The sequence below is a fragment of the Pseudomonas sp. LBUM1643 genome (assembly GCF_059716215.1).
Window position 1 is genome coordinate 4,473,609 of record NZ_CP166813.1, and the last position, 461,373, is coordinate 4,934,981.

The 461,373-nt window shown below is 59.2% G+C and carries 379 protein-coding genes, 10 tRNA genes, 3 rRNA genes and 5 pseudogenes (2 of these 397 running past the window's edge); 159 read left to right on the top strand and 238 right to left on the bottom strand.

What is annotated here, in order from left to right; all coding sequences use genetic code 11:
* Positions 1–119 carry the 3' end of a DUF1810 domain-containing protein gene (locus tag ACA063_RS20205; protein WP_497663097.1) on the top strand. The gene continues 352 nt to the left of window position 1, outside the view, so 119 of the gene's 471 nt are visible here — the last part of the coding sequence; its start codon lies beyond the left edge, outside the window; it ends in the stop codon at positions 117–119.
* Here the strand turns inward: ACA063_RS20205 and ACA063_RS20210 are convergent.
* On the bottom strand, positions 84–2,444 hold the full coding sequence (locus ACA063_RS20210; protein WP_497663098.1) for a DNA polymerase II: 2,361 nt from the start codon (positions 2,442–2,444) through the stop codon (positions 84–86). The genes ACA063_RS20205 and ACA063_RS20210 overlap by 36 nt on opposite strands.
* 458 nt (positions 2,445–2,902) lie before the next feature.
* On the opposite strand from ACA063_RS20210, the gene ACA063_RS20215 reads away from it, so the two are divergent.
* Entirely contained in the window at positions 2,903–3,343 is a 441-nt protein-coding gene (locus ACA063_RS20215; RefSeq protein ID WP_056854796.1) for a CBS domain-containing protein, read from the top strand.
* 123 nt (positions 3,344–3,466) lie between these two features.
* Here the strand turns inward: ACA063_RS20215 and ACA063_RS20220 are convergent, their stop codons facing one another.
* The gene (locus ACA063_RS20220) at positions 3,467–4,090 is read right to left on the bottom strand and encodes a glutathione S-transferase (protein ID WP_497663099.1); all 624 of its coding nucleotides are present in this window, start codon (positions 4,088–4,090) and stop codon (positions 3,467–3,469) included.
* A gap of 158 nt (positions 4,091–4,248) precedes the next feature.
* Here ACA063_RS20220 and ACA063_RS20225 point away from each other — a divergent pair, with 158 nt between their 5' ends.
* The 4 genes from ACA063_RS20225 to ACA063_RS20240 all read left to right on the top strand — a co-directional run bounded on the left by ACA063_RS20225 (position 4,249) and on the right by ACA063_RS20240 (position 6,781).
* The gene (locus ACA063_RS20225) at positions 4,249–4,770 is read left to right on the top strand and encodes a DUF3455 domain-containing protein (protein WP_162441011.1); all 522 of its coding nucleotides are present in this window, start codon (positions 4,249–4,251) and stop codon (positions 4,768–4,770) included.
* A 165-nt stretch (positions 4,771–4,935) separates the two neighbouring features.
* Positions 4,936–5,463, top strand: coding sequence for a sigma-70 family RNA polymerase sigma factor (locus tag ACA063_RS20230; RefSeq protein WP_497663100.1), 528 nt, complete (start codon positions 4,936–4,938; stop codon positions 5,461–5,463).
* The gene (locus ACA063_RS20235; protein ID WP_497663101.1) at positions 5,460–6,179 is read left to right on the top strand and encodes an anti-sigma factor; all 720 of its coding nucleotides are present in this window, start codon (positions 5,460–5,462) and stop codon (positions 6,177–6,179) included. The genes ACA063_RS20230 and ACA063_RS20235 overlap by 4 nt, the downstream gene beginning before the upstream one ends.
* A 161-nt stretch (positions 6,180–6,340) precedes the next feature.
* Positions 6,341–6,781: a phage infection protein gene (locus ACA063_RS20240; protein WP_497663102.1), complete on the top strand. Its 441-nt coding sequence runs from the start codon at positions 6,341–6,343 to the stop codon at positions 6,779–6,781.
* A gap of 175 nt (positions 6,782–6,956) precedes the next feature.
* On the opposite strand, the gene ACA063_RS20245 is transcribed toward ACA063_RS20240, so the two are convergent.
* Positions 6,957–8,048 (bottom strand): DUF1615 domain-containing protein, encoded by a 1,092-nt coding sequence (locus tag ACA063_RS20245; RefSeq protein ID WP_497663103.1) that lies wholly within the window; start codon positions 8,046–8,048, stop codon positions 6,957–6,959.
* 428 nt (positions 8,049–8,476) lie between these two features.
* On the opposite strand from ACA063_RS20245, the gene ACA063_RS20250 reads away from it, so the two are divergent.
* Positions 8,477–10,681: a TonB-dependent receptor gene (locus ACA063_RS20250; protein ID WP_497663104.1), complete on the top strand. Its 2,205-nt coding sequence runs from the start codon at positions 8,477–8,479 to the stop codon at positions 10,679–10,681.
* A 128-nt stretch (positions 10,682–10,809) separates the two neighbouring features.
* Positions 10,810–12,345 (top strand): FAD-dependent oxidoreductase, encoded by a 1,536-nt coding sequence (locus ACA063_RS20255; protein ID WP_497663105.1) that lies wholly within the window; start codon positions 10,810–10,812, stop codon positions 12,343–12,345.
* Between the two features lie 268 nt (positions 12,346–12,613).
* Here ACA063_RS20255 and hemB read toward each other — a convergent pair whose 3' ends face one another.
* From hemB to ACA063_RS20270, 3 genes are all read right to left on the bottom strand, one after another.
* Complete coding sequence (hemB, locus tag ACA063_RS20260) at positions 12,614–13,588, bottom strand: porphobilinogen synthase (RefSeq protein ID WP_497663106.1); 975 nt, start codon at positions 13,586–13,588, stop codon at positions 12,614–12,616.
* 256 nt (positions 13,589–13,844) lie between these two features.
* Complete coding sequence (locus ACA063_RS20265) at positions 13,845–14,687, bottom strand: PhzF family phenazine biosynthesis protein (RefSeq protein WP_497663107.1); 843 nt, start codon at positions 14,685–14,687, stop codon at positions 13,845–13,847.
* Positions 14,688–14,717: 30 nt separating this feature from the next.
* Entirely contained in the window at positions 14,718–15,425 is a 708-nt protein-coding gene (locus tag ACA063_RS20270; RefSeq protein WP_497663108.1) for a glutathione binding-like protein, read from the bottom strand.
* Between the two features lie 352 nt (positions 15,426–15,777).
* Between ACA063_RS20270 and ACA063_RS20275 the strand changes: the two genes are divergently transcribed.
* Together ACA063_RS20275 and ACA063_RS20280 are read left to right on the top strand one after the other, a co-directional pair.
* Positions 15,778–16,452, top strand: coding sequence for a histidine phosphatase family protein (locus ACA063_RS20275; RefSeq protein ID WP_497663109.1), 675 nt, complete (start codon positions 15,778–15,780; stop codon positions 16,450–16,452).
* A 154-nt stretch (positions 16,453–16,606) separates the two neighbouring features.
* Complete coding sequence (locus ACA063_RS20280; RefSeq protein WP_162440844.1) at positions 16,607–17,662, top strand: permease; 1,056 nt, start codon at positions 16,607–16,609, stop codon at positions 17,660–17,662.
* Between the two features lie 305 nt (positions 17,663–17,967).
* Here ACA063_RS20280 and mnmH read toward each other — a convergent pair whose 3' ends face one another.
* From mnmH to ACA063_RS20295, 3 genes and pseudogenes are all read right to left on the bottom strand, one after another.
* Positions 17,968–19,071 (bottom strand): tRNA 2-selenouridine(34) synthase MnmH, encoded by a 1,104-nt coding sequence (gene mnmH / locus ACA063_RS20285; protein WP_497663110.1) that lies wholly within the window; start codon positions 19,069–19,071, stop codon positions 17,968–17,970.
* Positions 19,071–20,105: a selenide, water dikinase SelD gene (selD, locus tag ACA063_RS20290; RefSeq protein ID WP_162440842.1), complete on the bottom strand. Its 1,035-nt coding sequence runs from the start codon at positions 20,103–20,105 to the stop codon at positions 19,071–19,073. The genes mnmH and selD overlap by 1 nt, the downstream gene beginning before the upstream one ends.
* A gap of 155 nt (positions 20,106–20,260) precedes the next feature.
* Positions 20,261–20,482: pseudogene (locus ACA063_RS20295) on the bottom strand (autotransporter domain-containing protein); the annotation flags it as partial.
* A gap of 482 nt (positions 20,483–20,964) precedes the next feature.
* Between ACA063_RS20295 and ACA063_RS20300 the strand changes: the two are divergent.
* Entirely contained in the window at positions 20,965–21,921 is a 957-nt protein-coding gene (locus ACA063_RS20300; protein WP_497663111.1) for a nucleoside-specific channel-forming protein Tsx, read from the top strand.
* An 824-nt stretch (positions 21,922–22,745) separates the two neighbouring features.
* Here the strand turns inward: ACA063_RS20300 and ACA063_RS20305 are convergent.
* The 3 genes from ACA063_RS20305 to ACA063_RS20315 form a co-directional block, all read right to left on the bottom strand.
* On the bottom strand, positions 22,746–23,702 hold the full coding sequence (locus ACA063_RS20305) for a quinone oxidoreductase family protein (RefSeq protein WP_497663112.1): 957 nt from the start codon (positions 23,700–23,702) through the stop codon (positions 22,746–22,748).
* 31 nt (positions 23,703–23,733) lie between these two features.
* Positions 23,734–23,907, bottom strand: a complete 174-nt coding sequence (locus tag ACA063_RS20310) for a DUF1427 family protein (RefSeq protein WP_162440733.1) — start codon at positions 23,905–23,907, stop codon at positions 23,734–23,736.
* Positions 23,908–23,996: 89 nt separating this feature from the next.
* Positions 23,997–24,776: an AraC family transcriptional regulator gene (locus tag ACA063_RS20315; RefSeq protein WP_162440734.1), complete on the bottom strand. Its 780-nt coding sequence runs from the start codon at positions 24,774–24,776 to the stop codon at positions 23,997–23,999.
* 145 nt (positions 24,777–24,921) lie between these two features.
* On the opposite strand from ACA063_RS20315, the gene ACA063_RS20320 reads away from it, so the two are divergent.
* A complete protein-coding gene (locus ACA063_RS20320) occupies positions 24,922–25,149 on the top strand; it encodes a DUF6555 family protein (protein ID WP_045060943.1) in 228 nt (75 codons plus the stop codon).
* 69 nt (positions 25,150–25,218) lie between these two features.
* Here ACA063_RS20320 and ACA063_RS20325 read toward each other — a convergent pair whose 3' ends face one another.
* From ACA063_RS20325 to ACA063_RS20335, 3 genes are all read right to left on the bottom strand, one after another.
* Positions 25,219–25,386, bottom strand: a complete 168-nt coding sequence (locus ACA063_RS20325; protein WP_497663113.1) for a metallothionein — start codon at positions 25,384–25,386, stop codon at positions 25,219–25,221.
* Positions 25,387–25,559: 173 nt separating this feature from the next.
* Complete coding sequence (locus ACA063_RS20330) at positions 25,560–26,015, bottom strand: DMT family transporter (protein WP_497663114.1); 456 nt, start codon at positions 26,013–26,015, stop codon at positions 25,560–25,562.
* Positions 26,015–26,509, bottom strand: coding sequence for a DMT family transporter (locus ACA063_RS20335; RefSeq protein ID WP_497663115.1), 495 nt, complete (start codon positions 26,507–26,509; stop codon positions 26,015–26,017). The genes ACA063_RS20330 and ACA063_RS20335 overlap by 1 nt, the downstream gene beginning before the upstream one ends.
* A 158-nt stretch (positions 26,510–26,667) precedes the next feature.
* On the opposite strand from ACA063_RS20335, the gene ACA063_RS20340 reads away from it, so the two are divergent.
* Positions 26,668–27,603 carry a LysR family transcriptional regulator gene (locus tag ACA063_RS20340; protein ID WP_497663116.1) on the top strand — a complete coding sequence of 312 codons (936 nt, stop codon included), beginning with the start codon at positions 26,668–26,670 and terminating at the stop codon, positions 27,601–27,603.
* Between the two features lie 210 nt (positions 27,604–27,813).
* On the opposite strand, the gene ctpM is transcribed toward ACA063_RS20340, so the two are convergent.
* Both ctpM and ACA063_RS20350 read right to left on the bottom strand, forming a co-directional pair.
* Positions 27,814–29,496: a methyl-accepting chemotaxis protein CtpM gene (gene ctpM / locus ACA063_RS20345; protein WP_497663117.1), complete on the bottom strand. Its 1,683-nt coding sequence runs from the start codon at positions 29,494–29,496 to the stop codon at positions 27,814–27,816.
* Positions 29,497–29,713: 217 nt separating this feature from the next.
* The gene (locus ACA063_RS20350) at positions 29,714–31,030 is read right to left on the bottom strand and encodes a Na+/H+ antiporter family protein (protein WP_497666555.1); all 1,317 of its coding nucleotides are present in this window, start codon (positions 31,028–31,030) and stop codon (positions 29,714–29,716) included.
* Positions 31,031–31,423: 393 nt separating this feature from the next.
* Here ACA063_RS20350 and ACA063_RS20355 point away from each other — a divergent pair, with 393 nt between their 5' ends.
* Positions 31,424–33,571, top strand: coding sequence for a methyl-accepting chemotaxis protein (locus tag ACA063_RS20355; RefSeq protein ID WP_497663118.1), 2,148 nt, complete (start codon positions 31,424–31,426; stop codon positions 33,569–33,571).
* Positions 33,572–33,716: 145 nt separating this feature from the next.
* On the opposite strand, the gene ACA063_RS20360 is transcribed toward ACA063_RS20355, so the two are convergent.
* From ACA063_RS20360 to ACA063_RS20375, 4 genes are all read right to left on the bottom strand, one after another.
* Positions 33,717–35,030: a sensor histidine kinase gene (locus tag ACA063_RS20360; protein ID WP_497663119.1), complete on the bottom strand. Its 1,314-nt coding sequence runs from the start codon at positions 35,028–35,030 to the stop codon at positions 33,717–33,719.
* Entirely contained in the window at positions 35,027–35,695 is a 669-nt protein-coding gene (locus ACA063_RS20365) for a response regulator transcription factor (RefSeq protein WP_194692468.1), read from the bottom strand. Before ACA063_RS20365 ends, ACA063_RS20360 begins: the two co-directional genes overlap by 4 nt.
* A 3-nt stretch (positions 35,696–35,698) precedes the next feature.
* Positions 35,699–35,944: a PepSY domain-containing protein gene (locus ACA063_RS20370; RefSeq protein ID WP_497666556.1), complete on the bottom strand. Its 246-nt coding sequence runs from the start codon at positions 35,942–35,944 to the stop codon at positions 35,699–35,701.
* A 74-nt stretch (positions 35,945–36,018) separates the two neighbouring features.
* Entirely contained in the window at positions 36,019–36,327 is a 309-nt protein-coding gene (locus tag ACA063_RS20375; protein ID WP_162440744.1) for a PepSY domain-containing protein, read from the bottom strand.
* A gap of 181 nt (positions 36,328–36,508) precedes the next feature.
* On the opposite strand from ACA063_RS20375, the gene ACA063_RS20380 reads away from it, so the two are divergent.
* Positions 36,509–37,588, top strand: a complete 1,080-nt coding sequence (locus ACA063_RS20380; protein WP_497663120.1) for a patatin-like phospholipase family protein — start codon at positions 36,509–36,511, stop codon at positions 37,586–37,588.
* A 74-nt stretch (positions 37,589–37,662) separates the two neighbouring features.
* Entirely contained in the window at positions 37,663–38,019 is a 357-nt protein-coding gene (queD, locus tag ACA063_RS20385; RefSeq protein ID WP_019692825.1) for a 6-carboxytetrahydropterin synthase QueD, read from the top strand.
* A 112-nt stretch (positions 38,020–38,131) separates the two neighbouring features.
* Here queD and ACA063_RS20390 read toward each other — a convergent pair whose 3' ends face one another.
* Positions 38,132–38,611 (bottom strand): Rid family hydrolase, encoded by a 480-nt coding sequence (locus ACA063_RS20390; protein WP_497663121.1) that lies wholly within the window; start codon positions 38,609–38,611, stop codon positions 38,132–38,134.
* A gap of 245 nt (positions 38,612–38,856) precedes the next feature.
* Between ACA063_RS20390 and ACA063_RS20395 the strand changes: the two genes are divergently transcribed.
* Positions 38,857–39,696: an alpha/beta fold hydrolase gene (locus ACA063_RS20395; protein WP_497663122.1), complete on the top strand. Its 840-nt coding sequence runs from the start codon at positions 38,857–38,859 to the stop codon at positions 39,694–39,696.
* Positions 39,697–39,828: 132 nt separating this feature from the next.
* Here ACA063_RS20395 and ACA063_RS20400 read toward each other — a convergent pair whose 3' ends face one another.
* The gene (locus ACA063_RS20400; protein WP_497663123.1) at positions 39,829–40,041 is read right to left on the bottom strand and encodes a hypothetical protein; all 213 of its coding nucleotides are present in this window, start codon (positions 40,039–40,041) and stop codon (positions 39,829–39,831) included.
* Between the two features lie 48 nt (positions 40,042–40,089).
* Between ACA063_RS20400 and codB the strand changes: the two genes are divergently transcribed.
* Both codB and codA read left to right on the top strand, forming a co-directional pair.
* Entirely contained in the window at positions 40,090–41,361 is a 1,272-nt protein-coding gene (codB, locus tag ACA063_RS20405; protein ID WP_497663124.1) for a cytosine permease, read from the top strand.
* A gap of 15 nt (positions 41,362–41,376) precedes the next feature.
* Positions 41,377–42,624, top strand: a complete 1,248-nt coding sequence (gene codA / locus ACA063_RS20410; RefSeq protein ID WP_497663125.1) for a cytosine deaminase — start codon at positions 41,377–41,379, stop codon at positions 42,622–42,624.
* A gap of 131 nt (positions 42,625–42,755) precedes the next feature.
* Here the strand turns inward: codA and ACA063_RS20415 are convergent, their stop codons facing one another.
* Entirely contained in the window at positions 42,756–43,748 is a 993-nt protein-coding gene (locus ACA063_RS20415; RefSeq protein ID WP_497663126.1) for a diaminopimelate epimerase, read from the bottom strand.
* 164 nt (positions 43,749–43,912) lie between these two features.
* Here ACA063_RS20415 and ACA063_RS20420 point away from each other — a divergent pair, with 164 nt between their 5' ends.
* On the top strand, positions 43,913–45,064 hold the full coding sequence (locus tag ACA063_RS20420) for an MFS transporter (RefSeq protein ID WP_497663127.1): 1,152 nt from the start codon (positions 43,913–43,915) through the stop codon (positions 45,062–45,064).
* A 105-nt stretch (positions 45,065–45,169) separates the two neighbouring features.
* On the opposite strand, the gene ACA063_RS20425 is transcribed toward ACA063_RS20420, so the two are convergent.
* From ACA063_RS20425 to ACA063_RS20435, 3 genes are all read right to left on the bottom strand, one after another.
* Complete coding sequence (locus ACA063_RS20425) at positions 45,170–47,596, bottom strand: TonB-dependent siderophore receptor (RefSeq protein WP_497663128.1); 2,427 nt, start codon at positions 47,594–47,596, stop codon at positions 45,170–45,172.
* A 97-nt stretch (positions 47,597–47,693) separates the two neighbouring features.
* Complete coding sequence (locus ACA063_RS20430) at positions 47,694–48,677, bottom strand: FecR family protein (RefSeq protein ID WP_497663129.1); 984 nt, start codon at positions 48,675–48,677, stop codon at positions 47,694–47,696.
* Between the two features lie 40 nt (positions 48,678–48,717).
* The gene (locus tag ACA063_RS20435; protein WP_497663130.1) at positions 48,718–49,218 is read right to left on the bottom strand and encodes a sigma-70 family RNA polymerase sigma factor; all 501 of its coding nucleotides are present in this window, start codon (positions 49,216–49,218) and stop codon (positions 48,718–48,720) included.
* Between the two features lie 226 nt (positions 49,219–49,444).
* Between ACA063_RS20435 and tynA the strand changes: the two genes are divergently transcribed.
* Complete coding sequence (tynA, locus tag ACA063_RS20440) at positions 49,445–51,733, top strand: primary-amine oxidase (protein ID WP_497663131.1); 2,289 nt, start codon at positions 49,445–49,447, stop codon at positions 51,731–51,733.
* Positions 51,734–51,850: 117 nt separating this feature from the next.
* Here tynA and feaR read toward each other — a convergent pair whose 3' ends face one another.
* From feaR to paaY, 3 genes are all read right to left on the bottom strand, one after another.
* Complete coding sequence (feaR, locus tag ACA063_RS20445) at positions 51,851–52,765, bottom strand: transcriptional regulator FeaR (RefSeq protein WP_497663132.1); 915 nt, start codon at positions 52,763–52,765, stop codon at positions 51,851–51,853.
* A gap of 84 nt (positions 52,766–52,849) precedes the next feature.
* Entirely contained in the window at positions 52,850–53,773 is a 924-nt protein-coding gene (gene paaX / locus ACA063_RS20450) for a phenylacetic acid degradation operon negative regulatory protein PaaX (RefSeq protein WP_162440932.1), read from the bottom strand.
* A 211-nt stretch (positions 53,774–53,984) separates the two neighbouring features.
* Positions 53,985–54,578 (bottom strand): phenylacetic acid degradation protein PaaY, encoded by a 594-nt coding sequence (gene paaY, locus ACA063_RS20455; protein ID WP_497663133.1) that lies wholly within the window; start codon positions 54,576–54,578, stop codon positions 53,985–53,987.
* Positions 54,579–54,929: 351 nt separating this feature from the next.
* Here paaY and paaF point away from each other — a divergent pair, with 351 nt between their 5' ends.
* The 15 genes from paaF (at position 54,930) to paaZ (ending at position 72,476) form a co-directional block, all read left to right on the top strand.
* Positions 54,930–55,703, top strand: a complete 774-nt coding sequence (paaF, locus tag ACA063_RS20460; RefSeq protein ID WP_497663134.1) for a 2,3-dehydroadipyl-CoA hydratase PaaF — start codon at positions 54,930–54,932, stop codon at positions 55,701–55,703.
* Positions 55,704–55,770: 67 nt separating this feature from the next.
* On the top strand, positions 55,771–56,562 hold the full coding sequence (paaG, locus tag ACA063_RS20465) for a 2-(1,2-epoxy-1,2-dihydrophenyl)acetyl-CoA isomerase PaaG (protein ID WP_194692560.1): 792 nt from the start codon (positions 55,771–55,773) through the stop codon (positions 56,560–56,562).
* A gap of 3 nt (positions 56,563–56,565) precedes the next feature.
* On the top strand, positions 56,566–58,083 hold the full coding sequence (gene paaH / locus ACA063_RS20470; RefSeq protein ID WP_497663135.1) for a 3-hydroxyacyl-CoA dehydrogenase PaaH: 1,518 nt from the start codon (positions 56,566–56,568) through the stop codon (positions 58,081–58,083).
* Positions 58,076–58,525 carry a hydroxyphenylacetyl-CoA thioesterase PaaI gene (gene paaI, locus ACA063_RS20475; protein ID WP_497663136.1) on the top strand — a complete coding sequence of 150 codons (450 nt, stop codon included), beginning with the start codon at positions 58,076–58,078 and terminating at the stop codon, positions 58,523–58,525. The genes paaH and paaI overlap by 8 nt, the downstream gene beginning before the upstream one ends.
* A complete protein-coding gene (gene pcaF, locus ACA063_RS20480; protein WP_497663137.1) occupies positions 58,518–59,729 on the top strand; it encodes a 3-oxoadipyl-CoA thiolase in 1,212 nt (403 codons plus the stop codon). Before paaI ends, pcaF begins: the two co-directional genes overlap by 8 nt.
* Positions 59,730–59,828: 99 nt before the next feature.
* Entirely contained in the window at positions 59,829–61,154 is a 1,326-nt protein-coding gene (paaK, locus tag ACA063_RS20485) for a phenylacetate--CoA ligase PaaK (RefSeq protein WP_497663138.1), read from the top strand.
* A gap of 2,025 nt (positions 61,155–63,179) precedes the next feature.
* Positions 63,180–64,169 carry a 1,2-phenylacetyl-CoA epoxidase subunit PaaA gene (gene paaA, locus ACA063_RS20490; protein WP_162440992.1) on the top strand — a complete coding sequence of 330 codons (990 nt, stop codon included), beginning with the start codon at positions 63,180–63,182 and terminating at the stop codon, positions 64,167–64,169.
* A gap of 28 nt (positions 64,170–64,197) precedes the next feature.
* The gene (gene paaB / locus ACA063_RS20495) at positions 64,198–64,479 is read left to right on the top strand and encodes a 1,2-phenylacetyl-CoA epoxidase subunit PaaB (RefSeq protein ID WP_003208899.1); all 282 of its coding nucleotides are present in this window, start codon (positions 64,198–64,200) and stop codon (positions 64,477–64,479) included.
* A gap of 8 nt (positions 64,480–64,487) precedes the next feature.
* Complete coding sequence (gene paaC / locus ACA063_RS20500; RefSeq protein ID WP_497663139.1) at positions 64,488–65,249, top strand: 1,2-phenylacetyl-CoA epoxidase subunit PaaC; 762 nt, start codon at positions 64,488–64,490, stop codon at positions 65,247–65,249.
* Positions 65,236–65,769 (top strand): 1,2-phenylacetyl-CoA epoxidase subunit PaaD, encoded by a 534-nt coding sequence (paaD, locus tag ACA063_RS20505; RefSeq protein ID WP_497663140.1) that lies wholly within the window; start codon positions 65,236–65,238, stop codon positions 65,767–65,769. Before paaC ends, paaD begins: the two co-directional genes overlap by 14 nt.
* 33 nt (positions 65,770–65,802) lie before the next feature.
* A complete protein-coding gene (gene paaE / locus ACA063_RS20510; protein WP_497663141.1) occupies positions 65,803–66,879 on the top strand; it encodes a 1,2-phenylacetyl-CoA epoxidase subunit PaaE in 1,077 nt (358 codons plus the stop codon).
* A 229-nt stretch (positions 66,880–67,108) separates the two neighbouring features.
* Positions 67,109–67,417, top strand: coding sequence for a DUF485 domain-containing protein (locus tag ACA063_RS20515; protein WP_162440988.1), 309 nt, complete (start codon positions 67,109–67,111; stop codon positions 67,415–67,417).
* Positions 67,414–69,060 (top strand): cation acetate symporter, encoded by a 1,647-nt coding sequence (locus tag ACA063_RS20520; protein ID WP_497663142.1) that lies wholly within the window; start codon positions 67,414–67,416, stop codon positions 69,058–69,060. The genes ACA063_RS20515 and ACA063_RS20520 overlap by 4 nt, the downstream gene beginning before the upstream one ends.
* A gap of 31 nt (positions 69,061–69,091) precedes the next feature.
* On the top strand, positions 69,092–70,345 hold the full coding sequence (locus ACA063_RS20525) for an OprD family porin (protein WP_497663143.1): 1,254 nt from the start codon (positions 69,092–69,094) through the stop codon (positions 70,343–70,345).
* Between the two features lie 61 nt (positions 70,346–70,406).
* On the top strand, positions 70,407–72,476 hold the full coding sequence (gene paaZ, locus ACA063_RS20530) for a phenylacetic acid degradation bifunctional protein PaaZ (protein WP_497663144.1): 2,070 nt from the start codon (positions 70,407–70,409) through the stop codon (positions 72,474–72,476).
* Positions 72,477–72,634: 158 nt separating this feature from the next.
* On the opposite strand, the gene ACA063_RS20535 is transcribed toward paaZ, so the two are convergent.
* Genes ACA063_RS20535 through ACA063_RS20545 form a run of 3 tightly spaced genes read right to left on the bottom strand, consistent with a single transcriptional unit; the run spans position 72,635 to position 76,092 of the window.
* Positions 72,635–73,543 carry a helix-turn-helix transcriptional regulator gene (locus ACA063_RS20535; protein WP_497663145.1) on the bottom strand — a complete coding sequence of 303 codons (909 nt, stop codon included), beginning with the start codon at positions 73,541–73,543 and terminating at the stop codon, positions 72,635–72,637.
* Positions 73,540–74,958, bottom strand: coding sequence for an aminotransferase (locus ACA063_RS20540; protein WP_497663146.1), 1,419 nt, complete (start codon positions 74,956–74,958; stop codon positions 73,540–73,542). Before ACA063_RS20540 ends, ACA063_RS20535 begins: the two co-directional genes overlap by 4 nt.
* Positions 74,959–74,988: 30 nt before the next feature.
* The gene (locus ACA063_RS20545) at positions 74,989–76,092 is read right to left on the bottom strand and encodes a polyamine ABC transporter substrate-binding protein (protein ID WP_497663147.1); all 1,104 of its coding nucleotides are present in this window, start codon (positions 76,090–76,092) and stop codon (positions 74,989–74,991) included.
* Between the two features lie 218 nt (positions 76,093–76,310).
* Here ACA063_RS20545 and ACA063_RS20550 point away from each other — a divergent pair, with 218 nt between their 5' ends.
* The 4 genes from ACA063_RS20550 to ACA063_RS20565 all read left to right on the top strand — a co-directional run bounded on the left by ACA063_RS20550 (position 76,311) and on the right by ACA063_RS20565 (position 81,650).
* Positions 76,311–77,093 carry an enoyl-CoA hydratase-related protein gene (locus tag ACA063_RS20550; protein ID WP_497663148.1) on the top strand — a complete coding sequence of 261 codons (783 nt, stop codon included), beginning with the start codon at positions 76,311–76,313 and terminating at the stop codon, positions 77,091–77,093.
* Entirely contained in the window at positions 77,090–78,271 is a 1,182-nt protein-coding gene (locus ACA063_RS20555; protein ID WP_497663149.1) for an acetyl-CoA C-acyltransferase family protein, read from the top strand. The genes ACA063_RS20550 and ACA063_RS20555 overlap by 4 nt, the downstream gene beginning before the upstream one ends.
* Before the next feature lie 671 nt (positions 78,272–78,942).
* A complete protein-coding gene (locus tag ACA063_RS20560; protein WP_497663150.1) occupies positions 78,943–80,061 on the top strand; it encodes an HlyD family secretion protein in 1,119 nt (372 codons plus the stop codon).
* A complete protein-coding gene (locus ACA063_RS20565) occupies positions 80,058–81,650 on the top strand; it encodes a DHA2 family efflux MFS transporter permease subunit (RefSeq protein WP_497663151.1) in 1,593 nt (530 codons plus the stop codon). The genes ACA063_RS20560 and ACA063_RS20565 overlap by 4 nt, the downstream gene beginning before the upstream one ends.
* Here the strand turns inward: ACA063_RS20565 and ACA063_RS20570 are convergent, their stop codons facing one another.
* The 4 genes from ACA063_RS20570 to ACA063_RS20585 all read right to left on the bottom strand — a co-directional run bounded on the left by ACA063_RS20570 (position 81,651) and on the right by ACA063_RS20585 (position 85,646).
* A complete protein-coding gene (locus ACA063_RS20570; protein WP_497663152.1) occupies positions 81,651–82,091 on the bottom strand; it encodes a carboxymuconolactone decarboxylase family protein in 441 nt (146 codons plus the stop codon).
* Positions 82,092–82,433: 342 nt separating this feature from the next.
* A complete protein-coding gene (locus ACA063_RS20575) occupies positions 82,434–83,882 on the bottom strand; it encodes a mechanosensitive ion channel domain-containing protein (RefSeq protein WP_497663153.1) in 1,449 nt (482 codons plus the stop codon).
* Between the two features lie 143 nt (positions 83,883–84,025).
* Positions 84,026–84,652 (bottom strand): isochorismate family cysteine hydrolase YcaC, encoded by a 627-nt coding sequence (gene ycaC, locus ACA063_RS20580; RefSeq protein ID WP_138968269.1) that lies wholly within the window; start codon positions 84,650–84,652, stop codon positions 84,026–84,028.
* Between the two features lie 127 nt (positions 84,653–84,779).
* The gene (locus tag ACA063_RS20585) at positions 84,780–85,646 is read right to left on the bottom strand and encodes a pirin family protein (RefSeq protein ID WP_497663154.1); all 867 of its coding nucleotides are present in this window, start codon (positions 85,644–85,646) and stop codon (positions 84,780–84,782) included.
* Positions 85,647–85,750: 104 nt separating this feature from the next.
* Between ACA063_RS20585 and ACA063_RS20590 the strand changes: the two genes are divergently transcribed.
* Together ACA063_RS20590 and dkgB are read left to right on the top strand one after the other, a co-directional pair.
* A complete protein-coding gene (locus ACA063_RS20590; protein WP_497663155.1) occupies positions 85,751–86,659 on the top strand; it encodes a LysR family transcriptional regulator in 909 nt (302 codons plus the stop codon).
* A 292-nt stretch (positions 86,660–86,951) separates the two neighbouring features.
* Positions 86,952–87,755, top strand: a complete 804-nt coding sequence (gene dkgB, locus ACA063_RS20595) for a 2,5-didehydrogluconate reductase DkgB (RefSeq protein WP_497663156.1) — start codon at positions 86,952–86,954, stop codon at positions 87,753–87,755.
* 3 nt (positions 87,756–87,758) lie between these two features.
* Here the strand turns inward: dkgB and ACA063_RS20600 are convergent, their stop codons facing one another.
* From ACA063_RS20600 to ACA063_RS20680, 17 genes and pseudogenes are all read right to left on the bottom strand, one after another.
* The gene (locus ACA063_RS20600; protein ID WP_497663157.1) at positions 87,759–90,995 is read right to left on the bottom strand and encodes a transporter substrate-binding domain-containing protein; all 3,237 of its coding nucleotides are present in this window, start codon (positions 90,993–90,995) and stop codon (positions 87,759–87,761) included.
* A complete protein-coding gene (locus ACA063_RS20605; RefSeq protein WP_497663158.1) occupies positions 90,996–91,622 on the bottom strand; it encodes a response regulator in 627 nt (208 codons plus the stop codon). It abuts the gene before it with no gap.
* Positions 91,623–91,728: 106 nt separating this feature from the next.
* Positions 91,729–92,142: a response regulator gene (locus ACA063_RS20610; protein ID WP_497663159.1), complete on the bottom strand. Its 414-nt coding sequence runs from the start codon at positions 92,140–92,142 to the stop codon at positions 91,729–91,731.
* 118 nt (positions 92,143–92,260) lie between these two features.
* Positions 92,261–93,466, bottom strand: a complete 1,206-nt coding sequence (locus ACA063_RS20615; RefSeq protein WP_497663160.1) for an EAL domain-containing response regulator — start codon at positions 93,464–93,466, stop codon at positions 92,261–92,263.
* A 132-nt stretch (positions 93,467–93,598) separates the two neighbouring features.
* The gene (locus ACA063_RS20620) at positions 93,599–97,216 is read right to left on the bottom strand and encodes a transporter substrate-binding domain-containing protein (RefSeq protein WP_497663161.1); all 3,618 of its coding nucleotides are present in this window, start codon (positions 97,214–97,216) and stop codon (positions 93,599–93,601) included.
* Positions 97,217–97,222: 6 nt separating this feature from the next.
* Positions 97,223–97,849 carry a response regulator gene (locus tag ACA063_RS20625; protein ID WP_497663162.1) on the bottom strand — a complete coding sequence of 209 codons (627 nt, stop codon included), beginning with the start codon at positions 97,847–97,849 and terminating at the stop codon, positions 97,223–97,225.
* 555 nt (positions 97,850–98,404) lie between these two features.
* Positions 98,405–101,107: a magnesium-translocating P-type ATPase gene (mgtA, locus tag ACA063_RS20630; RefSeq protein ID WP_497663163.1), complete on the bottom strand. Its 2,703-nt coding sequence runs from the start codon at positions 101,105–101,107 to the stop codon at positions 98,405–98,407.
* 517 nt (positions 101,108–101,624) lie between these two features.
* Positions 101,625–101,822, bottom strand: a pseudogene (locus ACA063_RS20635) (ornithine monooxygenase); the annotation flags it as partial.
* A gap of 18 nt (positions 101,823–101,840) precedes the next feature.
* Positions 101,841–102,110: pseudogene (locus ACA063_RS20640) on the bottom strand (hypothetical protein).
* A 399-nt stretch (positions 102,111–102,509) separates the two neighbouring features.
* Positions 102,510–103,091, bottom strand: coding sequence for an Imm5 family immunity protein (locus ACA063_RS20645; protein WP_497663164.1), 582 nt, complete (start codon positions 103,089–103,091; stop codon positions 102,510–102,512).
* The gene (locus ACA063_RS20650; protein WP_497663165.1) at positions 103,088–104,317 is read right to left on the bottom strand and encodes a PAAR domain-containing protein; all 1,230 of its coding nucleotides are present in this window, start codon (positions 104,315–104,317) and stop codon (positions 103,088–103,090) included. Before ACA063_RS20650 ends, ACA063_RS20645 begins: the two co-directional genes overlap by 4 nt.
* Entirely contained in the window at positions 104,314–104,892 is a 579-nt protein-coding gene (locus tag ACA063_RS20655; protein WP_497663166.1) for a DcrB-related protein, read from the bottom strand. Before ACA063_RS20655 ends, ACA063_RS20650 begins: the two co-directional genes overlap by 4 nt.
* A 17-nt stretch (positions 104,893–104,909) precedes the next feature.
* A complete protein-coding gene (gene tssI / locus ACA063_RS20660) occupies positions 104,910–106,751 on the bottom strand; it encodes a type VI secretion system tip protein TssI/VgrG (RefSeq protein ID WP_497663167.1) in 1,842 nt (613 codons plus the stop codon).
* Between the two features lie 55 nt (positions 106,752–106,806).
* Complete coding sequence (locus ACA063_RS20665) at positions 106,807–107,532, bottom strand: hypothetical protein (protein WP_497663168.1); 726 nt, start codon at positions 107,530–107,532, stop codon at positions 106,807–106,809.
* Positions 107,533–107,542: 10 nt separating this feature from the next.
* On the bottom strand, positions 107,543–108,574 hold the full coding sequence (locus ACA063_RS20670; protein ID WP_497663169.1) for a hypothetical protein: 1,032 nt from the start codon (positions 108,572–108,574) through the stop codon (positions 107,543–107,545).
* Between the two features lie 583 nt (positions 108,575–109,157).
* The gene (locus tag ACA063_RS20675) at positions 109,158–110,495 is read right to left on the bottom strand and encodes a lysine N(6)-hydroxylase/L-ornithine N(5)-oxygenase family protein (protein WP_497663170.1); all 1,338 of its coding nucleotides are present in this window, start codon (positions 110,493–110,495) and stop codon (positions 109,158–109,160) included.
* 134 nt (positions 110,496–110,629) lie between these two features.
* On the bottom strand, positions 110,630–111,112 hold the full coding sequence (locus ACA063_RS20680) for a sigma-70 family RNA polymerase sigma factor (protein WP_162441101.1): 483 nt from the start codon (positions 111,110–111,112) through the stop codon (positions 110,630–110,632).
* A gap of 319 nt (positions 111,113–111,431) precedes the next feature.
* On the opposite strand from ACA063_RS20680, the gene ACA063_RS20685 reads away from it, so the two are divergent.
* From ACA063_RS20685 to ACA063_RS20695, 3 genes are read left to right on the top strand one after another with little or no spacing between them, the layout of a single operon-like run.
* Positions 111,432–112,604, top strand: a complete 1,173-nt coding sequence (locus ACA063_RS20685) for an efflux RND transporter periplasmic adaptor subunit (RefSeq protein WP_497663171.1) — start codon at positions 111,432–111,434, stop codon at positions 112,602–112,604.
* On the top strand, positions 112,605–114,578 hold the full coding sequence (locus tag ACA063_RS20690; protein ID WP_497663172.1) for a MacB family efflux pump subunit: 1,974 nt from the start codon (positions 112,605–112,607) through the stop codon (positions 114,576–114,578).
* A 7-nt stretch (positions 114,579–114,585) separates the two neighbouring features.
* Positions 114,586–115,980, top strand: a complete 1,395-nt coding sequence (locus tag ACA063_RS20695) for an efflux transporter outer membrane subunit (protein ID WP_497663173.1) — start codon at positions 114,586–114,588, stop codon at positions 115,978–115,980.
* 272 nt (positions 115,981–116,252) lie between these two features.
* On the opposite strand, the gene pvdP is transcribed toward ACA063_RS20695, so the two are convergent.
* A complete protein-coding gene (pvdP, locus tag ACA063_RS20700) occupies positions 116,253–117,881 on the bottom strand; it encodes a pyoverdine maturation tyrosinase PvdP (protein ID WP_497663174.1) in 1,629 nt (542 codons plus the stop codon).
* 253 nt (positions 117,882–118,134) lie between these two features.
* On the opposite strand from pvdP, the gene pvdM reads away from it, so the two are divergent.
* The 5 genes from pvdM to ACA063_RS20725 all read left to right on the top strand — a co-directional run bounded on the left by pvdM (position 118,135) and on the right by ACA063_RS20725 (position 126,800).
* Positions 118,135–119,484: a pyoverdine-tailoring dipeptidase-like protein PvdM gene (pvdM, locus tag ACA063_RS20705; protein WP_497663175.1), complete on the top strand. Its 1,350-nt coding sequence runs from the start codon at positions 118,135–118,137 to the stop codon at positions 119,482–119,484.
* A 31-nt stretch (positions 119,485–119,515) separates the two neighbouring features.
* The gene (gene pvdN, locus ACA063_RS20710) at positions 119,516–120,796 is read left to right on the top strand and encodes a pyoverdine-tailoring periplasmic protein PvdN (RefSeq protein WP_497663176.1); all 1,281 of its coding nucleotides are present in this window, start codon (positions 119,516–119,518) and stop codon (positions 120,794–120,796) included.
* A gap of 246 nt (positions 120,797–121,042) precedes the next feature.
* On the top strand, positions 121,043–121,921 hold the full coding sequence (gene pvdO, locus ACA063_RS20715) for a dihydropyoverdine dehydrogenase (protein WP_497663177.1): 879 nt from the start codon (positions 121,043–121,045) through the stop codon (positions 121,919–121,921).
* 452 nt (positions 121,922–122,373) lie between these two features.
* Positions 122,374–124,023: a cyclic peptide export ABC transporter gene (locus ACA063_RS20720; RefSeq protein ID WP_497663178.1), complete on the top strand. Its 1,650-nt coding sequence runs from the start codon at positions 122,374–122,376 to the stop codon at positions 124,021–124,023.
* A 299-nt stretch (positions 124,024–124,322) separates the two neighbouring features.
* Complete coding sequence (locus ACA063_RS20725) at positions 124,323–126,800, top strand: TonB-dependent siderophore receptor (protein WP_497663179.1); 2,478 nt, start codon at positions 124,323–124,325, stop codon at positions 126,798–126,800.
* 313 nt (positions 126,801–127,113) lie between these two features.
* Here ACA063_RS20725 and ACA063_RS20730 read toward each other — a convergent pair whose 3' ends face one another.
* The 5 genes from ACA063_RS20730 to ACA063_RS20750 all read right to left on the bottom strand — a co-directional run bounded on the left by ACA063_RS20730 (position 127,114) and on the right by ACA063_RS20750 (position 153,476).
* Positions 127,114–128,070, bottom strand: coding sequence for an alpha/beta hydrolase (locus tag ACA063_RS20730; RefSeq protein ID WP_497663180.1), 957 nt, complete (start codon positions 128,068–128,070; stop codon positions 127,114–127,116).
* Positions 128,071–128,248: 178 nt separating this feature from the next.
* Positions 128,249–140,014: a non-ribosomal peptide synthase/polyketide synthase gene (locus ACA063_RS20735; RefSeq protein ID WP_497663181.1), complete on the bottom strand. Its 11,766-nt coding sequence runs from the start codon at positions 140,012–140,014 to the stop codon at positions 128,249–128,251.
* A complete protein-coding gene (locus tag ACA063_RS20740; RefSeq protein ID WP_497663182.1) occupies positions 140,014–151,005 on the bottom strand; it encodes an amino acid adenylation domain-containing protein in 10,992 nt (3,663 codons plus the stop codon). Before ACA063_RS20740 ends, ACA063_RS20735 begins: the two co-directional genes overlap by 1 nt.
* A gap of 258 nt (positions 151,006–151,263) precedes the next feature.
* Entirely contained in the window at positions 151,264–151,998 is a 735-nt protein-coding gene (locus tag ACA063_RS20745; RefSeq protein WP_497663183.1) for a thioesterase II family protein, read from the bottom strand.
* A gap of 305 nt (positions 151,999–152,303) precedes the next feature.
* Positions 152,304–153,476: an MFS transporter gene (locus ACA063_RS20750; RefSeq protein ID WP_497663184.1), complete on the bottom strand. Its 1,173-nt coding sequence runs from the start codon at positions 153,474–153,476 to the stop codon at positions 152,304–152,306.
* Between the two features lie 242 nt (positions 153,477–153,718).
* On the opposite strand from ACA063_RS20750, the gene ACA063_RS20755 reads away from it, so the two are divergent.
* The 3 genes from ACA063_RS20755 to ACA063_RS20765 all read left to right on the top strand — a co-directional run bounded on the left by ACA063_RS20755 (position 153,719) and on the right by ACA063_RS20765 (position 156,988).
* On the top strand, positions 153,719–154,519 hold the full coding sequence (locus ACA063_RS20755) for a glucose 1-dehydrogenase (protein WP_497663185.1): 801 nt from the start codon (positions 153,719–153,721) through the stop codon (positions 154,517–154,519).
* Positions 154,512–156,338: a glycoside hydrolase family 15 protein gene (locus tag ACA063_RS20760; protein WP_497663186.1), complete on the top strand. Its 1,827-nt coding sequence runs from the start codon at positions 154,512–154,514 to the stop codon at positions 156,336–156,338. The genes ACA063_RS20755 and ACA063_RS20760 overlap by 8 nt, the downstream gene beginning before the upstream one ends.
* 266 nt (positions 156,339–156,604) lie before the next feature.
* On the top strand, positions 156,605–156,988 hold the full coding sequence (locus tag ACA063_RS20765; protein WP_497663187.1) for a hypothetical protein: 384 nt from the start codon (positions 156,605–156,607) through the stop codon (positions 156,986–156,988).
* Positions 156,989–157,387: 399 nt separating this feature from the next.
* Here the strand turns inward: ACA063_RS20765 and ACA063_RS20770 are convergent, their stop codons facing one another.
* On the bottom strand, positions 157,388–158,359 hold the full coding sequence (locus ACA063_RS20770; RefSeq protein WP_497663188.1) for a GlxA family transcriptional regulator: 972 nt from the start codon (positions 158,357–158,359) through the stop codon (positions 157,388–157,390).
* A 90-nt stretch (positions 158,360–158,449) separates the two neighbouring features.
* Here ACA063_RS20770 and inhA point away from each other — a divergent pair, with 90 nt between their 5' ends.
* Complete coding sequence (gene inhA, locus ACA063_RS20775) at positions 158,450–159,127, top strand: isonitrile hydratase (RefSeq protein WP_497666557.1); 678 nt, start codon at positions 158,450–158,452, stop codon at positions 159,125–159,127.
* 456 nt (positions 159,128–159,583) lie between these two features.
* Here inhA and ACA063_RS20780 read toward each other — a convergent pair whose 3' ends face one another.
* A complete protein-coding gene (locus tag ACA063_RS20780) occupies positions 159,584–160,384 on the bottom strand; it encodes an aminoglycoside phosphotransferase family protein (RefSeq protein WP_497663189.1) in 801 nt (266 codons plus the stop codon).
* 7 nt (positions 160,385–160,391) lie between these two features.
* Entirely contained in the window at positions 160,392–160,880 is a 489-nt protein-coding gene (locus ACA063_RS20785; RefSeq protein WP_497663190.1) for an SRPBCC family protein, read from the bottom strand.
* A 239-nt stretch (positions 160,881–161,119) separates the two neighbouring features.
* Here ACA063_RS20785 and ACA063_RS20790 point away from each other — a divergent pair, with 239 nt between their 5' ends.
* Together ACA063_RS20790 and ACA063_RS20795 are read left to right on the top strand one after the other, a co-directional pair.
* Positions 161,120–161,410, top strand: a complete 291-nt coding sequence (locus tag ACA063_RS20790) for a hypothetical protein (protein WP_497663191.1) — start codon at positions 161,120–161,122, stop codon at positions 161,408–161,410.
* Positions 161,411–161,471: 61 nt separating this feature from the next.
* Positions 161,472–161,873 carry a lysozyme inhibitor LprI family protein gene (locus ACA063_RS20795; protein WP_497663192.1) on the top strand — a complete coding sequence of 134 codons (402 nt, stop codon included), beginning with the start codon at positions 161,472–161,474 and terminating at the stop codon, positions 161,871–161,873.
* Between the two features lie 141 nt (positions 161,874–162,014).
* On the opposite strand, the gene peaD is transcribed toward ACA063_RS20795, so the two are convergent.
* The 4 genes from peaD to peaA form a co-directional block, all read right to left on the bottom strand.
* Positions 162,015–163,133: a quinohemoprotein amine dehydrogenase subunit beta gene (gene peaD, locus ACA063_RS20800; protein ID WP_497663193.1), complete on the bottom strand. Its 1,119-nt coding sequence runs from the start codon at positions 163,131–163,133 to the stop codon at positions 162,015–162,017.
* A gap of 23 nt (positions 163,134–163,156) precedes the next feature.
* Positions 163,157–163,480 carry a quinohemoprotein amine dehydrogenase subunit gamma gene (gene qhpC, locus ACA063_RS20805; protein WP_497663194.1) on the bottom strand — a complete coding sequence of 108 codons (324 nt, stop codon included), beginning with the start codon at positions 163,478–163,480 and terminating at the stop codon, positions 163,157–163,159.
* Position 163,481: 1 nt separating this feature from the next.
* Positions 163,482–164,912 (bottom strand): quinohemoprotein amine dehydrogenase maturation protein, encoded by a 1,431-nt coding sequence (gene peaB / locus ACA063_RS20810; RefSeq protein ID WP_497663195.1) that lies wholly within the window; start codon positions 164,910–164,912, stop codon positions 163,482–163,484.
* 94 nt (positions 164,913–165,006) lie between these two features.
* Positions 165,007–166,587 carry a quinohemoprotein amine dehydrogenase subunit alpha gene (gene peaA / locus ACA063_RS20815; protein WP_497663196.1) on the bottom strand — a complete coding sequence of 527 codons (1,581 nt, stop codon included), beginning with the start codon at positions 166,585–166,587 and terminating at the stop codon, positions 165,007–165,009.
* A gap of 490 nt (positions 166,588–167,077) precedes the next feature.
* Here peaA and ACA063_RS20820 point away from each other — a divergent pair, with 490 nt between their 5' ends.
* The gene (locus tag ACA063_RS20820) at positions 167,078–168,568 is read left to right on the top strand and encodes an aldehyde dehydrogenase family protein (RefSeq protein WP_497663197.1); all 1,491 of its coding nucleotides are present in this window, start codon (positions 167,078–167,080) and stop codon (positions 168,566–168,568) included.
* Between the two features lie 113 nt (positions 168,569–168,681).
* Here the strand turns inward: ACA063_RS20820 and qhpG are convergent, their stop codons facing one another.
* The 10 genes from qhpG to ACA063_RS20870 all read right to left on the bottom strand — a co-directional run bounded on the left by qhpG (position 168,682) and on the right by ACA063_RS20870 (position 181,773).
* Positions 168,682–169,977: a flavin-dependent monooxygenase QhpG gene (gene qhpG / locus ACA063_RS20825; protein ID WP_497663198.1), complete on the bottom strand. Its 1,296-nt coding sequence runs from the start codon at positions 169,975–169,977 to the stop codon at positions 168,682–168,684.
* Entirely contained in the window at positions 169,974–170,651 is a 678-nt protein-coding gene (qhpE, locus tag ACA063_RS20830) for a subtilisin-like serine protease QhpE (protein ID WP_497663199.1), read from the bottom strand. Before qhpE ends, qhpG begins: the two co-directional genes overlap by 4 nt.
* Positions 170,641–172,359 (bottom strand): ABC transporter ATP-binding protein, encoded by a 1,719-nt coding sequence (locus tag ACA063_RS20835; RefSeq protein WP_497663200.1) that lies wholly within the window; start codon positions 172,357–172,359, stop codon positions 170,641–170,643. The genes qhpE and ACA063_RS20835 overlap by 11 nt, the downstream gene beginning before the upstream one ends.
* Positions 172,359–174,263 carry a sigma-54-dependent Fis family transcriptional regulator gene (locus ACA063_RS20840; protein WP_497663201.1) on the bottom strand — a complete coding sequence of 635 codons (1,905 nt, stop codon included), beginning with the start codon at positions 174,261–174,263 and terminating at the stop codon, positions 172,359–172,361. Before ACA063_RS20840 ends, ACA063_RS20835 begins: the two co-directional genes overlap by 1 nt.
* 157 nt (positions 174,264–174,420) lie before the next feature.
* Positions 174,421–176,313, bottom strand: coding sequence for a penicillin-binding protein 2 (gene mrdA, locus ACA063_RS20845; protein ID WP_497663202.1), 1,893 nt, complete (start codon positions 176,311–176,313; stop codon positions 174,421–174,423).
* 219 nt (positions 176,314–176,532) lie between these two features.
* A 5S ribosomal RNA gene (gene rrf, locus ACA063_RS20850) occupies positions 176,533–176,648 on the bottom strand.
* 172 nt (positions 176,649–176,820) lie between these two features.
* Positions 176,821–179,712 (bottom strand): 23S ribosomal RNA (locus ACA063_RS20855).
* 239 nt (positions 179,713–179,951) lie between these two features.
* A tRNA-Ala gene (locus ACA063_RS20860) sits at positions 179,952–180,027 on the bottom strand.
* Positions 180,028–180,037: 10 nt separating this feature from the next.
* Positions 180,038–180,114, bottom strand: a tRNA-Ile gene (locus ACA063_RS20865).
* Positions 180,115–180,236: 122 nt separating this feature from the next.
* Positions 180,237–181,773: ribosomal RNA gene (locus ACA063_RS20870) — 16S ribosomal RNA — on the bottom strand.
* Together the 16S, 23S and 5S rRNA genes with 2 tRNA genes alongside form the textbook arrangement of a ribosomal RNA operon.
* Before the next feature lie 611 nt (positions 181,774–182,384).
* Between ACA063_RS20870 and rhtA the strand changes: the two genes are divergently transcribed.
* Entirely contained in the window at positions 182,385–183,272 is an 888-nt protein-coding gene (gene rhtA, locus ACA063_RS20875) for a threonine/homoserine exporter RhtA (RefSeq protein ID WP_497663203.1), read from the top strand.
* 168 nt (positions 183,273–183,440) lie between these two features.
* Positions 183,441–183,722, top strand: coding sequence for a hypothetical protein (locus tag ACA063_RS20880; RefSeq protein ID WP_194692926.1), 282 nt, complete (start codon positions 183,441–183,443; stop codon positions 183,720–183,722).
* Positions 183,723–183,742: 20 nt separating this feature from the next.
* Here the strand turns inward: ACA063_RS20880 and ACA063_RS20885 are convergent, their stop codons facing one another.
* Entirely contained in the window at positions 183,743–184,291 is a 549-nt protein-coding gene (locus tag ACA063_RS20885) for a TetR/AcrR family transcriptional regulator (RefSeq protein ID WP_497663204.1), read from the bottom strand.
* A gap of 91 nt (positions 184,292–184,382) precedes the next feature.
* On the opposite strand from ACA063_RS20885, the gene ACA063_RS20890 reads away from it, so the two are divergent.
* Together ACA063_RS20890 and ACA063_RS20895 are read left to right on the top strand one after the other, a co-directional pair.
* The gene (locus tag ACA063_RS20890; protein ID WP_497663205.1) at positions 184,383–185,111 is read left to right on the top strand and encodes an SDR family oxidoreductase; all 729 of its coding nucleotides are present in this window, start codon (positions 184,383–184,385) and stop codon (positions 185,109–185,111) included.
* A gap of 37 nt (positions 185,112–185,148) precedes the next feature.
* Entirely contained in the window at positions 185,149–185,739 is a 591-nt protein-coding gene (locus tag ACA063_RS20895; RefSeq protein WP_497666558.1) for a 2-hydroxychromene-2-carboxylate isomerase, read from the top strand.
* 55 nt (positions 185,740–185,794) lie between these two features.
* Here the strand turns inward: ACA063_RS20895 and ACA063_RS20900 are convergent, their stop codons facing one another.
* The 4 genes from ACA063_RS20900 to ACA063_RS20915 form a co-directional block, all read right to left on the bottom strand.
* Positions 185,795–187,603, bottom strand: coding sequence for an aminopeptidase P family protein (locus ACA063_RS20900; RefSeq protein WP_497663206.1), 1,809 nt, complete (start codon positions 187,601–187,603; stop codon positions 185,795–185,797).
* A 66-nt stretch (positions 187,604–187,669) separates the two neighbouring features.
* Positions 187,670–188,827: a cysteine desulfurase family protein gene (locus ACA063_RS20905; protein ID WP_497663207.1), complete on the bottom strand. Its 1,158-nt coding sequence runs from the start codon at positions 188,825–188,827 to the stop codon at positions 187,670–187,672.
* Positions 188,828–189,031: 204 nt separating this feature from the next.
* Complete coding sequence (locus tag ACA063_RS20910; protein WP_497663208.1) at positions 189,032–189,646, bottom strand: LysE family translocator; 615 nt, start codon at positions 189,644–189,646, stop codon at positions 189,032–189,034.
* Between the two features lie 98 nt (positions 189,647–189,744).
* The gene (locus ACA063_RS20915; RefSeq protein WP_162440682.1) at positions 189,745–190,014 is read right to left on the bottom strand and encodes a hypothetical protein; all 270 of its coding nucleotides are present in this window, start codon (positions 190,012–190,014) and stop codon (positions 189,745–189,747) included.
* A 412-nt stretch (positions 190,015–190,426) separates the two neighbouring features.
* Here ACA063_RS20915 and msuE point away from each other — a divergent pair, with 412 nt between their 5' ends.
* The 4 genes from msuE (at position 190,427) to ACA063_RS20935 (ending at position 194,666) form a co-directional block, all read left to right on the top strand.
* Positions 190,427–190,990, top strand: a complete 564-nt coding sequence (gene msuE / locus ACA063_RS20920; RefSeq protein ID WP_497663209.1) for an FMN reductase — start codon at positions 190,427–190,429, stop codon at positions 190,988–190,990.
* A 10-nt stretch (positions 190,991–191,000) separates the two neighbouring features.
* Positions 191,001–192,146: an FMNH2-dependent alkanesulfonate monooxygenase gene (gene ssuD / locus ACA063_RS20925; protein ID WP_497663210.1), complete on the top strand. Its 1,146-nt coding sequence runs from the start codon at positions 191,001–191,003 to the stop codon at positions 192,144–192,146.
* A 204-nt stretch (positions 192,147–192,350) separates the two neighbouring features.
* Positions 192,351–193,538, top strand: coding sequence for an acyl-CoA dehydrogenase family protein (locus ACA063_RS20930; protein ID WP_497663211.1), 1,188 nt, complete (start codon positions 192,351–192,353; stop codon positions 193,536–193,538).
* Positions 193,539–193,562: 24 nt separating this feature from the next.
* On the top strand, positions 193,563–194,666 hold the full coding sequence (locus tag ACA063_RS20935; RefSeq protein WP_497663212.1) for a sigma-54 interaction domain-containing protein: 1,104 nt from the start codon (positions 193,563–193,565) through the stop codon (positions 194,664–194,666).
* Here ACA063_RS20935 and ACA063_RS20940 read toward each other — a convergent pair.
* The 4 genes from ACA063_RS20940 to ACA063_RS20955 all read right to left on the bottom strand — a co-directional run bounded on the left by ACA063_RS20940 (position 194,620) and on the right by ACA063_RS20955 (position 197,979).
* Complete coding sequence (locus tag ACA063_RS20940; RefSeq protein ID WP_497663213.1) at positions 194,620–195,045, bottom strand: antibiotic biosynthesis monooxygenase; 426 nt, start codon at positions 195,043–195,045, stop codon at positions 194,620–194,622. The genes ACA063_RS20935 and ACA063_RS20940 overlap by 47 nt on opposite strands.
* Positions 195,046–195,226: 181 nt before the next feature.
* Complete coding sequence (locus tag ACA063_RS20945) at positions 195,227–195,997, bottom strand: MetQ/NlpA family ABC transporter substrate-binding protein (protein WP_497663214.1); 771 nt, start codon at positions 195,995–195,997, stop codon at positions 195,227–195,229.
* 99 nt (positions 195,998–196,096) lie between these two features.
* Entirely contained in the window at positions 196,097–196,762 is a 666-nt protein-coding gene (locus ACA063_RS20950) for a methionine ABC transporter permease (protein ID WP_497663215.1), read from the bottom strand.
* Positions 196,763–196,764: 2 nt separating this feature from the next.
* Positions 196,765–197,979 carry an SfnB family sulfur acquisition oxidoreductase gene (locus tag ACA063_RS20955; protein WP_497663216.1) on the bottom strand — a complete coding sequence of 405 codons (1,215 nt, stop codon included), beginning with the start codon at positions 197,977–197,979 and terminating at the stop codon, positions 196,765–196,767.
* A gap of 499 nt (positions 197,980–198,478) precedes the next feature.
* Between ACA063_RS20955 and ACA063_RS20960 the strand changes: the two genes are divergently transcribed.
* The 10 genes from ACA063_RS20960 to ACA063_RS21005 all read left to right on the top strand — a co-directional run bounded on the left by ACA063_RS20960 (position 198,479) and on the right by ACA063_RS21005 (position 206,382).
* The gene (locus ACA063_RS20960) at positions 198,479–198,937 is read left to right on the top strand and encodes a VOC family protein (protein ID WP_497663217.1); all 459 of its coding nucleotides are present in this window, start codon (positions 198,479–198,481) and stop codon (positions 198,935–198,937) included.
* Positions 198,938–199,179: 242 nt separating this feature from the next.
* On the top strand, positions 199,180–200,055 hold the full coding sequence (locus tag ACA063_RS20965) for an alpha/beta fold hydrolase (RefSeq protein WP_497663218.1): 876 nt from the start codon (positions 199,180–199,182) through the stop codon (positions 200,053–200,055).
* Between the two features lie 180 nt (positions 200,056–200,235).
* Positions 200,236–201,441, top strand: coding sequence for a PepSY-associated TM helix domain-containing protein (locus ACA063_RS20970; protein WP_497663219.1), 1,206 nt, complete (start codon positions 200,236–200,238; stop codon positions 201,439–201,441).
* Positions 201,438–201,980, top strand: coding sequence for a PA2404 family protein (locus ACA063_RS20975; protein WP_497663220.1), 543 nt, complete (start codon positions 201,438–201,440; stop codon positions 201,978–201,980). Before ACA063_RS20970 ends, ACA063_RS20975 begins: the two co-directional genes overlap by 4 nt.
* Positions 201,977–202,300 carry a hypothetical protein gene (locus ACA063_RS20980; protein ID WP_497663221.1) on the top strand — a complete coding sequence of 108 codons (324 nt, stop codon included), beginning with the start codon at positions 201,977–201,979 and terminating at the stop codon, positions 202,298–202,300. Before ACA063_RS20975 ends, ACA063_RS20980 begins: the two co-directional genes overlap by 4 nt.
* Complete coding sequence (locus tag ACA063_RS20985) at positions 202,297–202,869, top strand: DUF6162 family protein (protein WP_497663222.1); 573 nt, start codon at positions 202,297–202,299, stop codon at positions 202,867–202,869. Before ACA063_RS20980 ends, ACA063_RS20985 begins: the two co-directional genes overlap by 4 nt.
* Before the next feature lie 35 nt (positions 202,870–202,904).
* Positions 202,905–203,831 carry a metal ABC transporter substrate-binding protein gene (locus ACA063_RS20990; RefSeq protein ID WP_497663223.1) on the top strand — a complete coding sequence of 309 codons (927 nt, stop codon included), beginning with the start codon at positions 202,905–202,907 and terminating at the stop codon, positions 203,829–203,831.
* Positions 203,828–204,571, top strand: coding sequence for a metal ABC transporter ATP-binding protein (locus ACA063_RS20995; RefSeq protein WP_497663224.1), 744 nt, complete (start codon positions 203,828–203,830; stop codon positions 204,569–204,571). The genes ACA063_RS20990 and ACA063_RS20995 overlap by 4 nt, the downstream gene beginning before the upstream one ends.
* Complete coding sequence (locus ACA063_RS21000) at positions 204,571–205,470, top strand: metal ABC transporter permease (protein WP_339501145.1); 900 nt, start codon at positions 204,571–204,573, stop codon at positions 205,468–205,470. The genes ACA063_RS20995 and ACA063_RS21000 overlap by 1 nt, the downstream gene beginning before the upstream one ends.
* Positions 205,471–206,382, top strand: coding sequence for a metal ABC transporter substrate-binding protein (locus tag ACA063_RS21005; RefSeq protein ID WP_497663225.1), 912 nt, complete (start codon positions 205,471–205,473; stop codon positions 206,380–206,382).
* 171 nt (positions 206,383–206,553) lie between these two features.
* On the opposite strand, the gene ACA063_RS21010 is transcribed toward ACA063_RS21005, so the two are convergent.
* From ACA063_RS21010 to ACA063_RS21030, 5 genes are all read right to left on the bottom strand, one after another.
* Complete coding sequence (locus ACA063_RS21010; protein WP_162436300.1) at positions 206,554–206,781, bottom strand: MbtH family protein; 228 nt, start codon at positions 206,779–206,781, stop codon at positions 206,554–206,556.
* An 82-nt stretch (positions 206,782–206,863) separates the two neighbouring features.
* On the bottom strand, positions 206,864–208,276 hold the full coding sequence (locus ACA063_RS21015; RefSeq protein ID WP_497663226.1) for an aspartate aminotransferase family protein: 1,413 nt from the start codon (positions 208,274–208,276) through the stop codon (positions 206,864–206,866).
* A gap of 57 nt (positions 208,277–208,333) precedes the next feature.
* On the bottom strand, positions 208,334–208,840 hold the full coding sequence (locus ACA063_RS21020) for a GNAT family N-acetyltransferase (RefSeq protein ID WP_497663227.1): 507 nt from the start codon (positions 208,838–208,840) through the stop codon (positions 208,334–208,336).
* Positions 208,841–208,994: 154 nt separating this feature from the next.
* Positions 208,995–210,320 (bottom strand): ATP-binding protein, encoded by a 1,326-nt coding sequence (locus tag ACA063_RS21025; RefSeq protein WP_497663228.1) that lies wholly within the window; start codon positions 210,318–210,320, stop codon positions 208,995–208,997.
* A complete protein-coding gene (locus ACA063_RS21030) occupies positions 210,317–210,997 on the bottom strand; it encodes a response regulator (protein ID WP_497663229.1) in 681 nt (226 codons plus the stop codon). Before ACA063_RS21030 ends, ACA063_RS21025 begins: the two co-directional genes overlap by 4 nt.
* A 321-nt stretch (positions 210,998–211,318) precedes the next feature.
* Here ACA063_RS21030 and ACA063_RS21035 point away from each other — a divergent pair, with 321 nt between their 5' ends.
* The 4 genes from ACA063_RS21035 to dsbG all read left to right on the top strand — a co-directional run bounded on the left by ACA063_RS21035 (position 211,319) and on the right by dsbG (position 215,661).
* A complete protein-coding gene (locus ACA063_RS21035; RefSeq protein WP_497663230.1) occupies positions 211,319–212,107 on the top strand; it encodes a hypothetical protein in 789 nt (262 codons plus the stop codon).
* A 205-nt stretch (positions 212,108–212,312) separates the two neighbouring features.
* Positions 212,313–214,049, top strand: coding sequence for a protein-disulfide reductase DsbD (dsbD, locus tag ACA063_RS21040; RefSeq protein WP_497663231.1), 1,737 nt, complete (start codon positions 212,313–212,315; stop codon positions 214,047–214,049).
* Positions 214,049–214,915, top strand: a complete 867-nt coding sequence (locus ACA063_RS21045) for a TlpA family protein disulfide reductase (protein WP_497663232.1) — start codon at positions 214,049–214,051, stop codon at positions 214,913–214,915. The genes dsbD and ACA063_RS21045 overlap by 1 nt, the downstream gene beginning before the upstream one ends.
* Entirely contained in the window at positions 214,891–215,661 is a 771-nt protein-coding gene (gene dsbG / locus ACA063_RS21050) for a thiol:disulfide interchange protein DsbG (protein WP_497663233.1), read from the top strand. Before ACA063_RS21045 ends, dsbG begins: the two co-directional genes overlap by 25 nt.
* Before the next feature lie 126 nt (positions 215,662–215,787).
* Here dsbG and ACA063_RS21055 read toward each other — a convergent pair whose 3' ends face one another.
* Both ACA063_RS21055 and ACA063_RS21060 read right to left on the bottom strand, forming a co-directional pair.
* Positions 215,788–216,600, bottom strand: coding sequence for an alpha/beta fold hydrolase (locus tag ACA063_RS21055; protein ID WP_497663234.1), 813 nt, complete (start codon positions 216,598–216,600; stop codon positions 215,788–215,790).
* A gap of 898 nt (positions 216,601–217,498) precedes the next feature.
* Entirely contained in the window at positions 217,499–230,482 is a 12,984-nt protein-coding gene (locus tag ACA063_RS21060) for a non-ribosomal peptide synthetase (RefSeq protein WP_497663235.1), read from the bottom strand.
* A 373-nt stretch (positions 230,483–230,855) separates the two neighbouring features.
* Between ACA063_RS21060 and ACA063_RS21065 the strand changes: the two genes are divergently transcribed.
* Entirely contained in the window at positions 230,856–231,404 is a 549-nt protein-coding gene (locus ACA063_RS21065) for an RNA polymerase factor sigma-70 (protein ID WP_162436311.1), read from the top strand.
* Positions 231,405–231,560: 156 nt separating this feature from the next.
* On the opposite strand, the gene ACA063_RS21070 is transcribed toward ACA063_RS21065, so the two are convergent.
* From ACA063_RS21070 to ACA063_RS21080, 3 genes are all read right to left on the bottom strand, one after another.
* Positions 231,561–232,574, bottom strand: a complete 1,014-nt coding sequence (locus ACA063_RS21070; RefSeq protein ID WP_497663236.1) for a GNAT family N-acetyltransferase — start codon at positions 232,572–232,574, stop codon at positions 231,561–231,563.
* Positions 232,575–232,671: 97 nt separating this feature from the next.
* Positions 232,672–233,481, bottom strand: a complete 810-nt coding sequence (locus tag ACA063_RS21075; RefSeq protein ID WP_497663237.1) for a substrate-binding periplasmic protein — start codon at positions 233,479–233,481, stop codon at positions 232,672–232,674.
* 89 nt (positions 233,482–233,570) lie between these two features.
* The gene (locus ACA063_RS21080; RefSeq protein WP_194692950.1) at positions 233,571–234,197 is read right to left on the bottom strand and encodes a TetR/AcrR family transcriptional regulator; all 627 of its coding nucleotides are present in this window, start codon (positions 234,195–234,197) and stop codon (positions 233,571–233,573) included.
* Between the two features lie 191 nt (positions 234,198–234,388).
* On the opposite strand from ACA063_RS21080, the gene ACA063_RS21085 reads away from it, so the two are divergent.
* The 8 genes from ACA063_RS21085 to ppnP all read left to right on the top strand — a co-directional run bounded on the left by ACA063_RS21085 (position 234,389) and on the right by ppnP (position 243,668).
* The gene (locus ACA063_RS21085; RefSeq protein WP_497666559.1) at positions 234,389–236,179 is read left to right on the top strand and encodes an acyclic terpene utilization AtuA family protein; all 1,791 of its coding nucleotides are present in this window, start codon (positions 234,389–234,391) and stop codon (positions 236,177–236,179) included.
* A gap of 12 nt (positions 236,180–236,191) precedes the next feature.
* The gene (locus ACA063_RS21090) at positions 236,192–237,076 is read left to right on the top strand and encodes an SDR family oxidoreductase (RefSeq protein WP_497663238.1); all 885 of its coding nucleotides are present in this window, start codon (positions 236,192–236,194) and stop codon (positions 237,074–237,076) included.
* 3 nt (positions 237,077–237,079) lie between these two features.
* A complete protein-coding gene (atuC, locus tag ACA063_RS21095) occupies positions 237,080–238,696 on the top strand; it encodes a geranyl-CoA carboxylase subunit beta (protein WP_497663239.1) in 1,617 nt (538 codons plus the stop codon).
* Between the two features lie 25 nt (positions 238,697–238,721).
* Positions 238,722–239,879 (top strand): citronellyl-CoA dehydrogenase, encoded by a 1,158-nt coding sequence (gene atuD, locus ACA063_RS21100; protein ID WP_162436316.1) that lies wholly within the window; start codon positions 238,722–238,724, stop codon positions 239,877–239,879.
* Positions 239,876–240,673, top strand: a complete 798-nt coding sequence (locus ACA063_RS21105; protein WP_497663240.1) for an enoyl-CoA hydratase/isomerase family protein — start codon at positions 239,876–239,878, stop codon at positions 240,671–240,673. The genes atuD and ACA063_RS21105 overlap by 4 nt, the downstream gene beginning before the upstream one ends.
* 65 nt (positions 240,674–240,738) lie before the next feature.
* Complete coding sequence (locus ACA063_RS21110; protein ID WP_497663241.1) at positions 240,739–242,700, top strand: acetyl/propionyl/methylcrotonyl-CoA carboxylase subunit alpha; 1,962 nt, start codon at positions 240,739–240,741, stop codon at positions 242,698–242,700.
* 71 nt (positions 242,701–242,771) lie between these two features.
* Entirely contained in the window at positions 242,772–243,314 is a 543-nt protein-coding gene (locus ACA063_RS21115; protein ID WP_162436319.1) for a 3'-5' exonuclease, read from the top strand.
* 69 nt (positions 243,315–243,383) lie between these two features.
* On the top strand, positions 243,384–243,668 hold the full coding sequence (gene ppnP / locus ACA063_RS21120; protein ID WP_010461229.1) for a pyrimidine/purine nucleoside phosphorylase: 285 nt from the start codon (positions 243,384–243,386) through the stop codon (positions 243,666–243,668).
* Positions 243,669–243,740: 72 nt separating this feature from the next.
* Here the strand turns inward: ppnP and ACA063_RS21125 are convergent, their stop codons facing one another.
* Together ACA063_RS21125 and ACA063_RS21130 are read right to left on the bottom strand one after the other, a co-directional pair.
* Complete coding sequence (locus ACA063_RS21125; protein WP_497663242.1) at positions 243,741–244,547, bottom strand: MOSC domain-containing protein; 807 nt, start codon at positions 244,545–244,547, stop codon at positions 243,741–243,743.
* A gap of 80 nt (positions 244,548–244,627) precedes the next feature.
* Positions 244,628–245,563: a chemotaxis protein CheV gene (locus tag ACA063_RS21130; protein WP_497663243.1), complete on the bottom strand. Its 936-nt coding sequence runs from the start codon at positions 245,561–245,563 to the stop codon at positions 244,628–244,630.
* Between the two features lie 429 nt (positions 245,564–245,992).
* Here ACA063_RS21130 and ACA063_RS21135 point away from each other — a divergent pair, with 429 nt between their 5' ends.
* The 3 genes from ACA063_RS21135 (at position 245,993) to ACA063_RS21145 (ending at position 248,347) form a co-directional block, all read left to right on the top strand.
* Complete coding sequence (locus tag ACA063_RS21135; protein ID WP_497663244.1) at positions 245,993–246,463, top strand: hypothetical protein; 471 nt, start codon at positions 245,993–245,995, stop codon at positions 246,461–246,463.
* A 334-nt stretch (positions 246,464–246,797) separates the two neighbouring features.
* Positions 246,798–247,691 (top strand): sensor histidine kinase, encoded by an 894-nt coding sequence (locus ACA063_RS21140; protein ID WP_497666560.1) that lies wholly within the window; start codon positions 246,798–246,800, stop codon positions 247,689–247,691.
* Positions 247,688–248,347, top strand: a complete 660-nt coding sequence (locus ACA063_RS21145; RefSeq protein ID WP_497663245.1) for a response regulator — start codon at positions 247,688–247,690, stop codon at positions 248,345–248,347. Before ACA063_RS21140 ends, ACA063_RS21145 begins: the two co-directional genes overlap by 4 nt.
* On the opposite strand, the gene yegS is transcribed toward ACA063_RS21145, so the two are convergent.
* On the bottom strand, positions 248,331–249,248 hold the full coding sequence (gene yegS / locus ACA063_RS21150; protein WP_497663246.1) for a lipid kinase YegS: 918 nt from the start codon (positions 249,246–249,248) through the stop codon (positions 248,331–248,333). The genes ACA063_RS21145 and yegS overlap by 17 nt on opposite strands.
* 217 nt (positions 249,249–249,465) lie before the next feature.
* Between yegS and ACA063_RS21155 the strand changes: the two genes are divergently transcribed.
* Entirely contained in the window at positions 249,466–249,660 is a 195-nt protein-coding gene (locus tag ACA063_RS21155) for a hypothetical protein (RefSeq protein ID WP_497663247.1), read from the top strand.
* A gap of 64 nt (positions 249,661–249,724) precedes the next feature.
* On the opposite strand, the gene ACA063_RS21160 is transcribed toward ACA063_RS21155, so the two are convergent.
* Complete coding sequence (locus ACA063_RS21160) at positions 249,725–250,912, bottom strand: molybdopterin molybdotransferase MoeA (RefSeq protein ID WP_497666561.1); 1,188 nt, start codon at positions 250,910–250,912, stop codon at positions 249,725–249,727.
* 22 nt (positions 250,913–250,934) lie between these two features.
* Positions 250,935–251,474 carry a molybdenum cofactor biosynthesis protein B gene (gene moaB / locus ACA063_RS21165; protein ID WP_497663248.1) on the bottom strand — a complete coding sequence of 180 codons (540 nt, stop codon included), beginning with the start codon at positions 251,472–251,474 and terminating at the stop codon, positions 250,935–250,937.
* A gap of 81 nt (positions 251,475–251,555) precedes the next feature.
* Between moaB and mobA the strand changes: the two genes are divergently transcribed.
* Positions 251,556–252,158 (top strand): molybdenum cofactor guanylyltransferase MobA, encoded by a 603-nt coding sequence (gene mobA / locus ACA063_RS21170; RefSeq protein WP_497663249.1) that lies wholly within the window; start codon positions 251,556–251,558, stop codon positions 252,156–252,158.
* Between the two features lie 77 nt (positions 252,159–252,235).
* Positions 252,236–252,457, top strand: a complete 222-nt coding sequence (locus ACA063_RS21175) for a YgdI/YgdR family lipoprotein (protein WP_045058103.1) — start codon at positions 252,236–252,238, stop codon at positions 252,455–252,457.
* A 71-nt stretch (positions 252,458–252,528) separates the two neighbouring features.
* On the opposite strand, the gene ACA063_RS21180 is transcribed toward ACA063_RS21175, so the two are convergent.
* The 4 genes from ACA063_RS21180 to ACA063_RS21195 form a co-directional block, all read right to left on the bottom strand.
* Positions 252,529–253,419 carry a pseudouridine synthase gene (locus ACA063_RS21180; protein WP_497663250.1) on the bottom strand — a complete coding sequence of 297 codons (891 nt, stop codon included), beginning with the start codon at positions 253,417–253,419 and terminating at the stop codon, positions 252,529–252,531.
* 68 nt (positions 253,420–253,487) lie between these two features.
* Positions 253,488–253,805 carry a transcriptional regulator gene (locus ACA063_RS21185; RefSeq protein ID WP_497663251.1) on the bottom strand — a complete coding sequence of 106 codons (318 nt, stop codon included), beginning with the start codon at positions 253,803–253,805 and terminating at the stop codon, positions 253,488–253,490.
* Between the two features lie 129 nt (positions 253,806–253,934).
* Positions 253,935–254,171, bottom strand: a complete 237-nt coding sequence (locus ACA063_RS21190; RefSeq protein ID WP_497663252.1) for a glutaredoxin family protein — start codon at positions 254,169–254,171, stop codon at positions 253,935–253,937.
* Positions 254,172–254,296: 125 nt separating this feature from the next.
* Positions 254,297–255,505, bottom strand: coding sequence for an ammonium transporter (locus ACA063_RS21195; RefSeq protein WP_497663253.1), 1,209 nt, complete (start codon positions 255,503–255,505; stop codon positions 254,297–254,299).
* Between the two features lie 315 nt (positions 255,506–255,820).
* Between ACA063_RS21195 and ACA063_RS21200 the strand changes: the two genes are divergently transcribed.
* From ACA063_RS21200 to ACA063_RS21215, 4 genes are all read left to right on the top strand, one after another.
* Positions 255,821–256,135 (top strand): ElaB/YgaM/YqjD family protein, encoded by a 315-nt coding sequence (locus tag ACA063_RS21200; RefSeq protein WP_162436334.1) that lies wholly within the window; start codon positions 255,821–255,823, stop codon positions 256,133–256,135.
* A gap of 1 nt (position 256,136) precedes the next feature.
* Positions 256,137–256,526, top strand: coding sequence for a phage holin family protein (locus ACA063_RS21205; RefSeq protein ID WP_497663254.1), 390 nt, complete (start codon positions 256,137–256,139; stop codon positions 256,524–256,526).
* Positions 256,523–256,864, top strand: a complete 342-nt coding sequence (locus ACA063_RS21210; RefSeq protein ID WP_497663255.1) for a hypothetical protein — start codon at positions 256,523–256,525, stop codon at positions 256,862–256,864. The genes ACA063_RS21205 and ACA063_RS21210 overlap by 4 nt, the downstream gene beginning before the upstream one ends.
* Positions 256,865–256,984: 120 nt before the next feature.
* Positions 256,985–258,148 carry an EAL domain-containing protein gene (locus ACA063_RS21215; protein ID WP_497663256.1) on the top strand — a complete coding sequence of 388 codons (1,164 nt, stop codon included), beginning with the start codon at positions 256,985–256,987 and terminating at the stop codon, positions 258,146–258,148.
* Between the two features lie 142 nt (positions 258,149–258,290).
* Here ACA063_RS21215 and ACA063_RS21220 read toward each other — a convergent pair whose 3' ends face one another.
* Positions 258,291–259,652, bottom strand: coding sequence for a deoxyguanosinetriphosphate triphosphohydrolase (locus ACA063_RS21220; RefSeq protein WP_497663257.1), 1,362 nt, complete (start codon positions 259,650–259,652; stop codon positions 258,291–258,293).
* Between the two features lie 381 nt (positions 259,653–260,033).
* On the opposite strand from ACA063_RS21220, the gene ACA063_RS21225 reads away from it, so the two are divergent.
* The 4 genes from ACA063_RS21225 (at position 260,034) to ACA063_RS21240 (ending at position 267,952) form a co-directional block, all read left to right on the top strand.
* Positions 260,034–260,426 carry a response regulator gene (locus ACA063_RS21225; RefSeq protein ID WP_497663258.1) on the top strand — a complete coding sequence of 131 codons (393 nt, stop codon included), beginning with the start codon at positions 260,034–260,036 and terminating at the stop codon, positions 260,424–260,426.
* A 254-nt stretch (positions 260,427–260,680) separates the two neighbouring features.
* A complete protein-coding gene (locus ACA063_RS21230; protein WP_162436339.1) occupies positions 260,681–261,307 on the top strand; it encodes a response regulator transcription factor in 627 nt (208 codons plus the stop codon).
* Positions 261,308–261,315: 8 nt separating this feature from the next.
* Positions 261,316–264,954 carry a transporter substrate-binding domain-containing protein gene (locus ACA063_RS21235; protein WP_497663259.1) on the top strand — a complete coding sequence of 1,213 codons (3,639 nt, stop codon included), beginning with the start codon at positions 261,316–261,318 and terminating at the stop codon, positions 264,952–264,954.
* Between the two features lie 49 nt (positions 264,955–265,003).
* On the top strand, positions 265,004–267,952 hold the full coding sequence (locus tag ACA063_RS21240) for an HD domain-containing phosphohydrolase (protein WP_497663260.1): 2,949 nt from the start codon (positions 265,004–265,006) through the stop codon (positions 267,950–267,952).
* On the opposite strand, the gene ACA063_RS21245 is transcribed toward ACA063_RS21240, so the two are convergent.
* Both ACA063_RS21245 and ACA063_RS21250 read right to left on the bottom strand, forming a co-directional pair.
* Positions 267,953–268,435 (bottom strand): GAF domain-containing protein, encoded by a 483-nt coding sequence (locus ACA063_RS21245; protein WP_497663261.1) that lies wholly within the window; start codon positions 268,433–268,435, stop codon positions 267,953–267,955.
* The gene (locus ACA063_RS21250) at positions 268,432–269,322 is read right to left on the bottom strand and encodes an ATP-binding protein (protein ID WP_497663262.1); all 891 of its coding nucleotides are present in this window, start codon (positions 269,320–269,322) and stop codon (positions 268,432–268,434) included. The genes ACA063_RS21245 and ACA063_RS21250 overlap by 4 nt, the downstream gene beginning before the upstream one ends.
* 177 nt (positions 269,323–269,499) lie before the next feature.
* Between ACA063_RS21250 and ACA063_RS21255 the strand changes: the two genes are divergently transcribed.
* On the top strand, positions 269,500–271,821 hold the full coding sequence (locus tag ACA063_RS21255) for a hybrid sensor histidine kinase/response regulator (RefSeq protein WP_497663263.1): 2,322 nt from the start codon (positions 269,500–269,502) through the stop codon (positions 271,819–271,821).
* Here ACA063_RS21255 and ACA063_RS21260 read toward each other — a convergent pair.
* The 3 genes from ACA063_RS21260 to msrB all read right to left on the bottom strand — a co-directional run bounded on the left by ACA063_RS21260 (position 271,805) and on the right by msrB (position 273,328).
* On the bottom strand, positions 271,805–272,266 hold the full coding sequence (locus ACA063_RS21260) for a MarR family winged helix-turn-helix transcriptional regulator (RefSeq protein ID WP_497663264.1): 462 nt from the start codon (positions 272,264–272,266) through the stop codon (positions 271,805–271,807). The genes ACA063_RS21255 and ACA063_RS21260 overlap by 17 nt on opposite strands.
* On the bottom strand, positions 272,263–272,748 hold the full coding sequence (locus tag ACA063_RS21265; protein ID WP_497663265.1) for a glutathione peroxidase: 486 nt from the start codon (positions 272,746–272,748) through the stop codon (positions 272,263–272,265). The genes ACA063_RS21260 and ACA063_RS21265 overlap by 4 nt, the downstream gene beginning before the upstream one ends.
* Before the next feature lie 184 nt (positions 272,749–272,932).
* A complete protein-coding gene (gene msrB / locus ACA063_RS21270) occupies positions 272,933–273,328 on the bottom strand; it encodes a peptide-methionine (R)-S-oxide reductase MsrB (RefSeq protein WP_490146279.1) in 396 nt (131 codons plus the stop codon).
* Positions 273,329–273,554: 226 nt separating this feature from the next.
* On the opposite strand from msrB, the gene ACA063_RS21275 reads away from it, so the two are divergent.
* Together ACA063_RS21275 and htpX are read left to right on the top strand one after the other, a co-directional pair.
* On the top strand, positions 273,555–274,766 hold the full coding sequence (locus ACA063_RS21275) for a pyridoxal phosphate-dependent aminotransferase (RefSeq protein WP_162436440.1): 1,212 nt from the start codon (positions 273,555–273,557) through the stop codon (positions 274,764–274,766).
* A 316-nt stretch (positions 274,767–275,082) separates the two neighbouring features.
* Positions 275,083–275,970, top strand: a complete 888-nt coding sequence (gene htpX, locus ACA063_RS21280) for a protease HtpX (protein ID WP_162436348.1) — start codon at positions 275,083–275,085, stop codon at positions 275,968–275,970.
* Between the two features lie 87 nt (positions 275,971–276,057).
* Here the strand turns inward: htpX and ACA063_RS21285 are convergent, their stop codons facing one another.
* The gene (locus ACA063_RS21285; protein WP_497663266.1) at positions 276,058–276,714 is read right to left on the bottom strand and encodes a thiopurine S-methyltransferase; all 657 of its coding nucleotides are present in this window, start codon (positions 276,712–276,714) and stop codon (positions 276,058–276,060) included.
* 102 nt (positions 276,715–276,816) lie between these two features.
* Between ACA063_RS21285 and ACA063_RS21290 the strand changes: the two genes are divergently transcribed.
* On the top strand, positions 276,817–277,584 hold the full coding sequence (locus ACA063_RS21290) for a DODA-type extradiol aromatic ring-opening family dioxygenase (RefSeq protein ID WP_497663267.1): 768 nt from the start codon (positions 276,817–276,819) through the stop codon (positions 277,582–277,584).
* A gap of 38 nt (positions 277,585–277,622) precedes the next feature.
* Here the strand turns inward: ACA063_RS21290 and ACA063_RS21295 are convergent, their stop codons facing one another.
* The gene (locus ACA063_RS21295; protein WP_497663268.1) at positions 277,623–278,336 is read right to left on the bottom strand and encodes a UTRA domain-containing protein; all 714 of its coding nucleotides are present in this window, start codon (positions 278,334–278,336) and stop codon (positions 277,623–277,625) included.
* A 348-nt stretch (positions 278,337–278,684) separates the two neighbouring features.
* On the opposite strand from ACA063_RS21295, the gene ACA063_RS21300 reads away from it, so the two are divergent.
* From ACA063_RS21300 to ACA063_RS21325, 6 genes are all read left to right on the top strand, one after another.
* Positions 278,685–279,749, top strand: coding sequence for an ABC transporter substrate-binding protein (locus ACA063_RS21300; protein ID WP_497663269.1), 1,065 nt, complete (start codon positions 278,685–278,687; stop codon positions 279,747–279,749).
* 143 nt (positions 279,750–279,892) lie between these two features.
* Positions 279,893–280,699, top strand: a complete 807-nt coding sequence (locus ACA063_RS21305; protein WP_497663270.1) for an alkaline phosphatase family protein — start codon at positions 279,893–279,895, stop codon at positions 280,697–280,699.
* Positions 280,700–280,704: 5 nt separating this feature from the next.
* The gene (locus tag ACA063_RS21310) at positions 280,705–281,541 is read left to right on the top strand and encodes an ABC transporter permease (protein ID WP_497666562.1); all 837 of its coding nucleotides are present in this window, start codon (positions 280,705–280,707) and stop codon (positions 281,539–281,541) included.
* Positions 281,528–282,328 (top strand): ABC transporter permease, encoded by an 801-nt coding sequence (locus ACA063_RS21315; RefSeq protein ID WP_497663271.1) that lies wholly within the window; start codon positions 281,528–281,530, stop codon positions 282,326–282,328. The genes ACA063_RS21310 and ACA063_RS21315 overlap by 14 nt, the downstream gene beginning before the upstream one ends.
* Positions 282,325–283,329, top strand: a complete 1,005-nt coding sequence (locus ACA063_RS21320) for an ABC transporter ATP-binding protein (protein WP_497663272.1) — start codon at positions 282,325–282,327, stop codon at positions 283,327–283,329. The genes ACA063_RS21315 and ACA063_RS21320 overlap by 4 nt, the downstream gene beginning before the upstream one ends.
* Positions 283,330–283,363: 34 nt before the next feature.
* Positions 283,364–284,017, top strand: a complete 654-nt coding sequence (locus ACA063_RS21325) for an HAD family hydrolase (RefSeq protein WP_497663273.1) — start codon at positions 283,364–283,366, stop codon at positions 284,015–284,017.
* Between the two features lie 109 nt (positions 284,018–284,126).
* Here ACA063_RS21325 and ACA063_RS21330 read toward each other — a convergent pair whose 3' ends face one another.
* Positions 284,127–285,089: a zinc-binding dehydrogenase gene (locus tag ACA063_RS21330; RefSeq protein ID WP_497663274.1), complete on the bottom strand. Its 963-nt coding sequence runs from the start codon at positions 285,087–285,089 to the stop codon at positions 284,127–284,129.
* 140 nt (positions 285,090–285,229) lie between these two features.
* Here ACA063_RS21330 and ACA063_RS21335 point away from each other — a divergent pair, with 140 nt between their 5' ends.
* Entirely contained in the window at positions 285,230–287,311 is a 2,082-nt protein-coding gene (locus tag ACA063_RS21335) for a carboxy terminal-processing peptidase (RefSeq protein ID WP_497666563.1), read from the top strand.
* Between the two features lie 132 nt (positions 287,312–287,443).
* Entirely contained in the window at positions 287,444–289,228 is a 1,785-nt protein-coding gene (locus ACA063_RS21340; RefSeq protein ID WP_497663275.1) for a bifunctional diguanylate cyclase/phosphodiesterase, read from the top strand.
* A 7-nt stretch (positions 289,229–289,235) separates the two neighbouring features.
* On the opposite strand, the gene ACA063_RS21345 is transcribed toward ACA063_RS21340, so the two are convergent.
* The 9 genes from ACA063_RS21345 to ACA063_RS21385 form a co-directional block, all read right to left on the bottom strand.
* On the bottom strand, positions 289,236–289,655 hold the full coding sequence (locus tag ACA063_RS21345) for a tetratricopeptide repeat protein (RefSeq protein WP_497663276.1): 420 nt from the start codon (positions 289,653–289,655) through the stop codon (positions 289,236–289,238).
* The gene (locus ACA063_RS21350; protein WP_003223109.1) at positions 289,656–290,027 is read right to left on the bottom strand and encodes a hypothetical protein; all 372 of its coding nucleotides are present in this window, start codon (positions 290,025–290,027) and stop codon (positions 289,656–289,658) included. It lies immediately after the preceding gene.
* The gene (locus tag ACA063_RS21355; protein WP_497663277.1) at positions 290,024–290,365 is read right to left on the bottom strand and encodes a helix-turn-helix domain-containing protein; all 342 of its coding nucleotides are present in this window, start codon (positions 290,363–290,365) and stop codon (positions 290,024–290,026) included. The genes ACA063_RS21350 and ACA063_RS21355 overlap by 4 nt, the downstream gene beginning before the upstream one ends.
* A gap of 115 nt (positions 290,366–290,480) precedes the next feature.
* Complete coding sequence (locus tag ACA063_RS21360) at positions 290,481–290,936, bottom strand: YkvA family protein (RefSeq protein ID WP_497663278.1); 456 nt, start codon at positions 290,934–290,936, stop codon at positions 290,481–290,483.
* Between the two features lie 292 nt (positions 290,937–291,228).
* A complete protein-coding gene (gene bamJ / locus ACA063_RS21365; protein ID WP_162436363.1) occupies positions 291,229–291,945 on the bottom strand; it encodes a BamJ family beta-barrel-assembly machinery protein in 717 nt (238 codons plus the stop codon).
* A gap of 297 nt (positions 291,946–292,242) precedes the next feature.
* A tRNA-Asp gene (locus tag ACA063_RS21370) sits at positions 292,243–292,319 on the bottom strand.
* An 18-nt stretch (positions 292,320–292,337) separates the two neighbouring features.
* A tRNA-Val gene (locus ACA063_RS21375) sits at positions 292,338–292,413 on the bottom strand.
* A gap of 188 nt (positions 292,414–292,601) precedes the next feature.
* Positions 292,602–292,678: transfer RNA gene (locus tag ACA063_RS21380), tRNA-Asp, on the bottom strand.
* A 19-nt stretch (positions 292,679–292,697) separates the two neighbouring features.
* Positions 292,698–292,773 (bottom strand) — tRNA-Val (locus tag ACA063_RS21385).
* A 160-nt stretch (positions 292,774–292,933) separates the two neighbouring features.
* On the opposite strand from ACA063_RS21385, the gene rdgC reads away from it, so the two are divergent.
* The 3 genes from rdgC (at position 292,934) to sugE (ending at position 295,432) form a co-directional block, all read left to right on the top strand.
* Entirely contained in the window at positions 292,934–293,854 is a 921-nt protein-coding gene (gene rdgC / locus ACA063_RS21390; protein ID WP_045061665.1) for a recombination-associated protein RdgC, read from the top strand.
* A 178-nt stretch (positions 293,855–294,032) separates the two neighbouring features.
* On the top strand, positions 294,033–294,998 hold the full coding sequence (locus tag ACA063_RS21395; RefSeq protein WP_497663279.1) for a bile acid:sodium symporter family protein: 966 nt from the start codon (positions 294,033–294,035) through the stop codon (positions 294,996–294,998).
* A gap of 119 nt (positions 294,999–295,117) precedes the next feature.
* Positions 295,118–295,432, top strand: coding sequence for a quaternary ammonium compound efflux SMR transporter SugE (gene sugE / locus ACA063_RS21400; RefSeq protein ID WP_497663280.1), 315 nt, complete (start codon positions 295,118–295,120; stop codon positions 295,430–295,432).
* A 77-nt stretch (positions 295,433–295,509) separates the two neighbouring features.
* On the opposite strand, the gene ACA063_RS21405 is transcribed toward sugE, so the two are convergent.
* From ACA063_RS21405 to ACA063_RS21435, 7 genes are all read right to left on the bottom strand, one after another.
* Positions 295,510–296,271 (bottom strand): iron-containing redox enzyme family protein, encoded by a 762-nt coding sequence (locus tag ACA063_RS21405; protein ID WP_497666564.1) that lies wholly within the window; start codon positions 296,269–296,271, stop codon positions 295,510–295,512.
* Positions 296,272–296,346: 75 nt separating this feature from the next.
* The gene (locus tag ACA063_RS21410; protein ID WP_497663281.1) at positions 296,347–298,806 is read right to left on the bottom strand and encodes an EAL domain-containing protein; all 2,460 of its coding nucleotides are present in this window, start codon (positions 298,804–298,806) and stop codon (positions 296,347–296,349) included.
* A gap of 263 nt (positions 298,807–299,069) precedes the next feature.
* Positions 299,070–300,887, bottom strand: a complete 1,818-nt coding sequence (locus ACA063_RS21415) for an ABC transporter ATP-binding protein (RefSeq protein ID WP_497663282.1) — start codon at positions 300,885–300,887, stop codon at positions 299,070–299,072.
* Positions 300,880–301,518 (bottom strand): DsbA family protein, encoded by a 639-nt coding sequence (locus ACA063_RS21420; RefSeq protein ID WP_497663283.1) that lies wholly within the window; start codon positions 301,516–301,518, stop codon positions 300,880–300,882. The genes ACA063_RS21415 and ACA063_RS21420 overlap by 8 nt, the downstream gene beginning before the upstream one ends.
* Before the next feature lie 4 nt (positions 301,519–301,522).
* On the bottom strand, positions 301,523–302,464 hold the full coding sequence (gene trhO, locus ACA063_RS21425) for an oxygen-dependent tRNA uridine(34) hydroxylase TrhO (RefSeq protein WP_162436371.1): 942 nt from the start codon (positions 302,462–302,464) through the stop codon (positions 301,523–301,525).
* A 290-nt stretch (positions 302,465–302,754) separates the two neighbouring features.
* Positions 302,755–303,054: a BolA family protein gene (locus ACA063_RS21430; protein WP_014337210.1), complete on the bottom strand. Its 300-nt coding sequence runs from the start codon at positions 303,052–303,054 to the stop codon at positions 302,755–302,757.
* Positions 303,055–303,066: 12 nt separating this feature from the next.
* A complete protein-coding gene (locus ACA063_RS21435) occupies positions 303,067–303,588 on the bottom strand; it encodes a DUF2059 domain-containing protein (RefSeq protein ID WP_064676461.1) in 522 nt (173 codons plus the stop codon).
* 192 nt (positions 303,589–303,780) lie between these two features.
* Here ACA063_RS21435 and ACA063_RS21440 point away from each other — a divergent pair, with 192 nt between their 5' ends.
* Positions 303,781–305,175 (top strand): class II fumarate hydratase, encoded by a 1,395-nt coding sequence (locus ACA063_RS21440; RefSeq protein WP_497663284.1) that lies wholly within the window; start codon positions 303,781–303,783, stop codon positions 305,173–305,175.
* Between the two features lie 131 nt (positions 305,176–305,306).
* Here ACA063_RS21440 and ACA063_RS21445 read toward each other — a convergent pair whose 3' ends face one another.
* Positions 305,307–306,266, bottom strand: coding sequence for a DMT family transporter (locus ACA063_RS21445; RefSeq protein WP_497663285.1), 960 nt, complete (start codon positions 306,264–306,266; stop codon positions 305,307–305,309).
* Between the two features lie 210 nt (positions 306,267–306,476).
* Here ACA063_RS21445 and ACA063_RS21450 point away from each other — a divergent pair, with 210 nt between their 5' ends.
* Positions 306,477–306,671, top strand: coding sequence for a DUF6316 family protein (locus tag ACA063_RS21450; RefSeq protein WP_497663286.1), 195 nt, complete (start codon positions 306,477–306,479; stop codon positions 306,669–306,671).
* A gap of 121 nt (positions 306,672–306,792) precedes the next feature.
* Here ACA063_RS21450 and ACA063_RS21455 read toward each other — a convergent pair whose 3' ends face one another.
* Together ACA063_RS21455 and pap are read right to left on the bottom strand one after the other, a co-directional pair.
* Positions 306,793–307,977, bottom strand: coding sequence for a thiolase family protein (locus ACA063_RS21455; protein WP_497663287.1), 1,185 nt, complete (start codon positions 307,975–307,977; stop codon positions 306,793–306,795).
* A 102-nt stretch (positions 307,978–308,079) separates the two neighbouring features.
* Complete coding sequence (gene pap, locus ACA063_RS21460) at positions 308,080–309,594, bottom strand: polyphosphate:AMP phosphotransferase (protein ID WP_497663288.1); 1,515 nt, start codon at positions 309,592–309,594, stop codon at positions 308,080–308,082.
* 214 nt (positions 309,595–309,808) lie between these two features.
* Here pap and mnmC point away from each other — a divergent pair, with 214 nt between their 5' ends.
* A complete protein-coding gene (gene mnmC, locus ACA063_RS21465; RefSeq protein ID WP_497663289.1) occupies positions 309,809–311,791 on the top strand; it encodes a bifunctional tRNA (5-methylaminomethyl-2-thiouridine)(34)-methyltransferase MnmC2/FAD-dependent 5-carboxymethylaminomethyl-2-thiouridine(34) oxidoreductase MnmC1 in 1,983 nt (660 codons plus the stop codon).
* A gap of 5 nt (positions 311,792–311,796) precedes the next feature.
* Here the strand turns inward: mnmC and ACA063_RS21470 are convergent, their stop codons facing one another.
* Entirely contained in the window at positions 311,797–316,611 is a 4,815-nt protein-coding gene (locus ACA063_RS21470) for an NEL-type E3 ubiquitin ligase domain-containing protein (RefSeq protein WP_497663290.1), read from the bottom strand.
* Between the two features lie 296 nt (positions 316,612–316,907).
* On the opposite strand from ACA063_RS21470, the gene ACA063_RS21475 reads away from it, so the two are divergent.
* From ACA063_RS21475 to ACA063_RS21490, 4 genes are all read left to right on the top strand, one after another.
* Positions 316,908–318,680 carry an N-acetylglutaminylglutamine amidotransferase gene (locus tag ACA063_RS21475; protein WP_497663291.1) on the top strand — a complete coding sequence of 591 codons (1,773 nt, stop codon included), beginning with the start codon at positions 316,908–316,910 and terminating at the stop codon, positions 318,678–318,680.
* A 3-nt stretch (positions 318,681–318,683) separates the two neighbouring features.
* On the top strand, positions 318,684–320,432 hold the full coding sequence (ngg, locus tag ACA063_RS21480) for an N-acetylglutaminylglutamine synthetase (RefSeq protein ID WP_497663292.1): 1,749 nt from the start codon (positions 318,684–318,686) through the stop codon (positions 320,430–320,432).
* 177 nt (positions 320,433–320,609) lie between these two features.
* Complete coding sequence (locus ACA063_RS21485; RefSeq protein WP_497663293.1) at positions 320,610–321,800, top strand: osmoprotectant NAGGN system M42 family peptidase; 1,191 nt, start codon at positions 320,610–320,612, stop codon at positions 321,798–321,800.
* Between the two features lie 165 nt (positions 321,801–321,965).
* Complete coding sequence (locus ACA063_RS21490) at positions 321,966–322,193, top strand: YheU family protein (RefSeq protein ID WP_007945785.1); 228 nt, start codon at positions 321,966–321,968, stop codon at positions 322,191–322,193.
* A 54-nt stretch (positions 322,194–322,247) separates the two neighbouring features.
* Here ACA063_RS21490 and csrA read toward each other — a convergent pair whose 3' ends face one another.
* From csrA to ACA063_RS21505, 3 genes are all read right to left on the bottom strand, one after another.
* Positions 322,248–322,433, bottom strand: a complete 186-nt coding sequence (gene csrA / locus ACA063_RS21495; protein WP_497663294.1) for a carbon storage regulator CsrA — start codon at positions 322,431–322,433, stop codon at positions 322,248–322,250.
* A 154-nt stretch (positions 322,434–322,587) separates the two neighbouring features.
* Positions 322,588–322,920 carry a YnfA family protein gene (locus ACA063_RS21500; protein WP_497663295.1) on the bottom strand — a complete coding sequence of 111 codons (333 nt, stop codon included), beginning with the start codon at positions 322,918–322,920 and terminating at the stop codon, positions 322,588–322,590.
* Between the two features lie 64 nt (positions 322,921–322,984).
* The gene (locus ACA063_RS21505) at positions 322,985–323,800 is read right to left on the bottom strand and encodes an SDR family oxidoreductase (protein ID WP_497663296.1); all 816 of its coding nucleotides are present in this window, start codon (positions 323,798–323,800) and stop codon (positions 322,985–322,987) included.
* 280 nt (positions 323,801–324,080) lie between these two features.
* Here ACA063_RS21505 and ACA063_RS21510 point away from each other — a divergent pair, with 280 nt between their 5' ends.
* Entirely contained in the window at positions 324,081–324,239 is a 159-nt protein-coding gene (locus ACA063_RS21510; RefSeq protein ID WP_178084746.1) for a DUF3309 family protein, read from the top strand.
* A 110-nt stretch (positions 324,240–324,349) separates the two neighbouring features.
* On the opposite strand, the gene ACA063_RS21515 is transcribed toward ACA063_RS21510, so the two are convergent.
* From ACA063_RS21515 to ACA063_RS21570, 12 genes are all read right to left on the bottom strand, one after another.
* Entirely contained in the window at positions 324,350–325,714 is a 1,365-nt protein-coding gene (locus ACA063_RS21515) for a DUF1552 domain-containing protein (protein WP_497663297.1), read from the bottom strand.
* A 2-nt stretch (positions 325,715–325,716) separates the two neighbouring features.
* Entirely contained in the window at positions 325,717–329,850 is a 4,134-nt protein-coding gene (locus ACA063_RS21520; protein ID WP_497663298.1) for a DUF1592 domain-containing protein, read from the bottom strand.
* 478 nt (positions 329,851–330,328) lie between these two features.
* Entirely contained in the window at positions 330,329–332,422 is a 2,094-nt protein-coding gene (locus tag ACA063_RS21525) for an LTA synthase family protein (RefSeq protein ID WP_497663299.1), read from the bottom strand.
* Between the two features lie 480 nt (positions 332,423–332,902).
* Positions 332,903–333,505: an START domain-containing protein gene (locus ACA063_RS21530; protein WP_497663300.1), complete on the bottom strand. Its 603-nt coding sequence runs from the start codon at positions 333,503–333,505 to the stop codon at positions 332,903–332,905.
* Between the two features lie 41 nt (positions 333,506–333,546).
* Positions 333,547–333,801 (bottom strand): YkgJ family cysteine cluster protein, encoded by a 255-nt coding sequence (locus ACA063_RS21535; protein WP_497663301.1) that lies wholly within the window; start codon positions 333,799–333,801, stop codon positions 333,547–333,549.
* 166 nt (positions 333,802–333,967) lie between these two features.
* Complete coding sequence (locus ACA063_RS21540) at positions 333,968–334,438, bottom strand: translation initiation factor 2 (protein ID WP_497663302.1); 471 nt, start codon at positions 334,436–334,438, stop codon at positions 333,968–333,970.
* Positions 334,439–334,540: 102 nt separating this feature from the next.
* The gene (locus tag ACA063_RS21545; RefSeq protein ID WP_497663303.1) at positions 334,541–335,980 is read right to left on the bottom strand and encodes an aminotransferase-like domain-containing protein; all 1,440 of its coding nucleotides are present in this window, start codon (positions 335,978–335,980) and stop codon (positions 334,541–334,543) included.
* 199 nt (positions 335,981–336,179) lie between these two features.
* On the bottom strand, positions 336,180–336,992 hold the full coding sequence (locus ACA063_RS21550; RefSeq protein ID WP_497663304.1) for an OmpA family protein: 813 nt from the start codon (positions 336,990–336,992) through the stop codon (positions 336,180–336,182).
* On the bottom strand, positions 336,989–337,345 hold the full coding sequence (locus tag ACA063_RS21555; RefSeq protein WP_497663305.1) for a DUF4398 domain-containing protein: 357 nt from the start codon (positions 337,343–337,345) through the stop codon (positions 336,989–336,991). Before ACA063_RS21555 ends, ACA063_RS21550 begins: the two co-directional genes overlap by 4 nt.
* Before the next feature lie 9 nt (positions 337,346–337,354).
* Positions 337,355–338,179 carry a substrate-binding periplasmic protein gene (locus ACA063_RS21560; RefSeq protein WP_497663306.1) on the bottom strand — a complete coding sequence of 275 codons (825 nt, stop codon included), beginning with the start codon at positions 338,177–338,179 and terminating at the stop codon, positions 337,355–337,357.
* A gap of 207 nt (positions 338,180–338,386) precedes the next feature.
* Positions 338,387–339,316: an electron transfer flavoprotein subunit alpha/FixB family protein gene (locus ACA063_RS21565; RefSeq protein WP_162436393.1), complete on the bottom strand. Its 930-nt coding sequence runs from the start codon at positions 339,314–339,316 to the stop codon at positions 338,387–338,389.
* Positions 339,317–339,318: 2 nt separating this feature from the next.
* Complete coding sequence (locus ACA063_RS21570) at positions 339,319–340,068, bottom strand: electron transfer flavoprotein subunit beta/FixA family protein (protein WP_162436394.1); 750 nt, start codon at positions 340,066–340,068, stop codon at positions 339,319–339,321.
* Positions 340,069–340,615: 547 nt separating this feature from the next.
* Between ACA063_RS21570 and ACA063_RS21575 the strand changes: the two genes are divergently transcribed.
* Entirely contained in the window at positions 340,616–342,280 is a 1,665-nt protein-coding gene (locus ACA063_RS21575) for an electron transfer flavoprotein-ubiquinone oxidoreductase (protein ID WP_497663307.1), read from the top strand.
* Between the two features lie 195 nt (positions 342,281–342,475).
* On the opposite strand, the gene ACA063_RS21580 is transcribed toward ACA063_RS21575, so the two are convergent.
* The gene (locus tag ACA063_RS21580) at positions 342,476–343,366 is read right to left on the bottom strand and encodes an AraC family transcriptional regulator (RefSeq protein WP_497663308.1); all 891 of its coding nucleotides are present in this window, start codon (positions 343,364–343,366) and stop codon (positions 342,476–342,478) included.
* 192 nt (positions 343,367–343,558) lie between these two features.
* On the opposite strand from ACA063_RS21580, the gene ACA063_RS21585 reads away from it, so the two are divergent.
* Positions 343,559–344,611 (top strand): NAD(P)-dependent alcohol dehydrogenase, encoded by a 1,053-nt coding sequence (locus ACA063_RS21585; protein WP_162436397.1) that lies wholly within the window; start codon positions 343,559–343,561, stop codon positions 344,609–344,611.
* 15 nt (positions 344,612–344,626) lie between these two features.
* Here ACA063_RS21585 and ACA063_RS21590 read toward each other — a convergent pair whose 3' ends face one another.
* From ACA063_RS21590 to ACA063_RS21615, 6 genes are all read right to left on the bottom strand, one after another.
* Complete coding sequence (locus tag ACA063_RS21590) at positions 344,627–345,430, bottom strand: IclR family transcriptional regulator (protein ID WP_497663309.1); 804 nt, start codon at positions 345,428–345,430, stop codon at positions 344,627–344,629.
* Positions 345,431–345,490: 60 nt separating this feature from the next.
* Positions 345,491–346,801 (bottom strand): MFS transporter, encoded by a 1,311-nt coding sequence (locus ACA063_RS21595; RefSeq protein WP_162436399.1) that lies wholly within the window; start codon positions 346,799–346,801, stop codon positions 345,491–345,493.
* Positions 346,802–346,997: 196 nt separating this feature from the next.
* Entirely contained in the window at positions 346,998–348,146 is a 1,149-nt protein-coding gene (dgoD, locus tag ACA063_RS21600; RefSeq protein WP_090186690.1) for a galactonate dehydratase, read from the bottom strand.
* Between the two features lie 61 nt (positions 348,147–348,207).
* Complete coding sequence (locus ACA063_RS21605) at positions 348,208–348,828, bottom strand: 2-dehydro-3-deoxy-6-phosphogalactonate aldolase (protein ID WP_497663310.1); 621 nt, start codon at positions 348,826–348,828, stop codon at positions 348,208–348,210.
* A 19-nt stretch (positions 348,829–348,847) separates the two neighbouring features.
* Positions 348,848–349,840: a 2-dehydro-3-deoxygalactonokinase gene (locus tag ACA063_RS21610; RefSeq protein WP_497663311.1), complete on the bottom strand. Its 993-nt coding sequence runs from the start codon at positions 349,838–349,840 to the stop codon at positions 348,848–348,850.
* Between the two features lie 180 nt (positions 349,841–350,020).
* Positions 350,021–350,503: a GNAT family N-acetyltransferase gene (locus ACA063_RS21615; protein WP_497663312.1), complete on the bottom strand. Its 483-nt coding sequence runs from the start codon at positions 350,501–350,503 to the stop codon at positions 350,021–350,023.
* A 373-nt stretch (positions 350,504–350,876) separates the two neighbouring features.
* On the opposite strand from ACA063_RS21615, the gene ACA063_RS21620 reads away from it, so the two are divergent.
* The 3 genes from ACA063_RS21620 (at position 350,877) to ACA063_RS21630 (ending at position 352,804) form a co-directional block, all read left to right on the top strand.
* On the top strand, positions 350,877–352,082 hold the full coding sequence (locus ACA063_RS21620) for an MFS transporter (RefSeq protein WP_497663313.1): 1,206 nt from the start codon (positions 350,877–350,879) through the stop codon (positions 352,080–352,082).
* Positions 352,083–352,166: 84 nt separating this feature from the next.
* The gene (locus tag ACA063_RS21625) at positions 352,167–352,505 is read left to right on the top strand and encodes a hypothetical protein (RefSeq protein WP_497663314.1); all 339 of its coding nucleotides are present in this window, start codon (positions 352,167–352,169) and stop codon (positions 352,503–352,505) included.
* Positions 352,506–352,549: 44 nt separating this feature from the next.
* The gene (locus tag ACA063_RS21630; protein WP_497663315.1) at positions 352,550–352,804 is read left to right on the top strand and encodes a hypothetical protein; all 255 of its coding nucleotides are present in this window, start codon (positions 352,550–352,552) and stop codon (positions 352,802–352,804) included.
* A 125-nt stretch (positions 352,805–352,929) separates the two neighbouring features.
* Here the strand turns inward: ACA063_RS21630 and ACA063_RS21635 are convergent, their stop codons facing one another.
* The 28 genes from ACA063_RS21635 to ACA063_RS21770 all read right to left on the bottom strand — a co-directional run bounded on the left by ACA063_RS21635 (position 352,930) and on the right by ACA063_RS21770 (position 378,205).
* Positions 352,930–353,853, bottom strand: coding sequence for a PfkB family carbohydrate kinase (locus ACA063_RS21635; protein ID WP_497663316.1), 924 nt, complete (start codon positions 353,851–353,853; stop codon positions 352,930–352,932).
* Complete coding sequence (locus tag ACA063_RS21640) at positions 353,846–355,312, bottom strand: purine-cytosine permease family protein (protein ID WP_497663317.1); 1,467 nt, start codon at positions 355,310–355,312, stop codon at positions 353,846–353,848. Before ACA063_RS21640 ends, ACA063_RS21635 begins: the two co-directional genes overlap by 8 nt.
* Positions 355,313–355,487: 175 nt before the next feature.
* The gene (locus ACA063_RS21645) at positions 355,488–356,486 is read right to left on the bottom strand and encodes an ADP-ribosylglycohydrolase family protein (protein WP_497663318.1); all 999 of its coding nucleotides are present in this window, start codon (positions 356,484–356,486) and stop codon (positions 355,488–355,490) included.
* Positions 356,483–357,196 (bottom strand): GntR family transcriptional regulator, encoded by a 714-nt coding sequence (locus tag ACA063_RS21650; protein WP_497663319.1) that lies wholly within the window; start codon positions 357,194–357,196, stop codon positions 356,483–356,485. The genes ACA063_RS21645 and ACA063_RS21650 overlap by 4 nt, the downstream gene beginning before the upstream one ends.
* 176 nt (positions 357,197–357,372) lie before the next feature.
* Positions 357,373–357,642 (bottom strand): PAAR domain-containing protein, encoded by a 270-nt coding sequence (locus ACA063_RS21655; protein WP_497663320.1) that lies wholly within the window; start codon positions 357,640–357,642, stop codon positions 357,373–357,375.
* 422 nt (positions 357,643–358,064) lie between these two features.
* Positions 358,065–359,033 (bottom strand): L-arabinose ABC transporter permease AraH, encoded by a 969-nt coding sequence (gene araH, locus ACA063_RS21660; protein WP_162436413.1) that lies wholly within the window; start codon positions 359,031–359,033, stop codon positions 358,065–358,067.
* Positions 359,034–359,045: 12 nt separating this feature from the next.
* On the bottom strand, positions 359,046–360,587 hold the full coding sequence (araG, locus tag ACA063_RS21665; RefSeq protein ID WP_497663321.1) for an L-arabinose ABC transporter ATP-binding protein AraG: 1,542 nt from the start codon (positions 360,585–360,587) through the stop codon (positions 359,046–359,048).
* Positions 360,588–360,651: 64 nt separating this feature from the next.
* Positions 360,652–361,656, bottom strand: a complete 1,005-nt coding sequence (locus ACA063_RS21670; RefSeq protein ID WP_497663322.1) for a substrate-binding domain-containing protein — start codon at positions 361,654–361,656, stop codon at positions 360,652–360,654.
* Between the two features lie 105 nt (positions 361,657–361,761).
* Positions 361,762–362,580: an SDR family oxidoreductase gene (locus ACA063_RS21675; RefSeq protein ID WP_497663323.1), complete on the bottom strand. Its 819-nt coding sequence runs from the start codon at positions 362,578–362,580 to the stop codon at positions 361,762–361,764.
* A 196-nt stretch (positions 362,581–362,776) separates the two neighbouring features.
* Complete coding sequence (locus ACA063_RS21680) at positions 362,777–363,652, bottom strand: SMP-30/gluconolactonase/LRE family protein (protein ID WP_497663324.1); 876 nt, start codon at positions 363,650–363,652, stop codon at positions 362,777–362,779.
* A 133-nt stretch (positions 363,653–363,785) separates the two neighbouring features.
* A complete protein-coding gene (locus ACA063_RS21685) occupies positions 363,786–364,502 on the bottom strand; it encodes a FadR/GntR family transcriptional regulator (protein ID WP_162436418.1) in 717 nt (238 codons plus the stop codon).
* A 103-nt stretch (positions 364,503–364,605) separates the two neighbouring features.
* Complete coding sequence (locus tag ACA063_RS21690; RefSeq protein ID WP_497663325.1) at positions 364,606–365,166, bottom strand: DUF1285 domain-containing protein; 561 nt, start codon at positions 365,164–365,166, stop codon at positions 364,606–364,608.
* A 17-nt stretch (positions 365,167–365,183) separates the two neighbouring features.
* Complete coding sequence (locus tag ACA063_RS21695) at positions 365,184–365,792, bottom strand: DUF4823 domain-containing protein (protein ID WP_497663326.1); 609 nt, start codon at positions 365,790–365,792, stop codon at positions 365,184–365,186.
* Between the two features lie 116 nt (positions 365,793–365,908).
* The gene (locus tag ACA063_RS21700) at positions 365,909–366,877 is read right to left on the bottom strand and encodes a GTP 3',8-cyclase MoaA (protein ID WP_497663327.1); all 969 of its coding nucleotides are present in this window, start codon (positions 366,875–366,877) and stop codon (positions 365,909–365,911) included.
* Positions 366,878–367,016: 139 nt separating this feature from the next.
* Complete coding sequence (locus tag ACA063_RS21705; protein ID WP_162436422.1) at positions 367,017–367,655, bottom strand: TetR/AcrR family transcriptional regulator; 639 nt, start codon at positions 367,653–367,655, stop codon at positions 367,017–367,019.
* Between the two features lie 342 nt (positions 367,656–367,997).
* Positions 367,998–368,783 carry a TatD family hydrolase gene (locus tag ACA063_RS21710; protein ID WP_497663328.1) on the bottom strand — a complete coding sequence of 262 codons (786 nt, stop codon included), beginning with the start codon at positions 368,781–368,783 and terminating at the stop codon, positions 367,998–368,000.
* Positions 368,784–368,798: 15 nt separating this feature from the next.
* The gene (locus tag ACA063_RS21715; protein WP_497663329.1) at positions 368,799–369,155 is read right to left on the bottom strand and encodes a PilZ domain-containing protein; all 357 of its coding nucleotides are present in this window, start codon (positions 369,153–369,155) and stop codon (positions 368,799–368,801) included.
* A gap of 42 nt (positions 369,156–369,197) precedes the next feature.
* Positions 369,198–370,184: a DNA polymerase III subunit delta' gene (locus tag ACA063_RS21720; RefSeq protein WP_497663330.1), complete on the bottom strand. Its 987-nt coding sequence runs from the start codon at positions 370,182–370,184 to the stop codon at positions 369,198–369,200.
* Complete coding sequence (tmk, locus tag ACA063_RS21725; protein ID WP_497663331.1) at positions 370,177–370,809, bottom strand: dTMP kinase; 633 nt, start codon at positions 370,807–370,809, stop codon at positions 370,177–370,179. Before tmk ends, ACA063_RS21720 begins: the two co-directional genes overlap by 8 nt.
* Positions 370,810–370,828: 19 nt before the next feature.
* Positions 370,829–372,043, bottom strand: a complete 1,215-nt coding sequence (gene mltG, locus ACA063_RS21730; protein WP_497663332.1) for an endolytic transglycosylase MltG — start codon at positions 372,041–372,043, stop codon at positions 370,829–370,831.
* 3 nt (positions 372,044–372,046) lie between these two features.
* Positions 372,047–372,862 (bottom strand): aminodeoxychorismate lyase, encoded by an 816-nt coding sequence (pabC, locus tag ACA063_RS21735; RefSeq protein WP_497666565.1) that lies wholly within the window; start codon positions 372,860–372,862, stop codon positions 372,047–372,049.
* Positions 372,862–374,106 (bottom strand): beta-ketoacyl-ACP synthase II, encoded by a 1,245-nt coding sequence (gene fabF / locus ACA063_RS21740; RefSeq protein ID WP_162436428.1) that lies wholly within the window; start codon positions 374,104–374,106, stop codon positions 372,862–372,864. Before fabF ends, pabC begins: the two co-directional genes overlap by 1 nt.
* Positions 374,107–374,214: 108 nt before the next feature.
* Positions 374,215–374,451 (bottom strand): acyl carrier protein, encoded by a 237-nt coding sequence (acpP, locus tag ACA063_RS21745; RefSeq protein ID WP_003175607.1) that lies wholly within the window; start codon positions 374,449–374,451, stop codon positions 374,215–374,217.
* A gap of 191 nt (positions 374,452–374,642) precedes the next feature.
* The gene (fabG, locus tag ACA063_RS21750; protein ID WP_162436429.1) at positions 374,643–375,386 is read right to left on the bottom strand and encodes a 3-oxoacyl-ACP reductase FabG; all 744 of its coding nucleotides are present in this window, start codon (positions 375,384–375,386) and stop codon (positions 374,643–374,645) included.
* A gap of 16 nt (positions 375,387–375,402) precedes the next feature.
* A complete protein-coding gene (gene fabD / locus ACA063_RS21755; RefSeq protein WP_194693091.1) occupies positions 375,403–376,341 on the bottom strand; it encodes an ACP S-malonyltransferase in 939 nt (312 codons plus the stop codon).
* A gap of 125 nt (positions 376,342–376,466) precedes the next feature.
* Complete coding sequence (gene plsX / locus ACA063_RS21760) at positions 376,467–377,477, bottom strand: phosphate acyltransferase PlsX (RefSeq protein WP_497663333.1); 1,011 nt, start codon at positions 377,475–377,477, stop codon at positions 376,467–376,469.
* Between the two features lie 4 nt (positions 377,478–377,481).
* The gene (gene rpmF / locus ACA063_RS21765; protein ID WP_008152339.1) at positions 377,482–377,664 is read right to left on the bottom strand and encodes a 50S ribosomal protein L32; all 183 of its coding nucleotides are present in this window, start codon (positions 377,662–377,664) and stop codon (positions 377,482–377,484) included.
* A 13-nt stretch (positions 377,665–377,677) separates the two neighbouring features.
* Positions 377,678–378,205: a YceD family protein gene (locus ACA063_RS21770; protein WP_004371317.1), complete on the bottom strand. Its 528-nt coding sequence runs from the start codon at positions 378,203–378,205 to the stop codon at positions 377,678–377,680.
* A 105-nt stretch (positions 378,206–378,310) separates the two neighbouring features.
* Between ACA063_RS21770 and ACA063_RS21775 the strand changes: the two genes are divergently transcribed.
* Positions 378,311–378,889 carry a Maf family protein gene (locus ACA063_RS21775; protein ID WP_497663334.1) on the top strand — a complete coding sequence of 193 codons (579 nt, stop codon included), beginning with the start codon at positions 378,311–378,313 and terminating at the stop codon, positions 378,887–378,889.
* Positions 378,890–379,038: 149 nt separating this feature from the next.
* Here the strand turns inward: ACA063_RS21775 and sppA are convergent, their stop codons facing one another.
* Genes sppA through rluC form a run of 3 tightly spaced genes read right to left on the bottom strand, consistent with a single transcriptional unit; the run spans position 379,039 to position 381,664 of the window.
* Positions 379,039–380,028, bottom strand: coding sequence for a signal peptide peptidase SppA (gene sppA / locus ACA063_RS21780; protein ID WP_162436433.1), 990 nt, complete (start codon positions 380,026–380,028; stop codon positions 379,039–379,041).
* A 24-nt stretch (positions 380,029–380,052) separates the two neighbouring features.
* Entirely contained in the window at positions 380,053–380,715 is a 663-nt protein-coding gene (locus tag ACA063_RS21785) for an HAD-IA family hydrolase (protein WP_497663335.1), read from the bottom strand.
* Positions 380,702–381,664, bottom strand: a complete 963-nt coding sequence (rluC, locus tag ACA063_RS21790; RefSeq protein WP_497663336.1) for a 23S rRNA pseudouridine(955/2504/2580) synthase RluC — start codon at positions 381,662–381,664, stop codon at positions 380,702–380,704. Before rluC ends, ACA063_RS21785 begins: the two co-directional genes overlap by 14 nt.
* 698 nt (positions 381,665–382,362) lie before the next feature.
* Here rluC and rne point away from each other — a divergent pair.
* Positions 382,363–385,599 (top strand): ribonuclease E, encoded by a 3,237-nt coding sequence (gene rne / locus ACA063_RS21795; protein ID WP_497663337.1) that lies wholly within the window; start codon positions 382,363–382,365, stop codon positions 385,597–385,599.
* A 193-nt stretch (positions 385,600–385,792) separates the two neighbouring features.
* On the opposite strand, the gene ACA063_RS21800 is transcribed toward rne, so the two are convergent.
* The 12 genes from ACA063_RS21800 to ACA063_RS21855 form a co-directional block, all read right to left on the bottom strand.
* A complete protein-coding gene (locus ACA063_RS21800) occupies positions 385,793–386,395 on the bottom strand; it encodes a nucleotidyltransferase family protein (RefSeq protein ID WP_497663338.1) in 603 nt (200 codons plus the stop codon).
* Positions 386,392–387,375: an XdhC family protein gene (locus ACA063_RS21805; protein WP_497663339.1), complete on the bottom strand. Its 984-nt coding sequence runs from the start codon at positions 387,373–387,375 to the stop codon at positions 386,392–386,394. The genes ACA063_RS21800 and ACA063_RS21805 overlap by 4 nt, the downstream gene beginning before the upstream one ends.
* Positions 387,375–389,705: a xanthine dehydrogenase family protein molybdopterin-binding subunit gene (locus ACA063_RS21810; protein WP_497663340.1), complete on the bottom strand. Its 2,331-nt coding sequence runs from the start codon at positions 389,703–389,705 to the stop codon at positions 387,375–387,377. Before ACA063_RS21810 ends, ACA063_RS21805 begins: the two co-directional genes overlap by 1 nt.
* The gene (locus tag ACA063_RS21815; RefSeq protein ID WP_497663341.1) at positions 389,702–390,172 is read right to left on the bottom strand and encodes a (2Fe-2S)-binding protein; all 471 of its coding nucleotides are present in this window, start codon (positions 390,170–390,172) and stop codon (positions 389,702–389,704) included. The genes ACA063_RS21810 and ACA063_RS21815 overlap by 4 nt, the downstream gene beginning before the upstream one ends.
* A gap of 245 nt (positions 390,173–390,417) precedes the next feature.
* Positions 390,418–391,437, bottom strand: a complete 1,020-nt coding sequence (murB, locus tag ACA063_RS21820) for a UDP-N-acetylmuramate dehydrogenase (RefSeq protein ID WP_497663342.1) — start codon at positions 391,435–391,437, stop codon at positions 390,418–390,420.
* Complete coding sequence (locus tag ACA063_RS21825) at positions 391,434–391,898, bottom strand: arsenate reductase/protein-tyrosine-phosphatase family protein (protein ID WP_490146320.1); 465 nt, start codon at positions 391,896–391,898, stop codon at positions 391,434–391,436. Before ACA063_RS21825 ends, murB begins: the two co-directional genes overlap by 4 nt.
* Entirely contained in the window at positions 391,898–392,662 is a 765-nt protein-coding gene (kdsB, locus tag ACA063_RS21830; protein ID WP_497663343.1) for a 3-deoxy-manno-octulosonate cytidylyltransferase, read from the bottom strand. The genes ACA063_RS21825 and kdsB overlap by 1 nt, the downstream gene beginning before the upstream one ends.
* The gene (locus tag ACA063_RS21835) at positions 392,659–392,844 is read right to left on the bottom strand and encodes a Trm112 family protein (protein WP_007945752.1); all 186 of its coding nucleotides are present in this window, start codon (positions 392,842–392,844) and stop codon (positions 392,659–392,661) included. Before ACA063_RS21835 ends, kdsB begins: the two co-directional genes overlap by 4 nt.
* A gap of 25 nt (positions 392,845–392,869) precedes the next feature.
* On the bottom strand, positions 392,870–393,880 hold the full coding sequence (gene lpxK, locus ACA063_RS21840) for a tetraacyldisaccharide 4'-kinase (protein ID WP_497663344.1): 1,011 nt from the start codon (positions 393,878–393,880) through the stop codon (positions 392,870–392,872).
* A complete protein-coding gene (pocB, locus tag ACA063_RS21845) occupies positions 393,880–394,311 on the bottom strand; it encodes a flagellar polar localization protein PocB (RefSeq protein WP_162437998.1) in 432 nt (143 codons plus the stop codon). The genes lpxK and pocB overlap by 1 nt, the downstream gene beginning before the upstream one ends.
* Positions 394,308–394,943, bottom strand: a complete 636-nt coding sequence (gene pocA / locus ACA063_RS21850) for a flagellar polar localization protein PocA (protein WP_162437997.1) — start codon at positions 394,941–394,943, stop codon at positions 394,308–394,310. The genes pocB and pocA overlap by 4 nt, the downstream gene beginning before the upstream one ends.
* Before the next feature lie 98 nt (positions 394,944–395,041).
* Positions 395,042–397,276 carry a DNA internalization-related competence protein ComEC/Rec2 gene (locus tag ACA063_RS21855; RefSeq protein ID WP_497663345.1) on the bottom strand — a complete coding sequence of 745 codons (2,235 nt, stop codon included), beginning with the start codon at positions 397,274–397,276 and terminating at the stop codon, positions 395,042–395,044.
* Between the two features lie 135 nt (positions 397,277–397,411).
* On the opposite strand from ACA063_RS21855, the gene ACA063_RS21860 reads away from it, so the two are divergent.
* On the top strand, positions 397,412–397,927 hold the full coding sequence (locus ACA063_RS21860; RefSeq protein WP_497663346.1) for a DUF2062 domain-containing protein: 516 nt from the start codon (positions 397,412–397,414) through the stop codon (positions 397,925–397,927).
* 58 nt (positions 397,928–397,985) lie between these two features.
* Here the strand turns inward: ACA063_RS21860 and ACA063_RS21865 are convergent, their stop codons facing one another.
* From ACA063_RS21865 to ACA063_RS21880, 4 genes are all read right to left on the bottom strand, one after another.
* Complete coding sequence (locus tag ACA063_RS21865; protein WP_497663347.1) at positions 397,986–398,765, bottom strand: ABC transporter permease; 780 nt, start codon at positions 398,763–398,765, stop codon at positions 397,986–397,988.
* The gene (locus tag ACA063_RS21870; protein ID WP_497663348.1) at positions 398,762–399,694 is read right to left on the bottom strand and encodes an ABC transporter ATP-binding protein; all 933 of its coding nucleotides are present in this window, start codon (positions 399,692–399,694) and stop codon (positions 398,762–398,764) included. The genes ACA063_RS21865 and ACA063_RS21870 overlap by 4 nt, the downstream gene beginning before the upstream one ends.
* Positions 399,695–399,826: 132 nt before the next feature.
* The gene (locus ACA063_RS21875) at positions 399,827–400,450 is read right to left on the bottom strand and encodes a glutathione S-transferase family protein (protein ID WP_497663349.1); all 624 of its coding nucleotides are present in this window, start codon (positions 400,448–400,450) and stop codon (positions 399,827–399,829) included.
* A 43-nt stretch (positions 400,451–400,493) separates the two neighbouring features.
* Positions 400,494–401,153 carry a transglutaminase-like domain-containing protein gene (locus ACA063_RS21880; RefSeq protein ID WP_497663350.1) on the bottom strand — a complete coding sequence of 220 codons (660 nt, stop codon included), beginning with the start codon at positions 401,151–401,153 and terminating at the stop codon, positions 400,494–400,496.
* 249 nt (positions 401,154–401,402) lie between these two features.
* Between ACA063_RS21880 and ACA063_RS21885 the strand changes: the two genes are divergently transcribed.
* Complete coding sequence (locus ACA063_RS21885) at positions 401,403–403,850, top strand: acyl-CoA dehydrogenase (RefSeq protein WP_497663351.1); 2,448 nt, start codon at positions 401,403–401,405, stop codon at positions 403,848–403,850.
* Positions 403,851–403,924: 74 nt separating this feature from the next.
* On the top strand, positions 403,925–404,332 hold the full coding sequence (locus tag ACA063_RS21890; protein WP_162437989.1) for a PA2817 family protein: 408 nt from the start codon (positions 403,925–403,927) through the stop codon (positions 404,330–404,332).
* A 161-nt stretch (positions 404,333–404,493) separates the two neighbouring features.
* On the opposite strand, the gene ACA063_RS21895 is transcribed toward ACA063_RS21890, so the two are convergent.
* Positions 404,494–405,480: a LysR family transcriptional regulator gene (locus ACA063_RS21895; protein ID WP_497663352.1), complete on the bottom strand. Its 987-nt coding sequence runs from the start codon at positions 405,478–405,480 to the stop codon at positions 404,494–404,496.
* A gap of 88 nt (positions 405,481–405,568) precedes the next feature.
* On the opposite strand from ACA063_RS21895, the gene ACA063_RS21900 reads away from it, so the two are divergent.
* Complete coding sequence (locus ACA063_RS21900) at positions 405,569–406,195, top strand: alanyl-tRNA editing protein (RefSeq protein WP_497663353.1); 627 nt, start codon at positions 405,569–405,571, stop codon at positions 406,193–406,195.
* A gap of 137 nt (positions 406,196–406,332) precedes the next feature.
* The gene (locus ACA063_RS21905) at positions 406,333–406,971 is read left to right on the top strand and encodes a LysE family translocator (RefSeq protein WP_497663354.1); all 639 of its coding nucleotides are present in this window, start codon (positions 406,333–406,335) and stop codon (positions 406,969–406,971) included.
* Between the two features lie 108 nt (positions 406,972–407,079).
* Here ACA063_RS21905 and ACA063_RS21910 read toward each other — a convergent pair whose 3' ends face one another.
* The 5 genes from ACA063_RS21910 to ACA063_RS21930 form a co-directional block, all read right to left on the bottom strand.
* Positions 407,080–408,441 carry an MATE family efflux transporter gene (locus ACA063_RS21910; RefSeq protein WP_497663355.1) on the bottom strand — a complete coding sequence of 454 codons (1,362 nt, stop codon included), beginning with the start codon at positions 408,439–408,441 and terminating at the stop codon, positions 407,080–407,082.
* A gap of 195 nt (positions 408,442–408,636) precedes the next feature.
* Positions 408,637–408,712 (bottom strand) — tRNA-Gly (locus ACA063_RS21915).
* Between the two features lie 3 nt (positions 408,713–408,715).
* A tRNA-Glu gene (locus ACA063_RS21920) sits at positions 408,716–408,791 on the bottom strand.
* A gap of 104 nt (positions 408,792–408,895) precedes the next feature.
* Positions 408,896–408,971: transfer RNA gene (locus ACA063_RS21925), tRNA-Gly, on the bottom strand.
* Between the two features lie 3 nt (positions 408,972–408,974).
* A tRNA-Glu gene (locus ACA063_RS21930) sits at positions 408,975–409,050 on the bottom strand.
* Between the two features lie 393 nt (positions 409,051–409,443).
* Here ACA063_RS21930 and ACA063_RS21935 point away from each other — a divergent pair.
* On the top strand, positions 409,444–410,202 hold the full coding sequence (locus tag ACA063_RS21935) for a hypothetical protein (protein ID WP_497663356.1): 759 nt from the start codon (positions 409,444–409,446) through the stop codon (positions 410,200–410,202).
* Between the two features lie 73 nt (positions 410,203–410,275).
* Here the strand turns inward: ACA063_RS21935 and ACA063_RS21940 are convergent, their stop codons facing one another.
* The 3 genes and pseudogenes from ACA063_RS21940 to ACA063_RS21950 form a co-directional block, all read right to left on the bottom strand.
* The gene (locus tag ACA063_RS21940) at positions 410,276–410,989 is read right to left on the bottom strand and encodes a methyl-accepting chemotaxis protein (protein ID WP_442966326.1); all 714 of its coding nucleotides are present in this window, start codon (positions 410,987–410,989) and stop codon (positions 410,276–410,278) included.
* Positions 410,975–412,240 (bottom strand): annotated as a pseudogene (locus tag ACA063_RS21945) (methyl-accepting chemotaxis protein); the annotation flags it as partial. The gene ACA063_RS21940 and the pseudogene ACA063_RS21945, both read right to left, overlap by 15 nt.
* 365 nt (positions 412,241–412,605) lie before the next feature.
* Entirely contained in the window at positions 412,606–413,367 is a 762-nt protein-coding gene (locus ACA063_RS21950; protein WP_497663357.1) for an SDR family oxidoreductase, read from the bottom strand.
* Between the two features lie 236 nt (positions 413,368–413,603).
* Here ACA063_RS21950 and ACA063_RS21955 point away from each other — a divergent pair, with 236 nt between their 5' ends.
* Positions 413,604–414,608, top strand: a complete 1,005-nt coding sequence (locus tag ACA063_RS21955; protein WP_497663358.1) for an NADP-dependent oxidoreductase — start codon at positions 413,604–413,606, stop codon at positions 414,606–414,608.
* A gap of 89 nt (positions 414,609–414,697) precedes the next feature.
* Here ACA063_RS21955 and pyrF read toward each other — a convergent pair whose 3' ends face one another.
* Positions 414,698–415,396, bottom strand: a complete 699-nt coding sequence (pyrF, locus tag ACA063_RS21960) for an orotidine-5'-phosphate decarboxylase (protein WP_497666566.1) — start codon at positions 415,394–415,396, stop codon at positions 414,698–414,700.
* 283 nt (positions 415,397–415,679) lie between these two features.
* Between pyrF and ACA063_RS21965 the strand changes: the two genes are divergently transcribed.
* A complete protein-coding gene (locus tag ACA063_RS21965; protein WP_497663359.1) occupies positions 415,680–416,438 on the top strand; it encodes a response regulator in 759 nt (252 codons plus the stop codon).
* On the top strand, positions 416,438–417,454 hold the full coding sequence (locus ACA063_RS21970) for a sensor histidine kinase (protein ID WP_497663360.1): 1,017 nt from the start codon (positions 416,438–416,440) through the stop codon (positions 417,452–417,454). The genes ACA063_RS21965 and ACA063_RS21970 overlap by 1 nt, the downstream gene beginning before the upstream one ends.
* A 22-nt stretch (positions 417,455–417,476) precedes the next feature.
* Here the strand turns inward: ACA063_RS21970 and ACA063_RS21975 are convergent, their stop codons facing one another.
* The 10 genes and pseudogenes from ACA063_RS21975 to ACA063_RS22020 all read right to left on the bottom strand — a co-directional run bounded on the left by ACA063_RS21975 (position 417,477) and on the right by ACA063_RS22020 (position 425,607).
* Positions 417,477–418,529, bottom strand: coding sequence for an AI-2E family transporter (locus tag ACA063_RS21975; protein WP_497663361.1), 1,053 nt, complete (start codon positions 418,527–418,529; stop codon positions 417,477–417,479).
* 66 nt (positions 418,530–418,595) lie between these two features.
* Positions 418,596–419,402: a DUF4892 domain-containing protein gene (locus ACA063_RS21980; RefSeq protein WP_194693116.1), complete on the bottom strand. Its 807-nt coding sequence runs from the start codon at positions 419,400–419,402 to the stop codon at positions 418,596–418,598.
* 65 nt (positions 419,403–419,467) lie between these two features.
* Positions 419,468–419,584: pseudogene (locus ACA063_RS21985) on the bottom strand (thioredoxin domain-containing protein); the annotation flags it as partial.
* Positions 419,585–419,634: 50 nt separating this feature from the next.
* Entirely contained in the window at positions 419,635–420,489 is an 855-nt protein-coding gene (locus ACA063_RS21990; protein ID WP_497663362.1) for an alpha/beta hydrolase, read from the bottom strand.
* On the bottom strand, positions 420,486–421,292 hold the full coding sequence (locus ACA063_RS21995) for an alpha/beta fold hydrolase (RefSeq protein ID WP_497663363.1): 807 nt from the start codon (positions 421,290–421,292) through the stop codon (positions 420,486–420,488). The genes ACA063_RS21990 and ACA063_RS21995 overlap by 4 nt, the downstream gene beginning before the upstream one ends.
* Before the next feature lie 148 nt (positions 421,293–421,440).
* The gene (locus ACA063_RS22000; protein WP_162437973.1) at positions 421,441–421,884 is read right to left on the bottom strand and encodes a hotdog fold thioesterase; all 444 of its coding nucleotides are present in this window, start codon (positions 421,882–421,884) and stop codon (positions 421,441–421,443) included.
* Between the two features lie 32 nt (positions 421,885–421,916).
* Positions 421,917–423,584 (bottom strand): AMP-binding protein, encoded by a 1,668-nt coding sequence (locus tag ACA063_RS22005; protein WP_497663364.1) that lies wholly within the window; start codon positions 423,582–423,584, stop codon positions 421,917–421,919.
* Between the two features lie 158 nt (positions 423,585–423,742).
* Complete coding sequence (sixA, locus tag ACA063_RS22010; RefSeq protein ID WP_497663365.1) at positions 423,743–424,210, bottom strand: phosphohistidine phosphatase SixA; 468 nt, start codon at positions 424,208–424,210, stop codon at positions 423,743–423,745.
* Complete coding sequence (locus ACA063_RS22015; protein WP_162437970.1) at positions 424,191–424,538, bottom strand: DUF4389 domain-containing protein; 348 nt, start codon at positions 424,536–424,538, stop codon at positions 424,191–424,193. The genes sixA and ACA063_RS22015 overlap by 20 nt, the downstream gene beginning before the upstream one ends.
* Positions 424,539–424,581: 43 nt before the next feature.
* Positions 424,582–425,607: an NAD(P)H-dependent glycerol-3-phosphate dehydrogenase gene (locus ACA063_RS22020; RefSeq protein ID WP_497663366.1), complete on the bottom strand. Its 1,026-nt coding sequence runs from the start codon at positions 425,605–425,607 to the stop codon at positions 424,582–424,584.
* Between the two features lie 195 nt (positions 425,608–425,802).
* On the opposite strand from ACA063_RS22020, the gene ACA063_RS22025 reads away from it, so the two are divergent.
* The 6 genes from ACA063_RS22025 (at position 425,803) to ACA063_RS22050 (ending at position 433,393) form a co-directional block, all read left to right on the top strand.
* On the top strand, positions 425,803–427,926 hold the full coding sequence (locus ACA063_RS22025) for a TonB-dependent receptor plug domain-containing protein (protein ID WP_497663367.1): 2,124 nt from the start codon (positions 425,803–425,805) through the stop codon (positions 427,924–427,926).
* Position 427,927: 1 nt separating this feature from the next.
* On the top strand, positions 427,928–428,860 hold the full coding sequence (locus tag ACA063_RS22030; RefSeq protein ID WP_497663368.1) for an ABC transporter substrate-binding protein: 933 nt from the start codon (positions 427,928–427,930) through the stop codon (positions 428,858–428,860).
* Positions 428,857–430,758, top strand: coding sequence for an ATP-binding protein (locus ACA063_RS22035; protein ID WP_497663369.1), 1,902 nt, complete (start codon positions 428,857–428,859; stop codon positions 430,756–430,758). The genes ACA063_RS22030 and ACA063_RS22035 overlap by 4 nt, the downstream gene beginning before the upstream one ends.
* 247 nt (positions 430,759–431,005) lie before the next feature.
* The gene (gene fabA, locus ACA063_RS22040; protein ID WP_010211704.1) at positions 431,006–431,521 is read left to right on the top strand and encodes a 3-hydroxyacyl-[acyl-carrier-protein] dehydratase FabA; all 516 of its coding nucleotides are present in this window, start codon (positions 431,006–431,008) and stop codon (positions 431,519–431,521) included.
* Positions 431,522–431,532: 11 nt separating this feature from the next.
* A complete protein-coding gene (gene fabB, locus ACA063_RS22045) occupies positions 431,533–432,753 on the top strand; it encodes a beta-ketoacyl-ACP synthase I (RefSeq protein WP_054054895.1) in 1,221 nt (406 codons plus the stop codon).
* A 451-nt stretch (positions 432,754–433,204) separates the two neighbouring features.
* Complete coding sequence (locus ACA063_RS22050; protein ID WP_162437964.1) at positions 433,205–433,393, top strand: hypothetical protein; 189 nt, start codon at positions 433,205–433,207, stop codon at positions 433,391–433,393.
* 82 nt (positions 433,394–433,475) lie between these two features.
* Here the strand turns inward: ACA063_RS22050 and ACA063_RS22055 are convergent, their stop codons facing one another.
* From ACA063_RS22055 to ACA063_RS22085, 7 genes are all read right to left on the bottom strand, one after another.
* Positions 433,476–434,018, bottom strand: a complete 543-nt coding sequence (locus tag ACA063_RS22055; RefSeq protein ID WP_162437963.1) for a DUF2058 domain-containing protein — start codon at positions 434,016–434,018, stop codon at positions 433,476–433,478.
* Positions 434,019–434,046: 28 nt separating this feature from the next.
* Positions 434,047–434,880 (bottom strand): nucleoside triphosphate pyrophosphohydrolase, encoded by an 834-nt coding sequence (mazG, locus tag ACA063_RS22060; protein WP_497663370.1) that lies wholly within the window; start codon positions 434,878–434,880, stop codon positions 434,047–434,049.
* A gap of 124 nt (positions 434,881–435,004) precedes the next feature.
* A complete protein-coding gene (gene relA / locus ACA063_RS22065) occupies positions 435,005–437,248 on the bottom strand; it encodes a GTP diphosphokinase (RefSeq protein WP_162437961.1) in 2,244 nt (747 codons plus the stop codon).
* A gap of 121 nt (positions 437,249–437,369) precedes the next feature.
* Positions 437,370–438,722: a 23S rRNA (uracil(1939)-C(5))-methyltransferase RlmD gene (gene rlmD / locus ACA063_RS22070; RefSeq protein ID WP_497663371.1), complete on the bottom strand. Its 1,353-nt coding sequence runs from the start codon at positions 438,720–438,722 to the stop codon at positions 437,370–437,372.
* Complete coding sequence (cysM, locus tag ACA063_RS22075; protein ID WP_162437959.1) at positions 438,722–439,624, bottom strand: cysteine synthase CysM; 903 nt, start codon at positions 439,622–439,624, stop codon at positions 438,722–438,724. Before cysM ends, rlmD begins: the two co-directional genes overlap by 1 nt.
* Before the next feature lie 167 nt (positions 439,625–439,791).
* A complete protein-coding gene (locus ACA063_RS22080) occupies positions 439,792–441,210 on the bottom strand; it encodes a sensor histidine kinase (RefSeq protein ID WP_497663372.1) in 1,419 nt (472 codons plus the stop codon).
* Complete coding sequence (locus ACA063_RS22085) at positions 441,197–441,919, bottom strand: response regulator transcription factor (RefSeq protein ID WP_497663373.1); 723 nt, start codon at positions 441,917–441,919, stop codon at positions 441,197–441,199. Before ACA063_RS22085 ends, ACA063_RS22080 begins: the two co-directional genes overlap by 14 nt.
* Positions 441,920–442,133: 214 nt before the next feature.
* On the opposite strand from ACA063_RS22085, the gene ACA063_RS22090 reads away from it, so the two are divergent.
* From ACA063_RS22090 to ACA063_RS22105, 4 genes are all read left to right on the top strand, one after another.
* Positions 442,134–444,887, top strand: a complete 2,754-nt coding sequence (locus tag ACA063_RS22090; protein ID WP_497663374.1) for a response regulator — start codon at positions 442,134–442,136, stop codon at positions 444,885–444,887.
* Between the two features lie 225 nt (positions 444,888–445,112).
* Positions 445,113–446,105: a 2-hydroxyacid dehydrogenase gene (locus tag ACA063_RS22095; RefSeq protein WP_497663375.1), complete on the top strand. Its 993-nt coding sequence runs from the start codon at positions 445,113–445,115 to the stop codon at positions 446,103–446,105.
* A 77-nt stretch (positions 446,106–446,182) separates the two neighbouring features.
* On the top strand, positions 446,183–446,617 hold the full coding sequence (locus ACA063_RS22100) for a hypothetical protein (protein ID WP_497663376.1): 435 nt from the start codon (positions 446,183–446,185) through the stop codon (positions 446,615–446,617).
* Positions 446,617–447,021 carry an META domain-containing protein gene (locus ACA063_RS22105; RefSeq protein WP_497663377.1) on the top strand — a complete coding sequence of 135 codons (405 nt, stop codon included), beginning with the start codon at positions 446,617–446,619 and terminating at the stop codon, positions 447,019–447,021. Before ACA063_RS22100 ends, ACA063_RS22105 begins: the two co-directional genes overlap by 1 nt.
* 289 nt (positions 447,022–447,310) lie before the next feature.
* On the opposite strand, the gene ACA063_RS22110 is transcribed toward ACA063_RS22105, so the two are convergent.
* Positions 447,311–447,778, bottom strand: coding sequence for a TlpA family protein disulfide reductase (locus ACA063_RS22110; RefSeq protein ID WP_497663378.1), 468 nt, complete (start codon positions 447,776–447,778; stop codon positions 447,311–447,313).
* A 114-nt stretch (positions 447,779–447,892) separates the two neighbouring features.
* On the opposite strand from ACA063_RS22110, the gene arsC reads away from it, so the two are divergent.
* Genes arsC through ACA063_RS22125 form a run of 3 tightly spaced genes read left to right on the top strand, consistent with a single transcriptional unit; the run spans position 447,893 to position 449,266 of the window.
* Positions 447,893–448,246 carry an arsenate reductase (glutaredoxin) gene (arsC, locus tag ACA063_RS22115; RefSeq protein ID WP_497663379.1) on the top strand — a complete coding sequence of 118 codons (354 nt, stop codon included), beginning with the start codon at positions 447,893–447,895 and terminating at the stop codon, positions 448,244–448,246.
* Positions 448,243–448,839: an NAD(P)H:quinone oxidoreductase gene (wrbA, locus tag ACA063_RS22120; RefSeq protein WP_027923973.1), complete on the top strand. Its 597-nt coding sequence runs from the start codon at positions 448,243–448,245 to the stop codon at positions 448,837–448,839. Before arsC ends, wrbA begins: the two co-directional genes overlap by 4 nt.
* Position 448,840: 1 nt before the next feature.
* Positions 448,841–449,266 carry a DUF2069 domain-containing protein gene (locus ACA063_RS22125; RefSeq protein WP_497663380.1) on the top strand — a complete coding sequence of 142 codons (426 nt, stop codon included), beginning with the start codon at positions 448,841–448,843 and terminating at the stop codon, positions 449,264–449,266.
* Between the two features lie 155 nt (positions 449,267–449,421).
* On the opposite strand, the gene ACA063_RS22130 is transcribed toward ACA063_RS22125, so the two are convergent.
* Both ACA063_RS22130 and ttcA read right to left on the bottom strand, forming a co-directional pair.
* Complete coding sequence (locus ACA063_RS22130; protein WP_162437949.1) at positions 449,422–450,096, bottom strand: DNA-3-methyladenine glycosylase I; 675 nt, start codon at positions 450,094–450,096, stop codon at positions 449,422–449,424.
* 145 nt (positions 450,097–450,241) lie between these two features.
* A complete protein-coding gene (gene ttcA, locus ACA063_RS22135) occupies positions 450,242–451,066 on the bottom strand; it encodes a tRNA 2-thiocytidine(32) synthetase TtcA (RefSeq protein WP_497663381.1) in 825 nt (274 codons plus the stop codon).
* A gap of 265 nt (positions 451,067–451,331) precedes the next feature.
* Between ttcA and ACA063_RS22140 the strand changes: the two genes are divergently transcribed.
* Entirely contained in the window at positions 451,332–451,934 is a 603-nt protein-coding gene (locus tag ACA063_RS22140) for a Yip1 family protein (RefSeq protein WP_162437947.1), read from the top strand.
* A 156-nt stretch (positions 451,935–452,090) separates the two neighbouring features.
* Complete coding sequence (locus tag ACA063_RS22145) at positions 452,091–452,585, top strand: SprT family zinc-dependent metalloprotease (RefSeq protein ID WP_497663382.1); 495 nt, start codon at positions 452,091–452,093, stop codon at positions 452,583–452,585.
* A 118-nt stretch (positions 452,586–452,703) separates the two neighbouring features.
* On the opposite strand, the gene ACA063_RS22150 is transcribed toward ACA063_RS22145, so the two are convergent.
* Positions 452,704–453,885: a CaiB/BaiF CoA transferase family protein gene (locus ACA063_RS22150; protein ID WP_497663383.1), complete on the bottom strand. Its 1,182-nt coding sequence runs from the start codon at positions 453,883–453,885 to the stop codon at positions 452,704–452,706.
* Between the two features lie 143 nt (positions 453,886–454,028).
* Positions 454,029–455,363: a dicarboxylate/amino acid:cation symporter gene (locus tag ACA063_RS22155; RefSeq protein ID WP_497663384.1), complete on the bottom strand. Its 1,335-nt coding sequence runs from the start codon at positions 455,361–455,363 to the stop codon at positions 454,029–454,031.
* A 340-nt stretch (positions 455,364–455,703) separates the two neighbouring features.
* On the opposite strand from ACA063_RS22155, the gene ACA063_RS22160 reads away from it, so the two are divergent.
* The gene (locus tag ACA063_RS22160; RefSeq protein ID WP_497663385.1) at positions 455,704–456,702 is read left to right on the top strand and encodes an AraC family transcriptional regulator; all 999 of its coding nucleotides are present in this window, start codon (positions 455,704–455,706) and stop codon (positions 456,700–456,702) included.
* Positions 456,703–456,836: 134 nt separating this feature from the next.
* On the opposite strand, the gene ACA063_RS22165 is transcribed toward ACA063_RS22160, so the two are convergent.
* The 3 genes from ACA063_RS22165 to ACA063_RS22175 form a co-directional block, all read right to left on the bottom strand.
* Positions 456,837–458,183: an ATP-binding protein gene (locus ACA063_RS22165; RefSeq protein ID WP_497663386.1), complete on the bottom strand. Its 1,347-nt coding sequence runs from the start codon at positions 458,181–458,183 to the stop codon at positions 456,837–456,839.
* On the bottom strand, positions 458,180–458,857 hold the full coding sequence (locus ACA063_RS22170; RefSeq protein ID WP_162437941.1) for a response regulator: 678 nt from the start codon (positions 458,855–458,857) through the stop codon (positions 458,180–458,182). Before ACA063_RS22170 ends, ACA063_RS22165 begins: the two co-directional genes overlap by 4 nt.
* Positions 458,858–458,977: 120 nt before the next feature.
* Entirely contained in the window at positions 458,978–459,580 is a 603-nt protein-coding gene (locus ACA063_RS22175; RefSeq protein ID WP_497663387.1) for a hypothetical protein, read from the bottom strand.
* A gap of 147 nt (positions 459,581–459,727) precedes the next feature.
* On the opposite strand from ACA063_RS22175, the gene ACA063_RS22180 reads away from it, so the two are divergent.
* Complete coding sequence (locus tag ACA063_RS22180; RefSeq protein WP_497663388.1) at positions 459,728–460,519, top strand: dienelactone hydrolase family protein; 792 nt, start codon at positions 459,728–459,730, stop codon at positions 460,517–460,519.
* A gap of 130 nt (positions 460,520–460,649) precedes the next feature.
* Positions 460,650–461,373 carry the 5' portion of a 4'-phosphopantetheinyl transferase family protein gene (locus ACA063_RS22185; protein WP_497663389.1) on the top strand. It continues 2 nt past the right edge of the window, so only the first 724 of its 726 coding nucleotides appear in the window; the start codon lies at positions 460,650–460,652; its stop codon straddles the right edge of the window (only 1 of its three bases is visible, at position 461,373).

The window sequence follows — 461,373 nt, forward strand, 5'->3', positions numbered from 1 at the left end:
GTCCTCCTGACAATCTGTTCAATCAGGCGCTGGATCAGTATTTCCACGGCATTCCCGATGAGTGGACGCTGTCGTTGCTGGACTCAAAACAAGCCCAATTGCCCACCAATCAGGGTTGAAAAGTCATCGTCCACGAACGGCAGGATCGCGTCCGCGATTGGTTGCAGTTGGCGGGTGACGTAATGGTCGTAATCGATGGGCGCGCTACGGATTTCCAGCGGTTCGGGGCCGGCAACAGTGATTACATAACTGATCCAGCCGCCATTCTGATACTGGCGCGGTCGGCCTTGCTGGTCGTTGTAGTCATCGGCAGTGCGCGCTGCCCGCACGTGGGGCGGCACGTTACGTTGATAGTCGTCGAGGGTGCGGCGCAGGCGTTTGCGGTAGACCAGGCGATCGTCGAACTCACCGGCCAGGGTCTTGCTCACGTAATCGCGCACATAATCCTGATAAGGCTTGCGGTGGAAAATCAGCGAATACAGCTCCTGCTGGAACTGTCGCGCCAGCAACGACCAGTCGGTGCGTACCGCTTCCAGCCCCTTGTAGACCATCTCGTCAGTGCCATCAGCCCGAGCCACCAACCCGGCATAACGCTTTTTGCTGCCCTCCTCGGCCCCCCGAATGGTGGGCATCAGGAAGCGCTTGTAGTGGGTTTCGTATTGCAGCTCCAGCACGCTGTGCAATCCATATTCCTGCTGCACATGTTCACGCCACCATTGATTGACGTGGTCCACGAGAGAGCGGCCGATCTGCGCTGCTTCTTCCTGGCCGTGGGCTCGGCGTAACCAGACGAACGTCGAATCGGTGTCGCCGTAAATCACCGTGTGCCCCTGCGCTTCGATCAACTGGCGGGTGCGCAGCATGATCTCGTGACCGCGCAAGGTAATGGACGACGCCAGCCGCGTGTCGAAGAAACGGCAGCCACTGGAGCCGAGCACCCCGTAGAACGCATTCATGATGATCTTCAGAGCCTGGGACAGCGGCGCGTTGTGTTCACGTTTGGCGGTCTCGCGACCTTCGGCAACCCGGGACACGATGGCGGGCAGGCAGTGCCGGGTTCTGGAAAACCGGGCGCCACGGAATCCCGGCACCGAGTCCTGGTCGTCCGGGTGCTTGAGGCCTTCGATCAGCCCCACGGGGTCGATCAGGAACGTACGGATGATCGAGGGGTAAAGGCTTTTGTAGTCCAGTACCAGTACCGACTCGTAAAGCCCCGGTTGCGAGTCCATCACAAAGCCGCCGGGGCTGGCCTCTGGCGGCCGGCCTCCGAGGTTCGGCGCGACGAAACCCTGGCGGTGCATCAACGGCATGTAGAGGTGGGTGAACGCCGCCACCGATCCACCGCTGCGGTCCGCCGGCAACCCGGTGACGCTGGCGCGCTCCAGCAGGAAGGTCAGCAGCTGGGTCTTGGCGAAAATCCTCGTGACCAGTTCGCAGTCCTTGAGGTTGTACTTGGCCAGGGCTGGCTTGTCCTCGGCGAACATGCGGTTGATTTCGTCCATGCGCTGGTACGGCGTACTGATCGCCTTGCCCTCACCGAGCAACGTTTGTGCGACGTTTTCCAGGCTGAACGACGGAAAACTCCAGGTCGCCGAACGCAGGGATTCGATGCCATCGATGATCAGCCGACCGGCCGCTGCGGCGAAATAGTGGTTGCGGCTGCCGTGTTCGCGCCATTGCATTTCTTCACCGCCACGCCCCAGCTTCAACGGCACCCCCAGGCGCCGTGCGTGCTCGTGGAGTACGCGCAAATCAAACTGCACGACGTTCCAGCCGATGATGGCGTCCGGATCAAAGCGCTCGAACCATTCGTTGAGCTTCTTCAACAGCAGGGTTCGGGTATCACAGTATTCGAGCTGAAAATCCACCTCGCTGCCGTCTCCATTGGGAGGACCGAGCATGTACACCTGACGCTCGCCGCAGCCCTCCAGGGCAATGGAATACAACTCGCCTTGCGCGGTGGTTTCGATGTCCAGGGACACCAGCTTCAGCGCGGGCCGGTAGTCGGGATGGGGTTTCATCTGCGCATCGAGCAACAGGCCGTCCGCAGTGGGGTTACCGCCGAAGGTGACCGGCGCAGTGATGAAGCGCTCCATCATGTAGCGTTCCGGCGGGCGGACATCGGCTTCGAGCATCTCGACACCGGCCTTGCGCAGCGCGGTTTCCAGGCGCATCAACTGCCCGTGCTGCTGGCAATACACACCAAGCACCGGCCGATGTTCGAAGTCCAGCAACGCCAATGGCCGCAGTTCGACGTTTTTTTCGTCCAAAAGCACCTGTTCAGCCTGCTCGCGCTGCTGCTCGGGAATGAACGCCACCGACGGTTGATAAGGCAGGCGAATGCGCCGGGGACCGTTGTCGGTCGCCAGCCAGAACTCGACTTCCGTGCCGGCCGGGGTATCGCGCCAATGCCGGGTCAGGACGAAGCCCTGCTGTAAATCCACCTGTGCAACCTCGATATTGATTCAGGGCGGTGATTCTACGCGTCATCGACGGGGTAGAGCTTGTGCATCGTGCGTGAAGAGAGCATTGGGGGAACTGGGCTTATCCACCACAAATCGATAGGGCTGCGCCGTCCTTTGTAGCAGCTGCCGAGCCTGCGAGGCTGCGTCCGACTGCGCAGCAGTCGCAAAATAGTTACACGAGTGTGATCTGACCCACAGCAGGGTCTGGTTATACGAGTGCTTCGCAGCCGGACGCAGCCTCGCAGGCTCGGCAGCTGCTACAGGAATCGGGGGTGAGGTGTGAAAACGCGTTGCGTGTACGAGGGTGTACAGGGGGAATTTCCGTAAAAAAAACCGCCCAATGACGTTTTTTGCACGTTATCTGCCGCTTTCGGTCTTGCCCTCGACGTCCGGGTCTATGATTCTTCTAGAACAACGACAACACCAGAGTAACCACCATGAAAACCGTCGCCCAACTGCTCAAGTTGAAAGATCAGAAGAATCAGGAAGTGCACCAGATCAAACCCGACCATATGGTGCTCGAAGCGCTGATGAAGATGGCCGAGAAGAACGTCGGCGCTTTGCTGGTGGTGGAGAATGACGAGGTGCTGGGCATCATCAGTGAACGGGACTACGCGCGCAAACTGGTGCTGCATGGTCGTTCTTCGGTCGGCACACCGGTTCGCGACATCATGGTGTCGCCGGTCATCACCGTGGACACCCATCAAACCGTCGACACCTGCCTGGGCATCATGTCGGACAAGCGTTTGCGGCACTTGCCGGTGGTCGAGAACGGCAGATTGATCGGTTTGCTGTCGATCGGCGACCTGGTCAAGGAAGCCATTGCCGAACAGGCTGAGTTGATTCGGCAGCTGGAGCAGTACATTCGCGGCGAGTAATCAAACAAGCCAGTTCAAAAGATCGCAGCCTCGTTTCACTCGACAGCTCCTACAGGGATGTCGGCACACCCTGTATGACCTGTAGGAGCTGTCGAGTGAAACGAGGCTGCGATCTTTTGATCTTCAGTTCGGCCAATGCCGGGCAAACACCGGCGCCAGTGTCGGGTGCCGGTCAATGCGTTCAAGCCACGCATAAAACCCCGGTCGGGCACTGCGCAGATGCTCGCGACTGCCGGCCCAACGCGTCACCACCGCCGCCAGCACATCCAGCGCTCCCGGTGTTTCATCACCCAGGTACAGCTCGCCGGAAAACTGGTCCGCGAACACCTCCCAACTCCAGTGCAATCGCCGCCGCGCACCGGCCATCAGGTTCTGCCGGGAAGACTCGTCCGCATCCACCAGCCAGCGCTCTGGGTAATCGATGATGCCAATGGCCGCGTAGCAATTGCTGACGATGTAGGCCAACCCGCGAATGACCTGATCCCGCTCGGCGACATTGCCGGGCAGCAAATCCGAGGAAGGGAACGTCAGCCCCAGATGAATGAGGATCGCCGCACTCTCGGTGAGAATGCTGCCGTCGGGCAATTGCAACGTGGGGATCTGCTTGAGCGGGTTGAGTTTCTCCAGGGCCTTGGCCGCCTCCGGAGTGGCTTCGACGTCGATGAAGCGATAAGGAATCTCACACAGTTCCAGCGCCGCTTCTATCGCCGCAGCGCCGGAGTTCTTGTGTCCGTAGAGCTGATACATACACACCTCCTTTGCGGTTATCTCTTTGTAGCAGCTGACTCTGGTCACGCGGGAAAATTTCTTTTTTCAACCCTGCATCCAAATCGCTGCGTGGCGGGTAGTACCTGTAGCAGCCATTGATGCTGCCCAGCGGACACCTCATTTTCGGAGAGATACTGATGAACGCCAAACAGCTGATTTGCCTTGCCGGTTTGTTCGCCGCCGTTCCTGCAGCCTTCGCCCAGACGGCCCTGCCCGACAGCATCAAGGTCCCTGACGGCCACAAGGTTGCCATGGAAACCACCGGGGTCGGCGAGATCACCTACGAATGCCGCGACAAGGCCGGTGCGGCCGGGATGACGGAATGGGTGTTCGTCGGGCCCAAGGCCGTGCTCAATGACCGCAGCGGCAAACAGGTCGGCACCTACTTCGGACCGCCGGCGACCTGGCAGGCCAAAGATGGCTCGAAAGTCACCGGCACCCAGCTCGCCGTGGCCCCATCGAGCCCGGGTAACCTGCCCTATCAGCTGGTCAAGGCCAATCCTGCCGAGGGCAAAGGCGCGATGAGCGGCGTCAGTTACATCCAGCGCGTGGCCCTCAAGGGCGGCGTGGCACCCGGCACCGAATGCACTACTGCCAACAAGGGCAAGCAGGAAGTGGTGAAGTATCAGGCGGACTATATTTTCTGGGCAGCCCTGTAGGCATCAGACAGTGCTACCCCCTGTGGGAGTGAGCCTGCTCGCGATTGCGCCTGAGCATCCGACAGGTGTGTCGACTGACAGTCCGCTATCGCGAGCAGGTTCGCTCCCACAGGTATCCACTTTGTTTGCTAGATTGCATTCACGACCCGATAACGGCTGAGCACAGTGTCCTTGCCCGAACCTCTTTTTGATTACGAAGCCCACCTGGCCGCCTGCGGTCGCGGTGAGCGTCAGGCCTTGCGGGATTTGTACGTGCAGGAGAGTCCGCGCCTGCTCGGCGTTGCCAAGCGCCTGGTGCGCGACACGGCACTGGCCGAGGACATCGTTCACGATGCGTTCCTCAAGATATGGACCGGCGCCGCCCGCTTCGATCCGGCACGAGGGTCGGCGCGGGGCTGGATGTACAGCGTGACCCGGCACCTGGCGCTCAATTTCATTCGTGATCACAGCCGCGAAACCCAAGGTGAACCGGACGTGCCGATCATTACCGAAGCCTTTGATGCGCATCTGCACTCGGGGCGCATTCATCATTGCCTGGAGCAACTGGACCCGGAGCGGCGCAGTTGCATCGTGCATGCCTACGTTGACGGCTACTCCCACGCACAGATATCACACAAACTCGGCACCCCTCTGGGTACCGTCAAAGCCTGGATCAGGCGGAGCCTGACGGCATTGCGCGAGTGCATGGGATGATCACCGGACCTGCTGACGAAACCCCGGAAGAACGCGACGAGCTGGCCAGCGAGTATGTGCTGGGCACACTGTCGGCCGAGCTGCGCAGCGAGGTTCAACAACGCCTGCGCGACGATGCCGAGCTGCGCACGGCGGTCGACACCTGGGAGCGCCGCTTGCTGGGGTTGACCGACCTTGTCGAACCCACGACACCGACGACTCACCTGTGGCCGCGTATCGAGCGCAGCGTGGCTGCCCTGGAGCCGCGCCCTCCGCAGCCAGCGGCGCAACCTTCTTCTTGGTGGAACCTGCTGCCCTTGTGGCGCGCTCTGGCCGGTGCCGGGCTGACGGCCACCTTACTGCTCGGGGCGTTGCTGCTGACGCAGACCACCGTCAAACCGACGTATCTGGTGGTGCTGGTGGGCCCTCAGGACAAGGCACCTGGCTGGGTGATCCAGGCCAGCAACTCGAGGGAAATCCAGCTGATCCCGCTGGGCGTGGTGGAAGTTCCGGCTGACAAGGCACTGGAGTTCTGGACCAAGGCCGAGGGCTGGCAAGGGCCCGTGTCGCTGGGGCTGGTCAAGCCGGGGCAGACATTGTCGGTGCCGCTGGACAAACTGCCGCCGCTGGTCCCCGACCAGTTGTTCGAACTGACACTGGAAAACCCCAATGGCTCGCCGATCGGCAAACCCACCGGGCCGATTCAATTCATCGGGCGAGCGGTGAAGGTGATCTGACCGCGATCACCCCAGGATCTAATCATCACACCCGAATGAGGTACTGCGCGCGACCTATCATTGCCATCGATATTCACCATCATGGCAATGAAGTTCTCATAAAAAATCCACGGCGTAACATCAGCTCCATACCAACCAATAACACCCCGGAGCACACCCTCATGAAACGCCAACTCTTCCTCAGCATCGCTTTCTCGGTATTCGCAGTTAACGCTTTCGCCGCCACTTCAACTCAACCGGTTGTCGCTGAAGGCGGCTCGGATCGTCTGATTGAAAGTCGTGTGGCTGAGGGTGGTTCCGATCGTTTGCTGGAACGCCGTGTCGCCGAAGGTGGTGCCGATCGTCTGATTGAACGCCGTGTCGCCGAAGGTGGCTCCGATCGTTTGCTCGAACGCCGCGTAGCTGAAGGTGGTTCCGATCGTTTGCTGGAACGCCGCGTCGCTGAAGGTGGTTCCGATCGTTTGCTGGAACGCCGCGTAGCTGAAGGTGGTTCCGATCGTTTGCTCGAACGCCGCGTTGCCGAAGGTGGCTCCGATCGTTTGCTCGAACGCCGCGTAGCTGAAGGTGGTTCCGATCGTCTGATCCAGAATCGCACCGTATGATCGAAGCATTACTCAGCACTCTTCGACGAAGAACCCGGCCTCAACCGCCGGGTTTTTTTATGCCGGTAATTTGTGTGCAGCAAGATCAAAAGATCGCAGCCTGCGGCAGCTCCTACATGAGACCGAGTACCCTGTAGGAGCTGCCGCAGGCTGCGATCTTTTGATCTTTTGATCCTCAACGCGCCCGCGCCATGCACCGCTGATATCGCTCATCGACCCGTTTGGCGAACCACGCCGTGGTGAGTTTGCGGGTGATCTTCGGACTCTGCAGCACGATCCCCGGCAACACCGCACGGGGCAGCGACCGGCCTTCGGCTTGCTCGGCCAACTCGAACACCCGCTCATAGAGTGCTGTTTCCTCGAATTCGAGGCTCTTTCCCTTTTCCAATTGATCCCTGATCGTCGGGTTGCGCATGTCCAGTCGCTTACCGAGGGTGCGCACCGCCAATTCAGTGGTGCCGGGCATGATCGAGTCGTAGCGGACCAGATCCCCATCCAGCGCCAGGGGAATACCCGAAGCTCGGCTCACCGCGTTCTGAAACGCCGCATTGCGGCTGGCGTACCAACCGGCATTGAAGTCGGCAAAACGATACAGCGGCTGTTGATAGCTCGCTGGATAGCCAAGCAGGTGGGCAATCCCGAAATACATTCCCCCACGTCGACTGAACACTTCACGCCGAATTGAGCCCTCCACCGGGTACGGATAATTGCGCGCCTGCTGCTCGGCGAATTCGATGCTGACTTGCATCGGTCCACCGGTGTGCACCGGGTTGAAACCACCGAACAGCGTCTGCCCCATGGGCACCATGCCGATGAAATCATCGAAAATCGCACTGAGCTCTTTCTCACTGCGCGCAGCGTTGAGGCGGTCGCTGTAGCTTTTGCCGTTGGGTGAGCGCACCTGCAGCGCGCCGCTGATCAAAAGGCCGGGAATATGGGCTTTGGCCGCACGGCGGTCGATTTCGTCGCGGGCAATCTTGCCCAGGCCGGGGACCGGTGGGTCGACCTGGAAGGTAGATTCCTGCTCGGTGACGGCGAGCACCGAGCACAGGTTTTGCGTGGTCGGAGAAATGGCCTGGGCTGCAAACGCCGCATAAATATCCGTGGCCCAGCCTTGGCGATCGACCGTCTTGGCCGGCAGCAAGCGCATCAGTTCCGCCCTGACTTCATTGGGTGTTCGCGCAGGCGGTTCCTGGGTGCGCTGGGTGCCGCATCCGGCCAGTACCAGCAGCGCCGCGACGCTCATGATCAATCGATTGGCTTGCATGGAGCTCCATCAAATCCTTAGAGACGGGTTTAACCATACGACCAATGGCATGGCGCAGGCTATGACCCTCACCACCCTCCACTGTTCCCTGCAGCAGCTGTCGAGCCTGCTACGCACGTCTGTAGCAGCTGTCGAGCCCGCGAGGCTGCGTTCGGCTGCGAAGCAGTCGTGAAATCAGACACTGCGGTGTGTCAGATGAAAAGCGCCGCTCACTGGCGACTGCTACGCAACCGAACGCAGCCTCGCGGGCTCGTCAGCTGCTACAGGTATTTGCATGCTGCAGTTGGTTATCTACACAGCGTAATAACAAACACATTGCAAGACGTTACTGAGAAAATCTATCATTCGCGCCTGGAGTCGCATTTGCGCAAGGAGTTCCCGCGCCGTCAATTTTTACTTCATCGGCGACGCACCGCCAGGAACGAAACATGACCTCTCCAACCCGACTCGGCGCTCCTTTGCGGCCGACGCTTATCGCTCTGTTTTGCTCCCTTTCCGTTACCGCCTACGCCGCTGAACCCGCTGAAAACAACGGTAAGGCGCTGGTGCTGGACGACGTCAACGTCAACGCTCAAGCCCCTTCGCCTTCCGCCCTGCCCCCGGTATTTGCCGGTGGTCAGGTGGCGCGTGGTGGACAACTCGGTGTGCTGGGCAATCAGGACATCATGGACGTGCCGTTCAGCGTGTCGTCGTACACCGAACAACTGATCCAGGATCAGCAGGCCGAAGACGTTGCCGACGTGCTGTTGAACGACTCCTCGGTGCGCCAGGCCAGTGGATTTTCCAACCAGTCGCAGATTTTCATGATCCGTGGCTTACCGCTCACCGGCGACGACATTTCCTACAACGGCCTGTACGGCGTGCTGCCCCGGCAGATCATCTCCACCGATGCACTGGAACGTGTGGAGGTCTTCAAAGGCCCGAACGCGTTCATCAACGGCGTGACGCCGACGGGTTCGGGCATCGGCGGGGGTGTCAACCTGCAACCCAAACGCGCCAGCGATGTGCCGTTGCGTCGATTCACCACCGACATCAATGACGAAGGCCGGATTGGCCAGCATCTGGACCTCGGCCAACGGTTCGGCGAGGACAACCGTTTCGGCGCACGGGTCAACCTTGCTCAGCGCGAAGGCGACACCGGCATCGATCACGAAAACCAGCGCTCCAAGCTGTTCGCCATCGGCCTGGACTATCGCGGTGACGCCCTGCGTGTTTCTGGCGACTTCGCCTACCAGAAACAACGCGTCAATGGTGGTCGCAACTCGGTGAACCTCGGAAATACCACACACATTCCGGACGCGCCTTCTGCCGACACCAACTACGCGCAGAAGTGGGGGTTCACCGAAATCGAAGACACCTTCGGCATGTTGCGCGCCGAATACGACCTGAACGACAACTGGACCGCCTATGCCGCTGGCGGTGCCAAGCACACCCGCGAAGTCGGACGCTACAACTCCACCACCCTGGTCGGCAACGACGGCAGCTCCTTCACCACCGGTTCGTTCATCCCGCACGACGAGGACAACAAAAGTGTCATGGGTGGCCTTAATGGCCGATTTGACACGGGCCCGGTCAGCCACAAGCTCAACTTCGGCCTCGCTGGCATCTGGACCGAGCAGCGCAGTGCCTATGACTTCGACCTGCGCCGAAACCCCAACAACATCTATCACCCGGTCGAAACGCCGTCGCCGGTTGGCAACTTTTCCGCTGGCGACCTCAACGATCCGGGCATCACCGGCAAAACCTTCGTGCGCAGCGGTGCCGCCTCCGACACCCTGGGCTTCTTCGATGATCGCCTGCTGGTGACCGTCGGCGTGCGTCGCCAGCAGTTGGTGGTCCAGGGCTTCGCTTACGGCAGCGGCACGCGAACCTCCAAGTACGACGAGTCGATCACCACGCCGGTCTACGGCATCGTGTTCAAACCGTGGGAACACGTGTCCTTCTATGCCAACCGTATCGAAGGCCTGGCGGAAGGTCCGACCTCTCCCGTTACCTCCGGCAACCTGATCGTCACCAATGGCAATCAGGCGTTCGCGCCGGCCCGCTCGAAACAGATCGAAGCCGGGGTCAAAGTCGACATGGGCACCTACGGCGCCAGCCTCGGTGTGTACCGCATCGAACAACCGGGAGACGGCTATTCCGTTGCGACCAGCGCGACCACGGCGGAATTTATTCGTGAAGGCAAACAGATCAACAAAGGCGTCGAGCTGAACGTATTCGGCGAGCCCATCGAAGGCCTGCGCCTGATCAGCGGTCTGACCCTGATGGACACCGAACTGAAAGACACCCAGAACGGCGCCAACGACGGCAACCGCGCCATCGGTGTGCCGAACTTCCAGTTCAATGCGGGTGTGGATTGGGACGTGCCGGGCCTGCAAGGTGTAGCGCTGAACGCGCGGATGTTGCGCACTGGCGGTCAATACGCCGATGCAGCGAACAACCTCAGCCTGCCGACCTGGAACCGCTTCGATGCCGGTGCGCGGTATGGCTTCAAAGTGGAGCAGAAAGACGTGACCCTGCGTTTCGGAATCGAAAACCTGGCAAACGAGAAATACTGGGAATCGGCCCAGGGCGGCTACCTGACCCAAGGCGAGCCACGGGTCGCGAAGTTGTCGGGCACCATCGACTTCTGATCCCCCTACGCCTCAAGAAAAGGCCCCGCAGCGTCACCGTTGCGGGGCCTTTTTCCGTCTGGCGGCGCGTCTGGACGCACCCTCGAACTGGACCATACTAGAGCTCACACTCTAAGGGGGACGGGCTCATGAACCGAAGCGACGTGTTGATCGTCGGCGCTGGGCCGACCGGGCTGGTCCTGGCGCTGTGGTTGAGCAAACTGGGCGTGCGCGTGCGGATCATCGATAGAACGTCGGCACCCGGCACGACTTCCCGGGCGTTGGCGGTGCAGGCACGCACGCTGGAACTGTATCGCCAACTCGACCTTGCCGACGCCGTGGTGCAGAACGGCCATCGCGTCGCGGCGGCGAATTTCTGGGTCAAGGGCGGACCGGTCGCGCGCCTGCCCCTGACGAGCATCGGCGAAGGCCTGACGCCCTACTCGTTCCTGGAAGTATTTCCTCAGGACCAACACGAGCGCCTGCTGATCGACCGCCTGAAAATGTTCGGTATTCAAGTCGAGCGCGATACCGAACTGGAAAGCTTCGAGGAAACCGGTGACGGCATCAGCGCCAGGCTGCGCCGGCCCGATGGCCAGCAGGAAACCTGTCAGGCCTGTTACCTGGCCGGTTGCGATGGGGCGAAATCGATCGTGCGCAAGACCCTGGACACCGGTTTTCCCGGCGGGACCTACCAGCAGATTTTCTACGTCGCGGATGTGCAGGCCCGCGGCGAGGCCATCAACGGCGAGTTGCACGTCGACCTGGATGAAGCGGACTTCCTCGCGGTGTTTCCCATGGCGAGTGAAGGCCGCGCCCGGTTGATCGGCACGGTTCGAGATGAGCGTGCCGAGCATCCGGAGAACCTGCGGTTCGAGGACGTCAGCAGTCACGCGATCAACAACATGAAGATGCAGATCGATCAGGTGAACTGGTTTTCAACCTACCGCGTGCATCACCGCGTGGCGGATCACTTCCGCACCGGGCGCGCGTTCCTGCTGGGTGACGCTGCCCACGTCCACAGCCCTGCTGGCGGTCAGGGCATGAACACCGGGATCGGCGACGCCATCAACCTGGCCTGGAAACTCGCGGCAGTCTTGAGCGGCGGCGCCGAGGCCCGGCTGCTCGACAGCTACGAACCCGAACGTATCGCGTTTGCCCGAAAACTGGTGGCCACCACGGACCGGGTGTTCAGCTTCGCCACCGCCCAAGGCCCTTTGGCCGACCTGTTGCGTACGCGCCTGGCCCCGTTCGTGATCCCGAAAATGGCCTCGTTCGAGACCTCCCGCGAGTTTTTGTTTCGCACGGTCTCGCAGATCACCGTCAATTATCGCGGGATGCCGTTGAGCACCGGCGTTGCCGGACATGTGCATGGAGGGGATCGATTGCCCTGGGCTCACGATGGCGAAGGCGACAACTTCGAATCGCTCAAGCAACCGGTCTGGCAGGTGCACGTGTATGGCGACACCAGCGACGAAATGATTGCCTGGTGCACAGAGCACCATCTGCCGCTGCAGGTATTTGACTGGCGCCCGGCGTTCGAAACCGCGGGCCTGGGGCCTAACGGGTTCTACCTGTTACGGCCGGACACCTACGTGGCGATTGCCGAAACGTGCTCCGATCCGAAGGTGATCGAACGGTACTTCCAGGAGCACGGGATCCGGCCTTTCTTTGGTGTTGCCTGATTCAACACGAACCCACACGATTTCCAAGTAGGAGTGAGCCTGCTCGCGATGGCGGTGGCACATCCAATATCAATATCGCCTGACACGACCCCATCGCGAGCAGGCTCGCTCCTACAGTTTATCGGCGGTGTACTCGAGTTCAGGGCCTGACAAAAATCCCACTGTAGGAGTGAGCCTGCTCGCGATGGCTTTGGCACATCCAGCACTGATATCGCCTGCACAGCCTCATCGCGAGCAGGCTCGCTCCTACAGGGGTCACGCGGTGGCTTTAGATCCCGGCCAGCGCCAGATCCATCGCAAAGTAGGTGAAGATCAGATCCGCGCCGGCCCGCTTGATCGCTCCAAGGCTTTCGCGAACCACCCGATCCTCATCGATCGCACCGGCCTGAGCGCCGAATTTGATCATCGCGTATTCACCACTGACCTGATACGCCGCCAACGGCAGACGCGACACTTCACGAATGTCGCGGATGATGTCCAGGTAGGCACCCGCCGGTTTGACCATCAGCGCGTCGGCGCCTTCCTGCTCGTCCATCAATGATTCACGCACGGCTTCGCGGCGGTTCATCGGGTTCATCTGGTAGCTTTTGCGGTCGCCCTTGAGCGCGCTGCCGCCGGCTTCGCGGAACGGACCGTAGAGCGCGGAAGCGAATTTGGTCGAGTAAGCCATGATGGGAATCTGGGTGAAGCCGGCCTCATCCAGCGCCCGGCGAATCGCCCGGACCTGGCCATCCATCGCCGCCGACGGGGCAATGACATCGGCCCCGGCATGGGCAGCAGCCACGGCCTGGCGACCCAGGTTGATCAGGGTCTGATCGTTGTCGACTTCATGGTTGTGTATCACACCGCAGTGGCCATGATCGGTGTATTCGCAGAAGCAGGTGTCCGACATCACGATCATGTCCGGCACGGCATCCTTGGCAATGCGCGACATGCGCGACACCAGGCCATCCTCTCTCCAGGTATCACTGCCGCTGCTGTCCAGGTGGTGGGACACGCCGAAGGTCATCACCGACTTGATGCCGGCACGGGCGTAACGCTCGATCTCGCCAGCCAGTTTCGACTCGGGGATACGCATCACGCCGGGCATGCTCTTGATCGGTACGAAGTCGTCGATTTCTTCTTCGACGAAGATCGGCAGCACCAGATCGCTCAAGCTGAATTCGGTTTCCTGGAACAGGCTGCGCAGGCTCGCATTGCGGCGCAGACGGCGTGGACGTGCTTCGGGGAACTGGCTGGACATGAGGATTCCTGAAAATCGATGAACATGGCGAAAGTCGCAGGGGGCGAAAGCTTATGCCTTCTGCGGCGCCCTGCACAAACGCCGGATGACGAAGAGTCCGTTACCGGACAGACAATAATCGCGGCCTGCCCAACCAGACCAAGGGGTGCAGCGAGCGGTCGCGACCAAAGCGCGCAGGTTCGATTTCCAACGCCATGACCGGCTTCGCCCTAGTGCAGGGGCGCGGTCATTCACCAGGCAACCGCGCCCGTCAGCGTTACAGGTTCAGGGTGCCACTGATGCAGGTCACCACCGCGCCGCCGATCCATATCTCATCACCCAGTTGTTCAACCTGGATGCGACCGGCGCGCCCCATGGTCAACCCCTGGCTGACCACGTAGGACGACGGCGCCAACCCTTCCTTGAGCAACCATTGGGCAACACCGGCGTTCAGGCTGCCGGTGGCTGGATCTTCGGGCATGCCGTCGCCGCTGATGAACGCCCGCACCTCGAAGTGCGCATCATCGCCATCCCGCTCGGGATTCCAGGGCGCGATCACACCGACCGCCAGGCCAAGCATTTGCCCATGATCCGGCTTCAGGTCCAGCACCTGCTGGCGATTGTCGAGCATCACCGCCAGCCAGCCGGCCCCGTTATCGACCCACTGGGCCCGAACAATCGCACCCCGCTCAAGCCCCAGCCCCAATCGCACTCGCTCCACCAGATCGGCCTCCACCGGCCCGGTCCGGAGCAAGGGCGGTGCAAGAAAAGCCAGCTCCGCACCCTGACGACGGACCCGCACCAACCCGACGCCACACTCCTGAATAATCTCCTCTCCCTTGGGCACGCCACCCGCTTCGAGCCAGGCGTGACACGTCCCCAACGTCGGATGACCGGCGAACGGCAACTCCTTTGCGGTGGTGAAAATCCTGACGCGATAATCGGCCCGAGGGTCTTGGGGTTCGAGGATGAACGTGGTTTCACTGAGGTTGGTCCAGGTCGCAAACGCCGCCATGCGCTCGTCGCTGAGTTCATCGGCCGCGAACACCACGGCCAATGGATTGCCCTTGAGCGCGACGCGGCTGAATACGTCTACCTGTTTGAAATCGAATGAATACATGGGTCTTCCCTGAGTGTGTGATGGATGGACTTAAATCGCCGACTTCGGAATTTCCAGCCCGCGCATCACCGCCGGGCGTGCCAGAAAGCGCTCCAATACTCGCGTGACGTTCTTGAAGTCGTTGATGCCCACTAGATCGCCCGCTTCATAGAAGCCGATCAGGTTGCGTATCCAGGGGAACGTGGCGATGTCGGCGATGGTGTATCGCTCGCCCATGATCCAGTCCCGCCCTTCAAGCCGACCATCGAGCACCTTCAGCAGGCGCTTGCTTTCTTCGACGTAGCGTCCCAGTGGACGTTTGTCCTCGTAGTCCTTGCCGCCGAATTTATTGAAAAAGCCGACCTGGCCGAACATCGGGCCGATGCCGCCCATCTGAAACATCAACCACTGGATCGTCTCGTAACGCGCAGCCGATTCCTGGGCCAGCAACTGCCCGCTTTTGTCAGCGAGGTAGATCAGAATCGCCCCGGACTCGAACAGCGCCAACGGTTGATCTCCCGGACCGTGAGGATCAAGGATCGCCGGAATCTTGTTGTTGGGGTTTAGCGACATAAACTCGGGGGACAACTGGTCGTTCGTGTCGAAGCCCACACGATGGGGTTCATAGGGCAGCCCGATCTCTTCGAGCATGATCGACACCTTGACGCCGTTGGGGGTCGGCAAGGAGTACAGCTGGAGCCACTCCGGGTACTGAGCAGGCCACTTTTGCGTGATGGGGAACGCGGACAGATCGGTCATGAGGGTATCCACCAGGAAATGTACGCCGATCATAATCCACGGGATCCAAAGGCGTTATCAATGTCGCTGATTATCAAGATCGAACAATTGACGCCTTCGTCATCGCCATAACCTATAGGGTGTCCATAATTTCGCAACATCCTGTCGATAACCTTTGCTCCAACCCATTAAAAGTTATCGATACATTGCTGCGCCTCTGGCCGGTATCGAACCAAATGGGCCTCAGAGGACTCTGAGGATTGCCCTTTCGGAAACGGACCGGCGTATCGACATGGAAATCACCCGACGCTGGATGCTCGCGGTGTAAAGGTTTGTCAGCCTTAACCGAATGCGCTGAAGAACCCTTTATTCGATGAAGAATCTTTTGAAATTTGCCACTCGTTTCAAGCATCGCGCCTACCTGTTCCTGCCCGCATTGCTGGCCACCAGCGCGGTGTTCCTGTCACTGGAATCCAGCGAGAGCCGTGCCCAGCCGGCTGACGGCACCCAGACCCTGGTATTCCTGCGCCACGCGGAAAAACCTGAAGGCGGTCTCGGCCAGCTCAACTGCCAGGGCTTGAACCGCGCCATCGACCTGGCCACCTTGCTGCCGGAAAAATTCGGCAAGGCCAATTACGTGTTTGCCGCCAACCCGACGCGCAATGTCGAAGAAGGCGAGCTGGATAACTCCTACAGCTACATTCGTCCCCTGATGACCATCAGCCCCAGCGCGATCAAGCTCGGTTTGCCGGTGAACATCAACTTTTCGGCCAACGACACCAGCGACCTGGCCGATGAACTGCTTCACGACAAGTACCACAACTCGGTCATCTATACCGCCTGGTCCCACGGCTACCTGCCGGAGCTGATCAACACGGTCGCGGGCGAAGCCATCGGCAAGAAACAGACGATCACCGAAGACTGGGAGTCCAGCGATTACGATTCGCTGTTCGTCCTGACGCTGACCTGGCACAACGGAAAGGCGAGCGTCGCGAGCCACAGTTACAAGCAAGGTCTGGATAACGGTGCCGAGACCTGTCCGACATAAACAGGGTTTTCCGGGGCTGCTACACGGCCCGGCGCGAGCAAGCTTGCTCGCCACAGAAGCTCACTGAACCCGGCTGATCATCATTGGCCACACTCCGCGACAGGCAAGGTCTGGGCTATCATCTGTCCATCCCCCTCTCGTCCGGAACCTCACCATGTCACTGTCTTCTGTTGCCGCCCCCACTCGGGGCTGGTCGTTCTGGTGGAAACCCGCCCTCTTCGTCCTCGTCGCCTGCATCGGTCTCTATTACGTCAAATGGTCGCCCTACTACGCCAAAGCCTTCCTGGCCGCTGACAACCACAGCATCGGCGCTTCCATTCTCAACGACGCACAAACCTCCCCGCTCATCGCTGCGCTGACCTATGCCAAGGTGTATTTCCTGGCGATCTGGAAAGCCGCCGTGCTGGCTGTCATCCTCGGCTCGCTCCTGCAGGTGTTGATCCCGAGAGACTGGCTGCTGCGCCTGTTTGGCCGCGCCGGTTTTGCCTCGACCGTGCGCGGTGGCTTATTTGCTTTGCCAGGGATGATGTGCTCGTGCTGCGCCGCACCGGTGGCGGCGAGCATGCGGCGGTCGAATGTTTCGGTCGGGGCGGCACTGGCCTTCTGGATCGGCAACCCGGTGCTCAACCCGGCGACGCTGGTGTTCATGGGGTTCGTGCTGGGCTGGGGATTCACGGCGCTAAGACTGGTGGCGGGTATCGTGCTGGTGTTCGGTGTGTCGCTGGTCGCACAGCGAATTTCCGGCCCGGAAGTACTGCCCGAAGCAGCCGTCGAAGCGGTGTCAGCGGCCAGTGAACCGGACTCGCAACCGTTCCTGGTTCGCTGGGGTCGCACGATCTGGCAGTTGTTCTGGAGCACGATTCCGATCTACATCCTGGCAGTATTGGTCCTGGGTGCCGTGCGGGTCTGGGTGTTCCCTCACATTGACGGCGCCATGGCCAACGGTTTGCTGTGGCTGATACCGCTGGCGATCATCGGCACCCTGTTCGTGATCCCCACGGCGGCGGAAATCCCGATCGTGCAAACCATGATGACCCTGGGGATGGGCACCGCTCCGGCAGTGGCCTTGTTGATGACCTTGCCGAGCATCAGCCTGCCGTCGCTGCTGATGCTGCGTAAGGATTTCGACGCACGGGTGCTGGTGAGCGTGGCGCTGATGACCATGGGGATCGGGGTGATCACCGGGTTGATCGGCGCGGCTGTCCTGTAGAAAAAAAGCTTGCTCGCGGTGAGGGCGACACAAAAAACTGTGACGCTTGAAAGGACCTCATCGCAGGCATCGGTATCTACACATCTCGTCGTAACCTACACCGAACTTGTGGCGAGGGAGTTTACTCCCGCTGGGCTGCGCAGCAGCCCTGAAAAAGGTCACTGAGTTTTTTCCTTAAGGATCTCGGCCGCCCCATTTGGGGCCGCTGCGCAGCCCAGCGGGAGTAAACTCACTCGCCACAGGCTGTGGTAGCTCCTGAAAGATGTGTAGAGACCGATGCCGCGATGAGGTCGGCAAAAACAACATCAATCCTGTTGTTTTTGCCGCGCTTTCAAATAATCCAGAACCGCCGTTTGCTCCCCCGCAAACTCGATCCGCCCACCCTTCTTCTCCCGCTGGAACGCATACATCGGGTCGTAATACTCGCTCAACAACCCTTCAATCCAGTCCCGGTGCAGATCTACCGCGCCACTGCGCGCCTGCTCCGCCAATGCCGCTTCCATCAATATCAACATCCGCCGATGGCGTTCCCCGCCCAGTCGTTTCTGCACATTGTTCAGGCTTTCCAGCAACCGCTCGGAAAACAACGCAAACCCTTCATCGCCATGCACGCGGATGAACTCGGCGCATAAATCCACCACGTAATCGCGCAGGATTCGCTCGACCCGCCCTTGCAGGCTGTCTTCCAGCCAGACCATCGAAAACTGCTGCATGCCCTGGAACAACGGCAGCGGCAAGGCACAACTGCCCACCATGCGGCTCTCGTCTTCCAGCACGAATTGCTCGATGCCAGCGGCGCGCTTTTTCAACACGTCCACCGCCAGGCGGTTTTCGAAGTCGATGTTGGACGGCTGTCCAGTGGCACGCTTGCCGAAACTGGAGCCGCGGTGGTTGGCGTGGCCCTCAAGGTCCAGCCCATTACGCAACTGCGTCAGCACCTCGGTCTTGCCGGTGCCGGTCATGCCGCCCAGCAGGACGAAGTCACACTGGGCAATCGCCTGGTCGACCGTCTCCAGCAAGAAGGTACGCATGGCCTTGTAACCGCCACCGACGCGCGGATAGTCGATGCCCGCCTCGTCCTTGAGCCATTGCTGGACGATCTGCGAACGCAACCCGCCGCGAAAACAGTACAGATACCCATCGGGATGCGCCCGGGCGAAATCAGCCCAGGCCTGGATGCGTTCCGCCTTGGTGTCACCCGACACCAGTTGATGCCCCAGGGTGATCGCCGCTTGCTGCCCCTGCTGCTTGTAGCAAGTGCCGATGCGCTGGCGCTCGTGGTCGTTCATCAGCGGCAAGTTGATCACGCCGGGAAATGAACCCTTGGCGTATTCGACCGGCGCGCGGGCGTCCATCATTGGCCGGTCGTTGAGAAAGATGTCGCGGTAATCGGCGAAGTCGGTCGACATCAGAACACCTCTACCGCGTGTGTCTGTCGCTCAACCAGCTCACCGATGGGCTCAAGGTCCAGGCCCAGTTCGGCGGCCACCGCGAGGAAGCCGGCGTTGCCTTGCGGGGTGACGGCGACCAGCAGGCCACCGCTGGTTTGCGGGTCGCAAAGAACGAGCTTGTGCAGCTCCTGAAGGCGACCGAGCTTGCTCGCATAGCTGTCGAAATTACGCAGAGTGCCGCCCGGCACGCAGCCCTGTTCGAGGTAATACTCGACTCCGGGCAGACGTGGTACGCGGTCATATTGAATGCGCGCGGTGAGTTGGCTGCCGTCGGCCATCTCCACCAGATGCCCCAACAGGCCGAAGCCGGTGACGTCCGTCATTGCGGTCACGCCGTCGAGTTTGCCGAAGCGGCTGCCGGGTTTGTTCAGGGTGCACATCCAGTCGCGGGCCAGCCCAATGTCAGCGTTGCGCAGCTTGCCCTTCTTCTCGGCGGTGGTGAGGATGCCAATGCCCAGCGGCTTGGTGAGGTACAGCTGGCACCCGGCGGTGGCAGTGTCGTTGCGTTTCATGTGGCGCTTTTCCACGAGCCCGGTGACCGCCAGGCCGAAGATCGGCTCGGGCGCATCAATGGAATGACCGCCGGCCAGTGGAATGCCCGCTTCGTCGCAGACCGACCGCCCGCCACGGATCACTTCACGGGCGATCTCCGGCGCCAGCACGTTGACCGGCCAGCCGAGAATGGCGATCGCCATCAATGGGTCGCCGCCCATGGCATAGATGTCGCTGATGGCATTGGTGGCAGCGATACGACCGAAATCGTACGGATCATCGACAATCGGCATGAAGAAATCGGTGGTCGAGACCACCCCGCGTTCTTCATCGATGGCGTATACCGCCGCATCATCGCGCGAGGCATTTCCCACCCACAGCTTGGGATCAAGGTTCTGCGCCCCGCTGCCGGCCAGAATCACCTCCAGCACCTGGGGGGAAATCTTGCAGCCACACCCTGCACCGTGGCTGTACTGGGTTAGACGAATCGGCTCGCTCATAGGGGTTTACCTCGTGAAGTCAGGTAAATAATCCTACAGCAACCACCGCATCCGGAGTGGAATGCGTTCCCCTGTAGGAGCTGCCGCAGGCTGCGATCTTTTGACCTTTGAGTAAAAAAAACCGCCCTTTCGGGCGGCTAAAGTACTTCGACCTATCAGAATCCGAGGCTGAAGCTGATCGTCATCGCGTGGTCCTCGTTTTTGCTCGACACCTGCCCGGAGTAACCCAGACCGAGTTTGCCGGTCGGGCTGACCTGGAAGTCCACGCCCGCTTCAAGCAGCGCACTGTCTTCGGCAATCGGCACGCCCTGGGTACTGAACGAGGCGCCGCTGTCGATGAAGCTCAGGTCAGCATCGGGTTGGGTATCGCCGAAGGCAAAAGTGGGGACACGCGGAAAATCGGGGCAATGACAGAGCTAAGGTCCATGGGCAGTTCCTTTCGTGGTAATTCCTTTCTTCCTTGAAAGGCGCGCAGCGGCGACCACCCTGGCCGTGAAACCCTCCACACGCAGATCAAGACTGCGACGGCTTGAATGCCGTTTCACTCCTGACAGACCGTAGTAGATGCGCTTCGAATCTCGCGGATTAATTAGCATTAATACTTTTGTGCTCCGACGGTTTGCCCCCGGCGGGGACGGCCGTTGGTTGCGATTTTATTTTCAGGAAGAGATCAAAAGATCGCAGCCTCGTTTCACTCGACAGCTCCTACAGGGGCGCGTCATCCGCATGAAATTAATTTCTTTGAAACAATTGGTATGGCTTGTGCAAACGTTTGCGAACCGCTGATAGGAGCGGTTTCGATACATAACGGCTCAAGCCCCAAGAAACGGGCTTCGCTGCGCACAAAAAGGGACTTTTAATGCTTTGCACTTCCCGTCGCGTGACACGTTCGCGCACATTGGCTGTTTCCCTGCTGCTCGCCAGCGTTACAGGACTACTCAGCTGCAATACCTTGGCGCAACCCGCCACGCCCGAAGAATCCGCCCAGGGCGAAGCACTCAGCCCCGAAGCCAGCCCGCCGAAAAAAGGCGCGTACCTGTCGGACTGGTTCAACCAGGACCTGACCGTCATCGGCAGCAAGGACATCAGCTTCGGGCCGCAACCGGCGGACGATATCTACCTGGAGTACGAGTATTTCGGGCGCAAGGGGCCGTTCGAGTTGTACGGCTACATCGACATCCCGAAGATCTTCAACATCGGCAACAGCCACGACAAAGGCGTCTGGGACCATGGCTCGCCGGTATTCATGGAGCACGAACCGCGGATCTCAATCGACTACCTGGCGGGCCGCAGCCTGGCCATCGGTCCGTTCAAGGAATGGTATGTGGCGTTTGACTGGATCTACGATCACGGCAGTAATAGCGCCAACCGCGCGAACACGCTGTACAGCGGGTTGGGCACAGACATCGACACGCACTCGCGGGTCAATCTGTCGGCCAATTTCTACGGTCGTTATCAGTGGGAAAACTACGGGGCCAGCAACGAGTATTCGTGGGACGGCTATCGTGCCCAGCTCAAGTACATCGTTCCGATCAGCAGCTTCAGCAATGGCGCGTCGCTGACGTATATCGGCTTCACCAATTTCGACTTTGGTTCGGACTTGCACAAGGACAACCCGGCGCGCACGGCTAACGCGACGGTGGCGACCAATGTGTTGCTGTACGCGTTTACGCATCTGCGATTTACGTTGGTGGGTCGGTATTTTTACAACGGGGGTAACTGGGAGGATGGCAGTGAGTTGAATTTCGGCGACGGCGACTTCCGTGCCCGGTCGGATGGGTGGGGGTATTACGCGGGGGTTGGGTATCAGTTCTGATTGTGGGCGCTGGCTTGCCAGCGATCGCTGCCTGACAGTCGACAGATTTCTGCCAGATATCCCCGGATCAAACTGTGGGAGCTGGCTTGCCAGCGATGGCGCCCTGACAGCCGAGGAGTATTTCCCTGATGCACCTGGATCAAACTGTGGGAGCTGGCCTGCCGGCGATGGCGCCCTGACAGGCGATGAGTATTTCCCTGATGCACCCGGATCAAACTGTGGGAGCTGGCCTGCCGGCGATGGCGGCCTGACAGGCGGTGAGTATTTCCCTGATGCACCCGGATCAAACTGTGGGAGCTGGCTTGCCAGCGATGGCGCCCTGACAGCCGAGGAGTATTTCCCTGATGCACCTGGATCAAACTGTGGGAGCTGGCCTGCCGGCGATGGCGCCCTGACAGGCGATGAGTATTTCCCTGATGCACCCGGATCAAACTGTGGGAGCTGGCCTGCCGGCGATGGCGGCCTGACAGGCGGTGAGTTTATTGAGGGTGTACATATCCATTCCTGCGGTCACGGCTGCTATTGGTTTCGCTCTTACAGCGAGTCACTTGGAGGAGCGCCAAGTAACCAAACGCTCTTGCCCCTTTCGTCCGGTGCCTCGCCTGGGCTCGGCATACCCTCGCTCCGGTCCTGCTCCGTGGGCCCGCCGCGATCGGCCATCCATGGCCGTGCGCGGCTAACCCGGCATCCATGCCGGGTTACCCACTGCGCAGAACCTGCGCTCGGCCTTCCGAGGGGGCAAGAAGATCAAAAGCAGATAGCAGATCAAAAGCAGATCAAAAGCCATCGCCAGCGAGCTTTGTTCCTGCAGATACATCTCTAGCTCACGGCACAAAAATCACTTTGTCCCCACTTCCACGATCCACTTCCGCATACCGCTCCACACCTTCCGACAACGGCGATTCAAACAAACCTTGCGGCAACGGCAGCAAGTCCTGATCGAAGAACCGGCCGAACTGATCAAGCATAGCGGCGCACGCCTGGACGCCGTAAAGCAGTGAGTTGATTCCCACCACCGAGCCACCCTTGCGGTACAAACCTAGCGCCGGCAACTGCACGAGACCGTCCACCGGTGCGGCGATGATTGCGATTCGTCCGAAGGTCGCCAATGCTGTCACCGAAGCCGGTAACCAGAAGCCCGTCGTGTCAAAGATCACGTCCGCACCGCCGGCATACACCGCGTTCACTTGCTCGCCCAATGCCTCTGGCTTGTCCAGCTGCAGCGTCGGATAACCCTGCGCCTGCAGCTCTTTGACCTGTTCGGACCGACGCGCCGCCGCCAATACCTGCGCGCCGCGCACTTTGGCCAGCGCCAACGCCGCGCTGCCCACCGCCCCGCCGCCGATCACCAGCAATCGCGTCTCGGCCTTCACCAGACTGCGCTCCAGCGCATCCCACGCCGTGGTGTACGGCACGCCGAGGCTGGCGGCCTGGGCGAAGGACAGGTGGGTCGGTTTGCGCGCGACGCCATTGGCCGGCAGTTTCACGAATTGCGCGTGGGAGCCATCGGCGAAAAAACCCAACTCACGCCCCGTGCCCCAGACCTCCTGGCCTATGAGTGCCTGCGGACCTTGCACGACGATGCCGGCGAAGTCGCGGCCGGGAATGCGCGGCAGCGTGGTGTAGGGAAAACGCCCCAACACATTCTTCACATCGCTGGGGTTCAGGCCGGCGGCTTTGATTTCGACCAACACTTCATTGGCGCTGGCAACGGGGGTGGGAACCTCAACATAGCGAAGGGCAGAAAGGTCGCCCGTTTTGTCGAACTGCAGTGCTTTCATGGAAGATGTCCATTTTTTGAAGGAGCAGAATTCAAGAGATCCAGCCAGCGATCAGTTGCCGCCCCAGCGGCCACAACTGCTCCCCGGCGAGCATGCCGAGCAGGCCTAACAGCGCAATCGCGGGCGGCGCCGGCGAACGGAAATCCAGCGCGCCGTACAGCAGGCCGACGCCCAGACCGATCACAATCGAGATGAGGTAATTCATGGCAGCATCCAGGCGTGTAGATAAGCCTGAAGTCTAGAGGCACGCCACGCCGCGTATCGGCCAAGCGCTTCTGAATCTCGGCCAAACGATCAATCCGGGCGCTGGCTCGCGCAAAACTGGGAGGGGGCGACACCCAGCTCCCGGCGGAACATGTCGCTGAAGCTGCTCGGCGAATAGCCCAGCTCCCGTGCGATCGCGCTAACCGGCACACCCTGGATCAACTCGGCCACCGCCGTCGCCAATTGGACCTGCCGCCGCCACTCGGCGAAGCCCATGCCCAGGCCGTCCTTGAATAATCGCGCCAGAGTGCGCACGCTGGCACCGACGTTTTCCGCGTACTGTTCGAAGGGAACGTCCAGCGAGGGATTGGCCATGACGGCCTGGCACAAGCTCATCAGACGCCGGTCGGAATCGTCCGGCAGCGGTATTTTCAGCAGGGATCGGCCGGCTCGCCTAAGCTCCAACAACGCCAGGTTCACCAGCGCCTCGTAATACTCGGGGGCGCCATCCTCGCCCTGCTCCACCAGCCTGACAATCAACTCACGCAGCAACCCACCCACTTCGATCACCTGGACCGTGTCGTCCAGCGTCGCCGCCAATGAAGGGCGCAGGTAGATATTGCGCATTTGCAAATCCGAAACCACACGAATGCCGTGGGGCACGCCCGGCGGCAGCCAGACCGCGCGTTGGGGCGGTACCACCAGCGCCTCATGCGGCGTTTCGACCCACATGACTCCACTCATCGCATACAGCAACTGGCCCCAGACATGCTCGTGGGGCTCGATGAACAGCCCGCGCGGATAGGTGCGCGCGAGCGGTTGCACGGGCACATCGGTATCACTCAGATCTGGGGGCGCGGCGAGGGCCATGGGCAATGATCATTGGGGTTTTCAGGAGATGCATGTTAACGAGCGAACAGTCATGCCGCCACTGGTCGCAGCCGTCTGACAATCCGACTGAATTTTCCGCGACGTCCACGATCCTTTTAATACCACAGGGAGGAATACGGGCTTTATGAACAACGCAAAACTATTCGTCATTGAGTACACCCTTCATGGCGCCCCCAAGTCTTTCATTATCCGTCTGGACAAGATGGACAACGCAGAGGCTTGGCATTGGGCAAGCTGTGACGCCGGCGTGGGTCGGATCCCGCGCTTTGGCCGAGAGAAGGTGCAGAAAACCAGCAAACCGATGGCGGAGAAGTTCGGGGTCGAGAATGTGACCTGGCGACCCGCAGGCTAAGTATCAATAGGGGGGGGAAATTCAAACGACAGTGGAGCCAGGAAGGCTCCACTTTCTTTGGGCGGCTGATCAGCTCTTGGCACACTTGCAGCCTTTCGATGAACATTCTTCGCCATGCTCATGATGCTTGGCACAGGCCTCGCAGCAGTAGTGCTTGCCGTGTCGCGCGATCGGATGATCACCCAGCTTGCACTCGCATTTCGGGCAGTCGCAAGTATCGGTTTTGGTCACTGTCATGGTTTGACTCCATTGTTATGGTCGTCCGGGTGCGTCAAATGCGTACCCGTCATTGACAGTGTAGGAGCTGCCGGAGGCTGCGATCTTTTGATCTGTTTTTCAGGATCAAGATCAAAAGATCGCAGCCTTCAGCAGCTCCTACAGTGGATCGGCGTTTACACCGGGCATCGGCGTTAAGCGCTTCGGGTGCTACTGCGGTACATGAACAGCAACGCCAAGGCGAGACACACCATCGCCAGGATACGGCTGCTGGACAACTCGATAGCCGGATTGCCCAGCCAGCCGAAATTGTCGATCAACATGCCCATGCCCAGTTGCCCCACGATCACTGCCACCGTCGCCACTGCCGTGCCCACCCGTGGTACCGCGCCGACCATGACCATCATGTAGACCACCCCGAACAACGCGCCACTGAGCTGCCATTTCGGCACGTCCAGCAGGCTCACCGCATGGGCCGGTTCGAAAAACAGAATCAGCAATCCTGTCACCACCGCGCCCACCACGAAGGTCAACAGGCTGCTGCGCAACACACCAACCGTTTCACCCAGACGCCCGTTGATTGCCGCCTGCACGCTCAACACCGCACCGGCAGCCACGACTACCGCCAACAAAATAATCAGACTCATCATCAACCCCTTGCGATCAGAACAAGTGCCGTAACAATCAGCAGCAAGGCGAGCCAACGTTCGCCGTTGACCTTTTTACGCGCGGCGCCGAACCAGCCAAAATGGTCGATCAACACACTCTTGCCGACCTGCCCGGAAAGGATCGCGATCATGGTCATGGCAATACCGATGTGTGGCGTGGCCAGGGTCAACACGATGACGTACATCGGCCCCAGAAAACCGCCGATCAATTGCCAGCGCGGCAAGGTGTTCAAGGCCGGTCCTTGTTGCGGACCGCTGAACAACAGCAGCAAAAACAGAATCGCCGAACCGACACCGAAGATGCTCAAGGTTGCCCACAGATGCCCGACCTGAACCCCCAGCGGCCCGAGCAACCCGGCCTCCACGGAAAGGCCCATGCCGGCCAGGATTACCAACGGCAACAGCAGCAGCCGAAGTCCTGGTTTGGTTACAGGCGTTGGAATAACCCCGGTTTGTTCGATTGAAGAAGATTGCATAAGCAGTACCCGTGATCAGTTGGCCCAACCCCTTGTGGGTGCGAGTCTGCTCGCTCCCACTGGGTGGAATAGGCGCGCATTATCGTCTGGCGATCCTTTGCGATAAATGGGAGCATCCGGACAACACTTTTGCGCAAACCGCACAGCAGGACATTCCCATGCAAGGCCTCAACGAGTTTGGTTTCAAGGCACTCCGACTTTTTGTCGCGGTGCTCGACCACGGCAGTTTTTCCGAAGTGGCCCGTCGCGAAGGCCTGGCGCCCTCTTCGATCTCCCGGCAAATCCAGCTGATGGAGCAGTCCCTGAACCAGCAATTGCTCTATCGCCACACACGCGCCGTCACGCCGACCGAAGCCGGGCGCATGCTCGGGCACCATGCGCGGCTGGTGCTGGTGCAACTGGAAGAGGCCGAACAGGCGTTGCAGGAACAGCAAAGCGAGCCCAGCGGACTGGTGCGGATCAATGCGCCGGTGGTGTTCGGACAGCGTCACCTGACGCCGTGGCTGGGGCAGTTATGCGAGCGCTATCCGAAGCTGCAACTGGATATCCAGCAGACCGATACCTACGTCGACCCGCTGCAGGAAGGCGCCGACCTGTTGTTTCGCATCGGCCCGCTGCACGACTCGAGCATGCAGGCGCGCATCCTGGCGCCCCATCGCTTTCAGGTGGCGGCCAGCCCGGCGTACCTGAAACGCCGTGGCTCGCCGAAACACCCCGATGAGCTGGCTGCGCATCAGTGCCTCGCCTACAAAGGTGTCACGGGCCAGCAGCGCTGGTTCTTCCGCAAGGATCAACAGGACTGGACGCCCTACTCGGTCACCGGGCCCATCACAGGCAATCACGCCGACACCCTCACCCAGGCCGCCGAACAAGGACTGGGGCTGGTGATGTTTCCGTCATGGCTGATTGGCGAAGCCGTGCGCAACGGCACGCTGGTGCCGGTGCTGGGGGACTATCAAGTGTCCAACAGCCTCGAACCCCAGCAGATCGCGGTGCTATGGCCTGGCAGCCGACGATTGTCGGTGAAGGTCAGGACCGTGATTGATTTTTACGTGGAGTGTTTCGGCGTGGTGCCGTATTGGGACAGACCGTAAACCTGTTCCCAGCCAGCACAGATCCCTGTAGCAGCTGACGAGCTTGCGGGGCTGCCTCCGGCTGCGAAGCAGTCGTAAACCTGTTGAACAAGGTTCATCTGATACACCGCGGTGTCCGGTTTTACGACTGCTGCGCAGCCGGACGCAGCCTCGCAAGCTCGTCAGCTGCTACAAGGATCGCGTACAGAGCGCGCGTTCAGTGGGCGGAAATCAGATACGAAACTGCCCGACCAGCTTGCCCAACCGCTGTCCCAGGTCCGCAAGACTGCGGGTGGTCTGCGCGCCGAGCTGGGTTTCGTCGGCGACGCTGTCCACGGCCACTGCGATCTGATGCACGCTGCGGTTGATCTCTTCGGCCACAGCCGTCTGCTCCTCGGCGGCGCTGGCGATCTGCGCGTTCATCGCGTTGATGGTGGCGATCAGTTGCGCCATGGTGTCCAGCGACGCGCCAGCTTCATTGGCCTGAGCGCTGGTGCCATCGCCGGCTTCGCTGGAGCGGCGCATGGCGTCCACGGCGGACTGGGTTCCGGCCTGCAAGCGGTCGATCATGCTCTGGATTTCCTGAGTGCTGATTTGCGTGCGACTGGCCAACGCCCGCACCTCGTCCGCCACCACCGCAAACCCTCGTCCCGCTTCGCCAGCGCGAGCCGCTTCGATGGCAGCGTTCAGCGCCAGCAAGTTGGTCTGATCGGCAATCGAACGGATCACACCGAGCACACTGACAATGGACGACACGTCTTTCTGCAAGCTATCAAGGGACACGCCGCTGCTGCGAATGTCGTCCACCAACGCATGAATCTTGACGATGCTGCCGGCTACCACACGCTTGGCCGCCTGGCCTTCCTCGTCGGTCTGCTGGGCGGCCACCGCCGCGTTCTGCGCGCTTTTCGCCACTTCCTGGGCCGCCGCCGACATCTCGTTGATCGCCGTGGCCACCTGATCCGTCTCATGTCGCTGACGTTCCATGGCCTTGTCCGAACGCTGGGCCTGATCGGACACCTGATTCACCAACCCGGTCAGTTGCGAAGTCATTTCGGTGATCTGCCGCACCAGTCCATGGATCTTGTCGACGAAGCGGTTGAACGAGCTGGCCAGTTCACCGAGTTCATCCTTGCTGGTGACGGTCAGACGGCAGGTCAGGTCGCCCTCGCCCGCCGCGATGTCATCCAGGTTGGCTTTCATCAGGGTCAGCGGACGCAGGATAGTGTTGGCCAGCAACAGACCGGCGACGGCGATCACCAGCAACACCAGCAGCGCGATGCCGACGATGCTCAGCACTACGCCTTCCATCCGCTCGTGCACCTTGGCTTCGACCAGTGCGACTTGCGCTTCGATGCCATCGAGATTGACCGACGTACCGACCGCCATGTCCCACTTCGGCAGGAATTCGGTGTAGCCGAGTTTGGGCACCAGCACCTGGCTGTTGCCCGGCAGTGGCGAGCTGTATTGCAGATAGTGGGTGCCATCCTTCGCGACGTTCACCAGGTCGCGGTTGACGTAGACGCCATTCGGATCGCGGTTGTCCTTGAAGCTCTGGCCGACGCCTTCCGGGCTGTTAGCCTTGAACAGGCGCACGGTGTTGGAGTCGTAGCCGAAGAAGTAGCCATCCTTGCTGTAGCTGATGCTCGACAGCAGCTTGACCGCCTGAGCCCGTGCCGCGTCATCGCCGGGGGCGGCAGCGTCGTAAAGCGGTTTGATCGCGGTCATGGCCACGGCGACGTAGCTTTGCAGGGTCGTCTTGGCATCGCTGAGCAGACGCTGACGCGTTTCCTCGACTTCATTGCGGGCCTGTTGCTGGAGAATGAACAAGGTGGTCAGACTGATGACCAGCGCAAAGAGCAACACCGGGAGGACGGCAAGGGACAGGACTTTAGCCTTCAAGCTCATGCGCATGACGTTCACTCTTTTGATGTTATCGGCGTGGTTAACGCTTTAACGGCACGCCAGGTCAAAAGTTGAATGCGGTCATTGTGGGAGCGCGGCTGTGTGGCGAGGGGATTTATCCCCGTTGGGCTGCGAAGCGGCCCCAAAATGGGACAGCTGCGCAGTCCAACGGCGTGGTGTGGCATTCCGATAAATCCCCTCGCCACGGTGCACCTGCATTTGTAAGTCAGAGCACCATCGCCGCCACCCAGCCAAACGCCAGCAACGGCAAGTTGTAGTGCAGGAACGTCGGCACCACGGTGTCCCAGATATGGTGATGCTGGCCGTCGATGTTCAAACCGGAAGTCGGGCCCAGGGTCGAGTCTGAAGCAGGAGAGCCCGCGTCACCCAAGGCACCGGCCGTACCGACGATGCTGACGATCGCCAGCGGACTGAACCCCAGCTGCACGCACAACGGCACGAAAATCACCGCCAGGATCGGCACAGTGGAAAACGATGAGCCGATGCCCATGGTTACCAACAGGCCGACCAGCAACATCAGCAACGCACCAATGGCTTTGCTGTGGCCGATCCATGACGCCGAGGTTTCGACCAGCGATTGCACGTCCCCGGTGGCTTTGATCACTTCGCCAAAGCCGGACGCGGCGATCATGATGAAGCCGATCATTGCCATCATCTTCATGCCTTCGGTGAACAGGTCATCGGTATCACGCCACTTGACGATGCCCGACACCGAGAAGATCAGAAACCCCGCCAGCGCGCCAATGATCATCGAATCCAGCAACAGCTGAATGACGAACGCGGCAACGATGGCCAGTCCCGCCACCATCAGGCTCAGCGGGTTGTATTGCACGGCCACCTGCTCGACCTGCTCGATCTTCCCCAGGTCGTAGACGCGTTTCTTGCGGTAGCTGAAAAACGCTACGGCGAGCCCGAACACCATGCCCAGCGCCGGGATACCCATGGCATGGGTAACGTTGATGCCGCTGATGTCCACACCGCTACGGGCGACGTTGGCCAGCAGGATCTCATTGAGAAAGATATTGCCGAAGCCCACCGGCAGGAACATGTACGGCGTGATCAGGCCGAATGTCATGACACAGGCGATCAGCCGCCGATCCAGCTGCAGCTTGGTCAGCACGTATAAAAGCGGCGGAACCAGCAAGGGAATGAAGGCTATATGTATCGGCAAAATGTTCTGCGAGGCAATGGCCACCACCCACAGCAAGCCGATCAACAGCCATTTCACCCGACCGCCCCCACTGGCGTGCTGGCGATCGACCATCGCCAGGGCCTTGTCAGCCAGCGCATGGGCCATGCCGGATTTGGCGATCGCCACGGCAAAAGCCCCCAGCAACGCATAGGACAACGCCACCGTCGCCCCGCCACCAAGGCCGCTGTTGAAGGCTTTCAGGGTGGCGTCGATGCCCAGACCACCGGTCAAACCACCGACCAGTGCACCCACGATCAGTGCGATCACGACATGCACGCGGGACAGGCTGAGTATCAGCATGACGCCGACCGCGGCAATTACAGCATTAATCATCGTTACCTCAAGACAAGCGCAATGAGTTCAGCCGGCAGTCTGCAAAGAGCCGCCAGCGGATCAGGAAATGGGTTTTATTAGAGGGCGCGCACTGTGCCGGAGAGTGGGGTTCCTGTCAAAGCGTGCGACGCTCCAATGATGTGTTAATGCTTGTGCCCCCCTGTGGCGAGGGAGCTTGCTCCCGCTCGGCTGCGCAGCAGCCGCAAAGCCGAGCGACATGATCTACCTGACAAGGCGCTACTTCAGTTCGAGGGGGCTTCGCCCCCAGCGGGAGCAAGCTCCCTCGCCACAAAAAACAACCTGAGCCTATTCAGTTGGCGGGATAAAGATTCCCGTCCCGCTGCCGTTACAGAGCAAAGCCGCAGATATTTATCGAATAAGGACGTCTCCATGTCACTCAGACAACTTTCCATTCAATGGAAAATCACCCTGCTGGCCGGGCTATGCCTGGCGGGCATCGTGACCCTTCTGGTGGGTCTTTCGCTGTATCGCATGGAGCACAGCTCCGCGCTGGTGAAAGCCTCGAGCATGGAGATGCTCAACGAAAGCGCCCAGGCGCGGATCGAATCCCAGGGCGAAAACCAGGCGCTGGAGATTCGCCAGCAGTTCATGGACGCCTATCAATACGGTCACGGCTTTTCGCGTCAGGTGCTGTTTCTGCGCGATCAGGCCGAAAAACGCTTCCTCGACGCGTTCGATTTGCGTGAAGACCTGACCCGACAAGTCAAATCGGCGCTGCAGGCCAACCCGGAGCTGCTCGGCCTGTCGCTGGTGTTCGAAGCCAACGCACTGGACGGCAAGGACGAACTGTTCGCCGGTCAGGCCGAACTGGGCAGCAACGACAAGGGCCGGTTCGCCCTGTACTGGTCGCAACCGACGCCGGGCAAGGTCACGTCCATGGCGCTGCCGGAAAGCGACATGGCCGACACCAGTGCCGGCCCCAGCGGCGAGCCGGCCAACGCCTGGTTCACCTGCCCGCGCACCTCGCTCAAACCCTGCGTGATCGAGCCGTATTTCTACAAGATCGACGGCCAGAACGTGCTGATGACCAGCATTGTTTTTCCGTTGATGGTCAACGGCAAGGTCATCGCCTCGCTGTCGGTGGACATCAACCTCAACAGCCTGCAAGCGATCAGTCAGGGCGCGAGCAGGAAGCTCTATGACGGCCAGACGAACGTCAGCATCATCAGCCCGGTCGGTTTGCTGGCCGGTTACAGCCCGGACGCCAGCAAACTCAGCCAGCGCCTGGACACGGTGGATACAACCAGCGGCGCAGAGCTGATCCGCAGGCTGGCCGGCAGCAGTAAAACCGAAAGCCTGCACAGCAACCAGCAGTTGAAGGTTCTGGCACCGTTCCAGCCGATTCCCGGTGGAAAATCCTGGGGCGTACTGCTGCAAGTACCGGAAAAAGTCCTGGTCGGCCCGGCTGAAGCTTTGGAAAAACAACTCGACGACAGCAACACCACCGGCACACTGCTGGAGCTTGGCCTGGGCGTCATCGCCGCGTTGATCGGCCTGTTGCTGGTGTGGCTGATGGCGCGCAGCGTGACCAAACCGATTCTGGGTGTGGCGCACATGCTTGAAGACATCGCCAGCGGTGAAGGTGACCTGACCCGCCGCCTGGCCTACGACAAGCAGGACGAACTGGGCCAGTTGGCCGGTTGGTTCAACCGCTTCCTCGACAAGCTTCAACCGATCATTGCCGAGGTCAAACGCTCGGTGCAGGACGCGCGCAGCACGGCCGACCAGTCATCCGCGATTGCGACACAGACCAGCGCCGGCATGGAGCAGCAGTACCGTCAGGTGGATCAGGTCGCCACCGCGTCTCACGAAATGAGCGCCACTGCCCAGGACGTCGCCCGCAGCGCAGCGCAAGCCGCTCAGGCCGCGCGGGACGCCGATCATGCCACCCGCCGCGGCCTGACCGTGATCGACCAGACCACCACCAGCATCGACAACCTTGCGGCCGACATGAGTGCAGCGATGGTGCAAGTCGAAGGTCTGGCAGCCAACAGCGAGAAAATCGGATCGGTACTTGAAGTGATCCGTGCCATCGCCGAACAGACCAATTTGCTCGCGCTCAACGCCGCGATCGAAGCTGCCCGTGCCGGTGAAGCCGGACGCGGGTTTGCCGTGGTGGCCGATGAAGTGCGCAACCTGGCACGTCGCACCCAGGAGTCGGTGGAAGAAACCCGCCTGGTGATCGAGCAACTGCAAAGCGGCACGCAGGATGTGGTGGGTTCGATGAACAACAGCCATCGCCAGGCTCAGGGCAGCGTCGAGCAAGTCGGCCAGGCCGTGACGGCGTTGCGCCAGATTGGCGAAGCGGTCACGGTGATCAGCGACATGAACCTGCAGATCGCCAGCGCGGCGGAAGAACAAAGCGCCGTGGCGGAAGAGATCAACAACAACGTGGCGACGATTCGGGACGTGACGGAGTCGCTGTCGGGGCAAGCCAATGAATCAGCACGGGTTAGCCAGTCCCTTAACAGCCTGGCGAATCAGCAGCAGGCCTTGATGGATCAGTTTCGGGTGTAAACCCCATTCCGGGCCCACTGCAGATCCCTGTGGGAGTGAGCCTGCTCGCGATAGCGGAGTGTCAGATGGCAGATTTGTCGACTGACACTCCGCTATCGCGAGCAGGCTCGCTCCCGCAGGTTTTTCATTCTCCTGTAGTACGCAATCAGCGTTTGGGCAACTGAATCACCACCTTCAACCCGCCCCACTCGCTCTCCTCCAACCGCATCACCCCGCCCCACGTATCCACGATGTCACGCACAATCCCCAATCCCAGCCCATGCCCATCGGTCTGTTCGTCCAGTCGCGTGCCGCGGCTGAACACCTGAGCCCGCTGATCCTCGGGAATGCCCGGACCATCGTCTTCAACGCTCAACTCAAACTCTGCCGCCGTCTCGACCACACTCAACCGCACCTCGGCATCCGCCCACTTACAGGCGTTATCCAGCAGATTACCCAGCAGCTCCAACAAGTCTTCCCGATCCCAGGGCAACTGCAGCCCCTTGGGCGCTACATAGCTCAGGTCCAGGTGTTCACCGTGAATCATGTTGAGCGTGGCCAGCAATCCCGGCAGTTCGGCATCGCAATCGAACAACGCCCCCGGCAGCGCGTCGCCGGACAATCGGGCGCGATTGAGTTCGCGGTTGAGACGTAGACGGACCTGTTCCAGCTGTTCCTTGAGCACTTTGCGCAGTTCCGGGTGCGCATCGAGTTTCTCGCTCGATGCCAGGCTCAACAACACCGCCAACGGCGTTTTCAACGCATGGCCAAGGTTGCCCAGGGCATTGCGTGAACGCTTGAGGCTGTCTTCGGTATGAGCAAGCAAATGGTTGATCTGCGCCACCAGCGGCTCCAGTTCCACCGGTACCTGATCGTCCAGTTGCGAGCGCTGGCCCTGTTGCAACTGAGCGATCTGCTCGCGGGCTTTTTCCAGCGGGCGCAAGGCGCGGCGCACGGTGACCCGTTGCAACAGCAGAATCAGCAACAACCCCGCCAGACCGAGGCCCAAGCCCACTTGCTGCATGCGCAAAAAGCTGTCGCGCACCGGGGTGTAATCCTGGGCGACGCTAATGGAAATCGACTGCCCGAGCCGGCGATAGTCCGAGCGCAATACCAGCAACTGTTGCCCCTCCGGCCCCAGTTGAAGGTTGCTTTGCAGACCGGGCTGCTCAAGCCGTGGAAACTCCTGATCCCACAGCGAACGGGAGCGCCAATGGTTGTCGGCAAAGTCGATGCGAAAGTAATGCCCGGAATACGGCCGCTGATAAGCCGGTGACAAGTGACGCTCATCCAATTGCAAACCCTGTGGGCCACGCACCAACGCCACCAGCAGGCTCTCGCTGTCGTTGCGAAGCCCTGCTTCGAGGTAGCGCTGCAAACCCATTTCGAACAGCCACAAACTGGTCTGCGCCAGCACCAGCCCGACGATCACCATCACGCTGATCAGTCCCAGGCTCAAGCGGCGCTGGATCGACCTCACTTGGCTTGCCCGCCGAACAGATAACCCTGGCCGCGGCGGGTTTCGATCACCGTGCGCCCGAGCTTGCGGCGCAGGTGGTTGACGTGGACTTCCAGCACGTTGGAATCACGCTCGGTTTCACCATCGTAAAGGTGTTCGGCGAGGTGGCTTTTGGAGAGGATCTGTTCGGGGTGCAGCATGAAATAACGCAACAGGCGAAATTCCGCAGCAGTGAGCTGAATGTCCGCGCCGTCGCGGGTCACGCATTGGCGACCTTCATCCAGATGCAGGCCTGCCGCCTTGAGCGTCGGCTGGTTGGCCTGGCCGTGGGACCGACGCAGCAGCGCCTGAATTCGCAGGTGCAGTTCTTCAGGATGGAACGGTTTGGTCAGGTAATCGTCTGCGCCGGCCTTGAGGCCTTCGATACGTTCGGACCAGGACCCGCGCGCCGTCAGGATCAGCACGGGCGTCGCCAAACCGCCTGCGCGCCACTGCGCGAGCACATCCAGCCCCGGCAAACCTGGCAGGCCGAGGTCGAGGATGATCAAGTCATAGGGTTCGCTGCTGCCCTGATACACCGCATCGCGGCCGTCCGCCAACCAGTCCACGGCATAGCCCTGGCGATTCAATCCGGCCATCAATTCATCGGCCAGGGGCACGTGGTCTTCCACGAGGAGCAAACGCATCGGTCAATCTTCCTTGTCTTTCAATAACTGGCCAGTACGGGCATCGAGGTCCAGTTCACGGACCACGCCTTCGATGGTCAACAGCTCGACTTCATAAATGTAGACGTCGTGTTTCTCTTCGAGCTCGGCTTCCAGCAGTTTTGCGCCGGGATAGCGGTCCAGCGCCTGCTGCAAGAGCTGCTCAAGCGGCAGGATCACGCCTTGCTGGCGCAGGCGCAGGGCTTCGTCCTGATCCAGGTCGCGAGCCATGACCACCGAACACAAAACCAAAAGCGCCAGGCCTGCCCGGCTGGCGCTTCGACTGGAAAACAAATGCACCTTCATTACGTATCCTGATGATCCTTGAGAACCTGCCCGCTGACAGCGTCCAATTCCAGGTCCCAATCGAGACCTTGCGGGTCGCGCAGCTCAACCTGGTAGATGTACTTGCCGTACTCTTCTTCCAGCTCGGTCTCGGTGATGCTGGAGCCTGGGTGTTTGGTCAACGCGGTGGCATTGAGCTTCTCGAAAGACACAATGGTACCAGCGTCACGCAGCCGCAGGGCTTCGTCGGGCCCCAGGTCGCGAGCGTGGGCGATGCTGGCCGTCATGCCGATAATGGATGCGGTGATCAGGGCCGTCAGGTTTTTCATGGGTGTCTCCGTGTTTTTTCGTGTATTGCCAACAGGGAGCCACCTTAGCGAGGTGAACTTAATTGAAACTGAATGGCCATCATCCTTGATGGCTGAACACAACCTGCAGGAGCAAACTTGCTCCTGCAGGTTCGGCGTTCGCGCCCTCATAATCCCCCGTCTGCCACGCACCGAGCCCCGTATGACCGCCATCCACATCAAGTTTCCCTCCCTGACCCTCAAAGCCGGCCCGCGAGCCTTTGCGCGCATCCAGGAAAACGGTCTGAACGCCGCCGACGTGGGGACGCTGCCCGGTGCCGCCGGTGGCCCGAAAGCATTGGGGATTCAAGGTCTGGACCTGGCGTTGTTCGGTGAATGGCTGCCCGCTGCGCTACGGGAGCGCTCGCTGATCGGCGCTTCGGTGGGTTCCTGGCGCTTCGCCAGCGCCTGCCTGCCAGACGCGGCCGAAGGCATCCGCCGCCTCGGCCATCTGTACACCGAGCAGAATTTCGACAAGGGCGTAACGATGGCGCAGATCAGCCAGAGCTCGCGGCGCATGCTCGATGAACTGCTCGACGGCCGCGACGCTTCGATACTCGAAAACGCGCACTATCGGCTCAACATCATGGTGGTCAAAAGCCATGGCCGGCTGGCCGACGATCATCGCGGTCGGCTGGGGCTGGGCCTGTCGTCGGTGATTGCCGATAACCTGCGAGGTCGTTCGCGGCTTGCGCGGCACTTCGAACGCCTGATCATCCATGACCCGCGCCTGGCGCCGCCCGTGAATGCGCTGAACGATTTCCCCTCACGCTTCGTCGCCCTGAATGCCGGTAATCTGCGCCAGGCCTTGCTCGCGTCAGGATCGATCCCGATGGTGATGGAAGGTGTGCGTGATCTGCCAGGCGCCGGCGCCGGAACCTTTCGCGACGGCGGGCTGCTCGACTATCACCTCGACCTGCCCTACAGCGGCAACGACATCGTGCTCTACCCGCACTTCACCGACCGCATCATTCCCGGCTGGTTCGACAAGACCCTGCCCTGGCGCCGGGCCTGCCCCAAGCGCCTGCAGGATGTGCTGCTATTGGCGCCCTCGAAGGAGTACCTGGCACGCCTGCCCTACGGCAAACTGCCCGACCGCAACGACTTCAAGCGCTTCATGGGCGATGCCCCGAGCCGGCAGAAGTACTGGCGCGCGGCGATGGATGAAAGCCGGCGCCTGGGTGACGAATTCCTCGAACTGACCGCCAACGGTCGCCTCGGCGAGCGCTTGCTGACCCTTTAGTCAGGACAAACTGATAAACTCGCCGACTGCCCACATCGCCGCGGCGATCGCCACCTGACAGAGCTCAAAACACTGTGGAAATCTTCAAAGAATTTACCTTCGAATCCGCCCACCGCCTGCCCCACGTTCCGGAAGGCCACAAGTGCGGTCGCCTGCACGGTCACTCGTTCAAAGTGGCCATTCATTTGAGTGGCGACCTGGATCCGCACACCGGCTGGATTCGCGATTTCTCGGAGATCAAGGCGATCTTCAAGCCGTTGTACGAGCGCCTGGACCATAACTACCTGAACGATATCCCTGGCCTGGAAAACCCGACCAGTGAAGTACTGGCGAAGTGGATCTGGAACGAGTTGAAGCCATTGCTGCCGGAACTCAGCGCGATCCGCATCCACGAAACCTGCACCAGTGGCTGCATCTATCACGGCGAGTAAGCGTTCGAAAAAAAAGTGACCTGAATGCCAACACGTTAACTACAAAGTTGCTGCAGGCATCTAAAAAAAACGCCCCGAGATGTTCGGGGCGTTTTGTCTGGATCTGTCGCGGTTATTTTGCCGCGATGCACTCCAACTCCAGTCGGGCACCATAAACAAGCTGGGTGCCACCGAACGCACTGCGAGCTGGATAAGGTTTACTGAAGTAGGTTTTGTACACCTCGTTGAAGGCGGGCCACTCTGCTATATCGGCCAGCATCACTGTGCACTTGACCACGTCCGTCATTCCATAACCGTTGGATTCCAGGACCGCTTTAATATTTTCCAGTGCCTGGCGAGATTCGGGTCCAATGCCGCCTTTTACCAACTGGTCAGATCCTGGCTCGGCACCGATTGTGCCCGACATGAATAACAACTTCGTAGCGCTCACCTGGACGGCATCAGAGAATGGCAAGTTATATCGACCGGAATCGATAAACTCGACAGGCTTGGCATCCTTGGCGCCATTGGACCGATCGCCAACGTTCGCACATCCCGCCAGCAAGATACTCATTGTTAAAACACTGCCAGTCATCCATGAAATCTTTTTCAAAGTTACGTGCTCCTAAACTCATTGGTGTCGGCGGAGTATGCCGACCGCTTCAATGAGAAATCAGGCCCTGGCAACACGTTGTGAAAGAAGTCCCCTGCAATTCTGAATATAGGAAAAAACGCCTCGCAAACCTGGACCTTTCCTACACCTTTTGGCGACTTGAATTTCACGGGACAAAAAAACGTCCGAAGCAGGCGGTTTTTTGCCTATGCTTTTTGCCTCTCCCCCGCCAAGAGGACACGCGCATGGCTGACTGGCCGCTGCCTCAAACCTATCGCTTCAACGGACATTCCATCCGCTTCGCCGTGCGCGGCGACGGACCGCCCCTGGTTTTCGTGCATGGCACGCCGTTCTCTTCTTACGTCTGGCACCGCATTGCGCCGCATTTTATCGCCTCGCATCGGGTGCATTACTTCGACCTGCTGGGTTACGGACAATCCGAGAAAATCGACGGCGATGTGTCCCTGGGTGTGCAGAACGACCTGTTGGCCCAACTGCTCGACCACTGGGGCCTGGCGTGCCCGGATGTGGTGGCCCACGATTTCGGCGGCGCCACGGCATTGCGCGCGCATCTGCTCAATGGCAAGGATTACCGCAGCCTGACCCTGATCGACCCGGTGGCGCTGACACCCTGGGGTTCGCCGTTCGTGCAGCATGTGCGCCAGCATGAAGCGGCGTTCAGCGGTGTGCCCGACTACATTCAGCGCGCCATCGTGCCGGCCTACATTCGCGGGGCGATCAAGCGCGAGATCACGGACGACGAACTCGCCCCCTACGTACAGCCCTGGCTGGGCGATGAAGGGCAAGCGGCGTTCTATCGGCAGATCGCCCAGATGGACACTCGCTATACCCGCGAAGCTGAAACGCTCTACCCAACGATCCGCTGTCCGGTGCAGATCCTGTGGGGCGAAGACGATGAGTGGATTCCCATCGAGCGTGGGCGAGCGCTGCAACAGATGATTCCCGGTGCCCAATTGCATGCCATCCCCAATGCCGGGCACCTGGTACAAGAGGACGCGCCGGAGGCCATTGTTGCGGCACTGCTCAGATTCCTGCCGCTACAAACATCCTCCTACACGGAGTGAGTTTGTTCGAGTGCACCGCTTTTGTGCCCTCTTCCGCGCCAAATGATCAGCCTCGGCTATACATAACCAGACGAATGCCTGGCGCGGTGTAATCCTAGTAACGGGCCGAAACAGGCCCTGTGGCGAGGGAGTTTACTCCCGCTCGAGTGCGCAGCACTCGCAAGATCCTGGGGCCGCTGCGCAGCCCAGCGCGAGCAAGCTCGCTCGCCACAACATCAAGAACAACGAAAACAACAACAACAACAACAACAACAACAACAACAACAACAACAACAACAACAACAACAACAACAACAACAACAACAACAACAACAACAACAACAACAACAACAACACCTTTGGCACGACCAGTGCAACACCCTCCGCGTCTCCCCCTCCAGCAAGGAACGCCCCATGACGCAGAACGCCCCCGGCAACGACTATCCCCTCAGCGAAGTCCCGATGCATGCCCGTAAAGGCCTGGCCTCAACTGCCATGGTGTTGCTCGGCTTCACGTTTTTCACCGCCACCATGTTTGCCGGCGGCAAGCTCGGCGTGGCGTTCAGTTTCGGCGAAATGATGACGGTGATCGTCGTCGGCAATCTGCTGCTCGGACTGTATGCCGCGGGACTGGGCTACATCGCCTTCAAGAGTGGCCTCAATTCGGTGTTGATGGGCCGGTTCTGCTTTGGCGAGGTGGGCAGCAAGCTCAGCGACCTGATCCTCGGTTTTACCCAGATCGGCTGGTACGCCTGGGGCACGGCCACTGCTGCCGTCGTACTGGGCAAGTATTTCGAGTTGAGCGACGGGACCGTGCTTGGCTTGATGGTGCTGTTCGGTCTGGGGTTCTGCGCCACGGCTTATATCGGTTATCGCGGCCTGGAAATCCTTTCGTACATTGCGGTGCCCGCGATGATGTTGCTGTTGATGCTGTCAATGTGGGTCGCCACGGTGAAAGTCGGCGGGCTCGACGGTTTGCTGGCCGTTGTGCCGACAGGCACGCTAGATTGGTCGACCGCGATTACCCTGGTGTTCGGCACCTTCGTCAGCGGCGCCACGCAAGCCACCAACTGGACGCGCTTTTCGCGCTCGGCCAGGGTTGCGGTGCTGGCGAGTCTGATCGGTTTCTTCATCGGCAATGGCCTGATGGTGTTGATCGGTGCCTACGGGGCGATCGTCTATCAGCAACCGGACGTGGTTGAAGTTCTGTTGCTGCAAGGCTTTGCCATGGCCGCGATGGCCATGTTGCTGCTCAACATCTGGAGCACCCAGGACAACACCATCTACAACTTCGCCGTCGCCGGTTGCAACCTGCTGCGCACCGACCGACGCAAGACCGTGACCCTGGTCGGCGCGGTGATTGGCACCGCATTGGCGCTGCTGGGTATGTACGACCTGCTGGTGCCGTATCTGATTCTGCTGGGCACGGTGATTCCGCCGATAGGCGGCGTGATCATGGCGGATTTCTTCTTCCGCTACCGTGGTCAATATCCACGTCTGGCCGACACGCGTTTGCCGGCGTTCAACTGGCCCGGCTTGAGCGCTTACGCGGTCGGCACGGTGGCCGCTTTCATTTCGCCGTGGGTCGCACCGCTGGTAGGGATTGCCGCTGCCGCGCTAACGTATGTGCTATTGACCGGTGTATTCGGCGCTCGAGTCGCCAACGCACCCTTACAAGATCTCTGAAAAAGGATTCGCCTGATGCACATCATCAACGCCCGCCTGCGCAACCAAGAAGGCCTGCATGAATTGCACCTGGAAAACGGTCTGATCAGCAGCATCGCGCGTCAGACCGAGGCGCCCACCCTGGGGCCCGACGATCTGGATGCCGGCGGCAATCTGGTGATTCCACCGTTCGTTGAGCCACACATCCACCTCGACGCGACGCTCACCGCTGGCGAGCCGCGCTGGAACATGAGCGGCACGTTGTTCGAAGGCATCGAGTGCTGGGGCGAGCGCAAGGTCACGATCACCGAGGAAGACACCAAGACCCGCACCCGCAAAACCCTCCAGGCCCTGGCCGCCCACGGCATCCAGCACGTGCGCACCCACGTCGACGTCACCGACCCGCAACTCACGGCATTGAAGGCGATGCTCGAAGTGCGCGAGGAAAGCCGCCACCTGGTCGACATGCAGATCGTGGCGTTCCCGCAAGAAGGCATCGAGTCTTACCGCAATGGTCGCGAGCTGATGGAAGAAGCGATTCGCATGGGCGCCGATGTGGTAGGCGGGATCCCGCATTTCGAGTACACCCGCGATCAGGGCGTCAGCTCAGTGAAGTTCCTGATGGACCTGGCCGAGCGCACCGGTTGCCTGGTGGACGTGCATTGCGACGAAACCGACGACCCGCACTCGCGCTTCCTGGAAGTGTTGGCCGAAGAGGCCCGCAGCCGCGACATGGGCTCGCGGGTCACTGCCAGCCACACCACGGCGATGGGTTCCTACGACAACGCATACTGCGCAAAGCTGTTTCGTCTGCTCGGGCACTCGGGGATCAGTTTTGTCTCCTGCCCGACCGAAAGCATTCACCTGCAAGGGCGTTACGACAACTTCCCGAAACGCCGCGGCGTGACCCGGGTCAACGAGCTGCTCGAAGCGGGCATGAACGTGTGCTTTGGCCAGGATTCGATCGTCGACCCGTGGTACCCGCTGGGCAACGGCAACATCCTGCGGGTGCTCGAAGCCGGCCTGCACATCTGCCACATGCTCGGGTACCGCAACCTGCAAAGCGCGCTGGACCTGGTCACCGATAACAGCGCCAAGGCCATGGCATTGGGTGATCGTTACGGCCTGGAACGCGGGCGGCCGGCGAATTTGCTGGTCCTGTCGGCGGACAGTGATTACGAGGTGATTCGCAGCCAGGGCCTGCCGCTGTATTCGATACGGGACGGGAAGGTGTTGATGAAAAGGACAATGCCAGAGGTGGAATTTTTTGGTGGTCAGCTCTGAGATTTCCGTTGACCCGGCTGGCCCCATCGCGAGCAGGCTCACTCCCACATTGAATCTCCAGTGGACACAAGATTTGTGTGCGCAAGTGATTCACTGTGGGAGCGAGCCTGCTCGCGATGGCAATCTCACAGTCAACCCATCAACTTCGCCGTACCGAACAACCTGACCCCACTCAACTCCCCACCAGACTCCTCCAGCAAAATCGGCGCCGTCCCGCCCGGCATCACCACTTTCACCTCGCCAGCCGCCACCCAGCCCACCCGCCAGGCCGCACAGGCCACCGCGCTGGCGCTGGTGCCCGACGACGCAGTCGGCCCTTCCCCCCGCTCAAACACCCGCGCAACGATCCGCCCTTCGGCCTCCCGCATCGCCCATTGCAGATTGATCCCCGCCGGGCAGGGCTCACCTGCCCCGGTTGGCGCGGCATAGGCAATGCGAGTCAGGCCGTCAGACAATGGCGCTTCACGCATCTGCTCATTGCTCGGTAACGCTGCAGAATTGTTAACGAGGGTCACGCAATGCGGATTGCCTACTCGCACGAACTGGCTGCGGGACCAGGACGGATCAAGCGCCGACAGCGGTTGCACATGATTGAGTTCACGGCCATTGAACATCACCTCGCCTGCCCCGTGAGCACTCACCGCCCCCGGCCCGAAGGACGGCTTGCCCAGGTCCAGCCAGAAGCCCTGAACGCCGGCGACCTGTGCGATGTTCACCGACGTTTCACCCGGCGAAACCGTATCGGCCTTATCGTGATGAACCCTGAGTAAACACGCTTCGTGTGCCGGAAAAAGCCCTTGATCGCTCAACGCCTGGGAAAAAATCGTCAGCCCATTGCCACTACGCTCGGCCAGCGTGCCGTCGGTGTTGACGATCAGCACATCGAAGGGTGGGGCCGATTGAAACGGGCCGACCAGCAACCCGTCGCAACGATGGTCCTTGCTGCCCGGCGGTTGCGTGCCTGGTGCCCAACCGCAGAATGCCTCGATGGCCGACAACGCCCAGTCTTCGCGACAGTGCGCGGCCTGCCCCGCATCAGCCGGCAAGTCGATGCCCTGCAGCCGAACGGCTTGCGGCGCCACCACCCCGTAGATATTGCCTCGTGCGTCGTAAAACGGCGTCATTGCGCCCCCCTGTATCAAATGTCGATGACCTCAACATATCGCGAAACAGGTGCGGCCTGTGCAAGGATGTCGTCCTGCCTGATCACACCCCCGGCGGACGCTCGCCGAACCCAACCGTCGAGAGACTGTCCCTTGGGGACGCAATGTTTTTGCCAAGGATTGATATGAGCAACCTCAACACCCCCGCCACCTTCGTTCCCGGACGCCTGGAACAAATGTCCACGCGCGTCGCTTTCTTTATCGCAGGTTTCGGGATCGCCGCCTGGGCGCCGCTGGTGCCGTACGCCAAGGCCCGCGCCGGGCTCGATGAAGGCATGCTCGGCCTGCTGCTGTTGTGCCTGGGCGTCGGTTCGATTGTGGCGATGCCGATGGCCGGACTCCTGGCCTCGCGCTTCGGTTGTCGGCGAGTGGCCATCGGCGGGACGTTATTGATCTGTGCGGCCCTGCCACTGCTGGCAACTGTGTCGTCGATACCGGTGCTGATCGCGGTACTGTTCATGTTCGGTGCAGGCCTGGGCACGGTGGACTCTACCGTCAACCTGCAGGCGGTGATCGTCGAGCGGGCCAGCGGCAAAACCATGATGTCGGGATTCCACGGGCTGTTCAGCCTTGGCGGGATTGTCGGTGCAGCGGGTGTCAGCGCCTTGCTCGGCTTCGGTTTTTCGCCACTGACGGCGATGCTGGTGGTAGATGTGTTGCTGCTGCTCGCGCTGTGCAAGGCGGCGCCGCACATGCTGCCTTACGGCAGCGAACGCTCAGGACCGGCGTTCGCCATTCCCCACGGGATCGTGCTGTTCATCGGCGGAATGTGCTTCATCGTGTTCCTCGCAGAAGGCGCGGCGCTGGATTGGAGTGCGGTGTTCCTGGTGCAGGAACGCGGCATCGATACGGCGTATGCGGGGTTGGGCTACGCCGCATTTGCATTGACCATGACCGTGGGGCGTCTGACAGGCGACCGGATTGTCCGTCGTCTCGGCGCGACACGGGTGATGGTATTTGGAGGGCTGACGGCCGCCGCGGGCCTGTTTTTGGCCACGTTTGCGCCGAACTGGGAATTTGCGCTGGTGGGCTATGTGCTGCTGGGGGCCGGCTGTTCGAACATCGTGCCGGTGCTGTTCACCGCCGTGGGCAAACAGACGGTCATGCCCGAAAGCGTCGCCATACCCGCCATCACCACCCTGGGTTACGCGGGAATTCTCGCAGGACCTGCGGTCATCGGGTTCATCGCCCATGCCAGCAGCTTGAGTTTCGCCTTCGGATTGATGGCGGTGCTGCTGGTGGCGGTGGCCATTGGTGGCAAGGTGTTGAAGGTCTAAAGCAAAAGATCGCAGCCTTCGGCAGCTCCTACAGGTGAAATGCAATCCACCGTAGGAGCTGCCGAAGGTTCGGGCCGCGATCGGACGATCTTTTGATCTTAGCTGTTAAAACCCAACACTCGCCTGCACAAAGAACGTGCGCGGTGCCCCCACATACATCCCCGCATTGTTATCGCTGGAACGAGTGAAGTACTGCTTGTCGAAGATATTCTTCACCCCGGCGCCGACTTTCAGGTTGGACAGCGTCGCCCCAAAGTCATAACCGCCGCGCACGTTCCAGGTGACGTAGCCCGGAATGTCACCGTACTGACCGTCCGCCGTGCCTTCGGTGATGTAGTTGCCGCTGAAGCTGCCATCCGCGTTCACCGCAGTGCCCGGTGAGCGCTGTCTGGATTGGGCAAAGGCATCGACGTTCCAGGTCCAGCGATCGATGTCATAGCGCAGGCCGGCGGTCGCCACCTGGCGCGAATAGAACGGCAGGTCACGGCCCTTGAAGCCCGGGATCTCCCCTTCATAAACAGCGCGGGTATAGGTGAATCCGGCGTTGGCGCTCAGGCCTTCGAGCCGGGGATCCAGGGCCGCCATGTCGTAGTGCACCGAGGCCTCGAGGCCCTGGTGGGTCGTCGCCCCCAGGTTGGTCCAGCCCGCATCATTGCTGATGTATTGCAGTTCCTTATCGAAGTCGATGTAGAACAGCGTCACTTCCCCGCCCCACACATCATCGTTGTAACGCGTGCCCACCTCGTAGGTCTTGGCCTTTTCCGGGTTCAGGCCGTTGGCCGTGTCGTCACCCGAACCGCCCTGGCCGAGCTGGAAATATTGCAGGCTGCCAAACGAGGTTTCGTAGTTGGCGAACAGCTTCCAGGCGTCGGACAGGTGATACATCACGCTCAAGGCCGGCAGAGGCTCGTTGCTTTCGATGCTGCGATTCTTCTCGGTCACCGGCCTGCCTGCGGTATCAAGCACCGGCCGATCATGCCAGTCAGTGCTGATGTGCTCGAAGCGAATGCCCGGTGTCACGGTCCAGTTGCCGACGTCGATCTTGTTATCGACGTACACGGAGTTGGCTTCAGTGCCCCCCGTACGGTCCTGATAGATGTGCCCGTCGGCGCCCGGACGCACCACCGGCTCATTGCTGCCGTTAAGCCCCAGACGACTCGCCGTCTCGTGCATGCCTTCCTTCAGGTAGCGATAACCGACACTGACTTCCTGAGTGGTCGGGCCGACGTCGAACACGTGGGACACGCGCGGCTCGATGCCGAAGGTGTAGTACGTGCGCGGGAACGAGCCGAGGGTCTGCTGATCGCGAGCGGCGATGTTGCTGCCCCGGAAGCTGTCGGAGTAATAGGTCAGCACTTCGGCCTGGGTGCGGTCATCGATCTGCCGCGCCCATTTGAACGAGACGTCCTTGCGGCGCCCGCTGAAGTTGTCGTTGTTGCGGTCGGACTGAAACGGATCGGCGTCGTACTGCGCCTGGGTCAGGCCACCGGGCATGTCGGCGCTGGCGTCGTAGTAGTGAAAGTTGAGGCTGAAATCATCGACATCGGTGGGCGCCCAATGGGTCTTGAGGATCACGTCGTCGATGTCATTACCGTTGTTGCGCTCGCGGTACCCGTTGCCGTTGACGCCCGAATACAACAGCGCCACGCCGATGCCGTTGTCAGCCGTGCCGCCCACGAACGCCGTATCGATGTGCTTCCAGCCACCGTGCCGGGAGGTTTCCAGGGTGGTGCCGATTTCAGCGGAGGCTTTTTCCGGGATGGCGCGGGTCACGAAGTTGATCACGCCGCCCACGTTCTGCGGTCCATAACGCACGGAGCCCGCTCCGCGCACCACATCGATGCTGTCGAGGTTGCCGGAGGAAATAGGGGCCATGGACAGTTGCGGCTGGCCATAGGGCGCAAAGGCGGCAGGCACGCCGTCGATCAGCACGGTGGAGCGAGGCGACAGCCGCGAGGTCAGGCCACGCACGCCGACGTTCAGGGAAATATCGCTGCCGCCCGTGCCATTGGCGTCTTGCACTTGTACCCCCGGCACACGCTTCAACACGTCGCCGACGGTCATTGCGCCCTGCTCGACCATCGCTTCACGGCGAATCACCGTCCGCGCACCCGGGTGGTTTTGCACCACGGCCGCATCGGCGTCACCGAGCCAGTCGCCGACCACCTTGATGTCGGTCACGCCGAGTTCCAGCGGACCGTTGGCGGCGGAAGTCGGTGCCGGCGTCAGGGTCACCGAACCTTCATCGATCTGATACTCAAGGCCACTGCCCTGCAGCAACTGACGCAAGGCCTGCTCCGGCGAGAAGTTACCGTCCACGGCCGGCGCTTGTTTGCCGGCCACCAGTTCAGGACTGAAAAAAACCTGCAGCGACGTTTGCTGACCCAGCTGACTCAAGGCCTGGCTCAAAGGCTGCGCCTGGATGTGAATAGCGTCGGCGGCGAATGCCTGGGGCACTGCCGAGCTGATGGCCAACGCGAGCGCAAGCCGCAGCCAGGAAGTTTTGTTGTTGTTAGCGATGGTTTTTTTCACGTCGAACGTTGTCCTGTGGATCGCAAGAGTGTGCGCTTGTTAATGCAAACCAGTTGCAGTTGGACAAGAAGACGAAGAACTCAAAAAAAACCTGAATCTATTTTGAAATTATTTCCTGACTGCCGTCATCGAGAGTGCGCACAGCCACCGGCAAAATGTTCGGCAAGGCCTTCAGCAAGGCGTCAGTGTTGTCGGATTTGAACACGCTGGTCAGGCGCAAATTACCCACTTTTTCATTGCCGACGGTGAGGGGTTTCTCCCGGTAACGGGACACTTCGGCGGCGACTTCGCTAAGGCTCGCGTTGTTGAACACCAGCTTGCCGCTGCGCCAGGCGGTGAGCTCCGCGGGATTGACCGCATACGCCGCTGTGACAAAACCCTTGGCATCAACACGCGTCCCGGTTCCGGCAGTGAGGCTGACAAATTCGTTGTCGGCTGCGTCCCGCCCCTGGACCTTGACCGTGCCCTGCTCCACCACGACCCGGGTTTCAGCAGGGTCACGACGCACATCGAAACGGGTTCCGGTGACAGTGATTTTTCCGCTTCCAGACGCCACGACAAAAGGTCGGCTGGTATCGTGTTCAACACTGAACATCGCCTCGCCTTCGCTCAGTTCGATGTGACGAAGGTCCTGTTCATAACGCACCTGAACCCGACTGTGGCTGTTCAAGTCGATCACCGAACCATCGGGCAACGCCACCTGCCGACGCTCACCCAGCGCCGTGGAGAACTCGGCGGTGTAAGGGCCCGGGGATTTCAAGCCACTGAACAAACCAAGCCCCAGCGACACGGCCAACACACTGGCGGCCACGGCATAGCGCATCAAAGGACGACGTTTGCCGCGCGCCGGCAGGGCTTCGCACAAGGCCTGCAAACGCGCCGCCGGCACCAGGTCAGCGGCTGACCACAATCCTTGAAGTACCTGAAATTCTTCACGGTGTTGCGGGTGTTCCCCCTGCCAGGCATCAAAACGCTGGCGCTCTTCAACGTCCACGACCGGTTCCTGCAAACGCACAAACCACCGCGCCGCCTCATCGCGAACCGCCATTTGCCCGCACGCGCAATCACGAGTATCCATCATGGAAGTTCCTGTCTGACCGGGAATGGAAAGAGGCGACCGATCATGATTGCAACCCGTCCAGCCGATCGCGCAGATGCCGCAGGGTGCGGATCATATACTTTTCCACCATGTTCTTGGACAGTCCCAGGCGTTCGGCAATTTCGGCCTGGGTCAGGCCCTCGATCTTCTGCCAGACGAACACCTTGCGGCAATTGACCGGCAGTTCGGCGAGCGCCCGCTCAATGGAGTCAGCCAACTGGATCGCCTGCATGAAATGCTCCGGGTCGCCGGACGACGACACACTGGTATCGATCGCCTCCGACTCCATGGCGCCCCGCCGATCCTCACGCCGATAACCATCCACCGCGATGTTGCGCGCGGTCTGGTGCAAGTAAGCTCGAGGCTGCTCCACCGCCGCCGAATCGGACTCAAGCACCCGCACAAAGGTGTCGTGGGCAAGGTCCTCGGCCTGCTGACGATTTCTCAGGCGACGGGTCCAGGTGCCAACCAACTCTTCGTAATGCTCGAAAAAGCCATGTTTGCGAGGCAGCTTGGGGGTCATTGCGGCGCGCTGTGGAGAGGGGTGCGAATAGTAATGCTTCCTATTAAGCCGAAGCAATGGATTCCAGACCGGCGCTACCGAGGGCTCTTCAGCCGGATCAACACGTGAAAAGTTGATTTAGGCACGCAGCCAAAGGATTCTGGCAGCAATTCCAAACAAGCTCTGCACGGGCTGTAGCAAAGTGCACGTGTGCCTGTCACCTGGCTTGCCCATAGGAACCCCGCAAATGTTCACCACCGTCGCAGCACCCAACAGAAAACCGCGCACCCGGCTCGCGCTGGCCATTACCTTGAGCATGCTCGGCTTGCCCGGCTGGATCACTCAGGCCAATGCTCACGGCGGTCATGCCGAAATGGTGCCGCTGCAAGCAGGCCTTGAGGAATTTGGCGCGACGGTCAAATGGGACGATTACGCCAACCTGTTCGTGATCGCCAAGGACGGGGTCTACCTCAAGGTCAAGCCGGACAGCAAAGTGGCGATGCTCAATGGCAAGCGGATGGAATTGACCGTGCCTGTAGTGTTCAAGGGCCAGACCGCCTACATGTCCAAGGATTTCATCAATCAGGTGTTCCAGTCCGGGCTGGACAAGACGTTTGTGGTCGAGACCCGGCCTAACCCGCTCAATCCGTTAAGCGCCGACGAAATCACCCGTGCGGTGGACATCGTCAAACGCTCCGCTCACTACAAAACCGGATTTCGCTTCACCGAAGTGTCGATCCATGAGCCGCCCAAGGATCAGGTGTGGACGTTTGCCCTCACCGGCCAAACCGTCGCCCAGCCCCGTCAGGCCAACATCGTGGTGCTCGACGGCAAGCACGTGATCGAAGCGCTGATCGATCTCGACAGTCAGTCCATCCTGTCCTGGAAACCGATCGAAGGTGCCCACGGCATGGTCTTGCTGGACGACTTCGGCACCGTGCAATCGGCCATCGAGGCCAGCCCGGAGTACGCCCAGGCGCTGGCCAAGCGTGGTATTTCCGATGTGAAAAAGGTCGTGGCAACGCCGTTGACGGTCGGGTATTTCGACGGCAAGGACGGTTTGGCGCAGGACAAACGGCTGCTGAAAATCGTCAGCTACCTGAACACCGGTGACGGCAACTATTGGGCTCATCCGATCGAAGGGCTGGTGGCCATTGTCGACCTCGAGCAGAAAAAACTGATCAAGATCGAAGACGGTGGCGTCATCCCTGTGCCGATGAAGCCGACGCCTTATGACGGTCGCGGCCGCAAGGGGGTTGCCGTCAAGCCGCTGGAAATCACCGAGCCGGAAGGCAAGAACTACACGATTACTGGCAACAGCATTCACTGGCAAAACTGGGATTTCCACGTTCGCCTCGATTCTCGGGTCGGCCCGATCCTGTCCACCGTGACCTATGACGACAAGGGCAAGAAACGCAAGGTCATGTACGAAGGTTCGCTGGGCGGCATGATCGTGCCCTATGGCGATCCCGACGGCGGCTGGTATTTCAAGGCTTACCTGGATTCAGGCGATTACGGTATGGGCACGCTGACTTCGCCTATCGCCCGGAGCAAGGATGCACCGGCAAACGCCGTGCTGCTGGACTCCACCATCGCTGACTACACTGGCGCGCCGACCACGATTCCCCGCGCCATGGCGGTGTTCGAGCGCTACGCGGGCCCCGAGTACAAACACCAGGAAATGGGCCAGCCCAACCTCAGCACCGAACGGCGTGAACTGGTGGTGCGCTGGATCAGCACCGTCGGCAACTATGACTACATTTTCGATTGGGTTTTCCAGCAGAACGGCACCATTGGAATCGATGCCGGCGCCACCGGGATCGAAGCGGTCAAGGGCGTGAAATCCAGCACCATGCGCGATGCGACCGCCAAGGAAGACACGCGCTACGGCACGCTGCTGGACCACAACATTGTCGGCACCACCCACCAGCACATCTACAACTTCCGCCTGGACATGGACGTGGACGGCGAGAACAACTCGCTGGTGGAAGTGAACCCGGTGGTTGCCCCCAACGAACGCGGTGGACCGCGGACCAGTACGATGCAGACTGAACAACAGGTGGTCGGCACCGAACAGCAGGCGGCGCAGAAGTTCGACCCCTCGACCGTTCGCTTGCTGACCAACTTCAGCAAGGAAAACAAGGTCGGCAATCCGGTGTCCTACCAGTTGATTCCTTATGCCGGTGGTACGCACCCGGTGGCCAAGGGCGCCAACTTCGGCAAGGACGAATGGCTCTATCACCGCTTGAGTTTCATGGACAAACAACTCTGGGTGACACGCTACAACCCGGATGAGAAATACCCGGAAGGCAAGTACCCGAACCGCTCGGACAAAGACTCCGGCCTCGGGCAGTTCACCCACGATAACCAGCCCATCGAAAACAGCGATAACGTGGTGTGGCTGACCACCGGCACCACCCATATCGCCAGGGCGGAAGAGTGGCCGATCATGCCGACGGAATGGGTGCACGTCCTGCTCAAGCCGTGGAATTTCTTCGATGAAACCCCGACGTTGAACCTGAACGCCCCTCAGTAAAACAACGCAAATCCCTGTAGGAGTGAGCCTGCTCGCGATAGCGGTGTGACAGACGACATGCATGTTGACTGACACTCCGCCATCGCGAGCAGGCTCACTCCTACATGGGACCGCGTTTCAAGCGTGCTTCTTGCGGTATTCGCCCGGTGAGATACCGAAGCGTGATTTGAAGGCCGTGGAGAAGTAGCTCGAATCCGAGAACCCCCACGAATACCCCAACACCGACAACTTCTGCTCGGTCCGCGCCTGCCGCAAAGACTCGGCACACAAATCCAGACGCCGGTTCTTGATGTAACGCGCGACCACCAAACCCTTCTTGGCAAACATTCGATAAAGCCCGCGCGTGGACATGCCGACTTCCCGCGCCAGCCACTCGGGGCAGAGCTCTTCCGAGCGGATGTGCTGATCGATAAAACTCAGGGTCCTGCGAAAGGTGCGTTCGTGCGCGTCGCTGCCGTCATCTGACTGGCTGATCGCCGGGCGCAGCAGGCTGACAATGGCCTCCAGCGTCGCTTCACTTTCCTGGCGGCTCAGGCATTTTTGCCGCGTGGCGTCGAGTATCAAGCGCTGGGACAGCATCGCGATGGGCGAAGTCGCCGCGATCCGGTGACCGCATCGCACCTGATTGAAACGCAGTGTCTGCTCCACCAGTTGCGAGGGCAGGATCAGCGACAACTGCCGGGAGTTTTCACTGTAGGTAAAGTCGCTGGGGCGCGACGCGTCGATCAAGGTGATGTCACCAGCCGAAAGCAACACCTTGTTGTCGCCTTGAGCCATGCCCGCCGAGCCGTCGAGCTGGAACACCGCAAAGTATTTGCCACCCTCGCCCGCTGCAACCTCCAGCGGCGTGCGATACAGCCGCGCCTGGCAGGCGTCGACAAAACTGAGCTTCAACGCGCCGTCCTGATGTTCCAGGATCTGGCCGGCAAATGCGTCGCCCAGGGGTTGAGCATTAAAGGCGCCACAGATCTGGTTGATCTGATGAATCCACTGATCAAATCCATCACGGCGCTGTGCTATTGAAGCAATCATGTCGGGCCTCACGCAGGCTTGTTTTTATTATCTACGCCAATCCCCTGGTCCTCCCTGACCGCAATGCGCTCGGGTAAAAACGGACTATTTCAGCCCGCCAAACCGTCGGTAGAAACTTTCACCTACATCGGGCAACGGCCCGTCAGCGGTTTCCAGCGCACTGTTCAGCCATTCCTCGGCCTTGGCGTAAATCAATCGATAAATGTTGCGGCACAACTGGCGGGCAGCGCGTCCTTCCCAGTCGCCGGGCAGCAGTTCGTCCGGCAGCTGCGGGTCGCGCAACAGCAATTTGCGGTACTCGTGGATAAGCAGGACGCGTGCCAGGAAACAGTCGGCCGGTTGCAGGTTCTCCTGCTCGCGAAGCGCCTGCCAGAGCGGTCGGAACAGCTGGATGAACTCGCTGTAATGGGTCGCCAGTTCCTCGATGTTCCAGCTCTCGCGCACTTGCAGGCGCAAGGCTTTGGACGCCAGCACATCCTGGGCGGTCGTTTCGAACACGATGGTCTCTTCCTGCGCGCCGAGTTCAAGCAGCGTCGCATTGAGGTCGGCCCGGTCACTGCGCGGGCAGGCCAGTACCGCTGGCGAGATCGCACCAAAACCTTGCCACTCCAGTTCTTCGCGCACTTGTTTGCGCTTGTCCTGAGTCAGCTGCGTGAGCATCACCAGGCTCCACGAACCGTCCCAGGCGGGCACGGTGGAGCTGTAGACCCTCTTGAACGCCTTGTCGAAACGTCGGCGACCGGCGCCGGTCAGGCTGTAGTAACTGCGACGCCCGACTTTCTCCGCGGTCAGCCAGCCTTCTTTGGTCAGACGGAAAATAGAGGTGCGGATCAGACGCTCGTTGATACCGATCGGTTCGAGCAACTGGATCAGGCTACCCAGCCAGACGGTCCCGCCATGGGGCTCGATGGCATCCCCGTACAACGTGATGATCAAGGAACTGGCGCGAATGGGCGTCTGTTCCTGGAAGCGGGTAATCAGGTGGTTCAAAGGTGTCAGGGACGACATAGGCGTACCGAGCTGAAAAAAGAAAAGGAATATACCGGTTTCACAAGGCTCACACGCCCCCCTGTAGCAGCTGCCGAAGGCTGCGTCCGGCTGCGAAGCAGTCGCCAGGCCAGTCGGCGCGCATTGGCGGGTAAATCGCGGTTGCAGGTTTTACGACTGCTTCGCAGCCGGACGCAGCCTTTGGCAGCTGCTACACGGTTTGTGGCGTTCATCACGTCGAGCCCTTGGGCCGCAGGCCACTGTCGCTGATACGCGGGCGGTCAGGCTCCGGCTCGGTCAAGGGTTCGCAGACCTGCATCTGCTCAAGGCAACGCTGGGCCAGTTGCTGATACGCACGGGTACCGGCTTGTTTCCACGCCACTTCCTCATCGCTGAGACTGCGCTTGACGCTGGCCGGCGCGCCCATCACCAGTGATTGCTCCGGGCATTCGAATCCGGCTTTGACGAAGGCTGCCGCCGAGACGAACGACCGCGCACCGATGCACGCGTTGTCCATCACCACCGCATTCATGCCCACCAGTGCATCCGCACCAATCCGGCAACCGTGAAGCACGGCGCCGTGACCGATATGACCATTGCGCTCGACCACCGTGTCGCTGTCCGGAAAACCGTGCATCACGCAGGTGTCCTGCAGGTTGGCACCCTCTTCCAGCACGATCCGGCCAAAGTCGCCCCGAAGGCTGGCCAGCGGTCCGACGTAGCAATGCGCACCGATAATCACGTCGCCAATCAGAACGGCGGACGGGTGAACGTAAGCCGTGGGATCAACCACCGGAGTCAAGCCATCAAGGCTGTAGCAGGTCATGGGGATTTCCTAATAAGCGAAAGCGATGCCGAAGTTGATTCATTTTGTATCACATCGCTTTTGACATCACAAAGTCAAAAAACCGTATCACTTAATGGATCCGAAATGGTCGCGTCTTTTTATGGATGAAAAACAGGGTTTTACGCCAATAAAATAGGGTACAAAACCGCAACAAGCTTCTTATCAGACATCCGTTTCAAAAACCTCACCACAACCAATAAGACACATTAATTCTATTTTACAGTTGCATTTACGTATCACGTTGCAGGTATACTCCGGCAAAACCGGCCTCGCGCCGATCCAATAATGAGCCGGCATCACCGCCGAGCGTGCACCGTGAGGGCATCTGCCATGCCTCTAACACTTGCTGTCGAGTTCATCGCGCCGGGCGTTCGCCTGATCACCCTGCAGCGTCCGCAAGCGCTGAACGCCCTGACCACCGAATTGCTCGGTGAATTGGCTGACGAACTGGACGCCGCCCAGGCCGACGCAAATACCCGCGTCGTAGTCCTGACCGGCAGTCGCAAAGCCTTCGCAGCCGGCGCCGACATCAAGGAAATGGCCGAACGCAATCTCGTCGGCATTCTCGACGACCCGCGTCAGGCTTCGTGGCAAACCATCACCCGCTTCAACAAACCCTTGATCGCCGCCGTCAACGGCTTCGCCCTGGGCGGTGGCTGCGAACTGGCGATGCACGCGGACATCATTGTTGCCGGGGAAGACGCCCGCTTCGGCCAGCCGGAAATCAATCTCGGGATCATGCCCGGCGCCGGTGGCACCCAACGCTTGCTGCGCGCTGTCGGCAAATCCATGGCGATGCAAATGGTCCTGACCGGCGAGGCAATCCACGCTCGCCAGGCCCAGCGCGCCGGCCTGGTCAGTGAAGTGACTCAACCGGAATTCACCGTCGAACGCGCCCTGCAGATTGCCCGCAGCATCGCTGGCAAGGCACCGCTGGCGGTGCGCCTGGCCAAGGAATCCTTGCTCAAGGCCATGGACACCGACCTGGCCAGCGGCCTGCGCTTCGAACGCCACGCCTTCACCGTTCTGGCCGGCACCCGCGACCGTGACGAAGGCATTCGGGCTTTCCAGGAAAAGCGCACGCCGACGTTCACCGGCGAATAACCCGTCGTCCCGTCATCCCTCATCACCTAAAAAAGCCGCGAACGATTTCTCAGAGAGCGCCATGACCATGAACTTCGAACACATCCTGTTTTCCATCGAGGCCGGTGTCGCCCTGCTCAGCCTCAATCGGCCGGACCAGCTCAACAGCTTCAATACGCAGATGCATGGCGAGGTCAAGGAGGCGCTGAAGCAGGTGCGGCAGAACCCGGACGTGCGCGTCCTGCTGCTCACCGGTGAAGGCCGCGGCTTCTGTGCCGGGCAAGACCTCAGCGACCGCAACGTCGCGCCGGGCAGTGCCGTGCCGGATCTGGGTGAGTCCATCGAGAAGTTCTACAACCCCCTGATCCGCCAATTGCGCGACCTGCCGCTGCCGGTCATCTGCGCGGTCAACGGTGTCGCCGCCGGTGCCGGCGCCAACATCCCGCTGGCGTGCGATCTGGTGTTGGCGGCGCGTTCGGCCAGTTTCATTCAAGCCTTCTGCAAGATCGGTTTGATCCCGGATTCCGGCGGCACCTGGACTTTGCCGCGCCTGGTTGGCATGGCCCGCGCCAAGGCCCTGGCCTTGCTGGGCAATCGCCTGAGCGCCGAACAGGCCGAGCAATGGGGGCTGATCTACCGCGTGGTGGATGACGCCGAACTGCGCGCCGAAGCCTTGACCCTCGCCCGCCATCTGGCCACGCAACCGACGTATGGCCTGGCGCTGATCAAACGCAGCTTGAATGCGAGCCTGAGCAACACCTTCGACGAACAGCTCGAACTCGAAAAGGACCTGCAGCGTCTGGCCGGGCGCAGTGAGGACTACCGTGAAGGCGTCGGCGCCTTCATGGAAAAACGCAGCCCAAGTTTCAAGGGGCGCTGAGTCATGACGGCACTGAACACAAACGCTCGTATCGCGGTGATCGGCGCCGGGGCCATGGGCGCCGGTATCGCTCAGGTCGCCGCACAGGCCGGCCATCAGGTGTTGCTGCTGGACAACCGTCCGGGCGCCGCCGCACAGGCCATCGAAGGTATTGACCGGCAGTTGGGCAAGCGCGTCGAGAAAGGCAAGCTTTCAAGCGAGGCACGGATGGCGACGATCGCCCGCCTGCACGCCGTGGAAGCCATCGAAGCGCTGGTCGATTGCGAGTTGGTCATCGAAGCCATCGTCGAAAACCTTGAGGTCAAACGTGCACTGTTTCGCCAACTGGAAAGTGTCTGCGGCGAACGGTGCATCCTCGCCAGCAACACCTCGTCGCTGTCGATCACCAGCATCGCCGCGCAGCTGAATCATCCTCAACGCCTGCTCGGCCTGCACTTCTTCAACCCCGCACCGATCATGGCGCTGGTGGAAATCGTCTCGGGCCTGGCCAGCGATCCAGCGCTCGCCGAATGCCTGTACGACACCGCCAACGCCTGGGGCAAAAAACCGGTGCACACCCGTTCGACGCCGGGCTTCATCGTCAACCGTGTCGCGCGCCCGTTCTATGCCGAAAGCCTGCGCCTGCTGCAGGAAGGCGCCGCCGACTGTCCGACGCTGGATGCGTTGATGCGCGATGCCGGTGGCTTTGCGATGGGCGCATTCGAGCTGACCGATCTGATCGGCCATGACGTCAACTACGCAGTGACCTGTTCGGTGTTCGACGCCTACTACGGCGACACACGTTTTCTGCCTTCGCTGATCCAGAAAGAACTGGTCGAGGCTGGCCGGCTGGGGCGTAAAAGCGGTCAGGGGTTTTACAGCTATGCCGAAGGCGCTTCCCGCCCTGATCCGATCGAAATCAGCAGCAATGCAGCCGTTGAAACCGCTGTTGTGGAGGGTAATCTCGGCATCGCCAACGCACTGATCCCGCGCTTGCTTGACCACGGCATCGACGTTATCCAGCGCGACGGCCAAGGCCTGTTGCGGGTCGGCGATGCGGTGCTGGCCTTGAGTGACGGGCGCATGGCCTGCCAACGGGCTGCGGAAGACGGCCTGCGCAATCTGATCCTGCTTGATCTGGCGTTTGACTACGGTCAGGCCAAACGGATTGCCATCAGTTGCTCAGCCGATATCACCGACTCCGCGCTGGACCAGGGGGTCGCCCTGCTGCAACGCGCTGGTTTCACCGTCAGCCGACTCAGCGACAGCCCGGCCCTGGCCGTGTTGCGCACGGTCGCGATGCTCGCCAACGAAGCCGCCGACGCCGTGCTGCAAGGCGTGGCTTCGGCCGCCGACGTCGATCTGGCCATGCGCGCCGGGGTCAATTATCCCCAGGGCCCGCTGGCCTGGGCCGATGCCATCGGGCTTTCGCACATCCTGACCGTACTGGAAAACCTGCACGCCGGTTACGGCGAAGAACGCTATCGCCCGTCGCTGCTGCTGCGTCGCCGGGTCGCCGAAGGGAGAACGTTCCATGACTAACCACGAAGCCATGAACCTGGCCAGCCAGTGCGCCCAAACCATGCTCAAGCGCGACGCCGCCAGCCAGGCCATGGGCATGCGCCTGCTCTCCGCCGCGCCCGGTTGTGCCCGTGTCGGCATGAGCGTGCGCGCCGACATGATTCAAGGTCACGGCACCTGCCACGGCGGCTACCTGTTTGCTCTCGCCGACTCGGCATTTGCCTTCGCCTGCAACAGCTACAACGACGCCACGGTGGCCATTGGTTGCAGCATCGACTACATCGCCCCGGCACATCTGGGCGACACACTGACTGCCGATTGCATCGAACAAAGCCGCTCCGGCCGCACCGGCAACTACGACGTACGCATAGAAAACCAACAGGGCCAGCTGATCGCGCTGTTCCATGGCAAATCCTACAAAGTGCGCGGGACAGTGCTCGCGCAGGAGAACCCGAATGAATGACGCCTTGATCATCGACGCAGTGCGGACCCCGATCGGCCGTTACGCAGGCGCCTTGAGCAGCGTGCGCGCCGACGACCTCGGCGCCGTGCCGCTGCGTGAACTGCTGCGCCGTTATCCGCATGTCGACTGGAACGCGGTGGACGATGTGATCTACGGCTGCGCGAACCAGGCCGGCGAAGACAACCGCAACGTGGCGCGCATGTCGGCGCTGTTGGCCGGGTTGCCGGTCACGGTGCCGGGCACCACCCTCAACCGCTTGTGCGGTTCCGGGCTGGATGCCATTGGCACGGCAGCCCGGGCGATTCGTTGTGGTGAAGCCGGTTTGATGCTGGTGGGCGGCGTTGAATCGATGTCCCGTGCACCGCTGGTGATGGGCAAGGCCGAGCAGGCGTTTTCCCGCGACGCGCAGATGTACGACACCACGATCGGCTGGCGCTTCGTCAATCCGCTGATGAAAAAAACCTTCGGCATCGACTCCATGCCGGAGACCGCCGAGAACGTCGCCGAGCAGTTCAACATCTCCCGCGCAGACCAGGACGCCTTCGCGCTACGCAGTCAGCAACGGGCCGCCGCCGCTCAGGCCAGCGGGCGCCTGGCCAAGGAAATCGTCGCCGTGGAGATCCCGCAGCGCAAAGGTCCGGCCAAGGTCGTCGAGCATGACGAGCATCCCCGTGGCGACACCACCCTCGAACAGCTGCAGAAACTCGGCACGCCGTTTCGCGAAGGTGGCAGCATCACTGCCGGCAACGCCTCCGGGGTCAACGACGGTGCCTGTGCGCTGTTGCTCGCCAGCCCGGAAATCGCCAGGCGTCATGGCCTCAAAGCCCGAGGCCGCGTTGTGGCCATGGCCACGGCGGGCGTCGAGCCGCGCATCATGGGCATCGGCCCGGTACCCGCGACGCGCAAGGTGCTGGAACTGGCCAACCTGAGCCTCGCCGACATGGACGTGATCGAACTCAACGAAGCCTTTGCCGCACAAGGTCTGGCGGTGCTGCGCGAACTCGGCTTGAGCGACACCGATCCGCGGGTCAACCCCAACGGCGGCGCGATTGCCCTCGGCCATCCACTGGGTATGAGCGGTGCACGGCTGGTGACGACCGCCCTGCACGAGCTGGAAGAACGTAACGGTCGCTATGCCTTGTGCACCATGTGCATCGGCGTGGGCCAGGGCATCGCGCTGATCATCGAGCGTTTGTCCGACTAAAGAACCGCGATTCCCGAGGAGCCGAGAGGTATCCTTGGGGCATGCACTCAAAGCCCTTCTGCGAAAGGGCTGAAACACAAAAACAATTCGAGTGAAATCATGAACATGCCAATTGCCAACGCCGTGCTTGATCCACAGCTGGACCCGCTGGAAACCGCCAGCGTCGACGAACTGCGTCACCATCAGCTGGACCGCCTGCGCTGGAGCCTGAACCACGCCTACAACAATGTGCCGTTGTACCGTCAGCGTTTCGATGCCCTGGGCGTTCATCCCGACGACATCAGATCCCTGGAAGACCTGGCGAAGTTTCCGTTCACCACCAAGACCGACCTGCGCGACAACTACCCGTACGGCATGTTTGCGGTCCCGATGCACGACGTGGTCCGCCTGCACGCATCGAGTGGCACCACCGGCAAACCAACGGTTGTGGGTTACACCCAGAACGACATCGACACCTGGGCCAACGTCGTCGCCCGTTCGATCCGCGCAGCCGGTGGCCGACGCGGCGACAAGGTGCACATTTCCTATGGCTACGGCCTGTTCACCGGCGGTCTGGGCGCCCACTACGGCGCCGAACGTCTGGGTTGCACGGTCATCCCGATGTCCGGCGGCCAGACCGAGAAACAGGTGCAACTGATCAAGGATTTCCAGCCGGACATCATCATGGTCACGCCGTCCTACATGCTCAACATCGCGGACGAAATCGAGCGCCAGGGCATCGACCCGCACAAACTGGCCCTGCGCCTCGGCATCTTCGGCGCCGAGCCCTGGACCGGCGAACTGCGCAGCGCCATCGAGAACCGCCTGGGCATTACTGCGCTGGACATCTACGGCCTGTCGGAAATCATGGGGCCGGGCGTCGCCATGGAATGCGCGGAAACCAAGGACGGGCCGACGATCTGGGAAGACCACTTCTACCCGGAAATCATCGATCCGATTACCGGTGAAGTGCTGCCGGACGGGCAAATGGGCGAGCTGGTGTTCACCTCCCTCAGCAAAGAAGCCCTGCCGATGATCCGCTACCGCACCCGCGACCTCACGCGCCTGCTGCCGGGGACCGCACGACCGATGCGGCGGATCGACAAGATCACCGGGCGTAGCGATGACATGCTGATCATTCGCGGAGTTAACGTGTTTCCAACGCAGATCGAAGAACAGGTGCTGAAAATCAAACAGCTTTCAGAGTGTTATGAGATTCATCTGTATCGCAACGGGAACCTGGACAGCGTTGATGTGCATGTGGAGTTGAAGGCAGAGCATCAGCATTTGAGTGACGATCAGCAGAAGGCCGTCTGTGGCGAGCTGAGTCGGCATATCAAGACGTACATCGGGATCAGTTCGCGGATCGTTTTGCAACCTCTGCATTCGATCAAGCGCTCCGAGGGCAAAGCGTGCCACGTGATGGACAAACGCCCTAAAGCATGACTGCTGCACCCTTTACAGCCCCGCTCTTGCGGGGTTTTTTTTGCGGGCGCGGCGGCTATTGGCTCGGTCCTTATACCGAATGATTCCCCTGTGGGAACTGGCTTGCCAGTGATGGCGGCCTGACAGGGTATGCGTATTTCCCTGATGTACCGGATCAAACTGTGGGAGCTGGCTTGCCGGCGATGGCGGCCTGACAGCCGATGGGTATTTCCCTGATGAACCCGGATCAAACTGTGGGAGTAAGCCTGCTCGCGATGGCAGCCTGACAGGCTATGAGGTTTTGAGGGTTTACATATCCATTCCTGCGGTAACGACCGCTATGGGTTTCGCTTTTACAGCGAGTCACTTTTGAAAGAGCCGGAATGCCGGCCCAGTCAAAAGTAACCCAAACGCTCTTGCCCCACCACTTGGCACCTCGCCTAAGCTCGGTGTGCCCTCACTCCGGCATTGCTCCGCGGGTCGCCGCGATGGGCCTTCCCTGGCCCAGCGCGGCTAAACCGGCATCCTTGCCGGTTTACCCGCTGCGCAAGACCTGCGTTCGGCCAGCGTGGTTTAACGGGGCGCCCGAGATCAAAATCAAGAGCAAAGCGAGGCGGCCTGCCAGCCGGCCTGACGCTTGAAGCCTGCGTGTTTCCCTGTGGGAGCTGAGCTTGCCCGCGATGGAGGTTAACGATGACGAGATATCATTGGAAAAAACGCCACCCTGTAGGAGCTGTCGAGTGAAACGAGGCTGCGATCTTTTGATCTTGCCTTAAAAAACCAAGTCAAAAGATCGCAGCCTCGTTTCACTCGACAGCTCCTACAGGGATAACGAAAAGCGGGGGGAACGCCTAAACGTCAGGTCGGCTGGCAGGCCGCCTCGCTTTGGCATTTGATCTGCTTTTGATTTTGATTTTCTTGCCCCCTCGGCAGGCCGAGCGCAGGTTCTGCGCAGTGGGCAACCCGGCATGGATGCCGGGTTAGCCGCGCACGGCCATGGATGGCCGATCGCGGCGGGCCCACGGAGCAGGACCGGAGCGAGGGTATGCCGAGCCCAGGCGAGGCACCGGACGAAAGGGGCAAGAGCGTTTGGTTACTTGGCGCTCCTCCAAGTGACTCGCTGTAAGAGCGAAACCAATAGCGGCCGTGACCGCAGGAATGGATATGTACACCTGCAGGAAACTCATCGCCTGACAGGCCGCCATCGCTGGCAAGCCAGCTCCCACAGTTTGATCCGGGTACATCTGGAAGAAACCTGTCGGCTATCAGGCCGCCATCGCGAGCAGGCTCACTCCCACAGGAAAACGCGCAGGTCTGAAGCGTCAGGTCGGCTGTCAGGCCGCCTCGCTTTGTTTTTGATCTGCTTTTGATTTTGATTTTCTTGCCCCCTCGGCAGGCCGAGCGCAGGTTCTGCGCAGTGGGTAACCCGGCAAGGATGCCGGGTTAGCCGCGCACGGCCATGGATGGCCGATCGCGGCGGGCCCACGGAGCAGGACCGGAGCGAGGGTATGCCGAGCCCAGGCGAGGCACCGGACGAAAGGGGCAAGAGCGTTTGGTTACTTGGCGCTCCTCCAAGTGACTCGCTGTAAGAGCGAAACCAATAGCGGCCGTGACCGCAGGAATGGATATGTACACCTGCAGGAAACTCATCGCCTGACAGGCCGCCATCGCTGGCAAGCCAGCTCCCACAGTTTGATCCGGGTACATCTGGAAGAAACCTGTCGGCTATCAGGCCGCCATCGCGAGCAGGCTCACTCCCACAGTTTGATCCAGGTGCATCAGGAAAATATCGATCGCTGTGAGGCCGCCATCGCCGGCAAGCCAGCTCCCACAGTTTGATCCGGGTGCATGAGGGGAATACTCATCGTCTATCAGGCCGTGATCGCGAGCAGGTTTTGCTCCTACGAAAACACCCCAACCCAAGACCCCACATCCCAAAGCGATACAAAAAACAAACACGACACGTTATTTTGTGTTTGATATTAATTTCTGTATCGCTTATAAAGTTCTCCATGCCAACAAACAGATTCACGGCGGGAGACCCCCATGTACGCACAGCTCGTAGAAACAGGCGTCAAGCGCATCAAGGACCTGTCGGAAATGTCCGAACAGGAACGCGCTTTCCAGGAAAAAATCGATTCAGAAATCAAGATCGAAGCTAAAAACTGGATGCCTGATGCCTATCGCCAGACCCTGATCCGGCAGATTTCCCAACACGCTCACTCCGAAATCGTCGGCATGCTGCCCGAAGGCAACTGGGTCACCCGCGCCCCTACGCTCAAACGCAAACTGCAACTGATGGCCAAGATTCAGGACGAAGCCGGTCACGGCCTCTACCTCTACAGCGCCATGGAGACCCTCGGCGCTGACCGCGACGAAGAAATCGCCAAGCTGCACAGCGGCAAGGCCAAGTACTCCAGCATCTTCAATTACCCGACGCTGAACTGGGCTGACATGGGCGCCGTGGGCTGGTTGGTGGATGGCGCCGCGATCGTCAATCAGGTGGTGTTGCAACGAACGTCATACGGCCCGTATTCCCGAGCCATGGTGCGCATCTGCAAGGAAGAAAGTTTTCACCAGCGCCAGGGCTACGAAATCCTCCTGACCATGATGCGTCACGGTAATCAGGCGCAAAAAGACATGGTCCAGGACGCGATCAACCGCCTGTGGTGGCCGTCGCTGATGATGTTCGGTCCAAGCGACGAACACTCGCCCAACAGTGCCCAGTCCATGGCCTGGAAAATCAAGCGCCAGAGCAACGACGAACTGCGCCAGCGCTTCATCGACCAGACCATCCCGCAGCTGGAACTGCTGGGCTGCACCTGCCCCGACCCGGACCTGAAGTGGAACGCCGAGCGCGGCCACTACGACTTCGGCGAGATCCAGTGGAGCGAGTTCTACGAAGTGCTCAAGGGCAACGGCCCGTGCAACCAGGAGCGCGTGTCCACCCGCCGCAAAGCCATCGAAGACGGCGCCTGGGTTCGTGAAGCCGCGGTCGCCCACGCTCGCAAAAAACAAAACAAGAACGCCGCCTGATTCGGCCACCTGATCTGGAGACACCGTCATGTCCGAATGGACCCTTTTTGAAGTCTTCGTGCGCAGCAAGCACGGCCTCAACCACAAGCATGTCGGCAGCGTGCATGCCGCCGACACCACCATGGCCATCGAGAACGCGCGCGAGCTGTACACCCGTCGCAGCGAAGGCGTGAGCCTGTGGGTCGTGCCGTCGGCGCTGATCACCGCGTCCTCGCCGGATGAAAAAGACCCGCTGTTCGACCCGGCGGACGACAAGGTCTATCGCCACGCCAGCTTCTACGAGTTGCCGGCTGAAGTCGGGCACATGTGAGGTCGACCATGAATAACCAGACTGATCTGATCGAATACCTGCTGCGCCTCGGCGACAGCGCCCTGATCCAGGGCCAGCGCCTGTGCCAATGGTGCGGCAAGGCCCCGGCGCTGGAAGAGGAACTGGCGCTGATGAATGTCGGCCTCGACCTCGTCGGCCAGGCCCGCAACTGGCTGGAATACGCCGCCGAATTGCTGAACGACGGTCGCGATGCCGATCACCTGGCATTCCGTCGAGACGAGCGCGCGTACCGCAACCTGTTGCTGGTGGAGCAACCCAACGGCGACTACGCCGTCACTATCCTCAAGCAATTTCTGTATGACGCCTGGCACCTGCAAGTGCTGACCGGCCTGAGCCAGTCCAGCGATGAACGCATTGCCGGAATCGCCGCCAAAGCCGTCAAGGAAGTGACCTATCACTTGCGCCGCTCCGGCGAGTGGGTCGAGCGCCTCGGAGACGGCACCGAAGACAGCCACCAGCGCATGCTCGCGGCCATCCCCGAGGTCTGGCGCTTCACCGTCGAACTGACCAGCGCCGACGACAGCGAACAACGCCTGTGCGAAGCCGGCCTCATCCCGGCCGCCGCAGAAGTCGCCGCTGCCTGGCAAAAAACCGTCAGCGAAACCTTTGCCCGCGCCACCCTGCCCGTGCCCCCGGCGCCCAGCTATTTCTATCTGGATGCACGCAAGGGCCTGCACTCCGAACACCTCGGCATCCTGCTGGCCGAGATGCAGTTCCTGCCACGAGCGTACCCCGATGCAACCTGGTGAGCTGATCGCCAGCGACCAGGGCGCCCGGCCGGCTCAGCCGAGTGACCTGGCGGCCGCGTGGGCGACATTGGCGCAGGTCATGGACCCGGAAGTGCCGGTGGTCAGCGTGGTCGACCTGGGGATTGTGCGCGATCTCGACTGGCGGGCCGGGCACTTGCACGTGGTGGTCACGCCGACCTACTCCGGTTGCCCCGCCACCGAAGTGATCGAAAGCGACATCCGCGACGCGCTGGAACTGGCTGGCTTCAAGGCGCCGCTCCTGGAGCGCAAATTGACCCCGGCCTGGACCACCGACTGGATCACCCACAGCGGTCGTGAACGCCTGCGCGCCTACGGCATTGCGCCGCCCGAAGGCAGCACGAGCAAACGCAGCCTGCTCGGCGAAAGCCCGGTAATCGCCTGCCCGCAATGCGGCAGCGCACACACCGAAGTGCTCAGTGAATTCGGCTCCACCGCGTGCAAGGCGCTGTATCGCTGCCGCGATTGCCTGGAACCGTTCGACTATTTCAAGTGCATCTGAGCGGCGATCGGCCGTCCCAGCTGGAGAACAATAATGAGTAAATTTCACAGCCTGACCATCAAGGACGTGCGCAACGAGACCCGTGACGCGGTGTCCATCGCCTTCGAGATTCCGCAGCACCTGCAGGACAGTTTTCACTTCACCCAGGGCCAGCACCTGGTGATGCGCACCCAGATGGATGGCGAAGAAGTGCGCCGCTCCTACTCGATCTGCACGGGCGTCAACGACGGTGAACTGCGCATTGCCATCAAGCGTGTGGTCGGTGGGCGTTTCTCGGCGTTTGCCAACGAACACCTGGAAGCCGGGCACTGCCTGGAAGTGATGCCACCGGCCGGACACTTTCACGTCGAACTCGACCCGACGCGCCATGGCAACTACCTGGCTGTCGCCGCCGGCAGTGGCATCACGCCGATCCTGTCGATCATCAAGACCACCCTGCAGACCGAACCGCACAGCCGCGTGACCTTGCTGTACGGCAACCGCTCAAGCTCCGGCGCCTTGTTTCGTGAACAGCTCGAAGACCTGAAAAACCGCTACCTGCAACGCTTGAACCTGATCTTCGTGTTCAGCCGCGAGCAGCAGGATGTCGACCTGTACAACGGCCGGATCAACGCCGAGAAATGCGAGCAACTGTTCTCCCGCTGGCTCGACGTCAAAGCCCTCGATGCCGCCTTTATCTGCGGCCCGCAGGAAATGACCGAAACCGTACGCGACAGCCTCAAAGCCAAGGGCATGGCGCCGGAGCGTATCCACTTCGAATTGTTCGCCGCCGCTGGCAGCCAGCAAAAACGCGAAGCCCGGGAGGCAGCGCATCAGGTGGACGCCGCGGTCAGCCAGATCACGGTGATCAGCGACGGTCGTGCGCTGGCGTTCGACCTGCCGCGCAACAGCCAAAGCATTCTCGATGCCGGCAACGCCCAAGGCGCTGAACTGCCCTACTCCTGCAAGGCCGGCGTGTGCTCGACCTGCAAGTGCAAGGTCATTGAAGGCGAGGTGGAAATGGACAGCAACCACGCCCTGGAAGACTACGAAGTCGCGGCCGGTTATGTGCTGTCGTGCCAGGCCTTTCCGATCAGCGACAAAGTGGTGCTGGATTTCGATCAGCTTTGATGACAGCGAAGGGCCCTGTAGCAGCTGCCGAGCCCGCGAGGCTGCGTTCGGCGGCGAAGCCGTCGTGAAATTAGACGATGCGGTTTGTCTGCAAGACCGCGCATTCAGGTGTTACGACGGCTTCGCCGCCGAACGCAGCCTCGCAGGCTCGGCAGCTGCTACATACAGAGTTCGTTTCAACCGCAGACATGTTTCACCCCACAACAAAAACAACAACAGAGAGCGCGCCATGACTCCACAAGACGTAGAACTCATCCGCCAGCACCCCGACTTCATCCAGCTGGTCCGACGAAAACAGAACCTGTACTGGTCGCTGTCGCTGATCATGCTGGTGATTTATTTCGGCTTTGTCCTGTTGGTGGCCTTCTCCCCCGCCACCCTCGGCCAATCCCTGAGCGGCGGTGTGACCACCGTCGGCATGCTGGTGGGCGTGGTCATCGTTTTGATGGCGTTCGCCCTGACCGGTTTCTACGTCTATCGCGCCAACAACGTCATCGACCCGCTCAACGAAAAACTCAAGCAGGAGTGCGCACAATGAGCCGTCTTATGGCCTTGTTCCTGCTGCCATTGGCAGTAGTCACCGACCTGGCAGTTGCCGCTGACGGCGCGTCCCGCCCGCTGAACTGGAATGCCATCGGCATGTTCCTGGTGTTCGTGCTGTTCACCCTCGGCGTGACGCGCTGGGCAGCGTTGCGCACCCGTTCCGCCAGCGATTTCTACACCGCGGGCGGTGGCATGACCGGGTTCCAGAACGGATTGGCCATTGCCGGCGACATGATCTCGGCGGCGTCCTTCCTGGGCATTTCCGCCATGATGTTTCTCAACGGCTACGACGGTTTGCTCTACGCCCTCGGCGTATTGGCCGGCTGGCCGATCATTCTTTTCCTGATCGCCGAACGCCTGCGCAACCTTGGCAAATACACCTTCGCCGACGTGGTCTCCTATCGCCTGGAACAAACCCCGGTGCGCCTGACGTCAGCCTTCGGCACCCTGACCGTGGCCCTGATGTACCTGGTGGCGCAGATGGTCGGCGCCGGCAAGTTGATCGAACTGCTGTTCGGCATCGACTACCTCTACGCGGTCATGCTGGTCGGTGTATTGATGGTGTTCTACGTGACCTTCGGCGGCATGCTCGCCACCACCTGGGTACAGATCATCAAGGCCGTGATGCTGCTGTTCGGCACCACGTTCATGGCCTTCATGGTGCTCAAGCATTTCGGTTTCAGTACCGAGGCGATGTTCGCCAGCGCCACCGCCGTGCACGCCAAAGGCACCGCCATCATGGCGCCGGGCGGCTTGCTGTCGAACCCGATCGATGCGATCTCGTTGGGGTTGGGCATGATGTTCGGCACCGCCGGTCTGCCGCATATCCTGATGCGATTCTTCACCGTCAGCGATGCCAAGGAGGCGCGTAAAAGCGTGTTCTACGCCACCGGTTTTATCGGCTACTTCTACCTGCTGCTGATCATCGTCGGCTTCGGCGCGATCGTCATGGTCGGCACCGATCCGTCGTTCCGTGATGCCAACGGCGCGATCATCGGCGGCGGCAACATGATTGCCGTGCACCTCGCGCAAGCCGTCGGCGGCAACCTGTTCCTGGGCTTCATTTCTGCGGTCGCGTTCGCCACCATTCTGGCGGTGGTTGCCGGGTTGGCCTTGTCCGGCGCGTCGGCGGTGTCTCACGACCTGTATGCCTGCGTGATTCGCAAGGGCCAGGCCACGGAGCAGCAGGAAATCCGTGTTTCGCGCATTGCGACCCTGTGCATCGGCGTTCTGGCAATCATCCTTGGCCTGCTGTTCGAGTCGCAAAACATCGCGTTCCTGTCCGGCCTGGTACTGGCCATTGCCGCCTCGGTGAATTTCCCGGTGCTGTTCCTTTCGATGTACTGGAAAGGCCTGACCACCCGCGGCGCGGTCACTGGCAGCCTGGCGGGGTTGATCTCGGCCATTGTCCTGTTGGTGCTGAGCCCGGCGGTGTGGGTCAACGTCCTGCACTACGAAAAAGCCCTGTTCCCGTACTCCAACCCGGCGCTGTTCTCGATGAGCCTGGCGTTCTTGAGTGCCTGGCTGTTTTCCGTCACCGACACCTCACCCCGTGCAGCCCTTGAACGCGGCCGTTACCTGGCGCAGTTCATTCGCTCCATGACCGGGATCGGTGCCTCCGGCGCCAGCAAGCACTAATAACGACGATTGACGGCAGGGAATAAAAACAATGAAGCCCGCACGTACTGCTCCTTATGAATCACTGTTTTCGTTAGCCGCTGCATTGAGTCTGCCCATGGTCGCACCGAGCGCCATGGCCGACTTCGTCAGCGACAGCAAGGCCCGTATCGAGATGCGCAACCACTACATCAACCGCGATTTCCGCCAGGACAATGCGGCCCAATCCAAGGCTGAAGAATGGGCGCAGGGATTCACTGCGCGCATCGAGTCCGGGTTCACCGATGGGACCTTGGGGTTCGGCCTCGATGCGCTGGGGGAGTTGGGACTGAAACTCGACTCCAGCCCGGATCGACGGGGCACCGGACTGTTGCCCTTTGGCCCGAACAGCCATGAACCTGCGGACGAGTTCAGCGAGCTGGGCCTGACCGGCAAAGTGCGGGTGTCCAGGAGCGTATTGAAGCTCGGCACCCTGCAACCCTTGCTGCCGGTGGCGACTTACAACGACACCCGCCTGTTGGGTTCGACCTTTGAAGGCGGCTTGCTGACCAGCCAGGAAATCAGCGGCCTGACGGTGAACGCCGGACGCCTGACCAAGGCCAACCTGCGCGATTCCTCCAGCAACGATGACATCGGTTACGGCGCCGCCAGCAGTGATCACTTCGACTTTGCGGGCGGCACCTACGCCTTCAGCCCGCAGCTGAACCTGAGCTACTACTACGGCAAGCTCGAACAGATTTATCGCCAGCAATTTGTCGGACTGGTGCACACCCAGCCGCTGGGCAACGGTTTCAATCTGCGCAGCGACGTGCGTTATTTCGACAGCCGGGGCGACGGTGCCGAGCGGGCCGGACGCATCGACAACCGCAACTTCAACAGCATGTTCACCGTGTCTCACGGTGCGCACAAAGTGAGTGCGACCTACCAGCAGTTGTCCGGCGACAGTGCGTTCCCGTTCCTCAACGGCGGCGACCCGTACGTGGTCAACCTGGTGACCTACAACACCTACACCCGCGCCGACGAAGACTCCTGGCAGTTGCGTTACGACTATGACTTCGCCGCCCAAGGCATCCCCGGCCTGACCTTCATGACCCGCTACACCGATGGTCGCAACGTCAAGGCCGGCGCCGTCGATAACGGCCGCGAATGGGAGCGCGACACCGACATCAGTTACGTCATCCAGAGCGGCGTGTTCAAGGACGTCAGCCTGCGCTGGCGCAACGTGACCTTCCGTTCCGGCAATGGCTTGACTACTGCCCTCGATGAGAACCGGCTGATCGTCGGTTACACCGTGGCGCTCTGGTAATTCCTGAATGGCGCGGCTGCGGCTGCGCCAGACCTTTTCATCATCATCTGGAGCAATCGTGATGTCCTCTTCACCTACACTGCACGCCCCTACCCTGCAAAGTTTCATCGCCGGTCGCTGGATCGGCCAACACGGTGCCCAGGTGCTGCGCAGTGCCATCGACGGCCACGAAATCGCACGCACCCATGAGGAGCGTCCGGACTTTGCCGAAGCCATCGAGCACGGTCGTCGCCAGGGCGTCAGCGGTTTGATGGCGCTGGATTTCCAACAGCGGGCCCAGCGTCTCAAGGCACTGGCCTTGTACCTGAGCGAGCGCAAGGAACAGCTCTACGCGATTTCTCATCACAGCGGCGCCACCCGCGCCGACAGCTGGATCGACATCGAAGGCGGCAACAGCACGCTGTTCACCTACGCCAGCCTCGGCTCCCGGGAATTGCCATCGGGCAACATCGTCCACGAAGGCCCGGCGATGCAACTGAGCAAACTGGGCACCTTCGCCGGCACCCACATTCTGGTGCCCCGTGGCGGCCTGGCGGTGCACATCAATGCCTTCAACTTCCCGATCTGGGGCATGCTGGAAAAATTCGCCCCGAGCTTCCTCGCCGGCATGCCGTGCATCGTCAAACCGGCCAGCGCCACCAGCTACCTGACCGAAGCCGTGGTGCGCCTGATGGACGAATCCGGCCTGCTTCCGGCCGGCAGTCTGCAACTGATCATCGGCGGCACGGGTGACTTGCTGGATCGCCTGCAAGGCCAGGACGTGGTGACCTTCACCGGTTCCGCCGACACCGCCGCCAAGCTGCGGGGCAACCCGAACCTGATCCGCAACTCGGTACCGTTCAACGCCGAAGCCGACTCGCTGAACTGCGCAATCCTCGCCCCGGACGTGACCCCGGATGACGAAGAGTTCGAGCTGTTCATCAAGGAAGTCGCCCGGGAGATGACCACCAAGGCCGGGCAGAAATGCACCGCCATTCGCCGCGCCATCGTGCCGGCCAGACACATCGATGCGGTCGCGACCCGATTGCGCGATAGGTTGAAGAAAGTCGTGGTCGGCGACCCGTCGGTGGAAGGCGTACGCATGGGCGCACTGGCTTCCCACGATCAACAGAAAGACGTCGCTGAGCGTCTGGAAAGCCTGCTGCAAAGCAGCGACATGCTGTTCGGCGCCCGCGACGGGTTTGAACCCCGCGGTGAGAACGTCAACCAAGGCGCATTCTTCGCCCCGACATTGCTGCAGGCCCGCGACCCGCACGCCGAAGGTGGCGCCCACGACATCGAAGCGTTCGGCCCGGTCAGCACGCTGATGGCCTATGACGATCTGGATGAAGCACTGGTGCTGGCGGCTCGCGGCAAAGGCAGCCTGGTGGCCAGTTTGATCACCAAGGACCCACAGATTGCCGCCAAGGCCATCCCCGTCGCCGCTGCCTGGCACGGTCGCTTGCTGGTGCTTGACCGCGAGTCCGCCGCCGAATCCACCGGCCACGGCTCGCCGCTGCCACAACTCAAGCATGGCGGCCCGGGTCGTGCCGGTGGCGGTGAAGAACTGGGTGGCCTGCGCGCGGTGAAGCACTACCTGCAACGTGCAGCCGTACAGGGTTCGCCCACCATGCTGGCGGCTGTGACCGGTGAGTACGTGCGTGGCGCCAAGGTCATCGAAACCGAAGTGCATCCGTTCCGTCGGCACTTCCAGGACCTGCAGATTGGCGAATCGCTGCTGACCCATCGTCGCACCGTGACCGAAGCCGATCTGGTGAACTTCGGCTGCCTGTCCGGTGATCACTTCTACATGCATTTCGATGAGATCGCGGCCAAGGAATCGCAATTCGGCAAACGCATCGCCCACGGTTACTTCGTGCTGTCGGCGGCAGCGGGACTGTTCGTGTCGCCTGCGCCGGGTCCGGTGCTGGCCAACTACGGGCTGGACACGCTGCGCTTCATCAATCCGGTGGGAATCGGCGACACGATCCAGGCGCGCCTGACCTGCAAACGCAAGATCGACCAGGGCAAGAAGAGCCCGCAAGGTATCCCGCAAGGGGTGGTGGCCTGGGATGTCGAAGTGACCAATCAGCTGGGTGAGCTGGTGGCCAGTTATGACATTTTGACGTTGGTGGTTAAGCGCGAAGACTGATCAGCGCTTCTGGTTGACCATAGATGTTGTGGTCAAACGCCGATCAAATGTGGGAGCGAGCCTGCTCGCGATGGTGTGTCAGTCGACATCAAGGTAGCTGACACACCGCCATCGCGAGCAGGCTCACTCCCACATTGGGCTGTGCTCGACCACCCTTCTCAGTGTTTTCGCAACCACTCGATAAACAACGCGAACAACTCCGACTGCGAACCCACCTCCAGCTTCAGGTACAGGTTCTTGCGGTGCATGCGCACGGTTTCTGGTGATATGCCCAACTGGCTGGCGGTGGATTTCACCGAGTGCCCCCTGAGCACCATGTGCGCGACTTCCCGCTCGCGGTCTGTCAGCAGGTCGCTGCCGAAATGCTCGAACGCCCACTGCACCCGTTGCTTGAGATCATCCCCCTCGCCCACCGCTTGAACGCACTGAATCTCGGCAATGCGCTGCATGCCGCGTTGGCTGAATGCGCCGATGAATTCGCTTACCAGGGGTTCGACCGCGCGCAGCAGGTTCAGTTGATCGACCCGCAGGCTTTCATTGCTGAAACCTTGAAACAGGCTCACCGAAATCTTCGTCTCGTTGCCCGTGTTGACGATGTAATAGCTGTCCTCCGAACAGCCCGCCTTCAAGTAATAGGTGCGGTAATACTCGCTGTCGAAGAAGTCGTCCGGTGCGATTTCTTCCAGGTGGTAGAAGCCTTGGGCCAAATCCTGTTCCACCGCCAGGCAGAACGGATCGAGCAAATACCCCCCGGAAAAATAGCGCTCGATGATCGACACCTGATACTGCTCGGCAATGCCGCGCTGATACAGCAACTGTGGTGGGCGGTCCTTGTGTTCCAGGCTGATCATCACCGATTCGATACCGACCAGGTGCCCGAACGCCGACGCCAGGTAGTGCAGCGCGTCGGGCTCATCGACACGGGCAAATGCCTCGCGCATTTGCCCGTGCCATTTATGCAGTGCCCCGAAGGGCAAGGCGATCAACGTATCGTCGTTTGGTTTGCTCATACCCCGCAGTCTAGCGGGTGAGCCGGCTCCCGGTAAAAGCCTGACTGACGAAGTCATTGGCCCTGGTACTGGCCGCTTTCCTGAAGTTCAGCGGCGACTTCAAGAATGCACACGCGCAGGGTCTCGACGATCTCATCGACCTGGGCGCACGTCAGGATCAGCGGCGGCGACATCACGTTGAGGTGCATGATCGGCCGCACCAGCAACCCCTTGGCCTGTGCCCGGGAGTGAATCCGCTCGCCGATGTTGATCTCGTCGGCAAACAACGCCTTGGTGCGCTTGTCGGCGACAAACTCCACGCAGGCCATGAACTTCTGGCAGCGCACATCGCCCACCAATGGCAAATCGCTGAGTGTCGCCAGGCGTTCTTCCAGATAAGCGCCGACCACATCAACATGTTCCAGCAACTGTTCGCGCTCGATGATTTCGATGTTTTTCAGCGCCGCCGTGCAGCACACCGGGTGCCCGCTGTAGGTAAAACCGTGGCTGAAGCAGCGGCCCTTGCCAGGTTCCGCGATGACCTTCCAGATGCGGTCGGAAAAGATGCAGGCGCCCAGCGGCAGATAGGCGGACGTCAGGCCTTTGGCCGTGGTGATGATGTCGGGCTGCACATCGAACAGGTCGTAGGACGCAAAGAATTTGCCCAGTCGCCCGAAAGAGGTGACCACCTCGTCGGCGACGAACAGGATGTCGTAGCGCTGGCAGACTTCCCACATGCGTTTTAGGTAGCCCTTGGGCGGAATGATCACCCCGCCCGACCCCATGATCGGCTCGGCGAAGAAGCCCGCAACCTTGTCCGCGCCAATGGCCAGGATCTTGTCTTCGAACTCCTTGACCAGAAACTCCAGGAACTGCGCCTCGTCCATGCCGTCCGGTGCGCGGTATGGGTTGGGGTTGGACACATGGTGGATGCGGTCGTGGGCGTAGTCGAATTCCGGGACACGGTCGGCGGCCTTGTTGCCAATCGACATCGTCAGCGTTGTCGAGCCGTGATAGGCGTTGTAGCGGGCAATGATGTGCTTCTTTTCCGGCTTGCCACGGCAGTTCTGATAGTACTGAATCAGCCGGTAGGCAGTGTCCACCGCCGTCGAGCCACCGGTGGTCAGGAATACGTGATCGAGGTCACCGGGAGCCAGGCTGGCGAGTTTTTCGCAAAGTTGAATGGCCACGCTGTTGGACATGTCGCAGAACGGATTCGAATAGGCGAGCTGGCGGACCTGGTCGGCAATGGCCAAGGCCATTTCTTCCCGCCCCAGCCCGATATTGGTGCACCACATGCCGCCCACGGCGTCGAGAAAACGATTGCCCTGAGTGTCGAAAATATAGGCGCCGTCGCCGGAAACAATGTTCAGCGACCCCTGCTCGGCGTGTTCATCGAACATGTGATAGCCGTGCATGTAATGAGCCTTGTCTGCCTTGACCAGGCGGGCCTCTTCTGTGGCGGACAAAATGTGCTGGGTTGGAGTGGCCATACGAAAACCTCAAACTGAATAATTGAACGATCAAATCCCGCTTTTTACCGTGCTCCAGACCCGCGTCATGGCGCGCATGTCTTTGGCGTCCTGGGTCTTCTGTGGAAACAGGCGCTCACGGGTAGCGTCATCGGGATAAATCGCCAGGTTGTTGCGCACCTCGGCATTTACCAGGGGCGTGGCGGCCGCGTTGCTGTTGGCGTAATGAATGTAATCAGTGACGTCGGCGATCACTTGCGGCTGCATCAAGTAGTCGAGGAACTTGTGGGCGTTGGCGACATGCGGGGCATCCGCCGGGATGTACATGTTGTCAAACCAGATCAGCGAACCTTCCTTGGGAATGAAATAGGACAGCTTGATGTTGAGCTTGGCTTCTTCGGCGCGGGCCATGGCCGTGGCGTAGTCGCCGGACCAGGTCATGGCCATGCACACGTCGCCATTGGGCAGGCTGGTCAGGTAATTCACCGAGTCGAACTTGCGGATGTAGGGGCGCACGGACAACAGCAATTCCTGTGCGGCTTTGAGGTCTGCCGGCGCGGCGCTTCGCGGGTCTCGTCCCAGGTACTTCAGGGCCAGCGGAATGACCTCGGTGGGCGCATCGACCAGGGTCACGCCGCAATCGGCGAAACGCGAGACGATCTTCGGATCGAAGATCATCGCCAGCGAACCGATCGGCGCGTCCGGCATGCGTTCCTTGATCTTGTCGACGTTGTAAGTGATGCCGTTGCTGCCCCAGGTATAAGGCGCGGAGTACTGCGTACCGGCATCAAAGCCCTGCAAGTCCTGCAAGACTTTCGGATCAAGGTTGGCCCAGCTCGGCAGCAGGTTTTTATCCAGCGGCTGGAAGACCTTGGCCGTGATCAAGGGGGGCGCGAGGGACGCATTCAGTACCACCAGGTCATACCCGGAATGACCGGTGAGCAACTTTGCCTGGACCGTTTCGTAGGCATCGAAGGTGTCGTAGATCACTCGGATGCCGGTGGCTTTTTCGAAATTCGAAATGGTTTTTTCGCCAATGTAATCCGCCCAGTTGTACAGCCGCAGGGTATTGGCTTCATTGACTTCGGCGCCATGGACGCTGAGTGACAACGGAACGAGGAACACACTGAAAATCAACTTGAATGCCTTACGCATAGCAAATTCACCTTACCAGGCAGGTTCCGTTCTGAATGACCGGATGAGCTCACTATCGAGCGATTCAGCGCACCGCACCATACCCCGAATGGGTGTGTGAACCGGATCGTGGCGATGCAACATGGCAAAAAGAAGCAGATTCGTTGAACGGTTTCGTCATAGATCCGGCACAGCCCCGCGCTTAGAGTGACCGATGCACCGATCAACCAGAGCTGCCCATGAACGATCTGATCAAACAGGAACAAAGCGCGGGCGTACTGACGCTCACCTTTGACCGCCTCGACAAGCTGAACGCGCTGAACAACGCGATGTACACGCAGCTGGCCGACCGCTTGTTGGCCGCGGATGAAGACGAGAGTGTCGGCGTCATCATTTTTACCGGTGGCGCGACGTGTTTTACCGCCGGGAATGACCTGGCGGATTTCCTGCAGCATCCCCCCACTCATCTCGACAGCCCGGCCTTTCGCCTGATGAAAGTCGTCACGCACCTGCAAACGCCATTGATCGCGGCAGTGTGCGGGGCGGCCATCGGTATCGGCACCACCCTGCTGCTGCATTGCGATCAGGTGCTGGTCAGCCGCAATGCCCGGCTGCGTGTGCCGTTCGTCAACCTGGGTCTGTGCCCTGAGTTCGGTGCGAGCCTGCTGATGCCACGTCAGCTCGGCCATGCCCGCGCTGCGCGTTTGCTCCTGCTGGGAGAAACCCTCGACGGCGCCAGTGCCGTCGCGTGGGGCCTGGCCAACGAACTGTTCGACGATGGACCGCAGTGCCTCGCTGCCGCGCAGCACATGGCCCAGCGACTGCTGACGTTGCCCCAGGGTGCCCTGCGCCAGACCCGGCAATTGCTCAAGCAGGCGTCGATGGCCGAACTGCAAGCCACGATTCGCCAGGAAAACCTGATGTTCATCGAACGCCTGAACACCCAGGAAGCGCAAACGGCGCTGAACGCCCTCCTCAATCGCAGTACCGAAAAGAACCCGTCAAAAGGAACACCGTCATGAACACCCCAGAAGTTTTTGTAGTCAGCGCCGCTCGTACCGCCATTGGCACCTTTGGTGGCGCCCTCAAGGACGTCCCGCCGGCCGATCTGGCAACCACTGCCGTCAAGGCGGCCCTGGAACGCTCTGGCGTGGACCCGGCGCAAGTCGGCCACCTGGTGATGGGCAACGTGATCCCCACCGAAACCCGTGACGCCTACATTTCCCGGGTCGCAGCCATGAACGCCGGCATCCCGAAAGAGACACCGGCCTACAACGTCAACCGCCTGTGCGGTTCCGGCCTGCAAGCCATCATCAGCGCGGCCCAGACCTTGCTGCTCGGCGACGCCGACATCGCCATCGGTGCCGGCGCCGAATCCATGAGCCGCGGGCCGTACCTGCTGCCCTCCGCCCGCTGGGGTTCGCGCATGGGCAACGTCCAGGCTGTCGACTACATGCTGGGCATCCTGCATGACCCGTTCCATGGCATTCACATGGGCATCACCGCCGAGAACGTGGCCGCACGCAACGGCATCACCCGCGAAATGCAGGACGCCCTCGCCTTTGAAGATCAAAAGCGCGCCGCGTTCGCCATCGCCAACGGCTATTTCAGCGAGCAAATCGCCGCGGTGGAAATTCAAAGCCGCAAGGAAACGAAGCTGTTCAACGTCGATGAACATCCTCGCGCCACTTCCCTGGAACAGCTTGCGCAGATGAAGCCGGCGTTCAAGAAGGACGGTTCGGTGACGGCCGGTAACGCATCGGGCTTGAACGACGGTGCTGCGGCGCTGGTCATGGCCACGGGCGATGCGGTCAAGCGCGGCAATCTGCGTCCTCTGGCCCGACTGGTCAGTTATGCCCACGCCGGTGTAGAGCCGGAACTGATGGGCCTGGGACCTATCCCCGCCACGCGCCTGGCCCTCAAGCGCGCCGGATTGACCGTGCAGGATATGGATGTCGTTGAAGCCAACATCGCCTTCGCGGCACAAGCGTGCGCGGTCAGCCAGGAGCTGGACCTCGACCCGGCCAAGGTCAACCCGAACGGTTCGGGCATTGCCCTGGGTCACCCGGTGGGCGCGACGGGGGCGATCATTGCGACCAAGGCGATTCATGAACTGCACCGTACCAACGGGCGGTATGCGTTGGTGACGATGTGCATTGGTGGGGGTCAGGGGATTGCGGCGATTTTTGAGCGGGTTTGAGGATTGGCCGGGGACGAATTGAAAAAGGCCCCGGCTCACCTGAAGCAACTGACGTCCGCTGTGGCGAGGGGATTTATCCCCGTTCCAGTGCGTAGCGCTGGCAGGCAATCCAGGGATCACTTCGCAACCCAACGGGGTGGTGCGGCATTCCGATGAACTCCCTCGCCTCAGCGGACGTCAGTTGCTACAGGTGATCTCATGGCCTGACTGTCTTACATCGCCCCGAAAGCCAACCATCTTTCCAAGCTCAAACCCGCCCCTGCAATCGTCGCCCGACGACATCCATCAAATCACCGCCATCGCGAAGCGAAGTCACCAACACCCGCGCCAGCTCACTGTGAACACCCTCGCCGAGCGCAAAACTCTCAAGAACCTGCATTGCCGTATTAGGCCGTTAACTGAGGTAATGGAAATGTACACCCGCAAGAGTCTCACCGCCGATCAGGCCGCCATCGCCGGCAGGCCAGCTCCCACAGTTTGATCCGGGTATTTCCGAGTAATACATCGGTTGTGAGACCGCCATCGCGAACAAGCTTCGCTCCTCATTTACAGCGCAACGCACGCATCCCAACTCCAACCTGACGATCGGCATCAAAAACCAATTGCCACAAAATATTACCTGCGTCATATTATATACGTAATAAATACCGCACCCCATAGGTAAACCCACCATGACCAGCATGCCCAGCCTTGAACCCGAGCTCGCCGTCCCGGTGAAATCCAGGCCTCCCCTGTTCAAACGCCTGTTACTGCTGACCGCTGCCGTCGCAGCCCTGGTGTTCGCGGGCTTTTATGCAGCCCATTGGTGGACCGCCGGACGCTTCATCGAAGAAACCGACGATGCCTATATCGGCGGTGACGTAACGGTGATCGGGCCAAAAGTCGCGGGGTATATCGACGAAGTGCTGGTCACGGACAACCAGAAGGTCAAGGCCGGCGACGTGCTGATTCGCCTCGACTCTCGCGACTACCGCGCCAACCTGGCCAAAGCCGAAGGCGCGGTCGCTGCCGAAGAAGCCCTGCTCGCCAACCTTGATGCCACCGAACAACTGCAACACGCGGTTATCGGCCAGGCCCGCGCCGGTATCGACGCCACCAACGCCGAAGCCTCCCGTTCGAGGGATGACAACGTTCGCTACAAACGGCTGGTCGGCAGCAACGCGGTGTCGGTAGAAAGCGCCCAGCGCGTCGACGCCACGTTCAAAACTGCGCAAGCCCTCAGCGCTCGGGCCCAAGCCGAATTGCTGGCCGCACAACGTCAGTTGAACGTGATTGAAACCCAGAAACAGCAAGCGCGTGCGGCCCTGATACAAGCCCGGGCCGAACGCGATCTGGCGCAATTGAACGTGGGCTACACCGAATTGAAAGCCCCGGTGGACGGCGTCGTCGGCAATCGTCGGGCGCGGGTGGGTGCTTACGCTCAGGCCGGTTCGCAACTGTTGTCGGTGGTGCCATCGAGCGGGCTGTGGGTGGATGCCAATTTCAAAGAGGATCAACTGGCGCGCATGATCCCCGGCCAGCGGGTGATCATTCATGCAGACGTGCTGTCGGGCCGCGAATTCCATGGGCATCTGGACAGCCTCGCACCGGCGAGTGGTTCCCAGTTCAGCGTGCTGCCACCAGAAAACGCCACCGGAAACTTCACCAAGATCGTGCAACGGGTGCCTGTGCGCATCCTGCTGGACCCCGCGGATGGCGTGCTGGGTCACCTGCGTCCCGGCCTGTCGGTCACGGCAGAAGTGGACACTCGCGAGGAGACCGAAACCCCAGCCGTAGCCAGCGCACCATGAGCCGCGCCCTCACCGCCCCGGCGCAGCCGTTCAACGCCGCCGACATGGCCACGGCAACCAAGGTCTTCGCCTTCGCCAGCATGTGCATCGGCATGTTCATTGCGCTGCTGGATATCCAGATCGTCTCCGCTTCGTTGCGTGACATTGGCGGCGGGCTCTCGGCCGGCACCGACGAAACGGCCTGGGTGCAGACCAGCTACCTGATCGCCGAGATCATTGTGATACCGTTGTCCGGCTGGCTATCCCGAGTGTTCTCGACCCGCTGGTTGTTCTGCGCCTCGGCGGTGGGTTTTACCCTGGCCAGTCTGCTGTGCGGCGCCGCGTGGAACATCCAGAGCATGATCGCTTTTCGTGCCCTGCAAGGGTTTCTCGGCGGCTCGATGATTCCTTTGGTGTTCACCACTGCGTTTTTTTTCTTCACCGGCAAACAACGGGTGATCGCGGCGGCGACGATCGGTGCGGTGGCTTCTCTGGCGCCTACTTTGGGGCCCGTGATCGGTGGGTTCATCACGGACGTTTCCTCCTGGCACTGGTTGTTCTACATCAACCTTGTGCCGGGCATTTTCGTCGCCGTGGCGGTGCCGATGCTGGTGAAGATCGACCAGCCGGAACTATCGCTGCTCAAGGGCGCCGACTACCTGAGCATGGTGTTCCTGGCGCTGTTTCTCGGCTGTCTTGAATACACCCTCGAAGAAGGTCCCCGCTGGAACTGGTTCAGCGACAGCACCATCCTCGCCACCGCCTGGATCAGCGGCCTGACCGGCCTAGCGTTCATTGGACGTACCTTGCATGTGGCCAATCCTATTGTCGATTTGCGCGCCCTGAAGGATCGTAACTTTGCTCTCGGCTGCTTCTTTTCATTCGTCACCGGCATCGGCCTGTTTGCCACCATCTACCTCACACCGCTGTTCCTCGGCCGAGTGCGTGGCTACGGGGCGTTGGACATTGGTCTGGCGGTTTTCTCCACCGGGGTGTTCCAGATCATGGCGATTCCGCTGTACGCCTTTCTGGCCAACCGCGTGGATTTGCGCTGGATCATGATGACCGGCCTTGGGCTGTTCGCGTTGTCGATGTGGGATTTCAGCCCGATCACCCATGACTGGGGCGGCAAGGAATTGATGTTGCCGCAAGCACTGCGCGGGATCGCCCAGCAACTGGCCGTACCGCCCGCCGTCACGCTGACCCTCGGTGGCCTGGCACCGGCGCGACTCAAACATGCTTCGGGCTTGTTCAATCTGATGCGAAACCTGGGCGGCGCCATCGGTATTGCCGCTTGCGCGACCATCCTCAACGATCGCACCAACCTGCATTTCACGCGGTTGGCGGAAAATCTCAACAGCACCAACGAAGCGTTGAACCAGTGGCTGTCTCAGGTCGGCAACAACTTCGCTACTCTGGGCCAGAGTGGCGACACCAGTGTGACGGCCAGCCTGCACCAGTTGTGGCTACTGACCTACCGCGAAGCGCAGACGCAAACCTACGGCGATGCGTTTCTGATGATCATGGTCTGCTTCATCATTGCCACGGCGATGGTGCCCTTGATGCGCAAGGTGCAACCACCGGCCGCGCCATCAGCGGATGCTCACTGATCAGTCTTGAGGCATTTTGCGAAAGCCAACCGCCAGGCGATTCCAGCTGTTGATGGTGGTGATCGCCACGGTCAGGTCGACCATTTCCTTCGGGCTGAATTCAGCCGCCAGCAGCTCATAGTCTTCGTCCGGTGCGTGGGTCTGGCTCAGCAGGGTCAGGGACTCGGTCCAGGCCAGGGCCGCGCGTTCACGGGGGGTGAAGAACGGCGTTTCGCGCCAGGCCGACAAGGTGTACAGACGACGCTCGGCCTCACCGCCCTTGCGGGCATCGGCGCTGTGCATATCAAGGCAGAAGGCGCAGCCGTTGATTTGCGAAGTGCGCAGTTTGACCAGTTCGATCAGGTTTTTTTCCAGCGGCAGTTTGGAGACGGCGGTTTCCAGCGCGATCATGGCTTTGAGCGCGTCAGGGGAAGCGGTGTAGAAGTCGATGCGAGGTTTCATGTCAGGCTCCGGGTGCAGGTGGGTGTGGAGCTAAAGTAGTCCTGTCTGTGCTGCTGACAAATAGCCAATCTTTCAGAAGTTGGGTAGGCCACTGGGGGGTGGTTAGCGGCTTTGGAGTTCTGATCCTTTTTATGTGGTCAATTCACTGACGTCTTCGCAAGGCTAGCCCGTTTCCTGTAGGAGCTGTCGAGTGAAACGAGGCTGCGATCCTTTGATCTTTATCTTTGCAATCAAATCAAGATCAAAAGATCGCAGCCTCGTTTCACTCGACAGCTCCTACAGGGAACGGGCTTGCTCCGGGCGGCGTTCCGACGATGAGGCTGGCACCGCCAACGCAATTCCCTACCCCTGACCACGCCCCCGCAACCACTGCAAAAACCCCTTCTTCGCCACCACCTTCGGCGCTTCCTGGGTCAGGGTTTGCGCTTTGTTCAAGCGGAAATCCAGCAACGCCTTCATCGCTTCGCCGATGTCGTGTCGCGCGTCCAGGCAGGGTTTCAGGTAGTCCTTTTCGATCCGGTACAAACTGCAGGAAGTCTTGGCGCTGAAGTCCGCCGGCATTGCCGTATCCGACAGAATCCCGCCCTCGCCAATCACCTCGCCCGGCCCCATGCGCCCGGACTCGAACTTGACCCCGGCGCGACTCAATTCCACCGACACCACACCGGACTCAATGATGAACAAATGATCGCTGACCTCCCCCGCCGGCAGAATCATTTCGCCAGCGCGAAAGCTTTGCAGGGTCATGTGCTGGCTGAAAGTCTCTTTCTCTTCCTGGCGTAAGGTGGAGAAGATGGTCGAGCTTTCCAGCAGCGCCAGTGGCCGTGACAGGCCGGCAGGCGCATTGGATTCGACGTTCGACAACAGACTCACACCGGACGCCTGCAAATGCCGGTACGCCAGGTCAAACAACAGATTACGCACCATGCGTTTCTGATCCATCGAGGCCACGAACCCGCTGATTTCGTACTCCACACCGGTGGGGCTGGAGCCTTTCAAGGCCACACAGGGCGCCGGTTTTATCAACAGATAACGGCAACCCTGCATCGCCCTCTCCAGCGCATCGATCACCGTTTGTGGCCGCGCGTGAGCGCTGAGTTGCAGGCTGATGGAGACGCCGAAAATGTCGCTCGGTCGGCTGAAGTTGATGATCTTGGCTTTGGCCGCCAGCGAGTTGGGAATCACCGCCATGCTGCCCTGGGCCGTTTGCAGGCGCGTGGCGCGCCAGTCGATGTCGGTGACACGGCCTTCGGTGCCGTCGATGGAGATCCAGTCATCCAGCTGATAAGGCTTGGTCGTATTCAGGACGATCCCGGAGAACACATCGCTCAAGGTGCTTTGCAACGCCAGGCCGACGATGATCGCCAACGCGCCGGAGGTCGCCAAAACGCCTTTGACCGGCAGGTCGAGCACGTAGGCCAGGGCGGCAATAATGGCGATGAGGAAGATGACTGCGCCCAGCAGGTCTTGCAGCAGGCGCCCGGTATGGCCGACTCGCTGCATCATCACCGCGCCGATCAGCACCGTCAGGGTCCGTGCGGCGAACAGCCACCAGCCAATCTGCAAACCGGTCGCGGCCAGGTGCAGCGGCACGTTGTCGGCCCAGGGCGCCGGCTCCAGCGGGTTCAGGCCTTCATTGAACAACAGGAAGCTGAACAGCGAAAAAATCACCAGCCGCACGAGCAGCTTCCAGTTGCTGCCGTTGGCACTGATCAGACGCCAAAGCCCCAGATCGATGAGGATCAGGACCAGCGCGCAGAGCAACGGATGATCGGCGAGCAATGACAGCATCCAGCGGCTCCCAGCAAGGGCTCATTGACGCAAACATCGCACGCATTGTAGGAGCTGGCGAAGCCTGCGATCTTTTGGCGATCCAGAAAGATCAAAAGATCGCAGCCTTCGGCAGCTCCTACAAGGGGCGATACGCGTTTAGCTTACTTGCTGTTAGTCAGCGCGTTGTAGCTGGTGAACAGGTTGCGGTAGTCCGGAATGTGGTTGGAGAACAACGTGCCCAGGCCTTCCACATCGTTGCGCCAGTCGCGATGCAACTCACAGGCCAGGCCGAACCAGGTCATCAACTGCGCGCCAGAGGACGACATGCGGTCCCAGGCGGATTGACGGGTCAGTTCGTTGAACGTGCCGGAGGCATCGGTCACCACAAACACATCGAAACCCTCAGCCAGAGCCGACAGCGCCGGGAATGCCACGCAGACTTCTGTCACGACGCCCGCGATGATCAGCTGTTTCTTGCCGGTGGCCTTGATCGCCTTGACGAAGTCTTCGTTGTCCCAGGCGTTGATCTGGCCAGGACGGGCAATGTACGGCGCATCGGGAAACAAGGCCTTGAGCTCAGGCACCAGCGGACCGTTCGGCCCGGTTTCGAAGCTGGTGGTCAGGATGGTTGGCAGCTTGAAGTACTTGGCCAGGTCGGCCAGCGCCAGCACGTTGTTTTTGAAACGATCCGGTTCGATGTCGCGCACCAGCGACAGCAGGCCCGCCTGGTGATCGACCAACAGAACGGCGGCGTTATCCTTGTCGAGACGTTTGTAAGAAGTAGTCATGGGGTAATCCTCGCTATTTTATCGATGCCGACCAGGCCGGCGGAAAGGTTTTCGTTTTCTCGTTTAATCGGGGCCTGACAAGCGTAGTTATCCAGGCCCGCTACACCACTGCGTTACTGCAATCCATTCAACCGCTCATCCGGCCAAAGCGACCGGACTGGAAGTCGGTGAACGCCTGCTGGATCTCTTGCTCGCTGTTCATCACGAACGGGCCGTGGCCGACGATCGGCTCGTCGATCGGTTCGCCGCTGAGCAGCAACACCACGGCATCATTGTTGGCTTCCAAAGTAAGCTGATGGCCATCGCGTTCGAACAACGCCAGTTGCCCTTCGCGGACCAATTCCACGCCGTTGACCTGCACCGTGCCACGCAAGACTACGAGCGCAGTGTTACGGCCTTCGTGCAGATCCAGCGTCAACAGCTTGCCGCCGTTAAGTCGCAGGTCCCAGACGTCTATCGGGGTGAACGTACGCGATGGACCGGTGTGACCGTCGAACTCGCCGGCGATCAAGCGCAGGCTGCCGGCGTTGTCCTTGAGCGGGATGCTCGGGATGTCGCCGTCCAGAATCGTCTGGTAACCGGCGTCGGCCATTTTGTCCTTGGCCGGGAGGTTGACCCACAGCTGCACCATTTCCAGGGTGCCGCCGCTTTTGGCGAAGGCTTCAGAGTGAAACTCTTCGTGCAGGATCCCCGACGCGGCGGTCATCCATTGCACATCACCCGGACCAATCTTGCCGCCGCTGCCGGTGGAGTCGCGATGCTCCACTTCGCCCTTGTAAACGATAGTCACCGTTTCGAACCCGCGGTGTGGATGCTGACCAACGCCACGACGTGCCGTGGTCGGGGTGAATTCAGCGGGACCGGCGTGATCGAGCAGCAGAAACGGGCTGATGTGTTTGCCCAGGTTGTCGTAGGAAAACAGCGTACGAACCGGAAAGCCGTCGCCGACCCAATGGCTGCGTGGACTGGTGTAGATACCAATGATGTTTTTCATGGTGCCTCCGAAAATGTGGTTTGACGCGATGGACAAAGCTTAAAACTGAACCCTTTGGTGCGCTAGACTGCAAAAATCACTCGTAGCGTTCTATTTGGAGAACGATGGTGGAAGACCTCAACACCCTCTACTACTTCACCCAGGTGGTCGAACACGGCGGTTTCGCCGCGGCCGGACGCGCGCTGGACATGCCCAAATCCAAGCTCAGCCGGCGCATCGCCGAGCTGGAGGAACGCCTGGGTGTACGCCTGCTCCATCGCACCAGCCGCCAGTGTTCGCTGACCGAGATCGGCCAGGCTTATTACCAGCGTTGCCTGGCCATGCGGGTGGAAGCGGAAAGTGCTGCCGAACTGATCGAACGCAATCGCTCCGAACCCCAGGGCCTGGTGCGCATCAGCTGCCCGACGGCGCTGCTCAATTCCTGGGTCGGACCGATGCTGAGCCGATACATGCTCAAGTACCCGCTGGTGGAGTTGTTCATCGAGAGCACCAACCGTCGGGTCGACCTGATTCACGAAGGTTTCGACATCGCCCTGCGCGTGCGTTTTCCGCCGCTGGAAAACACCGACATGGTCATGAAGGTGTTGGCCAACAGCACCCAATGCCTGGTGGGCAGTCCGGCATTTGTCGAGCGCTTGTCGACGCCGGCCTCCCCGGCCGACCTTAGCGGTCTGCCCAGCCTGCATTGGGGCGCGGCGCAACGGGAATATCAGTGGGAGCTCCTGGGCGCAAACGGTGCCAGCGCGGTGATCCGCCACTCGCCGCGCATGGTGACCGATGACCTGTTAGCCCTGCGCCACGCGGTGCTTGAGGGGATCGGCATCGCGCATCTGCCGACCGTGGTGGTGCGTGAGGACATCGCCGCCGGCCGATTGGTGGAGTTGGTGCCGGGATGGGCGCCGAAATGCGGGATCGTCCATGCGATCTTCCCCTCACGTCGCGGGCTGTTGCCTTCGGTGAGGGCGTTGATCGACTTTTTGGGTGAGGAATTCAGCCACGCCGACATTGCCTAGATTTTGTTTCGGCGACGGGGGGGACGACGACTTGCATGATTCTTGAGGGGCGGGGGTAGGGTTTAGGATCAAAAGATCGCAGCCTCGTTTCACTCGACAGCTCCTACAAGGTCCCTATGAAACACGCCCCCCTGTAGGAGCTGTCGAGTGAAACGAGGCTGCGATCTTTCAAGGCTGCGATCTTTTGATTCATGACTTGCAGTCAATTCTGCTTTGTCCCACCAGCGGTTTTTCCCAAGGATGCACACACGGATACTGGTGCCCATACCCACTGCAACCCTGGAGTCATTTGATGTCTATTCCCGCATTCGGTCTTGGTACGTTTCGCCTGCAAGGTCAGGTGGTCATCAACTCCGTGAGCACCGGTCTGGAACTGGGTTATCGGGCAATCGATACCGCGCAAATCTACGAAAACGAAGCCGAGGTCGGCGAGGCCATCGCGGCCAGCGGCATTGCCCGGGAAGACCTGTTCATCACCAGCAAGATCTGGGTCGCAAACTTTGCCAAAGATCGTCTGATCGACAGCCTCAAAGAGAGCCTGAGCAAATTGCAGACCGACTATCTGGACCTGACGCTGATCCATTGGCCGTCGCCTGAGAACCAGGTGCCTGTCGAAGAATTCATGGGTGCTTTGCTCGAAGCCAAACACCTTGGCCTCACCCGACAGATCGGCGTTTCCAACTTCACCGTCGACCTGATGAAACAAGCCATTGCCGCAATCGGTGCCGAAAACATCGCCACCCACCAGATCGAACTCCATCCGTACCTGCAAAACCGCACCGTCGCCGAGTTTGCGAAAAGCCAGGGGATCGGGATTACTTCGTACATGACCCTGGCCTACGGGGAAGTCCTCAAGGACCCGGTCATCCAGCAAATCGCCGAACGCCTGCAGGCAACGCCGGCACAAGTTACCCTGGCCTGGGCGATGCAGCTGGGTTACGCGGTCATTCCCTCGTCGACCAAGCGCGCCAACCTGGAAAGCAACCTGCAAGCCTGCAACCTGACCCTGAGCAACGCCGACATGGCACTGATTGCCGGACTGGATCGCGGCCACCGGCTGACCAGTCCCGAGGGCATTGCGCCGCAGTGGGACTAAGCGTCAATCCTGCTCGAGGCTAAGCTCAAGTCGCGCCATGGCCTGTTGCAACTGATCGACGGATGCGTCGATCAGTGCCTTATCGCCCTCGTCGCAGGCACGTTCAAGACGCTCGCAACACTCGACCAGACTGCCCGCCCGAACCATCAAAGCCCCGCCCTTGATCCGGTGCGACAGCACTTGCAAGGCGTGATGATCGCCACGGGCATGGGCCTGGAGCAGTTCTTCCCGGTCACTGCGATTGGTCACGGCCACATCGCGCAACAGCTGATCGATCAAATCACGGTCCGCCCCCACAAACTGCTCCAGTCCACTCAAGTCGATCTCGTTACTGGTGGGCGCGCCGCTGTCGGTAACCGCTGCACCGAACCTCAGTGCCAGCCATTGGTGCAAGTCTGCCAGCCGAATGGGCTTGAACAGGCAGTCATCCATACCGGCTTCCAGACAACGCGCCTTCTCCTCGGGCTGCGCATTGGCGGTAAACCCCAGGATCAGGGTGGGCTGCAAACCATTGGCACGTTCTTCGTCGCGTATCGCACCCGCCAGTTCGTAACCACTGAGCACCGGCATGTTGCAGTCGGTAATCAGCACATCGAACTCGTGTTCACGCCATTGCAGCAACCCTTGTTCGCCATCCTCGGCCACCCGCACGTGATGCCCCAGATAGCTTAATTGCCGCGAAAGCAGCAAGCGGTTGGCCGGGTAATCGTCGACCACCAGAATCGTCAGCGAGCGCACGTTTAACGGCGCAACGTCAGCCACGTCGACCTCACTTAACGACAACGGTGGCAATACCATCAGATCAAGCTGAACGTCGATCTTCGTGCCCTGCCCCAGGGCGCTGTCGAGCTGCAATCGCCCGCCCATCATCTCGCACAAGGTACGGCTGATCACCAACCCCAACCCGGAACCCTGACGCCCCGACTGCGGGTTATTGCCGGCCTGAACGAACGGACTGAACAGACGCTTCTGATCGAACTCGCTGATGCCAATACCGTTGTCGTCGATCTGCACACTCACTGCCAGATGGCTGGCCCGTTTCGGCTCAACCCGCAGCGTCAGGCTGACTTCCCCGACCTCGGTGAACTTCACCGCGTTGCTCAGCAGATTGGACAGCACCTGCTTGAAACGCGTGGGATCGATCATCACATCGCAATCGCTTTCTGCATCCAGCTCCACGCGCCAATAGAGATTTTTCTGGCGTGCCAACCCTTCGAAAATCCGGCACACCGACTCCACCAACTTGCGCAGGTTCGCCCGCTCGGGCGCCAGCGACAGATGCCCGGACTCGATGCGCGCGATGTCCAGGATGTCGCCGATCAGCGCCAGAAGCTGCTGTGCCGAACTGGAAGCCACCTCGATCGCCGAATGGTCCGGAACGCCCCGCTCGGCTTGCTTGAGCGCCAGTTCGAGCATGCCGATCATGGCGTTCATCGGCGTGCGGATTTCATGGCTCATGGTCGCCAGAAAGGTTGTTTTCGCGCGATTGGCATCATCGGCGGCGTTCTTGGCTTCCTGTAATTGCTGCAGCAGCACCTGACGCTGACGAATCTGACGACGCTGCCAGACGATCCACGCCAGCGCGAGCAACAACAGCGCACCGGCGGCGGCAAAAGCCTGGAGAATTGTCTGTCGATGCCGCAGCCAATAGCTGGGTTCGACCATTAGGTCGTTGCGCCAGTATTGGGTCATTTCATCGATTTCTTCGGGTGAAATACTCAGCAGGGCCTTGTCGAGTATGGAATGCAGCTCCGGTAAACCTCGACCTGTCGCCAGGGTGCTACGGGCCGGGTCAATGCCCACGGTGCTGGTGACTTTCAGACGCCCCTGGAACTGGCGGGAAATCATGTAGCGAGCGCCGATCAACGAATTGATGGCACCCTGAGCCTCGCCCCGGTCGACCATTTCCATGGCCTGTGCCGTCAAAGGCGCGGCGATCAGCTTGATCTGCGGATAATGCTGGCGAAGGTATTGCGCCGTACTGTTGCCTTGGGTCACGGCCAGGGTTTTTCCGGCCATTTCGTCCAGGGTCGAGGGGCTCCAAGGAGCTGCTCGAACGACCAGCACGTTAGGGCTGGTCAGGAAAGGCCGGGTGAACTGCAGATCGGCTTCGCGCTCAGTGCTGGGGCTCATGCCCGCAATCAGGTCGACCTGTCCGGACTTGATCTGGTCGATCATTTCGACCACCGACTTCAAAGGCTTGATGTCGAACTTGAGCCCGGTGCGCACACTGATTTTTGCGAGTACATCTGCACTGATACCACGGAACGTTCCTTCGCCGTCGATGAAGGAAATCGGCATGATGTTTTCGTTGATCGCTACGTTCAAACGTGGATGTTCATCGAGCCAGCGCCGCTCGGCCACGCTGAAATTCAATGGTTGAGTTCCCGCAATGCTCGGTCCGCCAGCGCCCCAGCGACGCAGGATATTCAATCGCTCATCAATCGGAATCATCGCCAGGGCCCGATTGACGATGCGTTGCAATTGCCCATTGTCGCTTCTCATCGCAAACGCAAAACGACCGGACTCCATGCGCGAAAAATCCGCCAGTTGTACGTTGTTGATGTAGTTTTTGCTGATCAGATAATGGGTACTGATGGCATCGCCCAGATACACATCTGCCTGACGAAACGCCACGGCTCCCACCCCTCCCAGCGTCGAGGGGAATAACTCGACCTGTGCTTGTGGATAGAAAGCCTGCACGTCCTGCCGCGGCAAATAGTGATACAGCATCGCCAGCCGTTTGCCGGCCAGTTCAGGGTCCAGCGGTTGAGATGAACCGGCCTGCGTCACCAGTACCGGTTGATCGACGGCATAGGCGCTGGACATCAGTAATTGCGGGTCTTGGGCCTCAAAACGATTGGCTGTTCCCAACAAGTCCGCCGTGCCTTGCTTGATGGCTGCCAGCGCTTCTTCGCGGGAAGGGTAACGCTGAACCTCGATCTCCACGTTCAACAGTTGCTTGAGCAACCCGGCATAGTCTGCCGTCAGGCCTTCGAATGCCGTACCGGTGGTGGTGATATCGAAAGGGGGGTAATCCGGAGCCGAGACAGCGAGCACCAAACGGCCCTTTTTTCCCAGCCATTGAGCATCGCTTGCCAACAGCTTGGGGCTATAGCCAGAGACGCTTGAGCGGCACAGCAAGGTCAGTTCTTGTGGCTGCGCCTGGGCGACCGTGATCCAGAGACACTGTCCCAACAGCAATAACGCGGTCAGGCATCGGCTCAGGAAGGTCTTCATTCAGATCAGATGATTGCGCTGGGCGAAATCCCTCAGGTGGACCAGTGAATCCACGTTGAGTTTTTCAATCAACCGCGTTTTGTAGGTGCTGACGGTCTTGTGACTCAGGTGCATTGCCTCGGCAATCGCCTTGTTGGTAATCCCTCGAGCCAGATTCAGGAAAATCGTCATCTCACGATCAGAGAGCTGATCGATGCGCTCCTTCTCACTGCGTTGCAACGCACTCAACGCCACCGTATTGGTAGGCAACTGGGCGAAATAGCTGTAGCCGGCCATCACCGCGTGCACGGCTTTGTGCAAATGCTGCAAATCGTTTGACTTGGAAACGTACGCCGACGCACCGGCGCGAATGCAGCGGTCCTGAAAAAAAGCCGGTTCCTGGGACGTAAAGACCAGCACCCGGCATCGCTCCGCACCGTCGTGGATGCGCCGCAGCACTTCCAGGCCATCGAGCGAAGGCATTGAAAGATCAAGCACGATGAGGTCCGGTTGGTGTTCACGAATCATCGGCATGACTTCGTTACCGCTGCTTGCCTCATGGATGGTTTGAAAGCCCTCTTGGCGAAGGACAAGTTTGACTGCGGCGCGAACCACCGGATGATCGTCCACAATCAGCACTGACTTCATGGGGCCTCCCTGTAATAAATGACGATGTGCAATGGATGTCCATTAGGCAGGTCCCGGATCAACGCAACAGCTGCGCGAAAAGTCTGGCAGGTGCAAGGCAGCGAAACTACCTGACAGAATTGACAGTCCCGACGAACGGTAAGCGTGGATCTACGAGTGCCATGCATCGCTGGATCGACGACAGATCAGGCAATACCGCCACGCTGACCTGGATTTTTTGTAGATCGCGCGCCGGGATCGGCGGCAACTGCGCCCGCTGGGCGTCGTAGATGAAGGCGTGACGAACTTGAGGGTTGTCACGAAAGAAATCGAGCAGACTCAGCGCGCCATTGGCCAGTGAGGCATTGATCACGACCAGATCAAAAGGCTCGCAGCCGTATTCGACCAGCGTCAGCAATTCCTCGAGGTTATGCACCGGCGCGATGCGGTAGTAATTGAGTTGATTGAACAGGCGTTCGATTCTCATCCGCTGAAAGTGCTGCTCGTCAGCAATCAGGATACGTAAGGCTTTGTTGGACAACGTGGGCCCCCAGCAGGGTGTCAGATTCGAGATGGCGCAAGGCTACGCATGACCGCAAGCCCTTTATGTAGGATTTTTCCTAAATGGCCCCTCCATTTATCCGGCCATAGGTAGGAGATTAACGACGCATGGGTGATTCGCCGTGTAACTGCAGCCATTCGAGCAACGCTTCGCCACTCATCGGCTTTGCGTACCAGTAGCCCTGTCCTTGGGTGCATCCCAATGACATCAATTGCAGGCGTTGCGCGTCGGTCTCGATGCCCTCGATCACTACCGACATGCCGAGGGTTTCCCCCAGCGCCAGGGTGCTGCTGATGACCGCCCGGCATCGGGGTTCCAGGTCCAGCGTGCGGACAAACTCGGCATCGAGCTTGATCTCGCTGAAGGGAAGCTGACACAGGCGTTGCAACGAGGAAAACCCGGCGCCGAAGTCATCAATGGACAACCGGCAGCCCATCATGCGCAGCCGCACCAGATTTTCCAGGCTGGTGGCGGGCGCTTCCAGCAAACCGCTTTCGGTCAGTTCGAAGGTCAGTCCGCAGCCATACGCCGATTGCTTGGCCAGAATGCCGCGAATGCTGGCGGTCAGCTCGCTGCTGGCCAATTGCGCGGCCTGCAGATTGAACGCCATGTTCAAACAAAAGCCCCGACTTGCCGCTTCTTTCTGCAGACTCAGCGCCTGCTCCAGTTGAGTAAACAGCAGCGAGTCCATCAGCCCCCGGCCCTCCAGAATAGGCAAAAACACTGCCGGTGACAGCACACCACGAGCCGGATGCAACCATCGGCTGAGCACCTCGACGCCGCACACCTGCCCCGTGTGCAGGTTGAATTTTGGCTGATACCAGGACTGTATCTGACCTTCTGCCAGCGCGGCGCAGACCTCCTCTTCGCTGGCCGATTGCAGAGGACTAACCGGCGCTGGCTCGACCGTCGGGCTACCCAGGTGCTTGTTCAACAACTGCTCCAGCAAGTGCGGATGCAGGGGTTTGCCAACATCCCCGAGCAATTCCAAACCCAGCAGGGAAACGATCTGATGCACGGCACGGCGCAGGTCCGCCGATAGTGAGCTGCTGATGATGATCGACTTGACCTGGCCCGACGCCCCCAGCCGCCGAAAGAACTCCAAACCGTCCATCCCCTCCATCTGCAGATCGCACAGGGCAATGTCCACCGGGCCGACGCGCTGCAAAACAGCCAGGGCCTGGGCACCATCGCTGGCCTCGAAGACCTCGCGACAGCCAGCTTGCTTAAGCATGTTCACCGCTACGGAGCGCTGAAAGCTATGGTCTTCGAGTACCAGAACACGGAGGGGCAGGCGGGTCATGACATCTCGGCTCGTCTTGAGAGGGAGCGTCGATTATCCGGAAATGAACGAAGGCGTTATTTAGGAAATATCCCAAATCGTGTAGGAAATTTCCTAAATTACAGGAGTGAACATTCTTCAGTTACCGTGCGCTTACGCCAAGCGTTGGGCCAATCGCTCCATCGCCTGATGCAACGCGTCAACCGCTTCGGTCAGTTGCCCAGGGTTCACCCCTTCGCAAGCGGTCTCCAGGCATTCGCAGGCGTCAATCAAGGCATGAGCCTTGATGATTCGCGCCCCCCCTTTGATCCGATGGGCCAGATTCGCCAGACCCGGCACATCATGCTGGGTGAAAAGCCGCATCAACCGCGCCATGTCCTCGTCGTTGCTGGCGGACAAGTCTGCCAGCAGGCGCTTGATCGACGCATCGTCACCCCGGGTCAGTTGATGAAGACCACTCAGGTCGATTTCATCCGACAGCTCGCAGGACGCTTGCCCGATGGACGCACCGGTATTGATCGGGATCAGGCTGGCCAGCCGGCCCCTGAGGTCCTCAAGACTGATTGGCTTGAACAGGCAGTCATCCATTCCCGCCAATTGGCAGCGCTGCTTTTCCTCAGGTTGCGCATTGGCGGTAAAGCCGAGAATCAGACCCGGTGCCAGGCCGCGCGCGACCTCTTCGGCACGGATTGTCCGGGTCAGCTCATACCCGCTCATGATCGGCATGTTGCAATCGGTAATGACCACGTCGAAGAATTCACTGCGCCAGGCGCGCAATCCCTGGGCACCGTCTTCAGCATCCCTGACCCGATGGCCGAGGTAACTCAATTGCTGGGACAGCACCAACCGATTGGCCGGGTAATCGTCGACCACCAGAATGTTCAGCACACGGCTGGACGTCGCGGGCTCGGCTCGCGACGTCACGGGTTCACTCGCGGTCATCAGAATCGCCACGTCGAGCACAATGTCGACCTGCGTCCCCTGCCCCACCACGCTCGACATGTTCAACTGGCCACCCATCATCTCGCACAGCGTGCGACTGATGACCAGTCCCAGTCCGGAGCCGCTGCGGGCCGATTGAGGATTGTTGCTCGCCTGGGTGAACGGGCTGAACAAGCGTTGCTGATCGTCGTCGGAGATTCCGATACCGGTGTCGGCAACTTGCAGGCACACGGTCAGGCCTTGCTCGTTCGACCCGCTCTGAACCTTGACCCGCAACCGGACCTCGCCTCGCTCGGTAAACTTGATCGCGTTGCTCAGCAGGTTGGAGACAATCTGCTTGAACCGCAGCGGATCGATCAGCACATCGCGATGGGCCCCGACGTCCAGTTCAAGTATCAGACGCAACTGTTTTTGCCGCGCCAGCCCTTCGAAAATACGCACCACCGATGTCACCAATTCGCCCAGGTTGGCGCGCTCCGGTGTCAGGGACAAATGCCCGGACTCGATACGCGACACGTCAAGAATATCGCCGATCAGATCGAGCAAACTGCGCGCCGCGCCGGACGCCACTTCGATTGCAAAACGGTCCGTCACACCTTCGTCAGCCTTTTTCATCGCCAACTCAAGCATGCCGATCACCGCATTCATCGGCGTGCGGATTTCATGGCTCATGGTCGCGAGGAACGTGGTCTTCGCGCGATTGGCATCATCGGCTTCGTCCTTGGCTTCATGTAGCGCCTGCACCAGGCGTTGACGTTCACTGATGTCAATCCAGCCTCCGATCAACCCGCTCACTTCGCCACTGCTCGCGCGATACGGCAGCATCCAGTGGTAGATGGTCAGCACGTTTGCGCCCAACGTCAGCTGGCGGTCCTGTACCCGAGGCAAGCCGTCCTTCATGACCTGCAAATAGTCTTCGTGATAGGCCGCGGCCTCTTGCACGCTTTTGAACATCCCCTCGATCACGGTCTTGCCCACGACGACATCCCGCTCGATCCCGAACACCTCCAGATAGCCCGTATTGCAGATCAACAACCGACCTTCACGATCCCGTACGTAAATCGGATGGGGAGTACCGTCGATCAAGACGCGCATGAATTCCAGCTGATCGCTGAGCGCGACTTCTGCCTGTCGACGCTTGGCGATCAGCTGTCGCAGGTAAGCAATCCAGCCCAGCGCCAACAGCAGCAATACGGCTGCCAATGCAAAGCCCTGAATGATTGCTGCGCGATGACGTAGCCAGTAGCTGTCATCGACCACCACTTCGCTACGCCAGCGATTGGACAGCTCATCGAGTTCCTCCGGGGGAATGCTCAGCAGCGTCTTGTCGAGAATCGAATACAGCTCGGCTGCATCACGAGCCATGGCGAAACCGATGCGGGCCGAGGTGGTGCCGACCGTGCTGGTGATGCTTAACCGATCGCGAAACTGACGGGAAATCATGTAGCGCGCAGTTATCAGCGCATTGACCGCGCCATCCGCTTTGTCGTTGGCGACCATGGTCATGGCCTGCTCGGCGTTGTCGGCATCGATCAACTGGATCGCCGGATACTGCTCCATCAACAGGCTTCGTACCGGTGTGCCGCGAATCACCGCCACGCGTTTGCCGTTCATCTCGTCCAGCGTCGCGGGACTGCCAGTGCCCATGCGGGTGACCAACACATAGGGCGTGCTGAGGTAGGGGCGAGTAAACCGCAGCGACTTCTCGCGCTCGGCACTGGGGGTCAGGCTGATTAACAGGTCCGCCTGACCGGTCTCGACCTGCTTGATCAGCTCAGGGACCGTCTGCAGCCGCTGGATGTCGAATTTCAACCCGGTGCGCAGCGCCACCTTCGCCAGGACATCGGCGCCGAGACCGCGAAACTTGCCATCCTGACCATAGAAGGACAGGGGCAGGAAACTCTCATCGATGGCCACTCTGATGTGGGGATGCCGATCCATCCAGCGCTGTTCAGCGGTACTGAACGTCAGCGCATGGAGGCCGGTCATGTTCGCGCCGCCGGCGCTCCAGCGACGAAGGATGGTCAAGTGTTCGCTGGCCGGAATAACCGCCAGGGCCGCATTGACGATCCGCAGCAGACGCTGGTTATCCCGTCTCATGGAGAAGGCGAAATCGTTCACCCGCGTGTCGAGGAAGCCCGCCAGCTGAACGTTGTTCAGGTAATTCTTGTTGATCAGGTAATTGGCACTGATGGAGTCGCCCAAGTAGACATCGGCCGTACCGAATGCCACGGCGCCAATCGCGCTCAAGGTCGAGGGGTAGAGCTGCAAACGGGCGTTGGGAAAGTGCGCCTTGACGGCGTCTGGTGGCAGATAGTGATAAAGCATCGCCACCTGCTTGCCCGCCAGGTCCGGCGTCAGCGTCTGGTTGTCACCCACCCGGGTCACCAGCGTCGGCTGGTCGTCGGCGTAAGCGCTGGACATCATCAACTCAGGGTCGGCCGCCTCGAAATCATTGGACGTGCCGAGCAAGTCCACTTCACCTAGCCGGGTTGCCCGAACCACATCAGCACGCGAATCGTAGCGACGGACCTCAACGCGCACGTGCAGCAACTCGGCCAGCAACGCGGCGTAATCGGCGGTCAGGCCTTCATAGTCTCGTCCGGTGCCTGTGATGCCAAACGGTGGGTAATCCGGCGCCGACGCGCCCAACAGCAACGTGCCCTTGGCGCGCAACCACTCCCTGTCGGCCTCGTCGAGCACCACGCTGTAACCGTCGACCTGCGAACGCCCCAGCACCTGCAACGTTTGCGCTGCCATGGTCGCGTTCGCCATTGCGTTCAACGCGCCAGACAGCAGAAGCACGGCCAGCCATTTCCCAAAGGTCATGTGCATTCAGATCAACTGGTTGCGCTTGGCAAAATCGGCGAGATAGACCACGGACTTCACGTTGAGTTTTTCGATCAGGCGCGTCTTGTAGGTGCTGATGGTTTTAGTGCTCAGGAACATGGCCTCGCTGATTTCCTTGTTGCTCATGCCGTTGGACAGTTGCTGCAGGATCACCAGCTCTCGGTCAGACAGGCTCTGGATCAGTTCTACGTCAGTGGCCCGGGCATCACTGCTGCGCACTGAACTGGCCGGCAGGTAAGGGAAAAATGTATAGCCGGTCATCACGGCCTTGATCGCCTTGACCAGCTCGTTGAGGTCATCGGTTTTGGATACATAGCCGGCGGCTCCGGCTTTCATGCAGCGCATGGCGTAGAAAATCGCCGGCTGCGAGGTGAGTACGACGATCCTGGTGTGCTTTTCCAGTGACATGATCCGGTTGATGACTTCGAGCCCGTCGAGCCTGGGCATGGCGATGTCCAGCATGATCAAGTCCGGTGTGTGTTCACGCGCCATTTGCACAGCATCGGCACCGTTGTCCGCCTCGGCGACAACCTCGATGTTTTCCTGTTGCAGGAGCATCTTGACCGATGCCCGAATGAACGGGTGATCGTCTACCACCATCGCTTTGACCATAGGAACCTCTGCAAGACATGGCGGGCATTGTAGCAAGGGCGACTTCTTGCGCGCGCATGGCTTTTCCTGGGTTGTGACGCAATGTTCGGTGGGGAGGCCTTCAGACCACATTGTGGGAGCGGGCTTGCTCGCGATGGCGGCCTGATAGCCGACGCATTTTTCCCGGATGCCCCCGGATCAAACTGTGGGAGCGGCGGTGCGACGATTCGACTTGCCAGCGATGGCGCACTGACGGGCGACGATGCTCTCGCTGGTGTACATATCCGTTTCTGCGATCATGGCTGCTATTGGTTTCGCTCTTACAGCGAGTCACTTGGAGAAGCGCCAAGTAACTCGCCGTAAGGGCGAAACCAATAGCGGCCATGACCGCAGGAATGGATATGTACACCATCAAGAATTTCACCGCCAATCAGGCCGTCATCGCCGGCAGGCCAGCTCCCACAATTTAATGCGGGTAAATCAGAGGAATACTCATCGGCTGTGAGGCCTTCATCGCGAGCAAGCTTGGCTCCTACAGAGGGCTCCGGACACCCCGCAAGGGCAAAACCGCAAGCATCACTGCCACCCAAACCGCCGAACATAAAACCCCTTCACCGCCTGCGTCAGCCCCATATAGGCCAACAAAATCACCGGCAAAAACACAAAGTACAACGACGGCAACGCCTGCAATTTGAAGTAATGCGCAAGCGGCCCCATCGGCAGAAAAATCCCGACAGCCATGATGATCAAGGTCATGACCATCAACGGCATCGCCGCGCGGCTTTGCAGGAAAGGAATCTTCGGCGTACGAATCATGTGCACGATCAGCGTCTGGGTCAGCAACCCGACCACGAACCAGCCCGACTGGAACAACGTCTGGTGATCCGGGGTATTGGCATCGAACACGTACCACATCAACGCAAACGTAGTGATATCGAAAATCGAACTGATCGGGCCGAAGAACAGCATGAAACGCCCGACATCAGCCGGCTGCCAACGCTGGGGTTGCTTGAGCATTTCCTCATCGACGTTATCGAAAGGAATGGCGATCTGCGAAATGTCGTAGAGCAGATTCTGCACCAGCAGGTGCATCGGCAACATCGGCAGGAACGGGATGAACGCGCTCGCCACCAGCACCGAGAACACGTTGCCGAAGTTCGAGCTGGCGGTCATCTTGATGTACTTGAGCATGTTGGCGAAGGTCCGGCGGCCTTCCAGAACCCCCTCCTCCAGCACCATCAGGCTTTTTTCGAGGAGGATGATGTCGGCCGCCTCCTTGGCGATGTCCACGGCGCTGTCGACCGAGATACCGATGTCTGCAGTGCGCAAGGCCGGTGCGTCGTTGATGCCGTCACCCATGAAACCCACCACATGCCCGTTACTTTTGAGCAGGCGAACGATGCGTTCCTTGTGCGAGGGCGTGAGTTTGGCGAAGACGTTGGTGGTCTCGACCGCCACCGCCAGTTCGGCGTCGGTCATGCGCTCGATGTCATTTCCCATCAACAGGCCTTGTTGCTCCAGACCGACTTCGCGGCAGATCTTGGCCGTCACCAGTTCGTTGTCTCCGGTCAGCACTTTCACCGCAACACCGTGGGCGGCCAGGGCTTTCAGGGCGGGCGCAGTGCTTTCCTTCGGCGGGTCGAGAAAGGCCACATAGCCGATCAGCGTCAATTGCTGTTCATCCGCCAGGCTGTAAGTGTCGCGCCCCTCGATCATCGGCCGCGCCGCCACGGCAACCACCCGCAGTCCTTCGGCGTTGAACGCGGCGGTGACCTGACGAATCCGCGTCAGCAGTTCCTCGGTCAACGCTTCGTCGTTAACACCGTGTCGCACCCGCGAACATACCGCCAACACTTCCTCCACGGCGCCTTTGCAGATCAACAGACGGGGACGATCACGCTCGGCCACCACCACCGACATGCGCCGGCGGGTGAAATCGAAGGGAATCTCGTCGACCTTGCGAAACGCCGTGCCGACTTTCAGTTCGCGGTGGATTTCGACGTGTTCGAGCACGGCCACGTCCAGTAGGTTTTTCAGGCCGGTCTGGTAGTAACTGTTGAGGTAAGCCATTTCCAGCACGTCATCAGAGTCGCTGCCCCAGACATCGACATTGCGCGCCAGGAAAATCTTATCCTGGGTCAGGGTGCCGGTCTTGTCGGTGCACAGCACGTCCATCGCGCCGAAGTTCTGGATCGCGTCGAGGCGTTTGACGATGACTTTTTTGCGCGACAAAAATACCGCGCCCTTGGCCAGGGTCGAGGTGACGATCATCGGCAGCATCTCCGGGGTCAGGCCGACGGCAATCGACAATGCGAACAGCAACGCTTCGGTCCAGTCGCCTTTGGTGAAACCGTTGATGAACAGCACCAGCGGCGCCATGACGAACATGAAGCGGATCAGCAACCAGCTGACTTTGTTGACCCCTGCCTGAAACGAGGTGGGCGCGCGATCGGTGGCGCCGACCCGTTGTGCCAATGCGCCGAAGTAAGTGCTGTTGCCGGTGGTCAGCACCACCGCCGTCGCGGTGCCGGACACCACGTTGGTGCCCATGAACAGGATACTGTCGAGGTCCAGCGGGTTGTAGGTATCGTCGTCCTGCTGCCGAGAAAATTTTTCAACGGGCATCGATTCGCCGGTCATCGCGGCCTGGCTGACGAACAGGTCCTTGGCCCCGAGCACCCGGCAGTCAGCGGGAATCATGTCGCCCGCCGACAACACGATCAGATCCCCAGGTACCAGTTGCTTGATCGGCAATTCGATCCGCTGCTCATCACGGCGCAACACCGTCGCCGTGTTGCTGACCATCGCCTTGAGCGCGTCGGCCGCCTGGTTGGATTTGGTTTCCTGCCAGAAGCGCAACAAGGTCGAAAGCACCACCATGGAGAAAATCACGATCGCGGCTTTCAGGTCTTCAGTCAGCCAGGAGATAACAGCCAGCAACGTCAGCAGCAAGTTGAACGGATTTTTGTAGCAGTGCCACAGGTGAATCCACCAGGGCAATGGCTGCTCGTGCTCGACTTCATTAAGTCCGAAGCGTTCGCGCAGAACGTCAGCTTCCAGCTCACTGAGACCATCGGTGTGGCTGCCAAGGCTGTTCAGCAGTTGGCCGGTGTCGCTGTTAGCGGCGCTTACCAGGGTTTGCGCCAGCGTCGGTGGCACTTCGCGGCTGACCGTGGTGTCGGTGAAGTTTTCCAGCAGTGCCAGTCGACGAAAGTGCCGGGCAATGTGGCGGGTGCGCAGGAATCCGGCGAAGAATTCTTTGAGCAGGGTCAGGTTCATGGCAGTTCCCCCAGGGTCGGCCAGGAAACCTTCGAGCAGGCGTGTCGAGTCGTCGCGATGACGACACCGGGTCGACCATCACGCACGGTTCAGCGTCGTAGAGAGGGCATCGAAAATCGGGCCGGCACTGGCCGCGATCGGAAAGCCGCTGCTCGCGTTAAGGCGAGACAACGGCACAAAAAAAGCTGCGCGTTATCTTGCCGAGAATGTGCCGGTTTTCAGGACCGGCCGACGTCTGTCACTCGAACAAGTACCCACTGTGGGTCTCCGCTATTGATTGAAAACACGCGAAGCTTGCGCCGCTGTTTATGGAAAGTAAACGCGGTGTTTGGGGTTGGAGGGGGGTATTTCGGGGTTCTTCAGGAAGGATTCAGGAAGCGTGAATTCGTCGTGCCTGTAGGGACGCCATCGCGAGCAGGCTCACTCCTACATGGGTCCTGTGTATACAGGTCAATGTAGGAGCGAGCCTGCTCTGGGCGGCATTCCGACGATGGCGGTCTGACGACCGACAAAGATCTCAGCTAGCCGTCGCCAACAACAAATCCACCATCGACCGGCTATGCCCACGGTTCTCGCCATGTTCATACAACGACCCGGCAATCTCATCCGCACGGATAGGCAGGATCGACAGCAAGGTGTCGCTCAAACCATGGCTCGCCTGGCAGAAGCCCTGCATATAGATGCCGGCCTTGCAGCGTTCGTCGGTGATCAGTTTCTAGCAATGTTCCAATCGTTAGCGCGTCTGCGTTTCCAGCTTCAGGCCCAATGCGTGTAAGGCGTCACAGCCGTCTTGAATGAGGATGTACGCAACATTCGCAAAATGCTCAAGATCATGCCCTTCGGCGTCTTTCACGCCCAGGCAAGTGAGACTGTTGAGCAGATTTCGGGCAGCTTTGATTCGATGGGTGGCGGTTTAAAGAAGGTCGGATACGCGGGCTTCAGTGTCGATGTATAGGGTCGGGCCGACGCTGAAATTGCCCTGGAGGGGAAGGTACTGAGGCATAAGTTTAAATCTCATCTGATTGGGAAAAAACTCCCACCCCTTCCGCGGCTAAACGAATTGGGGTGGTAGCTGTACGCGGGTTAGCCGACCGGACAGATGCACCCGGCACACCCGAAGGTGTCCCACGCACAGCCACCATAGACATTAAAATGCCAGGCAGCAAAAAGCGCCGCGTCTGGACGGGCGCTTGTGCATCATCTGTTACGACCGGCTAAAGTCGATCACCGATTCGTCGGCGACGGGCGAACTATAGGACACCCCTCCAGCGATGTAAAACCCGGTTATGCGTTTCGGAACGGTCCTACGCTAATCTCGGAGTAGGTCAAGAACACGACACATCGGCTTCTATAACGGCAGGTGTACCACTGTCCAAAATAGGTAAATTCTGAGCTCTGGGCCTCAGACAACCTCTTTAAGTGCGCATGTCAGATACCACTTCCAGAATTCACGCCGTAAATCAGAATTCCCGTTTTCATCCAACCCTCCTGCGAATGCCGAGGCAATCAAATAACTAGGTTCGAACGCTTCCGGATCCAGATCTCGATCACCACGAAGATCAGAGGGATCATAGGTGAAATCGGCTGTTGCGGTAGTGATCGTATTGGCAGCAGCATGCCCGACAAACATTGTCGGATACTCTTCTGCTTCGTAATCCTGATCTTCCACAACTTCAACATAAAATTCATCACGCTGACTTAACGCTGTTCCTTTCGCGATAGTTCCATTCGCTGCGTTGAGTGCTATTGATAACATTGTGGTGATACCTTGAAGGTCTCCAAATTTTCTCGACCAAATAAATGAAGCGTGTTGTACACAAAATACATCCAATTTTGTGAGGATCAACGTCTTGATCGAGCCAACCTCATCCTCAGTAATCGTATTCCACAAAAGCTTCCTTAGAGGAAGAATTAAGTTACCTGAGGACGACAATCTCACCTCATCTAGAAGTTTTCGAATGAGCACTTCGGTTTTCTTGTTCATTCAACCCTCAATATTTTCTCAACAGTACCATCAGACTTAAATATTCGAACAACCTGGGGATCGGCGACCGTCTGATCAGCCTTATTGTATTGTGCTAATTTTGAGAAATAGCCTTTACAATCATTGCACATAGGTTTTGAGACACCTATCGGATGATTCGGACTAATGATAGACATCTGTTTTTCCGCATGTGACGAAAAATACTGCCCAGCATAATCTCTATCGTACGGGTGAGACTTAACTTCATGCCCGATTGCTTCGGATTTCGCCTTTACTTGCTCCGCCGAGACTTTTTCATACCCGTCAGGTTTTTTATTGCCCCATCCACTTAACGTCTTTTTGTCGTTCGAAGACACCGTTTTCACGTTGTATTCCTTGCTCGCGGGGAGTTCAAGCTTTGCTTGACTGGCTCGACCTAAGGCGGCCTCCGATTCCGCAATAGCGACTTTGCCAGGATTTTTCGGGACGATAGTTACGTTCCCAACATTCGACCCAACACCCCGCACCTTGAATTCATACCGCGCATCAAACCACTTACCACCCTTCGCCCCTAACCCTCCACCCAGCAACGCCCCACCAAAGGCCATCAGCTTTTGCTTGTCGGAGCCTTCACCAAACAACTCCCCACCTGCCCAGTTTCCGGCAAACCCGCCAGCAACGCCTCCGGCAAACCCCGCAATGACGATCACCGGGCTTGCCAGCACGAATGCACTTGCCAATCCAACGACAAGCAGTGCTCGCTCAAGCCATGCCGGCACTTCGGGATTCATCGGGTCGGTGGTATCGGTGCCTCCACCGATGAAAACATTGCCAGACCCGGAACTGATTTTCGCGTCGCATACAGTGTGATCGCCGACACGGGCGGCTGGCTGACCATTGATGTGTACGGTGCTGCTTCCTTGCGCGAGGATTTGCGGTGCAGAACCATGCTCACTGCAACCCGCTTCGTCCAAGTGAGCTCTGGCGGCGGGTTTGCCATTGACGTGGACATTGCCGGAGCCACTGACTATCCGGCCGACTGCGTGGTTGAAATACGAAAAGCTTCCAATCAACTGCCCGATGCCCGCACCTGCCGCAGCAGTGGCGCCCACGATTGCAACGGCTGCCAATCCCCCCGTTCCTACAATAAGGGCAGCCCCAATTGCTCCAACTGCCAGCCCTGCGAGCAATCCCGTAAGTGACCCCGTGTGTTCAATTGGATCATCCAGTCGCGCAGCCGCACTCATGCCGGGGTCACCGGCTTTTCGGTATGCGTAGCTGGACGTAGTTCAAGAGTTTCGACTAACTCGTGAAACGCACTTCTTTCATCCGGCGTCATGCCTTTCGGGTTGTTGCTGGTTGCGGTGATCTGCATCAAAAGCGGATGTTGGTGTTCGTCGTGATGGAGAAAAATCAACTGGAGTTGGTGCACCGGTTGACCTTGTTGCCTCCATCTGAATTCGACACGTCGTGCATCAACGCCTGCCACTTCGGCCGGGCTCAAATGCTCGACCCATTTCAGATGTGAGAGCGCGTGCTTCAAATCAGCTAAAAGCTGCTGCGCAATGGTTTCAAGGTCTTGGTCTACTCCGATGGGTGTTCGACCTATCACCACGGACAAGGGGCTCGGCCCGATATCCGTCAGCGTGAAGACATGAAAGGTCTTGTCTTTGAAACTGCCCGGTCGAACGAAACTCAGTTCGTTGGTATGAAATCGCTTGGGAGGCGGAGGAAGTGCCTCTCGTTTCAAGCGCTCTTCTTCGAGCCGTTTTTCCTCGCGAATTCGTTTCTCTGAGATGCGATCGTAAATACAGGTTCGCATGCGGCGTCCTTTTTCCGTCAGCTTGTTTTGTTCAGATTGATGAGGGTTGTTCCTTCCACATCGACCACGATGCCGGCCAAAACAATTGTTCCGTCCTGGTTCATGACCAACTTGCTGGCGCCCACTTCCAGGGTGATGGAAGTCGCTGCCTTGATCTTCACTTCGCTTTTATCGACGGTGACGTAGTACGCCCCCTCTTCAACGGCGATGCTGGTTTCATGCTTGATCGTTTCGGAATGCTTACCGCTCACGTTGATCTGACGATTTCCTCTTACCTTGAGGGTTTCGTCTGCCTCAACTTCGGTGTCCATATTGCGCTCGGCGTGGACAATCACTTGCTCTGCACCGGCCTTGTCTTCGAAACGGAAGGAGTTCGCGTTACTGCCCTTTCCTTTCATTGATCGCGTCAAAAATCCACTCTGCGTCTTGTTCGCTGGCAACGACCAAGGTGGGGAGTTCTGGCTGTTATAGAGGCTGCCCATGATCAGTGGGCGGTCGGGATTGCCGTCGAGGAAAACGACGACGACTTCATCGCCGACACGGGGAATGAGGATGCTGCCGAAGCCTCCACTGGCACCGGACTGAGCGACGCGGACCCAGCACGAGCTTTTGTCGTTGAAGTCGCCATATCGGTCCCAATGGAACTGTACTTTTACCCGCCCGAGCTCGTCGGTATAGATCTCTTCACCCGGGGGCCCAACAATGATGGCGGTTTGCGGACCCGCAATTGCGGGCGTCAGTGTTTCCAGTTGAGGGCGAAATTTTATTTTCTTGCGCACGCAGTGAAATTTGTTGGCATAACCGGCCTGATCGCCGGACAAATAATTGTTGCTGCCTCCGTGCTCAATACTCATCAAAAGAAATTGTCGGTCCTCAGAAGATCCATCATCGTGTTCATAGTGCTGTGTGAGCTCGAACGAATAACCAGGGCGCATAGCTCGGCAGTTACTCAGGCCCACAAAATTTTTGCCTCTAAGCTCCAGCGCTTCGATTCTGTTTCTTACCAGAACTTCACCGTCATCGTAGGTGCCATGGGTGTACTGGCCCATGAAATCGTAAATCTCGTAGGCCGGAACATCGCCCTGTTCATTGATACTTTTCATGCTGACTGGAAGCCGGTTGCCAGGCTGGCGGTAATCAAAGGTCTGGACAGAAATCTTGCTGGATTGCAATTCCCGCTCCGCGCTCCAGTGGGTGATCGAGTCAGCTGTTTCAGTCACTGAGGCGGTGTGAAAACGCACTTGCGGTTGTTCTGGTAATGAGGGCAACAGGGTTGAATCATCCATGATGATCATCGTGTGGCTATCAGCCACGTGCTCGAAGTAAAAGAAAAGCCCTTCGCTTTCCAGCAGCCGCATTACGAAATGCCGATCACTTTCCCGGTATTGGGTGATATAGCTGTGTTTTTTTAATGAGCGTTCGACGCGAAACTCGAATTTGGCAAGTCCTTCATAACGGCCAAAGACCTCTGAAACGACTTCTTCGACCGTTTGATCCTGATAAATCCGAGCGTCATACCGCTGCTCTAACAAGCTGAGCCAGGAACCGATCACCGCCGAATAACGGCACATTCCACCGTCACTACCCACTTTACCGAAACGCACCACATGGCCATTGATGTAGCGTCTATCGCCAGTCGCCAATTCGATTTCGATCGTCGCGGACTGGCCCATCGCCGTTTTCAGTTTTACGCTGGCATCGTCGGACAACAGGTCCAATTGAAAACCAAAATCTGTCGATAAACCTTCATGTCCTGTAAAGGACTCGAGCAATAACGCTTGCCCGCCTTTGAGTGCCATTGTCAGTTTGAATAAACGGCGGTTTTGCGCCGTGAATAGTGATGAAAAATCCATTGTCATGCGTAACTCCTTGTAGTTATTTGAACGCAAAGTCTGCTGCAGCTTTGAAAGAGTTTTATTTAGGTACTGGAGAGTCGAACAAAGAAGTTATCCATTTAAAAAACCTGCCAAGCCACCACCGACTGCGGGCTTCTCGAATTTCGTCTATAACCATGAAAGTGTACGGAATTGGCATGAGTCGTTCTTGAATACGAAGGGTACGCAGACCGCGAATTGAGTGACGCAGAAATAACAGCATCACTACTGAAATGCCTGTACCACCAGCAATTGAAACGACATCACGCGTTATTTCGTCGACGGATTTAATAAATAGACCACCTGTGAATGTCGACACACCTGCGACAAACCCTACACTGTAATTTTTCCTACTCCGTTCTTTCTTTTTTGAGGTCACTCTATTACCGATCACTTCAAACGGAAAAAACGAGGATTTACTTCTGAAAACAACCACAAACACTATACAAACCAATATCAAAGGACTCATACCTCCAACGATAGTTAGCACATTGGATTTACCAAACACGGTAGACATCGACACGTATGCCAAGCTACTTGCCGAATATGCAAATATGCAAATCACAGCTGTTAAAAAAGTAGCCATGTAAACAATGTATCGCTCACACACGTAAATCAGATACAGCGTCCAAATCAAACACCCTACGAATAGCATCAAATATAAATACCAAAAACAATCCAGATTAGAAGGTCCAAAAAGGCCAAAAAAAACGACTGCGAAAAACATGACCCAACACTCTTTTTTTAAATTTTTCACATCAATCATTATAAAATACTCACTTTACAAAAAAATCGCCGATCACTCGATCTACGCCTAAGTGCATAATTAACGACTGAATTCCAAAGGCGCCAAGCCACCCTACCGCTAAAACGACTACTAATGGAGCAACACCTAATCCTACCGCGACAAAAACAATCCCTGTTAATGCACCACTCGCTACTCCACCGGCAAACGCCGCGACATTAACAGGCTGACTATAAACCGACTTCTTATAAAACTCTTCTATCGTCGTGGAATTGCTGTAGTCAACATAAGCCTGTGGCAGTACAGCTAATGCGACGCCCACAGGAGCTCCGGTCATTAATTTGAGGCCACGAGTCGCACCATGACCATGAAGCATCGCCCTATTATTGAGTACAGCCTTGGTTCCATACGCTGGAATATGAGCAACCTGGCTCCCCACCTGACCTAACACCCTATAACTTTGCGCCCGAGCCGTAACAGGCACTTCAAAATGCAATTGCCCCCCGACGCGTATCAATTTGATCTTGCCTTTAAAAGCTTTCTTCGCCGATGTGGAACTTGCCTTTCCACGTTCACTTGCCCATTGAATCAACTTCTTTTTGTCCGCAGGTGACAAATCCAGTAGATCAACCACGGACTTAGACTTTGACATCGCGGCTGCCATGTTGCCGACGGTAATTAACGTGCCAGGCATACTGGTCGAAGAAAACAGCAATGACCCAATGTCGGGAATATCTCCCACCATTTTCTGCAGCTTATTGAGCGCCTCAGCGGATGTGTTTTTTGCGGCATGCAGGCGCTGAATTAATGTCCACAATAACTGCACCGACTCCTGCGCTTCTTCGGGCGTCATGACCGCTTCGGGTGAAGCCAATTCATGAGCCAGAAACATCGCCGCGTTGTAATCATTGGTGGCGTAGTAGCCGGCGAAATTTGGCGAAGCGGGGAAATTGCGAGAGGCAATCTCGCTTGGAAAGGGCAGATTGCCTCCTCCCATCAACCCTGCTTGCCTGCGCAATCCGCGGGGATTTGCGACCGTGCAGGGCAATAGCGTTCCGTCCATGTGCTTTCTCCTTTTCACAGGATTTCAAGCCGGCATGTGTCGCCTGCACCTGCCTTCATCCCGTGGTAATCGTTAATAGTTCCACGGGTTCAACGTAACTAGGCGACACAAAACTTGATGTAGGAAGCTTCCCTGAATCATGTACGACGCCTCCGTGTTTCAAATTATTGCGCCAGCTACCACAGTGTTTTCGTCGATGCTGGCCGCGAGGATTCATGGCCCATGACAGATTTTCAGGCGGTCACCGGGGACACGATTGAGCACGCGTGACAGTGCATCGCGAAACTGCACAAGAGCCATCACGAACGGTTAGGTGTTGTAGAGGGGAGTAGAAAAGTCGGTTCTGGATCAACTGCTATTAGTCGGCAGCAGTGAGCGTAAACGAGACAGCATTTCGCGTTGCGTGGGGGGAATTTCGGGGTTCTTCAGGAAGGGTTCAGGAAGCGTGAATTCGTCGTGCCTGTAGGGACGCCATCGCGAGCAGGCTCACTCCTACATGGGTCCTGTGTATACAGGTCAATGTAGGAGCGAGCCTGCTCTGGGCGGCATTCCGACGATGGCGGTCTGACGACCGACAAAGATCTCAGCTAGCCGTCGCCAACAACAAATCCACCATCGACCGGCTATGCCCACGGTTCTCGCCATGTTCATACAACGACCCTGCAATCTCATCCGCACGGATCGGCAGGATCGACAGCAGGGTGTCGCTCAAACCATGGCTCGCCTGGCAGAAGCCCTGCATATAGATGCCGGCCTTGCAGCGTTCGTCGGTGATCAGTTTGTAGTTGCGGTCCACCTCGAAATCACCCAGATACTGTTCCAGCGGTGCCAGCAGTTTGCGGTGCATCTGGCGCTCATAACCGGTGGCCAGGACCACGGCGTCGTAGTGACGCACCGTGACTTCACCGGTAGCGTTGTTGCGCATCGTCAATTCGATGCCGTGCTCGGTGGCGGTGGCTTTTGAGAGCGTGGTCAGAGTGCGGAATGCATGACGGGCGATACCCGAGACTTTCTGGCGATAGAAGATGCCGTAGATACGCTCGATCAGATCGATGTCCACCACCGAATAGTTGGTGTTGTGGTACTCGTTGACCAGGCGCTCGCGCTCGCTGCTCGCCTGCTGGAACACCAGGTCGGTGAACTCCGGCGAGAACACTTCGTTGACGAAGGGACTGTCATCGGCCGGCTTCAGGGCCGAGCCGCGCAGGATCATGTCCACCTGCACCGACGGGAAGCTGTCGTTCAAATCGATGAACGCTTCCGCGGCGCTCTGCCCGCCCCCGATGATCGCAATGCTCATCGGCTGGTTGTTCACGCACGGCTGCTTGGCCATCTGCGCCAGGTACTGGGAGTGGTGGAACACGCGGCTGTCACCTTTGAGCGCTTTGAACGCTTCGGGAATGCGCGGTGTGCCGCCGGCGCTGACCACCACCGAACGCGTGGTGCGAACGTGCTGCTGACCCTGGGCGTCTTTGGATATCACCCGCAGCGCTTCGACCTGCTGGTTGTGCAGCACCGGCTCAATGGTCAGCACTTCTTCACCGTAGCGGCTCTGGGTGTCGAACTGTGCGGCAACCCAGCGCAGGTAGTCGTTGTACTCCATGCGGCACGGGTAAAAAGTGCCCAGGTTGATGAAATCCACCAGGCGACCGTGGTGCTTGAGGTAATTGACGAAAGAGTAAGGGCTGGTGGGGTTGCGCAGGGTTACCAGGTCTTTGAGGAAGGAGATCTGCAACTCGCTCTGGGTCACCAGGGTGTTGCCGTGCCAGCGGTAGTCGGCCTGCTTGTCGAGAAACAGTACATCCAGTTCACCCTGGCTCGATCCGCGTTCTTGCAGAGCGATGGCCAACGCCAGGTTCGAAGGGCCGAAACCGACGCCGATGAGGTCGTGAACGATGGGCGATGCAATTGCCTGTGTCATTTCCAGTGTCCTCTGGATGAACCCCCGAGCAGCGGGGAGGAAAAGCTAAGTGACCTGACCGGCCCTGGGGCAGGACAGCAGGTCGTCTGTTGAGTAAGGACGAGGACGATGAAACAAAATTTAACACGATGAGATCAGTGGGCATCCCACTGCAGCATCCGCACCCGGCAATGCTTCATCGCGTTGACAATGTGCTTTTCCACCAGCGCACGGGAAATGCCGAGGCGCTCGGCGATCTCCGGATGTGACAGGCCTTCAATCTTGCGCAGCAGAAAACTTTCGCGGCACAACGGCGGCAATTCAGACAAGGCACGCTGGAGCATTTCCAGGCGTTGGCCGTGATCGAGGCTATTGTGCGGGGATGGGGTGAAATAGCGTTCTTCGTTATCGAGCACTTCCAGCGACTCGACCTGACGCAGGGCATTGCGCCGATGGTCGTCGATCACCAGGTTGAGCGCGGTGCGATACAAAAACGCGCGGGGTTGCTCGATCGGCGTGGTGCTGGAGCGTTCCAAAACCCGTAGATAAGCGTCATGCACCACATCTTCGGCCACCTGGCGGTTGCCTAGCTTGGCGTTCAGGAAACACACCAGCTCACGATAGTAGTTTTCCAACATGACTCCCGTCCGCACGGGTGCGGATTCATTCCTTGAGCCACTCTGTCGACCGCCAAAATGGGCAGTGGCAAGATAGTGGCAGAGCGAAGCGCGTAATTTATAGTAATTCTCATATAGATTTAAAGTATTGCTTCATCTTGCCCGACAAATAGTCATGGTCTATATGTGTGCCCCATGTGTCCGAGCCTAAATTCGGCGCGGCTTTTCTCGTATAAAGGACAGCTCCCCGGCTCTGTTGGTCTCCCGACAGCGTTCAACTATTGGCGGATTTTCCCCGCGAACCGAACGACGGGTCGATTTCCATTGACCGGAACCCTGCATGAAACGTCCCCGTCACGCCCGACGCGCCCTGCTTGTAGCACTGTGTCTGATCCCCGTTATCGCCGTCGCCGCCTGGCAGTTCATTCCACCCGGTCGGGATAAGTTCGCCACCGTGCAGGTCACCCGTGGCGACATCGAAAGCAGCGTCACGGCCTTGGGCACGCTGCAACCCCGGCGCTATGTCGACGTCGGTGCCCAGGCGTCCGGGCAAATCCACAAGATCCATGTGGAAGTCGGCGATGTGGTCAAGGAAGGCCAATTGCTGGTGGAAATCGACCCGTCCACGCAACAGGCCAAACTCGATGCCGGAAGTTTCTCTATCGAGAACCTCAAATTTCAGTTGGAGGAACAACGGGCGCAGCACGAACTGGCCCGGCAGAAATTCCAGCGTCAACAGAACCTCAAGGCCGGCGGCGCGACCCGTGAGGAAGACGTGCAGACGGCCCAGGCTGAACTGCGTGCCACCCAGGCGCGCATCGACATGTTGCAGGCACAAATCCGCCAGGCCCAGGCCAACCTGCGCAGCGATAAGGCCGAGCTCGGTTACACGCGAATCTACGCACCGATGGCCGGCACCGTTGTCGCCCTTGATGCCCGTGAAGGCCAGACCCTCAATGCCCAGCAGCAAACGCCGTTGATTTTGCGCATTGCCAAGCTGTCGCCGATGACCGTCTGGGCCGAGGTCTCGGAGGCGGACATCGGTCACGTCAAACCCGGCATGCAGGCCTGGTTCACCACCCTCAGCGGTGGCAATCGACGCTGGAACAGCACCGTGCGCCAGATCCTTCCGGTGCCGCCAAAACCCCTCGATCAAACCAGTCAAGGCGGTGGCAGCCCGGCCAGTTCAAGTAAAAGCGGCAGTGCGCGTGTCGTGCTGTACACCGTGTTGCTCGACGTCGATAACGCCGATAACGCGCTGATGGCAGAGATGACCACCCAAGTGTTTTTCGTGTCCGACCAGGCGAAAAACGTCCTGACCGCGCCCATTGCTGCCCTGCAATCCGGTACAAAAGCGGACATCCAGACCGCCCAGGTAGTCGCCGAGAACGGCAGTCTGCAGCAGCGCGATGTCCATACCGGCATCAGCGACCGACTGCGGGTGCAGATCCTCGACGGCTTGCAGGAAGGCGATCACCTGTTGATCGGACCGGTCGACGGGAGTGGCGGCTGAATGCTGACGCCTCTGATCGACCTGAAGGACATTCGCAAATCCTACGGCGGTGGCGACGCCCCTGAAGTTCACGTGTTGCGCGGCATCGATTTGTCGATCCACGCAGGCGAATTCGTTGCCATCGTCGGCGCCTCGGGCTCCGGCAAATCGACCCTGATGAACATCCTCGGCTGCCTCGACCGCCCGACGTCGGGCGAGTACCGCTTCGCCGGGGAGAACGTCGCCGGGCTCGACAGCGATGAACTGGCCTGGCTGCGTCGCGAAGCCTTCGGCTTTGTGTTCCAGGGGTACCACCTGATTCCGTCCGGCACGGCCCAGGAAAATGTCGAGATGCCGGCGATCTATGCAGGCTTACCAGCGGCCGAACGTCACGCCCGCGCCGCCGCCCTCCTCGACCGCCTCGGCCTGGCATCACGCACCGGCAACCGTCCGCACCAGCTCTCCGGTGGCCAGCAGCAACGGGTGTCCATCGCCCGCGCCCTGATGAACGGCGGCCACATCATTCTGGCCGACGAACCCACCGGCGCCCTCGACAGCCACAGTGGCGCCGAAGTCATGGCGTTGCTCGACGAACTGGCGAGCCAGGGCCACGTGGTGATCCTCATTACCCACGACCGCGAAGTCGCGGCGCGGGCCAAGCGCATCATCGAAATTCGCGACGGGCTGATCATCAATGACAGCGCCACGGACAATCCCGACGTTCAGACTTCAGCCAATCCCGGCGCCTTGCAAGCGGTGGATTTGCGCAAGCGTCTGACCGAAGGCGCCGAAGCCACGGGCGCCTGGAAAGGTGAGCTGGTGGACGCGGTGCAAGCGGCCTGGCGGGTGATGTGGATCAACAAGTTCCGCACCGCACTGACGCTGCTGGGCATCATCATCGGCGTTGCGTCGGTGGTGGTGATGCTGGCCGTTGGTGAAGGCAGCAAGCGCCAGGTGATGGCGCAGATGGGCGCATTCGGCTCCAACATCATTTACCTCAGCGGCTCGTCGCCGAACCCGCGAACCCCGCTGGGCATCGTGACGCTGGACGAGGTCAAGGCGGTGGCGAGCCTGCCGCAGGTGATGCGCATTATGCCGGTCAATGGGCAGTACGCCGGGGTGCGCTTCGGCAATATTGACCATATGAGCTATGTCGGCGGCAACGACACCAACTTTCCGGCCATCTTCAACTGGCCCGTGGTCGAGGGCAGTTACTTCACCGAGGCCGACGAACAGAACGCCGCCGCCGTGGCGGTGATCGGTCACAAGGTGCGGCAGAAACTGTTGAAGAACGTCGCCAACCCGATCGGCCAGTACATCCTGATCGAAAACGTGCCGTTCCAGGTGGTCGGCGTGCTTGCCGAGAAAGGCGCCAGCTCCGGCGACTCCGACAGTGACGACCGCATCGCCATCCCCTACTCGGCGGCCAGCGTACGGTTGTTCGGCACCCATAATCCGGAATACATCGCCATCGCCGCTGCCGATGCGCGCAAGGTCAAGGAGGCGGAACAGGCCATCGAGCAGTTGATGCTGCGCCTGCACAATGGCAAGAAAGATTTCGAACTGACCAACAACGCAGCGATGATCCAGGCCGAGGCGCGCACGCAAAATACTTTATCGCTGATGCTCGGTTCGATTGCAGCGATTTCGTTGTTGGTCGGCGGGATCGGCGTGATGAACATCATGCTCATGACCGTGCGTGAACGAACCCGGGAGATCGGCATCCGCATGGCCACCGGAGCACGCCAGCGCGACATCCTGCGCCAGTTTCTGACCGAAGCGGTGATGCTCTCGGTGGTGGGCGGACTCGCCGGCATTGCACTCGCGTTGATCGTCGGCGGCGTGCTGATCCTCAGCAAAGTGGCGGTCGCCTTTTCCTTGATAGCGGTGCTGGGTGCCTTTGGCTGCGCCTTGGTCACCGGTGTTGTCTTCGGCTTCATGCCGGCCCGCAAAGCTGCCCGACTCGACCCGGTCACGGCCCTTACCAGTGAATGATCGATTTATGAAGCCGCAACTCAGTCTGTTGACCCTCTGCGTGTTGCTCGGCGCGTGCGGCAGTCCCGCTCAGCGTCCGGACAGTGGTATTGCGCCTCCCGCCGCCTGGCAATCGCCCCACAGCGAGAGCGCGACCCGCAGCAATGTGCAGTGGTGGTCGCAGTTCGGCAGCCCACAGCTGGATCGCCTGGTCGAGCAGGCCAGAGTCGGCAGTTTCGACCTGTCCGCCGCCATGGCCCGGGTGCGCCAGGCGCAGGCGGAAACGGTGGTTGCCGGCGGCTCGCAACTGCCGGAGGTCAAGGCCGGCCTGAACGCCAATCGCCAGAAACTGCTGCGCGGCAATGGCTACAGCCAGTTGGATGCCGACAGCAGTAACAAGGCGGTGGACTACTTCGACGCCAACCTCAGCGCCAGCTACGAAATCGATTTCTGGGGCGGCCAACGGGCGTCTCGCGACAGTGCGCAGTTCGCGTTGCAGGCCAGCGAATTCGATCAGGCGACGGTGGAGTTGACCCTGCTCAGCGGCGTCGCCAACGGCTACGCGCAAACCCTGTCACTGCAGGAGCAACAACGCATCGCCGAGCTCAACCTGGCCAACGCACAGAGCGTGCTGAAACTGGTTCAGACGCGCTATGACTCGGGCTCGGCGACAGCGCTGGAGCTGGCGCAACAGAAGAGCCTGGTGGCCGCGCAACAACGGCAATTGCCGTTGGTGCAGCAACAGACGCAGGAAGCGCAGATCAGCCTCGCCGCCCTGCTTGGCCGGCCGGTGCAACAACTGGCCCTGGGGCAGGAACGTTTCGATCAACTGACCTGGCCAACGATTGCGGCCGGGGTGCCCAGCGAGCTGATCAGCCGTCGCCCGGACATTGCCCGCGCCGAAGCGCAACTGGCCGCCGCGCAAGCGGACGTCACCGTTGCGCGTGCCGCCATGCTGCCCACCGTGACCCTGAGTGCCGAACTGGGCTCGGGTGCCGATCGCGCGGCGGATATCCTGCGCAGCCCGTTTTACAACCTCACCGCCGGGCTGCTTGCGCCTGTGTTCAACAATGGTCGTCTGGGTGCCGAGCGTGACAAGGCTACGGCCCGTCAGGAGGAGCTGCTGGAAGCGTATCGCGGGGCAATCATCAATGGCTTCGCCGACGTGGAAAAAGCCCTCAACAGCATTCGCGGGCTGGATGAACAGCGGCAGTGGCAACGGGAAGAACTGAATCAGGCGCAGACGGCGTTCAGCATTGCCCAGAGTCGTTATCAGGCCGGGGCCGAGGATTTGCTGACGGTGCTGGAAACACAGCGATCGCTGTATGCGGCGCAGGATTTGAATGTGCAACTGCGGCTGGCGCGGATGCAGGCGAGTATTGCGCTGTACAAGGCGTTGGGTGGGGGGTGGCAGGTTTTGTAGTGTGATGTACCTGATAGAGCCTCATCGCGGCAGCGGTATCTACACATCTTGTCGTGGCACACACCGAACTTGTGGCGAGGGAGTTTACTCCCGCTGGGCTGCGCAGCAGCCCTAAAGCCGGTCGCTGATTTTTTCTGAAGGACCGTGACTGCCATTGGGGCTGCTGCGCAGCCCAGCGGGAGTAAACTCCCTCGCCACAGTAGTGCCCGATCCTGAAACTTGTGTAGATACCAAAACTCATTGCAGGTCTGCCCGCGATCGATAACGCGGTCTCAAGCCTGGCTTTGTTTGGCCTTCAAATGCCGTGCATACCAAGGCCGCTGCGGGACTTTGCGGAACAGGTTCGCCAGCTTCTTCTCGTCCTCGCCAAAGGTAATGCGCAACGCCAGCTTCATGGTTTCCGGATCCATTTCCACCGACTTGCCCGGCTGCAAACCCGGCGTGGTGCTGCAGCCATGGGTGCCCGGCCCCAGCCAGGGATCATCAACCTCGACCCAACGCCCCGGCGCGAACCACGCCACGCCGTTGACCTCCAACCGATTCACCTCGCCCGGATGAAACCGCTCATGAGCCCGAAACCAGTCTTCGAGGCGATCATCGATCCAGCCATGAAAATGCCAGAACACCGGGTTCACGTGGGACGAAAACGGGTCGCCGAGAAAGTCGTTTTCCGCCGCGAACCAGCGCGCGGAAAAGTCCGACGGATCTCTTGCAAAGGGCACTGGCTGGCCATTGGACGGGTCGCGCGGCACCGAGGCCCAGCGCATGTGCAGCCAATCGTGCAGGCCTAACTCGACCTCTGAACCGAACTGGCCCAAGGTCAGCTTCGACAGATAACGCGGATCGCGATAGCGCGATTCCCATACCTGGAAATTGCTGTGGTAGGTCTCGGCGGTTTTGATGTCGGCGACCCACTGCGAGTATTCAGCGTCGTCGTCCGCCAACCAGGTCGGTGGCAACGCGGTGCCGTCGTGATTATCGAAATACGCTGCGAAGCCCACACGATCGCGGACCAGTTCCGGTTGCGGCAACGGGAAGTGCGGCCATGACGGCAGGTTCTGCATCGAGCGCGCCGTGCCGAGCATGTGCCGGTGCATGAAAAAAAAGTCCACGCCGGACCCATTGCGATCCTTGCGCGCGCCACGCGCATCGCGCTCCTTGTCTCTCGGGCCGGGCTGCCAGCCAATGCCGCGCAAGGCATTGCGCTTGTCTTCGGGCAGCGTGTGCCACTTGTCCCGGGAGGCGTGCCAGAGCTGGTGAAACAGGCGGTGTTCCGGGGAAATCAGCCAGGCCAACAGCGGCGCATTAAGACCCGTGCGCTCCCGGGCTTCGGGAAAGGTGCGCTTGACGGCGATGAACCGATTGTCCTGGGCGGTCAACATCAGCGGCCGATCCAGGTTGAGCACCCGACCACTGAGCGTGCCGCTGCCGGCATTGCCAAACCCGGCCCATACCTCGTCCAGGGACATGCTGAACTCGTAATCCGGCGTGTCGTGAAGTGCATTGGCGCTGATCAGTCGCCAGCTCAGTTCGGCAGGTTTGGCATTTGCCAGATCGCCCAATACCCGGTAGCGCGGCGCCTCGCTGGCACGCAACCGCTCGGCGGTGTCGAGAAACCCGATCAAACCGCGACCCTTGTGACCGACGTCGAGGAACACTTCCAGACCGTCCCCAGGCAAGCCTTCGAGACCGGCGTCACGCCCCTCAAAGCGAATCTGCCAGACGCCACGCAAGGTGTTCGCCAGATGCTGGCCGGCGACATCCGCCACGTCGAACGAGGCTTCCCCGGGGGTAATCGTCGTATCCGGTTTGCTCCATTCGCGATGCCCATAAAAAGCCGCAGGCACGGCGGCACCGGTCAGCGCCAGGCCTGCCATGAACCATCGTCGAGAAATCGTCATTGCCCTACCTGTGTCAGCCATGAAGCAGGCTTTATCCAAGCTAGAACGTTCATCCCCTTCAAAAATTTAACAGCATCGCCAGCAGGCTGGCTCCCACAGTGGATCTGCAGTGTTCACAAAATCCCTGTGGGAGCGAGCCTGCTCGCGATGAGGCCTGCACATTCACCTAAATTCTTCCTCCGTCCACTCGTTCATCCCAGATAGCAAAGGCCCCTGCGCCCGCACCGGGGCGGCGAACATGACTGAGATGGCAATGACAAAACCACGTTCGAAAAAGGCTCTTTACCTCGGCCTGCCCCTGGCGCTGGCCATCAGCGCCGGTGCGGGCTATGCGGCCTGGGATTACTGGTTCAAGGACAATCCTGGTTACCCGGTGCAGGTGATGAAGCAAGCCGATGAGCTGCAGGAGCGCATCCTTTCCTTCGACAGCCACGTTACTGTCCCGCTGGACTTCGGCACCGCCGGCAACGAAGCCGACAAGGACGGCACCGGTCAGTTCGACCTGGTCAAGACCGGTCGCGGTCGCCTATCCGGCGCAGCCCTGACCATCTTCGGCTGGCCGGAAATCTGGAACGGCGAGAACGCGCCGCACCGCCCCACCGCCGGGTTCGTCGACGAGGCGCGGTTCGAGCAGGAAACCCGCTACAAAATCATCAGCACGATGGTGCGCGACTTTCCCAATCAGGTCGCCATCGCCTACACCCCCGACGACTTCCGGCGCCTGCACGGCGAAGGCAAGTTCGCGATTTTTCTCAGCATGCTCAACGCCTACCCGCTGGGCAACGACCTGAACGCCCTGGACACATGGGCGGCACGGGGCATGCGCATGTTCGGCTTCAGTTACGTGGGCAACAACGCCTGGGCCGACTCCTCCCGCCCGCTGCCGTTTTTCAATGATTCCCGTGACGCCCTCGGCGGCTTGTCGGAGATCGGCCAGCAGGCCGTGCATCGGCTCAATGACCTCGGGGTGATCATCGATGTATCGCAAATGTCGACCAAGGCACTGGAACAAGTCGCGCGACTAAGCCGCACGCCGATGGTGGCCTCGCATTCGGCGCCGCGGGCGCTGGTGGACATCCCGCGCAACCTCAGCGACCAGGAAATGCAGCTGATCAAGAACAGTGGCGGCGTGGTGCAGATCGTCGGTTTCCCGACCTACATCCGCCCGCTCAGCCAGGCCACCCAGGACAAGCTCAACGCCCTGCGTGCGCGCTTCGATCTGCAGCCCTTGCAAGGCCTGGAAATGGCCTTGATGCCGGGTGATCCGATCATCACCGTCTGGTCCGAGCAGCGCTTCGGCGAGTACGCCAGCCAGCTCTACGCGATTGTCGATGAAGAGCCCAAAGCCACACTCAAGGACTATGGCGACGCTATCGACTATGCAGTGAAGAAAATCGGTATCGACCATGTCGGCATCAGTTCCGACTTCAACGACGGCGGTGGTCTCGATGGCTGGAAAGACGTCAGCGAAGCCCGCAACGTGACGGCCGAGCTGATCAGTCGCGGCTACAGCGACGCCGACATCGCCAAGCTCTGGGGCGGTAATTTCCTGCGGGTCTGGGACCAGGTGCAGCGGTCGTCGAAACCTGTGGCGAACCACTGATTTTTCTCTTTTGCAAAAGCGAACCGAGCTCATGAGCAACCGTCGTTCATTCCTCAAGCAGGCCGGCCTCCTTGCCGCGGGCCTGCCCTTGGGTGCCGCTGTGAACCTGCCGGCATTGGCCGCCAATCCAGCGCCGTTGCCGAAGGACAAATGGGCGCAGTTGCGTCAGCTGTTCAATCAGGATCCGGACTACCTGCACTTCGCCAACTTCCTGGTGACGTCGCACCCGAGGCCCGTGCGCGAAGCCATCGACAGGCACCGCGCCAACCTCGACCGCAACCCCGGCCGAGCCATGGACTGGGACCTGGGGGAAACCGAGAAGCGTGAACAGGAAGTTCGCGTGTGGGCTGCTCGTTACCTGAAGGCCACCCCTGAACAGATCGCCCTCACCGGCAGCACCACCGAGGGTTTGTCGCTGATCTACGGTGGCATCCATGTGCGCCCGGACCAGGAAATCCTCACCACCGAACACGAGCACTACGCGACCCATTACACGCTGGATTACCGCCAACAGAAGGACGGGGTGAAGATCCGCAAGCTCAAGCTGTTCGAAAGCAGTCGCGACATTTCGGAGGACGAAGTACTGGCGTCGATTGCCCAGGGCATTCGCCCGAACACCCGTGTGCTGGGCATGACCTGGGTGCAGTCGGGCAGCGGCGTGAAACTGCCCATCGGCGAAATCGGCAAGCTGGTGGAGGAACAGAACCGCAACCGCGACGACAAAGACCGCATTCTGTACGTGGTCGACGGCGTGCATGGCTTCGGTGTCGAAGACCTCGATTTTCCTGACATGCAGTGCGACTTCTTCATCGCCGGTACGCATAAATGGATGTTCGGTCCACGCGGCACCGGGATCATTTGCGCCCGCTCCGCCGAGCTCAAAGACGTGACGCCAACCATCCCGACCTTCTCCGAGGCGACGTCCTTCTCGACCATCATGACCCCCGGCGGCTATCACAGCTTCGAGCATCGATGGGCGCTGGATGAGGCGTTCAAGCTGCACCTGCAATTGGGCAAGGCCGAGGTGCAGGCACGCATTCATGCGCTGAACACGTATGCGAAAAATCGCCTGCTGGAACAGTCGCAGATCGAGTTGGTGACCCCGCAAAGCTCGGCGCTGTCGGCTGGCTTCACCTTCTTCCGGATCAAGGATCGCGACTGCGAAAAAGTCGCCGCGCAGTTGATGGCAAACTGCGTGGTCTGCGATTCGGTGGAACGTGATGTCGGCCCGGTGATCCGGATTGCACCGGGTTTGCTCAACACCGAACACGAGATCGACCGATTCATGGGTTTGCTGAGTACGATCGCGTGACGCTGCGCACCTGCAATCAGAAACACACGCTCTGGTGGCGAGGGAGTTTATCGAATCGTCGCACCGTCCCGCTGGACTGCGCACCAGGTCCAATTTTGGGGATGCTTCGCAACCCAACGGGGATAAATCCCCTCGCCACCATGGTGCTAGTGAGCAAAATCGCGTGACGCTACACACAGGCTCTTGTGATGCGTTGCTTGCGCTGGCTGCGTTACACCACCCGTTTTTTTTCACTCGAGATGACTCATGAATCGAGATCTGCCGACACTGCCGCTCAAGGCGCTCGCCCTCACCGCACTCATGGCCGCTCTTGCGCCTGCCACCGCCCAGGCCGCCACTGCGCCACAGGCGGGCAAGGTGTTCAAGGACTGCCGGGGCTGCCCGGAAATGGTCGTGCTGCCCGCTGGTACGTTCACCATGGGCACGCCGGATGATGAAGTCGGGCGCGAGCCCGATGAAAGTCCGATGCATGCGGTGACCTTCGCCAAGCCCTTCGCCATGAGCCGCTTTCAGGTCACCGCCGGTGAGTGGGACAGCTACCTGCGCGAGAGTGGCGTGACCATCGCCAATGGCGACACCCGGCCAGGTCGCGAGTGCGTCGCCAGCAAACCGCGCTACCCCCAGGGCCCGCGCCAGCCTGCGGTGTGCATGAACTTTGACGACGTGAAGAACTACGTCGCCTGGCTGTCGAAAAAGACCGGGCAGAACTATCACATGGTCAGTGAAGCCCAGCGCGAATACGCCGCCCGTGGCGGTACCAAGGGACCGTTCCCCTTCCCGTTCGACGAGGGCAAGGCCTACAGCATCGCCAGACACGCCAACACCTATGGCCCGGCGGACGGCTACAGCTACAGCTCGCCCGTGGGCAGCTATCCAGCGAACGCGTTCGGCATGTACGACATGCATGGCAACGTCTACGAATGGGTCGAAGACTGCGAGCATCCGAACTACGTCGGCGCCCCCACCGACGGCAGCGCATGGCTGGAACCCAATTGCGAAGCGGTGCGGATTCGCGGCAACGACTGGGGTGAGGCTCCGGTGTTTTCCCGTTCGGGCAATCGCAACAGCCAGTACCCGCAAGAGCGTGGGGACTGGATAGGGTTGCGGATCGTGCGCGACCTGTAAGCCATGCAGTTCCCCTTCGCCCCGCACACCTCCACCCTGTAACGCCGGGACGCCGTAACGCCGTAACGCCGCACCACGGCACCACGGCACCACCGCACTACCGCACTACCGCACTACCGTAACGCCGCACCACCGCACTACCGTAACGCCGCACCACCGCACCACCGCACGACCGTGACGCCGCACCACCGCATTACCGCACCGCCATAACGCCGCACCGCCGCACACCGCACGACCGTCACGCCGTAACGCCGCCCCCCTGTAGGAGCTGCCGCAGGCTGCGATCTTTTGATCTTGCTTTTTGACATCAACATCAAAAGATCGCAGCCTGCGGCAGCTCCTACAGGGGGTTGCGTGTGATGCCTTCACCGCCAGTCGGCGCCCCTCTAAATTAAGCCTGCGACCAGACGTTCTACTGGGTATCTGCCTTTACACCCAAGGAACTGTCTTCCATGACCCAACCTCCTCGTGGCGCCATCGGCGAGTTGTTCGCCTTGTTGAAACCGTTTCGGCTCATCGTCGCCGCGTCCATTTTCCTGGGCATGGTGGGCGGCTTGAGCGTGACGGTCTTGCTGGCGACCATCAACAACGCCCTGCATTCGGACACCGGCCTGACCCAAGGCGTGGTCGCGTTGTTCGCGGGGCTGTGCCTGTTGGCGCTGGCCAGTTCGATCTGCTCGGACATCGGCACCAATTACGTCGGCCAGCACATCATCGCCAAACTGCGTAAACAGTTGGGTGAAAAGGTCCTGTCGGCGCCCATCGAGCAGATCGAGCGCTACCGCAGCCACCGCTTGATTCCGGTGCTGACTCACGACGTCGACACCATCAGCGATTTCGCCTTTGCCTTCGCGCCACTGGCGATTTCCGTCACGGTGACCTTGGGTTGCATGGGTTATCTGGCAATGCTGTCGTGGCCGATGTTCCTGATCATGGTCGCTGCGATCCTGATCGGCACGGCGATCCAGGCCTACGCCCAGAGCAAGGGTGTGCAAGGTTTCATGGCCGCCCGCGATGCCGAAGATGAACTGCAAAAGCACTACAACGCGATTGCCGAAGGTGCCAAGGAACTGCGTATTCATCGCCCGCGCCGCCAACGCATGTTCGTCTCGGGGATCAAGGCCACGGCCGAATTCATCTGCAACACCCAAGTGCGCTCGATCAACACCTTCGTCATCGCCAAGACCTTTGGCTCCATGCTGTTCTTCGTGGTGATCGGCCTGGCCCTGGCATTGCAAACCTACTGGCCGAGCGCTGATAAAACCGTGATGAGCGGCTTTGTGCTGGTGCTGCTGTACATGAAAGGGCCGCTGGAACATTTGATCAGCACCCTGCCGATTGTCAGCCGCGCGCAAATCGCCTTCCGCCGGATCGCCGAACTGTCGGAGCAATTTTCCACCCCCGAACCGCATCTGCTCCTGAGCGATCAGGGCCAGGTCAAACAAGCGGTGCACGAACTGAAACTCGCCGATGTGCGTTTCGCCTTCCCTGCCGCCGAAGGCGCTGCGCCCTTCCAGCTGGGTCCGGTGAACCTGACGATCAAGCAAGGCGACATCACCTTTATCGTCGGCGAAAACGGCTGCGGCAAGACAACGCTGATCAAGCTGCTGCTGGGGCTGTACACGCCGCAGCAGGGGGAAATCAGCGTCAATGGCGAGGCGATCGATGCGCAGAATCGCGATGACTACCGCCAGTTGTTCACCACGATCTTTGCCGACTACTACTTGTTCGATGACGTGGTTCAGGGCGATCAACACATCCCTGAAGACGCCAACAAATACCTGCAACGGCTGGAGATTTCGCACAAGGTCAGCGTCAAGGACGGCAGCTTCACCACCACCGACCTGTCCACCGGCCAGCGAAAACGCCTGGCCCTGGTCAATGCCTGGCTCGAAGAGCGTCCGGTGCTGGTGTTCGATGAATGGGCGGCGGATCAGGACCCGACCTTCCGGCGAATCTTCTACACCGAGTTGCTGCCGGACCTGAAGCGCCTGGGCAAGACCATCATCGTGATCTCCCACGATGACCGGTATTTCGATGTAGCGGATCAGTTGGTGCGGATGGAAAGCGGCAAGGTCATCACCGAATTGGTCCCGGCCTGACTCGACCGCTTCATGTAGCAGCTGGCGAAGCCTGCGTCCGGCTGCGAAGCAGTCGTAAACCCTGCAAGCGAGGTCTGTCTGATGCACCGCGATTTCTGGTTTTGCGACTGCTTCGCAGCCGGACGCAGGCTTCGCCAGCTGCTACAGGGGGGCGGTGTGAGTAGGGAATTTCGCGGCAATCCACCCTCATGAATTTATTTTTAAAGTTTCTTTCCGGTTTTGTGTCTGCGCCCCGTCTTAATAATCATTCTTATTAACAAAAACGCTGCACAACACTTTTTCAGGAGCTCAGGTACGTAATGCGACCTCAAACACGCCGCACACCTCTCGCGCTGGCCGTACAGCGCCCGACTTTGCATCGCACCCTGTTCACCAGCGTATTGCTGACCGCCACCTTGCTGGGGAGCTCGATGGCCAATGCTGCACCTGTAAAAGTGAGTATCCCGGTTCAACCGCTGTCCAGCGCGCTGACCGAGCTGGGCATGCAGACCAATCTGCAGATTCTCTACAGCCCGGACCAGGTCGCAGGGATCAAGTCCCGCGCAGTGTCCGGTTCGCTGGAGCCGTCGCAAGCCCTGTCGGAACTGCTCAAGGGCACCGGCATCTCGTTCCAGATCAACGGCAACACCGTGACCCTGGTGTCCGGCGGCGGTTCGAGCCTGCAACTGGGCGCAACCACCATTTCCGGCCAGGCTCTGGGCCTGACCACTGAAGACACCGGTTCCTACACCACCGGCGCGACGACTACGGCGACCAAGTTGCCGCTGACCATTCGTGAAACACCACAGACGGTGACCGTGGTGACGCGTCAGCTGATGGATGATCGGGGTGTACTAAGCGTCAGTGACGCGTTGCGCAACACACCCGGCGTCACGTATCAAAAGTACGACAGTGACCGTACCGAATTTTCCGCCCGTGGCTTTGCCATCACCAACTTTCAATACGATGGCGTCAACATCCCTTACGACGGTGTTTACGGAGAAAACCCGAACAACAGCGACGACGCCGCCAGCCTCGATCGCATCGAAGTCATCAAAGGCGCTACCGGCCTGATGACCGGTTCAGGCGACCCGTCGGCCACCGTCAACCTGGTGCGCAAAAAACCGACCAAGGAATTCAAGGCTTCGGTCAGCGCCACTGCGGGCTCCTGGGATAACTACCGCACTGAAGGCGACATCTCTGGTTCGTTGACCGAGTCCGGCAATGTTCGCGGCCGTTTCGTCGGTGCCTTGCAGGACAAAGATTCGTACATCGACCATTACAGCCAGAAGAAAGACCTGTTCTACGGCGTCCTTGAAGCTGACCTTACCGACGACACCCTGCTGACCGTGGGCGTCGACAAGTCCAGTGCCACCCCACGCGGCAGCTCCTGGACAGGGAACTCGCCGTATTTCACCGACGGCGGTCGCACCGATTTCTCCCGTAGCTTCAACCCGGGTGCCGATTGGAGCCGTCGTGACTTCGACAGCATTACCTACTTCGCATCGCTGGAACAGGCGCTCGCCAATGACTGGAAATTCAAAGCCAGCTTCGACCAGAAAACCACCGATCACGACACTCAACTAGCCTCGGCCAGTGGTGGTTACGCAGACCGTGCCACGGGCGAAGGCAACTTCTTCTACTGGGGTCGCTGGGAAGGTCATCGTGTACAAAATACGGCTGACATGAACGTCTCCGGCCCGTTCTCCCTCGGCGGTCGCGAACATGAACTGGTCGCCGGCTTCATGACATCCCACTCGCGCCAGACCGGTGCCACCTACGACACCAGCGCGTTCGAACTGGTCCCGGGCAGCATCTATGACTGGAACGGTACACTGGCGAAACAGGAATTCCCGAAGAACGGCAAATACGAACGCACCATTAGCCAGAACGGCCTGTACCTGGCCACGCGCCTGCGTCCGACCGACGACCTGTCGTTCATCCTCGGCACCCGCCTGAGTACTTTCAAGTACAACGAGGACTACTCTTACTACCCGGGCGCAACCCTGACCGACAGCCACGCCAGCTATAAGGAACACGGTGTCGTCACCCCTTACGCCGGTATCGTCTATGACCTGAATGATGTCTATTCGGTCTACGCCAGCTACACCAAGATCTACCAGCCACAGATCTACAAGGACATCACCGGATCGACGCTCAAACCGGTTGAAGGCGACAGCTACGAGACTGGCATCAAGGCGGCCTACTTCGAAGGCAAGCTGAACGCCACCCTCGCACTGTTCCAGATCGAGCAGGACAACGTTGCTCAATACGTCACGACCGATACGCTGACGGGCACTGACCTTTACGAACCCATCTCCGGCGCTAAAACCAAGGGTATCGAACTGGAACTGGCCGGCGAACTGGCGCAGGACTGGAACGTATCGGCTGGCTATACCTACGCCCGTACCCGCGACAAGGACGGACAACGTGTCTACGGTTTCCCGCTGGCAACAAGCAAACCGGAACATGTGATCCGTACGTTCACCACCTACCGCCTGCCTGGCGCGCTTAACCAGGTGACCGTCGGCGGCGGCGTCAGCTGGCAGAGCTCGTTCTACGGTCAGAGCTTCAGCCCTGACGTGGGCAATGGCGAAGGCGGCGCCACCTCGCTCAAGCAAGGCGGCTACACCCTCGTCGACCTGATGACCCGTTACCAGTACGACGAACATCTGAGCTTCACCGCCAACGCCAACAACGTGTTCGACAAGAAGTACCAGTCCGGCCTTGGCAACTTCGGCACCACGTTCTACGGCGAGCCGCGCAACCTGCAGCTGACCGCGAAGTATGATTTCTGAGCGATAAGCTGAAATGAGAAATGCCCGTATCGTGAGATGCGGGCATTTTTTTTGGGCCATGGATTTGTGTTGAGTGTGCTGCCGCCTTCGCGAGCAAGCCGCCCCCACTTTGAGCGATGGTGGTGCTGGTTTTTGTGATCAGCGCGATACCCTTGTGGGAGCGAGCCTGCTCGCGATAGCGGACCGGCAGTCACTTCATGGTTGTCTGTCCCGCCGCCATCGCGAGCAGGCTCGCTCCCACCCTCGATCGTCAGCGACTCCAGGTTTTGTGCTAATCCGGAAAACGCGGGGGCGACGGGTCGGTTTTTTTGTCTCAGAACCGCGAACGCACCCACTGCGCCACTTGCGCGTGAATGGCTTCCACTTCGCTCAACAACCCGCCCATGCGCAGGAAGTCGTGGGTCATGCCCGGTTGTTCCAGCAGTGTCACCTCGTTCCCCGCTTCTCGCAGCCGCTCGGCGTAGGCCAGTCCTTCGTCATGCAACGGATCGTGCCCGGCAAGGTAAACCAGTGCCGGCGCTAAATCTGATAGATCCTGCGCCAGCAATGGCGAGCAGCGCCAGTCGGCGAGGTCTGCGGGTGTGCGGCTGTAGTGGGCGTAGAACCAGTCCAGTGTCGGAGTTTCGAGCAAGTAACCTTCGGCGAAATCCCGATGGGACGCGCGCTGGGTGGTGGCATCGGTGACCGGGTACACCAGCACCTGGGCCTTGGGTTTCAGTGTGAATTCGGCAGGTTCACACACCGCCATGATCGACAGGACCGTTGCCAACGTGGCACCGACGCTGTCACCCGCCAACGCCACGCGCGTTGCATCGAGGCCATGTTGCGCACCCTCGCGCACCAGCCAGTTGCCCGCATCGCAAGCGTCCTGCACCGGGGTCGGGAAACGCCATTGCGGGGCCAGACGATAATCCACCGCCAACAGGGCGAACCCGCCTTGCGCGGCCAGGCGTCGGCATAGCGCGTCGTGGGAGTCGAGGCTGCCGACAACATAGCCACCGCCGTGAAAATACAGCACCACGGGTTGCAAGCCGTCGCCTCCTTGGCCGTCACGATACAACCGCGCAGGCAGGCTGAATCCGTCTCGCGCGGTAATCGTAATTGACTGGCAGGACACCGATTCCAGCGGTGTATCGAGGAAGCCCGAGGAGGCTTCGAAATCGATCCGCGCCTGCTCCGGGGTGAGTTCGTGCATGGCGCGGCTCTTGCCGGTCATGCGGCCGAACTCGGCGAGTTCGAGGAATGCTTCAAGTTCTGGCAAAACAGGCATGGGGTGAATCCTTCTACACAAACATGGCAATAAATAATCTTGTAGGAGCTGTCGAGTGAAACGAGGCTGCGATCTTTTGATCTTGATGCTGATCTTGAAAAACAAGATCAAGAGATCGCACCTCGTTTCACTCGACAGCTCCTACAGGGTGTAGACCTAGAGGCCTTGGTGTTTCCGTTTAAGCGACAGCCATGCGTTGATCCAACAAGTCTTCCAGCTCATTAAGCAGTTCATCACTGCGCAGCAGTTCGTAGTGCCCACCGGCCAACAGACGATCAACGCCATGAATGCCGACCTGGGCTTCGAACACCCGACGTTCATCGTCACGCTCAGCCACCCACCAGCGATGCGTCGCGGCGTTGATCGCCGGCAGTTGCCGATGGGCGAGTGCCAGTTGCTTGAGCCGTGAGCCAGTGACGAAGATCTGCGTGAGCTCCCCCGCACCCAGCGCAGCTTGTTCGTTGGAGCCGTGCAAGGCGGCTTCGATCACAGCCGTGGCGCCCTCGCGCTCGTTCAAATCGCTGGCCTTCAACACGATCAACGCCTGAGCCTCTTCAGCCGGCAACCCCAGCACGAACCTGAGGAAGTCCCCCAGGTCCTCGCGCCAGTCACCCGCTTCGGCAGTCCCGGCGACGTAGCTGTCGACCAGTCCGGCGAACGCAATCTCTTCACCTTGAGATTCCAGCTCCCGGGCGACCAGTTGCGTCAGCGCACCACCCAGCGACCAGCCCAGCAAGTAATACGGCCCCTTGGCCTGCTGAGCACGAATGCGTTGCGCATAGGCCTGAGCCATGGCCAGCAGGGAATCGTCCTGCCAGTTCGGATCGAGCAACATGCGGCATTGCAGGCCATACACCGTGCGCCGTCCTTCCAGACGCCGCGCCAGTGGTTCGTAGTCGAACACCGTGCCGAAACCGGCATGCAGGCAGAACAGCGCCGGCACGTTGGGGATCCGCGCGTTTAACGCCAGCAACGGGTCCGGCGCGGACGTCACGGGCTCGGCTGCCTGGTAACCACTGAGTTCAGCGATGCAGGGTTTCTGCATCAAATCCCGCAGTTTCAATTCGAAGCCCAATTGCGGCTGACTGCGCACCCGAGAGATGACTTTGAGCACCTGCAACGAATCGCCGCCCAGCTCGAAGAAGTTGTCGTCGATGCCCACCTGCGGCACACCGAGCACGTCTTGCCAGATCGCGGTCAACGCCATTTCCAATGGGTTACGCGGCGCGCGATAGCCGCCGAGCGCCCATTCAGGCACCGGCAAGGCGCGACGATCAAGTTTGCCGTTGGCCGACAGCGCGAAGCGTTCCAGCACCAGGATGCGCGCCGGCACCATGTAGTCCGGCAGTTGCGCTTGCAGTTCAGCTTTCAGGCGTCGATCCAGCCCGACCGCCCCGCCCGCCACCACGTAACCCACCAGCTGCTTGCCGGTCGGCGCGTCGTGCACCACCACGGCGGCATCCTGCACACCGGCGCACTCACGCAGACGCGCTTCGATTTCCCCCAGTTCGATGCGGAAACCACGGATCTTCACCTGCTGGTCCAGGCGTCCCAGATAATCGATCAGCCCGCACTCGCGCTGGCGCACCAGGTCGCCGGTGCGGTACATGCGGCCACCGGCCTCGAACGGGTCGGGAATGAACCGTTCGGCGCTCATGCCAGGGCGCAGGTGATAACCCCGCGCCAGGCATTCACCGCCCAGGTACAGCTCACCGCTGACGCCGACCGGCAAAGGGTTGAGGTCGGCATCCAGCACGTACAGACCACGCCCGGCCACACCACGCCCGATCGGCGCATAGGCGGCATCGCAGGTCTCGCTGGCCTCGGCACGCCACAGCAATGGCGTGACCACGGTTTCGGTCGGGCCATAACCGTTGACCAGACGTTGCGGACGCAAGGCGCGTTTGACCTGCTCGAAACTCGCTTGCGGCACCGCATCTCCACCAAAGCAATACACCTCGACCGCCGGTGGATTGCCGAGACGTTCGGCGACTTCAGCCATCTGTTGCAGGTAGGCCGGCGGGAAGCAGGCCACGGTGACGCCGTGACGGTGCAGCACTTCCAGGGTCTGCTCCGGGGTCCACAAGCTGTCGTCGCGGATCACCAGACTGCCACCGGCCAACAGCACACTCAGCCATCGCTCCTGCGCACCGTCGAAAGCGAACGACATGAAGTGCAGTTCACGACTGCGCGGGGCCAGTTCATAGAGGTCGATGATGCCCCGGCAATGCCGCGCGATCGGACCGCGCGCCACGGCTACGCCTTTCGGTTGGCCAGTGGAACCGGAGGTGTAGATCAGGTATGCCAGGTGCCCCGCCAGCGGAGTCGACGGCGGGCAATCAACGTTGCTGGCAATGCTCAATTGATCAAGCAACAGACGTGGCGTGGCGTCCGCCAGCGGCAAGCGTTCACCCAGGTCGCTGTCGCACAACAACAGGCTCGCCGCCGAATCATTGAGCATGTAGGCCAGTCGTTCGGCCGGGTACGCCAGGTCCAACGGCAAGTAGGCGGCCCCGGCTTTAAGCACTGCCAGGAATGCAACGAGGGTGCGCTCGGAGCGCGGCAACGCCACGGCCACCAAGTGCTCCGGCCCCATCCCGAGATCGATCAGGTGCTGCGCCAGCCCATTGGCTTGAGCGTCAAGGTCGGCGTAACTGACTTCACGCTCTTCGCAGAACAGGGCGACTTTTTGCGGTTGCTGCTGAACATGCTGATTGAACCCGTACAGCAGGTCAGCCTGGTTGTCCGACGTGTGTGGCAGGCTGATCAACGCCTGGGGCAAACCAATGTTGCCAAGCAGGCAGGCTGCATCTTCAGGCAACGCCCGCAGCAACCCTTCCAGTTGCGCACGAATACGCTGCACTTCCACGTCACTGAAGCGATCGCGCAGGTACAGGTATTCGACTTCCAGGCCTTCCTCGTTGGCGCTGACCATCAAGTCCATCGGGAAGTTGGTGACCCCGCCACTGCCGACTTCGGCAAAGCGCAACTCACCTTCCTCGCCGCCGCGCAAAGCCCGGTCCACCGGATGGTTTTCAAACACGATGATGCTGTCGAACAGACCTTGCCCACCCTGCCCGGCCCAGCGCTGAATGTCCGACAACGGCGTGTGCTCGTAGTCGCGCACCATCAGGTTGTAATCCTGCAAGGCGCGCAACCACTCGCCCAACGGCTGTTGCGGGTCGAGGGTCTGGATCACCGGCAAGGTGTTGATGAACAGGCCGAGCATGTCCTGGGCACCGGCGAGACCGGTCGGACGCCCCGCCACCGTAGCGCCGAACGCCACGCTGCGTTGGCCACTGTGGCGTTGCAACAGCAACAGCCAGGCGCCTTGCACCAGGGTGTTCAACGTCACGCGCTGACGCTTGGCGAAGGTGTGCAGCTTGCGCGTCGCTTCGGCGTCGAGGTTGCTGTACATCACGCCATGCCCGGTCCCTGCGGCGCCCGACGCCTTGGCCAGAATAGTCGGCGCTTCAAGCAGCCCAAGACGCTCACGCCAGAAGCCTTCCGCCTGCGCACCGTCCTGGCGTTGCAGCCAGGCGATGTAGTCGGCGTAACGACCGGTCAGGGCCGGCAGGCTGTCGTGGTGGTACAGGCGCAACATGTCGCCCAGCAGCCGCGAAGCACTCCAGCCGTCCAGCAGCAAGTGATGGTAGATCCAGATCATCTGGTAACGCTCGTCACCCAGGCGCACCAGGATAAATCGCATCAACGGCGGGCAGCTCAGGTCGAAACCTTTGGCCTGTTCCGCAGCTGCCAGTTCGCTCAACGCCTGCTCGGTGTCGGAACGCGTGCGCCAGTCGAGTTCTTCGATGGGCAACTCGACGTCCGCGAACACCGCTTGCAGTGGATCCGCCAGGCCATCGCGCCAGCGGAACGCCGCGCGCAGCACTTCATGACGCTCGACCAATGCCTGCCATGCCGCACGGAATCGCGGTACCTGCAAGCCATCCACGGCCACGCTCAACTGGTTGACGTAGGGATTCAGTTCCGGCGAATCGAGGCAGTGGAACAGCATGCCTTGCTGCATCGGCGACAGCGGATACAGATCCTGCAGACCTTCCCGAGCGGCGATATCGATGTGCGGCACCAGTGAGAAAGCTTCGACTTTCGGCGCTTCAACCAACGCGGCTTCACGGCGGGTTGCCACCGCAGCGAGCGCACGAATGGTCTGCTGTTCGAACAGTTGCTTGGGACTGAACATCAGACCGCGCTGCCCGGCACGACTCACGGCTTGCAGCGAGATGATCGAGTCGCCACCGAGTTCGAAGAAGTTCTCGGTGACGCCCACCGCATCCAGCCCCAGCAGTTCTTGCCAGATCGTCACCAGCATCGCTTCGGCCGGTGACGCCGCGGCCACGTGCTCGAGGTTCTGGCGCGATGCTTCAGGCGCGGGCAGGCCTTGGCGATCGAGTTTGCCGTTGGGTGTCAGCGGCAAGGCAGCCAGGCACATCACGTGCGCGGGCAGCATGTGCGCCGGCAGGCGACTGCGCAAATGTACGGTCAGCGCTTCACGCAAATCCTGCTCGTCGGCGAGGGGGTCACGCGGCACCACATAGCCGACCAGCTGGCGACTCACGGGGCCGTCGCGGTCGATCACGAACGCTTCGCGCACGCCTTCGTGTTCCAGCAGGCAGGCTTCGATTTCGCCGAGCTCGATACGGAACCCGCGAATTTTCACTTGCTGGTCGATGCGCCCAAGGTACTCGACGACGCCATCGGCACGGAACCGCGCGAGGTCACCACTGCGGTACAAACGCGCGCCCGGCACAAATGGGTCCGGCACGAAACGTTCAGCGGTCAGGTCCGGACGTTGATGGTAACCACGCGCCACGCCCTCCCCGCCCAGGTACAACTCGCCCGCGACGCCCACCGGCAACGGCTGCAAACCACCGTCCAGAATGTAGGCGCTGCGGTTGCCGACCGGGCGACCGATCGGCATGAAAGCCGAGTCGAATTCGGTGTCGGGATACGCCAGCCAGATCAGCGGCGTGATCACCGTTTCGGTCGGGCCGTAGCCGTTGATCAGGCGCTTGGGTTGCAGGACTTGCTGCACCTCATCGAACGCGTGCTTGGCCATGCCTTCACCGCACGGCGTGTAGGAACGGATCGGCAGATCGCGCCCCGCTACGCCCATGAAGTCGGCGATCTGCGACAGGTAGGTCGGGGTGAAACAGGCGATGGTGATGCCGTGTTTTTCGATCTCGGCGCAGGTGCGCTCCACGCTCCACAACTCGTCATCGCGGGGCATCACTGCCGACCCGAACACCAGCGGCGTCAACCAGCGCTCGTGGGCGCCGTCGAAGCTGATCGAGGCGAATTGCAGCTCACGATCGTCCGGGGTCATGCCGTACAGCTCGCCGATCGACAGGCAATGCATGGCCAGCGGACCGTGCGCCACGCTGACGCCTTTTGGCCGGCCGGTGGAGCCCGAGGTGTAGATCAGGTAGGCCAGGTTTTCGCCGCAAGTGAGGTTGACCGGGTTGGAGTCCGCCATCAGGTCCAGCGGCTCGCGGTCGATTTCCAGCACCGACAGATTTTCTGGCAACGGTAGTTTTTCCCGCAGCCACGATTGGCTGATCAGCAGCGAAATACCGCTGTCCTCCATCAAATAGCGCAGGCGTTCGGCGGGGTATGCCGGGTCCAAAGGCACGTAGGCGCCGCCGGCCTTGAGGATCGCCAGCAGGCCGATGATCATCTCCGGCGAGCGTTGCATCGCCAGGCCGACCCGCACTTCCGGGCCAATGCCCAGGTCGCGCAGGCGATGGGCCAACTGGTTGGCGCGGCGGTTAAGCTGCTCGAAGGTCAATTCCAGATCATTGAAGATCAGTGCCGTGGCATCGGGGCGAGCGACGGCCTGGGCTTCGATCAACTGATGCACGCAGAGCGGATGTTCCGCGACGGTGAACGCCGGGTTCCACTCGAGCAACTGCTGCGCCCGCTCAGGCGCGGTCAGCAGGTCCAGTTCGCTCAACGCTGCCTGTGGCTTGGCCACCATGGCCGCCAGCAGCGCGGCCAGATGCTCGCTCATGCGCGCAATCGCGTCGCGGCTGAAGTGGCTGCACTGGTAGCTCCAGTTCAGGCTGAGCTGGCTTTCGGCGGTCGCCGCCAGGGTCAGCGGGAAGTTGGTGCGTTCATGGTTCTGCGGGATCGAGAAGCTCAAACCGGCCGGCGCGCCCTGTTGCAACGCTTCGGCCACCGGGAAGTTTTCGAACACCAGCAGGCTGTCGAACAGCGGCTCACCGGCACGCCCGGCCCAGCGCTGAATATCGCCCAGCGCGGTGAACTCGTGTTCGCGCAGTTCCAGGTTCTGGGCCTGCAAACGGGTCAGCCATTGCGCGACGCTTTCCACCGCGTCCGGACTGCTGATCACCGGCAAGGTGTTGATGAACAGGCCGAGCTGGGTTTCGGCACCCGGCAAATCGACCGGACGCCCCGCCACCGTGGCACCGAACGCCACGCTGCGCTGGCCGCTGTAGCGTTGCAGCAGCAGTGCCCAGGCACCTTGCACCAAGGTGTTGAGGGTGACTTTTTGCTGACGGGCAAACTCGCCGAAGCGTTTGCTGGTGGCCACGTCGAAGGTCTGGCGATGGTCGGCGAACTCGACAGTCGACACACGCTTGGGACCGACCGGCGCGAGGCTCTGTGCCAGCAAGGTCGGGTTGTCGAGGCTCGCCAGTTGCTCGCGCCAGAACAGCTCGTCGGCCTGGGCATCCTGACGTTGCAGCCAACCGATGTATTCGGCGAAACGCCCTGTGGGGGCCTGCACGTCCTGTCCGGCATAACGCTGCAGGACTTCGCTCAACAGCAGCGAGTTGCTCCAGCCATCGAGCAACAGGTGATGATGGGTGTAGATCAGTTGTTGGCGCTCGTCGTCCAGGCGTACCAGGGTCAGGCGCATCAAGGGAGCGCGAGTCGAATCCAGTTGCAGGCGTTCACTGTCGATCAACAGCGCCAGCGCTTCGGACTGATCGTTGCGGGTGCGCCAGTCGAGGCAGGTCAGCGGCAATTGCAGATGACGATGGACCAATTGCACCGGCGCTTCGAAACCGTCGGGGAAATGGAAGCTGCTGCGCAGGATCGGATGGGTGTCGAGCACCGCTTGCCACGCGCGCCCCAGCCGTTCGACATCGAGGCCACGGGCTTCGACGCTGAGCTGATTGACGTAGGCGCCGGAGTCGCTTTCGTACAGGCTGTGGAACAACAGGCCGGCTTGCATCGGCGACAGCGGGTACAGGTCCTCGATCTGCGCGGGCGGCACCGGCAGTTCATCGAGTTGGGCCTGGGTCAGGCGCGTCAACGGGAAGTCCGCCGGAGTCACGCCGCCCGCACCATCGCTCAGGCAGTGCGCGATCAGCGCCAGCAACTCGCGCTGGTAATCGGCGGCCAGCGCTTCGATTTCACTCAGGGAGAAGCAGTCACGGCTGAAGGTCCAGTCGAGCTTGAGTTCACCGCCATACACCTGGCCGTCCACCGACAGCCAGTTCGGCAACGGCGCCTGCACCGATTGCGCGGCACCGCTGGATTCCCGGGCCGGGGTGAAGAGTGCGTCCTCGGCGAAGCTCTGATCGAACTGACCGAGGTAGTTGAAGGTGACCCGAGCTTGCGGCAGCGCGGCCAGTGCGGTCTGGGACTCGGCATCGCCCATATAGCGAAGCAGCCCGAAGCCCATGCCTTTGCCGGGGATTTCACGCAGCTGCTGCTTGATGGCCTTGATCGAACCTGCAAGGTCAGTGGTGGGTGTCAGGCGCACCGGGAACAGGCTGGAGAACCAGCCGACGGTGCGGGTCAGGTCGATGTCGTCGAACAGTTCTTCGCGGCCATGGCCTTCCAGTTGAATCAATGCCGAGCCGTGGCCGGTCCAGCGGCTGAGGGTTCGGGCCAGTGCGGTGAGCAACAGGTCGTTGACCTGAGTGCGGTAGATCGCTGGCGCCTGTTGCAGCAACTGGCGGGTCTGTTCACGGTCCAGGCCAATGCTGACTCCTTGCCGCAGATACCCGGCCTGGCTGGCCTGAGGGTTGGCGGCCGGCAGCGAGTCGCTTGCATCCGCCAGTTGCCCTTGCCACCAGCCCAGTTCACGGGTGGCAACGTCGGACTGTGCATACGCCTCAAGTTTGTCCGCCCAGGTCTGGAACGAGCTGGTCTTCGGTGGCAGGTCCTGGCCCTGGTAAGCCGCCTGCAATTCTTCAAGCAACACGCGCCACGAAACGCCGTCCACCGCCAAATGGTGAACCACCAACAATAATCGTTGCGAGCCATCGGCCTGAGCAATCAGCGCGACTCGCAACAACGGCCCGTCCTGCAGACTGAGGCTGCGCTGGGCTTCGTCGCACACGGATTCCAGCGAGGCATCATTGGCCACGCGTGCCGTCCAGAGCATGTCGATGACATCGGCGCTGTCGGCTCCGACGTAGCGCGCCGACCATTGGCCATCGACCTGACTGAAGCGCAAACGCAGGGCGTCGTGCTGTTTCAGAACCCGTTGCAACGCCGCTTGCAGGCGGGGCAATTCGAGGGTTTCGCGGGGCGTCAGCAACACGGCCTGGTTCCAGTGCGCGCGCTGCGGGATCGGTTCGTCGAAGAACCAGCGTTGAATCGGTGTGAGCGTTTGCACCCCGTCCACCGGTCCTTGGTGCGCCAGTGGAGCAGCCTGCTCTTTGACCACGGCGGCCAGCGCTTGCAGGGTTTGCTGCTGGAACAGGTCGCGCGGTTGCAGGCTCAGGCCGGCACGACGGGCGCGGCTGACCACCTGGATCGAAATGATCGAGTCACCGCCCAGTTCAAAGAAATTGTCCTGACGCCCGACCTGCTCGACGCCCAGGACGTCCTGCCAGATCTGCGCCAGCACCTGCTCGTGCTCGCTGCGCGGCGCCTCGAAGACACGCTGACTGATTTGTGCGGTCGGCGCAGGCAGGCGTTTGCGGTCGAGTTTGCCGTTGGGGCTCAGGGGCATCTGTTCGATCAGCACGGTCTGCGCCGGCACCATGTAATCCGGCAGGCTGGCGAGCAGATGGCTTTTCAGGTTTTCACGCCAGGCGCCTTGCTGCTCGGTGTCTGCGCTGAGCCGTGCGCGATCTTGCGGCACGATGTAAGCGACCAACTGCTTACCGCTCGGGCCGTCGAGCGCCAGGACCACGGCTTCCTGCACGTCGGCGTGTTCCTGCAGGCGCGCTTCGATTTCCCCCAGCTCTATACGTAAACCGCGAATCTTCACTTGATGGTCGATACGGCCGCAGTATTCCATGGCGCCATCAGCGCGATAACGCGCCAGGTCGCCGGTGCGATACAGGCGCTCGCCACTGCCGAACGGGTCGACCACGAATCGCTCGGCGGTCAGCGCGCCACGGCGGTGGTACCCGCGCGCCAGGCCGACGCCGCCCAGGTACAACTCGCCCACCGCGCCCAGCGGCAAAGGTTGCAGTTCACTGTCGAGGATGCAGGTGCGCAGGTTGGCAATCGGACGGCCGATCGGCACGCTGTCGCGGCCTTCTTCCACGCACGTCCAGTGGGTGACATCGATGGCCGCTTCGGTCGGGCCATACAGGTTGTAAAGATGGGTGTGCGGCAGAGCGCGCAAAGTCTGACGTGTCAATTCCATCGGCAGCGCTTCACCGCTGCAAATGATCCGTGTCAGCGAAGTGCAGGCCAGTGCCTCGTCGGCAGCGATAAAGGCCGAGAGCATCGAGGGCACGAAGTGCACCGTGGTGATCGCCTGCTCGACAATCAGCGCCGCCAGGCGTTGCGGATCACGATGTTCGCCAGGTGCGGCGAGGACCAGAGTAGCGCCCTTCATCAACGGCCAGAAAAACTCCCACACCGACACGTCGAAACTGAACGGCGTTTTTTGCAGCACGCGGTCCGTTGGCAACAGGTTGTAGGCTTCCTGCATCCACTCCAGACGGTTGTGCAGGGCCACATGACGGTTGCCCGCGCCTTTGGGCTTGCCAGTGGAACCGGAGGTGTAAATCACGTAGGCGAGGTTTTCGGCGACAGTGAGGTTGCTCAGGTCGGTGCCCGGCAGATCGCTCAGCCAATCGGCCTCGGCCTGCAGGCACAAGGTGCGCACGGTGTCCGGGGTCGGCAATTTTTCCAGCAGATGCGCCTGGATCAGCAGCAGCGAAATGCCACTGTCGTCGATCATGTAGCTCAGGCGATCCAGCGGGTATTCCGGGTCGAGCGGCACGTAAGCGCCGCCAGCCTTGAGAATCGCCAGCAGGCCGACAACCATTTCGAACGAGCGGTCGCAAGCGATCCCCACCAGCACTTCCGGGCCGACGCCCTGGGCGCGCAAGTGATGAGCCAGACGATTGGCACGCAGGTTCAGCTCGGCGTAGGTCAGTTGTTGCCCCTGGAACACCAACGCCGTCGCATCACCGTCTTCAGCCACGCGCTCTTCGAAATGACGCTGTACACAGACTTCGCCTGGGTAGCTTCTGGCGGTGTCGTTGAGGTCGTCGAGCATGCGCCGACGCTCGTCGTCTTCCAGCAAGGGCAGCTCCGCGAGCGGGCATTGCGGGTTTGCGAGCAGGCCGGCCAGCAGGTTTTTCCAATGCCGCGCCAGATGTTCGATGCGCTCGGCGTCGAACAAATCAGTGGCGTAGGTCAGGCTGGCAAACAGCTGGTCGCCCTCCTCCTGTGTGTCCAGTTGCAGGTCGAACTGTGTGGTGTGCGCCGTCGCGTTCAGCGCCTCGACTCGCAACCCGGCGAGCAGGCCACTGACGGCCGCCGGCTTCGCCTGCTGATGGTTGAACATCACCTGGAACAGCGGGCTGTGACTGTGGCTGCGCTCCCCTTGCAGCGCCTGGACAAGACGTTCGAACGGCACGTCCTGATAGTCCTGGGCATCCAGCGATGCGGCGCGGGTCTGGTCGAGCAACTGACTGAACGGCAGACGCCCGTCCAGTTCGGCGCGCATCACCTGGGTGTTGACGAAGAAGCCGATCAAGCCACGGGTTTCCGCACGATGACGGTTCGCAATCGGCACGCCGATGCGCAGATCGGACTGGCCGCTGTAGCGATAGAGCAGTGCCTGAAAACTCGCGAGCAACAGCATGAACGGTGTGACGCCGCGCTGTTTGGCCAAGGCCATCAGCCCTCTGGCCAGGTTTGCATCGAGGGCAAAATCCAGACGCGCACCGCGCTGGCTCGGTTGTGCCGGGCGCGCACGGTCGGTGGGCAATTCGAGCAGCGGTTGTTCACTGCCCAGGGTGTCACGCCACCAGTTGAGCTGTCGGTCCAGCTCGCCGGCTTCCATCCAGCGGCGTTGCCACAGGGCGTAGTCCGAATACTGGATCGGCAATGCGTCCAAGGCAGCGCTCTGCCCTTGGCAATGGGCGGCGTAGAGCCGGGAAAACTCTTCGATCAGCACGCCCATCGACCAGCCATCCGTGACGATGTGGTGCAGGGTCAGCAACAGCACATGGTCCTGGTCATCGAGTTGCAACAGGCTGACTCGCAGCAGTGGACCCTGCTGCAGATCGAACGGCCGGGCGATGTCCTGCTCGACGCGTTTCATGGCGCTGGCGAGGCGTTGATCCTCGGGTTCACGGCGCAAGTCGATCATTTCGATGGGCAGCGAGGTGAATTCGGCCAGCGTCTGCATGACCTGCCCGTCGTCCTCGACGAAGCGGCTGCGCAGGCTCTGATGCCGCTCCAGCAGCACGTCGAAACTCTGCTGCAACGCTTCAACATTCAGCGGCCCGTGCAAGCGCAACGCCGCGGGAATGTTGTAGGTCGAACCCTGTGGATCAAGCTGCCAGAGGAACCATTGGCGTTGCTGGGCATAGGACAGTTCGAAGCTTTCCTGCAGCTCGGCGGCTGGCGGAATCGGCAGCTGACCGAAGCTCACGCCCTGCTCTTGCATGCGTGTCAGAAACTCGCGGCGCTTGTCGGCAGGCAGGCCGGCGAAACGGCTGGCGATACGCTGGGCAGTGGTGTGTTCCATCAGTTGATCTCCATCTCGTCGAGAAGCGACTCAAGCGCATTCAGACGTGCATCGTTGTCAGTCGGGGCGTGTTGCCCGGCCATGGCGGCATAAGCCTGAAGGTCGGTGGATTCGAACAGCGCACGCAGCGGCAGCTCGATGCCCAGTTCCAGCTCCACGCGGGCACTGGCCTGGGCGGCGAGCAGCGAATGCCCGCCCAATTCGAAGAAGTTGTCGCGACGGCCAATCTGCGCCACACCGAGCACGCTGGCCCAGATGCCGGCGAGTTGCCGTTCAAGATCGTCTTCTGGAGCTTCGAACGGTCGTTGCCAGTCATGCGCGTCCGGCACGGGCAAGGCCTTGCGGTCGAGCTTGCCGTTGCCGGTCAGCGGCAAGGCATCGAGCAGCAGCCAGTGGCTCGGCACCATGTACTCCGGCAGATCGACCTTGAGCGCGGCGCGCAGGTGGTCACGCCAGGCAATCGGATCGTGGGGCGTCTGCTTGGCCACGATGTAGGCGCAGAGCTGCGGCCCGCCGTCGCTCGGGTGAACGCTCAGTACCGCCTGACGCACATTCGGTTGGGCCAGCAGCGCGGCTTCGATTTCGCCGAGTTCGATGCGGAATCCGCGAATCTTCACTTGCTGGTCGATACGACCCAGGTAATCGATGCTGCCGTCGGCACGCTGACGGGCCAGGTCGCCGCTGCGATAAAGACGCTGCGCCGCCTCGAACGGGCTCGGCACGAATCGCTCGGCGGTCAGGTCGAAACGGCCGTGATAACCCCGCGCCAACCCCGCACCGGCGATGTACAACTCGCCCGCCACACCGACCGGTACCGGTTGCAACTGGCTGTCGAGCAAGTACCAGCGCAGGTCGCGAATCGGCAGGCCGATGGGGCTCTGGGCTTTGCCGTCGAGGTCGGCCAGGCGGATGGCGCGGTAAGTCACGTGCACCGTGGTTTCGGTGATGCCGTACATGTTGACCAGGGTGGGCTGCTGGTCGCCGAAGCGTTCGAACCATGGACGCAGGCTCGCGACTTCGAGGGCTTCACCGCCGAAAATCACCTGACGCAGCGCCAGATTACGTTCGCTGGCGCAGGCAATCGGCAACAGTTGTCGGAATGCGGTGGGTGTCTGGTTCAACACCGTCACGCCTTCGTCACAGAGCAGGCGGTGGAATGCCTGCGGCTCGCGGCTGATGTAGTACGGCACGATCACCAGACGGCCACCGGTGCACAGCGAACCAAATAGCTCCCACACCGAGAAATCGAACGCGTAGGAATGGAACAGCGTCCAGACGTCATGCGGGCCGAAGTTGAACTCATTCGCGGTGGCGCTCAGCAGTCGCCCGACGTTGCCATGGCTGAGCAAGGCGCCTTTGGGTCGACCGGTGGAGCCGGAGGTGTAGATGACGTAGGCGAGGTTTTCCGGGGTCGTCAGCGCGGGCAGGTTGTCAGCGTTGTAGGCATCCAGTTGCAGCGATTCCAGGCTCAGCACCTGCACACCGTCGCGCGAGGGCAAGCCATCGATCAGGTGCTGTTGGGTCAACAGCAACGTGATGCCGCTGTCTTCGATCATGTAGCTCAGGCGCTCGGCCGGGTATTGCGGATCGAGTGGTACATAGGCGCCGCCGGCCTTGAGGATCGCCAGCAGCCCGACCACCAGCGGCATGGCCCGCTCAGTCGCGATGCCGACCCGCACTTCCGGGCCGACGCCCTGTTCGCGCAGTTTGCGCGCCAGTTGGTTGGCCTGGGCATTGAGCGCGGCGTAGGTCCGGTGCTCACCTTCGTAGACCAATGCGATAGCGTCGGGCCGCAGGGCCGCCTGGGTTTCAAACAACTGATGCAACGTCGGCGACTGCCGTTGTGCCTGGAAGGTCGGGTTCCAGTGCTGGACCAGGGCATCGCGTTGCGGCTGATCGAGGATCGGCAAATCGGCCACTCGCTGCTGCGGGTCCTCGACAACGGCGCGTAACAGGTTCAGCCACTGCCCGGCGAGGCGCTGCATGGACGCTTCGTCGTACAGGTCCGTGGCGTAAGTCAGGCTGGCATCCAGGGTGTCGCCCTGCTCCTGGGTGTCGAGCACCAGGTCGAATTGCGTGGTGTGTTGCTGCCAGTGCAGACGCTCGACTTGCAGGCCGCCAAGGCTGCGCTCGACGCTCGCGCCCAGTTGCTGCTGATGGTTGTAGAGCACCTGGAACAACGGGCTGTGATTAAGCGTGCGGTCAGGTTGCAAGGCGTCGACCAATTGTTCGAACGGCACGTCCTGATGCGCCTGCGCATCCAATGCGGTGTGCTTGACCTGTTGCAGCAAGGCACTGAAAGGCAGTTGCCCGTCGATCTCGGCGCGCAGCACCTGGGTGTTGATGAAGAAGCCGATCAGGCCTTCGGTTTCCAGGCGTGAACGACCGGCACTCGGTACGCCGACACTGATGTTCGACTGCCCGCTCTGGCGATGCAGCAAGGCCTGGAAACTCGCCAGCAACAGCATGAACAGCGTCACCTGTTGCGTCTGTGCACGCTGGCGCAGACCGGCGAGCAACTCGCGATCAACGTTGAGTGCCAGGCTGGCGCCGCGCTCGCTGCGACGGGCTGGGCGGGTTAATTCGCTGGGCAGTTCAAGCGGTGCCTGGGTGCCCGCCAGTTGTTCGCTCCACCAGTCCAGCTGACGAGCGCCCTCACCCGCCTCCAGCCACTGTCGCTGCCAATGGGCGTAATCGCTGTAGCTCACCGGCAGGCTGGCGAGGTCGGCGGATTGACCGTCGACAGCGGCCTGATACAACGCGCTGAACTCGTCGACCATCACCTGCATCGACCAGCCATCGGCGGCGATGTGGTGCACGGTGAGGACCAGAACGTGTTCGTCCGTCTTCACCTGCAGCAGCAACACACGCCACAGCGGCCCGGTGCGCAGGTCGAACGGCTGGGCAATTTCTTCGGCCACGGCGCGCTCAACCGACGCTTGATCCAGTGTGCGTTCGACCCATTGCAGCGCCAGGTTTTCATGCAGCACCGGACGCGCCTGTTGGCCGTCCTGTTCAAAGGTGGTGCGCAGGGTGTGGTGACGGGCCTGAAGTTGTTCGAAAGCGTTGTGCAAAGCCGGAAGGTTCAACGCCCCCTTGAGGCGCAATGCTGCCGGGATGTTGTAGGCCGCGCTGTGCGGGTCCAGTTGCCAGAGGATCCATTGACGCTGCTGGGCGTAAGACAGGATCGATGGCTGATCGAGCGCCAAGGGTTGCAGGACCGGTTGACTGTCGATATTCGCCAGCGCCGCTCGCTCGGCAAATTCCGCCAGGTTTGCAGCCGAGAACAGGCTGCTGACGGACAGCTCGAGCTGCAATTGCTGACGCACCCGGGAGATCACCTGAAGCACCAGCAACGAGTGCCCGCCCAGTTCGAAGAAATTGTCATCGCGGCCCACCTGTTCAACCTGCAGCACGGCTTTCCAGATCTCTGCCAGCCGGGTTTCAAGTCCAGGGAGCGGCGCCACGAAAGCGCGTTGAGCAATGTCGCCGTCAACCCGCGGCAGGGTTTTGCGGTCGAGTTTGCCGTTGTTGTTGAGGGGCAGCCGGGCCAGGAGGATGAAGTGATTGGGCACCATGTACTCCGGCAGCGACTGGCGCAGTGCAGCTTTGAGACTGTGCAGATACTCGGACTCGGAAGCGACTGCGCCACTCGCCACGACATAGGCCACCAGCTGCGTACCGTCCTGTGCGATCACCGCCGCGTCGCGCACGTCATCCCGCGCTTGCAGACAGGCCTCGATCTCGCCCATTTCGATGCGAAACCCACGAATCTTCACTTGGTGGTCGATGCGTCCGACGTATTCCAGATGGCCCTCGGCGTTGTACCGCGCCAGGTCGCCGCTGCGGTACAGGCGAGCGCCCGGTTCAGGGGCGAACGGGTCCGGCAGGAAGCGCTCGGCAGTCAGTGCCGGACGATCGAAGTAACTTTGAGCGAGGCAGGTCTGAGCACCGATGCACAATTCGCCGACACCACCACGAGGCAGCAATTGACCCACCGCGTCCAGCACGTAGAGCGCACGCCCGGCGATGGCGCGACCGATGGGAATGCCAAACGCATCGCTGGCATCCTCCAGATGACATTCGTGAATGCTGGACACCACCGTCGCCTCGGTCGGACCGTAGGTGTTGAGCAACCGCACATGACTCAGACCGGCCTGATGCCACAGGCGCAGCCCCTCGACCGACATCGCCTCGCCGCCCACGTGAACCTGGCGCAGATCGCCCAGATGGCGCACCGCACCGCTCGCGCATTCGCGGGCCAGCAAGTGCCAATAGGCGGCGGGCAAGTCCGCTACGGTGACGCCTTGCTGGACGATTTCGGCGGCGAGTCGGCCGGCATCCCACAGGTCATCGCCGCGCATGATCAACGCCGCGCCGACGCACAGGGCCGGGAAGCATTGTTCGACGAAGCCATCGAAACTGCAGGTGGCAAACTGCAGCACGCGGTCTGCTGGCGACAGCTTCGAATAGTCTGCGGCGGTTTGGCAGAACTCGCGCAACGCGCCGTGGGTGATGGCGACGCCTTTGGGTTGGCCGGTGGAGCCGGAGGTGTAGATAATGTAGGCGAGGTCTTGGACGGCCGGGGTGACGCTATCGCGAGCAAGTGTTGCTCCTGCAGGCGCTGTATCGGTGGTGCTTTCGAGGGTGAGACGGGGTACGTTTTTTACGTCTTCCAGTAGATTGGATTCGCATAGCAGCAGGTCGAGGCGGCTGTCGTGGATCATGTAGCTCAGGCGTTCCGCCGGGTATTTCGGGTCGAGCGGGACGTAGGCGGCGCCGGTTTTGAGCACGGCCAACAGGCTGCCGATCAGTTGCGGGCCGCGATGCAGGGCGAGACCGACACGCTTGCCGGGACCCGCGCCGTTGGCGATCAGTCGATGGGCCAGGTCGTTGGCCTGGGCGTTCAGCTCGCCGTAGCTCAAGGATTGACCGTCGACCCGCACCGCCAGCGCATGTGGAGTCGCGTCGGCTTGAGCGGCGATCTGTTCGTGTGCCAACAAGGTTGTGGATAACTCGACGGCAGCGGATTGGCTGACCGTGAGCACGGTTTTTTTCCCATCTTTATCGAGCAATTCCAGCGCACCTAACGCTGCGTCCGGCGACGCCACCAGTTGCGTCAGCAGGTGCTGCAGATTGGCCGACAGTTCGGTGATTTGCGCGGCACTGAAGCGTGCGGTGTCGTAGCTGAACTCCAGGGTCAGGCCCTCACCCAGCTCGACACCGAGGGTCAGCGGGTAATGCGTGCGCTCGTGATTGTGCAGGTTGCTGAACGACAGCCCGGCCGGCGCGCCTTGCTTCAGCGCTTCGGCCACCGGGAAGTTTTCAAACACCAGCAGGCTGTCGAACAGCGCCGAACCCTGCTGCCCCGCCCAACCTTGAATGTCATACAGCGGCACATGCTCGAACTCGCGCATGGCCAGGTTCAATGCCTGCAACGTGGTCAACCATTGGCTGACGGTCTGATCCGGCTTGATGGCGCACACCAGCGGCAGCGTGTTGATAAACAGCCCGAGCTGCTCTTCGATCCCCGGCAAGGGAGCCGATCGGCCGGCCACCGTGGCGCCGAAGGCCACGCAGTCCTGACCGGTATAACGATGCAGCAACAGGCTCCACGCCGCCTGGAGCACGGTGTTGAGCGTGACTTTTTGCTGACGGGAAAACTCGGCCAGACGCAGGGTGGCGCGGCGGTCGAGAGCCACGCGGTGTTCCTCGCTGCCAGTCATTCCAACCGGTGAACGCAACGCTTCCGCCAGCAACGTAGGGGCTTCGAGGGGGGCCAGGGCGGCTGTCCAGAACGCCTCGCCGGCGCTGGCCGATTGCTGCTGCAACCAGCCCAGGTAATCGCGGTACTGCCCGGTCGGCGCAGGGAGTGAATGGCCGGCGGCGTAGTGCTGGATCACTTCGGCGAGCAACTGCGCGTTGCTCCAGCCGTCCATCAAGATGTGGTGGCTGGTGTAGATCAGGTGCCAGGCGTCAGCGCCGGTGCTGATTAATTTCAATCGAAACAACGGCGCGGTATTCAGTGCGAAACCCTGGTTGCGTTCGGCATCGGCCAGCGCATCGGAGTCGGTCGCCTCGACCACTTGGAGCGGCAACGGCACCTGGCGGCTGATCGCCTGATGGGCGGTGTCGAGGCCTTGCCAGTGAAAGCTGCTGCGCAGAATGTCGTGGCGCTCCAGTGCCGCTTGCCAGGCATCGGCGAAGCGCTGTGGATCGAGGCCTTGAATGTCCAGGCGCAACTGGCTGATGTAGGCGCCGACTTGCGGTTCATACAACGTGTGAAAGAGCATGCCCTGCTGCATCGGCGACAGCGGATAGAGGTCCTCCGGCGTCGCGACCGGCAATGTGTCGAGTTGCGCCTGGCTGATGCGCGCCAACGGAAAGTCCGACGGCGTGGCTAGCTGTCCTTCGAGTGTGCAGCAGTGATCGATCAGGGCCGCGAGCTCTTGCGCGCAGGTATCCACCAGCGCCTGAACGGTCGCGGTGTCGAACATCTCACGGCTAAAGCCCCAGCTTAGGGCCAGTTCGCCGCCGTACACCTGGCCTTCGACGGTCAGCCAGTTACCCAGTGGGGCCGCGGGATCCTGCGCGGCGCCATTGCCTTCGGTGGACGGCACAAACAGCGCGGTGTCGTCGAACTGACGGTCGAACTGCCCCAGGTAGTTGAAGGTGATACGCGGTTGCGGCAACGCAGCCAGCCCGGCACGAATCGCCGGGTTGCCCAGGTAGCGCAACGCGCCATAACTCAGGCCTTTGTCGGGGACGGCGCGCAGCTGTTCCTTGATGGTTTTGATTGACGCGCCGAGGTCATTGCAAGGGCTCAGATTGACCGGGAACAGGCTGGTGAACCAGCCGACAGTGCGGGTCAGATCGATGTCATCGAACAGGTCCTCGCGGCCATGGCCTTCGAGCTGAATCAACGTGCTGCCCTGCCCGCTCCAGCGGCAAACAGCACGGGCCAGAGCGGTCAGCAGCAGGTCGTTGACTTGAGTGCGATAGGCCGCGGGAGCTTGTTGCAGCAGCTTGCGGGTCTGTTCGGTGTCGAGTTTGAGTTCGATTTTTTCTTCGAAGCGATTTTCCAGTGCGCCGTCTGGACGGTCGCAAGGCAGTTCGCCCGGCGCTGCACCCAGATGGGTCTGCCAGTGTTCCAGGCGTTGTTCAAAGACCGGGAGATGGTCCTGCAGGCGCGCAACCCAGCGCTGATAGCTGCTGGTTTTGGGCGTCGTAGAGGCGACGCCGCTGTAGAACTGCTGGAGGTCTTCCAGCAGCACGCGCCAGGACACGCCGTCCACCGCCAGGTGGTGAATCACCAGCAGCAAACGTTGAGAGTCGTCGGCCATCTTCACCAGCAATGCACGCAGCAGCGGACCGTGTTGCAGATCGAGACTGCGCTGGGCTTCGTCGCACAGGACGTTGAGCTCATCAGCCGTCTGCGCCTGACGCTGCCACAGCACCGACTCGGTGGTCGGTACGGCGTAGGCTTGTTGCCAGCCGTTTTCGGTGTGTTGATAGCGCAGGCGCAAGCTGTCGTGATGGGTCAGCAGGTGTTCCAGCGCGCGGGCGAGCGCATCGACGTTCAACGCCTCGCGCGGAACCAGCAGCAGCGACTGGTTCCAGTGCTGACGCTCGGGAATGGCTTGCTCGAAGAACCATTGCTGCACGGGCGCCAGCGCCACGGCACCACTGGCCGGTCCCTGATCGATGTAGGTATGCTCGCCGCTGCGGGCAGCCTGGGCGAGGCTGCGGACGGTCTGGTGCTGGAACAGGTCCTTGGGGCTCAACAGGATGCCCGCCTGACGCGCCCGGCTGACCACTTGCATGGACACAATGGAATCGCCGCCCAGTTCGAAGAAGTTGTCTTCGAGACCGACGTTATCGATGGCCAGCACGTCCTGCCAAATGGCGGCGAGGGATTTTTCCAGCACGCTGCGTGGCGCGACGTGTTCGCGTTGTTGCTGACTGCCGTCCACCGCAGGCAGCGCCTTGCGGTCGAGCTTGCCGTTGGGGGTCAGTGGCAGGTGGTCGAGGAACAGCAGGAACGACGGGACCATATAGTCCGGCAGGTGCTGGCGCAGTCCGGCTTTGAGGACTTCACGCAGGTTCGATTGGGCCTCGATATCGCCGGTCAACACGTCGGCATGGGTGGGCACGATGTAGGCCACCAATTGCTGGCCGTTGGCACCGTCCTGCGCCAGCACCGCCAGTTCGCGCACGGCATCCTGTTGCAACAGCCGCGCTTCGATTTCCCCCAGTTCGATGCGGAAGCCGCGAACCTTGACCTGATGGTCGATGCGTCCGACGTACTGCAGCGCGCCATCGGCCTGATAACGGGTCAGGTCGCCGGTGCGGTACAGACGTTCGCCGTGGCTGGCGAAGGGATTTGGCACGTACTTTTCGGCGGTCATCGCGGGTTGGCCGAGATAACCGCGAGTAATGCCCGCGCCCGCCAAGTATAGCTCGGCCGCTACGCCTTGAGGCACCGGTTGCAGTTCGGCGTCCAGCAAATAGCTGGCGGTGTGTTTGAGCGGTCGGCCGATGCTGGCGTGGCCACCGGCCTCGCGACGGGTCCAGGTCGAGTAGGTGGTGTCTTCCGACGGCCCGTACAAATCAAAGACGTGCTCGACGGTCGATTGCTGGTACAGCGCGTCCACCAGACTCTGCTTCAACGGTTCGCCGGCAAGGTTGATGATGCGCACGCTCGGCGGAATCTGCCCGTCGCGTTGCAACGCGTTGATCGCCGAAGGCACGGTGTTGATCAGACGCACCTGATCCCGGGCCGGCAACAGCGGCAATTCCAGGGCATTGCGGGCGATGATTACCGAACCGCCGTTGGCCAGGGTCACAAACAGCTCCCACACCGACAGGTCGAAGCACACTGAGGTGGCGGCCAGGACGCCCTGGATGTCCTCGCGGCTGTAAACCGATTTCGACCAGTCGATCAGCGCCAGCACGTTGCGATGGGCGATGGCCACGCCTTTGGGTTTGCCGGTGGAACCGGAGGTGTAGATGACGTAGGCGAGGTTGTCCGCCGTGGCACGGCTGAGCGGTGCGCTGGCGGGGTACGCCGCGAGTGTCGAGGCGCCCTGGTCAAGCAGCAACACTTGCGTGTCGGCGCAGATGGTCAGTGTCGCGGCAACCGTCTGCTCGGTCAGCAACACCAGGGCGCGGCTGTCTTCAAGCATGTAGGCCACGCGTTCGGCCGGGTAGTCCGGGTCGAGCGGCACGTACGCACCGCCGGCCTTGAGCACGGCAAGTAAGGCGACCAGCAACTGGTCGGTACGCTGCATCGCCACGCCGACGCGGATTTCCGGGCCGACGCCCAGTTCGATCAGTTTGTGCGACAGGCGATTGGCTTGAGTGTCGATCTCGGCATACGTCAGCTGTTGTGTGCCGAAGGTCACCGCCAATGCATCCGGGGTCGCGGCGGCCTGCTGGCTGATCAATTCGTGGATGCAGCGGTCTGTGGCGAAGGGTTCGTCGACACGATTCCAGTCATGCACGATGCGCTGGTATTCGGCGCTTTCCAGCAGCGGCAAATCGCTGATGCGTTGCTGTGAATCGCTGACCATGCCGCGCAGCAGATGCGTCCAGTGCTGCGCCATGCGGGTGATGGTTTCGGGGTCGAACAGGTCGTTGGCGTAGGTCAGTGCGGCGTGCAGTTTTCCTCCCTTCTCAAATGTATCGAGGGTCAGGTCGAACTGAGTGGTGCGCCCTTCCCACTCGATCACACCCAGCGCCAGGCCGGACGCGGTGCTGACGGTGGAGATGTCGGCGACGTGCGGCTGGTGGTTGTACATCACCTGGAACAGCGGTGTGTGGCTGAGGCTGCGCTCCAGTTTGAGTGCTTCGACGAGACGCTCGAACGGCAGGTCCTGATGGGCCTGAGCACCGAGGGCGGTTTCCTTGATCGTGAGCAGCAAGTCGGCAACCCGGGTCTGGCCGTCGAGCTGCGTGCGCAACACCTGGGTATTGACGAAGAAGCCGATCAAGCCTTCGATTTCGGCGCGGTTGCGGTTGGCAATCGGCACGCCGACGCGGATGTCGGTCTGGCCGGTGTAGCGATGCAGCAGCGCGTTGAAGGCACCGAGTAGCAGCATGAACAGGGTGATGTTGTGCTTCTGCGCGGTGGCTCGCAGCTGTTCGGCCAGGGGTGCGTCGATGGCGAATTCGTAGCGGGTGCCGCAATAGCTGGGCATTGCCGGGCGCGGGTGATCGGTCGGCAGTTCCAGGACCGGGTGTTCATCGCCCAGTCGGGCCTGCCAGTATTCGAGTTGACGCGCCTGCTCGCCCGCCTCCAGCCAGCGACGCTGCCACAACGCGTAGTCGCTGTACTGGACCGGCAAGGGTGCGAGTTGCGGTTGCGCGCCGGCTTCGAAGGCGTCGTAGCAGCGGATGAATTCGTCGATCAGGACGTTCATCGACCAACCGTCGGAAACGATGTGGTGCAGGGTCAGCAGCAGGACGTGTTCCTGTTCGGCGAGTTTGAGCAAGGTGACGCGCAGCAAGGGGCCGATTGCCAGATCGAAGGGCTGCACCGCTTGCTGTTCAGCGGCGTGTGCCACGGCGGCTTCACGTTCCGTGGCGGACAGGTGACTGAAGTTTTTTTGCTCGATCACCAGCGGCGCAACAGTCGGTACTTGCAGCAAGCTGTCGTCGACCTGGTGCTGAAACACGGTGCGCAGGGTTTCGTGACGCGCCACCAGGCTGGCGAAAGACTGTTCCAGCGCTTGAATGTTTAACTGGCCTGTGAGACGCACCGCGCCCGGCAGGTTGTAGGCGCCGCTGTGCGGGTCGAGCTGCCAGAGAAACCACATGCGTTGCTGGGCGTACGACACCGCCTGGCGATCCTCGGCATCGACGTCGGCAGGAATGGGGAAACGGGCGAAATCAACACCCTCCTTGTGCAAGGCCGCAAGGAACATCTGGCGCTTTTCCAGGGGCAACCCGATAAACCGGCGAGCAAGTTTCAAGGAGTCTTCAGCGTTCATTTCTGGGTATCCGGATCAGTGGCGGGAAGCACAAAGGCACGTCGTCCCTATAAAACGAATGCAGACCGGAAAAATTAGCGAATGAGAACAAGTATCAGAAACGAGGTGAAATGCGGGGTTTGCGCAGAGCTCTGTAGGAGCTGTCGAGTGAAACGAGGCTGCGATCTTTTGATTTTGTTTTTTACAGACAAGATCAAAAGATCGCAGCCTCGTTTCACTCGACAGCTCCTACAGGGTTCCAGCTATATTCAAGAAAAATCAGGCGGTGGCGGTCATGGCGTGGCGTCGGTGGTGGATGTCGAGCTGGTCCTTGATCACCCGCAATACCTTGGCTTCGTGCTCATGGATGAAGAAGTGGCCACCGGCAAGCATGTCCACTGAAAAACTGCCGTGGGTTTCCTTGCTCCAGCCGATCAGTTGCGAGGGGGTGGCGCGGTCGGTCTTGCCGCCGAGCACGTGCACCGGGCACTTGAGCAGTGGGCGCTGGAGCGGCTCGAAACGTCCGCACAGTTGAAAGTCGGCACGCAGGATTGGCAGCGTCAGGCTCATCAGCTCTTCGTTGGCCAATACTTCTTCGCTGGTGCCATTGAGGGTGCGCAGTTGTTCGATCAGCTCGGCATCGGTTTTCGGTTCGGCGAACCCCCGGTCGTAGTCGGCGCGCATCGTCGGCGCGGCGGTACCCGAGGCGAACAGTGCCACCGGTTCCGGGCCGCCCAATGAGCGCAAGGCGTGGGCCATTTCACAGGCCAGTAATGCGCCCAGGCTGTGGCCGAACAAGGCGTACGGTGGTTTGAGGGTAGCGAGTTGCTCACGAGCCAGTTGCAGCGCCAGGCGCCGCATGTCGGTGTGCAGCGGTTCGCCATAACGCGCGCCGCGTCCCGGCAGCTCCACCGGTTGCAGCTTGATCCATTCCGGCAGCTTGCGCCGCCAGCGGCTGTAGACCATGGCGCTCGCACCTGAATAGGGCAGGCACAGCAATGTCAGCTGGGTCACCGGGGCATACCTCGAAAGTTGTCTGATTAGAGAACGGATGAGGGGCGCTTGGAATTAGTAGGCGGACACAGACCTGTGGCGAGGGAGCTCGCTCCCGCTGGGTTGCGCAGCAACCCCAACATTTCTACGACTGCTGCGCAGCCGAGCGGGACGGTGCGACGATTCGACAAGCTCCCTCGCCACAGATTTTGTGTTTGCCTGAGGTTTTGGGTTTGCCACAGATATTGTGTTTGCCTGAGGTTCTGTGTTTGCCACAGATATTGTGTTGGCTGAGGTTTGATATTTGCCTGTCTCAGGGGGCTGGCTTATTTCAGGTGGCGGAAGCTTTGAATGGCTGAGCCGAGGACGACGGCGCCAGCGGCGATGGCCACCCAGAATCCGCTGGGGGCACCGAACGCGTCTACCAGCCAGCCTGAACTGGCGGCGCCGATCGCCACGCCAATGCTCAATCCGGTGACCAGCCAGGTCAGGCCTTCGGTGAGTTTGGCCGGTGGGACGATTTGTTCAACCAGGGCCATGGCGACAATCAAGGTCGGCGCGAAGAACAGTCCGGCGACGAACACCGCCAGTGACAGCCCGAAAATATTCGTCGCCAGCAACAGTGGCAAGGTCGTCACCGCCGTCGCTATTCCGCCGTACAGGAACAGTCGCGGCAGCGGCACATTCGAGCGTAAAGCACCGAACGCCAACCCGGCCATGCACGAACCGATGGCGTACACCGACAGCACGATACTGGCGGCGGCGGGCTGGCCCTGATGCTGGGCGAACGCCACGCTGACGACATCGATGACGCCGACAATGGTGCCCATGGCGACCATCAGCAGCACCAGCAATCGAAGCTCGCCGGAACGAATGATCGAACCCTGATGATGCGCTTCGTGAGGATGAATGGCGGGTTCGGTATCCCTTTGCAGCACGAATGCCGTGACCCCGATTGCCAGCATCAGCAACGCTGCCAATGGCCCGGCTTCGGGGAACACCACCACGCACAATCCCACAGACAGCGGCGGTCCGACGATGAAACAGACTTCGTCGAGCACCGACTCCAGGGCATAGGCGGTTTGCAGCTCGGGCTGGCCGCGATACAACTCGGTCCAGCGTGCACGCACCATGGCCGACATGCTGGGCATGCAACCGGCCAGTGCGGCGAACACAAACAGCGTCCAGTGCGGTGCCTGCAAACGGGTGCAGAGCAACACCATCAACAGCGCCCCGCCACCGATCAGCGCCGAGACTGGCAAAATTCGGCGCTGACCGAAACGGTCCACCAGCCGCGAGACTTGCGGTGCGCAAAAAGCCGTGGCCAGGGCGAACGTCGCGGCGACGGCGCCGGCCAATCCGTATCCGCCCTGCAATTGCGAGAGCATGGTGATCAGGCCGATACCGGTCATGGAAATCGGCATGCGCGCGATCATGCCGGCCAGCACGAAGGCTTTGCTGCCAGGGGCTTTGAACAGGTCGCGGTAGGGATTGGCCATGGGTCGGGGTCTCGATTCGGGAGTGCAAGTTGCCATAAGGCGGGGCGACGGGAAAGCGGGGAATTGTTAGTTGAGTGTGAAGGCCCCCAAGATCAAAGATCGCAACCTGCGGCAGCTCCTACAGGGGATCGCATGTCAATGTAGGAGCTGCCGCAGGCTGCGATCTTTTGATCTTGCTGCTGAACTCTTAATGCTTGAAACCAGTCAGCTGATTAGGCCCTCACCTCAAGGCGCTAACGTTCATGCTGATATCTCTCGACCAACAAGTCGCCCTCGTCACCGGCGCCAGTTCCGGCATTGGTGCCGGTGCCGCCAAGGCATTGGCGGCTGCCGGCGCCGCCGTGGTGCTCAACTACAATTCCCAGGCCGCCCCCGCCGAAGAACTGGCCCGGCAGATCAACGCGCAAGGCGGTCGCGCCATGGCCATTGGCGCTGACGTTTCCAAGGAAGATGACGTCGAACGGTTGTTCACCCAGACCCTCGAAGCGTTTGGCTCGCTGGACATTCTGGTGGCCAATTCAGGCATGCAGAAGGACGCTCCGGCTGCAGACATGAGCCTTGCCGACTGGAACCAGGTGATTGGCGTCAACCTCACTGGCCAGTTCCTCTGTGCCCGCGCCGCCCTGCGCATCTTCAATCGCCAAGGCGTTCGCGAAGGGGTGTCACGGGCAGCGGGCAAGATCATTCACATGAGCTCGGTGCACCAGCGCATTCCCTGGGCCGGCCATGTGAATTACACCGCGTCCAAGGGCGGGATCGACATGCTGATGCAGACCCTCGCCCAGGAAGTCAGCCACCAGCGCATCCGCATCAACGGCATCGCGCCGGGGGCGATCCGCACGGCGATCAATCGCGCCGCCACCGAAGGCGACGCCGCGCAGGAACTGCTCAAACTCATTCCCTATGGCCGCATCGGTGACGTCGAGGACATCGCCAATGCGGTGGTATTCCTCGCCTCCGATGCTTCCGACTACATCGTCGGAACCACTCTTTTTATCGATGGCGGCATGAGCCTCTATCCGGAGTTTCGCGGCAATGGCTGATCATCATCCCGAACGACAAAGCGCCATCGACGCTCATGGCATCATCGGTGACATGCGCAGCGCGGCCCTGGTCAACGACAAAGGCAGCGTGGATTTTTTCTGCTGGCCGGAATTCGACAGTCCGTCGATTTTCTGTTCATTGCTGGACACGCCCGAGGCCGGCATTTTTCAACTGGCACCGGACCTGCCTGACGCTCGCCGTGAACAGATTTATCTGCCGGACACCAACGTCCTGCAAACCCGCTGGCTCAGCGACCGCGCAGTGGTCGAAGTCACCGACCTGCTGCCCATTGGCGACAGTGAGGACGATCTGCCGGTGTTGATGCGCCGGGTCCGGGTGGTCAGTGGACAAGCGACATTCCACATGCGCTGCGCCGTGCGGCACGACTATGCGCGTGCCGATACCCGTGCGCGCATGGAGGAAAAAGACGTGGCATTCGAAGCCGCCGACCAGCCCTCCTTGCGCCTGTCTTCGGATCAGGTTCTACGCGTCGAGGACGGTGCGGCGGTGGCGCAGTTCACCCTTGAACAGGACCAGAGCGCGCAATTTCTGCTCGGTGGCCTGGACGACCCGCGCTTCAAAGAGGGCGGCGCTGAGATGTGCATGGAACGCACCCTGAAGTTCTGGCGCGACTGGAGCGCCCAGTCCAATTACCGGGGTCGCTGGCGGGAAATGGTCAACCGCTCAGCCCTTGCGCTGAAGTTGCTGACGTCGCGCAAACATGGCGCCATCCTCGCCGCCGCGACTTTCGGCCTGCCGGAAACGCCCGGTGGCGAGCGCAACTGGGATTATCGCTACACCTGGATCCGTGATGCCTCTTTTACCGTGTATGCCTTTATGCGCCTGGGTTTCGTCGAGGAGGCCAACGCCTACATGGGCTGGCTGCGGGGACGGGTCAGCGATTGCCAGGGTAAACCGATGAAACTCAACATCCTCTACGCCGTCGATGGTCGTCAGGAACTGCCGGAAACCGAACTCTCGCACTTGACCGGTCACGGGGATGCGAAGCCGGTGCGGATCGGCAATCAAGCCTACGACCAGGTGCAGCTCGACATCTTCGGCGAGCTGATGGACGCGGTGTACCTGGTCAATAAATACGGTGACGCCATTTCCCATGAAGGCTGGAAACACGCGGTGGAAGTCGTCGATCAGGTCTGTGAAACCTGGCAGCAAAAGGACGTCGGCATCTGGGAAATGCGCGGCGAGCAACACCATTTTCTGCATTCACGGCTGATGTGTTGGGTGGCGCTGGACCGGGCCATTCGTCTGGCGTCGAAACGCTCGCTGCCCGCACCTTTCGCCCGTTGGGATGAGACACGTCAGGCGATCTACGCGGATATCTGGGAGAACTTCTGGAACGAAGAACGTGGGCATTTCGTCCAGCATATTGGCGGCACCGCGCTGGATGGTTCGATGCTTTTGATGCCACTGGTGCGCTTCGTCAGCGCCAAAGACCCACGCTGGCTTTCGACGCTGGAAGCGATTGAAAAGACCCTGGTGCGTGACGGAATGGTTTACCGTTATCGCAACGACGACGCCCGCATTGATGGTCTCGAAGGGACCGAGGGCGCCTTTGCGGCGTGCTCGTTTTGGTACGTTGAATGCCTGGCGCGGGCGGGCCAGGTGGAAAAGGCGCATCTGGAGTTCGAACAGTTGCTGAGGTACGCAAATCCATTGGGGTTGTATGCCGAGGAGTTTGATAGCCGCGGGCGACATCTGGGCAATACGCCCCAGGCGTTGACGCATCTGGCGCTGATCAGTGCGGCGAGTTTTCTGGATCGGCGGTTGAGTGGCGAGAAGACCAGTTGGCAGCCATAGATTGGGTTGCTGTTGTGGCCTGCCCCACAAGCTGATTGTGGGAGCCGGTCTTGCTCGCGATGGCGAACTGTCATTCGCGATTGATATCGACTGAAATGACGCTTTCGCGGGCAAGCTTTGCTCCTACACCGGCTAAACGTAATTCTCGGATTTCCCGCTCAAACCAGCGGAACTAGCAGGTTGCCAGCACTTAAAACCCCACCTAACATCCACGCTCAACGGGCACAGCGGAGCTGTCCAAAAAACACCCGATTCGAGGAACCCGAATGAGCCAACACATTCAGCGCAGCATCGACTCTCCACTACGAACGGGTCTGAACCGCGAGCAATTGTGGGAAGACCACGACAAAGGCCTGATCAAGTGCTGGGAGGTCGGCCGCCAACGCGCGGCGCGCTTTCCCGAACTCGCTAACCAGTGCCTCACCGGTGAACTGCCCGTGCTGGGCTGGAAAGGTGGCGTCAGTCGGAGCTTGAAGAAGCTCGAAAAATACGGATCTCTCAAATACCTTGCCCAATGGCAGGGATTGCGAGGGGAAGATTTGAGTATCGATCTGAGCGAGGAGCGTGAGCTGACCTGTTCACGGACCGCCATGGTGGTGACGTTCACGCCGGACCGGTCGAAGTATTTTAATCAGGTGGCGCAAGACTGAATGACAGTGGACTGAGGAGTACGCGGGTTTGTCTGATTGCCCCATTGTGTCCGTGCTGATTCATGTACCTGACTGGCGCGCGGCCACGCAGTGGTACGTTCGAGCGTTTGAGACGGCAAATCAGATCCATCCCGAGTCCGATGATTATGGTCACCTTGCTATAGGCGGGGTTGCCCTGGAGATAGTCGATGCCGACGACAAGGTGGGTTGCGGCCCGGCAGGATCTGTCGTGTATTGGTCAGTCGAAAATCTGGATTCGCAGGTGGCTCGACTGCAGTCCATCGGCGGCGTGCTGTATCGAGGGCCGCTCAACATTGCGGGCGGCGACCGGATCTGCCAGGTTCGGGACCCCTGGGGGAACTGCATTGGTCTTCGGCAGCAATTCAAGCGGTTAGTCGTTTAGCCCGCTGCAGCGCTGACGCAGAACCGCTCCCGATAGGCTTGCGGGGTGACGCCCATTGATCGCAGGAAGCTGCGCCTCAGGGTTTCTTCGCTGCCAAATCCGCATTGGACTGCCACGCGTTTGATTGCTACGCCGGTGTCGCTGAGCAGTCTGCGGGCGCTTTCGACGCGAATCAGTTCGATGGCCCGTGCGGGTGTCTGGCCGGTGTCGGCGCGGTAGTGGCGGACGAAGCTGCGTTCGCTCATGCCGGCCTTCATGGCCAGTGTCGGGATGCCGAGGTCCAGGGTGAGGTTTTCGCTGATCCAGGCGTGAAGTTCGTCGAATCGGCTGTCTTCCTTTTGCAAGGACAGGGTCACGCTGAACTGCGATTGACCGCCGGGGCGCTTGAGGAAAACGACCAGTTGCCGAGCGACTTCCATGGCCATGGCGCGGCCGAGGTCTTCCTCGACCATGGCCAGCGCCAGATCGATGCCTGCGGTGACGCCTGCGGACGTCCAGACCGGGCCGTCATTGATGAAGATCGGGTTGGGCTCCACGTGCAGACGGGGATACGCCTGCGCCAGTTGCTCGCAACGGGTCCAGTGAGTGACCACGCGACGCCCGTCGAGCCAACCGCTGGCCGCGAGCAAGAAGGCACCGGTGCACACCGAAGCCACGCGACGGCATCCGATGCCATGCGCACGCACCCAGGCGACCAGCGCCTCTTCTTGCGCCGCGGCGTAGACACCCCAGCCACCCGCGATGACCAACGTATCACTGGCCTGTTCGGGCAACGGTTCGGCCAACAGCGCCAATCCCGCGGATGACATGACCGCCCCGCCACTGCTTGCAATCACCGTCGGTGCGTAGGGCGGCGGCAAACCCTGCTGGCGCGCAATGTCGTTGGCGGAGGCAAACACTTGCAACGGTCCGGTGACGTCGAGCAGTTGCACGTTGGCGAACGCGAGCACATGAATCGTCTTGGGCATATTGGCGTAATTCGTGGGGTGATTGGCGTATACGCCAGATCCTACGAGTCTACTATCAAGCCGTCCACCCCACTGCGTGAGAAAAACACCATGACGTTGCAGATCGGTTTTCTGTTGTTTCCCCAGGTTCAACAACTGGACCTGACGGGGCCCTATGACGTGCTGGCTTCGTTGCCAGATGTGAAGGTGCATTTGATCTGGAAGGACTTGGCGCCGGTGACTGCAAGCACCGGACTGGTGCTGCACCCGACCACCACGTTTGATGATTGCCCGGCGCTGGATGTGATTTGCATTCCCGGTGGCAGTGGTGTCGGGCCGTTGATGGAGGATGAAGTGACGCTGGCGTTTATCAAGGCTCAAGCGACGAATGCGCGGTATGTCACCTCGGTTTGCACAGGAGCATTGGTGTTGGGGGCAGCGGGATTGCTCAAGAGCAAACGCGCGACGACTCACTGGGCTTACCACGAACTGTTGAAGCCTTTGGGGGCGATTGCGGTGAACGACCGAGTGGTACGCGATGGCAATCTGCTGACCGGAGGCGGGATTACGGCCGGGATCGACTTTGCCCTGACCCTGGCGGCGGAGTTGTTTGATGAGGACACGGCGCAGTTGGTGCAGTTGCAGTTGGAGTACGCCCCGGCACCGCCATTTTCTTCGGGCAGCCCGCAGACGGCGCCTGCGGCTGTATTGGCAGAGGCTCATCAACGTGCAGCGCAGTCGCTTGTGCAACGGACGTTGATTACTGAGCGCGTGGCGGCGAATTTGTGACCGACTGACCTGTAGCAGCTGCCGAAGGCTGCGTTCGACTGCGAAGCAGTCGCTCGAACAATCAACACGGTCTTTCAGCCACGCCGCATTCATTCGATGAGCGACTGCTTCGCAGCCGAACGCAGCCTTCGGCAGCTGCTACAGGGAAGGCGTACATCGGATGAATGCGGTGTATTTAATTATTGGGCGACTGCTTTCGGCAGCTGCTACAGGTAGTGGTATTGGCTTTTCTTCAGACAAAAAAAACCCGCCGAAGCGGGTTTTCCCAAGACCATGTCGACTCCCTGTCGGTAGCGTTCCTTGCTGATGGTCGATCATCCATGATCCCGAGGCACTTCCTGTGCCTCGGTTGATGGGGTCAGAATACGCATCGGATCCAATTTGTAACAGACGATATCACTACCATCGCGTGTAAGACATTCGCTATAACCCTGCTTCCGGATCCCCTTAATGGCCTTATGCCTCAAGGGCTTTAGACGCCATTTCCGCGACCTGTAGCTGACCTTCTGCACTCACGGTGTCGCTGTCTTCGAGAAACCAGGCGGCCGACAGTCCGGCAAACGCCAACACCCATTGCAACAATCGGCGGCGTGCGAGGCCGGCGGCGTCTGCCACGACGTCTATCTGTCTTTGAAAGCGGCGAGGATCAGCGGCCGTCGGCAGGTCGGGGTTACAGATGAGGTTGGCGTAATCGAATCCGCGCTCACCGATCACGCGCTTGGGATCAATGGCCAACCAACCTCGCGGACCGAAATCCAGGACATTGTCGTGATGCATGTCCCCGTGCAGTACCACCACATCCTGCGGGTCGGCCAGCAACGCTTCGGCGGTGGCGAGGCTCAAGGCATACGGGCCACCCTGCAGTTCGGCTGCCCAGCGTAGCGACTTGAACCAAAGCGCCAGGGGCACCAGTGGCGGCGGTGGCAAGGATCGGGGTGTATGCAGCCGGGACAGCGCCATGCACAGGATCTGGCTGGCTTCGTCGTCCTGATCTTCGAGCGCCATGCGCATCAGTGAACGCGAGCCCATCGCCCGCTCCATGACCAATGCTTGCTCGTGGTGGGCGAAAACCGGTGCGGCGCCCTCGCCGTCCCACCAGGTCATCAACTGGTTGCCGACCTGTTCGTCGGCATCCATCGCAATCTTCAACATTGCCGGTGCAGGGCCCATCCGCACCGGTAACAAGCGGCTGCCAGGCGTGATGATCGGCTCTCCGTCCGGCACCAGCGCCCAGCGTTTCAACCAGGGTTCAAACATGCAGCCTTTACTCTTCCTGACGTGCGTGGAGTTTGGCGTTGGTCTTCAAAAACTCTTCGATATTGCTCATCTGCTCATCCCAGCCACGGCTGTCCATACGGAACGCCTTGAGCCGACGGGCTTGGGGAATATGATCGAAACCCGACTCGGTGACCTTGAGCAGCGTGCCTTCATCCATGTCTTCAAGCTCGAACAACACAAGCGTGGTGGGCTCCTGGGAATAGTCGACGTCGGGTTCCACCGCGTAGGGATGCCAGCGAAACGAAAACACCCGTTCCGGCTCGACCCGCTCTACCAGCACGTTCCACAGCAGGTGCTCATAACCGGGGTAGGTAATCTGCCCTTGGGTCCATTCACCGGCGACAAAGCGCTTACCCTCCAGTGACACGCCAAACCACTGCCCGAATGCCTCAGCATGGGCTATCACGCGCCAGACGTGCGAGCGCGGCGCTTTGAGCAGGATTTTCCTTTCGATGCGATCTGATGCTGGGTTCATAGGTCACCTCCTGTAATGAACAGTAGGCCTGTAAGACCACAAGACCCACCCTAAAGTTGTACCAACAGGCCATTGCAATCAACCCTGTATGAAATGTACGGCTGTAATTTGAGGGTAAGTTCCGGATTCACATAGAAAAGTACCGCCTCGCCCGTCGGCATGAATCCGCAAACCCGTGAGAACGGGTCTAGACTCGAAACATTCGCCTCAACGCCAAACCCAAGCTCGGGACGCCAATAATGCCGCTGACTCGAATCCTGACCTTCGTATCAATCGTGTGCCTCACCGCCTGCACCACTTCCGTCAATCACTGGAGCCGGCCGGGCGCGATTAAGGCGGATGTTGATAAGGATAAATCCCAGTGCGAGTACCAGGCCAAGGCCGCGACGGCCAGTTACAGCAGCACGCCTTCGGACAAGAGTATGTCTGCAGCCGTGGGTGCCGGGGTGGGTGACGGAATTGTGGTGGCCGAGAAGCAGATCGACCTGGTTAACGATTGCATGCGTTTGCGCGGCTATACCGGCAACTGACCGTGCAAGCGTTCGTTACACTGCCTTCCACTTTTCTTTGATGTCACAGCGAGAATCCCCCATGACCCCACGCTTTCTCCTGGCGCTGACGCCTTTGCTGTTCGCCCACGCGGCCTTTGCCGTGGATTGCGACAACGCCGCTGACCAGGCCACGATGAATCAGTGCGCAGCGCAGCAGAACAAGGCGGCGGACAAGGAACTGAATGCGTTGTATCAGCAGATCACCACGCGTTTGAAGAGCAACCCGGATGGCAAGAAGTTGCTGATCGGTGCTCAGCGTTCTTGGATTGCGTTTCGGGATGCGGAGTGCAAGTTTTCGGCGTCCTCAGTTGAGGGCGGGAGCGTGTACACGCTGGTCTATAGCAATTGCGTTACCGGGTTAACCAAGGCGCGGGTGGAGACGTTCAAGAATTATCTGAAGTGCCAGGAGGGGGATATGAGTTGTCCGGTGCCGGGGGTTTGATCCAGGCCCCCATCGCTAGCAGGCTAGCTCCCACAGTGGGTCTTCAGTGTGATCACAATTTTGTGAACATCATTGACCACCGTGGGAGCACAGCTTGCTCCGGGCGGCGTTCCGACGATGGGGTCGGATCAGGCGCCGTCGTTAACGAGTAAACACTTGCGCCGTGGTGATCGCCATGTCCCCACCCGGCAGCTTGATACTGCCGATCTGTTTCATGGTCTCCGGGTCAAAGATCGCCACATCGTTGAACGTCCCGGCCAGGTAGATCTTGCTGCCCTCCTTGTTGAAGGAAATGCAGTAGTAGGAGTGATCAAGCGTCGCCGCCTGGAGCATTTTCTTCTCCTTGATATCGTACTTAGCCAGTCGGTTGAGCACGCCGAACATCAGGTTGGGATCCTTGGGCGAGCGCATGCCGCTGAAGTAGATTTCTGTCAGCGGGCCGAAATCGGTGGTTTCAGTCTTGCCGGTTTTCAGGTCGATGCTGAACAGTCCGTACAGGTAGTCGGCGGTGGCCGGGTCCTGCTTTTTATCCTTGAATTTCGCGGTGGTGTAGAGCAGCGAAAAGTCATGGCGATATGTCTGCTGGTTCCATACGTACAGCACATCCGGCGCGCTGTAGTTCGCACGCTTCCAGTGCCGGCTGGGGATCAGCACATCGAACTTGCCGGTTTTCACATCAACCTTGTAGACGTCCGCACCTGCCACATACAGCGTGCCGTCATCGCCACTCTGCATGATGGTCAGCTGCCGCGGCGCCGGGAAACTGCGCACCGGTTTTGCGTCCATTCCGGCATCGGTGGCATACACATCGAGCCGTGGTTGCTGCACTTCGTAGCGGTCGTTGAGCATCAACGTGGGGTTGGCGATGGCGAACAATTCCTTGCCGTCATGGCTCAGGGTGAAGGCAAACATGGACTTCGCCTTCTCACCCGGCTTCTGGGTGATGTTGGCGTGGAACACCTGCTTGCAGCTGTCCAGTTCGACCCCGTAGACGTCCGCGTAGTGATTGTTCAGCACGTAGGCAGTCTTGCGGTCTGGCGATAGCTGCACGGTGCCTGGACCGAAGGCATCAGGCATCTTGCAAGTCTTCAACAGGGTATCGGTGGCCAGGTCGATGACGTGCAGGTTGTTCGGGTAGTTGGTGGTCACCATGTACTCGTGACCGGTTTCGAGCGCGGTGTTCTCATCGGCCATGACAGTGAGCGAACAGGCGCTCAGAACGGCGAACGCGGCCAGGCCGCAGGCATTGATGCGAGGCATGCTGAAATCCTTCTGTTGACCGATCACTTGTCTTTTGGGAAGACAGTCCCGAGGTTGCGCCAATTATCGTTGGACGCCTGGGCATCCTTGTTCCAGTCCGGGTAGGTGCTCATCATGTCGGGCACCTGGGCCGGCCACCAGCAAGGGTCGGAACACCCATAAAGATCGGCTTCCATCGGCTGACACAGCGAGGACACGCCGCCAAACGCATCGATTTCCCAGCCGGGGTCGGTGGTCGAGGCGCAGCCGGCGATAGAACTCATCGCCACCACTTCTTCGATACGGTTTTCGGCCGCAGCCTGATCCATTTTCAACGCTTTATTGTTGATTGCCTTGAGATGTTTCATATCAGTGAGCCTTGCGCGGAGTGATGTAGCTGCTGATAAACGCAGGGTTGTGGGCCATGATCCGGGTGTAGACCTCGATGCCGAAATCGACCCAGTCACGCATCAGTTCGCAGTAGTGATAGGTCGGGTGGGTCGGGTCGCCGTAACGGGCGTAGCTTTCGTGGTAGCAGCCGCCGGAACAGAGGTTGCGGATCTGGCAGTCCTCGCAACCGGTGTTGGTACGGTCCAGGCGCTGGGACAGGAAGTCGTTCAACTCCACCTGTTTGACGCCGCTATGGACGTTGCCGAAGGTCGGTAATGACGAGCCGGTAAAACGGTGGCACAGGTTCAGCTCGCCCTTGTGATCCACCGCCAGCATCTTCAGGCCCGCGCCGCATGGCAGGGCTTTTTTATGGCCTTCGTGGATGTCGGTGATCAGCTGGTGCAGGTTGGAGAACCCGATGTTGCGGTGCTCCAGCGCTGCTTCCAGATAGCGCCGGCCAAGCTTTTTCATGTTGGCGAAGACTTCGATCAGCTCGTCGCTGGACAGGTTGAACGTGCTGATATCACCGGAAGTCACCGGGGCAAAACCGACCTCGGCAAACCCCAGTTCATTGAACAGGTGGTCCCAGATGGTTTCCACGTCGGTGACGCCGGTGGTCAGGGTGACGCGTGCACCGACCGGCCGGCTGTTGTAGCGCGACAGCAGCATTTCAGCTTTGCGCCGAACGACGTCATAAGTGCCCTGCCCGCCCACGGTGATGCGGTTGCGGTCGTGCACGGTTTTGGGTCCGTCGATACTCACCGAGAGCCCGAACCGGTGGGCATTGAGGTAGTCCACGGTGTCTTCGGTCAGCAGCGTCGCGTTGGTGGTCATGACGAATTCGACGAACTTGCCGGCCTCTGAAAAGCGCTTTTCACAGTAGTCGACCATGTACTCGATCAGCTTGCGATTGCTCAGGGGCTCGCCGCCGAAAAACACCACCGTAAATCGCTCTTCGTCCGGGGATTCGCGCAGCAGCATTTCCACCGACGCGATGGCTGTTTCGACGTCCATTTTTTTGCCGGCCGACGGCTTGTCGAGGTCTTCCTTGTAGCAGTAGGTGCAGCTCAGGTTGCAGCCGGTGTTGACGTTGAGGACCACGGTGTTGATCGCCGTGCGTTCGACCCGCTTGGTGCCGATGTCCGGGGTCAACGGTGAACCGTCGCTGACCAGTTCCAGGGAAATCAACTCGCGCAGGGTCTCGGTAATTTCTTCGCCGTTGAAACGCGCCGCCAGGCGCTGGATCAGGTCTTCCGACGAGCAGCCGGGACCGCGCAAGGTATCGATAATGGTGCCGGTGAGTTCGTCACTGGCAAACAGCGAACTGCTGGGAATGTGAAACAGCATGCGGTCAGCATCGACGTGCACTTCGTGCAGATTCCGCTCAACCAGATTCAAGATAGCGCCCATTGCAAACCTCCTGTGCAAACCCCGGTTCCGGGGCCTGCGGTCATTCCGAAAAAGTGTCTAAAACCGTTGGGTCAGCCACGCTCAAGTTTCAACATCACGGAATGGGTGGATTGTTCCAGCGTTGCACGGTGACGATCATGTGGCCTTCGCCGGTCAGGGATGTTCCTGCGTCATCGACGGCCGCGATCACCTTGAGGTTGCCGGCATTGTTGGTGGACATTTTGCGCTGCGGGTTCGGCCCGGCATCGCCTGGGGTGAATACGCCCGCGTCGGCCTGCATGGTGCCGGCGAACTTGACGTCTTCGTCTTCCTTGGCGCGGTCGTCAAAGGCTTCGACTTTCCACTGCGCCGGGAATACACCGATGCGGTACGGCTTGCCGTCGGCACCCTTACCCCAGGCTTCAGCGTCGAAACGGCCCTGGACTTTCGGCGTCGATCCACCGCCCTCGCCGATCCGTGCGACCGAGAATTCAGGCACGACCTTGACTGCATCGATCTTGCTGTACACCGACAGGCTCGGGCCTTTCAGCGTGCCAACAGTGACTGCCCTCACGCCCGGTTGGGCATTGGCGGCGGCCTTGAGTTTGACCCTGATTCGCTCGGGGCTTTGCTCCAGCACCTCGACCACTTCAACACCTTTACCGAAGTTCGGTTTGCCGCTGAGACCGCTGCCGATCAGGGTGACTTCGCTTTCGCTGCCAGCTTTCAGATAACCCGGCTGCACCGCCAGCAAACGATTGGAACCTTGCTTGGCGGCGACGAAATCCAGGCCGCGTTCATCATGCTCTGCCTCGAACATCCGGCCTTGCAGGGCATTGCCTTGGGCAGCGAACACCTGGCGCATGGTCACGCCGTCGATGGTCACGTTGCCGCGCCATTCATAGCCGGTATAGAGAATCGCGCTGCCGTCACCATTGAACGGGCTGCCATCGGCGTATTGGCCTTTGACGCTGACCTTGAAGGTGTCGTTGCCCTCCAACGCCACGCTCATGATCCCGGCCAGTTCGCCTTTGCCGGGCAAGTGGCCGCTGAAGCTCCAGTCGCCGACAAACGCCTCGGCTTTTGGCGCCGTGGTCAGCCATTTTTTCCAGGCCGGGTTGTCCAGTGGATAACGCTTGGCAAGCAGCGGCACCATTTCTTTGCGGGCCAGATCAAACCAGTCACGGTCACGGGCCAGGGCCTGGTATTCAAGGGACGGCCATTGGCCGAGGTGGAAGTTCACCAGACGCTCCCATTCCTGGGCCGGACGCCGTTGCAGGGCGACCCGCGCGCCGGAGTGGCAGCGACCGCACATCTGGCTGGTCTGGTCGTCGAATTTCTCGACGGTATTGAGTCGACGTTCCAGGGCATAACGCACGCCATCGGTTTCGCTTGGCGCCAGGCCCTGAGTGTCGGCCAGGTACTTGACCAAGGTGCGGCGGTCGTCATCGCTGATCTGCAGGCCATGCATGGTCTGCATCCGGGCGATGCTCATCAGCCAGCCTTCCGGGGTTTTGCGCTGGTGGCTGATGCGGCTCAGCGCGTTATCGGCCTCAGGGGTGTGACAGCCCTGACAGGTTTCCTTGAGAATGGTCTGGGCATCGCGAGCTGCCAGGCTGTAAGGCGAATGCAGCGCGATACAGGTGGCCACGGCCAGCAGGCTGGCACTCAGGCCTGATCGGAGTTTTCTCTTCATCAACGTCGAACCTCGCACGGTGCTTTCTTATTTTTGTGGCTTATCGTTTTTATGGTTTCTGCCGCCGGCGGTTAACGCTGACGGAGGCAAGAGAAACGTCTGCGATGAGCAATACACGGAGCGTGCCAGCTTATGAATAGTGTTGTTTATCAGGTATTTGCGAAAAATATCGGGGGTTTTGCCCCGGCTGCGGGTTGAGGCGTGCGTCTAATATCGCGACATCTGTTGCACTCTGAGACAAGCATAGGATCAAGATCAAAAGATCGCAGCCTGCGGCAGCTCCTACAGGGGTTCGGTGTAGGAGCTGCCGCAGGCTGCGATCTTTTGATCTTCGTGTGTCTCATGGCGTCGCAAATTGCGACGACCGCCCTGCTTCCGGGGCTGGGTAGATAAGCCGCCCGCCCGGTAAAACAAGGCCTTTACCAGCCATCAACACAACTGGCACAACCGTTGCGAAGAACTCGTCACACGAACAAGACGAGGTTTCATCATGTCGCTCCCTGCTTTGCTTCCTGCTACTTTGGCGTTCATCCAGCGTGCTCCGCGCATGCTTATTGGCGGCGACTGGGTCGAGGCCGCTGACGGCCAGACCATGCCCCTGCACAACCCGGCCACGGGGGAGGTCTTGTGCGTGGTGCCACGTGCCACGCCGGAAGACGTCGACCGCGCGGTGCTTGCTGCCCGCCATGCGTTCGATGATTCGACCTGGACCCGCACTCGCCCCCGTGAGCGGCAGAACCTGTTGTGGAAACTCGCTGACCTGATGCAACGCGACGCCGAATTGCTGGCGCAACTGGAGTGCCTGAACAATGGCAAGAGCGCTGCGGTTGCGCAGGTGATGGACGTGCAACTGGCCATCGATTTCTTGCGCTACATGGCGGGTTGGGCGACCAAGATCGAAGGCTCCAGCGTTGAAGTGTCGTTGCCCTTGATGCCGAACGATCAGTTCCACAGTTTCATTCGTCGCGAAGCCGTTGGCGTGGTGGGTGCCATCGTCGCCTGGAATTTCCCGCTGCTCCTGGCCTGCTGGAAGCTCGGTCCCGCGCTGGCCACCGGTTGCACCGTGGTGCTCAAACCCGCCGATGAAACGCCCCTGACCGCGCTGAAACTCGCTGAGCTGGTGCTGGAAGCCGGTTATCCCGAAGGCGTGTTCAACGTAGTGACTGGCACCGGCATTACGGCTGGCTCCGCGCTGACCCACAACCCACTGGTGGACAAGCTGACCTTCACGGGCTCCACCGCCGTGGGCAAGCAGATCGGCAAGATCGCTATGGAGTCGATGACCCGGGTCACGCTGGAACTGGGCGGTAAATCACCGACCATCGTGATGGGCGATGCCGATTTGAAGACTGCCGCAGCCGGTGCCGCCAGCGCGATTTTCTTCAATCAGGGCCAAGTGTGCTGCGCCGGTTCCAGGCTGTATGTGCAGCGCAAGCATTTCGACAATGTGGTGGCGGATATCGCTGATATTGCCAATGCCATGAAGTTAGGTAACGGACTTGATCCAAGCGTCGAGATGGGACCACTGATCTCCGCGCGCCAGCAGGAGCGGGTGTATGGATACATCGAAAAAGGCCGCGAAAGCGGCGCAACGATTGCCTGTGGTGGCGAGCAGTTCGGACCGGGGTTTTTCGTCAAGCCGACGGTGATAGTGGATGTCGATCAGAAGCACTCGCTGGTGCAGGAGGAGATTTTCGGCCCGGTGCTGGTAGCCATTCCCTTCGATGATGAAGCCGATGCGTTGCGCATGGCCAATGACAGCCCGTATGGACTGGGCGCGAGTATCTGGTCGAATGATCTGGCGGCGGTGCATCGGATGATTCCGCGGATCAAGTCGGGGTCGGTTTGGGTTAACTGCCACAGTGCACTGGACCCGGCGCTGCCGTTTGGCGGGTACAAGATGTCCGGGGTCGGGAGGGAGATGGGGTATGCGGCGATTGAGCATTACACGGAGTTGAAGTCGGTGTTGATCAAGCTTTGATTGGCGGCGTTTTTTAGGCCTCATTTCGGGCAAGCCCGGCTCCCACAGTTTCGGGGTGATCTCTGTGGGAGCGGGCTTGCCCGCGATGAGGCCAGACAGGTCACTACAAATTGTCAGGGTTTGAATCCCTGGGCCAACAACCAACTCCTGACCATCCTCCCCTGCTCCACAGTCAATCCCGCCAACGCCTGCTCAGCCGGTTCGGTCTGCAACCGTCGCACCAGCGGCGCGAGTTCAACCCCTTGAACATGCCAGATGCCCAGCGGCTGATCCACCGTGATCACCACCTCGGCCTCATCGACAAAACCGTCCTTGAGCACCGGCGCGCGTTCAATGCGCAACGATGAAAAATCCGCTTCGGCATGGGCCACTTCTGTATCCGGCCACTGTCGCCGCGCCTGCCAGAATGGCTGATCCAGCCAGCGTTGCTCATCGGCATAAAAATCGCGCCCGATTCGCGCGAATCGCAGGAACAACTGCTCAACCCGCTGCTGATGAAACCGGCGGGCCAGCGCCGCCCGTTCGGGTTTACGCAGCAGCGTGTTGATCACGGTCGGTGCCTGCAACGCTGACGACAACGACTGAAAAATCCCGTTGCCCGACAGCGGATCTACCGCCATCGCTGCGTCGCCAATTCGAATCCAGTTATGACCGCAGACCTGCGGATTCAAAATCGCGGTACTGCTGCGAGCATGCAGTTGCACGTCGTTTTCCGGCCCATCGGCAAAAAACGCTCGAGCCACTGACGAATTCAAGCGTCGTTGGCGACAGTAATCGAGTAACCGCGCTTTGCCCGGCAGATCGGCACTGGCCACGTCCACCGTCCATTGCCAGTAACACTGTCCGTCCGCCCGCCGCGCCATCCAGGCCCAGCCGTCTTCCAGGCTTTCCACGGCGCTGGCGGTGTCGCCCGCAGGGCCGTGCCAGCGATTGAGCAGACTGACCGTCTCCGGCCCGCGCAGGCCTTTACCCAGCGCAGGTGCTTGACGACCGCGAGCTTCCACCAGGAAATCGACGTTCAGTGCTTCGTGCCCTTCAATTCCTACCCGATGCCCTGCGGTTGACGTCTGAACGGTCAACACCCGTCCCTCGATCAGCTCCACGCCGGCAAGACGCAGGTCTTCACGCAGACCGCGGTCGAAACACGGACGGTCCAACAGGAACTCTATATTTTGCGCATGCTGCTGGCCGTTCCATGACACCTGCCTTTGGGAAGGCAACGCCGCGTCTGCCAAAGCCTGATTCAGCCCCGCACCCCGCAAGGCCTCCAGCACCCTGACGGACACCCCTTCAAGAGCTGCGAAGCGGCGCCATTCACTGATGAGCGTGACTGCGTAACCGAGTCGTCGCAGCCCCAAGGCCACTGCGGCGCCTGCCGGCCCGGCGCCTAGTACAACAATCTTCGTCATGCTTCGAAGCGCCGTTCGGGGCCACGATAACGGGCATTTTCGCGCAGCCATTGGACAACTTGCCCGTTACTCGCCGCCGGCTGTTCGACCAGGAAGCCTGCGATGTGCCCGCTCAACGCCGCGCACCCCAAACTCGCGCCAGACTGCCCCGGATACGTGCCATGCACACACGCGGCGAAATCCGCCTGTGCGCTGTCGAGCCACGACCATTCGTGCTCGGCGCAACGGGCATCGCCAGTCACTCGCAGCACCTGTGGATAATTCGCCGGGAAGACACCTTCGCCCTGGGCCGGGCTGGACGCACAGAGCAGAACGCCCTGTGCCACCGCCGCCGCGCAAGCTTCGCGCAACAGGCTGCGATCCTGACGCAAACCCAGGCTCAAATTGATCAGGCGCACGTTCTGCGCCACCAGCCAATCAATGGCCGTGGCGATTTGCAATGCGCTGGTGACACCACGCTGGTCGAACACCTGACCGACGCAAAATACCGCCGAGGGCGCCCGTCGGCCAATCGCTTCGATCACTGCGCTGCCGTGCCCCAGCGGATCGTCGCGCAGCTCGCTTTCGGCCAACCCATCGTCCAGCAGCGAGAAGCGTCGCCCGGCGATGACCTGCACCCGTTGCGCCGCCGAATGCCCGCTGTCCACCACACCAATCCTCAGTTCAGGCTTCATGCAGCACCGTCTTCGAAGTGAGTACACCCTCAAGCAATTCAAAGCGCAGATCGGCATCGGCCAGGGTTGAAGGGCGGTGGCTGATGAGGATTCGTGTGCGACCGGCAAACAGGTGGTCGATGGCCTCTATGACTTCACGCTCGGTGGCCTCATCCACCGCCGATGTCGCTTCGTCCAGCACCAGGATCAGTGGGTCCTGCAACAGCGCTCGGGCAATGGCGATGCGTTGCTTTTGTCCGCCAGACAACTGCTGGCCGCGCTCGCCCAACGGGCTGTCGAGCCCCTCGGGCAAGGACGCGATAAGGCTGTCGAGTTGTGCCAGGCGGGCGACTTCGGCAATGGCTTCGCGACTGGCGTCGGGCACGGCGTAGGCCAGGTTGTCGGCGAGGCTGCCGCGAAACAGCACGATGTCCTGACTGACCACCGCAATCCGCCGACGCAGCTGGAACAGGTCCAGTTCGCGCACATCGACGTCACCCAACAGCACTCGGCCGGACTGTGGGTCGTGATGCCGTTGCAGCAGGTCGATGAGTGTTGATTTGCCGACGCCCGAGCCACCGCTCAGGGCCACTTTCAGGCCATAGGGGATCCGCGCTTCGATGCCGCGCAACGTGGTGGGTCGGCCGGGGTGGCTGAAGTGCACGTTGTCGAATCGCAGCTCGCCCGAAGCTGGCATCGGCTTTGGTGACTGAGGGGTGAGAACAGTCGGTTCTTCACCACGCAACTCCATTACACGGCCGAGACTGACAGTCATCCGCTGAATCGCGACATACAGCCCGAGCAGGCTCTGTACCGGTCCCACGGCCATGCCAAGGTAGGTGGAAAACGCGATCAATGCGCCCAGCTGCCAAGTGCCCTGTACCACCCAATAACCGCCAATCAAAAATGCACAGGCGCGGGACAATGAAGTCAGTGTGCCGGGCACGGCCTGGGTGAAAAACTCGGTGACTTGCAGGCGCAGCAACTGGCTCATGTAGCCCTGCCCCAGGGTTTCCAGGCGCCGCGATTCACGCTGTTGCTGACCGGCGGACTGGATGAACTTCATCACGGGCAGTGTCTCGACCATGAACGACGACATGTCCGCCGATCGCTCGCGCAATTGGCGCACATCCCGTTCGACCTTGCGCCGCATCCAGCGCAGCCACAGGATATCGAGGGGAATCAGCACCAGGGCCAGCAACGACAACTTCCACGACAGGGTCAATAACATGGCCACGGCGCACACCAGTCCGACCACACTCGACACCGCCGAGAACAAAGAATCCACGGCAAAACGCTGGATCTCGGCGACGTCACCGTCCAGGCGCGACATCAAATCACCGATGCGCCGCTGACCGTAAAAGCTCGGCGACAGGGTTTGCAAGTGCCGGTAAAGGTCATCGCGCAGGGCAAACAGAATCCGCCCGGACAGTCGCGTGTGCAGATATCGATTGATACCCGACAACGCCGTGCCCAGGAGGCCGGCGACAATCATCAAGCCGGCGATCAGCACCAGCATCGAAAAATTGCGCGCGAGCAGTCCATCGTCGATCAGCAGCTTGGTCAGCCAGGGTTGCACCAGCACCAGAAGCGAGGCGCAGACCGACAAACCGAGCAAACCGGCGATTGCCAGGCGGTGCGGACGCACAAAACTGTAGAGCCAGCGAAGTGCCGCTTGCAGGGCTTCGGGGTTTTGGCTGTCGATCAGCCGAACGATCAGGCGCTGCATCACGAACGCAACTGTTTGAGCTTGCGATACAGGGTCGCGCGACTGATACCTAGGGCGTCGGCCGCGGCCGAGACATTGCCCTGATGACTGTCCAGGGACTGGCGAATCATCTCCAGTTCGTTTTCGCGGATACTGCCCGATTGCGGACGCTCGCTGGCGGTCAACTCGTCGAGCATGCTGTCGGGCAGGTGGTCGAGGGTGAGCACGGTGTCACCCGGTTCGCGCATTGCCAGGGCGGTGCGCAGGACCATCTCCAGTTGGCGGATGTTGCCAGGCCAGTGATAGCCGCTGAGCAAACGGTTCAGGTCGTCATGCAGGAGGACGGTCGGTGCGTCCAGACGGGTGAGCAGCCGCGATACCAACCCGTCGAAATCGTCTCGTTCGCGCAGCGCTGGAAGCATCACGCTGATGCCGTTGACGCGATAGAAAAGGTCCTCGCGAAAGTGTTTTTCTTCCACGAGGCGCTTGAGGTCGCGGTGGGTCGCACAGATCAGCGCCACGTCGATGTCCTGTTCCTCGCCTGCCCCCAGTGGTGCGACTTTTCGGTCCTGCAGCACTCGCAACAGACGGGCTTGCAGGGCCAGGGGCATGTCCCCGATTTCGTCGAGAAACAAGGTCCCGCCGTGGGCCTGCTGCAGGCGTCCGATCATGCCGCCGCGACGAGACCCGGTGAAGGCGCCCTCACGGTAGCCGAACAATTCCGACTCGATCAGGCCCTCGGGGATTGCGGCGCAGTTCACCGCGACGAAGGGCTTGTCACAGCGAGTACCGGCCATGTGCAGGGCGCGGGCGATGACCTCCTTGCCGGTGCCGGTTTCGCCGAGCAGCAACACAGGGAGCTCATTGGCTAAACCTTGTCGGGCCATGCGCAACGCCCTGGCGTAACGGACATTGCTGCCGGCCAGGGACTCCAGATCAGGAGTGGGTTTGGCGGTTTTCGAAGAGCTGCGCGAGGGCGTGCTGACACCGATCGAACGCTGTGGCGCGCGCAGGGTTTTGTAGAAGAATTCGCCTTTGGCAGTCTGCAGACTGCCGATGCCGCCCTGATGCAACCGCGACAGGAGTTGCAAGCCATCGACGCCGAGAAACTCTTCGCAACGGCGACCGACCAGCGCCGAACGATCGGCGTGCAGCAACTGGCAAGCCTGGGCACTGACGGCGAGGATTTGCCCTCCGAGGCTCACTGCCAACAGGCCTTGCCAGGGGGATTCGAGGTACTGCCGACGGCTGTGGAAGGCCAGGACGATTTCGTCTGGATAGCTGGCATTGAACACGCGGCTTTCGATCTGGCTGACGGCCATCGCCAGCAGCGCGGTGCTGTCATGGACACGGCCGAGCGGACCTTCGCGGGTCAGGTCGAGCACGCCGAGAATATCGCCTTGCGGGCAGTGAATGGGGACCGATGTGCAGGAGAAGTCGGTGAGACGATCGAGGTAATGTTCGCCGCAATCGATCATCGTTGGACGAGCTTCGACCAGTGCGGTGCCCAAGGCATTAGTGCCGCGAGCGGCTTCGCTCCAGCAGGCACCCAGGGTGATGTCTTGCAAACCGCTACCTTTGAGGCGATCAGCACGACCTTCGACGGCAAGGATGGTGGCGTCGGAATTGGCCAGGATGATCAGGCCTTCCTTGCCCTGGCGTTCAGCGAGGTAGTCGATGGCCGGCAATGCAGCGTCGATCAGCAGTCGATTGCTGGCCAGCAGCACTTCCAGGCTCGCGCTCGATTCCAGCGCGAGCTCGTGCTTGCCATTGAAATGCACGCCATGGCCGAGACTGCGGCGCCACGATGCGTCGATTTCCGCGCGCAAGACACCATCGGGGACTTCGCCCTCGAGATGGAGTTTTTCCCGGGCCAGCCGGGCTTCGTGGTGCAGCTTGGGGGATGTGGTTTTTATTAGCGTCATCAAGCGCTCCGGATCGGTCCGCTTTGCGCTTATTTTAGTTCAGCGCCCTGCCACAATCTTTACGTTAACGTCAGGGGGATGGCAAGTGCCTTATGGCACTTGCGTCGCACCTGGTAGAACGGGAGATCGCTCTTCGCCGGATCGCAGCAATGACTGATTAAACGTGGGGGTCTCCAGGGACTTTGCTCGGTGTGGCGTATTGCGGCTTCAGGTGACCGTCTTGATCGAGTAGCCAGGCGTCCATGATCTGGCGCACCACGGGACCGGCGACGCGACCGCCTGCCTCACCGTTTTCAATCATCACCGAGATGACAATCTTCGGGTGTTCGGCCGGGGCGAAGCCTACGAACAATGCGTTGTCGCGGTTGCGTTCCAGAGTTTTCGCCCGGTTGTAGCGTTCGCCCTGTTTGATCGCAACCACTTGTGCCGTACCGCTTTTACCGGCGATGCGGTATTGGGCACCCGCCGCTGCGGCTCGAGCAATGCCGCGAGCGTCGTGCATCACCATCTGCATACCGTGGTTGACCTGTTCCCAATCACGCGGATCCTTGAGCAGGATGTTTGGCATTGGGTGTTCGTCCACGGGGGCGACACCGTCCACGGTCTTTGCGAGATGCGGCCGGTTCCACACGCCTTTGTTAGCGATCAGCGCTGTGGCCTGGGCCAGCTGCAGGGGTGTGACTTGCATGTAGCCCTGACCGATTCCGAGGATCACTGTCTCTCCCGGGAACCATGGCTGGCGGCGTGTTGCGCGTTTCCAGGCCTGGGAAGGCATCAGACCGGCGGATTCTTCGAACATGTCCAGAGAGACTTTCTCGCCGAGTCCGAACATCGCCATGTAGTCATGCAGGCGATCGATACCCAGTTTGTGGGCCAGGTCGTAGAAGTAGGTGTCGTTGGAACGCATGATCGCTGCGTCCATGTCCACCCAACCGTCCCCGCTGTGGTTCCAGTTACGGTACTTGTGATCGAAATCCGGAAGCTGGTAGTAGCCCGGATCGAAGACGCGGGTCTGTGGAGTCACTACACCCGCGTCAAGACCAGCGATGGCCACTTCCGGCTTGATGGTTGATCCAGGCGCGTAGAGCCCCCGCAGGACGCGGTTGAACAGCGGCCGATCGATGGAATCGTGCAGCGCTGCGTATTCTTTGAAGCTGATACCGGTGACAAACAGGTTGGGGTCGAAGCTGGGTTTACTGACCATCGCCAGCACTTCACCGGTGGATGGATCCAGCGCGACGACGGAACCTCGTCGATCACCCAGCGCTTCCTCAGCGGCCTCCTGAAGTTTGACGTCGAGGCTCAGGACGATATTTTTGCCGGGAATCGGATCAGTGTGCTTGAGCACTCGCAGCACTCGACCTTGCGCATTGGTTTCGACTTCCTCGTAACCTACGTGGCCATGCAGTTCAGATTCGTAGAACTTCTCGATGCCGGTCTTGCCGATCGATTGGCTGCCGCGGTACTCGACCGTATCCAGGGCTTTGGATTCTTTCTCGTTGATCCGGCCGACATAGCCGATTGAATGCGCGAAGTGCGCGCCCATGGGGTAGTGGCGAACGAATTGCGGTTCTACATCGATACCTGGCAGGCGAAATTCGTTGACCGCCAGCACTGCGATTTGTTCTTCGCTGAGTTCATAGAACAGGGTCACGGGCACGAATGGGTGCCGGGCTTGCTTCATCGCCTTGTCGAACAACGTGCGATCGTCTGCAGGCAGGTGCAAAAGGTTAACGACCTCATCCAGCTCTTCCTTGATATCAGAGGCGCGCTCGCGAGTGATGGTCAGGTTGAAGCTGGGTCGATTGTCCGCCAGGACTACGCCGTTGCGATCGTAGATCAGCCCTCTTGTCGGGGGGATCGGCAATACATGCACGCGGTTGTTTTCAGAAATCGTGGAGTGGTAATCAAACTCGACTACTTGCAGGACATACATGCGCACAACCAGTGCGCAGGTGATCGCAACAACGAACAAGGCGCAGGCCATGAGTCGCTTGTTGACGAGGCGCGTCTCTTTTTCGTGGTCTTTGATAGGTATCGGTTCAGGCATTTCTGCAGCGGCTCTTTGACTTTGAAGAAAGCCTGGTCCGCTGGCTTTGAAAATCAGTCCATTAAAAAACGAGCTGCACCATACCAAAAACTGCGCGCGTGATTTAGTTTGATTTCCTCTAAAGGTCGGCCCTGTAGGCCAAAATGAAGGCCGGGCCACTTTCCTGCGGGCAAAACAAAACCCCTGTTCGCGTTAGCAAACAGGGGTTTCGGAATTTAATCTTGACGATGACCTACTCTCACATGGGGAAACCCCACACTACCATCGGCGATGCATCGTTTCACTGCTGAGTTCGGGATGGGATCAGGTGGTTCCAACGCTCTATGGTCGTCAAGAAATTCGGGTACCGAGTCGTGGCCGGGTGGCCGCGCTTCAGCAAATCGGGTATGTGACAGCTTTCGGTGTTTGCAAGGTCTCGAACTTTCGGTTCGTTTCGTCTTCACACACCGCAATCTGATGCTTCTACTTGTTTCCAAGTCAGGAGTAGTCAAATTGCTTGGGTGTTATATGGTCAAGCCTCACGGGCAATTAGTATTGGTTAGCTCAACGCCTCACAGCGCTTACACACCCAACCTATCAACGTCGTAGTCTTCGACGGCCCTTCAGGGGACTCAAGGTCCCAGTGAGATCTCATCTTGAGGCTAGTTTCCCGCTTAGATGCTTTCAGCGGTTATCTATTCCGAACATAGCTACCCGGCAATGCCACTGGCGTGACAACCGGAACACCAGAGGTTCGTCCACTCCGGTCCTCTCGTACTAGGAGCAGCCCCTCTCAAATCTCAAACGTCCACGGCAGATAGGGACCGAACTGTCTCACGACGTTCTAAACCCAGCTCGCGTACCACTTTAAATGGCGAACAGCCATACCCTTGGGACCGGCTTCAGCCCCAGGATGTGATGAGCCGACATCGAGGTGCCAAACACCGCCGTCGATATGAACTCTTGGGCGGTATCAGCCTGTTATCCCCGGAGTACCTTTTATCCGTTGAGCGATGGCCCTTCCATACAGAACCACCGGATCACTAAGACCTACTTTCGTACCTGCTCGACGTGTCTGTCTCGCAGTCAAGCGCGCTTTTGCCTTTATACTCTACGACCGATTTCCGACCGGTCTGAGCGCACCTTCGTACTCCTCCGTTACTCTTTAGGAGGAGACCGCCCCAGTCAAACTACCCACCATACACTGTCCTCGATCCGGATAACGGACCTGAGTTAGAACCTCAAAGTTGCCAGGGTGGTATTTCAAGGTTGGCTCCACGCGAACTGGCGTCCACGCTTCAAAGCCTCCCACCTATCCTACACAAGCAAATTCAAAGTCCAGTGCAAAGCTATAGTAAAGGTTCACGGGGTCTTTCCGTCTAGCCGCGGATACACTGCATCTTCACAGCGATTTCAATTTCACTGAGTCTCGGGTGGAGACAGCGCCGCCATCGTTACGCCATTCGTGCAGGTCGGAACTTACCCGACAAGGAATTTCGCTACCTTAGGACCGTTATAGTTACGGCCGCCGTTTACCGGGGCTTCGATCAAGAGCTTCGCGTTAGCTAACCCCATCAATTAACCTTCCGGCACCGGGCAGGCGTCACACCCTATACGTCCACTTTCGTGTTTGCAGAGTGCTGTGTTTTTAATAAACAGTCGCAGCGGCCTGGTATCTTCGACCGGCATGAGCTTACGGAGCAAGTCCTTCACCCTCACCGGCGCACCTTCTCCCGAAGTTACGGTGCCATTTTGCCTAGTTCCTTCACCCGAGTTCTCTCAAGCGCCTTGGTATTCTCTACCCAACCACCTGTGTCGGTTTGGGGTACGGTTCCTGGTTACCTGAAGCTTAGAAGCTTTTCTTGGAAGCATGGCATCAACCACTTCGTGTTCTAAAAGAACACTCGTCATCAGCTCTCGGCCTTAGAATCCCGGATTTACCTAAGATTCCAGCCTACCACCTTAAACTTGGACAACCAACGCCAAGCTGGCCTAGCCTTCTCCGTCCCTCCATCGCAATAACCAGAAGTACAGGAATATTAACCTGTTTTCCATCGACTACGCTTTTCAGCCTCGCCTTAGGGACCGACTAACCCTGCGTCGATTAACGTTGCGCAGGAAACCTTGGTCTTTCGGCGTGGGTGTTTTTCACACCCATTGTCGTTACTCATGTCAGCATTCGCACTTCTGATACCTCCAGCAAGCTTCTCAACTCACCTTCACAGGCTTACAGAACGCTCCTCTACCGCATCACCTAAGTGATACCCGTAGCTTCGGTGTATGGTTTGAGCCCCGTTACATCTTCCGCGCAGGCCGACTCGACTAGTGAGCTATTACGCTTTCTTTAAAGGGTGGCTGCTTCTAAGCCAACCTCCTAGCTGTCTAAGCCTTCCCACATCGTTTCCCACTTAACCATAACTTTGGGACCTTAGCTGACGGTCTGGGTTGTTTCCCTTTTCACGACGGACGTTAGCACCCGCCGTGTGTCTCCCATGCTCGGCACTTGTAGGTATTCGGAGTTTGCATCGGTTTGGTAAGTCGGGATGACCCCCTAGCCGAAACAGTGCTCTACCCCCTACAGTGATACATGAGGCGCTACCTAAATAGCTTTCGAGGAGAACCAGCTATCTCCGAGCTTGATTAGCCTTTCACTCCGATCCACAGGTCATCCGCTAACTTTTCAACGGTAGTCGGTTCGGTCCTCCAGTTAGTGTTACCCAACCTTCAACCTGCCCATGGATAGATCGCCCGGTTTCGGGTCTATTCCCAGCGACTAGACGCCCTATTAAGACTCGCTTTCGCTACGCCTCCCCTATTCGGTTAAGCTCGCCACTGAAAATAAGTCGCTGACCCATTATACAAAAGGTACGCAGTCACCCAACAAAGTGGGCTCCCACTGCTTGTACGCATACGGTTTCAGGATCTATTTCACTCCCCTCTCCGGGGTTCTTTTCGCCTTTCCCTCACGGTACTAGTTCACTATCGGTCAGTCAGTAGTATTTAGCCTTGGAGGATGGTCCCCCCATATTCAGACAAAGTTTCTCGTGCTCCGTCCTACTCGATTTCATGACTAAGAGATTTTCGCGTACAGGGCTATCACCCACTATGGCCGCACTTTCCAGAGCGTTCCGCTAATCTCAAAGCCACTTAAGGGCTAGTCCCCGTTCGCTCGCCACTACTAAGGGAATCTCGGTTGATTTCTTTTCCTCAGGGTACTTAGATGTTTCAGTTCCCCTGGTTCGCTTCTTAAGCCTATGTATTCAGCTTAAGATACCTAACTTATGTTAGGTGGGTTCCCCCATTCAGACATCTCCGGATCAAAGTCTGTTTGCCGACTCCCCGAAGCTTTTCGCAGGCTACCACGTCTTTCATCGCCTCTGACTGCCAAGGCATCCACCGTATGCGCTTCTTCACTTGACCATATAACCCCAAGCAATCTGGTTATACTGTGAAGACGACATTCGCCGAAAATTCGATAATACTCAATTAAGAGCAACTCACAAATTTTACCTTAGCCTGATCCGTTACCAGTGAAAGTAACGTCCAGTCTATCTTTCTATCACATACCCAAATTTTTAAAGAACGATCTAATCAAAGACTAGAAATCAATATTCACTTCAGAATATTCATTTCTAAACTCTAACAGCAGAAACAGTTAATGGTGGAGCCAAACGGGATCGAACCGTTGACCTCCTGCGTGCAAGGCAGGCGCTCTCCCAGCTGAGCTATGGCCCCATAACAAAATTGGTGGGTCTGGGCAGATTCGAACTGCCGACCTCACCCTTATCAGGGGTGCGCTCTAACCAACTGAGCTACAGACCCAATTTCGAGCGCAACTGATTAGCTAAGAGCTATCAGCTTGGAGCTTAAAGCTGCTTCTATCGTCTTCTTCAATGAATCAAGCAATTCGTGTGGGAACTTATGGAGCAGCTGATGTCGTCGATTAAGGAGGTGATCCAGCCGCAGGTTCCCCTACGGCTACCTTGTTACGACTTCACCCCAGTCATGAATCACACCGTGGTAACCGTCCTCCCGAAGGTTAGACTAGCTACTTCTGGTGCAACCCACTCCCATGGTGTGACGGGCGGTGTGTACAAGGCCCGGGAACGTATTCACCGCGACATTCTGATTCGCGATTACTAGCGATTCCGACTTCACGCAGTCGAGTTGCAGACTGCGATCCGGACTACGATCGGTTTTCTGGGATTAGCTCCACCTCGCGGCTTGGCAACCCTCTGTACCGACCATTGTAGCACGTGTGTAGCCCAGGCCGTAAGGGCCATGATGACTTGACGTCATCCCCACCTTCCTCCGGTTTGTCACCGGCAGTCTCCTTAGAGTGCCCACCATTACGTGCTGGTAACTAAGGACAAGGGTTGCGCTCGTTACGGGACTTAACCCAACATCTCACGACACGAGCTGACGACAGCCATGCAGCACCTGTCTCAATGTTCCCGAAGGCACCAATCCATCTCTGGAAAGTTCATTGGATGTCAAGGCCTGGTAAGGTTCTTCGCGTTGCTTCGAATTAAACCACATGCTCCACCGCTTGTGCGGGCCCCCGTCAATTCATTTGAGTTTTAACCTTGCGGCCGTACTCCCCAGGCGGTCAACTTAATGCGTTAGCTGCGCCACTAAGAGCTCAAGGCTCCCAACGGCTAGTTGACATCGTTTACGGCGTGGACTACCAGGGTATCTAATCCTGTTTGCTCCCCACGCTTTCGCACCTCAGTGTCAGTATCAGTCCAGGTGGTCGCCTTCGCCACTGGTGTTCCTTCCTATATCTACGCATTTCACCGCTACACAGGAAATTCCACCACCCTCTACCATACTCTAGCTCGACAGTTTTGAATGCAGTTCCCAGGTTGAGCCCGGGGATTTCACATCCAACTTAACGAACCACCTACGCGCGCTTTACGCCCAGTAATTCCGATTAACGCTTGCACCCTCTGTATTACCGCGGCTGCTGGCACAGAGTTAGCCGGTGCTTATTCTGTCGGTAACGTCAAAACACTAACGTATTAGGTTAATGCCCTTCCTCCCAACTTAAAGTGCTTTACAATCCGAAGACCTTCTTCACACACGCGGCATGGCTGGATCAGGCTTTCGCCCATTGTCCAATATTCCCCACTGCTGCCTCCCGTAGGAGTCTGGACCGTGTCTCAGTTCCAGTGTGACTGATCATCCTCTCAGACCAGTTACGGATCGTCGCCTTGGTGAGCCATTACCTCACCAACTAGCTAATCCGACCTAGGCTCATCTGATAGCGCAAGGCCCGAAGGTCCCCTGCTTTCTCCCGTAGGACGTATGCGGTATTAGCGTCCGTTTCCGAGCGTTATCCCCCACTACCAGGCAGATTCCTAGGCATTACTCACCCGTCCGCCGCTCTCAAGAGAAGCAAGCTTCTCTCTACCGCTCGACTTGCATGTGTTAGGCCTGCCGCCAGCGTTCAATCTGAGCCATGATCAAACTCTTCAGTTCAAACATCTTTGGGTTTTTAAGAAACCCTAAACTTGGCTCAGCAATCGTTGGTTACATCTTTGATTTCTCGCGGAGTAACTTGTGATGCTGATAATCTTGTTGACTATCAGTCTGACTCCACAAGCACCCACACGAATTGCTTGATTCAGTTGTTAAAGAGCGGTTGGTTAAGATCTTTCGTCTCAACCGAGGCGCGCATTCTACAGCAGCCTCTGTTGCTGTCAAGCGGTTATTTTCAGAAGTTTTCAAAGTTTCCTTTGTAACTTCAACCACTTGCGCTTTCGATCTCTCGTTAGCGGGAGGCGAATTCTACAGCGTTACTCGCTGCTGTCAACACCTCTTTTTTCAACTCCTTTCGCGCTTCGATGACCTGAAGCAACTCACTGCCGAAAACTTCGTAACTCTTTGTTTACCAAGGAGTTTTCCGTTTAGACTGCGCCGGAAGTGGGGCGAATTATAGACATCCTGAATCTGCCGTCAAGCACTGATTTTGCTTTTCTATCGGAAGGCTCGATTTTCCTCTTATATATAGACGCAGCCTTGCCAAATGCGCAGTATATTGCCCAACACAAGACCGACTTCCTCGCTTCAACCTTGGACGATGCCATTTAATGAATGACCAACCCCGCAACCTCGCCTCCACGCTGTTCTCGGTTGGCTTGCTACTAATAGCCATGGCGTCGATCCAGTCTGGTGCTTCCCTGGCCAAAAGCATGTTCCCGATTGTGGGCGCTCAAGGGACCACCACCCTGCGGCTGATTTTTGCCAGCGTGATCATGCTGCTGATATTGCGCCCGTGGCGCGCGAAGCTCACCTCGAAATCACTGCGCACTGTCATTGTCTATGGAATGGCGCTGGGAGGGATGAACTTCCTCTTCTATATGTCATTGCGTACCGTACCACTGGGAATTGCCGTAGCCTTGGAGTTCACCGGCCCACTGGCTGTTGCGATCTACGCCTCGCGTCGGGCAATCGACTTCCTGTGGATCGCCCTTGCCGCAGTCGGACTGCTGCTATTGATACCTACCGGCGCAACAAGCGCCGGTATTGACCTGACAGGTGCCGGGTATGCATTGGGCGCCGGTGTTTGTTGGGCGATCTATATTCTTTACGGACAGAAAGCTGGCGCCGACAACGGCGTGCAAACCGCGGCCTTGGGCGTGATGATTGCCGCACTGTTCGTAGCCCCTATCGGAATCGTACATGCGGGCGCAGCATTATTGACGCCGTCATTGATTCCCGTCGCCATTGGCGTTGCCATTCTCTCCACTGCCCTGCCCTATACCCTGGAGATGGTTGCCCTCACACGGATGCCGGCTCGGACTTTCGGAACACTTATGAGCATTGAACCCGCGTTCGGAGCGCTGTCAGGCCTTTTGTTCCTCCATGAGTTCCTCTCGCTGTCACAGTGGATGGCTATCATGTGCATCATTCTGGCTTCCGTAGGTGCAACGTTGACCATGGGTAGCAACGCCAAGCCCGCAGTAGCAGCTGATTGACACAGGTTTTGCCAAGGGTCTGGTATTTGTCACGCAATTAAGCCATGTTTAGCCCCGAAACCCAGTGCCATGCATTGAAACTCAAGGATTGGGATATCAAAACGCTTCAAGCAAAAGCGAACGCAGTCAGACCCGGGCGATAGACTCGGGGACGCTATAAGGACAGCAATGAAACGAATTTTGGTAATGATCGCCGTACTCGCAATTGCGGGCTGCGCGGCGACATCGAAAACCCAGGTCAAGCACGGCAAAAAAGGGCTGCACATCAACTGTTCGGGGCTGTCATCCTCTTGGGACAAGTGCTACACCAGCGCTGCCAACTCGTGCGCACCCAAAGGCTACAAAGTCATCGCCAAGTCCGGGGATACGGTAGAGGAGCCAGGCGACTATCCGTTCGGCCTGAACCCGGCCGGCTATACCAGTCGCAGCATGATCGTCATCTGCAAATAGGCAGGCTCGGCAGAACCGGGTCACGCGATCTGACGGCAAATTTCATCGTAACTGGATTTCAACACAGTGCGCTGCACCTCGGGAGTGGCCAGCATCCGCGCCACAACCAGCGCGCCGATGCATTGCGACAGAATGGCCCACGCTAGACTGTCGCTTTCCAGCGTCATCGCCCAGTTTTTCTGAAGCCGGCAAATCCAGCTCTCCGCCTGCTGACGCACCATCAGATCCGAGCGGGCAATCTCCGCCCCCAGCGCGGGCAGCGCGCAGCCAGACTCCGGACTCTCGACATGGGCCATGCTCAGGTAATGCTTGAGGCATCGTTCGAATCTCTCTCGCCCCTGGTCCACTTCCAATCGCGCCAGGCTCTGGGACAACTCACGCTCCACGATCGAAGCAAACAGTTCATCTTTTGAAGAGAAGTGACTGTAGAAAGCCCCGCCGCTCAAACCGATTGCCTTCATAAGACCATCGACGCCCACCGTTGAAAAACCTGACTTCTTGGCCGATACAGCACTGCTTTGCAGCAACTTCTCTTTGGTTTCCAGCTTATGGTTGGCCGAGTAACGCATTGCCCTGTCCTCGAAATTGATCATCTTGACGCATGCCGAATCGTAGCATAACGTTCGTTTAGTTAACGATCGCTCACCAAAGAGAGCCACCATGAATAACAAGAAGGTCGTACTGGTTGTCGGTGCAGGTGACGCTACCGGCGGCGCCATTGCCAAGCGTTTTGCTCAAGAAGGGTTCGTCGCCTGTGTGACTCGTCGAAGCGCGGACAAGCTTCAGCCACTGGTCGATGCCATCCAGGCAACAGGTGCCGAGGCTCATGGTTTCGCCTGTGATGCCCGCAAGGAAGAAGACGTCGTGGCGCTGGTTGAGCAGATTGAAAGCCAGATCGGCCCTATCGAAGCGCTCGTATTCAACATCGGCGCGAACGTCCCGTGCAGCATCCTTGAGGAAACCGCTCGCAAGTATTTCAAGATCTGGGAGATGGCCTGTTTTTCAGGATTTCTCAATGGGCGCGAAGTCGCCAAGCGCATGGCCAAGCGTCAACGGGGCACGATTCTGTTTACCGGAGCAACAGCGGGGTTGCGTGGGGCTGCAGGATTCGCGGCGTTCGCCGGGGCCAAACACGGCATACGCGCATTGGCCCAGAGCATGGCCCGCGAACTGGGGCCGATGAATATTCATGTTGCTCACGTGGTCGTCGACGGCGCTATCGACACCGATTTCATCCGCACCAGCTTCCCTGAAAAATACGCCACCAAAGACCAGGACGGCATCCTCAACCCCGAACACATCGCCGAGAATTACTGGTACCTGCACAGCCAACCCCGCGACGCCTGGACCTTCGAACTGGACCTGCGCCCCTGGAACGAACGCTGGTAAGCCCTCCCCCCTACAATAAAAAGCAGAGTGCATGACCATGAGCAAAACCGTGGAGTTCTTTTTCGACCTCGGAAGCCCCGCCACTTACCTGGCGTATACCCAGCTACCGAAGATCTGCAAGCAAACCGACAGCCAGCTGAAGTACATCCCCATGCTATTGGGAGGTGTCTTCAAAGCAACGGGCAATGCCTCACCAGCGACCATTCCGGCCAAGGGCAGCTACATGTTTCAAGACCTGGACCGGTATGCAAAGCGCTACGGCGTACCGTTGAAGTTCAATCCGCACTTCCCCATCAACACACTGATGCTGATGCGCGCCGTCACCGGCATGCAGTTGCACCATCCCGACCGTTTTCAGGCATTCATCGACTGCCTGTTTCAGGCTCTCTGGGTTGAAGGTCGAAGCCTTGATGATCCGGCGACCGTCGCGTCAGTGCTGACTGAACACGGTTTCGATCCAAATGAAGTACTGGCGCTGACAGCGGATGAAGACGTGAAAAACGCACTCAAAAACAACACCGAGACCGCCGTGCGTCGAGGGGTATTCGGCGCCCCGAGCATGTTTGTCGATGACCAGCTTTTCTTCGGACAGGATCGACTCGACTTCGTGCTTGAAGCATTGAGTTAAACAGTTCAATAGTAAGGAGCCAGGCGCTGCAAACAGCGCCTGCCCCCCTTAACCCTCAGATAGCAGCAGTACGCGTGTTCAACCACTCGAGGGCGGCACCGTCGAGCAACGGGCTCAAACGCTCACGCACTTCAGCGTGATAAGCGTTGAACCACTGCTTTTCGTCTTCCGTCAGCAAAGACGGCTCCAGGCAGCGAGTGTCGATCGGGCACAGGGTCAATGTTTCGAATTTAAGGAACTCACCGAACTCGCTCTTGCCCGCCTCACGATTCAACACCAGGTTCTCAATGCGCACACCCCAGCGACCAGGGCGATAAGTGCCCGGCTCGATGGACGTGATCATGCCCGGCTGCATGGCGGTTTGCGGTGCCGCAGCGGCCTGATAGGCAATGACTTGCGGACCTTCATGCACGTTGAGGAAGTAGCCGACGCCATGCCCGGTACCGTGACCATAATCAACGCTCTCGGCCCAGATCGGCGCGCGGGCAATCGAGTCGAGCAGCGGCGAAAGAATGCCACGCGGGAATTGCGCACGGGACAACGCAATCACCCCCTTCAACACTCGCGTGCAATCGCGCTTCTGTTCCTCTGTAGGGTTACCGACCGGGACCATCCGCGTGATGTCCGTCGTGCCACCCAGGTACTGGCCACCCGAGTCGATCAACAACAGACCGTCGCCCTCGATCACCGCGTGCTCTTCCTCGGTGGCGTGATAGTGCGGCATCGCGCCATTGGCGTTAAACGCTGCAATGGTGTTGAAACTCAGCGATACATAATCCGGACGTCGGGTACGCGCCGCCGTCAGGTGCTCATCGATGGTCAGTTCGGTAATGCGCTCACGGCCCCACGCCGATTCCAGCCAGGTGAAGAACTCGCACAGCGCCGCACCATCCTGCTCCATCGCACGACGGATGTGCTCGGCATCGGCCAGGCTTTTCTGCGATTTGGCCAACGTCGTCGGGTTCAGACCTTCCACCAGCTTCACGCCGCTGTCCAGGTGACCCAGCAAGCCGGCGGTCACCCGTGCCGGATCAACTTGCAGGCTCGAACCACTCGGCACCGCTTTCAAGGCTGCTGCCACTTCGCTGTAATCACGCAGGGTGACGCCGTCCTGCTCGAGGATCGCACGCAACTGCGCGCTCACTTTACTCAGCGCAACAAACAGCGTGGCCTGCTGCTGGCTGATCAATGCGAAGGACACAAACACAGGGTTGAACGACACATCCCCCCCGCGCAGGTTGAACAGCCAGGCAATGTCATCGAGGGTCGCAATGAAATGCCAGTCGGCGCCACGATCCTTCAACACCTCGCGCAGCTTGGCGAGCTTCTCACCACGGCTGACCGTTGCCTGAGGCGGCAAATGTTGATAGATCGGCTCATCAGGCAGGCTTGGGCGGTCACCCCACACGGCGCTCAATAAATCGATATCAGTACGCAGACGTGCGCCGCGCTCTTCAAGTTTTCCGCCCAATGTACGCGCCGAGGCCACTGCCATCACGGCACCATCCACAGCAACCACACCGCCCTTCGGTGTTTGCTCTGCGAGCCATTCCAGTGGGCCGGGCTGACCCGGTTGCAGCTTGACCAGTTCAATGCCGCTGCCATTGAGTTCCTTGGTCGCCTGCTCCCAGTAGCGGCTGTCAGCCCAGACACCGGCGAAGTCTGGCGTGACAATCAGGGTACCCACAGAGCCATGAAAGCCCGATAACCACTGCCGCCCTTGCCAGTAACCCGGCAGGTATTCCGACAGATGCGGGTCAGCCGACGGCACCAGCAAGGCGTGAATGCCCTCCCGGCTCATCAGCTCACGGGTTTGCGCCAGGCGCTGGGGCACTGACCCATTGATCGAGGGCTGCGTACTCATCATGTCTCCTGCTAATCACGTATTCATTATTGTGTGAGTGCTGATCCGGGCCAGCACCTTATGGGTCTACTGCCAGAATGCCGGAGCACTGGCGCAAGCCGCTTTTATCAGATCAATCGCCTGGTCGATGTCCTGCTCGGAGGTAAATCGGCCAAGGCTCAAGCGAATCGTACGGCTCGCCGAGCCCGCGTCATGTCCCAGCGCCAGCAGTACATGCGAAGGTGAATTGCTCGCGGAATTACAGGCCGACGTCGCGGAAAACGCGATGGAATGGCTTAAAGCCGTGGAATTGAATTCACCGTCACTGAACGTCAGGCTCAACGTGTGAGGAATGCGCTGAGTGGCGCTGCCATTGAGGCGAACGCCTGGAATACTCGACAACTGCTCAAGCAAACGCTCACGTAATCGAGCGATGGTGGCTTTCTCTTCGTCGAACAGGAGCGCCGCCAACTCGAATGCCATGCCCATCGCAGCAATCTGATGGGTGGCCAATGTGCCAGAACGCAAACCACCTTCATGCCCGCCACCGTGGATCTGGGCCTGCAAACGCTCCCGGCCACGAGGGCCGACATACAGCGCACCGATGCCCTTGGGCCCGTAAATCTTGTGCGCCGAAAACGACATCAAATCCACCGGCAACTGCGCCAGGTCGATCACCACCTTGCCCGCACCTTGCGCCGCATCCACATGGAACAACCCGTCACGGGCGCGAACGATCTCGCCAATGCTCGCAATGTCGTTGACCGTGCCCAGTTCATTGTTGACCAGCATCAGCGACACCAGAAAGGTGTCGTCGCGCATGGCTTCGCTGACGGCTTGTGGAGTGATGATGCCTTCGGCGTTCGGCACCAGATAGGTCACCGCGACACCGGCGTCCTGCAACTGTTTGGCCGTATCAAGAATTGCCTTGTGTTCAATCTGGCTGGTGATGACATGGCCACCGGCAATTGCGCGAGCCTGTGCCACGCCTTTGAGCGCGAGGTTGTTCGATTCGGTGGCGCCGGACGTCCAGATGATCTGATCAGGCTGGGCGCCAACCAGTTTTGCGACTTGTTGCCGGGCGTGCTCGACCGATTGCCGGGCTTGTTGCCCGAACGCGTGGGAGCTGGACGCCGGATTGCCGAAGTTGCCGGTAAAACCCAGGCACTCGACCATGACCTTGATGACTCGCTCATCCACCGGCGTGGTGGCGGCGTAATCGAAATATAACGGACGTGTATTCATAAAAAGACTCGCAGAGCGTGTTCCGGGATCAGGAGGCTCGTCACAGAAACGTCAAAGCGCAGCCTCGTGAGCTGCGCCGATATTCCGGAACGTCAGAAATACCTGATCGGAGGCCGTTAAAGAAGAACAACTTCATTAAAAGTGCGTAGGAACGCTCCTGAAGTCGAGCTTAACAGGCATCGGGTAACCGGTTGAAGCAATGCGTCAGCTAAAGCTTTCGAGCAGCAACGGATACAGCGACACCACCAGCAGCGCGGCCATGCCCCAGTTGAACACCCGCAACCAGCGGCGATCTTTCAACACGTTGCGCAACAGCGTCCCACAGGCTGCCCAAACCCCGACGCTCGGCAGGTTGATCAGCGCGAACACCGCTGCAATCACTATCACGTTGGTGAAATAACCCTGCATCGGTGTGTAGGTGCTGATGGCACCGATGGCCATGATCCAGGCTTTGGGATTCACCCATTGGAACGCCGCCGCGCCAAGATAACTGATGGGTTTGCTTTCGCCTTTTTCGCTATCGGACACCGGTCCGGAATGGGCGATTTTCCACGCCAGGTAGAGCAAATACGCGGCACCGACGTACCGCAACACGGTGTAGAGGAGTGGATAAGTCTGGAACACCGCGCCCAGGCCGAAACCCACGGCAACCACCAGTACGAAGAATCCGCAGGTAATGCCGAGCATATGGGGGATAGTGCGGTTAAAGCCGAAGTTCACACCCGATGCCAGCAACATGGTGTTGTTCGGACCCGGCGTGATTGAAGTGACCAAGGCAAACAGTGCGAAGCCGAGCAGCAGATCGAGGGAGAGGGTCATCGGTGGCAGTCCATCAAGGGCAATCAGGTATTGACCCTATCGCACCCCTTGGAGGAAACCCACGCACAGTTGCGCAAAACTTCGAGCGGTACAGTCGCTCAGCTTGGACGACCGTGGAGTTGCACGGCGCGCTCAGCGTTCATTTCGCCCTGCTTGTCGAAACTGAAGGATTTCTGCGGCTGGCCCAGCAATGCGGCTTTCTTCGCGTGGTATTCGTCGAAAGACAAACCCCGACGATTCAACTCTTCCATCGCCAATTGCCGACTTTCCTCGGCGGTGTACGGTCGCAATTCCGGTGAAACATGACTGGCACATCCAGCGAGAACGGAGATTGCGAGTAACAGGAAAGTGGCGATTAGAGGTTTCATGATCTGGCGTCCTGGCATCTGGGTTCGGGGCAATGAACACAGGCTACTCGCGCCCCTCGATGGGCAGAAATCAACGCGCTCGATAGTGGGTATCGGGATAAACGTCCAGGCTCGTGGATTGACTCTTTATCGCCGTTATTTATTCCATAAAGATCTATAAATATCTTTTATTGATATTTTGAGGAATAACCAGATGCCTTTATAACAGTCACATCGCTCAACACACTGTTGCTCAGGCAACTGTTTGCCAAGCAACAGCCATTCAACAGACAGCCCTTCAAATCGAACAGCATCCACCGAGTCGTGCGCTGAAAGCCCCGGATAACCGGGCTCCCATGGATTGGTACAGCTCTTGCTGAAGGTCAGTGACTACTCACTGCTCCCTGAGCAACTGTTTAAAAAGGAACCGATCATGTCGCGCCCATTGAAAGTCGTAGCCCTCTCCGGCGGTACCTGGCGTCCCTCGCGGACCCTGGTGCTCACGCAGGCCTTGTTGGCACAACTGTCAGAACATCTGCCGATCGAAAGCAAACTGATCGAACTGGGCGACATCGCCCGGTCACTGGGTGCGGCGTTGTCTCGTCAGGAACTGACTGCCGACGTCGAAGCCCATTTGCAAGCCATCGAAAACGCCGACCTGCTGATCGTTGCCGCGCCGGTCTTCCGCGGTTCCTATCCCGGGTTGCTCAAGCATCTGTTCGACCTGATCGACCTCAATGCGTTGATCGACACTCCCGTCCTGCTGGCGGCCACCGGGGGCAGCGAACGTCATGCACTGGTGCTCGATCACCAGCTGCGACCGCTGTTCAGCTTCTTCCAGGCCCTGACGTTGCCGATTGGCGTTTACGCCACCGAGGCCGACTTTACCAACTACCAAATAACCAGTGAGCCCTTGAAGGCCCGCATTCGTCTTGCTGCAGAACGCGCTGCGCCGTTGTTCGGCGTGCACCCTAAAAATCTGCTGAAAATCGCTTAAGGATCTCTTCATGGATGTTTTCTGGTTTCTGCCGACCCACGGCGATGGCCACTACCTGGGCACCACTCAAGGCGCTCGCCCGGTAACGCTCAACTACCTCAAACAAGTGGCCCAGGCCGCTGACAGCCTCGGTTACCACGGGGTGCTGATTCCCACCGGACGTTCCTGCGAAGACTCGTGGGTCATCGCATCGGCGCTGGTTCCGCTAACCGAACGCCTGAGGTACCTCGTAGCGATCCGCCCCGGCATCATCTCGCCGACGGTGTCTGCCCGCATGGCGGCCACCCTGGATCGACTGTCTGGAGGACGGTTGCTGATCAACGTCGTGACCGGCGGCGATCCGGATGAGAACCGGGGCGACGGCAGTTTCCTCGATCACAGCGAACGTTATGAAGTGACCGACGAATTTCTCAAAATCTGGCGCCGTGTCTTGCAAGGCGAATCGGTTGATTTCGAAGGCAAACACCTGCGCGTGCAAAACGCCAAAGCCCTGTATCCACCGGTGCAGAAACCCTACCCGCCGTTGTACTTCGGTGGCTCCTCCGACGCTGCCCACGATCTCGCGGCCGAGCAGGTAGACGTCTATCTGACGTGGGGCGAACCGCCTGCCGCCGTGGCGGAAAAAATCGCCGATGTGCGTGAGCGTGCAGCGCGCCTCGGTCGCACAGTGAAATTCGGGATTCGCCTGCATGTCATCGTTCGCGAGACCGCAGAAGAGGCCTGGAAAGCCGCCGACAAACTCATCGAGCACATCAGCGACGAAACGATCCAGGCGGCACAGAAGTCGTTTTCACGCTTCGATTCCGAAGGTCAACGGCGCATGGCCGCATTGCACGACGGACGCCGCGACAACCTGGAAATCGCGCCCAACCTGTGGGCCGGTGTCGGTCTGGTACGCGGTGGCGCCGGGACCGCGCTGGTGGGCGATCCACAGCAAGTCGCGGCACGGATCAAGGAATACGCGGACCTGGGCATCGAGAGTTTCATTTTCTCCGGTTATCCACACCTCGAAGAAGCTTATCGCTTTGCCGAGTTGGTCTTCCCGCTTCTGCCTGAGCCCTATGCGAGCCTGGCCGGTCGCGGCGTCACCAACCTCACCGGGCCGTTTGGCGAAATGATCGCCAATGACGTACTGCCCGGCAAAGCCACGGCCTGACCCGGCCTGCTGTTTTGACCTGTAGGCGCTGCGGGAGCTGCCGGAGCTGCCGGAGGCTGCGATCTTTTTTATCTTGTTTTTAAAAAACAAAGTCAAAAGATCGCAGCCTCGTTTCACTCGACAGCTCCTACACAGTCTCACACAGCTCCTATACAGCGCTTACATAGCGCCTACAGGAATCACAATGACTCAAAGGAATTTCGCGTGACTGCCAAGCCGCAAAGTGCCCTGATATCACCCTTGCAGACCGCCCGCCAACTCGCGGTGCAGTTCGCATTGACCGCAGTCGAACGTGACGAACGCGGTGGTACGCCTAAAGCCGAGCGTGACGCACTGCGCGAAAGCGGTCTGCTCGCATTAAGCATTCCCACCCAGTACGGCGGCCTAGGCGCCAGCTGGAGTGAAACCCTGACGGTGGTGCGCGAGTTCGCCAAGGTCGACAGTTCGATCGCCCATGTTTTCGGCTTCCATCACCTGATGCTTGCCACCGTGCGCCTGTTCGCTAAGCCCGAACAATGGCAACCGTGGTTCGAACAGACCGCCCGCAAGAACTGGTTCTGGGGTAACGCGCTCAACCCGCTGGACACTCGCACCGTGGTGAAAAAGCTCGATGGCTGGCGCGAGTTTTCCGGCAAAAAAAGCTTCTGCTCCGGCGCCAGCGATTCACAAATGCTGATCGCCTCCGCCGTCGACGAAAGTGCCGGCGGCAAATTGCTGATCGCCGCCATCCCCAGCGGTCGCAGCGGCATTACCCTGCATAACGACTGGAACAACATAGGCCAGCGCCAGACCGACAGCGGCAGCGCCACCTTCGAACGGGTACGGGTCGAAGAGTCGGAGCTGCTGCTGGATCCGGGTCCATTGAGCACACCGTTCGCCTGCCTGCGTCCGTTGATCGCCCAGCTGACCTTCACCCACATGTTCCTGGGCATCGCCGAAGGTGCTTTCGAGGAGGCACGGGAATACACCCTGACCGAGACACGTCCCTGGCACAAATCCAGTACCCAGGATGTGCGTCAGGACCCCTATGTGCTCGGTCACTACGGCGAGTTCTGGGTGGCGCTCGAAGGCGTTCGGTTACTGGTCGAACATGCCGCCGAACTGCTCGACAAGGCTTGGGCCAAAGGCCCTCAGCTCAGCGCCGAAGAACGTGGACATCTGGCCATTGCGATCGCCACTGCCAAGGTCGCCGCCACGCGCAATGGCCTGGAACTGTGTAGTCGAATGTTCGAAGTGACCGGTGCACGCTCGACCCACGCCTCGCTGCGGCTCGACCGCCACTGGCGCAACTTGCGTACGCAAACCCTGCACGACCCGGTGGATTACAAACTCCATGAACTGGGCGACTGGGCGCTGAACCAGTCCCTGCCCGTTCCGACTTTCTATTCATAAACCGCCATTCATGGAGCGAACCCCATGCAACTGCTGACCTTACCGCCCTCGCCCGCGCTGGCCACCTCGATCCGCGCCACCGCGCAGGTGTTCGAAGACCCCAAATCCCAAGCTTTGCTCGCACACTTGCAGCAGGTCGCGCCGAGTGAAGCCAGTGTGCTGATCATTGGTGAAACCGGTACCGGCAAGGAGCTGGTGGCGCGGCACATTCACAACCTCAGCGCCCGGCGGAACCGGCCCTTCGTGGCGGTGAACTGCGGTGCATTCTCCGAATCCCTGGTCGAGGCTGAACTGTTCGGCCACGAAAAAGGCGCGTTTACCGGCGCGCTGAGCGCCAAGGCCGGATGGTTCGAAGAAGCCGATGGCGGCACCTTGTTCCTTGACGAAATCGGCGATCTGCCGATGGCGATCCAGGTCAAGTTGCTGCGGGTATTGCAGGAACGCGAAGTGGTACGCCTCGGTTCGCGCAAGAGCATTCCCATCAACGTACGCGTGCTGGCGGCGACCAACGTCCAACTGGAAAAAGCCATCAATGCCGGGCACTTTCGTGAAGACCTGTACTACCGACTCGACGTGGTCAGCCTGGAACTGAGCCCGCTGCGTGATCGTCCGGGCGACATCCTGCCGCTGACCCGGCACTTCGTTGAAGCCTACAGTCAGCGCCTCGGCTACGGCACCATCACCGTCAGCAAAGAGGCCGAGCTGAAACTGCGCAGCTACAGTTGGCCGGGCAATATCCGCGAGCTGGAAAACGTCATTCACCATACCCTGCTGATCTGCCGCAACGGCGTGATCGAACGCGATGATTTGCGTCTGTCGAACATGCGTATCGAGCGTCAGGACGATTACAACGGCGGCATCGACGATTCACCGGAAGCCTTGCTCGAGCGGGCTTTTCAAAAGCTTTTCGAGGAACAGGCCGGGGCATTGCATGAAAAAGTCGAAGACGCCTTGTTGCGCGCGGCCTATCGCTTCAGCCACTACAACCAGGTGCACACGGCGGCGCTGCTTGGGCTGAGTCGCAACGTCACGCGCACACGACTGATCAAGATCGGCGAGCTGGCCGTTAACAAACGCCGTCCTACGGAAAACCTTCAGGGTGAACGCTTGATGCAGTTGTCGATCTAGGCGCTCTTTCGCCTTGGTGCACCAGATTGCAGTGCAGCGCGTTGTCATGACTGCGTTCCAGACTGTGCATCACCTGGAACGAGCCGAAGGTCACTGTTTTCGCCTGATGAGCAAGGATCAACTGCCAGAAATCCTGTTCGCCGCTTTCAAAACTCTGGAAGGCGGCCTCACCCGCCTCACGGGACTGCCATTGCAGGAAATTGAGCACGCGTCTGCCATCATCGCTGGCCTGGATGCTGGCACTCAGAAATCCCTGGTAGCCCTGGGCCAGGCGCTCGGTTTGTGCCGACAGCGCGGACACCAGTGCGGGCTGTTGATGGGGCTCGATCTCAAATTCGATCAACTGGGTAAAACTGCGATTTTTCTCTGATAAGTGCATGAAAAGCCCCCACTTTGCGTAAGCCGGATCTAACGATCCGAAGACCTGCAGGGTAAAACCTCAGGTTAAGTCAAGGTCAAGAGGCATTTTTCAAAAATCACGGCGAAGGAACAGAGAGTTCTTATGGCGAGGGAGCTTGCTCCCTCGCCAGAATGAATTACGCACAAACTTGGAGTAATACTCAAAACCCCGGCGCAATCTGCCCTTTGTAACGGGTCAGAATGAACTGCCGAACCTCATCGGAATTCAACGCCTTCGCCAGCTTCTGTACACCCGGATCATTGATGTTGTCCGGGCGCGCCACCAGAAACTCGATGTACAGGCTCTTGCCCTTCTCGACAATCAGCGCACTGTTGGTGTCGATCCCTGCTTCCAGCGCGTAGTTGGCAAACACAAACGCCAGGTCCACCTGACTCACCGACCGCGCCAGCAACGCGCCTTCCAGTTCACGGATTTTCAGGTGCTTGGGGTTTTCAATAATGTCGCGCTGGGTGGCCAGGGTGTTGCTCGGGTCCTTGAGCTTGATCAGCCCCGCTTCGTGCAACAGCACCAGGGCGCGACCGGCATTGACCGGGTCATTGGGGATCGCCACCGAGGCGCCATCCTTGAGCTGCGTGATGTCTTTGATCTTCGTCGAGTAAGCACCGAATGGCTCGATGTGCACACCGACCACCGGCACCAGATCGGTATGGCGAGTCTTGTTGAAATCATCGAGAAACGGCCGGTACTGGTAGTAGTTGGCGTCCAGGTTCTTCAGCGCCAACTGCTGGTTGGGCTGGATGAAATCGGTGAAGACCTTGATATCCAGATCCACGCCTTCCTTGGCCAGGGTCGGTTTGACGAACTCGAGGATTTCCGCGTGGGGCACCGGCGTAGCGCCGACGACGAGTTTTTCGTTGGCGTGCACGCTCAACGACACAACGGCAGCCAGAATGGCCAGGGTCTTTTTCATGCTGTGCTCCAAGGCAGATTGAGTGGCCGTCGTGGGGTGGACGTGGGCCTTGAGTGTTTTTTTTTAACGCTTTTTATTAAACAGAAGAGATTCGAATGCTTATCGGCGGCTGTAGCGCGCCACCAGTCGGTCGCCCGTCATTTGCAGGGCCTGAACCAGGATCAGCAGAAGCACTACGGTGACCACCATCACATCGGTCTGGAAACGTTGATAGCCGTAGCGGATTGCCAGATCGCCGAGCCCTCCGCCACCGATCACGCCGGCCATCGCCGTGTAATCCACCAGCACAATCGCGGTCACCGTAACCGCCGCCAACAGCCCGCCCCGCGCCTCAGGCAACAAGGTGTGGCGGATGATCTGCCAGGTGTTCGCGCCCATCGCCTGAGTCGCCTCGACGACGCCGCGATCGACTTCGCGCAGTGCGGTTTCCACCAGCCGCGCGAAGAACGGTGTGCACCCCACGACTAACGGTGGAATGGTCCCCGGCACACCCAGAGAGGTGCCCACTAACATCGTCGTCAACGGAATCAACACGATCAGCAAAATAATGAACGGCAGCGAGCGCAGCATGTTCACGATCACCGACAGTACCCGGTAAACGCCGACTGCTTCGTGCAACTGGCGCTTGCCGGTGAGGAACAACACCACACCCAGCGGCAGCCCGAGCAACACGGTAAAAGCGAGGGCAGCACCGAGCATGCTCAGGGTCTCGAGACAGGCCTGGGCGATGTCGGCCCAGTAAATATTTTTCAGCCACTGCGCCATGATCACGACCAGTCGTGGCGTGGCGGTTTGACGCCGTTGAGTAACCAGTTACCCACCACGTGGTACTTCCAGCGCACCGGGTCATGCAAGGTGTGGACCCGAGCATTGCGCCAGTGACGGTCGAAATTGTGCTTCTTCAGGGTCGAGCGAGTGCCGCCCAGTTCGAAGAGCTTGTTGCTGGCCTCGATGGCTATTTCCGTGGTCAGCACCTTGGCTTTGGCAACGGCCAGCGATGCGTGGGCGACGTTATCTTCGTCCGGTGCCGAACGCGCAGCATCCAGTGCTCGACCTGCCCGTTCGAGCAGGGCTTCGGCCGCCTCCAGACGAATGTCCAGGCCGCCCACCTGAATGATCGTCAGCGGATCTTCACTGGCCTTCTCCACGCCCGCATCGATCCACGGCCGCGCGAATTGCTGCACAAAGGCGATGGTGTCGCGCAGCGCCGCGCGGGCAATTCCGGCGTCGATCGCGGCGGTGGTCAGTTGAGCAAACGGGCCGGCCAGGGTCGGGCTTTCATAAGAGCGATAGGTCGGGAACAGGTTGAAGGCCGAGACGTGCAGATCCTCTGCCAATACCGTCCCGCTGGACGTGGTGCGCTGGCCGATGCTGTCCCAGTCATCGACAATCACCAGCCCTTGGGTGCCGCGTTCTACGAACGCCAACTGCCCCTTCTGCTCTTCGTCCAGGGCCAGTACCGCGAGCCAGTGGGCGTAAAGCGAACCGGTGCAATAGCCCTTGCGGCCATTGATCACATGACCGTCGCCATAGCGGCGGATGGTTGCCTGGATATCCTGCACATTTTTGCCGCCGGTTTCCGACAGGGCATTGGCAAAGCGATGGCCTTGCAGCGCCAGTTCGAAGAAGTGCGCCTGCTGCTCTGGCGTGCCCTGCAGGCGAATATCTTCCAGCAGGCAATAGTGGTTTTGCGGGATCTGCCCCAAGGACGGATCGGCAGCCGAAATAATCGCGATGACCTGCGCCAGCACCGCATAGGAAACCTGCGGCCCACCGAACGCCTTCGGTACGCTGATCCCCCACAGGCCACTGTTGGAATACAGGTCGACAATTTCAGCGGGCACCTGGCGGCTGCGATCGCGTTCGGCTGCGTGCTCCAGCAGAACGTCCGCGACACGTGCAGCGACATGCAATGCTTCGACCTCGTCGGCAATCCGATGGGCGACGGGCGGGTTGATCGGATAAACGGCAGATTCAGACATACAAGACTCTCGGCACCAGTGTTTAGCCAGAGTCATTGCAGCTTCCATGCCGAGGGTTTCGCCCAGTATTTACGGACATCTCATCAGGTCTCTTAACGCCTGAAAGCACCGAAACCCGGTCAATCTGTTGCTTCACTGTTGATGGGCGAACACCGAACCTCGAGTTTTCCTTTCTAAGTAACGCAATTCACTTCAGCCCGGCGCCGTAACTGTGGCGAGGGAGCTTGCTCCCGCTGGGTCGCGAAGCGGCCCCAAAAGAAGGACTGCTACGCAGCCCAGCGGGAGCAAGCTCCCTCGCCACGGGTTTTAATTCGGCCCTAAATCCTCTGAGTGAACAGCATTACCTCTGTGTAGGCGCTGTCGAAGGCTGCGATCCTTTGATCCTGATTTCTTAAAACCCCAATTCACAAAACGGATCAAAAGACCGCAGTCTTCGGCAGCACCTACTATATTTAACCTCTCGTGAATCGTTGTCTCACAACCAACAGGGAGAACCGCCATGAGCGTCAAACCCATCCCGGAGGGCTATCACAGCATCACCCCCTACCTGGGCATTAAAAAAGCAGCCGAAGCCATCGAGTTCTACAAAAAAGCCTTCGGCGCCACCGAAGTCATGCGCCTGTCCATGCCCGACGGCGGCATCGGCCACGCCGAACTGCGCATCGGCGATTGTCCGATCATGCTGGGCACACCCTGTGATCAGGGACCGTTGAGCAATCCGAACCAGTCCCCGTCCGTCGGCCTGCACCTGTATGTCACAGATGTCGACGCGTCCTATAAACAGGCGATTGCCGCGGGCGGAACCGTGGTGTCCGAAGTCAAGGATCAGTTTTACGGTGATCGGTCCGGGACCTTGAAGGACCCGTATGGGCATCTGTGGTTTCTGGCCACGCGCAAGGAGGATTTGACTCAAGAGCAGATCGAGCAGCGGGCGAAGGAGATGTTTCAGCAGGGTTGATATCGGCGGCGCGGCTAATGGCCTCATCGCGAGCAGGTTCGCTCCTACAGTGGATCTACGCGATGCAAGAAATCCATTGTGGGAGCGGCGGTGCGACAATTCGACTTGCCCGCGATGAGGGTCTGCCTCGCACCACAAAACCTGTTGAACACACTTCATGAACAACCCCACCACGCTTTGCACCTTGCCCTGACCGCCCGACGCTTTCAGGATGCTGGCAATCAAAACAAGGAGGCACACTCATGTTTGCCGGTTTCCTGAAAGGCCAGCGCCACGTCAACGGCGTGGACATCGCCTACCGGATCGGCGGGAGCGGGCCAGGCCTGCTGTTACTGCACGGCCATCCGCAAACCCATGTCATCTGGCATAAGGTCGCCGAACAACTGGCCCGGTATTTCACCGTGGTCGCCGCCGATCTGCGCGGTTACGGTGACAGCAGCAAGCCGCCCGCCAGCGAACACCACACCCACTACAGCAAACGCGAGATGGCCAAGGACGGTGTGGCGCTGATGCAGTCCCTGGGCTTCAAGCAATTTTCCGTGCTGGCCCACGACCGTGGCGCCCGCGTCGCCCATCGCCTGGCGCTGGATAACCCCGATGCCGTGCAACGCATGGTGCTGCTCGACATCGCGCCCACCCTGGCGATGTACGCACAAACCAACGAAGCGTTTGCCCGCGCCTATTGGCACTGGTTCTTCCTGATCCGCCCGGCCCCCTTGCCGGAAACCCTGATCGAAGCCGATCCCGAAGCCTATTTGCGCAGCGTGATCGGCAGCCGCAGCGCGGGCCTCAAACCCTTCACGCCAGACGCTTTTGCCGAGTACCTGCGCTGCCTGAAACTGCCGGGCACCGCGTGCGGTATCTGCGAGGATTACCGCGCCAGTGCCAGCATCGACCTGGAGCATGACCGCGCCGACATCGACGCCGGCCATCACCTCGACTTGCCGCTACTGGTTTTGTGGGGCGCCGACGGCACAGTCGGGCGCTGCTTCGAGCCGCTCAGGGAATGGCAACACGTGGCCACCGACGTTCGTGGCAAAGCCTTGCCTGCCGGCCACTACATTGCTGAGGAAGCCCCCGAACTGCTGCTCGCCGAAGCGCTGGATTTCCTGCTCTGACACGCGTTCGCGCAATACGAAACATTTACTTTCATTTGCAGGTTCGGGATTTCTGATTCTCATTCGTCTTATATAGATGCAGTCGGCCCGCGTAGGCAAAAGCCACGGACGGACTTTTCAAGGACCCAACGCTGGGAAGCCCGCAGCAGAGGGCCCTCTCATCGATACAAGACTTAAATCATGTCGAAGAAATCCCGCTCCAAACTCTGGTTTCTGGTCCATAGCTGGCTGGCACTGCCGATCTGGTTTTTCGTATTGATCGTGTGCGTGACCGGCACACTGGCGGTGGTGAGCCAGGAAATCGTCTGGCTGGCTAACCCGCAAATGCGCGCCAGCCAGCCCTCCGACGATGCGCCCCTGCTCAACTACGACCAGATCATCGCCGCGATCAAGAAGGCCGAGCCTGACACGCTGGTTGAAGACATCAGCCGTCCCGATGAATCGCACTTCGCCCTCGACGTAAACGTCAGCTACCCCGACGGGCGGTCGGTGACGGTTTACGTCAACCCGTACACCGGGGTCATTCAGGGCACGGCGCCACAATTCAATTTCAAGGCGTTTACCCGGGCACTGCATGGCTGGTGGCTGGTGCCGTTCACCAACGGTTATAGCTGGGGCTGGTACCTGGTGTCATTCCTGAGCCTGCCGTTGCTGGCCTCATTGGTGACCGGACTGGTGGTCTACAAGAAATTCTGGAAAGGCTTCCTCAAACCTACCCTGCGCATCCGGCACGGCGCGCGGATTTTCTGGGGTGATTTCCACCGTCTCAGTGGCATCTGGTCGATCTGGTTCATCGCGGTGATTTCCGTCACCAGTACCTGGTTCCTGATCGAGGCTTTCATGTTCGACAACCAGGTGTCGATCTCCACCGCGCCGGTTGCGCTGGTGGTGCCCCGCGAGAGCGTACCGGTCAGTGCCGACGGATCACCTGCGCCGATGATCAGCCTGCAGACCGCGATTGCTGAAGCCAAGGAGCGCATTCCCGGCCTGGACGACAGCTTTGTCAGCCTGCCCGCCAACGCCTACAGCTACCTGACCGTGGGCGGACGCAGCTGGTACCCGCTGATGTTCCAGACCGCCGACATCAACCCCTACAACGGTGAAGTCGCCTCCACCCGCTTACTGTCGGACCGCTCCGGTCTGGAGCTGGTGACCGAGTCCATGCGTCCCCTGCACACCGGCGACTTCGGCGGCTTGTGGATCAAGCTGATCTGGTTCTTCTTCGGTTTGCTCCTGAGCATGATGGTCCTCAGCGGCCTGCTGATCTGGACCAAACGCACCGCCCTGGCCACGGCCAACGCCTTGAAACGTGAAAACAAGCGTTCACGGGTGCAACCCGCCGAACAGCCAGTCACCCACCGCGAAACCACGGAGGTGAGCCAATGAGCCTGCTCGTTGCGGATAAACCATCCTCGAAGCTGAGCCGTTTCTGGCACAAATGGCGGTTCCACATCAACGTTCTGTTACTGCTGGTTCCACTCGGTTTCATGCCCAAGTATTTCGCCGACGCCGCGCTGTTTCGAGGCGATGTCGGGCTGGGTGAGCGCGAAGCCGGCGAAGTGCAGGTCGGGCCATGGAGCCTGCGCCTGGCGGAACTGCGCAATGAAGCACCGCGACTCGATGGTCCGGCGGGCTACATGAAAAGCTTCAATGCGGCGCTGTGCGACAGCTGCCGCGATCAGGTCAAGGCGACATACCTGCGTATCGGCAAACCCCGCAGCCTGCGCGCCGCCGGGGTGATTTTCTTTGGCACCCCGTACCGCATGGGTGCGATGGTCCCGATCCCGGAAAAGACCAAACCCGATGCTGAGCTGTGGATCACCATGGAAGGCTGGGACGGCACGATGCACCAGGCATCCATGCCCTTGAGTCAGGCATCCCCCGCCACCGTCGAGTGGCTGAACAAACAAGGAGGCAAACCATGAATTTTCGTCATCTCACCCCCCTGTTGCTGGTGCTGAGCGCCGGTTTCAGCGCCAGCGCGCTGGCCCACAACCCGATGTGCGAGTGCAAGGCGATCGACGCCGAGCAGATCGAGTGCACCGGCGGCTTTTCCGATGGTAGCGGTGCACCGGGCGTCACCCTGGACGTGATCGGCTACGACGAAAGCATCCTGGTACCCGGTAAGCTCGGTGCCGATTCGAAGATGACCTTCAAGAAGCCCGGCGCCGAGTTCTACGTACTGTTCGATGCGGGCCCGGGCCACGTGGTCGAAATCGACCAAGCGGATATCCAGGCCCCATGAGTACCCCGACCACACACGTTGTCCGCCCGGCGGGTGCCGGCCATGAAACCCTCTACGTGCTGCTCTTGTGCCTGATGATCCTGGCGGTGGCCGGTACGGTTGTCGCCTGGCGCCACGAGTCGCAGGAAGTGAGCGCTGTCAGCAGCCATCAACTGGATGCGCGCCGTGACCTGAGCGCCTCCGAGCAAGGCATCTATGCCGACCTGCGGGTGACCCTGGACGAGATCCATCTGCTGCGTCAGGACGCGCAATCCCTGCCAACCCCTGCCGTCCTCGCGGATGAAGGTTTCGCGCCGTTCGCCCAGGACGCCAGCTCCGTCAGCCGTGGCGGCCATGCCTGGCGATTGCTCGAGGCCAAGGCTTATTTCGGTCAGAGCCAGGCTCCGGAAGTCGCCGGTTCGTTCCTGATGCGCCTGACCGCTGACGACGATGCACCGGACATCTGGCTCAACCGCGACAAAGCCCTCGCTGCGCCGACCGACCTCGCTGACACCGCGCTGGAAAGCGCCGGCTGGCAGCAGATCGTCGCGCAATTCGATGCCGGCGTGACCCGCCAGCATCGGCACTGAACCCTCGCCTTCACCCGAGAGAAGACCGCTTCCCCATGCCAATTTCATCTCAACGTTCATTCTTTCGCGTGTTGCTGGTGGGCCTGCTGGCTTGCCTGCTGACACCCATGGCGAGTGCCGAAGAGGCCAAACGCCTGCGCATCGGCATCACCCTGCACCCTTATTACAGCTACGTGGCGAACATCGTCGGCGACAAGGCCGAAGTGGTGCCGCTGATCCCGGCAGGCTTCAACCCGCATGCCTACGAGCCTCGCGCCGAAGACATCAAGCGCATCAGTGGGCTGGACGTGGTTGTGCTCAACGGCGTCGGTCATGACGACTTCGCCGACCGTATGATCGCCGCCAGCGAAACCCCGAACGTCGCGGTGATCGAAGCCAACGAAAACGTACCCTTGCTGGCGGCCACCGGTGTGGCGGCCCGTGGCGCGGGCAAGGTCGTCAACCCGCACACGTTCCTGTCAATCAGCGCGTCGATCGCTCAGGTCAACAACATTGCCCGCGAGCTGGGCAAGCTCGATCCGGCTAACGCCAAGACCTACACCCAGAACGCACGCGCCTACGGCAAACGCCTGCGGCAGATGCGCGCCGACGCCCTGGCGAAACTGACCGAGGCGCCGAACGCCGAACTGCGCGTCGCCACGGTGCACGCAGCTTATGATTACCTGCTGCGTGAATTCGGCCTGGAAGTCACCGCGGTGGTCGAACCGGCTCACGGCATCGAGCCAAGCCCGAGCCAATTGAAAAAGACCATCGATCAACTGCGTGAACTGGACGTGAAGGTGATCTTCTCGGAGATGGACTTCCCGTCCAGCTACGTCGACACCATCCAGCGCGAATCCGGTGTGAAGCTGTACCCGCTGTCGCACATTTCCTACGGCGAATACACCGCCGACAAGTACGAAAAAGAAATGACCGGCAACCTCAATACGGTGGTCCGGGCCATTCAGGAGTCCGGCGCATGACTGCCCACGAAACCCTCATCGCCCAAAGCGCCGGCCCGACCCTGGATTTCGCCGACGTCAGCCTGACGCTGGGCCGCACCACCATCCTCGACAACGTGACTTTCCAGGTCCAGCCCGGCAGCGTCCATGCGCTGGTAGGCCCCAACGGTGGCGGCAAGAGCTCGCTGATCAAGACATTGCTCGGGCAAATGCCCCATCAAGGCCGCTTGAGCCTGCAATGGCCGGATGCACCGGGGATCATCGGCTATGTCCCGCAAGCGCTGGAGTTCGACCGCGGCTTGCCCATGACCGTGGACGATTTCATGGCGGCCATGTGTCAGCGGCGCCCGGCGTTTCTCGGTGTCAGCAAACACTACGCGGCAGCCATCGGTGAAGCGCTGGAACGCGTCGGCATGCAGGACAAGCGCAAACGGCGCATGGGCGCGCTGTCCGGTGGTGAACGCCAGCGGGTGTTGCTGGCACAAGGGCTGATTCCAGCGCCGCAATTGCTCGTGCTCGATGAACCGATGTCGGCGCTCGACGAAGCAGGCATCCGGGTGTTCGAGCGTCTGCTTGGTGACTGGCGGCGGAGCGGGATCACCGTGCTGTGGATCGAGCATGACCTGGAGGCCGTCGGGCGTCTGGCGGATCGCGTCACCGGGCTCAATCGTCGGGTGCTGTTCGATGCCACGCCGAAGGAGGCGCTGACCCCGGAACGATTGCTGACCCTGTTTTCGACCCATCCTCGGAGCGCTGCCTGATGAGTTATGAAGCCTTTCGTTTGATGATTCAGGGCTGGGCGTCTTCGGGTTACCTCCCCGAGGCGCTGGCTTACGGTTTCGTGGTCAATGCACTGCTGGCCGGTCTGCTGATCGGCCCGGTACTGGGTGGCCTGGGCACACTGGTGGTGGTCAAGCGCTTCGCGTTTTTCTCCGAAGCGGTGGGTCACGCGGCACTGACCGGCGTGGCCGTTGGCATCCTGTTGGGCGAACCTTACACCGGGCCTTATGGCAGCCTCTTCGGTTACTGCCTGTTGTTCGGCATTCTGCTTAACTACCTGCGCAACCGCACCGGATTGGCCCCGGATACGCTGATCGGCGTGTTCCTTTCCGTGTCGCTGGCACTGGGCGCCAGCCTGTTGTTGATCCTTGCCGGCAAGATCAACGTGCACATCCTCGAAAACGTATTGTTCGGTTCGGTACTGACCGTCAACGGTAACGATCTGCTAGTGTTGGCCATCGTCGGCTCACTGGTCATGGCGCTGGCGTTGCCACTCTACAACCGCATCATGCTCGCCAGTTTCAACCCGCAACTGGCGGCCGTTCGCGGTGTGGCGGTGAAGACGCTGGATTACCTGTTCGTGATCCTCGTGACCCTGATCACCGTGGCCGCCGTGAAAGTCATCGGCGCGATTCTCGTCGGTGCCCTGCTGGTGATCCCGGCGGCAGCCGCCCGTTTGCTCAGCCAATCGCTCAAGGGCTTTTTCTGGTGCTCGGTGCTGATCGCCACGGTCAGCACGTTGTGCGGCATTCTCGCCCCGATTGTCTTCGACCTGCCTATCCCGTCCGGCGCCGCAATCATTCTGGTGGCCGGTATCGCCTTCGCCCTGGCCGCCATCGCCCGTGGCGTCGTCCCAAGCCTGAAAGGGAACCTCGGATAAATGTCTTTTTCTCTGCGTCAATTGACCCTGGCCGTCGCCCTGTGTGGGCTGGTCAACACCACCCTCGCCGCTGACAGTGCCAAACCTCTGCGCGTTCTGGCGTCATTGCCGATTACCTACGGCCTGGGCGAAGTCTTGCTCAAAGGCACCGATGTAAAGCTTGAACGCGCTGCACCGGCCAATCTGCCGGGCAGCCGACAGACCGCCTACTTCACGGGCCGTGGCGCGCCGGCGCTGGCCAAACTGGCGACCGACGCCGACGCGGTGATAGGTCTGCGTTCGCTGTGGGCGGACGACCCGCTGTACCCGGTTTCCCGGCGCAGCAACATTCGCATCGTCGAAGTCGACGCGGCCCGCCCGGTGGACGGCGCCTTGCCCGGCATCGCCGTGCAACCGGACAACAAGGTGGATGGTTTGAACAGCCAGCCGTGGTTTTCCAGCAACAACATGGGCCGCATGGCCGATGTGATGGCGGCCGACCTGGTGCGCCTGGCGCCCTCTGCCAAGCCGACGATCGAGGCGAACCTGGCGTCGCTGAAACAGCGCCTGCTGAAATTCAACGCCGACAGCGAAGCGCGGCTCGCGAGCGCAGACAACTTGAGTGTGATGAGCCTGAGCGATCACTTCGGCTATCTGATCGGCAGCCTCAACCTGGAACTGATCGGCCTCGATGCGCGGCAAGATAACGAATGGACGCCTGAAGCATTGAAGGTGCTTGGCGCGACGCTGAAGGACAATGACGTGGCGGTGGTCTTGCACCATCGCCAGCCGTCGGAAGCGGTGAAAGCGGTGATCACCGAGGCCGGGAGCCGGCTGGTGGTGCTAAGCACTGATGCGGCGGACCCGGTGGCGGAGCTGGAGGGGAATGTGGATCTGGTGATCAAGGGGTTGAGTGGCGATCCGTCTGCCTAATTAAGATCAAGAGATCGCAGCCTCGTTTCACTCGACAGCTCCTACAGGAGCCGTGATGTACGCGCTACCTGTAGGAGCTGTCGAGTGAAACGAGGCTGCGATCTTTTAACGTTCAAACACCAAAAAGCCCGCTGACCTGACCGGTTCAGCGGGCTTTTTGTGCGCGACTACTCAGTGCGCCACAGCGGCCTGCCCGTCCATTTTCTGGCGCAAGCTCAATGGACGCATGTCCGTCCAGACTTCCTCGATGTAGGCCAGGCATTCCTTTTTCAGACCACTCTTGCCCACGGTCCGCCAGCCTTCCGGCACGGCTTTGTAGTCCGGCCAGATCGAGTACTGCTCTTCGTGGTTGACCACGACTTGAAAAAGGATGTCCTCGCGGTCGAATACTGAAGTCATGGTGTTTCTCCATCGCTGTAAGGGTGGGCTGCGCTGCGTGCGCAGCCGGTATGTAGAAGGAACGTCCGGGCCGTTGAAAAATTTACAGATTGGCGGTGGCCGCAGCCATGGCCCGACCAAAAATCTCCGCCACTCGATCGATTTCAGCAGCGGTGATCACCAGCGGCGGCAGGAACCGCACGACACCACCATGACGCCCGCCCAGTTCAAGGATCAAGCCGCGCTTGAGGCATTCGCGCTGCACCAGCGGCGCCAGGCGACCGAAGACAGGCGGATGACCCAACGCGTCCGGTGCGCCGGTCGGATCGACCAATTCGACGCCGAGCATCAAGCCGCGACCCCGGATGTCGCCCAGCTGCGGGAAGTCGCGCTGCAGGATGCGCAGGTGTTCGCTCAAGCGTTCGCCCATGGCGGTCGCGTGATCGCAGACGTTGTTCTCGGTCAGGTAACGCATGACCGCCGAGCCTGCCGCCATCGCCATTTGGTTGCCGCGGAAAGTGCCCGCATGGGCGCCCGGCAACCAGGTGTCGAGCCAGTCGCGATAGACCACCACCGCCAACGGCAGACTGCCGCCGATGGCTTTGGACATCACCACCACATCCGGAATGATCCCGGCGTGTTCAAACGCGAACATTTTTCCGGTACGGGCAAAACCGCTCTGGATTTCGTCGACGATCAACGCCACACCCGCTTTCTCGGTGATCCGTCGCAAGCCGCGCAGCCAGTCGAGATCAGCCGGTATCACGCCGCCCTCGCCTTGCACCGCCTCCACAATCACCGCCGCCGGCAATAGCACACCGGCTTCCGGGTCATTCAGCAGGTTCTCCAGGTAATTCAAATTGACCTTCACCCCTTGAGCCCCGCCGAGGCCGAATGGGCAACGGTAATCGTAGGGATAGGGCATGAACTGCACGCCACTACTGAGTAATGCGCCCAACGGCTTTTTCGGTCCCAGGGCGCCCATCAGGCTTAACGCGCCCTGGCTCATGCCGTGGTAACCGCCCTGGAACGACAGCACGGTGCTGCGTCCGGTGGCGGTGCGCACCAGTTTCAATGCCGCTTCCACGGCGTCAGTGCCCGTGGGTCCGCAGAACTGGATCTTTGCTTCAGCGGCCAGCGCCGGGGGCAGCAGGCTGAACAGGTCCTGGACGAACTGGTCTTTGACCGGGGTGGTAAGGTCCAGGGTGTGCAATGGCAGTTCATCGGTCAGCACTTGCTGGATCGCTTCGATCACCACCGCATGGTTGTGCCCCAACGCCAGCGTCCCGGCACCGGCCAGGCAGTCGATAAAGCTACGACCTTCAACGTCTTCGACATAGATGCCTTTGGCGCGCTTGAGCGCCAGGGGAATGCGCCGCGGATAGCTGCGGGCATTCGACTCCTGCTGGTTTTGTCGCGCCAGCAACGGCGATTCGTTGAACTGATAAAGCGTTTCGGCCGGCGTCGGAGTGATCCGGGCCGACTGATCTTCCACAAGGCTGGTAGCGACTGACATCTCTCGACCCCTCAATAAGGTTTTCCTGTTCTGGAAACGCATCAGGTGCCGGAGGATTTAGACCCTTGGTCCGCTTTCGATAAGCCGTGAGGACAGACCTTTGTGCATGGGGATGGCGCAGAGCCCGGCGACCATGAACGCCGGCGCGCAGGGCTGGTAGCCCAAATGACGGTAAAACGCTTCGCTGGTGCGAGTGCTATTGAGTTGCGCCTGATGCAGGCCCTGGCCAATCAGCCAGCCCTCCAGATCACGCACCAGCGCCTGTCCGGCACCTCGACGAAACCATTCCGGTTGCACGTAGCAAAACGCAATTTTTCCGCTGCATGCAGCCATGGCGACGCCGATCGGTTTGTCTTGCAACAGGGCGATGTTGAGGTACAAGCGCTGGTCGTCCAGCCAGGGCATGAGGTGGTCGATGGTTTTACTGTGGGTCCAGGCGGCAACGGTTTGCGGATCGTTGCGATGGTCAATCGCGCAGCCTACGCGGATGGAGCGATCAACGATCCGGCAAATGATGCCGGCGTCGGCAGCGGTTGCCTTACTGACACGCAGGGGTGCATCCATGTCGCTACTACCTCAATCCATTGAGAAAAAGTTGCGGGGGGACGATAGCGCCGCGCGCGCCGGGTGACTAATGGAGAGGCGTTACATTTGATGTTCAACACAGAACGATTGTGGGAGCGAGCCAGCTCGCTCCCACAGGTTTCGATTATGGTGTTCACACCGATTGCAGCGGCATCGTCAGCTCGACCCGCAACCCGTCCGGCTTGCTGTCGAAATGCAACGTGCAACCACACCGCTGAACGATCGCCTGAACGATCGCCAATCCCAAACCGCAGCCGGTGCTTTGGCCATTTCGCCAGAAGCGCTGGGTCAGGTGTTGCAGATCGTCTTCGGCAATCCCCGGCCCATGGTCGCGCACAACAAACTGGACGCGGTTTTCAGAGGTCTCGACGCTCAACTCGACCGCGCCATCGCCGGGTGTATGCCGTAGCGCGTTGTCGAGCAAATTGCGCAATGCAGCAATCGACAGCACAGCCGGCATTTGCACCGGCGCCTCAGAGAGCGTTGTTGATGTCTTAAAGCTGATCCGTTGACGGTCCCCACTGGCGGCATCCTGGATCGCCAGCTTTGCAACCTGTTCGGCGTTGCATTGCACACCGTCATCGAACGACAGGCTGCCTTCGACCCGCGCCAACAGCAGCAATTGTTCGAGCGTTCGATGCAAGCGGTCGGCCCCCTCTTCGGCCCGAGCCAGCGATTGATCGCGGGCGGCGCCGTCGGTCATGCGCGCCACCTGCAGGTGCGTCTTGATCGCCGTCAGCGGGCTGCGCAATTCATGGGCCGCATCACCGGTCAGGCGGCGCTCGCGCTCGATGGTCTTACCGATCCGTTGAAGCAGCTGATTCTGGGTGTCCAGCAAGGGCTGCAGTTCGCTGGGCAGTGGCTGTATCTGCAAGGGTTCCAGAGAGTCGGCGCTACGGCGCATCAAGGCATCGCGCATGCGATTGAGCGGCGCCAGCCCCTGGCCGATCCCCAGCCAGAGCAGGCACAGGCAGCCCAGCAACGCGACGCCTACCGGCACTGACGCGGCCAGCAGGATGGACATGTTCAGCGCCTCGCGCTCGATCTGCCGGTCGGCGGTAGTGATGCGCAGATCGCCGCGGGCCAACGTGAAGCTGCGCCACGGCGCACCGTCGATCATCTGATCGTGAAAGCCCAACTTCTCGGCTTCCAGGGTTTGTTGCGGATCAGTGTGACTGCGGGCAAGGATTTCACCGCGTAACGAACTGACCTGGCAGGCCATGCCGCCAGGGATATTCAGCTGTTCAGCGCTGAAATGAGTGCCCTCACCCTTGCTCGGCAACTCCGGCAATTGCTCCATCAGCCCGGCGACCATGCGCGCCGAGGCGACCAGGCGCTGATCAAGGGAAAACATCATCTGATTGCGCAAATCGCTGAGCATCCAGGCGGCGGCCAGCGCCCAGATCAATGCAAATGCGGCACCTAGCGTGAGGCTCAGGCGCAAACGCAAACTCATCACTTCGATTGATCTCCGCCGTCCGCCGGCCCCAGGCGATAACCCAGGCCGCGCACGGTTTCTACGATTCCGTTACCCAGTTTGCGCCGCAGGTGATGGATGTGCACGTTGAGTGCGTTGCTTTCCAGTTCATCGTTGAAACCGTAGACGCTGTCCTTGAGTTGCTCGGTCGACAGCACCCGCCCACGGTTATGCAGCAAGGCCTGCAGCAGCGACTGTTCGCGCCGGGACAAGTCCACCGGCTGGCCGGCGAGCATGGTTTCGCGGCTGCTGGGGTCGTAGGTCAGCGCGCCGTGCTCGATCAGGTTGACGCTGCGCCCCGCCACCCGGCGTAATAAGGTGTGCAGTCGTGCGGCGAGTTCACGAAGGTCGAAAGGCTTGAGCAGATAGTCATCGGCTCCAGCCTGCAAGCCATCGACGCGATCGGTGACCGAGTCCCGGGCGGTGAGGATCAGCACCGGTATTTCGAGACCACCGTGACGCAACTGCTGCAACAGCTTGAGGCCGTCTTCGTCGGGAAGGCCGAGATCGAGCACCATGACATCGAATTCGGCGACCTTGAGCATCGCCCGGGCCGCCGACGCGGTGGCCACATGCTCCACTGTCAGGCCCTGAGCGGTCAGGCCGGCGACGATGCCACTGGCGATCAGCTCATCGTCTTCGCAAACCAGTACGTGCATGGGAGCTCCCTGAGCAAAAACATGAGTGGAACAGGTGTTGATTAAGGCCAAATTATGACGAGTGCTTCGACGAAGGAAAAGCGACTTCGTGACGCTGTGCTGCCGATCCAGTTCGCCAACAATTACCGACCCGGTTTACATTTATAAACCTGATTCCCGGCAACCGTAATTCCGCGTCCGAATTTGACACTTACAAACCATTCTGGACATCAAGATAAAATATTAATATAAAACCAGCGAACAGCAACACTGATACAGCCACGAACCGAATTAAAACGTACCACAAGAAAACAATGAACATTCGACTGAAAGGATTCGACCATGAAAATATTAAAAAATTTTGTCGCCGTCGACTGGCGATCTGGAAAAGATAGAATTTACTTCTTCTTCAAGGATGACAATACGTACAGCCGATTCAATATCGGTGATAACGCAACGCTCGACGGGCACCCTACACCGGTCAACTACAATAACTGGCATGACTTTCACAAGCACATCAAAGACCTTCGATTTGGTTTCGCGACCAGTAGCGGAAGAAATCCGGAAAACCCCGACCACGACCTGCTTTGGCTTTTCTTTTACAATAAAGAGATACCCATGTTTTGCTGTTATGATCAGGACAAAGACAACGTTAGCCACTTCGGCACCGTACAACACTCCAGATGGCACGATATTCTTCCGTATTTCAAAAATATAATTGCAGGCACATGGTGGGATAACCCATTCTCCGGCCCAAATTCATACCGTTTCCTCATGAGCAATGGCCAATCACTGACTAATAGACATGTAAGAAATTATACGTTGGCCGAAAGATTGACAGTGGAGCCCATCAACGACAGTACATGGCCTGGCTTGGCGCCTTACAAACACCGAATAATAACCGCAGCACAAAATGATCGAACGTTTGCCGACAGTTATCTTTATATTTTCCTGACCGATAACGAGTATATCACCTACAACATCCCGGAAAACAAAGTCGCCTATGGCCCGGCGAAAATCGACAACCGCAATTGGCCCGGCCTTTTACGCGACGCAGAACCCGAACCATTTATAAGTGCTGAAATTCTAGATCTGTTGCCGAATTTCGGAAACAGTCATGAGGAAAAGTAATTAATCTCGGGTTAAGCCTTCCCCTTTTGTGCATGTCACTTGCCTGAAAATCAGGTTTGTTTCTATTCGCTCTGCAAACCGAACACAAAACCGGTCAGAACCTGATTGAGCTCCGATGACCCTGGCAGCATTGCGCGGCGGTTAATCACCGGTTAATCGTCGCCCTCCATTGTGCATACCACTTGCATAGGGATAAGGCCTAGCCATGCGTCGTCTGTTTTTATTTTTCGTTCTCCTGATCTCGGGTGTGGCCCAGGCCGGGGTCAATCCGTTCGATACCAAACCTGACTTTCTTCCCGTCGGCAAAGCGTTTGTCTTCACCTCTGAACGCCTGGAGTCGGGTGAAACACAGCTCTATTGGCAGATCGCCGATGGCTACTATCTGTACCAGCAACGCCTCAAATTCGACGGGTTGCCCGCAGAACACAAACCCGTGCTGCCCCAGGGTGAATCCCACAGCGACGAGTTCTTCGGCGAACAGCAGGTCTACCGCCAAGGCCTGGAGCTGAAAATTCCGGCCGGTGCCACGGGCCAGATCAAGGTCGGCTTCCAGGGTTGCGCCGATGCCGGTCTGTGTTATCCACCGCAAACCCAGGTTGTAGATCTGGGCGGAAAAGCTGCCACGGCTGCGACTGGCGAAGCGCCGGATCAAGCCTTGGCCAGTGGCCTGCAACAGCGGGCACTGGGCTGGAGCCTGCTGGTGTTCTTCGGTTTGGGACTGCTGCTGGCCTTCACCCCTTGCACCTTGCCTATGCTGCCAATCCTCGCCGGTTTGATCGTTGGCAGTGGCGCCTCACCTAAACGTGGTTTCGCCTTGGCCAGCAGCTATGTCATCTGCATGGCGCTGGTGTATGCGGCCATGGGCGTACTCGCTGCAATGCTGGGCGCGAACCTTCAGGCGCTGCTGCAGAATCCCTGGCTGTTGGGCACTTTTGCTGCCGTGTTTGTGCTGCTGGCATTGCCGATGTTTGGCTTCTTTGAGCTGCAACTGCCGGTTGCCGTGCGTGATCGCCTGGAGAATGTCTCGCGCAATCAGCGTGGTGGCAGCCTGATAGGCGCGGGCGTCCTGGGGGCCGTGTCCGGTTTGCTGGTCGGCCCGTGCATGACCGCTCCTTTGGCCGGCGCCCTGCTCTACATCGCGCAAAGCGGTAACGCGTTGCACGGCGGGCTGATCCTGTTCGCCATGGGCATCGGTATCGGCGTGCCGCTGTTGTTGCTGGTCACCGTCGGCAATCGCTTCCTGCCCAAACCCGGCGCGTGGATGAATCTGCTTAAAGGCGTCTTCGGCTTCCTGTTTCTCGCCACTGCCCTGCTGATGCTGCGTCCAGTGTTGGATGAATCACTGTGGGTCGGTTTGTGGGGTGCCTTGCTGTTGATCGCCGCCTACAGCGCCTGGCGTCAATCAGCCGGGTTCGGTCGCACCGCCCATGTCTTCGGCGCCGGCTCTTTACTGCTGGGTTTGTGGGGCAGCCTGTTGGTGATCGGGGCTGCAGGTGGTAGCGATGACCTGTTCAAGCCATTGCAGGTTTACAGCGCTTCCAACTCGGGCAGTGCCATACGCCCAACGGGTCATTATGCCTTCACCACGATCAAGGACCCTGCGCACCTGCAGCGGGAACTGGACGCGGCCAAGGCTCAAGGTCAATGGGTGCTGCTGGATTACTACGCCGACTGGTGCGTGTCGTGCAAAGTCATGGAAAAACAGGTCTTCGGCAAACCTCAAGTGCTTGAAGCACTGGGCGATGTACGCTTGCTCCGGCTGGACGTCACTGCCGACAATGCCGCCAGCCGTGAATTGCTCAGCCGTTACCAGGTTCCGGGGCCGCCGAGCTTCCTGTGGATCGGTGCCGATGGCGAGGAGCGTCGCAGCCAGCGCATCACCGGTGAGGTCGATGCCAACACTTTCCTGCAACGTTGGACTACCACCCGAGAAGCCCGCTAATGCTGACTTTTACGCTCGGTACATTTGCCATCGCGCTTAATCACCTGCTGCTGATCAGTGCCCTGGCACTGGCGACCTTCATCGGTTGGCGGGTGGCCAAACGCGGTGGCGAGAACCCCGAGTCCGCGTTGTTCAGTCTGTTTCTGATCGGCATGCTGGCGGCCCGGATCAGTTTTGTGGCGGTCTACTGGACGCACTACCGCAACGATCCATGGCAAGTCATCGACCTGCGTGACGGCGGCTTCCTCGCCTGGCCCGGGATTATCACGCTGCTGCTTGCCGCCCTGTATCGCGGCTGGCGGCGCCCGGGCCTGCGCCGTCCACTGGGCTTTGGTGTCGCCAGCGGCTTGGCATTCTGGCTTCTGGCGACGTTCTCCCTGAGCATTTACGAACAAGGGACTCGCCTTCCGGACATCACCATGCGCAATGCCGCCGGTGAAACCATGCAATTGTCCGACTACAAGGGCGGCCCGCTGGTCATCAATCTCTGGGCCACCTGGTGCCCACCCTGCCGTCGGGAAATGCCGGTGCTGGAAAATGCCCAGCAGCAACGCCAGGACCTGACGTTTCTGTTCGTCAATCAGGGCGAAAGCATGCAAAGCGTCAGTACCTACCTGGAAACCCAGGGTTTGAGCCTGTCGAATGTGCTGTTCGACAGCGGCGGCCGCCTGGGCCAGGCCGTCGGTTCGATGGCATTGCCAACAACCCTTTTCTACAGCAACGAAGGCCGCCTGCTGGCCAGCCATCTGGGTGAGTTGTCGGAAGCCAGCCTGGCCCGCGCCCTCGAAAACTTTGACACCCCGAACCCTGCCGAATCGGCCCCCTCTTCAAGGAAACTGCCATGCCCCGCCTCCGCCACCTGCTGACGTTGACCCTGGGCACCGCCCTTGCGTACCTGCCGACCGTGCACGCGGCCGAAGAACTGCCTGAAGCAATCAAGAAAATCGAAGCCAAGGGCGCGAAAATCGTAGGCCAGTTCGACGCGCCGGACGGTCTGCGTGGTTACGCCGCGCAATACCAGAACCGCGGCATGGCGCTGTACCTCACCCCGGACGGTAAACACGTGTTGCTGGGCAATCTGTATGACGCCGACGGCAACGACCTGAGCACCGCGCCGTTGCAAAAGCTGGTGTACGCACCGATGTCCAAGGAAGTGTGGGCCAAGATGGAAGCAAGCAACTGGATCGCTGATGGCAACAAGGACGCGCCTCGTGTGGTGTACCTGTTCAGCGATCCGAACTGTCCTTACTGCAACATGTTCTGGGAACAGGCGCGTCCGTGGGTGAAGGCCGGTAAAGTGCAGTTGCGACATATCATGGTCGGTATTATTCGCGAAGACAGTCCGGGGAAATCCGCTGCGTTGCTGGCCGCCAAGGACCCGGTCAAAGCCCTCCAGGAACATGAAAAATCCGGCAAGGCCAGTACACTGAAAGCGCTGAAAGATGTACCGCCGGCGATTCAGGCAAAGCTCGCGGCAAACATGCAATTGATGGAAGACCTGGAGTTGTCTGCGACGCCAGCAATTTTCTACATGGACGACAAGGGCGAGTTGCAACAGCAGCAAGGTGCGCCGTCGCCGGATAAACTGGCGAAGATCCTCGGGCCTAAATAATTTCATTGCGTCTTACGTAAGTCGCCGACCGAAGCCGATTCGCTCCAACATCAAAAGATCGCAGCCTGCGGCAGCTCCTACAGAGTTTGTCAGGCTGCGATCTTTTCAATGAATGTGAGAGGACGATCAGGCTCTCTCGCCAAGAAACTTCAGCAGTACTTCAGTGACAAACGCCGGGTTCTCCAAATTGGAAATATGCCCCGCCTCCGGCACCAGCAGGTATGGGCAGCCGATCAGTTCGGCCATTTCCCGGGTTTCGTGGGGTGGCCTTGGGGTGTCCTGATCGCCACACATCACCAGCGTGGCCTTGGGGTTGAGCTCGCTCAGGCGTGGCATCAGGTCTTCTCGACCAAAGGTAATCCGCCCCATCGGCACGACGCTTTCGCGCAAACGATCCGCCGGCAATGCCGCCAGCGACGCACGGAAATTCTGATACAGCGCCGACTGTGGATCGATACCAGGACGGAAGAAGATCGGCACCACAATATCCAGCAACGACGGTGTGATGACTCCAGCCTCTTCGATCTGCTTCAACAACGAAAAATAATACTGGCGAGTCGGCTCGGGCTCGATACCGACATAAGTGTCCATCAACACCAACCCGTTCATTCGCTGCGGTGCAGACAGCGCCAGTCGCGCGCCCCACATGCCGCCCACTGAAAGCCCTGCCAGCGTGACGCGTTCGATGTCCAGGTGATCCAGCAGTTCGAGCGCCTGACGTGCAATGTCGTCCAGTGAGCTGGTGCCGTCCGGTAAGCGTCCGGATTGGCCGTGACCCCACAGGTCCGGGGCGATCACCCGGTAGTGTTGTGACAACGCGGTAATCTGGGGCGCCCACATGGTTTGATCCCAGAGGTAGCTGCCAGCCAACAATACTGCCGGGCCCTTGCCTTGATCGATGTAGTGAAGGGGTTGTCCGTCTATGGTTGCGAAGGGCATCCGGTTTTTCCTTGGTAAAAAATATCGAGCAGGCAGGCTCTGCCAGTTGGATTTGTCAGTCAATGCGTAAAGTGTGTCAAACGAACTGGCACACTTCAGACCCTACTTTTCCTGAATACCCCCGATCAATCGTAGGGACAAAGATTGCTCGCAATGGCGACCCAACCGCCAACCAACATTCCCCTGATGTACCCAGATCAACTGTGGGAGCTGGCTTGCCGGCGATGGCGACCTGACAGCCGATGACCATTTCCCTGATGCACCCGGACCAAACTGTGGGAACTGGCCTGCCGGCGATGGCGGCCTCAAAGCCGATGAGTATTTCCCTGAAGCACCCGTATCAAACAGTGGGAGCTGGCTTGCCAGCGATGGCGGCCTGACAGTCGATGTGTATTTCCCTGATGCACCCGGACCAAACTGTGGGAGCTGGCTTGCCGGCGACGGCGGCCTCAAAGCCGATGAGTATTTCCCTGATGCACCCGGACCAAACTGTGGGAGCTGGCTTGCCAGCGATGGCGGCCTGACAGTCGATGTGTATTTCGCTGATGCACCCGGATCAAACTGTGGGAGCTGGCCTGCCGGCGATGACGGTCTGATTGGCGGTGAGATTCTTGCTGGTGTACATATCCATTCGTGTGGTTACGGCTGCTATTGGTTTCGCTTTTACAGCGAGTCACTTGGAAAAGCGCCAAGTAACCAAACGCTCTTGCCCCTTTCGTACGGTGCCTCGCTAAGGCTCGGCATACCCTCGCTCCGGTCCTGCTCCGTGGGCCCGCCGCGATCGGCCATCCATGGCCGGGCGCGGCTAACCCGGCATCCATGCCGGGTTGCCCACTGCGCAAAACCTGCACTCGGCCTTCCCAGGGGGCAAGAAAATCCAAAGCAGATCCAAAGCAAATCAAAATCCCTCCAGCTCCGCCATCAAGTCATTCAGCCGATCCGCCTTCTCTTCGGTCATATCGTTCACCGCCAACCCGTCGATGTACACGGCCAGTTCCTCTACCGTGCTGCACTCGAACATGGCTCGCAACGGTACATCGCGTTGCAGCGATTTTTGCACCCGGGATGCGATTTGCGTCGCCAATAGCGAATGCCCGCCCAGTTCGAAGAAATTGTCGCGCACTCCAACCTTGTCGACCTTCAGCACTTGCGCCCAAATTTCTGCCAGCGTCTGCTCCAGCGCATTGCGCGGTGCCTGGTAATCCTGGTTCGGCAATTGGCCGATTTCCAGCACCGGCAGCGCTTTGCGATCGAGCTTGCCGTTGGCGTTGAGGGGCATCCGGTCCAGCCATAACCAGTGCAACGGCACCATGTATTCCGGCAGTTCGGTGCGCAGGTGTTGTTTGATGCGTTCCAGGTGTTCGTTCGGTTTGAGCGTCGAATCAGCCGCCACCAGATAGCCGACCAGGTGCGTGCCGTTGACGCCGTCCTGTACGCCGACCGCTGCTTCGCGAATGTGCGGCTGTTCGTGAAGGCGCGCTTCGATTTCACCGAGTTCGATACGGTAACCGCGAATTTTCACTTGATGGTCGATTCGCCCGACGTACTCCAGCACGCCGTCGCTGCGACGCCGCGCCAGATCGCCCGTGCGATACAGACGATCCCCCGGAGCACCAAACGGGTTCGGTACGAAGACTTGCGCGGTGCGCAGCGGATCACTTACATAGCCACGTCCGACACCCGTGCCGGCAACGCACAACTCGCCCACCGCGCCCAGCGGCACCAGCTCCAGCGCGCCATCGAGCAGGTACAAACGGTTGTTGTCGGTCGGTGTACCGATCGGCAAATAGCTGCCGCGGGTCGAGGCCGAATCGACACGGAAAAACGCCACGTCATCCGAGCACTCCGCCGGGCCATAAGCATTCACCAGCCCAATGTCTGGATAACGCACAAGCCATTGGTGGGCAAGCTCCGGCGGCATGGCCTCGCCCGTCGGCAGCATCCAGCGCAGGCCATCAAGGCTCATGCGTTCCTGGGCAAGCATGCCCTGAATCAGCGACGGCACGCTTTCCAGCACGGTGACGCCTTGCGCCGAAACGTGTGCCAGCAACCCCTGCGGATCGTGGGCGATGGTGTTGGGCACGATGTCGACCCGTGCGCCGAACAACGGCGCGGCGAGGAATTGCCAGACCGAAACATCGAAGCTTTGCGAAGCCGTCTGCGCGATCACGTCGGCATCGCTCAGGTCCAGGTATGGCACCTTGCTCAACTGGTTATTGAGCATGCCGCGCTGCTCGACCATCACACCTTTGGGCAAACCGGTGGAACCGGAGGTGTAGATCACATACGCCAGATTGTCCGGACCACTGTAGCGCCCGGGATTGGTCACCGGTGCGTCACTCGCCTGCACCTCTTCCCAGACCAGCAAGCGAGGTCGATTGGCACAGCCGCAGGCGTCCAGCAGCGCGACAGCTTGTGCACGGCACGCCTCAGTACACACCAGCAATGGCGTGCGACTCAGGTCGATGATCCGGCTCAGGCGTTGGCTTGGCAGTCCCGGGTCCAGCGGCAGGTAACCCGCCCCGGCCTTGAAGCTGCCGATGATCATGCCGAGCAAATCAAGGTTACGTTCGCCCAGCAACGCCACCGGTTGATCCAGCCCGACACCGGCCGCGATCAGGGCATGACCCAGCCGGTTACTGCACAGGTTCAGCTCGGCATAGCTGTGCTGTTGATCCAGGCAACTGGCGGCCACGCGCTGCGGATGCTGAGCAACCCGCGCTTCGAATAGCGCAACGTAGCCCTGCTCCAGCGGATAATCGTGCTCGCTCTGGTTGCAACCGTGGATCAGGAAGTCCTCTTCCTCGGCACCCAGCAGCGGCAAGTCGGCCATGTCGCCATAGAACCCCTCCACCAGCGCCAACAGCAAGCGTTTGAACTCGCCGAGCATGCGTTCGACCGTGGACGCATCGAAGAAGCGCTGGTCATAAGACAGGTGCAAGCCCAGGTCGTCGCCTGGATAGCACACGGCCGTCAGCGGGAAGTTGGTGTGGGTGCGTCCAGAATCCGAGGTTGCGTTGAGGCTCTGCGCACGGTCCAGCACCGAGACTTCCACCGGGGCGTTTTCGAACACGAAAAGACTGTCGAACAAGGGCTGGCCCTTGGGCAGTTCGCTGTTTTCCTGAATGCTCACCAGCGGCAGGTATTCGTACTCGCGCAGCTGCATGTTGCTGTCGAGCAAGCCACTGAGCCACTGGCGAACGCTGCAGCGCTGATCGTCTTCGGGCATTTTCACCCGCAGCGCGATGCTGTTGATGAACAGCCCGACCGTGCGCTGCATCGCCGGCATCTCCACCGGACGACCGGCCACCGTGACGCCGAACAGCACATCGCGATCACCGCTCAAACGCCGCAATACCAAGGCCCACGCCGCCTGGGCAAAGGTGTTGATGGTCAACTGATGGGCCTGGGCCAATTCGCGCAGTTGCGCACCGTCCCGGGCATCCAGTCGGGTGTAGCGGTCGCCCACGATCATGCCGCCACTTTCACCGGCGTGTTCGCGCAGGAAGGGTCGGTCACTCGGGATCGGCGTGGTCCGTTCGAAGCCTTGCAGATTGTTTTTCCACCATTGCCGAGCCTCCTCCAGGCTCTGGCGTTGCAGCCAGCCTATGTAGTCGCGATAACGCGGTGGTACGGCCAGTTGTGCCTGGCGATTTTCGCCCAGGGCGGTGTAGATCTCGAAGAAATCGTCCATCAGCAGCGAACGGCACCACGCATCGATCAGGATGTGGTGGTTGCTCATCATGAACCAGTAGCGCGCGGCGCCAACCCGGATAAGCCGCAGGTGGAACGGTGCCTGATCAAGCAGATCGAAACCGGCCTCGCGCTCGCTTTTAAGCAGTGCCTGCAGCTTTGGTTCTTGCTCGGTGTCGGCGACATCGGTCCAGTCCAGGAACTCGATCGGCGTGCTGCCCGGCTTGTGGATAACCTGCAGCATGTCTTCACCGACGTTCCAGCAAAACGAGGCACGCAGGGCTTCGTGACGCGCGATCACCGCTTGCCAGGCGTCGGCGAACCGCTGCGGATCAAGCTCGCTGTTGATGCGGTAACGGTCCTGCATGTAATACAGCCCGGTGCCCGGTTCCAGCAGGGTGTGCAGCAACATGCCTTCCTGCATCGGTGTCAGGGGATAAACATCCTCGATGACCGCAGCGGGCACGGGCAGCGCGTCGAGTTGTGCCTGGGTCAGTCTGGCCAATGGGAAATCCGACGGCGTCAGGCCGCCCGCATCGTCGCGCAGGCAATGCTCGATCAGGGCTTGCAGCTCACCCAGGTAGGCGTTCGCCAGCTCGGTGATGGTGTGTGGATCGTGGCGTTCGGCACTGAACGTCCAGCGCAACACCAGCTCGCCGCCGTAGACCTGACTGTCGACGCTCAGCTCGTTCGGCAGCGGTGCTTTCGGGTCATGGGCAGCGCCAACCGGCTCGTCCAGCGGACGGAACAATGCATCATCGGCAAAACTCTGGTCGAACTGACCGAGGTAATTGAAGGTGATCTGCGCCGACGGCAAAACCGCCATGGCAGTACGGCACGAATCATCGGCGAGGTAGCGCAGCACGCCATACCCCAGACCTTTGTGCGGCACAGCACGCAATTGCTCCTTGATCGCCTTGATCGAGTCGCCCTGGCTGTTCGCCGGCGTCAGCCGCAACGGGTACGCACTGGTAAACCAACCCACGGTGCGGGTCAGATCGATGTCATCGAACAGGCTTTCGCGGCCATGGCCTTCCAATTGAATCAAGGCCGATTCGTGATTACTCCAGCGGCACAACACGCGCGCCAATGCGGTCAACAGCAAGTCATTGACCTGAGTGCGGTAGGCACTCGGCGCCTGTTGCAGCAATTGGCGAGTCTGTTCGCTGTCGAGGCGCACACTGACGGTTTGGGCATGACGATTCTGCCGTCCACCTTCAGGGCGCGCGCACGGCAACGCGGCGCGTGGACCTGCCAGATGCACCTGCCACCAACTCAATTCTTCGCGCAGTGACTCGCTGCCGGCGTAAGCCTGCAAGCGTGCGGCCCAGTCCTTGAAGGCGCTGGTTTTCGCCGGCAACTGGACCGCTTGCTGCGAGGCCAGTTGGCGATAAGCCGTTTGCACATCGTCCAGCAATACGCGCCACGAAACCCCGTCCACCACCAAGTGGTGAATGGCGATGAACAATCGCTGCTGGTCTTGCGGACCGTCAACCAGTAGCGCACGAACCAGCGGCCCCTGTTCAAGGTCGAGGCTGCGCTGGGCATCGGCGAACATCGCCGTGCACTGGTCCATGGATTTCACCCGTACTTGCCAGAGCACCGGGACGTCAGATTCCGCCTGGTGTTCGGCGCGCCAGTGGCCAGCGACGTTGGTGAAACGCAGGCGCAAGGCGTCGTGCTGTGCGATCACCGCCAGCAGCGCTTGCTCAAGACGATGAGGTTCCAGCGTCTCGGCCGGTTCCAGCAGCAAGGCCTGGTTCCAGTGTTGGCGCTCAGGGATTTCGCTGTCGAAGAACCAATGCTGGATCGGTGTCAGGCGCGATTCGCCCGTCAGTAAACCTTGTTCGGCCGTGGCCTGCTCAGTGCGGGTCGCGACGGCAGCGAGGGTGTGCACCGTCTGGTGCTGGAACAGGTCCCGCGGGCTGAAGTGAATACCCTGTTGTCGTGCGCGGCTGACCACTTGGATCGACAGGATCGAATCACCGCCCAGCTCGAAAAAGTTGTCATTGAGACCGACCTGCGGGACGTTCAACATCTCGCACCAGATACCGGCCAATGTCAGTTCCAGCGCGTTGCCTGGCGCCACGTATTGCTGACGGTTCAGCTCGGGATCCGGCGCCGGTAACGCGCGGCGATCCAGTTTGCCGTTGGCGGTCAGCGGCCAGTGAGCCAGCAGGATCAGGTGGGTTGGCACCATGTAGTCCGGCAGCTGGGATTTGAGCTGAGCCTTGAGCGCGTCACGCAGCGAAGCCTGTTGCAAGTCATCCTGCGCGGCGGTATCGGTCAGCACGTAGCCGACCAATTGCTTCCCGCTGGGTGCGTCCAGTGCAAGCACCACAGCCTCACGCACGGATTCATGCTCGAGCAAACGGGTTTCTATCTCGCCCAGTTCGATGCGGAAGCCACGGATCTTCACTTGATGATCGATACGTCCCAGATACTCCACCAGCCCATCGTTACGCTGGCGAACCAGGTCACCGGTGCGGTACAGGCGCCCGCCGTCGGCGGCAAACGGGTCCGCCACAAACCGCTCGGCCGTCATGCCCGGACGCTGGTGATACCCCTGCGCCAGACCGGCACCGCCAACGTACAACTCGCCGCTGGCACCTTGTGGCACCAAGGCCAGGTCGGCATCAAGGATGTAGGCCACGCGAGCGCCGATCACGCTGCCGATCGGCACACTGCCCAGGCCTTCTTCCAATTGCTCCGGAGCCAGGCTGGCCAGCGGCATGACCACGGTTTCAGTCGGCCCATAGGCATTGAAGAACAGGCTCGGCTTGAACGCCGCACGAATGCGTTGCAGGTGTTCACCGGTCAGGGCTTCACCACCGGTGATGCACATGCGCACTGGCAGGGTTTCGTTTCGGGTGGCCAGCCATTGCGCCAATTGGCTGCCGTAGCTTGGCGTGAAACCGAGAACATTGATGCGGTGGCGACGAATCAGACCGCAGATTTCTTCCGCGTCCCACTGTCCCTGGGCACGCAAGACCACCTGCGCGCCACTCAACAACGGCACCAGCAACCGCTCGGTGGCAGCGTCGAAATTGATGGAATAGAAGTGCAGTTCGCAATCGTCCGGGCGCATCCCGAAGCGCTCGATCACCGCACGACAATGCATCGCGATTTCGCCGTGGGACACCACCACGCCTTTCGGTCTGCCGGTGGAGCCCGAGGTGTAGATCAGGTACGCCTGATGCTGCGGCAGGCTGATGAATGGCAGCTCACTGGTCGGGTAATTCGCCAGTTCAGCGGCATCGTCTTCGAGGCACCAACGCGCCACATTCGCCGGCAGTTGGCCAAGCGCCTTGAACATCGCCGCATCGCTGAGCAGCAAACCGACGCCACTGTCTTCGATCATGTAATGCAAACGGTCCAGCGGATACTCCGGGTCCAGCGGCACATAGGCGCCGCCGGCCTTGAGGATTGCCAGCAGGCCGACGACCATGTCCAGCGAACGTTCAAGTGCCAGACCGACGCGCACCTGCGGGCCGACACCGCGTTCGCGGAGCATCCAGGCCAGGCGATTGGCCCGACTGTCGAGTTCGGCATAGCTCAGGGAGTGCCCGGCGAACGTCAGTGCCGGCGCATCTTTTCGAATAAGTGCCTGCTCGCTGAACAGGTGATGAATGCATTGGTCAAGACGATGCTCCCCCGGTTCGACACCAAGGCTGTCGAGCAATTGTTGCTGCTCAGTGGCGTCCATCAATGGCAGCTCGCTGAGGCGCTGTTGCGGATCGCTGAGTAAGGCTTCGAGCAGGTTGCGCCAATGCCCGGCCATGCGCGCAATGCGTGGTTCGTCGAACAAATCGGTGCTGTAGGTCAGGCAGCAACCGAGCCGATGATCGAGGTCGGTGACTTCCAGATTGAGATCAAACTTGGTCGCACGCGCATCATTGGCCAGGTACTCAACAGTCATGCCCGCCAGGGTACGACTCTGCTGGAATTCCCAGCGCTGGACGTTGCACATCACCTGGAACAGCGGGTTGTAAGCCGTGCTACGCGGTGGCTGCAAGGCTTCCACCAAATGATCGAACGGCAGGTCTTGATGGGACTGGCCTTCGATGACGGTATGGCGGACCTGATCGAACAGTTCGCCAACGGACATCTGGCCGTCGAGCTGGCAACGCAGCACCTGTGTATTGAGGAAGGCACCAATCAGCCCTTCGCTTTCAGGACGAATCCGGTTGGCCACCGGCGCGCCAATACGCAAGTCGGTCTGGCCACTGTAGCGGTAAAGCAGCACCGCCAATGCGGCCGTCATGGTCATGAACAGGGTCAGGCCGTTCTGCGCATTGAAGGCTCGAACCCGTGCGGCAAGGTCATCACTCAGGTCGAAACGGAACAACTCACCCTGATGGCTTTGCACCGGTGGACGCGGGCGGTCGGAGGGCAATTCCAGCAGCGGATGTTCACGGCCCAGCTGCGCGGTCCAGTAGTCCAGTTGACGCTGGCGTTCACCAGACTCCAGCCACTGACGCTGCCACACACTGTAGTCGAGGTATTGAACCGGCAGCGGCGCCAGCGGCGATTCGCGGTCCTGCACAAAGGCTTCGTAGAGCGCGCTCAATTCCCGGGCAAAGATATCCATCGCCCAGCCTTCTGTGACGATGTGGTGCAGGGTCAGCACCAGGTAGTGCTCCAACTCGCCGGTCTTGACCATGCACGCGCGTAGCAGTGGCCCGGTTTCCAAATCGAAAGGTTTGTGCGCCTCGTCGTCAGCCAGTTGCTGGACCTGCCATTCACGACCCTCGGCATCCAGCGCGGTGAAATCCTTAAACTCCATGCGCATGCCGGTGTGCTCATGCACCTGTTGCCTGGCCACACCGTCGATGCTCGGGAACGTGGTGCGCAGGGTTTCGTGGCGCAGGATCAACGCCTGCAACGCCGCCTCGAAGCGCCCGACATCAAGCACCCCGCGCAACCGCGCCATGCCACCGACGTTGTATGCCGGGCTGTCCGGTTCCATCTGCCAGAGGAACCACATGCGCTGCTGGGAATAGGACAAGGGCACCGGTTGGCTGCGGTCGACTTTTTCAATCGGTGGTTGCTGGTTGGTTTTCCCGCTGGCCTGAATCAACCGGACCTGTTCGGCAAACGCGCCCAGCTCGCTGTTCTCGAACAACGCTCGCAACGGTAACTCGACATCGCAGGCCTGACGTGTGCGAGAAATGATTTGCGTGGCCAGCAACGAATGACCGCCCAGGGCAAAGAAGTCATCACGCAGACCGATTTGCGCAAGGCCCAGCACTTCGCGCCAGATGCCGGCGATCTTTTGTTCCAGGGCACTGACCGGTTCGACGTGTTCGCGAACCTGCCAGTGCGGTTCAGGCAGCGCCCGACGATCAAGTTTTCCGCTCGGGCCCAAGGGCATTTCGTCCAGCCGCATCAATTGCGCCGGGACCATGTATTCAGGCAACTCGGCTGCCAATGCGGCGTTCAGGCGCTGGTTTTGTGCATCGCTATCTTCGCAGGAACCCGTGGTCGTGTAATAGCCGATCAACTGTCCACCAGCTGCTGTTTCACGCACCAGCACGACGGCTTGAGCGACGCCGTCCTGAGCCAGCAACCGTGCTTCGATTTCTTCCGGCTCGACACGAAAACCACGCAACTTGACCTGCTGATCGAGACGCCCGAGGTATTCGATAACGCCCTCTGCTGTCCAGCGTGCCCGGTCGCCGGTGCGGTACAGGCGGGCGCCCTGCTCGCCCAACGGATCCACGACAAAACGCTCGGCGGTCAACGAAGGACGTCCCAAATAGCCCCGGGCCAGACCGATACCACTGATGCACAACTCACCCGGCACACCGGCCGGCACGGGATTGAGATCGTGATCGAGCACCCGGCAGACAACGTTGCCCAACGGTCGGCCAATCGGCGAACGCTCGCCGTCCGTGAGGGTGCAATGCCAATAGGTGACGTTGATCGCGGTTTCGGTCGGGCCGTAGCGGTTGTGCAATTGCACCGCCGGCAGGTATTCCAGCACGCGGTTACGCAGCCCCGCGGGCAAGGCCTCACCACCGGAAAATACCCGGCGCAGGCTGGTGCATTCGGCGGTGAGCGGTTCGTCGATAAACAATGAAAGCAGTGGAGGCACGAAGTGCAGTGTGGTGACGCCGAACTGTTGGACAAGCTGGGCGATGCGATGCGGATCGCGGTGTTCGCCAGGGCCGGCGATCAGCAAACGTGCCCCCGTTATCAGCGGCCAGAAGCACTCCCACACCGACACGTCAAAACTGATCGGCGCCTTTTGCATCAGCACGTCGGTATCGTTCAGGCGATAGGTGGACTGCATCCATTGCAGCCGCTCGGCGAGGGCCGCGTGGGTATTGCCGACGCCCTTGGGCTGACCGGTGGAACCGGAGGTGTAAATCACGTACGCCAGGTTGTCGCCGTGCAAGTGCAGGCCCGGTGCGTGACTCGGCCAGCTTTCCAGGTGCAGGGTGTCCATGGCGATCACGCTGACGCCTGCGGTGGCCGGCAAGCGATCGAGCAGTTCGGTCTGGGTCAGCAGCAATTCCACGCCGCTGTCGCTGAGCATGTAGGCCAAACGTTCGGTGGGGTAATCCGGGTCCAGTGGAACGTAGGCGCCACCGGCCTTGATGATCGCCAGCAGGCCGATCAACAGCTGCGGCGAACGCTCGGCAGCAATCGCCACGCACACGTCCGGGCCGACGCCTTTGTCACGCAGGTAATGGGCCAGCCGGTTGGCCTGGGTGTGCAATTGCGTGAAGTCCAGGCTGCCGCCGTCCCAGATCAGCGCGGTGCGTTCCGGGGTCAGCCGCGCCTGCTCGCTGAGTTGTTCCGGGAGCCACTGGCTGGCCGGTGTGCACGGTGCAACGCTCCACGTTGACTGGTGTTGTTGCTCCCTCGGCGACAGCAGTTGCAAGTCACCGATGGCGCTTTGCGGTCGCTCGCAAACGTCTCGCAGCAGGTTGCTGAAATGCTCCGCCAGGCGTTCGATGGTGGCGGTGTCGAACAGCTCACTGGCGTAATCGAAGGACAGGCTCAGACGCCCTTTGGCATCTTCTTCGCTGTGCAATTGAAGGTCAAACTTGGCTTCGCGACTGTGCCACGGCAGTTCTTCCGCCAGCAAACCGGGCAACCGACGCAGCGCGCTCAGGTCACGCTGCTGATGGTTGAACATGACCTGGAACAGACCTTGTTCCCGGGCATGGGGGAAGGCTTCGAGCAGCTGTTCGAACGGCAAGTCCTGATGCGCCTGGGCGCCCAACGCGGCGTGACGGGTTTGCGCCAACAGCTCAATGAACGGCAGCCGCGCATCCACCTCGGCGCGCATCACTTGGGTGTTGATGAAAAACCCGATCAGCCCCTGAGTTTCCAGACGAGGACGGTTGGCATTGGGCACGCCGAGGCGGATGTCGCGCTGACCGCTGTAGCGATGCAACAGACTCTGGAAGGCGGCAAGCAACAGCATGAACGGCGTTGATTCATGGGCCTGGGCCGTACGGCGAATGGCGTCGCTGAGGGTCGTCGCCAGCGTGATCGAATGACGGGCCGCAGGTTGGCTTGGCTTTGTTGAACGGGGATGATCAGTGGCCAGATTCAGGGTCGGATGCTCAGTCCCCAGCTGCGCTTTCCAGTAGGCCAATTGCCGCTCACCCTCCCCTTGCGCCAGCCATTGGCGCTGCCAGCTGCCGTAATCGGCGTACTGGGTCGGCAAGGGGGCAAGCGCTGCGGTTTGCCCCTGGGAGGTGGCGGCGTAGACCCGCGAGAACTCGTCGATCAGCACGTTCAGCGACCAACCGTCGGCGATGATGTGGTGCATCGTCACCAGCAGTTGATGCTCCTCATCATCCAGGCGCACCAGGGTCACCCACAGCAGCGGACCTTTCTCCAGATCGAATTGGGTATGGGCTTCGTCTTCACGGATCTGCTGCGCGCGAGCCTCTCGCTCGCTGGTTGGCAAGTCGCTGATGTCGATCAGTTGCAGGTTGAACACGCCGGCTACATCGATCTGTTGCAGCGCCACGCCATCACGTTCGAAGAAGCGCGTGCGCAGGGATTCGTGGCGTTCGATCAGTTGCTGAAAACTGGCGCGCAGTGCGTCTTCATCCAGTTCGCCACGCAATCGCAGGGCTCCCGGAATGTTGTAAGCGCTGCTCTGCGGGTCGAGCTGCCAGGTGATCCACAATCGGTTTTGCGCAAGGGACTGCGGCATCGGTTCACTGCGCGACAGGGTGGAGATTGCGCCTTGAGCCAGTCCGCCGTCCTGTTGTTCGCGGGCGACTGCGTCGGCGAATGCGCCCAGGGTCGGGGCTTCGAACAGCAAGCGCAGGTTCAGCTCAAGACCGAGTTCTTCACGCAGCCGCGCGACCACCTGAGTCGCCGCAATGGAGTTGCCACCGAGCAGGAAGAAGTGATCATCTGCATCGACCTGTTTGACCTGCAATTGCTCGCACCAGATCTGACCGATCAGGGTTTGCAGCTCGGAAGCGAACTCGTTTTGCCCCTCGCTGGCGCTGACTGCTGAAGGGAACAGCGCGTAATGGTCGAGACTGCCGTCCGCCAATCGAATACGGCACGCCGCTCGTTGCAATTTGCCGCTGGAGGTTTTCGGCAACGCACCGGGGTTGAGCAGCGCCACCACGCTTGGCGCCTCCTGATACGCCTCCGCCACGGATTGGCGAATGGCTTTGATCAACGCTTCGGGCGGCAGGATCTTCTGCACGCTGCGGCTGATCTCCGCAGCGATCCCGATGCCTTCGTGACCGTCGATCGTGACCGCAAACGCGGCCACCCGACCTTTGCGCACGACCTCGACTTCACGCTCGATGGTCTGTTCGATGTCTTGCGGGTACAGGTTGTGGCCACGAACAATCAGCATGTCTTTCAAGCGACCGGTGATGAACAGTTCGCCGTCGCGCATGAACCCCAGATCGCCCGTACGCAACCAGGTGCGCCCGCCGTGCTGGACGAAGGTCTTGGCGCTGGCTTCAGGATTGCGCCAGTAACCCTGGGCGATGCTCGGACCGGCGGCCCAGACTTCGCCAACGCTGTTGTCAGCCAGTTCGTTAAGCGCCAGCGGGTCGACAATCAGTACCGCGTGATCTGGCTGGCTGATGCCGCAACTCATGATCGCGCTGCCCTCTCCTGGCTCCGCCCGGTTCTGCGCCAGCGCTTGATCATCGACACGCAGAGTGCCGATGCCATGGCCGCGCGGGCTGCCGGCGACAAACAGCGTGGCCTCGGCCAAACCGTAGGACGCCATGAAACTGTCCGGGGTAAAACCGCAGGCAGCGAACTTGCCGGCAAAGCGTTCCAGGGTGTCAAGACGAATCGGTTCGGAACCGGAATACGCCACTCGCCAGCCGCTGAGATCGAGCCGTTGCAGTGCCGATTCGCTGATCCGCTCGCTGCACAGGCGATAAGCAAAATCCGGCCCGCCGCTGATGGTACCGCCGTACTCGCTGATCGCTTCGAGCCAGCGCAACGGCCGACCGAGGAAGTACGCCGGTGACATCAACACGCAAGGCACGCCACTGAAAATCGGCTGCAACAGACCGCCGATCAAGCCCATGTCGTGGTACAGCGGCAACCAGCTGACAATCACATCGTCGGGGTTCAGATCAATGCCGAAACCGTGGCGAATCAACAACTCGTTCGCCACCAGATTGCCGTGGCTGACTTGCACGCCTTTGGGCAGTGCCGTGGAACCGGAGGTGTACTGCAGGAAGGCAATGTGATCGGCCGGCAGATCCGGCGCGCGCCAGGTATCCGCCAATGCCGGGGCGAGGCTGTCGACGCAGAGCAACGCGGGTGTACCTTCGATTTTCGACAAGGCGTCGCGCAGGCCAGTACTGGTCAGCAGCAGACGCGGTTCGGCATCGCTGATGATCGACAGCAAGCGTTCCTGATGATGACGGCGGGTCGACTCTGGCGGATACGCCGGGACCGCGATCACGCCGGCATACAGGCACCCGAAGAAGGCGGCGACATAGTCCGGTCCGCTCGGGAACAACAACACCGCACGATCGCCAAACTCAGCCTCGGCCTGCAGCGCTCCCGCAATAACCCGGGCCCGCCGATCCAGCTCGTGGTAACTCAGCACCACCGATTGATCCGCAGTTTCGGCGAGAAACCGCAAGGCCACCCGATCCGGCGTCAGGGCCGCGCGGCGCTGGAGGGCTTGGACCAGATTGCCTGGGAGTTCGAACGCGTCGGTCATGGGGTTTCCTGCCAGATGTGGGCTTGCAAATGGAATCGGTTTTCTTACGTCAGCCCCATTCGGGGGGCATGCAGGACGCGGTCTTCGCCGACCGCGCAAGGCATTGGGAATGCTGATTTGGCCAGGGCTGTACGTCTGAGCCATTCACCAATGAGAACGGATGGGATCTTGAAATAATTAGTCATACGGCTGATCGCCAACGGGGCTGGCGTGCGTCAGCGTGTCGCAGTTCTCAAAACGCACCTTTGCGGAGCATTAATTCTCTTTCTCAATTGACAATAATTATCATTCAACATAATTTGTCGCTCGATGTGTAGGGCAGCCCAGGTCTTTCGCGCCGCCCCACTAACCTATTTGCAGCAGGGTGTTTTCCATGACGGAACAAGTATCCACAAGCAGGTGCGACTCACCGTTACTTCAGGCATTCGTCGACAATCGACTGATTCTGGTCAAGATTGCAGCGCGCATTACCGGTTGCCGGTCCCGCGCTGAAGACGTGGTGCAGGATGCATTCTTCAGGCTGCAATCTGCACCGCAGATCACATCGTCCTTCAAGGCGCAGCTCAGTTACTTGTTCCAGATCGTGCGCAACCTGGCGATCGATCACTACCGCAAGCAGGCGCTGGAGCAGAAGTATTCCGGCCCTGAAGAGGAAGGGTTGAACGTGGTGATTCAAGGTGCTTCGCCGGAAACCTCGCACATCAATTTCTCGACCCTGGAAAACATCGCCGATGCGCTGACGGAGCTGCCGACCCGCACCCGTTACGCATTCGAGATGTACCGCTTGCACGGTGTGCCGCAAAAAGACATCGCCAAGGAATTGGGTGTCTCGCCGACGCTGGTGAACTTCATGATTCGCGATGCGCTCGTGCACTGCCGCAAGGTGTCGGGGAATCGGGCGGACACGTTTGCTCGTCGCTGAAACCTGCAAGTTTGCGTCGCCCCTATCGCGAGCAGGCTCACTCCTACATTAAATCTGCGGCGCTCACGGATTTCGTGTTCACAACAGATTCAAGGTGGGAGTGAGCCTGCTCGCGATGGCGGCCTCAGGATCAATAAAGATCCCGAGCCTCACACCTCAAACCAACCCACACCGCTCAAAAAACCGCTCGCGCCCCAACACCATCAACGCCGCGCGCTTATGCGGGAAATCGAACTCTTTCTCGCAATAAAAACGCTGCCCCTGCAGGTACCCGATCATCTTTGCATTATCCGCGCGGGGCTCGGCGACCACTCGCTGGGTGCGTGGATCATCGAGAAACAGATAGTGCGTCAGCGCCGATAACCAGCTCGCCACCTTGTGTGGGCCACGGTGTGTTTCTTCACCGACCAGCATGTGGATACCCCGGTCGTAATCGGCGGCGTCGTAGAACGGCGCGATACGATCCTCCTTGGCCCAGTAGGCTTCAAAATAAGCGAAGGGCTGATCATCGAAACAACCGATCAACGTCAGTGTGTGCGGGTCGGATTCGAGTTTGGTCAGGTATTCGCGATGCTGTTCGAGGCTGCCCTCCTCCTGCCAGAAGCTCGCCACCCGCGCACTGTTCTGCCAGCGATTGAAGCGCTCCAGATCTTGGTCGATGTCGACAGTGCGTAACGTGATCCAGGCGCCCAATCGCGCATCAAAGCGGCGATACACCTCACCTTGAGGTTTCACCGCGCGCAACGGGTGACGCTTGCCGCCACTGGTGATCATCTGCTGTGGAAAACTGTGGGCCCGCGCTTGTGTCAGCCACGGCCGGGTCAGTTGCCAAAACAGCGCGCGCTCGCAGCGGTACTCACCGGGTACGTCGGTGTTGATCAGCAAACCGCTGAGGAGCGCCTCATTGGGCACGTCATCGAGCAACCAGTTCAGGCGCTGGCAAGCAGGGTCGCGGGCGAACAACCAGTAACAGGCGGCCCGGATCGCGTCGGTGTCTGGGCGTTTGAAGCCCTCCTCGACCTGCACCTGTAGCTCGGGCTCAGGATTCAGGCGCAGATGGATCAACGGCTGTCCCGCCAGACTGAGGACCAGTCGGTTTCCGGTTTCATCCGCTACAAGATGGCTGCCTGACGGTAAGGCCAAGGCGATCAGGTCATTCAGAATTGGCATGGGAGCGCTCACGATAATCGTCGACAGTTCAACGAGGTGACGTGAGCCGGTCAGGGAAATTTAAGAGAAGTCGCGAATTCACGACCTATGGCGCAATTCAGTTGCCAGGCACCGGCACCACGGCGATTTTGTAAGGCGAGAAAATCCTCAGCATCGCGCCGTTATCGCGCAAACCTTGCAACAACTTGCCAAAGACTTCGCCACTGATGGGCGCAGAAGGCCGCAGGATTGCGTAGTGGTGATAGACCTGATCGACGCGGTCGGACACCAATAATTGATCGACGACTTTGTCGTTGCGCAACAGGTAATCACTCAGGTACGAGCGTGTCACCAGTGCGATGTCTGCGCGGCCCCGCAGGACCATCAGCAAGTTGCTGTCATGGGAATAGGTCAGCGTCGCGTTGTAATTCTGCGCCAGCCATTTCGGGTCGGCATTGAAATTGGCGAACTCGTAGTGATAGCCGCTGAACACCGCCAGACGTTTACCGGTGAGGTCGGAGAAATAGTCCTGTGGTCGGTCGGGCTGGCGTTGCGCGACAAAAATCTCGGCATCTTCCAGCCCCATATCGACGGTGACGTGGGGAATGTCCTTCCAGCCCCAATCGGGGTTTTCAAAAATCGCCATGTCCACCCGACCTTGCTTGAAGTCACCGAAGCGGCGGGGAATCGACGTTGGCACCAACGCAAACTGGTAGTCGGTTTGCGAGGCGTTGAGCGCCTCGATCAATTGCGGCAACAGGCCGGTGTCGGCCCCCATCTCGGGACGCACGGTATAAGGAGGAAAATGCGCAGCGCCGACGCGCACCAGCTGTCCAGCCTGGGACGGCACTGTCCATGACACAGCGAGCAATAACGCCGCGAGCGCCGCCAGTGAAAATCGCGAGGCCGTCCGAATTGGCGAGCACATCAAACAACCTACTCCCGAAAATGACACATCAATGCATTCAAACTAGGCGGTTTCACCCACTTAGCCAGTTTCCTACTGGCCAAATAGCACTATTGCTTCTCTTCCAGCACCAGAATCAACGCCTCATCGGCTAATTGATCGAGGCTCATGCTGCCACCGGCACGAAACCAGGTGGTGGTCCATGACAGCGCACCCGTCAGGAACCGGCGGGTAATGAATACATCGCCGCGAATGAAACCGGCGTCTTTGGCCTCGCCCAATACTTGCAGCCAGAGGTCTTCATAAATATCGCGCAACGCCAGAACTTGCGCCTGCCCCTCTTCGGACAACGAGCGCCATTCATACACCAGCACCGCCATGGCCTCGCCGCTGCCGCCCATGATCGACTGCAATTCGCATCGGATCAGCGCCAGCACTCGCTCGCGCACACTGTCGGACTCGGCCAGTGCCGCGCGCATCAGCGCAGTGTTGTAGCGAATGGTCTCTTCCATCACCGCACGCAGGATTTCGTCCTTGCTTTTAAAGTGATGAAAAATGCTGCCGGACTGAATGCCCACGGCGCCCGCCAGATCACGCACCGTAGTGCGCTCATAACCTTTGTTGCGAAACAGGTGAGCCGCCACTTGCAGCAGTTTGCCGCGGGCGCTGTCCGGGTCGGTCAACTGGCCGTTGTCGACCAGTTCGCGCATGACCTTGAGGGCTTTTTGCTCGTCCACCCGTTTCTCTCCTACAGTCGTTCAATCAAATACGTCCATCGCCACTAAAACAGCGGGGTTGCGCGGGCAATTTAAGCTGGCGATGCCAACCAAGCAAGCGCTTGGGAAGAAGTAAATCAAGGCGTTTACAAACCAAGCGCTTGCTTGGTAGTCTCGATCCACTGCTGTCGGAGGTGATTATGGAGATGACTGTGCCTGAAACCATTCGCATCGGATGCGCCAGCGCGTTCTGGGGTGACACGTCGACTGCCGCTGCTCAGTTGGTGGACGGAGGACGCCTGGACTATCTGGTGTTCGATTATCTGGCCGAAATCACTCTGTCGATCATGGCCGGCGCGCGGATGAAAGACCCGCAGGCCGGGTACGCCAGCGACTTTATCGACGTGCTCAGCCCGCTTCTTCCACAGCTCGCCGAGCAAAAAATCCGCGTCATCAGCAACGCTGGCGGAATCAACCCGCAAGCCTGCGCCGCCGCCCTGCAAGCTGCCTGCGACAAGGCGGGCGTGGCATTGAAGATCGCCGTGCTGCTGGGCGATGACTTGCAGCCGCAATTCAAACAGCTGAGCACTCAGGGTCTGCGTGAAATGTTCACCGGCGCTCCGTTGCCAGCGATGTGCGTCTCGACCAATGCCTACCTCGGCGCACCGGGCATCGTCGAGGCCTTGCGGTTGGGTGCGGACATCGTGATCACCGGACGCGTAGTCGACAGCGCCGTGGTCAGCGCCGCGCTGGTGCATGAATTCGGCTGGTCCTGGCAGGATTACGACAAACTCGCCCAAGCCGCACTGGCGGGTCACCTCATCGAATGCGGCGCGCAGTGCACCGGCGGTAACTTCACCGATTGGCGTGACGTACCCGACTACGAACACATCGGTTTCCCCATCGTCGAGGTCAGCGCTGACAGCCAGTTCACCGTGAGCAAACCCGAAGGCTCCGGTGGCCTCGTCACGCCGCTGAGCGTAGGCGAACAGATGCTCTATGAAATCGGTGACCCGCAGGCCTATCTGCTGCCCGACGTGGTCTGCGATTTCACACACGTCAAACTGGTGCAACAGGGCAAAAACACAGTGCAGGTTCACGGCGCCAAAGGCTTGCCCCCGACCGACCTCTACAAGGTCAGCGCGACCTACCCGGACGGTTTCCGTTGCACCGCCAGTTGCCTGATCGCCGGCATCGATGCGGTCGACAAAGCCCGGCGTGTCAGCGACGCGATCATCAACAAGACGACGGAGATTTTCCTCCAGCGCGGTTGGGCGCCGTATAGCGAAGTGAACATCGAGCTGCTCGGCAGCGAAGCCACCTACGGTCCTCACGGCCAGCGCCAGGACAGTCGCGAGGTGGTGATCAAACTCGCGGTGCGCCACCCGAACAAACAGGCGCTGATCGTGTTCTCCCGGGAAATCGCTCAGGCCGCTACCGGCATGGCGCCAGGGTTGACCGGGATCGTCGGCGGTCGGCCGACGGTGTATCCGGTGATCCGGCTGTTTTCGTTTCTGATCGATAAAACCGCCTGCACCCTGGCCATCGACCTGGCTGGAAAACGCCACCCTTGCACCCTGCCCGATGGCGATGCCCTCAACACCGATGATTTGCCTGTGCCCCTCGACCCGCCCAAACCTGCCGGCCTCGCCGACGCCAGTGTGGCGCTGGTGAAGCTGGCGGTCGCGCGCTCCGGTGACAAGGGCAATCACAGCAATATCGGGGTCATGGCCCGCGCGCCGGAGTACCTGCCGTGGATCGCCGAAGCGCTGACGCCGGAAGTGATCGTGGACTGGATGAGCCATGTCCTCGACCCGGTCCACGGACGTGTCGAGCGCTGGTATCTGCCGGCCACGCACAGCCTCAATTTTCTCCTCGAAAATGCCTTGGGCGGCGGTGGCGTGGCCAGCTTGCGCATCGATCCACAAGGCAAAGCATTCGCTCAGCAACTATTGGACATCCAGATTCCGGTGCCGCAAAGCATCGCTGACCAGGTCAACTAGAGGACCGCCACCGTGGCCTACGATTCGATATTCAAAACCGATCTGTTTGCGGGTCAAACCATTATCGTCACCGGCGGCGGTAGCGGTATCGGACGCTGCACCGCTCACGAACTCGCGGCACTTGGTGCCCATGTGCTGCTGGTCGGGCGCAAGGTCGACAAGCTCAAACAGGTCGCGGCCGAAATCGCCGAAGACGGTGGCAAGGCTGACTGGCGCGTGTGCGACATACGCGAGGAAGAACCGGTCAAGCACCTGGTCAGCGAATTGATCCGCCAGCACGGGCCCATCCACGGTCTGGTCAATAATGCGGGGGGACAATTTCCCTCGGCACTCGCCTCGATCAATCAGAAGGGTTTCGAGACCGTGATGCGCACCAACCTGGTGGGGGGTTTCCTGATGGCCCGGGAAGTATTCAATCAATCCATGAGCAAGCATGGCGGCGCGATCGTCAACATGCTCGCGGACATGTGGGGCGGCATGCCCGGCATGGGCCACTCGGGCGCCGCTCGTTCGGGGATGGACAACCTGACCAAGACCGCCGCGTTTGAATGGGGCTATGCCGGCGTGCGGGTGAACGCGGTGGCTCCGGGCTGGATCGCGTCGAGCGGCATGGACACCTACGAAGGCGCATTCAAGGCCGTCATCCCGACCCTGCGCGAACACGTACCGCTCAAACGCATCGGCACCGAATCGGAAGTCAGCGCGGCCATCGTCTTTTTGCTCAGCCCCGCGGCGGCGTTTATCAGCGGCAGCACGCTGCGCATTGACGGCGCGGCGAGTCTGGGCGGCCGGGCCTGGCCGATTCACAAGGCGCAGAACAGCGAGTCCTATAACGGCTTTCATCGGGCGTACTTACCCGATGTACTGCAGCCAGACGCACCCAAGGACAAGGAATAAGCCATGCCGGTCATCCAGTCGCAGGTAGACCCGTTCAGCGAACCGTTCGCCCGGAACCGCGCTGCCATGCTGGTGGGCGTCGAGCACGTGCGTCAGCTCGAACAGAACCTGCTGAACAAGGCTGCCGAGGCCAAACCCAAGTTCGACAAGCGCGGGCAATTACTGCCTCGGGAGCGACTCAACCTGCTGCTCGATCCGGGCGCACCGTTCCTTGAACTGGCGAGCCTGGCCGGCTACAAGCTGCATGATGACAAGGATGGCAGTTCAGCCGGTGGCGGCTTGATCGCCGGGATCGGCTACGTGTCTGGCGTGCGGGTTCTGGTGGTGGCGAACAACAGCGCGATCAAGGGCGGGACCATCTCCCCCAGCGGTTTGAAAAAATCCCTGCGCCTGCAACAGATCGCGATGGAAAACAAACTGCCGGTGATCACCCTGGCCGAAAGCGGTGGCGCCAACCTGAATTACGCAGCGGAGATTTTTGTCGAGGGCGCACGCAGCTTCGCCAATCAGGCACGCATGTCGGCCATGGGGCTGCCGCAAATTACCGTGGTGCACGGTTCCGCCACCGCTGGCGGTGCCTATCAGCCTGGACTGTCGGATTACGTGATAGTGGTGCGCGGCAAGGCCAAACTGTTTCTCGCCGGACCACCACTGTTGAAGGCCGCAACCGGCGAGATCGCCACCGACGAAGCACTGGGTGGCGCCGAGATGCACGCGCAAATCGCCGGCACCGCGGAGTACCTGGCCGAAAACGATGCGGATGGCGTGCGTCAGGTACGTGAGATTGTCGGTCTTTTGCCGTGGAATGCGCGACTGCCGCTCGCCCGGCCCCGGCAGTATGACGAACCGCTCTACCCCATCGATGAGTTGCTTGGGCTGATCCCGGATGATCCGAAGAAACCCTACGACGTGCGCGAAATCATCGCGCGGATTGCCGACGCGTCGAACTTCCTCGAGTTCAAGGGCGAGTTCGATCAGCAAACCATTTGCGGTCACCTGCACATCCAGGGCCGCGCCTGCGGATTCATCGGCAACAACGGCCCGATCACGCCCAAAGGTGCGAGCAAGGCCGCGCAGTTCATCCAGCTGTGCGACCAGAGCCAGACACCGCTGCTGTTTTTCCACAACACCACCGGGTTCATGGTCGGGACGGAATCGGAACAGCAAGGGGTCATCAAACACGGAGCCAAAATGATCCAGGCAGTGGCCAACGCTCGTGTGCCTAAACTGACCATCGTCGTCGGCGGCTCTTACGGGGCCGGTAACTATGCGATGTGCGGCCGTGGTCTCGATCCACGTTTCATCTTCGCCTGGCCCAACAGCCGCACGGCGGTGATGGGCGGCGCCCAGGCCGGCAAGGTGCTGCGCATTGTGACCGAAGCCAAGCAGGCCAAGGACGGATTGGTGCCTGACCCGAAGATGCTCGACATGCTGGAAACGGTCACCGCGCAAAAGCTCGACAGCCAGTCCACTGCACTCTATGGCAGCGCCAGCCTGTGGGACGACGGTCTGATTGACCCGCGTGACACCCGGACCTTGCTCGGTTACTTGCTGGACATCTGTCACGAGGCCGAAGTGCGGCCGCTGCAAGCCAACAGTTTTGGTGTAGCCCGCTTCTAAGGGCGATCAACGGAGAACAATAAAAATGATCTTCACCCAGGAACACGAAGCATTGCGCCGCACGGTTCGCCAGTTTGTCGATCACGAGATCAATCCTCATGTCGAAGAATGGGAAAAAGCCGGGCGCTTTCCGATTCACGAGATCTTTCGCAAGGCCGGGGATCTCGGTCTCCTGGGGATTTCAAAACCGGAAAAATTCGGTGGCATGGGCCTCGACTACAGCTACTCAATCGTTGCGGCAGAAGAGTTCGGCACCATTCATTGTGGCGGTATTCCGATGTCCATCGGCGTGCAGACCGACATGTGCACGCCCGCACTCGCACGGTTCGGCTCCGATGATTTGCGCGAGGAGTTTTTGCGCCCGGCGATCACCGGCGAACAGGTCGGCTGCATTGGGGTCTCCGAAGTCGGCGCCGGTTCCGATGTCGCCGGCTTGAAAACCACCGCGCGCAAGGACGGTGACGACTACGTGATCAACGGCAGCAAAATGTGGATCACCAACTCGCCGAGTGCCGATTTCATCTGCCTGCTGGCCAACACCTCGGACGACAAGCCGCACATCAACAAGTCGCTGATCATGGTGCCGATGAACACGCCGGGAATCAGCCTCAGTTCGCACCTGGACAAACTCGGCATGCGCAGTTCGGAAACCGCCCAGGTGTTTTTCGACAACGTGCGCGTACCGCAACGTAACCGCATCGGCCACGAAGGCGCGGGCTTCATGATGCAGATGCTGCAGTTCCAGGAGGAACGGTTGTTCGGCGCGGCTAACATGATCAAGGGCCTGGAGTACTGCATCGACAGCACCATTGAGTACTGCAAGGAGCGCAAGACCTTTGGCAATGCGCTCATCGACAATCAGGTGATTCACTTCCGCCTGGCCGAGCTGCAAACCGAAATCGAATGCTTGCGGGCGCTGGTCTATCAGGCGACCGAGCAATACATCAAAGGCCAGGACGTCACTCGCCTGGCGTCCATGGCCAAACTCAAGGCCGGGCGCCTGGGACGCGAGGTCAGTGACAGCTGCCTGCAATATTGGGGCGGCATGGGCTTCATGTGGGACAACCCGGTGGCCCGCGCTTATCGCGATGTGCGGCTGGTGTCGATCGGCGGCGGCGCCGACGAAATCATGCTGGGGATCATCTGCAAACTCATGGGCATTCTGCCGGGGAAAAAGAAATGAGTACCTTGCCGGATTGCCAGACGTTGCTGCTTGAACCGCACAACGGCGTGCTGCACATCACCCTCAATCGCCCGGAAAGCCGCAATGCCATGAGCTTGCAGATGGTTGCAGATTTGCGCGCGGTGCTGGCAGCCGTGCGCGATGACCGACACATTCGCGCATTGGTGATCGGCGGCGCCGGTGGGCATTTTTGCGCCGGTGGCGACATCAAGGACATGGCCGGTGCCCGTGCTCAGGGCGCGGCAGGTTTTCGCGATTTGAACCGGGCATTCGGCGCGCTGCTGCAAGAGGTGCAACACGCGCCGCAAGTGGTGATTACCGTGTTGCAAGGTGCAGTGCTGGGCGGTGGTCTGGGCCTGGCCTGCGTCAGCGATGTCGCATTGGCCGATCACCAGGCGCAGTTCGGTTTGCCGGAAACCAGCCTCGGTGTGCTGCCGGCGCAGATTGCCCCCTTCGTGGTCCAGCGCATCGGCCTGACCCAGGCTCGACACCTGGCGCTGACAGCAGCGCGTTTCGACGGCACTCATGCGCGGCGTATCGGTCTGGTGCATTTCGTCGAGCATGACGCGCAAGCCTTGGCCGAGCGCCTCGATGAGGTGCTGGCACATGTGTTGTGTTGCGCGCCGGAGGCGAATGCACGCACCAAAGAACTCCTGCTGGCGAGTGCCGGGCAGCCTTCAGATACCTTGCTGGATGAAGCGGCTCAGTGGTTCAGCGAAGCGGTGACCGGGAGTGAGGGCGTCGAGGGGACGATGGCTTTTGTACAAAAGCGTAAACCGGGGTGGGCGCCTTAAGAGCATCGCGGGCTTGCCCGCGATGAGGCCCTCGAATTCACCGAACAACAAAAAGGGAAATCCCCATGCCCACCCTGAAAAAAATCCTGATCGCCAATCGCGGTGAAATCGCCTGTCGCATCCAGCGCACCGCCCAGGCCCTGGGCTACCGCACCGTCGCCGTCTTCAGCGATGCCGACGCCGACGCCCTGCATGTGCAGATGGCCGACGAGGCCGTCAACATCGGGCCGGCGCTGGTGCAGCAATCCTATCTGAACATTGCAGCGATTATCGAGGCGGCGCGGCGCACGGGTGCCGACGCGGTGCATCCCGGCTACGGCTTCCTCTCGGAAAACGCCGGGTTCGCCCTCGCCTGCCAGGCCGCCGGCCTCACCTTTATCGGCCCAAGCCCCGAAGCCATCGAACTGATGGGCAGCAAGCGCCTGTCGAAAATCGCCATGATCAACGCGGGTGTGCCGTGCATCAAAGGCTATCAGGGCGCTGCGCAAGACGACGCCACCCTGAGCCGCGAAGCGCAATCGATCGGCTATCCGTTGATGATCAAGGCCAGTGCCGGCGGTGGCGGGCGCGGCATGCGTCTGGTACACGACGAAAGCGACTTGCTGGAACAGATCCGCACTGCACGCTCCGAAGCATTGAACGGTTTCGGCAGCGACGAGTTGATCCTCGAACAAGCCTTGATAGACCCACGCCATGTCGAGGTGCAGCTGTTCGGCGACCAGCACGGCAACCTGATTTACCTCGGCGAGCGCGACTGCTCGATCCAGCGCCGGCATCAGAAAGTCATTGAGGAAGCGCCCTGCCCGGTCATGACGGCCGAACTGCGCCAGGCCATGGGCGAGGCGGCGCTCAAGGCCGGTCGTGCAGTGAACTACGTCGGCGCTGGCACCGTGGAGTTCCTGCTGGATGCGCGGGGGCAGTTCTACTTTCTGGAGATGAACACACGGTTGCAAGTGGAACACCCCGTGACCGAACTGATCACCGGCCTGGACCTGGTGGCTTGGCAATTGAGGGTCGCTGAGGGGTTGCCACTGCCGCTTCGACAGGAGCACGTGCAACTCAACGGCCATGCCATGGAAGTGCGTTTGTACGCTGAAGATCCGGCTCAGGGCTTTCTGCCGCAAACCGGCCACATCACCGCGTGGGAGCCGGCGTTGCAGGCGGGTGTGCGGATCGATCATGGCCTGGTCGAAGGCCAAACCATCAGCCCGTTTTATGACCCGATGCTCGGCAAGATCATCGCCCACGGCGCCACACGCGAAGAGGCGCGACGCAAGTTACTCAGGGCGGTGCAAGACAGCGTTCTGCTGGGCCTGCACAGCAATCAGCATTTGCTCGAAGGCTTGCTCGAGCACCCCGCGTTTGTCAGTGGCGACTTCAGTACCGGATTTATCCCGACCTGGTTCACCGACCATGCCTGCCTGCAGGCTCAGATACCGACCAATGAACAACTGGCTATCGCGGCCGCGCTGTTTTATCACGGCTGCGCGCAAGTTCATCCGTCTCCGCTGCCTGGCTGGCGCAACAACGCCAGCGTCCCCCTGCACTATCGCATCGGCCTGGGTGAGCAGGAGTGGGTCGTTGAATTGAACGCCGTGCCGGGTGAGCCGTACCGGGTTCAAATCGCTGCTCAAACGCTGAACCTCAAGGTCATTGAGTGCGACGGGCGCTCTGCGATCCTGGAAATCGATGGCATCCGGCGCCGCCATGTCTACCGTCTTGACGCCGGAGAACTGTGGCTGTTCACGGGGCCTGGCAGCCTGCGGCTGGTCGATCGTACGCAAGCGCTGGTCTGTGCTCAGGTCAGCGTCAGCAGCGGCACCCTCAAGGCACCGATGGATGGCGCCATTGTCGACGTGCTGGTCAGTGAGGGCAGCACTGTCGTCAAAGGCCAGTTGCTGGTGGTCCTCGAGGCCATGAAGATGGAGCATCCGCTCAAGTCCGGGATCGACGGTGTGCTCAAACGCTTGCAAGTCAGCGTGGGCGATCAAGTGAAAAATCGACAGATTTTGCTCGAGGTCGAATAAGCCGCTAGGCGGATCCGCCGGGTTTGGCTACGCTCAAGCCCTATCAAGACGCGGATACCAGGAACCCTGCGATGCCCCATTGGCTGGTCATTGATCTTGAAGCCACCACCGACGAAGGTGGTTGGCCAGTAACAGAAATGGAAATCATCGAAATAGGCGCCACGCTGGTGGACCGTAAAGGTCGAGAGCTGGATCACTTCCAGCGCTTCGTGCGGCCGTTGCGTCGCCCGTTGCTGACGCCTTTTTGCCGTGAGCTGACGCACATCACTCAGGCCAACATCGATGTCGCGCAACCGCTGAGCGAAGTCTGGGCGGCGTTCGAACGCTGGCTGGGCCAGCATCATGAACGCCTGGAAGGCTGGGCCAGTTGGGGGGATTACGATCGCAAACAGCTGCTGCAGGAATGGCAACGTTTGCAACTCGACAGCCTGCTGAGCCGCGTACCGCACATGAACCTCAAGCAGCGCTTTGCCAAGGTGCGTCGACTGGAAAGGCCGTTGGGCCTCAATGGCGCCCTGCAACTGGCCGGCATGCAGTTCACCGGGCAACAACACCGGGCGCTGGAAGATGCGCGCAATACGGCGCGCTTGCTGCCGCTGATTCTCCCCGCCTAGAGAGGTGACGGCGCCGAGGGCCTTGTGCATACTGGCCGGCCCTTTTAAGCCCTTTTCGAGGAATCGCCCATGTTTAAAGTCAACGAGTACTTCGACGGCACCGTCAAGTCGATCGCCTTTGGCACTGCAGAAGGTCCAGCGACCATCGGCGTCATGGCTCCGGGCGAATACGAATTCGGCACCAGCCAGCGGGAAATCATGCACGTAGTGACCGGTGCGCTGACCGTCAAACTGCCTGACAGCACCGACTGGGAAACCTTCGCCGCCGGCAGCCAGTTCAATGTACCTGCCAACAGCAAGTTTCAGCTGAAAGTGGCTGTCGACACGGCTTACCTGTGCGAATACCGCGGCTAAAACTTCGGGCTTTCACAGCGATAAAAAAATGCCCGCATCCTTCGATGCGGGCATTTTTCATTCTGGGTACGGTTACTCGAGGACGGTCACCGACATCCCGACTTCAAGATGCCCATTGCTGTCATTGACCAGGTTCTGGCCGAACATCGCACCGTCGGGTTCGGCACGGTACTTCTGCAACATGGCTAAAGGTTCACGGTCCTCGCTGCGCTCACCGGTCTGTGGATCGATGGTGGTCAGAATGCAACGTGCGCACGATTTGACGACACGAAATTCAACGCCGCCGATGCGGATGCGCTTCCAAGTGTCCTCGGCGTAGGCTTCGGCCCCCTCAATCACCAGGTTTGGCCGGAAGCGCAGCATCTCCAGCGGACGGCCTACTCGATCCGACAAGTCGTCCAGGGACGCCTGTCCGATCAGCAACAGCGGGAAGCCATCGGCGAAGGCCACCTGATCGTCGTCTTTGCCGTAGCCGGCCGACGTGGTCCTGGCACGCTCCAGCGGGACCTGCACCAGGCGAGTGGGTTTACCCACGAATTCACTGACCCACGCCCCCGCCTCATCCCCCGCATCCGGCACGCGCAGCGTGTCGCGCCAGAGGTTCACGCCGCGCAATGGCGCGCGATCGTCAGGCAGCGCGATATCGATCGGGTTGTAACCCGGAGCACTCAGGGTCAAGCCACCTTCGGTATTCCACAACGCGGACAACTGGCTCATTTTGGCCACCGCTCGCTGGGACAGAAAACGCCCGCTGGCTTCATCCACGAGCATCCAGCGTCGGTCGCCGTCCAGACCCAGTTTGTCGAGGCTGACCTGTTGCAGGGGCTCGCCCTTGCCGGACTTCAACGGATAACGATAGAGCGCGCTCAGATGCAGCATGGCCAGCTTCCTGGTAGGCAAAGCGCCACCCTATACGAGCTTCATCGCCGAATCAAAGGCTTGCTTGAGGGTTGATCGGGTCAGGCCGGAACTTCATCGCGCATCAAACGCTGGCGCACCACGTCTACAAGCTTGTCCGGCTGGAACTTGGAAAGGAAGTTGTCACAACCGACCTTCTTGACCATCGAGTCGTTGAAGCTGCCGGACAACGAGGTGTGCATCACCACGTACAGGCCTCGCAGGCGCGGGTCATTGCGGATCTCGGTGGTCAGGCGATACCCGTCCATTTCCGGCATTTCCGCATCGGTAAAAATCATCAGCAGCTTGTCCGTCATGTTCACGCCGGTGTCAGCCCAGGCCTTAAGCATGTTCAGCGCTTTCAAACCGTCACTGGCAATGTGCATTTTCACGCCCAACTGGCCTAGCGTGTCGCGCAATTGCGACAGGGCCACGTTGGAGTCATCCACCAGCAATACCTCACGGCCACGGGCGCGTTCGAGCACCGGGTCTTCGAGTTTTTCACGAGACACTTTGGCGTTGTACGGGACGATTTCCGCCAGGACCTTTTCAACGTCGATGATTTCCACCAACTGGTCGTCGACCTTGCTGATAGCCGTCAGGTAGTGCTGGCGGCCGGCACTGGTTGGCGGCGGCAGGATGGCTTCCCAGTTCATGTTGACGATGCGGTCCACACCGCCGACGAGAAATGCCTGCACCGAGCGATTGTACTCAGTGACAATGATGGTACTGGTCGGGCTTGGCACCAACGGACGCATGCCAATGGCCTGGGACAGGTCGATCACCGGCAAGGTTTGCCCACGCAAGTTGACCACGCCACAGACAAAAGGATGGCGCTGGGGCATCAGGGTCAGTTTCGGTAACTGCAAGACTTCCTGAACCTTGAACACGTTGATTGCAAACAACTGACGCCCGGCCAATCGGAACATGAGGATTTCCAGGCGATTCTCACCCACTAGTTGCGTGCGTTGGTCTACCGCGTCGAGAATGCCGGCCATCAATGACTCCTGAGCTTGTTCTGGTGAATTCACTAAAGAGGGTTATCGGCTGTTTAAAGCAGACCTTGACCCTATTGCAAAATGCCACGCTCCAGCATTGATGTCACATTAGCATCATGCTCTACTGAGGGCGCGACTTCATCTGCTCTACTCCCTCGCGGCGCGACAACTTTTCGCTCGCCAGGTTCCCCTGTGTAAGGGATTCCCTTACCCACAATCAGGCCTAACCTGATATTCGCCATATCCGATAGCCATTAATGTGACGCCATTCTCATTGCACGAACGGAGTCGGGCTTTTGTGTGCGATCGCAGGTCAGTGGCCATCCAGCCTTTCGAGTTATCAGGCATACGCCTGGACGGGCCGGGACACTTACGCGCATGTCAATACGCACGGCATTTCCTCTTTTGACATGACGTTGTGGAGCCAGCATGCAAATCGATCATAAAGAGTGGGCGCAACGGTTTCCGGAATTCCTCGTCGAGGCTCAATTGCTTTTGGCCAAAACCGAGGAGTGCCTGAGTCATCTCCAACTGATCAGCAATGACAGGGACGCCATCGATTGCATGCTCAGCACCCTGCTCAAGCTGGCCAGCAAGGCAGATGCAATCGCTCTGGCAGCCATTTCAGAGTTTTCTCTGCATATTCACGAACTGCTCAACCACGCGCAAAACCACCTGCAATTGCATGACGAGGCCTTGGCTGCGCTGAAAGACTGCCTGACGCTGATTGCCTGGCAGCTCGAGCTTATCGACCAGAAGACGGGCCAGCTCAGCCTAGATGACAGCGAACAAATATCGCTGATAGAAACTTTTGCGTTTCAAGTCGGGCACAGTCAGTTTCAGCCGATGCCCCCCTCCTTCCCGTTTACCCTCGTTCCTCCTTTGAAAGCGCAGGCTTGATCGGTCGCCTGTTTTTTATGCGGTGTCAGGTGGTTTAAACGGCACACTCAGCGTTGAATTTGAAGTGCGCGATGTCGTCATTGAAATTTCATACCTGTTCACGACATCTTGAATCAATGTATTCCCGCCAAAGAGCTCTTCTACACGAAGAGCCGCTCGAATAAACATGTTTACCCAATGTTTAAGGCCAACTACCCAGCGCGACCGACGGTATCTTCAGTGGTATTATGCCGACCGTTAATTGACGTCAATTAATGGCACCCTGTTTCCATACCGAGATCCGTCATTGCACCAGACGATCTTCCCGCAGCGAACATCCATTGGCTCCATCTCTATGTACGCCAACCTCAAGTCAATCACCCAGTGGCCACCCGTCCCCGTGACCGTACGCCGGCTCACGCTGCTGCTGTGTACCTGTTCGACGCTTGGCAGCCTGGTGATTTACTGCTCATCCATGCCTTTTCCGCTGGGGCTGCTGATACTGAATGCTGCGGCATTGATCGGACTGGCGGTACAGCACCACCTTTCAAGTTCGCTCATCAAGTTTCAACCGCAGGAACTGGCCGACCGGTTGCTGGAGGTTCAGGAAAACGAACGTCATCGGCTCAGTCGCGAACTGCACGACGATATCGGCCAGTTGCTGACGGCGGCAAAGCTTCAAAGCGAATGGCTCAAACGCCGGATGCCCGAAGAACTCGCTGCACATTGCTCGGTGCTCTGCGACACGCTGGAAGAAACCCTGGTGAAGGTTCGCGACGTCTCGGCCATCCTGAATCCCAGGCAACTGGCGAGCCTTGGGCTGGAAGCCAGTCTGCGTGCCCATCTGCTCAAGACGCTGGCCAACACCTCGGTTAACTGGAGCCTGGAGTGCCATCAGCGGCTCATCGGCATACCCGAGGAAACTGCCGTCGCCGTCTTTCGAATTACTCAGGAGGCCGTGACAAATATCCTGCGCCATGCCCAAGCGAAAAATCTGCGGGTCACTCTGCAACGCTTGCCGCAAGGCTTGACGCTGTTGATCAGTGACGACGGATCGGGGTTTGCACCCTCGACGGATCCGGGGCGTGAAGGTCAACGCGGAATGGCTGGAATGTCGGAGCGGATCGAACAGTTGGGCGGCACATTGGCGGTGATCAGCGAGCCGGGCAACGGCACCCGGATCGAAGCACTTTTCCCTTGGGCCCCTCGTGCACTTGAACGGGCCAGTACGAATAAGGTTTTGCGTTGACTTGTAACTTACTTCTGGTGGATGACCACTCGCTCATCAGGGCCGGCGTGCGCGCGCTGGTGCTGGACATTCCCGGCTACTCAGTGGTCGGCGAAGCCAATGACGGATCTCAATTGCTCGAGATGGTCGAGCAACTGACGCCAGACATTGTCCTGCTGGATATCTCCATGAAGGAAACCGACGGTCTGGAGGCCTTGCAACGCCTCAAGCGCGTGCGCCCCCAGAGCAAAGTACTGATCCTCTCCATGCACACCGAACCGGCACTCATCATGCAGGCGCTGGAATCCGGTGCCCATGGCTACCTGCTCAAAGACACCACCGCCACCGAACTCGAGCATGCCCTGGATGCCCTGCGCAACAACGAGCGCTACCTGAGCCCGGCGATCGCGCACACGGTCATCAACCAGGCATTGATCAGCTCCCGGACAAGCCAGGCGGAACCCGTGGTCACGCACAACCTGACGGCACGTCAGCTGGAAATACTGCGGTTGATTGTCCGGGGGAAATCCACCCGTGAAATCGCCCACGGCCTGGGGCTGAGCATCAAGACCATCGAGACCCACCGCTCGCAGATCATGAAACGCCTGCAGATCTATGACGTGGCCGGACTCGTGCTGTTTGCAGTGCGCGAGCAGATCATCAGTCTGGACGATTAGCGATGCCTGGAGCACTCAACAGCGGCGAGTGCTCGGGTAAATGCACCCGCAGCGCCCCCGCTCGCGCTGAGAAGCGCAGACTATCCCCTTCCAGCGGTTCGCCATCCAGATTGATGTAAAGACCTTCCGAGACCTTGATCTCGACCCAGGGCAGGCGGGCTCGCACAAACATGTTGTCGATACCAAAGCCATCAGCCAGCAGGTTTTTCAAGGTGCCAACCAGTTCCTGTGGTGCGGGCAAGATGCTGATGTCCAGCAAACCATCGTCGGCCAATGCTTCAGGGCACAGGACATGCCCGCCGCCGGCCTGTCGGCCGTTGCCGATACCTAATGCCAGTAACTCGCCCTGCCAATGAAAATCCGGCCCCTGCAACTCGCCGTAGGCCGCATGCAGTTCACTGAAGCGTGACAAGCCGGTGAACAGATAAGCCGCGCCACCGAGGACTTTTTTCAGGTCCTCGGAGGTGTTTGCGGTGACCTGGCTGCCGAAGCCGCCAGTGGCCATGTTCAGGAACACCTGTCCGCCGACCTCGCCCAGGTCAATGGCTCTCGCCGGAGCATCCAGAAGGTCCAGCGCCTGATCGGGTTCCAGAGGTACGCCGGCGGCACGAGCAAAATCATTAGCGGTTCCCAAAGGCATCAGCACCAGGCTCGCCTTCGTCGGATGTGCAGCCATGGCTTCGGCGATATCGCGCAACGTGCCATCCCCTCCTCCGGCGATGATCTGCTGATAACCCGCCGTCAGTCCTTCATCCACCAGCCGTTGCGCATCACCGGCCTCCCAGGTCAACCGAACGGCCAACTCCCAGCCCTGCTGGCGTTTGCTTTCAACTGCCGCACGGACCTCTTCGTTGAGCGCTTGCTTGCCATGCAGAATCAACAGCGCCTTGCGTTCGCTCATCGCGTTCTCTCCCAGTATTGAATTCCGTATGGCAGTTGTGACCTCGGTAGCGCCTAAAAAAGCCGCAAAAATTTGAATTATTTAAAAGCGGACGTGCTCGCGTCCTACAGGGCAGGGTTTTTTCTTACAAAACGTGAGGAATCGGCTCAATTGACCACCGAGGATCGTTGGTACAACTTGGCGCCTTCTGTTACCCGCCGTAAAAGGAGAAGTAAACATGGAACCTCGCGCCGTTGATCTGCAGGCCCAACTCGAAGGCATGCGCCGAGACATGGACGTCATCCGTCAGAACGTCAAGACCATCAAACACCGGCTTGCCTATTTAGCGGGGGGAGCCGTAGTGGTACTCGGCGTGCTGGCCTGGATCGCCGACAGTCGTTTCGAGCAGATCGTAGCGCTGCTGGCTCGATAGCGGGCAGCCCTCAAACGCAAAACCCGGCCAATCGACCGGGTTTGCCTTGGGCGTACATCAGCTGTCAGCCCAGTACTTCGCTCAGCGGGATAAAGGCTACAGACTCACCCTCGACCAGCGTGCGATCTTCCAGGACTTCAACCAGACCGTCCGCCCACGCCGCGCTGCGCAGCACACCGGAACTCTGGTTCTTGTAGATGATTGCCCGGCCATTCACCAAGCGCCCGCGCAAGTACTCGCGACGATTGCCGGCCTGAGGCCAGGCAAACCCCGCTGGCACCTGAAACTTCAAGGGTTCGGTGTCCTGCACGCCCTGACGGCGCAAGAGATAGGGCCTGGCCAGCAAGGCAAAGGTGACCAGGGTCGATGCCGGATTGCCCGGCAAACCAATCACCGGTACGCCTCGAAAATGTCCAAATGTCAGCGGCTTCCCAGGCTTGATGGCGAGTTTCCACAACGTCAACTCGCCCTCTTCTCGCAGCGCGATCCCGAGAAAATCAGCTTCCCCTACCGAGACACCGCCGGTGGAGAGAATCAGGTCGACATCATTCAATTCGCCCAGGCGAAGACGAGTCGTCTCAAGGTCATCGGGAAGAATACCGGCGTCGATCACCTCACAACCCAAACGCTGCAACCAGCTGCAGAGCAACACTCGATTGCTGTTGTAAATTTGCCCGGGACCCAGCGCCTGACCTGGCTCGATCAATTCATCGCCAGTGGACAGCACTGCTACGCGAACTTTGCGAATCACATCCAGCTCAGCGCACCCCAGTGAAGCCGCCAAGCCTTGCTCGATCGGACCCAACCGCGTGCCGGCAGGTAAAACAAGTTCACCCACCGTGGTTTCCTGACCTTGCGGCCGAATGTTTTGACCCACCGTCATGGCTTCGGTAAACCGTATCCGCGCGTCCGGCTGAACTTCGGCGTTCTCCTGCATCTCGACGCAATCGGCCCCTGCGGGAACAGGCGCACCGGTGAAGATTCGAGCACAGGTGCCTGGCTGCAAAGGTTGCGGTGCATTACCTGCAAAAATCTTCTGGCTGACCACCAGCGGCTCGCCGGTCCAGTCGGACACCCGCAAGGCATATCCATCCATGGCACTGTTGGGCCAAGGCGGTAAATCCAGCGTCGAAACCAGATCATCGGCCAGCACACGGCCCTGAACCTGCGCCAACGGCAAGCGCTCACGCTCGACAATCGGCTTGGCCTCAGCCATTTCCAGCAAACGCGCCAGCGCCACCTCGACTGGCATCAGGCTACCGGCTTTGCCCGGCTTACCCGCGGGATTCACAGGGTGCCGCCTGTTTCAGGTGAGCGACGAAGTTGCACGGGCGGTGCCTTGAATCCAGCTGCTCAGCCAAAATGCCATCCCAACCGGTCCGCACGGCATTGGTCGAACCTGGCAGGCAGCAGACCAGCGTGCCATTGGCCAGACCCGCCAGGGCGCGGGACTGGACGGTGGAAGTGCCGATGTCGGCGACCGAAATCTGCCGGAACAGCTCGCCAAAGCCATCGACGTGTTTGTCGAGCAGGCAGGCCACTGCTTCGGGGGTGCTGTCGCGACCGGTGAACCCGGTGCCGCCGGTGATCAGCACGACCTGAACCACGTCATCGGCAATCCAGGTGGCGACTTGCGCGCGTATTTTGTAGAGATCATCTTTGAGCAAAACCCGCTCAGCCAGGTTATGGCCTGCGGCGCTCAAGCGGTCAACGAAGAGCTGGCCGGAAGTATCGGTTTCCAGAGTGCGGGTATCGCTCACCGTCAGCACTGCGATATTGAGCGGTGCGAAAGGTACATCAGCCTTGGCTTTCATAGGCTCGTCCAGTTGTAGGAGAAACAGCCCGGTGTTATATCACAGCGCTCCCTTTTTTCGCCGCCCCCATGGAGACCGACCATGACCTTGAACTCGGATTTGCCACCCTGCTCCATTCTCCTGCTGGCGGGTGGTCGCGGCCAGCGCATGGGGGGGCAGGACAAGGGATTGCTGGAATGGCATGGCGAGCCGTTGATTGCCCATCTGCAGCGCAAGACGCGATCGCTGAGCGATGATCTGATTATCTCGTGCAATAGGAACCTGGAAAAATACGCGCCCTACGCCGATCAATTGGTGCATGACGATGAAGGTGGTTTTCCAGGGCCCTTGGCCGGTATTCGCGCAGGCCTGAACGCCGCTCGCCATGCGTACTTGCTCGTGCTGCCATGCGACGTACCGCGTATCGATGCACTACTGCTTCATGAAATGCGCGAATCCGCCAGCCTGCACCCGGAAAAACCATTGATGCTGCGCCACGGCGAGCATTGGGAACCGTTGCTGTGCGTCATTCCCGTGGCGCTTCGCGATGCCTTCGAAAACGCTTGGGACAATGGCGAACGCAGCCCCGGTCGAGTTATGCGCGAGTTGGGCGCGACGGCCCTGCAATGCCCGGATAACGACCCGCGCCTGGCTAACCTCAACACGCCGGAACTGTTAAGCATCCACCCCAATGTGTCAGACTGACACTAGCCAAGGAACTTGCACGCGTTGTATACGTCTACAAGCTCAGTAACCAAAGAATTCATATCGGAGACACACTCATGACTCAACGGACCCTCGCCACTTTCATGCTCGCACTGGGCCTAGCGACCCTTGCAGGTTGCTCCTCGCCTACCGTGATCACCTTGAATGATGGTCGCGAAATCCAGGCTGTCGACGCGCCAAAATACGATGAAGACTCAGGTTTCTACGAGTTCCAGCAACTCGACGGTAAAGAAACCCGCATCAACAAGGATCAGGTTCGCACCGTTAAAGAGTTGTAATTGTTGCGGTGACACCCGATGCCAAAAAAAGCCCGCGTAATGCGGGCTTTTTCATGGTTCAGGGAAAGTGCTCACCACTGCAGGGTAATTTCGCTTTCGAAGTCCCGTTCCTCGCCGGTTATCGGGTCTATGAATCGCAACCCCTGGGCCAACAGCTTGAGTGGGTTGGCGTAGTCATCTTCGACGTCTTTAAACACCTGCGGATAGAACGGGTCGTTGCAGATGCTCGCGCCCAATGCGGTCATGTGCACCCGCAGCTGGTGTTTCTTGCCGGTCACCGGGTACAGCGCGTATCGCCAGAGATCACCGTGTTTTTCCCTGACGTCGACGGCCGTTTCGGTATTGCTGGTACCGGGACCTTCCTGCATGCGGAAGAAAGGCTCGCCATCAATGAGCCTGCTTTTATGCACCAGTGGAAATGTCAGGTCAGGCAAGCCACGGGCGATGGCCTCGTAGCGTTTTTCGATGCGCCGTGTCGGGAACAGTGACTGATAAGCCGAACGACTCTGCGGGTTCGCCGAAAACAGCACCAGTCCCGCCGTATGGCGATCAATGCGATGCAGTGGCACGAGATGCGGGTTATCCAGTCGGCGGATCAACCGCCGCAGCAACGTTTGCTCGACGTACTCACCCGCCGGCGTCACCGGCAGAAAGTGCGGCTTGTCCGCGACCACCAGATGCTCATCTGCATACAGAATCGACTCGATCACGGGGATCGGTTTCTCGTCCGGCACTTCACGAAAATAGTGAATGCGCAGACCTTCCTTGTAGGGCAGGTCAAGCGCAATGGGCAGACCTTGACCGTCGAGAACGCGCCCTCGGGCAATTCTGTCCAGCCACTGTTCACGGCCAATAGCGCTGAAGTGCTCGCACAGGCAGTCGAGCACCGTCAGCCACGACCCGGGCGGCAGGTAGAGCGTGCTGGCCTGACTGTGCGCAGCCGAAAAAGTTGAAGTAGACATACGAAAGCTCTAAACGCTGATGGCCGGCATTATCCAGCAGCTGCCCATATGAACCTAGTGGAGAATCCCTACGCAGGTATCTGCGCGCGAGCTGCCGCCTCAGTGAATTCCTTGAGCCAGCGCAATACATCTACGGCCTCCCAGCGACCGGGATCGTAAAGCGCGTACATCAATCCCTGATACCCCACGACATCCAGTTGCCGGTGGTAACCGGCACGCTGGAACAATGCCTCGATTTCGGCGAAGCACGTATTGAAATGCAACTTGTTGAACGGGGTTTTCCCTTCCGTGACCAGGCCGTCCAGGCGCAATTCGAGGACTGCTTCGCGCACGACATCCGTCGACATCCGGTTCACGCTGTTCTTTAATTGTTCGACATTGACCATGACTCATCCTCTGACTCGCGGGATCGTCCCGCAAGACAGGCGATCCGAATAACTGTACAGGCATACAGTAACCGAATCACCGTCCTTTCGCCAATGGGTGAGACACTGACCGCGACGGATGGGGAAGAATCAGCGCAGGAAAGCCACGACCTGCTCGGCATCAAATGGCCAGTCGAGCTCGGCACCGGTATCAAGACGGCGCAGGACCGGAATACGTAAACCGTAATCCTCGACCCAATCTTCGTTTTCCGCGATGTCCACCAACTCGACCATCAAACCGTGCTCGACCAAGGGCATCAGTTCGTCTTCGGCAAGTTCACAGAGATGGCAACCCAGGGTGCCGAACAGCTGACATTCAGGAGGCATGACTACAAGTCCCGGCAAAGTAGAGGTTCATTCTAGGCCCGCGATAAAAAGCAGTCGAGACGGCGGCTCAAGCTACCGTGCAATCGCCGTTGCGCAGGCGTTCTGCGATCCGCCGCCGACCTTGATCAGTCCTGACTGACGGCGCCGATCTTGTGCACCGACAAATCCGCGCCGTAATACTCCTCTTCCTGGCTCAAGCGCAGTCCATGAAGCGCCTTGATCACGCCATAGATCGTAAACCCGCCGACCAGCGCCACGACCACGCCAAGCGAAGTCCCGATCAACTGGCTGATCAGGCTGACGCCCCCCAGTCCGCCCAATGCGCTCTGCCCGAAAATGCCGCAGGCTATCCCGCCCCAAACACCGCACAGACCATGCAGCGGCCACACACCCAGCACATCGTCGATGTGCCATTTGCCTTGAGCAGCGGTGAAGCACCAGACAAACATTGCCCCCGCTATCGCGCCCGTGATCAATGCGCCCACCGGGTGCATCAGATCGGAGCCGGCGCAGATGGCCACGAGTCCGGCCAGCGGGCCGTTATGCAGAAAGCCCGGGTCATTGCGTCCAACGATCAACGCGGCCACGGTGCCGCCAACCATGGCCATCAGCGAATTCACCGCGACCAGGCCGCTGACGCCTTGCAGGGTTTGCGCACTCATGACGTTAAACCCGAACCAGCCAACGATCAGAATCCACGAGCCCAGCGCCAAAAAGGGAATGCTCGAAGGTGCAAATGCCACCAGGCGCCCGTCGCGATACCGCCCTTGCCTCGGGCCAAGCAGCAACACGGCCGCCAGCGCCAGCCAGCCGCCCATGGCGTGCACGACCACCGAGCCTGCAAAGTCGTGGAAACCGGCACCGAACCTCGCCAGCAACCAGGCCTGAAACCCGTAATTTCCGTTCCAGACCATGCCTTCGAAAAAAGGGTAAATGAACGCAACGATCAACGCCGTCGCACACAACTGCGGGACGAACCGGGCACGTTCGGCAATGCCGCCGGAAATAATCGCCGGTATCGCCGCCGCAAAGGTCAGCAGGAAGAAAAACTTCACCAGGCCGTAACCGTGGTCGGCAGTAATCACTGCCGCCGGTTGCATGAACGTCACCCCATATGAAATCCAATAGCCTATAAAGAAGTAGGCCAGTGTTGAAATCGCGAAGTCACTGAGGATTTTCGATAGCGCGTTGACCTGGTTCTTTTGTCGAACCGTGCCGACTTCGAGAAAGGCAAACCCGGCGTGCATCGCCAGCACCATGACCGCGCCGATTAGAATGAACAATGTATTGGAGCTGTGGACAAGACCGTCCACAGCGCTTTGCAGATTTTCCATGGATTGGCAGACCTGAAGGCTAAAAAAGCACCAAAGCAGTTCGCGCAGACAATTCGTGCACCAAATTGCGACTCAGCGAGTCTTCACAAAGGTCCTCGAGAGCCGCTTTGGCGCACAAGGCCGGAACCTTTGCGCGCGTTTTCGTTATTTGAGATAAGGTTTCGCCCCAATCATGCTCACCAACAGCGCAATCACGCTGGGTGGCGCACCAACTCATAGCAAAAGTCATAGCAAAAGCTGTACCAGTGATTTGTACTGAACCTTCGCGCAAGGCTCATACTCGAACGCAACAGAAGCCACTTACGGAGATCACCAATGGCCAGCATCAAGGCAAAGACTGCTCAAGAAATCCTGATGAACGATTTTCAGACCCTGGTGCACGATACCGAACGGTTGCTCGAACACACCGCCTCCCTGGCCGGTGACCAAGCCGATGAGCTGCGTGACCAGATTCACGACAGTCTTTTGCGTGCACGGGAAACCTTGAAGCTGACTGAAGATTCACTGCGCGAGCGTGGCGCAGCTGCCGTGACCGCTACGGAAGATTATGTACAGGCCAACCCTTGGCAATCGGTCGGTATTGCGGCCGGCGTGGGTTTCCTGATTGGCCTGCTGGCTACTCGGCGCTGATATGGCGATCGGCGAATCCGGCTCGTCGGCGACGGGCCCAAGCTCCTCACCGCGGCGCCTCGGTGCCGCTTTCCTTGGACTGCTGCACAGCCATGTCGAGTTGTTCGGCATTGAACTGCAGGAGCAGAAAGCTCGCACAGTAAGCCTGTTGCTGTTCGCAGGCCTGTCGCTGGTTTTTGCCTTGCTGTTGCTGGTGGGACTGTCGACGCTTGTGATGATCCTGTTCTGGGACACCTACCGCTTGGCTGCCATCATTGGACTTTGTGTGTTCTATACCTTGGCAGCAATCTTCTGTGCGATGCGTTTGAAAGCGGCGATTTTCGACGAGTCCTCGCCTTTCCACGGCACGCTTGAAGAGTTGGCCAACGATCGGGAGCGCCTGCTGCCATGAGCCTGCCTGAACTGCCTCATAACAACTCGCGCACAGAAATGCGCAAGGCCCTGATCCGCCTGCGTATGGAAATGCACCGGCAGGAAATTCGTCATGAATCCCAACAATTGCTGCAGCCCTTGCAGCGCATGCGGGGAATGACGCAGAACCTGCAAAGTGGATTTGGCATCAAGCACGCCCCGCTATGGGGCGTGGCGGCCGTAACGCTGTTGGGTTTCCTGACAGGTAAAGGCGCCAAGAGCGGCGGAACCAGCAGCGTTACCCGTCTGGTTCGACTGGGGGCCACATTGGGGCCACTGATCAAGCTTGTCATGCAAGGCTCATCGCGCAGGCCTTAATGCCATCATCTGGCTGCATTCTTGCAACATCACGGGATTGAACCTCTTTATCGAGAGGTTCAATCCTGCGTGCCTACCGTGTGCCCAGGTATCAAAACAAGACCTTACTAAGGAGGCCTCGTGATCGACGGGCAACCGCTCGCCTGCTTTCAGCCGTTCATTGATACCGCCACTGGCCGCATCGCGGGTGTCGAAGCCTTGGGTAGACTGCGTCATCCGGACGGTCATCTTGACTCGGTCGGCCCCTTGTTTGCCGACCCAAGAACACCAGCCATTGCTCTGCGTCGCCTGGACCGCCAGATCCGCGACAACGCCCTGAGCCGCCTGCACGAAGCGCCCGAGGACTGGTTTCTCAGCCTGAACATGTCGCCGCGGTGGGTCAATCGCCTGCGCCCGGATCAGGCGCTTCCAAGCCTTAAACAACTGGCCAAGCATGACGTAGACCCACGTCGCATCGTGTTCGAGATCACCGAATTGGGTGGAAATATCCAGCGATTGGCAGACGTCGTTGCCCGTTATCGGCAGGCGGGGGCACGAATCGCCATCGATGATTTCGGCGCCGGGTATTCTCAGCTGGATCGCGTACTGGCGTTGCAACCGGACATACTCAAACTGGATATGCGCCTGTTCCAGGCCGCCGCATTAGGTGGTCCCAGCAGTGACGTGGTCAAAGCTCTGGCTCAAATGGCGGAAAAGACGGGTTGCTGGATCATTGCAGAAGGGGTGGAAACCGACGCTCAGCTGAATTTTGCCCTGGAGTGTGGTTCGCGATACGTACAGGGTTTTCTATTCGCCCGGGCAGAAGAAGACTTTCATGAAACCGAAGCCTTCGTTGGGCAATTCGCTCAACTTCGCCAACGTTACGTTCAACAAAAACTGAGCGAACGCGGTCGTCTGATGAGGATGCGCCAACAACTCAGCGAGTTGATGTCCATTCTGCAAGCCTGGGCGCAAGCCCGTGCGCCACTTAGCGCATTACCACAGTTGGATGCATTCCCCTGGCTGTTGCGCTTTTATCAATGTGACCGCCACGGCACGCAGCTGACGCCGAACCTCGAATGGCGAAACAACGGCTGGGAGTCCGATAATCGCTACCTGGGTCATAATTGGTCATGGCGTCCCTACTTCTATCACTTGCTGGCGGAAGGTTGGGACGACCGCAGGTTGACGCTTTCCAGCACCTACCGCGACGCCACCACGAACCAGTACTGCCTGACGGCGGGGCAGTTTTTCGACAATGGTGAGCGACTGTTACTCATCGATATCGATGCTGTCGGACTGTAGCAGGCCGGGCGCGACAACGGTCCAGCCTGACCCACTCACGGGAAGCCGGTTGAGTGAGTCGTGCGTCGGACATAGTGCTGCGATCGACCGTCTTCACTCACAACACCGCTAAAAACCCTACAAAAAGAAACGCCCTCTGACTTCAACGCTCTCCGCCCAATCCATTAAATTGGCGAGCCAAGTGCATCGCATAGTTATCCGTCATACCACTCACGTAATCCAGAACTTGCATGATTGCACCGTACTCTTTGGAGACGCCTGCCTGACTGTCCAAATTCTTCAGGTCCAACCCAAAAAGCTCTACCACCCTGCGGGTCTTGGAATCAGCTACACCACCTTTTCTGACATAATCCAAAGCAGCAGAACAGCTCACATTGAGCAAGGTAGAAATGGTGCTATAAGCCCCGATTTCCAACTCGACCTTACGTGGATGCTGGAAGATTTCATCTCGAGCAAGGCCTTTGGCGGCTGATACACATTCACGCACGTTCTTATCACACAGATCCAGAATGCCTAATACTTTGCCGGTCATGATGTCGTTATGGTTATTCATGAAAGCAGCTGCTCCAGCATCTACAAAAGCTGAAATGACCTTTCCACGCACCATAGAAAGCCTGCGCCCCACCTTCATGCCCTGGATTTCTTTGACCAACTGATTCTTCTGGTGATCATCAAGAACAAGGCACAAGATTTCGAAGACCTTATCCCATTCAAGGATCCCCATCTCTACGCCATCTTCCAGATCAAGAATGGCGTAGCAGAAGTCATCGGAGACTTCCATCAGGTTAGCCAGTGGATGTCGACATCGCCACCCATCACCCAACTTCAACAAACCTGTCGCATCAGCCACTTCATTAAACAAATCCAATTCAGAACAGTAAATGCCATATTTGTTCTGGACAGGCCTTTGCCCATTAATAGCATCACCCGCCAACCAGGGGTACTTAATGAACGCCCCCAGTGACGCATAGGTTAGACGCATACCGCCTTCATAGGGATGATATTCCGAGGTCGTTAAAACCCTGAACCCTTGGGCGTTACCTTCAAATCTATGCAAATCAGTAGCTTCATGGAATGGCAAGTGTTCAATTAACTTCGCCCCCACATCATTGGAGAACCAGTGACGAATGGCTTCTTCACCCGTATGTCCAAAGGGAGGGTTACCGATGTCATGGGCGAGACAAGCAGTCTGAACAATATCACCAATATCAGACGCTGAATGTTGTTCCGGGATAAGTCTTTCGTTCAGAAGCTCTTGGCCTACTCGTACGCCCAGTGTCCGCCCTACACACGCCACCTCCAAACTGTGTGTGAGGCGATTATGAACATGGTCATTAGTAGCCAGAGGATGAACTTGAGTTTTCCGTGCGAGACGCCTGAAAGCCCCGGAAAAAATAACCTTGTCATGGTCTGAGTGGAAAGGTGACCGGCCTAACTCAGATTTTGGCGGCCGACCGCCAAGACGGGTGTTGTTCAGCAACTTGTCCCAACTCATTCTTTCCATCTTAGCCTCTCGAATCACTTACATAACACCCAATATAGCTCACTCACACCCCATTTCAAAACACATTGAAAAACGAGACCAACTTAAATCATCAGCACAACACAGTCTTATACGCTCACCTCATAAAGATTAAAATCCAAGTTCCAGCGCAGATCTCTCGGAGAGGCCCATCGCATAGGACCGGGTGGCCATGTCAATGGAGAACGAGACGGAACAGTCATTTCACCCTCTGAAATGGCTGATTTGCCTTTCCCCATCCAAAAGCACTCAACGCACACGGAATTGCCCTACACCGCCTGGCGCGCTGGCTGATCGATTGCACTTGAAGTCTGCGAAATAATCGCGCTCCGTCTGCTCGACGGATCAAGTGTGAGTGTTCCCATGTATAGAGAAGATTTACGCATCTTGGTGGTGGAAGATCATGCTTTTCAGCTCAGAGCGATTCAATGTTTGTTAAAAAGTTATGGCTTCAGTCACATCACCCTCACTGACAGCGCGGCAGGCGCAATACAACAGATGCTCGAAGTGTCGCAGCCGTTCGATATTTTGCTGTGTGATCAATGTCTGCCTGACACGCCGGGTCTGGACCTGATAAAAATGGCGAGCGACTTGAAATTAATCAAGCATGCCATCCTGCTCAGTAGCCTGACATCCACGGAACTGGACGAACTATCCAAAGAGGCCAGCATGTTAAAAGTGCCGTTACTGGGTTATTTACTGAAGCCCTTGCAACAATCAGAACTTAGAAACCTGTTGACCTTTGCACACTTATAACGCACCTGCACGAACAACACTTAAAAACTGTTTCTGAATCAGTTTTTCAACCCCACAACCTAATCGTCGGTCTACGCAATTAACCTCCTATAACTTGATCCAAGTCAATGAAAAAACCAATTGATGCGTAGTCTCTTTCTTGTTCTCATGTAGGAATTATCTGATATCACCCCTGTAGGTCTACCGATTCATGCGATACCAAGACTATCTGAGCTAAGGTGCGCGCTTTATTTGCGCTCATATGGGATTTGATTATGAACTCCGTTTTTATCGTCGACGACCACCCGGTTATTCGTCTCGCTGTCCGAATGTTACTGGAGCATGAAAACTTCAAGGTTGTCGGTGAAACAGATAATGGGGTCGACGCCATGCAGATGATTCGCGAATGCGTGCCCGACCTGGTGATTCTTGATATCAGCATTCCGAAACTGGACGGACTTGAGATTCTTACCCGCCTCAATGCGATGAACTCGCAGACAAAGACGTTAGTACTCACAGCACAAGACCCGACTCTTTTCGGAATTCGCTGCATGCAATCCGGTGCGTCTGGATATGTATGCAAACAGGAAGCCCTGAGTGAACTGGTCAGCGCCATTAAAGCCGTATTGTCAGGTTACAACTACTTCCCAAGCGCGGCGTTGAATCCGGTTCGCTGTGATGACGTGCGTTACGCTGAACTCGAACTATTCAAATCAGTCAATGATCGAGAATTGATGGTGCTACAACTTTTCGCCCAAGGCCGGACCAACAAGGAAATCGCCAAAGGCATGTTTTTAAGCAACAAGACTGTCAGCACTTATAAAAAACGACTCATGCAAAAACTTAAAGCCAAATCCCTGGTAGAACTCATCGAGATGGCAAAACGTAACGCGTTAGTGTGAGAGACAGGATGCCTAGTCGCACAAAGCAATTTTGGGGAGTGATGAGCGCAAGTTTATGCCTGATCACCTCAGTCCACGCCGCACAGCCCGAAAGTGAGGGGTATACGCTACTCAGTCGAACCCTGCCTGGACACCTGCAAGTCCAGCTGGATAGCTCACAACAAGCGTGGGCCGGCAGTAGAACGCGACTTGTCCTAGGGACATCAGCCCCCGACTATCCCCCCTTCGATCTGACCATCAGCAGCCACGAATATGAAGGGTTCACTGCCGACTATGCAGGTCTGCTCAGCGAAACGACAGGCCTGCCGATTGAGGTCAAACGCTACGCTTCCCGGGGCGATGCAATCGAGGCACTGGAAAAAGGTGACATCGATCTGCTCGGCACCTCGAACGGGTTCGAGGCGCAAAACACTGACGTTGTACTGTCCACTCCATACGCGGTCGATCAACCGGTACTGGTGACCCGGGAACGAGAAACAAGATCCCTTGCCGAAGGACTCGCCGGTCTGCGGTTGAGTATGGTTTACCACTATCTGCCAATGGATGAGGTGAAGGCGTTGTATCCCGATGCCATCATCACATCCTTTCCTTCGTTCCAGAATGCAATCAACGCTGTAGCCTTCGAACAGGCGGATGTCTTTCTCGGCGACGCCATTTCAACCCATTACATGATCAACAAGGGCTACCTCAACAACCTGCGCATGGCCAACTTCGGCAAACATGAAGCGCACGGATTCAGCTTTGCGGTCCACAAGAACAACCCGCAACTGCTTGGCATCATCAATGCGATGCTCACTGCTATTCCGAGCAGCGAGCGAGAAAACATTGCCAAGCGCTGGGGCGCAGGCAGTGACATTCTCCTCACCGATCATAATTTGCAGCTCACGGATCGAGAAAAAACCTGGTTGGCACAACATCCTGTGGTGCGCGTGGTGGTAAACGAGGCCTATGCGCCGCTGTCATTTTTCGACAGCGATGGAAACTTGCGCGGGGTCACCGCAGACCTGCTCGATCTGATCAGAATGCGCACCGGCTTGCGCTTTGATATCCAGCGCAGCCGCAACGATGGCGAGATGATCAAAAAAATAGAGGACGGCCAGACTGATCTGATCACCGCCCTGCTTCCCAGCGCCCAGCGCGAAACTGCCCTGAACTTTACCCGCCCATACCTGCAGAATTCCTTTGTGCTGTTGACGCGAAAGGCGTCCGACAGCCCGACCCAACTTGAGCAAATGCAAGGCAAACGCCTGACGATCGCCCAGGGCAATCCGTTGGTGGAGTACCTGCGTCGTGACTTCCCCGGGATCAGATTGATTGAGACCCCCGACACGTTCAGCGCCGTCGAAATGCTGGCCGAAGGTCAGGCAGACGGGGCGGTGAACTCATTGGTGATTGCCAACTACTTCATCTCCTCGCGAATCTTCGAACACCCTTTGCAAATCAGCACCACCATCGGCACCCGGCAGGCCGCGTTTTCACTGGTCACAGCCCGTGAATCCGAGGAACTGAACTCAATCCTGAACAAAGCGTTGCTGAGCATTGCGCCAGATGAACTGGGCGTCATCAACAGCCGGTGGCGTGGCTATTCGGCCTCAACGCAAAGCGCCTGGCGCAATTATCACCGGCTGTTCTATCAAATCGTCATCGGCGCCGGCGTGCTGCTGATGATTTCCGTTGCCTGGAACGCGTACATGCGCCGTCAGATAAAGCAGCGTCAGGCAGCCGAGCGCGCATTGAACGACCAGTTCGAATTCATGCGCTCGCTGGTCAACGGAACCCCTCATCCGATCTATGTGCGGGATCGCCAAGGCTTGCTGCAAAGCTGCAATGACAGCTACCTCGAAGCTTTCAACGCAAAGCGCGAAGACGTCATCGGTAAAAGTGTCATGCAGGGCAACTTGAGCAATGCATTTGAGGCACAGGAGTATCAGGCCGACTACCAACGTGTCGTGGCACAGGGCACTCCGCTGGTGGTCGACCGCGAACTGCATATCGGCGGTCGCCGGCTGACGATTTACCACTGGGTTCTGCCCTATCGTGACTCGAGCGGCGAGGTGCGGGGCATCATCGGTGGCTGGATCGACATCAGCGACCGACGACAACTGTTCGATGATCTGCGCTACGCCAAAGAGCGCGCTGATGAGGCAAACAGGGCCAAGAGCACCTTTCTGGCGACCATGAGCCATGAAATCCGCACCCCGATGAACGCTGTCATTGGCATGCTCGAGCTGACGCTAAAGCGCATCGAGCAGGATCATCCTGATCGTCCAGCCATTGATGTGGCCTACAACTCGGCGAGGGACTTGCTGGCATTGATAGGCGATATTCTCGATATCGCCCGCATTGAATCCGGGCACCTAAGCCTGAGCCCGGAGCGTGTGAACCTGCGAGAGATCGTCGCGTCGGTGGTGAGGATCTTCGATGGACTGGCTCACCAGAAAAATCTCGAACTGTTGCTGGATTACCACCCCGCCAATCCGGCAATCGATGTGGTGCTGGACCCGATGCGCTTCAAGCAGGTGTTGTCCAATCTGATCAGCAATGCCATCAAGTTTACGGATCACGGCCAGGTCAGGATCATCGTCATCCTCCAGCCGAGCGGTCCTGACGAGGTCCGGATGCACTTGAGTGTCGAGGACAGCGGCATTGGCATCACCGAAGAGGATCAGCAGCGATTGTTCGAGCCTTTTGCCCAGGCAGACAATTGTGCACAGGCCGGTCGGGTGGGCGCAGGGTTGGGGCTGATGATCTGCCGCAGCCTGTGTGAAATGATGGGTGGCAGCCTGCAATTGAGCAGCCAGCCGGGCTCGGGGACGCAAGTTCGGGTTTTGCTGCATCTCCCCACACTGGCACAGGAACAGGTATTGAAGCCGGTTGTCGAGGCACCAAAAGCCACGAGGATGCCCTTGAACGTTCTGGTGGTCGATGACCACCCGGCCAATCGCTTGCTCATGTGTCAGCAACTGGAATTCCTGGGGCATCGTTTCAGCGTCGCAGAAGATGGCGAAGCGGCGCTCGAAGCATGGAAGTCCGAGCCTTTCGACCTGGTCATCGCCGATTGCAACATGCCAGTCATGAACGGTTATGAGCTGGTTCGCGCCATCCGCCGTGAAGAACAGCGCGAGCACCGCTCACCCGTCATCGTCCTGGGTTTTACCGCCAACGCACAGCCGGAAGAAATTGAACGCTGTAAACAGGCCGGTATGGACGATTGCCTGTTCAAGCCTCTGACACTGACGGCATTGAGCCAATGGGTCGAAGGCATCAGCCCCGTGTTTCGTGGTGCAGCGTTCAGTCTCGAAGGGCTGCACCAGTTGACGGGAGGCAACCCTGCGATGGACTTGCGGTTACTGACCGAACTGCTCAAGAGCAATCGACTCGACCGAGAAGAATTGATGGGTTTGACCCGTTCCGACGACCTTCAGTCATTTCTCGATATCGCCCACAAAATCAAGGGCGCCGCCCGAATTGTCCAGGCTACGCGTCTGATCGACAGCTGCGAATCACTGGAAGAAGCCATTCATAGAGCCTTTCAACCTGACGTAGTGTCCGAATGCATCCTGGCGATGGAGCACGCCATGCTCGAACTTGAACAGGCGTTGCAACAACAAATAAGGCAGCACGACAGCACAATGGTGGAGCGTTAACTATGCTTGGACGCTGAGCAGTGAGTTAAACCTTTTGGAGAGATTGGCAATGCCCAGCCCACTGCGCCCGGACCAGCGACGATTCCCGCTGCATGTCCATATCAGCGTGATGTTCACATTCCTGTTACTGCTCACAGGCGTGGTGCTTGGTCTTTTCAACTATCACCAAACCACTCAGATCATTCTTTCGAGCAGTGAAAGACTCTTCGAACGTATTGAGCAAGACGTTCGCATGGACCTAAGCACCACGTATCAACCCATCCGCCACTTGTTAAGCCTGCTGGCGGACAACCCGGCGACTCAGACGGCTGATATTGGGCAGCGCCTGGCACTGCTCAAACCCTTCAGCCAGTCGCTCAAGGACAACCCCGACCTGGCGTCGCTGTATTTGGGCTATGCCAACGGTGATTTCTTCATGGTGCGTCCCCTGCGCACGCCCGACTTGAAAGCGCTCATCAAGGCGCCAGAGGCAGCAGCGTTTCAGGTGTGGAGCATTGAACGACATCTCACTGACAGCCAGGTCCACTCCCAGTCGCTGTTTTTCGATCAGGACCTCAAACTCGTCTCCCGCCTGGACCATCCTGAAGAGAATTACGACCCGCGTGCCCGCGGCTGGTTTTCCAGCGCTCGCACCGGCCAGGAACAGATCACCACCGAACCCTATATTTTCTTTTCCACGCACGATATCGGCACCACGCTGGCGCTGCGCAGTGGCGAACACGCAGTCATTGGAGCCGATCTGACCCTGGCTGAGCTGTCTGCGACCCTGGCCAAGCATGTCGTGACGCCCAGCACTGAAATCGTGCTATTCGACGCCGAGGGCAACGCCATTGCGTACCCCGACAGCAGCAGGTTGATCATCAATGATCAAACCGCGCATTTGATTAAAGCCGCGGATTTAAGCCCCAGTCTTGGCGCATTGCTTAACAGTCCCTCCAGAGGCAACCGGTTGGACGTCGCTGGACGGCAATGGATCGCGGCGCGCAGCAGCATGCAGGAAGGCGGCCCCAAAGGATTGCAACTGGCCTTGCTGGTGCCCGAGGACGAGTTGCTCGTGGATGCCTATCGCATGCGCTGGCAAGGCGCCCTGGTGACCCTGGCCACACTGCTGTTATGCCTGCCGCTGGGCTGGCTCACCTCAAGAGTCCTGGTCAAACCCTTGCGTGCGCTGGTACAGGAAGCCGATGCCATACGCAGTTTCGACTTCAACTTTCCTGCCGCCAAGCGCTCTCCGGTCCTTGAGGTGGACCAGTTAAGTGTGTCGATGGCGCGTATGAAAGACACCTTGGCGAGCTTTTTCCAGATCACCGACAGCCTCAGCGCCGAGACCCGCTTCGCCCCATTGTTGCAGCGGGTGCTGTTCGAGACGGTGAAAATCGGTCAGGCCCAGGCCGGTTTGATCTACCTGCGGGAAAACGACGGCGATCGACTTGAACCCCACGGGCTGGTCATCAACGACACCTCGCAGGCTTTGCCCCCCTTCGGTATTCAGGGGTACGACCCCCAATCTTTACAAAGCCCCGCATGGCTACGGCAACTCGCCCAGGCCGACACTCTCGTGACCAGCCTTGGTTACGAAGAAGCCGGTGATTTAAGCAAGGTGCTACTGGCGATGGAATGCCCTCGGGTACACCTGATCGGCATCCGGCTGCACAACCGTCACAACGAAACCGTCGGCTTGCTCATCCTGTTGTTGACAGACAGTGGCAACCATAGCGATCTGGAAAAGCTTCGCCCGGACCGCATCGCGTTTCTTCAGGCAGTCTCCGGTGCGGCGGCGGTATGTATTGAAAGCCAACGCCTGCAAACCAGGCAGAAACAACTGCTGGACTCATTTATCCAGCTATTGGCCGGCGCGATCGACGCCAAGAGCCCTTACACCGGCGGACACTGCCAGAGGGTGCCGGCACTGACCCTGATGCTTGCTCACGCGGCGGCAGCCAGCGAGGCACCGGCGTTCAGCGATTATCAACCGAGTGAAGATGAATGGGAGGCGCTGCACATCGCCGCTTGGCTGCATGACTGCGGAAAGGTCACTACGCCGGAATATGTGGTCGATAAAGCGACGAAGCTGGAAACCCTGAACGATCGAATTCACGAAATTCGTACCCGTTTCGAAGTACTCAAGCGCGATGCCTGGATCAGTTATTGGCAAGCCATGGCCATGGGCGGTGACGAGCAACACCTGGCCAAATTGCGCGATGCGAGTTTGGCGGGGCTGGATGATGATTTTGCATTCGTTGCCCGCTGCAATCTGGGCGGTGAGGCGATGGCCGAAGCGGATCTGCAACGGCTGGGCAAAGTGGCTCAACGCAGCTGGACAAGAACACTGGATGATCGGCTGGGGGTTTCCTGGGAAGAAAACCGGCGCCAGGCACGAACGCCGGCACCGAGCCTGCCGGTCAGCGAACCGTTGCTGGCGGACAAGCCCGAGCATTTGCTCGAACGCGCCGACAGCGAATTGATTCCCCCGGACAACCCCTGGGGGTTCAAGCTCGATGTGCCGCCTTACAAGTACAACCGGGGCGAACTCTACAACCTGAGCATTGCCCGAGGCACGCTCACCCGCGAGGAGCGTTACATCATCAATCATCACATGGTGCAGACGATCCTGATGCTCAGCCACCTGCCCTTCCCTGGTCACCTCGGCAACATGGCTGAGATCGCGGGCGGTCACCACGAGAAAATGGACGGCACTGGCTATCCCAAACAGTTGAAGCGCGAAGAAATGAGCCTGCCGGCCCGGATGATGGCGATTGCCGATATTTTTGAAGCCCTGACCGCCGCTGATCGCCCCTACAAAAAGGCCAAGTCCTTGAGCGAAGCGTTGAACATCATGGCGATGATGTGCCGTGACGCGCACATCGATCCGCAGCTGTTCGAGCTGTTCGTCAACGCCGAAATTTATCTGCGCTACGCCGACCAATTCCTCGACCCCAAGCAGATCGACGCCGTGGATCAATCAAGCCTGCTGGCAAAGGCAGGCTTGAAGAGCTGATCAGCAGTCAGTCAGGCGCAGGAAAATCGCCGCCAGCTGCTCGATGCCTGCCTGATCCTGGGCGGTAAAACGCGCAAGCTTTGGACTGTCGAGGTCAAGCACACCGATCAATCGACCATCCTTGACCAGCGGCACCACCAATTCGCTGTTCGAGGCGCTGTCGCAGGCAATGTGCCCTGGGAACGCGTGGACATCTTCAACCAACTGCGTCTGCAACGTCGCAGCAGCCGCCCCGCACACGCCCCGGCCGAAGGGGATCCGTACACAGGCAATCTGTCCCTGAAACGGGCCCAGTACCAGCTCTTCGTTGCGATTAAGGTAAAAACCGGCCCAGTTCAAATCTTCCAGCTGATTGAACAGGAACGCCGAGAACTGCGCCGCATTGGCAATGAAATCCCGCTCGTCCGCCAATAGCGACTTCAGCTGCGCGTGCAGCATGCCGTAGCCTTCCAGCCCCTGGCCGCTTTGTTGTAAATCAATCATACCTTGTGCTCCAACAGCTTGAGCCCGACCCAATAGCGGGCAAATTGATAGGCGCATCGACCGTTGCGATTGCCCCGCCCCGTGGCCCAGCGTACCGCCAGAATCTCCAGCTCTTCATCGCGCTGCCACGCGAGCCCGGCCTTGTCGGCCAGTTGCCCGATCCAGTGCTCGACAACGTTGAGGAAGTGTTCCTGGGTAAAGGGATAAAACGACAACCAGAGGCCGAAACGATCCGACAGCGCGATCTTGTCTTCCACGGCTTCACTGGGATGCAATTCGCCATCGACCCGCTTCCAGTTTTCGTTATCGCTTTCTTTTTCCGGCACCAGATGGCGACGGTTGGACGTGGCATACAGCAAGACATTATCCGGCGCCTGCTCGAGGGAACCGTCGAGCACGCTCTTGAGCACGCGGTAATCGCCCTCGCCCGATTCGAACGACAGGTCATCGCAGAACAGCACGAAGCGCTGGGGCAACTTGCCAATCTGTTCAACCACGCGAGGCAGGTCTGCCAGGTGATCACGTTCGATCTCGATCAGCCGCAGCCCGTTACTGGCGTGCTCAGCCAGCAACGCACGGACCAGCGAAGACTTGCCGGTGCCACGCGAGCCCCAGAGCAACGCATGGTTGGCGGGCATCCCATCGAGGAATTGTTGGGTATTGCGCCCTAGCTGCTCCAGTTGCCGATCGACACCGATGAGGTCGGACAGACGCATATCGAGGCTGACTTCAAGCGGCAGCAAGAAACCGCTCCGCCCTTCCCGCTGCCAGCGCGCGGCGAGGCAGGTTGTCCAGTCGATGGCTGTCCGAGGGGTCGGCAGCAGCGGTTCGATACGGGCCAGAACGGCATCAGCGCGTTCAAGAAAAGCATTCAATCGGGAATCCACGTCTTCTCCTCGGGCTCGTTCACAGTAATGATGGCGTTTCAGCGACCAAAGACAGCGTCCGGTTTGCGGTTCAGCCCTGGTTCATAGGCTTGCGAGAACTCTCGCGACAACAGCGGCATCCATGCATAGTCGGCTATGCTAGAGCGGCGAAGGGAAACGAAAGTGGTTCAACACCCCATGGATATCAAATTCACCAACCGGCTGTCATACAAGCAAGCCAAGCTTACTGTGCTGGTGGGTTTCATTCTGGGTACGCTGCTCAGCCTGCTGCAAATAGGCATCGATTATGCCAGCGAAGACGCCTCCATCAACCGTGAAATCCAGACTTTACTGGAAATCAGTCATAACCCCGCTTCGCGCATCGCCTACAACATCGATGCGGAACTCGCGCAAGAACTGACACTGGGCCTGCTGCGCTCGCCCGCGATTATCGGCGCGCGACTGACCGACAACAACGGCACAGTGCTGGCCAACGTCAAGCGGCCGGGGCTGCAAAGCAGTTATCGGGTACTCAGCGACACGCTGTTTGGTGCCGAGCGACAATTTGAAGACCGCTTGTACCTGGACCATTTACCGGCCGAATCCCTCGGAATTCTGCGCCTGGACGTCGACACGTACGCTTTCGGCAGCCGTTTTTTGCGCCGGGCCGAAGTGACGTTGTTGAACGGCTTCGCCCGCAGTCTCCTCCTGACCGGCATCTTGCTGGCGCTGTTCTACGTCATGCTCACCAAACCGCTGGTGCGGGTGATCCGCGAACTCAGTGGCCGTGATCCACGGAGTGTGGAACCGACCTGGCTGGAGTATCCGTCAGGGCATAAAAACGATGAAATTGGTGTGCTGGTCAAAGTGGCCAACCAGCAGTTTGAGAACATCGCGACCGAAATCGAGCAACGCCGCAGCGCCGAAAACCGCCTGACCGACTACCTCGCTCAACTGGAAAACATCGTCTCGGCTCGCACTGCAGAGCTCAAGGCGATCAACGCACGACTGAGCCAGTCCAACGAGGAACTGGAAGTCGCGCGTCGCACCGCACTGGACATGGCCGAAGCCCGCTCAGTGTTCCTGGCCAACATGAGCCACGAAATCCGCACGCCGCTCAATGGCCTGCTGGGGATGATTGCGTTGTCCCTGGATGGCCCGCTCAATGCCGAGCAACAGCAACAACTGTCGATCGCCCACGACTCAGGCAAAGTGCTGGTGGAGTTGCTCAACGATATTCTGGATCTGTCGAAGTTTGACGCGGGTCAGCTGGAACTCGAACACATCCCGTTCGACTTGGGCACGCTGATCGAAGACACCGCCAACCTGCTGTCCCAGAATGCCGCACCGAGCGTGGAACTGACGTGTCTGATTGATCCGCACTTTCCAGCGTTGGTACTCGGTGATCCGACCCGGGTCCGGCAAATCGTCAGCAACCTGCTGTCGAATGCGCTCAAGTTCACCCGTTTCGGCCGTGTCGATGTCCGCCTGTCGACCTTTCAGAACGGCGTCAGAATCGAAGTCTGCGACACCGGTATAGGTATCCCCCAGGACGCACAGGTGAAGATCTTCCAGCCTTTCACCCAGGCCGGCGCCGGCATTACCCGGCAATTCGGCGGTACCGGACTGGGTCTGGCGCTGACGTATAACCTTTGCGAGGCGATGCAAGGTCGCCTCACCATCAGTTCGGAAGCGGGTTTTGGCAGCCAGTTCTGCGCGGACCTGCCGCTGCCTTGCCATACCCGCGCACTGCCGCCGGCCGCCTTGCTGGGAAAGGTAATCGCCATTACCGCTGCCAGCAGTGGTCTGGCCGAATTGCTCGAAAATATACTGCCCGTCTGGGGACTCGAGTATCAACAGCGTTCAATCGACGACTCACTCATGGGGCTGAACCCAGATGTAGTAATCACTGATTGCCCCGAATGCCTGTTTGTCCTGCGCCCCACCTGCACGGCACCCATCCTGCTGGTGACGGCTTACGGCAGTTTCATGCCGATCGAAGAAGTCAGCGCCCTCGCCCCCTTGCAGCAACAAGCGCGGCCATTGGCGCGTAATGCACTGTTTCAGACGTTGCGTCGGGTGTTGCAACCAGAAATCAACACCCTTAACGATGCCCGGCTTGAAGCACTCACACCCCAGCGACGCGGGCGCGTTCTGTTGGTAGAGGACAATCCGGTCAATCAGTTGGTGGCCAAGGGCATGCTGGTAAAACTCGGTTGCGAGGTCATCGTCGCCGCTCATGGCGCTGAAGCCCTTGATCAGCTGGAGCAGCGCGATTTCGATCTGGTGTTGATGGATTGCAACATGCCGGTCATGGATGGGTATGAGGCCAGTCGGCAAATTCGTCGTAGCGGGCGTTGGCCGCAATTGCCGATTGTCGCCCTGACCGCCAATGCCATGTCCGAAGAACGCGAGCGCTGTCGTGCGGCGGGCATGAGCGATTACCTGGCCAAACCTTTTCGCCGTGAAGAACTGGCCGCGCTTCTGGACCTGTGGATGCCTGCTACGACAACGCCTTGATTTGCCCCAACAGGTGATCAAGGCCATTGCGCAGATCATGCAGGCGATCCAGGTCCACACCGCTGTCGCAAAGCAGCCGGGCCTTCAGCGGCCCGACCTGTTCACGCAACGCCTTGCCTGCTGGAGACAAACTCAGGTGCACCTCACGCTCATCGCGCGATGAACGCTGACGCTGAACCAGTTCCAGCTGCTCAAGACGCTTGAGCAACGGTGTCAACGTGCCGGAATCAAGGGCCAGGCGTTCGCCCAACGCCTTGACGGTCGGCTGCTCGGGCGCTTTTTCCTGCCATTCCCACAGCACCAGCATCGCCAGGTATTGCGGATAGGTCAGCCCCAACTGATCGAGCATCGGCTTGTAGGCACGGATCACTGCCCGGGACGCGGCATACAGCTTGAAACAGACCTGGCTGTCGAGCTTCAGGAAATCGACCGGCAGTGTACTCATTTGAGCAAGGCTTCAATCTCGCGGCTCAGGTCCTGCGGCTTGGTCGCGGGCGCGAAGCGCTTGACCAACTGGCCGTCCTTGCCGATCAGGAACTTGGTGAAATTCCATTTGATGCCTTGGGACCCCAGCACGCCGGGTGCGCGTTTTTTCAGCTGCACGAACAACGGATGGGCGCCTGCGCCGTTGACTTCGATCTTCTTGAACAGTGGAAAGCTGACACCGAAATTCAACTCACAGAACTCGGAAATTGCCCCTTCATTGCCCGGTTCCTGCTTGCCGAACTGGTTGCAGGGAAAACCGAGCACGACCAGGCCCTGGTCCTTGTAGGTCTGCCACAGCTCCTCAAGACCTTTGTACTGAGGAGTGAAGCCGCACTTGCTGGCCGTGTTGACGACCAGCACTGCCTTGCCGGCGAAGTCTGCCAGGGTCTTTTGCTCACCGGTAATGGTGGTGCAAGGGATGTTCAGCAGGTTGTCGGTCATGGTTTTCGCTCTGAATGGCGGGAAGAACGATAAAGATAGTTTGCAATTGAATTGCATGCAATTTAATAAATCAATCTACCCCATTGAGGCGCGCCAACGCCCCGTAGGAGCAAAGCTTGCTCGCGATAGCGTTCTCAAGATCGCTATCGCGAGCAAGCTTCGCTCCTACGGGGAGGAATCGCTGCTATTCCCGGGGAACCAGGTCCAGGCACACCGAATTGATGCAATAACGCAAACCGGTCGGCGGCGGACCATCCGGAAACACATGGCCCAGGTGCGCATCGCATTTGCCGCACACCACTTCGGTGCGGATCATGCCGTGGCTGACATCGCGGATCTCGACCATGGCGCTGTCACCGATGGGCGCGTAAAAGCTCGGCCAGCCGCAACCCGAGTCGAATTTGGTCTTCGAATCGAACAGCGGCTCATTGCAGCAGATGCAGTGATAGACACCGTCTACCTTGCTGTCATTGTACTTGCCGGAAAACGGACGTTCGGTGCCCTTGAGACGGCAAACGTTGTACTGCTCCGGGTCGAGCATCGCCTTCCATTCTTCCAGGGTTTTTTCCAACTTTTCCATTGTCACACCTCAGCAGCTGAAAAAGCCCGATCTGTACCTTTTCCACGGATCGGGCGGCACGTATGATTGCGCCTCGTCAAACGCCAGTCTGGCAGCCAGGCCACGCGCATTCAAACGGATTTATGGGTGCTGCATCTCAAGGCGTCAGGCCTGTGTGAATACGCAGGATTCCCAGTACGGTAGTTCACAAGCCGCCTGGATCGTTCATTTTCGGGAACACATCGCCATGCAGGTCAGCAAATCGAACAAGCTCGCCAACGTCTGCTATGACATTCGCGGCCCAGTGCTCAAGCACGCCAAACGCCTGGAAGAGGAAGGCCATCGCATCCTCAAGCTGAACATTGGCAACCCGGCGCCATTTGGTTTCGAGGCGCCGGATGAAATCCTTCAGGACGTGATCCGCAATCTGCCGACCGCCCAGGGCTACAGTGATTCCAAAGGGCTGTTCAGCGCGCGCAAGGCCGTCATGCAGTACTACCAGCAAAAGCAGGTGGAAGGCGTCGGTATCGAAGACATCTATCTGGGTAACGGCGTCTCTGAACTGATCGTCATGTCGATGCAGGCGCTGCTGAACAACGGCGACGAAGTGCTGGTGCCAGCTCCGGATTACCCACTCTGGACCGCTGCGGTGAGCCTCTCCGGTGGTAACCCGGTGCATTACCTGTGTGACGAGCAAGCCAACTGGTGGCCGGATCTGGCTGACATCAAGGCCAAGATCACGCCAAACACAAAGGCGCTTGTGATCATCAACCCGAACAACCCGACGGGTGCGGTGTACTCCAGGGAAGTGTTGCTGGGGATGCTGGAGCTGGCTCGCCAGCACAACCTGGTGGTTTTTTCCGACGAGATCTACGACAAGATCCTGTACGACGATGCCGTGCACATCTGCACCGCGTCCCTGGCGCCAGACCTGCTGTGCCTTACCTTCAACGGCTTGTCCAAATCCTACCGGGTGGCCGGCTTCCGTTCTGGCTGGATCGCCATTTCGGGTCCGAAACAACACGCCCAGAGCTACATCGAAGGCATCGACATGCTGGCCAACATGCGCCTGTGCGCCAACGTGCCGAGCCAACATGCGATCCAGACGGCCCTCGGTGGTTATCAGAGCATCAACGACCTGGTATTGCCGCAAGGACGTCTTCTGGAACAGCGCAATCGTACTTGGGAGCTGCTCAACGACATCCCGGGCGTCAGCTGCGTCAAGCCGATGGGCGCACTGTATGCGTTTCCGCGGATCGACCCGAAAGTCTGCCCGATCCATAACGACGAAAAATTCGTCCTCGACCTGCTGCTGTCGGAAAAGCTTCTGGTGGTTCAAGGCACAGCGTTCAATTGGCCGTGGCCTGACCATTTCCGCGTGGTGACACTGCCGCGAGTTGACGACCTGGACATGGCCATCGGCCGTATCGGCAACTTCCTCAAGTCTTATCGCCAGTAACTGGCCTTCACCGTGCGATGCTGGTCGAGATCGCACGGTGATGAATTCAGCAACATATCTTTGCTTCCCGCCCTGCACCGGTATCTACTTCGCTGACTGACGTCCGATTTCGGGCTCGCGTCTAATAACGACGGGGCCGCGACATGCAAAATGACGGACAACCACTTCCCCTGTCGTCCTCGGAAATGTCCTTCAAGCAGCTACTCTTTTGCTGTAGGACACAGTTTGAAATAGTCACCCGGTTGAATAGCCCGGTGCAGCACCTTATATACCCCGCAGTACGCTACATCTTTAGCTTGAGGAGATTTCTACAACCATGATGCGCATCCTGCTGTTCTTGGCCACTAACCTGGCGGTCGTGCTGATTGCCAGCATCACCCTGAGCCTTTTCGGCTTTAACGGGTTCATGGCGGCCAATGGGGTTGATCTCAACCTCAATCAGCTGCTGATATTCTGTGCGGTCTTTGGTTTCGCCGGCTCGTTGTTCTCGCTGTTCATCTCCAAGTGGATGGCGAAGATGAGCACCAGCACCCAAATCATCACCCAGCCGCGCACACGTCACGAGCAATGGCTGCTGCAAACCGTTGAGCAACTGTCCCGCGAAGCCGGCATCAAGATGCCCGAAGTCGGTATTTTCCCGGCTTACGAGGCAAACGCCTTTGCCACTGGCTGGAACAAGAACGACGCACTGGTCGCCGTCAGCCAGGGTTTGCTCGAGCGTTTTTCGCCCGATGAAGTCAAAGCCGTGCTGGCCCACGAAATCGGTCACGTGGCCAACGGTGACATGGTCACGCTGGCGCTGATCCAGGGCGTGGTAAACACCTTCGTGATGTTCTTTGCACGGATCATCGGCAACTTCGTCGACAAAGTGATTTTCAAGAACGAAGAAGGCCAGGGCATTGCCTACTACATCGCGACCATCTTTGCTGAACTGGTCCTGGGTATTCTGGCCAGCTCCATCGTCATGTGGTTCTCGCGCAAACGCGAATTCCGTGCCGATGAAGCCGGTGCCCGCCTGGCCGGTACCGCCGCGATGATTGGTGCCCTGCAGCGTCTGCGTGCCGAGCAAGGGTTGCCGGTGCACATGCCGGACACACTGAACGCCTTCGGCATCAACGGTGGCATCAAACAAGGGTTCGCTCGCATGTTCATGAGCCACCCGCCGCTGGAAGAGCGTATCGACGCATTGCGTCGTCGGGGCTGAAAGGCATCGCAATACTCGCAATAAAAGAAAAGGCCCGCAGCGATGCGGGCCTTTTTTTGTCTGGCTGATAGGTGTGTTGTTCACATCCTAACGGCTGGAAATCCTGTAAACACGCTCTTCAAGCCGTGTAACACCTGCCTCCAGAAACTTTCCGCTCTCGCTCAGCACGTCCTGGTCTTCCAGAATCTTCAGCGCCCAGAAATTCCCGAACAACTGCCGCACTTCATCATCCAGTACAGCAAACGGCGGTCCGTCCATTTGTGCCTGATCGTAATCCAGAGAGATCAACAGGCCCATGGAATCCTTCGGCAAAATCCGGTTCAGGTGCGCAGCGTATTGCTGACGCATCGGCGGCGGCAAGGCAATCAAGGCAGCTCGGTCGTACAGCGCGGTGCAATCGGCAACATCGCCTGCGGTCAGCTCGAAGAAATCACCACACCACAGCTCTATCGAGCCTGCGCGATAGACTTTGAACGGCCCCTGCTCACTGACGTTCGGATCGAAATGATGCTCGTCGAAGAAATCCTCTACGGCTTTTTCCGACAGTTCGATACCGAGGACTTCATGACCTTGGTGAGCAAGCCACAACAAGTCCAGACTTTTCCCACACAACGGCACCAGCACGCGCGCGCCTTCTTCCACACCCAGCTGTGGCCAGAACCGTTGCAGATAGGGATTAACTTCCGGCAAATGGAAGCCGATCTGATTCGACTGCCACCGCTTGTGCCAAAAATCCGGCTGCATAAATAATCCTGATTATTCGATCAAAAGACCCTAAAACTTATATTAGATTTAGATCGATGATCTGACTGAAGATGGCCCATCTTAACTCTCAGGAGCTCATCCATGTTCCCCAGCCTCTATATATCCCATGGTTCTCCCATGTTGGCGTTGGAACCAGGCGCTAGCGGCCCGGCCCTGGCGCGGCTTGCCGCTGAGATACCAAGGCCAAAAGCCATCGTGATTGTTTCGGCGCACTGGGAAAGCAACGAGTTGCTGGTGGGTGGCGCTGCTCAGCCTGAGACCTGGCATGACTTCGGCGGCTTCCCCAAGGCCTTGTTCGAAGTGCAATACCCGGCGCCCGGGGATCCGCAACTGGCGCAAGAGGTCGCCCGATTACTGGTGTCCCATGACCTCCCCGCACGCATCGATGCTGAACGGCCATTCGACCATGGTGTCTGGGTACCACTGTCGTTGATGTACCCACAGGCGGATATTCCGGTGGTCCAGGTCTCGTTACCCACCCGCGGCGGCCCCGCCCTGCAAACCCGAGTCGGTCACGCCCTCTCCAGCCTGCGCGATCATGGCGTGCTGCTGATTGGATCAGGCAGCATCACGCATAACTTGCGTGAGCTGGACTGGCACGCAGGTCCGGACAGTGTCGAGCCGTGGGCCAGGGCGTTTCGTGACTGGATGATCGAGAGGCTCGAGGCGAACGATGAAGCTGCGCTGCTCGACTATCGCCAGCAAGCGCCAAATGCTGCGCGCAACCATCCGAGTGATGAACATTTGTTACCGCTGTACTTCGCCCGCGGCGCGGGCGGCGACTTCAGCGTGAGCCATAAAGGTTTCACCCTGGGCGCCCTGGGCATGGACATTTATCGCTTCGGGTAAGACTTGAAGGACGCAGCAAGGAGGCTGCCCCATTCCACTCAAACCACATCGACGCCAACATGAATCGCGTCATGCCGCCAGAACTCCAGGTCGCAATCGATCAGCCGCCCATGCTGGTCATAGTTGACCCTGGCAATGCGCAATCCCGGACTTCCCACCGACACCCGCAAGGCTGCCGCCGCATCCACCGACAACGCTGTCGGCACGATCTCGAAACGTACCCGGCCGTAGTGCAAGTCGTAATGCCGCGCATAGAGCTCAGTGATTGACTGGTTCAGATCGAAATCAAGAATCCCCGGAAAAAACCGGGGGTTCAAATAATGTTCGACATACAGCACCAGACGCTCATCAATTCGTCGCGCCCGGCAGATCTGAATCACGCTCGACAACGCCGGCAACTGTAACCAGGCACAGACCGCCGCAGAGGCCGGCTGCAGCCTTGCAGAAATTACTTCGGTTGACGGCACTCGCCCCTGGGCACTGACCATCGCGTGAAAATGACTGCGCTGCATCAGGTTATAGGCCAGCCGCGGAGGCGAGACGAACCAGCCCCGGCGCTCTTCGCGATAGATCTGGCCTTGAGCCTCCAGCTGCAACAACGCTTCACGCACAGTTATCCGCGTGGTCCCGAACAGCTCACTGAGCTTGCGCTCGGCCGGTAATTTGCTGCCTTGCACCAGCAACCCATGATCGAGCTGATCCTGAAGAACCTGGCCGATGGCTGTCACCGCTTTGGTTGTCTCGATGCGCATCAACGTTACCTATCTGGACTAGACCAGCACTGTCTCGGGGCAGAACCACGATCAAATCGGCTCATTATTTTCCTGACAAGCCTAGGCACTGCAGATGACTGGCAGATGACAAAGCCGCCGAACGGTTAAATCTGCTATGTGCAATATCATGGCCAAGTCCTTTCATATCAGCCCTTTAGCCATGGTCTACGCTTATCTCGCACACCGAGCATTACTTCGCACCCCAGTCAGGCCGCTGGCTCGTCGACATCAAAATGTCATCCAGGACGCCTAGATTGGCTCAGGTATTGCTGACCTAGACCAACACAACCGCAATCGCAGCGTTGATAACGCCCAAAGGAGCTTCGGATGAAAAAGCTTTTCCTGGCATCACTGTTAGGCTCGACCATTGCCATGTGCACCGCTGCCATGGCAGCTGATGATTTGAAAACCCTGGAAGCCGCAGCGAAAGCGGAAGGTGCGGTCAATAGCGTGGGCATGCCCGACGACTGGGCCAACTGGAAAGGGACCTGGGAAGACCTGGCCAAGACCTATGGCCTGAAACACATCGACACGGACATGAGCTCGGCGCAGGAAATCGCCAAGTTCGCCGCTGAAAAAGATAACGCCAGCGCGGATATCGGCGACGTCGGTGCCGCCTTCGGCCCTATCGCCGTGAAGCAAGGGGTAGTGCAACCCTACAAGCCAAGTACCTGGGATCAGGTTCCGGATTGGGCCAAGGACAAGGACGGTAACTGGGCATTGGCCTACACCGGCACCATTGCTTTTATCGTCAACAAGAAGCTGCTGCATGGCTCTGAGGCACCGACCAAGTGGGCTGACCTCAAGACGGGCAAATACAAAGTATCCATCGGTGACGTGAGTACCGCTGCTCAGGCTGCCAACGGTGTTCTGGCTGCAGCACTGGCCAATGGTGGTGATGAAAAAAATATCCAGCCTGCCCTGTTGCTGTTCTCGGACATCGCCAAGCAAGGTCGTTTGTCGATGGCCAACCCGACGATTGCCACCATGGAAAAGGGTGAAATCGAAGTGGGCGTGGTCTGGGATTTCAACGGCTTGAGCTACAAGGCCAAGATGGCCAACCCGGATGACTACATCGTGTTGATTCCGTCGGATGGCTCGGTAATTTCCGGCTACACCACCATCATCAACAAGTACGCCAAGAATCCGAACGCCGCCAAGCTGACCCGCGAATACATCTTCAGCGATGCCGGCCAGATCAACCTGGCACGGGGTAACGCCCGCCCGATTCGCGCCGAGCACGTGAAACTGCCTGACGACGTCAAGGCCAAGCTGCTGCCAAACGAGCAGTACAAAGGTGTGACACCAATCAAGGACGCGGATGCCTGGGAGAAGACCTCCAAAGGCTTGCCGCAGAAGTGGCAGGAAGAAGTCATTATCAATATGCAGTAATCCTGCATCTGTAGGAGCAGAGCTTGCTCGCGATGCAGCCAACTCGGACTGCAACCCGGTCTGTTTGATGACCGAGGTGATTCCATCGCGGGCAAGCCTTGCTCCTACAGCTTTTCGACGAACCCACAGGAGCTTCGCCCCCTATGAAGCACAACGTCATCCTTGTCGTGCTTGACGGCCTCAACTATGAAGTCGCACGTCATGCGATGGGGCATCTGCAGGCTTATGTCGGCGCAGGACGCGCAGCGCTCTACAAACTGGAGTGCGAATTGCCGGCCCTGTCCCGACCACTATACGAATGCATCCTGACCGGCGTTCCCCCGATCGACAGTGGCATCGTCCACAACAACGTTTCACGCCTGTCCAATCAGCGCAGCATCTATCACTACGCCACCGACGCGGGTCTTAAAACCGCTGCCGCGGCGTATCACTGGGTCAGCGAGCTCTATAACCGCTCGCCCTTCGTGGCCGAACGGGACCGCCACACTGACGACGCCGATCTGCCGATCCAGCATGGTCACTTCTACTGGAGCGATCATTATCCGGATTCGCACCTGTTCGCCGACGCCGAAAACCTGCGCCTGCGTCATGCGCCAAACTTCCTCCTGGTGCACCCCATGAACATTGATGACGCCGGGCACAAGCACGGCCTCGACACGCCGCAATACCGAAACAGCGCTCGCTCTGCCGACATCATCCTGGCTGATTACCTGCAAGGCTGGCTCGATGCCGATTACCAGGTGCTGGTGACCGCCGACCACGGCATGAACAACGACCGCTCCCACAATGGCCTGCTGCCGGAAGAGCGTGAAGTGCCACTGTTCGTCCTCGGTGACGCCTTCAGTCTGAATGCTGGCGCCACGCCTAAACAGACGGACATCTGCGGCACTGTTTGCGAACTGCTCGGCGTAGCCCACGACAAACCTGTTTGCCGGGAGCTGCTCAAGTGAACGCCATGACCCGCGGCAAATGGTTGGCAGCGTTGTGCCTTATCCCCTTCGCCTTGTTCTTTATCGTCTTTCAGATCGCGCCGCTGTTCTGGGTGATGATCAACAGCCTGCAGTCGGAAGAGTTCGGTTGGGGCCTGGCCAACTTCACAAAAATCTTCAATTCGAAGTTTTATTTACAAGCGATCCAGTACAGCCTCGAAATCAGTTTCTGGTCCAGCGTATTCGGCATCATCATCGCGGTGCTCGGCGCCTATTCCCTGCGCCGGGTCGATTCGAAACTGCGCAACTTCGTGAATGCCTTTGCCAACATGACCAGCAACTTCGCCGGCGTCCCCCTGGCCTTTGCTTTTATCATCCTGCTCGGCTTCAACGGCAGCTTCACCATCATGCTTAAACAGGCCGGGATCATTCAGGACTTCAACCTGTACTCGAAAACCGGGCTGATCATCCTCTACACCTACTTTCAGATTCCTCTGGGAGTGCTGCTGCTTTACCCGGCCTTTGATGCCCTGCGCGAAGACTGGCGAGAATCCGCCGCGCTGCTCGGCGCCAGCGGCTGGCAATTCTGGCGCCACATCGGTTTGCCAGTGCTGACCCCCGCGCTACTCGGCACCTTCGTAATCCTGTTGGCTAACGCGCTCGGCGCCTACGCCACGGTGTATGCACTGACGACCGGCAACTTCAACGTTCTGCCGATCCGCATCGCAGCAATGGTTTCCGGCGACATTTCCCTCGATCCGAACATGGCCAGTGCGTTGGCCGTGGTGCTCGTCGCGTTGATGACCCTGGTGACCATCGTGCATCAGCTGCTGTTGAAGAGGAGCTACCATGTCTCGCGCTGAATTGGGGCCCGTCGGTGTCTATCACCGCGTCGTGGTGTACCTGTTGTTCGCCATTCTGCTGCTGCCGCTACTCGGAACGCTGATCTACTCGATCGCCAGCAGTTGGTCGGCAACTATTTTGCCCAGCGGTTTCACATTCAAATGGTATGTGCAACTGTGGAGCGACCCACGATTCCTGCATGCGTTCGGGCAGTCGCTGCTGGTGTGCGTCGGAGCTTTGATCCTGTCGGTGGTACTGATTCTGCCGCTGCTGTTCGTGGTGCATTACCACTTCCCGAAGCTCGACGCGCTAATGAACATTCTGATCCTGCTGCCCTTTGCGGTGCCGCCCGTGGTGTCCTCGGTGGGGCTGTTGCAGCTCTACGGTTCCGGACCGTTCGCCATGGTCGGTACGCCGTGGATCCTGATTGGCTGTTACTTCACCGTGGCATTGCCTTTCATGTACCGCGCGATCACCAACAACCTGCAAGCGATCAATCTGCGCGACTTGATGGACGCGGCCCAACTGCTGGGCGCCAGTACATGGCAAGCCGCGTTTCTGGTGGTGCTGCCGAATTTGCGTAAAGGCCTGATGGTGGCGCTTCTGCTGTCGTTCTCATTCCTGTTCGGTGAGTTCGTGTTTGCCAACATTCTCGTCGGCACCCGCTATGAAACCCTGCAGGTTTACCTGAACAACATGCGCAACAGCAGCGGCCACTTCACCAGTGCGCTGGTAATTTCCTACTTTTTCTTCGTGCTGGTTCTGACCTGGGCGGCCAACATTTTGAACAGGGACAAAAGCGAATGAGCTATGTGAGCGTCCAACATCTTCAGAAAAGCTACTCCTCCTTAAAGCAAGCCGGCCCCCCAGTGTTCAGCGACATCAACTGCGAGATCAACAAAGGTGAATTCGTCACCCTCCTCGGCCCTTCCGGCTGCGGCAAGTCCACGTTGCTGCGCTGCATTGCGGGACTGACCTCGGTCGATGGCGGCAAGATTTTCCTCGATGGTCAGGATCTTGTGCCGTTGAGCCCGCAAAAGCGCGGGATCGGCATGGTGTTCCAGAGTTATGCACTGTTTCCGAACATGACCGTCGAGCAAAACGTGGCGTTCGGTTTGCGCATGCAGAAAGTCAATTCCGATGACAGCCACAAGCGGGTGGCCGAAGTGCTCAAGCTGGTGGAGCTCAACGACTTCGCCGCGCGCTATCCGCATCAGCTGTCCGGCGGACAGTGCCAGCGTGTCGCCCTCGCCCGGTCCCTCGTTACACGGCCACGCCTGTTGTTGCTGGATGAACCGTTATCAGCCCTGGATGCGCGGATTCGCAAACACCTGCGCGAACAGATCCGTCAGATTCAGCGTGAGCTCGGCTTGACCACCATTTTTGTCACACACGATCAGGAAGAAGCACTGACAATGTCTGACCGCATTTTCCTGATGAATCAGGGAAAAATCGTACAAAGCGGCGACGCCGAAACGCTGTATACCGCCCCGGTCGATGCCTTCGCCGCCGGCTTCATCGGCAACTACAACCTGCTGGATGCCGACAGCGCTTCGAAGCTGCTGCAACGGCCGGTGACCGGACGCATCGCGATTCGCCCGGAAGCCATCGAGCTGAGCCTCAACGGCGAGCTCGATGCGCAGGTGCGAAGCCATAGCCTGTTGGGTAACGTGATTCGCTACCGGGTTGAAGCCCGGGGCGTGGAACTGGTGGTCGATGTGCTGAACCGCTCGGCGGCCGATCTGCATCCCGACGGTCAGCGCCTGGCGCTTTCCATCGATCCGACGGCCTTGTGTGAGGTAGCCTGATGCCTTTGCTGACGTTGAAGAGAGAACTGCACTGATGGCCCTGGCAATTTTTGATCTGGACGAAACCCTGATCCATGGCGACTGCGCCACCCTCTGGAGCGAGCAAATGGGCCGCTTGGGATGGGTCGACCCCGAGTCGTTCATGCGTCAGAACAACGAACTGATGGACGCCTACAGTCACGGAAAATTACGGATGGAGGACTACATGACCTTCAGCCTGGAACCCATGATCGGGCGCACACCTGAAGAGGTCGATCATTTGGTCGGGCCGTGGGTGGAAGACTTTATCGAGCCGATCATCTTCAGTGACGCGACCAAAACCATCGCTGCCCATCGCAAGGCTGGCGACCGGATTCTGGTGATCTCGGCCTCGGGCACGCACCTGGTCAGACCGATTGCCGATCGCCTGGGCATCGACGAGATACTTGGCATCGAGCTGGAAGTGGTGCACGGGGTGTACAGCGGCCATACCGTCGGCACCCTGACCTACCGCGAAGGCAAAATCACGCGTTTGTTGGAATGGCTGGATGCTGAGGAGGAAAACCTCGAAGGCGCGAGTTTCTATTCGGACTCACGCAACGATTTGCCGTTGCTGCTGAAGGTAGATTTCCCACACGTTGTGAATCCGGATCCGGTTCTGCTTGAACATGCCCAGAAGGCGAGCTGGCCAATCCATATCTGGAAGTAACTGCCCTTGCAGGAGCAAAGCTTGCTCGCGATAGTGACGACGCGGTCTATTTGACAGACCGGGTTATCGTGCATCGCGAGCAAGCTATGCTCCTACAGATCCAGTTGTGTCAGGCCAGATTTTCGTCAATGACCAGCACCAGCTTCCCCGCCACCTTATTGGTCGCCAATTCGGCAAACGCCGCTTCGGCATCCTTGATCTTGAACGTCTTCGCCAGCTGCGGGCTCAACCGACCTTCGGCAAATAGCGGCCAGACATGCTGGCTGAGATCACTGAACAGATCAGCCTTGAACTGATCGTCCCGGGCACGCAAGGTCGAACCCAGTAATTGCACGCGCTTGGCCAGCACCTGCGCCAGATCAAGCTTCGCCTCGCGGCCACCCATCAAGCCGATAAGCACCCAACGGCCGTCGCGGGCCAGCAGCTTGAGGTTCAGCGCGGCGTAGTTGCCCCCGACAGGATCAAGAATCACGTCGAACGGCCCCAGGTCATTCAAGCTGTCCAGATCCCCCGTGCGCACGACGCCGCCCTGGGCACCCAGCGCTTCGCAGTAAGCCAAACGCTCGGCAGAACCGACGCTGACCCAACATGGATTACCAAACGCCTTGCAAAGCTGAATAGCGGCTGAACCGATTCCACTTGCTCCGGCGTGCAGCAGAACTTTCTCACCCGGTTTTAGCCCGGCCAGCTGAAACAAATTCAGCCAAACGGTCGCATAGACTTCGGGCAGCGCTGCGGCTTCGACCAGGGACAGACCTTCAGGCACCGACAGCACATGCCGTCCGTCGACTACCACCTCCTCGGCCATGCCACCCCCGGCCAGTAAGGCGCAAACGCGATCTCCCACTTGCCAGGACGAGCCCGGGCCTACCTCGCTGATCACTCCGGAACACTCCAGACCCAACACCTGGCTGGCTCCCGGTGGTGGCGGATACAGGCCCGCCTTCTGCAACAAATCGGCGCGATTGAGGCCCGCTGCCGCCACTCGGATGCGAACTTGTCCTACATCACACGTAGGACTCGGCTCATGCGCCCACTCCACTTGACCTTCAACGCCTTGCAATGCTTTCACAGTGCCTCCATAGTGAGTCTGGACTGAGCCCGTAGCTGTAGCGCCGGGCTTTCTTGCATTATGTGACCGGCCCTTTGTGGAACCGGCGACTTCAAAGACGGCCTAATATGCGTGATCAATTGTCCCCGCGTCGAATCAGCATGAAGCATCTGTTCCCCAGCACCGCCCTAGCCCTATTTATCGGGATCGGCTTGATGCCGATGTCGAGCAATACGTTCGCAGCCAATAGCTGGGACAAGCTTCAGCCAGATCGTGACGAAGTGATCGCGAGCCTGAACGTTGTCGAATTGCTCAAGCGCCATCACTACAGCAAGCCGCCGCTCGACGACGCACGCTCGGTGATCATCTACGACAGCTACCTCAAGCTGCTGGATCCGTCGCGCAGCTACTTCATGGCCAGCGACATCGCCGAATTCGACAAGTGGAAAACCCAGTTCGACGACTTCCTGAAAAGCGGCGACCTCAACGCCGGGTTCACCATCTACAAGCGCTACCTGGACCGCGTCAAATCGCGTCTGGACTTTGCCCTTGCCGAGTTGAACAAGGGCGTCGACAAGATCGACTTCAATACCAAGGAAACCTTGCTGATCGATCGCAAGGATGCGCCTTGGCTCAAATCCACCGCTGAACTCGACGACCTGTGGCGCAAACGCGTCAAGGACGAAGTATTGCGGCAGAAGATCGCGGGCAAGGACTCCAAGCAGATTCAGGAGACCCTGACCAAGCGCTACAAGAATCAACTGGCGCGACTTGACCAGACCCGCGCGGAAGACATCTTCCAGGCGTATATCAATACCTTCGCCATGTCCTACGACCCGCACACCAACTATCTGTCGCCAGATAATGCGGAGAACTTCGATATCAACATGAGCCTGTCCCTTGAGGGCATCGGCGCTGTGTTGCAGAGCGACAACGACCAGGTGAAAGTCGTACGCCTGGTGCCAGCAGGCCCGGCTGACAAGACCAAAATGGTCGCACCGGCCGACAAGATCATCGGCGTTGCCCAAGGCAACAAAGAGATGGTCGACGTGGTTGGCTGGCGTCTGGATGAAGTGGTCAAACTGATCCGCGGTCCGAAGGGCACTATCGTGCGCCTGGAAGTGATCCCGGCCAGCAATGCGCCAAACGACCAGACCAGCAAGATTGTTCCGATTACCCGCGAAGCGGTGAAGCTTGAAGACCAGGCGGTCAAGAAGTCGGTCCTCAACCTCAAGCAGGATGGCAAGGACTACAAGCTCGGCGTCATCGAGATCCCGGCCTTCTATCTGGACTTCAAGGCGTTCCGCGCCGGCGATCCTGACTACAAGAGCACCACTCGCGACGTCAAGAAGCTGCTGACCGAGTTGCAGAAAGAGAAGGTCGACGGCGTGGTCATCGACTTGCGCAACAACGGCGGCGGTTCCCTGCAGGAAGCCACCGAGCTGACGAGCCTGTTCATCGACAAAGGTCCGACCGTTCTTGTGCGTAACGCCGATGGCCGGGTCGATGTGCTGGAAGATGAAAACCCGGGCGCGTTCTACAAAGGCCCGATGGCGCTGTTGGTCAACCGTTTGTCTGCTTCAGCTTCGGAGATTTTTGCCGGCGCCATGCAGGACTACCATCGCGCGCTGATCATTGGCGGCCAGACGTTTGGCAAAGGCACGGTACAGACCATTCAGCCACTGAATCACGGCGAGCTGAAACTGACCCTGGCCAAGTTCTACCGGGTTTCCGGCCAGAGCACCCAGCATCAGGGCGTACTGCCTGACATCGATTACCCGTCGATCATCGACACCAAGGAAATCGGCGAAAGCGCACTGCCAGAAGCCATGCCATGGGACACCATCAAGGCCGCCATCAAGCCAGCGGTCGACCCCTTCAAACCGTACATTACGCAGCTCAAGTCCGAGCATGACGTGCGGACGGCCAAGGATGCTGAATTTGTCTTCATCCGCGACAAGCTGGCCCTGGCCCAGAAGCTGATGGAAGAAAAAACTGTCAGCCTCAACGAAGCCGAGCGTCGTGCACAACATGCCGACATCGAAGCCAAACAGCTGGTGATGGAGAATATCCGTCGCAAGGCCAAAGGCGAAGAACCGCTCAAAGAGCTGAAGAAAGAAGACGAAGACGCCATTGCGGCTGAGCCGGACAAGACCAAACCAGAAGACGATGCTTACCTGAGCGAGACCGGTCGTATTCTGTTGGACTACCTGAAGCTCAATACTGCGGTGGCCAAGCACTAAGATGATGGCAATTTAACGGCGACGCTCTACGGAGAGTCATCAAACAGTCATCATTCTGTCGTGAAATAAAGGACCGGGCGGGCTCTATACCAAGAGCCCGCCCGGTCCTTTTTTTTATCGCCAGAGATTGCCATGACCACGACAGAACAGCTGACCGCACTGAGCTCAATACTGACTCAAGGCGGGTTACACAGCCTGTTCCAGCCGATCATCTCCCTCTCTGAACGGCGCATCGTCGGCTACGAAGCCCTCAGCCGTGGCCCCTCCAACAGCCCTCTGCACTCGCCTATCGCACTGTTCGCCGTTGCCCGCCAGGCCGCTCGCCTGAGTGAATTGGAAATGGCGTGTCGCGAAAGTGCTTGCCGTCGTTTCAACGAACAGCAACTGCCCGGCAAACTATTCCTGAACGTCTCGCCGGAATCCTTGCTGGAAGCCGCCCACCAGCCTGGACGGACTTTACAGTTACTGGAGGATTTCGGGATTGCACCCAGCCAGGTAGTGATTGAACTCACCGAACAAACCCCGACCGACGATTTTCAGCTGCTGCAAACCGCGCTCCATCACTACCGTGCGATGGGGTTTTCCATTGCGCTGGACGATTTGGGAGCGGGCTATTCGAGCTTGCGGCTCTGGTCGGAATTGCGACCGGATTACGTGAAGATCGACCGACATTTCATCGATGGTATCCATCAGGATGCGCTCAAACGTGAGTTCGTCGGTTCGATCCTGCAGATCGCCAAGGCCTCACGTGCACAGGTCATTGCCGAAGGAATCGAGCTACCGGAAGAGCTCGCGGTGCTCACCGAGATGGGTGTTGATCTGGTGCAGGGGTATTTGCTCTGCCGCCCTCAAGAACATCCGCCACGGGAGGCCCGAAACCTGATGCCCAAGCACGACAGCAGTGCATTGGTGCTGAGCGAAGAAGGCAGTGACTTGAGCGCCCTGCTGAATGATCAGGTGGCCGTGCCCCGGGAAACGCCGACCGCTACCGTACTGGAAGCGTTTCGTCGCCAGGCCAACCTGAACTCCCTGGCGGTGCTGGACGAGCGAGGCCAGCCATGCGGCATCGTCCATCGGCATTCACTGTCGGACGCACTCCTCAAGCCCTTCGCCACCGATCTTTTTGCTCGCAAACCGATCAGCCGCTTGATGAGTGACGATTTTCTAGCGGTCGAGATGAGCCAATCGTTGCAGCAGGTCAGTCGCCTCATCACCAGCCGTGCGCGGCAGCGAATCGAGGAGGACTTCATCATCACCCTGAACGGCGAATACCTGGGACTGGGACGGGTGATCGATGTGCTCAAGCTGATTACCGAACTGAAGATCCAGCAGGCTCGCTACGCCAATCCTCTTACGCTGTTACCGGGGAACGTGCCGATCCAGCAATGCCTGACGCGCCTGTTGCAACAGAAACGGGAAACGATGATCTGCTACGTCGATATCGATAGTTTCAAACCGTTCAACGACATATACGGCTACGGGCGTGGCGATGAAGTTCTGATGTGCCTGGCGCAGTGCCTGAATGATCGCGTCGACCCGTCCCGCGACTTTGTCGGGCATATCGGCGGTGACGACTTCCTGCTGGTGCTCGGGCCGGAAGACTGGCGCAAGCGTTTGAACCAGTTGCTGGACGATTTCCAGAGTCAGTGTCGGCGCTTTTACCGTAGCGAACACCTGGAAGCCGGTTGTTTCATCGGACCGAACCGTCAGGGTGTCCGCCAGGAGTTTGCATTGCTGTCATTGTCGATTGGCGTGGTGCATTTGCACCCAGAGGCTTGCGAGCAGCTCGATGCGAGCCAGTTGGCCGAGATGGCATCGCAAGCCAAGCATCACGCGAAAAATGTGCCGGGGTATAGCCTGCATGTGATTGATAGCCTGGTGGTGCCGGTTGAGGGTGCGCGCGTAGGCCAGCGATGATTTCAGCTCAGATCGAGGGTGGAACCCCGGAGTCCCGGGACGCCAGCTCTTTTAGCTTCATCTCTGCCAACGGATGCCCCGCCTTTGCCGACAGGTTCCACCATCGTGCCGCCTCGACCGGATCCGGTGCCTTGCCGAGCGTTCCGGCCAGGCTGATCACCCCCACCTGATACGCCGCCTTGCCATCGCCCGCCAACGCTGCCAGGCGCAACAATCTCACACCTTCTTCACGAGCCCCGAGGCCCACGCCACGGAACGTCAGAATGTGGCCATAGAAGCTCTGGGCGCCCACATCACCGAGATTGGCCATGCGCGCAAACTGGCCCTCAAGCCAGCTCCAGCCCCGAGGCTGGCGAACAAACCATGACCAGTGAAACAACCGGCGGGCCAGCCAATAACCTGCCCGCGCCTTCAGTTTTAAAAACACTCAGGCTTCTGCCGATTCGGGGTATTCGTATTCGAACACACGAACCACTTCCGAAGCGTGCCAAGACGCAGCGGCAACGCCATCGGACGGTCCGGAAAAACGCCCCAGACGTTCCACACATTCGAAAAAACCTGTACGGGGCAGGCGGCTGGCGCCCTGACTGATTACCAGCGAACTGCGCAAAGGCTGTTCGGCCTTGGCGTCCAGCGCGGCCAGATGCTCGAGAGCAGCCGTCAGGGTTTGCATGGCCGGCGTGGGTAGTTGCAATCGCTCCAGCAACGCGCGATAAGTCAGCAGATGTCGCTGTCGGCGTGCCTGATCCAGTTCACCCAGCAATCCGTCCCAATGTTGACGACTGATGCGTACGCTCACGATTCATCCCTCCAACCTGGCACCGTCAATTCCCAGGCCAGGCTTCGGCGAATCGCCGCGTCGGGTAGACGCTCGCCACTTTCGATCAAGGCCAGATAAGACGGACTGATGCCTACCGTGCGGGCCAGCGCCTCAATGGCGATGCCCTTTCCTTCGCGCAAACTGCGTATTTGATCCAAACCGGGAAGAACCTGATCTGGCGATGCAGCGGGACGCTCTGGGGCGACTCGCTTCGGTTGTTGATCAATGCCTGCTGCTTTCAATAAAGCCTGATACTGAGCCCATGGTACAACCGCATACTCGGGCTCGCCTTCGCGTGTGATTATCTGAATATCCATGACTTCCCCGTAGGACAACGACACTTAGCGAGTCGGCACTTTTCCCTAGAAGTGTAATCCTAACAGCGGCCAAGGTCGCGGGGGGGTTTGAATATAAGGATGATCTTGAATCGGCTCAGATTTTCTTCGGACCTTGCAGCTGAAGTTGTTCAGGGTTATCCGGAAGCCGCTCGACTACAGCAAGTTTCTCCGGCAATTGACGCTTGCGCCACGCGCGGAAGGCGTTGAGTTCGTCATCGAGGACTTTCATTAACCAAGCCAGCACAGCGATGTCATCGAGCATGCCGAAAACCGGTATGAAATCGGGAATCGCATCCACTGGACTGAGGAAATACATCAACCCCGCCACCACCGAAATCAATGCTTTCGGGCTGATGGCACGGTACTCCCCGCGCCAGTAGGCCAGACAGAGTGCCTGCAACAAGCGGAGATCGTCTTTGAGCTTGCCGAGCCGGTTGCCCTGGCTCGCGCCTTTACTGGCGACAGCGAACAATAAGGTAGGCAAACGCCCTCGTGCGAGCAAACGCCCGGCCAGAGGCAGGAAACGAGCGAAATTCCAGGGTGCTTTCATCATTCCTCCCGCTGAAATGTTATCCACACAAATTGTGGATAACCTTGTGAACAGAGCTACATTTCACGGCTGAGAGCCCCGTTTTATAAGGGCTGAACTCAGATCGGGCGTTTTTTACTCACATAAAAAAACCCAATATTTCATTGACTTGGCGAGTTCGCGCGGCTAGCGCTCACTCCCTTACAGCCTATGACTTCAGCCTACAGCATCCGTTCGCTTTGTTTACCCTTGCCAAATGCCAGATGCAACAACGCCCCGCATAAGCGAGGCGTTGTTTCAAGCCAGACGCAAATTACTTGGCAGCGTCTTCTTGCTTGGCTGGATCTTTGATCGCCAGCAGTTCCAGGTCGAATACCAGCACCGAATTGGCTGGAATCGCCGGGCTCGGGCTTTGCGCGCCGTATGCCAGTTCGCTAGGGATGTACAGTTTGTACTTCTCGCCAACGTGCATCAGCTGCAGACCTTCAACCCAGCCAGGGATCACACCGCTAACCGGCAGATCGATCGGGCTGCCACGCTCGACGGAGCTGTCAAAAACGGTGCCGTTAGTCAGAGTACCGGTGTAGTGAACGGTCACTACGTCGGTCGGCTTAGGCTGTGCGCCATCGGCCTTCTTGACCACTTCGTACTGCAGACCCGAAGCGGTGGTGGTTACGCCGGCTTTCTTGGCGTTGTCTTCGAGGAATTTCTTGCCAGCGGCTGCCGACTCTTCGCTCATCTTGGCCATGCGCTCTTCAGCACGCTTTTGCAGTGCGGCAAAAGCTTCGACCAGTTCGTCATCCTTCAGCTTTTGCTCTTTCTTGCCGACGGCATCTTCGATGCCTTGAGCTACGGCTTTGGAATCCAGATCATCCATGCCTTCCTGAGCCAGGCTTTTGCCCATGTTCAGGCCAATCCCGTAGGAAGCTTTTTGCGCCGGGGTTTTCAGCTCTACGCTGGTTTGCGAGTCACAACCCGCAAGTACCAGGCTAACCAGGGCCACCGCCGCCGCCAACCGATGCTGTTTCATGCTATTTCCTTGTTCATGCGCCTAAAGGGCAATCGAGTAAAGCCGCGAGCTTATCAGGCGGCCACGACCAATGGCTACCGGCATGAGAGCAGGAAACATCTGATAAGTTCAGGTGTTTTAACGCATTTCGGGATTCTGAGGATGAAGCTTCTGTCATCTGCTTCCGATAGAAGCGGATGACACGCGCTGAGGTATTAAAGTTGGCGGTTGAAATGCCAAATTCCGGACGAAAAAAAGCCCGCGTTAAGCGGGCTTTTCCGTGGTGACCTGGCGTTCAGCGTTCCAGGTTACCGAATATGGCGCAGCGGACGGGACTCGAACCCGCGACCCCCGGCGTGACAGGCCGGTATTCTAACCGACTGAACTACCGCTGCGCGTAGCATTGAAAGTAATGGTGGGTGATGACGGGATCGAACCGCCGACATTCTGCTTGTAAGGCAGACGCTCTCCCAGCTGAGCTAATCACCCAGTACCTTCGTTACGGGGCGCATTATGCCACAGATTTTCGTAAAGTGTTGATTCAATTGAATATTTTTTCAAATAAATCCGAAAACCGGTGAAACAACACATCCCGCAGGAACAACAGACAGAAAAAAACCCGCGTTAGCGGGCTTTTCCGTGGCAACCTGGCGTTCAGCGTTCCAGGTTACCGAATATGGCGCAGCGGACGGGACTCGAACCCGCGACCCCCGGCGTGACAGGCCGGTATTCTAACCGACTGAACTACCGCTGCGCGTAACACTGAATGCGAATGGTGGGTGATGACGGGATCGAACCGCCGACATTCTGCTTGTAAGGCAGACGCTCTCCCAGCTGAGCTAATCACCCTTCACGTTCGGTGTGGCGCGCATTCTACGGAGCGACCCAACCTCTGGCAAGCACTTTTTTAAATAATTTTTGCAGGCCTTCCAAAGGCTTAGGGAAGGGTTGGCCTATGGCGCCGCGAAGAGAATAATGCCCCCCTTTGTATAAAGGAGAGACTCACACCATGTGGTTCAAAAACCTGCTTATCTATCGCCTGACCCAAGATCTGCCTTTTGATGCCGAGGCGTTGGAAACTGCACTGGCCACTAAACAGGCGCGTCCATGTGCAAGCCAGGAGTTGACCACCTACGGTTTCGTCGCGCCGTTCGGCAAGGGTGAAGATGCCCCTCTGGTTCACGTCAGCGGAGACTTCCTGCTGATCTCGGCTCGCAAGGAAGAACGCATTCTTCCGGGCAGCGTCGTTCGTGACGCGGTGAAGGAAAAAGTCGAAGAGATCGAAGCCGAGCAAATGCGCAAGGTCTATAAGAAGGAACGCGATCAGATCAAGGATGAAATCATCCAGGCCTTCCTGCCGCGCGCCTTTATCCGTCGCTCGTCGACCTTCGCGGCCATCGCGCCGAAACAGGGTCTGATCCTGGTGAACTCGGCCAGCCCGAAACGCGCCGAAGACCTGCTGTCCACCCTGCGTGAAGTGATCGGCACGCTGCCGGTGCGTCCGCTGACCGTTAAAATGTCGCCGACCGCGACCATGACCGAATGGGTCACCACCCAGAAAGCGGCGGACGATTTCTTCGTCCTGGACGAATGCGAGCTGCGTGATACCCACGAAGATGGCGGCATCGTGCGCTGCAAGCGTCAGGACTTGACCAGTGAAGAAATCCAGCTCCACCTGAGCACCGGTAAAGTAGTGACTCAGCTGTCGCTGGCCTGGCAAGACAAACTGTCTTTCGTCCTTGACGACAAGATGGTGGTCAAGCGCCTGAAGTTCGAAGATCTGCTGCAGGATCAGGCGGAACAGGACGGTGGCGAAGAAGCCCTTGGCCAGCTGGACGCCAGTTTCACCCTGATGATGCTGACCTTCGGCGATTTCCTTCCAGCGCTGGTTGAAGCGCTGGGTGGGGAAGAGACTCCGCAGGGCATCTAATCCCCTGCCGGGCGCCGGCCTGGATGGGCGGCGCCAATCAGCCAATAAAGAGATCGCAGCCTTCGGCAGCCCATGCAGTGTGGAATTCATTCCCCGCAGGAGCCGCCGAAGGCTGCGCTCTTTTTACAGGCAACGTATGCTTAGGTCCCTAACGCTTTCACACAATAAGGATCAGGCCATGCGTGCACTGGCTGCATTGAGCCGCTTTGTCGGCAACACCTTCGCCTACTGGGTTTTGATTTTCGCCGTCGTGGCGTTCCTGCAACCCGCGTGGTTCATCGGCCTCAAAGGCGCCATCGTTCCACTGCTGGGCCTGGTGATGTTCGGCATGGGGCTGACGCTCAAGCTCGAAGATTTTGCAGAAGTCGCACGCCATCCATGGCGTGTAGCGTTGGGCGTCGTCGCCCATTTCGTGATCATGCCCGGTGTGGCGTGGTTGCTCTGCCAGGCGTTCCACTTACCCCCGGAAATTGCCGTCGGCGTGATCCTGGTCGGTTGCTGCCCAAGCGGTACATCGTCGAACGTGATGACTTGGCTCGCGCGCGGTGACTTGGCGTTGTCAGTGGCCATCGCGGCTGTCACCACCCTTCTCGCTCCGCTGCTGACACCCGCACTGATCTGGTTGTTGGCTTCGGCCTGGTTGCCGGTTTCCTTCATGGAGCTGTTCTGGTCGATCCTGCAAGTGGTGCTGTTACCGATCGTGCTTGGGGTAGCGGCCCAACGCGTGCTCGGTCACCGGGTGCGCCATGCCGTGGAAGTGCTGCCTTTGATCTCCGTGGTGAGCATCGTGATCATCGTCACGGCGGTGGTGGCGGCCAGTCAGGCGAAAATCGCCGAATCGGGCCTGTTGATCATGGCCGTCGTCATGTTGCACAACAGCTTTGGCTATCTGCTGGGCTATTTCACTGGCCGCCTGTTCAAGCTGCCAGTGGCCCAGCGTAAATCACTGGCACTGGAAGTGGGCATGCAAAACTCAGGTCTGGGTGCGGCGCTGGCCAGTGCGCACTTCTCGCCTCTGGCGGCGGTGCCGAGTGCCTTGTTCAGCGTGTGGCACAACATCTCCGGGGCGCTGCTCTCGACCTGGTTCCGCCGAATGAGTGAAAAAGAAGATCGGGAAACAGCCGCTCAGCAGGCAATCGACTGATCTGAAAACTTGATCCCCGGGTTAATGATGGGCACTCTATGGCGCAACGCGAGGACGACCTCGCGGCTCGATCGAGTCATTAATCTGGGGACGACCCCGTCTATTGATGGAGGTCTTCAATGTCCTGGATCATTCTGTTGTTCGCTGGCCTGTTCGAAGTCGGCTGGGCTGTTGGCCTGAAATACACTGATGGCTTCAGTCGCCCTCTCCCCACCGCCCTCACCATTACCGCGATGGCCATCAGCCTGGGCCTGCTAGGCCTGGCTATGAAGGAATTGCCGCTGGGCACCGCCTACGCCATCTGGACAGGCGTGGGTGCAGTCGGAACCGTCATTGCCGGGATCATTCTGTTTGGCGAGTCCATGGCGCTATTCAGACTCGCCAGTGTCGCGCTGATCATTGCCGGCCTCGTTGGCCTCAAGGTCAGCGCCTGAATTAGCTGCTGGAACCAAAAAAGCCCGCCCTCCCTGAACAGGAGGTGCGGGCTTTTTCATTGCTGCGTAACAACGACTCAGCTTTCAGCGAAAGCCATGCGCTCACGCGGGACTTGAGCCTTTTCAGCGTGTTCCAACTGCATGCAACGCTCCAGGAAGAGGTACATGTAGTCGTAACTTTTGCAAACGGCCTGGCGCAACTCTATCTGCAACGCTTTGCTCGGATTCATCCCCCCTAATGTGCAGATGATTTCCAGCGCCTCCCAGGGATGCGCATCATCATATTGCGCGTGCATCTTCAGCCACTTCATTGCCCGCTTGCGATCCTCCTCGGGGAACGATGCTGCGTAGATGCCATTGGAGCAAACCACCGCGGACCACTCCCCTGTTGCGCCCTCAATGGCGTAGTTGGTCGCGGCAATGGCGACGATCAGCGAGTCCGACGAACTGGTGTGCCAGCACCAATGGCTGAGGGCGTGAAGTTCTGGTGCAACAGGCTGCGCTTGCAGATCTTCCAGGCTGACACCATGAGCCCGACTCCAGTGCACCCAATAGTCGGCGTGATTGAGTTCAACGCGAATATTGCGCATCAACCAGCGACGCGCCATGTCTTCTCCGGGATGACGGGCGAAACGGGTCTTGGTCAAGTTCTGCGCCATATACAACGCAAACTGTTCAACCACCGGCCAGCCACCAATAAGGTAATGGCGCATGGTCTTTGCACTGAGCTTGTTATCGCGCAGCCGTTGATACAGCTCATGTTCGACGACCCTACGTTTGCTCTCGCTGCAATCATGGATCAGGCGTTGGGCCCAGTCAGGATAACTTGCAGCTTCCATGAGTGGGCCGGTTCGAATAAATGTGTCGATCACTGTCGAGCTCCTTTTGATTGTGATTAAGGATCAGCAAGAGTTTCAGCGGAACGTGCCTGGCGCCTTGAACAACAAAGGCTGAGGCCTCGCAGGACGACTTTGTAAACTTTCGCAAGTAAACAGATGCGGGCGTTCTATGACATACCCTTGAGCGTAATCGACCCCAATCTCCAGCAGTGCCTGCTCGATCTGGGGGGTTTCTACAAACTCGGCAATCGTGCGCTTACCCATTACATGACCAATGTGATTAATCACTTCAACCATGGCGAGGTTAATCGGGTCGTCCAGCATATCCTTAACGAAACTCCCGTCGATCTTCAGGAAGTCTACAGGTAAATGTTTCAAGTAGGCGAATGAGGACATACCGGCACAAAAGTCATCTAATGAAAAATGACAACCTAAGCCTTTGAGTTCATTAATAAATCTGATTGCACTGCCTAAATTTGATATCGCACTGGTTTCAGTAATTTCAAAACAAATCATTTCAGGTGGTATGTCGTAAACAACAAACTGTTGACGCAGGAAGTCCAGAAATGCGTCATCTCCTATAGTAATGCCTGACAGATTAATCGCACACATCGCCAACGGACCTTTGTGTTTCTCCGATATGCACTGAGCAATGATCTTAAAAACATTCTCCACTACCCAACGATCTAACGAAGTCATAAGACCGTATCGTTCTGCTGCCGGAATGAAACTGTCCGGAAGAATCATGCGACCTGCTTCATCGTGCAGACGCAACAGGATTTCAATATGTCCCCCACCCTGTTCGATATGTCCCAGCGGCGCGATTTGCTGGGCATATAAACAAAAACGGTTATCTTCGAGAGCCCTGTGCAGACGCTGAACCCAGGCCATCTCTCCAAAGCGCAGGGACAGTTCCGAATCGTCGGCGTGATAGACCTGAACCCGGTTACGGCCCTTTTCCTTGGCCATGTAGCAGGCCATATCAGCGGCGCGCAACGAGGCTTCGAGGGAGCTCGGGTTTTGCGCGATATGCACCAGGCCGATGCTCACGGTGGTGACAAACGGTCGGCCCTTCCAGACAAAGTGCAGGTTCTGCACGGTCTGGCGCAGACTGTCGGCAATCTTTTCCGCCGCGTCGGGCGAGCAGTTTTCAAGGAGGATGCCAAATTCGTCACCGCCGAGCCTGGCCAAGGTGTCGCCTTCGCGCAAACCTGACTGCAACAAGGCGCAAATGTGCCGCAACAGTTCGTCACCCGCCGCGTGGCCGCACGTGTCATTGACCAGCTTGAACTGATCCAGATCGAGAAACATCAGCGCATGACGCCCCGACTGCCGCGTCAGATTGTGCAAGGCCTGATCCAGGCGGAACTCGAACTCACGGCGGTTGGCGAGGCCGGTCAAGGCGTCGTGGGTCGCCTGCCATGACAAGTTGGCAATGTACTGCCGCTCCTGAGTCATGTCGTGCAACACCAGGACCGCGCCACTGACCTTGCCGGCGTTTCGAATCGGCGCCCCCACCAGGGTCACCGAAACGGTGCTGCCATCCAGACGCTGGATCAACTTGGAGTGTTCGCTGCCACCACTCAACTGACCACTCAAAATATGCTCGATCAGGGTAAAACCGTCTGCCTGGGCATTTTCGTCCAGCAAATTGAACAGGGCCGCCAACGGCACACCCACTGCCTGCTCGGCCTTCCAGTGGGTCAGTGCCTCGGCAGCCGGGTTCATAAAGGCGATTTCGCCGTCGACGTTAGTGGTGATCACCCCATCGCCAATCGATTGCAGAGTGATTTGCGCCCGCTCCTTCTCCAGCTGAAGCGCATCGGCGAACGCGTGGCGCTGCTTGAGGAGTTTGTGGGTACGCATCAACGCCAGGGCAATCAGGCCGAGCGCGGTCGCCAGGTTGGTGACCAACAAAAGCCGCAGGATGACCCGCGATCCCTCACCCAATGCATCACTGAACGCTCTGGCCGCTGGTGTCACGCCATCGTTGATGGCAAAGATCCGCTCTTTCCAGCGAGTCACGTCGTCGCTGGTCGCTCGATTTTCCTTAATGTACTGGTGCATTTCCCGGGCGACATTATCGAGTTGCACCAGGTAGGAATCGCCGACGGTCCACAGGTCGATGGCCTTCTCGAGGTAACTGAAATGGCGGAAATTGAGGTACAGCCAGATCAGGCTTGAAACGTCGTCGGGGTGATTTCCACCTTTCAGGATGGCCCTTCTCGCTTCTTCGAGTTTCGGTGGTCTGGCATCCAGCGCAACACGCAACTCATGGCCGCCTTGGGGTACGGCAATTGCGTTCTGGTACTTGAGGAAAATCGTCTCGTCGCGACTGTCGGCGTAGAGGTTGAGGTAATAGATGGCGTCCTTCTGGCCTTTGGACCACAGGCTTTCACCCGCCACGTATCCCCGCACAGCGGAAAGAACGTACAGACTCACGCCTCCCAGCAACGCTTGGAATAACACGACGGCAATAAAAGGCCATACGATGCCCAACAACCGTGGCGTTCCGAGAGTCCGCGTTTGATTCATGAGGTCCCTTGCATTAGCACTGCCAGATCATCATCCAACGTGATCGCTACAGCTAGACTAGGGTGCGTTCATGCTCTCGGCAAGCCAGCGCCAAAATTTCCGGACCACCCTGCACGATAATCCCGGCCGGCACTGTCAGGCGCGCCGGGAAAGCCTTGCCAGACACCACCAGCTTGAATTCGAACAGGATGTAGACGCCCCGGATGCAAAAAACTGTTTGCAGGGTGACAGACGAGGCGTACTGCAGCTGCTCCGGCGCGGACCTACATTTGCTGCAAATGCCCATAAAGCTTGGCGTACAAACCACCATCGGCAATCAGCTGCTGATGGTCGCCATCTTCGGCAATTTGACCGCCATCGAACACCAGCACCCGGTCGGCCTGCTTCACCGCAGACAACCGGTGCGCAATGATTAAGGTGGTGCGCTGACTCAGAAAACGCGTCAACGCCTGATGCAGGTTGTATTCAGTCGCGGCATCGAGGGCAGAGGTTGCTTCGTCAAGAATGACCACTTTAGGGTCCGCCAGCACCATCCGTGCAATGGCCAGACGTTGGCGTTGCCCACCCGACAACCGCACACCGGAACGTCCGACGATGCTGTCCAGACCATTGGGCAACTCACGAACCGTAGCGTGCAGTTGTGCAATTTCGAGCGCTTGCCAGCAGGCCTCGTCACTGCGTTCGCGCCCCATTGTCAGGTTGGCGCGTATGGTGTCGTTGAACAGCGCGGGGTGTTGCAGGACCACGGCGACGTTTTCCCGAACCGTTTCCAGGCCGATCTCCTGCTGTGTCGAACCGCCGAAGCGAATCGTCCCGGCAAGCGGCGTGTACAACCCCAGCAGCAACTGCACCAACGTACTTTTGCCGCCTCCGCTGGCGCCCACGATCGCAACTTTTTCACCCGGCGCAATGGACAGGTTCATCTGGTTCAGCACCAGCTCATCGCCATAGCTGAAGCTCAACCCCTGAACTTCAATACCCACCGTGTCGCGGCCCTGGAACGGGTCGACACCGCCCTCGTATTGCGGCTCGTCGGCCCGGGCCAGCAACTCGTTGATCCGCGACAAGGCGCCGCCGGCAGCGTAGTAAGCGTATTGCAGGTTCAACAACTGTTCGACCGGACCGATCATGAACCACAAGTAACTGAAGACCGCGAGCATCTGGCCGATGGACAGGTCGGAAAACAGCACCGTGAGCATGGCGGCGGCGCGGAAGATATCGATACCGAACTGGAACAACAAGCCGCTGGCCCGGTTGGAGGCATCGGTTTTCCACTGGGAGGTGATCGCATAATCGCGCACTTCCCGGGCTCGCTGGCCAAGGCGTCCGAGGAAAAAGCCCTGGCGGTTGCCGGCGCGCACTTCCTGAATCGAATCGAGGGTTTCGGTCAGTGCCTGGGTAAAGCGCGAGGTGCTGTCATTTTCGAGTTTCTTCAGGTGTTTGACCCGCTTGCCCAACAGCACCGTGGCATAGATCACCAGCGGGTTGAACAGCATGATCAGCAGCGCGAGCTTCCAGTGCATCCACACCAGAATGCTGGCGGTGCCCACCAGCGTCAGCATGGCCACCAGAAAACGACTGAGGGTTTCGCCGACAAACTTGTCGAGGGTATCCAGGTCAGTGACCAGATGCGTGGTGACCGTGCCACTTCCCAGGCTTTCGTATTCGCCGAGGGAAATGCGCTTGAGCCGTTCGATCAACCGCAAGCGAATGCGGTACACGATGTCCTTGGCCAGCGCAGCGAACAATTTGGCCTGTACGACGTTGAACAGCAATGCACCACAACGCAGGGTCAAGGTCACCACCAGCATCAGACCGATGTAACCGGCGGCTTTTTGCCAGCCTTCGGGCAGTGCATGGTTCATGATCTTCAGTGCCGCATCGCCGTGCCCCAGCAGCACTTCATCCACCAGTAATGGCAGAAGCAATGGGATGGGTACGCTGCACAGCGTCGCCAACACGGCTACGCCGTTAGCGATCCACAGGGATTTTTTATGCTGCAGGGCCAGTCGACGGATTTCAGCCCAGCTCAGTCGATCGAAACGCTTGAGGGCTGGCGCGTCATGGGGCAGGTCATGCACAGGCCGCGCGCTCCAGCCAGCGACTGAGCAGCGGCGACAATTCACTCAAGGGTCGATAGCCATTCGTCAACAAAGCCAGTTGACCGTCACGCTCGGCCAGCAGCGTAGGAAAGCCGGCAATCCCCAGGTCCTGAACCCAGGTGAAATCGGCCGCGGTGGCGGCGTGCTGATCGGCCCGGTCAAAGGCCGCGGCGAATTCGATACGCGGTACACCCGCCTGCTCCGCCAGCTCCACCAGGACACTGGCGTGGGTGACGTCGCGCCCCTCGGCGTAAAACGCATGCTGAATCAACCCCTGCAGTTTCCACGCACAATCCGGTGCCAGGCTACGCGCCGTGACCAGCGCCCGGCAGGCAGGCTCGGTGTCGTAGACAAACCCCTCGGGCAACGCACCTTCAACCTTGAAAGGCTGGCCTGTGGCCTCGGTGACTGCCTGCCAATGCTCAAGGATGTAGCGCCGCGTAGTCGGTTCCAGGGCCGATCCGCTGCCGGTGCGCAATCCGCCCACCACCAGATGCACTTCAACCCCCGCTGCATGTGCCTGTTCGACCAGTGATTCGGCCACCGGCGCGAAGCCCCAGCACCAGGAACACATCGGATCCATCACATAGAGCAAGCGGCACGCAGACATGGGTTCAAGCCTCGGAAGGTGTTTGCTTGTAGTTGTAGCCGATCGGGTGAGGCATGTTGCGCGCCTTGGCCAGTTCGATCTGCTTTTGCCGGTCGATGGCACTGCGACGGGTCTTCTCGCTCAGCTTATCCCAGCAATGCGGGCAGCTGATGCCGGCAACGTAATGCTCGGATGCGCGGTCTTCCACGCTGATCGGCGTGCGGCAGGCATGACATTGATCGTAGTCGCCTTCACTGAGGTCGTGGCGCACGGTCACGCGGTTGTCGAATACAAAGCAGTCGCCCTGCCATTTGGTTTCTTCCTGCGGCACCTCTTCGAGGTACTTCAGGATGCCACCCTTGAGGTGATAGACCTCATCGAAACCCTGGCTGAGCATGTAGCTCGAGGCTTTTTCGCAGCGAATGCCACCGGTGCAAAACATCGCGACCTTCTTGTGTACCGCCGGGTCGAAGTGCTCTTTGATGTAGTCGGGAAACTCGCGAAAACTGGTGGTCTTCGGATCGATGGCGCCTTCGAAGGTGCCAATCGCGACTTCGTAGTCGTTGCGGGTGTCGATCAGCAGCACTTCAGGGTCGCTGATCAGGGCGTTCCAGTTTTCTGGGTCGACATAGGTGCCAACCTTTTTGTTCGGGTCCACGCCTTCGACGCCAAGGGTGACGATTTCTTTCTTCAGTTTTACCTTGGTGCGATAGAACGGCTGATCGTCGCAGTACGATTCCTTGTGATCGATATCGTCCATGCGCGGGTCGTTCTTGAGCCAGGCCATCAGCCCGTCGATGCCTTCGCGGCTACCGGAGACGGTGCCATTGATGCCTTCTTCGGCGATCAGCAACGTGCCTTTGATGCCGTTGTCGACCATCGCCTGCAGCAAGGGCTCGCGCAGGGCGACGTAATCTTCGAGCGTGACGAACTTATACAGTGCCGCCACGACAATCTGTTGTGTCATGGGTGTTTCTCCAGGTGGCTACCCTCGTAAAGGGTGAACCGGATGCGAAAAAAAAACGCGCCGGGTTAGCGGCGCGTTGCGGATTCTAGCAAAAAAGGTGTGGTTTTAGGACTGCCATCAATCTCTGTGGCGAGGGGATCTATCCCCGTTGGGCTGAAGCAGTCGAAAGATCGCTGCATGCGTGTACCTGAACTGTTGTGATCTCTGGATTCAGGACTGCTTCGCAGCCCAACGGGGATAAATCCCCTCGCCACAAAAGCCTTGATCACAACAGCCCATCAGCCATCACATCAATGTTTGCTGCCGCCAGCACAGGTCGGCGAAGCCGGGGCCGCGTCGATCTGTGCCCATTCTTCAGGCGTATAGGTATGCAGCGCCAACGCATGAAATTCGCCCATCAGCTCGCCGAGCGTGCCGTAGACCTTCTGGTGACGCTTGACCCTGTTGAGCCCCTCGAACTGCTGACTGACCACCACCGCCTTGAAGTGGGTTTGCAACCCGCGACTGTGCATGTGGCTCTCATCCAGCACCTGCAGGTGCTCGGGCTGTAACAGGCCCAGCGTCGACTCAATGCGTTGTTGCATGCTCATACCGAACTCCGCTTACGGCTTTTTCTTGGCAGGAGCGGCGCCTTTAGGCTCCAGCTCGGCCGTCATGTCAGCCAGCAGCTTGTTGACCACAGGCACCGCGCTTTCCAGCTTGGCCTGAGTCATCTGAGCCGATTGCTGAGTCAGCTGAGGCATTTTTTCCAGGACTTTCTTGCCCAGTGGGGACTTGTAGAACGCTACCAGGTCCTTGAGCTCGGATTCACTGAAGTTGGTGGTGTAGAGCTTGACCATATCCGGCTTCAGCTTGTTCCAGCCAATGGCTTGGTCAAGCGCAGCGTTGGCCTTGGCCTGATAGGTTTCCAGCAGCGCTTTTTTCGATTCAGGTGCTTTGGTTTGTTCAAAGCGCTGAGCGAACATTTGCTGCACTTGCATGTACACCGGAGTGCCCAATTTGTCAGCGTGCGCCAGGGTCAGGAAAGCCTCGGCACTGGCGTTGTGGCTGGCGGTATCGGCAAAAACAGGGCCGCTGGCGCAAACCAGTGCAACCGCGGTACAGATGGCACGAAGACGAGTCATCGAGTTTCCTTTTCTAGCAGGCGAGGTAAAACCCCAAGGGCGTCCATTCTGCGCCTAAAAAAGTGTGTCACTCAACCCCAAGCCTTGTGGAGCCTTATTTAGAGGGGTTTAAAAGGCAAATTCGAGACGGATGGAACCACGGCGGACGATGAGGGCCTAAACTGCGCTATCAGACCTACAGGAGTGTGCATGATGAGCCGTATCGAAACCGACAGCCTTGGCCAGGTTGAAGTCCCGGATGAAGCCTATTGGGGCGCTCAGACGCAACGCTCGCTGATCAACTTTGCGATTGGCAATGAACGCATGCCGCTGGCGGTGCTGCACGCCCTGGCCCTGATCAAGAAAGCCGCATCGCGGGTCAATGACCGTAATGGTGACGTGCCTGCCGACATTGCCCGCCTGATCGAACAGGCCGCCGACGAAGTGCTCGATGGCAGCCATGACGACCAGTTTCCCCTGGTGGTCTGGCAGACCGGCAGCGGTACCCAGAGCAACATGAACGTCAACGAAGTGATCGCCGGACGTGCCAATGAGCTGGCCGGCAATCCGCGCGGCGGCAAATCCCCCGTGCACCCCAACGATCATGTCAACCGTTCCCAGAGTTCCAACGACTGCTTCCCTACGGCCATGCACATCGCGGCAGCCCAGGCCGTGCAGCAGCATTTGCTGCCGGCAATCAGTGAACTGTCTGGCGGTCTGGCCGAGCTGTCCGCGCGCCACATGAAGCTGGTCAAGACCGGCCGGACACACATGATGGACGCCACGCCGATCACCTTTGGCCAGGAAGTCTCGGCATTCATCGCCCAGCTGGATTACGCCGAACGAGCGATCCGCAGCGCGCTGCCGGCCGTCTGCGAACTGGCACAGGGTGGCACGGCCGTCGGCACCGGTTTGAATTCGCCGCACGGCTTCGGTGAAGCCATCGCTGCTGAACTTGCGGCGCTCTCCGGTTTGCCGTTCGTCACCGCACCCAATAAATTTGCCGCACTGGCGGGCCATGAACCGCTGACCACGCTGTCCGGCGCGCTGAAGACCCTCGCGGTCACCCTGATGAAAATCGCCAACGACCTGCGTCTTTTGGGATCAGGGCCGCGAGCCGGTTTCGCCGAAGTGAAACTGCCTGCCAACGAACCGGGAAGCTCGATCATGCCCGGCAAGGTCAATCCGACCCAGTGCGAAGCGTTATCGATGCTGGCGTGCCAGGTCATGGGTAACGACGTGGCGATCGGTTTTGCCGCGAGCCAGGGCCACTTGCAGCTGAACGTGTTCAAACCGGTGATCATCCACAACCTGCTGCAATCGATTCGCCTGCTGGGCGATGGCTGCAGCAACTTCCAGCAGCATTGCATTGCGGGCCTAGAGCCGGATGCGGCGAAAATGGCCGAACATCTGGAACGTGGGTTGATGTTGGTGACGGCGCTCAATCCGCACATCGGCTATGACAAATCGGCGGAAATCGCCAAGAAGGCTTACGGCGAGGGGCTGACCTTGCGTGAGGCGGCGCTGCAGTTGGGGTACCTGACGGATGAAGAATTTGATGCCTGGGTGCGGCCGGAGAATATGCTGGAAGCAGGTGCCAAGGGCTGAGATTCGTAGCGCCTGATCGTCATTCATCGCAGGCAAGCCCGCTCCCACATGGTGTTGTGTCGTTCACTGAAATTGCGGTCGACGCAAAACCTGTGGGAGCGTGGCTTGCCCGCGATGAACGATAACGCGATCTAACCCGCTGCTATCCGCACTTTTCTTGCCCGTAGTCCTGCAATCAACGAAGGCCCCAACGCCACCAGCGCCGACCCGAATACCACCAGCACCGCCCCGCCATACCCCAGGCCATTGATCGTTTCAGCGTGCACATATTCCGGCCACATCCAGGCCGCGAACGCCACCGCAACAAAGGTCACAAGGGGTGTAATCGCCAGGGTCGCGCTGACCCGCGACGCTTCCCAATGAGCCAACGCCTCGGCAAACGCGCCATAGGCAATCAGGGTATTCATGCAGCACGCCAGCAACAGCCATCCTTGCAGCGGCGTCAGTTGCATCACTTCCAGCGGATGCACCCAAGGCGTCAGCAATGCCGCGCAGAACAGGTAGATCACCATCATCACCTGCAACGAATTCCACACCGTCAGCAGCTGTTTTTGCCCCAGGGCATAGAACGTCCAGACCGTGGACGCCAACAACACCAGTAGCACCCCGGCCGTGTAATCGGTCAGTGACGTGAGCAATTCACTCAAGCGCTGGTTGAAAAACAATGCAAAACCGATGAGCAGTACCAGCAGCCCAATCCCCTGCCCCACGCTAAAGCGTTCCTTGAACACAAACAGGCTGGCGATCAACAACATGATCGGCCCCATCTGCACGACCAGCTGCGCAGTGCCGGGGCTGAGCAGGTTGAGCCCCATCAAATACAGCACATAGTTGCCGACAAGGCCGAGCACGGCCATTAACACCAACCATCCACCGCGGGGACCGAGCACTTTGTAGCTCGGCAGGCGTCTGGTTGCCGCGAGATAAATGAACAGGCATCCGCCGGAAACCGCCAGACGAAACCAGGTGACCGTGACCGGATCCATCACCTGCAGCACTTGCTTGAGCTTGATCGGCAGGATTCCCCACAGCACTGCGGTCAGCAAGGCGAGGAACAGACCGTATACCCAGCGACCCGATGAAATGTGCATGCGAACCCCGAAGCCAATTGGCGAGAACCGTCATTCTAGGCGCAACGCCTGACGGCACACAGGGACAGTTACCCCCCGGCCGCGAATGCAACTGTGCAGGTCGTTTCGTTTGAAGGGCCTGAGCCGCCGATCAGATGGTCGGGCGCTTTAACCGGTTCACACATATGCTGATTGGATCCACCCACAGGAATGCAGCTTCAGGAGAACTCCATGTACGGCATGCGCGCCCAGGACAACGCCCCCGCTACGCACTTTCGCAGCGACCGGATCTGTCGAGTCAATGGGGAGTTATATTTCAGTACCCGTGAAAACACGCTGGAAGGGCCTTTTGAAAATACCGAGAAGGCGGCGCGGGAGATTCAGGCGTATATCGAACGGATGCAGTGGCTGAGTGCCCAGCGATAAGCCGAGGCGTCCGCATCGCGAGCAGACTCGCTCCCACAGGGATCTGGTGAGCGCCGATGATCCAGTGTGGGAGTGAGCCTGCTCGCGATAGCAGTCAAGCAGGCAACACACATTTCGAGAATTAACGCACAGCCTCAAACAACCCCGTCGCACCCATCCCGCCGCCCACGCACATGGTCACAATGCCGTAACGCAGTTTACGCCGCTGCAACTCACGCACCAGATGCCCGACCTGACGCGACCCGGTCATACCGAAAGGATGGCCGATGGAAATCGAGCCGCCGTTGACGTTGTATTTTTCGTTGTCGATTTCCAGCCGGTTACGGCTGTACAGGCACTGTGACGCGAACGCTTCGTTGAGTTCCCACAGATCAATGTCGGCGATCTGCAAGCCCTTGGCCTTGAGCAATTTAGGCACCGAAAAAACCGGGCCGATTCCCATCTCGTCAGGCTCGCACCCGGCGACGGTAAAACCACGGAAGAAAGCCTTGGGTTTGAGCCCAAGCTCCAGCGCTTTTTCCAGGCTCATCACCAGGGTCATCGAGGCGCCGTCGGAGAGCTGTGAAGAATTGCCAGCCGTTACCGAACCGTCTTCGGCAAACACCGGCTTCAGCCCGGCAAGGCTTTCCAGCGTGGTATCCGGGCGATTGCAATCGTCACGATCGACGATGCCGTCGAGTATCTGCACCTGGCCGGTCGCCTTGTCTTCAACGCGGTATTTCACCGCCATCGACACGATTTCGTCATCGAACAATCCCGCAGCCTGAGCCTGGGCGGTGCGCAGCTGGCTCTGCAACGCATACCGGTCCTGCTCTTCGCGGCTGACGTTGTATCGACGAGCGACGATCTCGGCGGTTTGGCCCATCGGAAAATAAATCCCCGGCACCTGCTCTTTCAATAGCGGATTGATCAGATTGTCGGTGTTAACACTTTTCATGGTCAGGCTGATCGACTCGACACCGCCGGCGACGATGATGTCGCTGCAGCCCGAAGCGATCTGGTTGGCGGCGATGGCGATTGCCTGCAAGCCAGACGAACAGAAGCGATTGAGGGTCATGCCCGCAGTGCCGATGCCCAGACGCGACAGCACGGCGACGTTGCGTCCAATATTGAACCCTTGGGCGCCTTCGTTTGAGCCGGCGCCGACAATACAGTCCTCGACACTGGCCGGATCAATGCCTGAGCGGGCCAGCAGCGCATTGACGCAATGGGCCGCCATGTCGTCGGGGCGGGTCTGGTTGAATTTGCCGCGAAAGGATTTGGCCAGGCCGGTCCGCACGCTGTCGACGATCACCACTTCACGCATGGCATACCTCATTGTTGTTGTCGGTTGAGAGTGGACTGAGCATAAGTCCACCCCTTCACCGACCGCGACAATCATTCACCTCGCGTATGCGCAGCCATCGGCTCACTTCTTGTGTTTCTTAGCCTTCTTGTCGGATTTTTCGAACGCTTCTTCCAGCGCCTGATTGATCGTGCGCAGGACTTTGACCCGGGCCCAGCGCTTGTCATTGGCTTCCACCAGGGTCCAGGGCGCGATCTCGGTGCTGGTGCGGTCGACCATGTCGCCGACTGCCGCGCGGTAGGCATCCCATTTGTCGCGGTTGCGCCAGTCGTCTTCAGTAATCTTGAAACGTTTGAATGGAATGTTTTCCCGGGCCTGAAAGCGCTCCAGTTGCGTCTGCTTGTCGATGGACAGCCAGAATTTGACCACGATCACTCCGGCGTCGGTGAGCTGCTCTTCGAAATCATTGATTTCGCTGTAGGCCCGCAACCAGTCCGCCGGTGGGCAGAACCCTTCGACGCGCTCCACCAACACTCGCCCGTACCACGAACGATCAAACACGGTGAACTTGCCCTTGGCCGGGATGTGCCGCCAGAAACGCCACAAATAGGGTTGTGCCCGCTCCTCTTCAGTTGGCGCGGCAATCGGCACGATGCTGTATTGACGTGGATCCAGTGCCGCCGCAACCCGGCGGATCGCACCGCCCTTGCCCGCCGCATCATTGCCTTCGAACACAGCCACCAAGGCATGGCGGCGCATGCGTTTGTCACGCATCAGCCCGGAGAATCGGGCTTGCTCGGTAATCAGCTGCTCCTCGTAATCGTCCTTTTCCAGATGCTGGGTCAAATCCAGGCTGTCGAGCAGGTTCAACTGATCGACACTCAGGGGCAACGGTGCGGCGCTGACTTTATCAGGGTGAATCGTCTGACGTTTCAGAGCGTTTTGCAGGCCCTCGAGCAGAATCCTGCCCACCGTCAAGCTGCGGTAATGCGGGTCAACGCCTTCGATCACATGCCAGGGCGCGTAGTCACGGCTGGTGCGGCGCAACACGCGCTCGCCGTATTTTACGAATTTGTCGTACGTCTTCGATTGCTGCCAATCCAGCGGGCTGATGCGCCAGCTGTGCAGCGGATCATCCGCCAGGGCTTTGAGGCGCGCTTTCATTTGTTTCTTGGACAGGTGAAACCAGAATTTGAAGATCAGCGCGCCTTCATCGCAGAGCATCTGCTCCAGTCGTTCGGTAGCGTTGATGCCTTGGTCGAGCCTTGGGTCTTTAATCAGCCCGTGAACACGGTCCTGCAACATCTGGCTGTACCAGTTGCCGAAAAAAACCCCCATGCGGCCTTTGGCCGGAAGCATCCGCCAGTAACGCCAGGCGGGCGGTCGTGCCAGTTCCTCGTCGGTTTGCTGATCAAAGGTACGGACCTCGATCAGGCGCGGGTCCATCCATTCGTTCAGCAGCTTGACGGTTTCACCCTTGCCGGCACCTTCGATGCCGTTGATCAGGACGATGACCGGAAACCGGCCTTGCTGTTGCAGTTCAAATTGAGCATCGAGCAAGGCTTCACGCAAGGCCGGCACTTCGGCGTCATAGGTTTCTTTATCGATGGCGTGACCAATTTCGGCAGATTCGAACATGGATGGCTCCCTTTCCAGATTGAGCAAGACTAGCGGAGTAGGAGCTGCCAAGCGAAGCGGAGGCTGCGATCTTTTGATCTTTATCTTTAAAAACGAGATCAAGAGATCGCAGCCTCCGCTTCGCTTGGCAGCTCTTGCGCAGCTCCATTGTCATGCATCAGGCAGTGCGCTGACGATCAGTTAGAATGGCCGCCTTGCCGTTGCCGAGCCTGCCATGAAACCTGTATTGCCCCACGCCCAGCTCGATTGGGACGACCAGGGACTCCCGCGTTCGCGGGTGTTTGACGATGTGTATTTTTCCGATCTGTCGGGACTGGACGAAACACGTTACGTATTCCTCGAGCAAAACCGTCTGCAAGAGCGTTTTGGCGCGTTAACGGTCGGCGGTCGATTGGTGATCGGTGAGACCGGTTTCGGGACCGGGCTGAATTTTTTATGTGCCTGGCAACTGTTCGAGCAGCACGCGGTGGCGGGCGCACGGTTGCATTTTGTCAGCGTCGAAAAGTACCCCTTGAGCTTGCCCGATCTGCGACGCGCACTGGCGTTATGGCCTCAGCTCAAGCCCTTTGCCGATCAATTGCTGGCCCAGTACGTGGCGATCCATCAAGGGTTCCAGCGTCTGGTGCTGGATAACGGCCGCGTCACCCTGACCCTGCTGATCGGCGATGCGCTGGAGCAACTGCCGCAGCTGGACGCACAGATCGATGCCTGGTTTCTGGACGGCTTCGCTCCGGCGAAAAACCCTGACATGTGGACCGCCGAACTGTTTGCGGAATTGGCCCGCCTGGCGGCGCCTGACTCGACCATCAGCACCTTCACCAGCACCGGTTGGGTGCGTCGCCTGTTGAATGCCGCAGGCTTCAAGATGAAGCGCACACCAGGCATTGGCCACAAGTGGGAAATCCTGCGGGGTACATTCCTCGGCTGGCCGCAAGACACTCCGGCACCCGAGACCGCCAAGCCATGGTTTGCTCGTCCAGCACCACCGACAGGCGAGCGTCGTGCCCTGGTGATCGGCGCCGGCCTGGCCGGATGTGCCAGCGCCGCCAGCCTCGCGGCAAGGGGTTGGCAAGTCAGCCTCCTGGAGCGCCACGAAGCGCTGGCCCGCGAAGCGTCGGGCAATCCCCAAGGCGTGTTGTACCTCAAACTTTCCGCCCACGGCACGGCACTGTCGCAACTTGTTTTGAGCGGCTTCGGCTACACCCGGCGTCTGCTTGAACACTTGAAACGGGGCGTCGATTGGGATGATTGCGGGGTACTGCAACTGGCGTTCAATGCCAAGGAAGCAGAACGACAGGCGCAACTGGCAGCCGCCTTTCCAGACGATTTATTGCACACGCTGGATCGGGAACACTGTGAGCTTCGTGCCGGCATCGCGTTGCAATCGGGAGGCCTGTTTTACCCTGAAGGGGGTTGGGTGCATCCACCCGCCCTGTGCGAATGGCAAGCCGCGCATCCGGATATCCAGGTCCAGACGCATCACGATGTGCTGGAGCTGCGCCGCGCAGACGGTCAGTGGCAAGCCTGGGATGGCGACACGTTGCTGGCCGAGGCACCGGTGGTGGTGCTGGCCGGCGCCGCCGAGATCAAGCGTTTTTCCTACAGCGCCGAGCTGCCCCTCAAACGTATTCGCGGACAGATCACCCGTTTACCCCAGACCTCTGCAAGCAGAAGCTTGAGCACGGTGGTCTGCGCCGAAGGCTATGTCGCACCCGCTCGCCTGGGTGAACACACGCTAGGAGCCAGTTTCGATTTCCACAACGATGACCTGACACCCACCGCCGCCGAGCATGCCGGCAATATGAAGATGCTCGAAGAAATTTCGCCCGACCTGGTCGCACGACTCGGCGCGGACACCCTGCACCCTGAAGCACTTGAGGGTCGCGCCGCGTTTCGCTGCACCAGCCCGGATTACCTGCCGATAGTCGGCCCGCTGGCGGATGCCCAGGCATTTGCCGATGCCTACAGCGCTTTGAGCAAGGATGCCCGGAAAACCCCCGACATCCCCTGCCCCTGGCTGGAGGGTTTGTACGTCAACAGCGGCCACGGTTCGAGAGGACTGGTCACCGCTCCGTTGTCAGGCGAATTACTGGCCGCCTGGCTCGACGCGGAACCTCTGCCACTGCCCAGAGCCGTGGCCGAGGCGTGTCATCCGAACCGTTTTGCCTTGCGTCGATTGATTCGAGGTAAAGCCTGAGTGGCTTAATCCAGAATGAAACAGGTCTTTGACTCGTCCGCCTTCATGGCCTCTTCGGTCAGGCTTTTGATCAGATCTGTTTCAGCCTGCTGCAGCTCATCCGCGATACCATCGACATGCGCGCGAAACCCCGCCCCCAGCGTTGCCTCGCTTTCGGAAGCCGTCTGCACCCGCTGATGAAAGGGTGCGGCAAGGTCTGTAAATTTTTTGCCATGTCGCTCACGCAAAAATTTGCTCCAGAACTCGCGGCTGCTCAAGTCAGTTAACAGGTCGGAAGAAGCTTCGGCAGCGATGACCTTATTGTAGGCAACCTCCAGATCCCCTGATTTCACGCCGCCCAGCGATGCATAGCGCATATGCCTGGGTTGGCCGATAAGCTCGAGTTTGTCGGCCAGGCCGATGCGATAGGCCAACTCCACTTCCACGGGATCGAGTTTGGGATGGGTCAGGACATGTTCCCGAGCGAGCCTGGCGAGAGAATCCTGGCGAAACAGACGCCGTCCCAGATTCAGCAACCGAGCGGCCTGATCATGAGCGTTAACGGACTGGCGGACTAACGTGTCGATATCGACGGCCACTTCAAGGTTACTGAAAATCGTGGCCGCGGAATCAACGCAATTGGCTTTCACAGCCAATGGAAGAAGATGATCGCGCAACGACGAATCCGCCTGAGCCGCCTCGATAACATTCCACACCCGGTCGCTCATCTCCTCATGGACAAAGCGGCTATCCGCCGTACTACCAACTTCTGCCAACAATCTAAAAAAGCCGTCGGACTCGGGTTCATTCTTTAGCGCAGTCCATGTGCGGTGACGACGGGCATAATTTTCTTCACGACTATCAGGCATCCACAGTTCTCGAGCTTTTTGCTCATTGATCACCGCGTGATCATCTTCAAGAAAACCCATCCCGATGCCTGTACTGTCACGATAAGTTCCAAGCTTCGCACGGCTCGCCGCGGACAATGGGTTGTGCCGTAAATTGATCCTTCGTGCGAATCGTCGCGGGACCTCGAACAACCAGGCCGGCAACTCTCGAATGTCGTTACCGCGCAAATCCGCCACGTCCAGGTAAGGCAATCGGGCAAGCCCCACAGGTAACTCCGTGGCATGGGTGTCGCCGAGGAACAGAGATTGCAGATCCAGCATTTTGCTGACATCCACCGTGGCTCCCAACCGGTTATCGCTCAGCGCGAGGGTACGTAACTTGCGCATATCGGTCAGTTTTCGGAGGGTGTGTTCGGTCAATGCCAACTGGTTGCGGTTCAAGATCAAATGTTCAAGGTCGGGCATGTGTGACACTGCTTCAGGCAGTCGTGTCAGTTGATTGCCATCCAGTTCCAACCTGACAAGATTTTTGAAGGGCCCGAGGAAGTACGCCAGCTCGTCACCTGCGTTCATGTCTCTGATGATGAGGCTGCGCACATGAGCGACGTCCTGCTCGGTCAGCGTCGGCAACTGGCCAGCAGGGTTGCGCTCCAGTTTGAGCGTTACCGGTTGATCCAGCGGTGTTCGCGGCGCAGTTACCCGGCGCCAGCAGTTCTCGATGGCTTGAGTTATCTGGCGACGGCTGACGCGCACATCATTGAGCTGTCCCGACACCTTCTTCATCTCTTCCTGGTCGTTGCTCCAGGTCTGCAGTACTGCACGCAACTTCTTCAACTGCTGCTCCAGTACCTTGATTCGATTTACCCGCAACGTGTCGGTAGTACCTGCTTCATCGAGAAAGGCTGAAACCTGGGCATCGGTGAACAGCGGGTACAGCTTTCGGACTTTACGAATCAAGGCTTTTGCGTAGACGTTCGCCTCGGCAGGGTCAGCCTGGATCCCACAGGAAGAAAGGTGTTCGGGGACTTCGCGGTGCTCACCTCGCAATACCCGAGCGGTGCGCACGCGATTCGCCGTGGCAGCCGAGCCCAGGCGCTCGCGCAGTAAGGTCACATTGACGTCATCGGCACCCGTAAGCCCCATGCGGATGCGTCGAGCTGCAGGCAGTGCGTGGAATATCGATTCGGCGAGCGTGGCGCTTGTTTTGTCGGCTATCAACGTGCCGGTTCCCCGGTTGACCTGATAGCCCGTCGGCGTTTTGATGATGACCCCGCTCAACGGCGCATCCACGCGGCCGACACTGTCGAGCAACTTGCCAGTGGATGATCCTTCTCGCAACTCCAATCGATAACCCGTCTCCCAACCTTGCACGCGATCCAGCAGCCTGAGGCTAAGCGCGTTCGTATCGGCATTGGCCAGCTCCGAAAAATGCAGTCCGGTGAGTGCACGGTCCAGCCTGAGCGAAAGCTGCGCCTCGCTGACCTGCTCCGATAATTCAAAACCCGGGAACTTGCGGTCGCGCAAAAAAACACGATCTCGTTGACTCGCCTCGTCCAGCAACTTGCGAGCTACCCGGGTGGGAACGTCGGCTGCGTGCTCACGCAACGTCGCAACATCACCGGTGGCTTCGCCGTCATAGGCTTTGTAAAGCCACTCAAGCAGTGGTTGGCGATTACTTTTAAGGGATGACGCTATTTTTCGAGCCATTAACGTTGATTGCGAATCGCTCGTCCCGGTGCCGACAATGGCCTCAACTTCTTTCGAATAAAGCCCATCGATCACGGTATCCAACAATTTCCCTGCGTTCAGTTGCGCTTGAGTAACGTGCACGCTGTTAACGTCGTCACTACTTTTTGCAGCCCCCTCTGGAAAGCGAGAAACGACTGCGCCGTCCGCATCAAGCACCTGGATGAATCGCTCTTCAGGCCAGCCGGACAGGCTTGGCAATGTATGCAGTTGCTCCTGCAGATAATCCGTATTGGCGGTATCGCCACGCTCCATGGCCGATACCATATCGGTGATGCGCCGATTCAGTTTGAAGCGCTCGATACATTCATTCAGCCGCGGCGGTAAACCCAAACTGCCCAGATGCAATCGGTGAAGCTCGGCGGGCGTTATACCGACGATGTCTGCGACTCTTGTCAGATCACTGTCAGAGAAGCCCTTTAGACGGGGATCGGTGCGTTTCAACGCATACGCACTGTTCGGCCACTCATGCCCGTGTTCATGAACATGCCGCCAGCCGCCATCGACGCTTCGTTCAAGGGCAGGCGCAAACGCGTCCTGACGCACTGGGTGGTTTATGTGCCACGAATGTTTCTCGGGGTTACGGGTGACACGATAGACCTTGTCCTCTATAACAACTGAGCTGTGCCCGCCCTGTTTGTAAATGCCCTTCGCATCCGGCCGCACAGTTTCCGGCAGCGCCAATGCCTGCTGATAGGGCTCAAGATCAGGCTTCCAAAGCCTTTGTTTACCATCGGCGCGCGTCACCGCTTCGAAACCATCAAAGAAAGCCGCTTGCTGTTCCACGCCCCGACGAAAGGCGGCCGACGCCACTTTGCCGGCAGCCGCGAACGCCGCCATCTGCGCGATGTTTTCTAGAACGCTCAACAAGTGCGAAAAAGCTTTGTGCGGCTCGCCGTGCGCCCAGTCCTGCACACCTTCATAGACCTCGCTAACAATGTCGATGACTGCCACAGCCATCATCAATTCGCCCAGCACCGGTACGAAAAAAGAGGCTGCGTTCAAGAACAGAAGACCGCCATCGAGCAGCCTCTGAACGGTTTTTTCCCGTTGTACCTCGTCCACTTCTTCGGTCGTGACCGCGAGGACACGGGCATCTCGCTGGGTCTTGTTGATGAATGCGCCGAAGAAGAAATCAGAAACACAACCGGCGGGTGTCGCGACCAGCGTACCCAGTACGTTGTCCTCGTCAAATGCGGTGAATAAATCGGATTTATCGTGCCCGGGAAGGAATTGGCTGGCGAAGTACGCTCTGTAGTCTTTGGCTTGCAGCTGACGTGAGAGGTAAGTCCTGAAGTCATCCAGCGAGGCGTATTCATACAGCGGTCGCTCGGGATCATTCGGCAGGTACACCACGCATTTCGCCTTCGGCGCGGTGTCGATCGAGGTTTTGGTGAACACCAGCGCCCCGCAGATGCATGCATCATCGATCATCAAGCCTTGCCAGATCACCGACGCACCGTCCAAGACGGCGCCTTTGGTTTGTGCCGCAGGGAGGTCTTGTGCGATGACGCTCAACATCATTGTGTAAACGGCTTCGGTGATGTGCTTTTTCAAGTAGGCGATATGAACGGCGATTTTCAGATCAAGCAGCTTCAACTGCCGGATGTCTGCCCCTGAGGCGTGTGCGTTGCCTGCAGACGTGGCCGGCAATGCCAATACCTCGGCGATATGGCGCTGATAACGCGCACCGAGGTCAAGCTCGCGACAAATCAGCGCGAATTTCGTCGGGGTAATCGCCGCACCGGTCTGGGCTTGTCCATTGATTCGTATCAACGAGTCTTTCGGGATGCCGCCGCTGCTGGATTCTTCAAGGGTGAAGTTCTCCATGGCCGCGTGCAGCAGGCTGCGAGAAGTGGTGGTGAATTTTTCCTGGAAGCTGGTAGGGAGCGGCGCACCAATGCCTATTATCGATCTTTTAACGATCTCCAGGGTGTCCCGCTCAACATCGAAATCGACAGTCCATTTGCTCTTGAGAAAAAGGGTCAGTTGCTCCTTGCAGAACACGTCCAGCGGCTTGAGCCTCTCGAGTACCGCTGCAGCCTTGGTATAAGTGAGATCACTTTGCTCAACCGACGCTTTCAGACCCTGTACCACCGCAAGGTCTGCATTGGCCAGCCAAGTCGGGATGTTTTTTTGCAGTACCTCGGCTTTGTCCAGATCGGCAGTATGATCAACAAAAGCAGCGCTGCGTTGCGCGGGGGTAAACGTCGTTACCGCAGGTGTCACGTCAGATGTAGACAGCATGTGCAATATCCTTATTGCATTGAGATGGCTTCAGTCTATTAAGCTCGTCAGGCAATTAAAAACGCGAATACCGGGTCGGGTTTCCGGGCTTTCAAGCAACTACTCCTATGCATCACATCAATAATTACCGCCGCGGCAATGCACACTCGTGCAGCGCGCACCATTCGTCAGCCAATACCCTCTTATAACGTATCGATCTAAAACTCCCGCGAATCGCTCGGGTCAGTTTCTGAGTACCCGCACTTTTGATGCGGTATCGATAGACCCTCCCCAACGGAAAAACCGGTAAGGACTTTATGTGCGGATTAGCTGGCGAGTTACGCTTTGATCATCAACCTGCGGACCTTGCAGCCGTTGAACGAATCACCCATCACCTGGCACCTCGCGGCCCTGACGCGTGGGGCTTTCACAGCCAGGGGCCGATTGCCCTGGGCCATCGCCGCCTGAAAATCATGGACCTGTCTGACGGCTCGGCGCAGCCGATGATCGACAACCAGCTGGGCTTGTCCCTGGCCTTTAATGGCGCGATTTACAACTTTCCCGAACTGCGCACAGAACTGGAAAGCCTCGGCTACGCCTTTTATTCGGGGGGCGATACCGAAGTGTTGCTCAAGGGCTATCACGCTTGGGGTGAAGCACTGCTGCCGAAACTCAACGGCATGTTCGCGTTCGCCATCTGGGAACGTGACGCCAAACGCTTGTTCATCGCCCGCGACCGTTTGGGCGTGAAGCCGTTGTACCTGTCGCGCACCGGTCAGCGCCTGCGCTTCGCCTCGGCACTGCCGGCGTTGCTCAAGGGGGGCGATATCAATCCGATCCTTGATCCGGTAGCGCTTAATCACTACCTGAACTTCCATGCCGTGGTTCCCGCGCCACGCACCCTGCTGGCGGGCATCGAAAAACTGCCGCCAGCCACCTGGATGCGCGTTGAAGCCGATGGCACCACCGAGCAAAAAACCTGGTGGACCCTGCCCTACGGCCCACACGCCGATGAGATGAATCTGACCCTCGAAGACTGGCGCGACCGGGTGCTGGACAGCACGCGTGATGCTGTCGCTATTCGCCAGCGAGCGGCGGTTGACGTGGGTGTCCTGCTGTCCGGTGGTGTGGATTCGAGCATGCTCGTGGGACTGCTGCGTGAAGTGGGCGTGGAAAACCTGTCGACCTTTTCCATCGGGTTCCAGGATGCCGGCGGCGAGCGTGGTGACGAGTTTCAGTATTCGGACCTGATCGCCAAGCATTACGGCACTCAACATCATCAACTGCGTATCGACGAAAAAGAGATCATCGAGCAACTGCCGGCGGCATTTCGTGCCATGAGCGAGCCGATGGTCAGCCACGACTGCATCGCCTTTTACCTGCTGTCCCGGGAAGTCGCCAAGCACTGCAAAGTGGTGCAAAGCGGCCAGGGCGCGGACGAACTGTTTGCCGGTTATCACTGGTATCCGCAGGTAGACGGTGCAGCCGACCCATATGCAGCTTATCGCGATGCGTTCTTCGACCGCAGTTACGACGACTACGCCGCCACCGTGCAACCGAAATGGCTGACGGCGAATGACGCTGCCGGTGACTTCGTGAAGGAACATTTCGCACAGCCTGGCGCCGACGCAGCAGTGGACAAAGCGTTGCGCCTGGACAGCACCGTGATGCTGGTGGATGACCCGGTCAAACGCGTCGACAACATGACCATGGCGTGGGGCCTGGAGGCACGAACTCCATTTCTGGACTATCGACTGGTGGAATTGTCGGCACGTGTGCCGGGCAAATTCAAACTGCCGGACGGTGGCAAGCAAGTCTTGAAAGAAGCGGCGCGGCTGGTCATTCCGAGTGAAGTGATCGACCGCAAAAAAGGTTACTTCCCGGTGCCTGGCCTCAAGCATCTGCAGGGCGATACGTTGAACTGGGTGCGCGAGTTGCTGCTTGATCCTAGCCAGGATCGCGGCCTGTTCAACCCGGCGATGCTTGACCGCCTGCTGACCGATCCCCAAGGCCAACTGACCCCATTGCGTGGCTCCAAGCTGTGGCAATTGGCGGCGCTGAACCTGTGGCTCAGTGAACAAGGAATCTGATCGATGAAACCCCACGCCACGGTTTATAGCCAACGCTTGTTGCGCGGTCAGGCCCCCTCTTACGAACGTTTGCAGGCGCGTCTGGCTGAGGACGGCAGTGAGCTCGGTGCTGCGCCGATCGCAGTGCATTGCGGCTGGGGCCGATTGCTGATCGGCCATACCTTTGCGGACCCGGCGAGCCTCGCTTCGGAGTTGCTCAACGAAAAGCCCGGTGAGCGCGATATTGCGTTGTACGTTGCCGCGCCTCAGCAAATACTGGGGTTGGAGCCTGCGCAGCTGTTTCTTGATCCCTCCGATACCCTGCGCCTGTGGTTCAGCGATTACCGCCCGTCCACTCGAGTGTTTCGCGGGTTTCGTATCCGCAGGGCCCAGAGCGACTCGGACTGGCAGGCAATCAATCATCTCTACCAAGCGCGAGGTATGTTGCCGATAGATGCCAGTTTACTGACCCCGCGTCACTTGGGTGGCCCGGTGTACTGGCTGGCCGAAGATGAAGACAGCGGTGCGATCATTGGCAGCGTCATGGGCCTCAATCATCACAAGGCATTTAACGATCCGGAAAACGGCAGCAGTTTGTGGTGCCTGGCCGTGGACCCGCAGTGTTCGCGACCAGGCGTCGGTGAAGTATTGGTGCGCCACTTGATCGAGCACTTCATGAGTCGCGGCCTGAGTTACCTGGACTTGTCCGTGTTGCATGACAATCGTCAGGCGAAAAGTCTTTACGCCAAGCTCGGCTTTCGCAACCTCTCGACCTTCGCCATCAAGCGCAAGAACGGCATCAATCAGCCGCTGTTTCTGGGTCCTGGCCCCGAGGCCGATTTCAATCCGTATGCGCGGATCATCGTCGAGGAAGCTCATCGCCGTGGCATCGAAGTACAGGTCGATGACGCCGACGCCGGGATGTTCACGCTCATTCATGGCGGGCGTCGAGTGCGTTGCCGCGAGTCCCTGAGCGACCTCACCAGCGCCATCAGCATGAGCCTGTGTCAGGACAAAAGCCTCACGCACAAGGTGCTGAAATCTGCCGGACTGAACCTGCCCTCCCAACAACTGGCCGGCAACGCGGATGACAATCTGGCGTTTCTCGACGAGCACTCACGGGTGGTCGTCAAGCCGCTGGATGGCGAGCAGGGCCAAGGGGTGGCGGTGGATTTGCAATCCATCGAAGACGTACAGCAGGCCATCGAATCGGCGCGTCAGTTCGACAGTCGGGTATTGCTGGAAAGTTTCCACGAAGGCCTCGACTTGCGGATCCTGGTGATCGGTTTCGAGGTTGTTGCGGCGGCGATTCGGCGCCCGGCCGAAGTGGTGGGTGACGGTCAGCATTCCATTGGCGCGTTGATCGAAGCCCAGAGTCGGCGGCGTCAGGCGGCAACCAGCGGCGAAAGCAAAATTCCGCTGGATCATGAAACTGAACGCACCTTGCACGCCGCGGGTTACGACTACAGCAGCATTCTGCCGGCCGGCGAACATCTGTTCGTACGGCGTACGGCGAATCTTCATACAGGCGGCGTTCTCGAGGATGTCACCGCAACCCTGCACCCGACGCTGGTTGATGCCGCCGTGCGTGCAGCGCGGGCACTGGATATTCCAATGGTCGGGCTGGACCTGATGGTGACTTCGGCGGATCAGCCCAAGTACGTGTTCATTGAAGCCAATGAGCGTGCCGGGCTGGCCAACCATGAACCGCAGCCAACGGCAGAGCGATTTGTGGATTTGCTTTTTCCGCACAGTCAGCCGGCTGCGTCATAGCAGGCCTGTGTAGCAGCTGCCGAGGCACGAGGCTGCGTTGCGTGTCCGCAGGACCGCCCTTTGGGGCCGCTGCGCAGCCCAACGCAGCCTCGTGCCTCGGCAGCTGCTACAGCGGGCTTGGCCCCTTCTAATCACTTCATCGAAACCATCGATGTTCTTTACTCATCAGGAGTTTCCATGACCAGCAAAATTCCCGAACCAGACCTCAACTACCTGCAAAAAGTCCTGCTTGAAATGCTCGCCATTCCAAGCCCCACCGGTTTCACCGACACCATCGTGCGCTACGTCGCCGAGCGCCTTGAAGAGCTCGGCATCCCCTTTGAAATGACCCGCCGCGGTACCATTCGCGCCACGCTAAAGGGCAGGAAAAACAGCCCTGACCGAGCGGTCTCCGCGCATCTGGACACCATTGGCGCCGCCGTCCGCGCGGTGAAAGACAACGGTCGCCTGACCCTGGCGCCGGTCGGCTGCTGGTCCAGCCGATTCGCTGAAGGCAGTCGGGTCAGCCTGTTCACGGACAACGGCGTGATTCGTGGCAGTGTGTTGCCACTGATGGCTTCCGGGCACGCCTTCAACACCGCTGTCGATGAAATGCCGATTAGCTGGGACCACATCGAATTACGCCTCGACGCCTACTGCACCACCCGCGCGGATTGCGATTCGCTGGGCATCAGTGTTGGTGACTTCGTGGCCTTCGACCCGTTGCCTGAATTCACTGAAAGCGGGCACATCAGCGCCCGTCACCTCGACGATAAAGCCGGCGTTGCCGCGCTGCTGGCAGCACTCAAAGCGATCGTCGACAGTGGCGAAGAGTTGATGATCGACTGCCATCCGCTGTTCACTATCACCGAAGAAACCGGCAGCGGTGCGGCGGCGGCATTGCCGTGGGACGTCAGTGAGTTCGTTGGCATCGACATCGCGCCCGTTGCGCCCGGGCAGCATTCCAGTGAACACGCGGTGAGTGTGGCGATGCAGGATTCGGGCGGGCCGTATGACTATCACTTGTCTCGACATCTGTTGCGATTGGCCAGTGACAACGAACTGCCCGTGCGCCGCGACCTGTTTCGCTATTACTTCAGCGACGCTCATTCGGCCGTCACTGCCGGTCACGACATTCGCACCGCCCTGCTCGCCTTCGGCTGCGACGCCACCCACGGCTACGAACGGACCCACATCGACAGCCTGGCCGCCCTCAGTCGCCTGCTCGGCGCCTACATCCTCAGCCCGCCGGTGTTTGCCAGCGATGCGCAACCGGCCAAGGGTTCACTGGACCGGTTCAGTCATCAGATCGAACACGAGACACAGATGGAAAGCGACACGCGGGTGCCGTCGGTGGACAGTCTGGTGGGGCAGCGTAACGATAGCTAACGCCAACGCAACCCTGTAGGAGCGGCCGCACGCTGCGATCTATTGATCCTGTTTTTCGTCCTGTTTGAAAATCCAGATCAGAAAGATCGCAGCCTGCGGCGGCGCCTACTGGTGGTGTGTCGATAACCGCCGTAGCATCGCGACATTGTTTTTGCCGAGGTGCCTATGCTGATTCCCTACGACCAACTTGAAGTCGACACCCTGACCCGCCTGATCGAAGACTTCGTGACCCGCGACGGCACGGATAACGGTGACGACACCCCACTGGAAACCCGTGTTTTACGCGTCAGGCAGGCGCTGACCAAGGGGCAGGCACTGATTGTCTTCGACCCTGAGAGCGAGCAGTGCCAGTTGATGCTCAAGCATGATGTGCCCAAGCATTTGTTCGACTGAAGCGTTTCAGAGCGGGATCGAACGATCAACCGAACGCAACAAAACTCGCGGCGCCTATCGTTTCTTGTGTTCGCGTTTTTCGGATTGAATACGCTCGTAGATTTCCGCGCGATGGACCGTGACGCACTTGGGTGCTTCGACCCCGATTCGCACACTGTCGCCATTGACGGCCAATATGCGTATGGAAATGGTGTCGCCAATGGCGATCAATTCGGGTACGACGCGGCTAAGCACTAGCATGGGATGGGGTCCTTCGGGATGACTGGACCCCGAAGATGCCCCGCCCGCGACAGGTCTTCAATGCGGTGTAGGAAATACAGTCATGCCCTACAACCTAAAGCGAACCACACCTTCGGAAAGTTCTTACAAAACGGAAAAATGCAGGATTATTCCTTCAGGAAGCGGAGAAGCGCGGCCCGAAAAGAATGACTGTCGCGCCGATGACGCACAGCGCCACGCCGATCCAGTCCGAACCCAGTGGACGAATCCGCTCCACCACGGCGAGCCAGCCAATCGAAGCAATGATGTAGATGCCACCGTAGGCGGCATAAGCGCGGCCGGCGTAGGTCGCTTCGACACGGGTCAGTAAGAGCGCGAACAGTGTCAGGCTGAGCAGTGCCGGCACCACCCACCACGCGCTTTTGCCTTGGCGCAGCCACATCCAGAAAGCAAAACAGCCAGCGATTTCGAACAGTGCGGCCAGAAAGAACCACAAATAATTGAGCATGTGCCTATCTCGCGAGGATGACCGATGGCGGCCACCCTAGCGACGGCATAGCGTTCGGGCAAGTTCAGCCTGCGGTTTGTTTGGCCTTGGCGCGCATTTTATCGGCCATGACGGTCATTTCGTTGTAGAGCAGTTGCGGATTTTTCTGCTTGATCGCCCACGCCATTCGGCCTTGTTCGTGGGGCAGAATCATGAATTCGCCGGCAGCGACCTGCTGATAGATGTAGTCAGCAATGTCGGTAGCCGTGATCGGCGAACTTTCCAGCAGCTTGCCGACCTGCGCTTTCATGGCAGGCGTCGGGCCACGGAACGAATCCAGCAGGTTGGTCTGGAAAAACGACGGGCATACCACGTGAACGCCTATCTCCTGCTGTGCCAGTTCGATCAGCAGGCTCTCCGACAACGCCACGACACCGGCCTTTGCCACGTTGTAGTTGCTCATGGCGGGGCCTTGCATCAGCGCGGCCATCGAGGCGATGTTGATGATCTTGCCTTTGCTGACTTCCAGCAGCGGCAGGAATGCCTTGCAGCCTTTGACCACGCCCATCAGATTGATCGCGATCTGCCAGTCCCAGTCCTCAAGCGACAGCTCGTTGAAGAACCCGCCCGACGCCACGCCAGCGTTGTTGACGATGACGTCGATACCGCCCAGTTTCTCTTCACAGGCCTGGGCGAATGCCGTCAGCTGACTGTAATCGCGCACATCACAGCGCTGGGTAAAACCATCGCCACCGGCTTCACGAACCCGCTTCAAGGTTTCCTGCAGGCCGGGTTCGCTGACATCCGACAAGGCCAGTTGCCAGCCTTCACGCGCCCAGCGCAGCGCGATTTCGCGACCCAGGCCCGAGCCTGCACCAGTGATCATCATGCGATTTTGCATAGCAAACAGCCTTGTTGTTCCGGGAAAGATCTGTCGAGTGTAGCGAAGGACCTCGGACGACCCACGCTCCATCAGATTGCTGAATGGCCCAGGCAAACCGGGGAAGTGCCTGCGACCAACTAATGGCGTAAAAAAGAAATAAGCCTTTCTTCGAAAAACATTAAAAAAACTTGGAATTTTCTTTCATGGGCAACAGTCGGACTTTGTAAGCAGCCTGGTTTTATAGCAACACGGCTGACAGTTAAACGCCAGGTAGTTCCAGAACACTTCCAACAAGGAAATAAACATGGGCACAATTCTGATTATTATTCTGATCCTGCTGCTGGTAGGTGGTTTACCGGTCTTCCCGCACTCCAGAAGTTGGGGTTATGGGCCATCGGGTATCATCGGCGTGGTGTTGGTGGTGCTGTTGATCCTGCTGTTGCTGGGCAAGATATGAAGATGACAAGGCAGATAACCTGCTGAAATCCAATGCCAGTCAGTCTCACTGACTGGCATTTTTTCTGGGCGGTGCGTCGAAGCCACTGCACGCACAGACTTAAAGCGTCCTCAAACGTTGCTGAAGATTCCTGTGACCGGCTCGATGTTACCTCCGTAAGGCACGCTCGTTCCGGCGGCTTTGGCTATGGTTGCCCATATGCGCTGCATGTCAACGAAGCGCTTGCCAATCACCGGATTTCCCGCATGGTGTTGACGATCCGCCTGCTGCGTGATGTTGAAATAACGTCCTGCACCCTCCCCGCTTTTGAGCAATCCGCTTGCGCCTCCCATCAACACCAACGGCATATCAATGGTGTGCTCAGGGGCTCCGTCGGCCATTTCGCTGGTGAGTACGACGAGCGTATGTTTGAGCAGGTTGTCGCCGGGCACGTGTGGATCCTGATACCGGGCCAATTCGTCCATCAATAGTTTGACTTGCCGAACGTACCATTGCCGCGTTCCCTTCCAGAATGCTTCCCCGGAGCGACGGTGAGCACACTCATGGGGATTACTGGTGGGACTGACATCAATGATATTGAGCGACTCCGCCGAGCGCCCGATTTGAATCGTGGCGACGCGGGTGATCCCGCAACTCAAGGCAGTTGCCACTACTTGATGATGGTCGGCCTGAATCCGGTTGCGGTGCAGCGCACTCCTGTAATCCAGAGGTTCCAGCGTCACTGGCTGGCATTCACCCACGGGTGGACGTGCATCCTCAAGATCCTTGATAACCTGCCGTACCGAGTCCAGATGGGTATCGAGCTTTTGCCGTTCGCCGGCGGAGAGCTTGCTTTTGACCTCCTGGATATCCACCAGGGCTGCCTCCAACAGAGAGCCGGCTCCAGGTTCAGAGTGCTTCATTTGAACGGGGGCCTTGAACAACGACTCAGCCATCAACTTTGGGTCGCGGTAAGGCGTGCGAATTGCAGTCCCCTGGTATGAAACAAACCAGGGATAACCGTCGATCCCGGCATGGGGACCGGCAAACAGACTGCGGTGCGTCGGCTCGCTGCCCGGCATCGCTTGCCCCAACAGGACGTCGATAGACGAATGGTTCTGTTGACTGTCACGTAATAGCCAACCCCAGGCGTTATGGCCAGCATTCCCTGGTCCCAGAAGAATTCCACGCAGGTATAACGATTGACTACGATAGGCGGCCAGTTCCGAGCTGACCTCGCTCAACGTGAATGCCGCGGTATCCATTTCAGATGCAACGGGATGCCACAACCCGAGCCCGTCACCAAAATTTTCACCGCCCTGGAAGGAGTCCACCGCCAGACCGTCAGGTAACACGACAAACACTACCTTCAATTGAGCTTGCTGGGTTTGCCCTGCCAATGCCATGCGCGCCAATCCAAATTGGGTCAGGGGACCATAGATACCCGCCGCAGCCAGGCCCGCCAGAAAACGCCGACGACTTTTCAAAATGCCCATGATCAATTCCTTTCGGTCTTGTAGATGAATGCCTTGGAAGTACCCAGGGTTTTCAACATCTCTGCCAGGGAGCCTGAGGCGTTCAAACCATCGGCAATCGCCTTCACGGTCCCGGAGGTCGATACATCCGATTTTTGGCCAAACACAAATCGGAAGTAGCTGTCCGCCATGCAGAATTGTGACGCTGGACTGCGTGGAACAATCTTTGCGATATCCCGGACGTCATTGATCTGCTCGGTTCCGTTCGTACTGATGAACGGACCGGAAGCCTTGATCGGTAACATCTGCGGGTACTGGTCAAAGTTGTAGGCTTTTTCCTCGGTGCGATAGCGACCGGTCGCGTCGTAATGTTCCATCGATGACCCGGTGTCATTCATGTATTGATGGCATTGCCAGCAGCGCCCCTCTGAAGCCTGCTCGCCGTTTACCAGGTCCCAGTGCTCACGGGTGGTCACTGCGCGAGGAGGATAGACAGGGGTCGTAGGGTCGGCTTCCACGGGCGCACCAAATTCGCGGCAGAACATCTGCTCGCGGATCATGATTCCACGCTTGACCAATGAAGTGCTCACGTAGTCCGATGTGGCAGCCTGGGTCAGCCCCAGATGCAGCAAGCCTCCCCGTCTCTCGTCTACCGCTACCTTTTGCATCGTGCTGCCCGTGACTCCGCTGATTCCGTAGTGCGCGGCCAGGTCCTGGTTCAGATAGGTATAACCGGGATTGAACAGCTGACTCAGGGTACCTGCACCCAGCAGCAGGTTTTTGCTCAGCAGATACTGCTCTTGAGCCATCAGCTCAACCATATCCTTAGTCAACCCCGGCTTTTCCTGAACCCCGCGGACCGTCTTGACGTAGTAGCTGACGAAGCGGTTGAATTGCTCGATGCCGCGATCCGTTTTCATCATTCGCTCAATCTCCGCGGAGATCTGTTGCGTTGTCTGCAACTCGTTTCGCTGCGCCTTGGCCAACAGCTCGACATCCGGAGTCGTGCCCAGGAAACCGAAGGAGAGTGCAGTGGCGACTTCGAACGGGGTCAATTGATACACGGTACCTTCACTCGTTGTCTGCACCCCCAACTCCGAGCGATAGAGAAAATGCGGCGATAGCAAAAGAGCGGCGATCAAGGCAGGCGCCCCCTGCTCATCGAACAGTTTCTGATAACGCGAACGCTCGGCGTCGGACACAGGGCGACGGAACAACTGATAGCCCAACGAGGTAACCAGGTCAGTTCCTGCGCGGGAGGTTGCCAGCGCACTCAAGCGTGCCGGCGGAACGCGGTCCGCCACCGATAACGCCATGTCGTAGAACAGTTTGACGTCCTCTGCCTGCAGAATCCCCTTGTCCGCCTCCCCTGGGTACTTGAAGTCTTTTTCCGATTTGTCCGCTGGCAACTTCTCGGAATTGATCTCGACACCCAGGATGTCCCTGACGCTGGCGGCATACTCGTCAGGCGTCAACAATCGCATCTGCCGTGCGCCATGGGATTCGCCCTGATCCAGATAGGGTTTCCAGACGACGTTTAACAACTGCTTGCTGATTTCGGTCGCACAGGTCGTATCACAATGCCCTGATACCGGCATGGTCTTGATGTGTTTGACCAGCGCATCCTGGCCCGCCACGCTCCACGCCAAGGCCATGCGCAAACTGTCGAAATACTCGACCGCGTGGCATTTGGTGCAGGATTCAGCCAAGACCGTCTCGCCCAGGTTCTTGACATGCCGATAGGCAATGGAGGGTAGCTGTTGGTCCTCGCTGGCCTCATCAATCACTACCGATTCCAGTTCCGGCTGCGGTTTTTCATTCGAGTAGAACGGGTAGATAAATTTGTAAGTGCCATAATCCAGAGTGTGTGTCGTACTTTCCCCCCAAGGAATTTCAATGAACTGTGGCGCGGCATTGCTTTGGGCTTCGTTGACCAGGCTGATGCGCCATTGAGCATCGTTGACCGAAGCAGGTTTGGCCGGCGCCTGAATCTTGACCTTGACCTCAAGCTTGATCGGCCGTTCGCGGTAATTCAGGGTGATGGTCTCACTCTCGTTCGCTTGCGAGAGGGTAAAAGATGTATTTCGTACCTGAGGAATCCAGTTTTTGACGTCGTTGAGCCGCAACTTATACTGACCAAACTTAAGCCCATTGAGAATTATTCTTGCGGCATTGTCTGCGTAGTGCCAGGACATTTGCACCAGCCGGCTATTGCCATCGGGATCAATCAGGTAACCGCTGATCATCTCGTTTTCCAGTCCGTCTGGCGGCAACGTCGGGCGCAATTCCAACCGGGTCGGCGGCAACCCGGTTGCGTCATAGCGCACGCGATAAATGACCCCGGCGACGTCGTCGCTGATCAACAGGCTGCCATCCGCCAGTTCGAGAAACTCGACGGGGCGTCCGATGCACGAGTTATCCAGGCAGTAGACATCGAATCGGTCCGGGTCCTGCACAAACCCGTTGATCAACGGGATCTGATTGACGACTTGCTTACCGCCCTGAATGGTCAGCATTTGAATATCCATGCCGGGGCGCGCCGTGGAGCCCGCACCATGCATTGCGACAAGCAAACGCTGGGTACCCGACGCCGCGCTGGGGTAACCAGACCAGAACTTGACACCCAGCGGCGCAGTGTTGGTTCCCGAGGCAAATGCCGCTGGTACATAATCGGCGGGATTGATCTGTTCAAGCGATTTGTCGGACACAATGGCACCCGGCACCAGCGGCGGCTGGATCACGCTCGGGTCCCGATACTCCTCATCGGTGAAGCCGGGCGTGTCTTTACCAAATCTGTATGGCACGCCGAAATGCAAACCGGGCTTGCTGATCACGTTGACTTCGTCCGGGTTGGGGAAGCCTTGGCGATTGTTGTCGCTGAACCATATCTGGCCGTCCTGGGGATTCCAGTCGAAACCAACGGAGTTGCGCACCCCCGTGGCTAGAATCTCGGACGCTCCTGTTTCCAGGGAGTAACGCAAGACCGTCCCATAACGCTTGTCGGGAGGAATCATGCACAGGTTGCAGGGAGTGCCGACTGCCGTATAAATCCACTTGTCCGACGGATCGAGCGGATTGAAACGCAAGGGGTGTTTCATGTGCCAGATTCGGGTGCTCGACCCAGACGCTTGCGAAGGCAGGGGAAACACGTTGTCGTCTGCCGGAAAGTTGAAAACCAACTGGGGTTTTGGATCATTGTAGTTTTCATCTGCTTTGGCTACGCGGTACAGGCCACCGGTGGTCGAGTAATACAGGTCACCGTCACGATATGCCACGCCGTGGGGCTCCTCCAGGCCACTGGCGATCACATAAACCCCGGTCGGTTTGCCTGCCGCATCCAGAGGCAGCGCGTAAATCATATCGCCGATTTTTCCGTCATAAACGTACGAAGGGATGGCGCTGGAACCGACGTACAACACATCCTTGCCCATGGCCATCTGCCGAGGCTGAATAAGCCCCTGGGCAAACAGCTCGATTTTTATCCCAGGCAAACCGCTGAGCTTGCTCACCTCCACAGGCGGGCGATACTTGATCGTCACGGCTTGCTCCTCCCCCTGCGGCTCCTTGAACGAGACAATGCGCGGGGTGTTCAGCGGGCTGAACCCATCAGCGGTATTCATCACCAGTTGATAGTCGCAAGCTTTCAGATTATCGAGATGGAGCGTTTCGTTGGCCTTCGCGCTGATCGCAATCTCTTCGGTCTTGCAACGCAAGACTCCGGTGACCATCTGGTCGGCGCGAGCGACACCGGGCACCGCCGGTTTCAAGGGTGCCTTGCCGCTGAGCGTGGAAAAATCCAGAGTCAGGCGATTGCCCTCAAAGCCGCCGCATTCGCCGAGTGCTTTCCATGCATCTTTCCAGGGGCCATTTACGAGTAATGGCTCGTACGCCGGAACCTGACACCATGCATAGCTTCCGGGACCCTGCGGTGAGTCTGGATCTTCATCTTTCCAGCATTCAAAAAGCTGGTCGTGATGCTGAACCTGTTCCCCCGCCGCATAGACCTTGTTTTTTACATAATCGGGAACCGACGTACAGGCATTACGTGAAGATGAAGATTCTGAAGTTCCGGGAGAAATCACCATCGCGACAATGACACCGAGCGCCACCAGGCACGCAAGCCACAGCAAACGAAACACACCGACAGACTTAGTCATGAAGCAAGCCTCGTTGATCAGCCAGGTGCTTTCCCGATTCGGACGAATCTGCTGATGCAGTGTCCTGCGGCGAACTACCTGGACCGAAACGGCAGGCCTGCGAGAGCCCAAACCGATCCGGCGTTTCTATTGGAATGCCTTCCAATACAGTTCCACTGCATGACCACGACATGGCAAAAGCCATAGAGACAGGAACAAAGAGACATTCATCCTTGAAATACGGTCCGTCAGCCTGCTGGACCAAGTACCACAAGCGTCTTTATCAAATGCTCAAATCACGAGGCTGTCTACTGACAGAGTTGACAGGTATCGCCCTTTTATTGTTGGTTAATTGACCTCTTGAAGGGCGGGCCACCACCCGTTCCGTTCGCAAAAAAAAATCCGACGCCAGGGGTTGGCATCGGATTTCTCTTCAGTCTTCGCAAACGTTCGTAGTCGGGATTAGCCCATCACGACCTTTACATTATTTGCAAAACACTCAGTCAGGCTTGCCATCCACCACACCGGCGGTGTTGTCGATCAGGCTTTTGGTCGCCGTCTGCAGGAATGCTTCAAGTTTCTGCTTGAGTTCAGCGGTACGCGGTGCGTCCGGAATAACTTCCGCACGAGGCGATGCGCCCAGCTCGTACTGGTACACCTTCGGCGCCATTTCCTTTTCCTTTGGCAGGACCAGGATCTGATCGGCCGTGATGATGGCGGTGGTCTGCTCACTGCCCGACGGCTTGATCACACCGAAACCGGTGTCGCCTGCAGGCAGGTTCAGCAGATCACGCCCCCAGCACTGATGGCGTACTTCGCCGCCGATCCGACCCATGATGGTCGGCACGATGTCGATCTGGGTGCCCACGGTATGGTCGCGCTCGCCGAATTTTTCCTGGATGCCCGGTGCGATCAGCAGCATCGGCACGTTGAAGCGACCCAGGTCCATTTCGGTGATCTGACGCTCGTTACCAAACCCGTGGTCGCCCACGATGACGAACAGGGTTTCCTTGAAGTAAGGCTCTTTGCGCGCTTTCTCAAAGAACTGACCCAGCGCCCAGTCGGCGTATCGCATGGCCGTCAAATGTTCGTTCAGGCTGCCACGATCGGTTACGCGCTCCACCGGCAAAGGCGTCGGCAAAGCGTAAGGCGTGTGGTTGGACAGGGTTTGCAGCAATGCATAGAACGGCTTGCCGTTTTCCCGGCCCTTGAGCTCGATCAGACCACGGTCGAACATGTCCTGGTCGGACACGCCCCAGGTCGGATCGGAGAACACCGGGTTCACATAATCATTACGACCGATGAAGTTGGTCATGCCCTGGCTGCTGAAGAAGCCCGACTGGTTATCCCAGGCGAAGTCGCCGTTGTAGACATAGACATCGTCATAGTCGCGGGCACTGAGCAATTGCGGCAGACCGGACAATTTGTGACTGCCTTCCGGCGTCTGCATCAGGTATTCGAAGCCTGGCAGGTTCGGGAAGCAGGCCATCGTGGCGAACATACCCTGGTGGGTGTGCGTGCCATTTGAGAAGAAGCGATCGAACAAGAGGCCTTCCTTCGACAGTTTGTCGAGGTACGGCGTGATGTTGCCCGAGGCGCCTAATGCGCCGACCGAGTGACCAGCCATGCTTTCCATCAGGATCACGACGACGTTTTTGATCGGCAGGGTCTTGTCGGCAGGCGGCGTGTAATCGCGACGCACAGCGGCGGTATCGGCATCGACCAGTTTGTCGTCCGGCATCACCAGCATGTCACGCACGATTTTCTGGGCTTCAGGCTGTGGCAGGGTGGCCTTCCAGATGTTGTCGCGGTCTTCGGACATGCGGCTCTTGGCTGCAGCGATCAGCGACAGGGTGCCGTTAAGGCCCAGCTGGTTGGCGAAGTTCGAGTCGGTGGTGTAGACGTCACCCCAGCGCAGCGGCGGACCCTGACGCAGTGTTCCACGCGCTGCGACCACGCAGATCAGCAGGCAAACCACGAACACGGCCGTGCGCGTGTACCACGGAGCGACCTGGCGAGTGCTGATGGTGCCACCGCTGAACGGCCCACGTGGACGGGTAGCACGGTCGGCGCCCTTGAAAGCGAGCGTCAGGATGATGGTGCCTGCGACCCACGCCAACAGGTAACGAACGACCGGGAAACCGTACCAGAGCATGCTCATCACGGTTTTCGGGTCTTCTTTCACGTATTGGAACACCAGGCCGTTGAGGCGCTGGTGAAACTCACGGTAGAAATCCATCTCCATCAGGCCAAGGAACAACGCGATGCTCGAAGCAACGGTCAGCCAGAAACGGAAGAAGCCGCGGGCAGCCATGGCGCGGACACTGAACAGCGCCAGCACCAGCGGAATGCTGAGGTAGACCACCAGGCGCAGGTCGAAACGCAGGCCATTGACGAACGCTTCGACGAAGGTCGAGGCCGGGGTATCGAGGATCATCTCGCTGTTGTAGATCAGCAGCGCGAGGCGCAGCAGGCTGAACATGACCATCATGATCAAGGCGCACAGCAGCGTGTAGGCCAGATGCGATTTGACGGTCGGTTGCAGCAGGCGGCTTGAAGCTCGCTGCTGTTTCAGGGCGTCCGGGTTTGCCATGTCGTTTTAGGACCCATTGGAAGTTGAAGTTTCAAAAATACGGCGGCGCCTTGCCCTCTGTTGGCCAGGAACTGGCCCCGGGGCTTGCGCGGTGCGCAAATGTTGCACGATCACCCGCAGCATTGCCATTGATTACTGTTCGGCATTGGGGCGGGCGGATTGTCTTGGAGGCTTTGTGAAAATTTCGTGCAACGCATATCCGGAAACAAAATAAAGGCTGTTCGGGCTATTACTGTTGAGTTGAGCCGCTTCATTGACAACGCAAACTTTGTAGCAGCTGGCGAAGCCTGCGTTCGGCGACGCAGTCTGTGGCGAGGGAGCTTGCTCCCGTTTGGCAGCAAATCCGAAGAGGCCTGCTGCGCAGTCCAGCGGGAGCAAGCTCCCTCGCCACAGCTTCGCCAGCTGCTACATAGGTATGCGGTGTGGCTTGATAAAAAACGCCCCAAACCAGTCGGGGCGTTTTGTTCACGAGCAATGCAATTACTTCTCGGCGCGTTCTTTCAGAGCCTTCAACGTATTGAACGGCGCATCCACCACAAACTTGTTAGCCACCATCGACGGCACGCTGCCGCCCGGCTCGGTGTGAACCTGGTAGGTCACTTCAATCTGATCGCCCTTGGGCACGAATTTCCAGAAGCCTTCAACCTTGGCGACCCGCACAAAACCTTTCTCCTCAGGCATGTACGTCGGCACGCTCTCAAGCTTGCGGGTCAGGCTGCCATCAGCGCCTTGGGTCGTGGTGACATGCATGACCGAATCACGCGGGGTGACAGGCCATGGTGTATTGAACTGCGTATAGGTCCAGCTTTGATCGCCTTCGTGCTTGAGCAACTTCTGCATCTTGCATTCATGAATCCAGGCACAGGCACCCGGCACGTCTTCCTGCAATGCGCGCAGTTTGGCCATGGTGGTCTTCATCAGGGTCACACCCTGATAGGCCTTGTAGTCGGAGCCGGCCACTTCACTGAGAGATACCTTGATGCCGTCCTCGTTCTTGGCAACTTTCCAGTCCTCGGCGTGTACCGATGTCGCCAGAAAAACCGTTAACCCACACAGCACAGCCATACGATGCAGCGAACCCATAGTCTTATTCCTTATTGTTGAAGTTCCGTTCGTCAAACACATCACGCCGCCGTCATTTGCTCCCACCAGCCAATCAGGTTGATCGCTTCTTCGCTGCTGTTGCCACATACCTCGGGGTCGGCATCAAACGCCGAACAAACCGCCGGGCGCTCAGGTCTGCCGAAAATGTTGCACAGGTTTTCGACCGACAGTTGCAGGCAACGTTCTCCCGCGGGTTTGCCATTGGGCATACCGGGAATCGGTGAGCTGATGGAAGGGGCAATGCAACAGGCGCCACAGCCCTCACGGCATTTCATGACGACAAGCTCCTCGCGACGGGCGATGTATTAAAAGGACGGGACACAGAGTAACCGCTTAAACAGTTGTTTTAAATTACACGGGCGCAGGTTTTTACGATCAGACAGGTGTGACTGACCAGTCTCCGACAAAGCGTCCGGCTTGTGAGTCACGTATCAGGGAATTTTACTGTTTGAACTCGAAGTCCAGAGCTGCGCCTTCGACGTCGCGGCGCTCTTCATTGCGCAGTTGCAACTGCATTTCGTTGCTGAGCAGGCGTCCGTTGAGCTGGAAAGGACTGCTACCGGCCTTGTCCCCGAACATCTGCGGCAGTAGTTCATCGTGCCGGGGCAATGGCACCGTACCGATCGGGTCGAGTTCTTCGACCATGTCTTTGGGCAGGCTTAAATCGAGCTTGGCCGCCGGAAGCGGGGTTTTTGCGATCTCGCTGGCGGATTTCGACTTGGAAGCAACCGGCGGGCGTTTTTTTACCACCGCCTGTTTGCTTTTGGCCGGCGCTGTTTTTTTCGCGGGTGTCGTTTTCTTCTCGCGAACGCTTGCCGGCGGGTTCTCCTGAACGGAAGCCGCCATGACGCTTTCTTGAACAGTCATCAGCAGGAAGATCGACAGACAGGCGACGGGGAAAAACTGTTTCATGGACCCAACGGCACTCAGGGCAGAGGGCCATATGCTCGCCTGTTGAAGACCACAAGACAAGCACAGGCAGGAATTACCTGCCCTCCCCGTCAAATATCCCCGTCAAAAACCGGCGCCCGTTTCCTGGCAAAGCTGGGTGGCAAGCATGCCCAGCGTCATCAGGGCACGCTCGGCCTCACGGTTCCAAGGGATTGCGCAGTTCAGTCGAATGCAGTGGTTGAACTGCTCGGTGTTACTGAAAATCAGCCCCGGAGCAATGCTGATACCTTGCTGCAACGCTCGAACATGCAGTTCCTGGGTGTTGACTCGCCCCGGCAGACTCACCCACAGAATGAAACCACCGGTAGGCCGGGTCATCTGTGTGCCTTCGGGGAAATGCTGCTGAACCGCCAGTTGAAAAGCACTGAGGTTTTTGCGGTACTCCTGGCGGATGTAACGCAGATGCCGGTCGTAGCCGCCGTTTTCCAGATAAGCCGCAATGCCCATTTGCGTGACACTGCACGCAGAATGGGTGCTGAAGGTCTGCAAACGCTGGATTTCCTGCTGATACTTGCCCGCGATCATCCAGCCGATCCGCACGCCGGGCGACAAGGTTTTGGAGAAGCTTGAGCAATAGATCACCCGATCCAGCCGGTCATAGGCCTTCAGCGATTTGGTGCGACCTTGTTCGAACATCAGTTCGCCGTAAATATCGTCCTCGACAATCTGGATATCGAAGTCCGATGCCAGGCGCAGTAATTGCTTCTGGCGCTCTTCGGGCATGGTGCCGCCCAAGGGATTGCTCAGACGAGTGGTCAATACCAATGCCTTGATCGACCACTGGTTGGCCGCCAGTTGCAAGGCTTCGAGGCTCATTCCGGTGGCCGGATCACTGGGAATCTCGATGACCTTGAGGCCTAGTAGATCAGCCAGTTGCAGCAAACCGTAGTAAGTCGGAGATTCGGCGGCAATCAGATCGCCCGGTCGGGTCAGGACGCGCAAGGACATCTGCAGGGCATCGACGCAGCCGTGAGTGATGACCACTTCAGATGGATCAACCACCACACCCGCATCACGCATGCGAATCGCGACTTGCCGGCGCAACGGTTCGAAACCCGGGCTGAACATGTAGCTGAAGGCGCGCGGGCTGTGGAAGCGAGTCACCTTTGCCAGTTGCTGATGCAGCGCGCGCACCGGCAGGTAATCGACACTCGGCACGGCGGCGCCCAAGGGAAAAACGCCTTCACGACGAGATTCGACCAAGACCTGCTGAATGATGCTGCTGCGCGTCACCAGTCCGGGGCGCTCGACCCTGGCGATGTCCGGTGTCGGTGCTGTCAGGGCGGGAGTCTGGTGTACGTAGTAGCCAGACTGCGGCCGGGCACGAATCAGCCCCTGGTCTTCGAGATTGGCGTAGGCCTGCAACACCGTGGCGTGGCTGACGTTGAGCTGCGAGCTCATCTTGCGTACCGAGGGCACACGCTCCCCCGGTTGATAGACACCGCGGCGGATGTCTTCGGCCAGCTGTTGAGCAATACGTTGGTAAAGCAGGAGATTGGTCATGACGCGACACTCGATTTCACGGGCATTTTATTCTTGTGTGAAACATACCGGAACAGTTTAGAAGTGTACTGGGACAGTTGCCACAATAGTCGACCATACAGTGCAGTGTCAGCAAAAACTGTACTGTTTTGAGGGTTGGTTGGCAGGCATAAAAAAACCCGGCACTGTCGAGCAGGCCGGGCTTTCCAATGACGCCACCCTATCGGGCGGCGCCGAGTTGGCCTTTTTCGTCGGAGAACACAATTTCCACCCGACGATTCTGTGCACGGCCCCGTTCGGAGGCATTCACGTCCACCGGGTATTCATCGCCATAGCCCTCGACCTGAATTCGCTTGTCGTCAATGCCCAGGTCCATCAACACGTCCGCCACCGATTGCGCGCGGTCACGGGACAACTTGAGGTTTTCCTGCTTGCCGCCGGTGCTGTCGGTATAGCCTTCGATGCGTACTACGCGTTTGGGGTTGAGCTGCAGGAACTGCACAATCTTCAACACCACGCGGTTTGCCGAATTCTTCAATTCCGCTTCGCCCGTGTCGAACAGTACGTCACCCAAGGTCATCACCAGACCACGGTCAGTCTGGGTGGTTGCCAGCGCAACAATCTGTTCTTCCAGCCACTTGCCCTGCTGCTGGACGCTGAGCAACTTGGATTCGCGCAGGGCCAACTGCAGGCGCTGACGCTCGAGTTCCAGCTTCGCGGCACTCTCTTCATTGAGCACTTTATTGGTGTGCTCACGCGCGATTTCGCTGTAGCGCTGACTCAGGTAGGCGTAATGCAGCACATCCGAACCGCTCCCCCAGTAGCTGGAGAGTCGGTCGGCGCGCGCCAGCGACTCGCCCGCACGGATCACGTCCTTGGGCGCGATGCGCAACACGTTGGAATCTTCCTTCACCTTCTGAAAGTCGGTCCCCGCCTGCTGCAACGCAGCGTCGCTGTGCTGACCGGCACATCCAAAGAGACCTGCACAACTTACCAGGATCAAGCCACCCAAGGCTTTGGATTTAAGGCTCATTGGGCATCTCCCAGTTGCTTGCGCAGTCGAGTGATGCGGGTATTGAGGACGTTCAACTGCTCCTCGCTCTTGAGGGTCAGCACACGTGCCTCGGCCAGACGTGCGTCCAGCTCAGCCTGCTCGGCTCGCATGCGCGCATTCTTGAAGGATTGGTCGTTCATGCTGCCCTTGGCACGGTTGTACTTGTCTTCGGCCAATTTCATTTCCGGCACATCGTCGGCGGTAGCACCCACAGCCTTGGCTTGTTCAAGCGCTTGTTCCGTCAGACGCAGTTGTTCATTCGGCGCCGGATCGGCTGCACAACCCGCCAGAGCCAGAACGGCCAGGGCAGCGAAAAGAGGTCGAATACTCACTAAAAATCCCTACTGTTTTGGGGTACTGGCGGGTTGTTGCTGCTGCTGCTTCCAACGCTCGATATTGCGCTGCAACGCGGCTTCCGTCAGACCGGACGCGGGCAATTCTGTCATCTTTTTGGCCAACTGTCCGCGCAACCACGGATCGTTGCAGGCGGAGTTATGGGAAACCGCCAGATACAGCCCCGGTTTGTCGACCGGCTGCGCACGCGCGATGAGGTCATTGGCCATGCTTAACGACTGCGCGGCGGCCATGCCCGAGTAACGTCCCGCCAGCACAAACTCCACTTCACCCAACAGCAGTTTCTGAAAAGCCTGGGTCAGGTTGGGCGTGCGTGTGAGGCTTAATTGCTGTTCGGCGAAGGTGCCGAACTGCGGTGTCAGACGCGCTTTTTCCGACAGTGCGCCGGGATGCCCGTGCAGATCTTGCGCTTCGTTGTAGACCAGTACCGAATCTTTTCGGGTCCAGACGAGGTAATCGTTTTCCAGCAGCGGAGGATGAATGTAATCCAGCGATTCCAGCTCGCTGAGCGTCAACGGAGCATCGGCCAGCATATCCATGCGCCCGCTGCGCACTTCGTCCAGGGCTTGGGAGCGTTTACCGGCGTACAGCAGGTCGACCTTGATTCCCAGCTCTGCGGCTACGTGCTGTAACAGGTCCGCACTGGCGCCGATCAGGTGCTTGGGGTTTTGCGGGTCCTGCCACAGGTAAGGGGGCGCGTCGGGGCTACCGGTCACCACCAGGCGCTCGCACTTGCCTGCCGCCAAGGACAGCGTGGGCAACGTCATCAGACTCATCAGCAGTGAACAACCGAATAAACGGCGCAGATCCATGGCAATAATCTCCCACTCAATCCCGATTTACATCCCCACCTGTAGGAGCTGTCGAGTGAAACGAGGCTGCGATCTTTTACGGGCCACTTGAATCTCAAGCGAAAGATCAAAAGATCGCAGCCTCGTTTCACTCGACAGCTCCTACACAGAGCGGCCAAAAAAAAACCCGACCAAAAGGTCGGGCTCTTTATAAGTGAAGCGGCTGGATTAGACCAGCTTCTCCAACTCAGGGATGGCTTCGAACAAGTCCGCCACCAGGCCGTAATCGGCCACCTGGAAGATCGGTGCTTCTTCGTCCTTGTTGATCGCAACGATCACTTTGGAGTCTTTCATGCCAGCCAGGTGCTGAATCGCGCCGGAGATACCGACGGCGATGTACAGCTGTGGAGCAACGATCTTGCCGGTCTGACCGACCTGCATGTCGTTCGGCACAAAACCTGCGTCGACCGCGGCGCGGGAAGCACCCACGGCAGCGCCCAGCTTGTCGGCCAGGGCGTACAGGTGTTTGAAGTTGTCGCCGTTCTGCATGCCGCGGCCGCCGGAAACGACGATCTTGGCAGCGGTCAGTTCCGGACGATCCGATTTAGCCAGCTCTTCGCCAACGAAGCTGGAAAGGCCAGCGTCGTGAGCTGCAGCAACGGCTTCAACGGCAGCCGAACCACCGGTCGCAGCAACCGGGTCGAAACCGGTGGCACGCACAGTGATCACTTTGACCGCAGCGTTCGATTGAACGGTAGCGATAGCATTACCGGCGTAGATCGGACGCTTGAAGGTGTCGGCGCTTTCTACCGAGATGATCTCGGAGATCTGGTCAACATCCAGTGCAGCGGCAACGCGCGGCAGGATGTTTTTGCCGTTGGAAGTGGCGGCAGCCAGGATGTGGCTGTAGCCCTTGCCCAACTCTGCTACCAGAGGAGCGACGTTTTCCGGCAGCTGGTGAGCGTAGGCAGCGTTGTCGGCTACCAGCACTTTAGCCACGCCAGCCACTTGTGCAGCGGCTTCAGCCACGGCGCCAGCGCCCTGACCTGCAACCAGCACGTGGATGTCGCCGCCGATTTTGGCAGCAGCAGCAACGGTGTTCAGCGTGGCCGGAGCCAGCACTTTGTTGTCGTGCTCAGCGATTACCAAGATAGTCATGATTAGATTACCTTCGCTTCGTTTTTCAGTTTCTCGACCAGTTCAGCCACCGACTTGACCTTGATACCCGCGCTGCGTGCAGCAGGCGCTTCGACTTTCACGGTCTTGTTGGTGGAGGCAGTGGAAACGCCCAAAGCATCCGGAGTCAGCACTTCGAGAGGCTTCTTCTTGGCTTTCATGATGTTTGGCAGAGACGCGTAGCGCGGCTCGTTCAAACGCAGGTCGGTGGTGACGATGGCCGGCAGCTTCAGGGAAACTGTCTGCGCGCCGCCGTCGATTTCGCGAGTCACGGCAACGGTGTCGCCGCTGATTTCGACTTTCGACGCGAACGTGCCCTGACCGTAGCCGCTCAATGCAGCGAGCATCTGGCCAGTCTGGTTGTTGTCGCTGTCGATGGCTTGTTTGCCAAGGATCACCAGCTGAGGCTGTTCCTTGTCGACAACAGCTTTCAACAGTTTGGCAACGGCCAGGGAAGTCAGATCTTCGGCGGATTCGACGAGGATGGCGCGGTCGGCACCCAGAGCCAGCGCGGTGCGCAGTTGCTCTTGAGCGGTGGACGGGCCGACGGAGACGACGACGATTTCAGTCGCAACACCTTTCTCTTTCAGGCGTACGGCTTCTTCAACGGCGATCTCGCAGAACGGGTTCATCGACATCTTGACGTTGGCAAGATCGACGCCGGAATTGTCCGCCTTGACGCGAACCTTGACGTTGTAATCAACAACGCGTTTGACAGCTACAAGAACCTTCATGGATTCCTCGTTACTCTCCGGTGAAAAGAAAGTCGCCTAGGCGAACCTGGCGGTTGATGCTCATCGGGCGCAAGGGCACCTCCAAAAACGCCGGCAAAAGTAGCAAGTGACCATCGCTCATGATGAAGATGACCGTTCGTCAGCGGTGACCGACGAGTCATACATTATCGCGGCGTGTAAACTGCGCGCCTAAGCTGCGCTGCGCATCACCTTCTACTGCCATCGCCCTGTCTTTAGAGGTGCTCTTGAAACCAACAGTCAGCCTACGGCGAGCGCAAAACCGACCGTATCTTGACCGGAACACCTATTCCGGTCAATACGCCAAAACTGCCGTTCATGCGGCGCGTGACTTTGATTTCTCTGGCTTTGAGCCAATTCAAACAAACGTTTGTATTGGACGCTAGGAGTGGTGTAGATATAATGCGCCACCCAGAGAGAAAGGTGGTCAATCGATTGTCCCGTTCCGCGCATTGCGAAGAATTTGTGGATGCGACACCGAAACTCCAATTAGAAAAAAAACTGTTGAGCCTTGAGTAGGAGATAACCTGTGGAACGCGAATACATGGAATTCGACGTCGTCATCGTCGGTGCCGGCCCCGCTGGTCTTTCCGCTGCCTGCCGATTGAAGCAGAAGGCCGCTGAAGCCGGTAAGGAAATCAGCGTCTGCGTGGTCGAAAAAGGCTCCGAAGTCGGTGCTCACATCCTCTCCGGTGCCGTGTTCGAACCACGCGCCCTGAACGAATTGTTCCCGGACTGGAAAGAACTGGGCGCTCCGCTGAACACACCGGTGACTCGCGATGACATTTTCGTCCTCAAGAACGCCGACAGCGCGCAGAAGATTCCTGACCTCTTTGTGCCCAAGACCATGCACAACGAAGGCAACTACATCATCTCCCTGGGCAACCTGTGCCGCTGGCTCGCCCAGCAGGCTGAAAACCTGGGCGTGGAAATCTACCCGGGCTTCGCGGCTCAGGAAGCACTGATTGACGAAAACGGTGTGGTTCGCGGGATCATCACTGGCGACCTGGGTGTCGACCGCGAAGGTCACCCTAAAGAAGGCTTATACACGCCGGGCATGGAACTGCGAGGCAAGTACACGCTGTTCGCCGAAGGCTGCCGTGGTCACATTGGCAAGCAGTTGATCAAGCGCTTCAACCTCGACAGTGAAGCCGACGCCCAGCACTACGGCATCGGTCTGAAGGAAATCTGGGAAATCGACCCGGCCAAGCACCAGCCAGGCCTGGTGGTCCACACCGCCGGCTGGCCGCTGGACATCATGGGCACCGAGAACACCGGCGGCTCGTTCCTTTATCACCTGGAAAACAACCAGGTGGTTGTCGGCCTGATCGTCGACCTGTCCTACAGCAACACTTACCTGTCGCCGTTCGACGAGTTCCAGCGCCTCAAGCATCACCCGGTACTCAAGCAGTACCTGGAAGGCGGCAAGCGCATCAGCTACGGCGCCCGCGCTATCTGCAAAGGCGGCCTGAACTCGCTGCCGAAAATGGTCTTCAAGGGCGGCGCGCTGATCGGTTGCGACCTCGGCACCCTGAACTTCGCCAAGATCAAAGGCAGCCACACCGCGATGAAGTCCGGCATGCTCGCCGCTGAGTCCGTGGCCGAAGCGCTGTTCGCCGAGAAGGATGGCACCGAAGAACTGACCACTTATGTGGACGCGTTCAAGAAGAGCTGGCTCTACGACGAATTGTTCGCCAGCCGCAACTTCGGCCCGGCGATCCACAAGTTCGGCGCGATCGTCGGCGGTGGTTTCAACTGGCTGGACCAGAACATCTTCGGCGGCAAACTGCCGTTCACCTTGCACGACACCAAGCCGGACTACGCTTGCCTCAAGCTCGCGGCCGACTGCAAGAAGATCGACTACCCCAAACCGGACGGCAAGATCAGCTTCGACAAATTGAGCTCGGTGTTCATCTCGGGTACCAACCACGAAGAAGAACAGCCGTGCCATCTGCAGCTGACCGATCCGAGCATCCCGATCGCCAAGAATCTGCCGCTGTACGATGAGCCAGCCCAGCGCTACTGCCCGGCCGGCGTGTACGAAGTGGTGACCAAGGAAGACGGCGAGAAGCGCTTCCAGATCAACGCCCAGAACTGCGTTCACTGTAAAACCTGCGACATCAAGGACCCTGCACAGAACATCACTTGGGTGGCGCCGGAAGGCGCTGGCGGCCCGACTTACCCGAACATGTAAGTCGAACGCCTGAACATCAAGGCTCCCGAACTGGGGGCCTTTTTGTTGCCCGGGATTCCCGACATCAACCTCTCCCTGTAGGAGCTGTCGAGTGAAACGAGGCTGCGATCTTTTCATCTGGCTTTAAAGAAACAAAGTCAAAAGATCGCAGCCTCGTTTCACTCGACAGCTCCTACAAGGGGGATTTGCAGTGAATCAGGCAGCGCGCTCTTCGCCAGGATTACGCTCGAAGTAGCGCTTGTACTCGCGGCTGAACTGCGACGTGCTCTGATAACCCACACGATGGGCGACCTGCGCCACGCCCAACCCCTCGGACACCAGCAACGCCTGCGCCTTGAGCAACCGCAAGCGCTTCAGGTACTGCACCGGCGATAACAACGTGCTGCGTTTGAAATGCTCATGAAAAGTCGACGCACTCATGTTCGCGCAACTTGCCAGGGTCTCCACATTCAATGGCTCGGTGTAATGCCCATGCAGGTGGTGGAGCGAGGCTGCGATCCGCGCGAACTGACCTTGCTGCTCCACCAATGCCCGCAATACATCGGCCTGCGGTCCACGCAAGGCAACGAACAACAACTCACGCAAACGGGCCTGGCCCATGATCTGGCATTCCAGCGGATCGTGCAGACAGCGCAACAACCGCTCCACGCAACCGCGCATCGCGTCGTCCAGCACCGCCGAGGTCATGGATTCTGGTGTTTGCGCCGGAATATGACGCCCCGGTGCCAATCCCATGGCCAACACCAACTCACCCAGCAACACGCGGTCAATGGCAATAGACACGCCCAACATCGGCCCATCAGGGGCAGCAAAGGTTTCGCACTCGAAAGGTACCGGCAGGGCCTGAATCAGATAATGGCCGGCGCCGTACTCCAGCCTGCGCGGCCCCAGGTACGCCAGTTTGCTGCCCTGAGCGATGATGACCAGGCTCGGTTCATAAATCTGTGGACCACGGGCGACATCGCAGCTGGCACGCAGCACCTGCACGCCGGGCAACGCCGTCGGTGCGAAGCCGTCGCGGGTTGTCAGTGGCTGGACCAAAGAAACCAGCGTGGCATTGGCATCGAGATGTCGGGTCAACAACATGGGGAGCTCTTCACAGAAAAAGTGGCGGAAAACGGGATGAAACCATCATCGCAGGTCTGCAAACCAATAGGACCAATCTACGGCACATGCCGGAGGATTAGGCATGACACGCGGAGGAATCGCCATGGCCGGGCGAACAGAGGACGCCCAAAATGCGCCACCTCACCCGTCACTGCTTCTGCGAGGTTTCTTATGTACACCGCCATCGGTTATGCCGCCCAATCGGCCACCACTCCCCTCGCCCCCGTGAAATTCGAACGCCGCAGCCCCCGCGCTGACGACGTTGCCATCGATATTCTTTACTGCGGCGTGTGCCATTCCGACATCCATCAGGCCCGCAACGAATGGGGCATTGCGGTGTACCCGCTGATGCCCGGCCACGAGATCGTGGGCAAAGTCACTGCCATTGGTGCAAACGTCACCCGGCACAAAATCGGCGACCTGGTCGGTGTCGGCTGCATGGTCGATTCGTGCCGCAGTTGCGAAGCGTGTCAGTCGAACCTCGAGCAATATTGCCTCGAAGGCCCGACCATGACGTACGCCACGCCCGACCGTGTCGATGGTAGCAACACCATGGGCGGCTATTCGGACAGCATCGTGGTCAGCGAACACTTCGTCGTGCGCATCCCGGAAAAACTCGACCTGGCCAGCGCCGCGCCGATTCTCTGCGCCGGTATCACCACGTACTCGCCGCTCAAGCATTACGGCGTCAAGGCGGGCGACAAGGTGGGTATTCTGGGTATGGGCGGGCTCGGCCACATGGGCATCAAGTTCGCCAAGGCCATGGGCGCCGAAGTGACGTTGTTCACTCGCTCGGCGAGCAAGGCTGAGGAAGGTCGTCGCCAAGGCGCGGACCACGTGATCGTTTCCACCGATGCCGAACAGATGAAAGCTGCTGCCGGACACTTCGACTTCCTGCTCGACACCATTCCGGTGCAGCACGACCTCAATCCCTACCTCGACACCCTGCGTTTCGACGGCGTGCACATTCTGGTGGGCTTGATCGAACCGGTCGATCCACCGGTTCATGCGGGCAAGTTGGTGATGAGCCGCCGCGTGTTGGCCGGTTCCCTGATCGGTGGCATCGCAGAAACCCAGGAAGTGCTGGATTTCTGCGCCGAGCACAACATCACCTGCGACATCGAAATGCTCGACATCCGTCAGATCAACGAGGCATACGCCCGCATGATTGCCGGTGATGTGAAGTACCGGTTCGTCATCGACATGGCGACGCTGAAAGTCTGATCAGCCCTTCGCGGCTTACACCTTCAAGCCAAGCTCCGCCGAAAGCCTTGCTGTGACCCCTTTGATCAGGGGAATCAGCTCGGCCATTTTTTCCAGCGGCATGTACGGCACGGTGCTGGCAATGCTGATACCGGCGACGATGCGCCGGCTGGCATCACGGATCGGTGCCGCCACACAGCGAATCGACGGTTCGTTGTCTTCCAGGTCAAAGGCGTAACCGCCCGCCACGTACTCGACCATGCGCTGCTGAAATTGCTCCCAGGATTGCTCGGGGTGCTGCGGCCAAAACAGATTCTTCCCACCCGCCGGCAAGCTGACTTCGTACAGCCGCTGCCACTCCTGCTGCGTGTCATCGAGCATCAGCGCCTTGCCAATCCCGGTGCGTGCCAACGGCATGCGGTGGCCGACCCGCGAGCGCATTTCCGGGCCGTTGCGCCCCGGATTCTTGTGCAGGTACAGCACCTCGTCACCTTCGCGAATCGCCAGGTGAATGGTATCGCCCGTCAGCGCCGACAACTCATCCAGATAAGGCCCCGCCAGGGTCACCAGCGGCAATTCCTCACGCGCCTGAAAGCCCAGTTCAATGAGCTTCGGCCCCAACAGATAACCGACTTGCGGCACCACGCGCAGATAGCGCTCGTCCACTAGGCAACTGGCCAGGCGGTGAGTGGTGCTTCGCGTCGTGCCGATCAACCGGGCAATTTCCTTGAGATCACGGGCACCGCTGGCCACGGCTTGAACCACACCCAAACCACGAAGCAGGGTCTGAGTGCCGGTCGGTGCGGCGTCCTTGGCGATTTTTGGGGCGTCTTCCTGCATATCCAGCCTTTACCGTTGAGCGAGTGAACGGGTGGCATTATGGTCGCCCGATGCTTGGGACTACAACTTGATACGCTCGACCTTACCCACCAGCAGCACGTAGGAAAGCGCCCCGATCAATGCCAGAACCGAGATGTAGGTAATGGCCGGCGCAAACGAGTCACCGGTCGCCAGGAAACCGATGACGATCGGCGTGGTAATCGCCGACAGATTGCCGATGAAATTGAACACCCCTCCAGTCAATCCAAGTAACCGCGCCGGGGCCAACGTCGACACCAGCGACCAGGTGATCGACGCCAGTCCGTTGCCGAAAAACGCGAGCGCCAGGAAAGCGATCACCAGCGGTGTGGACTCGACGAAGTTGGCGCCGATGATCGAGGTGGAGATCAGCAGACCGCCAATGATCGGTAACTTGCGGGCGAACCCGACTGTGTAGCCGCGACGGATCAGAAAGTCGGAAAAGAACCCTGAACACAGCACGCCCACGAAGGCGGCGAGAAACGGCAGCGACGCCAACAGGCCGGACTTGATGAAGTCCATGCCGCGATATTTCACCAGGTAGGTGGGGAACCAGGTCAGGAAAAACCACAGCGTCGAGTTGAGGCAGAACTGACCGAGGTAAATGCCCCAGAGTTTGCGTTTGGTCAGGACGATGCCGAGGTCGACCCAACTGAATTTCGCCTTGACCTTGGCCTGCTCAGCCTGGATATCTACCAACCCGCCGCCCTCGCGGATCAGGTCGATTTCGGCTGCGTTGGCGCCTTTGAAGTCCCGAGGTTCGCGATACACGGCGTACCAGATCACGGCCCACAGAATGCCCACCGCACCCGTGCTGACAAACACCATGTGCCAGCCATATTGATGCTGCAGCCAGGCCAGTACGGGTGTCAGGAACGCCAGCCCCACGAACTGCCCCGAGGTGTAGAAACCGATGGCCGTGGCGCGCTCGCGTTCCGGAAACCAGGTCGTCACCACACGACTGTTGATGGGATACGCCGGCGCTTCCAGTGCACCAACGGCCATGCGCAAAACGAAAAGCGCAATGAAGCTGGCGGCGAAACCGAGCATCACCGTGGCGATCGACCACAACAACAGCGCGACGCTGTAGAGAATGCGCGGCGGCACCCGATCCACCAGCCAGCCACCGGGGATTTGCATGGCTGCGTAGGTCCAACCGAAGGCGGAGAAGATCAGCCCGACATGAATCGGATCGATGCCCAGCTCGCTGGTCAGCGCCGGAGCGGCAATCGACAGGTTGCTGCGGTCCAGGTAGTTGATCACTACGGTGATAAACAACAGCACCATGATGAAAAAACGCTTGCGGCTGGGTGCCACCAACGACGCCTGCCCGGTAAGGGTTTGCGGTTGCATGGGAAGTGCCTCTTATTATGTTTATTGAGGTCGATTTGAAGGCTTGTGTTCTCGGATCTCCTGTCCATGGAGATCAAACTGTGGGAGCCAGCCTGCTGGCGATAGCGGTGTGTCAGTCGCCATAAATGCTGGTTGTGCTGACCATATCGCCAGCAGGCTGGCTCCTACAGGGGATTTGCGGTGGGTCAGAGAGTGATCACCACTCGGCAAAACTGCCATCGGCATGGCGCCAGATCGGGTTGCGCCAGCGGTGGCCGACGGCCGCGCGTTCGATCACGTATTCCTCGTTGATCTCGATGCCCAGGCCCGGGCCGTTCGGGATTTTCACGAAGCCTTTGTCGTAGTCGAACACCCGCGGATCCTTCACGTAGTCCAGCAGGTCGTTGCTTTCGTTGTAGTGGATGCCCAGGCTCTGTTCCTGGATGAACGCGTTGTAGCAAACCGCATCCAGTTGCAGGCAGGCGGCCAGCGCAATCGGGCCCAGCGGGCAATGCAGCGCCAGCGCTACGTCGTAGGCCTCGGCCATGTTGGCGATCTTGCGGGTTTCGGTGATGCCGCCGGCATGGGAGGCGTCGGGCTGGATGATGTCTACGTAGCCTTCGCTGAGCACACGCTTGAAATCCCAACGGGAGAACAACCGCTCACCCAGGGCAATCGGCGTGCTGGTCAACGGCGCCAGTTCCTTCAGCGCTTCGTAGTTTTCGCTGAGCACCGGCTCTTCGATGAACATCAGTTTGTACGGATCGAGCTCCTTCATCAGCACCTTGGCCATGGGCTTGTGCACCCGGCCATGGAAGTCCACACCGATACCGACGTTCGGCCCCACCGCATCGCGTACGGCAGCGACGTTGGCCAGGGCCAGGTCGACTTTCTCGAAGGAATCGAGGAACTGCAGTTCTTCGGTGCCGTTCATTTTCACGGCGGTGAAACCACGCTCGACCGCTTCTTTCGCAGCGCGAGCGGTGTCCGCTGGCCGGTCGCCACCGATCCACGAGTAAACACGAATCTTGTCCCGCACCTGGCCACCGAGCAGATCGCTGACGGACACGCCCAGCGCCTTGCCCTTGATGTCCCACAGCGCCTGATCAATACCGGCCAGCGCGCTCATGTGGATCGCACCACCCCGGTAAAAACCGCCACGGTAGAGCACCGTCCAGATATCTTCGATATTGCGTGGGTCTTTGCCGATCAGGTAGTCGGACAATTCCTCAACCGCTGCGGCGACCGTATGGGCGCGGCCTTCAACCACGGGCTCGCCCCAACCGGTCACGCCCTCGTCAGTTTCGATCTTGAGGAAGCACCAGCGCGGCGGAACGATGAAGGTGGTGAGTTTAGTGATTTTCATCTGTGCTCTCTTTTTGTAGATGCAGCTCTTATAGATGCAGCGCTCGCAGCGCCAGACCGTCTTAGCGAAGGGCTTTCCAGGCAGCCACGTAGGCCTTGGCGTTCAGCGCCACGTCCTCGGGCGTCATGCCCGGCTTGAACAGCCCGGAACCGAGGCCGAATCCTTTGACGCCGGCGTCGATGAACACCTGCATGTTGTCCGGCGTGATGCCGCCGACCGGTGCCAGGATCGTTCCGGCCGGCAGCACGGCGAGCCAGGCTTTCACGACGGCCGGGCCCATTTGCTCGGCGGGGAACATCTTCAACACGTCAGCGCCTTCGGCGAGCGCAGCGAATGCCTCGGTCGGCGTCGCCACACCCGGCGACAGGAACAGTCCCGCCGCTTTGGCCGCGCGCAGAACCTTGGCATCGCTGTGGGGCATGACGATCACCTGGCCGCCCGCGGCTTTCACCTGTTCGACTTGTTCCGGCGTCAGCACCGTGCCCGCACCGATCAGGCAATCGGCAGGCAATCTACTGCGCAGAATGCGGATACTTTCGTACGGCTCGGGGGAATTGAGCGGCACTTCAATGACACGAAATCCGGCGGCATACAGGACCTCGCCGATAGCGGCCGCTTCCTGTGGACGCAGGCCGCGCAGGATTGCGATCAGACCATTTTGCGCCAGTGCTTGCTTGAGCATGTCAGACCTCCAGTCAGGTTTAACGGGATGGGTTTTGCGTCACGAGTCCGGCGGCCAGCGCCAGCTGCCACAAACCGCGTTCTGTGGCTTGTTCCGCCTGCATCACGCGAGCGAAACCACAGGCATCGAGAGCCCGGCTGTAGCGGGCACACAGTTGGGAATTGCCGATGAGGATGATGGACGGCAGGTGAGCGCTGTTACGCCGGCGGCGCTGAACGTTCGCCAGCGCCGACAACTCATGGCCGATCAGCAGACCGGACAGGTAATCCGGTTGGGCGGTGGCGCTGAGTTCACCGGTCAGGCCCAGGCTGCGGGCACTGAACAGTGTCGACAATGGCCCGATTTCGCCGTCAGTCGACAGGGCCACTTGCACGCCACGGTCAAACGCTTCGCCATCAAAAGACGCACCACGTTGCTGGGTGCGCCCCAGAATGCTGTGTTCGCTGAGCACCGCGAAGACTTCGCCAGTCATGAACGTATCGAAATGCACAATGCAGCCGTCGGTGACTTCGACCCATTTCGAATGACTGCCTGGCAGGCCGATCAGCAGATCGCCGCTCGTCCCTTCCACCAGATTTTGCAGGACACCGAGGACCTGGGTTTCTTCGCCGCGCATCACATTCGGCAAACGAGAACGCTGAATCACCCCCGGAACGATGTGCACATCAACGCCGCGAAGACTGCGAATTACTTGCAGGGAAGTGCCGAGCGTGGCGACGTTTGCCGGCGTATCGCGGTAGGCCGCTTCGCGCCAGCCCTGGGCGCTGCCAACCATGCCACAGGCAATCACCGGCAAACCGGGTTGCGCGTCGAGCCAGTCACCGCAGGCCTCATCGAACGCCAGTTCAAAACCGTCGTTGCATGTCTGACCGGCAATGACTCGAGGGGTTTTGGGCAACTGCATGATCCCCGATGACAGCGAACGCTGTTCGAGCACCACGCCACCTTCGGCAAGTTTGTAAGCACGTAATGAGGTCGTCCCCCAATCGAGCGCGATCAATTGCGCCAGCATCGCTTCACCTGTTTTGTTTATTGGCAGTGAGTGCGCTGACTATAAACCTGGACGGGGTCAAATCTCAATATATAAATATCACTCCCATATATAGGGATAAGCGCAAAAAAAGATCGCAGCCTTCGGCAGCTCCTACATGGGGTGCAGTTGCTGTCGAACGGTGCGATTTTTTAGATGGTATTAGTTGCCGTCAGCAAACTCCCGCAACACCGCGCCGTCCATCCGATACCGCACCCACTCTTCCTGCGGCTGTGCACCCAGGGATTTGTAGAACTCGATGGCCTGTTTGTTCCAGTCCAGGACACTCCACTCGAAACGGCCGCAGTCATTGGCACAGGCGATTTTTGCCAGGTGGCGCAACAACGTCTTGCCCGCCCCGCCACCGCGCTGTTCGGGGGTGATGTAGAGGTCTTCGAGGTACAGGCAGTTGCTGCCGAGCCACGTGGAATAGCTGAAGAAAAACACCGCGAAACCGATCGGCGAGCCTTCTCGCAGGCAGATCAGTCCATGGGCTGTGGCGCCTTCGCTGAACAGGCTGCGTTCGATGTCGGCGACGCTGGCAATGACTTCGTGGCGGGCACGTTCGTAGTCGGCCAGCTCAGTGATGAACGCGAGGATTTGCGGAGCATCGCTGGGGGTCGCCGGGCGGATTTCGATCGTCATGGACGTGCCTTGTCAAAAGTTGAAAACGCCATACTAAGGCGGCTCGGCGCGCGCGTCACATCGGAATACAAAAAGTATGGAGCGCTGGGAGATTACTTGTGGCGAGGGAGTTCACTCCCGCGGGGTTGCGTAGCAGCCCCAAAAAAGGCGACCTACGTTTTCCGGTAAATAAGGTTGGTCATGACAAGGGCTGCTGCGCAACCCCGCGGGAGTGAACTCCCTCGCCACAAGAGCGTATCCGGCTAATGCTCGCACTTGAACTGGCGTTACTCCGGCCAGCACTAACGCTGAAATCGTGAACCTCGGACCTAACGCAAACCCCTTGCGTGGTAGAACGTCGAGCAGTGCATCTAAAAGGACAAGGAATAGCCACATGTCTACGGCAACACCATCGGTCTCCAGCAAGTCGTTCGGCCTGTTCTGCGTCGCCAGTTACCTGCTGTCGCTCTCCTACGGCTCGACCTTTTTACTGTCGCTGCTGATCAGTGCCCGCGGTGGCAATGAGCACGACGCCGGCAGTGTGATTTCGGCGGCAATGCTCAGTACCTTTGCGGCGGTGATTGTTTCCGGACACTTGTCCGATCTACTTGGCGCGGCCCGCTCGATTGCGCTGTTCGGCGTACTGCTGGTCGCTTCGAGCCTGGGCTTTGCGCTAACGCCGGGGTTCGGCAATCTGTTGCTGTTTTTCGGGTTGTTGCTGGGGCTGGGCTGGGGTGTGTTTTACACCCTGGGACCGATCATCGTCGCGAGCCTGGTCACACCGTCCCAACGGGCCAAATACTTTGCGCTGTTGTCGGGGAGCATGCTGACCGGCATCGGCAGTGGTCCGTTGCTGGGTCGTGCCGCCAGTGCCCTTGGGTACCCCGTGACCACTGTTTTTTACCTCGCGGCGCTGGCGAGCCTGATTGGGGTCCTGATGTTTTGGCGACTGAGCGCACAGCTTGAAAAATCTCACGCTGCCTCAGCACCCGCTGCGCGCATTTCGTGGCGTGCGACGACCCGAGTGCTCTCGTCCAGAGCGGTGTTGCCGATCATCATGGTCGGGCTGGGCGGTTGCATCTTCGGCGGTCTTTCAAGCTTTCAAACCAGCTACGCAGCCGCGCGGTCACTGGACTATTCGCTGTTTTTCCTCGGGTTCATGAGCGCGGCCATCAGCGGCCGAATGTTGATCGCCGGTTTCGTGGTAAAGCGCGACCCGCTGCTCGCGTCCTGCCTGTTATCAGCATTGACGGTGGTTTCGATCGGACTGTTCAGCTTTGTTGTCGACGACGCCTTCAGCTACCTCCTGGCAGCGGTGATACTCGGCATCGGCTATGGGCTGACGTATTCAGTGATCAACGGTCTGGCAGCGAACGAAGCGCCGGCCGGCACCACTTCGCAGGCTTTGTTGTTGTTCAGCCTGTCGTACTTCATCGGCGTGTTTGGTTTTCCCCTGCTCGCCGGGAAGATCATTGTCGAGCACGGGATGACGACACTTTTATACACAGTTCTGGGCGTGGCCTTGCTGAACTGGCTGATCACCGCAGGACGCCTGCTCTGGCGCCGGTTTGTCATCACGCGAGCCCTGGAACGCGCGTAGACCGTTCGTCGTTCATCAGGCACCAATCCAAATCGAGGGCGGACCAATATCAGGTAAGGACTCTAAACAAATGGAGACGACACCATGATCATGTCCAAATTGACCGCCCTCACACTCGCTACGCTGCTGTCCTCTACTGCTTTTGCTGCCACCGTCGCCACCGGCACGGGGCCGACCAACCCGGTTGAAAGCCCTAAATCCCCCGCCATCCAAAGCGCCCCCGGTATCAACACCAACGGCACGGGCGTGGACAGTAGCCTGCCGCCTTCCACGGGCACCGACCCTCGGACTCAGGGCAGCGACACGGGCCGTCAAGGTGGAATGAACATGCCTGACGCTCAAACACCTGACAACGCAGACACTGGCACCGGTTCGAAAACCACCACAGGAGGTTCAGGTTCCGAAGGGGGCGCCAGCCAATAGTTCGCGGACGCGAGCGACCTATCCACATCCATGAAGAGGTAAGCATGAACGTAGATAAAAACCTTGAAAAAGAAGTCTTGACCCGCCTGCTGCACGCCCACCCGAGTGGGCTGGGCAAAGAGGTTCTGGACAATTACCGAGGGGAAAAAGTCGTGGCCAGTACTCTCGCCGCCTTGCAGGAACGTGGCCTGATTCATCACGGGCATGTGACCTGTAACGAGGCCGGCGAACACGCCCTGCACCTGCCGATCAAGCTCAGCGCTGCGGGCGTGGAAGAGGCGCGAAAGCTGGACGTTTAATTCGCTGAAAATCAAAAGATCGCAGGCTCGTCGGCGCCTGCAGAGGTTATGCAGGATGTTGCCGTCACTGCGATCTTTTCAAAATCCCGAGTGCAGGTGAAGTCCCACTCCCTCGAGGGTGAAGTTCAGGAACTGTTCCTGATTAATTCATCAACCTCATCCGCCCCTGGCGATGTCGCCGGCCCCCACCGAGTCACAGCCAAAGCAGCCGCCGCGTTGGCGCGGCGCGCAGCCTCTACCGCCGGTAATCCCTTGGCCAATCCCGCGACAAACACACCCGAATGGGCATCACCTGCACCATTACTGTCCACCGCCTCGACCTTAAAGCCCGGGACATGCCGACGCTCGCCACGCTGTTCGACCCAGCATCCCTGCGGACCATCGCGCACCACCATCAGCACATCGGGGGGCAGATGGTCGGCCAGCGAAGTCAGCGCCTCGCCAATCTCCGACACTCCGGTGAACCGCAGCGCTTCGACGCTGTTGCTTGTCCATAGATCAATACGTGGCAACAACGACTGCATCAACGGAGCCTCCGGCGAATCCACCAGCGGGCCTGGATCGAAGACCACGTTGATGCCTTTCGGTAACGCCAGCACCCAATCCACCAGCGCCTGTGCCTTGCCGCCATGCAGCAGGCTGTAGCCGCTGACGTAGACATAATCCCCCGCCTCGGCCGGCACGCTGGCCAGATCTTCGGCCGTCAGTTCGCCCTCGGCACCGATGTAGGAGATGAAACTGCGTTCGGCCGACGCTTCGGTCACTGCGACACACAGGCCGGTGTCGCGCTCGGCAGGGTGAGCAATACCGATGCGAATGCCTTCGGCGTTCATGGCCTCCCGCGCCAGATCGCCGAACCGACCCGTGCCATGGCGTCCGAGGTACACCACCGGCAAACCATTGCGCTGGGCCGCCGCCATGACGTTGAAGCCACCGCCTGCTTCGAAACTGGCGGACTGCGCCAGCACATCACCGCCCGACTGAGGCAACGCATCGACGGACATGACCAAGTCGATAATGACCTGGCCGGTATGCAGCAATCTAGGCATGAGCGCTCTCGACCACACCAGGGCGACGATCTTTCGCCCCGCCCAACACAAAGTAAATCCCGCCCGCCACCAGGAACGTCACAATCCAGCCGAGGCCGTTATGACCCAACCATGAGTCGGAGAGGAACCCGCGAAACCAGAGCGTTTGCTCGGTGGTGCCGATGGTGGTGAAACTGAAGCCCAGCACGATTGCCAGCGCCCAGGCGCCGAACGCACGCCACTCTACGCCGCCGCGATACCAGTAGGCGCTGCTCGGGCTGACGTCCAGCAAGTCTTTGGGGCTGTAGTAATGACGGTGCATCAGGTCGACAACGAAGATCCCGACCCACGCAGTGATCGGCACTGCCAGCAGCGAAATGAAGGTAATGAACGGGCCGTAGAAGCTGTCGGCAATCAGCATGAAGTAGATCGAACCTGCGAAGATCGCGACGATATCGACGACCACGGCGTAGACCCGTTTGACCTTCAGGCCAAGGGTCAAGGTCGTCAAGCCAGCGGAGTAGACCGACAGGTTGTTCGACAGCAGCAGACCACCGAACGCGGTGATCAAATAGGGCACGGCCATCCAGGTCGGCAGCATGTCGCGGATCGCAATGATCGGGTCAGTCGCCGAGGCCAGGTCGTTATTGCCCACCGATAGCAGTCCACCGAGGGTGATCAGCAACACCAACGGAATCCCCGCACCGAAGGCGGCTGAAGCGACCAGACGCACGGCTTTGACGCTGCGATGCTGATAGCGCGACATGTCCGCACCCGCGTTTGCCCAGCCGATCCCGGTGCCGGCGGCCATGGTGCCGACGCCGATTATCATTGCGCTCAGCGGTGCCGGCGTGGCATTGAACACTGCGCTCCAGTCGATGGTGGCGCAGAGAAAACCGCCCACCACAATATTCAGCGCGCCGAACACGTAGGTGGCCCACTTCTGGATCACCAGCAGCGTGGCGTGACCGAGGCCGGAGACCGACAAGGTCAGCAGCACGAAAATCGCAATGAATATCAGGGTCAGCACGGGGGCGCTTTTGGCTTCCACCGGCGAACCGAACAGGATCGAGCACAGCGACAGCAAGACGAACGCGGCGGTGGTGGTGTTGACGGTTTCCCATCCCAGACGCGACATCAGCGAGACCAGCGTCGGGCCGATGTTGCCGCGCACGCCGAAGATTGCCCTCGACAGGGTCAGGCTCGGTGCGCGACCACGCCGACCGGCGATGGAAATGATGCCGACCACCGCAAAGGAGCCGGCAGCGCCGAGGATGGCGACGATGATTGCCTGCCAGATCGCCAGGCCGCGAAACGCCACTAGCGTAGCGCCCAGCGGCAGGCCGAGAATGGAAATGTTGGCCGCGAACCAGACCCAGAACAGTTGCAGCGGATGACCGTTACATTCCGCTTCCGGCACCGGTTCGATGCCACGGGTTTCCAGCTGGCCGACGCTTTGCCCGGCGGTTGATGAACTCATGTGAAATACTCCTGTTGCCATTTTTTATCGTTTTCGGCAATGACGCATAGGTGCCGCCGACCCTGTAGGAGCTGCCGAAGGCTGCGATCTTTTGACCTTGATTTTTAGCGGTGTGAACGCTGCTGAAGATCAAAAGATCGCAGCCTTCGGCAATTCCTACAGGGTTTTGCATATCTCAACGGAGGGTAAGGAGTCCTTTCACAAGAGGTTCCAGCTCCAAACCATTGACGGTTTTGACCTGCTCGATCATCGCCGCCGGCCAGCTCTCAAGGCCCAGGCAGGCCCCAAGCATTGCGCCGAGGATCGCCGCGATGGTGTCGGTGTCGCCCCCCAGACTGGCCGCCATGCACAGCGACTCAAAGGCACTCATCTCGCCGATGGCCACCTGTTGGGCCAAGGCAAACGACACAACCACCGACTCTTGCGACGCCACCGAGGTGCCAATGACGTCGTACATCAAGTCAGCCAGCAAGGCCTTGTCGCTGTCGACGCTGATGCTCCGTGCCCAACTGATACGCGAAGCAATACGCCCCCCTGCCACCCAGTGGCCGCGACCTTCGGATCGCTGAGCCATCTGCTGGCCGAGGTTCAAGGCTTCGCCCAGGTCCATGCCGTTGATCCCGGCAGAAACCACCGCCGCCACCGCCGCTGCGCTGGAAATCCCCAGCGTGGTGTTGTGGGTCACCTGACAGGCCTGCACCACTGCGTTGATGAAGCGTTCAGGATCAGCGACGTCTGCCGCGATCCCGATGGGGGTAATGCGCATCGCTGCACCGTTGGTGGTGCCATAGCGTCCTGCCTCTTCCGGTGAATGCCCGGCAAGAATCATCTCAATGGCACGCTTGGTCGAAGGGCCGAGCAAATCCTGCGAGCCCTTGGCCTGCATCTCGGCTTCCCATTCGATCAGCCGCTGAGCGAGCATCGCAGGATCGATAGTGCCCTGACCCTCGATCATCAACTGGCCGACCAGAATCGCTTGCTCGGTGTCGTCGGTGATCGACCCTTTAGGCATATTCGCTGCGATCGGTTGATCCGCACCTGCGTCTTGCAGGTCAGTGATCTGGCCGAAGCGTGCCTTGATCTCAGCCCGGCTCAAGGATTGTGTGGGCATGCCCAGCGCATCGCCCAAGGCCAGTCCATAAAACGCGCCGAGGGCACGGTTGAGCACGGTCATTTTGAAGTTCCAAATTGCAGGTGCAGGCGAAAGTGCACGGGATCGAGCAGGCTTTCGACCTGTTCCATTAAGCGATTTTGCCGGTCGTACGTGGTGCGTAGCGCCTTGAGAAAGACGGTGCCAACCGGACGACCCAACAACTCGGCGTCCTCGGCGTTCAAGGGTTCGGCGCCGATCCATTGATCACCGCGCTCTCCGATGTAGCCGTAGGCGGCCAGGGTAATGGTCAGGGAATTGTCGATCAGGCCGACCCGCGGCAGGCTTTCCAGGCCTCCTGTGGCGGGCATCAACGAGCGTTCGAGAGAGACCACCGTGCCATCGTTGGTGCGACGGCGACGGTCGAGGGTGATGAACTTCTCAGTGCCGAAACGCGACAACAAATCAGGCCGGTCCACCGCCTCCAGCCGCAGCACTTCGGTATTGACCAGCGCCCCGCTGTCGGCCAATGCCTGAGCCCAGCCACTGTGCTGATCGAGCACTACACCGTCGAACGTGACGATGGAACCAACCCCGCTTTGGGTTGCGATGTAGTTGCGCCGCTTCAGTTCGGCCAGGGCTTCGCGCAGCGTCCCTCGGCTGACCTTGAATTCTTGAGCCAACTGATGCTCGCCCGGCAACAGAAAGCCGTCCTCCATGAGGCCACTTTCGATCCGCCGGATGAGTTCGTCGACCACCCGTTGTTTCTTGTCAAATCGTACCTGTCTAATCATGTACAAAGTGATAACCGAAACGGGCTGGGATCAGCAAGGAATATTTCAGGGAGGTGACGGGAGGTTGGGGTTTTTCTTGATGACAGGGCGAGTCAGATTAACCGCCATCGCGGGCGAGCCTCAACAACAAAAATTTTCGCGTTTATTTCGTTGAACTGAAACGCCGGGATTGCCGCTCAAGTCACTCTCACGTTCAGCGCATTGCTCGCCACGCCATGACAGCCGCAGGCCAGTAGATGCCCCTGCAATACGACAGGTATGCCCTTCATACGCCGGTGCGAATGCCCTTCGATGAAGGCGAATTCCCCCAGATGTAACGGGCACGTCGCCTTGTCGCCCAAGACCACCGGTGTTTTGCCGTTAAGACGATGAGTACTTTCAAGCTGGCAGGACACGACCGTGCCACCGCTGCTGGTGGAATCGCCCAGACAGATGGGATGAGTCATGGCGTTCGCCCCGGCATGCGAAATGTGAAGGGGTCGACGCCGTGGGTTTGCAGATTTTTTAATTTGCGCGCTTCGTCCGGCGGGCGGACCATTTGCACCGTGACGCTGCCGTCATCTCCCGTGTAGACCACAACTCGAAACTGAATAATGTCGACAACCCTTCAGTGCCAGAGAACTGTTCAAGGAGCAGTTCTTGCTTTCCCTCATTTGCGGACGTGAATTTGATCAGACGCCGGTTCTGTGGCGAAAATATTTTTGTTAGTTCCATTAACAGATTTCCTACGGCATAAGCGACCGGGATTCCACCGGAAGCTTCTGCTTTGGGCGGAATCCAAACACGGCGAAGTAAGGCGCTTATGAAATAGTTTGTATGTAGGACGCTTCCTTTTTTACTGAAATCAAAGAAGAAACAGACACCCGTGTTAGCGCTGTTTCAGGCGATCAATCACCACGGCCAACAGCAGTATCGAACCCCGAATCACATACTGATAAAACGTATCGATGTTCTTCAGGTTCATCGCATTCTCGATGATCGCCAGTATCAACACCCCGGCAATCACATGCCGAATCATGCCGATCCCACCGCTGAGCGACACGCCACCCAGCACGCACGCCGAGATGACCGTCAGCTCAAAACCCTGGCCAATCATGGGTTGCCCGGAGGTCATTCGCGACGCCAGGATCACCCCGGCCAACGCACCGATCACGCCATGCACGGCAAAGATGATGATCTTGGTTCTGTCGACATTCACCCCGGCCAGCAGCGCCGCTTCCTGGTTACCGCCGATGGCCATGGTGTTGCGTCCGTAGGTGGTGTAATTGAGCAGCCAGCCGAAAAACAGGAAGCAGACGATGGTGATCAGGATGGGGACCGGAACGCCAAACAACTGACCGTTACCGAACACGAAGAACTGCTCCTGGGAGACGCCGACCGCTTTGCCGTTGGCAAAAATGTAAGCCAGGCCTCGAACGATCTGCATGGTCGCCAGCGTGGTAATCAACGCGTTGACCCGCAGTTTGGCAATGACGATGCCGTTGATCAGCCCGACTATCAGGCCCATCAGCAGCGCTGCACTGACCCCGAGAAATACGCTGTCGGTGTCGCGCATCACCACCGCCGCCACGACACCGGCGCAGGCAATCACCGAACCTACTGACAGGTCGAAATGCCCCGACGCCAGGCAGTACAACATGGTGCAAGCTGCGATCCCGGTCGTCGAAATCGCCAGTCCCAGGCCGCGCATGTTCAAGGGTGAAAGGAAGTTGTCGATCAATAGTGTGCAGAGCACGAAGATCCCGACGGCCGCGAGCAACATGACCCAGTCATCGAGAAACCGGCGCAGGTCCAAAGGCTTGCGCTCGGTAGGCAAAGCGTTGTTTTGGGTTGTCATCATAGTCACCTCTCAGTTCGCCACGCCGTCAGCGCGGTGGCGTGGCAAAGCCAGTTGCAGCAGATTGGATTCATTGGCCTGTTCGCGGGTGAGTTCGCCGCGCATCGCGCCTTCGCACAGCACCAGAATGCGGTCGGAAATCCCCATCACTTCCATCAGGTCGCTGGACACCACGATCACTGCGATGCCACTGGCGGCCAGGTTGTGGATGATCTGGTAGATCTCGGCTTTCGCGCCGATGTCGATGCCGCGAGTGGGCTCGTCGAGCAGCAGTACTTTCATCGGCATCGACAACCAGCGACCGAGAATGGCCTTCTGCTGATTGCCTCCGGAGAGGTACATGATCTTCTGCGCCGCATCGGGGGTTTTTACCTTCAGGGCCTTGATCTGTTTGTCGGCGTTACCCTTCTCCCATAAGCCGCGCAGCAGGCAACCGAACGTGGAATGCGCGCCGCGAGCACTGATATTGATGTTCTCGGCGACGCTGGACAGCGGCATGATGCCTTCCTTCTTGCGGTCTTCGGGGCACAGCAAAATGCCCGCCGCGATGGCGTCCCGGGGGGAGCGCAGGTTCAGTTCGTGGCCGCGAAGTTCCAGGCGTCCGGCGGTGTTGCGTTCGAGCCCGCTGAGCAGGCGCAACAGCTCCGTGCGACCGGCGCCGACCAGACCGAACAGCCCGAGAATTTCGCCTTTGTGCACGTCAAAACTCACGGGGTCGCGCAAGCCAGGACCGAGCAAGCCATCCACCTTGAGCGCGACGGCGCCGCGCTGCCGAGGACGGTAATCGTAGATGTCCTGAATATCGCGACCGACCATGCACGTCACTAGCTGGTCGTGACTGAGCGCGCTCATGTCCTCGAAGGTGCGCACGTAGCGACCATCCTTGAACACCGTGACGGCATCGCAGGTGCGGAAGACTTCTTCCATGCGATGGGAGACGTACAGCACCACTTTGCCCTCGTCCCGCAGGCGGCCGATGATCGCCATCAAGCGATCGATTTCTCGTGCCGACAGGCTGCTGGTGGGCTCGTCGAACGCGATCACATGGGCGCCGCGTGACAACGCCTTGGCGATTTCCACCAGTTGCCGCTGACCGAGGGACAGGCGCCCTACTTTCTCTTGCGGATCGATTTCGTCGGCCAGTCCTTTGAGACAAGCCAGCGCCTGTTGCCGTAATGCCGAGCGATTGATCAGGCCGAAGCTTGCAGGCAGATGACCGAGGAACAGGTTTTCTGCGACCGTCATTTCCGGCACCAGGTGCAGCTCCTGATGGATCACTGCGACGCCACTGCCGATGCTGTCAGCCGTCGACTTGAAGACGTGCGTCTGATCGCCGATTTGCAAATCGCCGCTGCTTGGCGTGTAAGCGCCACCGAGAATTTTCAACAGCGTGGATTTGCCAGCACCGTTCTCACCCATCAAGGCGTGAACCTGTCCCGGATGGGCGACGAAGCTGATGCCGTCCAGCGCTTTCACCCCGGGAAAGGTCTTGCCGATCCCGTTGAAGCGCAAGCTGCCGCCGGCACTGTGTTGCAGTTGTGTTTGCGCGTGCATAACCACCTCATCACACAGATCAGGCAGCCCCGTCGCCAGGGCCACCAGCGAAATCAATCAACCCTCAATTCCAGAGGCCGATCTTTTCCAGTTCCTGCTTGAAGTTCTCGCGAGTGATCAGGGTGACGTCGTCCATCGCGGTGTACTTGGGCGGCTCTTTGCCAGTGGTGACCCACTCGAACATCATGCTGGCAGTGTTGTAGCCCTCGATGTGCGGGCTAGGCAGCATCGAGCCGAAGAAACCACTGTTGGCTTTCTTCAGTTCGCCAATGGCGTCGGTGCCGTTGATGCCAATGCCGATGACGTTGGCTGCTGCAAACCCGGCGCTTTCGGTAGCGCGCACGCCGCCCAGTACGGTGTTGTCGTTCATGCCGCCGATGATCAGGTTTTTTGCTGCGCCTGGCAGTTTGACCAACGCCGAGTTGGTGGCGTCCATGCTGCCCGGCACATCAAGGGTTTTCAGTGCCGAAAACAAAATGTGGTCTTTCGGCAGACCGGCATCTTCCAGGGCTTTGGCTGAGCCGTCGGTGCGTTTCTTGCCGGTGTCGAGTTCGTTGTAGGTGTTGATCACCGCGTAGGTGTCTTTCCAGTCCCAGCCGCGTTTTTTGGCTTCGGCGGCCATGGCGTTGCCCTGTTTCTGGCCGACTTCGAACGCCGCCATGCCCAGGTACGGAACGTCTTCCATGAATTTTCCGCTGGCATCGACGAAACGGTCATCGACGGCGATCACTTTCAAGCCGTTGAGTTTGGCCTTGGCCATGATTGCAGGGCCCAGGGAGACATCCGGCGGGCAAATCACGAAGCCCTTGGCGCCATTGGCAGCCAGGCTGTCGATAGCCGATAGGGTTTTCTCGCCGTCGGGCACGGCGATCTTGATGACCGTGAAACCTTTTTCTTTACCGGCCTTTTCGGCGAACGCCCATTCAGTCTGGAACCAGGGCTCTTCCGCTTGCTTGACCAGAAAACCGATCTTCACTTCCTCGGCCGCCATTAACGTACTGCCGAGGCTGACTGCAGTGACCGCCAAGGCGGCACAGCACAGGGAACGGATCCCACGACGACGATTCATAAGCTGACTCCTTGTTATTTTTGTAGAGTTCGATAAAGCGGAAAATAGTCATATCGTATGATGATTGGATTTCAGGCGAAGTCGTCCGCCTGAGACCTGTTTTACTCAGTCGTGGTACATGACCGAGCGGCCACCATCGATGGTGATACACGAAGCATTGATGAACGGCGCTTCATCGCTGGCCAGGAACACGGCCGTCATCGCCACCTCCATCGGCTGCCCGATGCGGCGCGGTGGATGCAGATCGAAAGCACGCTGACGTTCGGCGTGGGGATCGGCGAAACCGTTCCAGTAGTCGACGTTCAGTTGGGTCTCGATGTAGCCCGGCGCGATCGCGTTGACGCGGACACCCTTCGGCGCGTATTCGATGCCCAGCGCTCGTGTCAGGCCGAGCAGGCCATGTTTGGCGACCGGGTACGGGAAGCAGCCCGGGATGATGTGGGTGGAATGGGTCGAGGCAATATTGATGATGCTGCCGATGCCCTGCTCGATCATTTGCGGCAGCACCGCTTTACAGCCATACCACGCGCCATCCAGATCGATGGCGAAGCAGCGACGCCAATCCTCTTCGGTCATTTCCAGCGGATCGCGGAACACGTTGACCCCGGCACAATTGACCAGCACGTCGATTCGACCGTGCAGCTCGATGGCCAATCTGGCCATGGCGTGCAGATCCTCCTGGCGTGAAACGTCGGCCTTGATGGCCTGGACATCGAAGCCCTTTTCACGCCAGTGCGCCGCGACTTTTTCGACTTTCTCCGCCTGGATGTCGCTGATGACCAGCTTGGCCTGCTGGGAGGCGAAGGTCGCGACAATGGCTTCGCCAATGCCCTGGGCGGCGCCAGTCAACAGCACGACCTTGTTTTTCAGTCGCTCGCCCGTTGGCGGCTCGGGAACTGGCGGCAGGGATAAAGGTTCAGCCATGGATCAAGACTCCTTTTCGCAGGCACGACAAAAACCGGGCATCTGAGGATGTCCGGACGAAAGCTTTTTTTGAAAATAGCTGCATCACTTCACCTGTTTTATTTTTTTAAGTGTGAGTGCGTGTAACTGATAGCCGACTATAAACCTGACGACTCAATAATCTCAATATATAATTTTACATCCCATATTTAGGGATCTAACCTGTAAAGCGCTGACAACGTTTTCCGGGTATTTCGACTTCGATGGAAAGAACAGCGCCGTCCAGGGGATGGTTTAGCGGGCTGGCTGCGCTGGTGATGTAGAGGGTTTTCAAGTCTGCACCGCCAAACACACAGCTGGTCGGTCGGCTGACTGGCAGCTCGATCACGCGGTCGACTTTGCCGTCCGGCGTCAATCGGAGCAAACAACTGCCGTCCCATCGGGCGTTCCAGATGAATCCATCGGCATCCATCGCCGAGCCGTCAGGACCGCCGCGTTCATGGGGACCGAGCCAGACCTGCGCTGCATCGAGGTTGCCATCGGTGCGGATGAAATGCCGGTAGAGCGTGCTGTCGAGGCTGTCGCCGAAATACACGGTGGTTGCGTCATCGCTCCACAGCAAGGTGTTGGGGATGCCTAGCCCGCGGAGCAACGGCATGACCCGCGCATCACGGTCGATACGAAACAGGCCACCGGAACGTCGCACGACGGGCAAGTCCTCGCCCTGCTCGCCGATATTGTTTTGCATGGTGCTGAGCCAGAGTCTTCCGTGAGCATCGCAACGCGCTTCGTTGGGTCGATTGCCCGGCTGCGGATCAGCGACACAGAGTAAGGTCAGACGCGGCTCAAGACCTGGTGAGTCAAGGTCCAGTCGATACACGCCACTGCTCAATGTCACCAGCGCATCGCCGCTTTCGCAAGGAATGAAGGCAGACACGTGCTCCGGCATCTCCCAGATCTGCACATTGGCGCCGATCAACCGCAGCGCTTGCTTGCCAGCAATATCCACCCAGTAAAGCGCTTGGGTGGGGACGTCCCAGAACGGGCCTTCGCCGAGCTGCGCGCGGTGTCCGGTCACTGCGGTCCACGTCATGAAACCTCCTGCAATGTTCTTGTTTTAGGTGGGAGTGAGCCTGCTCGCGATGACGGTGTGTCAGTCAACATCATTGCTGGATTTGCCGGCCTTATCGCGAGCAGGCTCGCTCCCACGGGGAGAATGTATTTTTTCAGCTGGCTTTTCGGTCAGCCATGACTTGTGGGTAGAACCGCTTGATGGCCAGGTCGGCATTGTCGATGAGGGTCATGCAGGCCCAGACACCGCGCGCAGCATCCCGCGCGGCGATAGCGTCGGCCATGTCTTTGTGGATCGGCAGGGTGCGGCGCAATTCGTCGGGATCGGCTGCGGACACCTCGAACGAGACAGCCAGCAACGCACCGAGCGCCGGGACCATCTGTTCGATGAACTGGTTGTGGCTAGCGGCGAGGATGCATTCGTGAAAGAACTGGTCTGCGCGGTTGTAATCGATGCCGCTTTCCACCGCACGTTCCAGCGCGTTGTAGGCCTGCAGGATGGCTTGCACCTGGTCGACCGTGGCTCTTTCGCAAGCCCAACGCACGGCCATTGGCTCGATGGTTCGGCGCAGGTCGAGGAGATCGTCGACGAAGTTTTCCGGCAAACCGTTGCGCGATAACCATCCCACGACTTGCGGATCAAACAGGTTCCAGCGCCGCACTGGCAGAACCCGCGTCCCCACCTTCGGGCCGACTTCGAGCAGACCTTTGGCGACCAGCGTTTTGATGGCCTCACGGATGACAGTGCGGCTGACACCGAGCTGCTCGCCAAGGTCGGCTTCTACCTTGAGGGTTTCACCGGGCTTTACCTGGCCAGCGGCGATCCAGCTACCGAGCCAGTCGACCGTCGATGCGTGAAAGCTGCTGGACATGGAGACCCTCGGTACCCTTCGCTAAGGAGGCCCACACTAATCATCATATGATTGGGTGTCAATTTGATTTTATTCGAAATCGCCGAGCGCCACACAGGAGCGATCAGGGCTCAAGACCGATAGGGAAAAATTCTCCGTCGCTCCACACGCCCAACCAACGTTGCCCATCGATTTCGCGGGTCACGGCCAGCTCCACCAATTGGTAAAACACGTTGCGATGGATGAGTGCTTCAAGGTTGGTGCGCACGTGCACGTAAGGTGCAGGCTCTTGGGTGACGGGGTCCGTAACGACGCGAATCGGGTGTTCGGCGCCCGCTTCGGCAAACTCATCGACGTTGGTGGTAAAGCGCAGCACCTGGGACTCGCCCTCGCCTTCTACTTCTACGGCGATGGCCACGAACGGCGCATCGTCGACCTTGATACCGACCTTTTCGACGGGGGTAATGAGGAAGTAATCATCGCCGTCGCGGCGAATGATGGTGGAGAACAGCTTGACCATCGGCTTACGCCCGATCGGCGTGCCCAGGTAATACCAGGTGCCGTCCCGGGCGATGCGCATGTCGATATCGCCGCAGAAGTCGGGATTCCACAGGTGGACCGGCGGCAAGCCTTTGGTTTTGGGGATTTGCCCCAACAGGTCGTTGGCTTTTTGCGGGCCACTCATGGCGATCTCCTTATAAATTATTGGTCACTGAGGCCCAACAGGCTGCGCGCGTATTGTTCGAGTGGCGGGCCCATCAGGTCTTCCGGCTTGGTGTCGTGGAATGTCAGCAAACCGCCACGACTCTTGATGCGTGCAGTATCAATCAAATACTGGGTGCTGGTCTCGATCAACATGATCTGAATGACGCCAGTGTCCACGCCCAGCCGATCCACGGCCTCTTGATCGAGCCATTCGTCCGAGTTGCCGATACGGTCATCGGACTTGGCGAAACGCGTATAGAGCAGATAGTGGGCGCCGACAGCCCGGGCTTCGACCATGGCTTCATCAAGCCCTTCGGGCATGCGGGCACGGCGAACCATGGGGAAATACTCGATGAACCCATCGAAGGCGACCTCGGCAATCACGTTAGGTCGTGGGTAGGTGGTGCTGCCGGGCGGCGCGAAAGCACCTTGGGCGATGTAGATGAAGGAGTCCGGCTGAATACGCAGGTTATTCACGCGGCGACTGTCGCTATGGTCCAGCAGACCGGCGTCGCTCATGTGGTAGCGAGTCCCTTCGGCCATATCGCTGACGTTCATGCAGCCACCAAGCGCCAAAATGGCCAGCAGCAAAACCAGGCTACGCATCCTATCCTCCAGAGGCCGGTGACGGAAAACCGGCGAATGGGCGTTGGATGCAGCTTCCGCGCCAGCACGAAGAGGCCATGACGGGTCTTTCAAATAAAATGCGGACCTGAGGCGAATCAGCCACCAATAATCTTCATGATGGTCGCACCACCGGAGAACGCCACTTCCTGCTTGTCGCCCAGGGCTTTCACCAGAAGTCGCTGCAAGGCTGGCAACGCCTGATGACGAGGTTTGTCCAGCAGGTCACCGACGTAGTGACGGTTGCTCGACGACAGGCAGCCATGCAGCCATCCCGTCGACGACAGACGCAATCGCGAGCAGGTGCGACAGAACGGTACGCTCTCGTTGGCGATGACGCCGAAGTGGCCCTGCTCTGGAATCTCGTAGCGCACCGCAGTGGCATCGACGGGCGCATCGGCTTGCAGGTATTCGTAGCGCTCACCAATCAGGCTGAGCAACTGCTGCAGGCTGACGAATTGTTGCAGGAAGGCGTTGGAGTCGCTGGCCAGATGCCCCATGCGCATCAGCTCGATAAACCGCAGCTCGTATCCACGCTCAAGGCAGTAATCGAGCAGCGGCATTACCTGGTCAAGATTCTGTCCACGCAAGGGCACCATGTTGACCTTGATCTTGATGCCGGCTGAGCTGGCCTGATCCATGCCGTCGAGCACGGTTGCCAGATCACCACCGCGAGCAATGCTGCGAAAAGCGCTGGCATCCAGGGTGTCGAGGGAGACGTTAATGCGACGGATTCCGGCATCAACCAAAAGAGGGAGTTTTTTCGCGAGTAACTGGCCATTGGTGGTCAGGCTGATATCGTCCAGCCCCATCTGCCCTACGGCTGTCATGAAGGCTTCGAGCTTGGGACTGACCAGTGGCTCACCGCCAGTAATCCGCAAGCGCTCGATTCCGGCGGCCTCGATCAAATAGGCCACGCCTCGCGCCATGGCCTCTGCCGACAATTCATCCTGCGCAGCGACCAACCGCTTGCCGTTTGGCACGCAATAAGTGCACGCGTAGTTGCAGGCTGAGGTCAGGCTGATCCGCAAATTGCGAAAACGTCTGCCTTGACGGTCAACGATCATGGATCACTCCGGCAATGGGAAATTAGAACGCGCAAAACTTGACTCACAAATCAAGTTTTAGCAAGTCCCAAACCTGAGTATATTCCTGCGGTACGGCGCCATGTAGCAAAATCATGGCGCAATAAGGCGAATGAATGGCTCAGCTACCAGAAGTGTCGGGGTCGCGCTTGCGCTTGTTACCCATGCGCACACCGATGTCCATCAGAAACTGGAAGAAACCCTCCTGGTCCTCCAGAACATTGCTCCAGAACGGCGAGTGATACAGCGCCACCGCGCCATGCACCAGCGCCCAGGATGCGCAGTAGTGGAAGTAAGGCGGCACGTCTTCGAGCTTGCCTTCGCTGATCCGGCCCTTGATCAGCAGGGTCAGACGTTCGAAGTTCGAGGCGCGGATCTTGTGCAACTCCTCGACCATCTCAGGCACCTGATTGCCCTTGACCACCTTTTCTTCCAGGCGATCGAACAGTCGATAGCGTTGCGGATCGCGCATGCGGAATTCGAAGTAGGCGCGGGACAGCGCTTCCTTGTCCTTGTCGACATCAGCCGAATGCAACAGCTCGTTCAAATCACGCTCGTAATCGAGCATCAGCCGCAGGTAAATCTCGGCCTTGGATTTGAAGTGCTTGTAGATCGTGCCTTTGCCGATACCGACGGCATCAGCAATCATCTCGACGGTGACACTGTCTTCACCTTGTTCGAGGAACAGCTTGAGCGCGGTATCGAGAATTTCTTGCTCGCGGCGACGAAACTCACGGACCTTACGAGGTTCTTTATGCATAAGAAAAGGTCTGTAGGGGTCAAAATTCGAAGCCGCGTATTATGCCTAACTTGCGCAAAAATGCACGGATCATCCGACCATATCTATGTTTCTTGTAGATTTCCTGCAGGGTAGTTCGTTGATGAGAACTCTTCCGAAGCGTACGTATTCCAAAATTGTTTAAAAATCTGACGGGCTAAACTGGACTCGGCGCAATACTGATCAATACTTCAACTGTCGGCGGGACATCTCCCCCAAGTGTCGCGCTGATAAAGGTACCAACGGACCGCGTATCTTTGTTTTACTCCTAATGGTCTTAACCCGGATTCACCCCCCAGAACCCGGGTTTTTTTTGCCTGCGATTTAGCTTTTCACATGGGCCAGCGGAAACAGCCGCTTGAAATTTTCGGTCGTTTGTTCAGCAAATCGCTCGTAGGACTCACCACGCAACATTGCCAGAAATTCCGCTACCTCGCGTACGTATTGCGGCAGGTTCGGCTTGCCGCGATGCGGGATCGGCGCAAGGTAGGGAGAATCGGTTTCCACCAGCAAACGGTCTGCCGGGACCTTACTGGCCACATCGCGCAGCGCGTCGGCATTGCGAAAAGTGACAATACCGGACAAGGAAATGTAATAGCCCATGTCCAATGCAGCTTTCGCCATGTCCCAGTCTTCGGTGAAGCAATGCAGAACGCCCGCTTGCGGCAGCGCGGCTTCCCGCAACAGGCTCAAGGTGTCGGCGCGAGCACCACGGGTGTGGATGATGACCGGCTTGCCCGTTTGCTGTGCCGCTTGCAAGTGCAGGCGGAACGACGCTTGCTGCAGTTCTGCCGCTTCCGGCTCGTAGTGATAGTCCAGACCGGTTTCCCCGATGGCGACCACACGTGGGTGATTGAGCTCGCGCAACAGCCAATCGAGCGCTGGTGCGGCATCCGGCTGTACATCCAGCGGGTGCACGCCTACCGAACAATCGACGTCGTCATAGCGCTCAGCCAGCGCTTTGACGTCGGCGGCGTTATCGACGCTGACGCCGATACACAAAAAGTGTCCGACTCCGCGCTCGCGGGCCGCATCGAGTGCTGCATCCAGGGAGCCGTTGTGAGCGGCGAGGTCTAGGCGATCAAGGTGACAATGGGAATCTACGAGCATAAAAAAGGCTGCAACTTACATCGTATGAGTGGGACGGTCGGATTTAAGGGCTCCGGCCAGATGGGTTTCGATTCGATTTCGCGCCGTGTTGTCGCCGTCGTTGAACTGCACGCCAACACCGGCAGCCCGGTTGCCCTGGGCACCTTTGGGCGTGATCCAGGTCACCTTGCCGGCGACTGGAATTTTCTCGGCCTCATCCATCAGGTTCAGCAACATGAATACCTCATCGCCCAACTTGTAGCTTTTGTTGGTCGGGATAAACAGTCCACCATTCTTGATGAAGGGCATGTAGGCGGCGTACAGCACCGACTTGTCCTTGATGGTCAGGGACAGGATGCCGTTTCGCGGCCCCGAATTGACGGGTTCATTCATGCTGACCTCCACTGCTGATGTTCAGAGTCTAGGCACACTCGATCACTTCTGGGTAGGCAAAGACGCCCACTGCACCAACAGTGCCTCAAGCAACAACACCCGGTTGAGGTTGGCTTTGCTCATGACCTTCTGGCGCTGGGCGAGGATCCAGTCCTGAATGTTCAGTACTTTATCCTGAGCGGATTTTTGCGCGAGGTACTGAATCACCTTGCGCATGTCCGCCAGCCCTAGCCCTTCTTCATCCTGGGTCAACTGGTAGCGCAGTATCAAACTGGACCAATCGCAGAACCAGTCGAACAGCAGCAGCAAAGGAATTGCATTCCAGCCTTCCGCCAGTTGGGTCGGCGATTGCTGATGCTTTAAGAGCTTCTTCACACCATCGACCACCAGCGCCCGCTGCTCACGCACGCCTTGCGCCTGCAAGTTGACCGCCGCCAGTGGCGAACCCGCCGCCAGAGTCAGCAGCTCGACGCGCTCGTCTTCGGAACAGTCCGGCAACGTCTTTGCCAGCCATGCAAGGCTCATGGCCTCACTGGGCAATGGGCACGCCTGCTGCACGCAGCGACTCTTGATGGTGGGCAACAGCCGACTGGTCTGGTGGCTGACCAGCAGCAACACGGTATCGCCCGACGGCTCTTCCAGGCTTTTGAGCAAGGCGTTGGCTGCGTTGATGTTCATCGCCTCCACTGGCTCGATCAGCACGACTTTGCGCCCGCCCATTTGCGCGGTCTGCACCACGAAGCTGACGAGATCACGCACCTGATCGACCTTGATCGCCTTATCGGCCTCTTCGGGTTCAAGAATGTAGTTGTCGGGGTGACTGCCGGCCTTCAGCAGCAGGCAGGATTTGCATTCGCCGCAAGCATCCTGAGCATTGGGACGCTGGCACAGCAAACTGGCCATCAGACGTTCGGCCAGCGCGCGCTTGCCGATTCCTGCCGGGCCATGCAGCAAGTAGGCGTGCGCGTGTTGCTTGCGACCGGCCAATTGCTGCCAGAGAGCGTCCTGCCACGGATAGGCTTCAGCCACGGGTCAACTCCAGCAGGCGCGGCAGCAATGCGTCCAGAGACTGCTGAACCTGCGCCAGCGGCTGGGAGGCATCGACGAGCAAATAACGCGTCGGGTCGGCTTCCGCGCGCTTGAGAAACGCACCGCGCACTGCATCGAAAAATGCGCGGCCTTCGAGCTCGAAGCGGTCGAGGCGCCCTCGAGCAGTCGCACGCGCCAGACCGATTTCCACGGGCAGATCGAAAATCAGTGTGAGGTCCGGGCGCAAATCACCTTGAACGAACGTTTCCAGTGCCGCGATACGCTCAAGCGACAAGCCACGCCCGCCGCCTTGGTAGGCATAGGTGGAATCAGTAAAGCGGTCACACAACACCACCGCGCCACGAGCCAACGCTGGACGTATCACCTCAGCCAGATGCTGGGCTCGCGCGGCGAACACCAGCAGTAACTCGGTATCCGGGTTCATGACTTCATCGACCGGCGCCAGCAACACGTCGCGGATTCGTTCGGCCAGCGGTGTACCGCCCGGCTCGCGGGTCAGTACGACCTCGATGCCGGCGGCGCGCAAGCGTTCGGCCAGGTATTCACGATTCGTGCTTTTACCAGCGCCTTCGGGGCCTTCCAGGGTGATAAACAAGCCAGTCACAGGCAGTCCTTAATCAGTGTCATTGCGGGCTTTGCGGTGCAGTTGCATCCGGCTCGGAAGCGGGAGCAGGTACCGATTGATTCGGCTCTACCTGTTGTGGCGCTTCTGGCGGCAATGCCTCGGGATCGGGATTGGGTGAAGCGGCGGGAATCGGGGCTTCTCCCGCTGGCGTTTCAGCACTTGGCGCTTCCGGCACCGAGGCCGGCGCCGGACTGGAACGGTAATCTGCGCGGCGCTTGATCTGGAACTCGCGCACGGCGTTGTTGTGCGCATCCAGGTCATCAGAGAACACATGGCTGCCATCGCCACGCGCGACGAAATACAGACTGTTGCCGGCCACCGGATTCAACGCCGCATGGATCGCTTCGCGTCCGACCATTGCAATTGGAGTCGGCGGCAGACCCGAGATCACGTAAGTATTGTAAGGCGTCGCTTCCTTGAGATGGGCGCGGGTCAACTTGCCACTGTAGCGGTCGCCAAGGCCGTAGATCACCGTCGGGTCCGTCTGCAACAGCATGCCAATGGCCATGCGCCGGACAAATACGCCGGCGATCTGCCCGCGTTCTTGTGGCACACCGGTTTCCTTTTCGACCAGGGAGGCCATGATCAGCGCCTGGTAGGGTTCGGTGTAAGGCACATCAGCAGCGCGTTGCTCCCACTCCTTGGCGAGCACTTCGTCCAGGCGTTCATAGGCCGTCTTCAGCAACTCGGCATCGGACATTCCACGAACGAAACGATAGGTATCAGGGAAAAAGCGCCCTTCCGGAAAAATCCCGGCGTGGCCGAGTTTTTCCATCACCTTGGCGTCGCTCAAACCATCAAGGGTCTGCTCGAGTTTTTCATCCTTGGCCAATGCCGCGCGAACCTGATGGAAGTTCCAGCCTTCAACCAGCGTCACGCTGTACTGAACAACTTCGCCGCGCTTCCACAGGTCGATCAACCCTTCGACGGTCATGCCGGGCAACATGCGGTATTCGCCGCTGTGCAGGGGTTGTCGAGCGAGATTGAAGCGCCAATAGACGCGAAGCCAGAACGCGTCTTTGATAACGCCATCGGCTTCGAGTCGGTACAGGGTACGAGTAGGTGTCGTGCCTTTTGGCACTTCCAGCATTTCTTCCTGGGTGATGTTCAGCGGCTGTTCCAGCGCCGAATGGATTTTCCAGGCAGAAGCGCCCAACAGCAGCCCTGCCAGAACCAATCCGGTTTCCAGCAGCAGCAAGAATTTACGTCTCACGAATCAAGCATCCAGTAGCGCGCGGGCAATGGTTTGGAGTTTACGGGTGAGTGGCCCAACCGGCCACCTCAGTGCAGCGTAGGCACGCACCGGCCAAATGCCATAAACGCTGTTGCAAACAAAGACTTCGTCAGCCCATTGCAGCTGTTCGAGGGTGATATCGGTGACTTGCGTGGGGATCCCCAATGACTCGGTTTGAAACAATAATTCGGCACGCATCACGCCGGCGACACCGCAACGTTTGAGATCGGCGGTAATCAGCACACCCTCGCGCACCAGGAACAGGTTGCTGAACACTCCCTCGATGACACGTCCGGCCTGATCGAGCATCAGGCCTTCGGCATGCCCGGTGTCTTGCCATTCGGATCGCGCAATCACCTGTTCAAGACGATTCAGGTGCTTGAGACCGGCGAGCAAAGGTTGTCTGGAGAGGCGAGTCGCACAAGGGAATAGACGAATGCCCTGTTCGGCATTGTCGACAGGATAAGCTGGCGCGGCGCTGCCTTGCAGAATGCGTCGGCCTTGGGCCAGCGGATCAGCGGCATAACCGCGCAAGCCGTCGCCCCGGGTGAGGATGAGCTTGAGGACGCCCTCGTTCAGCATCGCGGCATAGGCCACCAGCTCATCGCGAACCAGATCATGGTCGGTAGCGATGCGCAGGCGCGAACAACCGTCCATCAGGCGCGACAGATGCCGATCCAGTAACAGAGGTTGTCCGCGTCGCACGGCAATGGTCTCAAACAGACCATCGCCGTAAGCCAGGCCGCGATCCTTCAGCGACAGAGCGTCAGCCGGTTGACCGTCGACCCAGCTGTCCATCATTCAGCGAACCGGCGGAACACCAGCGAGCCGTTGGTACCGCCAAACCCAAAGGAGTTGGACAGGACAACATCGATATCCATATTGCGCGCGGTGTGCGGCACAAAATCGAGGTCGCAACCTTCGTCAGGCTCATCGAGATTGATGGTCGGTGGCGCTACCTGGCTGTTGATTGCCAGGACGCTGAAGATCGCTTCGACCGCACCCGCGGCGCCCAGCAGGTGACCCGTCATGGACTTGGTCGAACTGACGGCCAGCTTGTAGGCGTGATCGCCGAACACCGACTTGATGGCACAGGCTTCCGCCAGGTCGCCGGCCGAGGTCGAGGTACCATGGGCGTTGATGTACTGAACCTGATCGCCATTGATCTTGGCATCGCGCAGCGCATTGGTGATGCAACGGGCAGCCCCCGCGCCGTCAGCCGGTGGCGACGTCATGTGGTAGGCATCGCCACTGGTGCCGAAACCGATCAGCTCGGCGTAAATCGTCGCACCACGGGCCTTGGCGTGTTCCAGTTCTTCCAGAACCAGAGCACCGGCACCGTCAGACAGCACGAAGCCGTCACGGCCCTTGTCCCATGGACGGCTGGCGCGGGTCGGCTCGTCATTGCGAGTCGACAGCGCACGAGAGGCACCGAAACCGCCCATGCCCAGACCGCACGCGGCCATCTCGGCGCCGCCGGCAATCATCACATCAGCTTCGTCGTACATGATGTTGCGCGCCGCCATGCCGATACAGTGAGTACCGGTAGTACAGGCCGTGGCAATGGCGTAGTTAGGCCCCTGTGCCCCAAGGTGGATGGACAGGAAGCCGGAAATCATATTGATGATCGAGCCAGGCACGAAAAACGGAGAAATCCGTCGTGGGCCGGAATCATGCAGTGTGCGGCTGGTTTCTTCGATATTGGTCAGGCCGCCAATACCCGAACCCATGGCTACGCCGATGCGCTCACGATTGGCATCGGTCACTTCCAGGCCGGCGTTACGTACCGCCTGAAACCCTGCAGCCAGGCCATATTGAATGAACAGGTCGAGCTTGCGCGCTTCCTTGACCGAAAGGTATTCCTCGACATTGAAGCCCTTTACCGAGCCGCCAAAACGGGTGGAATAGGCAGAAAGGTCGGTGTGTTCGATCAGACCAATGCCACTGCGGCCAGCCAGAATGCCCTGCCAACTGCTCGGCACATCCGTGCCCAGTGGCGACAACATACCCATACCGGTGACTACGACGCGTCTACGCGACACAGCACTCTCCTTTTTCAAATGACGACTTTGCATGAGGCCTAAAGAAAAAACCGCACGCCATGATGGCAGTGCGGTTTTTCCATGACAGCAAGCAACGATTACAAACTATTACGCCTGGTGGCTAGTAACGTAGTCGATTGCAGCTTGTACGGTAGTGATCTTCTCAGCTTCTTCGTCAGGGATTTCGGTCTCGAATTCCTCTTCCAGAGCCATCACCAGCTCAACGGTGTCAAGGGAGTCGGCACCCAGGTCTTCAACGAAGGAAGCAGTGTTGACCACTTCTTCTTCTTTAACGCCCAGTTGCTCAGCAACGATTTTCTTGACGCGCTCTTCGATGGTGCTCATACCTTGTTTTCACTCCTAATGGACAAATTCAGGCAGCTGGCCAGTGGGTAAGTGTATAGAAAGACTTTTCAGTTTTTCAACTGAAAGCTTCACTCCTCAAACCCGGTAGCCCTCTGCCTATAAATAGATTGCAGCTTTATAACGGATTTTAGACAGCTCGTATGACATTTTTTTGAAGCAACCCGTCACATTTAACTCATGTACATCCCGCCGTTCACCGGGATTGTAGCCCCAGTAACGTAAGCCGCACCGTCGGATGCAAGAAAAGCGACCACAGACGCGATCTCTTGTGCTTGCCCCAGACGGCCCAGCGGAATTTGTGTTACCAGGCTTTCACGCTGCGCCTCAGGCAGCTCGCGCGTCATATCGGTGTCGATGAACCCAGGGGCCACCGAGTTTACCGTAATCGAACGCGAACCGACTTCACGGGCCAGTGCGCGGCTGAAACCTTCCAGACCGGCCTTGGCTGCGGCGTAGTTTACTTGGCCTGCGTTGCCCATGGCACCCACAACCGAGCCAATACTGATAATTCGTCCCCAACGGGCCTTGGTCATACCGCGCAAAACACCCTTGGACAGGCGGAACAGACTGTTCAGGTTGGTATCGACGACGTCATGCCATTCGTCATCTTTCATGCGCATCATCAAGTTATCGCGGGTGATACCGGCATTATTGACCAGGATCGCCGGTGCACCGAATTGCGCCTGAATGCTTGCCAACACTGCCGCGACAGATTCGTCACTCGTGACATTGAGCTCCAGACCAGTGCCTTGAACACCGTTTTCTTTCAGGGTAGCGGCAATGCGTTCAGCACCCGACGCGGAGGTCGCGGTGCCAACAACGATGGCGCCCTGACGACCCAGTTCCAGGGCGATAGCCTGGCCGATACCGCGGCTTGCGCCGGTGACCAATGCAACTTTACCTTGCAGACTCATGCAAGTTTCTCCTGATTCAGGCCAGCGCTGCACGGGCGGCAGCGAAAGCATCTGGGGTATTAAGGTTGGATGTCGAGACGCCTTCTGCGCAACGCTTGTTCAGACCGGCCAGCACTTTGCCAGGCCCACATTCGACCAGCTGGGTTGCGCCTTGGGCAGCGAGTGCCTGGACCGATTCGACCCAGCGCACAGGCTTGTAGAGTTGTTCAAGCAGATCGCGTTTGAGTGTTTCCAGATCGGCCGGCACGCTCGCGCTGACGTTCTGAACCACAGGAATTTGGGGAGCTTGCCAGTCGATCGCTGCGATCGACTCGGCGAAACGCTCGGCCGCCGGACGCATCAACTCGCAATGGGACGGCACACTGACCGGCAGAGGCATGGCGCGCTTGGCACCACGTGCCTTGCACCCTTCAATGGCACGTTCAACCGCCGCCTTGGCACCCGCGATGACCACTTGGCCAGGGGAGTTGAAGTTGACCGCACTGACTACGTCGCCTTGCGCTGCTTCGGCACAGGCCGCCAGTACATCGGCATCTTCAAGACCGAGGATCGCAGCCATGCCGCCCTGCCCGGCCGGAACGGCTTCCTGCATCAGCTTGCCACGGGTTTCGACCAGCTTGACCGCGTCGCCGAGACTCAGGCTGCCTGCGGCCACCAGGGCGCTGTATTCGCCAAGGCTGTGACCGGCCACATAAGCCGGACGCGCGCCGCCTTCCGCCAGCCAGAGACGCCACAAGGCAATCGAGGCGGTCAGGATGGCCGGCTGGGTTTTGTCGGTTTGATTGAGTTGCTCTTCCGGCCCTTGTTGGGTCAGCGCCCAGAGGTCGTAACCCAGAGCATCGGAAGCTTCTTTGAATGTCTCAAGGACAACCGGATGTTGTGCGCCCAACTCGGCCAGCATGCCGAGGGACTGCGAACCCTGTCCTGGAAAGACGAATGCGAGGGAAGCAGACATGTAACAAGCCCCTAATGATCTTGTCGTCGAAGAATTGACGTCCCGCCTGGGGGACGCAAGAAACTGACAGTTGGATGGCCAATTGAACTGAGCGGTCACATTTAAGCATTGTCCGACGAAAACGCCTAAAGCAACAAATCCTCCAGACGACCGTGTATGCGCTCAGGAAGATTTTCCTGGATTTCAATCAGCGCTCGGGAAATGGCACTTTGAAAACCTTGAACCCCCGCCGACCCATGGCTTTTCACCACGATGCCCTGCAGCCCCAGAAAACTGGCACCATTATGTCGCGCCGGAGCCAGGTCGGCCTGCAGGCGCCTCATCAGGGGCAACGCCAGTGCGCCGACCATTCGTGACGCGATATTTTTCTTGAACAGGGCTTCGATGCGCCCCGAAATCATGGTCGCGAGGCCTTCGCTCGACTTGAGCAGGATATTACCGACAAAGCCGTCACACACGACCACATCTGCTTCGCCACGGTACAAGCCGTCCCCCTCGATGAAGCCGATGTAGTTGATGCCACGTGCAGCCTGGAGCAAGGTCGCCGCCAACTTGACCTGTTGATTGCCCTTGATGTCTTCGGTGCCGATGTTCAACAGTGCAACACGTGGACGAACAATACCGAGAGCTTGCGCCGCAACCGACCCCATCACAGCGAACTGCAACAGATGCTCGGCGCTGCAATCGACGTTGGCCCCCAGATCGAGCAACTGGCAATAGCCTTTCTGCGTCGGAATTGCCGCCACCATCGCCGGTCGATCGATACCCGGCAACGTTTTAAGCACAAAACGCGACAACGCCATCAGCGCGCCGGTATTACCCGCACTGACGCAAGCCTGCACTTTGCCATCCCGCAGCAATTCCAGCGCCACGCGCATCGACGAGTCCGGCTTGCCGCGCAATGCCTGGGCGGGCTTCTCGTCCATGGTGATGACTTCGCAGGCCGGTGTAATTGACAGGCGCGCGCGATCCACAGCCGAATGACTGGAGAGCAGTTCTTCTAAAACGGAAGGTTGACCGACGAGGGTCAGGTGCAGCGAGGGTGTAGCAGACAGGCAAGCAAGGCTGGCCTGAACAATGCTGCGGGGACCGAAGTCCCCGCCCATTGCGTCAATCGCGATGACTTGAGCAGACAAGTGATTACTCGTCAGCGCCCTTGTCGATCACTTTACGGCCACGGTATACGCCTTCTGGCGATACGTGGTGACGCAGGTGAATTTCACCAGTGGTTTTTTCTACAGACAGAGTGCTTGCCGTCAGGGCATCGTGCGAACGACGCATGTCACGGGCAGAGCGGGATTTTTTGTTCTGCTGAACAGCCATAATTGATTAACTCCTAAACGTTTGGGTCACGCTTTAACTGCGCCAATACACTGAACGGGTTGGACCGCGTTACCTCGTCCTCGCTCGGTTCGGGCTCATCGAGACCCGCCGGCTGCTGGCATTCTTCCGGATGATGAGCAGGCACAATGGGCAAGGCGAGCAAAAGCTCCTCCTCGATCAGTGACTGCAGATCCAATGGATCTTCGCCCAGTTCCAGCACGTCATAACCTTTCGGCAACGACTGGGTATTCGCACCCTCCTTCACCACAGCATAACTGCATTCGCTATGGATCGGCAGGGTGACCAGCTCAAGACAACGCTGGCAAACCATTTTGACCTCGGTGTCGATAAAGCTGTGAATTACCACAGATTTACGTTCATCTCGTTCAAAAACGAATTTAGCCTGCACCGTACCGACAGTATCGGAAAGCGGGTCGCAGAGTCTCTCCAAATCGGCCAGCAGCAGTTCACCTTGAAGGGTGGTGCCACGGTCAGCCAATTTGCGCGGGTCAACGTGAGGTGGAATCGGGTCATTCAACATAGGCGCAGCATTATAGGGATGCACCCAGCCATGTCAAAGGAAATTCAGCCCTGTCCGTCACTTGGAAGCCTCGCTAGAATTCGCGCCTGACTTTTGGAGTTGCGCATGCTGCCTTTATTACTCGCTTCCAGCTCGGTTTATCGCCGGGAATTGCTGACCCGCTTGCAGCTGCCCTTCACCTGCTGCTCGCCGGATATCGACGAAAGCCATCGTGCGGGTGAGTCCGCCATAGTGCTGGTAAAGCGACTCGCCACGGAGAAAGCCCGGGCACTTGCGCAGAGCCATCCCGCTCATCTGATTATCGGCTCCGACCAGGTAGCCGTCCTCGGCGAACAGATTATCGGCAAGCCCCATACCTTCGAGAAGGCCCGGGAACAATTGCTGGCTTCCAGCGGTGAAAGCGTGACCTTCCTGACGGGTTTGGCCCTGCTCAACAGCCAGACCGGGATTTGCCAGGTCGATTGCGTGCCTTTCACCGTCCACATGCGCACGCTCGACAGCGAACGCGTCGAGCGCTATCTGCACGCCGAGCAGCCCTACGACTGCGCTGGCAGCTTCAAAGCGGAGGGACTGGGGGTGAGCCTGTTCCGAAGCACTGAAGGCCCAGACGCCACCAGCCTGATCGGCCTGCCACTGATTCGTCTGATCGACATGCTGCTCGCTGAAAGCGTGCAGATTCCCTGAAGATCAAAAGATCGCAGCCTCGTTTCACTCGACAGCTCCTACATTGAAATGCGAGCCCCTTGTAGGAGCTGTCGAGTGAAACGAGGCTGCGATCTTTTGACTTTAAAAAAACCGGCCACTTGGGCCGGTTTTTTCATGCACTCAAACAATTAGCGCAGCGAAGGACCTTGAAAACCCATCCACATTGCCAATTGCTCAGCCACGCTGGCACCGAGCTTTTTCGAGAAGCGATCGAACGGCGATTCCTGAACGGTAAAGTCGACCAGTTCTTTCTCACCGATCACATCACGTGCAACCGAACTGGCGCTGCCCAGACCATCAATCAAGCCGAGCGGCAAAGCCTGCTCACCAGACCAGACCAACCCGGAGAACAACTCCGGATGCTCCTTGTCTTTCAGACGATCGCCCCGCCCCTTCTTCACGCTACCAATGAATTGCTGGTGCGTCGTATCAAGTACGCCCTGCCAGAATTGCGTTTCCTCAGGCTTTTGCGGCTGGAACGGGTCAAGGAAAGACTTGTGCTCGCCGGAAGTGTAAGTCCGACGCTCGACGCCCAGCTTCTCCATGGTGCCGACAAAGCCATACCCGGCCGCTGTCACACCAATGGAACCCACCAGGCTCGCTTTATCGGCATAGATCTGGTCCGCAGCACTGGCGATGTAATACGCGCCAGAAGCGCCAAGATCGGATATCACCGCGTAAACTTTGGTATCCGGGTGCAGTGCGCGCAAACGGCCAATCTCGTCATAGACGTAACCCGACTGGACCGGACTGCCACCAGGACTGTTGATTCGCAGGATCACGCCCTTGACCTTTTCATCCTCGAAGGCTGCACGCAGACTGCCGACGATGTTGTCGGCGCTGGCGGGCTCCTTGTCGGCGATCACACCGGTCACGTCGATCAGCGCCGTGTAGTGAGAGCCGCGAGTCGCGCTTTTTTCCATGTCCATCAGCGGCGTAAACAGAATCAACGCGCCAAACAGATACACGAAGGTCAGCAGCTTGAAGAAAATCCCCCAGCGACGGGACCGCCGCTGCTCCTGGACACTTGCCAGCAGGGTCTTTTCCAGCAGCTTCCAGCTTTTTTCGTCACCGCTCTCTGCGCTCGACTTTTCGGGCGCTTTCCATTCGTCGGTCATGACCACTACCCCAGCAAAAAACTATTAAGCCTGCTGATTCAGCCAGGCATGCAATTGTGAAAAACGGTCAATCGCCAGTCTCGGCTCAAACACTTTCAGCGCGTCGATCGATTGAGCGCCATAGCTGACCGCCACTGAATCCATGCCGGCGTTGCGCGCCATTTGCAGATCGAAGGACGAATCGCCGACCATCAGCGCCTGCTCAGGACGAACCTCGCAATGCGCGAGAATCTGTTCGAGCATCAGCGGATGGGGTTTGCTGGCGGTTTCGTCGGCCGCGCGGGTGATATCGAAATAATCTTCCCAGCCGTGGGCCTTCAGCACCCGATCCAGCCCGCGACGGGCTTTTCCGGTGGCGACCGCGAGGTGATAGCCCTGGGCGCGAAACGCTTCCATCGACTCGACAACACCCTCGAACAACGGCGAAGGCACAGCCTCCGCCGCAATATAGTGATCCGCATAATGCTCGCGGAACGCAATCAGCTCGGCGTCAGTAATATCGGGGTACAGGGTGCGAATCGCCTCAGGCAACCCGAGGCCGATGATGCCCTTGACGGCGAAATCATCGCGCAACTCGAACCGGGACCGTTCGGACGCCACATGCATCGCCTCGACAATCCGACCAATGGAGTCAGCGAGAGTGCCATCCCAATCAAATATCAGCAGCTTGTAATCAGATGGGTGCACTCAGGCGCTCCACGGTCTTGGCCCACATTTCATCCACCGGCGCCTGCAGCTTCAGCTCACCGCCATCTGGAAGCGGTACGGTCAGCATGTAAGCGTGCAGGAATAGACGCTTGCCGCCCAGATCACGAATTTCCTTGCTGAAAGCGTCATCGCCGTACTTGGTGTCGCCGGCGATGCAATGCCCGGCGTGCAAGGTGTGGACGCGGATCTGATGGGTGCGGCCGGTAATTGGCTTGGCTTCGATCATGGTGGCAAAGTCGCCGAAACGACGCAGGACCTTGAACACGGTCACCGACTCCTTGCCCTCTTCCTCGTCGACCTCGACCATGCGCTCGCCGGAACGCAGATTGCTTTTGCCCAGCGACGCCCGGACCTGCTTGATCGAGGCCGCCCAGTTACCGCGGACCAGCGCCATATAGCGCTTATCGACGCCATCACCGCGCAACGCAGTGTGCAAGTGACGCAGCATGCTGCGCTTCTTGGCGATCATCAGCAGGCCGGAAGTGTCACGATCGAGCCGGTGAACCAGCTCAAGCTCCTTGCAATCGGGACGCAACTGACGAAAGGCTTCGATCACACCGTAATTCAGGCCGCTGCCACCGTGAACGGCAATGCCAGCGGGCTTGTTGATCACGATCAGCGCCTTGTCCTCGAACACGATCGAGGCTTCGAGACGCTGGAGCAGGCCTTGTGCCAGCGGTACCGGCTCATCGCGCTCAGGCACGCGAACGGGCGGAACGCGCACGATGTCGCCCGCCTGCAGCTTGTATTCGGGCTTGATCCGACCTTTGTTCACCCGCACTTCGCCCTTGCGCAAAATGCGATAAATCAAGGTCTTGGGCACGCCTTTGAGCCGAGCGAGAAGGAAGTTATCAATACGTTGGCCGGCATATTCCGGCGAAACCTCCAGCAGTTGTACGGCTGGGGTCGAAGGGGCAGTAGTCGTCATGCCGCGGATGATAACAATTTTTATGGAATTGAAGCACTTAATCATTACTGCTATAGTCGCGAACGCCGCCAAAAGCGGCCTGGACAGTGGACCAACGGTCAAAAACCGGCCCTGACCAACGCAATTCACCAGGACGCGAGGCCGTCCTACGGGGCTTTCGCTACGTAACGGTGGAGTTTGCAGGTGTAACGAGCGCAGGTGACATGAGGCCTGAATCAAGCCGCAAAGCCGAGTTTTCACTCCCCTTGCGAGCCAATATTCATGGCCAGTTCACAAAGTGCAGTCAGCTGCGAATGACCCCGAGCGAACGCTTCGGAAACACCGCCTAAATTAGCCATGATGCGTGACCTCCCCTTTTGGAGCTCACGGTAAATGCCAACCCGCTGCGGATTCTGCGCGCGGCAGCACCCGAATTATCAGGGATACGTGTAGGGTGGAGATGCACAACCGCTGGACTGTGTAGCAATAGGCTTTATCAAGACGCTTCATCTCGTCCACAGCCACTGGTTGATTCCTCCTCCTGACTGAGTGCTTAAGTAGCCACAGCAAGCAGGACGCGTACGTCGCGACATCGGCCCAATTGGCCGGGTTCGCTAGACACTGGAGTGTCCAACCACTCCTGACGCACCTGACACCGACCGTGAGAAGTCGTGTGTGCCGAACGCCGTTTCCGGCAGCCCGGAAACCGACGGTACTACATGAAAAGAATGCTGATTAACGCAACTCAACCCGAAGAGTTGCGTGTTGCACTGGTAGATGGCCAACGCCTCTACGACCTGGACATCGAATCCGGTGCACGCGAGCAGAAGAAGGCCAACATCTATAAAGGCCGGATTACTCGCATCGAACCAAGCCTTGAGGCTGCCTTTGTCGATTTCGGCTCCGAGCGCCACGGCTTCCTGCCCCTCAAAGAAATCTCCCGCGAATACTTCAAGAAAGCCCCGGAAGGCCGCGTCAACATCAAGGACGTCCTGAGCGAAGGCCAGGAAGTCATCGTTCAGGTCGAAAAAGAAGAACGCGGCAACAAGGGCGCGGCCCTGACCACGTTCATCAGCCTGGCCGGTCGTTATCTGGTGCTGATGCCGAACAACCCGCGTGCCGGTGGTATCTCCCGCCGCATCGAAGGTGAAGAGCGCAACGAACTGCGTGAAGCCCTGAATGGCCTGGTTGCCCCGGCTGACATGGGTCTGATCGTTCGCACTGCCGGCCTGGGCCGCAGCAGCGAAGAAATGCAGTGGGACCTCGACTACCTGCTCCAACTCTGGACCGCCATCAAAGAAGCCTCGCTGGATCGTTCCGCGCCGTTCCTGATCTATCAGGAAAGCAACGTGATCATCCGCGCCATCCGCGATTACCTGCGCCAGGACATCGGCGAAGTACTGATCGACAGCGTTGAAGCCCAGGACGAAGCCCTGACCTTTATTCGCCAGGTGATGCCGCAGTACGCCAGCAAGATCAAGCTGTACGAAGACAGCGTTCCACTGTTCAACCGTTTCCAGATCGAAAGCCAGATCGAGACCGCTTTCCAGCGCGTCGTTGAACTGCCGTCCGGCGGTTCCATCGTTATCGATCCGACCGAAGCCCTGGTGTCCATCGACATCAACTCGGCGCGCGCCACCAAAGGCAGCGACATCGAAGAAACTGCCCTGCAGACCAACCTTGAAGCCGCCGAAGAAATCGCCCGTCAGTTGCGCCTGCGCGACATCGGCGGCCTGATCGTCATCGACTTCATCGACATGACCCCTGCCAAGAACCAGCGCGCCGTGGAAGAGAAAGTCCGCGAATGCCTGGAAGCCGACCGTGCTCGCGTGCAAGTCGGTCGAATCTCGCGCTTCGGCCTGCTGGAAATGTCCCGTCAGCGCCTGCGTCCGTCCCTGGGCGAAAGCAGCGGCATCGTCTGCCCGCGTTGCAACGGCACCGGCATCATCCGTGACGTTGAATCGCTGTCCCTGGCGATCCTGCGCCTGATCGAAGAAGAAGCCCTGAAAGACCGTACTGCCGAAGTTCGTGCACAAGTGCCGATCCCGGTGGCTGCGTTCCTGCTCAACGAGAAACGCAACTCGATCACCAAGATCGAACTGCGCACCCGCGCCCGCATCGTCATCCTGCCGAACGATCACCTCGAAACGCCGCACTTCGAAGTTCAGCGTTTGCGCGATGACAGTCCGGAAGCCGCAGTAGGCCAGTCCAGCTATGAAATCGCTGCTGCCGCTGCCGAAGTCGAAGAAGTCCAGCCAGCCGCTGCAACCCGCACCCTGGTTCGCCAGGAAGCCGCGGTCAAGACTGCGCCGGCCCGCGCCAACGCTCCGGTCCCGACTGAAGTCGTCGCCGCACCGGTTGCTGCACCGGCCGCCGTGCCTGAGCCAAGCCTGTTCAAAGGCCTGGTGAAGTCGCTGGTCAGCCTGTTCGCCACCAAGGAAGAGCCTGCTGCTCCGGTCGTGGTTGAAAAGCCAGCCACCACCGAGCGTCCGGCCCGCAACGAAGAACGTCGCAATGGTCGCCAGCAAAGCCGCAACCGTAACGGTCGCCGCGATGAAGAGCGCAAGCCTCGCGAAGAACGTGCACCGCGTGAAGAACGTGCACCGCGTGAAGAACGCGCACCACGTGAACCACGCGAAGAGCGTCAACCACGCGAAGCCCGTGAAGAGACTCCAGCCGTAGCCCGTGAAGAACGTGCTCCACGCGCGCCTCGTGAAGAACGTGCACCGCGCGCTCCTCGTGAAGACCGCAAGCCACGTGGTGATCGCGAAGAGCGTCCGGTTCGTGAACTGCGCGAGCCGCTGGATGCCGCACCTGTTGCTGCAGCCGCCGCCACTGCCATCGCTGAAGAGCGTCCGGCACGTCAGCCACGCGAAGAGCGTGCTCCACGCCCACCGCGTGAAGAGCGCCAGCCGCGTGCCGAGCAAGCGGTTGCTGCAGTCGCTGAAGAAGAACTGCTGTCCAACGAAGAGCAATTGCAGGAAGACGGTCAGGAAGGCGCCGAAGGCGATCGTCCACGCCGCCGCTCCCGTGGTCAGCGTCGTCGCAGCAATCGTCGTGAGCGTCAACGCGATGCCAACGGCAATGTGATCGAAGGTTCGGAAGAATCCGAGTCCGCCGAAGGTAACGAGGGTGCCGAAGGCCGCGAAGCGCCAAGCACTGACGAACTGGCCGCAGGCCTGGCTGTAACTGCAGCCGTTGCCAGCACCGTGATCAGCGCTCCAGCTGAAGCACAAGCCAACGAGCAGGCCGAACGCGCTACCGCCGCTACGCTTGAAACTGCTCCAGTGGAAGCGCCAGTGGTTGAAGCGACTACTCCGGTAGAAGCAACTTCCGCTCCGGAAATCGAAGTGGCTCCAGTGGTTGAAGCACAGCCTCAGGTCGAAGCGTTCGCTGAACCTGTCGTCGTCGCCCAGGCACCGGCAGTGGTTGCAGAGCCAGTCGTCGAAACCATCACTGAAACAGTGACCGAATCGGTTCGTGAAGCTCGCGAAGAGCAAACCGCATTCAACTGGGTTGCCGAGCCAGTCGCTGCTGAAGCGCCTGCACCTGTGGCAGAAGCCGTGGTTTCCGAGCCAGTAGTCGCTGCAGCAGAGCCTGCACCGGTCGTTGAAGCGCCAGTGGTTGCCGAAGTGGCCGCACCGGTGGTCGAGGCGGCTCCTGTCAGCGCTCTGACCGAAAATGGTCGCGCACCAAACGACCCGCGTGAAGTGCGTCGTCGCAAGCGTGAAGCCGAGCGTCTGCAGAAGGAAGCCGAGTTGGCTGCCGCTGCTGCCCCGGCTGCGGTAGAGGAAACTCCGGTTGTTGCTGAAGTCACCGAGGCTGCTGCCCCGGTTGCTGAAGTTGCCGCTGAACCAGCTGATACCGCATTCAACGAAGCTCCGCGCTCCGTTCAACAAGCGGTAGAGCAACACGAGGCCCTGGAAAAAGAGCACGAGCCTAAACCACTCGTCTGATTCCATCAGCCACTAAAAAGCCCCGCCTGGTTATCCAGTGCGGGGCTTTTTTTATGCCAATTTTCTCGGAATAACCTCGCCCCCCCTGTAGGAGCTGTCGAGTGCAACGAGGCTGCGATCTTTTGATCCTGTCTTTAAAAGATCTAAAGATCGCAGCCTCGTTGCACTCGACAGCTCCTACAGGGGGTGTGGTTTAGCTCCACACCAATTTAAAGGACAACGCCTCAGGCACATCCACATCCCACAGCACCCCGGGATCCTCCACCGCCACTTCAACTACCCGTCCTTGGGAAAACAGCGGCTTGGCACCACGATCACCGGACAATGCCAACAACCCAGGGCCGAAGGAACCCGCAAAACCTACCGGATGGCCATATTCACCGTCCTGCACCGGTACGCTGATAGTGTCATCAGCCATGCACGCCAGTACCCGCTCAATGCTCGACGGGAGGATAAACGGCATATCCCCCAACACAATCAACCACCCGCGTTGCTGCGGACACGCTGCCACCCCGGCCGCGATGCTGTCACCCATCCCGGTCGATTCGATCAGCACAATTTCAAACCCATACGCCTGGGCCATGCGAATGACCTGTGGGCGATCTGCGGTGGTCACCAGCACGCGCTTCTTCAGTGATGCAGGCACATTCAGCAGCACATGCTCGATCACCGAACGAACGGCGCCGTCGCGCCCGGTACAGTCCGCCAGCAACTTGTCAGAGCTGGCACCTGCCAACTGTTGAAACCGACTGCCCTGCCCTGCTGCCAGCACGACAACGCCGATGGGTTCACTCATACATCCTCCGCCAGCAATTTCTTCTGCTTGAGCTCGACACCGTTCTTGATCGCGACAATCTCGGCCATCAGCGACAAAGCGATTTCCGCGGGCGAGTGACTGCCGATGTGCAGACCGATCGGGCCATGCAGCCGCTCGATGGCTTCTGATGACAAGCCTAGCTGAGCCAGATTGTCACGGCGCTTCAGGCTGTTGACCCGGGAACCCAGCGCCCCCACATAAAACGCTTTCGAGTCGAGGGCCGTGAGCAGCGCCATGTCGTCCAGACGAGGATCGTGGGTCAGCGCAACAATCGCCGTGCGCTCATCCGTCTGGATGTTCAACACGGCCTCGTCAGGCATGCCCGAGACAAACCGCCCGTGCTGCTCCTCCCAACCGTAGACAAATTCGCTGCGCGGATCGCAGATCAACACTTCGAAATCCAGCAACCGAGCCATTTCGGCGACATACCGGGACAGTTGGCCGGCCCCGATCAGCAACAAACGCCAGCGCGGACCGTAAATGGCCCGTAGCGTCGTCCCATCAAATGTCAGAACGTCCGTTTTGTCAGCCGCTTCCAGATTCACTTCCCCAGTGTCGACACTGAGCGTGCGCGCCACAATCTCATGGGCTTCACAGCGTGCCAGCAGCTGCGCCACCCATGTCGGATCACCGACACGCTCCTGCGTCAGACGCAAGGTGCCGCCACAGGGCAAACCAAAACGCGCCGCCTCCTCGCGGGTGACGCCGTAGGTGATCAACTGTACGGGCGGACCCTGCGCAGGGATTCGGCCATCGTGCAGCCGGGCAATAAGGTCATCCTCAACGCAACCACCGGACACCGACCCCATCACCACGCCGTCGTCACGCAAGGCCAGCATGGCGCCCGGCGCTCTGGGCGCAGTGCCCCACGTCTGAACGACGCTGAACAACACCACCCGCTGACCGGCGCGACGCCATTCGAGCACGCTGCGCAAAACGTTCAGGTCGACGCTGTCCATCAGGCTTCAGCCTTCTGCCAGCCTTGCAGCTGATAACGCACGGGAAGGTTGCGAATACGCTTGCCGGTAGCCGCAAAGATCGCATTGCACAGAGCTGGCGCAATCGGCGGCACGCCGGGTTCACCAACACCACCGAGCGGCACGTCACCCGGTGGCGTAACCAGATGCACGGCGACTTCTTTCGGCGCCAGGGACATGCGCGCCACCTCATACATGTGGAAGTTGTCTTGCTGGACTTTGCCGTCCTTAAAGCTGATTTCACCCAGAACCGCGTTACCCAACCCCATCACGCAGGCGCCTTCGAATTGCGACCGGATACGTTCAGGGTTGATCTGCGGACCGCAATCCACGGCAATGTCGGCCTTATGCACGATCAGCGTCCCGTCGTCTTTGACTTCGACTTCGATCACCGCCGCCACATAGGTCACGAAACTGTAGTGCACCGCCAAACCCAGCCCTCGCCCCTTCGGCATTTCACGGCCCCAGCCGGCAGCCTTGGCGGCGGTCTCCAGAACGGTGCGCATCCTTTCGGTATCGATTGGATAACGCTCGGGCGATTCGCCGTAGTTCCACTCTTCACTCAAGGTGCGCGGATCGATCTGCCGGTCCGGTCCAAGCAATTTAATCTGGTACTGCAGCGGATCCTGACCGGCTTTGTGCGCCAGTTCATCGACAAAACTCTGAATGGCAAAGCCGTGAGGAATGTTCGAGACCGAGCGATACCAACCCACCCGCGTATGGACCATTGCTTCCGGGTTTTCCAGACGAACGTTAGGAATCGCGTAGGCCATGTTGGTAAAGCCCATGCCCAACTCGAACGCCGCTTCGTGGTTCATGCCTGGCGCAAACAGCGCGGTGATGCTGGGGGCGACGGTGCGGTGCAACCAACCGGACGGCAGACCGTCAGCATTCAGGCTGGCCTTCAGGAACTCAGCCGACACGGTGTGGAAATAGGAGCAATGGATGTCGTCTTCACGGGTCCATTGCACGCGCACCGCCTTGCCGGGGAATTCCTTGGCGAGGATCGCGGCTTCGATGACGAAGTCCGGCTTCGACTTACGACCAAAACCACCGCCCAGCAAGGTGACGTTGACCGTCACATTATCGAACGGTATGCCGAGGCGTTCGCCAATGCGCTCCCGAGTGACTTGGGGCGCCTGGCTTGGCGCCCAGGCTTCGCAAACACCGTCCTTGAATCGGGCGATGGCAACCATTGGCTCCATAGCCGATTGCGCCAGGTGTGGCAGATAGTAGGACGCCTCCAAGGTGCTGTCGGCCTTGCCCATGGCTTCGTCGATGCTGCCCGTGTTGCGCACGACTTTACCGGGTTTGAGCGACGCGGCTTCCAGTTCCTTGCGGTAAGCGATCGAGTCGTAACTGGCATTAGGGCCATCGTCCCACTCGATCTTCAGCGCCTCGCGTCCCTTGATCGCTGCCCAGGTATTGCTGGCAACCACTGCCACCCCCCCCAGCGGCTGGAATTCCGACGGCAGCGGACGGCCTTCGATCTGGATGACCTTGATCACCCCGGGGACTTTCATTGCCGCGATTGAGTCGACGGATTTGACCTTGCCGCCATACACCGCCGGCCGTGCAATCGTCGCGTAGAGCATGCCGTCAAAATGCACATCGGCACCGTAGATAGCGCGACCATTGACGATGTCGGCACCGTCGATGGCCTTGACACCTTCCTTGCCGATGTAACGAAATTCCGAAGGTTGCTTGAGCCTCAAGTTGTCCCGAGCGGGCACCGCCAATGCACTGGCAGCGACCGCCAGGGCGCCGTAACCCAGCTCCCGGCCGGTCGGTTGGTGAATGACTTTGTGCAACTGCGCACGGCACTCGCCGACCGGAACCTTCCACTGCTCGGCAGCGGCCTGTTCCAGCATGGTTCGAGCGGCGGCACCGCAACGGCGCATGGGCTCGTACCAGTGACGCATGCTGCGTGAACCGTCAGTGTCCTGGTTACCGAAACGGACTTCGTCTCCGGGCGCTTGCTGGACCTTGACCATCGCCCAATCGGCGTCCAGCTCGTCAGCCACCACCATGCTCAAACTGGTGCGCACGCCCTGGCCCATTTCTGAACGGTTGCACACCACGGTCACGGTGCCATCAGCCGCGATGCTGACATACACCTTGGGATCGTCGATCCAGCCGTTGGGCATGCCGTCGGCACCAAACAGCTTCACTTTTTCGGCCGCCAAAGCGTCCTGCCAGCCCCAACTCGCCGCCAGCACCAGCGCGCTCGTGGCACCGACACCTTTGAGAAAGCCGCGACGGCTGAGGTTGCTGAGATTACTCAGCGCGAAATCTTCCGGCAGCTGGCTCATGCCTTGGCCTCCTTCAAGTGCGTGGAAGCCTGGCGGATAGCAGTCTTGATGCGGTTGTAAGTGCCGCAGCGGCAAATGTTTCCGACCATCGCCTCTTCAATCTGCTCCTCGCTGGGGTCTGGATGGACCTTGAGCAGCGCTGTCGCCGACATGATCTGTCCACCCTGGCAGAAACCGCACTGAGCCACGGCGGTATCCAGCCAGGCTTGTTGAACGATTTGCCCGACCGGATCAGCGTGCAGGTTATCGATAGTGCTGACGTTCTGGCCGATCACAGAGCCGATTGGCGTGATGCAGCTACGCGCCGGGGCACCATCGATATGAATGGTGCAGGCACCACACAAGCCCATGCCGCAGCCGAATTTGGGGCCGTTGTAACCGGCCACGTCACGAATGGCCCAGAGCAGCGGCATATCCTCGGTGACGTCGAGTGGTAGGTCTTGGCCATTAAGCTTCAGGGTAATCATGGGCACGCCCGCATTGTTGCTTCGGTTATGGGGTCGAGCAATCTGCCGCCGGGGGATGGCGGTGGGTTCACGCAGATCAACTCAGGCTAATGAGGCTCTCTTATGCAGATGGCAGCGTCTGCATCGGGCCTTTGGTGGAGCAAATACTTGCATCGTTAGCTGACTAAGTTAACCCAGCATTAACAAAAAAGCCCTGCACATTGATCAGTGTGCAGGGCTTTTGGATCGGTCTTGAAAGCGTAGCCTCAATACCGATTGGGCTCCATTTCCAGCTCGACATGGAATCGTTCCAATATGTCTTTCTGGATGCGTTGCGCCAGCGCCAGCAACTGCAGGCCGGTAGCATCGCCGTAGTTGACCAGCACCAGTGCCTGAAACTTGTGCACGCCGGCATCGGCCTCGCGAAACCCTTTCCACCCTGCCCGCTCGATCAGCCAGCCGGCAGCGAGTTTCATTTGCCCATCAGGTTGCGCGTAGGCCACCAGGTCCGGGTACTCGCCTTTGAGTCGGGCCACCAGCGCCGCCGGAACGAGCGGGTTTTTGAAGAAACTGCCCGCATTGCCGAGTACCGCCGGGTCCGGAAGTTTCTCACTGCGGATGCTGCAGATCGCCTGACTGACATCGGTGGCGGTCGGGTGGTCGATGCCTTGTTCAGTCAAGCGTTGACGCACCGGCCCGTATTCCAGGTGCAGGTGTTCGGTACGGTTCAGTGTGAAACGCACTCGCAGGATCAGCCAACGACCCGGTTCCTGTTTGAACACGCTGTCGCGGTAAGCGAAATTGCACTCGGCCAAGCTGAAGTCGCGCAACTCGCCGGTCTGTCGATCAAGTGCCGTGAGCCCGGCGAACACATCCTTGATCTCCACACCGTAGGCGCCGATGTTCTGCATCGGTGCCGCGCCCACCGTGCCCGGAATCAGGCTGAGGTTTTCCAGTCCCGACAGACCTTGGGCCAAAGTGGACTGCACAAAGGGATGCCAAGGCTCGCCAGCCTCGGCTTCGATCACGACCTGACGGCCGTCATCGCTGAGAACACGAATCCCGCGAGTGGCCATGCGCAGAACCAGCGACTGAATATCAGCCGTCAGCAGCAAGTTGCTGCCTCCGCCGATCACCAATAACGGCACGTCATGCGCGGCGGCATACGCCAGGGCTTCACGCACGTCGGCATCGCTGTGGGCTTCGGCAAACAAGCGGGCCTGAACATCCACCCCGAAACTGTTGAACGGTTTGAGCGACACCTGGGGCCGTATTTGCAAACTCATAACCGCCCCTTCAATTCGATCACCAGCAAATCACTGGCGCGCTCGATCAGGTCCAGCACCTGCTCGAACCCTTGGTCACCGTCGTAGTACGGATCTGGCACTTCATCGATTTCGCTCTGGTAGCGACGCAGGAACAGGTCCAGTTCGGCCTTGCCCTTGGCGGGTTGCAGCGCCTTGAGGTTGCGCAGGTTGCTGTTGTCCATCGCCAGAATCAGGTCGTACATGGCGAAATCAGCGCGGCTCACCTGCTGGGCACGCTGGGCCGACAGGTCGTAACCACGCAGCTTGGCCGCCGCTTGACTGCGTTTGTCCGGCGCCTTGCCGACATGCCAGTCACCGGTACCGGCGGACGCAACTTCGACCTGACCGGCCAACCCGGCCTCACGCAATTTATGCCGTAGCACGCCTTCCGCGGTGGGCGAGCGGCAGATATTTCCCAGACAGACGAACAAAACCCGCATCAAGCCTCCAGCAGGCGACGAACGCGTTCAAGGTCTTCTGCGGTATCCACGCCGGTCGGCGGGGCGATCAACGCGTCGGCCACATGAATCCGCACGCCGTGCCACAGGGCACGCAGTTGCTCAAGGGATTCGGTGTTTTCCAGCCAGCATGGACCCCAGCTGACGAAGTCATGCAGGAAACCGGCGCGGTAAGCATAAATACCAATGTGCCGGCGATACGGTACGCCTTCCGGCAACTGCTCACGACCCTTGGCGAAAGCATCCCGTGCCCACGGCAACGTTGCGCGGCTGAAGGTCAACGCCAGGCCATTGATGTCACTGACGACCTTGACGACATTGGGATTGAACAGTGTTTCAACGTCTTCGATCGGCTCGGCCAGGGTGGCCATGCGCGCCTCGGTATGGGCGGCGAGGTTGGCGGCGACCTGATCGATCACACTCGGAGGGATCAGCGGCTCGTCACCTTGCACGTTGACCACAATGGCGTCCGCGGCCAGGCCCAGTTTCGTGGCAACCTCCGCCAGGCGGTCAGTGCCCGAGTTGTGGTCTTCACGGGTCAGCACCACTTCCGCGCCAAAACCCTTGCAGGCCTCGACGATGCGCGGGTCGTCAGTGGCAACCACCACACGCTCGGCGCTGCTTTTGCTGGCCTGTTCCCAGACATGCTGGATCATCGGTTTGCCGGCGATCAACAGCAAGGGCTTGCCGGGTAAACGGGTCGAAGCGAAACGCGATGGAATGACAACGGTAAAGGCTGTGGTCATTTATCCAGACGCTCATCAGTGGTCAGGGTGCGGGCTTCGGTTTCGAGCATGACCGGAATGCCGTCACGAATCGGGTACGCAAGACCTGCGCCCTTGCTGATCAGCTCGGTTTTGTCGGCGCTGAGCTTGAGCGGGCCTTTGCAGACCGGGCAAGCGAGGATGTCGAGCAATTTGGTGTCCATGAGCATTCCCTGGATAAGAACGGAGTTAAGGCAAAAGACGAGCCGGCAACAGGCGCATCAGCTGTGTATCGAACCAGGCCACGAAGGCCGGCGATGGCACAGCATCGACCGCCAGGTACCACCAATCGGCGGCGGCGAAGGCACGGCACTTCACCGCGTCCTTTTCAGTCATCACCAATGGCAATGACGGTGTGAAATTCAAGGCCTGGGCGCTGTATTCGGCGTGGTCGGCAAAAGCATGGGGGACTGCTCGCCAGTGTAGCGTTTCGAGCGTCGTGAAGAAACGCTGCGGGTTGCCGATACCGGCCACGGCGTGGACGGCCTGACCGGCAGGAAAGTGGTCGAGGGGACGCCGTTCGCCACTGTTTAGATTGATCAGGGCCGTGGGTTGCAACTGGAAGGCAAAACCGTCCTCGCGATCGCCTGCCGCGCCGTTGTAGAGCAACGCGTCGACACTTTCCAGGCGCTCGGCCGGTTCCCGCAATGGCCCGGCGGGCAGGCAACGCTGGTTACCCAGGCCACGAGCAGCGTCGATAAGCACCAGCTCGAGGTCTCGGGCCAGTCGATAATGTTGCATGCCGTCATCAGACAGAATCAGGTCCAGCGGCTCACTCGCCAGCAAGGCTTTGACGGCACGACTGCGGTCCGGGTCGATCATCAAGGGCACACCCGTGCGCTGGACGATCAACAACGGTTCGTCACCCGCCATTTCCGCGCTTTGATCCGCCTCGACGCGCCAGGGCAATTGCGCAGGTTTTGCACCATAGCCGCGACTGACCACGCCCACTCGCAGCCCGCTACGCTGGCAGTGCTCGATCATCCACAGAATCAGCGGCGTCTTGCCGGTGCCGCCGACAGTGATGTTACCGACCACGATCAGCGGCACGGGCGGTTGATAGATCTCGCCCTCGCCTGCCAGAAAGCGCTTGCGCTTGTTCGTGACGACCCGTCGATACAGCCACTCCAGCGGCTGAAGTAACTTCAGGGCCGGGTGACCTTCATACCAGGCCTTTATCAAGCGATCAGACAGAGCCATCAGGGCGCGGGCGCCGACGCTTCGACAGTGGTCATGCGCAGGTGACTGAAGCCCAGCTTGCCTGCGGCGTCCATGGCGGTGATGACGGACTGATGCTGTGTCTTGCCGTCAGCGCTGATAGACAGCGGCAGATTGGTATCACCGTTGGACTCTTTTTTCAGCGCGTCCATCAGCGTGGCCAGATCGTTCTTCGGCAATATCTGATTGTTTACCGAAAACACGCCTTCGGCGCTGATGGCAACGTCCAGCTGCTTGGCCTGCTGATCTTCGGCAGGCGAACCACTGACCGCCTCGGGCAACTCGACGCGCAACTGGGTTTCACGGGTAAACGTGGTCGTGACCACGAAAAACAGCAGCAGGATAAACACCACGTCGATCAGCGATGCGAGGTTGATGTCCACATTTTCCCGTTGCTTGCGGCGGAATTTCACGCTTTGCCCTCAGCCAGGTCCACGTCACGATCACCCTGCACCACTTCAACCAGCTTGATTGCTTCCTGCTCCATGCCCACCACCAGTTCATCGATCCGGCGCTGGAGGAAGCGGTGGAAGAAGACCGAAGGAATACCGACCATCAGGCCCGCCGCCGTGGTAATCAGCGCCTTGGAGATACCACCGGCCAGCACGGAGGCGTTGGTGGTCATGCCCGTGCCCATGAACGCACTGAAAATATCGATCATGCCCAGGACCGTCCCCAGCAACCCCAGCAACGGGGCCATGGCCGCGATGGTGCCCAAGGCATTGATGTATCGTTCGAGCTCATGAATGACTCGGGCGGCCGCCTCTTCGATGCACTCTTTCATGATCTCGCGACCATGTTTGGAGTTCGCCAGGCCGGCGGCCAGGATCTCGCCCAACGGAGAGTTGGCGCGCAGCTCCTTGAGTTTGTCTTTATTGAGTTGCTTGTCCTTGATCCAGACCCAGACCTGCCCGAGCAAGTGCTCCGGGGTCACACGGCTGGCTCGCAGGGTCCAGAGACGCTCGGCGACAATCGCCATCGCCGCGATGGAACTCAGAATGATCGGCAGCATCATCCAGCCACCGGATTTGACCAATTCCCACACAGTGTCAGTCCCCTCGAAAAAGTGCGCCACTCTAACATAGGGGGTGCGCGCACCGAAGACCGTGATGTCGCATCCGGTCGGGCGTCAATCACACACAGCTACTTCGGAAGCGGCGGCGGATCACGCCAGAATCGACGTTCCTGACGCATCGTCATGGGGGGCTTGAAACGCCCCAGCTGCAGATGAACGGCGCCTTGATCGGCACTGTCGTAGATGTTCAGGCCACTTTTTCGATAGCGCGCCATGACCGTTGGATGAGGATGACCGAAGGAATTGCCGTTACCCCGGGAAATCAGCACCGACTTGGGCTGCAACCGGTTCAGTAACGCCATCGAAGACGACGTGCGACTGCCGTGATGAGGCGACTGCAACCAGTCGGTACTGACCGCCAGCGGGCTGTCGAGCAGTGCTCGTTCGGCGGCGCCTTCAATGTCACCGGTTAGCAGCAACCGCTCGCCCCCGGCCTCGATTTGCAACACACAGGACCTTGAGTTGCTGTCATGGGCAGACGCCCATTGCCAGAGCTGGAAGTTCACGCCATCCCAATTCCATTGCCGCCCACTTTCGCAGTCTTCAGCGCTCAGCCCATCCAGGAGAGGCAGAGGCTCGCCACCGACGATCTGCCTGACAGGCAATCCACCGGCAACCGCCCGCGCACCGCCAGCGTGATCGGCGTGAGCATGACTGATCAGCATCAGGTCGATGGCCTTGACGCCCAGTTTGCGCAACGTCGGCAGCACTACCCGCTCCCCCAGGTCGGAATCACCGGATCGTGGACCGGCGTCATACAACAACGAGTGATGGCGAGTGCGTACAAGGATCGCCAGGCCTTGGCCGACATCCAGTTGCCAGACGTCGGCAACGCCTTCGGAGATTTCCGGACGGGGAGGAAAGATCAGCAACAAAAACAGCGGCCAACCCGCCAGACGCAGTGGCACGCCACGTGGCATCAGCAGCAGCAAGGCTCCCATAGCGCCCAATGCCCACGTCCACAAGGGGATCGCGACCGGCACCCAGGCCGGCAACTCCCCGGCGATCAGCGCCAGACCTTTGAATAGCCAGTCGATCAGACCTCCAGCCAGCCACAGCAAACCCTCGCCCACATAGGGAATGGGCAACAGCAGCGTGCCGAGCAACGCGGGCGGCAATACCACCAGACTGATCCAGGGCACCGCGAGCAGGTTCGTCAGCGGACCGCTGATACTGATCGGCAGGCCAAGAATCAGTAGAAACGGGCACAAACCGATTGCGATCAGCCACTGGGCGCGCGTCCAGGTTTGCCACCAGCGCCAAGGGCCCAACCGACCACCGAAGGTAAAGATCAGGACGCCAACCGCGGCGAAAGACAGCCAGAAACCCGGCTGCAGGCTCGCCAGCGGATCCATCAGCAACACACCGTTGAGCGCCAGCAACAGCGGCCACCAGGCGCCGAGGTGACGAAAACGCAGGCGCCACAACAGCACCAGGCCGATCATCACGCACGCTCGCCGCACCGGCACATCGAACCCGGCGAGCAGGCCATAACCCACCGCAGCGCCGAACGCGAGGCCGCACGCCCATGGCAGCCAGGGCAAACGACCCGGCCATGCGCCATAGCGAGCCAACCCGGCGATCAGCAGGTACACGACGCCCGCCAACAAACCGATGTGCTGCCCGGATATGACCAGCAAGTGCACGGTGCCGGTGTCTTGCAGGACTTGCCAATCTTCGCGGCTCAGTCCGGCACCGTCCCCCAGGACCAGCGCGGCCAACGCCCCGGATCGTCCTTGGGCGTCGACATTCTGCAGGCGCTGGCGAATGCCGTCGCGCCAGGCTCCACGAGCCTCCGCGAGCCGTTCACCCTCCTTGACCGTACCAGTTGCACCGATGCCCTTAGCCAGTAGCCAAGCGTCATAATCGAAGGCATGGGGGTTGAGCAACCCGGCAGGACGCTTCAATTTGACTGCCAATCGCCAGCGTTCACCGCTGTTGACTGGGGGTCCGTCATACCAGGCCAAACGCATCAGCTTTGGCAGTTTCGAACGTCGTGAATGGCTGTCCGTCAGCTCAAAGCGCACCACGCCCTCGGCATTTTGGGGCAACCCTGTCACTCGCCCCTCCACCCAACGCGTCTCGCCGTCGAGGCGGGGTGCCAGGCGATCATTCAGCGCCCATTGCGCATTCGCACCCGCCCAACTCAAACCGAACAGAAAGAATGCCAATGGATAGGCCCGAAAGGGCAACACCATCAAACCGGCCACAGGCAACAACATCCACAACCAGACCGGCGGTAAAGCCGGTAAAAAACGCAGGGTCAGCAGACCCAACGCCAGCGCTAACATCCCTGTGCGCATAAGCCCGTCCTTGAGAGTTCCTCCCTAGGCTTAGCTGGCCGACCGCACTGGCATCGTTATTAATTGTCACAAAGTCTGAATGGGCGGTTTATAGAATCCAGACATACTTGCCGCCTTAACCGACCGAGAAGCCCTATGCCCCGGCGCTTATTCAAACGTTACATGCCAGACCCGACGAGCATCAGGGAACACAAGTCCTTACGCTTTCTTGGCACCCTGCTGCATGACCCGAACCTTTGGCACCTCAACCGCCACTCGGTCGCCCGGGCGATGGCGGTCGGGCTGTTTGCGGCATTCCTGCCGATACCGTTGCAAATGCTGGTTGCCGCGGCCCTCGCCATTATGGTGCGCGGCAACATTCCCATCGCCGTCAGCCTGGTCTGGCTGACCAACCCGATCACCATGCCAGTGGTGTTTTTCTGCACCTACCAGACTGGCGCCTGGCTCATGGACATCCCTGCCCGTCATTTACCCGACGAGTTGACCTGGGCATGGATCAGCGGCGAGCTTTCCACGATGTGGCAGCCCTTCTTGCTGGGTTCGGTGGTGACGGGACTGGTGCTCGGCGCTCTGGCCTACTGCCTGACCATGACGTATTGGCGCTGGTGGGTAAGCCGGCAGTGGAAGCGGCGCAAGAAAAAACGGATGTAAGAATGCAAAACGGCCTCCACTTGGGAGGCCGTTTGTTTATGCGATGTCTGGACTGAGATTATGTACGCATCCCACGCCCACTCACCAGCAACCGCGCACAGCCGATATACAACACAACCGTCGCCACCAGCATGAACGTGATCGCGACACTGATCTTTATGTCCGAAACGCCAAGGATGCCGTAACGGAATGCGTTGACCATGTGCAACACCGGATTCGCCAGGGACACGGTCTGCCAGAACGGAGGCAGCAACGAGATCGAGTAGAACACCCCACCCAGGTACGTCAGCGGCGTCAGCACAAATGTCGGGATGATCGAAATGTCGTCGAAGTTACGTGCAAACACTGCGTTGATGAAGCCCAGCAGCGAAAAGATCGTCGCCGTCAGCACCACCACCAGAATGGTCACGCCCAGGTGATGCACCTGCAGCTTGGTGAAAAACAGCGACAGCATCGTCACGATCACCCCGACCATCAAGCCGCGCAACACGCCGCCCAAGGTGTAACCGATCAGAATCGTGTGCGGCGACACCGGCGACACCATCAACTCTTCAATGGAGCGCTGGAATTTGCTGCCGAAGAAACTCGACACCACGTTGCCATAGGAGTTGGTGATCACCGACATCATGATCAGGCCCGGCACGATGTATTCCATATAGGTGAAGCCACCCATATCGCCGATCTGCCGACCGATCAGATTGCCGAAGATCACAAAGTACAGAACCATGGTGATCGCTGGCGGTAGCAGCGTCTGCGGCCAGATCCGGGTAAAGCGTCTGACCTCGCGGTAAACAATGGTATTGAGGGCAACGAGGTTGGGTTGCAGCTCGGAACTCATACCGCCACCTTCGACAGATTTTTCTCCACCAGGGACACGAACAACTCCTCAAGGCGATTGGTTTTGTTACGCAAGCTCAGCACATCGATGTTCTGCTGAGCAAGTTGAGTGAACAGCGCAGTGATGCCCATCGCCTTGTCGACCTGGACTTCCAGCGTGTGGCTGTCCAACAGTTTGGTGGGGTAACCGAGCAACTGCGGCGCCACGCTCAGCGTGTTCTTCAGATCGAGCAGGAACGTTTCCACATGCAGCTGGCCGAGCAGCTGTTTCATGCTGGTGTTCTCGACGATGGTGCCGTGATCGATGATCCCGATATTGCGGCACAGCTGCTCAGCCTCTTCCAGATAGTGCGTGGTGAGGATGATGGTGATGCCTTTCTGATTCAGCTCGGTCAGGAAGGTCCACATCGAGCGACGCAATTCGATGTCGACCCCCGCCGTCGGTTCGTCGAGGATCAACAGGCGCGGCTCATGAACCAGCGCACGGGCGATCATCAGTCGACGCTTCATGCCGCCGGACAACGAGCGCGATGGCACGTCACGCTTGTCCCACAACCCGAGCTGGGTCAGGTATTGCTCGGCCCGGTCCTTGGCGATCTTCGGCGGGATGCCGTAATAACCGGCCTGGGTCACTACGATGTCGAACGTTTTCTCGAACTGATTGAAGTTGAATTCCTGAGGCACCACACCGATGGAGCGCTTGAGTTGCGCAGGATTCTTGTCCAGGTCGTGACCGAAGATATTCACCGTGCCGCTGGTCTTGTTCACCAGGGTGGAAAGAATGCCGATGGTCGTGGATTTGCCAGCGCCGTTAGGGCCGAGCAAGGCGAAAAAGTCACCTTCAGCGACGTCCAGATCGATACCACTCAGGGCCTGGAAACCGTTGCCGTAGGTTTTGGTTAGCTGCCGGATGGACAGAGCGGAACTCATATCGGATTACGCACCAAGAAGGAAAGGAAGGATTAGATAAGGGCGGGCGGCGACTAACACAACCACGGCGCATGAAGGCAATGGTGCTTGTCGTCGCCACACAAGTACAGTCAAGCGTGTCGATAGTGAGTATTAAGTCAACGCGGTCATGACGGCTTTCTGATACGCCGGACGCTGCTTGAGCCGTGCGTACCAGGCTTCCAGATGGGGGTGCGGCGCACGCTCGATCGGCATCTCGAACCAGGCATAAATAAAACTGCCCAGGGGAATGTCGCCCATGCCGATATCGTTTCCTGACAGGTAAGGCTGGATTGCCAGTGCCTCATCGGCCATCGTCAGCAAGCCGTCGCACTCTTTGATTGCCGCGTTGATGGCGGACCAATCCTGCTGATCCGCCGGGGTGCGCAACACGCCCCAGAACACGGTGCGGAAAGGGCCGGCAAAACTTGAGGTGGTCCAGTCCATCCACTTGTCGGCAGCCGCGCGGCCTTGCGGATCGGTCACGTACCAATGGGTGTCATTGGCGTGACGGGCCATCAGGTAACGAACGATGGCATTGGATTCCCAAAGTACGAAACCATCGTCCTGAATAACCGGCACACGGCCATTGGGATTCATCGCCCGATATTCGGGCGTATCGACCACCCCGAACGCGCCGCCCGCATCAATCGCCTCATAGGCCAGGCCCAGCTCTTCGGCGGCCCATAACGGCTTTCTGACATTCGACGAATTTTTCCGACCCCAGATCTTCAGCATGACCGCCTCTTTATGGATGAATGCGCAGGCAGCATACGCCGGATCAGGCGCGGCTCAAATCGCCCTGCATGTCACCCAGCAACAGCGGCAATTGATCGCTGAAGAGGTGTGGATAGCATTTTTCCAGGTGCTCGAAAAAGAACGCTTCGGGCACGTCGGTGAACTGACCATGATCGATCAGGTACTCCATCAACTGCTCGCCATCGCGATTGAAAGGATGAAAAACGCTGTCGTTGATCCCGTCGAATTCCAGCGGCGCGACATTGAACAGTTCGCACAACCCTTGATTGAACGCAGGCGTGGCTTTGACCCAGCGGCCGTTCAGGAACAGCTCGGTATAACCGTGCATGGCGAACACATCACTCTTGAGCAGTTCGAGTAACCGCGGCGTCGACAGGTGATTGCGCACATCCGCCAGGCCAATACGTGCAGGGATGCCGCAATGTCGTGCGGCCCCCGCCAGCAACGTGGCTTTGGGCACGCAGTAACTTTCCCCCGCCGCCAGCGCGTAACTGCCGCGCAGGGTTTGCGGGTCGCGGCTGAAGGTGTAAGGGTTGTAGCGCACGGCTTCGCGCACCGCGTAATAAAGATTGATCGCTTGCTCGAGCGGGTCGCGACTGGCGCCACGATGTTTTTCAGCGAACTCCACCACGGACGGATGGTCACTATCGATGAAGCGGCCGGGACTCAGATACTCGTGCATGAGAACAATCTCCTGGGGAAGCCACGAGTCTAGCGACAGCTTCAGCACAGAGATAACGACGTTTCGGCCAAACATGGACGCATAGCCGCGCCGGTAGCGAACGATTCCCGCGCCCCGATGCCCACTGATCCTGCAAAACGCGTTGAAGGTTTCCCACGAATTCAATCACCTCGCTCTGATCACCCTGTTTTACGGATGCCGTCTAAGCTCTGAAGGTTGGTTTTGCCCCTGGTTCACGGAGGATTAAATATGCTGTTGTTGTGGATACTGGTTCTGATTGTCGGCATCGCCTACCTGGCCCACCGTCGCACCGCCCCGCTCCCCGCACTGTGCATCGTCGCCGTCTATGTCGTGGCGATGGGCGCATTCAGTCACGCACCGGGTTGGTTGCTGCTGGTTCTTTGGGTGTTGATCGCGGCTGTTGCGGCACCCTTGTTGCTGCCCGATCTGCGTCGCAAATTTTTCAGCGCTCCACTGTTCAGCTGGTTTCAGAAAACCCTGCCACCGATGTCACAAACCGAACGCGATGCCATCGACGCCGGCACTGTCTGGTGGGACGGTGAACTGTTCAGCGGCCGGCCGGACTGGGACAAACTGCTGTCCTATCCAAAAGTGCAATTGAGCGAAGAAGAACAGGCATTCATCGACGGTCCGACCGAAGAGCTCTGCGCCATGGTGACCGACTGGCAAATCGGCCAGGACATGGACTTGCCGCCAGAAGCCTGGAGCCACATCAAGGAAAACGGCTTTTTCGCCCTGATCATTCCAAAAGAATTCGGTGGCAAGGGCTTCTCCGCCTATGCCCACTCCCAGGTCGCGATGAAACTGGCGACTCGCAGTGGCGACCTTGCCTCCACCGTGATGGTGCCTAACTCCCTCGGTCCTGCTGAACTGCTGCTGCACTACGGCACCGATGAACAGCGCAACCACTATCTACCACGCCTGGCGCGCGGTGATGACATTCCGTGCTTCGCCCTCACCGGTCCGCTCGCGGGCTCCGATGCAGGGGCCATGCCCGATACCGGCGTTATCTGCAAAGGTGAATGGGAAGGTAAGGAAACACTGGGCCTACACCTGAACTGGGAAAAGCGTTACATCACCCTCGGGCCCGTCGCTACCCTCCTCGGCCTGGCTTTCAAGGCCTACGACCCGGACCATCTGCTGGGTGACAAGGAAGACCTGGGCATCAGCCTGGCGCTGATTCCAACCGACACTGCCGGCGTTGAAATCGGTCGCCGTCACCTGCCACTGGGCGCCGCATTCATGAACGGCCCCAACTCCGGCAAGGACGTGTTCGTACCGCTGGAGTTCCTCATCGGCGGCCAGGAAATGCTCGGCAAGGGCTGGATGATGTTGATGAATTGCCTGTCGGTCGGGCGCTCGATTTCCCTCCCTGCAGTAGGTACCGGCGCGGCGAAGTTCACCAGCCTGGTCACCGGGCAATACGCGCAGGTTCGCGAGCAGTTCAACGTGCCACTCTCCGCCTTCGAAGGCATTCAGGAGGCCATGGCGCGCATCGGCGGTAACGCCTGGATGATGGACGCCGCGCGAATGCTGACCGCCAACGCCGTGGATCTGGGCGAGAAACCGTCGGTGCTGTCGGCGATTCTCAAGTACCACCTCACCGAACGCGGCCGCGAATGCATCAGCCACGCCATGGACGTTCATGGCGGCAAAGCGATCATCATGGGCCCGAACAATTACCTGGGTCGCAGCTGGAATGGCGCGCCGATCTTCATCACGGTGGAAGGCGCGAACATTCTTTCGCGTAACCTGATGATCTTCGGTCAGGGCGCGATTCGCTGCCATCCCTTCGTCCTCAAGGAAATGGCGCTTGCCGGTCGTGAGGACAAGGATCAGGCCCTCATTGAATTTGATGGTCTGCTGCTCCAGCACATCGGTTTCGCCGTGAGCAACGCCGCCAGCACGCTGGTATTGAACCTTGGTTTCGGCCATTTCGAACGGGCGCCGGGCAACGGGCTCAGCCAGGGTTACTTCCGCGCACTGAACCGTCAGGCCGCCGCATTCGCCATGCTCGCCGACCTCAGCATGATGTTGCTGGGTGGCGAACTGAAGCGTCGCGAACGCCTGTCGGCGCGGCTCGGGGATGTGCTCAGCAACATGTACCTCGCTTCCGCCGCGCTCAAGCGTTACCACGATCTCGATTCTCCCGACCATATGGCCCCGCTGTTTACCTGGGCCATGGAAGAGAGTCTCGGCCAGTCGGAACGGGCACTGGATGAACTGCTGACCAATTTCCCCAACAAGGTGCTGGGCTGCCTGCTGCGCGTGATCGTCTTTCCGTTCGGTCGTCGTCACAAGGGACCATCGGACAAACTCGGAGCGCAAGTGGCGGCTGTGATTGGTCGCGCCAAGGGTGATCCGACCCTCGAGGAACTGCTGGGTGGGTGCTACCGCCCACAATCGGCCGATGACGCCGTCGGTGCTCTGCAACACGCGTGCAACCTGCTGAATGCAGCGCAGCCGCTGCAGAAAAAACTGCATGTGGCGCTCAAAAGTGGCCAGGTCAAACCGGCCGCCGGGGAGCACGCCATCGATGCCGCGCTGGAGGCGGGTGCTCTGCAACCGGTGGAAGCGCAAACCCTGCGTGATGCCGAAGCGGCGCGACGCAAGGTGATCGACGTCGATGATTTCGACAAAGAGGAGTTGGCGCTGGCCGAAGGAAAGGTCCGCTGATCCCGCTCCACCTATAAAAACGGGCGCAGGAGCTTTATACTCCCGCGCCCGTTTTGCTCTTGAGGACTTATCTCGTGTCCAACATCGTTGCCGACCATCTCGTTTTGCTAGACCACTTGCGCAGCATCCTGGTCGCCGTGGGTGAGGCCGAGCAGGTACCCGAAGAAAGCCATGCCTTGTTCCTTGAGCGTTTCGACGAACTGCGTGCATTGCTGCCGGTCGATCCGATTGAAAGCCAATACCTGGGTCAGGACATCCTCTGCCAGGTCATCACCCGTTATCCGCAGATCGCCCACCTGGTCCCACGCGACCTGCTGTGGTATTTCGCCGGGGACTGCCTGCACTACATGCCCGATGATGAAATCGCCTTGTACCAGGCGCTGGAAGAACGCCGTTTCGAAGCCGAGCAGAACGATGAACCGTTCGACTGGAATCAGGAAAAGCAGCTGTTGGCGATGTCGAACGACGACAGCAAACACTGATCCACGGTCAGAAACGTAAAAGGCCCGCATGGTTGAACCTGCGGGCCTTTTTTTTGGAAGATCAAAAGATCGCAGCCTGCGGCAGCTCCTACAGTTTGAGTTGCGTACCCCCCTGTAGGAGCTGCCGCAGGCTGCGATCTTTTGATCTTTTAAATGGTTTATCAAAGCAACCCATCACTCTCGGGCAACTCATACGCGCCAAGTTCAGTGGCCTTTCCCGGCTTGCCCAGGGTCGGCTCTTTCTCCAGGCACTCCACCAGATAGTCGATAAACACCCGCAACTTCGGCGGCATGTAGCGCGTCGGCGAATGGAGCAGCCAGGCGCCACCGTGGTAAGACGCCAGGAACGTCCAGTCGGGCAGGACCTGCACGATCAAGCCCTGTTCCAGCGCATAACGCGCGGTGAAGTAAGGCAGGCTGCCAATCCCGATATGCTGCAACACCGCGCCCAATCGCACGCCGGTGTGATTGGCGGCGTAACGCCCACGCACACCCACCGTCACGGCTTTGGTGCCCATCTTGAATTTCCAGCGCGCATCGCTCGGGGTTTCTCCCAGATAGATGCAGCTGTGGTTAAGCAAGTCATGGGGATGAGTCGGCGTACCGTGCCCGGCCAGGTACTGCGGCGTCGCGCACAGCATGTGATCTATGGTCAGCAATTGGCGGCCGACCAGCCCGGCGGGCGGCCGATCGGTAATCCGGATAGCCAGGTCGACGTTATCGTCGATCAGATCCACCTGGCGGTCCTCCAGTAACAGCTCCACGTCTACCTTGGGATAACGACGCAAGAACTCCGGCATGTGTGGATGAATCACGAAGCGCCCTACCGCCTTGGGCACGCTGAAACGCACCAAACCTTCGGCTTCATCGGTGAACTGACCGCTGATTTCCATGACCGACTTGGCGGCGCTGACCATTTCCTGGCAACGCTTGAACACCTCCTCGCCCCCGTCACTCAAGCGCAACTTGCGCGTGGTGCGTTGCAACAGGCGGGTAGCCAGCGCCTTCTCCAGGCGCGAGATGCTGCGACTGACGGCCGAGGGCGACGAACCCAATTGGCGAGCCGCTTCGGAAAAGCTTCCAGTCTCGACAACCTTGACGAAAATCGCCATTTCACCGAGTAGCGGCAGGGGTAGATTTATGCTCACAGCGCAACAGTCCTTTGATGTTTGAACGGATTATCACGCAATTATCGGCTTCATATAATGAAAAACAGAATACTGACGGACATGGAATATGACGCTTCGCCTCTTTTTCCATAGTGATGACCTCAAAGCCAATGTAGAGGTCCTGGATTGCACGCCCCAAGAAAACGAATTCGCCGTGGTGCTAAGGGCCACGCTGTTTCATCCTCAAGGAGGCGGACAACCCTTTGATACTGGCTGGATCGGCGAGAGCCAGGTGCTGCGGGTGGTACAGGACCCGGACCGGATAATCCATTTCGTTGATCGACCCGTGCCCCTCGGCATGACGCAGATTCGAGTGGATGAGCAGCGCAGGCAATTCAATACCCGCATGCATTCCGCCGGCCATTTGATCGGCCACCTCGTCCAGTCCATGGGCTGGATGCCGATCAAGGCGCATCACTGGCCAGGCGAGGGACGCGTGCAATTTCGACCCGCCGAATCGGCACAGGAAATCGACGCTCAAACCGTACAGCATGGCATCGATCAATGGATCGCCCATGATTTGCCACGCCTGACATCGTTGCGCGAAGGATCCCGCGAGATCGGTTTTGGTGAACTCCCAGCCTACGGGTGCGGCGGCACCCACGTACGCAGCCTGAAGGATCTGGGCCGCGTCACGATCACCGCCGTCACGCAGAAAAAAGGCACGCTTTCAGTTCACTACAGCGTGGACTGAAGCTCAGCGCGATCGCCTCTGGAGCCCTCATCCCTGGCTCCCTGGACTCTCCGACAGATGGACCCAAGACATGATGCCGGACGTCGGGTGTTCGGCTACCGCGACATCGCCTCGCCCCTTACCTTTTGGAGTTGAAAATGCTGTCGAATTACCTGGGCGAGTTTCTTGCGCTGGCAACTATTCATTTTCTGGCGGTGGTCGCTCCCGGACCGGATTTTGCGGTCACCATCCGCCAGAGCGTGCGCTTTGGCCGACTCGTCGGAATCTGCACGGCACTCGGTATAGGCGCGGGCATCTCTGTTCATGTGCTCTATACCTTGCTCGGCGTCGGCGCCTTGATGCACACAACCCCCTGGTTGCTGACAGTCGCCAAGGTCGTGGGCGGGGCTTATATCTTGTACCTCGGTATCAGCCTCTTGCGCAGCAAACCCAAAACCCTGTTGGAGGGTGAGACGTCCGAAGACGAACCCGTGATCGAACAATCGCTGTTGAAAGCGTTCACCACAGGTTTTCTGACCAACGCCACCAACCCCAAGGCCACACTGTTTTTCCTGGCGATATTCACCACACTCATCAGTGCCACCACGCCATTGAACGTTCAGGCGCTTTACGGCGTCTGGATGTGCTTCGTCAACGCACTCTGGTTTGTCATCGTCGCGTTGTTTTTTTCGAGTAACCGGGTGCGCTTGCTGTTCATGCGCCTGGGGCATTGGTTCGAGCGCACGATGGGGGTGATTTTGATTTTGTTTGCGGGGCGATTGATTTTGTCGATGTAAAACTTTTTTAAGCAGCGCGTGAAGAAATACGCGTTCTTTTGAACATCCGAAAATGGTGGCTCGATACCTCGGTCAAGGCCCGACAACTTCATCTCGGGCCTATTCATTTCAGCCAAGCACTGCTGCCGGGCGCCGACTGCTATGAATAAAGCGCCAGCCCATCAGTACCGTCGCCAACGTAAGGGCAACAATCAATCCTGACCAGACACCTTCAGGCCCCCATCCCAAGCCAAACGCCAGCCCCGCCCCAAGCGGCAGGCCGACGCCCCAGTAGCAGAAAATCGCCAACCACATCGGCACTCTCGTGTCCTGCAATCCGCGCAGCGCCCCGGCCGAAAGCATCTGCAACCCATCTGGAAACTGCAATGCAGCGGTGTACAACAAGAGCGTTGATGCCAATGCGGTCACAGCGACGTCCCGGCTGTAGAGATTGGCGATGGCCTCATGCCCGAGCAACAGGACCACGACTGAGACGGATTGTGCGATCAAGATGATGACGCAACCCGCCCAGGCAGCCTGCCTGACCCCCTTGGCATCTCCACGTCCCAGCGCATGGCCGACCCGCACCGTCGTCGCTTCGGCTACAGCCACCGGAATCATGAAACACAACTGGGCCAGGTTGACCGCAATCTGATGCGCCGACAGATAAATTGAACCCAGCCGCCCGATCAGCAATGAAGTGACGATAAAGAGGCTGCCCTGCATCAGTATGGCGATGCCTATGGGCATGCCCGTTCTGAGCAGATTGCTGATTTGTGCGCGACAAGGAAGGTCGAAGCGGGCAAACAACTGCAAGTGTGCAAGACGTTTGCTATGCCAGAGGCAGAGTGCGAAAACGAGAGCTTGCAACCACATCATGGTTGCCGAAGCGATTCCCAGGCCTTGAGCGCCGAGATTGGGAAAACCCAGCTTGCCGTTGGCCAGGATGTAGCCTAAGGGCGCCAACACCAACAACCCACCGAAACCGAACAGCATGGTCGGCCGCATCCAGTGCATCCCCTCGCACAGATAGCGCATGCAAAAAAATAGGGTCAACGCCGGACTGCCCCAGCGCACCGCATACAAAAACGCCTGCGCTCCCGGAATCATTTCTTCTGCAATGCCGGCAGGCGAGAGCAACACGGGTGCCAAGCTGAGGAAGCCGAACATCAGGAGGCCCATGAGAAGCGCCAACCATAAGGCTTGCCGAAATATCGGCCCGATGTCCTCTGGACGACTCGCACCATGCAGCCGTGCCACGGTGGCCGTCAGCGCTATCAAGGTGCCGATCGGCACAAGCATCGGCAGCCATAACAATGCCGTTCCCAGCGTGACTGCCGCCAGCGTATCTGTACCGTGGTGGCCGGCAATGAGGTTATCCACGAGGGCTATCAGCCCGGCGCAGACGTGACCTACAACCAGAGGCAGGGCCAAGACTGCCGTTGCCCGGACCTCCGGGAACGAAATTGAGGACAGAAATTTCAATGGCATCAAAGGAACGACCTCATAGCGAACTCGCCGCAACGGCTGGTGGCTGATCGTTATGCCAGAACTTCCAGAATCTTGATGTCAGACCCTTCCGGTTTTCACTTTTTTCGCTGTAGGAACGGTCGAGCCGGAAGGAAGCACATAAAAAACGCGCAAACAAAAACGCCGCTCATTGCTGAGCGGCGTTTTTGTTAAATATGGAGCGGGAAACGAGACTCGAACTCGCGACCCCGACCTTGGCAAGGTCGTGCTCTACCAACTGAGCTATTCCCGCAAATGGCGTCCCCTAGGGGACTCGAACCCCTGTTACCGCCGTGAAAGGGCGGTGTCCTAGGCCACTAGACGAAGGGGACACGCTGCCCGGAACACATGGTGTGTGTTTCGGTGCCCAGATCCGCATCCTGAGATTTGGTTCTGGTTTCACTCAGCCCTGCCCGAAAGCAACGCTGTTTAAAATTGGAGCGGGAAACGAGACTCGAACTCGCGACCCCGACCTTGGCAAGGTCGTGCTCTACCAACTGAGCTATTCCCGCATATGGCGTCCCCTAGGGGACTCGAACCCCTGTTACCGCCGTGAAAGGGCGGTGTCCTAGGCCACTAGACGAAGGGGACACACGTACAACATTCACTCCCTACCGCGTTTCGCTGTGTGCTTTACGCTGTAAGTGGCGCGCATTCTATGGATGGATTGAGGGGTCGTCAACCCCCTGATATAAATTTATTTAAATCAATGACTTCGCCCAGCTTTGAGGCGCCAATCCAGGGTTTCCGCCGTCCGGTCTCTGGCGCCTATATTCTGACTCGCATCAAGGCGTTATAGTCGAGACACGTACCAGGTGATGGCAAGGTGACTCCATCCGCGCAACGCTTATATATGTCCGCAGACGGCCGATATAAGCAGAACACTGTCCGATTCATCCGGTCGTACAGCGCTATGCGGTCCAATGCCAAGCCACTACACTCGATCGCGAATCCCATAAAGAGGTCTTACCGTTGACGCCACTCATGATCACCCTGCTCGTCGTTGGCGGGATCGCACTGTTGATCGCCATTGGTTACATGAACAATGTGGTGGAAAACAACAAGCTGGAAAAGGCCCGCACCAAGGTTGAGCTCAACGATCGTCTGCGTCGCTGCGGCGAAATCACCGAGACATTCCCCGGTCAGTTGATGACGCCGGCACTCAAGCTGCTGTTGACCCGACTGGAACTGAATGTCTGCCAGCGCATGCTCAACCTGGAAAAATCCAATGCTGGCCTCAAGACGCGGATTGCCGAGCTGACGGCCCTTGTCGCCCAGGGCGAATCGATCCCGGTCAACAATCCGCCAGCACCGATCCAGACCGAAGCGAAAGCCAAAGATGTACGGTTCCTGCTCGAAGCCCTTCACGGTCAAATCACCCGCGCCTCCCAGGACGGGTTTTTGCCGACCAATGAAGCCAAACGCTGGATCCGTGAAGTTCGCCACATCCTGGTCCTGTTGCACATCGAGTTCTTCAACAACCTTGGCCAGCACTCCCTGCAACAGAATCAGCCGGGGCAGGCCCGCCTGGCGTTCGAACGCGGCGTGCAGTACTTGCGTAAACAGCAGGATCCGCAGGTGTATGCCGAGCAGCTTCAGTACCTGGAAAAGCTCCTGGCGCGTGCTAATGCACAGGTGATGGATAAAACCGCACCGGCTGAAGACGAAGTGAATCAATTGACTGAAGGCCTCAAGGATGTCGAGGCGGATGCGGACTGGAAGAAGAAAGTGATCTACGACTGATTCCACGCAAAACGAAAAGCCACCGGATCAGGTGGCTTTTTTGTTTCGACGCGGACCTGCCACCCAGCGGATATCAAAGCCTGAAGTGCCCCACCATTCCCTTCAATTCAACGCCCAACTGCGCCAGCTCGATACTCGACGCCGCATTCCCCTGCATCGCCAGGGAGGACTGATCCGCACTGGCGCGGATGCTCGTCACACTGCGATTGATCTCCTCGGCCACTGAACTCTGCTCCTCGGCCGCTGCTGCGATCTGCTGGTTCATCTGCTGGATCAACGACACCGCTGCCGCAATGCTGCCCAGCGCGCTCTCGGTCTGCAGCGCATCACTGACCGCCAGCTTCACTAACTCACCGCTGCTTTGAATCTGTTGCACCGAGGCCTGAGCCGCTGAACGCAAGGCGCTGACCAGACGCTCGATTTCCTCGGTGGATTGCTGGGTACGCTTGGCCAGCGCCCTGACTTCATCGGCAACGACCGCAAAGCCCCTGCCCTGTTCGCCCGCCCGAGCCGCTTCGATTGCCGCATTCAGGGCCAGCAAATTGGTTTGCTCAGCCACGCTTTTGATCACGCTGAGCACCGTACCGATGTTCTGGATCTCTGCGCTCAAACTTTCAATGCTGGAGCTGGCCGCTGTTGCGGAGTCCGCCAACTGTTCGATGCGCACCATGCTCTGACGCACCACCTGTTGACCGCTTTCAACCTTGCCATCGGCTGTCTGCGCCGCTTGGGCAGCCTCCTCCGCATTACGCGCGACATCGTGCACGGTAGCGGTCATCTGATTCATTGCCGTTGCGACCTGATCGGTTTCTTCCTTCTGGCTGCTGACTTCAAGGTTGGTCTGTTCAGTCCCCGCCGACAGCGACTGCGCCGAACTGGCCAACTGCTCGATACCCGCCTGCAAGCCACTGACGATGCTGCTAAGGCCCGCCCCCATCTGCTGCATGGCCTGCATCAATTGACCGATCTCGTCACGGCGAGTCACCTCGACCGTCGCACTCAGATCACCCGCCGCAATTTGCCGAGCAACAAGGATCACACTGCGCAACGGCGACACGATCAGACGGGTAATCACCCACGCGGCCATCAATCCGACCAGTAACGCCAAAGCGGACGACCCGATGATCAACAGCGAATTCTTTTTCAGTTCCGTCTGCATCGACTGATCTTCAGCGACATAAGCCTGATCCACCCGCTCCACGACCTCAGCCGCACGCTGGTGCAACTGCCCATACACCGTCTTTTCCTGAGCCAGCAGCCCCGTGTACTCAGCGAGCTTTTCACTGAAACCGCCGATGTGACCGGTCACTTCATTGAGCACGTTCTGATAGCCCTCATCCTTGACCGTGGCCTTAAGCTGTTCGGCCTGGACCAACGCCTGGTCGGCCTGTTCGATCTTGCCCTGGCCAGCGCTGTCATCGCCCTTGCGGCTAAGGTCCAGGCGCACTCGCGCCTCGTTCATGGCCTGCAACATCAAACGGGATACCTGACTGACCTGATTGGCTTGCTCGATAAACTGCGCGCCGTCCTTGCCCTCGGTTTCTTTCAATGTGTAAGCACCGTCATCAGCCAGGCCCGCTTGCAGCACATCAAGATTGTTGGCCACGCTGGACACCGACCAACTGGCCATTTCCAGCGACAGGTCCTTGGCCTGGCTGAGCGAGACAAACTCGTCAAAGGCTTTACGGTAAGCGCCCAGTGACTGCTCGACGTCATTCATCACCGGCACATTGTTCGCAGAGGCCGACTTGAGCTGCGTCGCCAACGCAATCAAGGCGTCCACACCTTCGTGCAGCGCATCGACGGTTTTCGGATTGGCATGCAAGGCAAAATCCTGCTCGAGCAACCGTACCTTGAGCAAGCCGCTGTTGAGTGTCGACATCTGCTTGAGGCCATCGAAGCGCTGGCTGATGGTCTGCAGGGACCACACACCGATAGCCGCAACCAACGCAGTCAATAACAGTACCAAGGCAAACCCGATACCCAGTTTTTTCGCCATACCGAGGTTGGCAAAACGTCCTTGCGCGGCCGAAATCATTGCTCTGAGTACCCTGACATAGTCGATTGACGCAGATTCGCAACGGGCCTGGATCCGCACAAGTCTCTGGCGTCGGAATAATGGCAAAAAGCTACAGGCTCGTCGTTTTCAGAACGCTTGAGGTCGATCCGGGTTGGTAGCCTGAGAAAGGTGCATAGACGCGTAATGCTGTTCACTTAAAAAATTTAGAGCTGAATTGAAACCCGTGGCGAGGGAGCTTGCTCCCGCTGGGCTGCGTAGCAGTCCCTCTTTTGGGGCCGCTTCGCGACCCAGCGGGAGCAAGCTCCCTCGCCACAGTTACAGTGCTGGATTAAGTGAACTGCATTGCGCACGAGCGCGGTTTTTTTGATACATGAAAGGTGTTTTTAGAACGCCGTAACGCCACCGTCCACTGCCAATGAATGCCCCGTGGTAAACGCTGCACCATCACTGCACAGGTACAGCACTGCGCTGGCGATTTCTTCGACTTTGCCGATGCGTCCGACCGGATGCATGGCGTTAGCAAACTCGCCCTTCTTCGGGTCCGCTTCGTAAGCGCGACGGAACATGTCGGTGTCAATGACCGCAGGACACACCGCGTTCACACGGATTTTTTTCTTGGCGTATTCGATGGCTGCCGACTTCGTCAGGCCGATCACCGCGTGTTTCGATGCCGCGTAGATACTCATCTTCGGCGCCGCTCCGAGACCTGCCACCGAAGCCGTGTTGACGATAGCGCCACCGCCCTGAGCCAGCAGCAACGGCAATTGGTACTTCATGCACAGCCAGACGCCCTTGACGTTGACGCCCATGATCGCGTCGAACTCGTCTACGGTGCCTTCAGCCAATTTGCCTTTCTCGATCTCGATCCCGGCGTTGTTGAAGGCGTAGTCGAGACGGCCGTAGGTGGTGATCACCTCGTCCATCAGATTCTTTACATCGCTTTCCAGGGTGACGTTACAGCGCACAAAGGTCGCGTCACCGCCTGCCGTACGAATGAGCGCCACCGTGCCTTCACCGCCCGCCGTGTCCAGGTCAGCCACCACCACCTTCAAGCCCTCTGCGGCAAACGCCTGGGCAGTCGCGCGGCCGATACCATTGGCTGCACCGGTCACAACGGCGACCTTGCCAGAAAACGTCATGCTCATTGTTATGTCCTCGAAGAGATGGATGCGGGGGATCGCGTGAGCCCAGTCTAGTCACAGGAGCTGACAGCACGGCAGCACTATCAAAAGGCCGGTTGGGCGACCATGAGTTGCAGTGATGGAACCATGCACACAATTATCACTGCTCTGGATCGAAGTGCATTCGCCGCATCAGCCAAACTTGCGGGAGTCGCCGCGAAGGTCTATCAACAAGGCTTCATTCATCTTGAGTGCCTGTCATGACTACCCAGACCAATCGCCAGTTCCTGCTCGCCAAACGTCCGGTGGGCCCGGCGACCCGCGAGACCTTCACCTTTCAGGAAGTACCGGTCGGCGAACCGGCTGCGGGTCAGATCCTGGTCAAGAACGAATACCTGTCCCTGGACCCGGCGATGCGTGGCTGGATGAACGAGGGCAAGTCCTACATCCCGCCGGTCGGTCTCGGCGAAGTGATGCGCGCATTGGGTGTGGGCAAGGTCATAGCGTCGAACAATCCAGGCTTTGATGTCGGTGACTACGTCAATGGCGCCCTGGGTGTGCAGGACTATTTCCTGGGCGAACCACGCGGTTTCTACAAGGTTGATCCAAAACTGGCCCCCCTGCCGCGCTATTTGTCAGCGCTGGGAATGACCGGCATGACGGCCTACTTTGCCTTGCTCGATGTAGGCGCCCCGAAGGAAGGCGACACCGTGGTGCTGTCCGGGGCTGCCGGCGCAGTGGGGAGCATTGCCGGGCAGATCGCCAAGATCAAGGGTTGCCGGGTGGTCGGGATCGCTGGCGGCGCCGACAAGTGCAAGTTCCTGATCGACGAATTGGGTTTTGACGGAGCCATCGACTACAAAAGCGAAGATGTTCAAGCCGGCCTCAAGCGCGAGTGCCCCAAAGGCGTCGACGTGTACTTCGATAACGTCGGTGGCGACATCCTTGATGCGGTTTTGAGCCGCCTGAACATGAAGGCACGGGTGGTTATTTGCGGCGCCATCAGTCAGTACAACAACAAGGAGGCCGTGAAAGGGCCGGCCAACTACCTGTCGTTACTGGTCAACCGAGCGCGAATGGAAGGCTTTGTGGTGATGGACTACGCCGCGCAGTTCGCCGCTGCCGGGCAGGAAATGGCCGGCTGGATGGCCAAAGGGCAACTCAAGAGCAAGGAAGACATTGTTGAAGGACTGGAGACGTTCCCGGAGACGCTGATGAAGTTGTTCAGCGGGGAGAATTTCGGGAAGTTGGTGTTGAAGGTTTAATTACAAAAGATCAAAAGATCGCAGCCTGCGGCAGCTCCTACACGAGATCGGATACACCCTGTAGGAGTTGTCGCAGCCTGCGATTTTTTTTAAGCCAGTTCGGCAACCACTGCAGCCAACGCCTTGGCCGGATCTTCGGCCTGGCTGATCGGACGGCCGATCACCAGGTAATCGGATCCGGCATCCAGCGCCTGACGCGGAGTCAGGATACGGCGCTGATCATCCTGGGCACTGCCTGCCGGACGAATCCCCGGGGTGACCAATTGCAGCGACGGGTGAGCCGATTTCAGTGCCTGGGCTTCCAGTGCCGAGCACACCAGACCGTCCATCCCGGCTTTCTCTGCCAGCGCGGCCAGGCGCAGTACCTGTTCCTGCGGCTCGATGTCCAGGCCGATGCCCGCCAGATCCTCACGCTCCATGCTGGTGAGCACGGTCACGCCGATCAACAGCGGCTTGGGGCCGGTGCGCTGATCGAGCACTTCACGGCAGGCAGCCATCATGCGCAGGCCGCCGGAGCAATGCACGTTGACCATCCAGACGCCCATTTCCGCAGCAGCCTTGACCGCCATGGCCGTGGTGTTCGGAATGTCGTGAAACTTGAGGTCCAGGAACACTTCGAACCCCTTGTCACGCAGGGTGCCGACAATTTCCGCGGCGCAGCTGGTGAACAGTTCCTTGCCGACTTTGACCCGGCACAGTTTCGGGTCCAACTGGTCGGCCAGCTTCAGTGCGGCGTCACGGGTGGGGAAATCCAGGGCGACGATGATAGGAGTCTGGCAGACGGACATGTGCGGGCTCTCAGGCAGGACGAAATCGGCGCGCATTGTAGCGGAACCAACGGCGCTGCGGGACCCGATGATCGGTAAATCGTCCCGAAGACTCTGGCAAGACTAGTCGGTCCACCCATTGTGTCGAGTTCGATACACAGCCGACATGCCCACAACATCCTTGATCGCTACCCTCGGCCACCGCAACTGACCCTTCCAGCACTTCCCGCCTCCGGGCCGGGCGCCTATGCTGAAGCCACAATCTCGCCGCCGTTGGCAGCCTCCCTGGCAGATGAACGCACGCATGCACATTTCTCCAATACCACTGAACGATGAGCAAAAAGTGACTGGCGATGGCAAACGCTGGAACATTCGCGCGCTGATCGTCGACGATGACGTCCCGATCCGGGAACTGATGATCGACTACCTGGCCCGGTTCAACATCCACGCCAGCGGCGTCACCGATGGCGACGCAATGCGTCTGGCCCTGCAGGCCGAGTACTTCGATGTGGTGGTGCTCGATCTGATGCTGCCCGGTGAGGACGGTTTGTCGCTGTGCCGCTGGCTGCGTGCCGAATCGGACATTCCCATCCTGATGCTGACTGCTCGTTGCGAGCCTACCGACCGTATTATCGGCCTCGAACTCGGCGCCGACGACTACATGGCCAAGCCGTTCGAACCGCGAGAACTGGTAGCGCGGATTCAAACCATTCTGCGCCGGGTCCGCGATGATCGCACCGAACAGCGTGCGAACATTCGCTTCGACAACTGGCGCCTCAACAGTGTCCTGCGCCAGCTGGTTTCCGCCGATGGCCTGGCGGTTCCGCTATCGAATGCTGAATTTCGCTTGCTCTGGGTGTTCATCGAACGTCCGCGCCGTGTACTCAGTCGCGAACAACTGCTGGACGCTGCGCGCGGCCGTTCGATCGAGGCGTTCGATCGCAGCATTGATCTGCTGGTGTCACGTCTGCGCCAAAAACTGGGGGATGACCCCAAGGCCCCGCAATTGATCAAAACCGTTCGCGGTGAGGGTTACCTCTTCGACGCACGAGACATCGGCTGATGCGAGCCCGCTTCGATACGCTCTTCGGCCGTCTGTTTGGTGTGTTGTTGCTGGCCATTGTCCTTGCCCACCTGTTGGCGTTTGCCTGGTTTCACCATTACGGCCCCCCACATCCTCCCTCGCCGCCGGCGTTTTCCGAGGGGATGAACAAGCCACCGCCACGACCGTGGTTTGGTGGGCCGTTGGTCCCGCTGACCTTTCAATTCATCTCGCTGATCATTGCCGCCTGGTACGGCGCCAAACTGCTGAGCCAACCGATTCGGCGTCTGAGCGAGGCCGCCGAGCGCTTGAGCGAAAACCTCGACAGCCAGCCATTGGACGAAACCGGCCCCCGGGAAGCACGGCAGGCGGCCTACACCTTCAACCTCATGCAGAAACGGATCATCGAACAGGTCCATCAACGTTCGAGAATGCTCGGGGCGGTGTCCCATGACCTGCGCACGCCGCTGTCCCGGCTCAAGCTGCGACTGGAACAGATTGTCGATGAGAAGCTGCAGGGGCAAATGCGTCAGGACCTGGACGACATGATCAGCATGCTCGACGCCACCCTGACTTACTTGCACGAACAACGCACCAGCGAGGCGCCTCAATGGATGGATGTGCAGGCGCTGGTCGAGTCCCTGAGCGAAAATGCCCAAGACCAGGGCGCCGACGTCGAAGTCAGCGGCCACTGTGCTCCGCTGCAAGTGCAGCCGATGGCGTTGCGCTCATGCATCAACAATCTGCTGGATAACGCCCTGCGCTACGCAGGGGCAGCGTTGATGACCCTTGAAGACCATCGAGACCACGTGGTGATCCGGGTCGTCGACCATGGCCCCGGCATCGCGGCGGACAAACGAGAAGCGGTGTTCGAACCGTTTTTCCGTCTGGAAGGTTCGCGCAACCGCAACTCGGGGGGCGTCGGGCTGGGCATGACCATCGCCCGGGAAGCGGCCGAGCGACAGGCTGGTCAATTGAACCTGGAAGAAACTGTCGGTGGCGGTCTGACCGCAGTGCTTCGTTTGCCCCGGACCTGAGCGTCAGGTCCGAAGACAAGACTCAGCGACGATCGTCTACGCGGGCGTGGCTCTTGCTCCAGTCAGTCAACAGGCTGTAAGCCACGGCGAGCAATGTCGGACCGATGAACAAGCCGATGAAGCCAAACGCAATCAGCCCGCCGAACACGCCCAGCAGCACAATCACCAACGGCAGGTTCCCGCCTCGACTGATCAGGTAAGGCTTGAGCACGTTATCCACCCCGCTGATGACGAATGTGCCCCAGATCCCGAGGAACACCGCCATGCCGTACTCACCCTTCCAGGCCAGCCATGCGGTCGCGGGTATCCACACAAGCGGCGGCCCCATGGGAATCAGACTCAGCAGGAAGGTCACAATCCCGAGCACCAGAGCTCCAGGAACCCCGGCGATGAGGAACCCGGTCAGCGCCAGTACGGCTTGAGCCGCCGCCGTACCGATTACACCGTTCACTACGCGCTGAACCGTCCCCGCGACCAGTTCGATGTAATAACCGGCACGATCACCGATCAATCGTTCAAGCAGACCATGAACGAACGCCGCCAATCGCGGACCGTCACGATAAAAGAAGAACACGAAGACGATACTCAAGGTCAGCTCGAGAATGCCGCCACCAATCTGCGCACTGCGCGCCAGCAACCAGTTGCCGACCTGACCGAGGTACGGCTTGACCGCCACCATCATGGCGGCGCCCTGCTCATCGATGCTGTTCCAGATCCCGACCAGACGTTCGCCAACCAATGGAATCGAACCCAGCCAGGTCGGTGCTTCCGGCAGGCCATCGACCTGCACATCCTTGATGAACGCGGTGGCATCACGCACATGATCAGCCAGATTGAAGCCCAGCCACACCAGCGGTACCGCCACCAGCAACATCCAGCCAAGGGTCAGCAATGCCGCCGCCAGGGATTCGCGACCATTGAGCCAGCGGGTCAGCAAACGCATCAAGGGCCAACTGGCAAAAGCCAGCACCGCGCCCCAGAACAATGCCGACCAAAACGGCGCCATCACCCATAAGCTCGCGCCAAACAGCACCAGGAGCAGGATCTGCACCAATAGCCGATCATTGTTGATCATGTACGTCTCGAAAAGTCAGTCAGGAAAGAGTCGGCGAACGCGCACTGCACGTTCGCTTGGCGCAGCTTATCGCAATAGCTCGATGTGCAGGCCAGAGCCTTCGACGCTACCGGTTTCCATCCGTGCCGCTCGCACGCCCTGCCCCACCAGTGCCTGACGCCAGGCTTCGGCATTTTTCCCGGAAATACTGACCCGCAGGTTCGTGTCCAGGTTCAAGCCGCGAGACAGCAAACGCAGCCAGGTGTCGTCAGGCGCCTCCGTCAGTTTGGGGAAGTCCAGCGCGCCGGTGCTTTTAAGCTGACGAAGCAAGGTCGCCGAAGTCGGCAACACATCACCCAAGGGTGCCGCCGCGTCGAACTGTTCGACGTGCAGATAGGCTTTACGATTACCGCGAGTGATGCTGTAGAGCGCTACCAGCGTATTGTCCTGCGGTGCCGCCAGGCGCAACAGCAGGTACGCCTGCTGGTCGTCGGCGCCATACAGCTTGGCATTGCCAAAGACTTCATTGGCCCACAGGCTGCTCTCACCGCAATCTCGTGCCTGGCACCAGAACAACAGCTCGGCGCCCTGTTTCTGCAAGGTTTCCCGTGCGGCGGTAAAAGCATCGGTAGAGGAATGTTCCGGCGGCAACTCGTAAGTCACCGAAGTGGTTTGCCCCCGGGCAGTGACTTGGCCATCGAAGCGCAATTGCCCGCTGATCTTGCGGATCGAACCCAACGGGTAGATCCGTTCAAGCTCCACCGTCGGGCGATAATCAACAATCTGCGCGTCACCCATCCGGGGCAGGATGGGCAGGTCTTGACTGCCTGGAACATCAGCAGCAAATAACAGTGGACTGAAACAGCACAGCGCTAGAAAACTGAAAGAACGCATAGAAAGGCTCATCGGATCAGCATGGCCTGGGCGCCTTTGAAGAAGCTGGCGGGATATTGCGCAAACTTCTGTTCCTTTTTGTCGATATTCAAGGCGTGCGCCAAGCAGGGCATGCCGGGTTTCTCGAGCACGATAGAGACCTTGTGGCCTTTCGGGGTCGCAGCGGTGTAGAGATCTATCATGGTTGTCTCCCATTTCAACCCGCCCAGCCTCGACAGTTGCCCGGCGCAAGTCAAGGAACGGCGAAGAACCGATTGAAACAGTCTGCGACAAGATCGGCACCGGCCTCATCGTTCAGGTGCAAATGATGACCACCTGGCAGCTGTTCCCGGCTAAAGGGTAGACGCTCCAGGAGCTCGGTGTGTTTGGCCAGCATGCCGTCAGCAGCCACCACCAGCGTTGCCGGACACCTGACCCGCTGAACGAAGGCCATCGCCTGTTCCGGGCTCAGGCGCAATGGCGAAGGCAGCGTCAGTCGGCTATCGGTTCGCCAGGTGTACCCCCCCGGAACCGGCATCAACCCCCGTTGAGCCAGCAACTCTGCGGCTTCACGACTTACCGCCACCAGCCCTTTCATGCGGGCTTCTATGGCGCGGTCCAGGGTGTTGTAGACCGGCTTGCGTTTTTCCCGCAGGTCCAACTGCGCCTGCAGGGCCATTCCCATGCGCTCGGCGGCGTTTTCGCTTTTGTCTGTAGGAGGAATGATGCCGTCGATCAACGCCAGGTGGGTGACGCGCTCAGGCAACGACCCTGCGATGATCAGCGAAGCGATGGCGCCCATGGAATGACCCATCAACGCGAAACGCTTCAGTCCCAACTGTTCGGCGACTTGCAGCACATCGTGGGCATAATCCCACATGGCATAACCCGCACCGGGTGGCCGATGACCAGAGTGGCCGTGGCCGGCCATGTCCAGCGCGATGATGCGCAAGCCTTTGAGCTTGGGCGCCAACCGCGCGAAGCTGTTGGCGTTGTCCAGCCAGCCATGCAAGGCAATGACCGGCAAACCGTCTTCAGGACCGAACAGATGGGCCGCCAACTCGATGTGCGGCAGGCTCAGGCGTACTTCTTCTACAACATGGCTCATGCACAATCCTGCTGACGTCGACCTTCCCAGCGGCTGAACAGGTTTTTCAGCAGTGTGGCAGTGTCCTGAGGGCGTTCGAGGGGAAACATGTGGCCACCTTGCATCGTCAGGGACTCCCCCAATGGCATGCGCCCGACAGCGCTGGCGTGATGGCGCATGACGACTCGACTGCGGTGCCCGCGAACCACCGCCAGCGGCACTTTCAACTGCCGGGCCAAGCCCGGACTGGTGTGAGGGACACCCCGGTAGATGCTGATTTCCGTCGCGGGGTCGAAACGCAGGCGCAGCGTATCGCCAACCTTGTGCAAACCGTGCTGCAGATAAGCGTCCAGGCATTCCGGATCGAAGCTGCGAAAAAGAGTCTTGCCGGCAAAATAGCGACGAGCGCTGTCCAGATCGGTAAATTCTTCCCGGCGGCCCAAGGTACGGCCGGCGGGAGTCAGGCGATCGATAAAACCGAAACGCTTGGCGGCGCGAATCACCCATTGATCGGCGCGGGTCAGCACCGGCGAATCAAGCATGACGACCCCGCGATACAGCTCGGGACGACGCAATGCTGCGTGCAGATGAAGGACACCACCGAAGGAATGACCGACGCCCCACACGGGTTCCGCCTGCAACTCCAGATGGTGGATCAACTCATCCACCAGGTTGTACCAGTTATCGTCAGCGGGGAAACGCGGATCGTGGGCGTGCTGCTCCAGATGCGTCACCTGATACTCGGGCGCCAGGGCCGCGAACAATTTGCCGTAGGTCCCGGAAGGAAACCCGTTGGCGTGGGCGAAAAATATCTGTTGCGACATACCGGCAAATCCATGAGCGAGATCAGGCGTTGATTGTCCGCAAGACTGCGTCCTACAGCAATGACCGTATCTGCCAGCATCAGTGACAGTCCGGCCAGCCCCTGTGTAGCCACAGGTTCGCCAGCTGATACAGGGGACGGTTAATAAATTAGCGCGCCGGCGGATTTTCGCCCAGCGGCACCACCGCCATGGTCAACCGCGACACGCAACTGGCCTTGCCCTCATCACTGCTCAAGCGGATATCCCAGACATGTGTGGTGCGGCCGATGTGAATCGCCTTGGCCACTGCCGTCACTCGGCCGCTGCGCAATCCGCGCAAATGGTTCGCGTTGATCTCCAGGCCCACGCAGTAAAATTTGCTGGCGTCGATGCACAGGTAACTGGCCATCGAACCCACGCTTTCGGCCAGTACCACAGAAGCGCCGCCATGCAGCAAACCGTAGGGTTGGTGAGTACGGTGGTCGATGACCATGCTGGCGGTCAGGGACTCGTCGTCGAACGCTTCAAAGCGAATATCCAGGACTTCGCCAATGGTGTTTTTCTGGATCGCGTTCAACTGCTCGATATTGGGAGTGGTACGCCACAAGCTCATTGCTGACATCCTTTGTTGGTTTTGTTCGTGAATCAATCCTGCCACAGCACGGTCTCGCTGCGCTCGCTCCATTCTTCAAACCGCGCACCGTACGCTGCTTCGATCACGTTGCGCTTGATCTTGAGGGTCGGCGTCAGAAAGCCGTTTTCCACCGCCCAGCTGTCCTTGACCACCACCAGCCGGCGCAGGCGTTCATGCTTATCGAGGGCGCCGTTAACCTCCTCCAGCAGCCTTTCCAGACTCGAATGCAGGCCGGCACGCGCGGTACTGCCCGCGTCCTGCTGGCCAACGGCGGACAGCACGCACAACCCCAGCGGCGCGGTCAGCCCGTCGCCCACCACGCACACCTGTTCGATCCGCGAATGCACCGCCAGGCGATTTTCGATCGGGGCCGGGGCCACGTATTTGCCTTTGCTGGTCTTGAAGATTTCCTTGAGTCGCCCGGTCAGGCGCAGATTGCCTTCAGCATCCTCCTCACCCTTATCACCGGTGCGCAGGAAGCCATCCTCGGTGAGGGTGTCGGCGGTTTTTTCCGGTTCCTTGAAATAGCCCAGCATGGTGGCGCCGCTGCGTACCAGTACTTCACCCGAGGGTTCGATCCGCACCTCGACCTCCGGGCACGGCTTGCCGATCCAGCCGGGTTTGTTCTGACCGGGAAGGCAGATGTGCGAGTAACCACAACTTTCAGTCATGCCGTAGACCTCCAGCACATCAAGCCCGAGTTTGCGGTACCACAGCAGCAAACTCTGGGGCACGGGCGCGGCGCCGGACAACGCGATACGCAATGCATCCAGCCCCAGTCCGGCGAGAACTTTATGCCCCACCCGCTTGCCGATGATTGGCAAGCCGAGCAAAAAGTCGAGGCGCTTTGCCGGAATCTTGCTGTACACGCCCATCTGGAATTTGGTCCAGATTCGCGGCACGCCGAACAATGCAGTCGGTCGCGCGCGCTGCAGATCCGCCAGAAAGGTATCGAGGCTTTCGGCAAAAAACACCGTTTGTCCGGTGTAGATAGACGCCATTTCAACGAACATCCGTTCGGCGACGTGGCACAGCGGCAGATAGGACAGCAGTCGATCCGCCTCGTTGAGTCCAAACAATTGCGTGCCACGGGTGGCGGCGAACCCCAGATTGCCGAAGCTGTGCATAACGCCTTTAGGCATGCCCGTGGTGCCGGAGGTGTAGATGATGGTCGCCAGTTGATCGGCGGCAGGCTTGGGATCGTCCTGGATCGGGGAGCTTGCCTGCAAGTCAGTCCAGCTGAAATCGAATGTTCCAGGAGGATGCAGCGGCAGACTGATCGTCGGCAGATCCGATTGGATACCTCGGGACATGCCCGGCCAGTCATCGAGCTTGCCAATGAACGCCAGCACGGCTTCGGAGTGTTCCAGTACCTGTGCCACGGATTCGGCGGTCAGGTTGGGGTACAGCGGAACGGACACATGCCCGGCCATCCAGATCGCCAGGTCGGCAATGATCCAGTGCGCACAGTTCTTCGAGATCAGCGCGATATGGCTGCCTTGGGGCAATTCCCGCGCCCGCAGCCAATGGGCGGCACAGCGGGCCTGATGGCCGACGTCGGCCCAGGTCAGTGTTTCGACCTGGCCTCCACCCACAGGCTGAACCAGAAAACGCTGGCGGGGATGACGGGCTTCACGCTCGTAGAAGACGTCCAGTGGCAATCGAATAGCGGCAGACATGCGACTCGCTCCTGTTTTTGTTCTGGAGCAAGCGTAGTCAACCAAGCGGTTGCTTGGTTGACTATTTTGAGGACATAAACAGGATTAACGGATCGCTGCGTGATGCAACGCCTACAGGGAAAATACCAAGCGCTGCCGCAGGGTGGATCTTTCAACTTTCAAGAGTGCTTGATGCCATTGAGCTTCATTGCGCCCGCCAGTGGCAGGTCACCCTCAAGCTCTGCAAGACCCGCGGTTTTCACCGCTTCGGGTTCCTGAACATGACCGTGCTGCAAATAACCCAGCAGATTGCCCACCAGCGGGTTATGGCTGACCAGCAATGCGTAGTCCACGGAAACCAACTGCTCGGCGACCGCTTGAGGACGGTTATCGGGAGTCAGCCATTCGACGGTACGGATCTCGGGCTCGAACCCCAACGCTTCACGAACCAGCATTGCCGTCTCCTGCGCTCGCAGGTAAGGGCTGGCATAGATCGCGGAGATTGGCTGGCCAATCAACTTGGCAGCGCTGCGCAGCACTTCTTCACGACCATGAGCGGTCAGTGCCCGCTCGGAATCTGGCCGCGTGCCATGTGGCTCGGCTTCACCATGACGCAATACCCAGAGTTCATAGTTTGGGTTCCTCATCTCGGACCGGGTGCGGTGCCGGCGGCACGGCGTGCGGCGCTTCACCTTCCGGAGTACGCGGCGTTGGCCAGTCAGCGAACGGCCAGGGTTTCTGATCGCTGTGGAAGCTACCGAAACGACCAATCTGCGCCAGAAACTGGCTCAGGCTGTCGCCGAAGTTCATCAGGCTGGCGCTTGGGGCACCGTAGATCAAACGATAAATCAGCTGAACCAGCACCACGGCGCCCAGGATAAATTGGGCCACTTGCCAGACCAGCACGTAAATGAGCATCCACAAGACGCGCAGCAGGATGGACTCGTATTTTGCTTCTACTTTCGGATCGTTCATTTCTCGCTCCCTGACTCTGTAGATGGGGTCGCTGCGCAAAAATTCAGTTAAACCCACTGGTGGAAATAAAGTCGACGTCGGTTTTCGGTTCACCGCGCATTAATAGCCCGATGACCTGCTCCAGCGTGCGCCCCTCAAACAGGATCGCATGCAGCCCCGCGACCAGCGGCATGTACACCCCCACTTCCTGGGCTTTGGCCTTGAGCACCTTGAGGGTGTTCACACCTTCGGCGACTTCCCCAAGCCGCGTCACCGCGTCTTCCAGGCTCAACCCCTGGCCCAAGGCGAAACCGACCTGATAGTTGCGGCTTTTCGGCGATGAGCAGGTGACGATCAAATCGCCCACGCCCGCCAGGCCAAGGAAAGTCATCGGGTTGGCGCCCTGATTCACCGCAAAACGGGTCATTTCTGCCAGCGCCCGCGTGATCAGCATGCTCTTGGTGTTTTCGCCCATGCCCAGTGCAACGGCCATGCCGGCAATTATCGCGTAGACGTTTTTCAACGCCCCGCCCAGTTCCACGCCGAAGCGGTCGGCGCTGGCGTACACGCGAAAAGTCCGGCCGTGCAAGGCCGCCTGAACGCGCTGGCACAGCTCTTCATCTTCGCTGGCGACGACCGTGGCGGTCAGGGCATGTTCGGCGATTTCGCGGGCCAGGTTCGGCCCGGAAAGCACGCCGATGCGGGCTTGCGGGGCGATCTCTTCGAGGATCTCGCTCATCAGTTTGAACGTATGGGCTTCGATACCTTTGGTCAGGCTCACCAACAACTTGCCGCTCAGGCGCTCGGCGTGCGGGACCAGTACCGACCGCAACGCGCTGGAAGGCAGTGCGACGAAGCACAGGTCGCAGGCTTCCAGCGTGGCTTGCAAGTCGGTGACAGGCTCTACGGCCGGCAAAATCTTGATGCCTTTGAGGTAGCGCGGGTTCTCGCGATTGACCCGAATGGCCTCGGCCTGTTCGGGATCTCGCATCCACTGTCGGACCTGGTGCCCGTTCTCGGCCAGAAGATTGGCCACGGCGGTACCAAAACTTCCGCCTCCCAGTACCGCGATTGGGCGCTGTTCAGTCATATGTAATCCGTTTATCCATACAGTGGCGATGCCGGCATTATACGGAGCGTCCGGGTCGCGGCCAGCCCTCGCGACAATTACCCGCATCAGTTGGAAGAAGACCCATGAAACCCGGGGAAATGCCGGGATTGTGACTGGATAATTCAATCGGCTCGGTTACCATGCGCGCCAGTTAATCACTATCAAGGATGTGTTGTGTCAATTGGCGCTACGTCACCCCGCTCGCCGCTGGTTCTGGCGCTGGTCTTCAGCTCGCCCTTGATGGCTGACGACCTGTTCCTCGACAGCGAGCCGCTCCCGCAGATTCTGACGGCGACGCGGCTCAAACAGTCGCCGGCTGCGGTACCTGGCAGCATGACGGTGATCGACAGCCAGCTGATCAACGCCAGCGGCGCGCGGGATATCAGCGAGTTGCTGCGCCTGGTGCCGGGAATGATGGTCGGTAACATCAACGGCAATCAGCCAGCGGTGAATTACCACGGCACCAACGCTACCGCAGCGCGACGCATGCAGGTGCTGATCGATGGCCGTTCGGTGTACCGCGCAGGCCTGGCCACAGTGGACTGGAGCGACATCGCGGTCGCCATGGAGGACATCGAACGCATCGAAGTCTTCCGCGGCCCGAATACCGTCAGCTATGGCGCCAATGCGTTGATGGCCGTGGTCAACATCATCACGCGCAACCCGGCCGACAGCCATGGCACACGGATGAAAGTCACCCGGGGTCAGCGCGGCATCAACGACTTTTACGCCAGCCAGGGCACCGGCTGGGACGGTGGAGACTTGCGCCTGTCCCTCTCAGGCCTGCAAGACGACGGTTTCGACTCGGATCGCAACGGTGCCGATTATCGCGACAGTCGTCGCCTGAACCGTTTCAATCTTGCCGTCAGCCAGGCACTCGACGAACGACAAAGCATCGATTGGCAATTGAATGCCAAGGACGGGACGAACCAGCGGCCGTACACCTATCGCCCGGTGTTCTCGGGGATTACGGATGCCGGTGACAATGCCGATGCCATCGCCAAGACATACGCAGGCTCGTTGCGCTGGAACCTGGACATCAATCCCGATCACAGCCTGTATGTCCAGGGCACAGCCCAGCACTGGGACCGACAGCAGACATGGCGCGCCTGCGATGCCGAACTGTCCTTCAGCCCGGAATTGACCCGGCTCTGGCAGCTCAACCCCAATTACACCGAACGCCTGGCGCGCAATATCGAGCGTTTCACTGGTCAGGGCGCCACGCCGGGGACCGCTCAGGAACGGGAATTGGCTAATCAAGTGCTGGCTCAATGGGGGCACGGGGCCCGCAAGACCTTGTGTGGCGACATCGACCAAAGCTCCCGGGAATCGCGCTACGAACTCGAACTGCAAGACACGCTTAGCCTGTCCGAGAGTCTGCGTCTGGTCAGTGGCATGAACTATCGTTACGACCGGGCCGATTCCGATACCTACTTCAATGGCACACTCGACGACACCACCTGGCGGACATTTGGCCAACTCGAGTGGCGCGCCACCGAGCACTGGCTGCTTCAGGGTGGAGCGATGTTCGAGGATGCGCGGTTGAGCGGCAGTTCGCTGACGCCGCGCGTCGCGGTCAATTACCTGATCAATCCGCGTCATGGCCTGCGGGCGGTGTACTCCGAAGCCGTGCGATCGCCGGACATGTTCGAGAACAACGTCAACTGGAGCTACCGGGTGACCAATTTGAAGCCAGGCGCCTACGGACAGTCCAGTGCCCGCTATTTCGTCAGGACCCGTGGCCCCGGTGATCTCGACCAGGAACACATGCGCTCCAGAGAATTGGGCTACAACGGCTTTTTCGCCGAACAGGGATTGGCCGTTGATATGAAGTTCTTCTACGACGAAATCACCGGCATGATCAGCGAACCCCTGCGCAACAATCAGTACATCGCCAGCAACGCCAACACGGCACGTTTTACCGGGGCTGAAACGCAGTTCGACTGGAACATCAGCCGCGCCGACCGCCTGCGTCTGACCTACGCCTATGTAGACGCCCAGGCGAGCAATCCGCTGGATGAGCAACAGACCGCGCGCAAGAGTGGTTCCGCCGGCTGGTTACGTGACTGGGGCAAAGGCTGGAGCAGTGCACTTTTCTACTATGGCGATGACGCGCTCAATGGCTACCGCTTCGAAAGGTTCGACACACGCATCGCCAAGCGCATCCATTTCGGCAAGGCCCGTCTGGAACTGGCCGGCGTGATGCAGCAGCGTCTCGACCATCAACCAACCACCTTCATCGACAACAACTATGACGAGCGTCGTGTGATGTACTTCAGCGCGGAGCTGGAGTTTTAAGATGTCGCGCTGCCGGCCACGCAAGACGCCAACCTTTGGCCGCCTGCTGGTCGGGTTGTGCCTGCTGTTTGCCGGTCTGCTGAGTCATTTTTCGGCGAACTCTGCCGACATTCTGCTGATCGGCGCTGAGGACAGCCCCGGCATGCAGACTTTCACCACGGCCCTGAGCGAGAAACGCCCGCGCGACACGGTGCGCTTTGAACCACTGTCCAACCTGTCGCTGCCGGGCCAACTGCCGATCAATACGCGCTTGATCCTGCTCGACCTGCCGAGCCTGGACTGGCGTCTGCAAGACGCCGAGGGGCCGCCGACAATGGTGCTGCGCATCAGCCGCCTGCAAGCGCGCACTCGACTGGGTACCAACCTGCCTTCGCACCTGAGCCTGTTATGGAGTGATCCTCCGCTGGAACGACAACTGCGCCTCACCCGAATCCTGTTGCCTCAGGCCCGGCGCATTGGTGTCCTTTTCGACCAGCACAGTGCATTTCTACTGAAAGAACTCCGCCTGGCAGCCATGCCATTGGGTCTTGAGATTGTGGCCGAACACTGGGACGACACTAATGACAGCCGTCCCTTGCAAACCCTGCTGAAAAACAGCGATGTGCTACTCGGGCTTGACGATCCTGACCTGTACAACCCCAAAACGGCGAAGAACCTGTTGCTCAGCAGTTACACACGGCACACGGCACTGATTGGCCCCAACGCCGCGTTCGTCAAGGCCGGCAGCCTGGCCAGTACCTATAGCGATCAGAACGACTGGCTGGCGATTCTCGACCAAATGCTCGACCGGCCGACCTCCACGTGGCCGCGCACGCTCTATCCAAATCACTTCAAAGTATTGAGTAACCCGCAAGTGGCTCGTTCATTAGGTGTCGAACAGATAGATGAAACTTCTGTCGCAACCCAGTTGGCCGCAGGAGAACGCCGCCCGTGACATTCCACCGTCGTTGGGACATCAACACGCGTACCCAGATCATCAGCCTCGGCCCTGCCCTGTTGCTGACGTTGCTGTTGATCAGCTTCTTCACGTTCGTGCGCATCCAGGACCTGCGCCAGGAGCTCAACCACACCGGACAGTTGATCGCCAACCAGTTGGCGCCGGCCACCGAGTACGGGGTGATCTCGGGCAACAATGAGGTACTCGAAAGCCTGCTCAAGGCGACCCTGGCCACGCCCAACGTCCGCTTTCTGGAGGTTCAGGACAGTGCAAACCGGATTCTGGTGTACGTCGAGCACCCTTCCGAAACCCACACTCGCTCGCAACAGGTCGAAGTGTTCCAGGCGCCGGTACGGTTGCAACGGATCGCTCTGAGCACTGATTTCTTCCAGAACAGTCGCGTCGCCAATCTGGCCCCGACCGAGGATTATCTGGGCCGGGTAATCGTGGGGCTGTCCAATGACGCCTTCAGCCAGCGCCAACAGGAAATCCTGCTCAAGGCAGCCATCCTGGCGCTGTTCGCGTTGCTGTTTACCTTCCTGATCGCCCGGCGACTGGCGGGCAGCCTCTCTCAACCCATTCGCGATATCGGTCATGCGGTGAAAGCGATTCAGGACGGCGACTACAAAACCCCGCTGCCTATTGTCGACGACACTGAACTGGGCGCGCTGTCACAGCACATCAACAACCTGGCAAACGGTCTCGAGCAAGCCAGCCGCGAACAGCATCAGGCGATGGCGCAACTGATCCAGACCCGCGAGGAGGCGGAAAAAGCCAACAACGCCAAATCCGACTTCCTCGCGATGATGAGCCACGAATTGCGCACCCCGATGAACGGCGTTCTCGGCATGCTGCAGCTTTTGGAAACAACCGAGATGACCGACGAGCAGGTCGAATACGCAGCGCTCGCCTCGGAGTCCACCGAGCACCTGCTCAAGGTGATCAATGACATCCTCGACTTCTCGCGCATCGAGCGTGCGGAGCTGGACCTTGAGCATATTCCATTCAATCTCGCGGACCTGATCAGCAGCTGCGCCCAAGCGTTCCAGCACAGTGCCGTGCAACGCGGGCTCGACCTTTCGCTGCAAATCCCCGAGGACATGCAGACGCTACAGGTCCAGGGCGACCCGACGCGCATCCGGCAGATTCTGGTGAACCTGGTGGGTAACGCGCTGAAGTTCACCGAGCACGGGCGTGTCAGCATCGAGCCGCAATGGCAGTCGCTGGATCATGAGCTGCTGTGGTTTACCTGCACCGTTCGCGACAGCGGCATCGGGATTTCGGCCGAAAGCCTGGAGCTGATGTTCAACGCGTTCCAGCAAGCCGACAGTTCCATTTCACGGCGCTATGGCGGTACCGGCCTGGGTTTGTCGATTGCCCGCACGCTGGCGGAACGCATGGGTGGCACGTTGCGGGCCCAGAGCGAAGAAGGTTTGGGCTCGGTGTTTACTTTGGAAATTCCACTGGCGCTTTTTAAACAGAAGATGCCAGTGCCAGCGCCGCGAGTAGTGACGGCCAACAACAACGGTAACGGGCGCAACGTACTGCTGGTGGAAGACAACCCGGTGAACCAGACGGTCATCGAGGCAATGTTGCGCAGCCTGGGCTTTACTGTCAGCGTCGCGACCGATGGTGCGCAAGCCGTGCGCAGCGCCGAGAGCCTGATATTCGAAGCGATCCTGATGGATTGTCGGTTGCCGATCATGGACGGCTACGAGGCGACCCGACAGATTCGCCAATTACCCGGTTGCAGCGACGTGCCGATTATCGCCCTGACCGCCAACGCTCTGCAGGGCGACCGTGAAGCCTGTTTATCGGCGGGCATGAACGATTACCTGGCCAAGCCCTTCAAACGAACTGACCTACAGCAAATTCTGCAGCGCTGGCTGCAGTAGTGCAGGCCTTTCGACCATCTGCGACTGGCGTGAAAGGCGAAAGTGCGGCAGTCTTAGGCACCCGAACAGGCCCGAAAAGGGGCTTGAAAAATAATTTCAGTGCACAAGTGTACATTCATGTCCTTGGCGCTGTGACTTTCACCACAACGCAATAGTCTATGAGTAGGCTGCTGATTCGAGGCATGAACGCTTTGATCGGCCGGGAAGATTCGCCCCACCTGCCGCATGGGATTATTGAGGAGCTCGCATGACCAAACAAAACGCCTTTACTCGGGAAGACCTGCTGCGCTGCAGTCGCGGTGAGCTGTTCGGCCCAGGTAACGCGCAACTGCCCGCCCCGAACATGCTGATGGTGGATCGCATCACCCATATCAGCGAAGAAGGCGGCAAGTACGGCAAAGGTGAATTGGTCGCCGAGCTGGATATCACCCCGGACCTGTGGTTCTTCGCTTGCCATTTCGAAGGCGATCCGGTGATGCCAGGCTGCCTGGGCCTTGATGCCATGTGGCAACTGGTCGGCTTCTTCCTCGGCTGGCAAGGTCTGCCGGGCCGCGGTCGCGCCCTGGGTTCGGGCGAAGTGAAGTTCTTTGGTCAGGTTCTGCCGACCGCCAAAAAAGTTACGTATAACATTCAGATTAAACGCGTCCTGAAGGGCAAGCTGAACCTGGCCATCGCCGACGGTTCGGTCAGTGTCGACGGCCGCGAGATCTACACCGCCGAAGGCCTTCGGGTCGGCGTTTTCACCTCCACTGACAACTTCTAAGGGTTATCCGCATGCGCCGCGTCGTTATCACTGGTCTGGGCATCGTTTCGTGCCTGGGCAATGACAAAGAGACCGTCTCCGCTAACCTGCGTGCAAGTCGCCCTGGCATCCGGTTCAATCCGGAATATGCCGAAATGGGTCTGCGTAGCCAGGTTTCCGGCTCCATTGACCTTCCCCTCGAAGAGCTGATCGATCGCAAGATCTATCGCTTCGTCGGCCACGCGGCGGCTTACGCCTACCTGGCCATGAAAGACGCCATCACCGATTCCGGTCTGACCGATGAGCAAGTCTCCAACCCGCGCACTGGCCTGATCGCCGGTTCCGGTGGTGCCTCCACGCTGAACCAGATGGAAGCACTGGACATCCTGCGCGAGAAAGGCGTGAAGCGCGTTGGCCCATACCGTGTGACACGGACCATGAGCAGCACCGTTTCTGCTTGCCTGGCCACGCCGTTCAAGATCAAGGGCCTGAACTACTCCATCGCTTCTGCCTGCGCCACCAGTGCTCACTGCATCGGTACCGCCATGGAACAGATCCAGATGGGCAAGCAGGACATCGTGTTCGCCGGCGGCGGTGAAGAAGAGCATTGGAGCCAGTCGTTCCTGTTCGACGCCATGGGCGCATTGTCCAGCCAGTACAACGAAACCCCGGAAAAAGCCTCCCGTGCCTACGACGCCAAGCGTGACGGTTTCGTCATTGCCGGCGGTGGCGGCATGGTCGTGGTCGAAGAGCTGGAACACGCTCTGGCTCGCGGCGCGAAGATCTACGCGGAAATCGTTGGCTACGGCGCGACTTCCGACGGCTACGACATGGTCGCTCCAAGCGGCGAAGGTGCCATCCGCTGCATGCAGATGGCCATGTCCACCGTCGATACTCCGATCGACTACCTGAACACTCACGGCACCTCGACTCCGGTCGGCGATGTCGCGGAAATGAAAGGTGTGCGTGAAGTGTTCGGCGCCAATGCTCCGGCCATCAGCTCCACCAAGAGCCTGTCGGGTCACTCCCTGGGCGCCGCCGGCGTTCACGAAGCGATCTACTGCATGCTGATGATGGAAGGCAACTTCATGGCGGGTTCCGCCAACATCGACGAACTGGATCCGGAAGTGGCTGACATGCCAATCCTGACCAAGACTCGCGAAGACGCCACCATCAACACCGTGATGAGCAACAGCTTTGGTTTCGGTGGCACTAACGCTACCTTGGTACTGAAGCGCTGGGCCGGTAAGTAAAACCCGCCCTGCTACGCCGTACATGAAAACGCCCCGACTGGTTCGGGGCGTTTTTTTGTTCCTGAAGAAATGCATTCACCCTGTAGGAGCTGTGTAGGAGCTGTGTAGGAGCTGTGTAGGAGCTGTCGAGTGAAACGAGGCTGCGATCTTTTGATCTAGATTTTTTTAAGATCAAAAGATCGCAGCCTCGTTTCACTCGACAGCTCCTACATAGCTCGTACACAGCCCCCACATAGCTACTGGAAGTTTTAAGCAGGTCTGGAACATGAAGCTTTTGTCATGAAACTTAACGGCCTGCGACCGAATGTCGCGGATTTGGCGGGCTGCAGGGCTTTTGCAAAACCTGCAACTGTCCGTTACGAAATCTGGTCGTTTACTTAGCAAGCTATCCAAACATATAACAGAGTCCTGCACATGCCTTGGTGCAGGTAACTGAGATTGGAGCTAGCAGATGACTGTAAAAGTAACTGAACGCGACGATTCACATATGTCTCATGAAGGCGTAGCCGCCGGCATCCGTATCTGGGATGTGCACCAACAAGACTTGCTCGTGGGGATGTTCCACTCCGAGACCGATGCCCACAACTACAAGTGCGAACTGGAAACACTGGAACAGCAACGTGAGCAACTGTCCGCCTAGGACCTGCTCATAAGCAATTACAGCATTGAAAACGACAAACCCCGCCAATGAGCGGGGTTTGTCTTTGTAGAGCCCTAAGCGCTTACCACATCAGATCATCAGGGATCTGATAGGCCGCATACGGATCGTCTTCGGTCGCGACTTCTTCGGTCTGCACATTCATTTGCACGATGCGCTGTGGATCGCGCTCCTGGATCTTCAAGGCGGCTTCACGCGGGATCACTTCGTAACCGCCGCCATGGTGCACGATTGCCAGCGAACCGCTGCTGAGCTTGTTGCGCATCAGCGTGTTGACAGAGATGCGCTTGACCTTCTTGTCGTCGACGAAGTTGTAATAATCCTCAGTCGTCAGCTTGGGCAGACGCGAGACTTCGATCAATTGCTTGATCTGCGCCGCACGGGCTTTCGCCTCGGCCTTTTCCTGCTGCTGACGGTTCAACTCCTGGTCGCGCTTGACCTTTTCAGCCAACGCTTCCTGAGCGGCACGTTGCTGCGAGTCGTCGAGTTCGATCTGACCTTTGTGGGCCAGGCGTTGCTGTTTCTGCTTCTCTTTGCCGACCTGTTTGGCCTGCTTCTGATTGACCAGCCCTGCTTTGAGCAACTGGTCGCGAAGGGAAATGCTCATGGTGCTTAATACTCACTTAGGCAACTGCTCAACCGCAGCTGGGCAAATTCTTTTCCTGACGTTTGGCTTCGCCCCACAAGGCGTCCAACTCTTCGAGGGTGCAATCTTCCATGGGACGGTGGGTGTCGCGCAATGCCTGTTCGATAAATCGGAAGCGTCTTTCAAACTTGCTGTTGGCGCCGCGCAGTGCGGACTCCGGGTCGACCTTGAGATGACGGGCCAGATTGACCACGGAAAACAACAGGTCGCCGACTTCATCGGCAATGGCTACCGAGTCGTTGTCAGCCATGGCTTCGAGCACTTCATCAAGCTCTTCGCGGACTTTATCCAGCACCGGCAAAGCATCCGGCCAGTCGAAACCGACCTGCCCGGCGCGCTTTTGCAATTTGGCCGAACGCGACAAGGCCGGCAATGCGGCAGGCACGTCGTCGAGCAAAGACAACTGTTCGGGTGCTGATGACTGCTCGGCGCGCTCCTCGGCCTTGATCTCTTCCCAGCGCTGCTTGACCTGTTCTTCGCTCAGGCGCGGAACATCCAGCGGCGCGTACAGATCCCCGGTAGGAAACACGTGAGGGTGACGACGAATCAGCTTGCGGGTGATGCTGTCGACCACACCGTCGAACTCGAAGCGCCCTTCTTCCCGAGCCAACTGGCTGTAGTAAACCACCTGGAACAGCAAATCCCCCAATTCACCCTGCAAGTGATCGAAGTCACCCCGCTCGATGGCGTCGGCCACTTCGTAGGCTTCTTCAAGGGTGTGCGGGACGATGGTCGCGTAGGTTTGCTTGATGTCCCACGGGCAACCGAACTGCGGGTCGCGCAGGCGGTTCATCAGGTGCAGCAGGTCTTCAAGGCTGTACATCAAATTCTCTCGTTCAAACGCCGAACTCACTGTAGGAGCTGCCGAAGGCTGCGATCTTTTGATTCTAAAAACAAGATCAAAGGATCGCAGCCTTCGGCAGCTCCTACAGGGAACCGACTGCCGTTTAGGGCGTGCGGTTACGTCGGGTTTCGATGATGTTCGGCAACTGCGAAATGCGCCCCAACAACCGTCCCAACGCATCCAGCCCCGGAATCTCGATGGTCAGGGACATCAACGCAGTGTTGTCCTCTTTGTTCGAGCGGGTGTTGACCGCCAGCACGTTGATGCGCTCGTTGAGCAGCACCTGCGAAACGTCACGCAGCAAACCTGACCGGTCGTAGGCGCGGATAATGATGTCCACCGGGTAGGTGAGCACCGGCACCGGGCCCCAGCTGACCTGGATGATGCGCTCTGGCTCGCGTCCGCCCAATTGCAGCACCGAGGCGCAGTCCTGACGGTGAATGCTCACACCGCGGCCCTGGGTGATGTAACCGACGATCGCATCCCCCGGCAGCGGCTGGCAGCAGCCCGCCATCTGGGTCATGAGGTTGCCGACACCCTGGATCTGGATATCGCCACGCTTGCCTGGCTTGTAACCTGTCGCCTTGCGCGGTATCAGCTCAAGCTGTTCATTGCCACGTTCCGGCTCGACCAGTTGCTGCGCCAGATTGACCAGCTGCGCCAGGCGCAAATCGCCGGCACCGAGGGCGGCGTACATGTCCTCGGCCGTCTTCATGTTGGCCTTGTCAGCCAGCTTGTCGAAGTCCACCGCGGGCAGACCGAGACGATTGAGTTCGCGCTCGAGCAAGGTTTTACCGGCCGCGACGTTCTGGTCACGAGCCTGCAATTTGAACCAGTGGACAATCTTCGCCCGGGCCCGCGAGGTGGTCACGTAACCCAGGTTCGGGTTCAGCCAGTCACGGCTTGGCGTGCCATGCTTGCTGGTGATGATCTCGACCTGCTCACCGGTTTGCAGGCTGTAGTTGAGCGGCACGATGCGCCCGTTGATCTTCGCGCCTCGGCAGTTGTGGCCGATCTCGGTATGCACCCGGTACGCGAAGTCCAGCGGCGTTGCACCTTTTGGCAAGTCGATGGCATGACCGTCCGGGGTAAAGATATAGACCCGGTCAGGCTCGATATCGACCCGCAGCTGTTCCGCCAGCCCACCGATATCACCCAGCTCTTCATGCCACTCGAGTACCTGACGCAACCACGAGATTTTCTCTTCGTAGTGGTTGGAACCGGACTTGACGTCGGTGCCCTTGTACTTCCAGTGCGCGCACACACCCAATTCGGCCTCTTCGTGCATGGCGTGGGTGCGAATCTGCACTTCCAGCACCTTGCCTTCAGGACCGATTACCGCCGTATGCAACGAGCGGTAGCCGTTCTCTTTCGGGTTGGCGATGTAGTCATCGAATTCTTTCGGGATGTGCCGCCACAAGGTGTGGACGATGCCCAGCGCGGTGTAGCAATCGCGCATCTCCGGCACCAGAACGCGAACGGCACGCACGTCATAGATCTGGCTGAACTCCAGACCCTTGCGCTGCATTTTGCGCCAGATCGAATAGATGTGTTTGGCCCGGCCGCTGATGTCGGCATCGACACCGGTGGCCTGCAATTCGACTTTCAGCTGGTTCATCACATCGGCGATGAAGCGCTCGCGATCCAGGCGCCGCTCGTGGAGCAGCTTGGCGATCTGCTTGTACTGGTCGGGTTCGAGGTAACGGAAGGACAAATCCTCCAGCTCCCACTTGATGTGACCGATACCAAGACGGTGAGCCAGGGGCGCATAAATGTCGAAGACTTCACGGGCCACACGGTTGCGCTTTTCATCGTCGGCGGTTTTGACCGCACGGATCGCGCAGGTCCGTTCGGCCAGCTTGATCAGCGCGACTCGCACGTCATCGACCATCGCCACGAGCATCTTGCGCAGGTTTTCCACCTGGCCTTGAGTGCCCAGCACCAGGGATTGGCGAGGGCTCAAGCTGGCGCTGATCGCCGCCATGCGCAACACGCCGTCGATGAGTTTGGCGACCACCGGACCAAAGCGCTGGCTGACTGCCGGCAACTGGATCTGGCCTTCGCGCACGCCGCGGTACAAGATTGCGGCGACCAACGAATCCTGATCGAGTTTGAGGTCGGCGAGGATCTCGGCGATCTCAAGGCCCGTGCGGAAACTCGAGGTCCCTTCGGACCATAGATTCTTCGCCGCATTGGCCTGTTGTTCAGACGCGCGAGCGAACTCGCACGCTTCTTTCAAGGCTTCGCGATCCAGTGCCAGATCGACACTGACCGCGTGATCGAGCCAAGCCTCGAGATTGATACTGCCGTCGGTGTTGATCGGCTGGTGTGCTCTCACCTGTACCATCTTGCTTACCTTCCCTACGACGCAGATTCAATGCGTCAATCGCTGACCTTCGTTGCCCGCGCGCCCGCGTCGGGGCAGGTGCGCGGCTACACGGGCGGACCAGTCGGACCAGACGAGCATCCTAGCTCGCTTCAAATAACGCCATGGCCTCGACATGTGCCGTCTGAGGAAACATATCGAGAATCCCGGCACGTTTTAACCGGTAGCCCTGCTTGATCAATTCGACCGTATCGCGCGCCAGCGTTGCCGGGTTGCACGATACATATACCAACCGCTCGGCACCCAGGGACTTGAGCTTGCGCACAACCTCAAAAGCACCGTCACGCGGTGGGTCCAAGAGTACCGCACAAAAGCCTTCGACCGCCCACTCGGCATCGGTCAAAGGCTGGGATAAATCGGCCTGAAAAAAACGAGTGTTATGCAGATTGTTGCTAGCAGCGTTTGCGGCTGCCCGCTCGACCATTGTCTGCACACCTTCTACCGCCACTACTTCACGGACGGCCTTGGCCAAGGGCAACGCAAAATTACCCAAGCCACAGAACAGATCAAGAACGCGCTCATCCGCTTTCGGCTCAAGCCAGTCCAGCGCCTGAGCGACCATGGCCTCGTTGACAGCAGCGTTGACCTGAATGAAGTCTCCCGGCCGATACGCCAGATCCAGATCCCACTGTTCAAGACGATAGCCCAGGACTTGATCAGCTTCGACCGGGTAAGGCTCGCCTTCACCGTGAAGCCACAACTGGGCTTCGTGAAACGCGCAGAAATCCTTGAGAATGGTCATGTCGGCGTCGGACAACGGCGCCATGTGCCGCAGCAGAACTGCCAGCTTCGTGCCGCTGAACAATTCCACATGCCCGAGCGCCTGCGGCTTGCTCAACCGTCGGAGCATTTCCGGCAAGCGGTTCATGATCGGCTGCAAGGGCTGTACCAGCACCGGGCATTCGTTGATTGCAACGATGTCCTGACTGCCAGCCGCACGGAAACCGACTTCAAGTTTTTTCGCCTTCATGTCCCATCGCACTGCCACTCGGGCGCGACGACGGTAACCGAACTCCGGACCGCTCAACGGCGCTGCCCACTCTTGAGGTTCGACACCGGCAACCTTTGATAATTGCTCGGCGAGCATGCGCTGTTTCAGGGCGAGTTGTTCGTCGTGAGGCAGATGCTGCACGCTGCAACCGCCGCAGCGACCGGCATGCGGGCAGGGAGCAGGACGACGCAGTTCGCTGGTTTGAAAGACCCGTTCGGTGCGTGCTTCGACCACTTTGCCGTGGGCACCCAACACGCGCGCTTCAACTTCCTCTCCGGCCAGCGCGCCGATGACGAACCAGGTGCGACCTTCGAAAAATGCGATACCGCGACCGTCATTAGCCAGGCGCTCGATGGTCAGGCGCTGCTTTTTGCCGGTCGGGATTTGTGGGGCCTTGCTGCCGCCAGTCGGCTGGAAACGCAGACCTCTCTCGTGCTTGGCCATCAGTTGGGCGCGTCGAAAATGCCGGTCGACAAGTAACGGTCGCCACGGTCGCAGATGATCGCGACGATCACCGCGTTTTCAACTTCTTTGGACAAGCGCAGCATCGCGGCTACGGCACCGCCCGAAGACACGCCGCAGAAGATCCCTTCTTCGCGAGCCAGGCGACGGGTCACGTCTTCGGCTTCGCTTTGGGCCATGTCGACGATCCGGTCCACTCGATCAGCCTGGTAGATCTTCGGCAAATACTCTTGTGGCCAGCGACGGATGCCCGGAATCGCCGAGCCTTCCATCGGTTGCAGGCCGACGATCTGCACGCTGTCGCTTTGCTCTTTCAGATAGCGCGAAACGCCCATGATGGTGCCGGTGGTGCCCATCGAGCTGACGAAATGAGTGATGGTGCCCTCGGTCTGCCGCCAGATTTCCGGGCCGGTGGTGGTGTAGTGCGCCTCAGGATTGTCACCGTTGGCGAACTGATCCAGCACCTTGCCACGACCTTCGGCCTCCATGCGCTGGGCCAGATCGCGAGCGCCCTCCATGCCTTCTTCCTGGGTGACCAGGATGAGTTCGGCACCATAAGCGGTCATCGCGGCCTTGCGCTCGGCGCTGGAATTGTCCGGCATGATCAGGATCATCTTGTAACCCTTGATCGCGGCGGCCATGGCCAGCGCAATCCCGGTGTTACCCGAAGTCGCTTCGATCAACGTATCGCCAGCGTGAATCTGCCCACGCAACTCGGCACGGGTGATCATCGACAGCGCAGGACGGTCCTTGACCGAACCCGCCGGGTTATTGCCCTCAAGCTTGAGCAAAAGGGTATTGCTGGTGGCGCCAGGCAGGCGCTGCAAACGAACCAGCGGGGTGTTGCCGACGCAATCGGCGATGGTTGGGTACTGCAAGGTCATGGCGTATTCGCAATCCAGACTGCGGGGGCGCCTATCATACCGGCAAACCCCGGAACGCCATATCACGCAAAGTGCGGTGCTTATGGCTTGTAGGAATAAGGGGGAAGTTTTGTGTGGGATGTGCGGGCCTCATCGAGGGCACGCCCACTCCCTCAAGGTCGGCTGGATCACATAATCTGTGATCGACACACATTCACCGCGGGCTTGCTCGCGAAGGCGGCATCATTGTCATCCCCTGCATCAGCCACCAGCCGCACATTCAGCCGCAACCCGGTCCCGGTGTTCTGCGCCCATATTGTGCCGCCCTGTCGCTGCACGGCATTCCTCGCAATGCTTAACCCCAGCCCAAACCCCCCATTCCCTGGTCTTGAGCCGTCGAGCCGGGTAAATGGCGAGAAGATCCGCTCCAGATCGGTTTCAGCCACCCCGCCGCCCTCGTCTTCCAGCCACAGATGCCAGAAGTCACCATCGCGTCGCCCTCCCAGCGTCACTACCCCGCCGACGGGCGAGTGGCGTACGGCGTTGCGCAGAATGTTTTCCAGTGCCTGAGCCAACGTATTGAGATTGCCGCGGACCCAGCAGGATGAATCCACCGTGCACTGCAACTGCGCGATCGGCCAGCAGCTTTCATAGCAGGCATTTTCCGTGAGCATTTCCCACAGCGCCTGAATCTGAATCGCCTCATCGGGCAACGGCGCGCGCTCGGTATCAAGCCACGCCAGTTGCAACGTGTCGTCCACCAGGCGCTGCATCCCATCGACCTCCCGGCCTATACGTTCACGCAACTGCGCCAGACCCTGCTCGCTTTCACTGGCCACTCGCAGACGGCTGAGTGGTGTGCGCAATTCGTGGGACAAGTCGCGCAACAGTTGTTGCTGTAACGCCACCGTGGATTGCAGTCGCTCGGACATGTGGTCGAAAGCCCTGCCCAATTCCCCCAGCTCATCCTGACGATTGGTCGTGCGGCTCGACAGGCGCACACCCAACTGATCGGCACGCCAGGCATTGGCTTGTTCGCGCAGGTTATTGAGCGGAACCACCAATAGCCGATACAACCCGACGCACAGCAGCAGGGTGAACAGCCCCGGGATCACGCCGTTGGTAATCACTCGCCAAAACACCCGGTAGTGCCCGGGCACAAAGCGTTGGGGCAGCTCGATCACCAGGCTGCCTGCAGAGGGATTTTCTGGAAAGGGGACGCGCATCCATGGCAGGCCTTTCTTGTGGATCGGCCAGTCGAGGCCGCGCAGAAAGGTCAGGTGCTGGACGTCCTTGTCCGATATTTCCTGGCTGCTCAATGATTGCAAATCACCACTGATGACACCGACCCAGCCCGATTCGCGCTGTTGCATGCTTTGCAAAAATCTATCGACGCCAGCCCGCCCGCCCTGCTTCCAGGCCTGCTCGGCCTCGGCGGCGTAGCGCGACAAGGTGCCTCGGGCGTCGTCCGAGAGGAATTGGTTGCGCTCCTCCATGTACCGGCCCCAGGACCAACTGAGCCAGATCATCAGCAGACAAAAGGCCACCAGCAGGAAGGCCAGTTTCCAGAACAGGGAATGCCGGCCCGGCAGGTCAGACCACTTCATCGCTGGCACTCAATACATAGCCTTTGCCCCAGACCGTGCGCACTTCGCGCTCGGTGTAGCCGATGGCCTTGAGCTTGCGGCGGATCTGGCTGATATGCATGTCCAGGCTGCGGTCATGAGCCGCGTAACCACGTTGCAGGACTTGCTGATAAAGGAAGGCTTTGCTCAACACTTCATCGCCGTTGCGGTTCAGTGTTTCCAAAAGCCGAAACTCGCTACGGGTCAGACCGGCTGCCTTGTCGCAGTAGAAGACCTCAAAACACTGATCGTCGAAACGCAGGCTGTCGGTCGAAGGCGCCACGACTGCTGGCGCGGGACGACGGTCAAGCGCTACACGCCGCAGGATCGCTTCTATGCGCACCCGCAACTCAACCATGCTGAAGGGTTTTGGCAAATAGTCATCGGCGCCCAGTTGAAAGCCGCTGATGCGATCCGCCTCGGCCCCAAGCGCAGACATCAGTAACACCGGGGTGGAGTGGCTCTCGCGCAATTGTGTCAGCGCTTTCAGCCCGTCCAGTCCCGGCAGCAGAATATCTATCAACACCACATCGAACGCTTGCGCGCGCGCCATGTTCAGTCCTTCCTGACCATTTTTGCACCAGGTCACCTGGAAGCCGTTGCGGCCCAAATGCTCATGCACGTACGCACCGAGCACGAGGTCGTCTTCAATGGCGAGAATGCGTGGATGATCAATAGAGATGGGAGTCATGAGTATCTGCAAATAATTCTCAGTTGGCGATTATTCAAGATTGCCTCGCCTTGGGCAACCCAAGGTTTGCCCTGGACGCCAATAGGCGGCACGGATCGACGACTGACCCGTTCAATTTTACGAAGAAGGGCTGCCTGCAAATCGCTACACTGCGCAGGTGGCGCCTACCGGACGTAAGCGCAGGTCATTTAATAGCTGGATGCAGGAGAGATGCGTGCTCAAGAAACTCGGAATTAAAGGCCGCGTGCTGTTGCTGACCCTGTTGCCGACCAGCCTGATGGCGCTGGTCCTGGGGGGCTATTTCACCTGGATGCAGCAGTCCGACCTGCAGACACAGCTTATGCAGCGCGGCGAAATGATCGCCGAGCAACTGGCGCCGCTGGTGGCCCCCGCCATGGGCCACAAGAACAACGAACTGCTGGAACGCATCGCCACGCAATCCCTGGAGCAACAGGACGTTCGCGCGGTGTCCTTCCTCGCGCCGGACCGCACCCTGCTCGCCCATGCGGGCCCGACCATGCTCAACAAGGCCCCCCAGGGCAACGGTTCGCAATTGCTGCGCCGCAGTGGCAATGATGCAACGCGCTACCTGCTGCCAGTGTTCGGCAAACACCGCAATCTCGCCGGCGACGTGATTCCCGCAGAAGCTGAACGATTGCTCGGCTGGGTAGAGTTGGAGCTGTCGCACAACGGCATGTTGTTGCGCGGCTACCGCAGCCTGTTCGCCAGCTTGCTGTTGATCGCTGCCGGGCTGGGCGGTGCAGCGCTGCTGGCGTTGCGCATGGGTCGAACCATCAACCGACCGTTGAGCCAGATCAAGCAAGCCGTTTCCCAGCTCAAGGATGGTCACCTGGAAACCCGACTGCCGCCCCTCGGCAGTCAGGAACTGGATGAGCTGGCGTCCGGGATCAATCGCATGGCGGGCACCCTGCAAAATGCTCAGGAAGAATTGCAGCACAGCGTCGATCAGGCCACCGAAGACGTGCGCCAGAACCTGGAAACCATCGAAATCCAGAACATCGAGCTAGACCTGGCGCGCAAGGAAGCCCTGGAAGCAAGCCGGATCAAGTCCGAGTTCCTGGCCAATATGAGCCATGAAATCCGCACACCGCTCAACGGGATCCTCGGCTTCACTCATCTGCTGCAAAAAAGCGAACTGACGCCGCGCCAGCTGGATTACCTGGGCACCATCGAAAAGTCTGCCGACAGCCTGTTGGGGATCATCAACGAGATTCTCGACTTCTCGAAGATCGAAGCCGGCAAACTGGTGCTCGACCACATTCCGTTCAACCTGCGGGATCTGCTGCAGGACACGCTGACGATCCTCGCCCCCGCTGCCCACGCCAAACAGCTGGAGCTGGTGAGCCTGGTGTATCGGGATACGCCGTTGTCGCTGGTGGGCGATCCGCTGCGGCTCAAGCAGATACTGACCAACCTCGTCAGCAACGCGATCAAGTTCACCCGCGAAGGCACCATCGTCGCCCGTGCCATGCTTGAAGACGAACACGAAGACAGCGTGCAATTGCGCATCAGCATTCAGGACACCGGGATTGGCCTGTCGAGCCAGGACGTGCGCGCCCTGTTCCAGGCGTTCAGTCAGGCGGATAACTCGTTGTCGCGCCAACCCGGTGGCACCGGTCTGGGGCTGGTGATTTCCAAGCGGCTGATCGAGCAGATGGGCGGCGAGATCGGGGTCGACAGCACGCCGGGGGAAGGTTCGGAATTCTGGATCAGCCTGAGCCTGCCCAAGACCCGCGACGACGCCGAAGACCTGCCTGGCCCACCGCTGCTGGGGCGTCGGGTGGCGGTCCTGGAGAATCACGAGTTGGCACGCCAGGCCTTGCAGCATCAGCTGGAAGATTGCGGCCTCGCTGTCACACCGTTCAATACCCTGGAAAGCCTGACCAATGGCGTCACCGGTGCGCATCAGACCGATCAGGCGATCGACCTGGCGGTACTCGGCATCACCAGCAACGACATGCCGCCGGAACGCCTCAACCAACATATCTGGGACCTGGAACATCTGGGCTGCAAGGTGCTCGTGCTGTGCCCGACCACCGAGCAGACGCTGTTTCATCTGTCCGTACCCAACCCGCACAGTCAGCTTCAGGCCAAGCCGGCCTGTACCCGCAAACTGCGCCGAGCCTTGTCCGATCTGGTCAATCCGCGCCAGGTGCGTAACGAGCCGGGGGAACCGCTGTCCAGCCGCGCCCCGAAAGTACTGTGCGTCGACGACAATCCCGCCAACCTTCTGCTGGTGCAAACCTTGCTCGAAGACATGGGCGCCAAGGTGCTGGCCGTGGAAAGTGGATACGCGGCGGTCAAAGCCGTGCAGAACGAGACCTTCGACCTGGTGCTGATGGACGTGCAGATGCCCGGTATGGACGGGCGCCAGAGCACCGAGGCCATTCGTCAGTGGGAAAGCGAGCGGCACTGCACGCCCTTGCCTATCGTCGCGCTGACCGCTCACGCCATGGCCAACGAAAAGCGCGCCTTGTTGCAAAGCGGTATGGACGATTATCTGACCAAGCCCATCAGTGAACGGCAATTGGCGCAGGTGGTTTTGAAGTGGAGTGGTCTGGCGCTGCGCAACCACGGGCCCGAGCGCTCCGGTGACGGACATGCAGGTGCACCCGAGTTGCAGGTGCTCGATCACGAAGAAGGCCTGCGTCTGGCCGCCGGCAAGGCGGATCTGGCGGCTGACATGCTGGCGATGTTGCTCGCCTCGCTTGAAGCCGACCGCGAAGCCATCCGCTTTGCCCGGGATACCGATGACAACAATGCCTTGATCGAGCGCGTCCATCGCCTGCATGGCGCGACACGTTATTGCGGCGTCCCGCAATTACGCGCCGCCTGCCAGCGCAGTGAAACATTGCTCAAGCAACAGGATCCGAAAGCCTATAGCGCACTGGAGGAGCTTGACCGGGCCATCAACCGTCTGGCCGCGCATGCGCGTATTAATGCTTGATGTAGTGTAGGCATTCGCCATAACGCCGTTCCCTGTAGCAGCTGGCGAAGCCTGCGTTCGGCGGCGAAGCCGTCGTAAATTCGTCAAATGCGGTTCATCTGAAGCACCGTGGTCACCAGTTTTACGACGGCTTCGCCGCCGAACGCAGGCTTCGCCAGCTGCTACAAACGCGTGGAGCGTCAAAGCGTCAAAGCGTCAAAGCTTGAAATTTTCCAGGAGGACAGCATGCGCACCATTCTTTTCAGCAGCCAGACCTACGACCGCGAGAGTTTTCTCGCTGCAAAACTGCCCGACGGCATCGAGTTGCAGTTTCAATCGGCGCGATTGAGTGTCGATACCGTCGCATTGGCGGAGCATCACGAAGTGGTCTGCGCCTTTATCAATGATGACTTGAGCGCGCCCGTGCTCGAATGCCTGGCCGCCGGTGGTACCCGCCTGATCGCCCTGCGCTCGGCGGGATACAACCATGTCGACCTGGCAGTCGCCAAGCGCCTGGGACTGGCCATTGTGCGGGTCCCGGCCTATTCGCCGCATGCAGTAGCCGAGCATGCGGTGGCACTGATCCTTGCGCTCAACCGTCGTTTGCACCGCGCGTACAACCGCACCCGCGAAGGCGATTTCAGCCTGCACGGGCTGACGGGCTTCGACCTGGTGGGCAAGACAGTCGGAGTGGTCGGTACCGGGCAGATCGGCGCGACCTTCGCGAAAATCATGCACGGGTTTGGCTGCCAGTTGCTGGCCTACGACCCCTACCCCAATCCCGACGTCGAAGCCCTCGGCGCCCGCTACCTGAGCTTGCCGGAACTGCTGGCCCAGTCGCAGATCATCAGCCTGCACTGCCCGCTTAACGAACAGAGCAAGTATTTGATCAACAGCGAGTCACTGGCACACATGCAGCCAGGGGCGATGCTGATCAACACCGGACGCGGCGGTCTGGTGGACACGCCTGCACTGATCGACGCGCTGAAGGACGGTCGACTGGGCTATCTGGGGCTGGATGTGTATGAGGAAGAGGCCCAGCTGTTCTTTGAAGACCGCTCCGACCTGCCACTGCAAGACGATGTGCTGGCGCGCCTGCTGACCTTTCCAAACGTGATCATCACGGCTCACCAAGCCTTCCTGACCCACGAAGCACTGGGCGCCATTGCCACGACGACGCTGCAGAACATCGCGGCCTGGGCGGATGGAAGGTCGCAGAATCTTGTGGCTGCCGGCTGAACCAGATCGAAGGTCACTTGCCTGCTCCATGCTGCGGCGACGTCCGTGCTAGCATGCCGCGCATATTTGGAGGACCCATGGCCGAACACGATTTTCGCTATACCCTGATGAACCCGCAACACACCCTCACCGAATGCCGCGCCCTTGTGCCTGGGCGTTATCAGGTCACCGGCAACGGTGGTTCGATTCGCAACAATGACGTGCTGGTCGTGACCCTCAAAGGCAGCAAGGACCTGTCCATGCGCCTGACCGTCGAAACGGTTCGCCACTTGATCAACCCACCCGGCCAATGGGTCGCGGTTGCGAGTGGTCCGGTGTTCGGCGAACTGGCCATCCACACCTGGAAAGTCAATTGCGACAGCTGCGCCAAAGAGTTGAGCTTTGAGTTCGCCGTCGACGCCAAGCTGGGCAACAAGTCTGAAAAGCCTGCCGCCACCGCGCGGATTGCCGAGTTGGGCTGGACCACTGTCGGTGAGAAGCACCTGTGCCCGAAATGCCAGGAGCCTGCGTGATGAAACGCCTCGTTCTGACCGCGATGGTGGGTGCCAGCCTGATGGGCTGCGCCGCCGAGCCGGTGCAACTGCAACAGAACCGCAGCTATATTCTGGAATGGATCGGCGAACGTCCGCTGATGGATTACAGCCACCTGACCATCACCCTCGGCGAAGATGGCCGGGCCTACGGCAACGGCGGCTGCAACCATTGGTTCGCGCCCTATACGCTGGAAGGCGACAAGCTGAGCTTCGGCAAGATTGGCAGCACGCGCAAACTGTGTGCGCCTGCGCTGATGGAACAGGAAAAGCGTTTTTTGCAGGCACTGGAAAATGTGCAGCGCTGGGATATTTCGCCCATTGAGCAAATGCGCTTCTGGCCGGCCGAAGGCAAGCCGCTGCGCTGGTGGCTTGAAGAGGGTTGATCCACTGGTTTTTCGGCAACTGAATACTGGAACTGGAACTGATTAACTGTGGCGAGGGAGTTTACTCCCGCTCGACTGCGCAGCAGTCGCAAACCCAGTGAACGCGGTGTTTCAGGCAAAACGAGATGACCGGGATAAGGGCTGCTTCGCAGCCCAGCGGGAGTAAACTCCCTCGCCACGGAAGCTCGTCCCCCCCCCAGAAGTCCATCACCCACATAAGCCCGCCCCCTGCAGAACCCCCTCTCCCCTCGGAGAAGCCCGTTCGATACACAAGTCCCGCGCGATCAATTCAATTAGTCGCTTGCAACGCCTCAAGCTTCGCCATCAGACCCGCCGCCGTCTGCTCACCCATCAACTGCTCACGCACCTTGCCCTTGTCATCGATGATGTAGGTCACCGGTAACGCTTCGCTGCGCGGCACTTCGAACAGCTCGGCCGGATCCTGTGCCAGCACTGTGAACTTGATCCCCAGCTTCTCGCTGGCGCTTTTCAGTTCTTCGCCCTGCACATTATCGAAGTTGACTCCGAACACATCGATTTTCTTGCCCTTGAGCTGCTCGGCCAAGGTATTCAACTCGGGTATCTCGGTTCGGCAAGGCCCGCACCATTCGGCCCAGTAATTGAGCACCAGCCATTGCTTGTCCAGACGTTCGGCGGCGACTTTCTGGCCGTTTTGGTCGATTCCGTAATCATTGCCACAGCCCCCCAGCAGTAACGTGCCAAAGATCGCCAATGCCGCTGCCAGTCGTCTTGTCATGTCGTAATCCTTGTGAAAAAAAGAATATCGCCGCGACCCATTGCCTCTCCAGGTTCTGGAATACGCGCTGCACAGTTAGAATAGCCGCCACCTTACGCAAGATGCGACCCGCACATGACCGATCTGACGCTTTATCACAACCCGCGCTGCTCGAAATCCCGCGGTGCGCTCGAACTGCTCGAAGCTCGTGGCCTGACCCCGACCGTGGTCCGGTACCTGGAAACGCCGCCGGACGCTGCGCAAATCCAGAACCTGCTGAGCAAACTGGGCATCAGCGCCCGGCAATTGCTGCGCACCGGTGAAGACGAGTACAAAACACTCAACCTGGCTGACAGCAGCTTGAGCGAGGCGCAATTGATCGCCGCGATCGCTGCCCACCCGAAACTCATGGAGCGACCGATTCTGGAAGCGGGCGACAAAGCCGTCATCGGGCGTCCGCCGGAGAATGTGCTGGAGCTGTTGCCGTGAGTGCGCCGTATATTCTGGTGCTGTATTACAGCCGTAGCGGTTCGACAAACGAAATGGCCCGGCAGATTGCCCGTGGTGTCGAACAGTCGGGAATGGAAGCGCGCCTGCGTACCGTACCGGCGATCTCTACCGAATGCGAAGCTGTGTCCCCGGACATTCCGGACGAAGGCGCACTGTACGCCAGCCTCGACGACCTTAAAAATTGCGCCGGCTTGGCCCTTGGCAGCCCGACGCGTTTTGGCAACATGGCCGCGCCGCTCAAGTACTTCCTCGACGGCACCAGCAACCTGTGGCTGACCGGTGCGCTGGTCGGCAAACCGGCGGGCGTTTTCACCTCCACCGCGAGCCTGCACGGCGGTCAGGAAACCACGCTGCTGTCGATGATGCTGCCCTTGCTGCACCACGGCATGCTGATCACGGGCCTGCCTTACAGCGAATCGGCATTGCTGGAAACCCGTGGCGGCGGCACGCCCTATGGCGCCAGTCACCACGCCGGCGCCGATGGCAAAAGTGGCTTGAATGAACATGAGGTTGCACTGTGCCGGGCCTTGGGCTTGCGACTGGCCAAGACCGCGCAAAAGCTGGGGAACTGACGTGGCCAAGAAGCCGAAGATTTTGCCTTCCATTGAATGGCTCGAGCCGCGGGTCAAAGCGATGCGAGCCATCAGCCTGCTGTGTTTTCTGGGCCTGGTGGGTTTGCTCTGCGTGTATTACCTGGCGGTCGCCGATCTGCACGGTGCTCGGCCATGGGTGATCCTGCTGATCGAGCTGGTGCCGCTGCTGTTGCTGGCACCGGGGATGATCGCTGGCAGCGCGCGCGGGCATTCCTGGATGTGTTTTGTGGTGAACCTGTATTTCATCAAGGGCGCACTGGCGGCGTATGACCCGAACCGGCAGCTGTTTGGTTTGCTGGAGATGGGCGCGAGCCTGGCGGTGTTTTGCTCGGCGCTGTTGTATGTGCGGTGGCGGTTTCAGTTGAATCGCAAGCTCGCAGGCGAAGGCGAGATTCGCGCCGCCTGACAGATTGGAATCGCTAGCAGGCTAGCTCCCACAGTGGATTTTTGTGTGCCACAGATCCAATGTACGAGGCAGCCTGCTGGCATCCAGAGGGGATTTGTGTGCTCCACAGATCCAATGTGGGAGCCAGCCTGCTGGCGATTGCAACAACCCGGTCTTTAATGATTGACGGTGTACGCCAGCATCATCGATATCTGGCTCATCGGCCGCCCACCGCTCTGTTCATGCCACTGATTGAACACATCCTGCACCAACGCCAGATCCCGCTGGCTGGTCGGTACCTTGTCGACGATCTTCTGCGCATTCAACCCCGCCACCACGTCATAGCTCGGCACAAACGTGTCCTTGCCGACCATCCGCAAGAAGCGCGGTGCCGACAACCCGCCCAATTGATGACCGCGCTTTTTCAGGTAGGTCCACAAACCGACAATATCGGTCACCGGCCAGTCCGCGATCAGCGCACCGAAGCTGCCTTTTTCATGCTCGACGTCGAGGATGAACTGCGCATTGCGCGGCACGCTTTTGAGTTTGCCCAGATGGCGAATGATCCGCGCGTCCTGCATCAGGCGCTCAAGATGCTCAGCACTCATCAGCACGACTTTCTCAGGGTCGAACTTGAAGAATACTTCTTCGAAGGCCGGCCACTTGGCGTCCACCAGGCTGTGTTTGAGCCCGGCGCGGAACACGCGTAGCGCCATGGTCGAGAGGTAGCGGTCGTCGCTGATCTTGCGCAATTGCGCCGGGGTCTTGGGAACGGGCAGATGGGCTTCCAGTTCAGCTGCCGAACCGAAGCGGTTCAGACAGTATTCGTGCAGCCACTTGTAATCGCGCATGCCCTCTCCTGAGGAATGAAAAATGAACTGCCAACTTTCGACAAAACCTGTGGGAGCCAACCTTCTGGCAATGAAAGGTGTCAGTCAAAAATGATGTGACTGACAGCCGCCATCGCCAGCAGGCTGGCTCCCACAGTAATCGCGTTTAGAGGTTGACCACGTTGACGAATCGCGAGGCCGCGGTTTCGTCGATCTTCAGGCTGGTGAAGTCGAACAGGTTACGGTCGGCCAATTGCGACGGAATCACGTTCTGCAGGCTGCGGAAGATACTCTCGGTGCGGCCGGGAGTCTTGCGCTCCCACTCTTGCAGCATGTCCTTGACCACCTGACGCTGCAGATTCTCCTGAGAGCCACAGAGGTTGCACGGAATGATCGGGAACTGCTTGAAGTCCGAGTAGGCCTGAATGTCCTTCTCGTTGCAGTAGGCCAGAGGGCGGATCACGACGTTGCGGCCATCGTCGGCGCGCAGTTTCGGCGGCATGGCCTTGAGCGAGCCGTTGAAAAACATGTTGAGGAAGAAAGTTTCGACAATGTCGTCGCGGTGGTGCCCAAGGGCCATCTTGGTCGCGCCAATTTCATCGGCAAATGTGTAGAGCGTACCGCGACGCAGGCGCGAGCACAGCGAACAGGTGGTCTTGCCCTCCGGGATCAGCTCCTTGACCACCGAGTAAGTGTCTTTCTCGACGATGTGGTACTCAATGCCCAATGCTTTCAGGTACGCCGGCAGTACGTGTTCGGGAAAGCCCGGCTGCTTCTGGTCCATGTTCACGGCCACGATCTCGAACTTGATCGGAGCGACCTTCTGCAAATGCAGCAGCACATCAAGCATGGTGTAGCTGTCCTTGCCACCGGACAGGCAGACCATGACCTTGTCGCCGTCTTCAATCATATTGAAATCGGCAACCGCCTCACCGGCCTGACGGCGAAGGCGCTTTTGCAGTTTGTTCTGGTTGACCGTGAGAGTGCCCATGACGCGAATCCGTGAGGTGTGACGAAAGGCCGGCATTTTACGCAAAAACCCTGCGCGAGCGAAGTGCTCCTACCTAAGATGGAACTGCGATTACCACTGGGGTTTACAGCGCGATTTGCTCTAAGCCCCTACCACATGTGCGGGTAAGTCCTTTCTATACTGCGACATAAGGTCGCACACATATCCAGACCTTTACTTACTTGGCCACCTTGGCCCGTAGGCGCTCCACTGGGGGGCGACGGTAAAAACAAGAGGAGTGACTGGCATGATCCATCACGTAGTGGGGCTCTTCACCCACCCTGACCAAGAATGGAAGGAGATCCGTGGCGACCAGGAGGAAAGCATCAGCCACATGTATCTCACCCACACCCTGATTCTGGCGGCGATTCCTGCCGTGTCGGCGTTTATCGGCACCACGCAAGTCGGCTGGGTCATTGGCAATCGAGCGCCGGTGATGCTGACTCAGGAAAGCGCACTATGGATGACGGTCATGTCGTATCTGGCGATGCTCGGCGGAGTTGCCGTGATGGGCGCGTTCGTCCACTGGATGGCTCGCACCTATGATGCCAACCCGAGTCTGGCGCGTTGCGTAGCGTTTGCGACCTATACCGCGACACCGCTGTTCATTGGCGGGCTGGCGGCGCTGTATCCACACATGTGGCTCGGAATGATCGTCGGCACCGCGGCCATCTGCTACACGGTGTACCTGCTGTACGTGGGGCTACCGACGTTCATGAACATTCCATCTGACGAGGGATTCCTTTTTTCAAGTTCGGTGCTCGCCGTAGGGTTGGTGGTCCTGGTGGCCATCATGGCGTTCACTGTGATTGTCTGGGGACTGGGCGTGGGGCCCGTCTATACCAACTGACCGCGCACATAAACTATAAGATCTGCCAATACAGGCCGCCGCAAGGCGGCCTTTTGATGTGCCTGGATGGAGAACGGCGACGACCATTCGGCGCTTGGGCGATTCGCAAGCACCCAGGGTTGCGGCATACTCGACCTCTCTGGAGACCCATCAAGCATGCCCGAGCAACTCAATACCCGCGTCGAAGATTGTTACCTACTCGCTGAATCCTTTTTCAAACGTACATTCAAACGCCCCGTGGTGAGCCTCAAGCTGCGCGGGCAAAAAGCCGGTGTCGCGCATTTGCACGAGAACCTGTTGCGTTTCAATCCGCAGCTGTACCGGGAAAACACTGAAGACTTCCTCAAGCAAACCGTGGCTCACGAGGTCGCGCACCTGATCGCCCATCAGTTATTTGGTGACCGCATCCAGCCCCATGGCGAAGAGTGGCAACTGATCATGCGCGGCGTGTACGAACTGCCGCCCAATCGTTGCCACACCTATGACGTCCAACGCCGAAGCGTGACCCGCTATATCTACAAATGCCCGTGCGTGGACAGCGACTTCCCGTTCTCCGCCCAGCGCCATGGATTGGTGAGACAGGGGCGGCGGTATTTGTGCCGACGGTGCCGCAGTACGTTGGTGTTTAGTGGGGAGATGCGGGTCGAGTAGCTGGATTTGTGGTGTTCCAGCTGGCCTCATCGCCAGCAGGCTGGCTCCCACAATGGTTGGGGCATACCGATGTTCCCCTGTGGGAGCCAGCCTGCTGGCGATGAGGCCGGTACAGGCGCTAGAGAATCACCCTGGCACGCCGCAACGCATCGATCCGCTCAGCATCAAACCCCAACTCCGCCAACACCTGATCCGTATGCTGCCCCAGTGCCGCGCCAATATGCCTGGGCTGCGGCAAGCCGTCCGAGAACTTCAACGGACAGGCCATCTGCGCTTGAGTCGACCCGTCAACCCGCGGCACTTGCGCCACCAGTTGCCGTGCCTGCAACTGCGGGTGCCGCACCGCTTCGCTCATGCTCAGAACGGGCTCGACACACGCATCCAGCTCGGCAAACAGTGCACATAACTCGGCATAGTCATGTTTTTCGAATTCGATTTTAAGCGCGTCTTTCAGTGCTTTTTGCTGCGCAGGCTTCGGTGATAACCCGGAGGCCGCCAGATCCTCTACGCCCAATGCGGTGCACAATTGCTTCATGAACGGGGGTTCCAGACTGCCCACCGACAGCCAGCGTCCGTCACGGGTGCGGTAATAGTCATAGAAACTGCCGCCATTGAGCATCTGATTCTCACGACCAGGCTCTTCGCCACAGGCCAGATACCCTGCACCGGCCATGGCGTTCAAGCTGAACACGCAATCGGTCATGCTCACGTCAAGATACTGCCCCTGCCCCGTCTGTTGCCGGGCAATCACCGCCGCCAGCAAGCCGATGACGCCATGCAACGAACCACCGGCGACATCAGCCACTTGCATGCCCAACGGCAGCGGCCCGCTGTCCGCACGACCGGTGTGGCTGGCCAGTCCCGCCAGCGCCAGGTAATTGATGTCGTGCCCGGCGCGGTCCTTATAGGGGCCTGTCTGCCCGTAGCCGGTGATCGACACATAGATCAGCCTCGGGTTGATCGCCTTCAGCGCTTCATACCCCAGGCCCAGCCGTTCCATTACGCCGGGGCGGAACTGTTCCAGCACGATGTCGTGGTCTTGCAAAAGCTGCTTGATCACCTCCAGCGCTTCGGGCTGCTTGAGGTCCAGGGCCAGACTGCGTTTGTTGCGATTGAGGTAGGCGTGACTGGCGGACACGCCTTGGTCATGAGGTGGAAGCACACGCAGCAAGTCCATCCGTGTGGGCGATTCAATGCGCAACACCTCAGCGCCCATGTCGGCCAGTAATAACGAGGCAAACGGCCCCGGTAGCAAGGTGGAGAAATCCAGAATCTTGAGTGATGCCAATGGACCAAGCATGAGTAACCTCCAGTGCGATCTCTAAAGCCTAGGCAGCCAATGGCATTGCAGCAATCACCTGATGCGTCAGCCGCAGTGACCGTTGCGCTCAAATCGCAGCCATGAAAAAACCCGCCGAAGCGGGTTTTTCATTTCAAGTCGTCTTATTTGACGTTGCTTGGGGTTGGGCCTTCAGCAACGCCCAGGTCATCTTCAACGCGCTCATCGGAGATACCGCGACCGCCGGAAGCCAGCTCGGCGTGCATCACGTCGACGTCCAGTTCCTTGACCCACTTGGCCACAACCAGCGTGGCAACGGCGTTACCCACCAGGTTGGTCAGGGCACGGGCTTCGGACATGAAGCGGTCGATACCGAGAATCAGCGCCAGGCCGGCAACGGGCAGGTGGCCAACCGCGGACAGTGTCGCAGCCAACACGATGAAACCACTGCCGGTCACGCCTGCAGCGCCTTTGGAAGACAGCAGCAACACCACCAGCAGCGTGATCTGGTGAGTGATGTCCATGTGGGTGTCGGTCGCCTGGGCAATGAACACCGCCGCCATGGTCAGGTAGATCGCAGTGCCGTCGAGGTTGAACGAGTAGCCCGTCGGGATCACCAGACCTACTACGGATTTCTGCGCACCCAGACGCTCCATCTTGATCAGCATGCGTGGCAGTACCGATTCCGAAGAAGAAGTACCCAGCACGATCAGCAGCTCTTCACGGATGTAACGAATCACTTTCAGCACGCTGAAACCGTGAGCGCGAGCGATCCCGCCCAGCACGATCAGGATGAACAGCAGGCAGGTGATGTAGAAGCAGGCCATCAACTGACCCAACTGCACCAGCGAACCGACGCCGTAGGCACCGATGGTGAACGCCATGGCACCGAAGGCACCGATAGGGGCGAGCTTCATGATCATGTTGATGATGTTGAACATGACGTGGGCGAAGCGATCGATGAAGTCCAGGATCGGCTTGCCGTAGGCACCCAGGCGATGCAGGGCGAAACCGAAGATCACGGAGAACATCAATACTTGCAGGATGTCGCCTGTTGCGAACGCGCCGACGATGGTGTTCGGAATCACGTTGAGCAGGAAGCCAACGACGCTTTGATCAGCACCGGCCGCTACGTACTGAGCCACTTTGGAAGCATCCAGCGTGGTGACGTCGATGTGCATGCCGGCGCCCGGTTGCACAATGTTCACCACGACCAGACCGACCAACAGAGCGATGGTCGAAACGATTTCAAAATACAGCAGCGCGTAACCGCCGGTCTTGCCAACCGACTTCATGCTCTGCATGCCCCCGATACCGCTGACGACTGTGCAGAAGATGATCGGGGCGATGATCATTTTGATGAGTTTGATGAACCCGTCACCCAGCGGCTTGAGGGCGACACCGGTCTGTGGGTAGAAGTGACCGAGCAGAATGCCGATGGCGATGGCAACGATCACCTGGAAATACAGGGATTTATACAGTGGCTGACGAGTCGTCATTGCAAAGTTCCTCAAGAGTGCCCGGTGACAACATCCATCTGTTGTCCATGACACCTGAATTGCGAACCCTCCTGCACTGGAGGGATTTGTTTTTTCGAGCTGCGCGACGGCAGGCATCTGCTCGTTGTATCGCAAGGCCCGTGCCACCTTCGCCTAATCACCTGCGAGCCCTTTTGACATTAAGGGTTACAGGTTTTTTGTTACATCCGGAGGTCATGACTACAGTGGCGGATTTCCGCCCATCTGCTCGATCGCTTCCTGCAATTTGGCGGATATCCGCCTTGTCCATCACCCGATACCACGTCTACTATCCGCCGTTAATTGGACGGACTAGCCTTCTATGCGTGAACGCACCATCGCCAGTCATTTCGCCCGTGCCGCCCTCGGTGGTGCGCGTCGCTGCGGGTACGATTATTCAAGCCTGCTACAGCAACTGAACATCAGCCATGAGCTGCTCGACGAGCCTCGAGCGCGAATAGCCCCGGAACAGTTCACCCAGTTGATTCAGGGTCTGTGGCTGGTGATGGATGACGAGTACCTGGGTTTTGGGCCTACGACCAGCAAACCCGGCAGTTTCGCCATGATGTGCCATGCCTTGATCCACTGCCGGAACCTGGATAAGGCGCTCAATCGCGGCTTATTGTTTTATAGCCTATTCCCGGAGGGTCCGCGGCTGACCCTGAGCCGTGAAGACGAAATGATCCGCCTGAGCCTGGACGACTCGCAGTTTCGCGATCCGGACCATTTCCTCACAGAGAGTCAGTTGATGGTTTGGCATCGCCTCGGCAGTTGGCTGATTGGCCAGCGCATCCGGCTGGAACAGGCGACGTTCAGCTACCCCAGGCCCGAACACGGCGCCGAATACGACTTGCTGTTCCCGTGCTCCCTCGTGTTTTCAGCGGCCCAGAGCAGCCTGGTGTTTCACAGTCGCTATCTGGATATGCCGCTGCTGCAGGACGAACGAACCCTCAAGCACTTTCTTGAACGCTCGCCAGCGGACTTGCTGTCCCGCCCGGATGATGGCGACAGTTTGAGCAGTCAATTGCGGCGCTTGCTCAGTCGCGATAGCGCTAGCTGGCCGGATCTGGAAGCCGTGGCCACGCACCTGCACATCAGTGCGCAGACGTTGCGCAGGCATCTGCGGGAAGAGGGTTCGAGTTTTCAGGAATTGAAGGATCAGTTGCGCCGGGACATTGCGATTTATCACCTGAGCCGAGCGGACCTGTCGTTGCAACAGATCGCCGAACAGCTGGGGTTTTCCGAGCCTTCGGCGTTTCATCGGGCGTTCAAGAAATGGACGGGGTTGACGCCCGGGGCTTATCGGGCGCAGGAGAATTGAGCGTTCTTACATGAATTTGCGGTGGATGGCCGGCCTCATCGCGAGCAAGCTCGCTCCCACATTGACCGCGTACTTAACCAGTGGGAGCGAGCCTGCTCGCGATGCGGCCCGAGAGAACACCCTCCATCTCCCGGTCAAACCGCCGGAAAATGAATCCGGAACGCCGCCCCGCCCATTGGCGAGTCCTCCAATGTCAGCGTGGCGGCGTAGCTTTCGATGATGTCCTTGACCACCGCCAACCCGATCCCCTGCCCCGGATGCTGACGATCCAGACGTTCACCACGCTGAAGAATCCGCGCACGCTGGTTCGGTGGTACACCGGGGCCGTCATCCTCGACGCACAACTCGATGCCGCCCAGTGAATCACGCACGCTGATGCGCACTTCACCGAGGCACAGGCGATAGGCGTTTTCCAGCAAATTGCCCATCATTTCCAGCAGCGCGCCCTGTTCGATCGGCACATAACAATGTTCCGGAAGATCGAAGGCCACTCGTACGCGCTTGTCGCGATACACCTTGTCCAGCGTGTCGCAAAGGCTCTGCAGCACAGGACGCAGGCGTACCTGATGGCGCACCAGACCGCTCTTGCGCAGGCTGGCGCGTTGCAGTTGATAGCTGATCTGCTGGCTCATGCGCTCGATCTGGGTTTGCAGCACCCAGGCCTGATCGCGATCTTCCGGACGTTGCGCCATGTCCTCGCTGACCCCTTGCAGGACGGCCAACGGAGTTTTCAAGCTGTGCGCCAGGTCGTCGAGGGAATCACGATAGCGGCTGCGTTGCTCACGCTCGCTGTGCAGCAAGCGGTTAAGGGAACCGGTCAGGCGCAGCAGTTCGCGCGGGTGTTCTTCGCTGAGGCTTTCTCGAGTCCCGCCTTCGATTTCATCCAGCTCCTGGCTCAGCCGGCGTAATGCCCGCAACCCCCAGGTCAAGCCGATCCACAGCAAGGCCAGCAGTACCAGCAAGGCCGCGCCGAAGCCCAGATAGAGGTTTTCCCGTAAGCCTTCGAGGGTGATTTCATATTCACGTACCGGTTGCAGCGCGACGATGCTGAACGCTGCACTCTTGCCGCCGAGCAGTTTGACCTCGACGTCATAGACAAAGAACTCTTGCCCATTGGTCTCGCGAATTCTCGCGAACTCGTTACCGCGCCCGTCATAACGCGGGGTGTAATTGATGTGCTCTTCCTGAGTACCTTTGGAGCGCCAGACCAAGTGCCCGTCGCGATCATAGATGTAACCGAGTAAACGGCCCTCGGTCAGGTTGAAGCGCTCATCTGGCAACTGTGCCGGCATCTGCAAGCGATTGTTTTCCACCCGAGCGGCAGAGATCAGCGTGGTCACGTCCGACGCCAGGCGTTGTTCGATGGAGTCCTGCAACGCGAGGCTGAACGCCCCCTGCATCGCCGGCAGCAACGCCAGCATGAACAACACCGCCAGGGTGGTGGCGGCGAGCATCAAGCGAACACGTAGCGAACGAATCAAGTGCAACGCTCGTTGAACAGGTAACCGAGACCACGCACGGTGTCGATGGGCTTGAAGCCGCCCGGCCCTTCAAGCTTGCGGCGCAAACGACCGACCAGCACTTCAATGACATTCGGATCGCGCTCATCGTCGTCCGGGTAGAGTTGCTCCATCAATCGATCCTTGGGGACCACCTGCTGATGATGGCGCATCAGGTACTCTAGAATCCGATACTCATAGGCGGTCAGCGCCAGCGGCTGTTCATCGAGTGACGCCTGTTTGCGATTCAGGTCCAGCAGCAGCGGACCGGCGACAATGGTGGACTGGGTAAATCCGCTGGAGCGACGTAACAAGGCATTGAGTCGAGCGTCCAGCTCTTCGAACTGGAACGGCTTGACCACAAAATCGTCGGCACCGGCGGCCAGGCCTTCGACCTTGTCCTGCCAGTTGCTGCGTGCGGTGAGAATCAGGATCGGAAAGGTTTTTCCGCGCGAGCGGAGCTGGCGGATCAGATCTAGCCCGCCCATACCCGGCAGGCCGAGGTCGATCACCGCCAGGTCATGATTGAACTGCTCGGCCTGATACAGCGCCTCTTCGGCATTGGCGACGGACTCGACCACGTGGCCGATATCCGTCAGGCGGGTTTGCAGGTGATGGCGCAACAGCGCTTCATCTTCGACGACCAGCAGTTTCATAATGCTCTCCCAGGCAAATCAACTTCTCCAGAGGCGCAACGGCGCGCCTCGACGGCTAACATGGCGACGCCGGATCACCCTTTTGAGTTGATCCGGCGCAGACTTTTCGCGACGTGCTTTTTAGAAAGCGTAGTTCGCCGACAGATACGTCTGGGCACTGCTGGTCAAATCCAGCGATCCCTGTTTGCTGCCGCCACGCTCGCTCATCTCGGTGCTGGCGTTGGTTCGCAGGTAACGATAACCCAGTTCAACCGAGGTGTTTTTCGAAACCTGTTGCAAGACCCCCAACTGTCCGCCAACGGCGTAGCCAATGTTGCTGTCGCGGCTGAAGCCTGAAGATTCCTGGGTGAGTTTGGTGATACCGGCTGTGGCCCCGCCAAACAGTTTAGTGCTGCCGCCTACCGGGTAGAAAAGGTCATAACTACCGAGGAGGTTTTCCTGGCGCAGTTTAATACCGTTGTGCGAGCCCGACACGTTGTCGTAGGTGGCGTAGTAACGGCCTTGGGTGTTTTGCTGACCCAGACGCACACCCCAGGTGCCGTCCTTGCCAATCACGCCGTCGGCGTTCGGATGGTTGAGGTTATCGTTCAGGGCGTGGGACTTTTTGATCTTGTCGCTGGTCTGTCCAAGAGTAAGGCTGGCGAAGGTGTCATCGGCGGCGTAAGCAGCAGTGCTTGCGCCCAGGATAGTGAACGCCAGAAGCAGCTTTTTGAATCCAGTCATCGGGAGTTTCCTTATGTGCTGTGTGCTTGTTGGGTGTGAGGCAAGACTACTGAGCCCGCCCTGAACTCCCCCTGAACGCCTTCTGAACCTAGGCTGAACCAGATTCCCCAGGCTTTTTTCGATGATTTTCTTGCAGGAGATTCGACCATGCGCGTGTTCCTTGCCTTCGTGTTACTGGCCTTGAGCGGGCTTGGCCAAGCGGCCATCAAGACTCAGGAGATCCCCTATCAAAGCGCCGATGGCACAAAGCTGATCGGCTACTACGCCTATGACGATGCCCTCAAGGGACCGCGGCCCGGCGTTGTGGTGGTGCATGAATGGTGGGGGCTCAACGACTATGCCAAGCGCCGCGCACGGGACCTTGCGGGTCTGGGCTACAGCGCCCTGGCGATTGATATGTATGGCGATGGCAAGAACACCGAACACCCGAAAGACGCCATGGCCTTCATGCAAGCCGCACTCAAAGACAGCGCGGCAGCAAGTGCGCGCTTTCAGGCAGGGTTGGACCTGCTCAAGCAACAACCGCAAACCGATCCGGACAAAATCGCGGCGATTGGGTACTGCTTTGGCGGTGCCGTGGTACTGAATGCGGCGCGGCAGGGGTTGCCGCTGGCGGGAGTGGTGAGTTTCCACGGTGCGCTGGCGACCACCACACCGGCAACACCGGGCAACGTGAAGGCAAAAATCCTTGTGGAACACGGCTCGATGGACAGCATGGTCACGCCGGAAAACGTCGTGGCATTCAAAGCGGAAATGGACAAGGCCGGGGCGGACTACAAATTTGTCAGCCTGGAGGGCGCCAAGCATGGGTTCAGTAATCCTGATGCGGATCGGCTGAGTCATGGCGACCATGGTGGGCCCGACATTGGCTACAACAAGTCGGCGGATGAAAAGTCCTGGGCGGATATGCAGGCGTTTCTCAAGAAAATTTTTTCCTGAACCACCGACCACCGAAAGCCGGACGGAGCTCCCTGTGGCGAGGGAGCTTGCTCCCGCTGCGTGGTGAAGCCGCCCACAAAAGACCCATCGACACTACCCAGTCCAAAGGCAACCCGGCAAACTACCTGGCATGAATCCCGCTCCCGCCCTACCCGCCTGCTGCACCCCACTCGACGCCCATTGGCCGTTGCCAATCGCGCTACCTGATACGGTTTTGCTCAGCACTCACTTCGACAGTTCTCAGCTGACCAGTGATGATTTTCGCCGCAGTGCGATCAAGCCGCCCTCCAGCATCCAACGCTCCGTTGCCAAGCGGCAGGCGGAGTTTCTGGCCGGGCGGATTTGCGCCAGAGCCGCATTGCAACAGTTGGAGGGCGTGGGTTTCAGTCCGGCCATTGGCGAAGATCGAGCGCCGGTATGGCCTGGGCATATCACCGGTTCGATTACCCATAGCACCGGACGCGCCGCGGCGATTGTCGCAAAGAAAACCCATTGGCGCGGTCTGGGTATGGATCTGGAAAACCTGCTCAACCCGGAACGGGCCGAGCGCCTGGCGGGTGAGATTCTCACCGGCCCGGAGTTGCAAAGAATGGCCGCGGGTGGACGAGATCAGCTCGCGCTGCTGGTGACGCTGACTTTTTCGGTGAAGGAAAGCCTGTTCAAGGCGCTGTATCCGATCGTGCAGCAGCGCTTCTATTTTGAACACGCCGAAGTACTGGAGTGGAGCGAGGCCGGGGATGTGCGGATCCGTTTGCTGACGGATCTGTCGAGTGAATGGCGTAATGGGGTTGAGCTGGACGCACAGTTTGGGATCATGGATAGGCAGTTGTTGAGTCTGGTCAGCATCAAGGCTT

Bases quoted from the DNA above. Each gene is read 5' to 3' on its own strand.
- ACA063_RS20215 (WP_056854796.1), top strand. From the start codon at position 2,903: ATGAAAACCGTCGCCCAACTGCTCAAGTTGAAAGATCAGAAGAATCAG.
- ACA063_RS20220 (WP_497663099.1), bottom strand. From the start codon at position 4,090: ATGTATCAGCTCTACGGACACAAGAACTCCGGCGCTGCGGCGATAGAA.
- ACA063_RS20225 (WP_162441011.1), top strand. From the start codon at position 4,249: ATGAACGCCAAACAGCTGATTTGCCTTGCCGGTTTGTTCGCCGCCGTT.
- ACA063_RS20235 (WP_497663101.1), top strand. From the start codon at position 5,460: ATGATCACCGGACCTGCTGACGAAACCCCGGAAGAACGCGACGAGCTG.
- ACA063_RS20240 (WP_497663102.1), top strand. From the start codon at position 6,341: ATGAAACGCCAACTCTTCCTCAGCATCGCTTTCTCGGTATTCGCAGTT.
- ACA063_RS20245 (WP_497663103.1), bottom strand. From the start codon at position 8,048: ATGCAAGCCAATCGATTGATCATGAGCGTCGCGGCGCTGCTGGTACTG.
- ACA063_RS20250 (WP_497663104.1), top strand. From the start codon at position 8,477: ATGACCTCTCCAACCCGACTCGGCGCTCCTTTGCGGCCGACGCTTATC.
- ACA063_RS20255 (WP_497663105.1), top strand. From the start codon at position 10,810: ATGAACCGAAGCGACGTGTTGATCGTCGGCGCTGGGCCGACCGGGCTG.
- hemB (WP_497663106.1), bottom strand. From the start codon at position 13,588: ATGTCCAGCCAGTTCCCCGAAGCACGTCCACGCCGTCTGCGCCGCAAT.
- ACA063_RS20265 (WP_497663107.1), bottom strand. From the start codon at position 14,687: ATGTATTCATTCGATTTCAAACAGGTAGACGTATTCAGCCGCGTCGCG.
- ACA063_RS20270 (WP_497663108.1), bottom strand. From the start codon at position 15,425: ATGACCGATCTGTCCGCGTTCCCCATCACGCAAAAGTGGCCTGCTCAG.
- ACA063_RS20275 (WP_497663109.1), top strand. From the start codon at position 15,778: ATGAAGAATCTTTTGAAATTTGCCACTCGTTTCAAGCATCGCGCCTAC.
- ACA063_RS20280 (WP_162440844.1), top strand. From the start codon at position 16,607: ATGTCACTGTCTTCTGTTGCCGCCCCCACTCGGGGCTGGTCGTTCTGG.
- mnmH (WP_497663110.1), bottom strand. From the start codon at position 19,071: ATGTCGACCGACTTCGCCGATTACCGCGACATCTTTCTCAACGACCGG.
- selD (WP_162440842.1), bottom strand. From the start codon at position 20,105: ATGAGCGAGCCGATTCGTCTAACCCAGTACAGCCACGGTGCAGGGTGT.
- ACA063_RS20300 (WP_497663111.1), top strand. From the start codon at position 20,965: ATGCTTTGCACTTCCCGTCGCGTGACACGTTCGCGCACATTGGCTGTT.
- ACA063_RS20305 (WP_497663112.1), bottom strand. From the start codon at position 23,702: ATGAAAGCACTGCAGTTCGACAAAACGGGCGACCTTTCTGCCCTTCGC.
- ACA063_RS20310 (WP_162440733.1), bottom strand. From the start codon at position 23,907: ATGAATTACCTCATCTCGATTGTGATCGGTCTGGGCGTCGGCCTGCTG.
- ACA063_RS20315 (WP_162440734.1), bottom strand. From the start codon at position 24,776: ATGGCCCTCGCCGCGCCCCCAGATCTGAGTGATACCGATGTGCCCGTG.
- ACA063_RS20320 (WP_045060943.1), top strand. From the start codon at position 24,922: ATGAACAACGCAAAACTATTCGTCATTGAGTACACCCTTCATGGCGCC.
- ACA063_RS20325 (WP_497663113.1), bottom strand. From the start codon at position 25,386: ATGACAGTGACCAAAACCGATACTTGCGACTGCCCGAAATGCGAGTGC.
- ACA063_RS20330 (WP_497663114.1), bottom strand. From the start codon at position 26,015: ATGATGAGTCTGATTATTTTGTTGGCGGTAGTCGTGGCTGCCGGTGCG.
- ACA063_RS20335 (WP_497663115.1), bottom strand. From the start codon at position 26,509: ATGCAATCTTCTTCAATCGAACAAACCGGGGTTATTCCAACGCCTGTA.
- ACA063_RS20340 (WP_497663116.1), top strand. From the start codon at position 26,668: ATGCAAGGCCTCAACGAGTTTGGTTTCAAGGCACTCCGACTTTTTGTC.
- ctpM (WP_497663117.1), bottom strand. From the start codon at position 29,496: ATGCGCATGAGCTTGAAGGCTAAAGTCCTGTCCCTTGCCGTCCTCCCG.
- ACA063_RS20355 (WP_497663118.1), top strand. From the start codon at position 31,424: ATGTCACTCAGACAACTTTCCATTCAATGGAAAATCACCCTGCTGGCC.
- ACA063_RS20365 (WP_194692468.1), bottom strand. From the start codon at position 35,695: ATGCGTTTGCTCCTCGTGGAAGACCACGTGCCCCTGGCCGATGAATTG.
- ACA063_RS20370 (WP_497666556.1), bottom strand. From the start codon at position 35,944: ATGGCTCGCGACCTGGATCAGGACGAAGCCCTGCGCCTGCGCCAGCAA.
- ACA063_RS20375 (WP_162440744.1), bottom strand. From the start codon at position 36,327: ATGAAAAACCTGACGGCCCTGATCACCGCATCCATTATCGGCATGACG.
- ACA063_RS20380 (WP_497663120.1), top strand. From the start codon at position 36,509: ATGACCGCCATCCACATCAAGTTTCCCTCCCTGACCCTCAAAGCCGGC.
- ACA063_RS20395 (WP_497663122.1), top strand. From the start codon at position 38,857: ATGGCTGACTGGCCGCTGCCTCAAACCTATCGCTTCAACGGACATTCC.
- codB (WP_497663124.1), top strand. From the start codon at position 40,090: ATGACGCAGAACGCCCCCGGCAACGACTATCCCCTCAGCGAAGTCCCG.
- codA (WP_497663125.1), top strand. From the start codon at position 41,377: ATGCACATCATCAACGCCCGCCTGCGCAACCAAGAAGGCCTGCATGAA.
- ACA063_RS20415 (WP_497663126.1), bottom strand. From the start codon at position 43,748: ATGACGCCGTTTTACGACGCACGAGGCAATATCTACGGGGTGGTGGCG.
- ACA063_RS20420 (WP_497663127.1), top strand. From the start codon at position 43,913: ATGAGCAACCTCAACACCCCCGCCACCTTCGTTCCCGGACGCCTGGAA.
- ACA063_RS20430 (WP_497663129.1), bottom strand. From the start codon at position 48,677: ATGATGGATACTCGTGATTGCGCGTGCGGGCAAATGGCGGTTCGCGAT.
- ACA063_RS20435 (WP_497663130.1), bottom strand. From the start codon at position 49,218: ATGACCCCCAAGCTGCCTCGCAAACATGGCTTTTTCGAGCATTACGAA.
- tynA (WP_497663131.1), top strand. From the start codon at position 49,445: ATGTTCACCACCGTCGCAGCACCCAACAGAAAACCGCGCACCCGGCTC.
- feaR (WP_497663132.1), bottom strand. From the start codon at position 52,765: ATGATTGCTTCAATAGCACAGCGCCGTGATGGATTTGATCAGTGGATT.
- paaX (WP_162440932.1), bottom strand. From the start codon at position 53,773: ATGTCGTCCCTGACACCTTTGAACCACCTGATTACCCGCTTCCAGGAA.
- paaY (WP_497663133.1), bottom strand. From the start codon at position 54,578: ATGACCTGCTACAGCCTTGATGGCTTGACTCCGGTGGTTGATCCCACG.
- paaF (WP_497663134.1), top strand. From the start codon at position 54,930: ATGCCTCTAACACTTGCTGTCGAGTTCATCGCGCCGGGCGTTCGCCTG.
- paaG (WP_194692560.1), top strand. From the start codon at position 55,771: ATGAACTTCGAACACATCCTGTTTTCCATCGAGGCCGGTGTCGCCCTG.
- paaH (WP_497663135.1), top strand. From the start codon at position 56,566: ATGACGGCACTGAACACAAACGCTCGTATCGCGGTGATCGGCGCCGGG.
- paaI (WP_497663136.1), top strand. From the start codon at position 58,076: ATGACTAACCACGAAGCCATGAACCTGGCCAGCCAGTGCGCCCAAACC.
- pcaF (WP_497663137.1), top strand. From the start codon at position 58,518: ATGAATGACGCCTTGATCATCGACGCAGTGCGGACCCCGATCGGCCGT.
- paaK (WP_497663138.1), top strand. From the start codon at position 59,829: ATGAACATGCCAATTGCCAACGCCGTGCTTGATCCACAGCTGGACCCG.
- paaA (WP_162440992.1), top strand. From the start codon at position 63,180: ATGTACGCACAGCTCGTAGAAACAGGCGTCAAGCGCATCAAGGACCTG.
- paaB (WP_003208899.1), top strand. From the start codon at position 64,198: ATGTCCGAATGGACCCTTTTTGAAGTCTTCGTGCGCAGCAAGCACGGC.
- paaC (WP_497663139.1), top strand. From the start codon at position 64,488: ATGAATAACCAGACTGATCTGATCGAATACCTGCTGCGCCTCGGCGAC.
- paaD (WP_497663140.1), top strand. From the start codon at position 65,236: ATGCAACCTGGTGAGCTGATCGCCAGCGACCAGGGCGCCCGGCCGGCT.
- paaE (WP_497663141.1), top strand. From the start codon at position 65,803: ATGAGTAAATTTCACAGCCTGACCATCAAGGACGTGCGCAACGAGACC.
- ACA063_RS20515 (WP_162440988.1), top strand. From the start codon at position 67,109: ATGACTCCACAAGACGTAGAACTCATCCGCCAGCACCCCGACTTCATC.
- ACA063_RS20520 (WP_497663142.1), top strand. From the start codon at position 67,414: ATGAGCCGTCTTATGGCCTTGTTCCTGCTGCCATTGGCAGTAGTCACC.
- ACA063_RS20525 (WP_497663143.1), top strand. From the start codon at position 69,092: ATGAAGCCCGCACGTACTGCTCCTTATGAATCACTGTTTTCGTTAGCC.
- paaZ (WP_497663144.1), top strand. From the start codon at position 70,407: ATGTCCTCTTCACCTACACTGCACGCCCCTACCCTGCAAAGTTTCATC.
- ACA063_RS20535 (WP_497663145.1), bottom strand. From the start codon at position 73,543: ATGACTTCGTCAGTCAGGCTTTTACCGGGAGCCGGCTCACCCGCTAGA.
- ACA063_RS20540 (WP_497663146.1), bottom strand. From the start codon at position 74,958: ATGGCCACTCCAACCCAGCACATTTTGTCCGCCACAGAAGAGGCCCGC.
- ACA063_RS20545 (WP_497663147.1), bottom strand. From the start codon at position 76,092: ATGCGTAAGGCATTCAAGTTGATTTTCAGTGTGTTCCTCGTTCCGTTG.
- ACA063_RS20550 (WP_497663148.1), top strand. From the start codon at position 76,311: ATGAACGATCTGATCAAACAGGAACAAAGCGCGGGCGTACTGACGCTC.
- ACA063_RS20555 (WP_497663149.1), top strand. From the start codon at position 77,090: ATGAACACCCCAGAAGTTTTTGTAGTCAGCGCCGCTCGTACCGCCATT.
- ACA063_RS20560 (WP_497663150.1), top strand. From the start codon at position 78,943: ATGACCAGCATGCCCAGCCTTGAACCCGAGCTCGCCGTCCCGGTGAAA.
- ACA063_RS20565 (WP_497663151.1), top strand. From the start codon at position 80,058: ATGAGCCGCGCCCTCACCGCCCCGGCGCAGCCGTTCAACGCCGCCGAC.
- ACA063_RS20570 (WP_497663152.1), bottom strand. From the start codon at position 82,091: ATGAAACCTCGCATCGACTTCTACACCGCTTCCCCTGACGCGCTCAAA.
- ACA063_RS20575 (WP_497663153.1), bottom strand. From the start codon at position 83,882: ATGCTGTCATTGCTCGCCGATCATCCGTTGCTCTGCGCGCTGGTCCTG.
- ycaC (WP_138968269.1), bottom strand. From the start codon at position 84,652: ATGACTACTTCTTACAAACGTCTCGACAAGGATAACGCCGCCGTTCTG.
- ACA063_RS20585 (WP_497663154.1), bottom strand. From the start codon at position 85,646: ATGAAAAACATCATTGGTATCTACACCAGTCCACGCAGCCATTGGGTC.
- ACA063_RS20590 (WP_497663155.1), top strand. From the start codon at position 85,751: ATGGTGGAAGACCTCAACACCCTCTACTACTTCACCCAGGTGGTCGAA.
- dkgB (WP_497663156.1), top strand. From the start codon at position 86,952: ATGTCTATTCCCGCATTCGGTCTTGGTACGTTTCGCCTGCAAGGTCAG.
- ACA063_RS20600 (WP_497663157.1), bottom strand. From the start codon at position 90,995: ATGAAGACCTTCCTGAGCCGATGCCTGACCGCGTTATTGCTGTTGGGA.
- ACA063_RS20605 (WP_497663158.1), bottom strand. From the start codon at position 91,622: ATGAAGTCAGTGCTGATTGTGGACGATCATCCGGTGGTTCGCGCCGCA.
- ACA063_RS20615 (WP_497663160.1), bottom strand. From the start codon at position 93,466: ATGACCCGCCTGCCCCTCCGTGTTCTGGTACTCGAAGACCATAGCTTT.
- ACA063_RS20620 (WP_497663161.1), bottom strand. From the start codon at position 97,216: ATGACCTTTGGGAAATGGCTGGCCGTGCTTCTGCTGTCTGGCGCGTTG.
- ACA063_RS20625 (WP_497663162.1), bottom strand. From the start codon at position 97,849: ATGGTCAAAGCGATGGTGGTAGACGATCACCCGTTCATTCGGGCATCG.
- mgtA (WP_497663163.1), bottom strand. From the start codon at position 101,107: ATGAACCTGACCCTGCTCAAAGAATTCTTCGCCGGATTCCTGCGCACC.
- ACA063_RS20645 (WP_497663164.1), bottom strand. From the start codon at position 103,091: ATGAACAAGAAAACCGAAGTGCTCATTCGAAAACTTCTAGATGAGGTG.
- ACA063_RS20650 (WP_497663165.1), bottom strand. From the start codon at position 104,317: ATGAGTGCGGCTGCGCGACTGGATGATCCAATTGAACACACGGGGTCA.
- ACA063_RS20655 (WP_497663166.1), bottom strand. From the start codon at position 104,892: ATGCGAACCTGTATTTACGATCGCATCTCAGAGAAACGAATTCGCGAG.
- tssI (WP_497663167.1), bottom strand. From the start codon at position 106,751: ATGACAATGGATTTTTCATCACTATTCACGGCGCAAAACCGCCGTTTA.
- ACA063_RS20665 (WP_497663168.1), bottom strand. From the start codon at position 107,532: ATGATTGATGTGAAAAATTTAAAAAAAGAGTGTTGGGTCATGTTTTTC.
- ACA063_RS20670 (WP_497663169.1), bottom strand. From the start codon at position 108,574: ATGGACGGAACGCTATTGCCCTGCACGGTCGCAAATCCCCGCGGATTG.
- ACA063_RS20675 (WP_497663170.1), bottom strand. From the start codon at position 110,495: ATGACACAGGCAATTGCATCGCCCATCGTTCACGACCTCATCGGCGTC.
- ACA063_RS20680 (WP_162441101.1), bottom strand. From the start codon at position 111,112: ATGTTGGAAAACTACTATCGTGAGCTGGTGTGTTTCCTGAACGCCAAG.
- ACA063_RS20685 (WP_497663171.1), top strand. From the start codon at position 111,432: ATGAAACGTCCCCGTCACGCCCGACGCGCCCTGCTTGTAGCACTGTGT.
- ACA063_RS20690 (WP_497663172.1), top strand. From the start codon at position 112,605: ATGCTGACGCCTCTGATCGACCTGAAGGACATTCGCAAATCCTACGGC.
- ACA063_RS20695 (WP_497663173.1), top strand. From the start codon at position 114,586: ATGAAGCCGCAACTCAGTCTGTTGACCCTCTGCGTGTTGCTCGGCGCG.
- pvdP (WP_497663174.1), bottom strand. From the start codon at position 117,881: ATGACGATTTCTCGACGATGGTTCATGGCAGGCCTGGCGCTGACCGGT.
- pvdM (WP_497663175.1), top strand. From the start codon at position 118,135: ATGACAAAACCACGTTCGAAAAAGGCTCTTTACCTCGGCCTGCCCCTG.
- pvdN (WP_497663176.1), top strand. From the start codon at position 119,516: ATGAGCAACCGTCGTTCATTCCTCAAGCAGGCCGGCCTCCTTGCCGCG.
- pvdO (WP_497663177.1), top strand. From the start codon at position 121,043: ATGAATCGAGATCTGCCGACACTGCCGCTCAAGGCGCTCGCCCTCACC.
- ACA063_RS20720 (WP_497663178.1), top strand. From the start codon at position 122,374: ATGACCCAACCTCCTCGTGGCGCCATCGGCGAGTTGTTCGCCTTGTTG.
- ACA063_RS20725 (WP_497663179.1), top strand. From the start codon at position 124,323: ATGCGACCTCAAACACGCCGCACACCTCTCGCGCTGGCCGTACAGCGC.
- ACA063_RS20730 (WP_497663180.1), bottom strand. From the start codon at position 128,070: ATGCCTGTTTTGCCAGAACTTGAAGCATTCCTCGAACTCGCCGAGTTC.
- ACA063_RS20735 (WP_497663181.1), bottom strand. From the start codon at position 140,014: ATGGAACACACCACTGCCCAGCGTATCGCCAGCCGTTTCGCCGGCCTG.
- ACA063_RS20740 (WP_497663182.1), bottom strand. From the start codon at position 151,005: ATGAACGCTGAAGACTCCTTGAAACTTGCTCGCCGGTTTATCGGGTTG.
- ACA063_RS20750 (WP_497663184.1), bottom strand. From the start codon at position 153,476: ATGGCCAATCCCTACCGCGACCTGTTCAAAGCCCCTGGCAGCAAAGCC.
- ACA063_RS20755 (WP_497663185.1), top strand. From the start codon at position 153,719: ATGCTGATATCTCTCGACCAACAAGTCGCCCTCGTCACCGGCGCCAGT.
- ACA063_RS20760 (WP_497663186.1), top strand. From the start codon at position 154,512: ATGGCTGATCATCATCCCGAACGACAAAGCGCCATCGACGCTCATGGC.
- ACA063_RS20765 (WP_497663187.1), top strand. From the start codon at position 156,605: ATGAGCCAACACATTCAGCGCAGCATCGACTCTCCACTACGAACGGGT.
- ACA063_RS20770 (WP_497663188.1), bottom strand. From the start codon at position 158,359: ATGCCCAAGACGATTCATGTGCTCGCGTTCGCCAACGTGCAACTGCTC.
- inhA (WP_497666557.1), top strand. From the start codon at position 158,450: ATGACGTTGCAGATCGGTTTTCTGTTGTTTCCCCAGGTTCAACAACTG.
- ACA063_RS20780 (WP_497663189.1), bottom strand. From the start codon at position 160,384: ATGTTTGAACCCTGGTTGAAACGCTGGGCGCTGGTGCCGGACGGAGAG.
- ACA063_RS20785 (WP_497663190.1), bottom strand. From the start codon at position 160,880: ATGAACCCAGCATCAGATCGCATCGAAAGGAAAATCCTGCTCAAAGCG.
- ACA063_RS20790 (WP_497663191.1), top strand. From the start codon at position 161,120: ATGCCGCTGACTCGAATCCTGACCTTCGTATCAATCGTGTGCCTCACC.
- ACA063_RS20795 (WP_497663192.1), top strand. From the start codon at position 161,472: ATGACCCCACGCTTTCTCCTGGCGCTGACGCCTTTGCTGTTCGCCCAC.
- peaD (WP_497663193.1), bottom strand. From the start codon at position 163,133: ATGCCTCGCATCAATGCCTGCGGCCTGGCCGCGTTCGCCGTTCTGAGC.
- qhpC (WP_497663194.1), bottom strand. From the start codon at position 163,480: ATGAAACATCTCAAGGCAATCAACAATAAAGCGTTGAAAATGGATCAG.
- peaB (WP_497663195.1), bottom strand. From the start codon at position 164,912: ATGGGCGCTATCTTGAATCTGGTTGAGCGGAATCTGCACGAAGTGCAC.
- peaA (WP_497663196.1), bottom strand. From the start codon at position 166,587: ATGAAGAGAAAACTCCGATCAGGCCTGAGTGCCAGCCTGCTGGCCGTG.
- ACA063_RS20820 (WP_497663197.1), top strand. From the start codon at position 167,078: ATGTCGCTCCCTGCTTTGCTTCCTGCTACTTTGGCGTTCATCCAGCGT.
- qhpG (WP_497663198.1), bottom strand. From the start codon at position 169,977: ATGACGAAGATTGTTGTACTAGGCGCCGGGCCGGCAGGCGCCGCAGTG.
- qhpE (WP_497663199.1), bottom strand. From the start codon at position 170,651: ATGAAGCCTGAACTGAGGATTGGTGTGGTGGACAGCGGGCATTCGGCG.
- ACA063_RS20835 (WP_497663200.1), bottom strand. From the start codon at position 172,359: ATGCAGCGCCTGATCGTTCGGCTGATCGACAGCCAAAACCCCGAAGCC.
- ACA063_RS20840 (WP_497663201.1), bottom strand. From the start codon at position 174,263: ATGACGCTAATAAAAACCACATCCCCCAAGCTGCACCACGAAGCCCGG.
- mrdA (WP_497663202.1), bottom strand. From the start codon at position 176,313: ATGCCTGAACCGATACCTATCAAAGACCACGAAAAAGAGACGCGCCTC.
- rhtA (WP_497663203.1), top strand. From the start codon at position 182,385: ATGAATGACCAACCCCGCAACCTCGCCTCCACGCTGTTCTCGGTTGGC.
- ACA063_RS20880 (WP_194692926.1), top strand. From the start codon at position 183,441: ATGAAACGAATTTTGGTAATGATCGCCGTACTCGCAATTGCGGGCTGC.
- ACA063_RS20885 (WP_497663204.1), bottom strand. From the start codon at position 184,291: ATGCGTTACTCGGCCAACCATAAGCTGGAAACCAAAGAGAAGTTGCTG.
- ACA063_RS20890 (WP_497663205.1), top strand. From the start codon at position 184,383: ATGAATAACAAGAAGGTCGTACTGGTTGTCGGTGCAGGTGACGCTACC.
- ACA063_RS20895 (WP_497666558.1), top strand. From the start codon at position 185,149: ATGAGCAAAACCGTGGAGTTCTTTTTCGACCTCGGAAGCCCCGCCACT.
- ACA063_RS20900 (WP_497663206.1), bottom strand. From the start codon at position 187,603: ATGAGTACGCAGCCCTCGATCAATGGGTCAGTGCCCCAGCGCCTGGCG.
- ACA063_RS20905 (WP_497663207.1), bottom strand. From the start codon at position 188,827: ATGAATACACGTCCGTTATATTTCGATTACGCCGCCACCACGCCGGTG.
- ACA063_RS20910 (WP_497663208.1), bottom strand. From the start codon at position 189,646: ATGACCCTCTCCCTCGATCTGCTGCTCGGCTTCGCACTGTTTGCCTTG.
- ACA063_RS20915 (WP_162440682.1), bottom strand. From the start codon at position 190,014: ATGAAACCTCTAATCGCCACTTTCCTGTTACTCGCAATCTCCGTTCTC.
- msuE (WP_497663209.1), top strand. From the start codon at position 190,427: ATGTCGCGCCCATTGAAAGTCGTAGCCCTCTCCGGCGGTACCTGGCGT.
- ssuD (WP_497663210.1), top strand. From the start codon at position 191,001: ATGGATGTTTTCTGGTTTCTGCCGACCCACGGCGATGGCCACTACCTG.
- ACA063_RS20935 (WP_497663212.1), top strand. From the start codon at position 193,563: ATGCAACTGCTGACCTTACCGCCCTCGCCCGCGCTGGCCACCTCGATC.
- ACA063_RS20940 (WP_497663213.1), bottom strand. From the start codon at position 195,045: ATGCACTTATCAGAGAAAAATCGCAGTTTTACCCAGTTGATCGAATTT.
- ACA063_RS20945 (WP_497663214.1), bottom strand. From the start codon at position 195,997: ATGAAAAAGACCCTGGCCATTCTGGCTGCCGTTGTGTCGTTGAGCGTG.
- ACA063_RS20950 (WP_497663215.1), bottom strand. From the start codon at position 196,762: ATGGCGCAGTGGCTGAAAAATATTTACTGGGCCGACATCGCCCAGGCC.
- ACA063_RS20955 (WP_497663216.1), bottom strand. From the start codon at position 197,979: ATGTCTGAATCTGCCGTTTATCCGATCAACCCGCCCGTCGCCCATCGG.
- ACA063_RS20960 (WP_497663217.1), top strand. From the start codon at position 198,479: ATGAGCGTCAAACCCATCCCGGAGGGCTATCACAGCATCACCCCCTAC.
- ACA063_RS20965 (WP_497663218.1), top strand. From the start codon at position 199,180: ATGTTTGCCGGTTTCCTGAAAGGCCAGCGCCACGTCAACGGCGTGGAC.
- ACA063_RS20970 (WP_497663219.1), top strand. From the start codon at position 200,236: ATGTCGAAGAAATCCCGCTCCAAACTCTGGTTTCTGGTCCATAGCTGG.
- ACA063_RS20975 (WP_497663220.1), top strand. From the start codon at position 201,438: ATGAGCCTGCTCGTTGCGGATAAACCATCCTCGAAGCTGAGCCGTTTC.
- ACA063_RS20980 (WP_497663221.1), top strand. From the start codon at position 201,977: ATGAATTTTCGTCATCTCACCCCCCTGTTGCTGGTGCTGAGCGCCGGT.
- ACA063_RS20985 (WP_497663222.1), top strand. From the start codon at position 202,297: ATGAGTACCCCGACCACACACGTTGTCCGCCCGGCGGGTGCCGGCCAT.
- ACA063_RS20990 (WP_497663223.1), top strand. From the start codon at position 202,905: ATGCCAATTTCATCTCAACGTTCATTCTTTCGCGTGTTGCTGGTGGGC.
- ACA063_RS20995 (WP_497663224.1), top strand. From the start codon at position 203,828: ATGACTGCCCACGAAACCCTCATCGCCCAAAGCGCCGGCCCGACCCTG.
- ACA063_RS21000 (WP_339501145.1), top strand. From the start codon at position 204,571: ATGAGTTATGAAGCCTTTCGTTTGATGATTCAGGGCTGGGCGTCTTCG.
- ACA063_RS21005 (WP_497663225.1), top strand. From the start codon at position 205,471: ATGTCTTTTTCTCTGCGTCAATTGACCCTGGCCGTCGCCCTGTGTGGG.
- ACA063_RS21010 (WP_162436300.1), bottom strand. From the start codon at position 206,781: ATGACTTCAGTATTCGACCGCGAGGACATCCTTTTTCAAGTCGTGGTC.
- ACA063_RS21015 (WP_497663226.1), bottom strand. From the start codon at position 208,276: ATGTCAGTCGCTACCAGCCTTGTGGAAGATCAGTCGGCCCGGATCACT.
- ACA063_RS21020 (WP_497663227.1), bottom strand. From the start codon at position 208,840: ATGGATGCACCCCTGCGTGTCAGTAAGGCAACCGCTGCCGACGCCGGC.
- ACA063_RS21030 (WP_497663229.1), bottom strand. From the start codon at position 210,997: ATGCACGTACTGGTTTGCGAAGACGATGAGCTGATCGCCAGTGGCATC.
- ACA063_RS21035 (WP_497663230.1), top strand. From the start codon at position 211,319: ATGAAAATATTAAAAAATTTTGTCGCCGTCGACTGGCGATCTGGAAAA.
- dsbD (WP_497663231.1), top strand. From the start codon at position 212,313: ATGCGTCGTCTGTTTTTATTTTTCGTTCTCCTGATCTCGGGTGTGGCC.
- ACA063_RS21045 (WP_497663232.1), top strand. From the start codon at position 214,049: ATGCTGACTTTTACGCTCGGTACATTTGCCATCGCGCTTAATCACCTG.
- dsbG (WP_497663233.1), top strand. From the start codon at position 214,891: ATGCCCCGCCTCCGCCACCTGCTGACGTTGACCCTGGGCACCGCCCTT.
- ACA063_RS21055 (WP_497663234.1), bottom strand. From the start codon at position 216,600: ATGCCCTTCGCAACCATAGACGGACAACCCCTTCACTACATCGATCAA.
- ACA063_RS21060 (WP_497663235.1), bottom strand. From the start codon at position 230,482: ATGACCGACGCGTTCGAACTCCCAGGCAATCTGGTCCAAGCCCTCCAG.
- ACA063_RS21065 (WP_162436311.1), top strand. From the start codon at position 230,856: ATGACGGAACAAGTATCCACAAGCAGGTGCGACTCACCGTTACTTCAG.
- ACA063_RS21070 (WP_497663236.1), bottom strand. From the start codon at position 232,574: ATGCCAATTCTGAATGACCTGATCGCCTTGGCCTTACCGTCAGGCAGC.
- ACA063_RS21075 (WP_497663237.1), bottom strand. From the start codon at position 233,481: ATGTGCTCGCCAATTCGGACGGCCTCGCGATTTTCACTGGCGGCGCTC.
- atuC (WP_497663239.1), top strand. From the start codon at position 237,080: ATGCCGGTCATCCAGTCGCAGGTAGACCCGTTCAGCGAACCGTTCGCC.
- atuD (WP_162436316.1), top strand. From the start codon at position 238,722: ATGATCTTCACCCAGGAACACGAAGCATTGCGCCGCACGGTTCGCCAG.
- ACA063_RS21105 (WP_497663240.1), top strand. From the start codon at position 239,876: ATGAGTACCTTGCCGGATTGCCAGACGTTGCTGCTTGAACCGCACAAC.
- ACA063_RS21110 (WP_497663241.1), top strand. From the start codon at position 240,739: ATGCCCACCCTGAAAAAAATCCTGATCGCCAATCGCGGTGAAATCGCC.
- ACA063_RS21115 (WP_162436319.1), top strand. From the start codon at position 242,772: ATGCCCCATTGGCTGGTCATTGATCTTGAAGCCACCACCGACGAAGGT.
- ppnP (WP_010461229.1), top strand. From the start codon at position 243,384: ATGTTTAAAGTCAACGAGTACTTCGACGGCACCGTCAAGTCGATCGCC.
- ACA063_RS21125 (WP_497663242.1), bottom strand. From the start codon at position 244,547: ATGCTGCATCTGAGCGCGCTCTATCGTTATCCGTTGAAGTCCGGCAAG.
- ACA063_RS21130 (WP_497663243.1), bottom strand. From the start codon at position 245,563: ATGGCCGGCATTCTCGACGCGGTAGACCAACGCACGCAACTAGTGGGT.
- ACA063_RS21135 (WP_497663244.1), top strand. From the start codon at position 245,993: ATGCAAATCGATCATAAAGAGTGGGCGCAACGGTTTCCGGAATTCCTC.
- ACA063_RS21140 (WP_497666560.1), top strand. From the start codon at position 246,798: ATGTACGCCAACCTCAAGTCAATCACCCAGTGGCCACCCGTCCCCGTG.
- yegS (WP_497663246.1), bottom strand. From the start codon at position 249,248: ATGAGCGAACGCAAGGCGCTGTTGATTCTGCATGGCAAGCAAGCGCTC.
- ACA063_RS21155 (WP_497663247.1), top strand. From the start codon at position 249,466: ATGGAACCTCGCGCCGTTGATCTGCAGGCCCAACTCGAAGGCATGCGC.
- ACA063_RS21160 (WP_497666561.1), bottom strand. From the start codon at position 250,912: ATGCCAGTCGAGGTGGCGCTGGCGCGTTTGCTGGAAATGGCTGAGGCC.
- moaB (WP_497663248.1), bottom strand. From the start codon at position 251,474: ATGAAAGCCAAGGCTGATGTACCTTTCGCACCGCTCAATATCGCAGTG.
- mobA (WP_497663249.1), top strand. From the start codon at position 251,556: ATGACCTTGAACTCGGATTTGCCACCCTGCTCCATTCTCCTGCTGGCG.
- ACA063_RS21175 (WP_045058103.1), top strand. From the start codon at position 252,236: ATGACTCAACGGACCCTCGCCACTTTCATGCTCGCACTGGGCCTAGCG.
- ACA063_RS21180 (WP_497663250.1), bottom strand. From the start codon at position 253,419: ATGTCTACTTCAACTTTTTCGGCTGCGCACAGTCAGGCCAGCACGCTC.
- ACA063_RS21185 (WP_497663251.1), bottom strand. From the start codon at position 253,805: ATGGTCAATGTCGAACAATTAAAGAACAGCGTGAACCGGATGTCGACG.
- ACA063_RS21190 (WP_497663252.1), bottom strand. From the start codon at position 254,171: ATGCCTCCTGAATGTCAGCTGTTCGGCACCCTGGGTTGCCATCTCTGT.
- ACA063_RS21195 (WP_497663253.1), bottom strand. From the start codon at position 255,505: ATGGAAAATCTGCAAAGCGCTGTGGACGGTCTTGTCCACAGCTCCAAT.
- ACA063_RS21200 (WP_162436334.1), top strand. From the start codon at position 255,821: ATGGCCAGCATCAAGGCAAAGACTGCTCAAGAAATCCTGATGAACGAT.
- ACA063_RS21205 (WP_497663254.1), top strand. From the start codon at position 256,137: ATGGCGATCGGCGAATCCGGCTCGTCGGCGACGGGCCCAAGCTCCTCA.
- ACA063_RS21210 (WP_497663255.1), top strand. From the start codon at position 256,523: ATGAGCCTGCCTGAACTGCCTCATAACAACTCGCGCACAGAAATGCGC.
- ACA063_RS21220 (WP_497663257.1), bottom strand. From the start codon at position 259,652: ATGGAAAGAATGAGTTGGGACAAGTTGCTGAACAACACCCGTCTTGGC.
- ACA063_RS21225 (WP_497663258.1), top strand. From the start codon at position 260,034: ATGTATAGAGAAGATTTACGCATCTTGGTGGTGGAAGATCATGCTTTT.
- ACA063_RS21230 (WP_162436339.1), top strand. From the start codon at position 260,681: ATGAACTCCGTTTTTATCGTCGACGACCACCCGGTTATTCGTCTCGCT.
- ACA063_RS21235 (WP_497663259.1), top strand. From the start codon at position 261,316: ATGCCTAGTCGCACAAAGCAATTTTGGGGAGTGATGAGCGCAAGTTTA.
- ACA063_RS21240 (WP_497663260.1), top strand. From the start codon at position 265,004: ATGCCCAGCCCACTGCGCCCGGACCAGCGACGATTCCCGCTGCATGTC.
- ACA063_RS21245 (WP_497663261.1), bottom strand. From the start codon at position 268,435: ATGATTGATTTACAACAAAGCGGCCAGGGGCTGGAAGGCTACGGCATG.
- ACA063_RS21255 (WP_497663263.1), top strand. From the start codon at position 269,500: ATGGATATCAAATTCACCAACCGGCTGTCATACAAGCAAGCCAAGCTT.
- ACA063_RS21260 (WP_497663264.1), bottom strand. From the start codon at position 272,266: ATGAGTACACTGCCGGTCGATTTCCTGAAGCTCGACAGCCAGGTCTGT.
- ACA063_RS21265 (WP_497663265.1), bottom strand. From the start codon at position 272,748: ATGACCGACAACCTGCTGAACATCCCTTGCACCACCATTACCGGTGAG.
- msrB (WP_490146279.1), bottom strand. From the start codon at position 273,328: ATGGAAAAGTTGGAAAAAACCCTGGAAGAATGGAAGGCGATGCTCGAC.
- ACA063_RS21275 (WP_162436440.1), top strand. From the start codon at position 273,555: ATGCAGGTCAGCAAATCGAACAAGCTCGCCAACGTCTGCTATGACATT.
- htpX (WP_162436348.1), top strand. From the start codon at position 275,083: ATGATGCGCATCCTGCTGTTCTTGGCCACTAACCTGGCGGTCGTGCTG.
- ACA063_RS21285 (WP_497663266.1), bottom strand. From the start codon at position 276,714: ATGCAGCCGGATTTTTGGCACAAGCGGTGGCAGTCGAATCAGATCGGC.
- ACA063_RS21290 (WP_497663267.1), top strand. From the start codon at position 276,817: ATGTTCCCCAGCCTCTATATATCCCATGGTTCTCCCATGTTGGCGTTG.
- ACA063_RS21295 (WP_497663268.1), bottom strand. From the start codon at position 278,336: ATGCGCATCGAGACAACCAAAGCGGTGACAGCCATCGGCCAGGTTCTT.
- ACA063_RS21300 (WP_497663269.1), top strand. From the start codon at position 278,685: ATGAAAAAGCTTTTCCTGGCATCACTGTTAGGCTCGACCATTGCCATG.
- ACA063_RS21305 (WP_497663270.1), top strand. From the start codon at position 279,893: ATGAAGCACAACGTCATCCTTGTCGTGCTTGACGGCCTCAACTATGAA.
- ACA063_RS21310 (WP_497666562.1), top strand. From the start codon at position 280,705: ATGACCCGCGGCAAATGGTTGGCAGCGTTGTGCCTTATCCCCTTCGCC.
- ACA063_RS21315 (WP_497663271.1), top strand. From the start codon at position 281,528: ATGTCTCGCGCTGAATTGGGGCCCGTCGGTGTCTATCACCGCGTCGTG.
- ACA063_RS21320 (WP_497663272.1), top strand. From the start codon at position 282,325: ATGAGCTATGTGAGCGTCCAACATCTTCAGAAAAGCTACTCCTCCTTA.
- ACA063_RS21325 (WP_497663273.1), top strand. From the start codon at position 283,364: ATGGCCCTGGCAATTTTTGATCTGGACGAAACCCTGATCCATGGCGAC.
- ACA063_RS21335 (WP_497666563.1), top strand. From the start codon at position 285,230: ATGAAGCATCTGTTCCCCAGCACCGCCCTAGCCCTATTTATCGGGATC.
- ACA063_RS21340 (WP_497663275.1), top strand. From the start codon at position 287,444: ATGACCACGACAGAACAGCTGACCGCACTGAGCTCAATACTGACTCAA.
- ACA063_RS21355 (WP_497663277.1), bottom strand. From the start codon at position 290,365: ATGGATATTCAGATAATCACACGCGAAGGCGAGCCCGAGTATGCGGTT.
- ACA063_RS21360 (WP_497663278.1), bottom strand. From the start codon at position 290,936: ATGAAAGCACCCTGGAATTTCGCTCGTTTCCTGCCTCTGGCCGGGCGT.
- bamJ (WP_162436363.1), bottom strand. From the start codon at position 291,945: ATGAAACAGCATCGGTTGGCGGCGGCGGTGGCCCTGGTTAGCCTGGTA.
- rdgC (WP_045061665.1), top strand. From the start codon at position 292,934: ATGTGGTTCAAAAACCTGCTTATCTATCGCCTGACCCAAGATCTGCCT.
- ACA063_RS21395 (WP_497663279.1), top strand. From the start codon at position 294,033: ATGCGTGCACTGGCTGCATTGAGCCGCTTTGTCGGCAACACCTTCGCC.
- sugE (WP_497663280.1), top strand. From the start codon at position 295,118: ATGTCCTGGATCATTCTGTTGTTCGCTGGCCTGTTCGAAGTCGGCTGG.
- ACA063_RS21405 (WP_497666564.1), bottom strand. From the start codon at position 296,271: ATGGAAGCTGCAAGTTATCCTGACTGGGCCCAACGCCTGATCCATGAT.
- ACA063_RS21410 (WP_497663281.1), bottom strand. From the start codon at position 298,806: ATGAATCAAACGCGGACTCTCGGAACGCCACGGTTGTTGGGCATCGTA.
- ACA063_RS21420 (WP_497663283.1), bottom strand. From the start codon at position 301,518: ATGTCTGCGTGCCGCTTGCTCTATGTGATGGATCCGATGTGTTCCTGG.
- trhO (WP_162436371.1), bottom strand. From the start codon at position 302,464: ATGACACAACAGATTGTCGTGGCGGCACTGTATAAGTTCGTCACGCTC.
- ACA063_RS21430 (WP_014337210.1), bottom strand. From the start codon at position 303,054: ATGAGCATGCAACAACGCATTGAGTCGACGCTGGGCCTGTTACAGCCC.
- ACA063_RS21435 (WP_064676461.1), bottom strand. From the start codon at position 303,588: ATGACTCGTCTTCGTGCCATCTGTACCGCGGTTGCACTGGTTTGCGCC.
- ACA063_RS21440 (WP_497663284.1), top strand. From the start codon at position 303,781: ATGAGCCGTATCGAAACCGACAGCCTTGGCCAGGTTGAAGTCCCGGAT.
- ACA063_RS21445 (WP_497663285.1), bottom strand. From the start codon at position 306,266: ATGCACATTTCATCGGGTCGCTGGGTATACGGTCTGTTCCTCGCCTTG.
- ACA063_RS21450 (WP_497663286.1), top strand. From the start codon at position 306,477: ATGTACGGCATGCGCGCCCAGGACAACGCCCCCGCTACGCACTTTCGC.
- ACA063_RS21455 (WP_497663287.1), bottom strand. From the start codon at position 307,977: ATGCGTGAAGTGGTGATCGTCGACAGCGTGCGGACCGGCCTGGCCAAA.
- pap (WP_497663288.1), bottom strand. From the start codon at position 309,594: ATGTTCGAATCTGCCGAAATTGGTCACGCCATCGATAAAGAAACCTAT.
- mnmC (WP_497663289.1), top strand. From the start codon at position 309,809: ATGAAACCTGTATTGCCCCACGCCCAGCTCGATTGGGACGACCAGGGA.
- ACA063_RS21470 (WP_497663290.1), bottom strand. From the start codon at position 316,611: ATGCTGTCTACATCTGACGTGACACCTGCGGTAACGACGTTTACCCCC.
- ACA063_RS21475 (WP_497663291.1), top strand. From the start codon at position 316,908: ATGTGCGGATTAGCTGGCGAGTTACGCTTTGATCATCAACCTGCGGAC.
- ngg (WP_497663292.1), top strand. From the start codon at position 318,684: ATGAAACCCCACGCCACGGTTTATAGCCAACGCTTGTTGCGCGGTCAG.
- ACA063_RS21485 (WP_497663293.1), top strand. From the start codon at position 320,610: ATGACCAGCAAAATTCCCGAACCAGACCTCAACTACCTGCAAAAAGTC.
- ACA063_RS21490 (WP_007945785.1), top strand. From the start codon at position 321,966: ATGCTGATTCCCTACGACCAACTTGAAGTCGACACCCTGACCCGCCTG.
- csrA (WP_497663294.1), bottom strand. From the start codon at position 322,433: ATGCTAGTGCTTAGCCGCGTCGTACCCGAATTGATCGCCATTGGCGAC.
- ACA063_RS21500 (WP_497663295.1), bottom strand. From the start codon at position 322,920: ATGCTCAATTATTTGTGGTTCTTTCTGGCCGCACTGTTCGAAATCGCT.
- ACA063_RS21505 (WP_497663296.1), bottom strand. From the start codon at position 323,800: ATGCAAAATCGCATGATGATCACTGGTGCAGGCTCGGGCCTGGGTCGC.
- ACA063_RS21515 (WP_497663297.1), bottom strand. From the start codon at position 325,714: ATGGGCATTTTGAAAAGTCGTCGGCGTTTTCTGGCGGGCCTGGCTGCG.
- ACA063_RS21520 (WP_497663298.1), bottom strand. From the start codon at position 329,850: ATGACTAAGTCTGTCGGTGTGTTTCGTTTGCTGTGGCTTGCGTGCCTG.
- ACA063_RS21525 (WP_497663299.1), bottom strand. From the start codon at position 332,422: ATGGCAAACCCGGACGCCCTGAAACAGCAGCGAGCTTCAAGCCGCCTG.
- ACA063_RS21530 (WP_497663300.1), bottom strand. From the start codon at position 333,505: ATGGGTTCGCTGCATCGTATGGCTGTGCTGTGTGGGTTAACGGTTTTT.
- ACA063_RS21535 (WP_497663301.1), bottom strand. From the start codon at position 333,801: ATGAAATGCCGTGAGGGCTGTGGCGCCTGTTGCATTGCCCCTTCCATC.
- ACA063_RS21540 (WP_497663302.1), bottom strand. From the start codon at position 334,438: ATGAAACAGTTTTTCCCCGTCGCCTGTCTGTCGATCTTCCTGCTGATG.
- ACA063_RS21545 (WP_497663303.1), bottom strand. From the start codon at position 335,980: ATGACCAATCTCCTGCTTTACCAACGTATTGCTCAACAGCTGGCCGAA.
- ACA063_RS21550 (WP_497663304.1), bottom strand. From the start codon at position 336,992: ATGAGCCTTAAATCCAAAGCCTTGGGTGGCTTGATCCTGGTAAGTTGT.
- ACA063_RS21560 (WP_497663306.1), bottom strand. From the start codon at position 338,179: ATGGATCTGCGCCGTTTATTCGGTTGTTCACTGCTGATGAGTCTGATG.
- ACA063_RS21565 (WP_162436393.1), bottom strand. From the start codon at position 339,316: ATGACTATCTTGGTAATCGCTGAGCACGACAACAAAGTGCTGGCTCCG.
- ACA063_RS21570 (WP_162436394.1), bottom strand. From the start codon at position 340,068: ATGAAGGTTCTTGTAGCTGTCAAACGCGTTGTTGATTACAACGTCAAG.
- ACA063_RS21580 (WP_497663308.1), bottom strand. From the start codon at position 343,366: ATGTTGTTGACCCGACATCTCGATGCCAATGCCACGCTGGTTTCTTTG.
- ACA063_RS21585 (WP_162436397.1), top strand. From the start codon at position 343,559: ATGTACACCGCCATCGGTTATGCCGCCCAATCGGCCACCACTCCCCTC.
- ACA063_RS21590 (WP_497663309.1), bottom strand. From the start codon at position 345,430: ATGCAGGAAGACGCCCCAAAAATCGCCAAGGACGCCGCACCGACCGGC.
- ACA063_RS21595 (WP_162436399.1), bottom strand. From the start codon at position 346,801: ATGCAACCGCAAACCCTTACCGGGCAGGCGTCGTTGGTGGCACCCAGC.
- dgoD (WP_090186690.1), bottom strand. From the start codon at position 348,146: ATGAAAATCACTAAACTCACCACCTTCATCGTTCCGCCGCGCTGGTGC.
- ACA063_RS21605 (WP_497663310.1), bottom strand. From the start codon at position 348,828: ATGCTCAAGCAAGCACTGGCGCAAAATGGTCTGATCGCAATCCTGCGC.
- ACA063_RS21610 (WP_497663311.1), bottom strand. From the start codon at position 349,840: ATGCTGGCGCAATTGATCGCGCTCGATTGGGGGACGACCTCATTACGT.
- ACA063_RS21615 (WP_497663312.1), bottom strand. From the start codon at position 350,503: ATGACGATCGAAATCCGCCCGGCGACCCCCAGCGATGCTCCGCAAATC.
- ACA063_RS21620 (WP_497663313.1), top strand. From the start codon at position 350,877: ATGTCTACGGCAACACCATCGGTCTCCAGCAAGTCGTTCGGCCTGTTC.
- ACA063_RS21625 (WP_497663314.1), top strand. From the start codon at position 352,167: ATGATCATGTCCAAATTGACCGCCCTCACACTCGCTACGCTGCTGTCC.
- ACA063_RS21630 (WP_497663315.1), top strand. From the start codon at position 352,550: ATGAACGTAGATAAAAACCTTGAAAAAGAAGTCTTGACCCGCCTGCTG.
- ACA063_RS21635 (WP_497663316.1), bottom strand. From the start codon at position 353,853: ATGCCTAGATTGCTGCATACCGGCCAGGTCATTATCGACTTGGTCATG.
- ACA063_RS21640 (WP_497663317.1), bottom strand. From the start codon at position 355,312: ATGAGTTCATCAACCGCCGGGCAAAGCGTCGGCCAGCTGGAAACCCGT.
- ACA063_RS21645 (WP_497663318.1), bottom strand. From the start codon at position 356,486: ATGACCGTGCTCAACCGTGCCCTCGGCGCGTTTTATGGACTGGCCTTG.
- ACA063_RS21650 (WP_497663319.1), bottom strand. From the start codon at position 357,196: ATGATTAGACAGGTACGATTTGACAAGAAACAACGGGTGGTCGACGAA.
- ACA063_RS21655 (WP_497663320.1), bottom strand. From the start codon at position 357,642: ATGACTCATCCCATCTGTCTGGGCGATTCCACCAGCAGCGGTGGCACG.
- araH (WP_162436413.1), bottom strand. From the start codon at position 359,033: ATGACAACCCAAAACAACGCTTTGCCTACCGAGCGCAAGCCTTTGGAC.
- araG (WP_497663321.1), bottom strand. From the start codon at position 360,587: ATGCACGCGCAAACACAACTGCAACACAGTGCCGGCGGCAGCTTGCGC.
- ACA063_RS21670 (WP_497663322.1), bottom strand. From the start codon at position 361,656: ATGAATCGTCGTCGTGGGATCCGTTCCCTGTGCTGTGCCGCCTTGGCG.
- ACA063_RS21675 (WP_497663323.1), bottom strand. From the start codon at position 362,580: ATGGCTGAACCTTTATCCCTGCCGCCAGTTCCCGAGCCGCCAACGGGC.
- ACA063_RS21680 (WP_497663324.1), bottom strand. From the start codon at position 363,652: ATGACGTGGACCGCAGTGACCGGACACCGCGCGCAGCTCGGCGAAGGC.
- ACA063_RS21685 (WP_162436418.1), bottom strand. From the start codon at position 364,502: ATGTCCAGCAGCTTTCACGCATCGACGGTCGACTGGCTCGGTAGCTGG.
- ACA063_RS21690 (WP_497663325.1), bottom strand. From the start codon at position 365,166: ATGAGTGGCCCGCAAAAAGCCAACGACCTGTTGGGGCAAATCCCCAAA.
- ACA063_RS21695 (WP_497663326.1), bottom strand. From the start codon at position 365,792: ATGCGTAGCCTGGTTTTGCTGCTGGCCATTTTGGCGCTTGGTGGCTGC.
- ACA063_RS21700 (WP_497663327.1), bottom strand. From the start codon at position 366,877: ATGATCGTTGACCGTCAAGGCAGACGTTTTCGCAATTTGCGGATCAGC.
- ACA063_RS21705 (WP_162436422.1), bottom strand. From the start codon at position 367,655: ATGCATAAAGAACCTCGTAAGGTCCGTGAGTTTCGTCGCCGCGAGCAA.
- ACA063_RS21710 (WP_497663328.1), bottom strand. From the start codon at position 368,783: ATGCTCGTAGATTCCCATTGTCACCTTGATCGCCTAGACCTCGCCGCT.
- ACA063_RS21715 (WP_497663329.1), bottom strand. From the start codon at position 369,155: ATGAATGAACCCGTCAATTCGGGGCCGCGAAACGGCATCCTGTCCCTG.
- pabC (WP_497666565.1), bottom strand. From the start codon at position 372,862: ATGGACAGCTGGGTCGACGGTCAACCGGCTGACGCTCTGTCGCTGAAG.
- acpP (WP_003175607.1), bottom strand. From the start codon at position 374,451: ATGAGCACCATCGAAGAGCGCGTCAAGAAAATCGTTGCTGAGCAACTG.
- fabG (WP_162436429.1), bottom strand. From the start codon at position 375,386: ATGAGTCTGCAAGGTAAAGTTGCATTGGTCACCGGCGCAAGCCGCGGT.
- fabD (WP_194693091.1), bottom strand. From the start codon at position 376,341: ATGTCTGCTTCCCTCGCATTCGTCTTTCCAGGACAGGGTTCGCAGTCC.
- rpmF (WP_008152339.1), bottom strand. From the start codon at position 377,664: ATGGCTGTTCAGCAGAACAAAAAATCCCGCTCTGCCCGTGACATGCGT.
- ACA063_RS21770 (WP_004371317.1), bottom strand. From the start codon at position 378,205: ATGTTGAATGACCCGATTCCACCTCACGTTGACCCGCGCAAATTGGCT.
- ACA063_RS21775 (WP_497663334.1), top strand. From the start codon at position 378,311: ATGCTGCCTTTATTACTCGCTTCCAGCTCGGTTTATCGCCGGGAATTG.
- sppA (WP_162436433.1), bottom strand. From the start codon at position 380,028: ATGACCGACGAATGGAAAGCGCCCGAAAAGTCGAGCGCAGAGAGCGGT.
- rluC (WP_497663336.1), bottom strand. From the start codon at position 381,664: ATGACGACTACTGCCCCTTCGACCCCAGCCGTACAACTGCTGGAGGTT.
- rne (WP_497663337.1), top strand. From the start codon at position 382,363: ATGAAAAGAATGCTGATTAACGCAACTCAACCCGAAGAGTTGCGTGTT.
- ACA063_RS21800 (WP_497663338.1), bottom strand. From the start codon at position 386,395: ATGAGTGAACCCATCGGCGTTGTCGTGCTGGCAGCAGGGCAGGGCAGT.
- ACA063_RS21805 (WP_497663339.1), bottom strand. From the start codon at position 387,375: ATGGACAGCGTCGACCTGAACGTTTTGCGCAGCGTGCTCGAATGGCGT.
- ACA063_RS21810 (WP_497663340.1), bottom strand. From the start codon at position 389,705: ATGAGCCAGCTGCCGGAAGATTTCGCGCTGAGTAATCTCAGCAACCTC.
- ACA063_RS21815 (WP_497663341.1), bottom strand. From the start codon at position 390,172: ATGATTACCCTGAAGCTTAATGGCCAAGACCTACCACTCGACGTCACC.
- murB (WP_497663342.1), bottom strand. From the start codon at position 391,437: ATGAGTTTGCAAATACGGCCCCAGGTGTCGCTCAAACCGTTCAACAGT.
- ACA063_RS21825 (WP_490146320.1), bottom strand. From the start codon at position 391,898: ATGCGGGTTTTGTTCGTCTGTCTGGGAAATATCTGCCGCTCGCCCACC.
- kdsB (WP_497663343.1), bottom strand. From the start codon at position 392,662: ATGACCACAGCCTTTACCGTTGTCATTCCATCGCGTTTCGCTTCGACC.
- ACA063_RS21835 (WP_007945752.1), bottom strand. From the start codon at position 392,844: ATGGACACCAAATTGCTCGACATCCTCGCTTGCCCGGTCTGCAAAGGC.
- lpxK (WP_497663344.1), bottom strand. From the start codon at position 393,880: ATGGCTCTGTCTGATCGCTTGATAAAGGCCTGGTATGAAGGTCACCCG.
- ACA063_RS21855 (WP_497663345.1), bottom strand. From the start codon at position 397,276: ATGCGCACAGGGATGTTAGCGCTGGCGTTGGGTCTGCTGACCCTGCGT.
- ACA063_RS21860 (WP_497663346.1), top strand. From the start codon at position 397,412: ATGCCCCGGCGCTTATTCAAACGTTACATGCCAGACCCGACGAGCATC.
- ACA063_RS21865 (WP_497663347.1), bottom strand. From the start codon at position 398,765: ATGAGTTCCGAGCTGCAACCCAACCTCGTTGCCCTCAATACCATTGTT.
- ACA063_RS21870 (WP_497663348.1), bottom strand. From the start codon at position 399,694: ATGAGTTCCGCTCTGTCCATCCGGCAGCTAACCAAAACCTACGGCAAC.
- ACA063_RS21875 (WP_497663349.1), bottom strand. From the start codon at position 400,450: ATGCTGAAGATCTGGGGTCGGAAAAATTCGTCGAATGTCAGAAAGCCG.
- ACA063_RS21880 (WP_497663350.1), bottom strand. From the start codon at position 401,153: ATGCACGAGTATCTGAGTCCCGGCCGCTTCATCGATAGTGACCATCCG.
- ACA063_RS21885 (WP_497663351.1), top strand. From the start codon at position 401,403: ATGCTGTTGTTGTGGATACTGGTTCTGATTGTCGGCATCGCCTACCTG.
- ACA063_RS21900 (WP_497663353.1), top strand. From the start codon at position 405,569: ATGACGCTTCGCCTCTTTTTCCATAGTGATGACCTCAAAGCCAATGTA.
- ACA063_RS21905 (WP_497663354.1), top strand. From the start codon at position 406,333: ATGCTGTCGAATTACCTGGGCGAGTTTCTTGCGCTGGCAACTATTCAT.
- ACA063_RS21910 (WP_497663355.1), bottom strand. From the start codon at position 408,441: ATGCCATTGAAATTTCTGTCCTCAATTTCGTTCCCGGAGGTCCGGGCA.
- ACA063_RS21935 (WP_497663356.1), top strand. From the start codon at position 409,444: ATGATCACCCTGCTCGTCGTTGGCGGGATCGCACTGTTGATCGCCATT.
- ACA063_RS21940 (WP_442966326.1), bottom strand. From the start codon at position 410,989: ATGAATCAGATGACCGCTACCGTGCACGATGTCGCGCGTAATGCGGAG.
- ACA063_RS21950 (WP_497663357.1), bottom strand. From the start codon at position 413,367: ATGAGCATGACGTTTTCTGGCAAGGTCGCCGTTGTGACCGGTGCAGCC.
- ACA063_RS21955 (WP_497663358.1), top strand. From the start codon at position 413,604: ATGACTACCCAGACCAATCGCCAGTTCCTGCTCGCCAAACGTCCGGTG.
- pyrF (WP_497666566.1), bottom strand. From the start codon at position 415,396: ATGTCCGTCTGCCAGACTCCTATCATCGTCGCCCTGGATTTCCCCACC.
- ACA063_RS21965 (WP_497663359.1), top strand. From the start codon at position 415,680: ATGCACATTTCTCCAATACCACTGAACGATGAGCAAAAAGTGACTGGC.
- ACA063_RS21970 (WP_497663360.1), top strand. From the start codon at position 416,438: ATGCGAGCCCGCTTCGATACGCTCTTCGGCCGTCTGTTTGGTGTGTTG.
- ACA063_RS21975 (WP_497663361.1), bottom strand. From the start codon at position 418,529: ATGATCAACAATGATCGGCTATTGGTGCAGATCCTGCTCCTGGTGCTG.
- ACA063_RS21980 (WP_194693116.1), bottom strand. From the start codon at position 419,402: ATGCGTTCTTTCAGTTTTCTAGCGCTGTGCTGTTTCAGTCCACTGTTA.
- ACA063_RS21990 (WP_497663362.1), bottom strand. From the start codon at position 420,489: ATGAGCCATGTTGTAGAAGAAGTACGCCTGAGCCTGCCGCACATCGAG.
- ACA063_RS21995 (WP_497663363.1), bottom strand. From the start codon at position 421,292: ATGTCGCAACAGATATTTTTCGCCCACGCCAACGGGTTTCCTTCCGGG.
- ACA063_RS22000 (WP_162437973.1), bottom strand. From the start codon at position 421,884: ATGAGCTTGTGGCGTACCACTCCCAATATCGAGCAGTTGAACGCGATC.
- ACA063_RS22005 (WP_497663364.1), bottom strand. From the start codon at position 423,584: ATGTCTGCCGCTATTCGATTGCCACTGGACGTCTTCTACGAGCGTGAA.
- sixA (WP_497663365.1), bottom strand. From the start codon at position 424,210: ATGAGGAACCCAAACTATGAACTCTGGGTATTGCGTCATGGTGAAGCC.
- ACA063_RS22015 (WP_162437970.1), bottom strand. From the start codon at position 424,538: ATGAACGATCCGAAAGTAGAAGCAAAATACGAGTCCATCCTGCTGCGC.
- ACA063_RS22020 (WP_497663366.1), bottom strand. From the start codon at position 425,607: ATGACTGAACAGCGCCCAATCGCGGTACTGGGAGGCGGAAGTTTTGGT.
- ACA063_RS22030 (WP_497663368.1), top strand. From the start codon at position 427,928: ATGTCGCGCTGCCGGCCACGCAAGACGCCAACCTTTGGCCGCCTGCTG.
- fabA (WP_010211704.1), top strand. From the start codon at position 431,006: ATGACCAAACAAAACGCCTTTACTCGGGAAGACCTGCTGCGCTGCAGT.
- fabB (WP_054054895.1), top strand. From the start codon at position 431,533: ATGCGCCGCGTCGTTATCACTGGTCTGGGCATCGTTTCGTGCCTGGGC.
- ACA063_RS22050 (WP_162437964.1), top strand. From the start codon at position 433,205: ATGACTGTAAAAGTAACTGAACGCGACGATTCACATATGTCTCATGAA.
- ACA063_RS22055 (WP_162437963.1), bottom strand. From the start codon at position 434,018: ATGAGCATTTCCCTTCGCGACCAGTTGCTCAAAGCAGGGCTGGTCAAT.
- mazG (WP_497663370.1), bottom strand. From the start codon at position 434,880: ATGTACAGCCTTGAAGACCTGCTGCACCTGATGAACCGCCTGCGCGAC.
- relA (WP_162437961.1), bottom strand. From the start codon at position 437,248: ATGGTACAGGTGAGAGCACACCAGCCGATCAACACCGACGGCAGTATC.
- rlmD (WP_497663371.1), bottom strand. From the start codon at position 438,722: ATGGCCAAGCACGAGAGAGGTCTGCGTTTCCAGCCGACTGGCGGCAGC.
- cysM (WP_162437959.1), bottom strand. From the start codon at position 439,624: ATGACCTTGCAGTACCCAACCATCGCCGATTGCGTCGGCAACACCCCG.
- ACA063_RS22080 (WP_497663372.1), bottom strand. From the start codon at position 441,210: ATGAAGTGGTCTGACCTGCCGGGCCGGCATTCCCTGTTCTGGAAACTG.
- ACA063_RS22085 (WP_497663373.1), bottom strand. From the start codon at position 441,919: ATGACTCCCATCTCTATTGATCATCCACGCATTCTCGCCATTGAAGAC.
- ACA063_RS22095 (WP_497663375.1), top strand. From the start codon at position 445,113: ATGCGCACCATTCTTTTCAGCAGCCAGACCTACGACCGCGAGAGTTTT.
- ACA063_RS22100 (WP_497663376.1), top strand. From the start codon at position 446,183: ATGGCCGAACACGATTTTCGCTATACCCTGATGAACCCGCAACACACC.
- ACA063_RS22105 (WP_497663377.1), top strand. From the start codon at position 446,617: ATGAAACGCCTCGTTCTGACCGCGATGGTGGGTGCCAGCCTGATGGGC.
- ACA063_RS22110 (WP_497663378.1), bottom strand. From the start codon at position 447,778: ATGACAAGACGACTGGCAGCGGCATTGGCGATCTTTGGCACGTTACTG.
- arsC (WP_497663379.1), top strand. From the start codon at position 447,893: ATGACCGATCTGACGCTTTATCACAACCCGCGCTGCTCGAAATCCCGC.
- ACA063_RS22130 (WP_162437949.1), bottom strand. From the start codon at position 450,096: ATGCGCGATTACAAGTGGCTGCACGAATACTGTCTGAACCGCTTCGGT.
- ttcA (WP_497663381.1), bottom strand. From the start codon at position 451,066: ATGGGCACTCTCACGGTCAACCAGAACAAACTGCAAAAGCGCCTTCGC.
- ACA063_RS22140 (WP_162437947.1), top strand. From the start codon at position 451,332: ATGATCCATCACGTAGTGGGGCTCTTCACCCACCCTGACCAAGAATGG.
- ACA063_RS22145 (WP_497663382.1), top strand. From the start codon at position 452,091: ATGCCCGAGCAACTCAATACCCGCGTCGAAGATTGTTACCTACTCGCT.
- ACA063_RS22150 (WP_497663383.1), bottom strand. From the start codon at position 453,885: ATGCTTGGTCCATTGGCATCACTCAAGATTCTGGATTTCTCCACCTTG.
- ACA063_RS22155 (WP_497663384.1), bottom strand. From the start codon at position 455,363: ATGACGACTCGTCAGCCACTGTATAAATCCCTGTATTTCCAGGTGATC.
- ACA063_RS22160 (WP_497663385.1), top strand. From the start codon at position 455,704: ATGCGTGAACGCACCATCGCCAGTCATTTCGCCCGTGCCGCCCTCGGT.
- ACA063_RS22170 (WP_162437941.1), bottom strand. From the start codon at position 458,857: ATGAAACTGCTGGTCGTCGAAGATGAAGCGCTGTTGCGCCATCACCTG.
- ACA063_RS22175 (WP_497663387.1), bottom strand. From the start codon at position 459,580: ATGACTGGATTCAAAAAGCTGCTTCTGGCGTTCACTATCCTGGGCGCA.
- ACA063_RS22180 (WP_497663388.1), top strand. From the start codon at position 459,728: ATGCGCGTGTTCCTTGCCTTCGTGTTACTGGCCTTGAGCGGGCTTGGC.